The 454693-nt window shown below is 65.4% G+C and carries 393 protein-coding genes, 1 tRNA gene, 2 other RNA genes, 42 pseudogenes and 1 riboswitch (2 of these 439 running past the window's edge); of the genes and pseudogenes, 216 read left to right on the top strand and 222 right to left on the bottom strand.

Annotated elements, in window-relative coordinates:
* The 10 genes from ACETMP_RS31380 to ACETMP_RS31335 all read right to left on the bottom strand — a co-directional run.
* A protein-coding gene (locus ACETMP_RS31380; protein WP_375159164.1) for an ABC transporter ATP-binding protein crosses the window boundary here: on the bottom strand, positions 1 to 239 show its 5' end (the start). It extends 529 nt beyond the left edge of the window; only the first 239 of its 768 coding nucleotides appear in the window; the start codon lies at positions 237 to 239; the stop codon falls past the left edge of the window.
* A gap of 15 nt (positions 240 to 254) precedes the next feature.
* Positions 255 to 1577, bottom strand: a complete 1323-nt coding sequence (locus ACETMP_RS31375; RefSeq protein ID WP_375159163.1) for an ABC transporter substrate-binding protein — start codon at positions 1575 to 1577, stop codon at positions 255 to 257.
* Positions 1578 to 1670: 93 nt separating this feature from the next.
* A complete protein-coding gene (locus ACETMP_RS31370) occupies positions 1671 to 2375 on the bottom strand; it encodes an NUDIX hydrolase (RefSeq protein WP_375159162.1) in 705 nt (234 codons plus the stop codon).
* A 21-nt stretch (positions 2376 to 2396) separates the two neighbouring features.
* The gene (locus ACETMP_RS31365) at positions 2397 to 3422 is read right to left on the bottom strand and encodes an ABC transporter substrate-binding protein (RefSeq protein WP_375159161.1); all 1026 of its coding nucleotides are present in this window, start codon (positions 3420 to 3422) and stop codon (positions 2397 to 2399) included.
* 174 nt (positions 3423 to 3596) lie between these two features.
* Positions 3597 to 4373 (bottom strand): anti-sigma factor family protein, encoded by a 777-nt coding sequence (locus tag ACETMP_RS31360; protein ID WP_375159160.1) that lies wholly within the window; start codon positions 4371 to 4373, stop codon positions 3597 to 3599.
* Positions 4370 to 4888 (bottom strand): sigma-70 family RNA polymerase sigma factor, encoded by a 519-nt coding sequence (locus ACETMP_RS31355; protein WP_375159159.1) that lies wholly within the window; start codon positions 4886 to 4888, stop codon positions 4370 to 4372. Before ACETMP_RS31355 ends, ACETMP_RS31360 begins: the two co-directional genes overlap by 4 nt.
* Before the next feature lie 40 nt (positions 4889 to 4928).
* Positions 4929 to 6410 (bottom strand): YncE family protein, encoded by a 1482-nt coding sequence (locus ACETMP_RS31350; RefSeq protein ID WP_375159158.1) that lies wholly within the window; start codon positions 6408 to 6410, stop codon positions 4929 to 4931.
* A 9-nt stretch (positions 6411 to 6419) separates the two neighbouring features.
* Entirely contained in the window at positions 6420 to 6953 is a 534-nt protein-coding gene (locus ACETMP_RS31345; RefSeq protein ID WP_375159157.1) for a DUF305 domain-containing protein, read from the bottom strand.
* A 99-nt stretch (positions 6954 to 7052) separates the two neighbouring features.
* Complete coding sequence (locus tag ACETMP_RS31340; RefSeq protein WP_375159156.1) at positions 7053 to 7841, bottom strand: ABC transporter permease; 789 nt, start codon at positions 7839 to 7841, stop codon at positions 7053 to 7055.
* Positions 7841 to 8659, bottom strand: a complete 819-nt coding sequence (locus ACETMP_RS31335; protein ID WP_375159155.1) for an ABC transporter ATP-binding protein — start codon at positions 8657 to 8659, stop codon at positions 7841 to 7843. The genes ACETMP_RS31340 and ACETMP_RS31335 overlap by 1 nt, the downstream gene beginning before the upstream one ends.
* Before the next feature lie 274 nt (positions 8660 to 8933).
* Here ACETMP_RS31335 and ACETMP_RS31330 point away from each other — a divergent pair, with 274 nt between their 5' ends.
* Together ACETMP_RS31330 and ACETMP_RS31325 are read left to right on the top strand one after the other, a co-directional pair.
* Positions 8934 to 9716 (top strand): ATP-binding cassette domain-containing protein, encoded by a 783-nt coding sequence (locus ACETMP_RS31330; RefSeq protein WP_375159154.1) that lies wholly within the window; start codon positions 8934 to 8936, stop codon positions 9714 to 9716.
* Positions 9713 to 11272 carry a glycine betaine ABC transporter substrate-binding protein gene (locus tag ACETMP_RS31325; RefSeq protein ID WP_375159153.1) on the top strand — a complete coding sequence of 520 codons (1560 nt, stop codon included), beginning with the start codon at positions 9713 to 9715 and terminating at the stop codon, positions 11270 to 11272. The genes ACETMP_RS31330 and ACETMP_RS31325 overlap by 4 nt, the downstream gene beginning before the upstream one ends.
* Before the next feature lie 87 nt (positions 11273 to 11359).
* On the opposite strand, the pseudogene ACETMP_RS31320 reads toward ACETMP_RS31325, so the two are convergent.
* Together ACETMP_RS31320 and ACETMP_RS31315 are read right to left on the bottom strand one after the other, a co-directional pair.
* Positions 11360 to 13073, bottom strand: a pseudogene (locus tag ACETMP_RS31320) (sulfatase-like hydrolase/transferase).
* A 214-nt stretch (positions 13074 to 13287) separates the two neighbouring features.
* The gene (locus ACETMP_RS31315; RefSeq protein WP_375159152.1) at positions 13288 to 13941 is read right to left on the bottom strand and encodes a TetR/AcrR family transcriptional regulator; all 654 of its coding nucleotides are present in this window, start codon (positions 13939 to 13941) and stop codon (positions 13288 to 13290) included.
* Positions 13942 to 14049: 108 nt separating this feature from the next.
* Between ACETMP_RS31315 and ACETMP_RS31310 the strand changes: the two genes are divergently transcribed.
* Positions 14050 to 14670: a hypothetical protein gene (locus ACETMP_RS31310; RefSeq protein WP_375159151.1), complete on the top strand. Its 621-nt coding sequence runs from the start codon at positions 14050 to 14052 to the stop codon at positions 14668 to 14670.
* A 10-nt stretch (positions 14671 to 14680) separates the two neighbouring features.
* On the opposite strand, the gene ACETMP_RS31305 is transcribed toward ACETMP_RS31310, so the two are convergent.
* The 9 genes and pseudogenes from ACETMP_RS31305 to miaA form a co-directional block, all read right to left on the bottom strand.
* Positions 14681 to 15529 (bottom strand): SDR family oxidoreductase, encoded by an 849-nt coding sequence (locus ACETMP_RS31305; RefSeq protein ID WP_375159150.1) that lies wholly within the window; start codon positions 15527 to 15529, stop codon positions 14681 to 14683.
* Positions 15530 to 15685: 156 nt separating this feature from the next.
* On the bottom strand, positions 15686 to 16705 hold the full coding sequence (gene ilvC / locus ACETMP_RS31300) for a ketol-acid reductoisomerase (RefSeq protein WP_291615686.1): 1020 nt from the start codon (positions 16703 to 16705) through the stop codon (positions 15686 to 15688).
* Between the two features lie 133 nt (positions 16706 to 16838).
* Positions 16839 to 17440: pseudogene (locus tag ACETMP_RS31295) on the bottom strand (LysE family translocator).
* Between the two features lie 7 nt (positions 17441 to 17447).
* Positions 17448 to 18338, bottom strand: a complete 891-nt coding sequence (locus ACETMP_RS31290) for an EamA family transporter (RefSeq protein WP_375159149.1) — start codon at positions 18336 to 18338, stop codon at positions 17448 to 17450.
* A gap of 66 nt (positions 18339 to 18404) precedes the next feature.
* Positions 18405 to 19094: a class I SAM-dependent methyltransferase gene (locus ACETMP_RS31285; RefSeq protein WP_375159148.1), complete on the bottom strand. Its 690-nt coding sequence runs from the start codon at positions 19092 to 19094 to the stop codon at positions 18405 to 18407.
* A 3-nt stretch (positions 19095 to 19097) separates the two neighbouring features.
* Positions 19098 to 19641, bottom strand: a pseudogene (ilvN, locus tag ACETMP_RS31280) (acetolactate synthase small subunit).
* Between the two features lie 23 nt (positions 19642 to 19664).
* Positions 19665 to 20638, bottom strand: a pseudogene (locus ACETMP_RS31275) (threonine dehydratase).
* A gap of 4 nt (positions 20639 to 20642) precedes the next feature.
* Positions 20643 to 22418, bottom strand: a complete 1776-nt coding sequence (locus ACETMP_RS31270) for an acetolactate synthase 3 large subunit (protein WP_375159147.1) — start codon at positions 22416 to 22418, stop codon at positions 20643 to 20645.
* Between the two features lie 328 nt (positions 22419 to 22746).
* A complete protein-coding gene (miaA, locus tag ACETMP_RS31265; RefSeq protein ID WP_375159146.1) occupies positions 22747 to 23703 on the bottom strand; it encodes a tRNA (adenosine(37)-N6)-dimethylallyltransferase MiaA in 957 nt (318 codons plus the stop codon).
* Positions 23704 to 23714: 11 nt separating this feature from the next.
* On the opposite strand from miaA, the gene serB reads away from it, so the two are divergent.
* Positions 23715 to 24620, top strand: a complete 906-nt coding sequence (gene serB, locus ACETMP_RS31260) for a phosphoserine phosphatase SerB (RefSeq protein WP_375159145.1) — start codon at positions 23715 to 23717, stop codon at positions 24618 to 24620.
* Between the two features lie 131 nt (positions 24621 to 24751).
* Here the strand turns inward: serB and ACETMP_RS31255 are convergent.
* The 12 genes and pseudogenes from ACETMP_RS31255 to ACETMP_RS31200 all read right to left on the bottom strand — a co-directional run bounded on the left by ACETMP_RS31255 (position 24752) and on the right by ACETMP_RS31200 (position 35471).
* A pseudogene (locus ACETMP_RS31255) lies at positions 24752 to 26253 on the bottom strand (Do family serine endopeptidase).
* A 142-nt stretch (positions 26254 to 26395) separates the two neighbouring features.
* Positions 26396 to 26602: a DUF2065 domain-containing protein gene (locus ACETMP_RS31250; protein ID WP_028137993.1), complete on the bottom strand. Its 207-nt coding sequence runs from the start codon at positions 26600 to 26602 to the stop codon at positions 26396 to 26398.
* 71 nt (positions 26603 to 26673) lie between these two features.
* Complete coding sequence (gene hflC, locus ACETMP_RS31245; protein WP_028137994.1) at positions 26674 to 27570, bottom strand: protease modulator HflC; 897 nt, start codon at positions 27568 to 27570, stop codon at positions 26674 to 26676.
* Positions 27567 to 28706 (bottom strand): FtsH protease activity modulator HflK, encoded by a 1140-nt coding sequence (gene hflK, locus ACETMP_RS31240; protein ID WP_375159144.1) that lies wholly within the window; start codon positions 28704 to 28706, stop codon positions 27567 to 27569. Before hflK ends, hflC begins: the two co-directional genes overlap by 4 nt.
* A 153-nt stretch (positions 28707 to 28859) precedes the next feature.
* Complete coding sequence (locus ACETMP_RS31235) at positions 28860 to 29372, bottom strand: dihydrofolate reductase (RefSeq protein ID WP_375159143.1); 513 nt, start codon at positions 29370 to 29372, stop codon at positions 28860 to 28862.
* On the bottom strand, positions 29372 to 29857 hold the full coding sequence (locus ACETMP_RS31230) for a GNAT family N-acetyltransferase (RefSeq protein ID WP_375159142.1): 486 nt from the start codon (positions 29855 to 29857) through the stop codon (positions 29372 to 29374). Before ACETMP_RS31230 ends, ACETMP_RS31235 begins: the two co-directional genes overlap by 1 nt.
* Before the next feature lie 5 nt (positions 29858 to 29862).
* On the bottom strand, positions 29863 to 30657 hold the full coding sequence (locus ACETMP_RS31225; RefSeq protein ID WP_375159141.1) for a thymidylate synthase: 795 nt from the start codon (positions 30655 to 30657) through the stop codon (positions 29863 to 29865).
* A 171-nt stretch (positions 30658 to 30828) separates the two neighbouring features.
* Positions 30829 to 31812, bottom strand: coding sequence for a tripartite tricarboxylate transporter substrate binding protein BugD (locus ACETMP_RS31220; protein ID WP_375159140.1), 984 nt, complete (start codon positions 31810 to 31812; stop codon positions 30829 to 30831).
* Between the two features lie 135 nt (positions 31813 to 31947).
* Positions 31948 to 33462 carry a tripartite tricarboxylate transporter permease gene (locus tag ACETMP_RS31215; protein WP_375159139.1) on the bottom strand — a complete coding sequence of 505 codons (1515 nt, stop codon included), beginning with the start codon at positions 33460 to 33462 and terminating at the stop codon, positions 31948 to 31950.
* A gap of 7 nt (positions 33463 to 33469) precedes the next feature.
* Positions 33470 to 34231 carry a tripartite tricarboxylate transporter TctB family protein gene (locus tag ACETMP_RS31210; protein ID WP_375159138.1) on the bottom strand — a complete coding sequence of 254 codons (762 nt, stop codon included), beginning with the start codon at positions 34229 to 34231 and terminating at the stop codon, positions 33470 to 33472.
* Between the two features lie 92 nt (positions 34232 to 34323).
* Entirely contained in the window at positions 34324 to 34857 is a 534-nt protein-coding gene (locus ACETMP_RS31205) for a chromate transporter (protein WP_375159137.1), read from the bottom strand.
* A complete protein-coding gene (locus tag ACETMP_RS31200; protein ID WP_375159136.1) occupies positions 34854 to 35471 on the bottom strand; it encodes a chromate transporter in 618 nt (205 codons plus the stop codon). The genes ACETMP_RS31205 and ACETMP_RS31200 overlap by 4 nt, the downstream gene beginning before the upstream one ends.
* Positions 35472 to 35566: 95 nt before the next feature.
* Between ACETMP_RS31200 and ssrA the strand changes: the two genes are divergently transcribed.
* The 10 genes and pseudogenes from ssrA to ACETMP_RS31150 all read left to right on the top strand — a co-directional run bounded on the left by ssrA (position 35567) and on the right by ACETMP_RS31150 (position 45261).
* Positions 35567 to 35932, top strand: a transfer-messenger RNA (tmRNA) gene (gene ssrA / locus ACETMP_RS31195).
* Positions 35933 to 36045: 113 nt separating this feature from the next.
* Positions 36046 to 36561 carry an SspB family protein gene (locus tag ACETMP_RS31190; RefSeq protein ID WP_375159135.1) on the top strand — a complete coding sequence of 172 codons (516 nt, stop codon included), beginning with the start codon at positions 36046 to 36048 and terminating at the stop codon, positions 36559 to 36561.
* An 89-nt stretch (positions 36562 to 36650) separates the two neighbouring features.
* Positions 36651 to 38084, top strand: a complete 1434-nt coding sequence (gene fumC, locus ACETMP_RS31185; RefSeq protein WP_375159134.1) for a class II fumarate hydratase — start codon at positions 36651 to 36653, stop codon at positions 38082 to 38084.
* Between the two features lie 278 nt (positions 38085 to 38362).
* Entirely contained in the window at positions 38363 to 38551 is a 189-nt protein-coding gene (locus ACETMP_RS31180) for a DUF4169 family protein (RefSeq protein WP_375159133.1), read from the top strand.
* Positions 38548 to 38799 carry a ribbon-helix-helix domain-containing protein gene (locus ACETMP_RS31175; protein WP_025038043.1) on the top strand — a complete coding sequence of 84 codons (252 nt, stop codon included), beginning with the start codon at positions 38548 to 38550 and terminating at the stop codon, positions 38797 to 38799. Before ACETMP_RS31180 ends, ACETMP_RS31175 begins: the two co-directional genes overlap by 4 nt.
* Before the next feature lie 120 nt (positions 38800 to 38919).
* Positions 38920 to 39195 (top strand): FeoA family protein, encoded by a 276-nt coding sequence (locus ACETMP_RS31170; RefSeq protein WP_028138007.1) that lies wholly within the window; start codon positions 38920 to 38922, stop codon positions 39193 to 39195.
* A 48-nt stretch (positions 39196 to 39243) separates the two neighbouring features.
* Positions 39244 to 41115 carry a ferrous iron transporter B gene (locus ACETMP_RS31165; protein ID WP_375159132.1) on the top strand — a complete coding sequence of 624 codons (1872 nt, stop codon included), beginning with the start codon at positions 39244 to 39246 and terminating at the stop codon, positions 41113 to 41115.
* A 206-nt stretch (positions 41116 to 41321) separates the two neighbouring features.
* A pseudogene (locus ACETMP_RS31160) lies at positions 41322 to 41832 on the top strand (GNAT family N-acetyltransferase).
* A 211-nt stretch (positions 41833 to 42043) separates the two neighbouring features.
* Positions 42044 to 43558 carry an ATPase domain-containing protein gene (locus tag ACETMP_RS31155; RefSeq protein WP_375159131.1) on the top strand — a complete coding sequence of 505 codons (1515 nt, stop codon included), beginning with the start codon at positions 42044 to 42046 and terminating at the stop codon, positions 43556 to 43558.
* A complete protein-coding gene (locus ACETMP_RS31150; RefSeq protein WP_375159130.1) occupies positions 43555 to 45261 on the top strand; it encodes an ATP-binding protein in 1707 nt (568 codons plus the stop codon). Before ACETMP_RS31155 ends, ACETMP_RS31150 begins: the two co-directional genes overlap by 4 nt.
* 42 nt (positions 45262 to 45303) lie before the next feature.
* Here the strand turns inward: ACETMP_RS31150 and ACETMP_RS31145 are convergent, their stop codons facing one another.
* From ACETMP_RS31145 to ACETMP_RS31130, 4 genes are all read right to left on the bottom strand, one after another.
* Positions 45304 to 45546: a hypothetical protein gene (locus ACETMP_RS31145; RefSeq protein ID WP_375159129.1), complete on the bottom strand. Its 243-nt coding sequence runs from the start codon at positions 45544 to 45546 to the stop codon at positions 45304 to 45306.
* A 31-nt stretch (positions 45547 to 45577) separates the two neighbouring features.
* A complete protein-coding gene (locus tag ACETMP_RS31140; RefSeq protein WP_375159128.1) occupies positions 45578 to 46696 on the bottom strand; it encodes a DUF2336 domain-containing protein in 1119 nt (372 codons plus the stop codon).
* Positions 46697 to 47039: 343 nt separating this feature from the next.
* A complete protein-coding gene (locus tag ACETMP_RS31135) occupies positions 47040 to 50654 on the bottom strand; it encodes an AsmA-like C-terminal region-containing protein (protein WP_375159127.1) in 3615 nt (1204 codons plus the stop codon).
* Positions 50655 to 50797: 143 nt separating this feature from the next.
* Entirely contained in the window at positions 50798 to 52030 is a 1233-nt protein-coding gene (locus ACETMP_RS31130; protein ID WP_375159126.1) for a cytochrome P450, read from the bottom strand.
* A gap of 132 nt (positions 52031 to 52162) precedes the next feature.
* Between ACETMP_RS31130 and ACETMP_RS31125 the strand changes: the two genes are divergently transcribed.
* Positions 52163 to 52789: a TetR/AcrR family transcriptional regulator gene (locus ACETMP_RS31125; RefSeq protein WP_375159125.1), complete on the top strand. Its 627-nt coding sequence runs from the start codon at positions 52163 to 52165 to the stop codon at positions 52787 to 52789.
* 97 nt (positions 52790 to 52886) lie between these two features.
* Here ACETMP_RS31125 and ACETMP_RS31120 read toward each other — a convergent pair whose 3' ends face one another.
* Positions 52887 to 53213, bottom strand: coding sequence for a hypothetical protein (locus ACETMP_RS31120; RefSeq protein ID WP_375159124.1), 327 nt, complete (start codon positions 53211 to 53213; stop codon positions 52887 to 52889).
* A 370-nt stretch (positions 53214 to 53583) separates the two neighbouring features.
* Between ACETMP_RS31120 and ACETMP_RS31115 the strand changes: the two genes are divergently transcribed.
* The 3 genes from ACETMP_RS31115 (at position 53584) to ACETMP_RS31105 (ending at position 54538) form a co-directional block, all read left to right on the top strand.
* A complete protein-coding gene (locus tag ACETMP_RS31115) occupies positions 53584 to 53850 on the top strand; it encodes a hypothetical protein (RefSeq protein ID WP_375159123.1) in 267 nt (88 codons plus the stop codon).
* Positions 53843 to 54139, top strand: a complete 297-nt coding sequence (locus ACETMP_RS31110) for a hypothetical protein (protein WP_375159122.1) — start codon at positions 53843 to 53845, stop codon at positions 54137 to 54139. Before ACETMP_RS31115 ends, ACETMP_RS31110 begins: the two co-directional genes overlap by 8 nt.
* A 120-nt stretch (positions 54140 to 54259) precedes the next feature.
* Positions 54260 to 54538 (top strand): DUF1488 domain-containing protein, encoded by a 279-nt coding sequence (locus ACETMP_RS31105; RefSeq protein WP_028138019.1) that lies wholly within the window; start codon positions 54260 to 54262, stop codon positions 54536 to 54538.
* A 15-nt stretch (positions 54539 to 54553) separates the two neighbouring features.
* Here the strand turns inward: ACETMP_RS31105 and rpsU are convergent, their stop codons facing one another.
* Entirely contained in the window at positions 54554 to 54829 is a 276-nt protein-coding gene (gene rpsU / locus ACETMP_RS31100; protein WP_027572522.1) for a 30S ribosomal protein S21, read from the bottom strand.
* A 429-nt stretch (positions 54830 to 55258) separates the two neighbouring features.
* Here rpsU and ACETMP_RS31095 point away from each other — a divergent pair, with 429 nt between their 5' ends.
* The 3 genes from ACETMP_RS31095 (at position 55259) to ACETMP_RS31085 (ending at position 56072) form a co-directional block, all read left to right on the top strand.
* On the top strand, positions 55259 to 55468 hold the full coding sequence (locus ACETMP_RS31095; protein WP_028138021.1) for a cold-shock protein: 210 nt from the start codon (positions 55259 to 55261) through the stop codon (positions 55466 to 55468).
* Positions 55469 to 55565: 97 nt separating this feature from the next.
* Positions 55566 to 55808: a transcriptional regulator gene (locus tag ACETMP_RS31090; RefSeq protein ID WP_375159121.1), complete on the top strand. Its 243-nt coding sequence runs from the start codon at positions 55566 to 55568 to the stop codon at positions 55806 to 55808.
* Between the two features lie 42 nt (positions 55809 to 55850).
* Positions 55851 to 56072, top strand: coding sequence for a hypothetical protein (locus ACETMP_RS31085; RefSeq protein WP_375159120.1), 222 nt, complete (start codon positions 55851 to 55853; stop codon positions 56070 to 56072).
* Between the two features lie 289 nt (positions 56073 to 56361).
* On the opposite strand, the gene ACETMP_RS31080 is transcribed toward ACETMP_RS31085, so the two are convergent.
* From ACETMP_RS31080 to ACETMP_RS31065, 4 genes and pseudogenes are all read right to left on the bottom strand, one after another.
* Positions 56362 to 56715: a hypothetical protein gene (locus ACETMP_RS31080; RefSeq protein ID WP_375159119.1), complete on the bottom strand. Its 354-nt coding sequence runs from the start codon at positions 56713 to 56715 to the stop codon at positions 56362 to 56364.
* Positions 56716 to 56828: 113 nt separating this feature from the next.
* Positions 56829 to 59414 (bottom strand): EAL domain-containing protein, encoded by a 2586-nt coding sequence (locus ACETMP_RS31075; RefSeq protein ID WP_375159118.1) that lies wholly within the window; start codon positions 59412 to 59414, stop codon positions 56829 to 56831.
* 156 nt (positions 59415 to 59570) lie between these two features.
* Positions 59571 to 60869 carry an MFS transporter gene (locus ACETMP_RS31070; RefSeq protein ID WP_375159117.1) on the bottom strand — a complete coding sequence of 433 codons (1299 nt, stop codon included), beginning with the start codon at positions 60867 to 60869 and terminating at the stop codon, positions 59571 to 59573.
* 91 nt (positions 60870 to 60960) lie between these two features.
* Positions 60961 to 63350: pseudogene (locus tag ACETMP_RS31065) on the bottom strand (EAL domain-containing protein).
* Between the two features lie 324 nt (positions 63351 to 63674).
* On the opposite strand from ACETMP_RS31065, the gene ACETMP_RS31060 reads away from it, so the two are divergent.
* Complete coding sequence (locus tag ACETMP_RS31060; RefSeq protein ID WP_375159116.1) at positions 63675 to 64841, top strand: ABC transporter substrate-binding protein; 1167 nt, start codon at positions 63675 to 63677, stop codon at positions 64839 to 64841.
* A gap of 1 nt (position 64842) precedes the next feature.
* Here ACETMP_RS31060 and ACETMP_RS31055 read toward each other — a convergent pair whose 3' ends face one another.
* Entirely contained in the window at positions 64843 to 65820 is a 978-nt protein-coding gene (locus ACETMP_RS31055; protein ID WP_375159115.1) for an NAD(P)-dependent oxidoreductase, read from the bottom strand.
* Positions 65821 to 66007: 187 nt separating this feature from the next.
* Between ACETMP_RS31055 and ACETMP_RS31050 the strand changes: the two are divergent.
* A pseudogene (locus tag ACETMP_RS31050) lies at positions 66008 to 67482 on the top strand (caspase domain-containing protein).
* A 51-nt stretch (positions 67483 to 67533) separates the two neighbouring features.
* On the opposite strand, the gene ACETMP_RS31045 reads toward ACETMP_RS31050, so the two are convergent.
* The 3 genes from ACETMP_RS31045 to ACETMP_RS31035 form a co-directional block, all read right to left on the bottom strand.
* Positions 67534 to 67911, bottom strand: coding sequence for a hypothetical protein (locus ACETMP_RS31045; protein WP_375159114.1), 378 nt, complete (start codon positions 67909 to 67911; stop codon positions 67534 to 67536).
* Positions 67912 to 67946: 35 nt separating this feature from the next.
* Complete coding sequence (locus tag ACETMP_RS31040) at positions 67947 to 69230, bottom strand: Spy/CpxP family protein refolding chaperone (RefSeq protein ID WP_375159113.1); 1284 nt, start codon at positions 69228 to 69230, stop codon at positions 67947 to 67949.
* A 103-nt stretch (positions 69231 to 69333) separates the two neighbouring features.
* Positions 69334 to 70758: an FAD-binding oxidoreductase gene (locus tag ACETMP_RS31035; RefSeq protein ID WP_375159112.1), complete on the bottom strand. Its 1425-nt coding sequence runs from the start codon at positions 70756 to 70758 to the stop codon at positions 69334 to 69336.
* 83 nt (positions 70759 to 70841) lie between these two features.
* Here ACETMP_RS31035 and ACETMP_RS31030 point away from each other — a divergent pair, with 83 nt between their 5' ends.
* A complete protein-coding gene (locus ACETMP_RS31030) occupies positions 70842 to 71348 on the top strand; it encodes a thioesterase family protein (RefSeq protein WP_375159111.1) in 507 nt (168 codons plus the stop codon).
* Positions 71349 to 71351: 3 nt separating this feature from the next.
* Here ACETMP_RS31030 and ACETMP_RS31025 read toward each other — a convergent pair whose 3' ends face one another.
* Positions 71352 to 71525, bottom strand: a complete 174-nt coding sequence (locus tag ACETMP_RS31025; protein WP_028138034.1) for a DUF1328 domain-containing protein — start codon at positions 71523 to 71525, stop codon at positions 71352 to 71354.
* A gap of 236 nt (positions 71526 to 71761) precedes the next feature.
* Here ACETMP_RS31025 and ACETMP_RS31020 point away from each other — a divergent pair.
* The 9 genes and pseudogenes from ACETMP_RS31020 (at position 71762) to ACETMP_RS30980 (ending at position 80121) form a co-directional block, all read left to right on the top strand.
* Positions 71762 to 74355: pseudogene (locus ACETMP_RS31020) on the top strand (ATP-dependent helicase).
* Positions 74356 to 74364: 9 nt separating this feature from the next.
* Positions 74365 to 74652, top strand: coding sequence for a type II toxin-antitoxin system HicB family antitoxin (locus tag ACETMP_RS31015; protein WP_375159110.1), 288 nt, complete (start codon positions 74365 to 74367; stop codon positions 74650 to 74652).
* Between the two features lie 88 nt (positions 74653 to 74740).
* Positions 74741 to 75153, top strand: a pseudogene (locus tag ACETMP_RS31010) (hypothetical protein).
* Positions 75153 to 75818 carry an OmpA family protein gene (locus ACETMP_RS31005; protein ID WP_375159109.1) on the top strand — a complete coding sequence of 222 codons (666 nt, stop codon included), beginning with the start codon at positions 75153 to 75155 and terminating at the stop codon, positions 75816 to 75818. The pseudogene ACETMP_RS31010 and the gene ACETMP_RS31005 overlap by 1 nt, the downstream one beginning before the upstream one ends.
* 171 nt (positions 75819 to 75989) lie before the next feature.
* On the top strand, positions 75990 to 76508 hold the full coding sequence (locus ACETMP_RS31000; RefSeq protein ID WP_028138039.1) for a DUF962 domain-containing protein: 519 nt from the start codon (positions 75990 to 75992) through the stop codon (positions 76506 to 76508).
* A gap of 28 nt (positions 76509 to 76536) precedes the next feature.
* Complete coding sequence (locus ACETMP_RS30995) at positions 76537 to 77568, top strand: NAD-dependent epimerase/dehydratase family protein (RefSeq protein ID WP_375159108.1); 1032 nt, start codon at positions 76537 to 76539, stop codon at positions 77566 to 77568.
* Positions 77569 to 77597: 29 nt separating this feature from the next.
* Positions 77598 to 78224 (top strand): methyltransferase family protein, encoded by a 627-nt coding sequence (locus tag ACETMP_RS30990; RefSeq protein ID WP_375159107.1) that lies wholly within the window; start codon positions 77598 to 77600, stop codon positions 78222 to 78224.
* A gap of 240 nt (positions 78225 to 78464) precedes the next feature.
* Positions 78465 to 78674, top strand: coding sequence for a hypothetical protein (locus ACETMP_RS30985; protein WP_375159106.1), 210 nt, complete (start codon positions 78465 to 78467; stop codon positions 78672 to 78674).
* A 142-nt stretch (positions 78675 to 78816) separates the two neighbouring features.
* A complete protein-coding gene (locus tag ACETMP_RS30980) occupies positions 78817 to 80121 on the top strand; it encodes a PQQ-dependent sugar dehydrogenase (protein ID WP_375159105.1) in 1305 nt (434 codons plus the stop codon).
* 183 nt (positions 80122 to 80304) lie between these two features.
* Here ACETMP_RS30980 and ACETMP_RS30975 read toward each other — a convergent pair whose 3' ends face one another.
* Positions 80305 to 81129, bottom strand: coding sequence for an aspartate dehydrogenase (locus ACETMP_RS30975; protein WP_375159104.1), 825 nt, complete (start codon positions 81127 to 81129; stop codon positions 80305 to 80307).
* 154 nt (positions 81130 to 81283) lie between these two features.
* Between ACETMP_RS30975 and ACETMP_RS30970 the strand changes: the two genes are divergently transcribed.
* Positions 81284 to 82357, top strand: a complete 1074-nt coding sequence (locus ACETMP_RS30970; RefSeq protein WP_375159103.1) for a tartrate dehydrogenase — start codon at positions 81284 to 81286, stop codon at positions 82355 to 82357.
* Between the two features lie 38 nt (positions 82358 to 82395).
* On the opposite strand, the gene ACETMP_RS30965 is transcribed toward ACETMP_RS30970, so the two are convergent.
* Positions 82396 to 83313 carry a LysM peptidoglycan-binding domain-containing protein gene (locus ACETMP_RS30965; protein WP_375159102.1) on the bottom strand — a complete coding sequence of 306 codons (918 nt, stop codon included), beginning with the start codon at positions 83311 to 83313 and terminating at the stop codon, positions 82396 to 82398.
* A gap of 141 nt (positions 83314 to 83454) precedes the next feature.
* Positions 83455 to 84174 (bottom strand): hypothetical protein, encoded by a 720-nt coding sequence (locus ACETMP_RS30960; RefSeq protein WP_375159101.1) that lies wholly within the window; start codon positions 84172 to 84174, stop codon positions 83455 to 83457.
* 283 nt (positions 84175 to 84457) lie between these two features.
* On the opposite strand from ACETMP_RS30960, the gene ACETMP_RS30955 reads away from it, so the two are divergent.
* From ACETMP_RS30955 to ACETMP_RS30940, 4 genes and pseudogenes are all read left to right on the top strand, one after another.
* On the top strand, positions 84458 to 85381 hold the full coding sequence (locus ACETMP_RS30955) for an ABC transporter ATP-binding protein (RefSeq protein WP_375159100.1): 924 nt from the start codon (positions 84458 to 84460) through the stop codon (positions 85379 to 85381).
* Positions 85378 to 86139 (top strand): ABC transporter permease, encoded by a 762-nt coding sequence (locus ACETMP_RS30950; RefSeq protein ID WP_257176067.1) that lies wholly within the window; start codon positions 85378 to 85380, stop codon positions 86137 to 86139. The genes ACETMP_RS30955 and ACETMP_RS30950 overlap by 4 nt, the downstream gene beginning before the upstream one ends.
* A 384-nt stretch (positions 86140 to 86523) precedes the next feature.
* Entirely contained in the window at positions 86524 to 87321 is a 798-nt protein-coding gene (locus ACETMP_RS30945) for a L,D-transpeptidase (RefSeq protein ID WP_375159099.1), read from the top strand.
* A gap of 39 nt (positions 87322 to 87360) precedes the next feature.
* A pseudogene (locus ACETMP_RS30940) lies at positions 87361 to 88373 on the top strand (glycerophosphodiester phosphodiesterase).
* A gap of 227 nt (positions 88374 to 88600) precedes the next feature.
* On the opposite strand, the gene ACETMP_RS30935 reads toward ACETMP_RS30940, so the two are convergent.
* Complete coding sequence (locus ACETMP_RS30935) at positions 88601 to 90880, bottom strand: fused MFS/spermidine synthase (protein ID WP_375159098.1); 2280 nt, start codon at positions 90878 to 90880, stop codon at positions 88601 to 88603.
* 226 nt (positions 90881 to 91106) lie between these two features.
* On the opposite strand from ACETMP_RS30935, the gene ACETMP_RS30930 reads away from it, so the two are divergent.
* On the top strand, positions 91107 to 92717 hold the full coding sequence (locus tag ACETMP_RS30930) for a phytoene desaturase family protein (RefSeq protein WP_375159097.1): 1611 nt from the start codon (positions 91107 to 91109) through the stop codon (positions 92715 to 92717).
* Between the two features lie 290 nt (positions 92718 to 93007).
* On the opposite strand, the gene ACETMP_RS30925 is transcribed toward ACETMP_RS30930, so the two are convergent.
* A complete protein-coding gene (locus tag ACETMP_RS30925; protein WP_155253828.1) occupies positions 93008 to 93163 on the bottom strand; it encodes a Flp family type IVb pilin in 156 nt (51 codons plus the stop codon).
* A gap of 162 nt (positions 93164 to 93325) precedes the next feature.
* On the opposite strand from ACETMP_RS30925, the gene ACETMP_RS30920 reads away from it, so the two are divergent.
* Positions 93326 to 94213 (top strand): 50S ribosomal protein L11 methyltransferase, encoded by an 888-nt coding sequence (locus ACETMP_RS30920; RefSeq protein WP_375159096.1) that lies wholly within the window; start codon positions 93326 to 93328, stop codon positions 94211 to 94213.
* A 92-nt stretch (positions 94214 to 94305) separates the two neighbouring features.
* Here the strand turns inward: ACETMP_RS30920 and ACETMP_RS30915 are convergent, their stop codons facing one another.
* Positions 94306 to 94485 carry a hypothetical protein gene (locus ACETMP_RS30915; RefSeq protein ID WP_375159095.1) on the bottom strand — a complete coding sequence of 60 codons (180 nt, stop codon included), beginning with the start codon at positions 94483 to 94485 and terminating at the stop codon, positions 94306 to 94308.
* Between the two features lie 187 nt (positions 94486 to 94672).
* Between ACETMP_RS30915 and ACETMP_RS30910 the strand changes: the two genes are divergently transcribed.
* The gene (locus tag ACETMP_RS30910; RefSeq protein ID WP_375159094.1) at positions 94673 to 96502 is read left to right on the top strand and encodes an aminopeptidase P family protein; all 1830 of its coding nucleotides are present in this window, start codon (positions 94673 to 94675) and stop codon (positions 96500 to 96502) included.
* 282 nt (positions 96503 to 96784) lie between these two features.
* Complete coding sequence (locus ACETMP_RS30905) at positions 96785 to 98059, top strand: multidrug effflux MFS transporter (RefSeq protein ID WP_375159093.1); 1275 nt, start codon at positions 96785 to 96787, stop codon at positions 98057 to 98059.
* Positions 98060 to 98227: 168 nt separating this feature from the next.
* Here ACETMP_RS30905 and ligA read toward each other — a convergent pair.
* The 19 genes and pseudogenes from ligA to rsmH all read right to left on the bottom strand — a co-directional run bounded on the left by ligA (position 98228) and on the right by rsmH (position 124547).
* Positions 98228 to 100376: pseudogene (ligA, locus tag ACETMP_RS30900) on the bottom strand (NAD-dependent DNA ligase LigA).
* A gap of 160 nt (positions 100377 to 100536) precedes the next feature.
* On the bottom strand, positions 100537 to 102222 hold the full coding sequence (gene recN, locus ACETMP_RS30895; RefSeq protein WP_375159092.1) for a DNA repair protein RecN: 1686 nt from the start codon (positions 102220 to 102222) through the stop codon (positions 100537 to 100539).
* 13 nt (positions 102223 to 102235) lie between these two features.
* Entirely contained in the window at positions 102236 to 103126 is an 891-nt protein-coding gene (locus ACETMP_RS30890; RefSeq protein ID WP_375159091.1) for an outer membrane protein assembly factor BamD, read from the bottom strand.
* A 246-nt stretch (positions 103127 to 103372) separates the two neighbouring features.
* Positions 103373 to 104335: a UDP-3-O-acyl-N-acetylglucosamine deacetylase gene (lpxC, locus tag ACETMP_RS30885; protein WP_375159090.1), complete on the bottom strand. Its 963-nt coding sequence runs from the start codon at positions 104333 to 104335 to the stop codon at positions 103373 to 103375.
* A gap of 361 nt (positions 104336 to 104696) precedes the next feature.
* Positions 104697 to 106500, bottom strand: a pseudogene (gene ftsZ, locus ACETMP_RS30880) (cell division protein FtsZ).
* An 87-nt stretch (positions 106501 to 106587) separates the two neighbouring features.
* Entirely contained in the window at positions 106588 to 107910 is a 1323-nt protein-coding gene (gene ftsA, locus ACETMP_RS30875; RefSeq protein ID WP_375159089.1) for a cell division protein FtsA, read from the bottom strand.
* A complete protein-coding gene (locus ACETMP_RS30870; protein WP_028138068.1) occupies positions 107907 to 108935 on the bottom strand; it encodes a cell division protein FtsQ/DivIB in 1029 nt (342 codons plus the stop codon). The genes ftsA and ACETMP_RS30870 overlap by 4 nt, the downstream gene beginning before the upstream one ends.
* 350 nt (positions 108936 to 109285) lie before the next feature.
* Positions 109286 to 110272 (bottom strand): D-alanine--D-alanine ligase, encoded by a 987-nt coding sequence (locus ACETMP_RS30865; RefSeq protein WP_375159088.1) that lies wholly within the window; start codon positions 110270 to 110272, stop codon positions 109286 to 109288.
* Positions 110273 to 110366: 94 nt separating this feature from the next.
* A complete protein-coding gene (gene murB, locus ACETMP_RS30860; protein ID WP_375159087.1) occupies positions 110367 to 111287 on the bottom strand; it encodes a UDP-N-acetylmuramate dehydrogenase in 921 nt (306 codons plus the stop codon).
* Positions 111288 to 111492: 205 nt separating this feature from the next.
* Positions 111493 to 112896, bottom strand: a complete 1404-nt coding sequence (gene murC / locus ACETMP_RS30855) for a UDP-N-acetylmuramate--L-alanine ligase (protein WP_375159086.1) — start codon at positions 112894 to 112896, stop codon at positions 111493 to 111495.
* A gap of 184 nt (positions 112897 to 113080) precedes the next feature.
* A complete protein-coding gene (gene murG, locus ACETMP_RS30850) occupies positions 113081 to 114166 on the bottom strand; it encodes an undecaprenyldiphospho-muramoylpentapeptide beta-N-acetylglucosaminyltransferase (protein WP_375162034.1) in 1086 nt (361 codons plus the stop codon).
* A 129-nt stretch (positions 114167 to 114295) separates the two neighbouring features.
* Positions 114296 to 115446, bottom strand: a pseudogene (gene ftsW / locus ACETMP_RS30845) (putative lipid II flippase FtsW).
* Positions 115447 to 115677: 231 nt separating this feature from the next.
* Positions 115678 to 117078 carry a UDP-N-acetylmuramoyl-L-alanine--D-glutamate ligase gene (gene murD, locus ACETMP_RS30840; RefSeq protein WP_375159085.1) on the bottom strand — a complete coding sequence of 467 codons (1401 nt, stop codon included), beginning with the start codon at positions 117076 to 117078 and terminating at the stop codon, positions 115678 to 115680.
* A 142-nt stretch (positions 117079 to 117220) separates the two neighbouring features.
* Complete coding sequence (mraY, locus tag ACETMP_RS30835; protein WP_375159084.1) at positions 117221 to 118324, bottom strand: phospho-N-acetylmuramoyl-pentapeptide-transferase; 1104 nt, start codon at positions 118322 to 118324, stop codon at positions 117221 to 117223.
* Between the two features lie 163 nt (positions 118325 to 118487).
* A complete protein-coding gene (gene murF / locus ACETMP_RS30830; RefSeq protein ID WP_375159083.1) occupies positions 118488 to 119867 on the bottom strand; it encodes a UDP-N-acetylmuramoyl-tripeptide--D-alanyl-D-alanine ligase in 1380 nt (459 codons plus the stop codon).
* Complete coding sequence (locus ACETMP_RS30825; RefSeq protein WP_375159082.1) at positions 119864 to 121336, bottom strand: UDP-N-acetylmuramoyl-L-alanyl-D-glutamate--2,6-diaminopimelate ligase; 1473 nt, start codon at positions 121334 to 121336, stop codon at positions 119864 to 119866. The genes murF and ACETMP_RS30825 overlap by 4 nt, the downstream gene beginning before the upstream one ends.
* 86 nt (positions 121337 to 121422) lie before the next feature.
* Positions 121423 to 123166 (bottom strand): annotated as a pseudogene (locus ACETMP_RS30820) (peptidoglycan D,D-transpeptidase FtsI family protein).
* Positions 123163 to 123555 (bottom strand): hypothetical protein, encoded by a 393-nt coding sequence (locus ACETMP_RS30815; protein WP_028138080.1) that lies wholly within the window; start codon positions 123553 to 123555, stop codon positions 123163 to 123165. The pseudogene ACETMP_RS30820 and the gene ACETMP_RS30815 overlap by 4 nt, the downstream one beginning before the upstream one ends.
* A 3-nt stretch (positions 123556 to 123558) precedes the next feature.
* A pseudogene (gene rsmH / locus ACETMP_RS30810) lies at positions 123559 to 124547 on the bottom strand (16S rRNA (cytosine(1402)-N(4))-methyltransferase RsmH).
* 527 nt (positions 124548 to 125074) lie between these two features.
* Here rsmH and ACETMP_RS30805 point away from each other — a divergent pair.
* Together ACETMP_RS30805 and rnpB are read left to right on the top strand one after the other, a co-directional pair.
* A complete protein-coding gene (locus ACETMP_RS30805) occupies positions 125075 to 125854 on the top strand; it encodes an N-acetylmuramoyl-L-alanine amidase (protein ID WP_375159081.1) in 780 nt (259 codons plus the stop codon).
* Between the two features lie 167 nt (positions 125855 to 126021).
* An RNA gene (rnpB, locus tag ACETMP_RS30800) (RNase P RNA component class A) lies at positions 126022 to 126450 on the top strand.
* Between the two features lie 180 nt (positions 126451 to 126630).
* Here the strand turns inward: rnpB and ACETMP_RS30795 are convergent.
* Together ACETMP_RS30795 and ACETMP_RS30790 are read right to left on the bottom strand one after the other, a co-directional pair.
* Positions 126631 to 127344, bottom strand: coding sequence for an alpha/beta fold hydrolase (locus ACETMP_RS30795; protein ID WP_375159080.1), 714 nt, complete (start codon positions 127342 to 127344; stop codon positions 126631 to 126633).
* Positions 127345 to 127411: 67 nt separating this feature from the next.
* Entirely contained in the window at positions 127412 to 127876 is a 465-nt protein-coding gene (locus tag ACETMP_RS30790; protein WP_375159079.1) for a DUF983 domain-containing protein, read from the bottom strand.
* Between the two features lie 49 nt (positions 127877 to 127925).
* On the opposite strand from ACETMP_RS30790, the gene ACETMP_RS30785 reads away from it, so the two are divergent.
* Together ACETMP_RS30785 and ACETMP_RS30780 are read left to right on the top strand one after the other, a co-directional pair.
* On the top strand, positions 127926 to 129296 hold the full coding sequence (locus ACETMP_RS30785) for a PLP-dependent aminotransferase family protein (protein WP_375159078.1): 1371 nt from the start codon (positions 127926 to 127928) through the stop codon (positions 129294 to 129296).
* 172 nt (positions 129297 to 129468) lie between these two features.
* The gene (locus ACETMP_RS30780; RefSeq protein ID WP_028138086.1) at positions 129469 to 130212 is read left to right on the top strand and encodes a sulfite exporter TauE/SafE family protein; all 744 of its coding nucleotides are present in this window, start codon (positions 129469 to 129471) and stop codon (positions 130210 to 130212) included.
* Between the two features lie 45 nt (positions 130213 to 130257).
* On the opposite strand, the pseudogene ACETMP_RS30775 reads toward ACETMP_RS30780, so the two are convergent.
* From ACETMP_RS30775 to ACETMP_RS30760, 4 genes and pseudogenes are all read right to left on the bottom strand, one after another.
* Positions 130258 to 131663 (bottom strand): annotated as a pseudogene (locus tag ACETMP_RS30775) (MATE family efflux transporter).
* A gap of 64 nt (positions 131664 to 131727) precedes the next feature.
* Positions 131728 to 133527 (bottom strand): ABC transporter ATP-binding protein, encoded by a 1800-nt coding sequence (locus ACETMP_RS30770; protein WP_375159077.1) that lies wholly within the window; start codon positions 133525 to 133527, stop codon positions 131728 to 131730.
* Positions 133528 to 133875: 348 nt separating this feature from the next.
* A complete protein-coding gene (locus tag ACETMP_RS30765; protein WP_375159076.1) occupies positions 133876 to 135462 on the bottom strand; it encodes a DHA2 family efflux MFS transporter permease subunit in 1587 nt (528 codons plus the stop codon).
* Between the two features lie 202 nt (positions 135463 to 135664).
* Entirely contained in the window at positions 135665 to 136972 is a 1308-nt protein-coding gene (locus ACETMP_RS30760; protein WP_375159075.1) for an HlyD family efflux transporter periplasmic adaptor subunit, read from the bottom strand.
* A gap of 194 nt (positions 136973 to 137166) precedes the next feature.
* Between ACETMP_RS30760 and ACETMP_RS30755 the strand changes: the two genes are divergently transcribed.
* Both ACETMP_RS30755 and ACETMP_RS30750 read left to right on the top strand, forming a co-directional pair.
* On the top strand, positions 137167 to 137802 hold the full coding sequence (locus ACETMP_RS30755; protein ID WP_375159074.1) for a TetR/AcrR family transcriptional regulator: 636 nt from the start codon (positions 137167 to 137169) through the stop codon (positions 137800 to 137802).
* A 43-nt stretch (positions 137803 to 137845) separates the two neighbouring features.
* Complete coding sequence (locus tag ACETMP_RS30750) at positions 137846 to 138187, top strand: DUF6665 family protein (protein ID WP_375159073.1); 342 nt, start codon at positions 137846 to 137848, stop codon at positions 138185 to 138187.
* A gap of 18 nt (positions 138188 to 138205) precedes the next feature.
* Here ACETMP_RS30750 and ACETMP_RS30745 read toward each other — a convergent pair whose 3' ends face one another.
* From ACETMP_RS30745 to ACETMP_RS30735, 3 genes and pseudogenes are all read right to left on the bottom strand, one after another.
* The gene (locus tag ACETMP_RS30745; RefSeq protein WP_375159072.1) at positions 138206 to 138793 is read right to left on the bottom strand and encodes a histidine phosphatase family protein; all 588 of its coding nucleotides are present in this window, start codon (positions 138791 to 138793) and stop codon (positions 138206 to 138208) included.
* Between the two features lie 134 nt (positions 138794 to 138927).
* Positions 138928 to 140129 (bottom strand): annotated as a pseudogene (locus tag ACETMP_RS30740) (extensin family protein).
* Positions 140130 to 140554: 425 nt separating this feature from the next.
* Positions 140555 to 141400: a DUF2147 domain-containing protein gene (locus ACETMP_RS30735; protein ID WP_375159071.1), complete on the bottom strand. Its 846-nt coding sequence runs from the start codon at positions 141398 to 141400 to the stop codon at positions 140555 to 140557.
* Positions 141401 to 141594: 194 nt separating this feature from the next.
* Here ACETMP_RS30735 and ACETMP_RS30730 point away from each other — a divergent pair, with 194 nt between their 5' ends.
* Both ACETMP_RS30730 and ACETMP_RS30725 read left to right on the top strand, forming a co-directional pair.
* Entirely contained in the window at positions 141595 to 142380 is a 786-nt protein-coding gene (locus ACETMP_RS30730; protein ID WP_375159070.1) for a DUF2147 domain-containing protein, read from the top strand.
* A 258-nt stretch (positions 142381 to 142638) separates the two neighbouring features.
* Positions 142639 to 144050 (top strand): annotated as a pseudogene (locus ACETMP_RS30725) (FecR domain-containing protein).
* Between the two features lie 190 nt (positions 144051 to 144240).
* On the opposite strand, the gene ACETMP_RS30720 reads toward ACETMP_RS30725, so the two are convergent.
* Both ACETMP_RS30720 and asd read right to left on the bottom strand, forming a co-directional pair.
* Positions 144241 to 144828: an NUDIX hydrolase gene (locus tag ACETMP_RS30720; RefSeq protein WP_375159069.1), complete on the bottom strand. Its 588-nt coding sequence runs from the start codon at positions 144826 to 144828 to the stop codon at positions 144241 to 144243.
* A 67-nt stretch (positions 144829 to 144895) separates the two neighbouring features.
* Entirely contained in the window at positions 144896 to 145759 is an 864-nt protein-coding gene (gene asd / locus ACETMP_RS30715; RefSeq protein WP_375159068.1) for an archaetidylserine decarboxylase, read from the bottom strand.
* A gap of 35 nt (positions 145760 to 145794) precedes the next feature.
* Between asd and ACETMP_RS30710 the strand changes: the two genes are divergently transcribed.
* Positions 145795 to 147459 carry an aminotransferase class III-fold pyridoxal phosphate-dependent enzyme gene (locus tag ACETMP_RS30710; RefSeq protein ID WP_375159067.1) on the top strand — a complete coding sequence of 555 codons (1665 nt, stop codon included), beginning with the start codon at positions 145795 to 145797 and terminating at the stop codon, positions 147457 to 147459.
* A 239-nt stretch (positions 147460 to 147698) separates the two neighbouring features.
* Here ACETMP_RS30710 and ACETMP_RS30705 read toward each other — a convergent pair whose 3' ends face one another.
* The 3 genes and pseudogenes from ACETMP_RS30705 to ACETMP_RS30695 form a co-directional block, all read right to left on the bottom strand.
* Positions 147699 to 148358, bottom strand: a complete 660-nt coding sequence (locus ACETMP_RS30705) for a hypothetical protein (RefSeq protein WP_375159066.1) — start codon at positions 148356 to 148358, stop codon at positions 147699 to 147701.
* 231 nt (positions 148359 to 148589) lie between these two features.
* Positions 148590 to 149279: a methyltransferase domain-containing protein gene (locus ACETMP_RS30700; protein WP_375159065.1), complete on the bottom strand. Its 690-nt coding sequence runs from the start codon at positions 149277 to 149279 to the stop codon at positions 148590 to 148592.
* Positions 149280 to 149312: 33 nt separating this feature from the next.
* A pseudogene (locus ACETMP_RS30695) lies at positions 149313 to 150366 on the bottom strand (glycosyltransferase family 4 protein).
* A 273-nt stretch (positions 150367 to 150639) separates the two neighbouring features.
* On the opposite strand from ACETMP_RS30695, the gene ACETMP_RS30690 reads away from it, so the two are divergent.
* Complete coding sequence (locus ACETMP_RS30690; protein WP_375159064.1) at positions 150640 to 151356, top strand: L,D-transpeptidase; 717 nt, start codon at positions 150640 to 150642, stop codon at positions 151354 to 151356.
* A 112-nt stretch (positions 151357 to 151468) separates the two neighbouring features.
* Positions 151469 to 151885 (top strand): c-type cytochrome, encoded by a 417-nt coding sequence (locus tag ACETMP_RS30685; protein ID WP_375159063.1) that lies wholly within the window; start codon positions 151469 to 151471, stop codon positions 151883 to 151885.
* 203 nt (positions 151886 to 152088) lie between these two features.
* Here ACETMP_RS30685 and ACETMP_RS30680 read toward each other — a convergent pair whose 3' ends face one another.
* A complete protein-coding gene (locus ACETMP_RS30680) occupies positions 152089 to 152361 on the bottom strand; it encodes a hypothetical protein (RefSeq protein ID WP_375159062.1) in 273 nt (90 codons plus the stop codon).
* Positions 152354 to 153145 carry a DUF899 domain-containing protein gene (locus tag ACETMP_RS30675; protein WP_375159061.1) on the bottom strand — a complete coding sequence of 264 codons (792 nt, stop codon included), beginning with the start codon at positions 153143 to 153145 and terminating at the stop codon, positions 152354 to 152356. Before ACETMP_RS30675 ends, ACETMP_RS30680 begins: the two co-directional genes overlap by 8 nt.
* A 120-nt stretch (positions 153146 to 153265) precedes the next feature.
* Between ACETMP_RS30675 and ACETMP_RS30670 the strand changes: the two genes are divergently transcribed.
* The 7 genes from ACETMP_RS30670 to ACETMP_RS30640 all read left to right on the top strand — a co-directional run bounded on the left by ACETMP_RS30670 (position 153266) and on the right by ACETMP_RS30640 (position 161695).
* On the top strand, positions 153266 to 154486 hold the full coding sequence (locus tag ACETMP_RS30670) for a helix-turn-helix domain-containing protein (RefSeq protein ID WP_375159060.1): 1221 nt from the start codon (positions 153266 to 153268) through the stop codon (positions 154484 to 154486).
* Positions 154487 to 154516: 30 nt separating this feature from the next.
* Positions 154517 to 155155, top strand: coding sequence for a glutaminyl-peptide cyclotransferase (locus ACETMP_RS30665; protein WP_375159059.1), 639 nt, complete (start codon positions 154517 to 154519; stop codon positions 155153 to 155155).
* A gap of 121 nt (positions 155156 to 155276) precedes the next feature.
* Complete coding sequence (locus tag ACETMP_RS30660; RefSeq protein ID WP_375159058.1) at positions 155277 to 156845, top strand: DUF4403 family protein; 1569 nt, start codon at positions 155277 to 155279, stop codon at positions 156843 to 156845.
* 327 nt (positions 156846 to 157172) lie between these two features.
* Complete coding sequence (locus tag ACETMP_RS30655; protein WP_375159057.1) at positions 157173 to 158282, top strand: ABC transporter ATP-binding protein; 1110 nt, start codon at positions 157173 to 157175, stop codon at positions 158280 to 158282.
* Between the two features lie 65 nt (positions 158283 to 158347).
* Positions 158348 to 159406: an ABC transporter substrate-binding protein gene (locus tag ACETMP_RS30650; protein WP_375159056.1), complete on the top strand. Its 1059-nt coding sequence runs from the start codon at positions 158348 to 158350 to the stop codon at positions 159404 to 159406.
* 220 nt (positions 159407 to 159626) lie between these two features.
* Positions 159627 to 160871 (top strand): ABC transporter permease, encoded by a 1245-nt coding sequence (locus tag ACETMP_RS30645; protein WP_375159055.1) that lies wholly within the window; start codon positions 159627 to 159629, stop codon positions 160869 to 160871.
* Positions 160868 to 161695 (top strand): ABC transporter permease, encoded by an 828-nt coding sequence (locus tag ACETMP_RS30640; RefSeq protein ID WP_375159054.1) that lies wholly within the window; start codon positions 160868 to 160870, stop codon positions 161693 to 161695. Before ACETMP_RS30645 ends, ACETMP_RS30640 begins: the two co-directional genes overlap by 4 nt.
* Positions 161696 to 161798: 103 nt before the next feature.
* On the opposite strand, the gene ACETMP_RS30635 is transcribed toward ACETMP_RS30640, so the two are convergent.
* Both ACETMP_RS30635 and ACETMP_RS30630 read right to left on the bottom strand, forming a co-directional pair.
* The gene (locus tag ACETMP_RS30635; protein WP_375159053.1) at positions 161799 to 162338 is read right to left on the bottom strand and encodes a PRC-barrel domain-containing protein; all 540 of its coding nucleotides are present in this window, start codon (positions 162336 to 162338) and stop codon (positions 161799 to 161801) included.
* Positions 162339 to 162555: 217 nt separating this feature from the next.
* Positions 162556 to 163107, bottom strand: coding sequence for a hypothetical protein (locus ACETMP_RS30630; RefSeq protein WP_375159052.1), 552 nt, complete (start codon positions 163105 to 163107; stop codon positions 162556 to 162558).
* 179 nt (positions 163108 to 163286) lie between these two features.
* On the opposite strand from ACETMP_RS30630, the gene ACETMP_RS30625 reads away from it, so the two are divergent.
* Together ACETMP_RS30625 and ACETMP_RS30620 are read left to right on the top strand one after the other, a co-directional pair.
* On the top strand, positions 163287 to 164102 hold the full coding sequence (locus ACETMP_RS30625; protein WP_375159051.1) for a response regulator: 816 nt from the start codon (positions 163287 to 163289) through the stop codon (positions 164100 to 164102).
* A 13-nt stretch (positions 164103 to 164115) separates the two neighbouring features.
* Positions 164116 to 165438: an ATP-binding protein gene (locus ACETMP_RS30620; RefSeq protein ID WP_375159050.1), complete on the top strand. Its 1323-nt coding sequence runs from the start codon at positions 164116 to 164118 to the stop codon at positions 165436 to 165438.
* 27 nt (positions 165439 to 165465) lie between these two features.
* Here ACETMP_RS30620 and ACETMP_RS30615 read toward each other — a convergent pair whose 3' ends face one another.
* Entirely contained in the window at positions 165466 to 165666 is a 201-nt protein-coding gene (locus ACETMP_RS30615; RefSeq protein ID WP_375159049.1) for a hypothetical protein, read from the bottom strand.
* 246 nt (positions 165667 to 165912) lie between these two features.
* On the opposite strand from ACETMP_RS30615, the gene ACETMP_RS30610 reads away from it, so the two are divergent.
* The 6 genes from ACETMP_RS30610 (at position 165913) to thiC (ending at position 171673) form a co-directional block, all read left to right on the top strand.
* Positions 165913 to 166491, top strand: a complete 579-nt coding sequence (locus tag ACETMP_RS30610; protein WP_375159048.1) for a transglycosylase SLT domain-containing protein — start codon at positions 165913 to 165915, stop codon at positions 166489 to 166491.
* A 102-nt stretch (positions 166492 to 166593) separates the two neighbouring features.
* Positions 166594 to 166730, top strand: a riboswitch (TPP riboswitch).
* Positions 166718 to 167740 carry an FAD-dependent oxidoreductase gene (locus ACETMP_RS30605; protein WP_375159047.1) on the top strand — a complete coding sequence of 341 codons (1023 nt, stop codon included), beginning with the start codon at positions 166718 to 166720 and terminating at the stop codon, positions 167738 to 167740. Its footprint overlaps the riboswitch before it by 13 nt.
* A gap of 7 nt (positions 167741 to 167747) precedes the next feature.
* Entirely contained in the window at positions 167748 to 167945 is a 198-nt protein-coding gene (gene thiS, locus ACETMP_RS30600) for a sulfur carrier protein ThiS (RefSeq protein WP_375159046.1), read from the top strand.
* Between the two features lie 269 nt (positions 167946 to 168214).
* A complete protein-coding gene (locus ACETMP_RS30595; protein ID WP_375159045.1) occupies positions 168215 to 168997 on the top strand; it encodes a thiazole synthase in 783 nt (260 codons plus the stop codon).
* Positions 168984 to 169592, top strand: coding sequence for a thiamine phosphate synthase (locus tag ACETMP_RS30590; RefSeq protein ID WP_375159044.1), 609 nt, complete (start codon positions 168984 to 168986; stop codon positions 169590 to 169592). The genes ACETMP_RS30595 and ACETMP_RS30590 overlap by 14 nt, the downstream gene beginning before the upstream one ends.
* A gap of 182 nt (positions 169593 to 169774) precedes the next feature.
* Positions 169775 to 171673, top strand: coding sequence for a phosphomethylpyrimidine synthase ThiC (gene thiC / locus ACETMP_RS30585; RefSeq protein ID WP_375159043.1), 1899 nt, complete (start codon positions 169775 to 169777; stop codon positions 171671 to 171673).
* Between the two features lie 95 nt (positions 171674 to 171768).
* Here thiC and ACETMP_RS30580 read toward each other — a convergent pair whose 3' ends face one another.
* The gene (locus tag ACETMP_RS30580) at positions 171769 to 172107 is read right to left on the bottom strand and encodes a DUF4262 domain-containing protein (protein WP_375162033.1); all 339 of its coding nucleotides are present in this window, start codon (positions 172105 to 172107) and stop codon (positions 171769 to 171771) included.
* A gap of 254 nt (positions 172108 to 172361) precedes the next feature.
* Between ACETMP_RS30580 and ACETMP_RS30575 the strand changes: the two genes are divergently transcribed.
* Positions 172362 to 172874 carry a mismatch-specific DNA-glycosylase gene (locus tag ACETMP_RS30575; RefSeq protein WP_375159042.1) on the top strand — a complete coding sequence of 171 codons (513 nt, stop codon included), beginning with the start codon at positions 172362 to 172364 and terminating at the stop codon, positions 172872 to 172874.
* Positions 172875 to 172979: 105 nt separating this feature from the next.
* Here the strand turns inward: ACETMP_RS30575 and ACETMP_RS30570 are convergent, their stop codons facing one another.
* Positions 172980 to 173414 (bottom strand): hypothetical protein, encoded by a 435-nt coding sequence (locus ACETMP_RS30570; RefSeq protein ID WP_375159041.1) that lies wholly within the window; start codon positions 173412 to 173414, stop codon positions 172980 to 172982.
* A 174-nt stretch (positions 173415 to 173588) separates the two neighbouring features.
* Between ACETMP_RS30570 and ACETMP_RS30565 the strand changes: the two genes are divergently transcribed.
* The 4 genes from ACETMP_RS30565 (at position 173589) to ACETMP_RS30550 (ending at position 175184) form a co-directional block, all read left to right on the top strand.
* On the top strand, positions 173589 to 173864 hold the full coding sequence (locus tag ACETMP_RS30565; protein ID WP_375159040.1) for a hypothetical protein: 276 nt from the start codon (positions 173589 to 173591) through the stop codon (positions 173862 to 173864).
* 4 nt (positions 173865 to 173868) lie between these two features.
* A complete protein-coding gene (locus ACETMP_RS30560) occupies positions 173869 to 174252 on the top strand; it encodes a RidA family protein (protein WP_375159039.1) in 384 nt (127 codons plus the stop codon).
* Between the two features lie 177 nt (positions 174253 to 174429).
* Complete coding sequence (locus ACETMP_RS30555; RefSeq protein ID WP_375159038.1) at positions 174430 to 174690, top strand: hypothetical protein; 261 nt, start codon at positions 174430 to 174432, stop codon at positions 174688 to 174690.
* 242 nt (positions 174691 to 174932) lie between these two features.
* Positions 174933 to 175184 carry a hypothetical protein gene (locus ACETMP_RS30550; protein ID WP_375159037.1) on the top strand — a complete coding sequence of 84 codons (252 nt, stop codon included), beginning with the start codon at positions 174933 to 174935 and terminating at the stop codon, positions 175182 to 175184.
* Between the two features lie 79 nt (positions 175185 to 175263).
* Here ACETMP_RS30550 and ACETMP_RS30545 read toward each other — a convergent pair whose 3' ends face one another.
* Positions 175264 to 175749 (bottom strand): J domain-containing protein, encoded by a 486-nt coding sequence (locus tag ACETMP_RS30545; protein ID WP_375159036.1) that lies wholly within the window; start codon positions 175747 to 175749, stop codon positions 175264 to 175266.
* Between the two features lie 111 nt (positions 175750 to 175860).
* Here ACETMP_RS30545 and ACETMP_RS30540 point away from each other — a divergent pair, with 111 nt between their 5' ends.
* Together ACETMP_RS30540 and ACETMP_RS30535 are read left to right on the top strand one after the other, a co-directional pair.
* A complete protein-coding gene (locus ACETMP_RS30540; RefSeq protein ID WP_375159035.1) occupies positions 175861 to 176628 on the top strand; it encodes an SDR family NAD(P)-dependent oxidoreductase in 768 nt (255 codons plus the stop codon).
* A gap of 359 nt (positions 176629 to 176987) precedes the next feature.
* The gene (locus ACETMP_RS30535; RefSeq protein WP_375159034.1) at positions 176988 to 177236 is read left to right on the top strand and encodes a helix-turn-helix domain-containing protein; all 249 of its coding nucleotides are present in this window, start codon (positions 176988 to 176990) and stop codon (positions 177234 to 177236) included.
* Positions 177237 to 177271: 35 nt separating this feature from the next.
* On the opposite strand, the gene ACETMP_RS30530 is transcribed toward ACETMP_RS30535, so the two are convergent.
* Positions 177272 to 177493 carry a hypothetical protein gene (locus ACETMP_RS30530; RefSeq protein WP_375159033.1) on the bottom strand — a complete coding sequence of 74 codons (222 nt, stop codon included), beginning with the start codon at positions 177491 to 177493 and terminating at the stop codon, positions 177272 to 177274.
* Between the two features lie 163 nt (positions 177494 to 177656).
* A complete protein-coding gene (locus ACETMP_RS30525) occupies positions 177657 to 177923 on the bottom strand; it encodes a DUF2277 domain-containing protein (RefSeq protein ID WP_028138136.1) in 267 nt (88 codons plus the stop codon).
* Between the two features lie 137 nt (positions 177924 to 178060).
* On the opposite strand from ACETMP_RS30525, the gene ACETMP_RS30520 reads away from it, so the two are divergent.
* The 3 genes from ACETMP_RS30520 (at position 178061) to ACETMP_RS30510 (ending at position 180321) form a co-directional block, all read left to right on the top strand.
* On the top strand, positions 178061 to 179137 hold the full coding sequence (locus ACETMP_RS30520; protein ID WP_375162032.1) for an alpha/beta fold hydrolase: 1077 nt from the start codon (positions 178061 to 178063) through the stop codon (positions 179135 to 179137).
* A 150-nt stretch (positions 179138 to 179287) separates the two neighbouring features.
* Complete coding sequence (locus tag ACETMP_RS30515) at positions 179288 to 179641, top strand: hypothetical protein (RefSeq protein WP_028138138.1); 354 nt, start codon at positions 179288 to 179290, stop codon at positions 179639 to 179641.
* A gap of 77 nt (positions 179642 to 179718) precedes the next feature.
* A complete protein-coding gene (locus ACETMP_RS30510; protein ID WP_028138139.1) occupies positions 179719 to 180321 on the top strand; it encodes an MSMEG_1061 family FMN-dependent PPOX-type flavoprotein in 603 nt (200 codons plus the stop codon).
* 188 nt (positions 180322 to 180509) lie between these two features.
* On the opposite strand, the gene bfr is transcribed toward ACETMP_RS30510, so the two are convergent.
* The 3 genes from bfr to ACETMP_RS30495 form a co-directional block, all read right to left on the bottom strand.
* Entirely contained in the window at positions 180510 to 180998 is a 489-nt protein-coding gene (bfr, locus tag ACETMP_RS30505; protein ID WP_024339472.1) for a bacterioferritin, read from the bottom strand.
* 133 nt (positions 180999 to 181131) lie between these two features.
* Complete coding sequence (locus ACETMP_RS30500; protein WP_375159032.1) at positions 181132 to 181404, bottom strand: bacterioferritin-associated ferredoxin; 273 nt, start codon at positions 181402 to 181404, stop codon at positions 181132 to 181134.
* Positions 181405 to 181565: 161 nt separating this feature from the next.
* Positions 181566 to 181871 carry a hypothetical protein gene (locus ACETMP_RS30495; RefSeq protein ID WP_375159031.1) on the bottom strand — a complete coding sequence of 102 codons (306 nt, stop codon included), beginning with the start codon at positions 181869 to 181871 and terminating at the stop codon, positions 181566 to 181568.
* Positions 181872 to 182014: 143 nt separating this feature from the next.
* Between ACETMP_RS30495 and ACETMP_RS30490 the strand changes: the two genes are divergently transcribed.
* Together ACETMP_RS30490 and ACETMP_RS30485 are read left to right on the top strand one after the other, a co-directional pair.
* Positions 182015 to 182353, top strand: a complete 339-nt coding sequence (locus tag ACETMP_RS30490) for a hypothetical protein (protein ID WP_375159030.1) — start codon at positions 182015 to 182017, stop codon at positions 182351 to 182353.
* Between the two features lie 238 nt (positions 182354 to 182591).
* Positions 182592 to 182870 (top strand): hypothetical protein, encoded by a 279-nt coding sequence (locus ACETMP_RS30485; RefSeq protein ID WP_028138143.1) that lies wholly within the window; start codon positions 182592 to 182594, stop codon positions 182868 to 182870.
* A 92-nt stretch (positions 182871 to 182962) separates the two neighbouring features.
* On the opposite strand, the gene ACETMP_RS30480 is transcribed toward ACETMP_RS30485, so the two are convergent.
* Together ACETMP_RS30480 and ettA are read right to left on the bottom strand one after the other, a co-directional pair.
* Positions 182963 to 184189, bottom strand: coding sequence for a lytic murein transglycosylase (locus ACETMP_RS30480; RefSeq protein WP_375159029.1), 1227 nt, complete (start codon positions 184187 to 184189; stop codon positions 182963 to 182965).
* A 7-nt stretch (positions 184190 to 184196) separates the two neighbouring features.
* The gene (ettA, locus tag ACETMP_RS30475; RefSeq protein WP_375159028.1) at positions 184197 to 185846 is read right to left on the bottom strand and encodes an energy-dependent translational throttle protein EttA; all 1650 of its coding nucleotides are present in this window, start codon (positions 185844 to 185846) and stop codon (positions 184197 to 184199) included.
* Positions 185847 to 186081: 235 nt separating this feature from the next.
* Between ettA and ACETMP_RS30470 the strand changes: the two genes are divergently transcribed.
* Entirely contained in the window at positions 186082 to 186297 is a 216-nt protein-coding gene (locus ACETMP_RS30470) for a hypothetical protein (protein ID WP_028138146.1), read from the top strand.
* 129 nt (positions 186298 to 186426) lie between these two features.
* Positions 186427 to 187389 carry a D-2-hydroxyacid dehydrogenase family protein gene (locus tag ACETMP_RS30465; protein ID WP_375159027.1) on the top strand — a complete coding sequence of 321 codons (963 nt, stop codon included), beginning with the start codon at positions 186427 to 186429 and terminating at the stop codon, positions 187387 to 187389.
* Between the two features lie 57 nt (positions 187390 to 187446).
* Here the strand turns inward: ACETMP_RS30465 and ACETMP_RS30460 are convergent, their stop codons facing one another.
* Positions 187447 to 188649, bottom strand: a complete 1203-nt coding sequence (locus ACETMP_RS30460; protein WP_375159026.1) for a L,D-transpeptidase family protein — start codon at positions 188647 to 188649, stop codon at positions 187447 to 187449.
* 369 nt (positions 188650 to 189018) lie between these two features.
* On the opposite strand from ACETMP_RS30460, the gene ACETMP_RS30455 reads away from it, so the two are divergent.
* Positions 189019 to 189834, top strand: coding sequence for a hypothetical protein (locus tag ACETMP_RS30455; RefSeq protein ID WP_375159025.1), 816 nt, complete (start codon positions 189019 to 189021; stop codon positions 189832 to 189834).
* Positions 189835 to 189909: 75 nt separating this feature from the next.
* Here ACETMP_RS30455 and sseA read toward each other — a convergent pair whose 3' ends face one another.
* From sseA to ACETMP_RS30440, 3 genes are all read right to left on the bottom strand, one after another.
* A complete protein-coding gene (gene sseA / locus ACETMP_RS30450; protein ID WP_375159024.1) occupies positions 189910 to 190761 on the bottom strand; it encodes a 3-mercaptopyruvate sulfurtransferase in 852 nt (283 codons plus the stop codon).
* 128 nt (positions 190762 to 190889) lie between these two features.
* On the bottom strand, positions 190890 to 191303 hold the full coding sequence (locus ACETMP_RS30445) for a rhodanese-like domain-containing protein (protein ID WP_028138151.1): 414 nt from the start codon (positions 191301 to 191303) through the stop codon (positions 190890 to 190892).
* Positions 191304 to 191434: 131 nt separating this feature from the next.
* Entirely contained in the window at positions 191435 to 192610 is a 1176-nt protein-coding gene (locus ACETMP_RS30440; RefSeq protein WP_375159023.1) for a VWA domain-containing protein, read from the bottom strand.
* Between the two features lie 122 nt (positions 192611 to 192732).
* On the opposite strand from ACETMP_RS30440, the gene ACETMP_RS30435 reads away from it, so the two are divergent.
* Complete coding sequence (locus ACETMP_RS30435; protein WP_027519717.1) at positions 192733 to 192978, top strand: GlsB/YeaQ/YmgE family stress response membrane protein; 246 nt, start codon at positions 192733 to 192735, stop codon at positions 192976 to 192978.
* Between the two features lie 106 nt (positions 192979 to 193084).
* Positions 193085 to 193927, top strand: a complete 843-nt coding sequence (locus tag ACETMP_RS30430) for an AAA family ATPase (RefSeq protein WP_375159022.1) — start codon at positions 193085 to 193087, stop codon at positions 193925 to 193927.
* Positions 193928 to 195151: 1224 nt separating this feature from the next.
* Here the strand turns inward: ACETMP_RS30430 and ACETMP_RS30425 are convergent.
* The 5 genes and pseudogenes from ACETMP_RS30425 to ACETMP_RS30405 all read right to left on the bottom strand — a co-directional run bounded on the left by ACETMP_RS30425 (position 195152) and on the right by ACETMP_RS30405 (position 200109).
* Positions 195152 to 195694 carry a transposase gene (locus ACETMP_RS30425; protein WP_375159021.1) on the bottom strand — a complete coding sequence of 181 codons (543 nt, stop codon included), beginning with the start codon at positions 195692 to 195694 and terminating at the stop codon, positions 195152 to 195154.
* Between the two features lie 133 nt (positions 195695 to 195827).
* Positions 195828 to 197473 (bottom strand): annotated as a pseudogene (locus ACETMP_RS30420) (GMC family oxidoreductase).
* Positions 197474 to 197489: 16 nt separating this feature from the next.
* Positions 197490 to 198083, bottom strand: coding sequence for a GNAT family N-acetyltransferase (locus tag ACETMP_RS30415; RefSeq protein ID WP_375162031.1), 594 nt, complete (start codon positions 198081 to 198083; stop codon positions 197490 to 197492).
* A gap of 117 nt (positions 198084 to 198200) precedes the next feature.
* The gene (locus ACETMP_RS30410) at positions 198201 to 199127 is read right to left on the bottom strand and encodes an SMP-30/gluconolactonase/LRE family protein (protein ID WP_375159020.1); all 927 of its coding nucleotides are present in this window, start codon (positions 199125 to 199127) and stop codon (positions 198201 to 198203) included.
* Positions 199128 to 199263: 136 nt separating this feature from the next.
* On the bottom strand, positions 199264 to 200109 hold the full coding sequence (locus ACETMP_RS30405) for a GyrI-like domain-containing protein (protein ID WP_375159019.1): 846 nt from the start codon (positions 200107 to 200109) through the stop codon (positions 199264 to 199266).
* Between the two features lie 177 nt (positions 200110 to 200286).
* Between ACETMP_RS30405 and ACETMP_RS30400 the strand changes: the two genes are divergently transcribed.
* Positions 200287 to 201390, top strand: a complete 1104-nt coding sequence (locus ACETMP_RS30400) for a mandelate racemase/muconate lactonizing enzyme family protein (RefSeq protein WP_375159018.1) — start codon at positions 200287 to 200289, stop codon at positions 201388 to 201390.
* Positions 201391 to 201399: 9 nt separating this feature from the next.
* Here the strand turns inward: ACETMP_RS30400 and ACETMP_RS30395 are convergent, their stop codons facing one another.
* A complete protein-coding gene (locus tag ACETMP_RS30395) occupies positions 201400 to 201756 on the bottom strand; it encodes a hypothetical protein (protein WP_375159017.1) in 357 nt (118 codons plus the stop codon).
* A gap of 184 nt (positions 201757 to 201940) precedes the next feature.
* Here ACETMP_RS30395 and ACETMP_RS30390 point away from each other — a divergent pair, with 184 nt between their 5' ends.
* Positions 201941 to 202165, top strand: coding sequence for a hypothetical protein (locus ACETMP_RS30390; protein ID WP_028138161.1), 225 nt, complete (start codon positions 201941 to 201943; stop codon positions 202163 to 202165).
* Between the two features lie 281 nt (positions 202166 to 202446).
* Here ACETMP_RS30390 and ACETMP_RS30385 read toward each other — a convergent pair whose 3' ends face one another.
* Complete coding sequence (locus tag ACETMP_RS30385; protein ID WP_375159016.1) at positions 202447 to 203103, bottom strand: glutathione S-transferase family protein; 657 nt, start codon at positions 203101 to 203103, stop codon at positions 202447 to 202449.
* A gap of 157 nt (positions 203104 to 203260) precedes the next feature.
* Between ACETMP_RS30385 and ACETMP_RS30380 the strand changes: the two genes are divergently transcribed.
* Positions 203261 to 204484, top strand: a complete 1224-nt coding sequence (locus ACETMP_RS30380; RefSeq protein WP_375159015.1) for a polyhydroxyalkanoate depolymerase — start codon at positions 203261 to 203263, stop codon at positions 204482 to 204484.
* A gap of 6 nt (positions 204485 to 204490) precedes the next feature.
* Here the strand turns inward: ACETMP_RS30380 and ACETMP_RS30375 are convergent, their stop codons facing one another.
* The 6 genes from ACETMP_RS30375 to ACETMP_RS30350 form a co-directional block, all read right to left on the bottom strand.
* Entirely contained in the window at positions 204491 to 206347 is a 1857-nt protein-coding gene (locus tag ACETMP_RS30375) for a dipeptide ABC transporter ATP-binding protein (protein ID WP_375159014.1), read from the bottom strand.
* Positions 206348 to 206541: 194 nt separating this feature from the next.
* Entirely contained in the window at positions 206542 to 207468 is a 927-nt protein-coding gene (locus ACETMP_RS30370) for a 2-hydroxyacid dehydrogenase (RefSeq protein WP_375159013.1), read from the bottom strand.
* 7 nt (positions 207469 to 207475) lie between these two features.
* Positions 207476 to 208804, bottom strand: coding sequence for an NAD(P)/FAD-dependent oxidoreductase (locus ACETMP_RS30365; protein WP_375159012.1), 1329 nt, complete (start codon positions 208802 to 208804; stop codon positions 207476 to 207478).
* A gap of 39 nt (positions 208805 to 208843) precedes the next feature.
* Positions 208844 to 209719 (bottom strand): ABC transporter permease, encoded by an 876-nt coding sequence (locus ACETMP_RS30360; protein ID WP_375159011.1) that lies wholly within the window; start codon positions 209717 to 209719, stop codon positions 208844 to 208846.
* A gap of 3 nt (positions 209720 to 209722) precedes the next feature.
* Complete coding sequence (locus tag ACETMP_RS30355) at positions 209723 to 210673, bottom strand: ABC transporter permease (protein ID WP_375159010.1); 951 nt, start codon at positions 210671 to 210673, stop codon at positions 209723 to 209725.
* 27 nt (positions 210674 to 210700) lie between these two features.
* Positions 210701 to 212392 carry a peptide ABC transporter substrate-binding protein gene (locus tag ACETMP_RS30350; protein WP_375159009.1) on the bottom strand — a complete coding sequence of 564 codons (1692 nt, stop codon included), beginning with the start codon at positions 212390 to 212392 and terminating at the stop codon, positions 210701 to 210703.
* A gap of 219 nt (positions 212393 to 212611) precedes the next feature.
* Here ACETMP_RS30350 and ACETMP_RS30345 point away from each other — a divergent pair, with 219 nt between their 5' ends.
* A complete protein-coding gene (locus ACETMP_RS30345) occupies positions 212612 to 213241 on the top strand; it encodes a cupin domain-containing protein (protein WP_375159008.1) in 630 nt (209 codons plus the stop codon).
* A 7-nt stretch (positions 213242 to 213248) separates the two neighbouring features.
* Here ACETMP_RS30345 and ACETMP_RS30340 read toward each other — a convergent pair whose 3' ends face one another.
* On the bottom strand, positions 213249 to 214274 hold the full coding sequence (locus ACETMP_RS30340; protein ID WP_375159007.1) for an AraC family transcriptional regulator: 1026 nt from the start codon (positions 214272 to 214274) through the stop codon (positions 213249 to 213251).
* A gap of 187 nt (positions 214275 to 214461) precedes the next feature.
* Between ACETMP_RS30340 and ACETMP_RS30335 the strand changes: the two are divergent.
* From ACETMP_RS30335 to ACETMP_RS30325, 3 genes and pseudogenes are all read left to right on the top strand, one after another.
* Positions 214462 to 214912 (top strand): annotated as a pseudogene (locus ACETMP_RS30335) (cupin domain-containing protein).
* 94 nt (positions 214913 to 215006) lie between these two features.
* Complete coding sequence (locus ACETMP_RS30330) at positions 215007 to 216497, top strand: flavin-containing monooxygenase (protein ID WP_375159006.1); 1491 nt, start codon at positions 215007 to 215009, stop codon at positions 216495 to 216497.
* 89 nt (positions 216498 to 216586) lie between these two features.
* Positions 216587 to 217653, top strand: a pseudogene (locus tag ACETMP_RS30325) (hypothetical protein).
* A gap of 120 nt (positions 217654 to 217773) precedes the next feature.
* On the opposite strand, the gene ACETMP_RS30320 reads toward ACETMP_RS30325, so the two are convergent.
* Positions 217774 to 218508 carry a transporter substrate-binding domain-containing protein gene (locus tag ACETMP_RS30320; RefSeq protein WP_375159005.1) on the bottom strand — a complete coding sequence of 245 codons (735 nt, stop codon included), beginning with the start codon at positions 218506 to 218508 and terminating at the stop codon, positions 217774 to 217776.
* Positions 218509 to 218742: 234 nt separating this feature from the next.
* Between ACETMP_RS30320 and ACETMP_RS30315 the strand changes: the two are divergent.
* Positions 218743 to 219937, top strand: a pseudogene (locus ACETMP_RS30315) (efflux RND transporter periplasmic adaptor subunit).
* A 10-nt stretch (positions 219938 to 219947) separates the two neighbouring features.
* Positions 219948 to 223100: an efflux RND transporter permease subunit gene (locus ACETMP_RS30310; RefSeq protein WP_375159004.1), complete on the top strand. Its 3153-nt coding sequence runs from the start codon at positions 219948 to 219950 to the stop codon at positions 223098 to 223100.
* Between the two features lie 158 nt (positions 223101 to 223258).
* Here ACETMP_RS30310 and ACETMP_RS30305 read toward each other — a convergent pair whose 3' ends face one another.
* Both ACETMP_RS30305 and ACETMP_RS30300 read right to left on the bottom strand, forming a co-directional pair.
* Positions 223259 to 225526, bottom strand: a complete 2268-nt coding sequence (locus ACETMP_RS30305; protein WP_375159003.1) for a cation:proton antiporter — start codon at positions 225524 to 225526, stop codon at positions 223259 to 223261.
* A gap of 385 nt (positions 225527 to 225911) precedes the next feature.
* Positions 225912 to 227084, bottom strand: a complete 1173-nt coding sequence (locus tag ACETMP_RS30300) for an MFS transporter (RefSeq protein ID WP_375159002.1) — start codon at positions 227082 to 227084, stop codon at positions 225912 to 225914.
* Between the two features lie 52 nt (positions 227085 to 227136).
* On the opposite strand from ACETMP_RS30300, the gene ACETMP_RS30295 reads away from it, so the two are divergent.
* Positions 227137 to 227961, top strand: a complete 825-nt coding sequence (locus ACETMP_RS30295) for a helix-turn-helix transcriptional regulator (protein ID WP_375159001.1) — start codon at positions 227137 to 227139, stop codon at positions 227959 to 227961.
* A 305-nt stretch (positions 227962 to 228266) separates the two neighbouring features.
* Complete coding sequence (locus ACETMP_RS30290; RefSeq protein ID WP_375159000.1) at positions 228267 to 229619, top strand: malonyl-CoA decarboxylase; 1353 nt, start codon at positions 228267 to 228269, stop codon at positions 229617 to 229619.
* A gap of 130 nt (positions 229620 to 229749) precedes the next feature.
* On the opposite strand, the gene tarD is transcribed toward ACETMP_RS30290, so the two are convergent.
* The 5 genes and pseudogenes from tarD to ACETMP_RS30265 form a co-directional block, all read right to left on the bottom strand.
* Positions 229750 to 230919 carry a D(-)-tartrate dehydratase gene (tarD, locus tag ACETMP_RS30285; RefSeq protein ID WP_028138183.1) on the bottom strand — a complete coding sequence of 390 codons (1170 nt, stop codon included), beginning with the start codon at positions 230917 to 230919 and terminating at the stop codon, positions 229750 to 229752.
* Positions 230920 to 231057: 138 nt separating this feature from the next.
* Entirely contained in the window at positions 231058 to 231300 is a 243-nt protein-coding gene (locus ACETMP_RS30280; protein ID WP_008559805.1) for a DUF3297 family protein, read from the bottom strand.
* Positions 231301 to 231311: 11 nt separating this feature from the next.
* Positions 231312 to 231788, bottom strand: coding sequence for a glutathione peroxidase (locus ACETMP_RS30275; protein ID WP_375158999.1), 477 nt, complete (start codon positions 231786 to 231788; stop codon positions 231312 to 231314).
* Between the two features lie 2 nt (positions 231789 to 231790).
* Positions 231791 to 233192, bottom strand: a pseudogene (locus tag ACETMP_RS30270) (amidase family protein).
* Between the two features lie 232 nt (positions 233193 to 233424).
* Positions 233425 to 233682 (bottom strand): hypothetical protein, encoded by a 258-nt coding sequence (locus ACETMP_RS30265; RefSeq protein WP_375158998.1) that lies wholly within the window; start codon positions 233680 to 233682, stop codon positions 233425 to 233427.
* 264 nt (positions 233683 to 233946) lie between these two features.
* Between ACETMP_RS30265 and pqqA the strand changes: the two genes are divergently transcribed.
* The 10 genes and pseudogenes from pqqA (at position 233947) to ACETMP_RS30215 (ending at position 243941) form a co-directional block, all read left to right on the top strand.
* A complete protein-coding gene (gene pqqA, locus ACETMP_RS30260; protein WP_007595659.1) occupies positions 233947 to 234027 on the top strand; it encodes a pyrroloquinoline quinone precursor peptide PqqA in 81 nt (26 codons plus the stop codon).
* A gap of 131 nt (positions 234028 to 234158) precedes the next feature.
* A complete protein-coding gene (pqqB, locus tag ACETMP_RS30255; protein ID WP_375158997.1) occupies positions 234159 to 235088 on the top strand; it encodes a pyrroloquinoline quinone biosynthesis protein PqqB in 930 nt (309 codons plus the stop codon).
* 20 nt (positions 235089 to 235108) lie between these two features.
* Positions 235109 to 235865 (top strand): annotated as a pseudogene (gene pqqC, locus ACETMP_RS30250) (pyrroloquinoline-quinone synthase PqqC).
* 11 nt (positions 235866 to 235876) lie between these two features.
* Positions 235877 to 236188, top strand: a complete 312-nt coding sequence (gene pqqD, locus ACETMP_RS30245) for a pyrroloquinoline quinone biosynthesis peptide chaperone PqqD (protein ID WP_135162725.1) — start codon at positions 235877 to 235879, stop codon at positions 236186 to 236188.
* On the top strand, positions 236185 to 237366 hold the full coding sequence (gene pqqE, locus ACETMP_RS30240) for a pyrroloquinoline quinone biosynthesis protein PqqE (protein WP_375158996.1): 1182 nt from the start codon (positions 236185 to 236187) through the stop codon (positions 237364 to 237366). The genes pqqD and pqqE overlap by 4 nt, the downstream gene beginning before the upstream one ends.
* The gene (gene pip, locus ACETMP_RS30235; protein WP_375158995.1) at positions 237356 to 238342 is read left to right on the top strand and encodes a prolyl aminopeptidase; all 987 of its coding nucleotides are present in this window, start codon (positions 237356 to 237358) and stop codon (positions 238340 to 238342) included. The genes pqqE and pip overlap by 11 nt, the downstream gene beginning before the upstream one ends.
* A 13-nt stretch (positions 238343 to 238355) precedes the next feature.
* Positions 238356 to 239033 (top strand): hypothetical protein, encoded by a 678-nt coding sequence (locus tag ACETMP_RS30230; RefSeq protein ID WP_375158994.1) that lies wholly within the window; start codon positions 238356 to 238358, stop codon positions 239031 to 239033.
* Positions 239034 to 239272: 239 nt separating this feature from the next.
* Positions 239273 to 241072: an FAD-dependent oxidoreductase gene (locus ACETMP_RS30225; RefSeq protein WP_375158993.1), complete on the top strand. Its 1800-nt coding sequence runs from the start codon at positions 239273 to 239275 to the stop codon at positions 241070 to 241072.
* Positions 241042 to 242889: a 2-oxoacid:acceptor oxidoreductase subunit alpha gene (locus tag ACETMP_RS30220; protein WP_375158992.1), complete on the top strand. Its 1848-nt coding sequence runs from the start codon at positions 241042 to 241044 to the stop codon at positions 242887 to 242889. The genes ACETMP_RS30225 and ACETMP_RS30220 overlap by 31 nt, the downstream gene beginning before the upstream one ends.
* Positions 242886 to 243941, top strand: coding sequence for a 2-oxoacid:ferredoxin oxidoreductase subunit beta (locus ACETMP_RS30215; protein ID WP_375158991.1), 1056 nt, complete (start codon positions 242886 to 242888; stop codon positions 243939 to 243941). Before ACETMP_RS30220 ends, ACETMP_RS30215 begins: the two co-directional genes overlap by 4 nt.
* Here ACETMP_RS30215 and ACETMP_RS30210 read toward each other — a convergent pair whose 3' ends face one another.
* Entirely contained in the window at positions 243942 to 244391 is a 450-nt protein-coding gene (locus ACETMP_RS30210) for a DUF4399 domain-containing protein (RefSeq protein WP_375158990.1), read from the bottom strand. It abuts the gene before it with no gap.
* Between the two features lie 17 nt (positions 244392 to 244408).
* Positions 244409 to 245917, bottom strand: coding sequence for an SUMF1/EgtB/PvdO family nonheme iron enzyme (locus tag ACETMP_RS30205; RefSeq protein WP_375158989.1), 1509 nt, complete (start codon positions 245915 to 245917; stop codon positions 244409 to 244411).
* 335 nt (positions 245918 to 246252) lie between these two features.
* Between ACETMP_RS30205 and ACETMP_RS30200 the strand changes: the two genes are divergently transcribed.
* From ACETMP_RS30200 to ACETMP_RS30175, 6 genes are all read left to right on the top strand, one after another.
* Complete coding sequence (locus ACETMP_RS30200; protein WP_375158988.1) at positions 246253 to 246873, top strand: hypothetical protein; 621 nt, start codon at positions 246253 to 246255, stop codon at positions 246871 to 246873.
* 39 nt (positions 246874 to 246912) lie between these two features.
* On the top strand, positions 246913 to 247362 hold the full coding sequence (locus tag ACETMP_RS30195) for a DsrE family protein (RefSeq protein ID WP_375158987.1): 450 nt from the start codon (positions 246913 to 246915) through the stop codon (positions 247360 to 247362).
* A gap of 244 nt (positions 247363 to 247606) precedes the next feature.
* Positions 247607 to 247930 (top strand): helix-turn-helix transcriptional regulator, encoded by a 324-nt coding sequence (locus tag ACETMP_RS30190; protein WP_157281764.1) that lies wholly within the window; start codon positions 247607 to 247609, stop codon positions 247928 to 247930.
* The gene (locus ACETMP_RS30185; RefSeq protein WP_375158986.1) at positions 247927 to 248355 is read left to right on the top strand and encodes an SRPBCC domain-containing protein; all 429 of its coding nucleotides are present in this window, start codon (positions 247927 to 247929) and stop codon (positions 248353 to 248355) included. Before ACETMP_RS30190 ends, ACETMP_RS30185 begins: the two co-directional genes overlap by 4 nt.
* Before the next feature lie 45 nt (positions 248356 to 248400).
* Positions 248401 to 248604 carry a hypothetical protein gene (locus tag ACETMP_RS30180; protein ID WP_375158985.1) on the top strand — a complete coding sequence of 68 codons (204 nt, stop codon included), beginning with the start codon at positions 248401 to 248403 and terminating at the stop codon, positions 248602 to 248604.
* Between the two features lie 9 nt (positions 248605 to 248613).
* Positions 248614 to 249048, top strand: a complete 435-nt coding sequence (locus ACETMP_RS30175; protein ID WP_375158984.1) for a DUF1801 domain-containing protein — start codon at positions 248614 to 248616, stop codon at positions 249046 to 249048.
* 105 nt (positions 249049 to 249153) lie between these two features.
* On the opposite strand, the gene ACETMP_RS30170 is transcribed toward ACETMP_RS30175, so the two are convergent.
* The 3 genes and pseudogenes from ACETMP_RS30170 to ACETMP_RS30160 form a co-directional block, all read right to left on the bottom strand.
* Positions 249154 to 250692 carry a SpoVR family protein gene (locus tag ACETMP_RS30170; RefSeq protein WP_028138203.1) on the bottom strand — a complete coding sequence of 513 codons (1539 nt, stop codon included), beginning with the start codon at positions 250690 to 250692 and terminating at the stop codon, positions 249154 to 249156.
* Positions 250689 to 251966, bottom strand: coding sequence for a YeaH/YhbH family protein (locus tag ACETMP_RS30165; protein WP_375162030.1), 1278 nt, complete (start codon positions 251964 to 251966; stop codon positions 250689 to 250691). Before ACETMP_RS30165 ends, ACETMP_RS30170 begins: the two co-directional genes overlap by 4 nt.
* A gap of 30 nt (positions 251967 to 251996) precedes the next feature.
* Positions 251997 to 253939, bottom strand: a pseudogene (locus ACETMP_RS30160) (PrkA family serine protein kinase).
* Between the two features lie 792 nt (positions 253940 to 254731).
* On the opposite strand from ACETMP_RS30160, the gene ACETMP_RS30155 reads away from it, so the two are divergent.
* The 6 genes and pseudogenes from ACETMP_RS30155 (at position 254732) to ACETMP_RS30130 (ending at position 262233) form a co-directional block, all read left to right on the top strand.
* Complete coding sequence (locus ACETMP_RS30155; RefSeq protein WP_375158983.1) at positions 254732 to 257581, top strand: bifunctional transaldolase/phosoglucose isomerase; 2850 nt, start codon at positions 254732 to 254734, stop codon at positions 257579 to 257581.
* Between the two features lie 12 nt (positions 257582 to 257593).
* On the top strand, positions 257594 to 258589 hold the full coding sequence (gnd, locus tag ACETMP_RS30150) for a phosphogluconate dehydrogenase (NAD(+)-dependent, decarboxylating) (protein ID WP_375158982.1): 996 nt from the start codon (positions 257594 to 257596) through the stop codon (positions 258587 to 258589).
* Positions 258590 to 258616: 27 nt separating this feature from the next.
* Positions 258617 to 260129 (top strand): annotated as a pseudogene (zwf, locus tag ACETMP_RS30145) (glucose-6-phosphate dehydrogenase).
* Positions 260129 to 260878: a 6-phosphogluconolactonase gene (pgl, locus tag ACETMP_RS30140; RefSeq protein ID WP_375162029.1), complete on the top strand. Its 750-nt coding sequence runs from the start codon at positions 260129 to 260131 to the stop codon at positions 260876 to 260878. Before zwf ends, pgl begins: the two are co-directional and overlap by 1 nt.
* Positions 260865 to 261395 (top strand): gluconokinase, encoded by a 531-nt coding sequence (locus ACETMP_RS30135; protein ID WP_375158981.1) that lies wholly within the window; start codon positions 260865 to 260867, stop codon positions 261393 to 261395. Before pgl ends, ACETMP_RS30135 begins: the two co-directional genes overlap by 14 nt.
* 25 nt (positions 261396 to 261420) lie before the next feature.
* Positions 261421 to 262233, top strand: coding sequence for an HAD family hydrolase (locus tag ACETMP_RS30130; protein WP_375158980.1), 813 nt, complete (start codon positions 261421 to 261423; stop codon positions 262231 to 262233).
* Between the two features lie 161 nt (positions 262234 to 262394).
* Here ACETMP_RS30130 and ACETMP_RS30125 read toward each other — a convergent pair whose 3' ends face one another.
* Both ACETMP_RS30125 and malQ read right to left on the bottom strand, forming a co-directional pair.
* A complete protein-coding gene (locus ACETMP_RS30125) occupies positions 262395 to 264197 on the bottom strand; it encodes a glycoside hydrolase family 15 protein (protein ID WP_375158979.1) in 1803 nt (600 codons plus the stop codon).
* A 30-nt stretch (positions 264198 to 264227) separates the two neighbouring features.
* Positions 264228 to 266189, bottom strand: a complete 1962-nt coding sequence (gene malQ / locus ACETMP_RS30120) for a 4-alpha-glucanotransferase (RefSeq protein WP_375158978.1) — start codon at positions 266187 to 266189, stop codon at positions 264228 to 264230.
* Positions 266190 to 266410: 221 nt separating this feature from the next.
* On the opposite strand from malQ, the gene ACETMP_RS30115 reads away from it, so the two are divergent.
* The 6 genes and pseudogenes from ACETMP_RS30115 (at position 266411) to treY (ending at position 280414) form a co-directional block, all read left to right on the top strand.
* Positions 266411 to 268357, top strand: a complete 1947-nt coding sequence (locus tag ACETMP_RS30115; RefSeq protein ID WP_375158977.1) for a maltotransferase domain-containing protein — start codon at positions 266411 to 266413, stop codon at positions 268355 to 268357.
* Between the two features lie 10 nt (positions 268358 to 268367).
* Complete coding sequence (treS, locus tag ACETMP_RS30110; RefSeq protein ID WP_375158976.1) at positions 268368 to 271661, top strand: maltose alpha-D-glucosyltransferase; 3294 nt, start codon at positions 268368 to 268370, stop codon at positions 271659 to 271661.
* A complete protein-coding gene (gene glgB, locus ACETMP_RS30105) occupies positions 271654 to 273792 on the top strand; it encodes a 1,4-alpha-glucan branching protein GlgB (protein WP_375158975.1) in 2139 nt (712 codons plus the stop codon). Before treS ends, glgB begins: the two co-directional genes overlap by 8 nt.
* A 3-nt stretch (positions 273793 to 273795) precedes the next feature.
* Positions 273796 to 275875: pseudogene (gene glgX, locus ACETMP_RS30100) on the top strand (glycogen debranching protein GlgX).
* The gene (gene treZ / locus ACETMP_RS30095) at positions 275872 to 277626 is read left to right on the top strand and encodes a malto-oligosyltrehalose trehalohydrolase (protein ID WP_375158974.1); all 1755 of its coding nucleotides are present in this window, start codon (positions 275872 to 275874) and stop codon (positions 277624 to 277626) included. Before glgX ends, treZ begins: the two are co-directional and overlap by 4 nt.
* A 1-nt stretch (position 277627) precedes the next feature.
* On the top strand, positions 277628 to 280414 hold the full coding sequence (treY, locus tag ACETMP_RS30090) for a malto-oligosyltrehalose synthase (RefSeq protein WP_375158973.1): 2787 nt from the start codon (positions 277628 to 277630) through the stop codon (positions 280412 to 280414).
* 2 nt (positions 280415 to 280416) lie between these two features.
* Here the strand turns inward: treY and ACETMP_RS30085 are convergent, their stop codons facing one another.
* Positions 280417 to 280734 carry a polyhydroxyalkanoic acid system family protein gene (locus ACETMP_RS30085; RefSeq protein ID WP_126255122.1) on the bottom strand — a complete coding sequence of 106 codons (318 nt, stop codon included), beginning with the start codon at positions 280732 to 280734 and terminating at the stop codon, positions 280417 to 280419.
* A gap of 181 nt (positions 280735 to 280915) precedes the next feature.
* Here ACETMP_RS30085 and ACETMP_RS30080 point away from each other — a divergent pair, with 181 nt between their 5' ends.
* Positions 280916 to 281080, top strand: coding sequence for a DUF3309 family protein (locus tag ACETMP_RS30080; RefSeq protein WP_008560028.1), 165 nt, complete (start codon positions 280916 to 280918; stop codon positions 281078 to 281080).
* Between the two features lie 114 nt (positions 281081 to 281194).
* Here ACETMP_RS30080 and ligD read toward each other — a convergent pair whose 3' ends face one another.
* Positions 281195 to 283879, bottom strand: coding sequence for a DNA ligase D (ligD, locus tag ACETMP_RS30075; protein WP_375158972.1), 2685 nt, complete (start codon positions 283877 to 283879; stop codon positions 281195 to 281197).
* 116 nt (positions 283880 to 283995) lie between these two features.
* Between ligD and ACETMP_RS30070 the strand changes: the two genes are divergently transcribed.
* Positions 283996 to 284880, top strand: a complete 885-nt coding sequence (locus ACETMP_RS30070) for a Ku protein (protein WP_375158971.1) — start codon at positions 283996 to 283998, stop codon at positions 284878 to 284880.
* Positions 284881 to 284974: 94 nt separating this feature from the next.
* Here ACETMP_RS30070 and ACETMP_RS30065 read toward each other — a convergent pair whose 3' ends face one another.
* From ACETMP_RS30065 to ACETMP_RS30040, 6 genes and pseudogenes are all read right to left on the bottom strand, one after another.
* Positions 284975 to 285664, bottom strand: coding sequence for a response regulator (locus ACETMP_RS30065; protein ID WP_375158970.1), 690 nt, complete (start codon positions 285662 to 285664; stop codon positions 284975 to 284977).
* Positions 285661 to 288381: pseudogene (locus tag ACETMP_RS30060) on the bottom strand (DUF4118 domain-containing protein). Before ACETMP_RS30060 ends, ACETMP_RS30065 begins: the two are co-directional and overlap by 4 nt.
* A gap of 40 nt (positions 288382 to 288421) precedes the next feature.
* Positions 288422 to 289027 carry a K(+)-transporting ATPase subunit C gene (locus ACETMP_RS30055; protein ID WP_375158969.1) on the bottom strand — a complete coding sequence of 202 codons (606 nt, stop codon included), beginning with the start codon at positions 289025 to 289027 and terminating at the stop codon, positions 288422 to 288424.
* A gap of 157 nt (positions 289028 to 289184) precedes the next feature.
* A complete protein-coding gene (gene kdpB / locus ACETMP_RS30050; protein WP_375158968.1) occupies positions 289185 to 291302 on the bottom strand; it encodes a potassium-transporting ATPase subunit KdpB in 2118 nt (705 codons plus the stop codon).
* Positions 291303 to 291326: 24 nt separating this feature from the next.
* Complete coding sequence (kdpA, locus tag ACETMP_RS30045; RefSeq protein ID WP_375158967.1) at positions 291327 to 293027, bottom strand: potassium-transporting ATPase subunit KdpA; 1701 nt, start codon at positions 293025 to 293027, stop codon at positions 291327 to 291329.
* Positions 293028 to 293139: 112 nt separating this feature from the next.
* Positions 293140 to 293229, bottom strand: coding sequence for a K(+)-transporting ATPase subunit F (locus ACETMP_RS30040; RefSeq protein ID WP_375158966.1), 90 nt, complete (start codon positions 293227 to 293229; stop codon positions 293140 to 293142).
* A gap of 473 nt (positions 293230 to 293702) precedes the next feature.
* On the opposite strand from ACETMP_RS30040, the gene ACETMP_RS30035 reads away from it, so the two are divergent.
* On the top strand, positions 293703 to 294170 hold the full coding sequence (locus tag ACETMP_RS30035; RefSeq protein WP_375158965.1) for a hypothetical protein: 468 nt from the start codon (positions 293703 to 293705) through the stop codon (positions 294168 to 294170).
* 48 nt (positions 294171 to 294218) lie between these two features.
* Here the strand turns inward: ACETMP_RS30035 and ACETMP_RS30030 are convergent, their stop codons facing one another.
* On the bottom strand, positions 294219 to 294800 hold the full coding sequence (locus ACETMP_RS30030; RefSeq protein WP_375158964.1) for a TetR/AcrR family transcriptional regulator: 582 nt from the start codon (positions 294798 to 294800) through the stop codon (positions 294219 to 294221).
* Between the two features lie 83 nt (positions 294801 to 294883).
* On the opposite strand from ACETMP_RS30030, the gene ACETMP_RS30025 reads away from it, so the two are divergent.
* From ACETMP_RS30025 to ACETMP_RS30015, 3 genes are all read left to right on the top strand, one after another.
* On the top strand, positions 294884 to 295624 hold the full coding sequence (locus tag ACETMP_RS30025; protein ID WP_375158963.1) for a crotonase/enoyl-CoA hydratase family protein: 741 nt from the start codon (positions 294884 to 294886) through the stop codon (positions 295622 to 295624).
* Between the two features lie 70 nt (positions 295625 to 295694).
* Positions 295695 to 296330 (top strand): uracil phosphoribosyltransferase, encoded by a 636-nt coding sequence (upp, locus tag ACETMP_RS30020; RefSeq protein WP_375158962.1) that lies wholly within the window; start codon positions 295695 to 295697, stop codon positions 296328 to 296330.
* Between the two features lie 33 nt (positions 296331 to 296363).
* Positions 296364 to 297938 (top strand): AMP-binding protein, encoded by a 1575-nt coding sequence (locus ACETMP_RS30015; protein WP_375158961.1) that lies wholly within the window; start codon positions 296364 to 296366, stop codon positions 297936 to 297938.
* A gap of 18 nt (positions 297939 to 297956) precedes the next feature.
* Here ACETMP_RS30015 and ACETMP_RS30010 read toward each other — a convergent pair whose 3' ends face one another.
* Positions 297957 to 299123, bottom strand: coding sequence for an acyl-CoA dehydrogenase family protein (locus ACETMP_RS30010; protein WP_375162028.1), 1167 nt, complete (start codon positions 299121 to 299123; stop codon positions 297957 to 297959).
* A gap of 177 nt (positions 299124 to 299300) precedes the next feature.
* Here ACETMP_RS30010 and ACETMP_RS30005 point away from each other — a divergent pair, with 177 nt between their 5' ends.
* On the top strand, positions 299301 to 299804 hold the full coding sequence (locus ACETMP_RS30005; protein WP_375158960.1) for a MaoC family dehydratase: 504 nt from the start codon (positions 299301 to 299303) through the stop codon (positions 299802 to 299804).
* Positions 299804 to 300655, top strand: coding sequence for an HpcH/HpaI aldolase/citrate lyase family protein (locus tag ACETMP_RS30000; RefSeq protein WP_375158959.1), 852 nt, complete (start codon positions 299804 to 299806; stop codon positions 300653 to 300655). Before ACETMP_RS30005 ends, ACETMP_RS30000 begins: the two co-directional genes overlap by 1 nt.
* A 62-nt stretch (positions 300656 to 300717) precedes the next feature.
* Here the strand turns inward: ACETMP_RS30000 and ACETMP_RS29995 are convergent, their stop codons facing one another.
* A complete protein-coding gene (locus tag ACETMP_RS29995) occupies positions 300718 to 301101 on the bottom strand; it encodes a hypothetical protein (protein WP_375158958.1) in 384 nt (127 codons plus the stop codon).
* A gap of 336 nt (positions 301102 to 301437) precedes the next feature.
* Here ACETMP_RS29995 and ACETMP_RS29990 point away from each other — a divergent pair, with 336 nt between their 5' ends.
* Both ACETMP_RS29990 and ACETMP_RS29985 read left to right on the top strand, forming a co-directional pair.
* The gene (locus ACETMP_RS29990; protein ID WP_375158957.1) at positions 301438 to 301656 is read left to right on the top strand and encodes a hypothetical protein; all 219 of its coding nucleotides are present in this window, start codon (positions 301438 to 301440) and stop codon (positions 301654 to 301656) included.
* Positions 301653 to 301829, top strand: coding sequence for a hypothetical protein (locus tag ACETMP_RS29985; protein ID WP_375158956.1), 177 nt, complete (start codon positions 301653 to 301655; stop codon positions 301827 to 301829). The genes ACETMP_RS29990 and ACETMP_RS29985 overlap by 4 nt, the downstream gene beginning before the upstream one ends.
* Positions 301830 to 301901: 72 nt before the next feature.
* On the opposite strand, the gene ACETMP_RS29980 is transcribed toward ACETMP_RS29985, so the two are convergent.
* The 4 genes from ACETMP_RS29980 to ACETMP_RS29965 form a co-directional block, all read right to left on the bottom strand.
* Positions 301902 to 303008, bottom strand: coding sequence for a trypsin-like peptidase domain-containing protein (locus ACETMP_RS29980; RefSeq protein WP_375158955.1), 1107 nt, complete (start codon positions 303006 to 303008; stop codon positions 301902 to 301904).
* A 155-nt stretch (positions 303009 to 303163) separates the two neighbouring features.
* The gene (locus tag ACETMP_RS29975; RefSeq protein ID WP_375158954.1) at positions 303164 to 303499 is read right to left on the bottom strand and encodes a hypothetical protein; all 336 of its coding nucleotides are present in this window, start codon (positions 303497 to 303499) and stop codon (positions 303164 to 303166) included.
* A gap of 87 nt (positions 303500 to 303586) precedes the next feature.
* On the bottom strand, positions 303587 to 304078 hold the full coding sequence (locus ACETMP_RS29970) for an Hsp20/alpha crystallin family protein (protein ID WP_028138236.1): 492 nt from the start codon (positions 304076 to 304078) through the stop codon (positions 303587 to 303589).
* Between the two features lie 78 nt (positions 304079 to 304156).
* Positions 304157 to 304618, bottom strand: a complete 462-nt coding sequence (locus ACETMP_RS29965) for an Hsp20 family protein (RefSeq protein WP_028138237.1) — start codon at positions 304616 to 304618, stop codon at positions 304157 to 304159.
* 471 nt (positions 304619 to 305089) lie between these two features.
* Here ACETMP_RS29965 and ACETMP_RS29960 point away from each other — a divergent pair.
* From ACETMP_RS29960 to ACETMP_RS29950, 3 genes and pseudogenes are all read left to right on the top strand, one after another.
* Positions 305090 to 306219, top strand: a pseudogene (locus ACETMP_RS29960) (ABC transporter substrate-binding protein).
* Between the two features lie 7 nt (positions 306220 to 306226).
* The gene (locus ACETMP_RS29955) at positions 306227 to 307960 is read left to right on the top strand and encodes an FAD-dependent oxidoreductase (RefSeq protein WP_375158953.1); all 1734 of its coding nucleotides are present in this window, start codon (positions 306227 to 306229) and stop codon (positions 307958 to 307960) included.
* A gap of 21 nt (positions 307961 to 307981) precedes the next feature.
* Entirely contained in the window at positions 307982 to 308776 is a 795-nt protein-coding gene (locus tag ACETMP_RS29950; RefSeq protein ID WP_375158952.1) for an IclR family transcriptional regulator, read from the top strand.
* Positions 308777 to 308926: 150 nt separating this feature from the next.
* On the opposite strand, the gene ACETMP_RS29945 is transcribed toward ACETMP_RS29950, so the two are convergent.
* Genes ACETMP_RS29945 through ACETMP_RS29930 form a run of 4 tightly spaced genes read right to left on the bottom strand, consistent with a single transcriptional unit; the run spans position 308927 to position 313431 of the window.
* Positions 308927 to 309706 (bottom strand): SDR family NAD(P)-dependent oxidoreductase, encoded by a 780-nt coding sequence (locus ACETMP_RS29945; protein ID WP_375158951.1) that lies wholly within the window; start codon positions 309704 to 309706, stop codon positions 308927 to 308929.
* Positions 309707 to 309745: 39 nt separating this feature from the next.
* The gene (locus ACETMP_RS29940) at positions 309746 to 310489 is read right to left on the bottom strand and encodes an aspartate/glutamate racemase family protein (protein ID WP_375158950.1); all 744 of its coding nucleotides are present in this window, start codon (positions 310487 to 310489) and stop codon (positions 309746 to 309748) included.
* Between the two features lie 10 nt (positions 310490 to 310499).
* Positions 310500 to 311765, bottom strand: coding sequence for an NAD(P)/FAD-dependent oxidoreductase (locus ACETMP_RS29935; RefSeq protein WP_375158949.1), 1266 nt, complete (start codon positions 311763 to 311765; stop codon positions 310500 to 310502).
* A gap of 4 nt (positions 311766 to 311769) precedes the next feature.
* Positions 311770 to 313431: a thiamine pyrophosphate-binding protein gene (locus ACETMP_RS29930; protein WP_375158948.1), complete on the bottom strand. Its 1662-nt coding sequence runs from the start codon at positions 313429 to 313431 to the stop codon at positions 311770 to 311772.
* A 240-nt stretch (positions 313432 to 313671) separates the two neighbouring features.
* On the opposite strand from ACETMP_RS29930, the gene ACETMP_RS29925 reads away from it, so the two are divergent.
* Positions 313672 to 314367 (top strand): aspartate/glutamate racemase family protein, encoded by a 696-nt coding sequence (locus ACETMP_RS29925; RefSeq protein WP_375158947.1) that lies wholly within the window; start codon positions 313672 to 313674, stop codon positions 314365 to 314367.
* Between the two features lie 62 nt (positions 314368 to 314429).
* On the opposite strand, the gene ACETMP_RS29920 is transcribed toward ACETMP_RS29925, so the two are convergent.
* From ACETMP_RS29920 to ACETMP_RS29895, 6 genes and pseudogenes are all read right to left on the bottom strand, one after another.
* Positions 314430 to 315212 carry an ABC transporter permease gene (locus ACETMP_RS29920; RefSeq protein WP_375158946.1) on the bottom strand — a complete coding sequence of 261 codons (783 nt, stop codon included), beginning with the start codon at positions 315210 to 315212 and terminating at the stop codon, positions 314430 to 314432.
* A complete protein-coding gene (locus ACETMP_RS29915; RefSeq protein WP_375162027.1) occupies positions 315209 to 316021 on the bottom strand; it encodes an ABC transporter permease in 813 nt (270 codons plus the stop codon). The genes ACETMP_RS29920 and ACETMP_RS29915 overlap by 4 nt, the downstream gene beginning before the upstream one ends.
* Positions 316022 to 316090: 69 nt before the next feature.
* A complete protein-coding gene (locus tag ACETMP_RS29910) occupies positions 316091 to 317137 on the bottom strand; it encodes an ABC transporter substrate-binding protein (RefSeq protein ID WP_028138248.1) in 1047 nt (348 codons plus the stop codon).
* Between the two features lie 22 nt (positions 317138 to 317159).
* A complete protein-coding gene (locus ACETMP_RS29905; protein ID WP_375158945.1) occupies positions 317160 to 318467 on the bottom strand; it encodes an NAD(P)/FAD-dependent oxidoreductase in 1308 nt (435 codons plus the stop codon).
* Positions 318468 to 318483: 16 nt separating this feature from the next.
* Entirely contained in the window at positions 318484 to 319200 is a 717-nt protein-coding gene (locus ACETMP_RS29900; RefSeq protein ID WP_375158944.1) for an HAD family hydrolase, read from the bottom strand.
* 36 nt (positions 319201 to 319236) lie between these two features.
* Positions 319237 to 320317 (bottom strand): annotated as a pseudogene (locus ACETMP_RS29895) (ABC transporter ATP-binding protein).
* Between the two features lie 211 nt (positions 320318 to 320528).
* Between ACETMP_RS29895 and ACETMP_RS29890 the strand changes: the two are divergent.
* The gene (locus ACETMP_RS29890) at positions 320529 to 321467 is read left to right on the top strand and encodes a LysR family transcriptional regulator (RefSeq protein ID WP_375158943.1); all 939 of its coding nucleotides are present in this window, start codon (positions 320529 to 320531) and stop codon (positions 321465 to 321467) included.
* A gap of 58 nt (positions 321468 to 321525) precedes the next feature.
* Here ACETMP_RS29890 and uxuA read toward each other — a convergent pair whose 3' ends face one another.
* The 6 genes from uxuA to ACETMP_RS29860 form a co-directional block, all read right to left on the bottom strand.
* A complete protein-coding gene (uxuA, locus tag ACETMP_RS29885; protein ID WP_375158942.1) occupies positions 321526 to 322716 on the bottom strand; it encodes a mannonate dehydratase in 1191 nt (396 codons plus the stop codon).
* Between the two features lie 13 nt (positions 322717 to 322729).
* The gene (locus tag ACETMP_RS29880) at positions 322730 to 323779 is read right to left on the bottom strand and encodes an L-idonate 5-dehydrogenase (protein ID WP_375158941.1); all 1050 of its coding nucleotides are present in this window, start codon (positions 323777 to 323779) and stop codon (positions 322730 to 322732) included.
* A complete protein-coding gene (locus ACETMP_RS29875) occupies positions 323776 to 325182 on the bottom strand; it encodes a TRAP transporter large permease (RefSeq protein ID WP_375158940.1) in 1407 nt (468 codons plus the stop codon). The genes ACETMP_RS29880 and ACETMP_RS29875 overlap by 4 nt, the downstream gene beginning before the upstream one ends.
* Before the next feature lie 4 nt (positions 325183 to 325186).
* The gene (locus tag ACETMP_RS29870) at positions 325187 to 325765 is read right to left on the bottom strand and encodes a TRAP transporter small permease (protein ID WP_257176873.1); all 579 of its coding nucleotides are present in this window, start codon (positions 325763 to 325765) and stop codon (positions 325187 to 325189) included.
* A gap of 113 nt (positions 325766 to 325878) precedes the next feature.
* Positions 325879 to 326856: a sialic acid TRAP transporter substrate-binding protein SiaP gene (locus ACETMP_RS29865; protein WP_375158939.1), complete on the bottom strand. Its 978-nt coding sequence runs from the start codon at positions 326854 to 326856 to the stop codon at positions 325879 to 325881.
* 71 nt (positions 326857 to 326927) lie between these two features.
* On the bottom strand, positions 326928 to 327740 hold the full coding sequence (locus ACETMP_RS29860) for a FadR/GntR family transcriptional regulator (RefSeq protein ID WP_375162026.1): 813 nt from the start codon (positions 327738 to 327740) through the stop codon (positions 326928 to 326930).
* Positions 327741 to 327898: 158 nt separating this feature from the next.
* Here ACETMP_RS29860 and ACETMP_RS29855 point away from each other — a divergent pair, with 158 nt between their 5' ends.
* Together ACETMP_RS29855 and ACETMP_RS29850 are read left to right on the top strand one after the other, a co-directional pair.
* Complete coding sequence (locus tag ACETMP_RS29855) at positions 327899 to 329383, top strand: mannitol dehydrogenase family protein (RefSeq protein ID WP_375158938.1); 1485 nt, start codon at positions 327899 to 327901, stop codon at positions 329381 to 329383.
* 97 nt (positions 329384 to 329480) lie between these two features.
* Complete coding sequence (locus tag ACETMP_RS29850; RefSeq protein ID WP_375158937.1) at positions 329481 to 329888, top strand: nuclear transport factor 2 family protein; 408 nt, start codon at positions 329481 to 329483, stop codon at positions 329886 to 329888.
* Positions 329889 to 329912: 24 nt separating this feature from the next.
* Here the strand turns inward: ACETMP_RS29850 and ACETMP_RS29845 are convergent, their stop codons facing one another.
* Entirely contained in the window at positions 329913 to 330668 is a 756-nt protein-coding gene (locus ACETMP_RS29845) for an HAD family hydrolase (RefSeq protein ID WP_375158936.1), read from the bottom strand.
* Between the two features lie 144 nt (positions 330669 to 330812).
* Here ACETMP_RS29845 and ACETMP_RS29840 point away from each other — a divergent pair, with 144 nt between their 5' ends.
* From ACETMP_RS29840 to ACETMP_RS29825, 4 genes are all read left to right on the top strand, one after another.
* Complete coding sequence (locus ACETMP_RS29840; RefSeq protein WP_375158935.1) at positions 330813 to 331661, top strand: SDR family oxidoreductase; 849 nt, start codon at positions 330813 to 330815, stop codon at positions 331659 to 331661.
* 117 nt (positions 331662 to 331778) lie between these two features.
* Entirely contained in the window at positions 331779 to 333047 is a 1269-nt protein-coding gene (locus ACETMP_RS29835) for a serine hydrolase domain-containing protein (RefSeq protein ID WP_375158934.1), read from the top strand.
* A 343-nt stretch (positions 333048 to 333390) separates the two neighbouring features.
* Positions 333391 to 333969: a MarR family winged helix-turn-helix transcriptional regulator gene (locus tag ACETMP_RS29830; protein ID WP_375158933.1), complete on the top strand. Its 579-nt coding sequence runs from the start codon at positions 333391 to 333393 to the stop codon at positions 333967 to 333969.
* A 132-nt stretch (positions 333970 to 334101) separates the two neighbouring features.
* The gene (locus tag ACETMP_RS29825; RefSeq protein ID WP_375158932.1) at positions 334102 to 335166 is read left to right on the top strand and encodes a ketopantoate reductase family protein; all 1065 of its coding nucleotides are present in this window, start codon (positions 334102 to 334104) and stop codon (positions 335164 to 335166) included.
* 28 nt (positions 335167 to 335194) lie between these two features.
* Here the strand turns inward: ACETMP_RS29825 and ACETMP_RS29820 are convergent, their stop codons facing one another.
* Complete coding sequence (locus ACETMP_RS29820) at positions 335195 to 335779, bottom strand: LysE family translocator (protein WP_375158931.1); 585 nt, start codon at positions 335777 to 335779, stop codon at positions 335195 to 335197.
* Positions 335780 to 336048: 269 nt separating this feature from the next.
* On the opposite strand from ACETMP_RS29820, the gene ACETMP_RS29815 reads away from it, so the two are divergent.
* The gene (locus ACETMP_RS29815; protein WP_375158930.1) at positions 336049 to 337560 is read left to right on the top strand and encodes a helicase HerA domain-containing protein; all 1512 of its coding nucleotides are present in this window, start codon (positions 336049 to 336051) and stop codon (positions 337558 to 337560) included.
* 82 nt (positions 337561 to 337642) lie between these two features.
* Here the strand turns inward: ACETMP_RS29815 and ACETMP_RS29810 are convergent.
* Positions 337643 to 337735 (bottom strand): annotated as a pseudogene (locus tag ACETMP_RS29810) (CMD domain protein); the annotation flags it as partial.
* 34 nt (positions 337736 to 337769) lie between these two features.
* A complete protein-coding gene (locus tag ACETMP_RS29805) occupies positions 337770 to 338804 on the bottom strand; it encodes a putative FMN-dependent luciferase-like monooxygenase (protein ID WP_375158929.1) in 1035 nt (344 codons plus the stop codon).
* Between the two features lie 468 nt (positions 338805 to 339272).
* On the opposite strand from ACETMP_RS29805, the pseudogene ACETMP_RS29800 reads away from it, so the two are divergent.
* Positions 339273 to 341062: pseudogene (locus ACETMP_RS29800) on the top strand (peptide ABC transporter substrate-binding protein).
* Positions 341063 to 341588: 526 nt separating this feature from the next.
* On the opposite strand, the gene ACETMP_RS29795 reads toward ACETMP_RS29800, so the two are convergent.
* The 3 genes from ACETMP_RS29795 to ACETMP_RS29785 form a co-directional block, all read right to left on the bottom strand.
* The gene (locus ACETMP_RS29795) at positions 341589 to 341930 is read right to left on the bottom strand and encodes a DUF2934 domain-containing protein (RefSeq protein ID WP_375158928.1); all 342 of its coding nucleotides are present in this window, start codon (positions 341928 to 341930) and stop codon (positions 341589 to 341591) included.
* 69 nt (positions 341931 to 341999) lie between these two features.
* Positions 342000 to 342185, bottom strand: a complete 186-nt coding sequence (locus tag ACETMP_RS29790) for a hypothetical protein (RefSeq protein ID WP_375158927.1) — start codon at positions 342183 to 342185, stop codon at positions 342000 to 342002.
* Positions 342182 to 342343, bottom strand: a complete 162-nt coding sequence (locus ACETMP_RS29785; protein WP_375158926.1) for a DUF2934 domain-containing protein — start codon at positions 342341 to 342343, stop codon at positions 342182 to 342184. Before ACETMP_RS29785 ends, ACETMP_RS29790 begins: the two co-directional genes overlap by 4 nt.
* 322 nt (positions 342344 to 342665) lie before the next feature.
* Here ACETMP_RS29785 and ACETMP_RS29780 point away from each other — a divergent pair, with 322 nt between their 5' ends.
* The gene (locus ACETMP_RS29780; protein ID WP_375158925.1) at positions 342666 to 343607 is read left to right on the top strand and encodes a 1-phosphofructokinase family hexose kinase; all 942 of its coding nucleotides are present in this window, start codon (positions 342666 to 342668) and stop codon (positions 343605 to 343607) included.
* 109 nt (positions 343608 to 343716) lie between these two features.
* Positions 343717 to 346182 (top strand): phosphoenolpyruvate synthase, encoded by a 2466-nt coding sequence (gene ppsA, locus ACETMP_RS29775; RefSeq protein ID WP_375158924.1) that lies wholly within the window; start codon positions 343717 to 343719, stop codon positions 346180 to 346182.
* An 855-nt stretch (positions 346183 to 347037) separates the two neighbouring features.
* Here ppsA and ACETMP_RS29770 read toward each other — a convergent pair.
* From ACETMP_RS29770 to mnmA, 8 genes are all read right to left on the bottom strand, one after another.
* A complete protein-coding gene (locus tag ACETMP_RS29770) occupies positions 347038 to 348984 on the bottom strand; it encodes a S8 family serine peptidase (RefSeq protein WP_375158923.1) in 1947 nt (648 codons plus the stop codon).
* 47 nt (positions 348985 to 349031) lie between these two features.
* On the bottom strand, positions 349032 to 349262 hold the full coding sequence (locus ACETMP_RS29765; RefSeq protein ID WP_028138273.1) for a hypothetical protein: 231 nt from the start codon (positions 349260 to 349262) through the stop codon (positions 349032 to 349034).
* 62 nt (positions 349263 to 349324) lie between these two features.
* Positions 349325 to 350494, bottom strand: coding sequence for a hypothetical protein (locus ACETMP_RS29760; protein ID WP_375158922.1), 1170 nt, complete (start codon positions 350492 to 350494; stop codon positions 349325 to 349327).
* Between the two features lie 96 nt (positions 350495 to 350590).
* The gene (locus tag ACETMP_RS29755) at positions 350591 to 351418 is read right to left on the bottom strand and encodes a BTAD domain-containing putative transcriptional regulator (protein ID WP_375158921.1); all 828 of its coding nucleotides are present in this window, start codon (positions 351416 to 351418) and stop codon (positions 350591 to 350593) included.
* Between the two features lie 768 nt (positions 351419 to 352186).
* Positions 352187 to 352263: transfer RNA gene (locus ACETMP_RS29750), tRNA-Met, on the bottom strand.
* 271 nt (positions 352264 to 352534) lie between these two features.
* Positions 352535 to 352891 (bottom strand): hypothetical protein, encoded by a 357-nt coding sequence (locus tag ACETMP_RS29745; protein WP_375158920.1) that lies wholly within the window; start codon positions 352889 to 352891, stop codon positions 352535 to 352537.
* Between the two features lie 44 nt (positions 352892 to 352935).
* Positions 352936 to 353574 (bottom strand): class I SAM-dependent methyltransferase, encoded by a 639-nt coding sequence (locus tag ACETMP_RS29740; protein WP_375158919.1) that lies wholly within the window; start codon positions 353572 to 353574, stop codon positions 352936 to 352938.
* Between the two features lie 272 nt (positions 353575 to 353846).
* The gene (mnmA, locus tag ACETMP_RS29735; RefSeq protein ID WP_375158918.1) at positions 353847 to 355028 is read right to left on the bottom strand and encodes a tRNA 2-thiouridine(34) synthase MnmA; all 1182 of its coding nucleotides are present in this window, start codon (positions 355026 to 355028) and stop codon (positions 353847 to 353849) included.
* Positions 355029 to 355374: 346 nt separating this feature from the next.
* On the opposite strand from mnmA, the gene ACETMP_RS29730 reads away from it, so the two are divergent.
* The 9 genes from ACETMP_RS29730 to ACETMP_RS29690 all read left to right on the top strand — a co-directional run bounded on the left by ACETMP_RS29730 (position 355375) and on the right by ACETMP_RS29690 (position 365156).
* On the top strand, positions 355375 to 356967 hold the full coding sequence (locus ACETMP_RS29730) for a flagellar hook-length control protein FliK (protein ID WP_375158917.1): 1593 nt from the start codon (positions 355375 to 355377) through the stop codon (positions 356965 to 356967).
* Between the two features lie 12 nt (positions 356968 to 356979).
* Complete coding sequence (locus tag ACETMP_RS29725; protein WP_375158916.1) at positions 356980 to 357687, top strand: flagellar hook assembly protein FlgD; 708 nt, start codon at positions 356980 to 356982, stop codon at positions 357685 to 357687.
* A gap of 392 nt (positions 357688 to 358079) precedes the next feature.
* On the top strand, positions 358080 to 358355 hold the full coding sequence (locus ACETMP_RS29720) for a DUF1153 domain-containing protein (protein WP_002714638.1): 276 nt from the start codon (positions 358080 to 358082) through the stop codon (positions 358353 to 358355).
* Between the two features lie 193 nt (positions 358356 to 358548).
* On the top strand, positions 358549 to 360159 hold the full coding sequence (gene fliF / locus ACETMP_RS29715) for a flagellar basal-body MS-ring/collar protein FliF (RefSeq protein ID WP_375158915.1): 1611 nt from the start codon (positions 358549 to 358551) through the stop codon (positions 360157 to 360159).
* An 18-nt stretch (positions 360160 to 360177) separates the two neighbouring features.
* Entirely contained in the window at positions 360178 to 361275 is a 1098-nt protein-coding gene (gene fliG / locus ACETMP_RS29710; RefSeq protein WP_375158914.1) for a flagellar motor switch protein FliG, read from the top strand.
* A complete protein-coding gene (locus ACETMP_RS29705; protein ID WP_375158913.1) occupies positions 361275 to 361898 on the top strand; it encodes a FliH/SctL family protein in 624 nt (207 codons plus the stop codon). The genes fliG and ACETMP_RS29705 overlap by 1 nt, the downstream gene beginning before the upstream one ends.
* 3 nt (positions 361899 to 361901) lie before the next feature.
* Positions 361902 to 362252, top strand: a complete 351-nt coding sequence (gene fliN, locus ACETMP_RS29700) for a flagellar motor switch protein FliN (RefSeq protein WP_375158912.1) — start codon at positions 361902 to 361904, stop codon at positions 362250 to 362252.
* A 56-nt stretch (positions 362253 to 362308) separates the two neighbouring features.
* Positions 362309 to 363694, top strand: a complete 1386-nt coding sequence (locus tag ACETMP_RS29695) for a sigma-54 interaction domain-containing protein (RefSeq protein WP_375158911.1) — start codon at positions 362309 to 362311, stop codon at positions 363692 to 363694.
* A gap of 313 nt (positions 363695 to 364007) precedes the next feature.
* A complete protein-coding gene (locus ACETMP_RS29690; protein WP_375158910.1) occupies positions 364008 to 365156 on the top strand; it encodes a M20 family metallopeptidase in 1149 nt (382 codons plus the stop codon).
* 92 nt (positions 365157 to 365248) lie between these two features.
* Here the strand turns inward: ACETMP_RS29690 and ACETMP_RS29685 are convergent, their stop codons facing one another.
* The 9 genes from ACETMP_RS29685 to dusA all read right to left on the bottom strand — a co-directional run bounded on the left by ACETMP_RS29685 (position 365249) and on the right by dusA (position 372559).
* Positions 365249 to 365407 (bottom strand): hypothetical protein, encoded by a 159-nt coding sequence (locus tag ACETMP_RS29685; RefSeq protein WP_257176840.1) that lies wholly within the window; start codon positions 365405 to 365407, stop codon positions 365249 to 365251.
* 95 nt (positions 365408 to 365502) lie between these two features.
* Complete coding sequence (locus tag ACETMP_RS29680) at positions 365503 to 366084, bottom strand: flavin reductase family protein (protein ID WP_375158909.1); 582 nt, start codon at positions 366082 to 366084, stop codon at positions 365503 to 365505.
* Positions 366085 to 366117: 33 nt separating this feature from the next.
* Positions 366118 to 366966, bottom strand: a complete 849-nt coding sequence (locus tag ACETMP_RS29675; RefSeq protein ID WP_375158908.1) for an ATP-binding cassette domain-containing protein — start codon at positions 366964 to 366966, stop codon at positions 366118 to 366120.
* A 20-nt stretch (positions 366967 to 366986) separates the two neighbouring features.
* Positions 366987 to 367793: an aliphatic sulfonate ABC transporter permease SsuC gene (gene ssuC, locus ACETMP_RS29670; protein ID WP_375158907.1), complete on the bottom strand. Its 807-nt coding sequence runs from the start codon at positions 367791 to 367793 to the stop codon at positions 366987 to 366989.
* Positions 367790 to 368953 (bottom strand): FMNH2-dependent alkanesulfonate monooxygenase, encoded by a 1164-nt coding sequence (ssuD, locus tag ACETMP_RS29665; protein WP_375158906.1) that lies wholly within the window; start codon positions 368951 to 368953, stop codon positions 367790 to 367792. The genes ssuC and ssuD overlap by 4 nt, the downstream gene beginning before the upstream one ends.
* 9 nt (positions 368954 to 368962) lie before the next feature.
* The gene (locus ACETMP_RS29660; RefSeq protein ID WP_375158905.1) at positions 368963 to 369085 is read right to left on the bottom strand and encodes a hypothetical protein; all 123 of its coding nucleotides are present in this window, start codon (positions 369083 to 369085) and stop codon (positions 368963 to 368965) included.
* Between the two features lie 2 nt (positions 369086 to 369087).
* Positions 369088 to 370038, bottom strand: a complete 951-nt coding sequence (locus ACETMP_RS29655; protein ID WP_375158904.1) for a sulfonate ABC transporter substrate-binding protein — start codon at positions 370036 to 370038, stop codon at positions 369088 to 369090.
* 239 nt (positions 370039 to 370277) lie between these two features.
* A complete protein-coding gene (locus ACETMP_RS29650) occupies positions 370278 to 371441 on the bottom strand; it encodes a cytochrome P450 (RefSeq protein ID WP_375158903.1) in 1164 nt (387 codons plus the stop codon).
* A 134-nt stretch (positions 371442 to 371575) separates the two neighbouring features.
* On the bottom strand, positions 371576 to 372559 hold the full coding sequence (gene dusA / locus ACETMP_RS29645; RefSeq protein WP_375158902.1) for a tRNA dihydrouridine(20/20a) synthase DusA: 984 nt from the start codon (positions 372557 to 372559) through the stop codon (positions 371576 to 371578).
* Positions 372560 to 373068: 509 nt separating this feature from the next.
* Here dusA and ACETMP_RS29640 point away from each other — a divergent pair.
* The 3 genes from ACETMP_RS29640 to ACETMP_RS29630 all read left to right on the top strand — a co-directional run bounded on the left by ACETMP_RS29640 (position 373069) and on the right by ACETMP_RS29630 (position 375668).
* Positions 373069 to 373638 (top strand): NuoB/complex I 20 kDa subunit family protein, encoded by a 570-nt coding sequence (locus ACETMP_RS29640; protein WP_375158901.1) that lies wholly within the window; start codon positions 373069 to 373071, stop codon positions 373636 to 373638.
* A 26-nt stretch (positions 373639 to 373664) separates the two neighbouring features.
* Entirely contained in the window at positions 373665 to 374549 is an 885-nt protein-coding gene (locus tag ACETMP_RS29635) for an MBL fold metallo-hydrolase (RefSeq protein ID WP_375158900.1), read from the top strand.
* A 231-nt stretch (positions 374550 to 374780) separates the two neighbouring features.
* Entirely contained in the window at positions 374781 to 375668 is an 888-nt protein-coding gene (locus ACETMP_RS29630; RefSeq protein ID WP_375158899.1) for a manganese catalase family protein, read from the top strand.
* A gap of 67 nt (positions 375669 to 375735) precedes the next feature.
* Here the strand turns inward: ACETMP_RS29630 and ACETMP_RS29625 are convergent, their stop codons facing one another.
* Entirely contained in the window at positions 375736 to 376932 is a 1197-nt protein-coding gene (locus tag ACETMP_RS29625) for an NADH-quinone oxidoreductase subunit D (protein ID WP_375158898.1), read from the bottom strand.
* 348 nt (positions 376933 to 377280) lie between these two features.
* On the opposite strand from ACETMP_RS29625, the gene ACETMP_RS29620 reads away from it, so the two are divergent.
* Entirely contained in the window at positions 377281 to 378273 is a 993-nt protein-coding gene (locus tag ACETMP_RS29620; RefSeq protein ID WP_375158897.1) for a patatin-like phospholipase family protein, read from the top strand.
* Between the two features lie 17 nt (positions 378274 to 378290).
* Here ACETMP_RS29620 and ACETMP_RS29615 read toward each other — a convergent pair whose 3' ends face one another.
* The 4 genes from ACETMP_RS29615 to ACETMP_RS29600 form a co-directional block, all read right to left on the bottom strand.
* Positions 378291 to 379148: an SIR2 family protein gene (locus tag ACETMP_RS29615; protein WP_375162025.1), complete on the bottom strand. Its 858-nt coding sequence runs from the start codon at positions 379146 to 379148 to the stop codon at positions 378291 to 378293.
* Between the two features lie 44 nt (positions 379149 to 379192).
* A complete protein-coding gene (locus ACETMP_RS29610) occupies positions 379193 to 379627 on the bottom strand; it encodes an NUDIX hydrolase (RefSeq protein WP_375158896.1) in 435 nt (144 codons plus the stop codon).
* Positions 379628 to 379794: 167 nt separating this feature from the next.
* On the bottom strand, positions 379795 to 379959 hold the full coding sequence (locus tag ACETMP_RS29605) for a hypothetical protein (protein ID WP_375158895.1): 165 nt from the start codon (positions 379957 to 379959) through the stop codon (positions 379795 to 379797).
* On the bottom strand, positions 379931 to 380437 hold the full coding sequence (locus ACETMP_RS29600) for a DUF2243 domain-containing protein (protein ID WP_375158894.1): 507 nt from the start codon (positions 380435 to 380437) through the stop codon (positions 379931 to 379933). The genes ACETMP_RS29605 and ACETMP_RS29600 overlap by 29 nt, the downstream gene beginning before the upstream one ends.
* A 319-nt stretch (positions 380438 to 380756) precedes the next feature.
* On the opposite strand from ACETMP_RS29600, the gene ACETMP_RS29595 reads away from it, so the two are divergent.
* Together ACETMP_RS29595 and ACETMP_RS29590 are read left to right on the top strand one after the other, a co-directional pair.
* Positions 380757 to 380972: a hypothetical protein gene (locus tag ACETMP_RS29595; protein WP_375158893.1), complete on the top strand. Its 216-nt coding sequence runs from the start codon at positions 380757 to 380759 to the stop codon at positions 380970 to 380972.
* The gene (locus ACETMP_RS29590) at positions 380929 to 381270 is read left to right on the top strand and encodes a hypothetical protein (RefSeq protein WP_375158892.1); all 342 of its coding nucleotides are present in this window, start codon (positions 380929 to 380931) and stop codon (positions 381268 to 381270) included. The genes ACETMP_RS29595 and ACETMP_RS29590 overlap by 44 nt, the downstream gene beginning before the upstream one ends.
* A gap of 39 nt (positions 381271 to 381309) precedes the next feature.
* Here the strand turns inward: ACETMP_RS29590 and ACETMP_RS29585 are convergent, their stop codons facing one another.
* Positions 381310 to 381756, bottom strand: coding sequence for a metallophosphoesterase family protein (locus tag ACETMP_RS29585; RefSeq protein WP_375158891.1), 447 nt, complete (start codon positions 381754 to 381756; stop codon positions 381310 to 381312).
* 223 nt (positions 381757 to 381979) lie between these two features.
* On the opposite strand from ACETMP_RS29585, the gene ACETMP_RS29580 reads away from it, so the two are divergent.
* The 12 genes and pseudogenes from ACETMP_RS29580 to ACETMP_RS29525 all read left to right on the top strand — a co-directional run.
* Positions 381980 to 382102 (top strand): hypothetical protein, encoded by a 123-nt coding sequence (locus ACETMP_RS29580; RefSeq protein ID WP_283810574.1) that lies wholly within the window; start codon positions 381980 to 381982, stop codon positions 382100 to 382102.
* A gap of 154 nt (positions 382103 to 382256) precedes the next feature.
* Positions 382257 to 383240 (top strand): cytochrome c oxidase subunit II, encoded by a 984-nt coding sequence (gene coxB / locus ACETMP_RS29575; RefSeq protein WP_375158890.1) that lies wholly within the window; start codon positions 382257 to 382259, stop codon positions 383238 to 383240.
* A 2-nt stretch (positions 383241 to 383242) separates the two neighbouring features.
* A complete protein-coding gene (gene ctaD, locus ACETMP_RS29570; RefSeq protein ID WP_375162024.1) occupies positions 383243 to 385150 on the top strand; it encodes a cytochrome c oxidase subunit I in 1908 nt (635 codons plus the stop codon).
* Positions 385147 to 385746, top strand: a complete 600-nt coding sequence (locus ACETMP_RS29565) for a heme-copper oxidase subunit III (protein ID WP_375158889.1) — start codon at positions 385147 to 385149, stop codon at positions 385744 to 385746. The genes ctaD and ACETMP_RS29565 overlap by 4 nt, the downstream gene beginning before the upstream one ends.
* The gene (locus tag ACETMP_RS29560; protein WP_375158888.1) at positions 385743 to 386096 is read left to right on the top strand and encodes a hypothetical protein; all 354 of its coding nucleotides are present in this window, start codon (positions 385743 to 385745) and stop codon (positions 386094 to 386096) included. The genes ACETMP_RS29565 and ACETMP_RS29560 overlap by 4 nt, the downstream gene beginning before the upstream one ends.
* Entirely contained in the window at positions 386084 to 387007 is a 924-nt protein-coding gene (locus ACETMP_RS29555; protein ID WP_375158887.1) for a cytochrome c oxidase assembly protein, read from the top strand. The genes ACETMP_RS29560 and ACETMP_RS29555 overlap by 13 nt, the downstream gene beginning before the upstream one ends.
* Positions 387008 to 387090: 83 nt before the next feature.
* Positions 387091 to 387879 carry a heme-binding protein gene (locus tag ACETMP_RS29550; RefSeq protein ID WP_375158886.1) on the top strand — a complete coding sequence of 263 codons (789 nt, stop codon included), beginning with the start codon at positions 387091 to 387093 and terminating at the stop codon, positions 387877 to 387879.
* Positions 387880 to 388093: 214 nt separating this feature from the next.
* A pseudogene (locus ACETMP_RS29545) lies at positions 388094 to 389832 on the top strand (methanol/ethanol family PQQ-dependent dehydrogenase).
* Entirely contained in the window at positions 389816 to 390667 is an 852-nt protein-coding gene (locus ACETMP_RS29540; RefSeq protein WP_375158885.1) for a substrate-binding domain-containing protein, read from the top strand. The pseudogene ACETMP_RS29545 and the gene ACETMP_RS29540 overlap by 17 nt, the downstream one beginning before the upstream one ends.
* On the top strand, positions 390667 to 391302 hold the full coding sequence (locus ACETMP_RS29535) for a c-type cytochrome (RefSeq protein ID WP_375158884.1): 636 nt from the start codon (positions 390667 to 390669) through the stop codon (positions 391300 to 391302). The genes ACETMP_RS29540 and ACETMP_RS29535 overlap by 1 nt, the downstream gene beginning before the upstream one ends.
* Before the next feature lie 18 nt (positions 391303 to 391320).
* A complete protein-coding gene (locus ACETMP_RS29530; RefSeq protein WP_375158883.1) occupies positions 391321 to 391698 on the top strand; it encodes a c-type cytochrome in 378 nt (125 codons plus the stop codon).
* A 45-nt stretch (positions 391699 to 391743) separates the two neighbouring features.
* Positions 391744 to 392053, top strand: a pseudogene (locus ACETMP_RS29525) (membrane-bound PQQ-dependent dehydrogenase, glucose/quinate/shikimate family); the annotation flags it as partial.
* Positions 392054 to 392071: 18 nt separating this feature from the next.
* On the opposite strand, the gene ACETMP_RS29520 reads toward ACETMP_RS29525, so the two are convergent.
* Positions 392072 to 393838 carry an SDR family oxidoreductase gene (locus ACETMP_RS29520; protein ID WP_375158882.1) on the bottom strand — a complete coding sequence of 589 codons (1767 nt, stop codon included), beginning with the start codon at positions 393836 to 393838 and terminating at the stop codon, positions 392072 to 392074.
* 61 nt (positions 393839 to 393899) lie between these two features.
* Positions 393900 to 394100 carry a hypothetical protein gene (locus tag ACETMP_RS29515; RefSeq protein WP_375158881.1) on the bottom strand — a complete coding sequence of 67 codons (201 nt, stop codon included), beginning with the start codon at positions 394098 to 394100 and terminating at the stop codon, positions 393900 to 393902.
* Positions 394101 to 394376: 276 nt separating this feature from the next.
* On the opposite strand from ACETMP_RS29515, the gene ACETMP_RS29510 reads away from it, so the two are divergent.
* Positions 394377 to 395159 carry a Crp/Fnr family transcriptional regulator gene (locus ACETMP_RS29510; protein ID WP_375158880.1) on the top strand — a complete coding sequence of 261 codons (783 nt, stop codon included), beginning with the start codon at positions 394377 to 394379 and terminating at the stop codon, positions 395157 to 395159.
* Between the two features lie 4 nt (positions 395160 to 395163).
* Here ACETMP_RS29510 and ACETMP_RS29505 read toward each other — a convergent pair whose 3' ends face one another.
* Positions 395164 to 396069, bottom strand: a complete 906-nt coding sequence (locus tag ACETMP_RS29505; RefSeq protein ID WP_375158879.1) for a hypothetical protein — start codon at positions 396067 to 396069, stop codon at positions 395164 to 395166.
* Positions 396070 to 396082: 13 nt separating this feature from the next.
* On the bottom strand, positions 396083 to 396370 hold the full coding sequence (locus tag ACETMP_RS29500; RefSeq protein ID WP_375158878.1) for a hypothetical protein: 288 nt from the start codon (positions 396368 to 396370) through the stop codon (positions 396083 to 396085).
* Between the two features lie 326 nt (positions 396371 to 396696).
* Between ACETMP_RS29500 and ACETMP_RS29495 the strand changes: the two genes are divergently transcribed.
* From ACETMP_RS29495 to ACETMP_RS29425, 15 genes and pseudogenes are all read left to right on the top strand, one after another.
* Positions 396697 to 397797, top strand: coding sequence for an inositol-3-phosphate synthase (locus tag ACETMP_RS29495; RefSeq protein WP_375162023.1), 1101 nt, complete (start codon positions 396697 to 396699; stop codon positions 397795 to 397797).
* The gene (locus ACETMP_RS29490) at positions 397797 to 398393 is read left to right on the top strand and encodes a histidine phosphatase family protein (RefSeq protein WP_375158877.1); all 597 of its coding nucleotides are present in this window, start codon (positions 397797 to 397799) and stop codon (positions 398391 to 398393) included. The genes ACETMP_RS29495 and ACETMP_RS29490 overlap by 1 nt, the downstream gene beginning before the upstream one ends.
* On the top strand, positions 398390 to 399493 hold the full coding sequence (locus ACETMP_RS29485; protein WP_375158876.1) for a glycosyltransferase: 1104 nt from the start codon (positions 398390 to 398392) through the stop codon (positions 399491 to 399493). The genes ACETMP_RS29490 and ACETMP_RS29485 overlap by 4 nt, the downstream gene beginning before the upstream one ends.
* 2 nt (positions 399494 to 399495) lie before the next feature.
* Positions 399496 to 400305 carry a nucleotidyltransferase family protein gene (locus ACETMP_RS29480; protein ID WP_375158875.1) on the top strand — a complete coding sequence of 270 codons (810 nt, stop codon included), beginning with the start codon at positions 399496 to 399498 and terminating at the stop codon, positions 400303 to 400305.
* Entirely contained in the window at positions 400302 to 401066 is a 765-nt protein-coding gene (locus ACETMP_RS29475) for a TIGR04290 family methyltransferase (protein ID WP_375158874.1), read from the top strand. Before ACETMP_RS29480 ends, ACETMP_RS29475 begins: the two co-directional genes overlap by 4 nt.
* Positions 401066 to 401995, top strand: a pseudogene (locus tag ACETMP_RS29470) (beta-xylosidase); the annotation flags it as partial. The gene ACETMP_RS29475 and the pseudogene ACETMP_RS29470, both read left to right, overlap by 1 nt.
* 10 nt (positions 401996 to 402005) lie before the next feature.
* The gene (locus tag ACETMP_RS29465; protein ID WP_375158873.1) at positions 402006 to 403211 is read left to right on the top strand and encodes a phosphopentomutase; all 1206 of its coding nucleotides are present in this window, start codon (positions 402006 to 402008) and stop codon (positions 403209 to 403211) included.
* A gap of 209 nt (positions 403212 to 403420) precedes the next feature.
* Positions 403421 to 404534 (top strand): annotated as a pseudogene (locus tag ACETMP_RS29460) (NAD-dependent epimerase/dehydratase family protein).
* Positions 404534 to 405598: an NAD-dependent epimerase/dehydratase family protein gene (locus ACETMP_RS29455; RefSeq protein WP_375158872.1), complete on the top strand. Its 1065-nt coding sequence runs from the start codon at positions 404534 to 404536 to the stop codon at positions 405596 to 405598. The pseudogene ACETMP_RS29460 and the gene ACETMP_RS29455 overlap by 1 nt, the downstream one beginning before the upstream one ends.
* A complete protein-coding gene (locus tag ACETMP_RS29450) occupies positions 405595 to 406881 on the top strand; it encodes a TIGR04295 family B12-binding domain-containing radical SAM protein (RefSeq protein ID WP_375158871.1) in 1287 nt (428 codons plus the stop codon). The genes ACETMP_RS29455 and ACETMP_RS29450 overlap by 4 nt, the downstream gene beginning before the upstream one ends.
* Positions 406878 to 407990, top strand: coding sequence for a glycosyltransferase family 4 protein (locus tag ACETMP_RS29445; protein WP_375158870.1), 1113 nt, complete (start codon positions 406878 to 406880; stop codon positions 407988 to 407990). The genes ACETMP_RS29450 and ACETMP_RS29445 overlap by 4 nt, the downstream gene beginning before the upstream one ends.
* Positions 407987 to 409117: a glycosyltransferase gene (locus ACETMP_RS29440; protein WP_375158869.1), complete on the top strand. Its 1131-nt coding sequence runs from the start codon at positions 407987 to 407989 to the stop codon at positions 409115 to 409117. Before ACETMP_RS29445 ends, ACETMP_RS29440 begins: the two co-directional genes overlap by 4 nt.
* A complete protein-coding gene (locus ACETMP_RS29435) occupies positions 409114 to 410202 on the top strand; it encodes a glycosyltransferase (RefSeq protein WP_375158868.1) in 1089 nt (362 codons plus the stop codon). Before ACETMP_RS29440 ends, ACETMP_RS29435 begins: the two co-directional genes overlap by 4 nt.
* Positions 410199 to 411323, top strand: a complete 1125-nt coding sequence (locus ACETMP_RS29430; RefSeq protein ID WP_375158867.1) for a glycosyltransferase — start codon at positions 410199 to 410201, stop codon at positions 411321 to 411323. Before ACETMP_RS29435 ends, ACETMP_RS29430 begins: the two co-directional genes overlap by 4 nt.
* 12 nt (positions 411324 to 411335) lie before the next feature.
* Positions 411336 to 412403 carry a UDP-glucuronic acid decarboxylase family protein gene (locus ACETMP_RS29425; RefSeq protein WP_375158866.1) on the top strand — a complete coding sequence of 356 codons (1068 nt, stop codon included), beginning with the start codon at positions 411336 to 411338 and terminating at the stop codon, positions 412401 to 412403.
* Between the two features lie 236 nt (positions 412404 to 412639).
* Here ACETMP_RS29425 and ACETMP_RS29420 read toward each other — a convergent pair whose 3' ends face one another.
* From ACETMP_RS29420 to ACETMP_RS29410, 3 genes are read right to left on the bottom strand one after another with little or no spacing between them, the layout of a single operon-like run.
* A complete protein-coding gene (locus tag ACETMP_RS29420) occupies positions 412640 to 413449 on the bottom strand; it encodes an N-acyl homoserine lactonase family protein (protein ID WP_375158865.1) in 810 nt (269 codons plus the stop codon).
* A 27-nt stretch (positions 413450 to 413476) separates the two neighbouring features.
* Positions 413477 to 413863, bottom strand: a complete 387-nt coding sequence (locus tag ACETMP_RS29415) for a carboxymuconolactone decarboxylase family protein (protein ID WP_375158864.1) — start codon at positions 413861 to 413863, stop codon at positions 413477 to 413479.
* Between the two features lie 28 nt (positions 413864 to 413891).
* Positions 413892 to 415244 carry an MmgE/PrpD family protein gene (locus ACETMP_RS29410; RefSeq protein ID WP_375158863.1) on the bottom strand — a complete coding sequence of 451 codons (1353 nt, stop codon included), beginning with the start codon at positions 415242 to 415244 and terminating at the stop codon, positions 413892 to 413894.
* A 243-nt stretch (positions 415245 to 415487) separates the two neighbouring features.
* Here ACETMP_RS29410 and ACETMP_RS29405 point away from each other — a divergent pair, with 243 nt between their 5' ends.
* The 12 genes and pseudogenes from ACETMP_RS29405 (at position 415488) to ACETMP_RS29350 (ending at position 427512) form a co-directional block, all read left to right on the top strand.
* Complete coding sequence (locus ACETMP_RS29405) at positions 415488 to 416381, top strand: NAD(P)-dependent oxidoreductase (protein ID WP_375158862.1); 894 nt, start codon at positions 415488 to 415490, stop codon at positions 416379 to 416381.
* Positions 416382 to 416409: 28 nt separating this feature from the next.
* Entirely contained in the window at positions 416410 to 417804 is a 1395-nt protein-coding gene (locus tag ACETMP_RS29400) for an MmgE/PrpD family protein (RefSeq protein ID WP_375158861.1), read from the top strand.
* Positions 417805 to 417883: 79 nt separating this feature from the next.
* Positions 417884 to 418819, top strand: coding sequence for a branched-chain amino acid ABC transporter permease (locus ACETMP_RS29395; protein WP_375158860.1), 936 nt, complete (start codon positions 417884 to 417886; stop codon positions 418817 to 418819).
* Positions 418820 to 418821: 2 nt separating this feature from the next.
* Complete coding sequence (locus ACETMP_RS29390) at positions 418822 to 420594, top strand: ATP-binding cassette domain-containing protein (protein ID WP_375162022.1); 1773 nt, start codon at positions 418822 to 418824, stop codon at positions 420592 to 420594.
* Positions 420581 to 421288: an ABC transporter ATP-binding protein gene (locus ACETMP_RS29385; RefSeq protein ID WP_375158859.1), complete on the top strand. Its 708-nt coding sequence runs from the start codon at positions 420581 to 420583 to the stop codon at positions 421286 to 421288. Before ACETMP_RS29390 ends, ACETMP_RS29385 begins: the two co-directional genes overlap by 14 nt.
* Positions 421289 to 421321: 33 nt before the next feature.
* Positions 421322 to 422555: pseudogene (locus tag ACETMP_RS29380) on the top strand (ABC transporter substrate-binding protein).
* A 31-nt stretch (positions 422556 to 422586) separates the two neighbouring features.
* Positions 422587 to 423813 (top strand): ABC transporter substrate-binding protein, encoded by a 1227-nt coding sequence (locus tag ACETMP_RS29375; protein ID WP_375158858.1) that lies wholly within the window; start codon positions 422587 to 422589, stop codon positions 423811 to 423813.
* Positions 423814 to 423842: 29 nt separating this feature from the next.
* Positions 423843 to 424223 carry a carboxymuconolactone decarboxylase family protein gene (locus ACETMP_RS29370; protein ID WP_375158857.1) on the top strand — a complete coding sequence of 127 codons (381 nt, stop codon included), beginning with the start codon at positions 423843 to 423845 and terminating at the stop codon, positions 424221 to 424223.
* A 15-nt stretch (positions 424224 to 424238) separates the two neighbouring features.
* Positions 424239 to 425009 carry an SDR family oxidoreductase gene (locus tag ACETMP_RS29365; protein WP_375158856.1) on the top strand — a complete coding sequence of 257 codons (771 nt, stop codon included), beginning with the start codon at positions 424239 to 424241 and terminating at the stop codon, positions 425007 to 425009.
* Between the two features lie 23 nt (positions 425010 to 425032).
* Positions 425033 to 425773: an SDR family oxidoreductase gene (locus ACETMP_RS29360; RefSeq protein ID WP_375158855.1), complete on the top strand. Its 741-nt coding sequence runs from the start codon at positions 425033 to 425035 to the stop codon at positions 425771 to 425773.
* Between the two features lie 23 nt (positions 425774 to 425796).
* Positions 425797 to 426513 (top strand): GntR family transcriptional regulator, encoded by a 717-nt coding sequence (locus ACETMP_RS29355; protein WP_375158854.1) that lies wholly within the window; start codon positions 425797 to 425799, stop codon positions 426511 to 426513.
* Between the two features lie 24 nt (positions 426514 to 426537).
* On the top strand, positions 426538 to 427512 hold the full coding sequence (locus ACETMP_RS29350; protein ID WP_375158853.1) for a tripartite tricarboxylate transporter substrate-binding protein: 975 nt from the start codon (positions 426538 to 426540) through the stop codon (positions 427510 to 427512).
* A 292-nt stretch (positions 427513 to 427804) separates the two neighbouring features.
* On the opposite strand, the gene ACETMP_RS29345 is transcribed toward ACETMP_RS29350, so the two are convergent.
* Positions 427805 to 428287 (bottom strand): putative Ig domain-containing protein, encoded by a 483-nt coding sequence (locus ACETMP_RS29345; RefSeq protein ID WP_375158852.1) that lies wholly within the window; start codon positions 428285 to 428287, stop codon positions 427805 to 427807.
* A gap of 7 nt (positions 428288 to 428294) precedes the next feature.
* Positions 428295 to 429071: a helix-turn-helix transcriptional regulator gene (locus tag ACETMP_RS29340; protein ID WP_375158851.1), complete on the bottom strand. Its 777-nt coding sequence runs from the start codon at positions 429069 to 429071 to the stop codon at positions 428295 to 428297.
* 322 nt (positions 429072 to 429393) lie between these two features.
* Between ACETMP_RS29340 and ACETMP_RS29335 the strand changes: the two genes are divergently transcribed.
* The 3 genes from ACETMP_RS29335 to ACETMP_RS29325 all read left to right on the top strand — a co-directional run bounded on the left by ACETMP_RS29335 (position 429394) and on the right by ACETMP_RS29325 (position 431762).
* Positions 429394 to 430665: an SDR family oxidoreductase gene (locus ACETMP_RS29335; protein WP_375158850.1), complete on the top strand. Its 1272-nt coding sequence runs from the start codon at positions 429394 to 429396 to the stop codon at positions 430663 to 430665.
* Complete coding sequence (locus tag ACETMP_RS29330) at positions 430665 to 431144, top strand: DUF2269 family protein (RefSeq protein ID WP_375158849.1); 480 nt, start codon at positions 430665 to 430667, stop codon at positions 431142 to 431144. Before ACETMP_RS29335 ends, ACETMP_RS29330 begins: the two co-directional genes overlap by 1 nt.
* Positions 431145 to 431402: 258 nt before the next feature.
* Positions 431403 to 431762 carry a hypothetical protein gene (locus tag ACETMP_RS29325; protein ID WP_375158848.1) on the top strand — a complete coding sequence of 120 codons (360 nt, stop codon included), beginning with the start codon at positions 431403 to 431405 and terminating at the stop codon, positions 431760 to 431762.
* 59 nt (positions 431763 to 431821) lie between these two features.
* Here ACETMP_RS29325 and ACETMP_RS29320 read toward each other — a convergent pair whose 3' ends face one another.
* From ACETMP_RS29320 to ACETMP_RS29280, 9 genes and pseudogenes are all read right to left on the bottom strand, one after another.
* Positions 431822 to 433024 carry an LLM class flavin-dependent oxidoreductase gene (locus tag ACETMP_RS29320; protein WP_375158847.1) on the bottom strand — a complete coding sequence of 401 codons (1203 nt, stop codon included), beginning with the start codon at positions 433022 to 433024 and terminating at the stop codon, positions 431822 to 431824.
* Between the two features lie 122 nt (positions 433025 to 433146).
* Positions 433147 to 433743: a DUF2478 domain-containing protein gene (locus tag ACETMP_RS29315; protein ID WP_375158846.1), complete on the bottom strand. Its 597-nt coding sequence runs from the start codon at positions 433741 to 433743 to the stop codon at positions 433147 to 433149.
* A gap of 5 nt (positions 433744 to 433748) precedes the next feature.
* A complete protein-coding gene (locus tag ACETMP_RS29310; RefSeq protein ID WP_063831455.1) occupies positions 433749 to 434465 on the bottom strand; it encodes a NapC/NirT family cytochrome c in 717 nt (238 codons plus the stop codon).
* Positions 434466 to 434472: 7 nt separating this feature from the next.
* Positions 434473 to 434940, bottom strand: coding sequence for a nitrate reductase cytochrome c-type subunit (locus tag ACETMP_RS29305; RefSeq protein WP_375158845.1), 468 nt, complete (start codon positions 434938 to 434940; stop codon positions 434473 to 434475).
* Positions 434937 to 435881 carry a quinol dehydrogenase ferredoxin subunit NapH gene (gene napH / locus ACETMP_RS29300; protein WP_375158844.1) on the bottom strand — a complete coding sequence of 315 codons (945 nt, stop codon included), beginning with the start codon at positions 435879 to 435881 and terminating at the stop codon, positions 434937 to 434939. Before napH ends, ACETMP_RS29305 begins: the two co-directional genes overlap by 4 nt.
* Positions 435878 to 436642: a ferredoxin-type protein NapG gene (gene napG, locus ACETMP_RS29295; RefSeq protein ID WP_375158843.1), complete on the bottom strand. Its 765-nt coding sequence runs from the start codon at positions 436640 to 436642 to the stop codon at positions 435878 to 435880. The genes napH and napG overlap by 4 nt, the downstream gene beginning before the upstream one ends.
* Positions 436643 to 436652: 10 nt before the next feature.
* A pseudogene (napA, locus tag ACETMP_RS29290) lies at positions 436653 to 439201 on the bottom strand (nitrate reductase catalytic subunit NapA).
* Between the two features lie 26 nt (positions 439202 to 439227).
* Positions 439228 to 439563 (bottom strand): chaperone NapD, encoded by a 336-nt coding sequence (locus ACETMP_RS29285; protein WP_375158842.1) that lies wholly within the window; start codon positions 439561 to 439563, stop codon positions 439228 to 439230.
* Positions 439556 to 439903: a 4Fe-4S dicluster domain-containing protein gene (locus ACETMP_RS29280; RefSeq protein WP_375158841.1), complete on the bottom strand. Its 348-nt coding sequence runs from the start codon at positions 439901 to 439903 to the stop codon at positions 439556 to 439558. The genes ACETMP_RS29285 and ACETMP_RS29280 overlap by 8 nt, the downstream gene beginning before the upstream one ends.
* Positions 439904 to 440306: 403 nt before the next feature.
* Here ACETMP_RS29280 and ACETMP_RS29275 point away from each other — a divergent pair, with 403 nt between their 5' ends.
* Positions 440307 to 441422 carry an ATP-dependent RecD-like DNA helicase gene (locus ACETMP_RS29275; RefSeq protein WP_375158840.1) on the top strand — a complete coding sequence of 372 codons (1116 nt, stop codon included), beginning with the start codon at positions 440307 to 440309 and terminating at the stop codon, positions 441420 to 441422.
* Between the two features lie 199 nt (positions 441423 to 441621).
* Positions 441622 to 443004, top strand: a complete 1383-nt coding sequence (locus ACETMP_RS29270) for a twin-arginine translocation signal domain-containing protein (RefSeq protein ID WP_375158839.1) — start codon at positions 441622 to 441624, stop codon at positions 443002 to 443004.
* A gap of 15 nt (positions 443005 to 443019) precedes the next feature.
* On the opposite strand, the gene ACETMP_RS29265 is transcribed toward ACETMP_RS29270, so the two are convergent.
* On the bottom strand, positions 443020 to 444693 hold the full coding sequence (locus ACETMP_RS29265) for a tetratricopeptide repeat protein (protein WP_375158838.1): 1674 nt from the start codon (positions 444691 to 444693) through the stop codon (positions 443020 to 443022).
* 263 nt (positions 444694 to 444956) lie between these two features.
* Between ACETMP_RS29265 and msrA the strand changes: the two are divergent.
* The 4 genes and pseudogenes from msrA to ACETMP_RS29245 all read left to right on the top strand — a co-directional run bounded on the left by msrA (position 444957) and on the right by ACETMP_RS29245 (position 446890).
* Positions 444957 to 445662, top strand: a pseudogene (msrA, locus tag ACETMP_RS29260) (peptide-methionine (S)-S-oxide reductase MsrA).
* 30 nt (positions 445663 to 445692) lie between these two features.
* Positions 445693 to 446112 carry a peptide-methionine (R)-S-oxide reductase MsrB gene (msrB, locus tag ACETMP_RS29255; protein ID WP_375158837.1) on the top strand — a complete coding sequence of 140 codons (420 nt, stop codon included), beginning with the start codon at positions 445693 to 445695 and terminating at the stop codon, positions 446110 to 446112.
* Positions 446113 to 446219: 107 nt separating this feature from the next.
* A complete protein-coding gene (locus ACETMP_RS29250; protein WP_375158836.1) occupies positions 446220 to 446384 on the top strand; it encodes a DUF3309 family protein in 165 nt (54 codons plus the stop codon).
* Positions 446385 to 446596: 212 nt separating this feature from the next.
* The gene (locus ACETMP_RS29245) at positions 446597 to 446890 is read left to right on the top strand and encodes a hypothetical protein (RefSeq protein WP_027560969.1); all 294 of its coding nucleotides are present in this window, start codon (positions 446597 to 446599) and stop codon (positions 446888 to 446890) included.
* A 125-nt stretch (positions 446891 to 447015) separates the two neighbouring features.
* On the opposite strand, the gene ACETMP_RS29240 is transcribed toward ACETMP_RS29245, so the two are convergent.
* Entirely contained in the window at positions 447016 to 447573 is a 558-nt protein-coding gene (locus ACETMP_RS29240; RefSeq protein ID WP_375158835.1) for a DUF4112 domain-containing protein, read from the bottom strand.
* A gap of 61 nt (positions 447574 to 447634) precedes the next feature.
* Positions 447635 to 448060: a DUF5413 family protein gene (locus ACETMP_RS29235; protein ID WP_375158834.1), complete on the bottom strand. Its 426-nt coding sequence runs from the start codon at positions 448058 to 448060 to the stop codon at positions 447635 to 447637.
* 143 nt (positions 448061 to 448203) lie between these two features.
* Here ACETMP_RS29235 and ACETMP_RS29230 point away from each other — a divergent pair, with 143 nt between their 5' ends.
* From ACETMP_RS29230 to ACETMP_RS29220, 3 genes are all read left to right on the top strand, one after another.
* A complete protein-coding gene (locus tag ACETMP_RS29230; protein ID WP_375158833.1) occupies positions 448204 to 448446 on the top strand; it encodes a cysteine rich repeat-containing protein in 243 nt (80 codons plus the stop codon).
* Positions 448447 to 448483: 37 nt separating this feature from the next.
* Entirely contained in the window at positions 448484 to 448714 is a 231-nt protein-coding gene (locus ACETMP_RS29225) for a hypothetical protein (RefSeq protein ID WP_375158832.1), read from the top strand.
* Positions 448715 to 448961: 247 nt separating this feature from the next.
* Positions 448962 to 449249 (top strand): hypothetical protein, encoded by a 288-nt coding sequence (locus ACETMP_RS29220; RefSeq protein ID WP_028138312.1) that lies wholly within the window; start codon positions 448962 to 448964, stop codon positions 449247 to 449249.
* Positions 449250 to 449386: 137 nt separating this feature from the next.
* On the opposite strand, the pseudogene ACETMP_RS29215 reads toward ACETMP_RS29220, so the two are convergent.
* The 5 genes and pseudogenes from ACETMP_RS29215 to ACETMP_RS29195 all read right to left on the bottom strand — a co-directional run.
* Positions 449387 to 450996 (bottom strand): annotated as a pseudogene (locus tag ACETMP_RS29215) (hypothetical protein).
* 37 nt (positions 450997 to 451033) lie between these two features.
* The gene (locus ACETMP_RS29210; RefSeq protein ID WP_375158831.1) at positions 451034 to 452326 is read right to left on the bottom strand and encodes an adenylosuccinate synthase; all 1293 of its coding nucleotides are present in this window, start codon (positions 452324 to 452326) and stop codon (positions 451034 to 451036) included.
* 240 nt (positions 452327 to 452566) lie between these two features.
* Positions 452567 to 453250, bottom strand: a complete 684-nt coding sequence (locus tag ACETMP_RS29205; protein WP_375158830.1) for an ABC transporter ATP-binding protein — start codon at positions 453248 to 453250, stop codon at positions 452567 to 452569.
* Positions 453243 to 454469 (bottom strand): ABC transporter permease, encoded by a 1227-nt coding sequence (locus tag ACETMP_RS29200; protein WP_375158829.1) that lies wholly within the window; start codon positions 454467 to 454469, stop codon positions 453243 to 453245. The genes ACETMP_RS29205 and ACETMP_RS29200 overlap by 8 nt, the downstream gene beginning before the upstream one ends.
* A protein-coding gene (locus ACETMP_RS29195) for an efflux RND transporter periplasmic adaptor subunit (RefSeq protein ID WP_375158828.1) crosses the window boundary here: on the bottom strand, positions 454466 to 454693 show its final stretch. 1041 nt of this gene lie beyond the right edge of the window; 228 of the gene's 1269 nt are visible here — the last part of the coding sequence; its start codon lies off the right edge, out of view; it ends in the stop codon at positions 454466 to 454468. Before ACETMP_RS29195 ends, ACETMP_RS29200 begins: the two co-directional genes overlap by 4 nt.

Genomic DNA, 454693 nt, shown 5'->3' with positions numbered 1-454693 from the left:
CGCCCGATGCCGCTGTTGATGATCCGGTGCGGGGCGAGGCCCGCGATCTCGGAGCCGCCGAACAGGATCGAGCCCGAGGTCGGCGCCAGCGTGCCGGAGAGCATGTTGAAGATCGTGCTCTTGCCCGAGCCGTTGGGGCCGATCAGGCCGAGGATCTCGCCCTGGTCGACCCGAAACGACACGTTGTTCACGGCGGTGAAGCCGCCAAACCGCTTCACCAGCCCGCTGACTTCCAGCACCAAAGCTCTCCGCCGCTACTGGTTGCTATAGGTGGTGCCCTTCGGCAGCGGCAGCACGGCCTCGCGCTGCGCCTGGCTCTTGGGCCACACCACGTAGGACTTGTCGTCGACGTACTGGATCACGACGGGGAACGAGCGCTCGTTCTGGCCGGCCATGGGCGAGCCCTCGCCGTGGAATTTGACGCCGAAGCCGAGCATGGTGCCGCCCTCGGGAATGTCGGTGTCGAGTGCTGCCTTGCGCAGGGAGTCGGGATCTATGCCGCCATACTTCTTGATCGCTCGCGGCAGCACGTCGGTCAGGAACAGGTAGGTGTTGGACGCAGCCATGCCGACATGAGCCGAACGGATGGCGAGGCCCGGCTTGCGCTTGTCGAACTCCTCGCCGACCGCCTTGATGATCGGCGGCAGCTTCGGATCCATGCTTTTCTGGTTGGCCAGCCAGATCGAGATCGGATCGGTGTTGAAGACGTAATTGACATCGGCGCCGAGGCCTTCCTTCAGCTTCTCATAGACCCCGTAGCCCGCGCCATGTCCCACCAGCGCTCCGAACTTCAGCCCTTGTTCGCGAGCTTGCCGGAGCAGCAGGGTGATGTCGGGATTGTAACCGGTATGGAAGACCACATCCGGCTTGGCCCGCTTCAGCTTGGTGACCAGCGCAGACAAATCCGGGGCCGTGGCCGAATAGCCTTCCCTGAGCACGATGTTGAAGCCGGCCTTCTTGGCACCGGCTTCGTTGCCCTTGGCAACGTCGACGCCGTAGGCGCCGTCCTCATGGATGATGGCGACCCGCAGGTCCTTCGGATCCTTGCCCAGCTTTTCCTTCGTGTTCTGCGCGATGAAGTCCATCGTCATCATGCCGAACTGATCGCCGGAGGCCTGCGGCCGGAACACGTATTTGTAGTTCTTGTTCTCCAGCACCGCGGACGAAATGCAGGTCGTGATCCACATGAACTTCTTCAGCTGCTCGACGCGAGCTGCCACCGGCACGCACTGCGCCGAGGAAAAGAAGCCGAGCAGCATGTCGACCTTTTCCTGCTCGATCAAACGGATCGCTTCATTGATGGCGACGTCCGGCTTGCTCTGAGCATCGGCATAGATCGCCTCGATCTTGTAGCCCTCGACGTCCTTCCCGCTGTACTGATCCAGCATGATCCTTGCGCCGGTATATTGCAGCTCCGAGCCGCCGCCGGCGAGCGGGCCGGTCAGATCATAGATGACACCGATCTTGAGCTTCTTGTCCTGAGCCTTGTCTTGGGCCTCGGCGGACACCGCCAAGCCTGTCGCTGATATCGCGACCAACAGCCCACGTAGCAAACGGGCAGCCATGCGCATGCGCATCAAAACCTCCCTGGACGATTGTGCGTTGCATTCGTCTTGATCTTGCTTGCCCCCATCACATGGGCAGAGCGCAGGGATGTCAAGCCTTGCGCATCAGCGCGAGGCGAACTGCTGCTCAATAAAGGCCGTGACAAATCGCGGCATGGTCGGCTTCAGATCACTCATCCCTCGCACGAGATGGATGGCCGACAATTCGGGCTCGTCCTCGCGGGCGAGGTTGGCTTCGATCCGGGCGCGGGCCTCCTCGCCCGACATATCCAGGTTGAGCACCTGCATCATCGCAATCGTCGGACCGCTGACGACGCAATGCCATTCCGGCTCGGCCCGATAGTCGGCCGGCGTCAGACCGGTCTCCTCCTCGAGCTCGCGGATCACGCTGCCGGGAATGTCCAGCGCGCCGTCCCTGACGTCGTCGAGATCGGGCGTGCCCGACGGGAAGTAGATGCGGCCTGCGTTCGCGGTGTGCTGCGCCATCTCACCCATCACGAAGGCGCCGTCGGAGGTGCGCAGCGCGCCCATGCCGAAACCGTTGAACACGGGGACGCCGGGAAAGCCCCAGTCGCGCCAGGCGAGGAAGCTTGCGAAATCGGTCTCGAAATAGGTGGAAGCGAAATGGCCGCCCGCGAACACGGGATCGCGCCCAAGCAGGACCCGGCCGTTCCAGATCTTCGGCCGCTCACGCTGCTTCTCGGCGAAGTGCGCCGCGATCTCGTCACGACGCTCCTCGGCGAACGGCCAGACGACCGGCCGCACCGCAAGAGCGAGCGTCGTGACGCGATGAATGATGGGTAACGTCATGCGGGACGGCTATCGCGTCAGCTATTTGACGTTTCCTGTGGTCTTCTTGGCTTGCTCGACGAACTTGTTGGTGAAGGTCTTGCTGACGTCGATCTTGGCGCTAGCCACCTCGGGCGAGCCGACGCTGAACACCGCGAGCACGGCATCCGCACCCTTCGGGTCCATCTTGCCGGTCTCCGAGTACATCGGAATCGTGTTCTTCAGCGCGGCGAGATAGAGATCCTTGTTCTTGCCGACCGTCTCTTCCGGCATCTTCGCCATGATCTCCTCTGGCGAGTGCGAATGGATCCAGGCGAGCGTGGCGAGGATGGCATTGGTGAGCGCCTGTGCTTCCTTCTCGTGGCCGTTGATCCAGGCCACGGTCGAGTAGAGCGCGCCGCCGGGATACTCGCCGCCGAACGTCTCGAGCGTGTCCTTCTGCGTGCGGGTGTCCGAGAGGATGCGCAGATCCTTGTAGCTGCCCTGAAGCACGGTCACCGAGGGATCGAGCATCACGGCAGCGTCGATCTGACCCTGCTGCATGGCGGCGACCGCGGTGGCACCGAGACCGACGCCGATCACGGCGACGCTGGTGGGATCGAGCCCGTTCTTCTTGAGCATGTATTTGAGGAAGAAGTCGGTGGAGGAGCCGGGCGCACTCACGCCGACCTTCTTGCCGGCGAGATCCTTGACCGACTTGATCTCATTGGTACGCGAGGGCGCGACCACGAGCACGAGGCCGGGATAGCGGTCATAGACCACGAAGGACTGAAGCTCCTGCTTCTTGGCGGCGAGATTGACGCAATGGTCGAAATAGCCGGAGACGACGTCGGCGCTGCCGCCGAGCACGGCCTTCAGCGCGTCCGAACCGCCCTTGAGGTCGACCAGTTCGACATTGAGGCCGGCCTTCTCGTATTCACCGAGCTGCCTGGCCAGCACCGTCGGCAGATAGCACAGGCAGGAGCCGCCGCCCACCGCGATGGTGACCTTGCTTTGCGCTGCGGCAAATCCGGTGGTGAGCGTCAGCACCAGCAGCGCGCCGGCGAGCCTGGCAATCGTGTTCTTCATTGGTTTCCTCCGTTCGGCCGCCGCACCATAGAGCAGGGCAACTGGCTTGAGAAGCGCTCCGGAAGCACTGATAATGTCGGCTATCGCTCGAAAATGTGCGAGCACCGATCGTGCCACGATCTCGATCCAGTGAGGCCCGCACCAATGCGCAGGCCCGTTTCTCGAATTCTGGAACTAGATCGACCCCGCCTGTTTCCGAATCTCGTTCGCGATCGGCTTGAGGGTGTCCCCCGGAAGCTGGCCGACGAGCGTATAGCCCATGCCGCGATCCGCCCATGCGAAGCCCGCGATATCGCCCGCCGCGTGCGGCATCATTGGCGCATCCTGGCTGCTGCTGCTGCTCATTGGACGTGTCAGCATGACGAGACGGTCGCCCCGATCGTCGTCATACATGAACATCGCGGCCGGACCATGCGAGGTCGCAACCAGGCGCCCTCCCATCAGCCGATAGCCTGACGTGGAGAGATCAGGCACCTTGACCGCCCGCTTCAGCCGGCCGGACACCCATTGCGTGAGCTCGGCGCTGTCGGACGCTCGTATTTCGACCGGCCGCACGCGATCCGGTGCGTAGACGCCATAGGAGTAGGCAGCCTCCTGCGCCAATGCGGGCAATCCGTTCGAACCACCTTGCGACAGGCCGCGCACGGTCCACCCGCCGACACCGCCGATGCTCACCAGCAACAGCGCCGCGATTGCGCTCCATGCACGCAAAGGACGTCGCTTTCGACGTTCGATGATGTGCGACAGGTTCAGTTCGACCGGCACAGGTTCATCCGCAATCGAAGCCAACGCGCTGCGCAACTGTTCGCGCTGGCTGGCGAAGGCCGCGACGCGCCCGGCAGCATCCGGATGATCGTTCAGATAGGAAGCAACCTCTCCACGACGCTCGGGTGCAAGTGCCTGGTCCACAAAGGCGTGGAGATCATCTTCCGTGATCGGTCGCTTGCTCATTTCATGCTCCGCAATTCTACGACATTCGCCGGCGCAGCCCCCTCCATCTCCTGCTGCAGCCGTTCCCTCGCGCGGGACAGGCGCGACATCACGGTCCCGATCGGGACATCCAGCATTTTCGCGGCATCGGCATAGGAAAAATCCTCGACTGCAACCAGCAGCAGCACGGCCCGCTGCTCTTCCGGCAGCTTCGCGAGCTTGTTCAGGACGTCCTGATAGACCAGCCAGTGCTCCTGCGCCGCAGCACTCGCGAGCTCGCGCTCGCCTGCATCGTCGATCGGCATATGCCTTCCCCGCGTCGCGGCCTGACGGAATTGGGTGACCGCCAGATTGTGGAGGATGGTGAACAGCCAGGCGCGCACGCTGCCGTCGCGCCGCTGATGCCAGCGGCTGACGGCGCGCTCCAGGCAATCCTGAACCAGATCGTCGGCCGTTGTGCGATCACGCATCAGCGCCCGCGCATACCGGCGGAGCGAGGGGATCAGCGGTTCGACCTGAACCAGCATGTCCTTCATGGATCGCTCCGCCGGCCTTTCGTTGACGCCCGACGGCGCGTCATTGCGTCTGGATCTGGACCGCGCCGCCGGGCTCGGCCGCGTCACCGGAGGCAATCACAAGATATCGCTTTCCGGAGGCCGCGGATTGATCGACGATCTGGCGGATCGGGCCAGCCGCGTTGACGATAGCTGATCCGGCCGGATTCGTCATGAAGGCCGCAAGTGGCTGCAGCGGGCCGCTTCCATCAATTTGATCCGCCAGCGCAAGCACGTATTTCTGCTTGGGTTGAAGTCCCGTCACCGAAGCCTGCAATATCTGAATCAGGCCCTGGTCGAACAGCGAGACGCTGGTCGGCGCCGCGCCGTCCTTCGATCCGTCCTTCGGTCCGTCCTTGGGACCCATCGAAAGATGGGCGACCCGGCCGGCTACGCCCAGCGGCTGCAGATTCTGGCGATCGTCCGGATTGGGCGCCGCGCCTGGGACGTAGACGATCGCCTGCGGTGCCTGGCCGATCGGCACATTCGCCACCACGCTGTTCGTCGCAGTGTCGATCGCTGCGAGGGCGTCGGCGTTCTCAAGTCCGACATAGATGCGCGTGCCATCGCCAGATGGCCAGACGCCATGGGGCAGACTACCGACCGGGATCGTCGCGACCTGCGAGAAATCGTCCGTGCGGAAGACCCTCACCAGGTTCAGGCCACCGACGGTGACATAGGCGAATGTGCCCTTGGCAGTGTGCGCGAAATTGACGTGATTGGTGATCGGACCGGTGTCGATCGTCTTGATCAGGTTGAACGGCGGCTTCGCATTGAACACCTGAGTCCGGCCGACATCCTTCAGCGTGAACCAGACCTGGCTTCCATCGGGCGTCGCCGCGATGTTCGGGCAGAACGGGCTCTCCTGCTTCACTTTAGCGATGATCTTGTGATCGGCGACAGACACAACATCGGTCTCGGGATTAAACGACGAGCAGATGTAGCCGTACTTGCCGTCGGGCGAGAAGATCTGCATCCCCGGCCCGTTGGGGGTCGTGATCCGAGCCTTTTCCTTCAGGCTCTTCGCATCGATCACAGAGATGTAGTTTTCGCCGCGGACGGTGACCCACACCTCCTTGCCGTCGGGGGTATAGAACGCCTCGTGCGGCGACCGCCCGACATAAGTGGTGTGCTTGACCGCGTTGGTCGCGGTGTCGATGAATGTCACCGAATTCGAGCCGATCGACACCACGGCAAGCGTCTTGTGATCGGGAGAGAAACCCATGCCGTGCACGAGAACCTGTCCCTTGTAGAGCGGACTGAAATTGCCGGGCTGCGGATCTCCGAGGCGGATCACACCAAGCAGCTTGTTGTCGACCGGATCTGTGACCGAGACCGTGTTGGAGAACTGCTCGGCCGCATAGACGCGATCGTGATGGCTGATCGGAATATCAGGGGCGGAGAGCGCGCCCGGCGCCTGCCCTGCCCATGCGGCCGAACCGGTGGCGAGCATCGTGGCTGCGAGGAAAATGCTCTTCATGATTTTGCTTTGCGACGTCTTCATCGACGACTCCTATTTCTTCATTCCGGCGGACATATCCATCTGCATGCCCTGATGATGAACGTTTGTGGCTGGACGGGACGGCGGCTGCGTCGGGGCCGGCGTCGTGTCCGTTGCAGGCTCGCCGATGGCGAGCTTCATCGCCGCGATCTCCTGCATCTGATCGACGATGATCTCCTGGGCGATGCGCCGGAGCTGTTCGTTCTTGCCGTAACGCAGTTCGATCACAGCCATGTCGATCGCACCCTGATGATGCGGCATCATCATCGCAACGAAGTCGCGATCGATATCGCCGGTCGGCTTGGCCGCCATGTCGTTCATCATCTTCGTCATCGCCGCGTCGTTCTCCTCCAGGAACGCACGCTCCTCTGCGCTGTGCGCAGGCGGTGGGGCGACCGGATGAGTTTCGTGGGCGAGCACGAGCGACGGCAGCGCGAATGCGACGAGGATGCGGGCGCCGATGAGCGCCGTGCCGAGGCCGGGCCTCGGCCATCGGCATCTGCCTGCGATCGCCGCAACGACGCGGCGAAACTTTAACTGGTCCATCCTGAACTCCCATGCAGCTGGTTGCATGGGGGGTATGACGCGTGGGCGCGCGTTCTATTCCGACCGGCCGATCACATAAATGTCAGCAGGCGATCGAGCCTAGCCCCGCCCGTCCGACGCGGTCGGCCGCCACACCAGCAGCCGCCGCTCGACCAGCGTCACCCCGAAGTCGATCAGGATCACGAACGCCGACAGCACGAACATGCCGGCGAATACGCCGGCGACGTCGAACACGCCCTCGGCCTGCTGGATCAGATAGCCGAGGCCCGCGGCCGATCCCAGATATTCGCCGACGACCGCGCCGACCACGGCAAAGCCGACCGAGGTGTGCAACGAGGAGAACATCCAGGACAGCGCCGAGGGCCAATAGACGTGCCGCATCAGCTGCCGCTCGCTCATGCCGAGCATGCGGCCGTTGTCGAGTACGGTCCGGCTGACTTCCTTGACGCCCTGATAGACGTTGAAGAACACGATGAAGAACACCAACGTGACGCCGAGCGCGACCTTGGACCAGATGCCGAGGCCGAGCCACAGCGCGAAGATCGGCGCCAGCACCACGCGAGGCAGTGCGTTGATCATCTTCACGTAAGGATCGAACACCGCGGCCACCAGCGGCTGGCGCGCGAACCAGAAGCCGACCAGCACGCCACCGGCCGAACCGATCACGAAGGCCAGGATCGATTCCGTCAGCGTGATGCCGAGATGTTTCCAGATCACGCCGGAAGAGAACCATTTCACGATCTGGCTGAAGACGTCGAGCGGATTGGAGAAGAAGAACGGCGGCAGCAGGATCTTGCCGAACACGGGAACGGTCGACAGCACCTGCCACAATACCAGGCCGACGACCGCGACCAGGACCTGCAGCGCGAACAGCGTCGGGCGCGACATCAGACCGCCTCCGCCGCTGTGGTGGATTGCGCGTAGCCCTTCATCACCTCGTCCTTGAGCACGCCCCAGATCTCGCGATGCAACTCGTGAAACTGCTTGTCGAGCCGCACCTCGAAGATGTCGCGTGGGCGCGGCAGGCTCACCCGCCAGTCGCCGATGATGCGCGAGGACGGACCGGCCGACATGATCACGACGCGGTCGGCGAGCGCGATCGCCTCTTCGAGATCATGGGTCACGAACAGCACGGCCTTGCGGTCGGCGCTCCAGAGGTCGAGCAGCAGATTGCCCATCACCTGGCGGGTCTGCGCATCCAGCGGCCCGAAAGGCTCATCCATCAAGAGGATCTTTGGGTTGCGGATCAGCACTTGCGCCAGCGCCACGCGCTTGCGCTGGCCGCCGGAAAGCATGTGCGGATAGCGGTTCGCGAAGGCGCCGAGGCCGACCGATGTCAGCCATTGCTGCGCCCGGGGCAGCGCTTCACTGCGCGGCATGCCCTGCACCTCGAGCCCGATCGCGACATTGTCGAGCGCGGTCTTCCAGGGGAACAGCGCGTCGGCCTGGAACAAATAGCCGGCATCCCGGTTCAGCCCGGCCAGCGGCCGGTCGAAAATCCTGACGCTGCCGGCGGCCGGCCTCAGCAGCCCCGCCGCGACGTTGAGCAGCGTCGATTTCCCGCAGCCCGTGGGGCCGACAATGGCCACGAACTCGCCCTGCGCAACCGCAAGATGGGCTTTCTCCACCGCCGTATAGACCCGCCCGTCCCCGAGCCGGAACGCGACTTTGGCATCTTCCAGCGCCACCGCCGTGGGCGTCGACATATGCTTCCTCCGAATTTCGCTTGATGCCTTAGCCGCTCGCGCGGCCAAGTTCAATCAAGGCGCCAAGCGTGCTACGCATGGGCTTGCCGCGCTCTTACCCTCCCTGGAGGGGGAGGGTCGGTGCGCATGAAGCGAAGCGGAATGCGAACCGGGGTGGGGTGCCGGTCTCTCCACGTCCAACAGTGCCCGAGTTGAGAGATCACCCCACCCCGCTCGCGCTTCGGCGCGATCGACCCTCCCCCAGGGGAGGGTAAGGAGAGCGAGCCCAATTGAGATGCCTTCCAAACCAGCCATCAGCTATTCCCACGTCAGCAAGAGCTTCGGCTCGCTGAAGGCCGTCGACGGCGTCTCGCTCGATGTCGCCGAAGGCGAGTTCGTGGCCATCGTGGGGAGCTCGGGCTCCGGCAAGACCACGCTGCTGCGGCTCGCCAACCGGCTGATCGAGGCAGACAGCGGTAGCATCACGGTGGAAGGCGAGGACGTGCAAAACGTCGATCCGGTCGCGCTGCGGCGCCGGATCGGCTACGTGTTCCAGAGCGGCGGACTGTTTCCGCATTTGAGCGTCGCTGACAATATCGGGATCACACCCAAATTGCTTGGCGCGCCGGCGGCGGGCATCGCTGCGCGCGTCGACGAGCTGCTCGCGCTCGTCCAGCTCGACCGTGACGCGCATCGCGACCGCCTGCCGGCGGCGCTCTCCGGCGGACAGCGCCAGCGCGTCGGGGTGGCGCGAGCGCTTGCGGCGAAGCCTCGCATCGTGCTGATGGACGAGCCCTTCGGCGCGCTCGATCCGCTCACCCGCGACGCGCTCGGCGAGGACTATCGGTCGCTGCACCGCAAGCTCGGCCTGACCACCGTGATGATCACGCATGACATCACCGAGGCGCTCCTGCTCGCCGACCGCATCGCGGTGATGCGCGGCGGGAAGCTGCTCGCCCAGGGCACCCCCGCCGAGCTGTCGACCAGCGGCGAGGCTTACGTGCTGGAGCTTTTGCGCACGCCGCGCCGCCAAGTCGAACGGCTGAACGCGCTGCTGCCGCCGGGCGGCGCGGCATGAGCTTGCTTGCCGATCCACGCTGGGGCGAGGCGCTGGCGCATCTGCCCGATTATCTCGGCAACCACGTCCGGGTGAGTCTGGCCGCGCTCGCGCTCGGTCTCGTCGTCAGCCTGCCGCTGGCGATCCTGACGCGCAACCGCCCGGCCCCGCGCGCCGTGCTGCTCGCGGTCGCCAGCATCGTACAGACGGTGCCGGGTCTGGCGCTGCTCGCACTGTTCTATCCGCTGCTGCTGCTGGCGGCATCCGTGACGCTGGCCTGGTTCGGCGTGTCCTTCTCGGCCTTCGGCTTCCTGCCGGCGATGCTGGCGCTCGCGCTCTATTCGATGCTGCCGGTGCTGCGCAACGGCATCACCGGGCTCAACGGCATCGATCCCGCACTGATCGAGGCCGCCAAGGGCGTCGGCATGACCGCACGCCAGTCGTTGATCATGGTCGAGCTGCCGCTGGCGTTGCCGGTGATGATGGCGGGCGTCCGCACCGCCGCGGTATGGGTGATCGGCACCGCGACGCTGTCGACGCCGATCGGACAGACCAGCCTCGGCAATTACATCTTTGCCGGACTTCAGACCCAGAACTGGGTGTTCGTGCTGTTCGGCTGCTTTGCCTCGGCCCTGCTCGCACTCGCCGTCGATCAGCTGCTCGGCCTGATCGAAGGTGGCCTGCGCCAGCGCAGCCGCGCCCGCTCCGCGCTCGGCGCGGCCGGCATCGCCGCCCTGGTCGCCGCCACGCTGGTGCCGACGATGGGGCGCTCGTCGCAGGGCTATGTCGTCGGCGCCAAGACATTCGCCGAGCAATATGTGCTGTCGGCCCTGCTCAGGGACCGCCTGCAGGTCGCCGGCCTGTCCGCGGCGGCGCGCTCGGGCCTCGGCTCCAGCGTGATCTTCGGGGCGTTGAAGGCCGGCGACATCGATCTCTGTGTCGATTATTCCGGCACGCTCTGGGCCAACCAGCTGCATCGCACCGACATCAAGCCGCGCGCCGAGCTGATCGCGGAGCTGAAGACTGCGCTGGCAAAGGACGGCATCACTCTGCTCGGCGAGCTCGGCTTCGAGAACGCCTATGCGCTGGTGATGCCGAAGAAACGTGCCGAGGCGCTCGGCATCCGCACCATCGCCGATCTCGCCGCGCACGCATCGACGATGTCGATCGCCGGCGACTACGAATTCTTCTCACGGCCGGAATGGGCGGCGCTGCAGAAGGCCTACGGTCTCTCGTTCCGCGCCCAGCGCCAGATGCAGCCGGACTTCATGTATGCGGCGGTGGCCAGCGGCGAGGTCGACGTCATCGCCGGCTACACCAGCGACGGCCTGATCGCGAAATACGATCTGGTCGCGCTCGACGACCCCAGGCAAGCGATCCCGCCCTATGATGCGATCCTTCTGCTCGCACCGAAGCGCGCCGGTGACGAGCGACTCAAGGCGGCGCTGAGACCATTGCTCGGCAAGATCGACATCGCCACCATGCGCGAGGCGAACCTGCGCGCCAGCGGCAACGACGCGAATTCATCGCCGGACGTGGTGGCGAAGTGGCTGTGGGAGAAGGTGGGCGGGCGATAAGGTGAGATTTCGTAGGGTAGGCAAAGGCGCGTAAGCGCCGTGCCCACGATCTCTGACAGGTGATGGGCACGCTTCGCTTTGCCCACCCTACAGTCCCCTGATCATCCCCGCATCGATCAGCAGACGGTTCAGCCGCCGCGCTTCGGCGCCGTTTTTGCAGCCGTAGAAGATGCCCTTGCAGCGGAGCATGATCTCCCTCTGCTCGGCAAAGGACGGGTCGAGCGGGATGCCCGCGGCCTCCTGGATCACCAGCGGCAGATAGGGACCATCGATCGTGTCCATCACGGCCTCGCTTCTGACCGGCTCGAAATTCAAGGCGTCGATCGCGTAATAGGTCGCATAGAGGCGCGGATCGTAGGCGTCGAGCTTCTTGCCGAGAGCGCCCTCGTCGAGCCCGGGCTCGAGGATGGCAGGCGCGAACTCCGGCTGATGATCGCCGTAACGCACGATCAGGAAGGGCTCGCCCGGAAATTTCTTCTTCAGCCCCGCGACGAACGCCTTGTACTGCTCGGCGCTCATCGCCTGCCGGCGCAGATATTCGTCGATGGACGCCACATTGCCCGGCGCGCGCCAATTCGGCAGCAGCTCGGGACGGAAGCGCGTCTCCCAGGGGAAATGATTGGCGCCGAGATAGATGAAAGTGAAAAGCGGCTTGTTGGGCGGCTGCTGGCCCATCAGCTGCAGCGCCTTGTCGTAGAAGAAGCTGTCGGGCTCGACGTCCTTGGCGCCGAGATCCTTGGAATCGAGGAAGCGTTCGATACCGGTCGTCATCTGAAAGTTGCGGGCGGCCATGAAGCCGCCATGGGCGGGATAGAGCGACATCGTGTCGTAGCCGCAGCGGCGCAGCGCCAGCGGCAGCCCGCGCTCGACGCGGCCTCGAGGCGATCCGTGTCACAAAATAGGCGAAGCGGCCGAACGAACGCGAGGAGAGCCCCGCAAGCACGTTGTATTCGGTGAACCAGCTCGGTCCGCCATTGCTTTCTGCCAGGAACGTGCGTTGCTTGCCGTCCCAGGATTTGAAGTGGCTGCCATAGCCCTGCGGCACCTTGATGCCGCGGGCCGCTCGGATGTCGAAGCTCGATTCATCATGGATCATGATGATGTTCGGCCGGCGCCCGGCGGGGTGACAGGAGTCGACCAGCGGCATATTGAGCCGCTCATTGGTCGCGGCGGCCGATTCCATGAAGCCGTATTGCACGAAATCGGAGACCGAACTGACGCCGGAGCGGAAGAATTTCGAGAGATAACCGTCGTCGTAATAACCGCGCCAGGCCTCGTCAGGGTGATAGAGCGAATAGCCGACCAGCGCGGCAAGACAGGCCAGCTTGCAGGCGAGCGCGGGCAGACGGCGGATGCGGAACGGATCGAGCCACCACAGCGCATACATCAGCGGCAGCGTGACCAGGCCGGCCAGGATCACAGACCAGCGCAAATTCGGGAAGATCGCGAACAGAAACGCGACGGTGTCGCGGTCGATCATCATCAGGTCAATGAAGTTGACCGTCATCTGCACGACGTCGTGCTTCAGCCGCGACAGCAGCATCAGCACGACCACCATGGTCAGCGACAGCGCGCCGGAGAGCGCCGGCCGGCGCAGCAATGTGATCCAGAAGAAATTGAGGATGCCCCAGGCCAGCGCGAAGGAGAGCCGCGAGCCGAAATCGGTCTCGGTCTGGTACATCAGGGCGAGGGCGGCAAGGTGCGGCGCGGCAACGGCGAGCAGCCGCCAGATGCCGAGCGCGGCGACGCTCGCCAGCACGGCGGTGGTGGCAGAAGGACCTGGATTGGGCGCGGACGCCATCGAGGACACGCAACTCTGGTCCGGTGCGGTGATGCCAAGCCGTCTGGCCGGCCCGAAAACGACCAGGGCCTCCGGCGCAGCCGGAAGCCTGCACCATGTCATAAAACTGTAACGGAACGGTCAAGGACAGGCAACGCGCGTCGTGATCCGACCTTCGCTTAATGTCGGCGAGCGGCGCGCCGCGATACGGCGGTCGAGATCGCCAAGCACCGGCCTAGCGCTTTGCGATGCCTGAGATGAACAGGTCGAGCACCGCTTCCGCCATCCGCTCGATCTCGCCCTCCTTGACGCCCCAGCGCGGAAAATGGCCGTCGAGATTCATCCGGGCAAAGCCGTAGACCAGCGCGCGACCGGCGATCTGGACCTGCTTGAGGTCGGCCGGTCGCAGCAGGCCCTGCTCTGCCGCATCAGCCAGGATCCCCTCGGTCAGCGCGATCAGCTCGGCATTGTCGCGGCTGAGGTCGGCGGAGCTGCCATGGGCGAAGTAACGCCCGGTGGAGATGATCTCGAAATGGGCGGGATTGCGCATCGCCCAGCGCAGGTAAGCGAGCCCGAAGGCGCGGAAGCGAGCGAGTGGGCCGGCGGCCGGAGCCCCGGTCAGCACTGCCTCGATCTCGGCGCGAAACCGCCGTTGCGCCTCCTCTGCCACCGCCGCCATCAAAGAATCGCGGTTCGGAAAGTGCCGGAATGGCGCACCGGGGGACACCGCGGCCCGGCGGGCGGCCTCGCGGACTGAAACCTCTGCTCCCTCCGCCGCAAGTTGCAGCGCAGCATCGATCAGGACGCGACGAAGGTCGCCATGGTGATAGGGTTTGGCTTGGGCCGTGGGGCGGCGGGCACGCGGCCTGGAGGGCTGACGAGCGGACATGGGCCCCTTCTAGCATCACCTCAACGTGAATGTAAGCAGCGATTACACTGTTGACCGCGCCGGCGCCCCGCCATGTAATCGATGCTTACATAATGTAGGGAGATCACCATGTCGCAACGTCAAGGCTGGCTCGAGGGCTGGCGGCTGCTTGTCGCCCTCTCGTTGAGCCTGATCGTCCTCAGCCTGTGGATCGCCTCGATGCGGCAGTTCGAGGTCGAGGGCGTGCGGATGGTGATCCGTTTCACGGCGCGAAGCTCGCTCACGCTGTTCTGCCTCGCCTTCAGCGCCGCGGCGCTGGCGCGGCTGTGGCCCAACGCCTGGACGCGCTGGCAGCGTCGCAACCGGCGCTATCTCGGCTTGAGCTTTGCCGCGTCCCACGCCATCCACGCGGTCGCGATCGTAGTTTTTGCAGGGATGGATCCCGCCGGCTTTGCGCAGGCAACCTCGGTCGTCTCCTACATTTTCGGCGGCATCGGCTATGCCGTCATCATTGTCATGAGTGCGACCTCGTTCGACCGCACCGCCGCGCTGGTCGGGCCCCGCGCCTGGCGGACGCTGCACCTGGTCGGCGGCTATTATCTCTGGTTCCAGTTCCTGGTGTCGTTCGGCAAGCGCGTGCCGGCGATGCCGCTCTATGCCGCGTTCCTCATTCCGCTCCTGGTCGTGCTGGCGCTGCGCATGATCGCGATGGCCCGCCACCCGCGCGGGCAGGCCGTAGCGGCGGGCTGAAACGCCAGCCTTACTGTGGCAGGAACCCGAGCCGCTTGGCGATGATGCGATCGAGCGCCCGCTTCGGCAGCACGGCCGCGATCAGGTGGCGCATCGGGTCGGGCTTGATCTGGTAGCGCACCTTGGGGCTCGCCGCCGTCAGCGCCTCGAACACGATCTCGGCGATCCGCTCGGCCGGCAGGCCCTTGGCGCCGAGGTCCATCATGAAGGCCATGACCTTGTTCAGCGCCGGCAGATAGGGCGAGTTCTGGTAGACGGAGAGATCGATCTGTTCGGCCTTGCTCCAGATCGGCGTCTTCACTGCGCCGGGAGCGACGATGATGACGTCGATGCCGAACAGCATCAATTCGCGGCGCAGGCTTTCCGACAATCCCTCGACGGCATGCTTGGAGGCGGAATAGGGCGCCGACAGCGGATTGCCGTTCTTGCCCGCGACCGAGCTGATCATCACGATCCGCCCCTTCGGCCCCTTCAGCGAGGGATCGGCACCGAGCAGCGGCCCGAACGCCTGGGTCGCGATGACGGGGCCGATGACGTTGATGTCCATCTGGCGGCGAAAATCGTCGGCCGACAATTCGAGCACGGGACCGGCGACCGCGACGCCCGCATTGTTGACGAGGCCGGCCAGCGTCTCCCCGCCCAGCGCCTCGCGGACTTCTCGCGCAGCCGCGAGGACTGCGGCTTCGTCGGTGACGTCGAACAGCAGCGGCGTGAAATGGGCGCCGAACTCGGCCTTCAGCCGCTCGGCATCGGCCTGCTTGCGAACGCTGCCGAAGACGCGATAGCCGCGTCCGATCAGAAATTTTGCAGTGGCCCAGCCGATGCCGGTGGACGCACCGGTGACGACGACAGATCGCATGGTCTTCCCTCCCTCAGGTGCCCGCGATCATGCCTTGGATTTCTCCTGGTGTCCCGGACAAGCACAGCGAAGCGCAGAGCCGGGACCCAGGAGCCGCATGGACCCCGGATCAGCAGCGCAGCACCAACGTGCTGCGCCGCGTCCGGGGCACAATACTTAGTTCTTCGACTTGTCGACCAGCGCGCCCTTCTTGATCCAGGGCATCATGTCGCGCAGCTTCGCGCCGACTTCCTCGATCGGGTGCTGAGCGAGCTTGGCGCGGGTCGCCTTGAACGAGGTCTGGTTGACCTTGTTCTCGAGCATCCAGTCGCGGGCGAACTTGCCGCCCTGGATGTCGGCCAGAACCTTGCGCATCTCCTTCTTGGTCTCGTCCGTGATGATACGCGGACCGGTGACGTACTCGCCGTACTCGGCGGTGTTGGAGATCGAGTAGTTCATGTTGGCGATGCCGCCTTCGTAGATCAGGTCGACGATCAGCTTCACCTCGTGCAGGCACTCGAAATAGGCCATCTCCGGGGCGTAGCCGGCCTCGACCAGCGTCTCGTAGCCGCCCTTGATCAGCTCGACCAGGCCGCCGCAGAGCACCACCTGCTCGCCGAACAGGTCGGTCTCGCACTCTTCCTTGAAGGTGGTCTCGATGATGCCGGCACGGCCGCCGCCGATGGCGGAGGCGTAGGACAGGCCGAGGTCATGGGCGTTGCCCGAGACGTCCTTGGCGATCGCGATCAGGCAGGGCACGCCGCCGCCGCGCTGATATTCCGAGCGCACGGTGTGGCCGGGGCCCTTCGGCGCGATCATCAGCACGTCGAGATCGGCGCGCGGATCGAGCAGGTTGAAATGGACGTTGAGGCCGTGCGCGAACACCAGGGCGGCGCCCTTCTTCATGTTGTCGTGCAGGTGCTCGCGATAGATGTCGCCCTGGAGCTCGTCCGGGGTCAGCATCATGACGAGGTCGGCCCATTTGGCGGCTTCGGCAACTTCCAGCACCTTGAAGCCGGCGTTCTCCGCCTTCTTGGCCGAGGCCGATCCCTTGCGCAGCGCGATGGCGACTTCCTTGACGCCGGAATCCTTCAGGTTGAGCGCATGGGCATGGCCCTGGCTGCCATAGCCGACGATGGCGACCTTCTTGCCCTTGATCAGGTTCAGGTCGGCGTCGCGATCGTAATAAACACGCATGGTCGTTTCCTCGTTCAGGGCCGAAAATCGGCCAATGGTCAGTGTCCGAAGGGTGAAATTTGCGGATTTCGGGGGCTGTCTAGAGCATTTTCAGCCCTGAGGGAAACCCGTTTCTGCATGGAAATCCGCGACATCATGCATCCATGAAAACGGGGTAGAGGGAGGCCAGCAGCAGGATCGCCATCAGGATGTTGAAGGCGCGGACCAGCCGCTCCGAGGTCAGGACCGGCCGCAAGGCGGAGCCGAACAGGGCCCAGACCACGGTCGAGACGGTGCCGACGATCAGGCTGATCAGGGTCTGGATCGCGATATTGAGCGGGAATTGGGCGATCGCCGCATAGGCGGTGATGGTGCCGATCACGATCACCCAGCCCTTGGCGTTGATCCACTGGAACATCGCCGCGCCCCAGAAGGTCATCGGGCCGCGGCCGTCCCCCTCCCCGGCTTGGCCGGGCCGGACATGGCGATCGCGGCGGCAAGATAGATCAGGTAGGCGGCACCGGCATATTTCAGGATGGTCTGCAGGATCGGATAGGCCAGGAATACGGAGCCGAGCCCGAGGCCGACAGCTGCGACCATGAAGGCGAAGCCGAGAACGATGCCCACGATGTGGGGGATGGTGCGCCGGAAGCCGTAGGTCAGGCCCGAGGACAGCAGCATGATGTTGTTCGGCCCGGGCGTGAAATACATCACGACCATGAAGATGAGGAAGGCATAGAGCAGCGACTGGGACATGCTCACCTCACGCCGTCTTCGGCAACGGTTCTTCGGGTAGCGTATTGGGCCGCTTCGCCAGCACCATCACGGCGATACCGCCGATCACGGTCACCATGCCGGCAAGCCGCAAGGGTCCGAACCGCTCGCCGAAAACGATACTGGAGGCCGCCGAGCCGACGAACGGGACCAGCAGCGCGAACGGCACCACTTGCGCGGCGGGATAGTCGCGCAGCAATCGGCCCCACAGCCAATAGGCGATGCTGGTGGAGATGCCGCCAAGCGCCAGCATGCAGAGCGCCGATGTCAGCGACATCCGGCTCAGCGACGTCCATGTCGGCGCCGGGCCGTCGGCGACCAGCGTCAGCACGAACAGCGGCACGGCCGAGGCGAGGCACAGCCACGCGAACAGGTCGAACATCGGCACGCCGCGGGCCCGGCGCAGCAGCAGATTGCCGACCGCGAAGCTGAGCGGCGAGATCATCAGCACCGCGAACGCAGCGACGCTGAAATCGTAGCCGACCGTGCCGCAGATCATCAGCAGGCCGATCGCGGCGATAGCGATGCCGAGCGTCTGCATCGGTGTCGGACGCTCGCCAAAGGCGATCGCGGCAAGACCGATCGTGAACAGCGCCTGGCTCTGCACCACCACGCTGGTGAGCCCGACCGGCACGCCGTGAGCGATGCCATAGGCCTGGCTGAGGAACTGGCCGAGGAACAACGTGGAGCTGATCGCGATCAGCAGCGACCAGGTGATCTTGGGCTTGCGGATGAACAGGCACGGCACCGCTGCAATGGCGAAGCGCAGCATCGTCATCAACTCCGGCGACAACTCGTCGAGCGCGAACCGGCTCGCCACGAAGGCAAGCCCCCAGATGATCGCCACCAGGACGGCGATGAGGATATCGGCCGGCTTCATTGTTGTTCTCGGTTCTGCCCTGTCGTGCAGCCCTGTTGTTATTCGTCTAGCCTTGCTCGCCGGCCTTTACGTGGAAGAATTGGGTTTGCGCAGCAGATACGTGCCGTGCATCGGTGCGTGGTAGTCGGCCGAGACCAGCGTGAAGCCGACGTCGGTCAGCATCCGCTCCATCACCCAGCCGAAGGTGGAATATTCGTCGCGCATATGCGTCACCACGCTTTCGCGCGCGAAATCGTGGTTCTTGATCTGGAAGTCGGCCCATTGCTCGACGTCGCGCTCGATCGCGTCGGGCATCGCGGTGTAGACGATGTCGCGCAGGTAGAACGTCGCGCCCGGCTTGAGCGCGCGAAAAATCCGCGACATCGCCACCGCTTTCCAGAAATCCGGCAAATGGTGCAGCGTGAACTCGCTGACGACGAGATCGTAGGATTCCGGCCGATAGGCAAAGCTGAGCAGGCCGGCGGACTGGGTCCGCACCGGCGCCTTGCGGTCGCGCGCGTAGATCTCGGCGAGCGCCAGCATCGCCGGCGAGATGTCGATGGCGTCGACCTCGGCCCCCATCAGCGCCGCTTCGGTCGCCAGCACGCCGTTGCCGCAGCCGATGTCGGCGATGCGCCAGCCGCGCTGGACTCCCAGCATCTTCAGTGCGGCGCGCGCCCGCAGATCGGCATCGTCGTGGGCGTCGTAGATCGAGGCCACGGCGGGCCCGATCCCCATCCGGTTCCGTTCGTTATAGTACCAGTCGCGCGCCAGCATGGCTCACATCCCTTCAGGCCCGCGGCCGATCGCGGCAACGCCGGTGCGCGACACCTCGACGAGGCCGAGTGGGCGCATCAGGTCGATAAACTGGTTGATCTTGTCCGTGTTGCCTGTGATCTCGAACACAAAGCTCTCGGTCGTGGCGTCGATCACCCGGGCGCGGAACGCATCCGCGAGCCGGAGCGCCTCGACGCGATGTTCGCCCTGCCCGCGCACCTTCACCATCGCGAGCTCGCGCTCGATCGAGCGCCGGGTCTGGGTCATGTCGACGACCTGATAGACCGGGATCATGCGGTCGAGCTGGTTCTTGATCTGCGCGATCACCATCGGCGTGCCGGTGGTGACGATGGTGATGCGCGACAGATGCTTCTGGGCCTCGGTCTCCGAGACCGTGAGACTTTTCGATGTTGTAGCCGCGGCCCGAGAACAGGCCGATGACGCGGGCGAGCACGCCAGGCTCGTTCTGCACGAGCACGGCGAGCGTGTGCGTCTCGTTCGGGTCGTGGCGCTCCTCGATGAAATAGGCGGATGCGGGCTGGTTCATTGTCGTCCCCTCTTGTCTCTCCGTCACGCCATCGCTGGCGCGTCCGTCCCGACCCAACGGCGGAACAGATCGAAATCGATATTGCCCCCGGACAGCACGAGACCGACGCGCTTGCCCTTGAGCTTGCTCTTTTCCTGCAGCGCCGCGGCCAACGCGGCTGCGCCGGCGCCTTCGGCGAGATTATGTGTATCGGTCCAGTAGGCGCGGATCGCGGCGGCAACCTCATCGTCGGTGACCTCTACGATGCGCGCGGCGCCCTTGCGGATCAGCGCAAATGCATCCGCGTCGGGAATGCGCGTCGCCATGCCGTCGGCGCGCGTGTTGCTGGTTTCGGTCGTCACGATTTTTCCGGCCGCGAACGACAGCGCATAGGACGGCGCTTCCGTCGATTGCACGCCAACGATCTCGGTCTTCAGGCCGAGCAGGTCGCGCGCCATGATGCAGCCGCAGATGCCGGAGCCCTGCCCGATCGGCACATAGAGGACATCGAGGTCGGACACTGCGCGGAACAATTCGAGAGCGTAGGTCGCAACGCCAAGAACGAGATCCGGGTGGAACGAGGGCACCATGTGGAGCCCGGCGAACTGCGCCCGGCGTTCGGCTTCCTCGCGTGCCGCCTGAAAGTCCTCGCCGTGCTCGACGAGTTCGGCACCAAAGGCCGTCATCGCGCGGTTCTTCTCGACCGAGTTGCCGCGTGGCACATAGATCACCGCGGGCACGCCGTGGCGACTCGCGGCAAAGGCGAGGCTCTGACCGTGATTGCCGCGCGTCGCCGAGATGATCCCCGATGTCTTCGGTCGCTCGCGCTTCAGCCGTTCGAGATAGACGAGGCCGCCGCGCACCTTGAAGGCGCCGATCGGCGTGTGGTTCTCGTGCTTGACCACGACCTCGGTGCCGAGCCGACCTGCGAGCAACGGCCAGGCATGCGCCGGCGTTGCCGGCACCGCCTGCCCCACGATCGCATGTGCGCGCTCGAGGCTCCCTCCAGGTCGAACATGGCTTCACACCAGCGCCTTGCCGCCGGCGAACGCCTTCGCGGTCGCCTCGTCATTGGCCTGCTCCGGCAACAGCATCTCGTTATGCGCCTTGCCGGACGGAATCATCGGGAAGCAGTTTTCGAGCGCCGCGACGCGGCAGTCGAACAGCACCGGCCGCTTGACCGAGATCATCTCCTTGATGGCGCCGTCGAGATCGCCGGGCTTGTGCACCTGAAGGCCGACGGCGCCATAGGCTTCGGCGAGCTTGACGAAATCCGGCAGCGCCTCCGAATAGGAATGCGACAGCCGGTTGCCGTGCAGAAGCTGCTGCCACTGCCGCACCATGCCCATGTACTGGTTGTTCAGGATGAAGATCTTGATCGGCAGCTCGTACTGCACCGCCGTCGACATCTCCTGCATCGTCATCTGCACCGAGGCATCGCCTGCGATGTCGATGACGAGACTGTCGGGATGAGCCACCTGCACGCCGACCGCGGCCGGCAGGCCGTAGCCCATGGTGCCGAGACCGCCCGACGTCATCCAGCGATGCGGCTCCTCGAAGCCGTAGAATTGCGCCGCCCACATCTGGTGCTGGCCGACCTCGGTCGTGATGTAGGTGTCCCTGCCGCGCGTGGCTTCGAACAGGCTCTGGATCGCATGCTGCGGCAGGATGACGTCGTTGCTCTTCTTGTAGTAGAGCGAGTTGCGGCCGCGCCATTGCGCGATCTGCTGCCACCAGCTCTTGATGTCCGGCCTCTTCGCCTCCGCCTTGAACACCTGCAGGATGTCGCCGAGGATGTTGGCGCAGTCGCCGATGATCGGCACGTCGACGCGGATGTTCTTGTTGATCGAGGACGGGTCGATGTCGATGTGGATCTTCTTCGAATTGGGGGAGAACGCATCGACGCGGCCCGTGATACGGTCGTCAAAGCGCGCGCCGACGCACAGCATGACGTCGCAATCATGCATCGTCATGTTGGCCTCGTAGGTGCCGTGCATGCCGAGCATGCCGAGCCAGTTCTTGCCCGACGCAGGATAGGCGCCGAGACCCATCAGGGTCGAAGTGATCGGGAAGCCGGTGACCTCGACCAGTTCGCGCAACAGCCTGGTCGCCTCGGGGCCGGAATTGATGACGCCGCCGCCGCTGTAGATCACGGGACGCTTGGCATTCGTGAGCAGCGCCACCGCCTTGCGGATCTGCGCCGCATCGCCCTTCACGCGCGGCGCGTAGGAGCGGTGCACGTCGGATTTGCGCGGCGGATGATAGGTGCCGGTCGCGAACTGCACGTCCTTGGGGACGTCGACCAGCACCGGGCCGGGACGGCCGGAGGTCGCGACGTAAAAGGCCTCGTGCAGAACTTTCGCGAGATCGTTGACGTCGCGCACCAGCCAGTTGTGCTTGGTGCAGGGACGCGTGATGCCGACCGTGTCGCATTCCTGGAACGCGTCGTTGCCGATCAGATGCGTCGGCACCTGGCCCGAAATGCAGACCAGCGGGATCGAGTCCATCAGCGCATCGGTCAGCGGCGTCACCATGTTGGTGGCGCCGGGGCCGGAGGTCACCAGCGCGACGCCCGGCTTGCCGGTCGAGCGGGCATAGCCCTCGGCGGCGTGGCCCGCACCCTGCTCGTGGCGGACCAGGATGTGCTGGACTTGGCTCTGCTGGAAGATCTCGTCATAGATCGGAAGCACGGCGCCGCCGGGATAGCCGAAAATGTCGGTCACGCCGTGATCGATGAGCGCGCGCACGATCATCGCGGCGCCGGTCATCTGGTTCGGATCGTGGCTCTTGTCGCTCATTGGCTTGCTCCGGATGCGCTGTTGTCAGCGGCTTCGTTCGTGTCGGGTTCGGGAAATAAAAAAGGCCCCGAAGAGGGCCCATGCACACCGCCTGTCTTGTGGATGGCAGCTAGCCATCCCCGGCGGTGTGCCTGGGTACGACGGCGATAAGGAGTTTGGCAATAATGTTACGCATGGCAGGCGCTCGGCTTCCCAAAGGTTGCGCGAACATAGCGGCCAAAGCCTGGATGTCAAGGCAAGGCGGCCGTCCCCGCGCGATTTTGGCAGTGTAGCGGTGTTCCCCAGGTTCGGCGAGAGGTAAATTGGGGAACCCGGATGGAAAAATGCGTCAGCCGCGGGCGCGGACCGCGGTGACGATCGCAGCGCCCCATCCCCTCGCCTGCTCCGGCCGCACCCATTCGAACTCCGGCAATTGATGCCGGAACCAGGTGAATTGCCGCTTGGCATAATGGCGGGTGTCGGCGCGGCCGATGGCGGCGGCCTGCTCCAGGCTGAGCTCACCGCGCAAGTGCCGAATCAGGGCGGGCACGCCATGAGCCTTCATCGCCGGCAGCAGCGGATCGAGCTGTCTGGCGGCAAGCCGCTCGACCTCCTCCAACGCGCCGGCGGCCAGCATGGCGTCGAACCGGGCGTCGATCCGAGCGTAGAGCGCGTCGCGCTCGGGCGCGAGAAACACTGCGCGAAAACTGCCGCTCGGCAGCAGCGGAGGCTGGCCTTCCCGGTGCCAGTCGAGCAGCGAGCGGCCGGTCGCCTCGACCACTTCGAGCGCACGCGCGATCCGGGTGCGATCGCGCAGGTTCAATCGCTCGGCGGCATGCGGATCGCGACGCGCCAATTCCGCATGCAGCGCCTCCGCACCGTTCCGTTCCAGCCGCGCGCGCACGTCCTCACGCACCTCGGCGGGAATTGGCGGCACCACGGAGAGCCCGGCCGTCAGCGCTTTGAAATAGAGCCCGGTGCCGCCGACGAAGATCGGCAGGCGGCCTTGCGCGCGCGCCTCGTCGAGCGCCTTTGCCGCGTCGGCCACCCAGGCGCCGGCCGAGAAATTCACGGCTGCATCGACATGGCCGTAGAGACGGTGCGGAGCGCGGGCCTCCTCATCCTGTGTTGGCCGTGCCGTGATGATGCGCAGGTCGCGGTAGACCTGCATGGAATCGGCATTGACGACGATACCGCCGCTGGCGAGCGCGAGCTGCAGCGCCAGCGCCGACTTGCCGCTGGCGGTCGGGCCTGCGATAAGCACGGCCTCGCCAACAGGCCTTGTGCCGACTTGCTCCTCGCTCACGAAAACCTCAAATGTCCCTCGTCGCCACGCTGATCTGCAACCCCGACAATCCCGCGCTCGATACGACCATCGTCGACGGCGCCCGCGCCGTGCTGCCGCAGGCAGCGCCCGCGCACTGGCTGTTCGACGGGGTCGCGGTCGATATCCCGTTCGGCGCCGACAGTAACCTCGAAGCCGACCGCCTGGCCATCGAGCAGCGGCTCCGCGAGCTTCGCGGCGACCTGCCCATCGACATCGTCGTGCAACCTGTTGGCTTCAGGCGCAAGAAGCTTTTTCTCGCCGACATGGATTCCACCATGATCGGGCAGGAATGCATCGACGAGCTCGCCGATTTCGTCGGGGTGAAGGCGCATGTGGCCGCCATCACCGAGCGCGCCATGCGCGGCGAGATCGAGTTCGAGCCGGCGCTGCGCGAGCGCGTCGCGCTGCTGAAGGACCTGCCCGCCAGTGCGGTCGACGAGGTGCTGGCCAAGCGCATCACCCTGACCCCGGGCGGGCGCGAGCTGGTCGCCACGATGCGCAAGCACGGCGCCTATACCTGCCTCGTCTCCGGCGGCTTCACGCTGTTCACGACCGCGGTTGCCGCCAAGATCGGCTTTCAGGAAAACCGCGCCAACGAGCTCGTCGTGCGCGACGGCAAGTTCACCGGCGAGGTGAGGGAGCCGATTCTGGGGCGCGCGGCCAAGCTCGCCACGCTGGTCGATCTGATGGAATCGTTCGATCTCGACGACATCGACTCGGTCGTGGTCGGCGACGGCGCCAACGACCTCGCGATGATCCAGGCGGCCGGGCTCGGCGTCGCCTATCACGCCAAGCCGGCCGTCGCGGCGGCGGCAGCCGCGCGGATCGACCACGGCGATCTCACCGCGCTGCTCTATGCGCAGGGGTACCGGCGGGACGAGTTCGTGGAGGGATAGTCTCTCGCCGCACGCACGGCCGCCGTAGGGTGGGCAAAGGCGCGTTAGCGCCGTGCCCACGATCTTTCTCCGACGGCGACAGGTGGTGGGCACGCTACGCTTTGCCCACCCGACGCCACCGGCCCCGCGATTTACTGCACGCTCAGCGCCACAAACCGCAGCTCGCCCTCGGCGTTGGAGACCAGCAGCAGCACCGACTTCTTGCCGTCCTTCTTGAGCTGATCGACCCGCTTCTGGATGTCGGCGCCGCTCGAGACCGCTTCCTGCGCGACCTCGACGATGACGTCGCCGGCCGAGAGGCGCTTCTCCGCGGCGTCGGAATTGGCGTCGACATTGGTGACGACCACGCCCTTGACGCTGTCCTTGATCTTGTAGCGCGTGCGCAGATCCTTGTTCAGCGCGGCGAGATCGAGGCCGAGCGCCTTCTGAGTCACCGGCTTCTCGGGGGCCGGCTCGTCGGTCTTCACCGCGGCCTGCACCTTTTCGGGATCCTGGAGGCGGCCGAGCGTGACTTTCTTGGTCTGCTCCTGGCCCTTGCGGATGATGACGACGTCGACCTCCTTGCCGACCGCCGTGTCGGCGACGACGCGCGAAAGATCCTTCGGATCCTTCACGTCCTTGCCGTCGAACCTGACGACGACGTCGCCGGGTTCGATGCCCGCGGGCTTGGCCGGGCCCTTGTCGTCGATGCCGGCGACCAGCGCGCCGCGCGCGGGCTTGATGTTGAGGCTCTCGGCGATCTCATCGGTGACGCTCTGGATGCGCACGCCGAGCCAGCCGCGGCGCAACTCGCCGAACTGGCGCAGTTGATCGACGACGCCCACGACCGTCTTCGAGGGCACGGCGAAGCCGATGCCGATCGAGCCGCCGGAGGGCGAGATGATCAGCGTGTTGACGCCGATGACGTCGCCGTCGAGGTTGAACAGCGGACCGCCGGAATTGCCCCGGTTGATGGAGGCGTCGGTCTGGATGTAGCTGTCGTAGGGCCCTGAGGAGATGTCGCGATTCTTCGCCGAAACGATGCCGGCGGTGACCGTGCCTCCCAGGCTGAAGGGATTGCCGATCGCGACCACCCAGTCGCCGAGGCGAAGCTTGTCGCTGTCGCCGAACTTCACCGCGACGAGGGGCTTCGGCGGCTTGATCTTGAGCACGGCGAGATCGGTCTTCTTGTCGACGCCGACCAGCTCGGCCTTGATCTTGGTGCCGTCGTTGAGGATGACGTGGATCTCGTCGGCATCCGCGATGACGTGATTGTTGGTGACGACGACGCCCGCCGTGTCGATGATGAAGCCGGATCCGAGCGAGTTGGTCTTCTTCGAGCGCTGCCGCTGTCGCCGCCCTTGCTGCCGCCGCCGGGGCCCCTGCGGTTCTTGAAGAAATCGTCAAAGAACTCCTCGAAGGGCGAGCCGGGCGGCAATTGCGGCATGGTGTTGCTGCCGCTGCCGCCGCCCTTGGCTTCCACGGTCTGCGAGGTCGAGATGTTGACGACCGCGTCGATCACCTTCTCGGCGACGTCGGCGATGCCATCCGGTCCGCGCGCCTCGGCCGGTGTGCCGAACGCACTGAAAGCACTGACGACGAGCGCGGCCAGCCCTAAACGCAAGCGGGTCGGGGCAATGGTGGCAGCGGGCATTGGTATCTCCAGAGAAAAGGATTCGGTCCAGACTGCGCTCGAACGGGGGGATGGCGCAAGCACGGAGCTTAACGGGCCTCAAGAGCCCGATAATACGGCGAAAACCGGTCCTTCGGCTTCACTTTGGCGTTGGTGGCGAGGTCTAGACCGGACGCCGCATAACCCAGATCAGGACCAGGCCGACCACGGCCGAGCCGATCCCGACCGCCCGCAGGATGTTATCCGGCGTGGCGATGGCGCTCTTCATGGCCTTGCGCATCCAGTTTGGACTCGCCGCAAACATCAGGCCCTCCAGCACGAACAGGATGCCCAAGCCGATGAGGAAGTCGGCGAACGCAATGGACCTCATCGGATTGGAACCTCCCGTTGTGCTGTTCTTGTCTGGACGAAGGGCGGCCGGACCTGCCGCCCCTGTCTCGCTTACGGCTTCGCCGGCGTATCGGTTGCCATCTTGCCGGACGGGTTGCTGAAGTACCGGAAGAAATCCGTGTCCGGCCGCAACAGGAAGCGGGTGTCGCTGGAACGCAGCCCGTTCTCGTAGGCGGACATCGACCGGTAGAAGGTGAAGAAGTCGGCGTCCTTGCTGTAGGCTTCCGCGAACAGGCGGTTGCGCTCGGCATCGCCCGCGCCCCGGGTCTGCTCGGCCTGCGAGTTGGCTTCTGCGACGATCACGGTCGCCTCGCGATCGGCCTTGGACTTGATCTCCTGGGCCTTCTGGCCGCCTTGAGCGCGGAACTCGGCCGCTTCGCGCTCGCGCTCGGTCTTCATCCGCTGATAGACCGCCTGGCTGTTCTGCTCCGGCAGATCGGCGCGGCGGATCCGGACGTCGACGACCTCGATGCCGTAGCCCTCGGCCTCGCGGTCAAGCTGCTCCCGGATACGCTGCATCAGCTTCTCGCGGTCGTCACGCACCACGTTGATGAAGGTGACCTCGCCGAGCACACGGCGCAGCGCCGCGTTCAAGAGCGTGGTGAGCTGGACGTTGGCAGCCTGGATCGAGCCGATGCTCTGATAGAAGCGCAACGCATTCTCGATCCGGTAGCGCGCGAAGGCATCGACCACGAGCCGCTTCTGGTCGGACGCAATCGCTTCCTGCGACGGGTTTTCCAGGTCGAGGATCCGCTTGTCGATGTTGATCACCGAATTCCACGGCGCCTTGAAATGCAGGCCGGGCGCGGTGACGACGTCGACGGGCCGGCCGAACTGGAGCACGATGGTCTGCTCGGTCTGTTGCACCGTGAACAGCGACATGTAGCCGACGATCACGACGAGCAGGAGTCCAAGCAGCGTGACCATACCTGTGACCGGAGATCTCATCGGTTGCCTCCGCTCGACTGCGGACCGGTGGCAGGCGGCCGCTTGGTCGTCAATTCGCCAAGGGGCAGATAGGGCACGACGCCCTGACCCGAGGCGCCGCCGCCGTCGAAAATGAGCTTGTCCGCGCCACCGAGCACGCGCTCCATGGTCTCCAGATAGATCCGTTCACGCGTCACGTCGGGCGCCTTCTTGTATTCCTCGTAAACGTTGAGGAAGCGCGCGCTCTGGCCCTTGGCCTCGGCGACCGCCTGCTCCTTGTAACCTTCGGCAGCCTGCAGGATCTGCGCGGCACGGCCGCGCGCCTGCGGGATAACCTGATTGGCGTAGGTCTGCGCCTCGTTCTGCAACTGCTCCTGGTTGGCGCGCGCCGCCTGGACGTCGCGGAAGGCGTCGATTACCTGCGCCGGCGGATCGACCTTCTGCATCTGCACCTGGCTGATCTGGATGCCGGCGCCGTAGCTGTCCAGAGTCTTCTGGATCAGCTCGTGCACGTTCTGCTCGGTGACGTTCCGCGCACCGGTCAGGATCGGCTGGATCTGCGAGCGGCCGATCACCTCGCGCATCGCGCTCTCGGCGACCGCCTTCACCGTGCCTTCGGGATTCTGGATGTTGAAGAGGAAGTCACCGACGCCATCGGGCTTGATGCGCCACAGCACGGTGAAATCGACGTCCACGATGTTCTCGTCGCCCGTCAGCATCAGGCTCTCTTCCGGCACGTCACGGATGGAGCGGCCGCGCCGCGCCGGATCGTCGATCAGCGTCATGCCGATCGAGATGGTGTTGACGCGCAGCGCCTTGGGCAGCAGCACGGTCTCGATCGGATAAGGCAGATGATAGTTCAGGCCCGGCTGCACGGTGCGGACATGCTTGCCGAAGCGCAGCACGACGCCGAGCTCTTCGGACTGCACGCGGAAGAAGCCCGACAGCAGCCAGAACGCGATGATGAGCAGGACGATCAGCGTGATGCCGATGCCGGAGAAATAGCCGCCCGGCATGATCTGCTGGAGGCGGTCCTGGCCGCGCCGCAGAAGGTCTTCCAGATCCGGCGGCCTCGGCCCGACCGGTTGCGGGCCTGAGCCCCACGGTCCCTTTGGACCCGAGCCCCATGGGCCACCGCCCTGATTCTTCCACGGCATTCGACGCTCTCCTCGGCAGGGTGGAATTGCCCCCGCCCGCTTTGTCCGGTCCGGCTTTATAGGGGACAGGCAGGCCCCTTACAACGCGGCCCTGACCGTCTTTCGAGCTATGCTCGGGCACGAAAATGTCAATGTAAACATTGACGAAAGCGGTTAATGGCCGCGCCGCCGACGATATGTCACATAGGAGAAGTCGGCGCTGTCGTTGGGACCGGCAGGATGACGGATACGCTCAACCTCGTCCCATTCCCCCTTGGCGATGTCGAAATGCGTATCCCCTTGAGGCCGGGCGTGGACTTCGGTGATTTCGAGGCGATCGGCGCGATCGAGCCATTGCCGGAAGATCTCGGCGCCGCCGATTACCGCGATGGCAGTGGCCGAACGCCGCAGGGCATCCCCGCGCGCAACCGCGCCGGCATCGGCCGCGGATGTCGTGACGATGGCCCCGTCGGCACGATAAGCCGGATCGCGCGTGATCACGATGTTGGTGCGGCCCGGCAGCGGACGGCGGGGCAGCGATTCGAAGGTCTTGCGGCCCATGATCACGGGCTTGCCGATGGTCAGCGCCTTGAATCGCGCCATGTCGGATTTCAATCGCCACGGCATCGCATTGCCCGCGCCGATGACGCCGTTCTCCGCGATCGCGACGACGAACACGATCTCCATCAGGCAGAGCTCCCGGCAAGCCGCGTCAGCGCCGGCCCGGTGACACGGCATAGCGTCCAGTCGTCCATCATGACGGCACCGAGCGATTTGTAGAACGCAATCGACGGCGCGTTCCAGTCGAGCACCGCCCATTGCAGGCGCGCCCAGCCGTTGTCGACGCATTCCTTCGCGAGATAGACCAGCAGCGCCTTGCCGAGCCCCCTGCCCCGATGCGACGGCCGCACGTAGAGATCTTCGAGATAGATGCCGTGGCGACCGCTGAAGGTGGAGAAATTCGTGAACCAGACCGCGAAGCCGACGGCCTCACCATTCCATTCGGCGATCGCGCAATAGAGTTGCGGTCTCTCGCCGAACAGCGCGTCAGCGACGTCGGTCTCGGTCGCCTCGACCTCGTGCGAGAGCTTCTCGTACTCGGCGAGCTCGCGGATGAAGGAGAGGACGAGCCCCGCTTCTCCGGGCTGCGCACGGCGGATGGTCAACGACATCTGCGTCAGACCGCGACTTCCGCCTTGATGTGCGGATACGGGTCGTAGCCGACGAGCTCGAAATCCTCGAAGCGGAAGGAGAAGATGTCCTTTACCTCGGGATTGATCCGCATCGCCGGCAGCGCACGCGGCGCGCGGCTGAGCTGGAGCTTTGCCTGCTCCAGATGGTTGGAATAGAGATGGGCGTCGCCGAACGAATGCACGAAGTCACCGGGCTTCAGGCCGGTGACTTGCGCCACCATCATGGTGAGCAGCGAATAGGAGGCGATGTTGAAGGGCACGCCGAGGAAGACGTCGGCCGAACGCTGGTAGAGCTGGCACGACAGCTTGCCATTGGCGACATAGAACTGGAACAGGCAATGGCACGGCGGCAGCGCCATCTTGTCGACTTCGGCCGGATTCCACGCCGAGACGATCAGGCGGCGCGAGTCCGGATTGCGCTTGATCATGTCGACCACGTTCGCGATCTGATCGATGCTGCGGCCGTCGGGCGCGGGCCAGGAGCGCCATTGATGGCCGTAGACCGGGCCGAGATCGCCATTGGCATCCGCCCACTCGTCCCAGATCGTGACGCCGTTGTCGCGCAGATATTTGACGTTGGTGTCGCCCTTCAGGAACCACAACAGCTCATGCACGATCGCCTTCAGCGGCAGCCGCTTGGTCGTCAGCATCGGGAAGCCGGCCGACAGATTGAAGCGCATCTGATGGCCGAACACCGAGAACGTGCCGGTTCCGGTTCGGTCGGTCTTCTCCGCGCCGTCTGAAAGAATCCGCTCGAGCAGGTCCTGATACTGGTGCATGTGCGACTGTGCCTTTGGGAAGGCGGCGAACTTAGCGGCCGCCCCCGCGCTGCAACAGCGGCGATTCGCTGTCCGCACCGATTATACCCGGAAAAGTGAGCGTTTCCGGCGCAAACAACAAGGGGCGGAACCCGGCGTTCCGCCCCTCTCCTATAGGCCTGATAGTATTGCCTAAGTTGCCGGCTTGAGCACCGGGGTCCACTTCGCGATCTCGTTCTTGACGAGGGTGGCCAGCGCCTCCGGCGTCCGCTCCGCAGCGGTGGGGATGACGCTGCCGAGCTCGAGCAGGCGCTTCTTCACGGTCTCGTCGTCGAGCGCTTTGCTGGCCGCAGCGTTCAGGCTGGCCACGATCGCGGCCGACGTGCCCTTGGGCGCGAACATCGCGTTCCAGGCCTGGGCCTGGAATTTCGGCAGGCCGGCTTCCGCCGTGGTCGGCACGTTCGGCAGCGACGGATTGCGCTGCGGTGTTGCGATCGCATAGGCCTTGATGGTGCCGGCGTTGATCTGCGGCACGGCGTTGACGATCTGGTCGCACATGTAGTCGACCTGCCCCGCCACCAGCGCGTTCATCGCAGGTCCAGTGCCGCTGAAGGGCACGCTGACCGGCTTGACGTCGAGGATCGAGTGCAGGAGCTCGCACGAGACGTGCGAGACCGAGCCGACGCCGGCATGCGCCGCGTTCACCTTCTCGGCATTGGCCTTCACGTAGGTCACGAACTCGTTCAGGTCCTTGGGCGGGAAATCCTTGCGCGCCAGGATCAGGATCGGCGTGCCCGCCAGCAGCGCGATCGGCTCGAAATCCTTCTCGGGATGATAGGCGAGCTTCGGATAGAGCGGCACCGAGGCGGCATGCGTGCCCATATGCCCGGTGATCAGCGTATAGCCGTCATTGGTCGCGCGCGCGGCCCGCGTGGTCGCGGTGGTGCCGCCGGCGCCGACCACGTTTTCGATGATGATGCTCTGTCCGAGCGTTTGCGCCATGTGTCCGGTGACGATGCGCGCGACGACGTCGGTCGGACCGCCGGCCGCGAACGGCACGATCATGGTGATGCTGCGCGTCGGATAGGTCTGGGCCTTTGCCGGTGCGACAAAGGCGCATAGCGAGGCGAGTGCTGCGGCGCATGTGCCCGAAATCAGCGTGCGAATGGTAGTCATATCGGTCCCCCGGGACAAACTAATGCCGGCCACAAGGGCCCACATTTTCATTTCACGAAGCCGTCACACAAGTCGATTCGACTTCCGAATGCGGCGTGCCGACGCAGGTGCGCTGCGCCGACGCAGGTGCGGTGCTCAGTTCTCGGATTCGGTGAACACCTCGTCGCGCTTCGATCGCAACGAAGGCAGCACGGTAAGGACGAGGAGGCCCGCCGCGACCGCCAGCAGCACAGCCGACAACGGACGCGTCAGGAACACGCTCCAGTCGCCGCGCGAGATCAGCAGCGCACGGCGCAGGTTCTCCTCCATCAACGGTCCCAGCACCATGCCGAGCAGCAGAGGTGCCGGCTCGAAATCGTGCTTGATCAGCCAGTAGCCGACCAGACCGAACACGCCGGCGAGGATGACGTCGACCGGCGCGTTGTTCACCGAATAGATGCCGATCGCGCAGAAGATCACGATCGAGGGGAACATCAGCCGATAGGGCACCCGCAGCAGCCGCACCCAGATTCCGACCAGCGGCAGGTTGATGATGATCAGCATCAGATTGCCGATCCACATCGAGGCGATCATGCCCCAGACGAGATCCGGCTGCTTCTGCATCACCTGCGGGCCCGGCACGATGCCGTGGATGGTCATCGCGCCCACCATCAGCGCCATCACCGCGTTCGGCGGGATGCCGAGCGTGAGCAGCGGAATGAAGGAGGTCTGCGCGGCGGCGTTGTTGGCGCTCTCCGGCCCCGCCACGCCCTCGATCGCGCCGCGGCCAAACCGCGACGGATCCCTGGCGAGCTTCTTTTCGAGCGTATAGGCGCCGAAGGATGCAATCGTCGCGCCGCCGCCGGGCAGGATGCCGAGGATCGAGCCGAGCACGGTGCCGCGCAGGATCGCGGGCGTCGAGTCGATCAGATCCTTCTTGGTCGGCATCAGGCCGGTGATCTTCTGCTGCACGAGGTCGCGGCTCATCTCGGCGCCGGCGTCGAGATTGCGGATGATCTCCGCGAAGCCGAATACGCCCATCGCCACCGTCGCAAAGCCGAGGCCGTCGGCGAGCTCCGGAATGTTGAAGGCCATACGGGAGGCGCCGGTTTCGATGTCCGAGCCGACCATCGACAACAACAGGCCGAACACGATCATCGCGATCGCCTTCAGCACCGAGCCCTTGGCCAGCACGACCGCAAAGATGAGGCCGAGCACCATCAGCGAGAAATATTCAGCCGGACCGAACGCCAGGGCGAGCTTGGTCAGCGGCGCGCCGAGCACGGCGATGAGCACGGTCGCGACGCAGCCGGCGAAGAACGAGCCGATCGCGGCGATCGCCAGCGCCGGGCCGGCACGGCCCTGCTTGGCCATCTGATGACCGTCGATGGCGGTCACCACCGATGTCGCCTCGCCTGGAATATTGACGAGGATCGACGTGGTCGAGCCGCCATATTGCGCACCGTAATAGATGCCGGCCAGCATGATCAGCGCGCCGACCGGCGGCAGTCCGAAGGTGATCGGCAGCAGCATCGCGACGGTCGCGATGGTGCCGATGCCCGGGAGCACGCCGACCAGCGTTCCGACGAGAGCGCCGATCAGGCACATCAAGAGATTGATCGGGGAGAACGCGACGGCGAAGCCGTGAGCGAGGTTGGCAAAGATATCCATCACGCCCTCACTGGATCAGGAAACGCGGGTACATCGGCATCGGCAGCCCGAGCACGTATGGAAACAGGATTGCACAGCCGATCGTCAGGCAGGCTCCGACGATCACCGCTTCCAGCCACCGCGTCTCCTGCGAGCCCGCCGCTGCGATCATGAAGCTCGTGAAGGCCGTGACCACGAGGCCAAGAGACCGGATCGACAGGGCGAAAAAGAGGATCGCGGCGACCACGAACAGCGGTCCCCGCCAGGAATAATGGGCCATCGCCGGCCCATTGGTCAGAAGGCCGGTCAGGGCGATGGCCGCGGACAAGGCAACCAGCAATCCGCCGAACATGCGCGGCGCGGTGCCGGCGCCGAAGGAGAAGCCCCGCATGCCCTGCAGATCGCTTCCCGCCCACAGCGCGAACAGGGCAACCGCCATCAGGACGACGCCGCCGACATAATCCTGCGCCGACCGTACCGTCATGAACAGCGTCAGGATCGCTACGACCAGCAGCGGATAGGAATAGATCAGGGCCAGCAGGACCTCGGACGACATCTTCTTGGTGCCGCCGCCGAACGATCCGAAAATCGCACTGGGCGCGCCTGCGAGCAGCGCCGTCACGTGACTCGTGACCACCGTCCCCGGGCCGCGGCCGGTGCCCCAGCCGAAGATCGTCCCGATCGACCAGATCAATTCGAATATCTGCGGCGCAATCGCCAGCAGACAAAAGCCAAGCGCCAACCGGGTATTTCGGCTGGCTGTCGCTGAGTGGCCCATCGTGTCGGCCATGCCTGTCTCCTCCGCGACCCGTAAGTCACGAGCACTGTTGTTCTAAATCGGCTGGAACTGGATCCCCCGCCCGGAACACTGCCTAGCGATTTTCATGACACAATGCCAGCAAAACCCAACAGCCCGCCGGCAAGCAACAGCCACAGTGGATTGATGCGCGAGATGGATGCGATCACCGCAACCATTGCGGTCAGAAGCAGTGCAGCAATCGTGCGATCGGTCGACTGGGCCAGGATCAGGGCACTCGCCGCCATCAATCCGATCGAGAGCGGAACCAGTGCAGCTTGTATCAAGCCAGGCCAGCGCGACTGGCTGGGCCGATTCAGGAGCCGGCTTACATAATAGGCAAGCAGCGCCGTCGGCAGGCACATCGCCAGCGTCGCCGCCAGCGCGCCGGGGATGCCGGCGACGGCATAGCCGATTAACGTCACGATAAGAACGTTCGGACCCGGCGAGAGCTGTGCGATCGCATAGGCATCGGTGAACTGCTTGTCGGTCATCCAGTGATTCACCTCGACCGCGATGCGATGCATCTCGGGCACCGCCGCCGCGGCGCCGCCGACTGCGAACAGCGACATCAATCCGAAGGTGACGATCAGGGCCCAGATCGGATTGTCGGCGTTCATGCTGCTACTTTCCGCCGCAGGAAATAAGTGACGCCGATGCTCACGGGGATCGCGACCAGCAGCACCGCCTGAAGCGGCAGGCGGAGCACGCCGATGGCGAGGAACACGCCGAGCATCAGGATCAGCGCGAGGGTGTCCGTCCGCTTCAGCAGCGGCGTCATCATGCGGAAGACCACCGCGATCAGGAGACCGACGGCCGCGCAGGAGATGCCGGCGAGGCTGCGGCGCAGCACGTCGAGGTCGCCAACACGGGCGTAGATGATCGCGAGAACCATCATGATCAGTGTCGGCGGCAGCAGCAGCCCGGCAAAGGCGGCAACCCCGCCGGCAATGCCGCGCAGCCTCGATCCGAACACCATCGACAAATTGACGATGTTGGGCCCGGGCAGGAAATGGCAGAGTGCGAAGGTCTCGTTGAACTCGTCCGCCGTCATCCAGCGGTGCTGCTCGACGATGGCCCTCCGGGCAAACACCAGGACCCCGCCGAAACCGGCCAGCGACATCCTGGCGAAGGCCAGAAACAGTTCCAGCAGGCCGGGCGCAGGAGCGCCGGGCGCCGGCTGCTCCGGCAGTCGATCTGATGGTTGGCCGGCCGGTGCTGAATCCTCGGACATCTCAGAAGCTTAGACCGCCGGCGCCGATGCGGCCAAGATCAGGCCCCGCCTCGGCGCGGAACCTATCCAAAGAGAATTGGGCGAGGCGTGCAAAACCCCTGTTTTTCGAAACCCTTGCGCCCTATATTGGGGGTGCCGGTTCGCCGGCTATGGAAATAAACGGTCGTCGCAATAAACCATTCGGACCCGGGGGCGGTACCCGGCGCCTCCACCAAAGCCCACCAACCGGCTATCCGGAAGCGGGCTTTGGCGGGGGCGAAATAGGATCGACGAGGGCGTAAAGGGCGTACTTTTTCCCGGTATTGTTCCGCCGTTATCGGGCTACTGCAATAGTTGCCAACGACAACTTTGCTCCGGTTGCTCAGGCTGCGTAACGCAGTTTGAAAGACCATCTTAAAGTCCTAACGGGTTAAGCTCCGTTAGGCGGGGTTCGGAGGCACCTGGCAACAGAAGCCTCCACTTGCCTTTCTTTCTTCTCCGGCGGGGACTCCTGCTGACCCGTCAGGCGCGATATTGTTGCGGCTTGGCGAGTCGAGTCGGTAGGCTCCGGCTTCGGGGACGCAACAGGACCACCATGGCGACCGATCATATCCGATACGATGTGCTGGCCCGCGACGCGCTGCGCGGCGTGCTGCGGAAGGTGCTGACCGATGCCGCGGCCCATGGCCTGCCCGGCGAGCACCATTTCTTCATCACCTTCGTCTCGAAGGCCGAGGGCGTGAAGCTGTCGCCCCGGCTGCTGGCGCAATACCCGGAAGAGATGACGATCATCCTGCAGCACCAGTTCTGGGATCTGACCGTGCTCGAGGACCGCTTCGAGGTCGGCCTGTCCTTCGGCGGCATTCCGGAGCGGCTGGTGGTGCCGTTCAGCGCCATCAAGAGCTTCCTCGATCCGTCCGTGAAGTTCGGCCTCCAGTTCGACACGTCCGATGTCGCCGAGGTTGCGACGGAGACTTTGCCGGCGGCCCCTGCCGCTTCGGCCGTATCGGTGCCCGCCGCCACTGAAAAGGCGGAGACCGCGGAAGAGCCGACCCCGCCGAACCAGGGCGGCGCCGAGGTGGTGCGGCTCGATCGTTTCCGCAAGAAATGATCTAGGTTGGCTTTGCAGCCGTCGCGCCCGGCCTAACTCCCTATATAGAAGAGCACATGAAGAGGCCGCGCGGTGTTTCGCGCGGCGGAATGGATGTGCTCATGGCCAAAGCTTCCCGCTCAAAGACCGCTCCTCCCGCGACCCGCATCGAGACCGACAGTTTCGGTCCCATCGAGGTCCCTGCCGATCGCTATTGGGGCGCGCAGACCGAACGCTCGCGTCAGAATTTCCGCATCGGAACGGATCGCATGCCGATCGCGCTCGTGCACGCGCTCGGCATCGTCAAGCTTGGCGCCGCGCAGTCCAATCTGGAGCTCGGCCTGCTCGACAAGCGCCGCGCGGGTGCCGTCATCCGCGCCGCGCGCGAGGTGATCGAGGGCAAGCTGGATGACCATTTTCCGCTGGTCGTATGGCAGACCGGCTCCGGCACGCAGAGCAACATGAACCTCAACGAGGTGATCGCCAACCGCGCCAACGAACTGCTCGGCGGCGAGCTCGGCGCCAAGAAGCCGGTGCATCCGAACGACCACGTCAACATGAGCCAGTCGTCGAACGACTCGTTCCCGACCGCGATGCACATCGCGGCCGCAACCCGGATCAATGCCGATCTCATCCCCGCGCTCACCGAATTGCTGCGCGCGCTGCGCAAGAAGGAGAAGGCGTTCGCAAAGATCGTCAAGATCGGCCGCACCCACACCCAGGATGCGACGCCCCTGACGCTCGGCCAGGAGTTTTCCGGCTATGCCGCGCAGGTCGAAAGCGGCATCGCCCGGCTCAAGTCCGCGGTGAAGGAGCTTTATCCGTTGGCGCAGGGCGGCACCGCCGTCGGCACCGGCCTCAATTCGAAGCCGCGCTTTGCAAAGCTGTTCGCAAGGCACGTCGCCCGCATCACGAAACTCCCGTTCACCAGCGCCGCCAACAAGTTCGAGGCGCTGGCCTCGAACGATGCCTACGTGCTGGCGCATGGCGCCATCAATTCGGTGGCGACGGGCCTGTTCAAGATCGCCAACGACATCCGCCTGCTCGGATCCGGCCCGCGCTCTGGGCTGGGCGAGCTGATCCTGCCGGAAAACGAGCCGGGCTCGTCGATCATGCCGGGCAAGGTCAACCCGACGCAGTGCGAGGCGATGACCATGGTGTGCTGCCAGGTGTTCGGCAATCACACCGCGATCACGGTGGCCGGCAGCCAGGGCCATTTCGAACTCAACGTCTACAAGCCTGTGCTGGCCTACAACATGCTGCACTCGATCCGCCTGCTGGCGGATGCGGCGCGATCCTTCACCGAGCATTGCGTCAGCGGCATCCGCGCCGACGAGAAGCGCATCGACGAGCTGATGCAGCGCTCGCTGATGCTGGTGACGGCGCTGGCCCCGAAGATCGGCTACGACAACGCCGCCAAGGTGGCCAAGACGGCCCATGCCAACGGCACCACGTTGAAGGAGGAGGCGCTGCGGCTCGGCTTCGTCTCGGCGGACGAGTTCGATCGCCTGGTACGCCCCGAGAAGATGACCAGCCCGGGATAAATTCCGAATTCCGATAGCCATCCGTAATGATACGGACCCCCTGCGCCCAGAAATGTGCGGCTTTGGGGGTGGGATTTGATTACCGTCAATGTTCTGGCGGGACGGCATGCTACCCAGCCCTTCCGCCCCCCAACGGGGCCAAATTCATCCTTTGATGGCCCAAGGGGCTGATTGACGAGGACGAGCGAATGGCGATCAAGTCTTGTGGGGCGCAACGCGGCGCCCTGTTTCTGAATGTTTCATCCCGCCTGACGAGGATCGGATGATGGAGACGCGGCATGGGGAACGTCATCAACCTGAATCGTTTCAGGAAGCGCGCCGAGCGGGAAGCCTCGGCGAAGCAGGCGGACGCCAACCGGTCGAAGTTCGGCCGCACGAAGGCGGAACGGTCGGCGGAGGAGATGCGCGCGGACAAGGCGAAGGCGCACCTGGACCGGCATCAGATCGACCGCGAGGAGCAGCCATGAAGTCGCCCGTCGTGAAGCGGTCGATCGTCGTCGCCGGGCACAAGACCAGCGTCAGCCTGGAAGAGGCGTTCTGGAACGGCATGAAGGAGATTTCCGGCCTGCGCAACATGACGTTGTCGGAGCTGGTCGGCGAGATCGACAACAACCGCCAGCAGGGCAATCTGTCGTCGGCGATCCGTCTGTTCGTCCTGGACTACTTCAAGAGCCGGGCGATGGCCGCCCAGCCGGACAAGGTCCCGGCCCAATAGCCAGCTCTCGGGGGCGCCTTTGAGGCGCCCCGCCATCCGCGCTTTTTAAAATCACTCTAAGGTGCGGTTTCAGCGAGCGCCCGCGCTTGACCTCAATGCCTTGCGTTGAAAATACAGGGCATGACCGACACCAACGACACGCGCCCGCACATGCCGCTCGGCCTGGCCCAGCGCGGCTATTCCGGCGTCATCCAGCACCTGTCCGCTAGCCAGGCGGGCTCGGCGCTTTCCGACATCGAGCTCGAGAGCCGCCTGATCGAGCTCGGCTTCGTCGAGGGCGCCCGGGTCGAGGTGCTGCACGAGGGGCTGGTCGGGCGCGATCCGATTGCGGTGCGGGTCGACAGCATCACGATCGCGGTCCGCCGCCGCGAAGCCATGGCGGTCATCGTCGCTTAGCCTGCGGCCGGACGCCTCATCACAAGCCGTTTGCCAGGCCTTGATCCCATGGAATTACCCCTGCTGCATCTCGCCCTGGTCGGCACGCCAAACAGCGGCAAGACATCGCTGTTCAACGCCCTGACCGGCAGCCGGCAAAAGGTCGCGAACTATCCCGGCGTCACCGTCGAGCGCAAGGAAGGCTTCTTCGTCACCCCCCTGGGGCGCCAGGTCTCGGTGGTCGACCTGCCCGGCACCTACTCGCTGCGCGGCCGCAGCCCGGACGAGGAGATCACCCGCGACTTCGTGCTCGGCAAGGCCTCCGGCGAGACCGTGCCGGATCTCGTGCTGTGCGTGGCCGATTCGACCAATCTGCGGCTGACCATCCGCCTGCTGCTCGAGCTCAAGCGCACCGGACGGCCGATGGTCCTCGTGCTCAACATGTTCGACATCGCGGCCCGCCGCGGCATCACCGTCGACGTCGAGCGGCTCGCCAAGGAACTCGGCCTGCCCGTGGTCACCTCGATCGCGGTGCGCAAGGGCGGCACGGCCGAGCTCTTGAAGCTGACCGACGAGATCCCGGCGAAGCTCGCCGCCGGGGCGGAGGCGAACAGCTGGCGCGCGCTCAGCGTCGCCGAATTGCGCGCGACCCAGCGCGAGGCCGACCGCATCATCGCCGACTGCGTCAGCCTGCCTGCGAGACCCGACACCTGGACCGCGCGGATCGACGCCGTCGTGCTGCATCCCGTCGGCGGTCTCGTCGTGCTGACGCTGATCCTGTTCGTGATGTTCCAGGCGGTGTTCGCCTGGGCGCAACCGGCAATGGATCTGCTCAAGTCCGGCTTCGACGCGCTCGGCGAGCTCGTGCACACCACCCTGCCCGAGGGCCTCTTGCAGAGCTTCCTGGAGAACGGCGTGATCTCGGGCGTCGGCAGCGTCATCGTGTTCCTGCCGCAGATCATCCTGATCTTCCTGTTCATCCTGCTGCTGGAGGATTTCGGCTACATGGCGCGTGCCGCGTTCCTGATGGACCGCATCATGGGTGGCGCCGGCCTGCACGGCCGCGCCTTCATTCCGCTGTTGTCGAGCTTTGCCTGCGCCATCCCAGGCATCATGGCGACGCGCGTGATCGACAACAAGCGCGATCGGCTGACCACGATCCTGATCGCGCCGCTGATGACCTGCTCGGCGCGCATTCCGGTCTACACGCTGATCATCTCCGCCTTCATTCCGGCGAAGGAGGTCTGGGGCTTCATCAACCTGCAGGGCCTCGTGATGTTCGGCCTCTACGCCGCCGGCATCGCCAGCGCGCTGATCGTCTCGTTCCTGATCAAGTTCTTCATGCTGCGCGACTTTGCGCCGGCGCCATTCATGCTGGAGCTGCCGGACTACAAGATGCCGCGGCTGAAATCGATCGCGATCGGTATCTACACCCGCGCCAAGATGTTCCTGGTGCGCGCCGGCACCACCATCTTCTCGATGATGGTGCTGATCTGGTTCCTGGCCTCGTTCCCGCAACCGCCTGCGGGCGCCACCGGGCCCGCGATCGACTTCAGCCTGGCTGCGATGATCGGCAAGGCGCTCGAGCCGCTGCTCGCGCCCGTCGGCTTCAACTGGCAGATCGCGGTCGCGCTGATCCCGGGCATGGCGGCGCGCGAGGTCGCGGTCGCAGCGCTCGGCACCGTCTACGCGATCGAAGGCGGCCAGGAAGCGGCCGAGCAGATCGGCCAGGTGCTGGCGACGAAATGGTCGCTGGCGACTGCTCTGTCGATGCTGGCCTGGTACATCTTCGCCCCGCAATGCGCATCCACGCTGGCCGTGATCCGGCGCGAGACCGGCAGCTGGGCCTGGATGGGTGTGACCTTCACCTACATGCTGGTGCTGGCCTATGCGGCGAGCCTTTTGACGTACAACGTCGCCGTCGCGCTGGGGGCGGGATAGACCCCTGAAGCCAAAACTGAGAAAACAACCCCATGCACAGTAGACGGGGTCAGTGAAATCAATGGCTTGAGTCGGGCGCGAAAACCATCTGACCGAGAACTCCGCACCCGTTGCTCCGTCGGCCAAAACAGGGGCATGATGTCATCATCGACCGCAACGACAGCGGCATGAGCGACGACACGCCACCGAAGCGGCGACCTGTCTCCATGAACCGTTTCAGCACCGACCGACTGACCGCCGAGAGGCTGAACGAAAGCCACCTCGCCGACCTCGTCGCGCTGCATCTCGATCCCGATGTCGCCCGCTATATCGGCGGCGTCCGTTCGGCGGAAACGACGAAGGCTTACCTCGATGTCAACATGGCGCATTGGGACCAGCGCGGCTTCGGCCTCTGGGCGCTGCACACGAAAGACGGAGCATTCGCCGGACGCGCTGGCCTCCGGCACATCATGGTGGACGACATCGACGAGATCGAGATTGCCTATGCGTTCACGCGCAGCCTCTGGGGCCGGGGATTTGCGGCCGAGGCCGCGACCGCGATGACGCGCATCGGCCTCTCCGAGCTCGCCCTGCCATCCCTTATCGGCATCGTGAACATCGCAAACGGCGCCTCGCGCCGCGTGCTGGAGAAATCGAACTACCTGCTCGAGGCGGAGCACGAACCGCCATGGCAACGACGTCGTGATCTACCGCAATTACCGCCGAACGCTGCAATGACACGATTGGAGCACGTTGACCGGCGGGACTATGTTCAATTTTGAACCGAGTGGGCCGCAGCGGTCGGCACCTGCCCACAGCCCGCCAAGCCCCGGTGGCCGGGAACCGGGGTGCTGCTGAAGAGTTCCTCGTACGGGCCTTCTTTGGTCCCGGCTCCAGCCTGTCGATGCTGGGGGCCTAGCGCTCTTCCGACATGTGCTGAGGGGGTTCAATGACTGATCCATCAGGGGCTGCTTCGGCCAGTGCCCTCAAGGATTTGCCGAGAATTTCAACGGGCAGCGAAGGTCTGGACGACATCCTGGGCGGCGGCCTGGACCCCAACCGGATGTATCTCTACGAGGGACGTCCGGGCACCGGCAAGACCACGATCGCGCTGCAATTCCTTCTCCGGGGCGCGCGCGACGGCGAACGTGTGCTCTATATCTCCCTCTCCGAGACGAGGCGGGAGCTCGAGCTTGTCGCGCATCGGCACGGCTGGTCTCTGCAAGGCGTTGACATCTTCGAGCTGGTCCCGCCGGAGACGACACTCGACCCCGATCGGGAGCTCACGGTCTTCCATCCTGCCGAGATGGAGCTCAGCGAAACGACCGGCCTCATCTTCAAGGAGGTCGAGCGGCTCAATCCCACCCGCGTCGTGCTCGACAGCCTGTCCGAGCTGCGCCTGCTGGCCCAGAACCCGCTCCGCTACCGGCGCCAGGTGCTGGCCTTGAAGCACTTCTTCACCAACCGCAATTGCACCGTCGTGCTGCTCGACGATCTGTCCTCCTCCCAGGACGATCTGCAGCTGCATTCGATCGCACACGGCGTCGTCATGCTCGAGCAACTCGCGATCGACTACGGCGCGGAGCGGCGCCGGCTTCGCGTGATCAAGATGCGCGGCATTCGATTTCGCGGCGGATACCACGATTTTACGATCTCACAAGGCGGCTTGCGGATCTTCCCGCGGCTCGTCGCGGCCGAACATCACAAGACGTTTCCCGGCAATTTCGTCTCCAGCGGCAACGCGGAGCTCGATCAGCTGCTGGGAGGCGGGCTCGAGCGCGGTACCAACGCGCTTCTCCTCGGATCCGCCGGTGTCGGCAAGTCGTCGGTTGCGCTGACCTATGCCATCGCGGCGGCCGAGCGCGGCGAGCATGCAGTCTTCTTCGCCTTCGATGAGGGCCGCGGCACGGTGGAAGCACGGGCCCGGACGCTCGGTCTGCCCCTGGAGAAACATCTCAATACCGGGGTTATCCGGTTTCAACAGGTCGACCCGGCCGAATTGTCGCCCGGTGAGTTCGCGGCGACGCTGCGCCGGAGCGTCGAGGTCGACAATGCCCGCCTTGTCGTCATCGACAGCCTGAACGGTTACCTGAACGCGATGCCGGACGAGCGCTTTCTCATCCTGCAGATGCACGAACTCCTCAGCTATCTGGCGCAGCAGGGCGTGCTGACGATCCTGATCCTCGCTCAGCACGGACTCGTCGGCCCGATGGAGACGCCGCTCGACATCAGCTATTTGAGCGATGCGGTGGTGATGCTGCGCTATTTCGAATTCGGCGGCACGGTGCGGCGCGCGCTCTCCGTCGTCAAGAAGCGCAGCGGCAATCACGAGCACAGCATCCGGGAATTCCGGCTCGGCAGCAGGGGGATCAGGCTCGGTCCGCCTCTCAAGGAGTTCAGCGGCATTTTTTCCGGCAATCCCCATTACTCCGGCACGGTGTTGCCCGAAGGACCGGCCGAATGAGCAAGGAACGGGGCAACCGTGTGCTGATATTCGCTCCGATCGGCCGCGACGGACCGGCATCGGCGGAGCTTTTTCGCGGCGCGAACCTGGAGGCGGTCAATTGCCGAGGTCTGCCCGAACTCGTCACCGAGATGACAGCCGGCGTCGGAGCGGTTTTTCTGGCCGAGGAGGGATTGTTCGGCAAAGACACGGCGCCGCTCGCGCAATGGATCGCGAGCCAGCCGCCATGGTCCGACCTCCCCTTCGTCGTACTCACCAGCCATCGGGAGCAGCCGGCCGTCGTCGCCTGGAGACGCAGCATCGTCGAGCTGCTGCGTAACGTTTCGCTGCTCGAACGGCCGGTCCAGCCGATCACGCTGACCAGTGCGATTCAATCGGCAATCCGCGCCCGGCGGCGTCAATATGAAATCCGGGCCCTGCTCGAAGCGCGCGAGCAGACAGCGCAGGAGCTCGAGAAACTGGTCGTTGAGCGGACGCGAGAACTGAAAGAAGCCAACGAGCAGCTTCGCCTCGAAATGAACGAACGCACGCGCGTCGAGGAGACCCTTCGCCAGGCTCAGAAGATCGAAGCAATCGGCCAGCTCACCGGCGGCGTCGCGCACGACTTCAACAATCTGCTGATGGTGATTTCCGGCGGCCTCGACATGCTCGACCGCCAGGCAGACCCGAACCGGCGCCGGCGGCTGATGGACGGCATGATCCAGGCCGCGCAGCGCGGCGCCAGCCTGACGAGGCAGCTCCTCGCATTCTCGCGCCGGCAGAAGCTGCGGCCGGAGCCTGTCGACGTCGCTGCACAGATCGGCGGCATGCGGGAGCTGCTCGATCGCAGCCTGAGGGGGGACGTCCACGTCGAATTCGATTTCCCGGACTCGCTATGGCCGGTCGAGGTCGATCCCGGGGAGCTCGAGCTGGTCATCCTCAACCTCGCCGTCAACGCCCGCGACGCCATGCCCAACGGCGGGACCATCGTCGTGCGCGGGGAAAATCTGCCAAGCCTGAACGACGATCAGATCTCGGGCGACTATGTCCGTCTGTCCGTCGTCGACACCGGCGTCGGCATGGCTCCGGAGATCCTGTCCCGTGTATTCGAGCCGTTCTTCACGACCAAGGACGTCGGCAAGGGTTCGGGGCTCGGGCTCGCGCAGGTCCATGGATTCGCCACCCAGTCACGGGGCACGGTCCGTATCCGATCGGAGGTCGGCCGCGGCACCAGGATCGAACTGTATCTGCCGCGATCGTTCGACGTTCCTTCGAAGGAGCGGCATCTCATCGATCTCACCCGCATACGGCCGAAGAAGAACAATCATGGCCGAATCCTCCTGGTCGAAGACGACGACGAGGTTGCCGCGCTGGTCGGCGAGATGCTCGGCCAGCTCGGTTACGAGGTCACGCGCGCCGCGAGCGCCGCGGCGGCGCTCGGCGCTTTGGCCGATGGTCGCTCCGTCGACCTGATCTTTTCGGACATCATGATGCCGGGCGGCATGAATGGGGTCGAACTCGCGCGGGAAATCAAGAAGCGACGAAGTGACATCCCGGTACTGCTGACCAGCGGATACGCCGAAGCCTCGGTCCATGAAGCACAGAGGGCGGGTGTCCAGATCCTGGCGAAACCTTACCACATCGACGAGCTGGCCGCGGCATTGAGCACGGCAAAGTCGAACCTTCGGCTCAATACAGAACCCCAGCGCTCCGGGTCCTGTTGACGTCAGCCCTGATCGGGCTGTGTTCCCTCGGGCTGCGGAGCTTTACCGGAAATATCCGAGCACAAGATCGACGTCGGCGCTGCGGGCCACCGTGCCGGTCAGCTCGGCGTCGATGACGCGGCGACAGGCCTCGATCGCGGCGTGGTCGCCGAGGTCATTGGCGGCTTCGAGCACGAGCCAGGCCGCGTCCACCGAGGCCTTGTCCGGTGCTCCGCCGCCAAGATCGGCGGTGGCGGCGCTGTTAAGGTTCTTCTTGCGAACGGCGGTGCCGAATTGAGGCAACATTGCAGATACTCCCCTGTCCTTAATGTACCTGTCAGTGAACTTGGAGCTCGGGCTGTTTGCCCGCATCGGCACCCGCGCCGGTCTTGCGCGACTGGTAGAATTTCAAGATGCTGCGCGAGGTCTCGATCTTGAGCCGACCGTATTCGCGCTCGTTGTCCTGGAGCTCGCGCGCCGTGATCAGATGATCCTTGGCGCCGAGGAAGAGCAGTGACATCGTCGTGTCCCAGGCAAAGTCGAGCGCCTTGCACAAGACCAGGATCATCTCGCGATTGCGGTCCATCAGCGCGCGCTCGATCACGTCGACCGGCAGCGACGAGAGCAGCGACAGGCCGATCTGGACCTCGTCGAAGCGGTGCTGGCGGGCATAGTTCGAAATCGAATCCTGGTTGAGATTGCCTTGGCGGTATTGCGTCGTGACCACGCGCTTGGCGACGAAATAGCTGCGCGAGGACGGACCGAATTTGGACTGAAGGTCGCCGGTGACCTCGGTCACCGAACTCTGGATCTGCGCCATCATCTCGGGCCGCTCGGTCTCGGGACGGCGGCGGACGTCTTCCGAGGCCTTCGAGATCAGCTGCTGGAAGATGTGGCGCGGCACGTCCTTGCGCAGGCCGAGCTGCTCGGCGAGGATCGAATCGCCCTCGGCGCGGCGGACCATGTGCAACAGGCCCGAGCCGGAGAAGCGCGCGCCCTCGTTCTTCGCGACCGACGTCACGACCTCCTGGTTGCCGCGCTTGACCAGCACGTCGGTCACGGCCTCGCCGATCGACTTGCGCTGGGCGATCGCGAGCAGATGCGACTGGCCCTTGGTCATGGCGCTCTCGACCAGCATCCTGTCGTCGATGCGATTGGAATCGCGCAGCACGGGACCGGCGACCGCGATCTCGTCGTCGAGGGCGAGCTTCTCGATGACATTCAAGGGCGCGTGATCGCACGCCGACATCACCTCCGACAGCTGCGTTCGCGCGGCGACCTCGATCTCTTCGGCGAGCCGTCCGATCACTTCGCCGAACGTGCTGATCTCGTCGTCGCTGTAGCGGCCAGTGATCAGAATGTCGGTCGCATGCCACAACGCCTTCGCCCGGCTCTCGTCGGTGCCGCGCGCGATCGCGTCGTCCAGATCCTGCAGAAGCGATTTCGCCCCGTTCATCTCGATCACCCCAGTTCTTGGTCGTTCTCTTGCGGACCGTTGCGCCGCAATCGACGCGACGCCGAATTCCTCTGGAACCAACGCTAGAGAGGAAACGCGAGAATTCAGTAAAATCGGCAAATCAGTTTTGCCGGGCAAAATTCATTCAAATGCGAGGGAATGGGTTAAGGGGCGGAGAAGGAAGACGGAGCGCGCCCTCGCCCGCCTGCGGGAGAGGGTTGGGGAGAGGGTGTCTCCGCAACGGGACACTCCCCTGGAGGAGAAAGCCCTCTCCCGCGCCTTCGGCGCGACCTCTCCCGCAAGCGGGAGAGGTGAGCTAGCCGCTTCGCGCTAACCAATCAGCTCACGGATTCTGCGGCGTCAGCACCAGCGGGGGCTTTGGCTTCGGCTTGGCCGGCGGCGGGCCCGGGGCAGGCTTGACGTCGATGGCCGGCGGCAGCGGCGCGAGCTGCTGGCTCGCGAGCGGCGGGCTCGGCGCGGCGGGAGCCGCTTGCGGCGGTCTGGGCGTCGGCGCAGCCTTTGGCTTTGCGGGCGGGCGGCGCGGATCCTGGCCGGGCAGCGGCACATTGGCGGGTGCCTGCTCGGGCGTCGGATCCGGAGACACCAGCGTCGGCAGCGCCGCGGTCGCCGGCGGCGGCTCGCCGCGTTCGATCGCGTCGAGCCGCCGCGTCTCGCGGTCGATCGTGCGCACCGCAAGCCAGGAGGACAGCGGCGCAAGATCGATGGTGCGGTTGAGCTTGTCGGGGGGACCGGCGGCGAACAGCTGGATCTCCGGCGGGGCGCCGGAAAGGCCGGTCATGATCGGCGTCAGGCTGGCGCGGATGTCGGCCTGGTCGGCGGGAATGTCGTAGCCGCCGGAGACGATGGCGCGGGCGTTCTTCGCTTCCAGCGGCGTCGCGCCGACGCGCAAGCGTCCGTCGCGGATCGTGAACGGAATCTGGGCCGACGCCACCGCGATCGGTGCGGCGGCAAGCGCGGGCTCGACCAGCTGCCGCAAGCGGTTGTCGTCGGCGACCTGGCCGCCGTCGCTGGCGCGGATCGCGATCTCGAAGGCGCGCGGATTGAGGCCGCCGATTTCCGCGGCCTCCAGCGTCACCGTGCCGTTGCCAGCGAGTGCGCCGGTGAGCGCTGCGACGCTGCGGCCCTGGCTGGTCAGTGCCATCTGCACCGAGGCGCGTCCCTTCGGCAGCGCAAGCTCGCGATAGCGCAGCGCCGCCGCATCGACATTGGCGAGCTCGATGCGCGCATTCAGAGCGAGGCCATTGGCACTGTTGCGCGCGTCGAAGCTCGCCGACATCTCGCCGCCGCCGAGCGTGCCCTTGAGCCCATCGAGCGCGAACGACTGGCCGTCGCCGCGGATCGTGCCGCCGAACGGACGCAGCTCGATGCCGCCGGGCAACGTCCCGCGCAACGCCTGGAAGGCGATCCGGCCGCGCCAGCCGGCAATGAGTCCTGCGCCGAGGGGCTCGCTCGCATCACGCCCGGCTGCGCCAATCGCCATCGCAAGCGCCGGCGCAAGATCGAGCGTATCGAGACCGACTTCGCCGTCGACGCTCCTGTCGGGATCCAGCATCACCGCCAGATGACCGCGCAGATGCGCCCCGGCCGCATTGCCGTCGAGATCGTCGAAGGTCAGCCGATTGCCCGTCAGCGTGAGGCGTGAGGACAGGCTGATATTCTGCGCCGATTTGTCGGTCCGGCTGGCCCCGAGCAGCGGCGCCAGATTGACGTTGCGTACGCGCAGATTCACGCTGCCTTTCGGCTCCGACAATTCGACGCTGCCCTGCGCGTCGGCATCCAGTCCGCCGCCGCTCAGCTTCGCGCTCAGTTGCAGCGGCCGCCGCCAGGCGCCGGTCAGCTTGCCCTCCAACTGCGAAGCGCCCTCGCCTGCGGCCACCATGCGATCGAGCCCGAGCAGCGCCAGCAGAGCGCCGGCCTGCGGCGTCGACACCTTCGAGTCCAGCGTGAAATCGCTGCTGCGCAGACGGTCGAGGTCGATGCCACCGACCGCGGCAGCCGGCGTCTGCGCGGCCAGGGTCGCGGTCGCCTTGAGCTGCGGCGCGTCGAGCTCGAGCACGGCGCGGGCGTTGCTGCGATCGGCATGCTCGGCGTTCTTGTCGAGGCTGAGATCGAGCTTGAGGCGGGTCGCGCCTGATGCCGCCGGGATGGCATCGAGGCGCGCGCGCAGCGCAGGCGCAAACGGCTCGATCAGCGCGGTGAGCTCGCGCAGCGAATTGGCCGAGGATTGCAGCGCGAGCTTGCCGGTGATCTTGGCGCGGTCGAAGCTGCCGCTCGCCACAGTGGTCACGCCGCTCGCCTGGCCGAAGCGCAGCTGCTCCAGCGACAGCGAGGCGGGGCCGTAAGCAAGCCTCGCAGCGAACGGACGCAGCTCCTGGCCGGCGGAGATCGCGCGGCCGATATCGAGCGAGAGCTTGGCTTCCTCCGGCCACTCGCCCTGCGGTCCCGCGAGCGCGCGCACGAAGCTTGCGGCGGAATCGAGGTCGAGCCGGTCGGCCTTGAGGTCGGCATCGATCCGCGACCCCTTGCTCGCGCCTGTCTGCACGAAGGCGATGCGGCCTTCCACGGTGCCGCCTTCGATGTCGGCCTTCAGCCTGTCGATGGCGAGATGGTTGGCGGCGATCGTGACCTCGCCGGCGAGGCGCAGCGGGCGCGTGCTGCGGCGGTTGACCTCGCTGCGGCCCTGGAGCCAGGCCATCAGCGTATCGGGATCGGAGGATTCGACGCTGAGGCGGCCGCTGAAACTGTCGGCGCCGGGCGTCGCGCCGTTGAGCGAGAGCTGCGTCATGCCGGGCGCGCGCAGCTCGAGGCGCTGGAAGGTCCAGGACCGTCCGTCGGTCTGGAGCTCCGTCGTGATGTTCTGCAGCGGACGGCCGCCGAGCATGATCTGGTCGGAGTTGAACTCGATCTGGGCCGGGATCGGCGCCTGCGGAATGGCGGCTAGCCCCGCGCGCAGCGCCGGCAGGATGCGGAGCGGCTCGGCATCGTCCTTGGCGGCGAGCCTGTCGGCATCGACCTGCCGCGCCGACAGCACCGCGCGCAGCAGCGGCGAGGCGCCGAATTTGAGGTCGCCGACGCCGCCGAGCTTCAGCGCGCTGTCCTCAGGGCCGAAGCTGGCGTCGATCTGCTCGAACTTCGCGCCGGCCGGATCGGCCTTGAGCTTGGTCGTCAGCTTCCAGGGGCTCGGCCCTGCCGCGCCGGCCGTCTTGGCCGCCGGCACCGCCAGCGTCAGCGCGCCGTCGAATTTCGGCAGACGGTTGTCGAAGGCGAGCACGCCTTCGAGATCGGCGAGGATGGCGCGCTCGCCGGGATCGATGTTGAGGTGGAGACGGGTGGCGTTGCCGTCGGCGCTCGGGCCGGACGAGACGCGGAACGGATAGCGCACTCCATTGGCGGTGAAGCGGCCGTCGCCGCGCACCGAGCCCGCGAGCGAGCGGACATCGCCGGAGAAGGCGATGTCGTTCAGCTCCAGCGTCGAGCGGCTGGCGGCATCGTGCAGGGCGATGCGGCCGGTGAGATTGAGCCGCTCGATGGCGAGCGAGGCCAGATTGAAGGTGCCGCTCGCGGTGGAGGGCAGATCGACCCGCCCACGCGCATCGAGGCCGAGATCGACCGCCATGCCGCCCACCGAAAGCTCGGTGGCGCGCCATTCGCCGCGCATCAGCGAGCCCAGGCTGAACTCGACGTCGAGCTTGTCGGCGCGCAGGCGGCCGAGATCGTTGTTGCCGCCGAAGGTGACCTGGCGCAGCCGCAGCGTCGGCGCCGGCAGGAGCCGCGCGTCGAGCTCGCCCGCGACCCGCACCGGCACGCCGATGATCTTGCCGGCCTCCGCCTCGAACTGGGGCCTGAACTGGTTCCAGTCGACGTAGTAAGGCCCGATCAGCGCGGCCAGCAGCGCAATGATGAAGGCAATCGCTAATCCGAGCAGCGTCGTCTGCACGGGTCTCCCCTCGGCCAAACCGGCACCCGGACCAAACCCTGGCCTTCAATGGACTTCAGGCGTGCCGGAACAGCCCCTTATATAGGGGGAAGTGTGGCGAAGTCACAGCGACTGTTGCGCGCGGAGGTTAACGCCGGCAGGCCTCACCAGCTCGCCGGCAGCCGCTTCAGGCCGCGCAGCACGAAGGTCGGCCGCCATTCCGGGTTCTCGACGTCGTCGATGCGCAAATCCGGCAGCCGCCGCAGCAGCGTGGCAATGGCGATCTCGGCCTCGATGCGCGCCAATTGGGCCCCGAGACAGAAATGGATGCCGCCGCCGAACGACAGCGGCTTGACGTTCTGGCGGGTGACGTCGAGCCGGTCGGGCCGATCAGGATAGACCGCCGGGTCGCGGTTGGCCGAGCCGAGCAGGCACAGCACGGTCTCGCCCTTGGGGATCCGCTTGCCGCCGAGATCCTCGATCTCCTCCAGCGCGACGCGCCCGGTCATCTGCACCGAGGAATCGTAGCGCAGGAATTCCTCGATCGCGCCCTCCATCAGCTCGGGGCGCGCCTTGAGCAGCGCAAGCTGGTCCGGGTTGCGATGGAGCGCGAGCAGGCCGTTGCCGATCAGGTTGACCGTGGTCTCGTGGCCGGCGCCGAACAGCAGGATGATGTTGGCGGTCAGCTCCTCATTGCTGAGCTTGTTGCCGTCCTCCTCGGCCTGCACCAGCTGGGTGATGAGGTCGTCGGCGGGATTCCTGCGGCGCAGCTCGAACAGCTGCTGGAAATACATCTGCGCCATCAGGTTGCCCTCGTTGCCCTTCCTGATCTCCTCCGGCGTGAGGGGCACGGGGTCGAGCAGCCGCCCGCCGTCGCGCGAGCTGTTGTAGAACACCTCGCGGTGCTCCTCGGGGATGCCGAGCATGTCGCAGATGATGGTGACGGGCAGGCGGAAGGCGAAATCCTCGATCAGGTCCATCTGGCCGCGGTCGATCACCGCATCGATCGCCTGATCGACGATCTCCTGGATGCGCGGCCGCATGTCCTCGACCCGGCGCGCGGTGAAGGCCTTGACGACGAGACCGCGCAGGCGGGTGTGGTCCGGCGGGTCGGCCTGCAGCATCCAATGGCTCATGCTGCGGAACACCGGCTCGTCCATGATCTTGTCGCTGTAGCGGCGTTTCGAGCGCTCGACGAAATCCTTGCCGAAGCGCTTGTCGCGCATCACCAGGCTGACGTCGGCATGGCGGCTGGCGACGAATTGGCCGAACGGCGTGACATGGATCGGATCGATCGTGCGCAGCCGGTCGTAATGCGGATAGGGATCGCGGATGAAGTCCGGCGAGAGCGGGTTGAACAGCGGCGCGCCGCCGGCGCCTTGCACGTGCTCGTTCATGGTGACCTCAAACCGGTTGCCGCATGACACGAATACGCCGACGCTTGCCTGCTCGCGCGGCGTAACCATCCCTTGAAATTATCAACTCGATACATTGTTGTATCGAGTTGCATTCTGCCCTACCCTGCTCCGATGTCAAGGGTGAGAACCAGGCCGACCAGGGACGATACGCGCGACAAACTGTTCGAGGCGGCCGCGCGCGTGTTCGAACAGGACGGCATCGGCGGCGCCAGCATCGAGGCGATCGCGGCGGCGGCGGGCTTCACCCGCGGCGCGTTCTATTCGAACTTCAAGAGCAAGGACGAGCTGATCATCGCCATGCTCGAGGACCATGTCGAGCAGTCGATCCGGCGCAACATGGACATCCTCGCCCAGCACGACAATCTCGACGATTTCATCGCCGCGCTGAAGGCGATGGACCGCACGCGGCAGGATCCGCTCGGCCGCTCCCCGCTGCTGCACATCGAGATGATCCTGTTCGTCGCGCGCGCCGAGAAGCGCCGGCCCGAGCTCGCCAAACGCCTGCGCGCGCGCCGCAAGCTGGTCGCCGACATCGTCGAGGCCACGCTGAAGAGCAACGGCAAGAACAGCAATCTGAACCCGCCCTGGATGGCCTCCGTCGTGCTCGCATTGGAGGACGGCTTCCGCCTGCACCGGCTGATCGATCCCGAGACCACGCCGGCCGACAGCTTTCTGCGCGCGATCACCGATCTGCGGCGCCGGACGGGATTGGCGGCGAGCCAGAGTACATCTTCATAAGGCGCAAGCCGGCTTCATCTCGAATGCGGCTGCGACATATGGCCGAGCGCCTTCGTCGCGGCGCCAGACCCATCCACGCTGATGAGCTGCAGTTCGCCTACTTCTTCTTTGCAGGTCCGAAATCCGGCTGCCAGGCGGCTTCCTTGCGGCTCGGGGCCGCGGCGATGACCTTGGACTTTTCCTTCTTCGGCTTCTTGACTTCGCGGTTGCCGCGTTGTTGGCCCTTGGCCATGTCGCTCTCCTTTGCCGGTTCAAGTTGGTCGAATTCATCGGGTTGCAGGACAAGTCCGCGCGGGGTGCAGACCCTGACATCCATGTAGCCTTCACGCAGCAGCCTTCGCGCGAGACGCAGCGCGACCGCCGCGGTGCCGCGGCCCAGATTGGAACTGCCGTATTCGTTGGTCCCACTGACCAGGTACGGCACGCGTATCGCCCTACCCATTGAGGATGGCAGCTCCGCACACGAGAAGCAGAAGGAACAGTGGAACGATCACCGGCGGCACGGCCCATTCCGAGATGCGAACAGGCGACATCGAACGCTCCTGCGAAGCCTTCGGCGGGAGCACACGTGACCCTCAGTCACCGGTCGAAGCCGTGAAACGTGCGGTGATGACGGCGATCTTACGCCCGCACTGAGGCGATAGCGAGCGTTTAAATGCCTCGCGCGTGTTTGTCGCGCCGTGACACCGCCGTCTGCTGCGCGGCGACGATAGTGCTGGCAATTGCCGCGCCAAGGGCGCATGCTCGCAACGGCCGGCACCGGTTGGGGCTTCACTTGCGAAAGGCAGGCGTGCATGACCATCCGCTCGCGGCGCGAAACCGTCACGTTCAGGCATCCGTTCCGCATGCGCGGCATCGACCGCGTGTTACCGGCCGGCGCCTATGAGGTCGTCACCGAGGAGGAATCGATCGAGGGCCTGACCTTCGCCGCCTATCGCCGCATTGCCACGATGATCACGGTGCCCGCCGAAGGCGCCGGCGGCGTGATGGAGATGCTGCCAATCGGCTCGGTCGATCTGGCGAACGCGCAAGCCGCAGACGCGAGCATTGCCAATGACTGATCATCCCGTGGACCTCGACAAGCACCGCGGCATGGCCGCACAGAAGGCCACCGACCTGCGCCGCGCGCTGGCTGAGGTCGAGGCCAACACCAGAGAGCTGCGCGAGCGCGAGGCCGATCTCGAGCACCGCATGATGACGGTGCCCGCCGCGTCCTGGCCGGAGGCCGCGGTGAAAGCCCGTCATTTGCTCAACCTCTATGCCGCGAGCCTGCCCGCCGAGGACACGCGCCATCGCGCGCTGGTGGCGGCGCTGTTCGACGATTTTGCCCGGCTGTCGGGGGAGAGCTGAGGCGAACGACCGCCGCCTGCATTCTCAACGTGCCATGCGCGACGGGAACGCAGGCGGCCGGTCCCCGCGCTGATTTGAGAGGGGGCGATCGTGCCTGGCAATCACGCAACGGAGCACGCCATGACATTGACCAGCGGCCGCTTTATCAGCCACGAATACGACCGGATGATCGTCCGGTTCTCGATGCATGACGGCACCAGGGAGATTCCTTGCGCCGTCTCGACCTCAGCGATGGACGATCTCGAGCGTGGCCCCCAAGTCAAGCCCGAGCAGCGGGAGGCCCAGTTCACCCGCCTGCGCGACCGCATCGAAGCACGCGCGGCGAGCAAGTATCACGCGACGGAGTTCGAAGGAACGCCGCCGGGCATCGTGCTGCGCGGCATCGATTTCAGGTCATAGCGACGGCAGCTCTCTCTACTCCGCCCGCGCCTTGATCTCCGGCAAGGGCGGCTTGCGTTCGAAGGGCTTCTTCTTCGGCGGCGCCGGCAGCAACCCCTCTCTGATCGCTTGTTTCCGGGCCAGCTTGCGCGCGCGACGAATGGCTTCGGATTTCTCGCGTGTCTTTCGCTCGGACGGCTTTTCATACGAGCGCCGCTGCTTCATTTCGCGAAAGACGCCCTCGCGCTGCATCTTCTTCTTGAGAACGCGGAGTGCCTGCTCGACGTTGTTGTCTCTGACGAGTACGTGCAATTGTTCCTCCCGACCGGGGGCTGCGAAGGGCGACACGTCCTGCAGGCAGCCAATTGCGCAGGAGCTTCATTGTGAATTTTGAGGGTAGCAGCTGCGACATTGGTCGCGGCTTCGGACGCAGGTCTGCTTGTCACGGCGATCAGACACCGTGATCATTGTCATGCAGCGCTGTCAATCGCTAACGTCCTGCTGCCAGATCGATAGATTCCACGCCAAGCGCCTCGATCGGAACAGCCGAATCGGGTGTTTCGGAAACAAACTGGCCCGGCTCCTTGCAAAATCCTGGAGATCATATATATAGAAGACGTTCGATTAGCCGCTGTGCCTTGTTGAATGCGCCCGCGGGCTCCTTTTCCAAAGACATCGACGAAGTTGAAGATGACCGCGTGATTGTCGCGCGGGATGCGCTTTCGCGCTTTGGAGAAGAAGATGACGACAGGTACGGTCAAGTGGTTCAATGGCCAAAAGGGCTTCGGTTTCATTCAGCCGAACGACGGCGGCAACGATGTGTTCGTTCACATCAGCGCCGTTGAACGGGCTGGTCTTGCAGGTCTCGGAGAGGGCCAGCAGGTCAATTTCGAGGTCAAGACCGACAAGATGCGAGGCAAGGTCAGCGCTGAGAATCTCTCGCTGGCTTGATATCGTGGCGCCGTTTCACGGATGTACTGAAACGGTCGCCCTGCCCGCTCAATCCCAGGATTGAGCGGGTTTAGTCGTTTGCGGAGCCGGGTGGACGATGAGCACCAAGAAACCGGCAGAGCCGTCACCCGAAAGCGTCGCGCGATCCGATCGTCGCCGCGTGGCTGCTGAAGACGGAGCGCGGGCAATGGCCGACGCCGAACGGCAGGCCATCGAAGTTCGCAAGAACATGGCGCGGCTGCGAGCCGCGCGCGAGGCCAAGGAGGCGGCTGACGAAGCTGTTCGGCTGGCTTTGCCGGCGCCGGCGCCCAAGAAGCGCTCGAAGAAGCCGGCACGATAATCTTCAAGCTGCGGCCTCAAGGAGCCGATCACATGCCGGAGGGTGCAGATCGTGCCTAGAATCAAGCCAGACCACGGAATCATCACCTTCTTTCTCGCATCCGGCGCCAATCGGCAGATGTGCCAGCTTGCCACGACATTCAACACGCAGAAGCAGGCTTTCAGCTATCTGCAGAAGCATCGAACCGAGTTCGAGCGCATGGCGCGGGAACGGCTTGCTTCAGGCGAGCTCCAAGACGGGGTCGTCGTGCTTTCCATGCTTTAGCTGCAGCGCCGCGACCGTATGGCGCTTGTCGCAGGAGAAGTGCGGCGCCTAAGGCGTCCTCTCGGACCGGCTCCGCTGTTCAGCCTCCCTCGCCAGCCGTTCGGCCTTCAGCCGCTCCCGATTTGTCTGGAAAGCCTGTTCAGCCTTCTCGTAATCGGTCGCCGGCTTCGGCGCGGCCTGTTTGAAGTGGCTGTTCGCCTCGTTCGCTGCACGCGATGGTGAATGCGGTTTCATCTGACGTCCTCTATGCTTCTAGCGGCTCGAAGTCCCCCGGGCCCCTGTGCTCGCCTTATTCCTGAACCGGCTTGCTCCGCTTGGCTCGATCAATTCGCACGCGATCGAATTCCTTGGGTCCATCGAGCAGAACCCGCTTGCGGATCGCCCGATCATCGGCCGTCGTGGCGGGGTCCGCCATGCGATCAATCGCATCCCCAGCCATCTCGCGGGCGCGCAGCTTCTGTCGATCCTCGTCGGTGTGCGCAAGTCCCAGCTCTACCAAGCGACCTATTGCCTGGGACAGGCTGGGTCTTTCGTCCTGAAGCGCCATCCATGCGGTGATGGCTCTGAGCAGCGATTGCGAAGGCCGAAAACCTGCCGAATGAACCAAGGCGGTGGCATTTTCCGGTCTTTTCGTCGCAGCCATGCACTCTCCAGACTGGATACGGCGTGGCGCCCCTCCGGCAGGTATCACTCAAGCAAACCGCCGATCTGCCGATGCGTTCCTAATTGCCGGGAATATCGCCAGAAAGCAATCGATTATGCCGACCGCCTCACCGCGCGGGGACCGCTCGGCGCGACATCGAGCTTCCCCAGCATCGACCTCGCCTGCTCGGCGCAGTGCTCGATCAGCCAGCGCTCGAACGCGACGGGTGGAAGCGCGGGGGCGTAGAGAAAGCCTTGCACGACGTCGCAGCCGAGCTCGGCCAGCGTCTTGCGCTGGCCCTCGGTCTCGACACCCTCGGCGACAACGGTCATGCCGAGGCCCTGGCCGACGCGCACCACGGCCGTGGCGATGGCGAGCGCACCCGCGTCGCGCTCGATGTCGCGCATGAAACTGCGGTCGATCTTGAGTTCGCGGATCGGCAGATGCGCAAGGCGGCTGAGGCTGGAATATCCGGTGCCGAAATCGTCCACCGCGAGCCCGACCCCGAGTTCGCGGATCGCGTTCATCGTCTCCAGCGCGGCGACGCTGTCCTGCATGAACGCGCCCTCGGTAATCTCCAGCATCAGGACGTCCGCCGGCAGGTCGTATTCGGCGAGGACGTCCTTGAGCCGCGCGGCGAGCGTGACGTTGCGGAAATTGATCGGCGACAGGTTCACCGACACGCAGGGAATGTTGAGGCCGGCGCGGCGCCAGCTCGCCATCTGCCGGCAGGCCTCGCGAACCGACCACAGGCCGATGTGCTCGATCAGGCCGCACTCCTCCGCGAGCGGAATGAACTTTGCCGGCGAGACGTCGCCGAGCACGGCATCGTGCCAGCGCGACAGCGCCTCGACGCCGTGGATCGCGCCGTCGCAGCTGCGGATCTGCGGCTGGTAGCTCAGGCTCAGCGCGCCTTCCGCGACGGCGCGGCGGAGCGCCGCGATCAGCGCCAGGCGCTGCTCGGTGAGCCCGTTCATCTCGGCACTGAAGATGCGATAGGTCGAGCGTCCGGCCTGCTTGGCCATGTACATGGCCACGTCGGCCTGCTGCATCAGCGTGTCGATGTCGGTGGCATGGTCGGGATAGAGGCTGATGCCGATGCTGGCCGACATCGGCATCAGCTTCGATCCGAGCCTCAAGGGGGCAGCCAGCGCCTCCGTGATGTCAGCCGCGACGCGCGCGGCGCCCTCGGCATTGCGCCGCGGCAGCAGGATGACGAATTCGTCGCCGCCGAGCCGTCCCAGCATGTCTTCGGGCCCGATCTGCTCGCGCAGACGCTGGGCGAGCTGGACCAGCAGCTCGTCGCCGGCCGCGTGACCGAGCGTGTCGTTGACGTCCTTGAAATGGTCGACGTCGAGGAAGGCCAGCGCGACATGGCTGCCGGTCGGGCAGGCACCGATCGCGGTGGTGATCAGGTGGCGCAGCTGCGCGCGGTTCGGCAGGCCGGTGAGGATGTCGTGATAGGCGAGCCGCGCGATCTCGGCGCGGGCCTCCTTGCGTTCGATCGCGAAGGCGCCGAGATTGACGCAGGCCTCGACGATGCGCCGGTGCCAGTTGCTCGGCGCGCGAGGCTCGCGATAGTAGAAGGCGAAGGTCGCGATGACGCGGCCGTCCTTGGCCTTGACCGGTGTCGACCAGCAGGCGCGCAGGCCGACCCCGAGCGGCATGGCCTTGTAGGGCTGCCAGCGGGCGTCGGTCTCGAGGTCGGTCGCCAGCACCGGCTCGCCGTAGAAGGCGGCGGAGCCGCAGGAGCCGACATTCGGGCCGATCCCAATGCCGTCCAATGCGCGGGAATATTCCTCCGGCAGAGAGGGACCGCCGAGCGGGTGGAGCAGGCCGGCGGCATCGACGTGGAGCAGCGAGCAGACGACGTCGGGCGCGATCTGCTCGACGCGGCGGCACAGCCTGTCGGCGATGTCGGCAATCGGGACTTCGTCCGCGAGCGAGGCCATGATGAGCTGCTGCAGCGAGCGCAATTGCCTGGTCTCGGTGATGTCCTCGATCAGCGCGAGGATGTGCTTGACCCGGCCCTTGCTGTCGCGGAACGCGTCGATACGGGCCCAGACCCAGATCTCCTCGCCGTGCTTGTCGTAGGCGAGCACTTCGGCCTCGCCGCGGCGGCCGCCACGCATCAGACGCTCGACCAGCTTTGCGATCGCCTTGCGGTCGGTGTGGCGACCGGCGATGAGCTCATCTGCCCGGTGGCCCTCGGCCTCGCCGCTGCTGTAGCCGAACAGCGTCGTGAAGGCCGAGTTGACGTAGACGATGTTCTGCTCGGTGTCGGCGATGATCACCGCCCGGTTGCTCTGATCGGCAACGGCGTGGAGAAGCCCGATTCTGGCCCGGCGCTCGGCATCCGCGGTGACGTCGCGCGCGAACACGACGCGATGGGTCGCGCCGTCATGCGCAATGGACGAGAGCGATATCGCCGCACGGATCCGGCTGCCGTCGTGCCGCACGAGGCTGATCTCGTCGCGGAATTCCGCGACCGGATCGGCCAGGAGACATTTGAGGGTGAGAATTTCGGCATCGCGGCCGAGCGCGTCGGTTCGCGCAAGCTTCCAGATCCGTTCCGCACTGGCGTTGAAATGCGTGATGCGGTGCGCACCATCGACAATGACGACGCCATCGTCGGCGCGGTCAAGTGCGGCCAACAGCACGTCCGGAGTTTCTGTCGCAAGATGATCGGAGGCAGACATTGGGGACCGGGAACATCGGGAAGAAGCGGCAATCGCCCCGAAGCTACGCTCCGATGGTGTCCAAGACGTTTTTGAAAATCCTCCGCGCACCTGCCAAGCGCGACATGCTTAACATTCGGCAAAAGTAGCGCAGGTAATGCGGTGTGTGCCCGCAACTCACTCAGCGGTTCGGCTCTGCGGCTTGTGCAGCCGGCCGGCCACCGCCCTCACCTTGCCCGGCGATGCCCGCCAGATCGCGAGCGCCGACAATCCGCTCACGATGATCGCGAGGCTGAAGGCGAGCGTGTAGTCGCCGGTGCGATCATGGAGCAAGCCGGTCAGCCATGGTCCGGCCGCTCCGCCCGCGAGCGCGGCCAGCATGATGGTGCCGAAGATGCTGCCCTGGTGCTTGCCCTGGAAAATCTCGAAAACCACCGCGCCCATGATCGAGGTGAGACCGTAGCCGAGGGCGCCTTGTGCGAGCACCATCAGATAGACGAGCCAGAGCGAGGGTTGATACTTCAAGCCGATCAGCGCGGCGAAGCAGATCACGAAGCCCGCACAGCTGATCGCCCAGACCCACTCCCGTCCGATGCGATCGGAGACATGGCCCAGCGCGATCTGCCCGGGAATGCCGAGCAGGCTGACCGTGCCGAGCGCCCACACCGCGACGGAAGAGCTGAAGCCGATGTCGAGCAGGAACTTGGTCTGGTGCACCTGCACCGCGTACCAGATGTACAGGCCGGAGAAATAACCTAGCGCGATCCACCAGAAGCGCGCGGTCGCGACGGCCCGCTTCAGCGTCCAGTCGGTATTGACCCAAACGGGATCGACGACGTTGGAGACCGGTTGGGCACCGCCCGCGGCCGGGGCGGCATCGCCGTCCGGCTCGAGGCCGATGTCCTGCGGGCGCCTGTGGAGCAGCAGGTTCACCGGCGCCAGCACGATCAGGATGAGCAGGCCCATCGCGGTGCAGGCGGTGCGCCAGCCGGTCGCTTCGATCATGTGCTGCACCCATGGCAGCAGCGTTACCGAGCCGATGCCGACGCCGGCGAAAGCGATGCCGATGGCGAAGCCGCGCTTGCGGATGAACCAGTTCGGCAGGAACAGCGACTGGCCGGAATAGCCGAGGCACACCGAGCCGGCACCGACCATGACGCCGATGGTGACATAGAGATGCCAAGGCGCGGTGGTGAGCGGCGCAAGCAGCAAGCCGCCGCCCATCAGCACCACCCCGAGCTCCATCACCGCGCGCGGTCCGGCGCGGTCCATCAGGCGGCCGATCAGCGGGCTGACGACGCCCGACACCACGAAGCCGAAGGAGAAGGCGCCGGCCGTCACGCCGCGCTCCCAGCCGAACTCCGAGATGATGGGCGGAAAGAACAGCGAAAAGGCGGTACGCGCGTTGACGCCGATGGCCATGGTGACGAAGGTCACGGCGACCACGACCCAGCCGTAGAAGAACGGAAGCCGCATGATGTGGTTGTTTCATCCCTGGACGGTCCTTCCGACCATCCGGGGGTGCTCAGGTCAAGCGCTTTTCGTGCATGCCCGTCGCGCCGCGCGCTCAGGCGGCGTCGCGCCGTGACCGTTTGACGGGGGCGTCGAACAGGATCCGCTCGATCGGCTGCGGGCGGCCGAACAGATAGCCCTGGGCGAAATTGACGCCGAGCGCCTTCAGCCGCTCGTACTCCTCGCGGGTCTCGACGCCTTCAGCCGTCACCGACATGTCGAGCCCGCGCGCCAGCGTCACGATCGCGGAGATGATGGCGGCGCTGCGCGGCTGATGCGTGAGATTGCGGATGAACGACTTGTCGATCTTGATCTTGTCGAACGGGAACGCGGTCAGATAGCTGAGCGAGGAATAGCCGGTGCCGAAATCGTCGAGCGCGAATTCGATGCCGAGACGCTTGAGCCGCTCCATGAAGGCGTGGTTCTCGCTGCCCCGCTCCAGCAGGACGGATTCGGTGATCTCGATCTCCAGTCGCTGGGGCGGCAGGCCGGAATCCGCGAGCGCCGCGCCGATCATCTCGAACAGCTCGGCTTCCTTGAACTGGATCGGCGACAGGTTAACGGCGACCGACAGATCGGAGGGCCAGCCTGCCGCATCCGCGCAGGCGCGCCGCAGCACGAATTCGCCGAGCGGCACGATCAGCCCGGTCTCCTCCGCAAGCTGGATGAACTGGTCCGGCGGGATCAGGCCGCGCGTCGGATGCCGCCAGCGCACCAACGCCTCGAAGCCGCGACGCGCCCCGCTGAGGGCGTCGATGAACGGCTGGTAATGCACCTCCAGCTGGCACCGCGCGATGGCATCGCGCAGATCGCCCTCCAGCGTGTTGCGGGCCTCCAGCTCGGCCGACATCGCCTCGTCGTAGACGGTGAAGCAATTGCGGCCCGCCGATTTCGAGCGATAGAGCGCAAGGTCCGCCTTCTTCAGCAATTGCTCCTGATCGCTGCCGTGATCCGGCGCGATGGCGATGCCGATGCTGGTGCCGATCTCGACGCGGTGGCCGGGCAGGAGGAACGGTTCGGTCAACAGCTTGGCGATCCGCGCCGCCAGCTCGGTCGCACAGGCGCGCTGATCTGCACCGGCTTCCTGGATGACGGCGAACTCGTCGCCACCGAGCCGCGCCAGCACGTCGGTGGCGCGCAATGCGGATTTCAGCCGCTGTGCCACCTGGCGCAGCAGCGCATCGCCGGCCCCGTGACCGAGGGAGTCGTTGACGTTCTTGAAGCGGTCGAGGTCGAGCATCAGGATCGAGAACGGCGGTCCCCGCACCCCCAGCTGGTTGTTCATCTCGTCGAGCCGGCCGAGAAAGAAGGCGCGGTTCGGCAGGCCGGTCAGGACGTCGGTCTGGGCGAGCTCGAGCACCCGCCGGTTGGCCAGTGACAGCCGTCGCGAATTGCGGCTCGCCAGCATGAGATAGGTCGACAGCGACAGCGTGAGCAGCATGCCGACGATCAGCACCGCGCTCGCGCGATCGTAAGTCGTCTCCAGCGGACCGCCGGCGGTGGGAACGGCCCGCACCTGCCAATCGGTATCGCCGATCTTGAGGCCGCCCGACCAGTGCAGCGTCCGGGTAACGTCCCGCATCGACTGCGGCGCCCTTGTCGCCGACGAATAGTCCGGCAGCATCTGCTCCAGGGTGACGATCTGCCCCGTGAAGGGCGGATAGACGTTGATGCTGACCGCGGGGCTTGCTCCGGTGGTCACGCGAATGGCCTGAATCAGCAGCGGCAGGTCGAAGATTCCGACCACGAAGCCGGCAAGATTGCGACGCCGGTCCGCGATCGTCTCGCGCGACGTCCCCTTGGCGTAGACGGGAACGGCAACGAGGACGTCGGGCAGCCGGCCTCCCTCCTCGGTTCGAACAGGCGGGTGCGGATGGCTGCGACGCTGTCGTGGTCGCGCGCGCGCTCCAGAATCGCGCGGCGCTCCGGAACGGTGGCGTAGTCCATTCCGTAGACCGACGAGGTCTTGGGCTGGGTCGAATAGAACACCGGAAAATATTCGTCGCTCTGCGGCGCCGTCGCGAAGCTCTCGCCCTGGAGCGACTTGATGCGATAGCCGGAGACGCCGTCCGTGATCGCCGCGGCCTCGTAATCGGAGCGCTCCTTGCGGTTGACGCGCGGCACCCAGGCCACGCGCAGCATGCCGGGATGGCGTTCGAACAGGCGGGCACTGAAGGTCTCGAACTCGCTGCGCGTAACTTCGTCGTTGGTCGATTCGAACAGCGTGCGCAGAGCGAGCAGCCTCGATATGTATTCGCCCATGCCGTTCTGCATGACGATCGCTTCCGTCTCGGCCGCGTTCTCGAACTCGATCCTGTTGACGCGATCTTCCCACCGCGCCACGGCGGCCGCGCCGACGACCGAGAACAGAAGACCGACGCCGACCGCGACGAGCGCGGGGCGGTACAGCCCGAGCAGCGGCGCGGCACGCCACCATCCGGTCATACGCCTCCGATCCTGATCGTGCTGATCGTACCGCCCATCTCGAAGCCGCCGTCCCCTATCCCGCGACAAGCCGAACCTCTGGTTGAGGCATCGGTCCGGCTATCGGAACAAGACCGCGGTTAAGAAACTGCACAATTTGGGAACCGGATCGTCCCGCAACGCACGGATTAGTTAACGAAGTGCGCGAACCATCCGGCACAGTGGAGACAAGTTGCCGAGTTTGCCCGGACTCCTACGGGGCGCCGACACGGTGCCGATTAGCCAGCTGTTCAGGCTCGCGGGGATATGTTGCGGAAGGTTTCTCAACTATCCGGCAAGGCCCCGATGCATCGATTTCGATCGACGAGATCCGTGATCCTGACCTGCGTGCTCATGGCAGCGACCACGCTGGCGGCCGGGGCCGAGGAGGCCGGCGTCAGCGGGGATGCGATCCTGTTCGGCCAGGCCGCCGCGCTGGAAGGTCCCTCCTCCGCGCTCGGGCAACGCATGCGGCAAGGCATCGTCGCAGCATTCACCGAGATCAATGCCAAGGGTGGCGTGCACGGCCGCAAGCTCCAGCTCATCAGCCGCGACGACGGCTACGATCCCGATCGTTCGGCGGCCGAGACGCTGCGGCTGATCGAGGACGACAAGGTGTTCGCGCTGATCGGCGCGGTGGGCACGCCGACCGCGATGGCGACAATTCCGATCACCAGCGCCAGGAACGTTCCCTTCATCGGCCCGTTCAGCGGTGCCGAATTCCTGCGCGATCTCGAACTCACGAACGTCGTCAACATCCGTGCGAGCTATGGTGCGGAGGCCGAAGCGTGGATCAAGCACCTCACCGAGGATCGCCACTTCACCCGCATCGGCATTTTCTACCAGGACGATTCCTTCGGCCGCGACGGTCTGACCGGTGTGAAGCGCGCGCTCGCCAGGCGCGGCCTCGAGCTCGCCGCCGAAGGCACCTTCGAGCGCAACACCCGTGCCGTCAAGGCCGCCTGGCGAACGATCAAGCGCGCCGAGCCCGAGGCCATCGTGATGGTCGGGACCTATGGTCCCTGCGCGGAGTTCATCAAGCTCGCGCACCGCAGCGGCTTCTATCCGACTTTCGTCAACATCTCCTTCGTCGGCGCCGTTGCACTCGCCAGGGAGCTCGGCCCCGAGGGCGAAGGTGTCATCGTCTCGCAGGTCGTGCCATTTCCATGGGACCGCTCGCTCAAGCTCGTCGCCGACTATCAGGCGGCGCAGAAGGCGGTCGATCCGACGCAGACACCGGACTTCGTATCGCTGGAAGGCTACCTCTCCGGCCGCCTCGCGGCCGCAGCGCTGGAACGGGCCGGACCGGAGCCGACCCGCGCAAGCCTGCTGCGCGCCATCAACGATGTCGGCCGCTTCGACATCAGCGGCAGCATTGTCGACGTCGGCGTCCGCATGATCGACGCGCCGCCGAAGGTGTTCTTGACGGTGATCCAGAAGGACGGGACGTTCAAGGCGATGGACCGGCTGTAGTTCATGGCCGCCGCGTCCAGTGCTCGGCGTTGACGGCGCCCGGCGGCACCTCGCCCTTCACGATCGCTTCGACCTGCCGCACGGTTTCCAGCGACTGATATTCGATTGCCTGTGGCGTCAGCCCGCCGACATGCGGGGTGGCGATCACGTTCGGAAGCTTCGCCAACTCGGGTGTCGGCATCTGGTCAGGCGCGCGGCCGACGTCGATCGCTGCACCGGCGATCCGGTTCTCCAATAACGCCTGCGCCAGCGCCGGCTCGTCGACGAGATTGCCGCGCGAGAGATTGATGAAGAACGCATGCCTCTGCATGCGCGCCAGCGCCGCCGCATTGACCAGATTCTCGGTCTGCTCGTTGGCGATCGCAAGGCAGACGACATAATCCGATGCCGCGAGCAGCTGGTCGAGGCCGACCTGCCGGATCGCGGCATCGCTGACATCGGCGAAGGGGTCGGAGACCAGAACCTCCATGCGCAGCACCTTTGCGACCCCGGCGAGATAGCGGCCGATGCTGCCGTAGCCGATGATGCCGATCGTGCTGCCGGCAAGCTGGCGGCCCATCCGCGCCTCCGGCTTGCGGCCGGCCTGGTAGTCCGCCGTCGTTCGCGACACGCCGCGGGAGAGATCGACCATGAAGCCGAGCGCGAGCTCGGCGACGGCCTGCACGAAGCCGGGACCGGCGCGGGTGACGAGCACGCCGACCTTCGAGGCCGCTTCCACATCGACGTTGCGGATATCGACGGCACAGCGGACGAAGGCGCGCAGATGCGGCAGCTCGGCGAAGATCCGGCCACGGCCTTCGGTCATGCGATCGGCGACGATGATGTCGGCGCCTTTCGCGGCCTGCACGAGGCCGGCGGCGTCAAGGGGTTCGTCGCTGTCGTGCAGGATCACCTCGGCGGCCGCGCGCAGACCGTTCAAGCTGCGGTCGCCGTAATAGTTGCGCCGCATCTCTGGCGTGTGAGCAAGCAGAACCTTCACGACGGGACTCCTTCCATCACCGAATGCCCGCGGCAGCGACCGTCGAAACCTGGCACAACGCCAGCTGAGGCAGGCATCCTGTCACAATTTGCCGCAGCGCGCAGCGTGACCCAGCGCACAGACGGATAGATGGCGGCCCCCTAGGAAAAGTGACATCATCGCGCGTATTGCCGTTGGAGGTGACATCATGCGCCACCCAGTCTTTTCCAATATGCTCGTTGCATCCGGTTTTTTCGCCCTCGCCCAGTTGATGACGCCGACGGAGGCCGCGGCCGAAGCGCGGCTAGCGCTGGTGATCGGCCAGTCCGCCTATCGCACCGTGCCCGAGCTGCCCAACGCCGCCAACGACGCCAAGGGCATGACGGAGCTGCTCGGCAATGCCGGCTTCACCGTCACCACGGCGGCCAATCTGGGACAGAATGAAATGCGCGCGGCGATTTCGGATTTCGCCGGCAAGGTCGGCGCCAGCGGCGCCGACACCGTCGCGCTGGTGTTTTATGCCGGCCACGGTCTGCAAATCGACGGCGAGAACTATCTCGTCCCGGTCGACCTCGACCCCAAGCGCGAGGCCGACATTCCGCTCCAGGGCGTGCGCCTCAACGACCTGCTCAACACGCTCGGCGCGCTACCGACACGCGCGCCATCTTCATGCTCGATGCCTGCCGCAACAATCCGTTCCCGGCGCTGAGCGGCGCCGGCCACGGCCTTGCGATCGTCGACACCAAGGCCGGCGCGCCCGGCTCCTTCATCTCCTATTCGACCTCGCCCGGCGCCGAAGCCGAGGACGGCAACGGCATCGACAGCCCCTACACCGCGGCCGCGCTGACCATCGCCAAGCAGCCCAATCTGCCGATCGAGGAAGTGTTCAAGCGCATCCGCGTCGCCGTCGCGCAATCGACCGACGGACGGCAGATCCCGTGGGAAAGCTCCTCGCTGACCACCGACTTCAGGTTCTTCGGCGAGAGCAGCGGCAGCACGCCCGCCGTTCCCGGCGCATCCGCGATGGCGCTCGCCGGCGGCACGCGCAGCGTCGAGGACTGGCGCAAGACCTTGCAGGGCAAGCCGGCCATGGCCGCCTATGAGCTCGTGATCACCGAGGACACCGTGGAGGCGTATCAGGCCTATATCGAGCTGTACGCCCAGGACACCCGCACGCCGCGCCTGCGCACGGTGCTGGAACGGCGTCGGCAGATGCTGGCCTGGGAGCGCGCCACCGCGATCAACACCCGCGCTTCGTTCGAGGCTTATCTGGCCAACTGGGACAACAGCGATCTCGCCGCGACCGCGCGCCGGCTGCTGCTGCGCGTGCAGAACCGCAATTATGGCGTGCCCGTCGCCGCCGCAGCGACCCCGGTCGCGGTCGCGATGGCTCCGACCTGCCCGTGCTCGGCCCCGACGGCACCGGCAACGCCGGCCAATCCGAGCGTCGCGCCCGTGATCAAGAAGCGCGTCGACGACACGCCGCCAAAGCGCAAGATGGTCGAGACGCCGCCGAAGCGCCGGCCTCCGCCCGACGAAGTGGTCTACGAGCGCGCCCCGCCTCCCGGCCCGCCGCCCGGCGCCATCATGCAGGGCGTCGGCATCGGGATCGGCATCGGCATGGGAATGGGCAGCCGCGGCGGCGGCGACCATTATCGCGGCGACTACAACCGCAGGTACTGAGCCGACCCCCGCATCCTCACCACACCGGCTCGCGCCACACGCGAGCCGGTTTTATTGCGATAATGCCGGATGGTCACGCTGGAGGGCCTCGCGGACCCAGCCGGCCTGAATCGCGCGAAACAGGATCTGCGCGGTCTTGGCGTCGTCGGCCTTCATGCAGAGGTCGACGATGCGGCGGACCGCATCGTCGCGCATCAGATCGTCTGCGATCTTCATCGCGATTTCCATCGCGACGCGGGCGGCACGTTCGTAGCGCTCACGCTCACGCTCGCGCTTGGCAGTCCGTGCGGAGCCTCCGACGGCCTCCGCGCCTGCTTTCGCAGCCTCGCAGATGTGACGAATGCGCTCCGCCGCCTCGATGTCGCCGATCGGCCCCCGGATCGGCTCATCCCAGATGTCGGCCGGCTGCCGCCTTGCGAACCACTTCATTGCCCCCACCAATGGTCTTCGTTGGCTTGCGCCGTTTACGACGTGCGGCGCGGCCCGATCGCCTCGAACTGCGCCTTCTGCTCGTCGTTGAGCGTGGCATAGAAATCTTCGAGCGCCGCGCGCACCGACCTGATCCCGTCCAGCATAGCCTCGAGCCGCTTGCGGATTGTGGCCATCCGGGCCGGCGGTGTCATCACCTCATTGGGCTCGCAGGCCGCCTTCAGCGAGGCGCTGACCCTTGTGCTGGTATCCTGCAGCACCTGGAGCGCCGCGCGCTGGGTGTCGCTGGGGCGAAGTCTTTCCTCAATCGTGGCGCCGGGCCAATCGAATGCGGCGGGCACGCTGCAGGTCTGCACCGACGATCCGCTCGCATTGTTCGCACGACGCTGATCCTCGGCCAGCGCATTGAAGCGCGCCTTCTGTTCGTCGTTGAGCGAGCCATAGAACTGGTCGAGCGCAGGCTGGACCAGGTCGACCGCCTTCTGCATCGCCTCGATGCGCTGCTGCATCGCCGCGAGCCGGCCGGGCGCCGTCGCGGCGGCCTGCGTCGGACAGGACGTGCGGATCAGCGCTGCCGCGTCGACGGAGGCGTTGCCGAGCGCATCCAGAGCGGCGCCCTGCGCATCGGTCGGCTGCACCGCGGATGCAATCTGATCGATCGGCAGCCCGGCGATGGCACGGCGGTCGCTGCCGCAGAGGTGATCGAGCGGCGCGCTGCGGGCCCGCCGTCGACCCTGCGGCTGCTGCGGCAGATAGGCCGACAGGCGATCATAGCCGTAGGGGCCGAATATTCCGGCATAGATGTCCGGGTAGCCGTAACCCCAGAAGCCGAGCCCGTCGCCCCAGATCGTGTAGTCGTAGAGGTCGTTGTAGGCGAACGGCCAGAACAGCGGCCCGACCCAGCCGTAGCCGCCACCTGCATGTTGCCACCAGCCGCTGCTTGCGCCGCTCCAGCCGGCCAGTGCGGCGGCTGCGGCGAGCTGCGCACGCGCCGCCGGATTGCTGATCAGCCGGCCATTGCGGAATGCGCTGGCGTTCAGGGCGTTGCGGAAGTTGGCCGGCCGGATCGCGGCATTGCGGATCCGACCGAAATTGGGGCCGCCGCGTCGGGCACCGCCGGTAAACCGCATGCCGCGATGATGGCCGCCAACATGCGCGTGACCGTGGCCACGGACATGTCCGCCACCGTGATGGCCGCCGCCATGCCCGCCTCCATGGCCCCCGCCATGTCCGCCTCCATGTCCGCCCTTCGCCAGCGCCGCGCCCGCCAGCATGCAGGCAAGGGCCATCGCGGCAATTCCAACGACCGGTCGCACCATCGCACCCTCCCGCGCAAAGCCCTGCCATCGAGGCATGGGAAATTGGCGGGAATTGGAACCATCAGCATTGCCGAAAGTTCCCGGTCTCTGGCTGAGGCCGGCGCTACGCCTCCGGCACGATCTTGCCGGGGTTGAAGATGTTGAGCGGATCGAGCGCCTTCTTCAGGGCCCGCATGGCGTCGAGCGCCTCAGGGCCGAGCTCCGCCTTCAGATATTTCTGCTTGCCCTGTCCGATGCCGTGCTCGCCGGTGCAGGTGCCGTCCATCGCCTGCGCGCGCTCGACCAGACGATGCATGAATTCTTCGCCGCGCGCCATCTCGTCCGCGTCGTTGGTGTCACAGACCAGCGAGCAATGGAAATTGCCGTCGCCGACATGGCCGACGATCGGCGACAGCAGGTTGAGCCGCTTGAGATCCTCCTCGGTCTCGCTGACGCAGTCGGCAAGCCGCGAGATCGGCACGCAGACGTCGGTCGCGACCACGCCGATGCTGTCGCCGGGCCGCAGCGCCTTCACGGACCAATAGGCGTCGTGCCGCGCCTGCCACAGCTTGGTGCGGTCCTCGGGCTTGGTGGTCCAGGAGAAATCGCCGCCGCCGCAATCCCGGGCGATCTCGCCGAACGCCTTGGACTGCTCGGCGACCTCGATCTCGCTGCCGTGGAATTCCATCAGCAGCAGCGGCGTCTCCGGCAGCGTCAGCTTGGAATAGGCGTTGCACGCCCGCACCTGCGCAGTGTTGAGCAGCTCGATGCGCGCCACGGGAATGCCGGTCTGGATCGCCAGGATCACGGCTTGGCAGGCCCCGTGCACGCTCGCGAACGACACCGCACCGGCGGCGATCGTCTCGGGGATGCCGCGCAGGCGGATGGTCAATTCCGAGATGATGCCGAGCGTGCCTTCGGCGCCGACGAACAGATGCGTCAGGTCGTACCCGGCAGACGACTTCTTGGCCCGCGTGCCCGTGGTGATGATCTCGCCATCGCCGCGCACCACCTTCAGCGCCAGCACGCTGTCGCGCATGGTGCCGTAGCGCACCGCGTTGGTGCCGGAGGCGCGGGTCGAGGCCATGCCGCCGAGCGAAGCATCGGCGCCGGGATCGATCGGGAAGAACAGACCCTGGTCGCGCAGATGCTCGTTGAGCGCCTTGCGGGTCACGCCGGGCTGGATCACGCAGTCGAGGTCCTCGGCATGCACCGCGAGCACCTTGTTCATGTCGCGCAGATCGATCGAGATACCGCCGGCGGGCGCGTTGACCTGGCCCTCGAGCGAGGTGCCGGTGCCGAAGGGAATGACGGGGACACGGTTCTTGGCGCAGATCCGCACCACGTCCTGGATGTCGGCGGTCTCCTGCGCCACCACCACGCCGTCAGGCGGCTGGTTGGGAAGCCAGGTGGTGGTATGGCCGTGCTGCTCGCGGACGGCCTGCGAGGTGATGAGGCGGTTGCCGAAGCGTGCGGCGAGCTGCTCCAGCGCGCTCGCGAGGGCTTTCGGCTCCGGCCGCGGCGGATTATTGGTGATGGTGGTGCCCACGGAATTCCTCCCGACAGAAGAACCGTGGCAAAGGACATAAAACCGGTCAAGTCAAGCGACCGGACGCATAGCTGGAAGGAAACATGCCGGAGACTGCCGCCCCGACGCCCAAAGCCGCGCCGTTCCGCGCCTCGATCATGCAGATCGAGCCGCAATGGATCGACTATAACGGCCATCTCAACATGGCCTATTACAACGTGATGTTCGACCGCGCGATCGACCAGCTCTGGGCCGAGCTCGGCATCGGACCGACCTACATGAAGGAGCGAGGCGGCTCGACCTTCACGGCCGAATGCCATGTGCGCTACTTGCGCGAGATTCACCTCGGCGATCCCGTGCAAATCTTCGTCTGGCTGCTCGAGGCCGACGACAAACGGCTGCACACATTCGAGGAGATGCGGCACGCGAGCGAAGGCTGGCTGTCCGCCACGTCCGAGAACATGTCGCTGCATATGGACATGAATGCGCGGCGCGTCGCGCCGTTTCCGCCCGACATCAGCGAGCGTGTCGCTGCGGTCATAAAGGCCCACAGCGCGGTGGAACGCCCCGAGGGCATCGGCCGCAACGTGGCGATGCCCTCGAAGCGGTGAGCGCTATACCCTGTTGCGGCCGCGCGCCAAACCGACCACGGCCGAGACCAGGAACAGAACGACCGCGATGAAGAAGATGATCTTGGCGATCTCGATCGAAGCGCCGGCGACGCCGCCGAAGCCCAGGATGCCGGCGATCAGTGCGATAACCAGAAACGTCACAACCCAGCCTAGCATGGTCAAACCCTCGTCTTGATGTTGTCTGCGTCCGGCGCGGCTCGCCGCACCACCTGCGAGACAATCTCAAGGCGGGAACGATGGTTCCGACCCGGGCAGGCGGGAAATTCGCAAGCCGCGAAGGAACAAATTGGCCCGCCACGCACGTGGAAAACCTCTTTTCGTCGCCCCATATAGCCACCATCCCTGTTAGAAGGCTCCCTTCCGCCACCCCGCGGTGCCATCGTGGGGGCCAAATGATCTGCATGACCGAGCCGAGCAAGATCACAGGCGTACCCGACCACCAGCCCGCAGCCGGCGGCATCGCCGCGCGTGCGCGCGCCTCGGTGGGCCCGCAATATCTGTCCGGGCTCAATCCGAGCAGCGCGAGGCTGTCGAGACGCTGGAGGGCCCGGTCCTGGTGCTGGCCGGCGCCGGCACCGGCAAGACCCGCGTGCTGACGACGCGCATCGCCCATATCCTGAGCCAGGGCCGCGCCCGTCCCGCCGAGATCCTGTCGGTGACCTTCACCAACAAGGCCGCGCGCGAGATGAAGCACCGGCTCGGCCAGATGCTCGGCCATGCCGTCGAGGGCATGCCGTGGCTCGGCACCTTCCACTCCATCGGCGGCCGCATCCTGCGTTTCCATGCCGAGCTGGCGCAGCTCAAGTCGAACTTCACCGTGCTCGACGTCGACGACCAGGTCCGGTTGCTGAAGCAGTTGCTTCAAGCCGAGAACATCGACGACAAGCGCTGGCCGGCGCGCATGCTCGCCGGACTGATCGACGGCTGGAAGAACCGCGGCCTGACGCCCTCGCAGGTGCCCTCGGGCGAAGCCGCCACGTTCGCCAACGGCAAGGGCGGCAAGCTCTATGCGAGCTATCAGGAGCGGCTGAAGATCTTGAATGCGGCCGATTTCGGCGATCTCCTGCTTGAGAACATCCGCATCTTCCGCGAGCACCCGGATATCCTCCGGCAGTACCAGCAGCGCTTCAAGTACATCCTGGTCGACGAGTATCAAGACACCAACGTCGCGCAATATCTGTGGCTGCGGCTGCTGTCGCAGGCGCCCTCGAAGCCAGCCGCTCACACCGTCATTCCGGAGCGGCTCGAAGAGCCGAATCCGGAATCCCGAGATGAGCCCTCAGCTCTGGATTCCGGATCTGCGCCTGCGGCGCATCCCGGAATGACGGAGCGAGCGGCGCTGGCGGCTGCTTCTGCGGCGCCCACCAAGAACATCTGCTGCGTCGGCGACGACGACCAGTCGATCTACGGCTGGCGCGGCGCCGAGGTCGACAACATCCTGCGCTTCGAGCACGATTTCCCCGGCGCCAAGGTCATTCGCCTGGAGCGCAATTATCGCTCGACCGGCCACATCCTCGCCGCCGCCTCGCATCTGATCGCGCACAACGAAGGCCGGCTCGGCAAGACGCTGCGCACCGAGGACCAGGACGGCGAGAAGGTCACGGTCACCGGCTCGTGGGATTCCGAGGAGGAAGCGCGCGGCATCGGCGAGGAGATCGAGCAGCTGCAGCGCCGCGGCGAGAAGCTCAACGAGATTGCGATCCTGGTGCGCGCCTCCTACCAGATGCGCGAGTTCGAAGACCGCTTCGTCACGCTCGGCCTGCCCTATCGCGTCATCGGCGGCCCGCGCTTCTACGAGCGCGCGGAGATCCGCGATGCGCTGGCCTATTTGCGCGTCATCAACTCCCCGGCCGACGACCTCGCCTTCGAGCGCATCGTCAACGTGCCCAAGCGCGGTCTCGGCGATGCCACGGTGCAGATGCTGCACGACCACGCCCGCAAGCGCCGCATCCCCCTGTTCGAGGCGGCCCGCGCCGTGGTCGAGACCGACGAGCTGAAGCCGAAGGCGCGCGGCTCGCTTCGCGACGTCGTCGCCCAGTTTGACCGCTGGCGCGCCCAGCGCGAGGTCACCGCACACACCGATCTCGCCCAGATCGTGCTCGACGAGAGCGGCTATACCGAGATGTGGCAGAAGGACCGTTCGGCGGACGCCGCGGGCCGGCTGGAGAACCTGAAAGAGCTGGTGCGCTCGATGGAGGAGTTCGAGAACCTGCAAGGTTTCCTCGAACACATCTCGCTGGTGATGGATCGCGAGGGCGGCGCCGAGGAGGATGCGGTGTCGCTGATGACATTGCATTCGGCCAAGGGGCTCGAATTCGACAACGTGTTCCTGCCGGGCTGGGAGGAAGGCCTGTTTCCAAGCCAGCGCACGCTGGACGAACAGGGCCGCGCCGGCCTGGAAGAAGAGCGCCGGCTCGGCCATGTCGGCCTGACCCGCGCCCGCCGCCGCGCCATGATCTATTTCGCCACCAATCGGCGCATCCACGGCACCTGGTCGACCACGATCCCCTCGCGCTTCCTCGACGAATTGCCGGCGGCCAATGTCGAGATCACGGAATCCAAGGGCGGCTCGGCCTGGGGCGGCACCGGCGGCTATGGCGCCTCGCGCTTCGACGACATGGAGGCGTTCGGCTCGACCTATTCGACCCCGGGCTGGCAGCGGGCGCAGGCCAACCGCAACCGCAGCAGTGGCCGCAATGGCGGCGGCCGAAGCGGCGGCTTCGAGGAAGAAGCCGCGACGTTCTCATCATCATCGGGCCCCGATTTCGGCAGCTTCGCCTCGCGCCGTCGCGGTCCGCTGACGATCGAGGGCGAGCTGGTCGCCAAGTCGACCGGCACCACGTCGGAATTCTCGCTGTCCGATCGCGTCTTCCACCAGAAGTTCGGCTACGGCCGCGTCACCAAGATCGACGGCAACAAGCTCACCATCGCCTTCGACAAGGCCGGCGAGAAGAAGGTCGTGGACAGTTTCGTGCAGCGGGCGTGAGGCCCCGATTTGGCTCAGTACGTTGCCATCATCGAGGATACCGATCCGGACGAAGCCGTGGGCCTGTGGTTTCCGGACCTGCCCGGCTGCTTTTCGGGAGGTGACGATATCGACGAGGCCCTGGAGAATGCGCCCGAGGCGCTCGCGCTCTATGCTCAGGACCTCGCCGCGGATGGCCGCGCGCTTCCCCCGCCGCGGACATTGGACGAGCTCAAGGCAGACGCCGATGTGGCCGGTGACCTCAGAAACCACACGGTCGCCCTGATCGAATGGCCGTCCCGCGACGCCGCCGAGTGAGGACTGTTCGCCGCACTCCCCTGGCCTTCGACGGTTCTGCGCCGAACAGGTCTTGACCATCGCGAACTTCCCCGTATCAGATGCGGCCATGGTCCGGGGCATCGCACTGATCTTGCTTGCATTGGGGATGCCGTCGCTGGCGGCGGCGGAGACCATGAGCTTTGGCGATCTCGATCGGCAAGCTGGCGGCGAGCTGCGGCGCGGAAATCGTCGCCAATTGCCGCGGCGTCAACCCGGATCTGAACCGGCTGAAGGAATGCCTGTCGCGCAACCGCGACGTACTCGCCGCAATGCGCGAGCGACTATCTCGGCGTCTTCGACGCCATTCAGAAGCGCGTTGCCGCGCGCGTCACCGTGGCGAACGCCTGCCAGCGCGAGATCGTCAAGGTCTGCGGCGGCTCGACCAAGGAGACCAGCAAGTCGGTCCCCTGCCTGGTCTCGACCCCCAAGGGCATCAGCAACAACTGCCTGAAAGCCGTTGACGACGCGGGGTATCGCTGATGCGCGCGAAACGGCTCACCACCGCGGGACTGGGCATCGCGCTGGGCTTCGCGCTGCTCGCCGGCCCTGCACGTGCGCAGACGGCGGCGCCGACCCGCGACGACATCGTCGCCAAGCTGAACCGTTTCGAGCAGGCTGCCGAGGTCGATCTGCCCGCGCTGAAGCAGCAGGTGATGGAGCGCGCCAAGACCAGGATCAAGAACGATCCGGGACCCGTGAACCGGCCGCTGATCGCGCCCGATCTGGCCAAGCTGCCGGCCTTCAATGCACAGATCCAGTTCGATGCCGACACGCCCATCATCCAGCCGGCCTCCTACCAGACCGTCGGCCGCATCGCGGACGCGTTGGTTCATTCCTCGCTGCTGCCCTACACGTTCCTGATCGTCGGCCATGTCGAATCCAATTCGAAGACGCGCGAGGCCAATGCGATCCTGAGCCAGCGCCGCGCCGACGCGATCCGCGATGTGCTGGTGAACACGTTCAAGATCTCGACCAAGCGCCTGCATCCGATCGGCCTCGGCGAGGAGCAGTTGCTCGACCGGGCCAGGCCGACTTCGGCCGTCAACGGCCAGTTGCAAATCCTGACCTATGCCAAGCTGCCGGAGGAGGCGCCACATCCGGCGGCGCCGGCGCCTGCGGCGAAAAAGCCCGCCAAGAAGCGCTGAGCGGAGACGGCTGCGCGCCTGGCGGAACCTTTTGAAGTCCTGATCGTTTTGGGGCCTGTCCAGCACGCACCCATACGGCCTTGCGCGACAATAGTGCCGGTTTGTGCACCGCCCGGTCCAGTGCTATAGCGACTGCTCGCCCTTCCCGATCCCGTGCTGCATGAGACCAAAATGGGTGGCTTGTTCCAGCGCCAACTTGCCGTTTACGTCGAGTACCATCGCGATCCCCGCAACACGGCGATGCATGTGGTCGGTATTCTCCTGCTGTTCACCGGCGCGGTGCTGCCGCTGACGCTGGTCAGGCTTCCGCTGTTCGGTTTCGACGTCAGCCTTGCGGTGATCCTGGCCTTGCCGGTTCTGATCTATTGGCTGCTGCTCGATGTGGCGCTCGGGATCGGCATTCTGGCGGTCTCCATCGTGCTGTTTTCGGTTGCGTCGACCATCGCGGCGCAGGTCAGCACCGCGGCGATGTGGGCGATTTTCGCTGCGCTGGTGGTGCTCGGCCTCGCCGCGCAGACCATCGGCCACAAGGTTTTTGAGGGGCGCGAAGCCTCGCTGTTCACTTTTCCTTCGCATCTTTTCCTTGGACCGATGTTCGTGATGGCAAAATTGTTCATTGCCTTGGGCTTCCGTCGCGACCTTGCCGCGATTCTGGCGCCTCTTCCGACCAATTCCCTTTCAACCCGATAGCTCTAGAAGCGAAACAGCAACCTTCTGCATGGCTCTCGTCCTGGTTACCGGTGGCAGTGGCTTCATCGGACATCATCTCGTCGAAGCGCTCCGCGGCCGTGGGCAGCGGGTGCGTGTTCTCGACATCCGTGCGCCGGCCGCGGCGAACGCCGACGTCGAACACGTCCATGGCTCGGTGCTGGACGGCGCCGCGGTCGATGCGGCGCTCGCCGGGGTCGATCAGGTCTATCACCTCGCCGGCCTGCCCGGCATGTGGGTCGCCAACAAGCAGGACTTTCACGAGGTCAATTGCCGCGGCACCGAGATCGTGCTCGCGGCCGCGATGAAGCGCGGCGTGTCGCGCTTTCTGCACTGCTCGACGGAATCGATCCTGTTCCCCTATTCCGACCTCAAAGGCATTCCTGCCGAGGAAGCGCTGCAGCCGGCCGACGCCATGCCCGGCGCCTACACGCGCTCGAAGTCGCTCGCCGAGCATTGCGCCGCAAAGGCCGCGGCCAGCGGTTTTCCGCTCGTGATCGGCACGCCGACCATGCCGATCGGCGCCGCCGACCACAATCTGACGCCGCCGACCGCGATGCTCTGGTACTTCCTCCAGAAGAAGGTGCAGCCGCATCTCAATTTCCTGGTCAACCTCGTCGACGTTCGCGACGTTGCCATGGGCCTGGTGCTGACCATGGAACGGGGCCGCCAGGGCCAGCGCTACATCCTCGGCGGCGACTGCGTTCCGCTCGGCAACATCCTGCGGATGATGTCGGCGATGAGCGGCCGCCGGCAGTACCCGATCGTCGTGCCCGGCAGGCTCGCCGAGCTCTCCGGCATCATGCTCGAATATCTGGCCGACAACTTCACGCGCAGGCCCCCCAACGGCACCGCCGAGGGCGTGCGCATCGCGCTCGCCGCGAGCGATCTTTCGATCGGCAAGGCGCGCACCGAGCTCGGCTATTCGCCGCGTCCGATCGAGCCGGTGCTGCGCGAAACCATCACCCACCTGCTCGCCCGCAACGGCCAGCAGCCCACCGGCGCCATCGAGCATCGCGCGCTCTCCTCGCGCGCGGGCTGACGCCGCCGCTTCAAACGCAAAGAACCTTCATGTCTTTCGATTTCAGCAAGCTTCTCTCTGTCGCCTGGGGTGGTTGGACCACGACCTGGCCGACGCAACTGCTCGCCCTGATCTGGCTCGCTTTTCTGGCTAGCTGGGTCGGCGCCTCGTTCTGGCAGGGGCAGACCAAGAAGCAGGTCATGACGCTGGAGTCTCAGCGCTATCGCCTGCCGATCCTGGTCGGCGGCATCCTGTACACGCCGTTCATTGCGGAAGCCATGGGCTGGAAGCCGCTTTGGGTGCTCGGCAACACCGGCATTGTGATCGCTGCGGTCCTCTCAGTCGCCGGCATCGCCTTCGCATGGTGGGGGCGGCTGCATCTCGGAAAATTCTGGTCCAACACCATCACCCACAAGGAAGATCACCGCGTCATCGACACTGGCCCCTACGGTATCGTCCGTCACCCGATCTACACCGGACTGATCTTCGGGATGCTGGTGACCGGCGTCGCAATCGGCTTGGTGACGACAATCCTCGGCGCCATCCTGATCTCGCTCGGCATGTGGCAGAAGGGCCGGATGGAAGAGGTGTTCCTCTCCAAGGAGCTCGGCGAAGACGCCTATGGCGCCTATTGCCGCCGCGTGCCGATGATCATTCCGTTCCTCTCTCCGCGGTAAGCGGGCAGTCCTCGCTCTCGTATCCCGGACGCGCTGCAACGCGTAGCGTTGCTGCGCAGAGCCGGGCCCCAGAAGCGAGATAGTGCCGGCAGCGGAGATGGGCCCCGGCTCTGCAGCACACCGCGAAACGCGCGCTGCGCTGCGTCCGGGGCACGAGCGCAGGTTCCGGCGCACCAAGGAACCGCTCCTCCCTACGCCCGTTACCCCTCGACACCTGCAACATGTGCAGAGCATCGAGCCATGTCGGATGCCTACGATTATTTTCGCGCGCACGCGATCGCCGCCCTGCGCAAGGCGCGGGCACTGCCGCCTGGGCGGACGAAGCAGAAGCAGCGCACGGTGGCGCGGGTCTATCACCTGCTGTCCAGGGAGGCCGCGCTCGCGCCGAACATCCAGCACCTCGACGATTTTCGCACGGCACGGCAGCTCGAGCGGCAGATTGGCCGTTGATCTCCGGGCACTATTGGTCGGCGCTCGCCCCATGCAAATTCGATCGGCTGCCATTCCGCGGGATTAGGCCCCGGCGGCAGGCCGCACCGGTTGACGTCTGCCCCGCCAGCCAGTTGGATGCGCGCGCAAACAGGGGCTCCTCATGACCTTCTCCAGCATCTTCGCGCAATTCGTCGCGATCCTCGGCGGCGTGGCGCTGCAATGGCGCAGGATGACGGGCAGCGAGCCCGCGCCGGCCTGGGGAGCGGCCCCCGCCATTCCCGAAGCGAAGCCGCAAGGCGCGATCCCGACCTTGAAGATGCCGACCGCGCGCGGCTGGAGCGAGGGCCAGAAGCCGACCGTCGCTCCCGGACTCAAGGTCAATGCGTTCGCGACCGGCCTCGACCATCCACGCTGGATCGAGGTGCTGCCGAACGGCGACGTGCTGATCGCAGAGGCGACCCAGATCGCAGGCGCCCCGCGCAGCGTGTTCCACTATGCGATGCAGGCGACGATGCGCCGGGCCGCCGCGCTTGGCGTGTCCGCCGACCGCATCACGCTCTTGCGCGACAAGGACGGCGACGGCGTCGCCGAACACCGCGGCGCCTTCATGGAGAACCTCAGCCAGCCCTTCGGCATGGCGCTGGTCGGCGACACCTTCTATGTCGGCAACACCGACGGCGTGATGGCGTTTCCCAATGTCGCGGGCGCCGACCGCATCACCGCGCCGGGCAAGAGGCTCACGACGTTCAAGCCGGGCGGACATTGGACGCGCAGCCTGCTCGCCAGTCCCGACGGCACCAAGCTCTATGCCGGCGTCGGCTCGCTCAGCAACATCGCCGAGATGGGCATGGAGGTCGAGGAAGGCCGTGCCGCGGTGTACGAGCTCGACCTCGTCGCCGGCACGAATCGCATCTTCGGCGCGGGCCTGCGCAATCCCGTGGGCCTTGCCTGGGAGCCGAACACGAACGTGCTCTGGACCGTCGTCAACGAGCGCGACGGGCTCGGCGACGAGACGCCGCCGGATTATCTCACCTCGGTGCGCGACGGCGGCTTCTACGGCTGGCCCTATTGCTATTGGGGCAAGACGGTGGACGACCGCGTGCCGCAGGATCCGGCGATGGTCGCCAAGGCGCTGCAGCCGGACTACGCGCTCGGCGGCCACACCGCTTCGCTCGGCCTGTGCTGGATGCCCGCAGGCACCCTGCCCGGCTTCGGCGACGGCATGGTGACCGGCCAGCACGGCTCGTGGAATCGCAGCAAGCTGTCCGGCTACAAGCTGGTGTTCGTCCCGTTCGAGAACGGAAAGCCGTCCGGTCCCGGTCGCGACATCCTGTCAGGCTTCCTGTCACCCGACGAGAAGGAATCCTACGGCCGCCCGGTCGGCGTTGCGATCGGCCCCGACAAGACGTCGCTGCTGATGGCCGACGACGTCGGCAACGTGATCTGGCGTGTGACGGGGGCGTAGGTCGAAATAGGCGGGATCGGCGCCGCGGACTGGCTGCACCTCTCCCGCCTGCGGGAGAGGTCGCGGAGCGAAGCGACGCAGGCGAGGGTTCTTTCCTCTAGGGGGTCTCCCGTTGCGGAGAGACCCTCTTCCCAACCCTCTCCCGCAAGCGGGAGAGGGGGCGCAGCGCCGCCTTGATTCCCTTCACGTCCCCACGCACAGCGTGGCGCGCTGCTTGCGCAGCAGCGCGATCACCGAGAGCGCGGTGATCAGGCCGGTCTTGGGATTCTCCGACGGGATGTTCTCGATGCCCATCGAGAACCGCGCCGAATCCGCTTCGACCTCGATGCGGTGAACGTTGCGCGTCACGGTCGGGTCGGCCCAAACCTGGATCCGGGTCCGATCGGGCCCGATGCCCGCCAGCGACAGCGCGACGGCGACGTTGACGTTCGCCGGAAAGCCCTTCGCCGCTTCGCGCGCGCTGCCTTCGAACAGCTTCAGCGGCTCGCGCAGATTGTCGATGTCGATGTTGTTCTGCACGATGAACGGCGCGCCCTTCAGCCCGTCGATCGGCTTGCGCGTCACCATCTGCACCGAATGGATGGTGCCGACCGCGGCGGCGTTGACGGCATCGAGCCCGATCAGCGCGCCGGTCGGCACCAGGATGCGGCCGCCATTGGCGCGGGCGAGATCGACGAGGTCGAAATTATCGAGCAGGCCGCCGGCGCTGACCACGACCGCGGCCTTACCGCGCCGCACCGCCGGCTCGACGATGGACCGCAGATGATGGCTCGGCGCGCATTCGACCACGATGTCGGCGGCCTCGCCGAGCTGTTCGATCGGCAGCACTTGCGGCGGGCGGCGCAGGCCGCCGATGAAAGCCTGATGCTTGGCGGGATCGCGCGCGGCGACGGCCGACAGGGTCAGTCCCTCGATGCCCTGATCGAGCGCGGTCGCGACCTTGGTGCCGATCGAGCCCAGCCCCGCGATGGCAACCCGCAATTGGTTCGAGGCTTCCTGTCCAGCCATGGCATCCTGCTTTCTCGTTGGCTGATGTCTTAGCGCAACATTTTCTGTATAAGCCAGCCCGAATTGGTTTGCCTTGCCAGCCCACCAGGCCTTGCTGCGGCCTGGAGCGCGATCCGCCGGTGCGAACCGCTGATGTGTCCCGATGGAGGTCCTCATGCGCACTCATTCGATCGCCGCCATTCCCGCCGACGGCATCGGCCCCGAGGTGATCTCGGCCGGGATCCGTGTGCTGGAGGCTCTGGCAAAGCGCAGCGGCGATCTCACCTTCAACGTCAAGACGTTCGACTGGGGCTCGGACTATTACAAGAAGCACGGCGTCATGATGCCGGCCGACGGCCTCGCCGAGCTGAAGAAGTTCGACGCGATCTATTTCGGTGCGGTCGGCGCGCCTGATGTGCCCGATCACATCACGCTGTGGGGGCTGCGCCTGCCGATCTGCCAGGGCTTCGACCAATACGCCAATGTGCGGCCGACGAAGATCCTGCCCGGCGTCGCCTCGCCGCTGCGCAATGTCGGTGTCGGCGATCTCGACTGGGTGATCGTGCGCGAGAATTCGGAAGGCGAATATGCCGGCATGGGCGGTCGGGCGCACAAGGGCCTGCCGGAAGAGGTCGGCACCGAAGTCGCCGTGTTCACCCGCGTCGGCGTCACCCGCATCATGCGCTATGCCTTCCAGCTCGCGCAGTCGCGCCCGCGCAAATTCCTGACCGTGGTGACCAAGTCGAACGCCCAGCGCCACGGCATGGTGATGTGGGACGAGATCGCCGCCGAGGTCGCGAGCGAATTCCCCGACGTCACCTGGGACAAGATGCTGGTCGACGCCATGACGGTGCGCATGACGCTGCATCCGAAGAGCCTCGACACCATCGTCGCGACCAATCTGCACGCCGACATCCTCTCTGACCTTGCCGGTGCGCTGGCGGGAAGCCTCGGCGTGGCGCCGACCGCTAACATCGATCCGCAGCGCCGCTTCCCCTCGATGTTCGAGCCGATTCACGGTTCGGCCTTCGACATCACCGGCAAGGGCATCGCCAACCCGGTCGCGACCTTCTGGACCGGCGCGCAGATGCTCGAGCATCTCGGTGAGAAGGACGCCGCAGCCCGCCTGATGGCGGCGGTCGAGCGCGTCTGCGCGGCCGGCGTGCTGACGCCCGACGTCGGCGGCAAGGCGACGACGAAGGAGGTCACGGACGCCGTGGTCGAGGCGATCCAGGGAACGAACGTGTAGCTCCCTCCTCTCCCCGCATGCGAGGAGAGGCAAAGAGCCTACTTCCGCTTCGCCGAAGCCGCCGGCGGCGCCGCCATCGCGGCTGCAGGCTCGGGCGGCGTCAGGTGGCGCGGGACGATGATGGTTTGCCCCGGCGTGAGCTGGGCATTCTCTGCAAGCGAATTGCTCTGCGCGAGCGTCCACAGCGGCACGCGATTGGCGGCGGCGATGCTCTCCATGGTGTCGCCGCGGCGCACCGGGATCTGCACACCGGAGTCCCACAATTCGACCAACGTGTCCGCAGGCACGAGATAGCGCAGCGGCACGGCATCGGCCTCAGTCTGCGGCGGAATGCGCGGCAGCCGCGTCACCATATCGACGATCTGGCGATGGATGTCGTCGGACTTCTCGATATTGATGTGCGAGACGCGCGCGTTTTCCTTCAGGTCGTAGCTCGCGTAATGGCCGCGAAAGCCGGGGACCGCGACGACGTCGCCGCCGCCGAGCACGCTGTCGGACAGGAAGATGTTGATGAAGCGCTCGACATTGAGCGGCACGTCGCCGGTCGCGTGCGCGGGATCGATGGCGATAACGAGGCTGATCGGGATGTTTTCCTTGGCCGCCATCTCGGAGATGACGACCGAGCACAGCCCGCCCATGGAATGGCCGATCAGTACGATCGGCGCCGCCTGCTCCTTGTAGCTGGCGATGACGCGATTGCCGATGAACCGGCACAGGGTGAATTCGTAGACATCGGCGGAAAATCCGGCCTGTGTCAGTTTCTCGCCGAGCCGGTCCATGCCGGTCGAGAAGATCGGCCCCATGGCACCGCGGAACAGGTAGACCTTCGGCGGCGGCAACGGCTCGAATGGCGGGGGCGGCGGCGCAGCAGGCACGGCCGCATTGGTCTTGGACTTGGCGGGCGAGGCAGCGGCTATGCCGGGGCCCCAGGCCATCAGCGCAATCGCTGCCAGCACGATCAGTCGCCTCCAGATCAATCATCAGTCCAGCAGTCCCACCGCGGGAGGCAAAGGCCTCCCCCGGGGCTTCATGACCGCGGATTTGGCGGATTTTGCGGCGCCGAAACTGAGCCGATTTGCCTCAGTTCCTGGTTTGCCTCAGTTCCTGGCCGGGGCGGTCGCGGCCGCCGAGCGCGCCTGCCGCGGGGCGCCGTGTTCGGCGACCGGCGTGGCCGGAGCGCGCGAGCGCATGATCGCGGCGTCGATCTCGGCGATGACGCGGCGCTGGATCGCCTCGTTCTTGTCGATCGAGATATGACCGACGCCGGAGCCGCGCACGTCGACATTGTCGAGCTTGCCGCGGAGGCCCGCTGCGGCCCGCACCGGCTCGCCGGGCCCATCGCCGATATAGATGTTGATGTAGCGCTCGGCGCCGGTCGAGAGCTTGGTCTTGAACACGGAGTCGAGACCGATCGCGAGCTTCACGGGCACGCCGAGCTGGTTGAGCTTGGCGATCATGTCGGGCAGCGCGGTCGCGCCGGAGGAATGGCCGACCAGGACGATGGTCTTGAGCCGGCCGGCCTTGTAGGCGGCCGCCGCTTCGTCGGCGAGCGAGGACCAGGACACGAAATTGGCGACCGTCACCGGGATGCCCTGCGCCTGGAGCCGGGCGCCGATCGTGTCGAGCCCGAGCGAGAAGATGTTGAGCACGCCACGGAGCAGATAGACGTGGGTGGTCGCGGCCGCGGCCTGGCTCGGCGCGGCCCTGGCGGGGCTCGGATTGATGGCAACAGCTGACAGCAGGATCAGGCCCATCGCCCATGCACGGAGGGCGGACAACTGGCTGGCGCCGGCGGTGTGACGGCCGTTCGATCTCATCGATGTTTTCCCTGGAGACATACGCTGTGCGACTGGCCGGAATCGTAGCCACGGCCTGCTCGCAGACGCAACAAAGAGCCGCGTGAGCGACAATCTTAGCCGCAAGCAGTGACCATCGCGCAACACTTGCCTGAAACCTGCCACCGAAGGGCCTGTTTTGAGACCATTTTTCTCCGGGGAATTGCGGGCCGGCAAGTGCGTTCCTATTTCAGGGCTCCGCTGACCTCCCTCCGGGACCGGTCCGGCCCCCTCCCCAACCTTGCCCCTCAGCCTTGCGGCCATCATGTCCTCCATCATCTCCGTCGCCAATCTGTCCAAGACCTATGGGTCCGGCTTCAAGGCGCTCAAGAACGTCAATCTCGATATCAAGCGCGGCGAGATTTTCGCCCTGCTCGGGCCCAACGGCGCCGGCAAGACCACGCTGATCTCCATCATCTGCGGCATCGCCAATCCGAGCGAAGGCCGCGTGCTGGTCGGCGGCGAGGACATCCAGTCCTCTTACCGCAAGGCGCGCTCGCTGATCGGCCTCGTGCCGCAGGAATTGCACACCGACGCCTTCGAGAGCGTGTGGGCGACTGTCAGCTTCTCCCGCGGCCTGTTCGGCAAGCCGAAGAATCCTGCACACATCGAGAAGGTGCTGAAGGATCTCTCGCTGTGGGACAAGAAGGACAGCAAGATCATCACGCTGTCCGGCGGCATGAAGCGCCGCGTCATGATCGCGAAAGCGCTGTCGCACGAGCCGCAGATCCTGTTCCTGGACGAGCCCACCGCGGGCGTCGACGTCGAGCTGCGCAAGGGCATGTGGGAGGTGGTGCGCACCCTGCAACAGTCCGGCGTCACCATCATCCTCACCACCCATTACATCGAGGAAGCCGAGGAGATGGCCGACCGCATCGGCGTCATCAACAAGGGCGAGATCGTGCTGGTCGAGGACAAGACGACCTTGATGCAGAAGCTCGGCAAGAAGCGTCTGACGCTGCATCTGCAGGGCAAGATCGCCGCGCTGCCGGAGAGCCTTCGCCATTACGAGCTCGAGCTCTGCGATGGCGGCGCGACGCTGGTCTACGATTATGACACCCAGGGCGAGCGCACCGGCATCACCAGTCTGCTCGGCGACCTCCGCACCGCCGGCATCCGCTTCAACGATCTCGACACGACGCAATCGTCGCTCGAGGACATCTTCGTCGACCTCGTGAGGACGTCATGAACCATCGCGCCATCCGCGCCATCTATCTGTTCGAAATGGCGCGCACCTGGCGTACGCTGCTGCAAAGCATCGTCTCGCCGGTGGTCTCGACGTCGCTCTATTTCGTGGTGTTCGGTGCCGCGATCGGCTCGCGCATCAGCCAGGTCGAGGGCGTCAGCTACGGCACCTTCATCGTGCCGGGCCTGATCATGCTCTCGGTCCTGACGCAGAGCATCGCCAACGCCTCGTTCGGCATCTATTTCCCGAAATTCACCGGCACGATCTACGAGATCCTGTCGGCACCGATCTCCTACTTCGAGATCGTGCTCGGCTATGTCGGCGCCGCCGCGACCAAGTCGATCATTCTGGGCCTGATCATCCTGGCGACCGCCGGCCTGTTCGTGCCGCTGCATATCCACCATCCCGTCTGGATGCTGGCCTTCCTGGTGCTGACGGCGGTGACGTTCAGCCTGTTCGGCTTCATCATCGGTATCTGGGCCGACGGCTTCGAAAAACTGCAGATGATTCCGATGCTGGTGGTGACACCGCTGACCTTCCTCGGCGGCAGCTTCTATTCGATCGACATGCTGCCGCCCGCCTGGCGCACGGTGGCGCTGCTCAATCCGGTCGTCTACCTGATCTCCGGCTTTCGCTGGAGCTTCTACGAGATCGCGGATGTCAGCATGGCCGTCAGCGTCGGCATGACGCTGGCGTTCCTGGTGATCTGCCTCGTCGTGATCTGGTGGATTTTCCGCACGGGGTATCGGCTGAAGAACTGACCGCTCTGTGATTCCGGGGCGCGCGCAGCACGAGCCCGGAATCCATTGTGCGGCGGGTTGGTGGATGAATGGATTCCGGGCTCGTGCTGCGCGCGCCCGGAATGACGAGGTCGGCAGGCACCGAAGTGACATCGTCAACGCGCCGCGCGGTCCGAATGGTTTGCGTCTTTGTGACGAATTGTCGGCATCGAACGCACGTCCGGCTCGCGAAAATGTCAGCGCCGCCGCGCGTGGCGCGGCACCCAGCGGCCTTGCTTACGCCCCGCATCACGTTAACGATGGGCAGGCTGGCCGCTGGAACCAAAGCCGGATTGCAGGCATATTGCACGCCGGGGACGGAGAGCCGCGGCGGCTAGCGAGACAAGGCCGGAGGCCAGGATTCAAATGCGTTTCCAGATGCGTTCATTTTTCATTGCTTTGACGTCCCTGATGGTTTTGAGCGCGGGCACCGCGCAGGCCAAGGTCGAGATCACCGTCGACAAGGACAATCAGCAGATGACCGTCGCGGTCGACGGCGTGGCGCGCTATCGCTGGCCGGTATCGACAGGCGTCCCCTCACGCGAGACGCCGAACGGCGCGTTCCGCGCCTTCCGCATGGAAGAGGATCACTATTCCAAGGAATTCGACGACGCGCCGATGCCGCATGCGATCTTCTTCACCAAGGTCGGGCACGCCATCCACGGCACGGATTCGGTCGGCCGGCTCGGCTCGCCCGCCTCGCATGGCTGCGTGCGGCTGTCGCGCCAGAATGCTTCGACACTCTATGCGCTGGTGCAGCAGCAGGGCGTGCTCAACACCAAGGTGACGCTGACCGGATCGGCACAGGTGGCGCTGGCGCGCAATCCGCGCGGCCGCGCCAACGCTGCGGTGGCCCGCGCTCCGCAGCAGCCCGCCGAAGAGCAGTACGCCACATCGGGCGATCCCGTGAACCTGTCGCCGCCGGCGCAGCCCGCGCGCCGCTACATGCCGCAGGACGACAATTACATCTATCCCGCCGACGGCAGCGACACCGGCGCGCGCTATCCGGCGCCGCGTTCGGCCACCCGTCCGCTCTATGACGCGCAGGTCTATCAGCAGCAGCCGCAACCCTATTACGACCAGGGTTACGGCCAGCAGGGCTATTATCATCAGCCGCAGCCCCGGCAGGTTTATCAGCCGCGCGGCTATTACTACCAGAACTGACGCAATCGCACACCAATCGACCACACCGGCCGAGGCACCATGCCGTCACGCGCCGTCACGATCCTGACCGTGCTCTCGCTTCTCACCGCAGAACAAGCCATTGCAGGACGAGGCATCGTAGAACAAGCCATGGCCTTCGATCTCGAGGCGCATCGCGGCGGGCGGGCGCTGCTGCCGGAAAACACCCTGCCGGCCTTTGCCAACGCGCTGTCGATGGGCGTGGACACGCTGGAGCTCGACGTCGGCGTCACCGCGGACGGCGAAATCGTCGTGTCGCACGAACGCGGGCTCAATCCTGACCTCGCACGCCGCGCCGACGGCGCTTACATCACTCCGCCCGGCACCCCTTTCGTCAAGCTGCGGCTGGACGAGGTCAGGACCTATGACGTCGGCCAGATCAGACCGGATAGTGCCTACGCGAAACAATTCCCCGACCAGCGCGCGCTGCCGGGGACGCGCATTCCGACCTTGAGCGAGCTGTTCGCGCTGGTACGAAAATCCGGCAACGCGCGTGTGCGCTTCAACATCGAGACCAAGATCGACCCGAACCGTCCGGACGAAACGCTCGATCCGCAGGCCTTTGTCGCCAAGCTGCTGGCGCTGATCGAGGCCGAAGCGTTTTCCGACAGGGTCATGATCCAGTCGTTCGACTGGCGAACCCTGCGGCTGGTCCAGCAGCAGTCGCCCAAGATACCGACGGCGTACCTGACGCTCCAGCGCGGCTCGGCTCCGACGGCGGCGCTGGACAAGGGGACGAACTGGACGGCCGGCTTCAATCCGGCCGATCACGGCAGCTCGCTGCCGCGCACGATCAAGGCAGCGGGCGGCGCGATCTGGTCGCCCCATTTCGGCGATATCACCGCCGCGCTCGTCGCGGAGGCCCACGGACTCGGATTGCGCGTGGTGGTCTGGACGGTCAACAAGCGCGAAGACATGGCGCGGATGATCGAGCTCGGCGTTGACGGGATCATTTCCGACAAACCCGACCTGCTGCGGCAGGTCGCCGGCGAAAAGGAATAGCGTTGCCGGCGGGGACGCCGGTCGAGCCGTAAGAGGTCTCGTGTCCCGGACGCGGCGCAGCGTGCAACGCTGCTCCGCTGAGCCGGGAGCCAGCAAGGCGCGCTGTGGGCCCCGGCTCTGCAGCGCATCACTTCGTGCTGCGCAGCGTCCGGGGCACGAGAGCCTTGTCGCCCGGATGGAGCGTAGCGCAATCCGGGAATCTTGCCCCACGCAAGCGCAGCCCCGGATTTCGCTTCCGCTGCATCCGGGCTACGGACCGTCACTCCCCGTCGCGCAGGCGTCGATGCAGCGCGCCCAGGATGTTGGAATAATCGTCGGTCCAGACCCGCACCCTGTCGTCGGCTTCGGTCTGCTCCCACGACTTGGAGGTGGCGAGCCTGCCGATGTCGGCTTCCTCGCGCGCCGAGATGACGACGTCGGTCGAGAAGATGTAGTCGCTATCGCGCCCGGAATCCTCGTTGAAGACCCAGCTCTTGAGATCATTGGCGTCGGCGATGCCGACCACGACGGTCTCGAGATCGAGATGCCGGTTGGAGACGTGCATCACCACGGCGCCGTGCGGCGCGAGCTTGTCCTTGTAGATCTTCATCGCCTCTTCGGTGGCGAGATGGATCGGGATTGCATCCGACGAATAGGCATCGACAATGACGAGGTCGTAGGCGCCATCGGGCTCCTTGGCGAAGGTGAGGCGCGCGTCGCCGATCACGGGCTTCATATCCGGCATGCAGCTCGATATGTAGCGGAAATTTCTGGGATCGCGCGCGGCATCGACCATCGACTGGTCGATCTCGAAGAATTTCCAGTCCTCGCCGGGCGCGGCGGCACAGGCGAGCGTGCCCGAGCCGACGCCGATCGCGGCCACCTTGAGCGGGGCGCCCTTGCGTTCGCGGATGGCGCTGACGGCCTGACCGATGCCGCCGTCCTTGTGATAATAGGTGATCGGCTCGGGCGGGCCTGCGACGGGCGTGCCGTCATTGTTGCGGAAGCGCTCGGCGCCGTGAATGGTGGTGCCATGCATCAGCACGTGGAAATATCCGCCGGGCGTCACCACGATCTTGTGCACGCCGAAGAAGCTGCGCACCGTCGTGACGCGGCCCTCGTCCGCGGGATAGACGCGGATCAAGGCCAGCGCGAGCACGACCGTGGCAAAGATCTTCCAGCGGCTGGCATTGAGCACCAGTGCCAGCAGTGCCGCGAGCACGCCGACGCTGCCGGCAACCCAGACACGGTGATCCTCGAACCAGGTCGAGACGCCGCCCGTGGTGGTGGACGGCACGACCAGCGCCACCGCGAGCGCGGCGAGCGCCAGCCAGTACCATTTGACGACACCGGCAAGCCGTTCGTTCGCAATCGGCCGGCACAGCGCGGCGAGCGCGACCAGGATCGGATATTCGGCGATCCACGAGAAGGTGAAGGGAGCGAGGAGACCGGCAAACAGGCCACCGACCATGCCGCCGAACGACAGCGCGACATAGAAACCGGTGAGATATTTGGCGGCCGGCCGGGTCCGCGCCAGTTCGCCGTGACAGGCCATGGCGATGACGAAGAAGCACAATTGGTGGCCGCCGAGCGTCAGCAACAGATTCTGCTCGCCGCCGAAGGCCAGCAGCACGACGACGCCCGCGATCGCGACCGGCTGCAGCGTCAGCATCCATTTGTGCGGCAGCAGCGGCCGCGACTGGAACACGACGACCCAGGTGAGCAGATACAGCGACAGCGGCAGCACCCACAGCAGCGGCGCCGCCGCGACGTCGGTCGAGATGTGCGCGGTGACGGCAATGAGCAGGCCCGAGGGCACTGCGGCGAGGAAGATCCAGCGCAGCCGCGTCAAGAAGGCCGGCGCCGGCGCATTGATCTCCTCGGTTTTCGGGTCGACCATCGCAAGTTTCGGCGAGCGCAGCAGCAACACACCGCAGGCACCGATCAGGAGGATCAAGAGGGCATAGCCGCCGGTCCAGAGCCGGTTCTGCGTGTGCAGCGTGAACACCGGCTCCAGCAGGAACGGATATGACAGCAGCGCGAGGAAGCTGCCGATGTTGGAGGAGGCATAGAGGAAATAGGGATCATGCCCGGCGGGATGGCCGGTGCGGACGAACCAGGCCTGCAACAGCGGATTGTTGGCCGCGAGCGCAAAGAACGGCAGGCCGATCGAGACCACGAACAGGCCGAGCAGCCAGAACGCATAGTTGGACGCCGGCGGCTCGCCATAGCCGGAGGCGATGCCGAGCGGCAGCATGACGAAGGCCGCGATCAGCAGCACCAGATGCACGGCCACCGGCACGACGCGGCTCCTCGCCTGCATCAGGAAATGCGCATAGGCATAGCCCGCCAGCAGCAGCGACTGGAAGAACACCATCGCCACCGACCACACCGCCGGCGAGCCGCCGAGCCGCGGCAGCACCATCTTCGTGAACAGCGGCTGCACCGAGAACAGCAGCAGCGCGCTGACGAAGATCGCAGCGGTGTAGACCGTCAGCACCAGCCGGTTGCGCGAGGCGGACGGCTGCTCCGTGGCGGCGGGTTGCACGATCGAATCCATGGAAGCTCCGGCTCAGAACCCGGCGGGCGCCGGACGCGCGCAATGGAGCACAAGGCGCCTGAACGGGCAACAAAGGGGGCGTGGTGTTGCAGCGAGGAATGCTTGATATAAGAGGGTCGTTCCGGGGCGATGCGTAGCATCGAACCCGGAACCTCGAGATTCTCCGGTGCGCAACCGCGCACCATAGTTCGCGCTTCGCGCGCCCCGGAATGACGCCAAGGAAGTCATGACCGAAACCGACGTCGTCATCATCGGCGCTGGCCATAACGGCCTCACCTGCGCGGCCTATCTCGCCATGGCCGGCCTGCGCGTGCACGTGGTCGAGCGCCGCAAGGTGGTCGGCGGTGCAGCGGTCACGGAGGAGTTTCATCCGGGATTCCGCAATTCGGTGGCGGCCTACACGGTGAGCCTGCTCAATCCGCAGGTGATCCGCGACCTCAAGCTCGCCGAGCAGGGCCTGCGCATCGTGGAACGGCGCGCCCAGAATTTCCTGCCCGCGCCCGACGGCAGCTATCTCCTCACCGGGGAGGGCCGGACGACAGCGTCGGTCGCGCGACTGAGTGCGCATGACGCCAGCGCGCTCGACGGGTTTTCGCGCGAGCTGGAAGACATCGCCGACGTGCTCAGGCAGTTCGTGCTGCGCGCGCCGCCGAACCTCGTCGATGGCTTTGGCACGGCGGCGTTGCGCGAAGGCGTCAACGCCTGGAAGACCGCCAGCATCCTGCGCGGCCTCACGCTGGAACAGAGCCGCAGCCTGCTCGATCTCTTCACCCGCTCGGCCGGCGAAATGCTGGATGAACGTTTCGAGCATGATCTGGTCAAGGCGCTGTTCGGCTTCGACGCCATCGTCGGCAATTATGCCAGCCCCTACGCCGCCGGCTCGGCCTATGTGATGCTGCATCACGCCTTCGGCGAGGTGAACGGCAAGAAGGGCGTCTGGGGCCATGCTATCGGCGGCATGGGCGCGATCACGCAGGCGATGGCGCGCGCGGCGCGCGACCGCGGCGTCGTGATCGACACGGATGCCGGCGTGCGCGAGGTGATCGTCGAGCGTGACCGCGCGGTCGGAATCGTGCTGGAGACCGGCGAGGCGATCCGCGCAAATTATGTCGCGGCCAACGTCAATCCGAAGCTGCTCTACACGCAGCTGATTGCGGCCGAGGCGCTGCCTGCGGACTTCCTCGCCCGCATCCGGCACTGGAAGAACGGCTCCGGCACCTTCCGCATGAACGTGGCGCTGGATCGCCTGCCCTCCTTCACAGCGCTGCCGGGCGAAGGCGATCATCTCTCGTCCGGCATTATCCTGGCGCCGAGCCTTCCCTACATGGACCGCGCCTATCTCGATGCGCGGGCGCAGGGCTGGAGCCGAGAGCCCGTGGTCGAGATGCTGATCCCCTCCACGCTCGACGACACGCTGGCGCCCGCGGGACAGCACGTCGCGAGCCTGTTCTGCCAGCACGTCGCGCCGGAGCTTCCGGATGGAAAGTCCTGGGACAACCATCGCGAGGAGGTCGCCGATCTCATGATCGCGACGGTGGACAAATACGCGCCGGGTTTTGCGGCGAGCGTGCTGGGCCGCCAGATCCTGTCCCCGCTCGACCTCGAACGGCAATTCGGCCTCCTCGGCGGCGACATCTTCCACGGCGCGCTGACCTTGAATCAGCTGTTCTCGGCACGGCCAATGCTGGGCCATGCCGATTATCGCGGGCCGTTGCGAGGCCTCTATCATTGCGGCTCAGGGGCCCATCCCGGCGGCGGCGTCACCGGTGCGCCCGGCCATAACGCCGCGCAGGCGATCCTCAGGGATCACCGGTCGCTGTTCGGACGCCGTGGATAGATCTGTGGACTGCTTCTGGACAGGCTGTTGAACGGTCTGTGGACAAGCCGCGGATGCTTGGACCATGGCGTCCGGACCACCGGGGGAGAGGGTGGATAATTGTAGGGACAATTGCGGGATAAGCCGCGGGATAACCGGTGGATAGCGTGCCGACGAGCAGCGTATAAGCTGTGAATATCGGAAAAGCGGCGTCGGGAATGACCTCGCCCGCCAGGGGAATTCCCCTGGCGGGCGGCGATCAGGATAGCCTCGGAAGAAAAAGCAGCCCCCGCTGGGAAAGGAGGCGGAATTTACTTCAGGTTGGTGCTAATCGACGTGAACTTCTCGTTCATGGTGCTGCCCAAGCTGTTCACCACGGTGATGATCGCCAGGGCGATGCCCGCGGCAATCAGACCGTATTCGATCGCCGTCGCACCGGACTCATCCGACCAGAACTTCTGAATCATGCTCTTCAAGACTGCCTCCGTTTCAATTCCAAGCTGTGTTGGCTTCATTCGACATCCGAGAATGTACGAGGCGGAACCTTCAGCCGGGTAAACCCGGGAACCGCAACTTGCACGGAAAACTGTCGGCAAAAATTGCAAAAATTCAACGCAACGGAACCCTGAATGCAGCCTGCTCCAACCCATCGCGCCAGCTTTTCGATCGGCAGCGAGGCCGACGCCAGGCGCGTCGTCGACGTGCTCACGGAGGTGTTTTTCGAGGGCGACGCGGCGGTTGCGGCCTTCGAGCGGCCGGACGGACAATGGGACGTCACGCTCCATTTCGCCGCGGCGCCCGATGCCGCATGGCTGCGCGAACTCATTGCAACATCAGCAGGAAATGAGATCGCCGCGACGCTCGCCTTCGACATTGTCGAGGCCAGGGACTGGGTCAGGGCCAGCCTGGAGGATCTCGTGCCCGTCCCGGCCGGGCGCTTCGTCGTGCATGGCAGTCATGACCGCGACCGCGTGGCGCCGAACAAGCTCGCCATCGAGATCGAGGCAGCGCTCGCCTTCGGCACCGGCCATCACGGCACGACGCGTGGCTGTTTACTGTTGCTTGACCATGTCCTGAAGAGTTCAAGCCCAAGGAACCTGCTCGACCTCGGCACCGGGACCGGCGTGCTGGCGATCGCTGCGGCAAAGGCGCTGCATCGCGCCGTGCTCGCCTCCGACATCGATCCGCCCTCGGTGCGGGTGGCCTCCGAGAACGCCTCGCTGAATGAAGTCGGCAACCGTGTGCGGGTGATCCGCGCGACCGGCTTCGGCGCGCCGGATTTTGGACAGGCCGGTCCGTTCGACCTGGTGCTGGCCAACATCCTTGCCAATCCCCTGAGGCAATTGGCGGGCCCGATGGCACGGCATCTCGCGCCCGGCGGACGCGTCATCCTCTCCGGCCTGCTGACGCATCAGGCCCCTGCCGTGATCGCCGCCTATCGCGCCCGCCGCCTCGTGCCGTTGAAGCATCTGCGGATCGAGGGGTGGAGCAGCCTGTTGCTGCGGAAGATGCCGTAGGGCCGATTAGCGAAGCGTAATCCGCCAACGCATGCGGCACCAAAGCGGTGGGTTACGCCTTCGGCTAACCCACCTACGGCACCGTGGCCGCCCTACTCCGCCGGCTTGTCGTCTTGGCGCATTGCCCGCTCGACCTGCAAGGCGCGCCTGGCGCGACGCTCGGCGATGCGGTCGATCATCTGGCTGATGACGCTGCGCGGCTTCTTCGGTGGCGCCGCAGTCGGGGCCCGGCGCGCGGGCGGGGAAATCTTCTCAAACGTGAATGCTGGCATCGTGTGTCCCCTCGCCGTTGAGATGAACCACCTGCTCGAATTTCGCTGTCATCCGGACGAAGCGCGGCTGCCGCATCCTTTACCCCACTCAATTCAAGTGGAACCATCCAAGCACAGTCCATGCCAGATGCGACGCAAATTGCGTCCAGATTGCGGACTCGTCCCCATGATCCTAAAGTGATCCACCATGTTCGAAGCACACTTCCAGACATTCGAGGAGCCGGAGGCCGGCGTCGCATTGACGGCACGGCTGGCCGCATTTCGCGAAGAACTCGCCCGTCGCAAGCTCGCCGGCTTCATCGTTCCGCGCGCCGATCAGCAGCAGAACGAATATGTGCCACCGTCGGAAGAACGGCTGGCCTGGCTGACCGGTTTCACAGGCTCGGCGGGATTCGCGGTAGTTCTGGCGCAGGAAGCCGCATTGTTCGTCGACGGCCGCTATACGCTTCAGGCCGCCAAGCAGATCGATGCAAAGGCATGGGCGGTGGAATCGCTGATCGACCCGCCGCCGGAGAGCTGGGTGTCGGCGCATCTGAAAGCCGGTGACCGCCTCGGATTCGATCCGTGGCTGCACACTTTTGCGGCAGCCGAGCGGCTGTCTGCCGCCTGCGCCAAGGCCGGCGCCGAGCTGGTTGCCGTCGACAGCAATCCGATCGACGCGATCTGGCAGGACCGTCCGCAGCCGCCGCTCGCCCCCGTCGCCGTGCACGGGCTCCAGCACGCCGGCGTCACCGAAGCCGAGAAGCTGGCGCAGATCAGAGGCGAGATCGGCAAGCTCGGCGTCGACGCGCTGGTGCTGTCCGACAGCCACGCGGTCGCCTGGACCTTCAACATCCGCGGCGCCGACGTCGCCCATACGCCGCTGCCGCTGTCCTATGCGCTGGTGCCGAAAGACGGACGTCCCACCATCTTCATCGATCACCGCAAGCTCTCCAACCTGACGCGCGACCATCTCGAGCAGTCCGCCGACGTGCGCGAGCCCGACGCGATGGCGCCGACGCTGATGGCGCTGGCCAAGGGCGGCGGATCGATCGCACTGGACAGCGCCACCGCAGCCGACGCGCTCAGCCGGCTGATCGCGAGCGCCGGTGGCAAGCCGGTGCGCGGCAGCGATCCGATTGCGCTGCTGAAAGCGGTCAAGAACGCGACCGAGATCAAGGGGACGCAGACCGCGCATCGGCGCGACGCCCTGGCGCTGGCGCGCTTCCTGGCGTGGGTCGACCGCGAAGCGCCAAGCGGCAAGCTGACCGAGATCGACGCGGTCGAGGCGCTGGAGACGTTTCGCCGCGACACCGGCGCGCTGAAGGACGTCTCGTTTCCGACCATCTCCGGCACCGGCCCGAACGGCGCCATCGTGCACTACCGCGTCACGCGCAAGAGCAACCGGCGCATCGCGTCCGGCGACCTCCTGCTGATCGATTCCGGTGCGCAATACGAGGACGGCACCACCGACGTCACCCGCACCATGGCCGTGGGCGAGCCGACCGCCGAGATGCGCGACCGCTTTACGCGCGTGCTGCGCGGCCATATCGCGATCGCGCGCGCGGTCTTCCCGGACGGCACCACCGGCGCGCAGCTCGACACGCTGGCACGGCAATATCTCTGGGCCGCCGGCGTCGATTTCGAGCACGGCACCGGCCACGGCGTCGGCAGCTATCTCTCGGTGCACGAAGGGCCGGCGCGCATTTCGAAGCTCGGCACCACGCCGCTGAAGCGCGGCATGATCCTCTCCAACGAGCCCGGCTACTACAAGACCGATGGTTTCGGCATCCGCATCGAGAACCTCGAGCTGGTGGTCTCCGCCGACATCAAGGGCGCCGAGAAGCCGATGAACGCGTTCGAGACGCTGACGCTCGCACCGATCGACCGCCGGCTGATCGATGCCGCGATGCTGAGCAAGGATGAGCTCGACTGGCTCAACGCCTACCACGCGCGCGTGCGATCCGAGGTCGGGCCGGCGCTGGACGAGGCGACCCGGGCCTGGCTCGATCGGGCGACGGCGGAGCTGAAGACGTAACGCGCGCATAGCGCTAGGCGGATTGTGCAAGGCTGCCTCTTCATTCGCTGCTGTCATGCCCCGCCCAGGCGGGCATGCAGTATTCCAGAGACAGCAAACGTATCCAGAGAAGCCGCGGCGTACTGGATTCCCTGCTTTCGCGGGGAACGACAGCGGAGGCTGGAGCGAACATCGTGGCTCCAGCATACCATCCCGGAATCCGTATAGCCGCATTCCGAAATGCCGATATCCGTCTTGTGCAACGACGCTACAGTCGATTCGAATTCAACGAGACGAGCACGCATGCACGGCATCATCAGCAAGCCGCCGGAAGGGACGCGCAACCTCGCGACCTCGCGCGGGGTGCTGCTGCTGCTGGTCGTGATGACCGGGATCGCGCCGATCTCGCTCTACATCCTTGTTCCGGCGCTGCCGGTGCTGGCGACGACTTTCAGCAGCGACATCTCGATCGCGCAGATGACGGTGTCGCTCTACATGGTCGGCATCGCGTTGTCGCAGCTGATCATGGGCCCGCTGTCCGACCGGTTCGGACGGCGCCCGGTGCTGCTCGGAGGGTTGGCGCTGATGGTGGCGGCCAGCATCGCCTGCATCTTTGCCGAAACCCTGCCGCAGCTGATCGCGGCCCGCTTCTTCCAAGCCCTGGGCGGCGCCGCCGGCATGGTGGTGAGCCGCGCCATCATCCGCGACATCTATGAGCGCGACCGCGTCGCCTCGATGATCAGCCTGGTGGTCGCGGCGCTGATGATCGGACAGATGGTTTCTCCGCTCACCGGCGGCCTGATCGAGACGGCGTTCGGCTGGCGCGCGATCTTCTACGCCATCACCATCGCCGCAATCATCGTCGCCGTCGGCATCGCGGTGGCGCTGCCCGAAACGCGGCGCAACCGCGCCGCCGGCGGCGGCTTCCGCGGCGACGTCGCCATCCTGATCAGGAGCCGCGCCTTCGTCGGCTATGTGATGTGCCAGGTGCTGGCCTCGCAGATCATCTTCACCTTCGCGGGCGGCGGCCCCTATATCGTGGTAACGCAGATGGGCCGGACCAGCGCCGAGTACGGCGCCTGGTTCGCGACAACGGGGTTTGCATTTCTCGTCGGCAACCTGCTCTGCGTGCGCTTTGCGCCGCGGCATTCGCTGGAGAAGCTGATCTGGTTCGGGCTCGCACTCCAGATCTGCGGCAGCCTGCTGAACCTGCTGTGGAGCTTCACCGGGTGGAACGGGACCCCAAGCTGGCTGTTCGGCACGCAGATGATCGTCATGGTCGGCAATGCCTTCGTGATGGCGAATTCCGCCGCCGGCGCGATCAGCATCCGTCCCGAAGCCGCCGGCGCCGCCTCGGGCGCCATGGGCTTTCTGCAACAGGGGATCGGCGCGCTGATGTCGCAATTCGGAGCCTATCTGGGCGGCCACTCGACCACGACGCTGCCGCTGACCTCGGCCGTCGTCGCCATCTCGCTGCTCTGTGCCTGCATGATGATCTTCATCGTCCCCCGCCGCGAAGTGACGGTGAGCGAGGCGCTGATCGAGCAGGCGGAGGAGGAAGAGAGCGGGATGATGTAGCTGTCGGTTGAGCGACGGCCGTTGCAACACCCTCAGTGTCATCCCCCGCGAAGGCGGGGGATCCAGTATTCCAGAGACGCCGAACGAATACGGAGAAGCCGCGGCGTACTGGATTCCCCGCCTTCGCGGGGAATGACAGCAGAGCAAGAGGCGCGAGCGGAGCGAACCTCACTCCCCGATCAGCTTCAGCCACTCGTCCTCGGTCAGCACCTTGACGCCGTGCTTGTTGGCCTCCGCCAGCTTCGACCCGGCGCCCGGTCCGGCGACGACGAGATCGGTTTTCTTCGACACCGAGCCCGAGACCTTCGCCCCCAAGCGCTCTGCGGTGGCCTTGGCCTCATCCCGCGTCATCTTCTCCAGCGACCCCGTGAACACCACGGTCTTGCCGGCGACGGCCGAATTGCTCTTCGGCTTCTCGGCGTCGACGATCTCGACCTCCTTGGTCAGCCGCTCGACGATGCCGCGATTGTGGCTCTCGCCGAAATAATCGGCGATGCTCCTGATCACGGTGTCGCCGATCTGATCGAGCGCGTCCATCTCGGCGATCGCCTCCTCGTCGCCGTTGGCGACCTTGAGGCAGGCATCGTGGAAGGCATCCCAGGAGCCGTAGCCGCGCGCCAGCGCCAGCGCCGTGGTCTCGCCGACATGGCGCATGCCGAGCGCGTAGACGAAGCGCTCCAGCGCGATCCTGCGCCGGCTCTCGATGGCGCCGAACAGATTGCGCACCGAGGTCGCGCCGTAGCCCTCGACCTCTTCGAGCTTGAGCCTGGAATTGCGCTTCTCCAGCGTGAAGATGTCGGCGGGCTCCTTGACCCATCCCTCGTCGAAGAAATATTGCAGCTGCTTCTCGCCGAGACCGTCGATGTCGAAAGCCCGGCGCGAGACGAACAGCTTGAGGTGCTCGATCTTCTGATAGGGGCAGGCGAACTCGCCGGTGCAGCGGGCACGCGAGCCCTCTTCGCCCGCCGCCGTCTCCTCGCGCACCACGTCGGTGTGCAGCGGACATGGGCACTTCTTCGGGAAGTGGAATTCCCTGGCGGACTTCGGCCGCTTGTCGAGCACGACGTCGACCACCTGCGGGATGACGTCACCGGCGCGCTGGATCACGACGGTGTCGCCGATCCTGATGTCGCGCCCCTCGCGCAGCACCTCGCCCTTGTTGCCGATGCCCTTGATGTAGTCTTCGTTGTGCAGCGTGACGTTCTGCACGATCACGCCGCCGACACCGACCGGCTCGAGCTTGCCGACGGGCGTGAACGAGCCGGTGCGTCCGACCTGGATCTCGATGTCGCGCAGCACCGTCATGGCGCGCTCGGCCGGGAATTTGTGCGCGATGCCCCAGCGCGGCGTTCGCGAGACGAAGCCGAGCCGCTCCTGCCAGTCGATGCGGTCGACCTTGTAGACGACGCCGTCGATGTCGTAGTCGAGCCTTGCGCGCTGCTCCTCGATCGCATGATGGAAGGCGAGTAGTCCCTCGATGGAATGGCAGAGCTTGGTCAGCGGGTTGGTCTTGAAGCCGCAGCGCTCGAACCAGCCGATCATGCCGCTCTGCGTCTCCGCCGGCATCGCGCTCATCTCGCCCCAGGCATAGGCGAAGAAGCCGAGGGGGCGCGAGGCGGTGATGGTCGGATCCTTCTGCCGCAGCGAGCCCGCGGCCGAGTTGCGCGGATTGGCGAAGATCGTGCCGCCTTCGGCCTTCTGCCGTTCGTTGAGCGCGAGGAACGCCTTCTTGGTCATGTAGACCTCGCCGCGCACTTCGCAGATCTCCGGGACGTTGCGGCCCTTCAGCTTCTGCGGCACGTCTTCGAGCGTGCGGATGTTGGCGGTGACGTCCTCGCCCACCGCGCCATCGCCGCGCGTCGCCGCGGTGACGAGCTCGCCGTCTTCATAGCGCAACGACATCGAGAGGCCGTCGATCTTCGGCTCGGCGGAGAAATCGACCTTGCCGTCGTCGAGCTTGAGGAAGCGCACGATGCGGCCGACGAAGTCGCGCACGTCTTCTTCGGCAAAGGCGTTGTCGAGCGACAGCATCGGAACGGAATGCCGCACCTTCCTGAAGCGCCCCGACGGCGCGGCGCCCACCTTCTGCGAGGGCGAGTCCGCGCTGACGAGCTCCGGGAAACGCTTCTCGATGGCGTTGAGGCGCTGGCGCAGCGCGTCGTATTCGGCATCGGTGACGGTGGGCGCGTCCTCCTGATAATAGCGTTCGTTGTGCCCCTCGATCTCGAGGCGACAACCGCATATGCTCGACCTTGGCCTGGGCCTTGGTGAGATCGGCGACGTCGCGAAGCGGTTTCGATTTTGCTGCTCTGGCCATGGTGCTTGGATACGACGGAGCGGGCGGAAGGGTAAAGTCGGAAGAACTCTCGCGCCCCGGACGCAGCGCAGCGCTTCTTCAGCGGTGCGCTGCAGAGCCGGGGCCCACGGGGCGGCATTCTGGGTCCCGGCTCGCGCTACGCGCGTCCAGGACACGAAGCCTAACTCGCCGCCTTCAGCAACCGCTCCGCAGCGGCCCTCGCCTCTGCCGTAATCTCCGCCCCTGCCAGCATGCGGGCGATTTCCTCGCGGCGGTGGTCGGCGGCGAGCGCATTGACGCGGGTGGCGACGCGCTTGCCCTTGTCGAGGGCGTCCTTGGAGATCAGCAGATGCTGGTCGGCGCGGGCGGCGACCTGCGGGGCGTGGGTCACGGCCATCACCTGGACCTTGCCCGCCAGGCGCGCCAGGCGCGCGCCGATGGCGTCGGCCACCGCACCGCCCACGCCGGTGTCGATCTCGTCGAACACCAGCGTCGGCGCCGAACCGCGGTCGGACAGCACGACCTTGAGCGCGAGCAGGAAGCGCGACAGCTCGCCGCCCGAAGCGACCTTCATCAGCGGCCCCGGCTTGGTGCCCGGATTGGTCTGGACCCAGAACTCGACGCGGTCGAAGCCCTGCGGCCCCGGTGCGGCCTCGTCGGTCTCGACCTGGGTCATGAACCTGGCGCGTTCGAGCTTGAGCGGCGCGAGCTCGGCATTGACGGCCTTGTTGAGCTTCTCGGCCGATTTCTGCCGCGCCGCCGACAGCTTCTTGGCGGCGGCGGCATAGCGGCCATCTGCCTCGATCGCGGCCTGCTCCAGCTTCTTCAATTGCGAGGCACCGGCGTCGATCAGCACGACGTCGGCGGCATATTTGGCGGCGAGCGCGGCGAGCCCGTCGACCGGCGTCGAATATTTACGCGAGGCGGCGCGCAAGGCGAACAGCCGCTCCTCGATGCGTTCGAGCTCGGCCGGATCGAAATCGGTTGCGGCCAAGGCGGCCTGGAGATGCTGGTCGGCCTCCTCCAGCGCGTTGATCGCGGCGTCGATCGCCTTGACGGCCGGCTCGACCAGGGCCGGCGAATTGACGCCGCGGCGCTCCAGCCGGCGCACCGCGGCCGAGAGGGCCGCGACCGGCGAATGGTTGCCGCCGACCGCCTCCTGCGCCTCGCGCAGATCGGAGGCGATCTTCTCGCCCTGCATCATGGTGCTCCGGCGGTGGGCGAGCGAGGTCTCCTCGCCGTCCCTGGGCGCGAGCTGCTTCAGCTCGGCCGCGGCGTGGCGCAGATAATCGGCCTCGCGCGCGGCGCGCTCCATGCCGGCGCGATGCGCCTCCAGCGCGGTGTTGGCGGTCCGCCGTGCGTCCCACAGCGCTTCGACCGCGGCGACGTCCTTCTCCAGGCCGGCGAAGGCGTCGAGCAGGCGGCGATGGGTGGCGGCATCGACCAGCGCACGCTCGTCGTGCTGGCCGTGAATCTCGACCAGGGCGGCGCCGACCGCCTTCAGCGTCTGCACGCTGATCGACTGGTCGTTGATGAAGGCGCGGGTGCGGCCGTCGGCGAGCTGCACGCGGCGCAATATCATCTCGCAAGATTCGTCAACGCTCGTGTCGTCGAGGCCGTTCTCGGCGAGGATCTTCGCCGCAGGGTGATTCTTGGGGACGTCGAACACGGCGGTGACCTGCCCCTGCTCCGCGCCGTGGCGCACGAGGCCGGCGTCGCCGCGGCCACCGAGCGCCAGCGCAAAGGCATCGAGCAGGATGGATTTGCCCGCACCGGTCTCGCCGGTCAAAACCGCAAGGCCCGTTGCGAATTCGATATCGAGCCGTTCGATCAGGACGATGTCGCGGATCGATAGACGCGCCAGCATGGAACCAAATTTCCTAGCCGAGGCCCATCTTCTTGAAGGTCTTGCTGATCCAGGACCCCTGATTCTCGCTCGGCTCGAGACCGCCGGATTTTACAAGATTATAGGCGTCCTTGTACCAGCGGCTGTCAGGAAAATTGTGGCCAAGCACGGCCGCCGCGGTCTGCGCCTCGCCGACGATGCCGATCGCCATATAGGCTTCGGTCAGCCGGTACAGCGCCTCCTCGACATGGCGGGTGGTCTGGTACTGGGTGACGACGGTCTTGTAACGGTTGATCGCCGCCGTGTAGTCGCGCTTCTGCGCGTAGTAGCGGCCGACATTCATTTCCTTGCCGGCGAGCTGATCGCGCGCACCTTCGATCTTGGCCTTGGCGGAGGTCGCGTATTCCGAGTTCGGATATTTGCGCACCACCTCTTCCAGCGCGGCGATCGCCTTCTCGGTACGGGTCTGGTCGCGGCTGATGTCCGGGATCTGGTCGTAATGAGAGGCCGCGATCAGATATTGCGCATAGGCCGCATCCGGGCTGCCGGGATGCAGCGTGACGTAGCGGGTGGCCGCGCCGATGCAGCCATCGTAGTCGCCGCCCTGATAGGACGCATAGGCGGACATCAGCAGCGATTTACGGGCCCAGTCGGAATAAGGATGCTGGCGGTCGACCTCTTCGAACTTCTTGTTCGCCGCCTTCATGTCCTTCTTCTCGTTCATGAGGTACAGGCCCTCATTGTAGATCTTGTCGGCGGGCTCCTCGACGAAGGTGTCGTCCTTGGCGGTGAACTTGTCCCAGAGCGAGCCGGTGCCGCAGCCGGCCAGCGGCAGCGCGAGCAGGATGAAGGCGACGGCCTGAAGCAGCCCACGAACTCGCAAGGAGATCGAGAAGTATCCGCGCGTCATACGCTGTGCCGACATGAGTTTAAGCCCTGACGCCCTGTGATGCGGTGCCCGCCAGCCCATGACCCCGTCACGAGCGCGAAATGGTGCCGTGGTGCCTGCCATGCGACCACGCCGATGGATCCGAAAAGCGATCTTTAACCAACCGGATAGGCAGGCAATTCGCCCGGATTAAGGCGAACTTGCCGCAATGCTAGCCGATCATGGTTACCAGGAGTTTCCCGGGGGTGCGCCGCGGCCGGAGGCCCGCGGCAACTGCTCTGTTCAGGACACGTCCGGCCCGTAGGCCGCCGCAACCCGGCCGCCGACGATCCCGCGGCCAACTTCGCCCACGGGACGCGTGGTGCGGCGGATCGCCTCGCCCTCGACCACCCGCCAGGCGGTCCGGTCGGCCAGCAACGCAGTCAGGACGGCGTGGTTGAGCTTGTGGCCGCCACGCACCGAGCGGTAGGCGCCCAGCAGCGGCAGGCCGGCCAGCGAGAGATCGCCGATCACGTCCAGCACCTTGTGGCGGGCGCATTCATCGGCGTAGCGCAGGCCCTCGGTGTTGAGCAGCCGCTCGTCGTCGAACACGACGGTGTTGTCGAAGGAGGCGCCGAGGGCATAACCCGCGCTCCAGAGCCGCGCGACATCGGACATCAGACCGAAGGTCCGGGCCCGGCCGACTTCGCGGCGGAAACGTTCCGGGTTGAGGTCGAAAGTGTAAGCCTGCTGGCCGATGACGGGATTGGTGAAGTCGATCTCGACCTCGACACAGAACCCGTTGGCATGGGGCCTGATTTCGCCGAAGGAATCGCCGATCTTGACCGAGACCGGCTTCAAGACCTGAATGAAGCGGCGCTGGGCCGGCTGGGTCACTATGCCAGCCTGGTCGATCGCCGCAATGAAGGCCGCGGCGCTGCCGTCCATGATCGGCACTTCCGGACCGTCGATCTCGATGGTGGCGTTGTCGACACCCATGCCCCGCAGTGCAGCAAGAACATGCTCGGCAGTGGACACCAGCGGACCGCTGCGATCGCCGAGGACGGTGGCGAAGTCGGTCGCGATCACCTGATCGGCCGTCGCCTGAACTTCGCGATCACTTCCCTCGAGGCCTGTCCGGATAAAAACAAAACCCGCGTCGACAGGCGCGGGCCCAAGCGTGAGAGTGACGGGAAGACCGGAATGAACGCCCACGCCTGCCACGGAGGCTTGCGCACCAAGCGTTGTTTGCCGGCTAAATTTCATCAGGAACCCGCCCCACTACGACCCATTGCGACTTATACGAGACCAACTTGCCCGGCCAGTGCCGGCGCCGCGAATCCGTATCCCCAAGTCACGGCAAACCATAATCACTGCCCCAAACAGCGCCAACTCACGCTTTTTTACCGATTGTTACCCCAAACCCGCCGTATTCGCGCCAAGGCTTAACCAAATTGCGCCGAGCTTTTGGGCCGCTGCCGGCAATTCTACCGAACACCCAAACGCGTAATTAATCATTTAAAATCAGCTGCTTGATTGCACAATCCGGGTGTGCCCGGAAGCAAAGGAAAGGTCCCGGCAACCTGGTTGCCGGGACCTATTTTCGTCCGCCTTATTGTAACAATCCTCAGGTCGCCTGCCGCCGCAGGAAGGCCGGGATATCAAGATGGTCGTCGCCCTGTAGCGCCGGCGCAACAGGCGCGGGACGGCCATGCATGTCCAATCCCTGCGGGGCCGGACGGCGAGCGTACTCGGATACCGGGTCGCTCGATGCGATCTGCTGCGCCACGGTCTTCTGCGGCCGGCGCTCGGGCAGCGGCGGCATCGCGGGGCCGGTGGTGCGGGCCGCAACCGGCGCCTCGCTTTCCTCGTCGCGACGGCCGAGGCCGACGTTGGCGAGGCGCTGCAGCAACGACAGGCGGCTCTTCTGCGGCGCCTCCTCCTCGACCTCACCGCGAGCCTGGCGAAGCTCGGCCTGGGCCGGCATCGGCAGCTCGTCGATGCGCGGCATCCTGGGCGTACGGACCGGGCGCTCGGCCTGCGGCGGGATGAAGGTTTCGGGCGTCATCGGCTCCTGCATCACGGCCGGGGCCTGCTCGGGCTCCGGAAACAGGGTCGGCTTCTGCGCGATCGGACGCACGGTGACGTCGCCGTAGGTCTGCATCGGCGCCGGGGCCTGCGGAACGTCGGCAACGGCAGCCGCGATGGCGGCGAGCGCGGCGCGCTCGACGTTCGGACGGGGCGCCATCGGCGCGGCAGCAACCGGAGCCTGGCTTGCGGCCGGGATCTGCGCTTCCAGCTTCTGGGCGCGCTCCGCCATGCGCTGGTTGTCGGCGCGAAGCCGCGCGGTCAGGTCGGCGAGACGGCTCTCGGCCGCCGCGGCCGGGGCTGCGGGCGCTTGCTGCGCCTGCGGCGCCGGGTTTGCGACGGGGGCGGAGGTGGCCTGGCTGTTGCGGGCAATCGCGGCCTGCTCGATGCCGGTGGCGACGACCGAGACGCGGATCAGGCCGTCGAGCGCTTCGTCGAAGGTCGCGCCGACGATGATGTTGGCGTCCTGGTCGACTTCCTCGCGGATACGGGTCGCGGCTTCGTCGACCTCGAACAGAGTGAGGTCCTTGCCGCCGGTGATCGAGATCAGGAGGCCCTTGGCGCCCTTCATCGAGCTATCGTCGATCAGCGGGTTGGCGATCGCGGCTTCCGCGGCGGTCAGCGCGCGCTTGTCGCCGGAGGCTTCGCCGGTGCCCATCATCGCCTTGCCCATCTCGCGCATGACGGCGCGGACGTCGGCGAAGTCGAGGTTGATCAGGCCTTCCTTGACCATCAGGTCGGTGATGCAGGCGACGCCCGAGTAGAGTACCTGGTCGGCCATCGCGAAGGCGTCGGCGAAGGTGGTCTTCTCGTTGGCGACCCGGAACAGGTTCTGGTTCGGGATGATCAGCAGCGTGTCCACGACCTTGTGCAGCTCGGCGATGCCGGCTTCGGCCGTGCGCATGCGGCGGCCGCCCTCGAAGTGGAACGGCTTGGTCACGACGCCGACGGTGAGGATGCCCATGTCGCGCGCGGTCTTGGCGATGACGGGAGCCGCGCCGGTGCCGGTGCCGCCGCCCATGCCGGCGGTGACGAACACCATGTTGGCGCCCGAGAGATGGTCGCGCAGCTCGTCGATCACCTCTTCCGCCGCCGCGGCGCCGACGTTCGGCTGCGAGCCGGCACCCAAGCCTTGCGTGACCGCGGTGCCCATCTGCACGATGCGCTGCGCCTTCGACATCGTCAGCGCCTGCGCGTCGGTGTTGGCGACCACGAAGTCGACGCCCTGAAGGCCGGCCGTGATCATGTTGTTGACGGCGTTGCCACCGGCGCCGCCGACGCCGAACACGGTGATCCGGGGCTTCCAGTTCGTGAATATCAGGAACATTGATGCTGATGGTCATGGTTGCCTCTCGATCACGCGCGCGTGGGTTCGCCCCGGCCGGCGGCCGCGGGTGTTGGTGAAAGTCGGGAATTGCGGAAATGAATCATCAGAAGCCCTCGCGTAGCCATCGTCCGACCTTTCCGAAATAACCGCCGGTCCCTGTCTTGACCTGGTGCCGCGTATGCCGCGGTTCGACATGTTCGAGGTGAACATATTGCGGGTAGACGAGGAGTCCGGCCGGCACCGCAAACGCGGCGTTCTTCGCCTCGTTGGGCAGCCGGCCGAAGCCGAGCGGACGTCCGACCCGCACGGGCCGGCCGAGAATCTGGGTGCCGAGCTCGACGAGGCCGGTGAGCTGCGAGGCTCCGCCCGAGAGCACGACGCGGCCGTTGGGCTCTGAGGCGAAGGGCGAATCCTTCAGCTTGTCCCGAACCATTTCGAAGACTTCCTCGGCACGGTGCTTGACGATGTTGGCGATGGTGGCGCGGGAGACGATCTGCGGCAGATCCTGCTCGTCACCGGCTGTCGGCACAGACATCAGCTCACGCGAGTCCGATCCGCCGGTGATGACGGTGCCGTATAACGTCTTGATTCGCTCGGCATCGGCAATGGTCGCGGAGAGTCCGCGCGCCAGATCCATCGTGATGTGTTGCCCGCCGACCGCAAAACCCGCCGCATGCACGAAACGGCCGCCTGAATAAACGGCAATCGTGGTGGTGCCGGCGCCCATCTCGACGACGGCAGCGCCGAGATCGGCCTCGTCGTCGGTCAGCACCGACAGGCCGGCCACATAAGGGCTCGCCGCCATGGCTTCGACATTGATGTGGCAGCGTTCGACCGCCAGCATCAGGTTCCGTGCCACGGTGGCGTCGCAGGTGACGACGTTCATGTCGACGCCGAACTGATGGGCAACCATGCCGCGGGGGTCGCGGATGCCCTTGACGCCATCGAGCGTGTAGCCGACCGGCAGCGCGTGCAGCACGGTGCGGCCCTCGCCGGTGGCGTGACGCATGCCGGTGGAGGTGACGCGGCTGACGTCGGCCTGCGTCACGGCACCACCCCGGATGTCGGCGGCGGCTTCGACCAGCTGGCCGGACAGCCGGCCGCCGGAGACCGAGAGCAGCACGGACTCGACCCGCACCTTGGCCATCTTCTCCGCGAGCGCGACGGCCTGGCGCACCGCCTGCTCGCATTCGCCGAGATCGATCACCGCGCCGGCCTTCATGCCGCGCGACTGGATCTGGCTGTATCCGATCAATTCCACCGCATGGGTGCGGCCGCGCAGCGCCTCGCTCGGCGGCGACGGCTTCAGCCGCGCGATCATGCAGGCGATCTTGCTGGTGCCGATGTCGAGGCAGGCGACGAGGCCGCCGCGCTTGTGCGGCATCGGGCGCGTCTTCGGCGTCTGGGTGCGATCGAGACCGGTCATGCGGAATCCCCGGCCTTCTTTTTCTTTTTGTCCTTGAACAGATCCTCGCGCGCCTTGGCGGCGTCCTCGGACAGCTGCACCACCAGCCGATCGGGCAGGCGCATGTCGACGGCGACGATGTCGCGGGAGAACAGCCTGTCCTCCTTGTCGAGCCTGGACAGCATCGCGAGCGCGTTGCCGACGTCCTGCTCGGGCAGACGGATGTCGAGACCGTCCTTGAGCCTCAGATTCCAGCGCCGCTCGCCGACGTAGATCGCGGCTTTCGTCACCGCATTGACCTGCGGATAGCGCGCCAGCAGCGCCAGGAAATCGCGCGCCTGGGTCTCGGCGCCCTTGCCGACCACGAGCGGCAGCGTCAGGAAGCGACGCGAGACGTAGGGCTCGAGCACGGCGCCGTCATCGGCGATGACCGAGAGCCGGCCGGCCTCCTGCCACAGCGCGAACGCCTTGCGCTCGGTGAGCTCGATCATGAGCTGGCCCGGATAGAGCTTCAGCACGGTCGCATCCGCGATCCAGGGATTGGCCTTGAGCTTGTCGCGCACCGCGTCGGCGTCGAGGAACAGCAGCGAAGACCGGCCGCTGACGCCGCCGATCGCCAGGATCTCGTCCTGGGTGAGCTGCTTGCGGCCGTTGATCACGACGGAGGTGATGCGGAATCCGGCGGAATTGGCCAGCGCGTTGCGGGCGTCGCTGACCGCGGTGATGAAATCCTGGAGATGGCCGCCCTTGACGATGCCGAAGCCGCAGCTGCCGATCAGCAGCAGAACGGTCATGCTGATTCCGACACGGCGCGGCAGATAGCGCTCGACCAGCGCGACCACGCGCGGCGGCGGCTCGCGCTCGACGACGGCCTTTGCCCTGGTCTTGTCCTTGGCGGCGGCGCGCGCCGCCTCAAGTCTTTCCTGGCGCTTGTCCTGCACCCACTCGCGCAGAAGCACGACCGCTCCGACAGCGGCCGCCTTCAGGTCAGCTTGGGGCCTCAGCGATCTGAAAAGAGACCGGGTGAGGCTTCCTGCTCCATCCATTGCACGAGCTCGTCAACAGTTTGGCCGCGACATCGCGCGGATCCTGGCGAACATGACGTCCTGGACGTGCCGGGCCGGGTGCTGGTCTTCAGCAGAAGAAAACCTCTCCCCTTCAAAGCGTTCGCTGGAGGTGACATCACCCGCGACAGCTCACGCGCCGGCAGCCAAAGCGCCATATGCGCCGCCAGCGTTAACCTTCGGACGTCCTGGTAAACAAAAGGTAAAATTCGTTAACGTCCGGCGCATTTTGCCCCGCCATGTGAGGCATTTATGCCGCGATGTCCGGCATTTTACCGGTTTTGGACGCCAAACCGGCCCGTTTCGCCGATCCGGCCGTTAACCAGTCCTAATTATTTCCGCACACCCCGCTGCGCGAGCTCCACCAGGTCGCGCAGGAAGTCGACGAATGCGATCCCCTCGGCTTTCAGCGCCTTGGGGTAGAGCGAGGACTTGGTCAGCCCGGGCAGCGTGTTGGTCTCGAGAAAGACGAGGCCCTTGTCCGAGACGATGAAATCCGACCGGGAATAGCCGGTGCATGACATCGCGCGGTGCGCCAGCATCGCCTGCGCCTTCAGCGCGGCGGTGATCTCGGGCGCGAAACGGCCGGGGCAGATCTCCTGGGTCGATTTCAGGAGATATTTCGCGGCGTAGTCGAAATTGCCCTCGCCCGGAATGATCTCGATCGGCGGCAGCGCGATGATCGAGCCATCGGTGCGCTCCAGCACACCGCAGGTCGCCTCGACGCCGGCGATGTAGGGCTCGATGACATACTCTTCGTGCCTGGCCGCGCTACGGACGGCGACGAGATCCTGCTTGGCGTTGACGAAGATCAGGCCGTAGCTCGAGCCGTCGCGCGCCGGCTTCGCGATCAGCCTGCCGTATTCGGCAAAGGCCTCGTCGATGTTGTCGAGCGCAACGTTTGCCGGCGGCGTCACACCGCCGAGGGCGGCAAACCGCTTGGCCGCGACCTTGTCGAAGGCAAGATGCGAGGAGGCCGAGCCTGAGCCGGTGAAGGGCACGCCGCGCGCCTCGCACATCACCTGCAATTCGCCGTTCTCGGCACGCCCGCCATGCAGACCGAGCACCAGCACGCGCCCCTCGGCCTTGGCCTGGTCGAGTGCCTGCTCCAAGGGAATGCCGCGCGTGCCCGGCTTGAACTCGTCCTCGAAGGGGCGAGCATGTTCGAGCAGTTGCTTGGACTGCACGACATGCACCTTGTCCTCGACGTCCCACCACCAGAGATCCGCCTCGGGCAGCGCCTGATGCAGCGCCTGCGCCGAGGCGACCGAGACAAGACGCTCCCGGTTGGAGCCGCCGAAGAGGATGGTGATGCGCATGTTTCCTCGCATTAGTCATTCCGGGATGGTGCGCAGCACCAGACCCAGGAATCTCGAGATCCGGGTTCGCGCTTCGCGCGCCCCGGAATGACTGTTAAATCGGAATCCCGATCCGCTTGATTTCCCAGTGTAGCTCGATCCCGGAACTTGCCTTCACCCGTTCGCGCACGGTCTCGCCCAACGTCTCGATGTCGTGCGCGGTGGCATCGCCGGTGTTGATCAGGAAATTGCAGTGCATCTCCGAGACCTGCGCGCCGCCGACGCGCAGGCCGCGGCAGCCGGCGGCGTCGACCAGCTTCCAGGCGGAATGGCCGGGCGGATTCTTGAAGGTGGAGCCGCCGGTCTTCTCGCGGATCGGCTGCGCGGTTTCGCGATGGCTCTGCACCTCCACCATGCGCGCGCGGATCGCTTCCGCGTCCCTGATCTCACCGCGAAAGCGCGCGGAGGTGAAGATAATGGAAGGATCGACGCCGCTGCTCCGGTAGACGAACTTCATGTCGGCATTGGAGAATACGTGCTTGGTGCCGTCGCGCCCGACGCCCCTCGCCTCGATCAGCACGTCCTTGGTCTCGCCGCCATTGGCGCCCGCATTCATGCGCAAGGCGCCGCCGATCGTGCCGGGAATGCCGAAGTAGAATTCGAGCCCGCCGATATTGGCGGACGCCGCCACTTCCGCCACCCGCTTGTCGAGCGCGGCCGCTCCGGCGGTGACGACATCGCCGCTCGCGCTGGCCTCGCCGAAGGCGCGCGGCGAAAGGCGGATCACCACGCCCGCGATGCCGCCGTCGCGCACGATGAGGTTGGAGCCGACACCGACGACGTAAACCGGGATGTCGGCAGCAAGGTGCGCGAGGAAGTAAGCCAGATCGTCCTCGTCCGCCGGCGTGAACAGCACCTGTGCCGGACCGCCGACGCGAAACCAGGTCAGTTCGGCGAGCGACTGATTGGCGAGCAGCCGGCCGCGAAGGTCGGGCATCGCGGCTTTGAGCGAGGGCGTGATGTCGGGGAAGCTCATGCGACCGCGCCGCCTCCGCGAAAATCTAGCTCGTGCAAGGCAGGCGCATTGCTTCTATTCCCTCCCCCTTGTGGAGGAGGGTCAGGGAGGGGCGTAGCCCCAAGCGAGGTCGGAGTTCGTGGCTACCCCTCTCCCCCACCCTCCCCCACAAGGGGGAGGGAGCGCAGTGTGCTTCATGGCGAACAGCGAAATCAAAATCACCGCCCTACCCCAACGCCTTCAATTCGCCGGGCAATGCATACGCCCATTGCGTGATGTTGCCGGCGCCGAGGCACACGACGAGATCGCCCGGCTTCGCCACGCCCTTGACGATGCCCGCGAGCTCCGATGCCGCCGGCAGCGGGATCACCTCGCGATGGCCATGGGCGCGCAAGCCGTCGACGAAATGATCGCGGTCGATACCCTCGATCGGCGCTTCGCCGGCGGCATAGACGTCGGCAACGATGACCGCGTCGGCGTCGTTGAAGCAGGTGCAGAATTCCTCGAACAGCGACTGCAGGCGGGTGTAGCGATGCGGCTGCACCACGGCGATCACCTTGCCGGCGTAGGAATCGCGCGCCGCTTTCAGTACGGCTGCGATCTCCACGGGGTGATGGCCGTAATCATCGATGACGGTGACGCCGTTCCACTCGCCGGTCTTGGTGAAGCGGCGCTTGACGCCGCCGAAGCCGGCCATCGCCTTGCGGATCGCCTCGTCCGACACACCGAGCGCATGCGCGACCGCAATCGCCGCCGTCGCGTTCGAGGCGTTGTGCCGGCCCGGCATCGGCAGCGCGAGGTCGGCGATCTCGTGCAGGGTGCCGGCCTTGCGGTCGCGGATCACGACCTTGAATTTCGAGCCGCCGCCGCCCGCGGTGAGATCGACCAGCCGCGCATCGGCCTGCGGATTCTCGCCGTAGGTGATGATGCGGCGGTCCTCGATCTTGCCGACGAGGCTCTGCACCACGGGATGATCGATGCACATCACGGCAAAGCCGTAGAACGGCAGGTTCTCGACGAAATGGCGGAAGGCGTCCTGCACGGCCTCGAAGGTCTTGAAGTGATCGAGGTGCTCGGGGTCGACATTGGTGACGATGGCGACATCGGTCGGCAGCTTCAAGAACGTGCCGTCGCTCTCGTCGGCCTCGACCACCATCCAGTCGCCGGCCCCCAGCCGCGCGTTGGAGCCATAGGCATTGATGATGCCGCCGTTGATCACGGTGGGGTCGAGCCCGCCGGCGTCGAGCAGCGTCGCGACCATCGTGGTCGTCGTGGTCTTGCCGTGCGTGCCGGCAATGGCGACGCAACTCTTCAGCCGCATCAGCTCGGCCAGCATCTCGGCGCGGCGCACCACGGGAATGCGACGTTCGCGCGCCGCCATCAGTTCCGGATTGTCGCGCTTGATCGCGGTGGAGACCACGACCACCTCGGCGCCGTCGATATTCTCGGCCTTGTGGCCGACCGAAACCTTCGCGCCCTTCTTGCGCAGCCGGTCGAGATTGTAATTGTCGGAGGCATCCGAGCCCTGCACGGCGTAGCCGAGATTGACCAGCACCTCGGCGATCCCGCTCATGCCGATCCCGCCGATCCCGACGAAGTGGATGGGTCCGATCTCGCGCGGCAGTCTCATGGGATCTCCTTGACGTCGCGAAGCCTGAGATTCAAATCAAGCGGCGTCGGCTATTGGATGCCCCGCTTTCGCGGGGCATGACAAGGGGCATTTTTGGTCATTCCGGGGTCCTCGCACCGCGAGCGAACCCGGAACCTCGAGATCCGGATCGGTCTGCTTCGCGTACCGTCCGGAATGACGGGTGTTATACCCCCGCGACCTTGACCACGAGATCGGCAAGCCGCTCGGCCGCATCGAGCCGGCCCGCGCTTCGGGCCGCTTCCGCCATGGCGGCGAGGCGCGCCGGCTCGGCGGCGAAGGCAGAGATTTCGGACGCCAGCCGGTCGGAGGTGAACTCGGTCTGCGGGATACGGATCGCGCCGTCGACCTTGGCCAGCACGCCGGCATTGGCGAACTGGTCCTGGTCGATCGAGCCGGGCAACGGCACCAGGATCGAGGGCCTGCCGATCGCCGCGAGCTCGGCCACCGTGCCGGCACCGGAGCGCGATACCACGAGATGATTGGAGGCAAGCCGTGCCGGCAGATCGGTAAAGAACGGCGCGAGCTCGGCCTTGATCTTGAGCTTGTCATAGACCGCGCGCACGCGGCTCATGTCCTCCTCGCGTACCTGCTGGGTGAGGACGAGGCGATCCCATAACGCCGGCTCGAGCCGCTCGATCGCACCGGGCACGATGTCGGCCATGATGCGCGCGCCCTGGCTGCCGCCGACGACGAGCAGGCGCAGCGGGCCGTTCACCTCGGGGGCGGCATATTTCACCCCAGCGGCTGCGAGGATCGCCGGCCGCATCGGCGTGCCGACGGTCGTGGTCTTGGCCGCCAGCGCGGGATCGCGGTCGAGCACACCGGGCAAGGACGTCGCAATGGCGCGGACATGGCTCGACAGGAACCGGTTGGCGCGGCCGAGCACCGCGTTGGCGTCGTGGATGATCCCAGGCACGCCGGCGAATTTCGCCGCGACCAGCGGCGGCAGCGTCGGATAGCCGCCGAAGCCGACGACGGCGACGGGCTTCAAGCGCTTGATCAGGCGATACGCGGAGAGCGTGCCGGCAGCGAGCGTGAAGCCGGCATAGGCGAGTTGCAGCGGATTGCGGCCGCGCGCGGTCTCGCTGGCCACGACGTCGATCATGTCCTTGCTGAACAGCCCGCTATAGCGCAGCGCGCGCTCGTCGGTGACGAGGCGGACGCGATAGCCGCGCCGGATCAATTCGACGCCGAGCGCCTCGGCCGGAAACAGATGGCCGCCGGTGCCGCCCGCGGCGAGAAGAATCAGGGGGAGTTGTCCATAATGGAGGAGTTTTACAGTGTCTCAGCCGTCATTGCGAGCGCAGCGAAGTAATCCAGAATCCCTCCGCGGAGACAGCCTGGATTGCTTCGTCGCTTCGCTCCTCGCAATGACGAGCTAAGCGTAACTGCGCATCGCCTCGGCGTGGCCGCTGGCTTCGACCTCGGTGCGCGGGCGCAGGCGCGTCAGCGCCAGCATCATGCCGACGCCATAGGCGAGCGACACGATCGAGGAGCCGCCATAGGAGATGAACGGCAGCGTCATGCCCTTGGCCGGGATGAGCTGGAGGTTGACCGACATGTTGATCGCCGCCTGCACGCCGAACAGGATCGCCAGCCCCGAAGCGGCGAAGCGCGAGAACATGTCCTCATTGGCATAGGCGCGCGACAGCGTGCGGATGACGACGAAGGCGAACAGCGCCAGCATGGCAAGGCACAGGATGATGCCGAACTCCTCGGCAGCGACGGCGAACACGAAGTCGGTGTGACTGTCCGGCAGGCTGCGCTTGGCGATGCCCTCGCCGGGCCCGAGCCCGAACCAGCCGCCGTTGTAAAAGGCTTCCATGGCGGTATCGACCTGGAAGGTGTCGCCGGAGGCCGGATTCATGAAGCGCCTGATGCGCCCCGCCACGTGCGGGACGAACAGATAGGCGCTGAACAGCCCGGCGGCGCCGAGGCCTGCGAGACCGAACACCCAGATCATGCGCATGCCCGCAATGAAGAACAGCGAGCCCCACACCATCAGGACCAGCATGGTCTGGCCGAAGTCGGGCTCCATCACCAGGAGCGCGACCAGCATCAAGAGCAGCACCAGTGCCATCGTGGTCGCCGGCATCTCCGGGCGCCTGGTCGATTCCGCGAACAGCCATGCCGCGATCACGACGAAGGACGGCTTTGCGATTTCGGAAGCCTGGATGTTGACGCCGAGCAGCGTGATCCAGCGCCGCGAGCCTTTTACTTCCGGACCGATTGCAAGAGTGAGCACGATCAGGACGATGCTGATCGCGAAGATGATCAGCGCGCTGCGGCGGATCGAGCGCGGGGACAGGAAGGATACTCCGAGCAGCACGATGCAGGACGGCAGCAGGAACAGCACGTGGCGGCTGAAGAAGTGGAAGGGCTCGAGCCCGATGCGGGTCGCAACCGGGGGCTTGCCGCCAGCGACAGGATCACCCCGGTCAGCATCAGCGCCACGATGGCGCCCATCAGCGGCTTGTCGACGGTCCACCACCACTCGGAAAAGGGGGTGCGTTCTTCACGGGAGAGCATGGGCGGCCGCTTTCGGACGGAGGTCCGTTCATTGGTCGCCGAGGTTGGTTACCGGAGGGTTAATAGCTTGTTCAAGTTTTGAAGAGTCTCGTGCCCCGGACGCAGCGCAGCGCCTTTTGCGGTGCGCTGCAGAGCCGGGGCCCATCTTTCGGATACCTTCCGAGAATTTTCTCGGTCCCGGCTCTGCGGAGCGTCACTTCGTGCCGCACCGCGTCCGGGACACGAGACCGCTCACACCACCGGCTTCACACCTGGCAGCGCCTGCACCAGTTCGCGGAACCTGGTGCCGCGGATCTCGAAATTGCGGTACTGGTCGAAGGAGGCGCAGGCCGGCGACAGCAGCACGACGGCGTCGGCAAGGCCCGAGGCTTCCGCATCGCGCGCGGCGTGCTCGACCGCGACGTCGAGCGTCTGGCTGATCTCGTGCGGCACCTGCGTGCCCAGCGTTCCCGAGAACTCCTGCGCGGCCTCGCCGATCAGATAGGCTTTGCGGATGCGCGGGAAGAAACCGGTCAGGCCAGTGATCCCGCCGGCTTTGGGCTTGCCGCCGGCGATCCAGAAGATCTCCGAAAATGACGACAGCGCATGCGCGGTGGCGTCCGCGTTGGTGCCCTTGGAATCGTTGACGAACAGCACGTTGCCGCGGCGGCCGACCTGCTCCATGCGATGCGCAAGGCCCGGAAAGCTGCGCAGGCCGTTCTGCAGCACCTCCAAGCTGATGTCCATCGCAAGCGCGGCGGCGGCGGCACACGCCGCGTTCTGCGCGTTGTGCTGGCCACGGAGCGAGCCGATGCCGCCGAGCGCTGCCACTTCGCTGCGGGCACCGCCGGAAGAACGCACGATGTCGCCATGCTCGACATAGATGCCGCTCGCCAGCGGGTTCTTGACGGAGATGCGCACCACGTTCTTGCCGGCACGGTCGAGCCGGTCGGCGATGTCGCGGCAGAAGCCGTCGTCGACGCCGACGATCGCCGTGCCGCCGTCCTGCACGCCGGCAACGAGGCGCTCCTTCACGGCGGCGTAGTGTTCGATGGTGCCGTGGCGGTCGATATGGTCCTCGCTGACATTGAGCAGGATGCCGACGGAGGGATCGAGCGACGGCGTGAGGTCGATCTGGTAGGACGACATCTCGATGACGTGGACGCGGCCCATGCGCGGCGGCTCCAGCGACAGGATCGCGGTGCCGATATTGCCGCCCATCTGGGTGTCGTAGCCGGCGACCTTGGTGAGATGCGCGATCAGCGCCGTCGTGGTCGACTTGCCGTTGGTGCCGGTGATGGCGATGAACGGCGCATCCGGCGCGTGCCGCCGCCGCTCGCGGCAGAACAGCTCGATGTCGCCGATCACCTCGACGCCCGCTTCGCGCGCCTTCAACACGCTCCAATGCGGCACCGGATGGGTCAGCGGCACGCCGGGCGCGAGCACGAGGGCCGCGAAATTCGCCCAGGACACGCTGCGCAGATCGGCAGTGATGAATCCGGCCTGCGCGGCCTTGGCGACGTTCTCGGCATTGTCGTCCGCCGCGATCACCTCGGCGCCACCGGCTTTCAGCGCGTGGCAGGAGGCGAGCCCCGAGCCGCCGAGGCCGAACACCGCGACGGTCTTGCCGGCGAAGGATGTGACCGGAATCATGATGACTCCATCTCGGTCGTTCCGGGGCTCGCGGAGCGAGAACTATGGTGCGCAATTGCGCACCAGAGAACCTCGAGATCCCGGGTTCGACGCTGACGCGTCGCCCCGGAATGACGGCAAAATTGGATCACCGCGACCATCATCACCGCAGCTTCAGCGTGGACAGGCCGGCGAGCGCCAGCATCACCGAGATGATCCAGAACCGGATCACGATCTGCGGCTCGGTCCAGCCGAGCTGCTCGAAATGGTGATGGATCGGCGCCATGCGGAAGATGCGCTTGCCGGTGAGCTTGAACGACACCACCTGCACGATGACGGAGACGGCCTCCAGCACGAACAATCCGCCGATCACGGCGAGCACGATCTCGTGCTTCACCGCGACCGCGATGGCGCCGAGCATGCCGCCGAGCGCGAGCGAGCCGGTGTCGCCCATGAAGATCGAGGCCGGCGGCGCGTTGAACCAGAGGAAGCCGAGGCCGGCGCCCAATAGCGCGCCGCAGAGCACTGCGAGCTCGCCGGTGCCGGCGACATATTTGATCTGGAGATATTCGGCGAACACCGCGTTGCCGGCGAGATAGGCGATCATCGCAAAGCTCGCGGTCGCGATCATCACCGGAACGATGGCGAGGCCGTCGAGACCATCGGTGAGGTTGACCGCGTTGCCCGAACCGACGATGACGAAGGCGCCGAAGACGACGAAGAACCAGCCGAAATGCAGCACGGTGTCCTTCAGGAACGGAATCGTCAGCGCGGTCGAGGCGGGGTCGCGGTTCAGCCGCACCAGCGCGTAGCAGGCCACCAGCGCGATCGCCGCCTCGATCAGGAGGCGAAGCTTGCTGCCGAACCCGGTCGTGGTCTGCTTGGTCACCTTGAGGTAATCGTCATAGAAGCCGACGAAGCCGAAGCCGAGCGTCACCGCCAGCACGATCCAGACGTAGGGGTTGAGCGGATTGGCCCACAGCACGGTGCCGACCGTGAGGCCGGACAGGATCATCAGCCCGCCCATCGTCGGCGTGCCCTTCTTGGCGAGATGCGATTGCGGACCGTCGGTCCGGATCGGCTGGCCCTTGCCCTGGCGGATGCGCAGATGGTCGATGATCCAGGGCCCGAACAGAAACACGAACAGCGCGCCGGTGACCACCGCGCCGCCCGTGCGGAAGGTGATGTAGCGGAAGACGTTCAGGAAGGTGCGGACGGCACCGAAGCCCGGAAATGTGTTGGAGAGCTCGATCAGCCAGTAAAACATTCAGTCGGTCCTATCGCGCCAATGCACGCGGTTTTGGCCTGCATATTGGCTTCAACGTGCCTCACGCGCATTCGCTGTCTTCATCACGGGTCGCGCGCCCCAGGGAAACCGGACGGTTCGCGCCGCAAAGGGTGGGATTCGGGAACGGCGCCTTCCAAGCAGTTTACGCCTTTGCCTGCAAGGCGGCCACCAGGCCGGGCACAAACTTGTTGACCCAGAACATCTTCTTGCTGCCCTTGACAACCACGACATCGCCTGCCTGCAGCAGATTTGCGACCTCGCCCGGCTTCAGCGTGGCGGGATCATCGTGCCAGCCGAGGCGCTTGCCTGACGGCAGCACATCGCAGAGGTGGCGCATCAGGGGGCCGACGCAATAGACCCCGTCGATCCCGTCGAGGTGCTTGGCAAGGGCGGTGTGGTAGTCTGGCGCATCTTCGCCGAGCTCCAGCATGTCGCCGAGGACCGCAATGCGGCGGCCGCCGCTCATGTGGCGGGCCTGAAGGCTCTGCAGCGCGGCAGCAACGCTGGCCGGATTGCCGTTGAAGCTGTCGTCGATCACGGTGACGCCGCCGACCGCTTGCTCGACGCCCCGGCCGGTCATGATGCCGACACGGTCGAGCTTGATCGCGAGCGTCGCCGGATCGAGATGGGCCGCGCGGATCGCGGCGAGCGCGGCCAGCGCATTCTGCACGCGGTGCGGCGCGCCCGGCGTCAGGCTGAAGGCGATCTCCTTCTTGCCGATCATGGCCACGACCTGCCAGCTCTCGCCATGCGGCGCGTGCGCGACCTCATGCACCTCGGCGTGCTCGCCGAAGCGCACGACCTTGCCTTTCCATTCGGACGCCTTGAGTCCCGCAGGCAGCACCAGCACGCCGTCCTCGGGCAAGCCGAGCGCGATCGAGACTTTCTCGTGCCTGATAGCTTCGAGCGAGCCAAGCTTTTCCAGATGCACGGGCTGCACGTTGACGACCAGCGCCACCGTCGGCCGCGTCAATTCGCTGAGCCGCGCGATCTCGCCTTTCTGGTTCATGCCCATCTCGACGACCCAGAGGCTGGCGTTGGGCCGCGCGTTGCACAGCGTCAGCGGCACGCCCCAGAAATTGTTGAAGCTCGAAGGGCTGGCATAGGCGTTCGGATAGGCCGCCAGAAACTCCTTGGTGCTGGTCTTGCCCGCGCTGCCGGTGAGCCCGATCACCGGCCCCTTGAAACGCGCGCGCCCAGCGCGTGCGAGAGCCCAAAGGCCGTCGATCAGCGTGTCCTTGACGACGATCTGGGGAATGCTGATGCCCGCGATGTCGTGCGGCACGATCATCGCGACCGCGCCTGCGGCTTCCGCCTTGTCGGCGAATTCCCAGCCGTCACGCGCGCTGGCGAAGGCCGAGACGAAGCCGCCGCTCGGCGTGCCGCTCAGCGCCACGAACAGGCTGCCCGGTTTCACCAGGCGGCTGTCCTGGGTGACGAAATCGATCGGGGTGTCCGGGAAAGATCCGTCCGCGCCCAGCGCGCGCGCCACTTCGGCAACCGTCCATATCGGCGCGCTCATGCAATCCTCGACGCTAATGCGGCGGCGACCGCCTCGTGATCACTGAAGGGCAAGACCTCTCCGCCGACGATCTGCCCGGTCTCGTGGCCCTTGCCGGCGATGAGCAGCGCATCGCCCGCCTGCAATTCCTCGATCGCGGCGCGGATCGCAGCAGCGCGGTCGCCGATCTCGCGGGCGCCCTTGGCGGTGGCGAGGATCGCGGCGCGGATCGCTTCCGGCTTCTCGCTGCGCGGATTGTCGTCGGTGACGATGATGCCGTCGGCATTCTCGGCCGCGATCTCGCCCATGATCGGGCGCTTGCCGGCATCACGGTCGCCGCCGGCGCCGAACACGACCACCAGCCGGCGCTTGGCATAGGGCCGCAGCGCCTGCAGCGCCTTCGCCAGCGCATCGGGCTTGTGCGCATAGTCGACGAAGATCGGCGCGCCGTTGCGCTCGCCGACGCGCTCTAATCGTCCCTTGGCACCTTCGAGATGCTCCAGGCTTGCGAACACGTCGGCTGCATCGCTGCCGGTGCCGATTGCAAGACCGGCCGACACCAGCGCGTTCTCGATCTGGAATTCGCCGACCAGCGGCAGCCGGATCGCATGGCGCTTGCCGCGATGTTCGAGCGTCAGCCGTTGCGAGAAGCCCTCGACCGCGGCGTCGGCGAGACGGATGCCCTCACCCGCCCCGTCGCCGCGGCGGCCGACCGCCATCACGCGGAGGCCGCGTGCCTTCGCCGCGTCGATCGCCTCTGCCGAGCAATCATGATCGGCCGAGATCACCGCCGCGCCGCCGGGCGGCACCAGTTCGCGGAACAGCCGGAGCTTGGCCGCGAGATAATGTGCGACGGTCGGATGGTAATCCATGTGGTCGCGCGACAGATTGGTGAAGCCGCCGGCGGAGACGCGCACGCCGTCGAGCCGGTACTGATCAAGCCCGTGCGACGATGCCTCGAAGGCGAGATGCGTGACGCCCTCGCGCGCGATCTCGTCGATCTGCCGGTGCAGCGCGATCGGATCCGGCGTGGTCAGCGAGCCGTAGATGGCGCGCTTGGGCGAGACGAGGCCGATGGTGCCGATGCTGGCGGCGGCATGCCCGAGCCGCTCCCAGATCTGGCGGGTGAAGGCTGCGACCGAGGTCTTGCCGCTGGTGCCGGTCACGGCCGCGATGGTCGCCGGCTGTGCGGGGAAGAAGTTGGCAGCGGCCAGCGCCAGCGCGCGCCGCGGATTGGCAACCGCGACGAACGGCACCTTGCTGCCATCAGGGGCATGGTCACCGACCACAGCCACGGCTCCCGCGGCAATCGCAGCATCGATGAAGCGCGCGCCGTCGGTCTTGCTGCCCGCCAGCGCGAAGAAGACATCACCCGGTTTGACCGCGCGGCTGTCGAGCGCAAGGCCGGTCACCTCGAGCGCGGCGGCAGCGGGCTCGATCGCAGCGTCATTGCCCAGAATATCCTGACCTAGGAGGTCGCGCAGCTTCATGGTCTTCCAGTCGACATGCCTTGCCGAAAAGCCGAATCCGGGGGAAAAGCCTCGACTCAGCCGCGGCGAAAAGCCTACCCCGTTGATTACTGGGTTGTCCTGGATGCTGCAAGAATAAGGCGCTCCGCAGGCGGCAGGTCGAACCGCGGCTCGACGCCCAGAAGCGGCGCGATCCGCTCGATCACCTTGCCGCCGGTCGGCACCGCGTTCCATCCCGAAGTGATGAAACCATGCGTCTCGGGCAACGCCTGCGGCTCGTCCAGCATGATCAGGACGTGATATTTGGGGTCGTCGCAGGGCAGGATAGCGGTGAACGAGTTGAGCACGCGCTTCTTGGCGTAGCGGCCGTTGATGACCTTCTCGGACGTGCCGGTCTTGCCGCCGACATAATAGCCCTTGACGTCCGCCTTTCTTGCCGAGCCGACTTCGGCATTGAGCCGCATCAGGAACCGCATCTTGTCGCTGGTGTCCTGCTTGATCACGCGCTTGGCCAGCGCCGCGGCTTCGGATTCGCTGCGCTTCATGAAGGTCGGCGGAATCAAATGGCCGCCGTTCACCAGCGCGTTGATGCCCATCACCGCCTGGAGCGGCGCCACCGACATGCCCTGGCCGAACGCGATGGTGACGGTGTTCAGTTCCCCCCAGCGTCGCGGCACCAGCGGCGCCGCGCTTTCCGGCAGCTCGGTGCGCAGCCGCGTCGAGCTGCCCCAGCTTGGCGAGGAAGGCCTTGTGCGCCTCGACGCCCTGGTTGAGCGCAATCCGTGCCGCGCCGATGTTGGAGGAATAGGTGAACACTTCCTTGGTGTTGATGAAGCGCCCGAGCGGATGGCTGTCGTGGATGGTGAACTTGCCGTAGTGCAGGTTGCCGCGTGCGTCCCACATCGAGTTCAGATTGATCTTGCCGGAATCCAGCCCCATCGCCAGCGTGAACGCCTTGAAGGTCGAACCCATCTCGTAGACGCCGGTGGTCAGGCGGTTGATGCGGTCGGGATCGTGCGCTTCCTTCGGATTGTTGGGATCGAAATCCGGCAGCGACACCATCGCGACGATCTCGCCGGTCTTGACGTTGGAGACGAGGCCGGAGGCGGCCTTGGCGTGGAACTTGTCCTTGGCCTTGAGCAGCTCGTCGCGCAGCGCGTGCTCGACGCGCAGATCGACCGAGAGCTCGATCGGCTTCTGCAGCCGGTCGGTGGCGAATCCGGCGCGATGGAGATCGGCGAGCCCTTGATTGTCGAGCCACTTCTCCATGCCGGCGATGCCCTGGTTGTCGATGTTGACGAGGCCGATGAGGTGGGCGACCTCGTTGCCGGTCGGATAGACGCGCTTGTTCTCGCGCAGGAAGCCGATGCCGGGAATGCCGAGCTTGTGAATCGCCTGCTGCTGCTGCGCCGTGACCTCGCGCTTGAGCCAGACGAAGCCCTTGCGCGTCCTCAGGCGTTCGCGCACCTCGGCCTCGTCGAGGTCGGGCACGGTCGCGGTGAGAAGCTCGATCGCCTCGTCCTTGTCGATGATGCGGCGCGGCTCGCCGAACAGGCTCGCCGTCTTGACGTCGGTCGCGAGGATCGCGCCGTTGCGGTCGACGATGTCGGGCCGCGCGGTCGCAACCACCTCCTGCGAGGCCGCGCGACGCGCACTGTGGGCATCGGCGCCGATCGCGAACATCACGAGCCGGCCGCCGATCAGGGCGTAGACCAAGGCGAAGGCGAGCATGGCGAGACCGACGCGTGCGCGCGCCTTTACGGCGCGGTCGACGTTGCGTCCGTACAGCAGGCTGCGGATCAGACGCTGCCGCCAGGGTTCTGCAGATTTGGCCGGAGTCGCAACGCTCATTGCTTGTCCTCGGGCTGAGGCACGGAGCCCGTCACGTTGTCAGGATCGCTGGCGGCTTCGATGGTGTTGAGCATGGCCCCGATCGGATCGGGCTCGCCCGGCCTGAACATCCGCGGCGGACGTTCCGGCAGGTTCTTCAGCGAATCGTATTGCGTGCCGTTGACCGGCCTGAGCTGCAGATGCCGGTCGGACAACCCTTGCAGCCGCTGCGGCGCGTCGAGCTTGGCCCACTCGGACCGCAGCGCCGCGATCGCGTCGCGCTGCTCGCGGATCTCCGCATGCAGCCGCAGCACCTTCTCGGTGCGCGCGGTGGAGTCCATCTTGATCCGGTAGACATAGGCCGCCGCGAAGATCAGCGCGCCGATGACGATGAGGTGGATGATGCGCATGCGCTACCCGCCCCTGATCACGTCGGAGAGTTTCGGCCAGGACGATTGCTCGCCATCCTGATGCGCCGGCGCCGAGGTGCGTTCGGCCGCGCGCAATTTCGCGGAACGCGCCCGCGGATTGTGCGCGACTTCGTCGTCACCGGCGACGATGGGCCGCCGCGTCAGCAGCTGGAAGCTCGGCGCAACTTGCGCCAGCTCCGGCAGATGCCGCGAGCCGCCGCCGGTCTTCGAGCGCTCGGAGAGAAAATTCTTGACGATGCGGTCTTCAAGCGAATGGAACGAGACCACGACGAGGCGGCCCCCGGCTTGAGCACGCGCTCGGCCGCAGCGAGCGCCGCCTGAAGTTCTTCCAGCTCTTCGTTGACGAAGATGCGCAGCGCCTGGAACGTCCGCGTCGCCGGGTGAATCTCCCCGGGCTTCGATCGCACGACCCTGGCGACGAGATCGGCGAGCGCGCGCGTGGTCGTGAACGGCGTCTCCTGCCGGTCGGCCACGATGGCGCGGGCGATGCGGCGCGAATGCCGCTCCTCGCCGAGCTGATAGATGATGTCGGCGAGATCGCCTTCGGAGGCACGCGCGACGACGTCGGCTGCGGTCGGCCCTGACTGTCCCATCCGCATGTCGAGCGGACCGTCGAGGCGGAACGAGAAGCCGCGGCCGGCCTGGTCGAGCTGCATCGAGGAGACGCCGACATCCATCACGACGCCGTCCACGGTGTCGAAGCCCTGTGCCGCGCAGACATCGGCGAGATTGGAAAAGCGGTCCTCGACGAGGATCAGCCGGCCGGCGGAGCGTTCGGCCAGCTCGGCGCCGCTCGCGATCGCCGTGCGGTCGCGATCAATGGCGATGAGCCGGGTTCCCGGCACGTCCAGGATCGCACGGCTATAGCCGCCGGCACCAAACGTGGCGTCGACATAAATGCCGCCTTCGCGCGGAGCGAGATGGGCGATGGCCTCGCGACCAAGAACGGGAATGTGCGGGGCCGGGCTCATGCGCCACGCCCGCCGAAGGCCCTGCCTGACGTCCAAGCGAGATCGGGGACGAACAAGCCCATAACGCCTCGAATCATTCCGCGTCGCGGCGGTTCCACGACGACAAAGCCCCAGTCCGGCATGGTTACCGAGCCCGGTCGTCCCGGGCCGCAGACCGAGTGTTCCCAGCGGAATGTGTCGGGCAGCCATGGGATTTCGAGCCAAAATACGCTTTGGCCGCCTCCGGACGCGGGTCGGCTCTTCATCTCTCAGTAACGGCCCTTAGCGTTAAGAAAGCGTTGATCGGCTCGTTACAAGTCGCAAAGGTGAAGCGGCGGTGATGCTTCTTCCACACACACGCGCAAAATGCATCCGTTAACCGCGCCGCGCGATTGCGTGCGGTGGAGGGTAAAGGAATAGTAAAGAGAAGGGCTTGGCCCATTCGCGTCCAACCTGAGTTGTCTATGCCGCCGTCCGGTTCGTCCACACCATCTAGAACTGATTCGAAGCGCCAGCGCGTCCTCCCGGTTCCCAAGGCCGCGGCGAACATGCGGACGTTCGAGCCGGACTCCTCGATCGTCTCCGACATTATCCCTTCGCCAAATTACGGCGAGCGCAACAAGGGACGGCAGCCCGATATGATCGTGCTGCACTACACCGGCATGCCCGATGTCGAGGGCGCGCTGGCGCGGTTGTGCACGGCCGGCACCGAGGTCTCGGCGCATTATGTCGTGCTGGAGGACGGCCGCATCGTGCAATGCGTGCCCGAGACCAAGCGCGCCTGGCACGCCGGCGTGTCGTCCTGGGCCGGCGAGGACGACGTCAACTCCTGCTCGATCGGCATCGAGATCGTCAATCGCGGCCATGACTGGGGCTATCCGGAGTTTCCGCTGCGCCAGATCGCGGCCGTGATCGCGCTGTGCCGCGGCATCATGCTCCGCCGCAAGGTGCCGTCGCACCGGGTGCTCGGCCATTCCGACGTCGCGCCCGCGCGCAAGAAGGACCCCGGCGAGAAGTTTCCGTGGCACTCGCTCGCCAATTCCGGCGTCGGTCACTGGGTCACGCCCGCCCCTGTCGTGCGCGGCGAGACCTTGATGCTCGGCACCATCAGCGACGAGGTGCTGAGCCTGCAGCAGGCGCTCGCCAGATACGGCTACGGCGTGCCGCTGACCGGCAAATACGACGCCGCGACCATGGAGGTCGTCACGGCCTTCCAGCGCCATTTCCGCCCGGCGCGGCTCGATGGCGTCGCGGACCACTCGACGCTGTCGACGTTGCAGGCGCTGCTGGCCAGCCTGCCGCCGGAAGGGACGACCGTCGCCTCGTGACGACGAGACGCAAACGCCATCGCCGCGTCCCGTGTCCCGGACGCACTGCAGCGCACTTGCGCTGCTGTGCAGAGCCGGGACCCAGCTGGCGACGCTTCGTCATTGCAGACCGTGCGCTCCGCGATCTCGCTTGACGGGACCGTCACAAATGCCCCATGCATGACTCGTCAGTCGGCCGGACGGCCGCTCCGGCAAGTGCCGAAAGGCCGCCGGGGAGGAAAGTCCGGGCTCCCTTGACATGCGGTGCCGGATAACGTCCGGCGGGGGTGACCCCAGGGAAAGTGCCACAGAGAACGAACCGCCCGCCTTCGCCCTTTGGGCTTCGGCGCGGTAAGGGTGAAAAGGTGCGGTAAGAGCGCACCGCGGCTGCGGCAACGGAGCCGGCATGGCAAACCCCACCGGGAGCAAAACCGAATAGGGACGGCGTAGCGGGCTGTTCGCGAAAGCGATAACGCCGCGGGGCGATGTCAGGCCCGCTGTCCGGGTAGGTTGCTCGAGGCCGTGTGCAAACACGGTCCCAGAGGAATGGCCGTCACGTATTGTCCGCGCAAGCGGGCGGTGCCCTACAGAACCCGGCTTACAGGCCGGCTGATATCTTGCAACGAGGGGTTCGGCGCCAACGCGCCGGGCCCCTCACCATCTCTGGCCGACCGCACCGCCACCGGTGTCATTCCGGGGCGCGCGAAGCGCGAGCGCGGAATCCATCGCGCGGCAGAGTTAGTGGAAGAATGGATTCTGGGTTCTCGCTGCGCACGCCCCGGAATGACGAGCGAAAGTCAGGCGACGATCTTCTTCAGCACACCCATCAACGCCTCCGGCGCCGTGACATTCGGCGCGTGGCTCGCGTCGAGCTCGACATAGCGCCAGCCGTCCTCGTGCTTCGTTCGCTTGGCGAACTGCCCGAACACGTCGCCCGGCGGAATGCGCGTGCAATAGATGTAGCTGCGCGGCATCGCCGGCTCGCCGTGCTCCAGCCTCAGCTTCGTCTCGAAGCACTTGATCGGCATCGGCACTCGGCGCGCGTTCAGCCAGTCGAGATCGGCCTGCGGCGTATCCGGCGGCGGCGGGTTCGGCGGAATGCGATAACCGTCGCCAGCAGCTGCTGCCCTTCGCATCGGCTCCCGCCCGCTTTCGTTGAGGTCGAACAGCGACTGGCCGTCGCGCGGCACGAAAGCATCGAGATAGATCAGCTGCCTCACGCGCTCGCGGGCGCGGTCGGCGATACCGGTCGCGACCATGCCGCCGTAGCTGTGACCGAGCAGCACGATGTCGTCGAGATCCTCGAATCTGATGACGTTGAGGATGTCCTGAATGTGCATGTCGAGATCGATCGCCGGGCTGGCGAGATGCGCGCGTTCGCCGAGGCCCGTATAAGTCGGAGCCACCAGGCGATGACCGGCCTCAGCCATCAGCGGATGCATCTTCTTCCAGGCCCATCCGCCGGACCATGCGCCATGACAGAGCAGGAAGGTCTTCGCGCGTGCGGCCATCGGCGTTTCCATCGTTCTTGTTTCGACGATGGAGTGTAGCGACCGGTCGCGCGATGTAAACGCCGCCTCAGGCGGCGCGGGCGTCCGCCTTCACCAGCCCAGGCGCGAGCTCGCCCGCCTCGCGCCGCAGCTTGCCCGTCTCGAAGCCGTGCATGCCGAGCTGCCATTGCAGCCCCACGATGGCGCCCTTGGTCGGCTGCAGCAGTGCGAGCGAGGCGAACAGCGTCACCGGAAGCCACACGGCGAGCTGCAACCATTCCGGCGGCGCATAGGCGGTCTCGACCGCGAGGATCGCCGGCACCACGAGATGGCCGACCACGACCATCACGAGGTAGGCCGGAAAGTCGTCGGCACGTTGGTGAAACAGCTCCTCGCCGCAATGATCGCAACTGGGGGCGACTTTCAGGAAACGGCCGAAGAGATGCCCTTCGCCGCAATTCGGGCACTTGCCGCGAAAGCCGCGCCACATCGCCTTCCCCAGAGAGACTGAACCGGCCGCCATGACCACACCTCTTTCTTTTCGACGACCCATACAATAATAGGACGTATCCATACATTCAAAGGATAGGGGCCTGAATTGCATGGATTGGATCCCCACAATCTCGGAGCTGTCAGGCCCGCGCTACCAGCGCATCGTCGAGGCCATGGAGGCGGACATCGCCGCCGGCCGGCTGGTGCGCGGCCAGCAGCTGCCGACGCAGCGCGCGCTGGCGAAAGCCCTCGGCATCGATCTCACCACGGTGACGCGCGCCTACACCGAGGCGCGGCGCCGCGGCATCATGGAGGCGCGGGTCGGACAGGGTTCGTTCGTGTCGGAGACCAGCGCGCGCCGCGCGGTCGACCTGCCGCATCCCGTCGCGATCGATCTGTCGATGAACGTGCCGCCGCATCCGCTGGAGGCGCAGCTCGACGAACGCATCATCGCCGGGCTGGAATCCATCCGCGCGCAATCGGGCCTGACGGCGTATCTCAACTACCAGCCGCCCGGCGGCAGCGCGCATGAGCGCGAGGTCGCGGCGCGCTGGCTGCGCGCGCGGGTGCCGCACGCGCATGCCGACAGGCTCGTGGTCTTTCCCGGCGCGCAGACGATCCTGTTCAACCTGCTCGCGCACCTCGCGAAGCCCGGGGATATCGTGCTGACGGAGGCGCTGACATTCCCCGGCATCAGGGCCGCAGCCGTGCAGCTCGGCATCAGGCTCGTCGGGATCGCCATGGATGATGGCGGCATCCTGCCCGATGCGCTGGCCAAGGCCTGCCGCGTGCACCGGCCAAAAGCTGTCTATCTCATTCCGACGCTGCACAATCCGACCACCGCGACGCTTTCTCCCGAGCGCCGCGACGCCCTCGCAAAGATCATCCGCGACGCCGCCACGATCCTGATCGAGGACGACGCCTACGGCCTGCTCGACCGCTCGGCATCGCCGATCGCCAATCTCATTCCCGAGCGGACGTATCTGGCGACCACGCTGTCGAAATGCATCGCACCGGCGCTGCGCGTTGCCTATCTGGTGACGCCCGACGGCGACGCGCAGCGACAGATGCGCACGTCTCTGCAGGCGACCGTGCAGATGCCGGCGCCGCTGATGGTCGCACTGGTAACGCATTGGATCGAGACCGGCGTTGCCGATCGCATCATCACCGCCATTCGCAACGAAGCAATCGGCCGGCAGCAACTCGCGCAACGCACGCTGAAGGGCTTCCAATTCCTGGCGAGGCCGGCAGCGCATCATCTATGGCTACGGCTGCCCGAGCGCCGGCCCGATGTCGCCGCAGATCTCCTGCGGAACGGACTTGCGGTCGTCGCCGCCGATGCTTTCACGGTCGGCGGGATGCCGCCGCACGCGGCCCGCGTCTCGCTGGGGGCGGCCCGGAACAGATCTGAATTGACGGAAGCGCTGCGCATCCTGGTCGGCGCGCTGCAGAAGCCCGCCGACACCAGGCAGATCGTCTAGACCATCGACGAGGGCGATGGCCGCAGCGCACGATCGTCGCCGCCCTTCGCGAAAGCCCGACGCGCCGCAGATCACGCTTGCATGCGGGATGGATTGACTTGCACGGCATCAAGCGTGCTATGCGGGCGGCGGCGATCGATAATTCGGAATCGCCGCGGCGAAGGACAATCCGTTGGAAATGCTCACCTACGTCCTGCTGCTCCTCGGCGCATTGGCCGGCGGCTTCGTCTCGGGGCTGGCAGGGTTCGGCACGGCACTGATGGCACTCGGCATCTGGCTCTACGTGCTGCCGCCCTCGCTCGCGGTGCCGCTGGTGCTGATCTGCTCGGTGATCGCGCAGACATCGACGTTGCCGTCGATGTGGAAGAGCTTTGACCTCTCGCTGGTCTGGCCGTTCCTGATCGGAGGGCTGATCGGCGTGCCGCTGGGGACCATGATGGTCGCCTCGGCCGATCCTAAAGTGTTCAAGCTGAGCGTCGGCATTCTAATTCTGATCTTTTCGAGCGCGATGTATCTGAATAAGAGGCCGCTCGCGATCACGTTCGGCGGCCGCATCGCCGACGGCGCGATCGGCTTTGCCGGCGGCATCCTGGGCGGCCTTGCCGGATTGTCGGGTCCGCTGCCGATCCTGTGGGCCAACATCCGCGGCTGGAACAAGCACGAGCGGCGCGGCATCTTCCAGCTCTTCAACTTCACAGTGCTGGCCACCGCGCTGGTGCTGCAGACCGCATCGGGTCTCGTCGAGCTCAAAGTGGTCTGGCTCGCGCTGGTCGCCTTTCCAGGTACCTTGATCGGCGCCTGGGCCGGCGCACGCGTCTACCATGCCCTCAACGACAAGCATTTTGGCGATGTCGTGCTCGGCCTGCTGTTTCTGTCCGGCCTGACCCTGGTCTGGAACAGTCTCGGCGCGCTCTAGCTCTTTCGTCCTTCCAGCGAACGCAACGCAAGGAACAAGCTGCCGTCACACTGGCTCGCGGACGAAAGGCGAGACGGGTTCGGGGCCATCTTGCTCCGGGGTCCTCTCCTTCGGCGCCAACGTCAGGCGCTTATTGAACTCGCGGCGCAACAGCCACAGGCTCAAGCCGGCCTGCAACGTGGTCGTCGCGACCGACAGATACCAGACGTGCTCCATGCGGAAGCCCGGCAGCGTCGAGAGCCAGATCGCCGGCAGGGAGTAGGTGAACACGCGCGTCGCCGAGGTCAAAAGCACCGGCTTGGTGTTGCCGAGGGCCTGGAACATGCTCGAGCAGGTGAAGATCAGCCCCTGCGCGATCATATTGAGCGAGATGATCCGCAGGAACAGATAGGCGATCTCCATGGTCTCGCGATCCTTCGAGAATCCGCCGAGCAGCAACTCGGGCCTCACCTGCGCAAGGATCATGAAGCCGGCCATCACGAGCGAGACGATCAAAGCGGTCTTGATGAAAGTTTCCCGCACGCGCGCAGCGTTGGCTGCGCCGACGTTCTGGCCGGCGATCGGCCCGGCCGCCAGCCCCACCGCGAGCGCAGGCATGTTGATCAGGCCGAGCACGCGCTGCCCGATGCCGAATCCCGCCTGCGCCGCCGCGCCGAAATCGCGCAGCACGTAATAGACCACCGCCATGAAGATGAACATCATCGCGAACTCGCCGCCGGCCGGCAGGCCGACGTCGAGAACGCGCATGAGATGGCGCGGCTGCGGCCGCCACTGCGCCGCGCTGAAAGCGACATAGCGCTCGACCTTGCAGAAATAGACAAGCAGCATCAGCGCGCCGACGGCGACCGCGATCGAGCTCGCCAGCCCTGCGCCGGCAACGCCGAGCGCATGGCCGGTGCCCCAACCCGTGATCAGAACCGGCGCCAAGGCGATGTTGATGACCACGGCAAGCGTCTGCACCAGCATGACGGGACGAACGATACCGGTGGCGCGCAGCGCCGAACCCATCACCTGGGTCGCGAACTGCAGCGCCAGCGCTGGCATGAACCACAGCAGGTAAGTGGTCCCGGCCTCGATCGTGGCCTGGTCCGCCGCGATCGAATGCATGTAGGACGCGACAGCGCGGCACCTGCGACCAGGGTCAACAGTCCGAACAGCACCGACAGCACCATCGCCTGGTTGAAGATCAGGTTTGCATCCGCCCGGTCCTTGCGTCCCACGGCATGCGCGATCAGCGCCACCGCGCCGACGCCCAGCACCTGCATCAGCCCGTTGACGAGGAAGCCGGCATTGCCGGCCGCGGCAACGCCGGCGACCGCGGCATCGCCGAGGCCCGACACGAAGTAGAGGTCGACCAGCTGGCAGATCATGATCGTGACCATGCCGACCATGATCGGAGGGGCCATGGCCAGGATGTGTCTCACGATGGAGCCGTTCGTCAGGTCTTTCATGTCGTTCCATCCTTGACGCATTCCTCGGCGGCGAAACAGCGGGGCGCCCGCCGCCCCGCGCCGTTCATTCCGCCGCCGCGATATGTCCGAGCTCCACCACTTGGCGCTCGAACAGGCCGCGATAGATGCCGCCGGGCTTGCTCGCGAGCACGGCGTGGGTGCCCTGCTCGACGATCTCGCCGCGGTCGAACACCAGGATGCGGTCGAGGCTCCTCACCGTCGACAGCCGGTGCGCAATCACGATCGAGGTGCGGCCCTTCATCAGTCGCTCCATCGCCTGCTGGATCAGCGCCTCCGATTCCGAATCGAGGCTCGAGGTCGCCTCGTCCAGGATCAGCACCGGCGCATCCGCCAGGAACGCGCGCGCCAGCGCCACGCGCTGCCGCTCGCCGCCCGACAGCTTCACGCCGCGCTCGCCGACCAGCGTGCCGTAGCCCTTCGGCAGGCGCAGGATGAAGTCGTGCGCATTCGCCAGCCGCGCCGCCTGCTCGATCGCCTCCAGGCTGGCCCCCGGCCGGCCATAGGCGATGTTCTCCGCAAGCGTGCGGTGAAACAGGATCGGCTCCTGCTGCACGATCGCGATCTGACTGCGCAGCGACTGCTGGGTGGCGAGCGCGATATCCTGCCCGTCGATCAGCACGCGGCCGCCGCTGACGTCGTAGAGCCGCTGCACCAGCTTGACGAAGGTGGTCTTGCCGGAGCCCGAGCGTCCGACCAGGCCCACGCGTTCGCCGGCCCGGATCGTCACCGACAGCCCGTCGTAGAGCGGCGCGCGATGGCCGCCATAGTGGAACGTGACGTCGTCGAACACGATCTCGCCGCCCTCGATTGCGATCGGCCGCGCATCGGACGCATCCGCAATCCCGATCGGTTCGTCATGGATCGCCACCAGCTCGTCCATGTCGTTGACCGAGCGCTGGAGGTTGTTGATGTGCATGCCGACGTCGCGCAAGTACGCGTGGATGACGTAATAGCTCGTCAGCACATAAGTGACGTCGCCGGGCGAGGCATGCCCGGACATCCACAGCAGCACCGAGCCGCCGATCACGGAGGCGCGCAAGGCCAGCAGCAGCGACAGCTGCGCCATGGCGGTGTAGTTGTAGCGAAACCACGTCCGCCGCACGCGCACCCGCCACCGGTTGATGACGCGGGCCAGCCGCGAGTCCTCGCGCATTTCGGCACCGAAGGATTTCACCACCGCGTTGCAGGTCAGCGCGTCCGCCAGCGTACCCCCGACCTTGGTGTCCCAGGCATTGGAGACGCGTGCAGCCGGCGCGATGTAGCGCGTCGAGAACACGACCGTGGTGGTGACGTAGAGGATCGCCCCGATCGCGATCACGAGGCCGAGCGAGGTCCAGTGCACGCCGATCAGGATCATCGAGCCGACCAGCACCAGCAGCGAGGGCGCCAGCGCCATCAGGATGGTGTCGTTGAGCAGGTCGAGCGCCCACATGCCACGGGTGATCTTGCGCACCGTGGAGCCGGCAAAGGAGTTCGCGTGCCAGTCGGTCGAGAAGCGCTGCACGCGGGTGAACGCGTCCTGCGCGACGTCGGACATGATCTTCAGCGTGAAGGGCACGATCGCCTGAAGGCCGACGAGCCGCAGCACCATCGAGGCCGCGCCCAGCGCCACAATCGCGCCGAATGCCGCCAGCGCGGCGTGGCGCGCCTCGAGATCGGACGGGCCGCGCGTCAGCGCATCGACCAGGTGCCCCGAGAACACCGGCATGAACAAATCGGCGATGGTCGCACCCAGGAGGCCGCCGGCCACGATCAGGCCGCGCCCCGGCTGCTTCAGCCAGTGCCGGAATACGAAGGGCAGCACCACGCGAATTGCGGCGGGTCTCTTGGACAGAGCGGTCATGACATCATCCGGCCGCACGCGCGGGCCGGCTCCATCGACGGACACAGGCCGGCCACGAGGGCCGAAACAGCGTCACTCAAAACTGACTTTGACTTGGGAAGCGGAACGATCGGGACGCTTGGTCGAAACCTTGGCCCAATCGAAGCTGGCGGAAGAGGCCTCTAACAGGCCGCGTACATACCGAGCCAGAACGTGATCGAGGTCATCATCGAGCGCGGGCGTACGATCTGCGAATGCGACGAAATCATGCAAATCCCTCCCGGTTCGATTGAATGAGGTGCGCTTTATAGATGTGTGGCGCGCGCATTGCAACGGGGCCCGTGCGAGTTCACGGAGGAGTGTTGCAAATTAGTGCGCATCGCCCCCGGCACCGAACGGCGACGGCGGCCTGTTCAGCAGCAGCACCAGGAAGCTGAGCGCGAGATAGAACAGCGTCAGCATGAAGAAGGCATCGCCGAAGCTCATCACCACGGCCTGGCGATGAACCAGCTGGGAAAGCTGCTTCATGGCCATCAGCGCGGAATCGCCAAGTCCCTGAAATTTCTGCATGAACATGCTGAGGGTTTCGGTGGCGGTCGCGTTGCCCCAGGTCACGCGCTCCTGCAGGCGGCTGATGTGAAGGTCGGTGCGGTCGTTGAGCACGGTGTTGATGACGGCAAGGCCGAGCGCGCCGCCGAGATTGCGCATCAGGTTGAACACGCCGCTCGCGTTCTTCACCTTGTCGGGCGGCAGCGTGCCGAGTGCGACGTTGTTGGTCGGGACCATCGCGAACATCATGCCGACGCCACGCAGGATTTGCGGCACCAGCAGTTCATAGAAATCATAGTCCCGCGTCATCCAGGTCATCTGGTAGGAGCCGAGCGCGAACACGACGAGGCCGAACGCGATCATGTAGCGCATGTCGACTTTCGCCATGAGCCGGCCGACCAGCGGCGCGACCAGGAACATGGTGATGCCGGAGACGAACATGGTGTCGCCGATCATCAGCGCGCTGTAGCCTCGCACCTCGGCGAGATAGCGCGGATAGATGTAGGTCAGGCCATAGAGCCCGATGCCGATGCAGAACTGCAGAGTGCAGCCGACAGCGAAATTGCGGTCGGTGAAGGTGCGCAAATTGACGATCGGCTCGGCCGCGGTGAAGACGCGCCAGAAGAAGGCGATCGCCGAGAGACCGCAGATCCAGGCGCAGGTCGCCACCGAAGTGTCCTGCATCCATTCATATTGCGGGCCCTCCTCCAGCACATATTCCAGCGTGCCGAGGAAGCCGGCCATGAACAGGAGGCCCCACCAGTCGAAGCGGTCGAGCAGCTCGAAATGCGGCTCGTCGAAATCGACCAGCGCTAGCACGCCGACGGTGATGCCGATGCCGGGCACGACGTTGATGAAGAATAGCCAGTTCCACGACATCAGGTCGGTGATGTAGCCGCCGACCGTCGGCCCGATCGTGGGAGCGAGGGTCGCGACCAGCCCGATGATGGGGCCGACGATGTGGAATTTCGTTCGCGGGAACACGGTATAGGCCGAGGCGAACACCGTCGGGATCATGCCGGCGCCCAGGAATCCCTGCAGCGCGCGCCAAAGAATCATCTCCTCGATGGTGGAGGCAAAGCCGCAGAGCAGGCTCGCGGCAGTGAAGCCGGCCGCCGAGATCGCGAACAACAGCCGCGTGCCGAAGGCACGCGACAAGAAGCCCGACAACGGAATCGCGATGACCTCGGCGATCAGATAGGCGGTCTGAACCCATGAGACTTCGCTGGAGCTTGCCGACAGGCCGGCCTGGATCTCGCTAAGGGACGCCGAGACGATCTGGATGTCCAGGATCGACATGAACATCCCGAACACCATGATGATGAAAGCGAACAGCCGCTTCGGCGCGATGCGCTCCGACGCCGGGTCCGCCATCATGGCAGGTGAAGCGGTGGTGGCGGTTGCCATGGTCAGCTCTGACTGGAGCAGGCTACGAGTTGGGTACACCTCTCCCGCTTGCGGGAGAGGTCGCCGCGCTGCGCCGGGTAAGGGTTCTCTCCGCTTAGGAACTGTCCCATTGCCGATGCACCCTCTCCCCAGCCCTCGCCCGCAAGCGGGAGCGGGAGCGCACCTGCACTTGCGGCTGCAGCGCGATTCATTTCACCGCATCCTACTGCGGATGGACCGCGGGATCGTCGAGATCGACCTCGCTGTCGGCGTCGGCCGCACCCTTGTTGGTGTCGACGGTGGCATAGACCGACATGCCGGCACGGAGCAGGTTCTGCTTCGCCACCGACTTCGGCACGCGGATGCGGACCGGCACGCGCTGCACGATCTTGGTGAAGTTGCCGGTGGCGTTGTCGGGCGGCAGCAGCGTGAACACCGAGCCCGCGCCCGCCGCGATGCTGTCGACCACGCCGGAGAACTTGCGCATGCCGTAGGCGTCGACCTTGATCGTCACCGGCTGGCCGGGACGGATGCGCTTGAGCTGCGTCTCCTTGAAATTGGCGTCGATATAGACGTCGTCCAGCGGCACGATGTTGCCGAGGCGCTGACCGACCGCGACGAAGTCGCCGGTGTTGACGAGGCGATTGGAGAACGTGCCGTTGACCGGCGCACGCACCGCCGTGAAGCTGAGGTCGCGCTCGGCCTTGGCCAGCGTGGTCTTGAGCTCGGCGAGCTGGGCCTGCGCTTCGGCCTGCTGCGCCTTGGCGACCTCGACATTGCTGACGGCAACGTCGTAGGCGGCCTGCGCGGCCTTGACCGCGGCGGCGCCCTGGTCGCGTCCGGCTTCCGAGCTCTCGAACACTGCACGCGAGGCGAACCCCTTGGTGCTCAGCGCCTGCTGGCGCTCGTAATCGAGATCAGCGCGCTTCAGGCCCGCTTGGGCCGAGACGAGCTGAGCCTTGGCCTGCGCCACCTGGCTGTCGAGCGCGGCGACCTGGCGGCCGATGCGATCGATGGCGGCCTGCTGGGTCGCGATCTTCGTGGCGGCGGCATCGACCGCGATCTTGTAGTCGCCGTCGTCGATGCGCAGGACGACGTCGCCGGCGCGCACCGGCGTGTTGTCGCCGGCAAGGATCGCGGCGACGTGTCCGGATACCCGCGCGCCCAGCATGGTGTTGTTGGCGCGGACGTAGGCGTCGTCGGTGGAGACGTAGAAGCGGCCGACCAGCGTGTAATAGCCGGCATAGCTCGCGGCGGCGAGCGCGAGCAGCAGACCGACGCCCATCAGGATGAATTTGCGCTTGCCGGATTTGGGAGCACGGCCGGCGGGAGCATCCGGCGCTGGTGCGGCCGGCTCGTCAGTGGCGGGCTTCTCCTGCACCTCAGCGGGGCGGCGCTTGGCCTCCTCGGCCATTTGACCGCGCGGCTGCTCGGCAAGGAGAGCGGAGTTCTCGATCGCAGCGTTAGCGCCGGCTTGCTCCGCCGCTTGCTGGCGAAGGACTCGCGCAGCCTGGTCTCTCGATGCCGCCATCAAGGCCTCCACAAAAGGCGATCGAGGACGGCCGGCCGGAGGCCGCTTACCCTGTCGCTGATCTCAAATATCATTGACCGAACGGTTCGGTCAATATATAAATGGCTCTAAGCGGCACTTTACTGGGCCGAATACCTTCTATTTGCGTTCACCGTTCAGCATCTGATCAGAAAATCTTCCGAGATCCTAAACCAATGGTTGTAGCCGGCCGCGACCATCTGCACGCCGTCCAAGAGGAGGACGGCACCAAACGTCGCCAGATCCTGGACGGTGCCCGCAAGGTGTTCATGGATCTGGGTTTCGACGGCGCCAGCATGGGCGAGATCGCGCGCGCCGCGCAGGTCTCCAAGGGCACGCTCTACGTCTACTTCGCCGACAAGTCCGCGCTGTTCGAAGCCATCATCGAGGAAGAGGCCCTTCAGCATGGCCAGGTCGTGTTCAGCTTCGATCCTGCCCGCGATGCCGAGGCCACGCTGAGGGAGTTCGGTCTCGCCTACCTTCATCTGATCTGCCGGCCCGGTGGCGGATCGGCGATCCGGACCGTGATGGCGATCGCCGAACGCATGCCTGATGTCGGCCGCCGCTATTATGCGCGGGTGCTGGACAAGAGCATCAGCCGCCTCTCCGGTTATCTCAGGGCCCGTGTGGTCGCGCGCGATCTCGATATCGAGGATTGCGATCTTGCCGCCTCGCAGTTCATGGAACTGGCCAAGGCTTCACTCTTCCTGCCCTTCGTGTTCCAGGCCGCGCCGGCACCGTCGGAACAGCGCATGGCCGAGGTGGTCGACAGCGCCACGCGGATGTTCCTGGCGGCGTACAAGACGAAGTAGCAGCGCGTTGCACCGGCAGGCGGGGCGGCATTATATTGCGGCCATGTCTCGTGATCTTCGCCCGCCGGTCGACATCCTCCACTACGAGATCGTCCAGGAACAGGCCTCGGCCCTCGGTCGGATGGGCCGCGCGCTCGAACAGGCGCTGGCGCGCTTGCGCGAGTTTGACGCCGCCCACGCCGCCACGGGAACTGCAGCCTCGATGCAGCCGGCGAGGCGCAAGCTGGTGCTGGAGGCCGGCCAGGCGCTCTGGATGTTCGTGGTGCAGCGCGAGGCGACGGGCCTGCGCGACAGCCGCCACATCATGCGCACCTACAACGTCCCGGCCGAAGTGCAGTGCTGCATGGGATTGCCACCTGCACCGCGGAAGCCGGCTGCCGGGTGAATTCCGGCTCCGCCGAGCTCAAGTTCCGATGGCTTCCATTGCGCGCCACCCGTGCAGGACCCGCCGCCCCTCCCGCGCGAACGCAAAGCAGTTGCCGCCGCCGGCGGGCTGATCGTGGATGCGGGCGATCGGACGGCCCGCAATGTGGCAGAACAGCAGCGTGCCGACTGCGCCGTGGCCGACGAAGAGGACGTCGCCGGGACGATCTCGCACCAGCACCGCCTCAGCCTCGCGCACGATCCGCGCCTGCGCATCTGCGGCGCGCTCCCAGCCGCGCACGCTGAGATGAGGCAAGGCGAAGAACTGGTCGGCGACGGCTTCGAACTCGGCCGGCTTCAGGAAGCCGGTCGCCGAACGGTCGTTCTCGTGCATGGCCTCGCGGATCTCGATCATCAGTCCGAGACGAGCGGCAATGATCTCGGCGGTCTCGATCGCCTTCCGCTCGCCGCTGGAGACGATCTGCGTCGTGCTTGCGAGCCAGCCTGCATTCGCCAAGGCCTCGGTGCGCGCGCGGCCGACCGAGCTCAATCCCCATTGCGGCACCGGCACATCGGGATCGATTTGCACCTGCGGGTGGGTGAGATAGCGGACGATGTCGGCGGTCATGGTGAATTTCGGTCTCCCCCGTCATTGCGAGGAGCCCTTGCGACGAAGCAATCCAGACTACCGCCGCGGTGATAGTCTGGATTGCTTCGCTCCGCTCGCAATGACGGTGGAGGTCGATTTTCGCAAGGCAATGCCTATTCGTCGATGTACTCGTCATCCTCACGCTTGCGTGCCGTGCTCTTGCGCCCACCGAGCGAGCCGGTGACGGAGGTATCGCGCGCATTGGCATAGGGGCTGCGCGACTGCGCACGCGCGGCGACCTCCTCGCCGGACACGGCGGCCGGCTGGCAGATCAGGCGCCGGCTGGCGCGGCGCATCAGGTCGACGTGGATGTGATCGTAGTGAAAGACGTTCGAGCCCGGCGCGAGAACGGTGGTGAAATGCGCACACGCACCCGCTTGCACGTCGCGCAGGAAGCCCTGCTCCTCCGGCATGCCGCGCCAGCCGTCCTTGATGGTGACGCGGCGGCCGTCGGCCAGCACGAAGGCGGAGATGTCAAGCGCGTTGCCGAAGGCGTGCTCGGAGATATGAGCCCGCGAGTTGCCGTTCATGCCGCGGCAGGAATAGGCGGAGATCTGCTTGATCTCGGCGACGCGGACGCCGAACCAGCGCATCGCCGAAGGCTGCACAGTGTCGGCGAGCCAGCGGTCGAGCTCGGACACGATCGGACAGGCCAGCGTCGCCGTCGGCTTGATTGCGACGGGCCCGACGGCCGTGACGGAATTGCCTTGCGCAGGGCCGAGGCGCGGCAGCGGTTGCTGCGCAGGCGCCTGCGAATAAGGTGCCGGACGTGCCGGATAGCTCGGCGCATTCATGTAGCGCGCCGCGCCTGCGGCATCGGTGCCATCGGGCGGCAGGTCGATCTCGTCCTCCGCCGCCACGCCCGGTGCGTTCAGAGACATCGGCCCGGACGAGGCGCCGTAGCCGGACGGGTGGCGCACCGCGCTCTCGGGATAGTTCGACCGCGGCGGATAGGCGGAGGCCGGATAGTTTTGCCCCTGCGGATAGTTCGATTGCGGCTGCGTCACGGGCCAGCGCGGCTGGTTGCCGATGCTCCCGGGGGGCGCAATTGCTCGTCGGCGAAGCCATAGGTGCTGGAGGCTTCGCCGATGGCGGCGACCTTGAGTGGAAATTCGGCGCCGCACTGGCCGGGTCCGGAAATCGGGTCGATGCGGACGAGATCCGGCCCCTCTTTCACCGCGCCCGATTTCAGGCATGCGGCTTCCGCCTCGGCCCGCCACGGTTCGCGTTCGGCCTGGAAGAAGCCGCGTCCGCAACCCGCTAGCGAAACAAGGACGATGGAGCCGACGAGATACAAACGAACTCCGCGCGTCATGCACGCACGTTCGGTGAATTTACTTAAAGACTCTTCAACACATTGATTTCAGTGTTCTTTAACCATACCGGCCCGCGTGCCGAAGCTTGGGACAGGACCGAACGACAGCAGGGCTGACTTTATCGAGACGAGACTCTCTGTTAACTATGATCCTCGCGCGCAAAGCAGCGCACGTGGAGGAAGCGACTCATGACGTTCGCCGGGAAACTGAGCGTAGTCACCGCCTACCTCGCCATGGCCTTCGTCGGCGCCATCGTGCTCGGCATGCTCTAGCGGCTCATCCATCGAGTGCATCGAAGGCGGCTTCTTCCCTTCTCCCCCTGCGGAAGAAGGTGGCGCGAAGCGCCGGATGAGGCGTTCTATCCTCGCGCGCTGGCGTTCGCGGACATGCTCTCCCGCAAGCGGCGCCGGCATTTTGCGCAACGCTACGACCGCGCACTCCACTGCCGCGAGGTCGTGATCAGTTGCTCGCGCGGCGCGTCGATCCGTGTCCAATCGTTGCCGGAGCACCAGAAACGCCAAAGCGCACAGGCCTCGACGCGGAGCCTGCCGGAGCTCTTCAGGGTCATCGTCGCGTAATAGGTGTTGCCGCTGGAGCGGCTGTAGATGCTGCCGGTCCAGACGTCGTGCGATTTCGGCTTCATGTTGACGAGCACGCTCTCGCCCCGGCTCGAGGCCTCGGTCAGCGCATAACCGCAAAGCGCAGGGCCACAGCGCTCGATGCGGACCGTGCCCTTGGCACCTCGGCTCTCCCATTCGCCGAGCGGCGTATAGGCCTGCTCGTCGTCGCTGCGCCGTGCGATCGCCACGGTCTGCTTGATCTCGGGGCTCGGGACCGGCGGCGGCTCCAGGCGCGGCGGATCGGGATCCGGCGCCTCGGCTCTTGGTGGCTCAGGTCTCGGCGGCTCTGGTCTTGGTGTCTGCGGCGGCACGACCGGCTGCGATGTCGTCGCGGCCAGCGTCGGTGCTGAAGCAGCCGGCGGTGTTGCGACCAGGGTCGCCTGCGGCGGGCGAGGCGGGATGGCCGGATCGACCGGCGAGGTCCGGGCAATCGGCGCCGGCGGCGGGACCGGTCGCGTCGCGGCGTTTTCCACCGGCCGAAAGCTGCGATGGGACGAGATCGACACGCAGGTTGTGGATCGGCACGTTCTCGGCGCCTCGACATGGAAGCGGTGGCGGCCAATCGAGATGGAATAGGAACCGGCCTCGGCCGCCGGCGCGATCGCCATCAGCGCGATCAATGTGCCAAGCGAAGTCGCAAGCCGTTGCATCGCCCTCTCCCTCAATGTCGCGATGACCTTACGCAGAGCAATTGCGGCCGAATGTGCGCTGCCTCACCCAGACGCGCGCCGCCCTTGTGACCCCCATCACAGAACACCGGGCCGGCCCGGCATAAGGTCGAGCCACGTTTCATCCACCAGCGACTTCGGTCCATATCGAGACCGCGCCATTTTCGGAGGTTGTCATGAACAAGCTCACCGTCGCCGCCACCGCGCTCTTCCTCGCCTCGACCGCCGCCCATGCCGGCGGCAATACGATCTCGTTCCAGATCGAGGGCCAGCACATCCGCATCGAGACGCCGCGCAACTGCGCCTCGCTCAACTGCGTGACCATCGTCGCACCGGGCCTGTCGGACAAGCCGATCAAGCTGAACAACATCAACCTCAAGGGCTTCGGCGGCTCCAAGGATGATGACGCCGACACCACGCCGGCTCCGGGCACGGCCGCGCAGCCCGCGCCGACTCCGGTGCAGCAGCAGCCCGTGCAGCAGGCACCGGTTCAGGCGACCGCACCGGCCGCACCAATTGTCGCTCCCGCCGCGCCCGCGTCGACCGTTGCCGCCGCGCCGTCCGTCGACACGACGATGCAGCCCGCGCCCGCCGCGGCGCCCGCTCCCGTTGCTGCGCCCGCTGCGGCGGCGGCCGCTCCCGCTCCGGCTCCGGTGGCTGCCGCGCCTGTGGCGGTAGCGAACTCGCCGATCGGCATCTGGGCAACCGAAGAGGGGAAGGGCAATGTCCGGGTCGAGCAGTGCGGCGCCAATCTGTGCGGCTACGCCGAGAAGACCAACGAGCGCATCCTGATCAACATGAAGCCCGAGGGCTCGAAGTGGAGCGGCCGCATCCGCGATCCCAATTCCGGCCGCAACTACGACTCGACCATCGCGATGAAGGGCCCGAATACGATGCGCGTGCAAGGCTGCGCCTTCGGCGGCATGTTCTGCGGCGGCCAGACCTGGAAGCGTGTGAGCTGACCCACGGAGCGTGTCATCCCCGGGCGATGCGCAGCATCGAACCCGGGATCGCGGCGCCACGGACTCCACGTCGAGATTCCGGGTCGAGACTTCGTCGCGCCCGGAATGACGAGCAAAGGCGAAGCCACGCCCTCACCCAGCATGGCGTTTGAACGTTCACCCTCCCATACCACACATGTTCATCCGCCATTCAGGTCGGCCCAGTTGAGATCGGCCGATCTCGCCTCGCGTTCTCACCGGGACTTCCTCGTGACATCAATGCCGGCTAGGCGCCGCTTCGTGTTCGCGCTTGCGCTGCTGGCATTGCCGCTGGCGGGCGGCGGCGTGGCGCATGCATCCGATGCAATCAAGTTTGCTCAGGCGCAGCCGCAGACGGACCCAGCGCCTGCACCTTCCCCAACGCCCTCGGCCTCGCCGACACCGGCTACGGACGCAGACGTGACCGCCGTCGAGCCGATCGGCAACGTCGCGACCGTCACGGGCATCGCGACCGTGATCCGCGACAAGAACTCTTATCCTTTGCGCCTCCGCGACGACATCTATCTCAACGACGTCGTGCAGACCTCGTCGAACTCCACGCTCGGCATCACCTTCAACGACGCGACCACGTTCAATCTCTCCGCCAGCTCCAAGATCACCATCGACAATTACGTCTATGAAGACGGCGGCAAGCAGAACTCCGGAATCTTCGACATCGGCAAGGGCACAGTCGCCTTCGTTGCGGCGGCCGTGGCGAAGACCGGCAGCATGAAGATCACGACGCCGACGGCGACGCTCGGCATCCGCGGCACCACCGGCGTCGTCGAGGTGCCCGAAGGCGCCGCCGCCAGCGGCGCGCGCAACGTCAACATCAAGCTCTATCCCGACGCCGACGGCCGCGTCGGCCATATCGACGTCGACGACCGCATCAGCGGCGCGCGGCTCGGCGCGCTGACGCAAGGCGCCAGCGGCTTTGCGATCCGGCCTGGCGCAGCCGCTGCCGGAATCATGCGCTTTGCCGCGGTGCCGATCAGGATTCCCGCACAGCAGGTCGCGCGCGACCGCGGCTTCGTCAGCCAGGTCCATCTGGCGCAGACCACGGGGCGCCGGATCGTCACCGAGCAGCGCGACTTCCGCCGCGCCAATCCAGGCGCGATCAGCCGCATTCCGCGGCCGGTGCAGCCGCCACAGCAGCAACAATTGCGACCGACGACGGCGCCAAGCCAGCAGCCGCAGCGCCTGAACGGGCCGAACAACCGTCCAGGCCAGCAGCAGCCGGGCACGCCGGGCCGGCAGGGAACACAGCACGGCGCCCAGCCGCCGCAGCGGCTGGGAGGACAACACGGCGGCGCGGTGCAGCCGGGCACGCCGCGTGCCGGGCAGCAGCAAGGGCCGGCCGTCCACGCGCACCGCGCGCCGGACAAGGCACGGCGCCCAACAGCACGCCGCAAATTCAGCCCCAGCGTGGTGGACAGATTCAGCCCGGAGGAATCGTGCCGCCGCAACCAGGCGGGGCACAGCAAGCAGGCCCGCAGCAGCCATTGCCGCGCACGGGATTGCAACCGGGTCAGCCTGCGGCTCAACCAGGCATGCAGCGCCCCGGCGGCCTCCAGCCGCGCCTCCCCGCCGCGCAACGTCCCGCAGCGCCGCACAGATCCCCGCCCGCGCCGAAGGAGAAAGAGCGGCGGTAATTGCTCGCTCCCGTCATGGCGAGGAGCCCTTGCGGCGAAGCAATCCAGAGTGTCTCCGTGAAAAGACTCTGGATTGCTTCGCGGAGCTCGTCATCGGGCCGCGCACTGCGCGGACCCGGTGGCTCGCAATGACGACTCGGAGGAAACGCGCGCGCTCTCGCACGCACTCAGCTCGCGGACGTTTCCAAACTCACGCTTCGCCGCGCAGCCAGGCCTTCACCTTGCGCAACAGGCCTTGCCGCAACTCGTCGACGGAAGCCGCTTCCGCGGGTGTCAGCGTCTGCAGCGATGCATCGATATCGTCTTTCGCCAATGGCGACACCGGCTCGGAAACCTGCTTCGACTCCGGGGCGGATCGAGGCGCCAGCCCCGCTGCCGCAAGCGCGATCGGGCCGGTCTGGGTCAGGAACGCGCGTTCGTATTCGCGCGACAGCCGCGCGATCGCGTCGTCCAGCGAGAGCCAGTCGACCGCCTTGACGTCGTTCATCAGCTTCCGGACCGGCCCGCCCTCGGCCTCCATGCGCCAGAAATGCACGACCTTCGAGCGTCCGCCGGACTGGTAGGCGAGCGTGCCGAGGAATTCGTGCACGGCGACGTCGTGGCCGGTCTCCTCCAGCACCTCGCGATGCGCGGCTTCCTTCGGCGTCTCGCCGTCGTCGAGCTTGCCCTTGGGCAAGACCCATTCGTTGCGCTTGCGCTGGCGCACGACCGCGATCAGCGGCGTCGAACCACGCCGCAGCACGATACCACCCGCCGCCATCACCGGCGCCCGCGCCATCACCAAATCCGTCGTCGTCGAACCGTCCCCACCGACGATATAGGCGCCGGGGACGGCGGATTGAAGGCTACTTTCTTCTGAGCAGCCCCTGGCCGGCGCGAATACGTGTGCCCTCGGCAATCCCGTCGCAGAAGGTGAAGTCGCCGGGCGCCAGGATGATGATGGTCGAGCCGTGCTCGAACCAGCCGAGCTCCTCGCCCTTGGCGACGTTGACGTCGCAGGGGAAATTGAACGGTCCGCGGCTCTGCGCGTTCAGCACCCTATCGAGGAAATGCAACCGGATACTCGCGACCAGGATCGCGGCAACCGGCACCAGCGTCACGGCCTCGCCGGTCGAGAGATGCGTGCGGATCACGGCGCGCTCATTCTTGCAGAACAACCGCTCGACCCGCTTCAAGGCGATCGGGTTGACGTTCCAGACGTCGCCGTGGATCAGCGTGACGCCCTCGATCTGCGCGTCATAGGGCGCATGGAAGCGGTGATACATGCTCGAGGTCAGCCGCAGCGTGACGAACGAGCCGTTGCGGTGCCGATCGACCAGCGCGGAATCGCCGACGAGGTCGAGCAGCGAATAGGGAGCGCCCTTGACCTGGAACAGCTCGGTGTCGGCGATCCGTCCATGCGCACCGACGATGCCGTCCGAGGGGCTGGCGACGATGGAGGGGTCCGGATCGAACGGCCGCAGGCCCGGCTTCAGCTCCCGCGTGAAGCAATCGTGCAGGCTCGTGAAATGATCCTTGCGCGCCTCGGACAGGTCGAGGTCGGAGAACAGCTTCCACAGCGCGATCGAGACGTCCCGCACGAGGGGATTCTCGATCTTGGAGAACCAGCCCATGAAGCGGGTCAGCGCCGCGCGCGGGATGCGGTTGGTCAACAGGAAGTTGAGGTCTTCCTGCTGGGTGAAAGAGGCGATGAGGGCTTTGACTGTCATGAATCTGTCAGCTCACAGGTTTAGCGCTTGTTGTCATGGAAACGACACTCCCGATTCTCTCGATGTCCGTGGCCGCCGCAGCGTCCGCTGCCGCCGTCCTCCCGAAGTTGAAGGCGCGGATCGAACTCTCCCGCGCCAAGCATCGATCGCTCGCCGGCCACTCCAAGATGTCGCGCCGGGTGGCAAGGCTGCTCCCGTTCTACGAGTTCGGAGAGAACGACTACTTCGCGTGCGACGGCGCGCCGGCGAACATCGCCGCGCAGCGCAAGGACGGCTTCTTCCGTCTCGCCGCCCTCTACGCCGAGCGCTACCCGAAGGGGCGCGCGATGACAAAGGAAGCGGCGGAGAAAATCCCCGACCTGAACTTCACCGAGAGCTACCGCGTGCCGTTCCAGTTCTCGCGCCTGGTCCGCGAGCATCTGGGCACCTCGACCTTCGTGGCATCCTCCAGCGGCGTCACCATCACCGACGTCGACGGCAACACGTCGTACGATCTCACCGGGTCCTACGGCGTCAACATCTTCGGCAACGACTTCTACAAGGAGTGCATCGAGGGCGCCGAGAAGCGTGCGCATGCGCTCGGCCCGGTGCTCGGCCCGTACCATCCTGTCATCCTCGACAACGTGCAGCGGCTCTGCCGGATCTCCGGCCTCGACGAGGTCTCGTTCCACATGTCCGGCACCGAAGCGGTCATGCAGGCGGTGCGGCTGGCGCGCTATCATACCAAGCGCACGCATCTCGTCCGCTTCGCCGGCGCCTATCACGGCTGGTGGGGCGACGTGCAGCCCGGCGTCGGCAATCCCATCCCCGCGCACGAAACCTACACCCTCGCCGAGATGTCCGAGAAGACGCTGCACGTGCTGAAGACGCGCAAGGACATCGCCTGCGTGCTGGTCAATCCGCTGCAGGGGCTGCATCCCAACGCCAACGCGCCCGGCGATTCTTCGCTGGTCGATTCCTCCCGCGGCGGCAATTTCGATCGGGCCGCCTACACGGAGTGGCTGAAGAAGCTGCGCGAGGTCTGCGACCAGCGCGGCATCGTCCTGATCTTCGACGAGGTGTTCGTCGGCTTCCGTCTCGCCGCCGGCGGCGCCCAGGATTATTTCGGCGTCAAGGCCGACATGGTGACCTACGGCAAGAGCCTCGCCGGCGGCCTGCCGGTCGGCGTCGTCTGCGGCAGGAAGGACCTGATGCGCCGCTTCCGCGACGATCGTCCCGCCGACATCTGCTTCGCCCGCGGCACCTTCAACTCGCATCCCTATGTCATGACGGCGATGGACGAATTCCTGAGCCGGCTCGCCAGCCCGAACTTCCGCGCCATCTATGACGGGCTGGAGGAAACCTGGAACGGCCGCGTGCAGAAGCTCAACCGGATGATGGAGGACGCCGAGCTGCCGGTGCGGTTCGCCAACTTCTCCTCGATCTGGACGGTGAAATACACGACGCCCTCCCGCTACAATTGGATGCTGCAATATTACCTGCGCGCCGAAGGTCTGGCGCTGAGCTGGGTCGGCACCGGCCGGCTGATCTTCAGCCTCAACTACACCGACGCAGACTTCGCCGAAGTGGCCGAACGCTTCGTCCGCGCGGCCGCGAAGATGAGGGCCGATGGCTTCTGGTGGCACGACGGCGTGCTCACCAACAAGCAGATCAAGCGGCAGATTTTGAAAGAGATGCTGGCCAGGCGGTTGGGTCGCTGAGGCCCGCTCTCTCCACCCCACCACCGTCATTCCGGGGCGGCTCGAAGAGCCGAACTCCGGTGCGCAATTGCGCAGCTGAGAATCTCGAGATTCCGGGTCTGGTCCTTCGGACCATCCCGGAATGACGGCGTTTGCGGCAAAGGTCACCGCCTTCGCAGCCCCCAAGACGTGGATGCCCGGGACGAGCCCGGGCATGACGTAGCCATGAGACATCGAAATCCCTGGTGAGACCAGCGCGCTCAGGCGTGTTGCTCCTCGAGCGTGGGCTCGCCGATCAGGCCCAGCGTGTGCTCGGGGTTGAGGTGCAGGCCGGGATCCATCAGCTCGCCGCGCATCAGCGCCAGCGGCGCCTTGTGGTAGAGCATCAGGTCGTGGAAAGGATCGGTCAGGATCTTGGTCATCCAGACCAGGCCAGTCTCGACGTCGCGGATGAAGAACAGGTGCACGGTGCGGAACAACAGGCCGCCGCCGCCGACCACGAGCCAGATCTTGGCAACCTGCCGCATGAAGTCGGTCGCGCTTTGCCAGGGCGTGAACAGGCCGAACAACGTGGGATCCACCACCAGCACCAGCGGCGAGAGCGCCCAGATCGCCATCAGCACGACCTTGCGCTGCAGGTTGTAGCCGACCTTGATCTCTTCCTTGTACTCGTGCGTCGCCTGGTTGACGTGATCGTAATCGTGCGGCTCGAAGAAGAAGTGACCGGCCTGGCGCGAGGTCATCGAGATCAGCCAGCCGACCAGCGCGGAGACCACGGGATCGACGAACAGCCAGACATAGGCGAACAGGAAGCTCAGCGCGCTGACGAAGTGCAGGCTCTGATTGATGCGGCTGTGGTGGTAGTAGCGATGGTCGTCCCAGCGCTGGATCCGCAGCTGCTCGAGATAATTCTTGATCATGCTCTTCCCCAAATGCTTTCGGCTACGGGTTAAAGGGATTCGATGTACGTCGTGTGACAACATCATCTTGTCATGTGATGGCATGCAGCGGCGCGATGACGCACGACTTACTCACCTCTCATCCTGAGGAGCGCGGAACGCGCGTCTCGAAGGATGAAGGCCGAGCTGCATCAGCCGGGCCTTCATGGTTCGAGACGGCGCTATGCGCCTCCTCACCATGAGGAGTAGCAGTTACGCCGCCTTGGCGACGTCGACCTTGCGGAAGCGCACCAGCGAGAAATGACCGAGCGGCGGGATCAGGCGGCGTTCGGCGAGCTCGATGCCTTTGGCGCCGGCCAGCCATTTCGTGTAGCGCGACCAGGCGAACTCGGCGGTGCGGAAGCCGAGCGGACGCACCACCGGCTGCAGCTTCTGCTCGATGAAGCGGCGCATGCCGGCATCCGCGCTGACGCGGGTGAGGACGATCAGCTCGCCGCCCGGACGCAGCACGCGGGCGAATTCGTCCAGCGCTTTCTCCGGATTCGGCACCGCGGTGACGACATATTGCGCCATCACCACGTCGAAGGAATTGTCCGGGAATTCGAGCTTCTCGGCGTCCATCACCGCGAGGCCCTCGACATTCTTCAGCTTGCGCTCGGCGACGCGCCGGCGCGCCTTGTCCAGCATCGCCTCCGAAATGTCGGTGCCGAAGATGCGCAAATGCGGCGCGTACATCGGCAGCGAGATGCCGGTGCCGACACCGACCTCGAGCACGCGGCCGCCGATCTTGTTGGTGGCCGCGATCGCCGCCTGCCGGCCCTTGGCGAACACGCCGCCGAACACGAGGTCATAGACCGGGGCCCAGCGGTCATAGGCCTGCTCGACCGTGCCGCGGGTGAGGTCGAGCTGCTGGGTGCCGTCAAGGTTCATGATCTTGGCCATCGATGAGGTTCTCGCTGTGGGTCTAACGAAAGTTCAACCGCGCACCGGCCGCCGCGCCATGCGGGGCGAGGCGCGCAAGGCGCGGCTGGGTTGGAGTGAGGTCAGGTTGCCGACGAACTGGCGCGCGCTGTTTTCCCAGGAACGCTCCAGCGCGAAGTTGCGGCAGGTCTCGCGCGACATGGTGAGCGCGCGCAGGCAGGCGGCGCGCAGATCGTGATCGATCGCGCCGATCGGATGATCGGCGATGACGTCTTTCGGACCCGTGACAGGAAACGCGGCAACCGGCGTGCCGCAGGCGAGGGCTTCGAGCTGCACCACGCCGAACGTATCGGTCAGGCTCGGAAACACGAACACGTCGGCGGCGGCGAGATGCGCGGTGAGATCGGCCCCTTTCTTCTCGCCGAGGAAGACGGCATCGGGATATTTCCGTTCCAGCGCCGCCCTCTGCGGGCCGTCGCCGACGACCACCTTGGTGCCGGGCAGGTCGAGCGCGAGGAACGCGTCGAGATTCTTCTCCACCGCGACGCGGCCCATGGTCATGAAGATCGGCCGCGGCAGCTCGAGGCTGAGCGGGAGCATCGGGATGAAACAGCTCGGTGTCGACGCCGCGGGTCCAGAAGCCGAGGCGCTTGAAGCCACGCTCAAACAGCTCCTGCCGCAGCGACGGCGTCGCCACCATGGTCATGGCGGCGGCATCGTGGAAATGGCGCAGCACGGCATAGCCGACGCTTGCGGGGATTCCGGTCCGCACCGCGACGTATTCGGGAAAGCGCGTCGTGTAGGAGGTGGTGAAGGCGAGTCGGTTGCGGCGGCAATAGGCTCGCGCGGCCCAGCCGATCGGGCCTTCGGTCGCGATGTGCAGCGCGTCCGGCGCCGCGGTCTCGATGCGCCGCGCGATCTCCTTCGTCGAAGGCAGCGCAAAGCGCAGGCCCGGATAGGTCGGCAGCGGCCAGGACGGAAAGCCGTCCGGGGTCAGGAAGCCGATTTCGACGTCCAGCGCCTTGGCCGCATTCGCCAGCGAGGTCAGCGTCCGGACAACGCCGTTGACCTGCGGATGCCAGGCGTCCGTCGCGATTAATACCCGCATGGGAAAATCCCGAGAGTTTGATGATTCTCGGTTTCCGACCATCAACGAAGGATATTTCAGGCGTGTGACGTCATAGAAGTGTCGGCCCGTCGTTTTGTTCGTTAACGGACGCCCGCGGCCACGAAACTGTCATGAAACAATTCTTGCCGCGGTGAAACCGTTTTCGGTTTTCCGCGCAAATGTCCCGAAACGTTTTGCCGTTAGTGATCCAGGCAACAGAGCACCGCAGCGGTGCCGCGGTGAGCAAAACACCGAGCCAACAGGGGCGATCACATGTTCAATCTGGACACGTTCAAGACGTTTTCGCGCGCGGTTGCTTTTGGCGCAGTCGCGGTCTCCGCAATCGCATTCGCGGGTAGCGCCAAGGCGGCGCCGGTGCAGATCTTCCCGTTCTTCCAGCCGCTGCCGCCGATGGCCGCGCCGCAGCCGTTCCAGCCCTACCAGCCGTATCAGGGGCCGACCTACCAGACCGAGCCGTCCGAGGACCAGGACGCCGTCGAGATGCCGGCCCGCTTCCGCCGCCAGACCGTCGCTTACGCGACGCGCGAAGCGCCCGGCACCATCATCATCGATACGCCCAACACCTATCTCTATTACGTGCTCGGAGGCGGCCAGGCGCTGCGCTACGGCATCGGCGTCGGCCGCGACGGCTTCACCTGGTCCGGCATCCAGTCGGTGACCCGCAAGGCCGAGTGGCCGGCCTGGACGCCGCCGCCGGAGATGATCGCCCGCCAGCCCTATCTGCCTCGCCACATGGCCGGCGGCCCCGGCAATCCGCTCGGCGCGCGCGCCATGTATCTCGGCGGCACCATCTATCGCATCCATGGCACCAACGCGCCCGAGACCATCGGCAAGCGCGTCTCGTCCGGCTGCATCCGCATGACCAACGAAGACGTCACCGACCTCTATTCCCGCGTCAATGTCGGCACCAAGGTCGTGGTGCTGCCGATGACGGAACGCCGCGCGGAACTCGGAACCGCTACGCGCTGAGCCGGCAGGACATCGTGACGCAAACGGCCCCGGAACCTGCCGGGGCCGCTTTTGTTTGCCCTCGACATGTTGACGCGCGCCTGCTGCGGCGCGGTCCCCGATGGAGGCGCAAATGCAATCACGCCTGCAATCCTCGCCCTATCCGTGGCTGCACGCGATCGCCGGCGCCGCCACGCTGACGCTGCTCGTGTCCGCGCCCGCCTCGCTCGCGCAGCAGCCGGCGGGCGATGAGGCAGGCAAGCAAGCCTTCAACAATTCCTGCCGCACCTGCCATTCCATGAAGGAAGGCGACAATCGCCTCGGCCCCAACCTCAACAAGATCGTCGGGCGCAAGGCTGGCGCGCTGCCGGACTACAATTACTCGTCATCGATGAAGGAAGCCGGCATCGTCTGGGACCAGGACAAGCTGGCGCGCTTCATGGTCAAGCCGGACGAGGTGGTGTCGGGCAACAAGATGCAGCCCTATGGCGGCATCTCGGCGGAGGAAGCGGCGAAGGTCGTTGCGTATCTGCAGGCGGCTTCGCAGTGACCGCCCCGTTTCGTCCGGCCCGATGATTGCGGCGCATCCTTCGAGACGCCCGCCTGCGGCGGGCCCTCAGGATGAGGACTGAGTGTACGGCCGCAGTCTCTGCGCCGTGCTTTCATCAATCCGCAAATGCCAGCTAGCCTCGCCCTGAGGAGCGCGCCCTTGCGCGCGTCTCGAAGGACGCGGCGTTCACACCGGCTGCACGCTTACCGGCTGACCGCGACCCGCCGCTCCGCGATCAAGCGCAGCCAGGCTGCCGAATGAAACGCGCTCATCAAAAGATACATCGGCACCATCCCGCCGAGCAGCGCCCCCTGCCCGGCGGCGCACAGCATGTCGGCCGACCCGGCCACGACCGTCAGCACGGCCATGATCGCGAAGGTCGGTGTCGCCGCCAGGGACAGCCAGCTGGCAAGGTGGCGCGCCGCCAGCGCGCCATTGCGGCCGGCGCCGGCCATTGCGCCGACGGGGCTAGTCACGGCCTTCCGCCGCCTCCCGGCGGAACGCCTTCTCGCCGGCGTCTGAGATCTCGACCCACTTCTTGTCGGGCGCGGCGCCCTCCGTGTAGCTGTCGTGCCAGTTCCACCATTTGTAGGTCGGCGTCTGCGGATAGCCCCTCGGCGAGTCCTCCCAGACCTCCTGACGGCCGAGCGGCGTGATGTCGAGGTAATTCCAGGTGCCGCCCATCTGCTCGTCGCCGCGGCTCTTGACGAAATAGGTACGGAAGACGCGCGTCCCGTCGCGGTAGAAGACGTTGGTGCCGTGCCATTCGTCGACGCCGAAATCGGCATCGAAGCTGTCGGTGATGGTGACCCATGGCATGGTCCAGCCCATCCGTTGCTTCAGCCTGACGATATCGGCTTGCGGCGCGCGCGAGGCGAACACGAGCGTGGTATCGCGGGCGTTCAAATGCGCGACGTGGGCGACCTGGTCGGCCACCATGGAGCAGCCGCGGCAGGCGTGATCGGGCCAGCCGAACACGCCGGGCTCGAAGAACGCACGGTAGACGATCAGCTGCCGCCGGCCCTGGAACAGGTCGACGAGACTGAGCTTGCCGCCGGGCCCCTCGAACGCATAGGTTTTGGAAACTTCCATCCACGGCATGCGCCGGCGCTCGGCGGCCAGGGCGTCACGGGCACGGGTATGCGCCTTCTCCTTCACGAGCAATTGCTGACGGGCGGCCTCCCAGTCCTGCGGCGACACCACCGGAGGTGTCTGCATGACGGACTGTCCGTTATTCGGTTCGTTTTGGGCTAATGTCATCATGACTCTCCAAATCTCTCGCTCAAGTCCATTCCGCCCCGCACCGCACATTGTCGGTCGACAACGATTTCTGGCACCGCGCGGTTGCGCGGTGGGAGTAACAAGTGTGGCGGGATTGGAATGGAGTCGCTGATCACGGCCGCCGCGCGCGCGCTCGAGGCGGGCGATCCGCTCGGTGCGCTGAACCGCGTCGCACTGCGCAACGACGCACCGTCGCTGGCGCTGCGCGGCATCGCGATGGCGCAGCTCGGCGACCTCGCCAAGGCCAAGTCGCTGCTGCGAAACGCGGCGCGCGCGTTCGGCCCGCGCGAGGCGGTGGCGCGGGCAAGATGCGTGGTGGCCGAAGCCGAGATCGCGCTGGTCTCGCGCGACCTGAGCTGGCCGGACAAGACACTCGCCGCCGCGCGCGCGACCCTCGAGAAGCATGGCGATCTCGCCAACGCGGCGCATGCCCGCCACATCGCCGCGCGGCGTCTTCTCCTGCTCGGACATATCGAGGAGGCGGAGCGTACGCTCGCCGATCCCGGCCCCTTCCCGCTGCCGCCTGCCTCGCAAGTCGTTCGCGAGCTGGTGCTCGCCGGCATCGCCATACGGCGGCTTCGATCGGAGGATGCGCGCGCGGCGCTGGCGCGGGCGGCCCGCGCAGCACGGCAGGCCGGCATCCCCGCCCTCGCCGCCGAAGTCGAAGGCGCGAGCCGCGTGCTCGACACGCCGGCGGCGCGCCTGATCACGCGCGGCGAGGAGCGGCTATTGCTGCTTGCGGAGGTCGAGCAGCTCGCGACATCCGAGGCAGTCGTCGTGGACACGTTCCATCATTCGGTGCGCAGGCGCGGCACCGTCGTGCCGCTCGGCACCCGGCCGGTGCTGTTTGCCCTCGTTCGCATCCTGGCACAGGCATGGCCTGCGGACGTGTCGCGGCAGACGCTGATCGCGGGCGCGTTTCGCGCCAAGCATCTCGATGAATCGCATCGGGCGCGGTTGCGCGTCGAGATGGGTCGGCTCCGCACCAAGCTCAGACCCCTCGCCGACGTGAACGCAACTAGCCAAGGATTTGCGCTGGCGCCGCGCAGGACGCGCGACATCCTCGTGCTGGCGCGGCCGGTCGACGAGAAGCACGCCAATGTTCTCGCTCTTCTCTCCGACGGCGAGCCCTGGTCGAGCTCGGCGCTGGCGCTGGCGCTGGGAACGAGCCCGCGCACGGTGCAGCGGGCCCTCGACGAGCTGGCGCGCTCGAACAAGGTGCAGAGCTTCGGGCACGGGCGGGCCCGGCGCTGGATGACGCCGCCCGTCCCGGGTTTCCCGACAGGCTTGTTACTCCCCACGCCGCTCCTGAAGACGTAACGTTGGGGCCACATCACAGGGAGCGAGCAGATGAAGCGTGCAGCCGCCGAGATCATCAGGGAGTACGGGCCGTTCGAGGGCGTCGAGGCCGTGCACGGCGTCACCTATGACGGCAGCCATGTCTGGTTCGCCTCCGGCGACAAATTGAATGCGGTCGATCCTGATAGCGGCAAGGTCGCGCGCTCCATCGATGTCGCCGCACATGCGGGAACGGCATTCGACGGAAGGCACCTGTTCCAGATCGCCGAGGATCGCATCCAGAAGATCGATGCGGCCTCAGGCAAGGTGATCAGCACCATTCCGGCGCCGGGCGGCGGCGGCGATTCAGGGCTCGCTTGGGCCGAAGGCTCGCTGTGGGTCGGGGCATATCGCGAGCGCAGGATCCATCAGGTCGATCCGGAAACCGGCAAGGTTCTCCGCACCATCGAGAGCAAGCGCTTCGTGACCGGGGTGACCTGGGTCGACGGCGAGCTCTGGCACGGCACCTGGGAGAACGAGGAGAGCGACATCAGGCGGATCGATCCCGCGACCGGCAAGGTGCTCGAGCAGCTCGACCTGCCCGCCGGGACGGGCGTGTCCGGGCTGGAGTCCGATGGCGGTGACCGCTTCTTCTGCGGCGGCGGCGCCAATGGCAATGTAAGAGCGGTCCGCCGTCCCCGGCGCGGCTGAATGCATGGCAGCGGCGGGTCGCATCCGTTAACCTGTTCGCCGCAATTCCACCCCACCGGTGCGCTCTAGCGCCGTTCTCGCCCGCCCTGTAGAATCCCCGCCGGGGCGGCTTGGGGGATTGATGCGACCAACGTTGAATCTGAAGACGATCCTGATCGGCGTCGCCGTGCTCGCGGCGTCCTTCTTCATCAGCTTGAAGGCGATGGATTTGCTGTCGCCGCGCGCGACGAATTCCGCGCCGCCGGTCGCGCAATTGCCGCCGCTGCCGCCGGCCGCGAAGAGCTCGATCGTGATCGCGCCGGTCGCCATCGCGATCTCGGCGATCCGCGAGCAGGCCGAGAAGGCCGCGCCACGCAATTTCTCGGGCAAAGCCGACAACCCGATCTCGCAGATCCTGGAGAACGCCGACATCGGCTGGTCCGCCGTGCGCGGGCCGATGGCAGCTAGCGGCGACAAGGACGTGCTGACGATCTCGACGCCGCTCTCCGGCAAGCTGAACGTGACGGGCTCGCTGTCGGCGAAGGCCACCGGCGCGCTCGGCGACGCGCTCGGCAGCGTGCTCGGCGGTGACGCAGCGAAACGGATCGGCGCCGTCAACATCAAGAATCTGAACGCCAGCGCGGAGATCAAGGGTAACGTGGTCGTCACCTCGCGCCCGAAGCTCGCCGCCAATTGGCATCTCGAGCCCAATCTCGGCGCCCAGGTCAATCTCGGCGACACCAACCTCAATGTCTCCGGCGCCAAGGTCAACGTGCCGGCGCAGGTGAAGCCGCTGATCGACAAGAATGTCGGCGAGCAGATCAACATCGTCTCCGAGCGGATCCGCAACGATCCCAGCCTGCGCGAGAACGCGAAGCTGCAATGGGCCAAGGCGTGCCGCTCGATCCCGCTGCAGGGCTCGGGCGCCTCGGCCGCGCTGCCGCCGCTCTGGCTGGAGATGAAACCGATCCGCGCCATCGCCGCGCAGCCGCGTGTCGACGCGCAGGCCGTGACGCTGCTGTTGGGCCTGGAAGCGGAGACGCGCGTCACCTCGACACCGACCAAGCCGAACTGTCCGTTCCCCGACAAGATCTCGATCGTGCCGCCGACCGGCACCGGCGTGAACATCGGCGTGCCGATCGACGTGCCCTTCACCGAGATCAACAGGCTGATCGCCGCGCAGATGGTCGGCCGCACCTATCCCGAGGACGGCTCCGGCCCGGTCGACGTCACCGTGAAGAGCGCCAACGTGATCCCGTCGGGCGACCGGCTGCTGATCTCGCTACTGGTGCGCGCCAAGGAGAAGAAGAGCTGGCTCGGCCTCGGCGCCGAGGCGACTGTGCACATCTGGGGGCGGCCGGTGCTCGACCAGGCGCAACAGACGCTGCGGCTCACCGACATCGAGCTCGCGGTGGAATCCGAGGCGGCATTCGGCCTGCTGGGCGCCGCGGCGCGCGCCGTGGTGCCGCAGATGCAGCAGGCGCTGCTGCAGAAGGCGACGCTCGACCTGAAGCCGATCGCCGCCAACGCCCGCGAGAAGATCGCCGCCGCAATCGCCGATTACCAGAAGAGTGAGGACGGCCTCAAGGTCGAGGCCAGGATCGACAGCCTGACGCTGGCCGACATCGCCTTCGATTCCAAGACCTTGCGCGTGGTCGCGGAAGCCGGCGGCGCGCTGAACGTGTATGTGAGCAAGCTGTCGGGGATGTAGCGCCGTCCCTGCGGGGCGCGATCGCATTTGACTTGTTGCGCGGCCTGCGCGCACGTCTCGTCCTTCGAGACGGCGCTTACGCGCCTCCTCAGGATGAGGCTATTCCGCGTCAGTGCCCTTTGAAACTGCAGCCACGCACTCCGTCCTCATCCTGAGGAGCCCGCCCAAGGCGGGCGTCTCGAAGGATGGCCGCAGGGAAGAGTTATGAGATGCGATAGCCCCGCCACTCACCGGACCCGCACAATTCCTCGTCGCTTGCGCCGCTGGCATTCTCGCCGCAGGATGCTAATCTCGCACGGCACTGTAGGGGACACCGCGAGGACAAATATGGAAGCCGGCATGGTCACGCCCGCGCCGGCATTGGTGCGATTTTCCGGCATTCAGAAGACCTATGATGGCGAGCACCTCGTGGTGAAGAACCTCGACCTCGACATCAGGAAGGGCGAGTTCATCACCCTGCTCGGCCCGTCGGGCTCGGGCAAGACGACCACGCTGATGATGCTGGCCGGCTTCGAGGTACCGACCCATGGCGACATCTATCTCGCGGACCGGCCGATCAAGAACATGCCGCCGCACAAGCGCGACATCGGCATGGTGTTCCAAAACTATGCTCTGTTTCCGCATCTGACGATCGCCGAGAATATCGCCTTCCCGCTATCCGTTCGCAAAACGAGCAAGGCGGAGGTGGAGGAGCGCGTCGCTGCGGCGCTGCGCATGATCAAGATGGAAAACCTGGCGCACCGGCGGCCCGGACAGCTGTCCGGCGGCCAGCAGCAGCGCGTGGCTCTGGCGCGCGCGCTGGTCTTCAACCCGCAGCTCGTGCTGATGGACGAGCCGCTCGGCGCCCTCGACAAGCGCCTGCGCGAGCAGATGCAGCTGGAGATCAAGCAGCTGCACGAGACCATGGGCATCACGATCGTGTACGTCACCCACGATCAGAGCGAGGCGCTCACCATGTCCGACCGCATCGCCGTGTTCAACGACGGCGTCGTGCAGCAGATCGACAGGCCCGACGCGCTGTACGAGCATCCGGTCAACAGCTTCGTCGCCCATTTCATCGGCGAGAACAACGTGCTGGCCGGCACCGTCGAGACGGTCGACAAGGATTATTGCCGCGTCGCGCTGACCGGTGGCGGCGCCGTCACCGCCCGGGCGGTCAACGTCTCGGGCGCGGGCGCATCCACCTCGCTCTCGGTACGGCCGGAGCGGATCGCCATCATCGCGGACGGCAGCTCCAGCGACGGACCAAACCGCCTGCCGGCGAAGGTGCAGAACACCATCTATCTCGGCGACCACGCGCTGGCCGTGCTCGACGTCGCCGGCAACGCCGAATTCATGGTCAAGCTTCAGCCGGGCGCACATGGCAGCCTGAGCCACGGCGAGAGCGTCTTCATCAGCTTCCGCCCGGAGGATTGCCTCGCCCTCGATCCGGTCTGATCCAACACAAGCGGACCTGAAATACTCAACCTCAACGCAACTCGCACCAAGAAGGAACCAGGACCATGATGAAGCGCAAGATGGGCAGGATTGCTCTGGGTTTCGCCGCCGCGCTCGGTGCGAGCGCTGCGCTGGCGACGGTCGCACAGGCGCGGGACCTCACCGTCGTGTCGTGGGGTGGCGCCTACCAGGAGGCCCAGAAGAAGGTCTACTTCGAGCCGTTCAAGAAGGCCGCCGGAATTGCCATGAATGACGAGTCCTGGGACGGCGGCGTCGGCGTGCTGCGCGCCAAGGTGCAAGGCGGTGCCGCCACCTGGGACGTCGTCCAGGTCGAGAGCGACGAACTCGCGGTCGGCTGCGAGGAAGGCCTGTTCGAGAAGCTGGACTATACCAAGATCGGCGGCGAGGCCGCCTATATCCCGCCATCGGTCAATCCGTGCGGCGTCGGCGCCATCCTCTACGACTTCGTGCTCGGCTACGACAAGGACAAGCTGAAGGAAGCCCCGAAGGGCTGGGCGGACTTCTTCGACACCAAGAAGATTCCGGGCAAGCGCGCCCTGCGTCAGGGCCCGAAGACCACGCTGGAAATCGCGCTGATGGCCGACGGCGTCGCACCGAAAGACGTCTACAAGGTGCTGGCGACCGACGAGGGCGTCGAGCGCGCCTTCAAGAAGCTCGACACCATCAAGGGCGACATCGTCTGGTGGAAGGCCGGCGCCCAGCCGCCGCAACTGCTCGCCTCCGGCGAGGTGGCGATGACCTCGGTCTACAACGGCCGCATCGACACCGCGAACAAGAACGAGAAGAAGAACTTCGGCATGGTGTGGGATGGTGCGCTGTTCACGCTCGACAGCTGGGTCATCCTCAAGGGCAGCCCGAACAAGGACGCCGCCTACAAGTTCCTCGACTTCGTCGGCAAGGCGGAGAACCAGGCGAAACTGTCGGAGAACATCGCCTACGGCACCTCGAACAAGGACGCGGCCGGCAGGCTTCAGCCCGCCGTCTTGAAGGACCTGCCGACGGCCCCTGACAACATCAAGAACGCGGTCGAGATCAACGTCGCCTTCTGGCTCGAGAACATCGACCGCCTGACCGAGCGCTTCAACAAATGGGCCGCGAAATAGCGCGCGGCAGCACCCGCGTGCGGCGCACATGGAAAGCAGTTTCATTGCGGCCATCCTTCGAGACGCCCGCCTTTGGCGGGCTCCTCAGGATGAGGGTTGAGTGTGCGGCAACGACTTCACGGACACCGATACCGTGGAGCCTCATCCTGAGGAGACTGCGAAGCGGTCGTCTCGAAGGACGAGGCGCTTGCTCAGGCCTCCCGTCAAAGCGACTCGCGCCGTGACAGCAGCGTCCTTGCACGAAGTCCCACTCAAGCGCCGCCTGAAGCAGGCGGAGCGGGCACGCCAGCTCAAGGCATTGGCGCTGGTCCTCCCGCTTCTCGTCTTCCTGCTCTTCACCTTCGCCGGGCCCATCGCCGGCATGTTGTGGCGCGCGGTCGATGACAGGGAGGTGCGTCAGGTTCTGCCTCAAACCATAGCTGCTCTCGCCGATTGGGACGGCACGGACCTGCCGGACGAAAAAGCCTATTCAGCATTGGCAAGCGACGTGCTGGCGGCGCGCGCCGCCGGCACCATCGCCATCGCGGCGAAGCGGTTGAACTACGCGCTGAACGGTTTTCGCACCATCCTGACCAGCACCGCCCGCAATCTGAAGGCCGCGCCCGAGCCCGGCACCGCCAAGGAGACGCTGGGCAAGATCAATCCGGCCTGGCGCGAACGCGCCACCTGGACGACGATCAAGGACGCCAGCGGTCCCATCACGGGCTTCTACCTCCTGGCGGCGCTCGACCTCGTGCGGAACGCGGACGGCGCGATCGTCGCGGCCCCGCCGGACCAGGCCATCTACCGCAGCCTGTTCGTCCGCACCTTCGTCATCAGCCTCAGCGTCACCGTCCTCTGCCTGATCCTCGGCTTCCCGGTCGCTTACCTCCTGGCGACGCTGCCGCCCGGAAAGTCGAACCTGTTGATGATCTTCGTGCTGCTGCCGTTCTGGACCTCGCTTCTGGTCCGCACCTGCGCCTGGATCGTGCTGCTGCAGAGCAAAGGCGTCGTCAACGACAGCCTGCACTGGCTCGGCATCATCGACGAGCCGTTGCGCCTGATCTACAACCGCTTCGGCGTCTGCGTGGCCATGACCCACGTCCTCCTGCCGTTCATGATCCTGCCCCTGTACAGCAGCATGAAGGCGATTTCGCCGGCTTACTTGCGCGCCGCCGCCTCGCTCGGCGCACCGCCGGTCACCGCCTTCCTGCGCATCTACCTGCCTCAGACCCTGCCCGGCATCGCCGCCGGAAGCCTGCTCGTCTTCATCCTGGCGCTCGGCTATTACATCACGCCGGCCCTCGTCGGCGGCGCCGCCGACCAGATGATCAGCTATTTCATCGCGCTCTACACCACCGACACCGCCAATTGGGGCCTGGCTTCGGCGCTTGGCGCGGTGCTGCTGCTCGCCACCATTCTGCTGGCGCTCGTCTACGGCAAGCTGGTGCAGGGCCAGCAGGTCACGGGAGGCATGAAGAATTGAGCGACAATTCCGCCCTGCGCACCCCCAGCCAACGCATCGCGTGGACCGCGACCATCGTGGTCTCGACGCTGGTGTTCGTCTTCCTGATCGCGCCGATCCTCGCGATCATGCCGCTGTCCTTCAGCTCGGGCTCATACCTCACCTATCCGCTGCCCGGACTGTCCTTGCGCTGGTACGACGACTTCATCACCTCGCCGCGCTGGATGAACGCGCTGAAGAACAGCGTGATCATCGGCGTCGCCTCGACCGCACTGTCGATGGTGCTTGGCACGCTGGCCGCGCTGGGGCTGGCGCAGTGGAAGAGCCGGTTCAAGCCGCTCGTGCTGGCCTTCGTGCTGTCGCCGGTCGTCGTGCCCGGCGTCATCACCGCGGTCGGTCTCTATTTCTTCTTCGCGCCGATCGGACTGACCGGCAGCTATCTCGGCCTGATCCTGGCCCACACCGCGCTGTCGACGCCCTTCGTGGTGATCACGGTCGGCGCGACGCTGCAGAGCTTCGACACCAATCTGGCGCGCGCCGCCGCCTCGCTCGGCGCCTCGCCGCTCGAGGCGTTCCGCCGCGTGATCCTGCCGCTGATCCTGCCCGGCCTCGCATCGGGCGCGCTGTTCGCCTTCGCGACCAGCTTCGACGAGGTGGTGATCGTGCTGTTCATGGCCGGCCCGGAGCAGCGCACGCTGCCGCGCGAGATGTTCAGCGGCATCCGCGAGAACATCAGCCCGACCATCACGGCCGCGGCGTTGATCCTGACCAGCGTGTCGGTCATCCTCCTCGCCACCATGGAAGCCCTGCGCCGCCGCAACGAGCGGCTCAAGGCCGGCGGCTGAGCGGAGGCGTTACCTCTTCCCTTCCGGGCGAGGCACGCAAAAACGACACGACAGCGCGCCCGGTGAAAACCGGGCGCGCCTCGTCTAGTCGCTCAGAGCCGCATTACTCCGAATACTTGAACTCCGGCATGTTCTTCAGCTCGTCCTTGCTGGCGTTGAACACGGCGTGGTCCGGATACCATTTCGACGCGGACGACGTCGTGGTCGCAGCCGGCTTGTTGTCGGTGCCGGTGGCGGCGCCGGTGGTCGTCGTCGCCGCGGGCTTGGCGCCCGGGTTCGTGCCGGTGCCGGTATAGGCCACGGCCTCGTTGACGAACTTCAGCTTCTCGTAGGGCACGGCAACCAGATGCTCGCCGAGGCCGAGGAAGCCGCCGACGCCGATCACGGCGATCTTGATGTCGCCGTTCTTGTCCATCAGCAGGTCGTTGATGGTGCCGATGTTCTCGTTGGCTTCGTTATAGACCTTCAGGCCGTCCATCTTGGACGTACGCCACTGCCCGGACGCGGTGGTCGACGCCGTCGTGGCCGTGGACGTCGTGGCGGAAGGTGCCGCCTTGTCGGTGGTGGCGGTCGGTGCTTGCGCGAACGCAACGGTCGTAAGCAGTGCGGTGCCGGCAAGACCGGCGACGATCGACTTCATCATGTTGTCCTCTCCTTCAACGAAACTCGTAAGGAGAAAACAGCGCTGACCACACGCAGTTCCGTGCACGCCGCAATTTCGTCGCGATGCGCGCAGGCAGGCTGTTCCTGCGTCACCCAGGAACATAACATATTGCGACGCACGGTTCCCCGCCGACGATCGTGCGCCCTGGGTGAAGCACGATCGCGGCGAGGAGCCGCGCCGACCGCGTCGCTCGGGGTCAGCTCTTGTAGTCGATCAGAAGCGCGGAGAAATCGGAGCTGGCGGATGAGCTGCCGCTGGCGCCGTAGGACGACGTCGACGATTGCGATTCCTGCAGCGCCTGGAGGAACTGCTGGAGGATCTCGGCAACGGTCTCGTCGCTGGAGCTGCTGCCGGTCGTGTCCGTGGCCGACGACGAATCCGAAGAGCTGTCGTCCGGCGGCGGACCGGGTGGAGGTCCGCCTGCGCCGCCGGGGCCGCCCGCACCGCTCGCGAAGGCGGATTGAAACACGCCCTTGAGCGCTTCGGCCTGGTCCGAGGTCAGCGTCCCGTTGGACACCTCGTTCGAGATAAGGTCGTCGATCTTCGACTGCATGTCCTCCTTGGAGGGACGCGTGCCGCTCGACCGGCTCTGCTGGAGTGCCGTGTCGATGTCGGTCAGCGCCGTCGAGAGCGCGGACTGATCCGCCGACGACACCGTGCCGGCGGACACTTCCGATTGCAATTCCTGCTGCAGCCGCTGCAGCGGCGACTGGTAGTTGCCGGCGGAGGCCGCCGAAATCGAGGTCATGAAGGCTCCGTGGATCTTGCGGGTTTTACTGCGGACCACGCCACGGTATGGTTAACGGCCTTAACGAGACCTTGCCGCTGCGCGACGACGCGATTGCGGCCTGTTGCCGTAAGCCGGGCAGAAACAATCCGAAACAAAAATCCCCGCCATTTGGCCCGAATCTTGGACAAACAAGGCGTATGGCCATTCCCAATCCGAACATCCTCGTCGTCGAGGACGACCGCGAAACCCGGACGTTGATTGCGAAGTACCTGCGCAACAACGCCTGCAACGTCACCGCCGTGGGCGATGGCCGCGAGATGTCGCGCGCCATGGCCGATCACCGCGTCGACCTCATCATTCTCGACGTCATGCTGCCCGGCGAGGACGGCCTCAGCCTGTGCCGCAAGGTGCGCGCCGAGGGACAGACGCCGATCATCATGCTGACCGCGCGCGGCGAGGATGTCGACCGCATCGTCGGCCTCGAGATGGGCGCGGACGATTATCTGCCAAAGCCCTTCAACCCGCGCGAGCTGCTCGCCCGCATCAACGCGGTGCTGCGCCGCCAGGCCGCGGCGCAAGCGGCAAGCTCGATCGAAGGCGCCTCCACGCTCACCTTCGAGGGCTGGCACATCGATCTGCGGCTGCGCGAATTGCGCAATCCGGCGGGTGCGCGCGTCGCGGTGACCAGCGCCGAATTCGATCTCCTGCGCACGTTCTGCGAACGGCCGGGCCGCGTGCTGTCGCGCGACAGCCTGCTCGACCTCACGCAGGGGCGCAACACCGGCTCGTTCGAGCGCTCCATCGACGTGCTGGTCAGCCGCATCCGCCGCAAGATCGAGCCCAACCCGGCCGATCCCACCCTCATCAAGACGGTGCGCTCCGGCGGCTATCTGTTCACGCCGCGAACGCAGGTCGCAAACCTTCAAGCGGCAGACCTTCAAGCGACAGGCCTTCAGGCGGCAAGCCCTCAAGCCGCGGGCACTGAAGCGGCCGCAGCGCCCCTGAACAATTGACGGGACCCCGACGATGAAGCCGTTCGGGTTCTTTCACCTCAAGGGGATCGGCGGCCAGATCGCCGCACTGGTGCTGGCTTCGACCCTCGCGCTCCATCTCGTCGTCACCACCGCCTTCCTGATCGGCCGGCCGGACCGCTTCGACGCGCCGCTGGACGGCGCGCATCAGCTGGCCGATGCCGCGCTGCTGCTCGGCGCGGCCGAGGCCGGCGAGCGTCCGCGCCTCCTCGCCGATCTCGCGCGCGCCTTCCCCAGGCTCGGCATCGACATGCTGGCGCCCGGCACCGCGAGCGTCGAGGAGAGCGACAATCAGCCCCTGCGCGCGATGCGCCGCCATCTCGGGCGCGGCTACAAGGCGGTCCAGCTGACCTCGAGCGGTCCCGGAGCCCGCATCGGCGTCGAGTTGCCCGACGGCAGCATGATCGCCGGGCATGTCGACGGCGGGCCGCGGCCATGGTTCTGGGGCGCGCCCTGGCTTATGGCGCTGATGACCGCCTTCATCTGCGTCACCGTGCTCGGCCTGTGGGCGGCGCGCGCGCTGGCCGCGCCGCTGTCGTCCTTCGCGAAGGCCGCCGAGAATTTCAGCCTGGACGGCGGGGCAGAGCCGCTGCCCGAGCGCGGTCCGGAAGAGATCCGCTCGGTGGCGCGCGCGTTCAACCGCATGCACGAGCGGATCGCGCGGCTGATGTCGGATCGCACCAGGATGCTGGCCGCGATCAGCCACGATCTGCGCACGCCGATCACGCGGCTGCGCCTGCGTGCCGAGTTCATCGAGGACGAGGGCCACCGCAAGCGCATGCTGATCGACCTCGACCAGATGCGCGCGATGCTGGAATCGGTGCTGTCGCTGCTGCGCAACGACCGCAAGGTCGAGGCTGCAACGCTGGTTGACATCGCGAGCACGCTCCAGCTCATCGCCGATCAGTTCGGCGACATGGGCCATGTCGTACGTTATGACGGGCCCGCATCGGCAACCGCCGCCGCGCGGCCCGACGATCTGCACCGCGGCGTCACCAACCTCGTCGAGAACGCGGTGCGTTTCGGCGCCGAGGTGACGATCCGGCTCGACGTCAAGGGCTGCGGGTTCGTCATCGACGTCGAGGACGACGGTCCCGGCATCTCGGATGCGCGCAAGCAGGAGATGCTGGAGCCGTTCGTGCGCGGCGACGATGCCCGCACCATGGACGAGTCCACCGGCTTCGGGCTCGGCCTGTCGATCGCGCGTGCCATCGCGCTCGCCCATGGCGGCGAGCTATCGCTGCACGACCGCGTTCCGCACGGACTGATCGTGCGGATGCAGTTGCCGCTGTGGCAGCAGCCGCGCCTGGCGGCGTAAATCTCGCGCGCTGCTTGGCGAAAGGCCTTACGCCGCGAGCGGCGGGTGCTCGACGGCCGTCGCGTCGTAGATGGCCACCGCCTCGAAGCGGTAATTGCAGGCCTGGCAGGTCCAGAGATACGAAACGCGTCCCTCGCCCGGCTCGATCCAGTCGGGCCGCGGGATCGGCGTGCCGCACTGGGCGCAGGGGTTCTGCCTGGGGGTGTCGCTGAGGATTGCTTTCGGCATGGCACCTCTCCCGATTTGCTAGCCGCTTCTTACTCGCTTTCGCGCGCCCGTGCGAATAGACAGCCTTGCTGCCGCGAGCGGGCATCCGCCTGAGGGAACCCGTACCCCGGCATTGAGTCGTCAAAGCGGCTCGGCGCCGCAAAATCGCCATTGGCGGCGTTTGGTCACATCATCGCCGCGTTCGGAAGGCCTAACGGCGGCGGGCGCAGGTCACACCCACGGGCCCAAGGGCCTAAGGAATATCTGATGAAAATTTTACGCATTGCCGCGCTGCTCGCAGCCGGACTGACATTGCCGCAAGCCGCGTTCGCCGGCCAAGCCGACTATGCCGAGATGGTCGCGGCCCATGCCCGCGCCAACGGCGTGCCGGAAGCGCTGGTGCACCGCGTGATCATGCGCGAGAGCCGCTATCAGCCCCACCTGGTCGGCCGCGGCGGCACCATCGGCCTGATGCAGATCAAGCTCGCGACCGCCCGCGGCGTCGGCTACACCGGCGATGCCGCCGGCCTGCGCGATCCCAACACCAACCTCACCTATGCCGTGAAATACCTCGCCGGCGCCTATCGCGCCGCCAATGGCGACCACGCCCGCGCCGTGCGTTATTTTGCCGGCGGCTATTACTACGTCGCCAAGCGCCAGCGGCAGGACGGCGTGCAGCTCGCCACCATGAGCGACGGCAGCATGGGCCAGCCGTGGCTCGAGCCGAACGGCAACCCGCAGCCGATGTTCGCCGCCGCTCCGCATCGGAAGCTGGCCCAGCGCGTCCGCAACGCGCGGGCGCAGCTTCCACACGAACCGTCATTCCGGGGCAGTCCGCAGGACTGAACCCGGAATCTCGAGATTCCGGGTTCGATGCTGCGCACCGCCCCGGAATGACCGGCCTGCGCCAACACGCGTTGACCGCCCCGCCCCACTGTCCTACATTAGCACCGTTCCGAGGGGTGCTCCGAGGAGGAGCTGAGATACCGCTAAATGGGCCGCCAACACCGGCTGCCCAAGACCGCGGTGACCCTTTGAACCTGATCCGGGTCATGCCGGCGAAGGGACAGGGATGTTGCAGAAGACCAAGCGACCGGATTCACCGGTATCCATCATCGGCGCAGGCATTGCGGGCGCCTGGCAGGCCCTGTTGTTCGCACAGGCCGGCCATGCCGTGACCTTGCACGAGCGCGGTGACGAGGCGATGACGGACGCCACCAGCCATTGGGCCGGCGGCATGCTCGCGCCCTATTGCGAGGCGGAAGTCGCCGAGCCCATCATCAGCCGCCTCGGGCTGCGCTCGCTCGACATCTGGCGGCGCGAGCTGCCCGACACGCCGTTCAACGGCTCGCTCGTCGTCGCCCATCCGCGCGAGCGCAACGATTTCGAGCGCTTTGCCCGCATGACCGAGGACCACCGCCGGCTCGACGCCGCCGGCCTCGCCGAGCTCGAGCCGTCGCTGGAGGGCCGCTTCCGCGACGCGCTGTTCTTCCCGGCCGAGGGCCATGTCGAGCCGCGCCGCGTGCTGCCGCAGCTGCACGCGCGCATCCGCGCCGCCGGCGGCACCATCAAGTTCGAAAGCGACGTGACCGCAAGCGATCTCGCCAAGGACCCTGACGGCATCGTGATCGACTGCCGCGGCCTCGGCGCCCGCGACGAGCACAGCGAGCTTCGCGGCGTCAAGGGCGAGATGATCCTGATCGAGACGTCCGAGGTGCAGCTGGCGCGCCCGGTGCGGCTGATGCATCCGCGCTGGCCGCTCTACGTGATCCCGCGCGAGAACAATCTGTTCATGCTGGGCGCGACCTCGATCGAGGCCGAGGACACCGGCGTCAGCGTCCGCTCCGCACTGGAGCTTCTGGGCGCCGCCTATACCGTGCACCCGGCCTTCGGCGAAGCCCGCATCGTCGAGTTCGGCTCGGGGCTTCGTCCCGCCTACCCCGATAACCTGCCGCGTATCGGCATTCGCGGCAGGACGATCTCCGTCAACGGCCTCTACCGCCACGGCTTTCTGATCGCGCCTGCGCTCGCCGAGCTGACGCTCGCCTATGTCGAGCGCGGCCAGATCGACAACGAGGTGATGCAATGCGGGTGATCATACCATGCGTTTGATCGTCAACGGCGAGCAGCGCGAGGTGAGTGCGGCCAGCGTCGATGCGCTGCTTGCCGAGCTCGACTACGAGGGCACCCATTTCGCGATCGCGCTCAACTACGACGTCGTGCCGAAAAGCCGTTGGGCCGAGACCGCACTGAAGGCCGGCGACGAGATCGAGATCATCACGCCGCGGCAGGGAGGGTGAGGTGATGGCTCTTCGTTCGTTGGCCCGACGCCTGCCACACACTCCGCTGTCATCGCCCGGCTCGACCGGGCGATCCAGTACGCCGCGGCTTCACGGTTCCAGCCGCGCGACCTCTGGAATACTGGATCCCCGCCTTCGCGGGGATGACACCTGCAATGGTCCGTCATTCCGGGGCGCGCGAAGCGTGAACCCGGAATCTCGCGCCACAACTTCGAGATTCCGGATCGGACCGCGTGCCGCGGCCCGTCCGGAATGACGGGAAATTCGACATGGTGACCTTCTACGGCAAGACCTTCGCCTCGCGCCTGCTCATCGGCAGCGCGCTCTATCCTTCGCCCGCGATCATGCAGGACGCGATCCGCGCCTCCGGCGCCAACATCGTCACGGTGTCGCTGCGGCGCGAATCCGCGGGCGGCAAGACCGGGGATTCGTTCTGGAAGCTGATCCGCGAGCTCGACGTGTCAGTGCTGCCGAACACCGCGGGCTGCCGCACCGTGCGCGAGGCGGTGACCACCGCCAAGCTCGCGCGCGAGCTGTTCGGCACCAATTGGATCAAGCTGGAAGTCATCGCCGACAACGACACGCTGCAGCCCGACGTCGTCGGCCTGGTCGAAGCCGCCGGCATCCTGACCAAGGACGGCTTCGAGGTGTTTCCCTATTGCACCGAGGATCTCTCGGTCGCGAACCGCCTGGTCGATGCCGGCTGCAAGGTGGTGATGCCGTGGGCCGCGCCGATCGGCAGCGCGAAGGGCATCACCAACCGCGATGCCTTGAGGCTGCTGCGCGAGCGCCTGCCCGACATCACGCTGGTGGTCGACGCAGGCCTGGGCGCGCCCAGCCACGCCGCGCAGGCGCTGGAGCTCGGCTACGATGCCGTGCTGCTCAACACCGCGATCGCAAAAGCCGCCGACCCGGTCGCGATGGCCAAGGCCTTCCGCCTCGGCATCGAAGCCGGCCGCACCGCCTTCGAGGCCGGGCTGATGAACGCCCGCGACTTCGCCTCCCCCTCCACCCCTGTCGTTGGGACCCCGTTCTGGCATGCCGTATCCTGATCGCTTTTATCCCGTCGTCGACAGCCTGAAATGGGTCGAGCGCCTGACCAGGCTCGGCGTCGGCACCATCCAGCTGCGCGCCAAGGAGCTCGACGACTCGCAGGCGCTGCAGATGGTCTCCGACGCGTTGGCGATCACGAAAGGCACGCAGGCCAAGCTGGTCGTGAATGACTATTGGAGGGCCGCGATCGTCGCCGGTGCGGAATATCTGCATCTCGGCCAGGAGGATCTCGCGGAGGCCGATCTCGGCGCGATCCGCGAGGCCGGCCTCAAGCTCGGTATCTCCACCCATGACGACGCCGAGCTTGCCACCGCGCTCGCAGCCAAGCCCGATTACATCGCGCTCGGCCCGATCTTCTTCACCACGCTCAAATCCATGCGCTTCGAGCCGCAGGGCATTCCCAAGATCACCGAATGGAAGCAGCGCATCGGCACCATCCCGCTGGTCGCCATCGGCGGCATCAAGTTCGAGCACGCCGCGGAGATCTTTGCGGCCGGCGCGGATTCCATCGCGGTCGTCAGCGACGTCACCCAGAACCCAGACCCGGACGCACGTGTGCGGCAATGGCTCGGCCTGTCGAAGGAGGCGGCGTGATGCGCCTCGCTCTCACCTCACCCACACTGTCATCGCCCGGCTTGACCGGGCGATCCAGTACGCCGCGCCTTCTCGGCCCTAGCCGTACCGCCGCGGAGTACTGGATTCCCGCCTTCGCGGGGATGACAGCGGTAATTGCCTCTCGCGCAGCGAAACTAACGAATTAAAACCGGAGGATCCCCATGAACATCCGCTCCAATCCCGAAAAAACCGTCCCCGCCGTCACCACCGGCCCGCTGCCCTCCTCGCGCAAGATCTTCGCGAGCCCAGATGCCGCCCCTGATATCCGCGTGCCGCTGCGCGAGATCATCCTGTCCGAAGGCGCCGGCGAGCCCAACCTGCCGGTGTACGACACTTCGGGCCCCTACACAGATCCGTCCGTCACCATCGACGTCAATGCCGGCCTTGCCCGCAACCGCAAGCAATGGGTGCTGGAGCGCGGCGGCGTCGAGGAATATGAGGGCCGCCAGATCAAGCCGGAGGACAACGGCAGCGTCTCCACCGACAAGGCCGCGCGCGCCTTCTCGGCCTATCACAAGCCGCTGCGCGGCCTCGACGGCCACAAGATCACCCAGCTCGAATTCGCCCGCGCCGGCATCGTCACCAAGGAGATGATCTACGTCGCCGCGCGCGAGAACCTCGGCCGCAAGCAACAGCTCGAGCGCGCGGAGGCTGCGCTTGCCGACGGCGAGAGCTTCGGCGCCTCGGTGCCCGCCTTCATCACGCCGGAGTTCGTCCGCGACGAGATCGCGCGCGGCCGCGCCATCATCCCCTGCAACATCAACCACTCAGAGCTCGAGCCGATGATCATCGGCCGCAATTTTCTCACCAAGATCAACGCCAATATCGGCAACTCCGCCGTGACCTCGTCGGTCGAGGAAGAGGTCGAGAAGATGGTGTGGGCGATCCGCTGGGGCGCCGACACCGTGATGGACCTCTCGACGGGCCGCAACATCCACACCACCCGCGAATGGATTTTGCGCAACTCGCCGGTGCCGATCGGCACCGTGCCGATCTACCAGGCGCTGGAGAAGTGCAACGGCGATCCCGTCAAGCTGACCTGGGAGCTGTACAAGGACACCCTGATCGAGCAGTGCGAGCAGGGCGTCGACTATTTCACCATCCACGCCGGCGTGCGCCTGCAATACATCCACCTCACCGCCAGCCGCGTCACCGGCATCGTCTCCCGCGGTGGCTCGATCATGGCGAAGTGGTGCCTGGCGCATCACAAGGAAAGCTTCCTCTACACGCATTTCGACGAGATCTGCGACCTCATGCGCAAGTATGACGTCTCGTTCTCGCTCGGCGACGGCCTGCGTCCGGGCTCGATCGCCGACGCCAACGACCGCGCGCAGTTTGCCGAGCTGGAGACGCTCGGCGAGCTGACGAAGATCGCGTGGGACAAGGGCTGTCAGGTCATGATCGAGGGCCCCGGCCACGTGCCGATGCACAAGATCAAGATCAACATGGACAAGCAGCTGAAAGAGTGCGGCGAGGCGCCGTTCTACACGCTGGGACCGCTGACCACCGACATCGCGCCGGGCTACGACCACATCACCTCAGGCATCGGCGCCGCCATGATCGGCTGGTTCGGCTGCGCCATGCTCTGCTACGTCACGCCGAAGGAGCATCTTGGGCTACCCGACCGCAACGACGTCAAGACCGGCGTCATCACCTACAAGATCGCCGCCCACGCCGCCGACCTCGCCAAGGGCCACCCCGCCGCGCAACTGCGCGACGACGCCCTGTCCCGCGCGCGGTTCGAATTCCGCTGGACCGACCAGTTCAACCTCGGCCTCGACCCCGAGACCGCGAAAAACTTCCACGACGAGACCCTGCCAAAGGAAGCCCACAAGGTCGCCCATTTCTGCTCGATGTGCGGCCCGAAATTCTGCTCGATGAAGATCACGCAGGACGTGCGGGACTACGCGGCGACGCTGAACGATCCGAACAGCGTGGGGATGTCGATGCAGGGCACTGCCGAAGACGGCATGGCGAGGATGAGCGCGAAGTTCAAGGAGATGGGCGAGAGCTTGTATCTGGATGCGGAGAAGGTGAAGGAGAGTAATCGGGTGTTGTGAGAGAGTTCTCCTCGTCATGCCCGGGCTTGACCCGGGCATCCATCCCTATGAGAGAAGCCGGGCAAAGAGTTCGGCTTTTTCTTCGAAACCTCGCTTCAAGAAATCATCTTCTTCAATAACGGCTGGTCCTCTTTGACCGGGGGCAAGCATTCCGCCTCCCAAGGGAAGCGCCGATTGACGTCCTGCCAGATGATCTGCAGACAAGGGAATGCACGCCGCGACTTCCAGTAGAACCAGACCGCCGTGCCGAGATATTCGGGATGGGCCGCGAACGGCACTTCCCAGAAGCCGAGCTTGTAGCCGTTCTCCAGCAAATCATCGGAGATATCGCCATCGACGAATTTATGACCGGATTGCACTCGGTCACGGACAAGGTTGATGATGGCCTGCGCCGTTTCGGCTCTCTGACCGAAAATGATGAGTTCGGGATGCAGTTCAGATGCAGACCGATTGAAAATGCAAACGGTGGATTTGCATCTGGTATGCCCGTGATATGGCAGCCGTGATTGCGTACGTTGCGCAAAATGACCTTATCGGCTTCGTGCTCGGGTTCGGGCCAGTCGAACTGATCTTGCATTTTCAACCCAGATGAACAGGCGTCGCCAGGATGAGCGTAGCGACATCCGGGGTCTTTGTCGCTACGCATATCGCGACGCTCATGCGCGCTACAACTCCGGGATAGGTGATTTTGTCCGATAGCAAGCTCCACCGCCTCCCCGATCTCCTCCGCCCCAACCTCCGCCTCGTCTTCGTCGGCACCGCCGCCTCGACGCGCTCGGCCGCGCTCGGGCACTACTACGCCCATCCCGGCAACCGCTTCTGGCGTGCGCTCCACGAGGCCGGGATTACGCCGCGGCGCTATCAGCCAAGCGAGTTCGCATCGCTGATCGAACTCGGCATCGGCTTCACCGATCTCTGCAAGACGGGCGCGGGGATGGATCACCAGATCGCGGTGGAGACGATCGACGTGGCCGGGTTCAGGGCGAAGATGGAGACGCACCGGCCGCGCACGATCGCGTTCACGAGCAAGAAGGCGGCGAGCTTGTTTTACGGCAGGCCGTCGAGTGGGATTGCGCTCGGGCAACAGCAGCGAGATGCGAGCTTGCCGGAGATTTTTGTTTTGCCGTCGCCCTCGGGGGCGGCATCCGGGCATTGGACGCTGGAGCCGTGGCGCGAGCTGGCGGCGTGGATCACATCGTAGGGTGGGCAAAGGCGCTCATGCGCCGTGCCCACGATTTCTTCGTGAGTCGCGACAGTACGCGGGCACGGCGCTTCTCGCGCCTTTGCCCACCCTACGCATCGCGCCCTACCGCATCGTGATCGCAAGGCCGCTGAGATCGGCGTTCGCCATCAGACCGACCTGGTGACCGGTCAGCTCCAGCACCGCGCCCTTCTGGTTGGTCAGCACGATGGCGCGGGCGCCGCGGCCGACCGCGAGGCCGGCACCTGCGGCGCCGTAGACGCCGGCAACGTCGGACGGGCGGTTGATGTTGCTGACGCGGCCGCGCAGCACGGTCTTGGAGCCGCCGAACACGAGGCCGTAGTCGAGCCCGCCGGTGGAGAGGCCATAGGTGCGGCCGCGGAAGTTGAGCACGCCCGAGCCGCCGGAACCGCCGATGATCCAGCCCGCCTTGTAGATCGTCAGCGTCACGAAACCGCTGTCGGCCCGCGCCGCAGTCGAAAGTCCGGCCAGGGCGGCAATGGCGACAAGCGCGGCGCGAAAGGTGGAAGCGAGCTTCATGGATGTCTCCGGGGGGCTATTTTTCAAGAGTGGATTCGAATCAGACGCGGCGAATGTATCTGATCGATCGCGGCGGCAACATGATGGGGCGCGGGCCTGATACGCGAGACGTAGCATCGCATTCAACTGTCATCGCCCGGCTTGACCGGGCGATCCAGTATCCTAGAGGCGATCATGATTGAACCGCAGGGCCGCGGCGTACTGGATGCCCCGGACGAGCCGGGGCATGACAACGGAGTTTGGGGCTACAGCACAGACCACTTCCACGCTGCCATTCTGCCCCTGATTTGCCCGACGGAGCAACAGCGCGGATTCGCTGATTTCGAATTTCTGAAAACCCCAACGATTTCAAGCTCCTTCTACTTTGCATGGGGTTGTTTTCGCATTTTTTGGTTTGAGTGCGCTGCGCCTGCCGCTACGCTGCTGCGTCAGCCGCCGCCTTCGAGGTGATCCCATGCCGATCCAGCATTTCGCGCCCCCGCCGCACGTCAAGGCGCCGCCGCTGTCCTTTGCGACGCGGGTCAGCGATCTCCTGTTCGTCTCGGGCATTCCCGGCTTCGATGCCAACGGCGCGCTGCCTGATGGCTTCGAGGCGCAGTTCGCCAATGTCGTCGTCAACATCAAGCGCGTGCTGGACGAGGCCGGGGCCGGCATCCGCGACCTCGCCAAGGTCAACGTGCTCCTGACCCGCGCCTCCGACGTCGCCGCCATGAACGCGCTCTATGCCGGCGCCTTCGGCCCGCCGCCCTATCCGGCGCGCACCACCTGCGTGGTGCAGGCGCTGCCGAGGCCGGAGATGCTGATCGAGATCGAGGCAGTGGCCTCGCTGGCCAAGTGAGGTTCAAATAAGGGCCATGTCAGGCTCACGTCAGCTGGCTGTGGCCCGCAGGGCACGCGGCCGAACCGAATGCGCAAGGCAGGGCTGACATGTCCGTGAGTGGCGGTTCACTCGCTTGCAAAGGACCTGCTTTTACCGCACGAGTTTTTCCGGTCCATATCCCAAAGGAGTTATTTCATGCGTCGCCTTCTCGCGCTCAGTGCCGTTGCCGGCATCGCCAGTTCCGTGTTCGCCGTGCCCGCCTCCGCGAAGGTCGGCTATTACGTGATCCGCTGGGACAACACCGGCATCTGCCAGGTCTGGAACGAGGACCTGCAGGTCAAGCCGCTCCAGATCGGGACCTCGACCTACAAGGTCGTCAGCAAGTCGTTCCCGACCTTCCAGCAGGCGTCCGACCTCCAGATCAAGATGCGCGGCGAGCGCCGCTGCACGCTTTAGAGGCACCGCAACAGACGCGGATTTCAGGGGCGGATCGCGCAGGCGGTCCGCCCCTCATCTTTGGCAGGACCGCGCGTTTTTTCCGTCCCCGAGCGGCCATCTCCCGCGCACGTTTGTTGAACCTGAGCGGCAGGCGGAACTACTCACATCTTGTCCGGGGCGCATCGACCCAGAGCGTCCGGCACCCGCCCTCCCCGTCATTGCCGGGAGGCGCATCACATCATTCATTTGAGGAGCTGATCATGCGTCGTATTTCCCTGCTGTGCGCCGCCGCCGGCCTTGCCGTCACCGCCTTCGTCGCGGCGAGCCCCGCCGAGGCCGGCTATCACCTGATCCGCTGGCAGGACACCGGCTTCTGCCAGATCTGGGACGAGAGCATCCCGACCACGCCGTGGCCGGCCGGCTATCACCGCGCCAGCGCGAGCGTGCCGACCTTCGTCGACGCACTCGCGGTGAAGGACGCCGCGCTCAAGAGCGGCAGCTGCAAGTGGTGAGGTAATCGATCGGCGGACGAAGAACCGGGCAAGGACGCGGGCGTCCTTGCCCGGTTTGCTTTTCGAAGACCCGAGACGCTCACGCGTCCTTGTGCGCGCCGGGATGGATCAGAAGATCGCGTGCGGCGGCGAGGTCGATGAAGGCTTGCGCGCTGCCGCCATGGTCGGGATGCATGCCCTTGGCCGCGCGGCGATAGGCCTGGTTGATGTCTTCGCAGGTCAGCTGCACCGCGAGCGGCAGGCCGAGCATCCTGCGGGCATGATCCTCGCGGGAGAGCTTCTTCGGCATGGCGTTGCGGCGGCCGAAGCGCGGCGCGGCCAGATCATGGACGACCTCGAGCACCACACCGAGGCGGCGCTGCGCCGCCAGCGTGATGCCGTGATCGTCGTTGTCGACCGCCTGGCGCAGCACCGGAAGCGCCTGCTCCGCCGCCTGGCGCAGCGTGACGTCGACGTTCGACCGCGCGATCTCGGCCACGAGCCGGCCCGCCTCGGCGAAGTCGGCGGATGGCGCCGACCGCAGCCGTTCGAGGGCGAGTTTCCAAGAGTCCAGCCGTTCCATCATGCGCGCAACGTTTAGCAATCACGAACAGTATGCCAAGGCTGCCGTTTCCGGCCTGTTAATTTCGAGTTAGCGTTTCGTGAAACTTCGAAACGAAATCGGGAGGAAAATGTCATGGCCTTGCTCGCAAACCACATCGCCGTCGTCACGGGCGCCGGTTCCGGCATCGGCCGCGCGATCGCCGCCGGCTATGCGCGCGAGGGCGCGCAGGTGGTGCTGCTCGACGTCAATTCCGACACCGTCGCGGAGGCCGCGCAGGAGATCCGAAATTCGGGCGGCAAGGCCGAGAGCTTTGCGCTCGACGTCGTCAGGCGCGAGGATTGCTTCGCGCTGGCGAAGCAGGTCGCCGACAAGGTCGGGCAGGTCTCGATCCTCGTCAACAATGCCGGCATCACCCGCCGCAACGCCTTCACCGCCGAGACCGAGACGGTGGCGAAGGACTGGAACGACATCATCTCGCTCAACCTCAACGGCGTCTTCAACATGACGCAGGCCTTCCTCGCCCCCTTGCGCGCCAGCAAGGGCCGCATCGTCAACATCGGCTCGATCCAGTCCTTCGTGCATCTGCGCACGCCGAGCTCGGCGGCCTACACCACCTCGAAGCACGGCGTGCTCGGCTTCACCAAGGCGCTCGCGGCCGAGCTCGGCAAGGAGGGCGTGCGCGTCAACGCGATCGGGCCGGGCTTCATCGAGACCAACATCAACGCCAACGTGCGCGCGACCAATCCGGCGCTGGTGCAGGCCTTCATTGACCACACCCCGCTGGCCCGCACCGGCAAGCCCGAGGATATCGTCGGGCCCGCGCTCTTCCTCGCCTCGGATCTGTCCGCCTATGTCACCGGAACGATCGTGATGGTGGACGGCGGCTATCGGACGGTGTGAGGGAGAACGCTTTCGCGACATACACAGTGTCATCACCCGCCTTGTGCGCAATTGCGCACTGGAGCGAGTGATCCAGTATTCCGGAGACGCCAAACGCCCACGAGGAGCCGCGGCGTACCGGATCGTCCGCTTCCGCGGACGATGACACCGTATTCTGCCGCGCCAGATAGGTCCGCATCACCATGCATCTCGCACCAATCGCGGCGGCTTCGCGGCATTCCTGAGGTCATCTGGGTGCGGCGCCCCGCGATTAACCTTTCATTAACCAAACCCGATCACCGTAGATCTACGGCTTGGGGGTCGTTTGTTCTCGATCCGCTTCCAACGATGGAAGCGGGCGTTGATCGGGGAGTGTATCGATGACCACTGTTCATGTCGCCGCGTCCGAGCCGGGCGCCCAATTTCTTGCCCCCAACGAGATCGTTCCGCTTCTGATCGGCGCCACCGTCGATGAGGTCGAACGCGAGCTCGTGCTGCAGACGCTGGCGCGCTGCGACGGCAACCGTACCCGCGCCTCGCGCGTGCTCGGCCTGTCGGTGCGCACGCTGCGCAACAAGATCAAGCTCTACGCCGCCTCCGGCATCGACGTGCCCGCTTATCAGGATTAGCGCGCGGCGAAGCGGCGCTCCGGGACACGGGCCAATCAGGACGCGCCGGACGCATCGTCCTTGTGCGGCAGCAAGCCCATGCGCTCGAACTGCCAGCGCATGGCGCGATACCAGAGATAGCCGACCGCCGCGCCGCACAGGGCGAGGATGATCACGTGGGCGCTCGAGAACGAGCCGCTCCACCACATCATCCACGCCGTCCATAGCAGCGTGAGAACGATGGCACCTGCTTTCAGAGGAAGAAGGGGGCGGCTCATGATCGTGCTCCCGGGCTGTCAAAACCCCGGCGGACATCATGGCAAGATCAGGCTGCCCATACCGTGAGCCAGATCACGGAAGGAGTGGCCGGCGCGGCTAAAGCGCGATGAGACTTGGATGAATCGCCATCGCGCCTGAGGGTGTTGTTTGCATGATCTTGCTCTAGCCGAACCGCAGCCGCGAGCGCTCCCTGGCCCGCTCCGCCTCGACCTCGCGGTCACGCGCCGGCGCATGGGTGTGCAGCGAGCTCAGCAGTCTTCGCGCGGCCTCCGAGACTTCCGCCACCGCACGGTCGAACGCCGCCTCGTTGGCCTGCGACGGCTTGTTGAAGCCCGACAATTTTCGCACGAATTGCAGCGCGCTGGCGTGGATCTCGTCCTCGGTCGCCGGCGGCTCGAAGTTGAACAGCGTCTTGATGTTGCGGCACATGCAGGCCTCTCTCCAAATGTTTCCATGAAGACGATCGGCGGCTCCGAAATCCTACATCCTTCCCCGCATTTCTGCTAAGTTCCATGGCAACGCGGCCGCTGACGACGAGCCGCAACGGGGAGAGAGACATGAGACACTTGAAGGTGCTTTGCGCCGCGCTATCGACCGTCCTGTTGTCCTTTTCGATGTCGGCGACGGCCGCCGACTATCCCGCCCCCAGGCAGGGCGACTGGATCGCCAAGGATTTCAAGTTCCACACCGGCGAGGTCATGCCTGAGCTGAAGCTGCATTACACCACGGTCGGCGAGCCCTCAGGTCAGCCGGTGCTGGTGCTGCACGGCACGGGCGGCTCGGGCACCGGCATGCTCGGACCTTCCTTCGGCGGCGAGCTGTTCGGCCCCGGGCAGCCGCTCGACGCCGCCAAGTACTACATCATCCTTCCCGACAGCATCGGCCACGGCAAATCGTCGAAGCCGTCCGACGGCATGAAGACGAGCTTTCCGAAATACAATTACGACGACATGGTCGAGGCGCAGTACCGCCTGGTGACGGAGGGCCTCGGCGTCAAGCATTTGCGGCTCGTCATCGGCAATTCGATGGGCGGCATGCACACCTGGCTGTGGGGCGTGAAATATCCGAAGGCGATGGACGCGCTGATTCCGATGGCCTCGCAGCCGACCGAGATGGCCTCGCGCAACTGGATGATGCGGCGGATCATGCTCGACACCATCCGCAACGATCCCGACTACAATGGCGGCAACTACACCGGCCAGCCGCGCATGATGAAGTACGCCGTCACGGCCTACGGCATCGCCAGCATCGGCGGCACGCTCGCCTATCAAGCGCAGGCCCCGACCGCGGCCAAGGCCGACAAGATGGTCGACGACCGGCTCGCGACGCCGATCACGGCAGATGCCAACGACTTCGTCTACCAGTGGGAGTCCTCACACGACTACAATGCCGGCGAGAAGCTGGAGGCCATCGAAGCGTCGCTGCTCCTGATCAATTCCGCCGACGACGAGCGCAATCCGCCCGAGACCGGCATCACCGACGCGGCCATGAAGCGGGTCAAGAACGGCAAGTTGTATCTGATCCCTGCCAGCGCCGAGACGCGCGGCCACGGCACCACCGGCAATGCGAAGTTCTACAGGGAGCAGATCAGGCAATGGCTGGAGAGCACGCCTCAGCAAACCATGGAATCGGCGCGCCGCTGATTTTGCAATGCATCATGTGCGACGCGTCGGCGCCGCATATTATTTGAGCATGCAATGCGCTGAGGGCTCGGGCTTAATCGCGCCAACGATGCGAATCGACGCGCGGGACGATTGCGCGCCGATCGCACGACACGCGACGAGGAGGACCGCATGCGCAGCCTCGCATTGTGCGTTTGGCTGGCCGCGATGACGGCGCTGACGAGCGCCGCGTTCGCGCGCGACAACGGTCAATACGACCATGTTCCGCCTGACATCCGCGCCTGGTTCAAGAGCGTCATCGCGCCGAACGGCGTGCCCTGCTGCGACATCTCCGACGGCCATCGTACCGAGTACGACGTGCGCGGCGGCGTCTATTGGGTGCCGATCGAAGGACAATGGATGGAGGTGCCCGGGCGCGCGGTGATCCGCGATCAGGGCAATCCGGTCGGCCAGGCCGTGGTGTGGTACGTCCACCACCGCGGCGCCATCATCATCAGCTGCTTCGTGCCGGCGGACGCGGTATAACGCGCCTTGATCGATTCCATTGGCTGGCAACGGGCCGATCGGGTAGGTTGCCGCCAATCCGATGCGGAGGCACGCCTTTGACCGATCTTTGCGCCGAAGACCTCGCCACCATCTATGCCAAGCCGAGCCCGCGCGTGATCGCGAAAGCGCGTCCCGCGATCGACGCGCATGCGAAGAAGTTCATCGAGATGTCGCCGTTCTGCGTGCTCGCGACATCGGGAGCCGACGGCAGCGTCGATGCCTCGCCGCGCGGGGGCGGCATCGGCTTCGTCCACGTCGCCGGTCCCAACCAGCTGTTGATGCCCGACCGCTCCGGCAACAACCGGATCGACAGCTTCCGCAACGTCGTCGAGGGCTCGGGCTTCGTGCAGCTGTTGTTCTTCGTTCCCGGCATCGACGAGACGCTGCGCGTCGGCGGGCGCGGCACGCTCTCGGCCGATCCGGACCTGCTCGCGTCCATGATCGAGTTCGGCAAGCCGCCGCGGGCGGTGCTGAACGTCGCCGTGAGCGAAGTCTATTTCCACTGCGGCAAGGCGCTGATGCGCTCGAAGCTATGGTCGTCGGACAAGGTGCAGCGCTCGGTGATGCCGAGCATCGTCACGGTCATTCACGACCAGACCGGCCTCGGCGAACCGGCCAGCCAGGAGACCGTGGAAGAGCTCTACAAGACGCAGTTGTGAGGGCCGCTACAATGGTGTCCCGGACCAGCGCAGCGCAGATGCGGGACCCATAACCACAGGGAGTGGTTTGACGAAGACTCGAAGTGACCGCTCGTCCCACACTCCTCCCTGTGGTTATGGATCCCAGCGCCCGTGCGCAATTGCGCACTAGGCGGGGATGACAGGGAGTATGCGGTGACAGCCGGAGCTCAGTGTCCCTCGCCCTCGAGCCCGCCGACGTGCTTCTGGGTGTAGAGTTCGAGGCCGATGCGGCCGATCAGGTCGAGCTGGGTTTCGAGGAAGTCGATGTGGTGCTCCTCGTCGCTCATCAGCTTCTCGAACAGGTCGCGCGTGACGTAGTCCTTGGCGCCGTGGCAGTAGGTCGCCGCTTCCTGGTAGAGGGCCCGCGCGCTCATTTCGGCGGCGAGGTCGCACTCGATGATCTCCTTGACGTTCTGGCCGATGCGCAGCGGATCGAGCACCTGCATGTTCGGGAAACCGTCGAGGAACAGGATGCGCGCGGTGAGCTTGTCGGCATGCTCCATCTCCTCGATCGATTCCTTGCGCCAGACCTTGGCCATGTCGAGGAGGCCCCAATTGTCGAGGAAGCGATAGTGCAGCCAGTACTGGTTGATCGCAGTCAGTTCGTGACGCAGCGCCTTGTTGAGATAGTCGATGACTTTTGCGTCGCCCTGCATGGTTCACTCCAGCTCTTGCATTCCAAATCGGCCCTAACCGAATTTAGAATGGTTCTAAGTCAATTTGCGGATGAGGGCAACTGGCTACCGAGACGCAACCGGGGAAAAGCTCTGCCGATCCGGCGGGAAGACGTCAGCAGGCCGCGAGGGCGAACTGGGCGGGCGCGGCCGTCTCGTCATTGGCGGCCATCGTGTGGCTGTGCGGGCAGCCGGCACAGCAGGACTGGGCGCAGGGGCCAAGGGCTTCGTCGATGATGGTCTTGATCGTCCGCGCACAACGGCCGCATTCGGCGCTACAGCCGAGGCATCCATAGACCTGCTTGGCATGGCGCACGGCGTCGTCGGACTCGGCGACGGCGGCGCGGATGTCGTCATCGCTCAGCACGTTACAGGAACAAACGATCATGGAAGCGGCAGGCCCTTCGGTGATGCGTCATCATCGATATTTAACGGGCCGCCCGGATGCAAAGGGAAAAACCGGTATTTTAAGCTATTCCAAACTGGCCCACGGACAGCCTAGAAGGACTTCAAAACCCGGCGTTGCGGTGGATCAAGATTAGAGCGGATCTAGTCGCCGCCGCCGCCCCCACCACCGTCGCCGCCACCTCCACAATCCCCGCCGCCGCCGCCGTTGTCGCTGCTGGAACAACTGCCGCTATCGGTCGAGCTCCCCGTGCTGTCGCCGGAAAACCAGCTGCCCAGCGAGAAGCCGTCATTTGTCCTGCTGTAGGAGGTCTCGCTGCTGCTCCCGCCGTCGCCACCGGCTCCGGCACGCGCGCGTCGGCGGCGATTCTGGAGGTGGATCAGCCAGCCGTAGCCGATCGCAGAGGCAGCCGCCGCTGCGATCAGTGCATTCATCATCGCGTTGCCCATCGTCGCTTCCTGGCAGACCCGGTTCACACGACTTGGTCGCGCCCGGCAAAGGGGCCGTTCATTGATCATTCAAGCGAAGTATGGAACTCTGCCCCAAAGGGTTCCACCGCGGTTCCAGCGTGTTTGTACGAAAGGTCAAGCCAATGAAGAAATTGCTCCTGGCGGTCGCAGCCGTCGCGACCCTGGCCGTGGCGGCCGGAACTCCGGCGCACGCCCAGCGCGGTGTCGCCGCGGGCGTGGCCGCGGGCATCATCGGCGGCGCCATTGTCGGCGGCGCGCTGGCCTCTCCGTATTATTACGGACCCGGTCCGGGCTACTACGAACCCGGCTATTACCCGCCTCGCTATTATGCGCCGGGTCCCGGCTATGTCGCCGACGGCTATTATGGCCGCAGATATTATGGCGGCGGCTGCGTCTGGCAGAAGCAGCGTTTCTGGGACGGCCATTCCTGGCGCATCCGCCGCGTCAGGGTCTGTGGCTGAGCCGCCTCCAACCGGCTCACTGCGACGGCTTCAGCTGCACCGGTTCACTACGGATACGCTGTTCATCTCGGGGCCTGAAAAACACCGCTTTTTCTCGTCACAGCTCCGTGTGCGTTTACCGTGGATTGACCATTTGCGCGCTTCCTAGCCGGACGGCCAATTCCATCAGAGTGTGCGTGAACCTTTGAAACCCGGGCGCCTCTAACCAGAGGACCCATCTCCCAGGAGAGCCCTGAGCATGAAGAAGACTCTAGTTGCCGCCCTCACGGTCGCGACGGTCGCCGGTTCGCTGGTCACCGCCACGCCGTCCGCGAAAGCCGGTGACGTCGGCGCCGGCATCGCGGCCGGCCTGATCGGTGGCGCCATCGTCGGCGGCGCGATCGCCTCGAGCCGTCCCGCCTATGGCGGTCCCGTCTATATCGCCGAGCCCCCGCCGCCCGCGCCCTGCTACTGGCGTCGTGAGCGCTATTGGGATGGCTACGGCTGGGTCAGCCGTCCGGTTCGCGTCTGCTACTGATCTGATCGCCTGATCTGATCGCTTGGCGCATGCGCGCCGCGATCGGGAAGCCCGGCCGAGAGCATCGGCCGGGCTTTTTCTTTGCCGCTTCGCTAGCGCGCCGCCTGGATCGAGCGGAGGACCTCTTCGCTCGGCCAGCAATCGACCTTGAGGCCCGCCGACTTCTGATAGGCGCCCAGCGCTGCACGCGTCTGCATGCCGGCCTTGCCGTCGATCTTGTCCTTGTAGAGTCCGATCCGCGTCAGCCCGCGCTGCATGGTCTCGACGTCCTTGGTGCGCAACTGCTTCGAGGCCGACCAGGGCGTTGCGAACGGCAGCGGGCTGGTCATGCGGTCGCTGAGATGGCCGACGAACAGCACATAGAGGTCGGAGAAATTGTATTCCTTGATGACGAAGTAGTTCTTGGTGGTCAGGAATGACGGGCCGTAGATGCCCTCGGGCTGCAGCAGCGAGGCCGGCTGGGCCTGCTCCGGTGCGCTCAGGCGCTGGCCACGCACCGGCACGAAGCCTTCGCGCAGCCACTGGCCGATCGGCTTCGTCACCTCGGGCACGCCAGCGGTGCAATCGACCTTCGCGGGCGCCTGCACTTCGTAGGCCCAGCGCACGCCACTCTGCCAGCCCTTGTTGGCGAGCTGCTGCGCGGCCGAGGCCAGCGCATCCGGCACCGAGTGCCAGATGTCGATGCGGCCGTCGCCGTCGAAATCGACGCCGTGCTTGTAATACTCCGATGGCAGGAACTGCGTGAGCCCGGTGGCGCCCGCCCAGGACGAGCGCATGTCCTTGCGCGTCACCACGCCCTCGCCGAGGATCTTCAGCGCAAGGATGAACTCGGTGCGGTATTGATCCTTGCGCCGCCCCACATAGGCCTGGGTCGCCAGCACGCGGACCAGATCGTAAGGCAGCGTGTAGCGGCCATAATCGGTCTCGCGGCCCCAGATCGCCAGCATCACGGTGGCCGGCACCCCGGACTTCTTTTCGATCTCGCTCAGCACGGCGCGATGTTTCTGCAGCAGCCGCTGCCCCTCGCCGGCCAGCCGCGCGATCGAGGATTCCCTGACGTAATCCGCCGGCACCTGCACGAACTCGGCTTGCGACGGCGCGCCCGTGGCGGGGCGCCCGGGCAGGATCAGGTCGGGCAGCTTGTAGTCCGGCTCGAGCCCGCGCGTCTGCTCGTCGAATGTCTTGCGCGAGACGCCTTCGGCCTGCGCCTCCGGCCAGAGCGAAGCGATGAACTGGGTAAAGGCGGCATCAGCGGCGCGGGCGGACGACCAGCCGCAGGTGACCGCGATCACCGCAGCGATGAGCGCCCGCCGCATCATGCCGCCGTCACCGCGTCAGCTTCTTGTACTTCATGCGGTGCGGGATGATGCTATCCTGGCCGAGCCGGCGCATCTTGTCCTTCTCGTAGTCCTGGAAGTTGCCCTCGAACCATTCGACGTGGCTGTCGCCTTCGAAGGCCAGGATGTGGGTCGCGATGCGGTCGAGGAACCAGCGATCGTGGCTGATGATGACGGCGCAGCCGGCAAAATCCTCCAGCGCCTCTTCGAGCGCGCGCAGCGTGTCGACGTCGAGGTCGTTGGTGGGCTCGTCGAGCAGCAGCACGTTGGCGCCGGACTTCAGCATCTTGGCCAGATGCACGCGGTTGCGTTCACCGCCGGAGAGCGCACCGACCTTCTTCTGCTGGTCCGCGCCCTTGAAGTTGAACGACGAGCAATAACCGCGCGAATTCACCTCCTTCTTGCCGAGCAGGATCAGCTCGTTGCCGCCGGAAATTTCCTCCCACACGGTCTTCTTGCCGTCGAGCGCATCGCGCGACTGGTCGACATAGCCGAGATGCACGGTCTCGCCGATCGTGATGGTCCCAGCGTCCGGCTTCTCCTGGCCGGTGATCATCCTGAACAGCGTGGTCTTGCCGGCGCCGTTGGGGCCGATCACGCCGACGATGCCGCCGGGCGGCAGCTTGAAGGTTAGATTGTCGATCAGGAGACGATCGCCGAACCCTTTGCTGAGCCCATCGAAATCGACCACGTTGGCGCCGAGCCGCTCGGCAACGGGAATGATGATCTGCGCGGTCTGGGCCTGCTTTTCGCTCGCCTTCTTGAGCAGTTCCTCATAGCGCTGGTAGCGCGCCTTGGACTTGGCCTGGCGCGCTTTCGGCGAGGACGCGACCCATTCCTGCTCGCGGGCCAGCGTCTTCTGGTGCGCGGCGTCCTCGCGTCCCTCCTGCTCCAGACGCTTCTGCTTCTGCACCAGCCAGGACGAGTAATTGCCCTCATAGGGAATGCCGCGGCCGCGGTCGAGCTCGAGGATCCACCCCGTGACATTGTCGAGGAAGTAGCGGTCGTGGGTGACGATCAGGATCGCGCCGGGATAGTTGCGCAAATGGCCTTCCAGCCACGACACCGACTCGGCGTCGAGATGGTTGGTCGGTTCGTCCAGCAGCAGGAGTTCGGGCTGGTCGAGCAGCAGCTTGCAGAGCGCGACGCGGCGGCGCTCGCCGCCGGAGAGCTTGGTGACGTCGGCATCGTCGGGCGGGCAGCGCAGCGCGTCCATGGCCTGGTCGACCTTGCTGTCGAGATCCCAGAGGCCCTGGGCCTCGATCTCGTCCTGCAGCTTGGTCATCTCGTCGGCGGTCTCTTCCGAGTAGTTGACCGCAAGCTCGTTGTAGCGGTCGAGGATCGCCTTCTTCTTGGCGACGCCCTGCATGACGTTCTCGCGCACCGAGAGCGCGGGGTCGAGCTGCGGCTCCTGCTCGAGATAGCCGACGCGGGCGCCCTCGGCGACCCAGGCCTCGCCGGTGTATTCCTTGTCGAGGCCGGCCATGATCCTGAGCAGGGTCGACTTGCCCGAGCCGTTGACGCCGAGCACGCCGATCTTGGCGTCCGGGTAGAACGACAGATGGATGTTATCGAGCACCTTGCGGGTCGGGTAGCTCTTGGTCAGGCCCTGCATGAAGTAGATGAACTGGCGCGCCATCGGTCCCGAAAACCTTCGATTTGAGGAAATTTGCTTTGCCAGCGATGTAGCGAGCCCGTCCCAAAAGGGCAACGTTTTCCGTCCGTTCACCACGGGTGATTACGGACCGGACACCATCCGGCCACCGATCCGGACAATTGAAACCATCTTTTAATAAATCAGGCCGAAAGCTCGGTTTCGCGCGCGGAAACAGCGCCACCGCTCAGAACGAACGGGAGCACAGCGAGGCCGCATCATGGCTCTGATCGAGACCCATTCTCTTCCTGTTCCGGCAGAAGCCGGCCACGTCTCCGACTTCGCCTCGGAGATCAGGGGATTCTGGAAGCGCTTCTTCGCCACCGCCTTCAATCCCTACCGGCCCGAGCTGCACTACATGCGCGGCCCCGGACCCGCCTGGCGCGCCAAGCACGGCATGGATGCGCCGTTCCGCCTGAAGCCCCGCGACCTCTAAAGCCCGCCCTGCTGTCGGATTCTTGAAGACGCAGACGGCTTGCGCGCTGCTGCGATTGCGCGCAACCATGGCCCGGTCCGACGATGGCGCACGTCCAGCGCCCTCACCCCTCGCCATGGATGAACGCTGATGAGCCGGCTGCGCTGTGCAATTCTCGACGATTATTTCAACCTCGCGCTCGACGTCGCCGACTGGCAGAGACTGTCCGACCGCATCGACGTCACCGTGTTCAGTCACCCCTTCGCTTCGGAGCAGGCCGCGGCCAGCGCGCTGGCCGACTTCGAGATCATCTGCGCGATGCGCGAGCGCACCGCTTTCCCCAAGAGCCTGTTCGAGAGCTTGCCGAAGCTGAAGCTGCTCTTGACCTCCGGCATGCGCAACGCCGCGATCGACATGGAAGCTGCGAAGGCGCGCGGCATCGCCGTCGGCGGCACGCAATATTCCCGCGATCCCACCGCGCCGCTGGCCATGGGCCTGATCCTGGAGTTGACCCGCGGCATTGGCCGCGAGAATGCGCGCATGCATGCCGGCGAGCCCTGGCAGACCTTTGCCGGCGTCGAGATCGAGGGTATGACGCTCGGAATCGTCGGGCTCGGCAAGCTCGGCAGCAAGATGGCCGGGATCGCCAAGGCGTTCGGGATGAACGTGATCGCCTGGAGCCCGAACCTGACGCCGGAGAAATGCGCGGGCGCCGGCGTCGGCTACGCCACCAAGGAGGAGCTGTTCGCCAGGGCCGACATCGTCACCATCCATGTCGTGCTGAGCGAGCGCTCGCGCGGTCTCGTCAGCCGCGACGACCTGGCCCGGATGAAGCCGACGGCATTCCTCGTCAACACCGCGCGCGGGCCGATCGTGGACGAGCAGGCGCTGCTCGAGGCGTTGCAGCAGCGCAGGATCGCAGGCGCCGGCCTGGACGTGTTCTCGGTCGAGCCGCTGCCGGTCGAGCATCCCTTCCGCAAGCTCGACAATCTCGTGCTGACGCCGCATCTCGGCTACGCCACCAAGGATGGTCTTGGCATCCATTACGGCCAGATGGTCGAGGCGATCGACGTCTTCACCAAAGGCAGCGAGCTGCCGCGCAAGCTGGCCTGAAACGATGAAGGGCGTGCCGATGGCACGCCCTTCGCTCTATCAGATTTCGTGGAGCGCTTAGCGCACGGTCACCGGCGCGGGCAGCGGCGGCACCACCGTCGGCTGCGTCCCGGGGACGGGCCCAGCCTGGGCGGACATCGGAGCCGGACCGGCAGCAGCACCGGATGCCGGCGCGGCGGACGCGGTCGCCGTTCCCGGCGGTGGGCCGCCCGGCATCACGACCACGCGGGTGCCGACCTTGACGCGATCGAACAGGTCGGAGACGTCCTCGTTCAGCATGCCGATACAGCCCGACGAGACGAACTTGCCGATGGTCGAGGGCTGGTTGGTGCCGTGGATGCGGTACACCGTCGAGCCGAGATACATCGCGCGGGCGCCGAGCGGATTGCCGGGGCCGCCGGCCATGAAGCGCGGCAGGTAGGGCTGGCGCTCGATCATCTCGGTCGGCGGATGCCAATCCGGCCACTCGGCCTTGCGGGTGATCTTCTGCACGCCGGTCCAGGTGAAGCCGTCGCGGCCGACGCGCACGCCGTAGCGGATCGCCCGGCCATTGCCGAGCACGTAGTAGAGATAGGTGTTCGGCGTATCGACCACGAGCGTGCCGGCCGGCTCCTTGGTCTGGAACGAAACCTCCTGGCGGCGCAGGTTCGGCGGCAGTTGCACCGGCGCAGCATCGGGCTGTTCCTCGGGCGGCAGCGCGGCCAACGTGATCGGCCTGCCATCGGCGCCGACGGGCGGCTGGCCGGCCTGGACCGTTCCGGTCGCGGCGGGACCGCCGACGGCCTCCGGCGGACGCAGGCCGTCATTGGCAGGCGCCTGCTGGGGAGGACGATCGGCATAAATCACCGCCGGCGGACCGGCGGGGCGGCCATAGCGCGGATCGTCGGGCGACATCACCGGGCCCTGCGGCGGCGCGGCCGAATAGACCGATGGAGCGCCTGCCGGACGGCCATAACGCGGATCGTCCGGCGACATCACCGGCCCCTGAGGCGGGGCTGCCGAGTAGACCGGGGGCGTGCCGAGCGGGCGGCCATAGCGCGGATCGTCAGCCGGGCCAGGCGGCGGCAATGATGCGTGCGGCAGCCCGTCGTCGTCATCGTCCAGCGCATCGAAATTCGGCGTGCGATCACCGGGGCGATACTCCGACGGTGCGCCGTAGGCCGGCACCTGCTGGACCGGATAGCTCTGAGCCTGAGCGAGCGAGGTTCCGGCCGCAGCGACCGTTGCGGCAGCGCATATCGTCAGAAAATGTTTGATCATCATCGCTCTTGTATAGTCCCCAAGCCCGATCGGACCGTTAACGGCCAGATGACGGAAGATAGCGGCACATTCAAGACATATCAGGCTCATTTGAGCCGGATTTGCCGTTTTGTGATCCGCAAGACTACCGTTGCGCCGTTGCATCACGGGGCGGAAATCGCATTGCGCCGCGGATTGCCCGACAGGTCGGCTCCGAATTTAACGGAACGGGTCGGAATCGTTGCGGTATGTTCGAATCAGCCTGATTCGCCGCCGATTTGAGCTCCGATCCCCGCGCGGCGAACGCGGCAAACAGTACCGTCACCGCGTTCAGATGGCTCATGGGCCCTGGCACCCCACGCCGCCGGGGCGGAAATTCGCAATCCTTCGATGCTTCCCGGCTTTCGCTTCCTGTTTGCCGCGATCCTGCTGTCAACCTCCATCCTGGTGTTCGGCCTGGGCGCGGCCGCGCTGCTGCGCGCAAGCCACGAGCAGTATGTCAGCAACCCCTCCTGGCGGAACGGCCCGCAGGAGCAGATGTTCGCGCGGGCTTCCGAGCCGGCCCCGCCGGTGCTCGCAATCCTCCGCGCCGAGCCGGAGGTCGCGGCCGACCCCGAGCCGTCGTTGCGCGACCGGGTGCCAACCATTGGACTGCCGGCAACCGAGCCCGAGCCGGAGCAGGTCGCCGCGCTGACCGAGGCTGACGTCCCGGCCCAGGTCGCTGCGCCCGCCACGGACGCTGCGGCCATCGAGCCGGCCGCGTCCGAGACGACGACGGAAGCCGCTGCGCCGGCTCCCGCCGACACGCTCACCCCAGCCGACGCCACCGCGTCGATTCCGGACGCCAAGCTGGACGCCAAGCCTGACGGTCAGCCTGCCGCCGCCGCAACCGCCAGCGAGCCGGCACCGGTCGATCCCCATGCCGCCCCCGCCTCCTCGGCGCCCGAGGTCGCTTCGGGGAAGCTGGCCGCGCTGAACGATCCGGCGACGACGGCCGTGAAGGATGCGCCGGCGAAGGCCAAGGTCGAGAGCAAGGTCGAGAGCAAGCCCGACGACAAGGCGACCAAGCGCAAGGCGAAGATGAAGGCGAAGAAGCGGCAGCGCGTGGTGCGGCGGCCGCCGCCTCAGCAATTGCAGCAGCAGCTCGATCCGTTCGGCCAGCAGCAGCAGCCGGCCTTCGCGACGACGACCGCGCGCACGCGCTGACGCGCCCTCCTTCGACCAAGCGATCGTTTCGAAGCGATCGTCAAGCCCGGCCATGACGATGTGGAAATGGCAAGGCTAGGCCGGACCGGTCGCGATGGCCGGGCCGCCCTCCTGGCCCCATTCCGACCAGGAGCCGTCATAGAGCGCGGTGTCGGTGATCCCGAGGCGGTAGAGCGCGAGCGTCAGCACGCCGGCGGAGACGCCGGAGCCGCAGCTGGTGACGATCGGCGCATCGAGCCTGACGCCGGCCTTGGTGAAGGCAGCGCGCAGATCCTCGAGCGGCTTCATCGTGCCGGTCGCGGCGTCGAACAGCAGATTATACGGCACGTTGCGGGCGCCGGGGATGTGGCCGGAGCGGATGCCCGGACGCGGCTCGGGCGCGCGGCCCTCGAAACGGTCGGCGGCGCGGGCGTCGATCACCTGCTCGGCGCGGCTTTCGACATTGGCGATCAGCTGCTGCATGCTGCGCACGCGCTTCGGGTCAAAGCTCGCCTTGAACGTTGCCGGCTTCGGCTTCACCTCGCCGCTCTCCACGGGGCGGCCCTCGGCCCGCCATTTCTTCAGGCCGCCGTTGAGAATGCGCACGTTGTCGTGGCCGAACGCCAGGAACATCCACCACGCCCGCGGCGCGGCGACCCAGCCGCCGGCATCGTAGAGCACGACGGTGTCGGCGTTCGAGATGCCGAGATTGCCGACGTCGCGGCCGAACTGCTCGGCGCTCGGATACATGTGCGGCAGCGGGTTGGAATGGTCCGACACCGCATCGACGTCGAAGAACGCAGCGCCCGGCAGATGCGCTGCCAGATAATCGTCCTTCGGCAGCGGCAGCACGCCCGGCAGTTTGAAGCTGGCATCGAGGATCTTGACGTTGGCATCGCCGATATGAGCGGCGAGCCATTCGGTGGAGACGAGGGGGTCGATGGTCATCGGTGCTTCCTTGTGGTCATTCCGGGGCGCCCGCAGGGCGAACCCGGAATCCATCGTGCGGCTGAGTCAGTGGATGAATGGATTCCGGGTTCACGCTTCGCGTGCCCCGGAATGACGAAGGGAGAGACCTAGCCCTTCTTCTTCGGCTCCCACTTCTCGACCGGACCGCCGGCATCGCGCCAGGCGGCGTAGCCGCCGGCGATGTGGGCGACGGGCTTCAGGCCCATGTCCTGCGCGGTCTTGGCGGCGAGCGCGGAGCGCAGGCCGCCGGCGCAGTGGAACACGAATTTCTTGTCCTCCTGGAAGATCGGCTTGGCGTAGGGGCTCTGCGGATCGATCCAGAATTCGAGCATGCCGCGGGTGCAGGCGAAGGCGCCGGGGATACGGCCGTCGCGCTCGATCTCGCGGGGGTCGCGGATGTCGACGATGACGACGTCGCCGTTCTTGGAGATCTCGATGGCGTCCTTGGCGGTGAGCGTCTCGATCTCGGCATTGGCCTCGTCGATCAGCGCCTTGATGCCGCGGGTGATGTTTTGGGGCATGGGTCTTCCCTTCTTTTCTCCGTCGTTCCGGGGCGATGCGCAGCATCGAACCCGGAACCTCGATCGTCACACTCCATCTCGAGATTCCGGATCGGCCGCTTTGCGGCCGTCCGGAATGACGGTGGATGGAGCTAGTGCGTCAATTCCTTCATCGCAGCTTCCAGCCCCTCGATCGTGATCGGATACATTCGGCCCGCGAAGATGCGCTTGATGATGGTGGTGGATTCCGAATAATCCCAGTGCTTCTGCTGCACCGGGTTCAGCCACACCGCATGCGGATAGGTGCGGATGATGCGGTTGAGCCAGACCGAACCCGGCTCCTCGTTGACGTGCTCGACCGAGCCGCCGGGCACCATGATCTCGTAAGGGCTCATCGAGGCGTCGCCGACGAACACGATCTTGTAGTCGTGCGGGTATTTGTGCAGCACGTCCCAGGTCGGCGTGCGGTCGGTGAAGCGGCGCTTGTTCTGCTTCCACACGCCTTCATACAGGCAGTTGTGGAAGTAGAAATATTCCATGTGCTTGAACTCGCTCTTCGCCGCCGAGAACAGCTCCTCGACCTGCTCGATATGCATGTCCATGGAGCCGCCGATGTCGAAGAACACCAGGAGCTTGACTGCATTGCGCCGCTCGGGGCGCATGTGCACGTCGAGATAGCCATGATTGGCGGTCTCGCGGATGGTGGTGTCGAGATCGAGCTCGTCGGGCGCGCCGGTGCGCGCGAACTTGCGCAGTCGGCGCAGCGCCACCTTGATGTTGCGGATGCCGAGCTCGACATTGCCGTCGAGGTCCTTGAACTCGCGCTTGTCCCACACCTTCACGGCGCGGTTGTTGCGGTTCTTCTCCTGGCCGATGCGCACGCCCTCGGGATTGTAGCCGTGCGCGCCGAACGGCGAGGTGCCTGCCGTGCCGATCCACTTCGAGCCGCCCTGGTGGCGGCCCTTCTGCTCCTCCAGCCGCTTCTTCAAGGTCTCCATGAGCTTGTCCCAGCCCATGGCCTCGATCTGCTTCTTCTCTTCTTCCGTCAGGTATTTCTCGGCGAGCTTCTTCAGCCATTCCTCGGGGATCTCGGCCTTCTCCATGGCGTCGAGGAGGTTTTCCAGCCCCTTGAACACCGTGCCGAAGACGCGGTCGAACTTGTCGAGATTGCGCTCGTCCTTCACCAGCGAGGCGCGCGACAGGTAATAGAAGTTCTCGACCGAGTAGTCCGCAAGGTCGGCGTCGAGCGCCTCCACCAGCGTGAGGTATTCGCGCAGTGTCACAGGGACCTGCGCGTCGCGCAGAGAGGTGAAGAATTGCAGGAACATGGGTGACAGATTGCCCGTCGGGGGGCGAACGTCAAGGGGCGGAGGCTGCCGCTGAGCGCTGGACCCGGATGCTTTTTGCTCTAGAATTGGCGCCTCACGGGGTTGTCTTGGGGACGTATGCAATGGGAATTCTCGCAGCGCTCATCATCGGCGCGATCGCAGGCTGGCTTGCGGGCAAGATTGTCCACGGGGCGGGATTTGGGCTGATCGGCAACATCGTCGTCGGCATCATCGGCGCGCTGGTTGCGAGCTGGGTGCTGCCCCAGCTGCACATCCAGCTCGCCACCGGCACGGTCGGCGCGATCGTGGACGCCACCATCGGCGCGGTGATTGTGCTCGTCATCCTTTCGCTGATAAAACGGGTCTGAAAGCCTGACCGAACCAGGAACGGCCGCCATGTGCGGCCGTTCGCTTGTCGTGACCAAGGCAGCGAAATTGGCACTGCCTCACGACGACGACCAACAAGGACGCGCGATGAAATTTACCGGCACCAAGGACTATGTTGCGACGGACGATCTCAAGGTCGCCGTCAACGCCTCGATCGTGCTGGAGCGCCCGCTCCTCATCAAGGGCGAGCCCGGCACCGGCAAGACGGTGCTGGCGGAGGAAGTGGCGAAGGCGCTGAACGCGCCGCTTCTGACCTGGCACATCAAGTCCACCACCAAGGCGCAGCAGGGTCTCTACGAATACGACGCGGTGTCGCGTCTGCGCGACAGCCAGCTGGGCGATGCCCGCGTGTCCGACATCAGGAACTACATCAAGCGCGGCAAGCTGTGGGAGGCGTTCAGCGCCGAGCAGCGCCCGGTGCTCCTGATCGACGAGATCGACAAGGCCGACATCGAATTCCCCAACGACCTCTTGCTCGAGCTCGACCGCATGGAATTCCATGTCTACGAGACCGGCGAGACGATCAAGGCCAAGCAGCGCCCGATCATGATGATCACCTCCAACAACGAGAAGGAGCTGCCCGACGCGTTCCTGCGCCGCTGCTTCTTCCACTACATCAAGTTCCCCGACGCCGACACGATGGCCCGCATCGTCGACGTGCACTTCCCCGGCATCAAGAAGCGCCTGGTCGAGGAAGCCCTGCGCATCTTCTTCGAGGTGCGCGAGGTGCCCGGCCTGAAGAAGAAGCCGTCGACCTCGGAGCTGCTGGACTGGCTCAAGCTGCTGCTCAACGAGGACATGAGCGTCGAGCAACTGCGCGAGCGCGATCCGCGCAAGCTGATCCCGCCGCTGCACGGTGCGCTGCTCAAGAACGAGCAGGACGTGCATTTGTTCGAGCGGCTGGCGTTCTTGAGCCGACGGGAAGTGTGAGGCGAGCCTTGTCCCGGACGCCCTGCCGCGTGCAACGCTGCTGCGCAGAGCCGGGACGCACGCCGCAAGGCTTGCTCTGAGATGTTGCTCGAAGACATGGGCCCCGGCTCTGCAGCGCACCGCAAGGGCGCTGCGCTGCGTCCGGGGCACGCGAGCGGAGTTCGGCGCGAGCCTGCCTCCAAACCGTCATTGGGAGCATCGGCGTCAGTCGACGTGCACTCGTAGGATGGGTAGAGCGGAGCAAAACCCATCGCACATCCACCTCGCGGAAACATGATGGGTTTCGCTCCGCTCTACCCATCCTACGACGACATTGGCTCGCAGACACACCTTCGCAGCCTCGCGGCGCATCTCGCCCGAGCTTTGCTTCAGTCCTCGCCCCAAAATGAAGAGGGCGCAGGGAAGGCCGGGCGCCGACGGGCACCCGCGGTCTGCCGCGCGAAAAGCACACGCGAAAAAGACCGCACAGCAGCATACAGGTGTCGCCGAACGCTCGGCCTTCCCTGCGCGATGGTCGGACGGCTTATGCCGTGCTCTCCCGGGAGCCGAACTTTCCTTCTGGCCTCCCTCGCCCCGCGAATTGGATGATGCCGTCTGCCCGGTTGGGCTCGCGCGCATCTTCGCAAGAGGCTTGACCGTAGCAACGACGGGGCCAGGACCACACGGTTTTGCCGTACGCAGCTCATCCGGCTTCGCCAAGAGGCTTCGCCGGACTTCGGCGCCGTTCGTCTCCACGCGGCCGCGGACTCACAGGGGGCTACCCCGCCCTGCCCGCACCTCTCGTGCCGACGCTGCCGCGTCCACCGCAACCCGGCCCGCGTTTCGAACGACTCGCGAACCGCCCCTCTTCGTGGGCCGGGCTGCGTCGATCTATGCCGCAATTCCGAATTTCGGTAAAGTGGAATATTTTTGCGAAGAGGGGTTGACTGCCGAGCGACACAGCAAGCTTGTCGGGTGGGCAAAGGCGCACTTGCGCCGTGCCCACCACCTCTACAACATCGCAACAGAAGCGTGGGCACGCTTCCGCCGCCGCTCTCCGAGCTATGGCGGACAAGTCGCTTTGCCCACCCTAGGATACTCGCAAGCCTTGCGAGCGAACGCGTGTCCCGGACGCGCTGCAGCAATTAGTAGGATGGGTAGAGCGCAGCGAAACCCATCGTGCTTCAGCGATTGCCGCACGATGATGGGTTTCGCTGCGCTCTACCCATCCTACAGATCATCGCATCAACTCGGCTCCCCGAAGTCGGCGCTGCGCCCTAACTTTGAGAGATCGCCAGCCCAGTCTGCCGGATAGATGCCAAGCGTCACGTGGCGGTGGAACGACGAGCGACCCCAATCGCACACCCGTTTGACGAGGCCATGCTTGACCGGGTTGATGTGCACGTAGTCGATGTGCCGGGCATAATCCTCCTCGTTCCGGATGGTGTGCTCCCAATAGCGGCGCTGCCAGATGCCGCGCTCCCCTCTGGCGGCGCGGCTGGCCGACACCGGCTCGCTTGTTGCGAGACTGCGGGAGAAAGCGGATTTGATTTGTCGCCAGCGCGTTGCAAAATCGGCATCTCCGTCCGGCATCGTCCAGACGGTGTGAAGATGCTCCGGCAGGATCACAATCACATCGATCGTGAAGGGATGCCGTCGACGGATCTCGCGAAAGGCCGCGCGCAACAGGTCGATATTCGCCGTCAGAAGCGATTGTCGACGGTCGGCGAGATTGACCGTGAAGAAGAAGCTTCCGCCCGGAACGAAGTTGCGCCGATAGGAGGTCATGCCTCATCATGGCACAACCTCGGATAGACGTCATCGCTCTTGTAGGATGGGTAGAGCGCAGCGAAACCCATCGTGCTTCAGCGATTGCCGCACGATGATGGGTTTCGCTGCGCTCTACCCACCCTACGAAAGCTCACGCCACCGCCGTATCCGGAATCCGTGCGGCTTCCATCGGGGCCTTGCCGCGGATCAGGTCCGAGGCGCGGTCGGCGATCATCATCGTGGACGCATTCAAATTCGCCGAGATCATGCGCGGCATCACCGAGGCGTCGATGACACGCAGGCCTTCGAGGCCGTGGACGCGGAGCTGATCGTCGACCACCGCCCAGGTCGAGTCCGCCGGGCCCATGCGGCAGGTGCAGCCGGGGTGGAAGGTGGTGGTGCCGCGCTGGGTCGCGGCGTGCAGGAATTCGTCGTCGGTGTTGACGTTGGGGCCGGGGAAATCCTCGTAGGCGTAATAGGGCGACAGCGGCGCGGACTTCAGAAGCCTGCGCGCCAGCTTCATGCCGCCGACGATGACGCGGCGGTCGAGCTCGGCGTCGAGATAATTGGTCTGGATGATCGGCGGCGCGAACGGATCTGAGGAGCGAATGCGGACATAGCCGCGGCTCTCCGGGCGCTGCTGCCAGGAAGCCACCGTCATGCCGGGCTCGTCCTCGAGCTGGCCCTGGACGCCTTCCTTGTAGGACGCCGGCGTGAAGGTGAGCTGGAGGTCGGAGCTCTCCGCGCTCTCGCCGGAGTGCCAGAAGCAATAGACCATGGTCGGCGACAGTGACAGCAGGCCGCGGCGCGCGGTCGCCCATTTCAGCGCCTCGATCCACAGCGAGAGGCCGCGGCGGAGCTCGTTGATGGTCTTGATGTCCTTGACGCGCGCCACCGTGCGCGGCGCGTAATGATCCTGCAGGCCCTCGCCGACCGGCAGCGCGTGACGCACGGCGATGCCGTGCTGCTGCAGCAGGTCGGGCGAGCCGATGCCGGAGAGCTGCAGGAGCTGCGGCGAATTATAGGTGCCGCCGGACAGGATCACCTCCTTGTTGGCACGCACCTCCACCGGCGTGCCGCCGCGACCGCCCTTCATGTAGCGAACGCCGACGGCGCGCTTGCCCTCGAAGATGATCTCGGTCGCATGCGCATGGGTGTGCACATGCACGTTCGGCCGCTTCATCGCCGGCTTCAGGAACGCGGTCGCACCGGAGACACGCAGGCCCCTCTCGATGGTGCGCTGGCAGTAGGAGACGCCTTCCTGGCTCTTGCCGTTGTAGTCTGGATTGCGGGGAATGCCGAGCGAGACCGCGCCTTCCATGAAGGCTTCGCAGAGCGGATCGCGCCAGTCCATGGTGGTGACGGTGAGGCTGCCCTCGCGGCCGCGATAGATGTCCTCACCCTCGCCGACGCGCTTCTCCAGCCGGCGGAAGTAGGGCAGCACGTCGGCATAGCCCCAGCCGCGATTGCCCATCTGCGCCCAGGTGTCGAAATCCATGCGCTGGCCGCGATTGTAGATGTGGCCGTTGATCGAGGACGAGCCGCCGAGCGTCTTGCCGCGCGGCGCATAGATGCTGCGCCCCCGGTCCAGGGCCCCGGCTCCTGCTGGTAGGCCCAGTTGATGCTCTTCATGTGGAAGGTCTTGATGAAACCCGCCGGCAGATGGATGTAGGGATGCCAGTCGGACGGCCCGGCTTCCAGCACGCAGACGCTGGTGTTCGGGTCCTCGCTGAGGCGGCTGGTGAGCACGCAGCCGGCGGAGCCCGCGCCGATGATCACATAATCGAATCTGTCCATGGTCCCTCGGCCGCCCCTAGCGCGGCTTGTCATTGAGCTGGAATTCCAGATGCGCCTGCACCGTCGGCCATTCGGCGGCGGTGATGCTGTAAACGACGGTGTCGCGCAAGGTGCCGTTCGGCGCGATCTGGTGGCTGCGCAGGATACCGTCCTGCTTTGCGCCCAGTCGCTCGATGGCGCGGCGGCTCTGGTGGTTGAAGAAATGGGTGCGGAACTCGACCGCGATGCAGCTCAGCGCCTCGAAGGCGTGCCGCAGCAGCAGCAGCTTGCATTGCGTGTTGAGCGGGCCGCGCTGCGCGCTCTTGCCATACCAGGTCGAGCCGATCTCGACGCGGCGGTTGGCGGCATCGATGTTCATATAGGTGGTCATGCCGACGATGTTGCCGGCGGCATCGAAGACCGTGAAGGGCAGCATCGAGCCCGCGGCCTGCAGGGAGAGGCGGCGGTCGATCTCCTTGCCCATGTTCTCAGGCAGCGGGATCGCCGTGTACCAGAGCTTCGAGAGCTCGCCGTCCTTGACGGCCTCGACCAGCCCCTCGCGATGCTGATGCGACAGCGGCTCCAGACGGGCGTGCTGTCCGCGCAGGGTGATGGGATCGGGCCAGGGCATTCTATCGTTCCTCATGATTGTCATTCCGGGATGGTCCGAAGACCAGACCCGGAATCTCGAGATCCAGGTTCGGCTCTCCGAGCCGCCCCGGGATGACAATCGCGTTTTACGCGATTGTCACTTGTTCAAGAAATTCAACGGCAATCCGCTGCGCGGCCAGTCCATGGCGACCAGCTCGCCCTTGCCTGACAGCGTGATGTAGGCGGTCTTCAGCTCGGGGCCGCCGAAGGCGATGTTGGTGGTGACGCGGTCGCCGGTCGGGACCTGCTCCACCAGCGTGCCGTCGGGTGCAATCACCGAGATGCAGCCGGACACGAGCGTGGCGACGCAGACATTGCCGCCGGCCTCCACCGCGAGCGAGTCGAACATCTGGTAGCCGCCGAGGCCGCAGATCGGCTTGCCCCGCTCGCCGCGATAGATCACGTCGCGCGGCTTCAGCGTGCCGGGCGCGGAGAGCTCGTAGGCCCACAGCCGGCCGGTCGGCGTCTCCGCGATGTAGACGGTATTCTCATCCGGCGACAGCCCGATGCCGTTCGCCGGCAGGATGCCGTGCACGATCTCGACGAGCTCGGTCATGCCGGGCTTGAGATAATACATGCCGCCGACGTCCATCTCGCGCGCACGGCGCTTGCCGAGATCGGAGAACCACAGGCCGCCCTGCTTGTCGAACACCAGGTCGTTCGGCCCGCGCAGATCGTGCGCGCCGCATTTGGTCACGACGGTCTCGATCTTGCCCGTGTGCAAATCGACCCGCTGGATCGAGCCGCCGAGATAGTCGTCCGGCTGCGGGCCCGGCATGATCATGTTGCGGGTCGGGATCCAGGAGAAACCGCCATTGTTGCAGATATAGATCTTGCCGTCGGGGCCGAGCGCGGCGCCGTTCGGGCCGCCGGGAATCTTCGCGACGATCTCCTTGCGGCCGTCGGGGTACACGCGGGTCAGGCGCTGGCCGCGAATTTCCACCAGCACCACCGAGCCGTCCGGCATCACGACCGGCCCTTCGGGAAATTCGAGGTCGGCGGCGAGAACGCGGACGTCAGGCATTGTGAGACCCTCCCGGCTTGTTATGACCTGCACGGGATGTCCGGCACGGCTCCGCACGCAAGCTTTGCCTGCGGTTATGACAAAGTCGCTGCGGCTTGCCAAGCAAGCGGGACGGTATGCCAGCGTTGCGGAAGCTCTATTCCCTCACCGGCACCCAGATCTCGAAGCCGCCATTGCCGGTTACGGGATCGAAGGCCTCGCCGTAGCGCTCGAAATTCGGCGCATCCGCAGCCTCGAGACCCGATGCCGGCAGCCACTGATTCCAGATCGTGTTGACGGTGCGGCGGACCGAGGCGATATGATCGGCATGGGTGAACACCGCATAACGCTGCCCGGGAATGCGGATGCGGGCGAAGCGTCGCGGCAGGTCGGAGAAATCGGCGACCTCGACGCCGGCGATGTAGTCGAAATTGCCGGCATCGTCGCCATTGCAGCAGACGCCGTAAGCGACTCGATCTCTCCCTTGGCCGACACATGCAGGAAGGTCCGCAACCTCCTGATGGAAGCGCCGCCACAGGCCCGGGATCATGGCGCCATTATCGCAGGAGATGCGCTCGGCGGGACCGGCGACGAGGAAGGCCTTTGCGGTTTCGAAACGCGGCGGGGCGAGATGGTCGAGCATGGTGGAATCCATTAGGATCGGCTCCTGAAGCTTGAGGTGGCTGACGCACGTCGCCGCCCTCACCGCTTCGGGCGTGGCGCCGAACTGGTCGCGGAACGCGCGGGTGAATGCTTCGTGCGAGCCGTATTCCGCCTCCAGCGCCAGCGACAGGATGTCGGGCGCGCCGTTCGCAAGACTGCGCGCGGCCTCTGTCAGCCGGCGCGCGCGCACGTAACGGATCACCGGAAGACCCGTGGCTGCGGCAAACGCACGCACGATGTGGAACCGCGACACGCCCGAGACCGCAGCGATGTCGTCCAGCGTCATCGGCTCGGCCAGATGGCTCTCGATATACCAGAGCGCGCGCTGCGCTGGATTCATGGCGGCTAACCCTCGTTCGAAGCGCGGCGATCATGCGCAGGCCATCGGCCGTTTCGCTTGATCGGCATTGCTGTCCCGGCATGAGGATAGACCGGGAATCGCCACTGGCAACGCCCGGCGGTTCACGGCTACATTCCCGGAAGAACCGCTCAGCAGAAAGCACGGAGGAACCGCGTCATGGAGATCACCGATGTGCAGGCGCACCATATCCGCATTCCCTATGACGCGGGTGTCGCGAGCTTCCGCCAGGGCGCCTCGGCGATCACGGCCCTCGATATGGTGCTGGTCGAGGTCTCGACCGACGCAGGACTGACCGGCTGGGGCGATGCCTTCGCCTATGTCTGCCCGCGCACCACGCGCAGCGCGGTCGAGGAGATGATCGCGCCGCAGGCCCGCGGGCTCAAGGTGCCCGATGCCGCCGGCATCCCCGCCGCCATGGAGCAGATCCAGCGCAATCTGCATCTGTTCGGCCGCTACGGCATCACCATGTTCGCGATCTCCGGCCTCGACATCGCGCTGTGGGACCTTGCCGCCAAGATCGAGGGCGTGCCGGTGCATCGCCTGCTCGGCGAGACCAGGCGCACGGCCATTCCGGCTTACGCGAGCCTGCTGCGGATCGGTACGCCCGACAACATCGCCGCCGAATGCCGCAAGGCGCTCGCGCTCGGCTATGGCGCGATCAAGCTGCACGAGACCACGGCGCCTGCGGTGTTCGCCGCACGCGAGGCGATCGGGCCCGGCATTCCGCTGATGGTCGACATGAACTGCCCGCTCACGGCCGCGCAGGCGATCGCGTTTGCGCAGACGTGCCGCGACGCGCGGCCGATGTTCCTGGAGGAGCCGGTCTGGCCGCCGGAAGACTTTGCCGCGCTGGCCGAAGTCCGCAGCAAAGGCGGGCTCGACATCGCCGCCGGCGAGAATGCCTGCACGGAGTATCAATTCGGCCAGATGATGGAGGCGGGTGCGGTGAGCCACGCCCAGCCGTCGGTGACCAAGGTCGGCGGCATCACGGAATTTGTGAAGGTCGCCGCGCTCGCCGATCGGCTCGGGGCGAAGATCGTGCCGCACTCACCTTATTTCGGCCCCGGCCTGCTCGCGACGCTGCATCTGCTGGCGACACGCGACGACGGGCTGGTCGAGATATTTCATCTCAAGCGCGAGGCCTGCCTCTGGGGCGGCCGCGCCGATGCCGATGCCACCGGCCACGTCGCGGTGCCCTCGGGACCCGGGCTCGGTTATGAGCCCGACCCCGGCGTGATGGAGCGCTATCGCGTGAGGTGACCGGCAGGTCTATTTCGTGGCGTCCTTGGCCGGCGGCGCGTCCTGCTTCTTCTTGGGATCCTCGGCCGTCTTCGCCTGGGCAGCCTGAAGGTCGCCAAGCGTCTTCTGCAGGCCGGCGAGATTCGTCTTCAGCGCGTCGATCTGGCGGTTGGCCGCATCGAGCTTCTGCTGATGATCGAGATTGAGCTTGGTGATCGTCTTCTGCAGGAAGTCGATATTGCTCTGCAGACAGGAGGTGCGCCGCTCCATGGTCTTCTCGACCGTGCAGATCTCGATGCCGGGCACGTCCTGCGCGTGCACTGGCGCATGCGCCAGCGTTGCGAGCAGCAATATCGCGAAACAAAAGCCGGCGCTTCGAAGCAGCATGAAGGGTTCCTCGTCCGATCGATCACGGCAATGTGCGCTGTTTGCGCACAGCCGGTAAAGGCTACCACACTCGTACCGCATTCTCGCGTTGAGCTTGCGCCGTTCCCTCGGACGGGGAACGATGATCCGCACGCGGAGGAAGTGGGCGCTCGTTCCGCGGCTTTGTTTAGGGGAGATTTTCGGAATGGCAACGCGCGATAGACGACTGGCGGAATTCGACGGCGCCGGAGAACCGCCGCCGGGCCTGGCGCTTGAAGTCCTGTGCGAGGACCACAGCGGAACGTATCAATTGCCGTTCGCCTGCCGCTATGTCGAGGGACGCTGGCAGAACCACGAAGCCGGCATCGCGGTCGAAGCCACCGTGATCGGCTGGCGCCTGCCGCGCGTGAAGCAGCGCGGGGCCGCCTGAAGCCCCATATCTGTTCCATAATGCAACGGCGCCGCGCTCCGTCTTAACGAACGGAACGCGGCCCGAACGAATCGCGCCCGAATCAGCCGAATGGCGGTGTACGCAGCTGTTCACGGCTAGATGTCGATGCGGCCCGGGCTGGTGCGTACAATATCTGTGCGGCGCGGCGAACGGCCCCGGCCGCGCGAAGCGCCAAAGGTTAACCCTGGCAAGGGTATAGCCCGCTCGGGGCGGCCCGCCCGGTGCCGCCCCCGAAACAGGCAAGGCCGCGCCAGCGCTGCCTAATATTCGACCTCGAGCTCTTCGATCTCGGCGGGCTCCTCCCGCGCCGCTGCGATCCATTCGGCCATCTCGGGCATCGCCATGATGGTGTCGGCATAGGCCTTCAGCAGCGGCTCCAGCTTGACGTCGTAGGTGACGAAGCGCGTCACCACGGGCGCGTACATCGCATCCGCCATGGTGCGCTGCGCGCCGAACAGGAAGGGGCCGCCCGACCGCTCCAGGCAGTCGCGCCAGATCGACGAGACGCGGTCGATATCGGCCTGCGCGCGCGACCAGATCTTGAAGCCGGGGAAACGTCCCTTCAGATTCACCGGCAGCGAGGCGCGCAGCGTGGTGAAGCCGGAATGGATTTCGCCCGAGATCGAGCGGCAATGGGCGCGCTGGATGCGGTCATCCGGCAACAGGCCGGCCGCCGGCATCACCTCGTTGAGATATTCGGCGATCGCCAGCGTATCCCAGACCACGGCGCCCTCGTGCCGCAGGCACGGCACCAGGATCGACGAGGACAGCAACAGGATCTCCGCGCGCGCCGACGGATCGTCCGGCGCGGTGACGATCTCCTCGATATCGAGCCCGGAGAATTTCGCCAGCAACCAGCCGCGCAGCGACCAGGACGAATAATTCTTGCTGCTGATGGTCAGCGTCGCCTTTGCCATATGGCCCTTCCCTGATCCCGCCTCTCCGCCGGCTCGCGGACGTGCTGTGCCTGCCGTGACGTGAGCAGCAAGCGACGTGCCAATTTTGCGGGCGGTCCGGCCGCCCGGTTTGGCGTCGTTATTGCATAGCAATGCGGGACGGGTGGGCGTTCCAGTTATGATGTCGATGAATTATCAGGCCTTTCAGAACCACATGGACCTGACGGCGCCGTGGCGCGCGGGGGCCTCGTCCGCGCTCAAGTTTCTCAATCTGGTGCCGCAGGGCATGTCGGATCAGCTCATTGGCCGGCTCTCGGCCGCGCTGGAGCTGATCTCACGCTCGACCCTGACCTATCACCGCCCCGCCTACGGCATCGAGCGCGTGATGGTGGGAAATCGCGATGTGGCCGTCACCGAGGAGATCGCCTACGCGACGCCGTTCGGCTCGCTGCTGCACTTCAAGAAAGAAAGCGTCGCCGAGCAGCCGCGCATGCTGCTGGTGGCGCCGATGTCCGGCCACTTCGCGACGCTGCTGCGCGGCACCGTGCAGACGCTGCTGCAGGACCACGACGTCTACATTACCGACTGGCACAATCCGCGCGACATTCCGCGCAGCGAAGGCCGCTTCGGCCTCGACGACTACACCGAGCACCTGATCGACTTCCTCGGACAGCTCGGCCCGCGCCCGCACATGGTCGCGATCTGCCAGCCCTCGGTCTCGGCGCTCGCGGCCGCCGCGATCATGTGCGAGGACAACCATCCCTCGCGCCCGGCGACACTGACGCTGATGGCCGGCCCGATCGACACGCGGATCCAGCCGACCCGGGTCAACGACTTCGCCAAGAGCAAGCCGATCGAATGGTTCGAGCAGAACCTGATCAACTACGTGCCGGTGCAATGCCGCGGCGCTCTGCGCAAGGTCTATCCCGGCTTCGTGCAGCTCACCGCGTTCGTCTCGATGAATCTCGAGCGCCACATCAAGCAGCATCTCGACCTCGCCAACTACATCGCCAAGGGCGAGAAGGACAAGGCCGCGACCATCAAGACCTTCTACGACGAATATTTTGCGGTGATGGACCTGCCGGCCGAGTTCTACATCGAGACCGTGCGCGACGTGTTCCAGGAGCACCTTCTGCCGCAGGGCAAGCTGATGCATCGCGGCCGTCCCGTGAACACACGCGCCGTCAGCCGCATGGGCCTGATGACGGTCGAGGGCGAGAAGGACGACATCTGCTCGATCGGCCAGACGCTGGCCGCCCAGGACCTCTGCACCGGCGTGCGCGCCTATCGGCGCGTCCACCACATGCAGGCCGGCGTCGGCCATTACGGCGTGTTCTCGGGCAAGCGCTGGAACAACGAGATCTATCCGCTGCTGCGGGATTTCGTGCACGTGAATTCGTGAGACGCGTTAGCTCGACCATTCCTCGCCCCAGGCCTGCACGACGTGGCCGGGCGAGACTTCGCGATAGTGCCGGACCGGGGGCTGGTAGTCCGGCGCGCGCACGGGACTTCTGATCTCATCGTTCGCCACGTCGCGCCGGGTGCCGCGACGCGAGGGATCGGGCACCGGCACGGCGGCCATCAGCTTCTTGGTATAAGGATGCTGTGGATTGCCGAACAATGCGGCGCGCGGGCCGATCTCGACGATCTCGCCGAGATACATCACGGCGACGCGGTGGCTCATGCGCTCGACCACCGCGATGTCGTGGGAAATGAACAGATAGGCAAGGCCCATGCTGGCCTGCAGGTCGAGCATCAGATTGACGACCTGCGCCTTGACCGAGACGTCGAGCGCGGAGACCGCTTCATCGGCGACGATCAGCTTCGGCCCGAGCGCGAGCGCACGCGCGATGCAGATGCGCTGGCGCTGGCCGCCTGAGAATTCGTGCGGAAACCGCGCGGCCATGTCGGCGGAAAGACCGACGCGCTTGAGGAGGTCGGCGACCTTGTCGCGCGCCTGCGAGGCCGAAGCAAGGCCGTTGGCGAGCAAGGGCGCGGCGATCGCGGTCCCCACCGACATGCGCGGATTGAGGCTCGCGAACGGATCCTGAAAGACGATCTGCATGTGCTTTCGAACGTCGCGCAAGGCGCGGCCCTTCATGGCGAGGACGTCCTGGCCGTCGATCAGCACGGTGCCGCCGTCCGGCTCGGTCAGCTTGAGGATCGAGCGTCCCGTGGTCGACTTGCCGCAACCGGACTCGCCGACCAGCGCCAGCGTCTCGCCGGCCCGCAAGGTGAAGGAGACGTTTTCGACCGCATGGACACGGCCGGAGACCTTGCCGAACAATCCGGAACGGATCGGAAAGCGGGTGGTGAGGCCGGCGACCTCGAGCAGCGGCCGCTGCGCCGTCGAGACGGTGTCGGGCGTTTCCGTCGGCTCGTCCGAGGTGCCCGTCACCTTGTCGACGATCGGAAAGCGCATCGGCCGCGCCCGGCCGTCCATCGAGCCGAGCCGCGGCACCGCGGCGAGCAGCGCGCGGGTGTAGGGATGCGAGGGCGTTTCGAAGATGCGCGCGGTCGTATCCGTCTCCACCGCCTGCCCGCCATACATCACGACGGTACGGTCGGCGATCTCGGCGACCACGCCCATGTCGTGGGTGATGAAGAGGATCGACATCCCCTCCTCCTGCTGGAGCTGCTTGAGGAGCTCGAGGATCTGGGCCTGGATCGTGACGTCGAGCGCGGTGGTCGGCTCGTCCGCGATCAGGAGCTTCGGCCTGCAGGCCAGCGCCATCGCGATCATCACGCGCTGGCGCATGCCGCCGGAGAAGCGATGCGGATGCTCGTGGAAACGCGACCTCGCCGCAGGAATGCGAACACGGTCGAGCAGGCGCACGGTCTCGGCTTCCGCCGCCGCGCGCGACAGGCCGCGATGCTGGATCAGCGCCTCCGCGATCTGGAAGCCGATGGTGAGCACCGGATTGAGGCTCGTCATCGGCTCCTGGAAGATCATGGCGACATCGTTGCCGCGGATATCCTTCATGCGCGCTTCCGGCAGCGTCAGCAGCTCGCGTCCGGCCAGCGTGACGCGCCCCTCGATGCGGCCGATCTCCTGCGGGATGAGCCGCATGATCGACAGTGCGGTCACGCTCTTGCCCGAGCCGGATTCGCCGACGATCGCCACGGTCTCGCGCGGCGCCACGTCGAAGGAGACATTGCGGACGACGGGAATCCATCGTCGCTCGAGCATGAAGGAGGTGGTGAGGCCGGCGACCGACAGCACGGGAGCTTCGGCAACGATGGGATCGGTCGCGGCGCTGGTCATAGGCAGACCTCAAGCTCTGCCGCGAAGAAGGTGCGCTCCCTCCCCGCTCGCGGGGGAGGGTTGGGGAGAGGGTGTCTCGACAACGAAGGCTCCCCCAGAGGAGAGAACCCTCACCCGCGCCTTCGGCGCGACCTCTCCCGCACGCGGGAGAGGCAAGAGGAGCTCGTGGCTGCACGGGAGTTCCCATCATCACCTCAATAGCCGCGCGTACGATCGACCAGCCCCGGCAGCTCTTCGCCGCGGCGGTGGCGCGCGATGACGTCGAGCACGAAATCGACGGCGGTGTCGGGCATCGTCATACTCGCATTGTGCGGCGTCAGCAGAATGCGCGGATGACTCCAGAACGGATGTCCCGGCGGAAGCGGCTCGGGATCGGTGACGTCGAGCACCGCAGCCGACAAGGCGCCGCGCTCGAGCGCAGCAAGAAAATCAGCCTCGACCAAATGCGGGCCACGGCCGACATTGACGAGCCCCGCCCCGCGCGGCAGTCGCTCGAACAGGTCCGCGTTCAGGATGCCGCGCGTCTCGTCGGTCAGCGGCAACAGGCAGATAAGAATGTCGGACTGCGCAAGGAATTCGGGCAGCGCTTCTGCGCCTACGTGGCAGGTGACGCCTTCGATCTCGCGCGGCGAGCGGTTCCAGCCCGATAGGGGAAAGCCGAATGTCTTGAGACGTTCGAGCACGGCCTGGCCGAGCTGGCCGAGCCCCATCACCCCGACGCGCCGGCGCCTCGCCGGGGTGATCCGGATCTCGCGCCAGACTTGCTGCTTCTGCTGGCCGATGAAGTGCAGGAGGTCGCGATGCAGGGCCAGCACGGCCATGGTGACGTATTCGACCATGGTCTCGGCAATGCCGGGCTCCAGCATGCGGACCAGCGGAATGTGCGCCGGAATTTTCGTGGCATCAAACTGGTCGACGCCGGCACCGACCGAGAAGACGAGCTCCAGGTTCGGAAAGGTCGCCGCGATATCGTCCGGCGGCACCCAGGCAACGAGATAACGCACCGCGGCGGGATCGCCGATGTCGGGCCAGAGCCGGAATGGCAGACGCGGCGCGCGCTCCGCGAACAAGCGCGCCCATTCGGCGCCGCGCTCCATGTTGGCCTTGTAGAGAACCGTCATGCGGTCCTCAGAACGGGCTGACCGGCGCCAGGCGCCGGCCGTCGATCATGCGCGTGTGGCTGTAGGCGGCGGGATCGACCAGCGGCGTCGCGCCGGTGACGATGTCGGCGGCGAGCTTGCCGGCCGCAGGGCCGATGCCAAAGCCGTGGCCGGAGAAGCCGGTGGCGAGGAAGAAGCCGGGCAACGCATCGACCGGCGAGATCACGGGGATCGTGTCGGGCGTGCAGTCGATGGTGCCGCCCCAGGCTTCCGCGATCTCGATGTCCTTCAACTCCGGATTGGCCTTGATCAACGAGGCCAGCGCGGCATTGACCAGCGACATGTCGGGCGCGGGATCGCGCACGCGCTCGGTCTCGAATGGTGACGGCTTGTCGAAGCTCCAGCTGGTGCCGCGCACGATCTGCTCGAAGAAGGACTTGCCGAACGAGAGCTTCAGCCCGTTCTTGCGATGCAAATAGGTCGGCCAGAACGTGCGCGCGTAGCGGAACAGGTCGGGCGACAGCTCGACCGTGCCGCGGTTGCGCAGCGCCAGCGTGAAACCGCCGTCGAGGCGGCGACGAATGCAATAGAAATCCGTGCCGAGCGCGCCCGAGGTGATCTCCGGTCCCGGCGTGGTCCGGCATGCGGTGGCGTTGACGAGACCGATCGGCAGCTCGATGCCGTGACGCCGGCAGAACAGCGACGACCAGGCGCCGCCCGACAGCAGCACGGCTTGCGTCCGGATGGTGCCCTTCTCGGTGACGACGGCGCTGACGCGCCCGCCGGTCGTCTCCAGCCCGCGCGCCGCGCAGCCCTGATGGATGGTGACGCCGTGCTTGCGCGCGGCAGTGGCCAGCGCCGGCACCGCCATCGACGGTTCGGCGCGGCCGTCGCTCGGCGTGTGCAGGCCGCCGACCCATGTGTCGGTATTGCCCGGCATGCGCTCGGCAACCTCGGCCGGCGTCAGGACGGTGGAGTGGACCTGCATCTCGCGCGCGACCGCGGCCCACCGCTCCCAGCTTGCGAGCTCGTCCTTGCTCTTGGTCAGGAACAGCACGCCGGTGCGGCGGAAGCCGGCATCGACGCCGGCGTCGTTCTGCATGTCCTCCCAGAGCCGCAGCGCCTCGCGCGCCAGCGGAATCTCCTCGCGCGCCCGGCCCTGCTGCCGGCACCAACCCCAGTTGCGGCTCGACTGCTCGCCACCGACATGGCCCTTTTCGACGAGAGCAACCGAATGCCCCTTCTTCGCCAGATGGTAGGCCGCGGAGACGCCGATGACGCCGCCGCCGATGACGACGACGTCCACCTGCGCCGGCAGGCGTTCATCGCTGTTGATACGGTTGAGCGGCGGGGACATGGGGCACTCCTGGAATCGGTTCGATCGAGATCTGGTTCGTCATGGGATGTTCATGCGCGGATCGAGCGCATCGCGCAGCCCATCGCCGAGGAAGTTGAAGCTGGTCACCGCCAGCGTGATGGCAACGCCCGGCGCAATCGCGAGCCACGGCGCGCTGGTGAGATAGATCTGCGCATTGTTGAGCATGTTGCCCCAGCTCGCAGCCGGCGGCTGGATGCCGTAGCCGAGATAGCTGACATAGGATTCCAGCAGGATAGCCTTCGCAACGTTCAGCGTCGCGGCCACCACAATCGGCGCGATCGCATTGGGCACGAGCTCGCGGAACATGATGCGCAGGTTCGACGAGCCGAAGGCGAGCGCGGCGACCGCAAACTCGCGCTCCCGCAGCGACCGCACCTGGGCCTCGACCACGCGGGCAACGGCCATCCAGGCGGTAGCGGCGATCAGCATCGTCGTGGTGACGAGGCCGGGCTCGGTGAGCGCGGCCAGCGCCAGCAGGAGAAAGATGGTCGGAAAACACAGGACGGCATCGACCAGCCGCATCAGGACCGCACCGACCGCGCCGCCATAGAAGCCGGCAAAAGCGCCGACGGCGATGCCGACCGCCATCGCGATCACCATCGCGACGATGCCGATCGAAAGCGAGACGCGGCCGCCCATCATCAGCCGCGCCAGCACGTCGCGGCCGAGCTCGTCGGTGCCGAGGATATGCGCCCCGGAGAGCGGCGGCGCGAACCGCTTCATGATGTCGATATAGGTGTCGTCGAACGGCAGCAGATACGGGCCGAACGCCGAGCCGAGCACGAGGACCAGGATGACCACGGCGCCGGCAAGCGCGAGCCGGTGCCGGCGGAAGCGCCGCCACGCGGCCTGGCCGGGCGCGAGCTGGACGGTGGAGAGCGCTGCGGTCGCCATCGCCTAGCCCACCCGGATGCGCGGATCGACGACGGCATAGAGGATGTCGGCCAGCAGCGAGCCGATCAGCACCATGGTCGCCGAGAACATCAGGATGCCCATCACCACGGGATAATCGCGGTAGCCGATGGAATCCAGGAACAGGCGGCCCATGCCGGGCCAGGTGAACACGGTCTCGGCCACCAGCGCGCCGCCGAGCAGGGTGGGAAACTGCAGGCCCGCCACCGTGATCATCGGCAGCAGCGCATTGCGAAGCGCGTGCACGGTGAGAATGCGCCATTCCGGCATGCCCTTGGCGCGCGCGGTGCGGATGTAGTCCTGGTTGATCACCTCGAGCATGGAGGAGCGCATGAAGCGGCCCCACATCGCGGTCTCCACCAGCGCCAGCACCATCGCCGGCGCGATCAGATGATGCAGCAGATCGAGGAAGGAGCCGTCGCCGATGGTGTGCCGGTTGCCGGCCGGCAGCCAGCCGAGCTTGACCGAGAACACGTAGATGGTGACGAGGCCGAACCAGAAGGTCGGGATCGACAGCGCGATCATGGCCCCGACGGTGGCGAGCGTATCGAACAGCGAATAACGGCGCAGTGCGCCAAGGATGCCGATCCAGCAGCCGAGCAGCACCGCGATGATGGTCGCCGTCGCCATCAGCTCCAGCGTGGCGCCGAGATGCGAGGAGATCACCGACAACACCGCCTCGCCGTCGCGATAGGAGCGGCCCCAATCGCCTTTGAGCATGCGACCGAACCAGTCGAGGTACTGCACCGGCAGCGGCCGATCGAGCCCGAGCTGCTTGGTGACGCGATCGAGATCTTCCTGCGTCATCTGCCCGGAGACGGCAAATTGCGACAGCGGGCCACCGGGCGCCAGATGCAGGATGGCAAAGCCGATCGCCGAGACGATCACCAGCAGCATGATCGCCTGCGCCAGGCGGTTGGCGACGTAACGGGCCATCTCAGGCTGCCCTGCGCACCTGACCCGTCAGGCCCAGTACCATTCGCGGATGTTCCAGCAATTGATGGAGGTGTTGATGTTGGGCCGGAAGCCTTGCAGCCCCTCCTTCACGCCTTCGGCGATGAAGCCCTGGAACAGCGGCAGGATCGCAAGGTCGTTGCGGATCAGCTTCTGCAGCTCGCCATAGGTAGCCTTGCGCTGCGCCAGATCGAACTGCCTGGCGCCTTCGGCGAGGAGACGATCGGCCTCCGGATTTTTGTATTGATAGGTGTTGTAGCCGCGGCCGCCCTTGGCGGGAATGGCGCCGGAGCCGAAGCGCGGTGTCACGTCGGGGTCGCTGCCGAGCATGAAATTCACGCCGACGATCACCGAATTGAACTTGGATTGCTGCCAGAACTCGCCCCAGATCACGGCCGCCGGCATGTTGTTGACGCGCATTGCGGCGCCGATCGCGCGCCAATCCTGGATCAGGAGCTGCTGGGTCTGCTCGCGCGCTGCATTGCCCGATGTGGTTGAATTGGTGAATTCGAGCTTGACGCCGCCCTTCTCGCGCACGCCGCCGGCGCCGCGCACCCATCCGCTCGCATCGAGCAGCGCGTTGGCCTTGGCGGGATCGTATTTGTGTTGCGGCAGCCCCTGCTGGAACGACCAGGCCTGCTGCGGCACGAAGCTCTCGGTCTGCCTCGGCAGGCCGTAATAGAGCGCATCGATGACCGCCTGCTTGTTGATGGCCAGATACAGCGCCTCGCGCACCGCGCGGTCGGCAAAGGGACCGAACTCCAGATTGGGCGCGATATGCTCCACCGAGGAGGTCGAGGAGACGACGATCTTGCGGCCCTTCAGCGTCTTCGCCTCCTGCACGAAGTTCGGCAGGATGCCTTGCAGGCCGGTGTAGTCGACCTGTCCCGTGCGGAACTGGGTGTAGAGCACGGTCAGGTCAGGAATGTACTTGAAGACCACGCGTTCGACGTAAGGCCCCTTGCCGTGATAGCCGGTGTGGGCATTGAGCAGGATGTGGTCGCCGGGCACGCGTTCGCCCCAGCGGAATGGGCCGGTGCCGACAGGCGCATTGTGGAACGGCGAGGCGTTCGGATCGGACACCTTCTCCAGGATGTGCTTGGGCACGATGAAGGTCAGCGATCCCAGGATCGACATGTAGGGCGAATAAGGCGCTTCCATGCGCCAGTGGATCTCGTCCGCCGCGACGACCTTGATGTCCTTGACCAGGCTGTGGCCGACGCGGCTGCGCGCGCGGAAATTGGAATCGTTGATCAGCTCGAGCGAGAACTTGACGTCGTCTGCCGTGAACGGCGTGCCGTCATGCCACTTCACGTCACTGCGCAGCTTGATCTTCCAGGTCAGGCCGTCGGCCGACAGGCCGCCATTCTCGATGGTCGGGATTTCGCGGGCGAGATCGGGAACGAAATTGCCGGCGGGATCGATGTACCAGAGCAGCGAGAACACCTGCCACCAGACGCCCTGATCGACCTCGATGCCGGGCATCAGGGGATGAAAGACCGTCGGCTCCTGCGACAGCGCCGCGACTACCTGCCCGCGCGGCTTGTCCGGCGGATTGGAGGGACGTTCGCTCTGGGCAAAAGCGTGGCCTGGAAGCGTCAAACCCGCCGCGGCGCCCGCACCGAGCTGGAAGAATTGCCGGCGACTTGGAATGCCGAAGTGGACTCCGCCAACGCCGAACCTGCCGGTGCTGTCTGCCATGACCAGTCTCCGTTCCCGCACGCGGCACCGTCTCCCGCGCCCCGAGACCCCGGCAGGGGAACAGGAGTGGGCTTTAGTGCTTCTAAATTCTTGAACCAAAATTTCATCACGACTAAATACACCTGTCAATCGCATTGCTAGTATGCGCGACCTTTTCACTCCGACTGAAGTCTCGGACCGATGCGGCCGGGGCTCATGATGATGCATGGGAGAAGCGACATGGATGGTCGCGGCGACACCAACAGTCCGAAGGACGCCCCGACGAGCGAGGCGGACGATGCGGTCGACCAACGGCTCGGCGAAACCGTGCGGCTGCTGCGTCAGCGCGCCGGCTTCTCGATCCAGGACGTCGCCAACAAGACGGGCCTCTCCACCGGCATGATCAGCCAGCTCGAACGCGCGCGCGCCATGCCTTCGATCCGAACGCTGCGCCTGCTCAGCATCGCGCTCGACGTGCCCATCTCCTATTTCTTCGAGACCAGCGATCCCGCCGAGGTGCCGCGCTACATCGTGCGCAAGAACAGCCGCCGGCTGCTGCGCCTCACCGCCAGCGGCGTCGTCAAGGAAGCCCTCACTCCCGAAGGCAAGGGCCAGCTCGAACTCTACGAGCTCACGCTCAATCCCGGCGCCTCCTCCGGCACCGACTTCCTGCAGCACACCGGCGAGAAGGCCGGCTACATCCTGTCCGGCAGCCTGCGACTGTGGCTCGACAACCAGGCCCATGTGCTGGAGGCCGGCGACAGTTTCCGCTTTTCCAGCACAGTGCCGCACATGTTCGACAATCCGACCCAGCAGGCAGCGCGCGTGATCTGGGTGACGACGCTGCGCGAAAATCCCGCGACTGTTTAACGATCCTTCAGCTCAGCCGCCGCCGCAGCGTGGCCGACGGCGTCTCGCCAAATTTTTCGCGGTAGGCCCCGGCCATGCGGCTGAGATGGGTGAAGCCGAGCTCGAACGCGATGTCGGTGACGGAGGCATCGGGCGATCCTTGCGCGAGCCGGGCGTGCAGAGCGGCGAGGCGCATGTCGAGCAGCATCTGCGAGATCGACTGGCCAAAATGGCGGCGGAAGCCGAGCTGGAGCGCGCGGATGCCGATGCCGGAGGCGCAGGCGAGCTGTGCGAGGTCGAGCGGCTCGCCGGCGTTGTCTGCAAGATGGTCCCGCGCCGCGCGGAGCGCGCGCGGCAGCCGCTCGCCTCGTCCCGAGAAAGTTTGAATGGCATCCGAGAGGCCATGCGGCTGGCCATTGAGGAGATGATCGAGCAGCATTTCGCGCCAATCGGCCATCGCGATGGCCGACAGCCTGCCGGACGGACCTAGACGCTCGGCGATCGTCATCAGCTCGGCAAGACGGGCTCGCAGCACCCGTCCGGCCTGCGTGTCCAGGTCGATCGCGGGATCGAACTCGACGGTGCCCGATGCCCTGCCCGACAGCGCCGCGGCGCGCTGCTCGACGATGCGGCGGTCGAGCAGCAGGATGGCCTGCGCACAGTCGCGCCACATCATCCGGGTCGGGATCGTCGGCGACAGCAGCGACGCCGTCCGCTCCGGCGCGGCCTCGAGCTCGGCGATTCCGGCGCGGATATGGGCCGTGCCCGTGAGCGGAATCTGCACCAGGAAGAAGCGCTCGAGGCAACCGGGATCGATGCAGACCGATCCGCCGTAGGCGACGTAATTGATGGAGAAACCGTCGAAGGCCGCGCAATTGTGCCGGGCCGAGAAGCCGGCCGCACGCGCTCGTGCCGGCTTGAGGTCGTGCGGGCAGAAGATGCGTCCGATCTGTTCGGCCGCTTCGTCGACGTCATCGGTGGTGACACGGGCGAAATCCGCAAGCCGTTCGGCCGCGGACGCCCTTGCGTCCATTTCCAGCACGGCTGCGGACATCGTCGACCACGCTTCGCGTCAGGGAATTGCTTTAAGCTTATAATAATTCATCGGACGCGAAAAGGCCGGCCTTGCCAAAATCGTCATGCTGCACGGCAACAGTGAGGAGCGGATTCGTTTAGCGGATAGACAGGCGCCCGTTGCTGGCTGAAGCTCCATTCCCGCCGGAATCCAATGGGAGCGCACCATGACTGCACTCGAAAAGGGCATTACCGCCAACGGCACAGGCTACGGCGGCAAGAGCTGGAACATTCTGGGCCAGGTCTATTTCCCCAAGGCCGTCACCGATTCCACCTTCGCGTTCGAGACCAACAGCGATCCCGGCCAGTTCGTGCCGGTGCACATCCATCCGACCCAGGACGAGTTCATCCTGGTGCAGGAGGGTACGCTCGACCTCAAGCTCGACGGCCAATGGGTCAAGGCCCATGCCGGCGATCTCGTGCGCATGCCGCGCGGCATCCCGCATGGCTATTTCAACAAGTCCGACAAGCCCTGCCGCGCGCTGTTCTGGGTCTCGCCGATGCAGAAGCCTCGAGGCGTTGTTCAACCAGCTGCACAATCTGACCGACCCCGCGGAAGTCGTGCGCATCTCGGCGCTGCACGAGGTCGATTTCCTGCCGCCCGAGGCCAACGACTAGATTCCTCCTCCACTGCATCCGCTTGTTGGTCCGCCGGCCGCGCCTCGCGGCCGAACGTGGCCGCTTGCGCCCAAAACACATTGCGAGCAAACCCATGGTCAGTCCCAAGCATGTCTGCGTGATCGGCGCCGGCGTCTCCGGCCTTGCCGCCGCCAAGGCGTTCTCTGCCCGTGGCCACCACGTCGCCATCATCGAGCGCAGCTCAGATCTCGGCGGGGTCTGGGAGCCGGCGCGCTCCTATCCTGACGTGCAGACGCAGAGCCCGAAGGAGCTCTACCGCTACACCGACCGCGCCATGCCGGAAGGCTATCCGGAATGGCCGACCGGGCCGCAGGTCCATGCCTATCTCGCCGACTACGCCAGCAGCTTTGGCCTCGACCGCATGCTGCGCCTCGACACCGAGGTCGCCGGCATGGCGCGGCGCGCCGACGGCAGACCGGGCTGGACGCTCGCGCTGAAGAGCAAGGACGGCGCGACGACGAGCGAAGATTTCGACTTCGTCGCGGTCTGCACCGGGCAATTCAACGAGCCGCGTGAGCTGCACTGCCCCGGCGAGGAGGCGTTCCTCGCACAGGGCGGCCAGATCCTGCATTCCTCGAAATATGGCGATCCCTCGCTGGCGAAAGGCCGGCGCGTCGTCGTGCTCGGCGGCTCGAAATCGGCGACCGACATCGCGGTCAACGCGGTGAAGTCGGGCGCGCGCGAGGTCACCATCGTGATGCGCGAGCCGGTCTGGCGCATCCCCTATTTCATCGGCGGGCTCGTGAACTTCAAGCGCATCCTCTACATCCGCGCGCAGGAGGAGATGTTTCCGGGCTGGGGCATGAGCGCGATGGGGCGGCTCGCGCATCGCATCGCCGCGCCGCTGGTCTGGGCCAACTGGCGTGGGCTGGAAAGCCTGCTGAAAGCGCAGCTCAAGCTCGGCCGCTGCAACATGGTGCCGAAGGAGCGGATCGAGGACGGCGTCAATTGCTCGGTGCCGATCGCAACGCCCGGCTTCTATCCGATGGTCGCCGACGGCCGCATCAAGGCGGTGTTCGGCACCTTCGACCATTACGACGGCGACAGCATCGTGATGAGCGGCGGCGAGCGCATTGGCGCCGACGTTGCGGTGCTCGCGATCGGCTACAAGCTCGGCGTGCCATTCCTGCCCGAGGCCTCCAGGCAGAAGCTGGTCGATGCCGACGGGCAGTACCGGCTCTACCGCCTGATCGCCAACCCCGATCTGCCCGAGCTCGGCTTCGTCGGCTTCAACTCCTCGTTCTGCACCGTGCTCTGCGCCGACCTCGCCGCCAACTGGCTGGTGCGCTATGCCGACGGCCAGCTCGCCAACCAGCCGACGGCGCAAGCGATGCGCGACAACATCGAGATGATGCTGCACTTCAAGCGCGTCGAGCGGCCGGCCGCCGGCGTCTATGGCGGCCTCTGCGTCGCGCCCTATCACTACCGCCATTTCGACGAGCTGATGGCCGACATCGGCGCGAAGAACCAGAAGCGCGGCGGGCTTGCCGGCCGCTTCCAGCCGCCGGACGCGGACGCCTATGCCAAATTCCTGGCGACGGCGCCGGACTATCGGGCGGCGTAAGAAATCCGGCTGAGCGGGATTTGCGTCTCGCCAGCCCTCACCTCTGTTGCTTACGATCTCCCTGGCCAGCGAATCGACGGGAACCGGCCATGGGATTCAGACGTCTCGCAGTCTTTGCGGCTGCTGCCTTCTTCATCATGGGCCCTGTCCTCGCGCAGAAGGGCGCGCTCACGCCCCGGCAATCGGAGGCGGTCGCCGCCTATGACCGCTCGCTCGGTGAGTTCAAATCGATCCTCGCCGAGCGGCGGCGCCAGATCGACGCCAAGGAGCCGCTGCCGAACCTGCCGGGACAGGCGCTGTATCTGGCGCGCGTTGCCGTGATCAGCACCTACAAGGATCTCACCGACGCCATGCCGTCGCGGATCGGCCGGCCCAACAAGTTCGAGATTCCCCGGCCTATTTCGATGCCGATATCGAGCCGCTGATCGACGAATATTCCAGACTGTTCGACGTCATGGAAACGCCGCCTGCGGGCGCGCAGAACTCGGCGACGCCGTTCAAGGACGTCGTCGATCTCGCCACGGTGATCGCGCGCGCCAAGGGGCTCGCGCCCGAGCACGCCGACGCCGCGGGACGCATCAGCCTCGGGCTGTTCTTTGCCGAGACCAACGGCAAGCAGAACGTCCGCAACGGACGCTCGAACACCTATATGGGCAGCTTCCAGACCGGCCCCTCCGAGGACCGCAACGGCCACAGGAAATGGCAGGCGATCAGAGGCGAGATCGCCGCGATCGATGCGGCCTTGAGCGCGCGCGATGACAAGGAGGAGGCGCGGGCGCGCGGCACCGACCGCCGCTTCAACCACTGGACCAACGTGCGCAACGGCCTGATGAACGCGCATGCGGACGTGTTCCGCGAAATCCCCGCCATCGTGAAGACACTGCCCGACCCGATCGACCAGATGAAGCTGTTCGAGCTGATCCAGATCGTGCCGACCCCGACGCGGGCCGCGCTCAAATCCGGCGATCTCCTGAACTACAGGGTCTCCAGCCCCACGGTCATGAAGCACCTGCGCAACAACAGCATCTTTGCCTTCGGACAGGCTGACCGGGCGCGCCCCTCCGCCAGCATCCGCGAGATCCTCGCGGCGATGTGGCTGTTCAACCGCAAGTTCGAGAAAGCGATGGCGAAGTATGCGGAGATCAGGGGGCGCTGAAGGGCGAGGCTAAGCGGCAGTCGTGCCCGTTGAAATTGGCGCCGCACGCTCGGTCCTCATCCTGAGGGCCCGCCGAAGGTGGGCGTCTCGAAGGATGGGCCGCGGGCCGGATTGCGGACGCTACTCCGTCCGGATCGGCGCATCCTTCAGGCCGTTATCGTCATAGGCCCTGCGCAGCGTGCCGTTGCTCGTCGCGTCCGTCATGAACGTCGTGACGAAGGCCAGCGCCCGGTTGTGGCCAAGCGGCACGGCGACGGCGGTCACGGTCTTCTTGAACGTCTCGGCCAGCACGCGCGTGCCCGGGATCTTCTGCGCCATCTTGTTGAGCTGGTCGCGCGACAACGCGAAGGCGTCGATCTCGCCGCTGCTGAGCAGGCCGAAAATCTCGTCGTAGGTCTGATAGCCCGTGACCTTGGCCTGCTTCAAATGCGCGATCGCGCCGCGCATCGTCGTGGTGGCGTTGACGGCGGCGACCTTGATGCCGGGCTGGTCCAGCGTCGCAAAGTTGGTGACGATGGAGCCGGCCTTGACGATGTAGGTGGCGTCCGCGACCTCGTAGATCGGGCCGAACAGCATTTTGGTCTCGCGCTCGGGATCTTTGGGAAGCCAGGTGACGTCCCATGTCCCTGTCGACGCAGCGTCGGTGATCTGCCCCGAATTCTGGTGCACGACATAGTCGACGGGGACGCCGAGCTGCGCGGCCATCGCCTTGCCGAGATCGACCGGGACGCCGGCATAGCCGGCCTCGGTCTTGGTCGACCAGAACGCGCCGCCTGCGGGGCTGATGGCGATCGCCACCCGCAGCTTGCCGGTCGGCGCGATCTCATCCTTCAAGCCGTCTGCTGGCACGGGCATATCACGTCTCCTCACCTTTTCTTCCTTCCGACCGCTCCGTTTGGCTCGCGCGGCCTTTGATACAATTCCGGTCGATCGCGCTGCCGATGAAAAGCGGTTTGTCGTGATAAACTTGTCAAAGGCCACATCGCTCGTTGCGGGGCAAGGCCGGCGACTGCCATGGCTATGGTGTTCCACGGCCAATCATTTATTGCTAGCCTGCCGCACCGACAGACAGCAATCGGGGGCTACCGAATGACCGCGACGAATCCCGCCACTCCCGCACGAGGCAATGGAGCGTGGAGGCATATCGGGCGGGTCCTTGCCGCTGCGGCGTCCATGGCCGTGCTTGCCGGCTGCGAGGACAAGAACACGTTCGTGGCACCGCCGCCGCCCAAGGTCGACGTCGCAACCCCCGTGCAGCGTCAGGTGACGCGCTACATCGAGGCCACCGGCAACACCGCGCCGGTCAAGAGCGTCGACCTGGTCGCGCGCGTGCAGGGCTTCCTGCAATCGATCGACTATCAGGACGGCACTTTCGTGAAACAGGGTACCCAGCTGTTCACGATCGAGCCGGAAACCTACAAGCTCAAGCTCGAACAGGCGCAAGCGGCGGAGATCGGCGCGCAGGCTTCGGTGCGGCAGACCGACGCCGACTACAAGCGGCAGGCCGAGCTGGTGCAGCGCCAGGCGGTCTCGCAAGCCACGCTCGACAACTCCACCTCGGCGCGCGACAACGCCCAGGCCAATCTGCAGCAGGCGCAGGTCAACACCAGGCTGGCCCAGGTCAACTACGGCTACACCAAGGTGACGGCGCCGTTCGACGGCATCGTCAGCGCCCACATGGTCTCGGTCGGCGAGCTCGTCGGCGTCTCCTCCCCGACCCAGCTCGCCACCATCGTGGCGATGGACCCGATCTACGTGAACTTCACCATCAACGAGCAGGACGTGCTGCGCATCCGCGCCGAGGCGACCCGCCGCGGACTGACGCCCGCGGACATGAAGCAATTCCCGATTCAGGTCGGATTGCAGACCGAGACCGGCTATCCGCACGAGGGCAAGCTCGACTACGTCTCGCCAACCCTCAATCAATCGACGGGCACGCTGGCGGTGCGCGGCCTCATCGCCAACGACAAGCGGGTGCTGCTGCCCGGCTATTTCGTCCGCGTCCGCGTGCCGTTCAGCCAAGAGAAGGATTCTGCTGCTCGTTCCCGATACGGCGCTCGGCAGCGACCAGGGCGGCCGCTATCTGCTGGTGGTGAACGGCGACAATGTGGTCGAGCAGCGCAAGGTGCAGATCGGCCCGCTCGACAACGGGCTGCGCGTGATCGAAAGCGGCCTGAAGGCGGACGATCGCGTGGTGATTGCGGGATTGCTGCGGGTGATCCCGGGCCAGAAGATCGATCCGCAGGTGACGAAGATCGAGCAGCCGCAGGCCTCGAGCAAGTAAGAGGCCAGCCATGATCTCAAAGTTCTTCATCGAGCGGCCGGTCCTCTCGAACGTCATCGCTCTGTTGATGATCCTGATCGGCGGCGTCGCGCTGTTCAACCTCGCCGTCGCGCAATATCCCGACGTGGTGCCGCCGACGGTGCAGGTCACCACGCGCTATCCCGGCGCCAGCGCCAAGACCGTGATCGACACCGTGGCGCTGCCGATCGAGCAGCAGGTCAACGGTGTCGAGGACATGCTGTACATGCAGTCCTACAGCGGCTCCGACGGCACCTACACGCTGACGGTGACCTTCAAGATCGGCACCGACCTCAACTTCGCGCAGGTGCTGGTGCAGAACCGCGTCTCCAGCGCGCTGTCGCAATTGCCGCAGGCGGTGCAGAACCAGGGCGTCACCGTGCAGAAGCGGTCGACCTCGATCCTGCTGTTCGTGACGCTGACCTCGCCGGATCTGCGCTACGACAGCCTCTACTTGAGCAACTACGCCACCATCAACATCCGCGACGAGCTCTCGCGCCTGCCCGGCGTCGGCAACGTCACCGTGTTCGGCGCCGGCCAGTATTCGATGCGGGTCTGGCTCGATCCCAACAAGCTGCAGGTCCGTGGCCTCGTGCCGCAGGACGTCATCCAGGCGATCCAGCAGCAGAGCCAGCAGGTCGCCGCCGGCCAGGTCGGCGCGCCGCCGACACCGCCGGGACAGGCGTTCCAGTACACGCTCAACGTCAACGGACGGCTCGACGACACCAGCCAGTTCGAGAACATCATCGTCAAATCGGGCTCAAGCGGCGACGTCACGCGGGTGCGCGACGTCGGCTGGGTCGAGCTGGGGGCGCAGACCTACAGCCAGATCTTCTCGCTGAACAAGCAGCCGGCCGTCGGCATCGGCGTATTTCAGTCGCCCGGCGCCAACGCGCTCCAGGTCGAGAAGGCGGTCGAGAAGAAGATGGCCGAGCTCGCCAAGCGGTTTCCGGAAGGCATCAAATACGACACGCCGTTCGACACCACCAAGTTCGTCGAGGCCTCGGTGCACGAGGTCTACATGACGCTGATCGAGGCCGGCCTTCTGGTGCTGGTCGTGATCCTGGTGTTCCTGCAGGACTGGCGGGCGATGCTGGTGCCGGCCACCACCGTGCCCGTCACCATCATCGGCGCCTTCGCCGCCATGGCGGCGCTCGGCTTCACCATCAACATGTCGACGCTGTTCGCGATCGTTCTGGCGATCGGCATCGTGGTCGACGACGCCATCGTCGTGGTCGAAGGCGCCGCGCACAACATCGAGCAGGGCATGAACGGCCACGACGCTGCGATCAAGGCGATGGACCAGCTGTTCGCGCCGATCGTCGGCATCACGCTGGTGCTGATCTCGGTGTTCCTACCGGCCTCGTTTCTTGCCGGCCTCACCGGGCGGATCTACTCGCAATTCGCGCTGGTGATCGCCGCGACCGCGCTGCTGTCCGCCATCAACGCAGCGACCTTGAAGCCGACGCAATGCGCGCTGTGGCTGCGGCCGGCGGTGCCGCCGGAGCAGCGCAATTTCTTCTACCGCGGCTTCAACGCGGTCTATGACCGCGTCGAGCGCGGCTATACGAGGCTGATCACGTTCCTCGTCAGGCACGCTACAATCTCGGTCGCGTTCGCGCTGCTGGTCATCGGTGCCAGCGGCTACGGGCTGTCGCGGGTGCCGACCGGATTCCTGCCGATCGAGGACCAGGGCTATCTGATCGCCGCCGTCCAGCTGCCCGACGGCGCCGCCCTGGAGCGGACCCAGAACGTGCTCGATCGCGCCAGCGAGATCATCAAGGACACGCCAGGCGTGGCTCAGGTCATCACCATCGCCGGCATCTCGGCGCTCGACAACAGCGCCAGCCTCGCCAATGCCGGCGTCGCCTACATCATCCTGAAGGATTGGGACGCCCGCAAAGGGCCTGGCGAAGATCTACGCTCCCTGGTCTACGGCCTTAACGACAAGCTCGCGACCATCATGGAAGCCCGCACCATCGTGTTGCCGCCGCCGCCGATCCAGGGCATCGGCAACGCCGCAGGATTCTCGATGCAGGTGGAGCTGCGCGACGGCAACAGCGATTTCGCCAAACTGCAGGCCATCACCGGCGCGGTGGTCGCGAACGGCCAGAGCCAGAGCGCGCTGCAGCGCGTGCAATCCTCGTTCCGCGCCTCGGTGCCGCAGTTCAACGTCGAGATCGACCGGGTCAAGACCCAGACCCTGCACGTCACCACCGATCAGGTGTTCGCGGCGCTGTCGACCTATCTCGGCTCGTCCTATGTCAACCAGTTCAACAAGTTCGGCCGCGTGTTCCAGGTCTACACCCAGGCCGATCCCGCCTTCCGCGTCACCGAGCGCGACATCGCCAACATGATGGTGCGCAACTCCAACGGCGACATGATCCCGATCGGCACCGTCGCCAAGATCACGCCGGCCACCGGCCCGTCGCTGATCAGCCTCTACAATCTCTATCCGTCCTCGACCGTGATCGGCCTGCCGGCACAGGGCTACTCCTCCGGCCAGGCCCTGAAGTTGATGGAGGAGATCGCGGACAAGACGCTGCCGCCCGGCACCGGCTACGAATGGACCGCGATGTCCTACCAGGAGAAGGCGGTCAGCAACCAGATCTACTGGGTGTTCGGCCTTGCCATGCTGCTGGTTTATCTGGTGCTCGCCGGCCAGTACGAGAGCTGGTACGCGCCGATCTCGGTGATCCTCGCGGTGCCGCTGTCGCTGCTCGGGCCGATGCTGATCCTCTCCGGGCTCAAGATCGACAACAACCTCTATTGCCAGATTGGCCTGATCCTGCTGATCGCGCTGTCGGCCAAGAACGCGATCCTGATCGTCGAGGTCGGGCTCGAGCTGCACGGCCGCGACGGCAAGCCGGTGCTGGAAGCCGCGATCGAAGCGGCGCGCGCCCGCTTCCGCCCGATCCTGATGACGTCGTTCGCCTTCATCCTCGGCGTGGTGCCCCTGGTGCTCGCCACCGGCGCCGGCGCCAGCGCGCGCAAGTCGATCGGCATCACCGTGTTCTCGGGCATGCTGGCCTCGACCTGTCTTGCCGTGCTGTTCGTGCCGGCCTTCTTCGTCGTGGTGCAGCGTTTCGAGAACTGGCGGGCTTCGAAAAAGGCGCCGAAGGCGAAGCCGGTGGCGGTGAAGTAGACAACGGCTGTCGGCCCAATCGTCATTGCGAGCCAACGGGTCCGCGCGAAGCGCGGCCCGATGACAGGCTCAGCGAAGCAATCCAGAGTCTTTCCGCGGAGGCAGTCTGGATTGCTTGGTCGCTTCGCTCCTCGCAATGACGGCGGAGAGAGCGTTACTCAAGCCTTCTCCACCGCAGGCCGCCGCGCCTCGCCGCTCGATACCAGCAGCACTGAGACCGTCGACTGCCGCAGCACGGCATCGGCGACGCCGCCGAAGGAGAGGTGGTCGGCCTGGATGCGGTCGACGCCCATGACGACGAGATCGACGTCGGTGGTGTCGATCTCGCGCAGGATCGCGACTTCCGGCGCACGGTTCACCCGCAGCGTGGTGGTGAAGTCGACGTCGTAGCGGGCGGCGAGATCGCTGGCGTCCTTGAGGATGCCGGCCTCCTGGCCGAGGCCGCGGGAGGTGCCGCGCTGCGCGCCCTTGTCGCGCGTGGTCGCGACATAGATCACCCGGAGCGAGCCCGATCCTCCTTGCGCCAGCGCGACCGCGACTTCGGCGCCGCGCTTGGAGATGCCGCTGCCGGAGACCGGAACGAGGATGTTGAGCCCCTCGGGGTTCGGCTGCTTCAGGTGCTTGCCCTTGGCCGCGGCGATCGCGAGCGGTCCCTCGAACCTCGCGGCGATGTCCTCGATCTTGCGGTCGAAGCGATCCTTGGTCACGGCGACCTTGTCGATGCCGACGACGAGGAGATCAAAACCCTTGCGTGCCTCCTCGGTGATGGTCTCGCCGAGCTCCGCACGCCTTGCGCGGGTGACGACATCGACGCTGCCGGTGTCCTCTTCCTTGCTGGCCGCCACTGCCTCGGCCGCCTTCTTCACCACGGCTTCGTGGCTCTCCTCGGCGTCGCGGCTCTTCTCCTGCTCCTTGGCGTTTCGGCCGATATGCAGCACCGTGATCGGCAGGCCGCGCATGCCGGCGATCAGGCCCGCGAGGTGGGCGGCAAAGGTGGCGTTGACGCTTTCGTCCACAGCCAGCAGGGGGCGCTCGAGATTGGCGAGGAAGCCGCGCTTCTCGAACTCCTCCCGCTCCAGCCGCTCCTTCTCCTCCTTGTTCATCGGCAGCCTGGCCAGCGCTGCGCGCAGCATCGGCGGCATCGCCATCGTGGTCACGATCGCCATGGTCACGATCATCGTGAACAGGTTCTGGCTGAGCACGCCGATCGACAGGCCGATGGTGGCGATGATCACCTCGGTCGAGCCGCGCGCGTTCATGCCGCTCGCGAGCGCCAGCGATTCCCGGTTGTTGAGGCCGCCCAATGCGCCGCCGACGAAGGCGCCGCCGAACTTTCCGACGCTGGCGATCAAGACCAGGAGGCCGGTGAGCATCAACAGATCGGGATCGCGCAGCACCGAGAGATCGGCGGCGAGGCCCGCGAGGCCGAAGAACACCGGCATGAAGAAACTGGAGATCAAGCCGCGCAGGCGCTCGTCGATCTGCCGCGTCAGGATCGGGGATTCCCCGACCAGTATGCCGGCCACGAAGGCGCCAAGTACGGTGTGGACGCCGATGGCATGCGTGATCATCGCCATCACGCACATCAGCAGCAGGATCACCGAGATGACCGCCGCGGCGCTGACGAGGTTGTCGTTGGCCCAGCGGATCAGCTGAAACACCAGGCGGCGGCCGATCGTGAAGCTGACCGCGAGGAATAGCAGCGTCCCCAGCACCGCCTTCGCCACCGAGGCGACGTCCAGCGTGCCGTGCGAAGCCAGGCTGAAGATGACGGCGATGATGATCCAGCCGATGGTGTCGTCGATGACGGCAGTCGCGACGATGATCTGGCCGACATTGCGGCGCATGAAGTTCATCTCGCGCACGACCACCGCGACGATCTTGACCGAGGAGATCGACAGCGCCGTGCCCATGAACAGCGAGGCCACCAGGCGCTGCTCCGGATTGGGCAGCAAAGCATCGGGCAGGAACTCGCCGAGCGTGAAGCCGCAGGCAAAGGGCACGACGATGCCGGCAATCGAGATCGCGACCGCGGCCCTGCCGACCTTGCGGACCAGCTTGAGGTCGGTCTCCATGCCGGTGAGCAGCAAAAGGAGCAGGATGCCGACCTGCGCGATGCCGTCGAGCATCGCCTTCTGCTCGGGCGACTTGGGGAAGAGCGCGGCTTGCGCCTCCGGCCAGATCCAGCCGAACAGCGACGGCCCGAGAATGATGCCGGCGAGCAGTTCGCCGATCACCGAGGGCTGGCCGATCCGCTGCATGATCTCGCCGAGGCCGCGGCCGACCGCGATCAGCAGCACGATCTGCGCCACCAGCAGGAATTCGGACGGGCCGGCCGCTTTGCCCGCTTCAGCGCCGGCCGCAACGGTGGTGAGGACGAGCGCCGCGGGGACGAGGCCGGCCGATCGGAGCAGGCGCGAGAGCATGCAGATGATTTCCCCCTTCACCCCCGGCGTCGGGGCCATGGAGATAGAACCCGCGGAAGGTGGAGCGGGTTCCAGAGGTGAGAGGGGGCGGGCGAGGACAAAATTGCGAAAACAACCCCATGCACAGTAAGGAAGGAGTTGAAAAGCTTGGGAAAATTTCGGCCTTGCCGAAGCAGTTTGCGCCGTCGGGCAAAACAGGGGCAGAGTTGCATGATCGGCGGCGTGCGTGACGTGCCGCTCCGCTCCCTGTCATTCCGGGGCGTCGCGCAGCGACGAGCCGGGAATCCATTTCTCCGCAATCACTGCCGCCCGATGGATTCCGGGTTCGCGCTGACGCGCGCCCCGGAATGACGATGTGGAGACAGTTGCCCGCCTCACAATGACCTCACACCGCCTGCGGCGTCCGGATCTCGCGCGGCAGGATGATGGCGGCTGCGATCGCGAACAGGCAGAGGCCGGCGAAGGCGTGCAGCATGGTGACGAAGCCGCCCTGCTCGTAGAGCCAGGCGACTAGGCCGACCGATGCGCCGGCCGCGGTGAAGCCGATGAAGTAACGCACGGCATAGGCGCGCGAGCGCCATTCCTCGCTGGTGTATTTGCCGACCATGGCGTCGTTGACCGTGACCTGCCCGAACGCCCCCATGACGATGCCGATCGAGACCAGGATCAGCGGCAGGTTCTCCAGGCTCGCGGCCAGATACAGGAACGGCGCCAGCATGAAGGACAGCGGCAATGCCACCGTCTTGAGCGAATAGCGGTCGAGCAGCCGGCCGATCGTGTACTGGGTCATCGCGCCGAACACATAGACGCCAGCGGCGATGGCCCCGAGCAGCGCCGGGCTCTTGGTCAGGTCCGCCAGCCGCTCGGCGAACAATTTCGGCAACGCCACGGTGACAGCGTTGAACGTCGTGGAGATCGCGATCACCACGATCAGCAGCGACAGCACCACCCGCCACATGTCCTGCTTGGCCACCCGCGCCTGCGCCGCCGCCTGTTTCGAGCCCTTGCGGTCCTCGTGCACGACGCTCATCGCAAAGACAATGCCGATCAGGACCGTGACGACGCCCGGGACGATGAAGGCAAAACGCCAGCCGAGATATTGGCCGATCACGCCGGTGACGAGCGCCGAGGACGCCACACCGAGATTGCCCCAGACGCCGTTGATGCCCATCTCGCGGCCGAGCCGGTCGGCATAGGACACGATCATGGCGGTGCCGACGGGATGATAGATCGAGGCAAAGATGCCGATCGCAAGCAGCGCCGCGCCGAGCTGCGCCGGGCTCTGCACCAGGCCGACCGCGACCATCGATGCCCCGATGCCGACGAAGAAGATCAGCATCATGTGGCGGCGACTCCAGCGGTCGCCGAGCCAGCCGGTGAGCAGCGAGCCGGCGCCGAAGGCCACGAAGCCGGGCGTCGCGTAAGGCAGGAGTTCCGAATAGGCCATGCCGAGCGCCGGACCCATGATGATGACGGCGGCGGCGAAGATCAGCATCGAATAATGGTCGATGAAATGGCCTGCGTTGACGAAACCGATGACCCGGCTGGGGCTGTTCATTCCCGAATCCTCTCCTGCTCCGAAATGAGTTATATGTCCTCCCCATGACGGGATGCCGCCAATGACTGTCTTTGAAACGCCAATTTTGGAAACGCCAGTGCTGCGGGAGGTCCGCAGCAATCATCGCTCGCCCGCGGGCGTGCACCTGGTTGCGCGCGACTATCCCAGGGGCATGCGGATCGATCCCCACCTGCATCGCGAGGCGCAGCTGATCTATGCGGCGAAGGGCACCATGCAGGTGACGACGCCCGGGGGGCGCTGGCTGGTGCCCCCGGACCGGGCGGTGTGGGTCCCGGCCGGGCTCGAGCATGCCATCGACCTGCTCGTCGACATCGAGATGCGCACGCTGTATTTCGACCTGTCCTGGCTGAAGCGCGAGCAGCGCTACGACGGCCTGACCAGGGAATTCGTGGTGCGGGTGTCGCCGCTGCTCAACCAGGCCATCCTGGCGCTGTTCGACGCGCGCAATACCGAGGAACGTACCGAGCTTCTGGTGCGCCTGGTGATGCTGGAATTGCACCAGGCCGAGGATTCCACGACGTTCGTGCCGCTGCCGCGCGACGTGCGCTGTCGGCGCGCCGCGATGATCGTGCTCGACGACCCCACTGCCCTGCACGACATCGACACGCTGGCGCGGGCGGTCGGAACCTCGGCGCGGACGCTGTCGCGGCTGTTCTCGACGGAGACGCAGCTCAGCTTCAAGAGCTGGTGCCAGCGCGCGCGGATCGCCGCGGCAATCCAGCGCCTGTCGACCGATGCCAGCGTGTCGGTGAAGCAGCTCGCGACCCAGCTCGGCTATGCCAGCGTGCCGGCGTTTTCGGCCGCGTTCCGGCAGGTGACGGGGCGGACGCCGACGGAGTTTGCAGGGAAGAGTTAGCCACTCGCTCGGTGTCATTGCCCGCCTAGTGCGCAATTGCGCACAGGGGCGGGCAATCCAGTATTCGGCGATGGTGATAGAACAGATGGGCCGCGGAGTACTGGATGCCCCGCCTTCGCGGGGCATGACATCGTGTTTGGGGCGAGGACGCGCTGCCACATCACCCCGTCCCCATCAGGCATGCCGGCATTCTCCAAACGCACGGCCCGACTAAAGTTGCCGCATTCCTCCGCTTGATTGTGATCGGCTTCCCCCCAAATCCCGTGTAAGCTTCCGCAACGCACAAACCTGATACGAAAGCCCCTATGGCCAACGCCTTCTTCTCCGACCTGCTCGCCACCATCTCCGAGCGCGGCCGCACGCTGCTTCGTCGCGGCGAATCCGCCGACACCGGACGGGATGCCGACGGGTTGCTCGAGCTGTGTGATGCGCTGCTGTCGGGCCGGGGCGAAGCATCGGGTATCGCCATCGCGCGCGAGGTGCTCGACATCTACCGGGAGCTCGATGCGGCGGGACGGCGCGCCTTCTTCGAAGGGTTGGTGCGCGATTTCGGCCCGGACCGGGAGCGCCTGTCCAGGGCGATCGAGACATGGCGCGCCGCGCCGAGCGACGAGGACGCAAGCTCCCTGCATTTCGCCTCAGAGCCGCGGCGGCAGGAGCTGATCCGAAGACTCAACCGCGCGCCCGGCGGCACCGGCGACCTCGTGGCCATGCGCGCCGATCTGCTCGACATGATGAACGGGCACACCGATCTCGCCGCGCTCGATCGCGACGTCTCGCATCTTCTTTCTTCGTGGTTCAACAGGGGGTTTCTCGTGCTGCGCAGGATCGACTGGTCGACGCCGGCCAACATCCTCGAAAAGATCATCCGTTACGAAGCCGTGCACGAGATTTCGGATTGGGACGATCTGCGCCGCCGCATCGATCCGGTCGACCGCCGCTGCTACGCCTTCTTCCACCCCGCGATGGTGGACGAGCCCCTGATCTTCGTCGAGGTGGCGCTGACCGAGACGATCCCCGGCGCGATCGCGCCGCTGCTGGCGGTCGACCGCCAGCATCTGCCGATCGAGCGCGCGCGCACCGCCGTGTTCTATTCGATCTCCAACACCCAACGCGGCCTTGGCGGCATCTCCTTCGGCAGCTTCCTGATCAAGCAGGTGGTGGAGGAGCTGCGGCGCGAGACGCCGAAGCTCGACACCTTCGTGACGCTGTCGCCGGTGCCCGGCTTCATGGCGTGGGTGAAGCAGGACAAGGACCTGCCGCTGTCGGACGAGGATCGCGAGGTGTTGAAGCGCCTCGACGATCCCAAATGGTTCGAGAACCCGGAGACGACGACGCTGCTCCGCGCCGTGATCGAGCCCCTCGCCGCGCATTACTTCCTCAAGGCCCGCACGCCGAAGGGCAAGCTGATCGATTCCGTCGCCCGCTTCCATCTCGGCAACGGCGCCCGGCTCGAACGCATCAACTGGCTGGGCGACCTCTCGCCGAAGGGGCTGCGCGAATCCGCCGGCGTGATGGTCAACTACCTCTACCGCCTCGAGGACATCGAGAAGAACCACGAGGCCTACGCCAATGACGGCGAGGTGGTAGCGTCGAGCGCGGTGAAGAAGCTTCTGAAGGGCGAAGGGCGAAGGCTGCTGGACATGCGGCTGTCGTAAGGGGCGATCGACTCGCACCCCACCGTCATTGCGAGGAGCGTAGCGACGAAGCAATCCAGACTGCCGCCGCAGAAGGATTCTGGATTGCTTCGCTGCGCTCGCAATGACGGTGCATGTGGCGACAGTCGGGCTACTCCGCCAGCGCCTTCATCTCCTTGTAGAGATCGGATTTGCCTTCGAAGCCGATGCCTGGCAAATCCGGCATGGTGATGTGGCCGTTCTCGACGCGGACGCCATCCGGGAAGCCGCCATAGGGCTGGAACAGGTCGGGATAGCTCTCGTTGCCGCCAAGGCCCAAGCCCGCGGCGATGTTGAGCGACATCTGGTGGCCGCCGTGGGGGATGCAGCGGCTGGGCGACCAGCCGTGGGTCTTCAGGACTTCCAGCGTGCGCTGGTATTCGCACAGGCCGTACGACAGCGCGCAGTCGAATTGCAGCCAGTCGCGGTCGGGGCGCATGCCGCCGTAGCGGATCAGATTGCGGGCGTCCTGGTGGCTGAACAGGTTTTCGCCCGTCGCCATCGGGCCGGGATAGAATTCGGCCAGCGCGGCCTGCAGCGCATAGTCGAGGGGATCGCCGACCTCCTCGTACCAGAACAGCGGATAGTCGCGCAGCATCTTGGCGTAGGCGATGCCGGTCTCCAGGTTGAAGCGGCCGTTGGCATCGACGGCGAGCTGCGCGTCGTTGCCGATCTCTTCCAGCACGGCCTCGATGCGCTTGCGGTCCTCGGCGATATCGGCACCGCCGATCTTCATCTTCACGACGTTGTAGCCGCGATCGAGATAGCCGCGCATCTCGCCGCGCAGCATCGACAGGCCCTTGCCCGGATAGTAATAGCCGCCGGCGGCGTAGACGAAGACGCGCGGATTGGCGGTGAGGCCGTGGCGTTCGGCGAGCAGGCGGAACAGCGGCTTGCCCGCGATCTTCGCCACGGCGTCCCACACCGCCATGTCGATGGTGCCGACCGCGACCGAACGCTCGCCATGGCCGCCGGGCTTCTCGTTGGTCATCATCGCGGCCCAGACCCTGTCCGGATCGAGATTGCCGCCGGCTTCATCGAGCAACGACCTCGGATCGGCCTCGAGGATGCGCGGCGCAAAGCGCTCGCGGATCAGGCCGCCCTGGCCGTAGCGGCCGTTGGAGTTGAAGCCGTAGCCGACGACGCGCTTGCCATCGCGCACCACATCGGTGACGACGGCGACAAGGCTCGTCGTCATCTTGGTGAAGTCGATATAGGCGTTGCGGATCGGGGACGAGATCGGCTTGGTGATCTCGCGGACGTCGACGATGCGGACGGACATGGGATTTGGCTTTCTCGCTCGTTAGCGCGTCATTCCGGGATGGTTCGAAGGACCAGACCTCAGGTGCGCAATTGCGCACCGGGGAATCTCGAGATTCCGGGTCCTCGCTTCGCGAGCCCCGGAATGACGGCTGCGCCGTTACTTCTTATCCCTGAAATACGGCTCGACGGGCCCGTGCACCTTGATGGTCAGCGGGTTGCCGTGGCGGTCCTTGGCGTTGCCGGCGGTGACGCGGACCCAGCCTTCGCTGATGCAGTACTCCTCGACATTGGTCTTCTCGATGCCCTTGAAGCGGATGCCGACGTCGCGCGACAGGATGTCCGCGTTGTAATAGGGGCTGTTCGGATCGACCGACAGGCGGTCCGGAAATTCGTCGCTCATGATTGTCTCGCTCACAACAGTGTTTCGATTTGAGTCCGCAATGCTTCGGGCCGGGCGGTCGGCGCATAGCGCGCGACCACGCGGCCGTCACGATCCACCAGGAATTTGGTGAAATTCCATTTGATGGAAGCCCCCAACAGGCCCGATTGCTGGCGTTTCAGGTACGCATACAGAGGGTGCGCATTTGCGCCGTTGACGTCGACCTTCTCGAACAGCGGGAAGGTGACGGCGTAATTGGCCAAGCAGAACGCCTGGATCTCGCTCGCCTGGCCCGGCTCCTGCGCACCGAACTGATTGCAGGGAAAGCCGAGCACGGAAAAGCCGCGCGGCGAGAGATCGCGATGCAGATCCTCCAGCCCGCGATATTGCGGCGTGAAGCCGCATTTGCTCGCGGTGTTGACGATCAGCAGCACCTGTCCCTCGAAACGCCTCATCGACACCTCCTCGCCGGCAAGCGAGTTGGCCTTGAAGTCGTAGATGGCGGACATCGCTAGCCCACGGGGTCGATCGGCGACGGCGGCACGCCGCCGGCCTCGATCGCCTCGCCCGCGAGCAGACAGAGATCCTCGCGATAGCGGCCGGACACGACGTGCACGCCGACCGGCGCCTTGCCGACCAGACCGGTGGAGACCACGAGGCCCGGCAATCCCATGAAGGGAATGGCGATCTGCGGCAGCTGCGCTTCCCAGACCCGCTTGAAGGATTCGTCGTCCTTGCGGTCGAGATGATCCGGGAACGGCAGCTCGCCGGAGACCGGCGTCAGCAGCACCGCATATTTCTCGAAGAACAGCATCCACTCGCGCGTCAGCGTGGCGCGGCGTGTCAGCGCCTTGGCGTAATTGGCCTGGTCCATCGGCGTCACCCTGGCGCGGTTGCCGCGCAGGCACGCCAGCGCGCCGGGATCGCCCTCGCGCTCGGCCGTCTCGAGGCTGCGCCTCGTAGCCGTCGCCGAGCCAGAGCTTGATCTGCCACTCCACCGCCTCGCGCATCGGCGGCGTGTCCTCGATCACGTCGACGGTCCAACCGGCGCGCTCCAGCCGCTTGCCGGCATCGCTCACCGCCGCCTTCACCTCCGGTGTGGTGGCAAGGCCGCCGGGATTGAGGCAAAGCGCGGCGCGCTTGTCCCGCGCCGGGCCCTGCAGCGGCACCGGCACGAACCAGGGATCGCGGATGTCGCGGGCTGCCATTGCTTCGAGCGAAATCCTGAGGTCGTTGACAGTGCGTGCCAGCGGACCCGACACCGCCATGATCTGCGGTCCGATCGGGCGCTCCGGCAGCGCGGGGTTGAAGGCGGGGATGCGGCCGAGGGTCGGACGCAGGCCGTGCACGCCGCAGGCATAGGCGGGATAGCGGATCGAGCCCGCAATGTCGGTGCCGTGGGCGATGTGGCCGATGCCGGCCGCGACCGCGGAACCGGCGCCGCCGGAGGAGCCGCCCGGCGTCAGCGATGCATCGCGCGGGTTCTTGGTGTCGCCGTGGATCAGATTGGTGGTGAACCAGCGATAGGAGAAGGCCGGGCAATTGGTGCGGCCGAGCAGAATGGCGCCGGCCTTGCGGAAATTGGCGACGACGGGATTGTCCTCGCGCGCGATCACGTCACGCTGCAGCTTCAGACCGTTGGTGGTGGCAAAGCCTTCCTGGTCGACATTGGCCTTGATGGTGACGGGCACGCCGGCGAGCACCCCGGGGTCCTCGCCTCGCGCGATGGCGGCATCGATGGCGTCGGCCTGCTTGAGCACGTCGTCGGGCCGGTGGTCGATCACCGCATTGAGCTGGGGATTGACGGCGTCGAGCCGGGCAAGACCGGCCTTGGCCGCCTCCCTGGCGGAGACTTTCCTGGATTTGACGAGGGTGGCGAGGTCCGCGGCCGACAGGCGCCAGAGATCTTGCATGGCTTGCTCCGTGTATCCGGCGTCTTTTAGCGCCGGGAACGCGGCAAAGCCATGCGGATTTCGCAGGGGTGAAGGACAGGTTTGGTGCCGGGCGGTGCCCCATTCGCCGTCATTGCGAGGAGCTCGCGACAAAATTGCGTAGCAATTTTGCGCTGATGCGACGACTCCTGTCATCGGGCCGCGCTTCGCGCGGACCCGTTGGCTCGCAATGACGGTTGGGGGAGCTGGGCCTCTAATGCCGCGTCGCGGACGGATCCGGCAGGTCCAGCAACGCCTCGGTGAAGGGAAACTCCAGCACGACCTCGCCGTCGGTGTCCGTCACCTCGATCACCGCCTCGAGCAGGGCCGGCTGTGCACCTTCCGACTTCACCACTTCCAGGATCATCTGGCGGGCGACCTCCCAGGCGCGATCGGGGTTGCGCAGGTCCTCGCCGTCAGGATCCACGATCAGTTCGTCGCCGATACGGGTGTTGAAGAAATATCTGGGCATGCCTGATCCAATGGGGTCGCCTGCAGATGATTGGAAGCTGTTCTAACTCACAACTCGTTTATCCCGACAGGGATCACGACCTATCGGCGGTTTTTGCGTATGTCCATTGCGGATCTTTACGGCGGCAATGCGCTCGCTTCGCAGTGCAGCAATTCGGCAGGCCTACTACCTAGGTCCGGGAAAATTTCACTAGCGAACTTCTCCGCCCGCATTAACTTAGCCAGTGGGCGGATACGTCCGAATTCGCAGAAATGGAGAGCCAAAATGGCATGGAAAGCCCCGAAGATCGTCGAAGTGCCCTGTGGCATGGAAATCAACATGTATGTGAGCGCCACCCGCAAGTAAGCCGGTTGGCGAACTCGCGTTCTGCGGCGGTGGATCTTTCGGTCCCGAGGCATCTCCGACGGAAAGAATCCGTGTCGGCGCTTGCGTCGCCCTGAGATCCACCGCGCGTGTTCCCTTCCAGGAGACGGATCATGCTTCGCGTCGTCGTCCTGGGCGCCGCAGCCGGCGGCGGAGTTCCCCAGTGGAATTGCGGCTGCGAAGGCTGCCGGGCGGCTCGCAAAGGCGGGCCTGAGCTGCACCGGACGCAGGCCTCGGTCGCCTTCAGCGGTGACGGCGAGAACTGGTTCCTGATCAACGCCTCCCCCGACCTGCGCCAGCAATTGAATGCCACGCCGCAGCTGCACCCCAGGGCCGGGGCGCTGCGCCACAGCCCGATTGCGGGCGTGATCCTGACCAACAGCGAAGTGGATGCGGTGGCGGGCCTGCTCTCGATGCGCGAAAGCTCGCCGTTCACGATCTATGCGCATGACAAAGTGCTGGCGATCCTCGCCAGCAACAGCATCTTCAACGTGCTGAACGAGAAGCACGTGCGGCGCCAGCCGATCGGCATCAATGAGCCATTCGAGCCTCGCCTTCCGGATGGTGCGCGCTCCGGCCTGGAGGTGCTGCCCTTCGCAGTGCCGGGCAAGTCGGCCTGGTACCTGGAAGGCAAGGCGCATCCCGGCGGGAGCAGCGGCGAGGGCGATACGCTGGGCCTGAAGATCACCGACAAGTCGACCGGCAAGTATTTCTACTTCATCGCGGCCTGCGCCGACGTGACCGACGCGCTCAAGGCCGAGATCGACGGCGCCTCGCTGGTTTTCTTCGACGGCACAGTCTGGCGGGACGACGAGATGATCAGGGCCGGCCTCGGCCACAAAACCGGCAAGAGCATGGGACATGTCGCGATGTCCGGCGACGACGGCGCCATCGCGCGCATGGCCGATCTCGATATCGACAGGAAGATATTTCTGCATATCAATAACTCGAACCCGGCGCTGCTGCCTGCCTCACCCGAGCGCAAGGAAGCTGAGGCGGCCGGCTGGCAGATACCGGCGGATGGAACGGAGATCGTGCTGTGACTACGGCATCAATGACTGGAATGACTGCGCTCTCGATCGGCAGGGATATCAGGCTCAACTCGGCCGAGGAGCTCGAGGCGACGCTGCGCCACATCGGCGAGACCCGCTATCACAGCCTGCACCCGTTCCATAAGCTGCTGCACGGCGGCAAGCTGAACAAGGGCCAGGTGCAGGCCTGGGCGCTCAACCGCTACTATTACCAGAGCACGATACCGATCAAGGACGCGGTGGTGATCTCGCGCTTCCGCGACCGCGCCACCCGCCTGGAATGGCGCCACCGCATCGAGGACCATGACGGCGATGTCGGCGCCGAAGGCGGCATCGAGCGCTGGATCAAGCTGACCGAAGGTCTCGGCCTCGACACCGCCTACGTGGAATCCACCGAAGGCATCTTGCCGGCAACGCGCTTCGCGGTTGAGGCCTACGTGCACTATTGCCGCGAAAAAGAGCCCGCTGGAGGCGATCGCCTCTTCACTAACCGAGCTGTTCGCGCCGAGCATCCACGAAGAGCGCATCGCCGGCATGCTGCAGCACTACGATTTCGTCAATCCTGACACCATGAGCTACTTCAAGCGCCGCCTGACGCAGGCGCCGCGCGATGCCAATTTCGCGCTCGACTACGTCAAGACGCATGCCACGACGCCGGAGCAGCGCGCACAGGTGTGCAACGCGCTGATCTTCAAGACCAACGTGCTGTGGGTGCAGCTCGACGCGCTCCAGCATGCCTATGTCGAGGGCCATATTCCGCCGGGCGCGTTCGTGCCCAAAGCGGGCTGAGAGGAAGATTGATGGCCGGGCCGCGTCACATCAGCGTCAGCGAGGCAAGCCGCCCCGTGCTGCCGCGGCATGCCAAGCTGAAATATGACGAGACCCGCAAGGTCTGGGTGATCCTGGCGCCGGAGCGCGTGCTGGCGCCCGACGAGATCGCGGTCGAGGTGCTGCAGCTCTGCGACGGCAAGCGCAGCGTCGGCGACGTCTCCGATCAGCTGGCGGCCAAATACGCGGCTCCCCGCGAGGCGATCCTGGCCGACGTCATCGTCATGCTGCAGGATCTCGCCGACAAGGGATTTCTCACCGAGATCAGGGAGAAGACGTCATGAGCGACGTGACCATCCCACCCAACGACAGCCTGGCGGTGCTGGAGAAGCAGCGCTCGACCGCGGAAACCTTCGGCATTCCGCTCGCGGTGCTGCTCGAGATCACGCATCGCTGCCCGCTGCAATGCCCCTATTGCTCCAATCCGGTCGAGCTGGACCGCTCCGGCAAGGAGCTGACCACCGAGGAATGGAAGAAGGTCTTGAGCGAGCTCGCCGAGATCGGCGTGCTCCAGGTGCATTTCTCCGGCGGCGAGCCGACCGCGCGGAAGGATCTCGTCGAACTCGTGAAGCACGCCAGCGAGGTCGGGCTCTACACCAATCTGATCACCTCGGCCGTGCTGCTGACGCGCGAGCGTTTGAGTGAGCTTGCCGATGCCGGGCTCTGCCATGTGCAGATCTCCTTCCAGGGCATCGAGGAAGGCCTCGCCGACCGCGTCGCCGGCTACAAGGGCGGGCACCGCAAGAAGCTCGAGGTCGCGAAATGGACGCGCGAGCTCGATTTGCCGCTCACCGTGAACGCGGTGATGCATCGGCAGAATTTGCACCAGCTGCCTGACATCATCCAGATGTCGCTCGATCTCGACGCCGACCGGCTCGAGGTCGCCAACGTCCAGTATTACGGCTGGGCGCTGAAGAACCGCGCCGCCCTGATGCCGACCGTGGCGCAGCTGGACGAGTGCACTGAAATCGTCGAGGCGGCGCGCGAGCGGCTGAAGGGCCGGCTGACGATCGACTATGTCGTTCCCGATTACTACGCGCTGCGGCCGAAGAAATGCATGGGCGGCTGGGGCCGGCAGTTCTTCAACATCTCGCCCGCCGGCAAGGTGCTGCCCTGCCACGCCGCCGAGAGCATCACCGGGCTCGAATTCGAGTCGGTGCGCTCCAATCATTCGATCGCCTGGATCTGGCAGAATTCCGAGGCCTTCAACCGCTATCGCGGCGCCGGCTGGATGAAGGAGCCGTGCAAGTCTTGCGAGTTCCGCGAGATCGATTTCGGCGGCTGCCGCTGCCAGGCCTTCGCGCTGACCGGCGATGCGGCCAATACCGATCCCGCCTGCGCGCTGTCGCCGCTGCACGAGACCATCTTCAAGCAGGCGGAAGCCGAGGCCGAGGGCGAGACCAACCGCTTCCTCTATCGCAATTTCGCCGGCGGCACCCTGGAATCCGAGAATGGGACCTGACGCCGACGCAGGCACGGCGGCGCGACGCGCCGATCCCTTTGCGCCGCTGACTTCCGAAATGCTCGACGTCGGCGACGGCCACGAGCTCTACCTCGAGAGCGTCGGCCGCGCCGACGGAATCCCTGCGATCTACCTGCACGGCGGGCCCGGCAGCGGCTGCCAGCCGGACCATCGCCGGCTGTTCGACCCCGATCGTTTCTGCGCCGTGCTGTTCGACCAGCGCGGCTGCGGCCGCAGCAGGCCGAAGGGATCGCGGGCGCACAACACCACCGCCGATCTGGTTGCGGACATCGAGGCGCTCCGCGAAAGGTTCGGCTTTGATCGATGGATGGTGGTCGGCGGCTCCTGGGGCGCCACGCTGGCGCTGGCCTACGCCGAGGCGCATCCGGAGCGCGTCTCCGGCATTGCCCTGCGCGCGACGTTCCTCGGCACGCGGGCTGAGGTCGAGACAGCCTTCACCTTGCGCCTGTCCCAGTTCTATCCCGCGCTCTACGAGGACTTCCTGAGCGTGCTGCCGCCCGAGGAGCGCGAGCAACCGGTCGACGCCTATTGGCGCCGCATCCTCGATGCCGATCCGGCCGTGCACGGCCCTGCGGCGCGGGCCTGGCATGACACCGAGCGCGCACTATCCGAGCACAAGGCAGCCAAGACGCGGCTCGACCTGGCCTCGCTGAACGTCTGGCGCACGCTGCCGGCAACGCCGTTCATGGAGGCGCATTATTTCGTCAACAATTCCTTCATGAGCGAACACCAGTTGTTGCGGAACGCGCATCGGCTCACGGGCATTCCCGGCATTATCGTGCAGGGCCGCTACGACCTGCTCTGTCCGCCTCAGACCTCACAGGCGCTCGCGAAAGTTTGGCCGGGTTCCGAGCTTCGCATCGTGGAAGAAGCCGGACATTCGCTCTATGATGCCGGCGTGAGGGATGCGGTGATGAAGTCGATTGCGGACCTCGCATCGAAGATCGGGCGATGAGAGGACAAGAAGAATGCCGCTCGCCGGGAAAGGCATGCTGCTGACGTCGATGAACATCGACGTTTCCGATGAAGCCGATTTCAACCGCTGGTACGATCGCGAGCATCTGGAAGAGCGGGTCGCGATCGACGGATTTCTCGAAGCGCGGCGCTATGTCGCGCATGCCGCCAATCCCAAATATCTCAGCCTGTACTCGACCGCGACGCTCGAGGTGCTCGACAGCCCCGCCTACAAGGCGCGGCTGGCGAACCCGACCGACTGGTCGCGGCAGACCATGGCCCGCTTCAAGGACATGCTCCGCGTGGTCGCGCGCATCACCGTCAGCAACGGCACCGGGCGCGGGGCCGCGCTCGGCCTGGTGCGGCTGCGGCCGACGCCAGACAATGCCGCGGCATGGCGTGATGCGCTGCAAGAAAAACTGACGGCGGACAAGCACGACGGCATCATCTCGATGCACCTGCTCGAAAGCGAGCCAGAATTGTCGGGTGCAAAAGCAGGAATTCCGGCGACAAGTAACGAAGGCGCGCGCGACTGGTTCGTGCTGATCGACGGCACGCAAATCGGCGCCGTCTCCGCCGTCATCGCCGAGCGCTTTACCGGCCCGGCGGCGGCCCCCTTCCCGCTTCCCGTATCTGTGGGCACCTACTGCCTGATGTGGGATCTCGCGAAGAGTGACATCGCGCGCGGCTGACGCGCTCGCACGCAGCGCAACATGTTGCATCGCACGCATGTGACGTGCGCCGTTAATGCTGTGCGCGCGTAGCTCCCATGAAAGCGTGGGCGCGCGCAATTTTGCCGTTGTACTTCGGAACGGTTCTAATAAGCTAACCCAATGACGTCATTCAGAAACCAGATCGAGACGCGTTAAGCGTCCGCCAGGCTCAACAAAAGAGGCCGCCGGGTCCTTGAGCCTGCGCGGACAGGGTAGGAATGAAACCAACCGATATTGCGGCCCCCGACTACTTTCACAAAGTGGTCGATTGCCAATGGGCCTGTCCTGCGCACACTCCGGTTCCCGAATACATCCGACTGATCGCCCAGGGCCGCTACAGCGACGCCTACATGATCAATTGGAAATCGAACGTGTTTCCCGGAATCCTGGGACGCACCTGCGATCGTCCGTGCGAGCCGGCGTGCCGGCGCGGACGCGTCGAGGAAACCCCCGTCGCGATCTGCCGCCTGAAGCGTGTCGCCGCCGATTTCAAGGACGACATCAGGCAGCGCCTGCCGCGGCCATCGCCGAAGAACGGCAAGCGCGTCGCGCTGGTCGGCGGCGGTCCCGCTTCGCTGACGGTGGCGCGCGATCTGGCGCCGCTCGGCTATCACTGCACCGTGTTCGATGCCGATCCGGAAGCCGGCGGCATGATGCGCACGCAGATCCCGAAATTCCGCCTGCCCAATTCCGTGATCGACGAGGAGACCGGCTACATCCTGGGCCTCGGCGTCGAGTTCAAAGGCGGTCACCGCATCGAGAGCATGAAGGCGCTGCTCGCGGAGAAGTACGATGCGATCTTCGTCGGCTCCGGCGCCCCGCGCGGCCGCGAGCTCGACATCCCCGGCCGGAAGGAAGCAGCCAGCAACATCCATATCGGCATCGAATGGCTGGCCAACGTGTCGTTCGGCCATACCGACAAGATCGGCAAGCGCGTCATCGTGCTCGGCGGCGGCAACACCGCGATGGATTGCTGCCGCACTGCCCGCCGGCTCGGCGGCGAGGACGTCAAGGTGATCGTCCGCTCCGGCTTCGAAGAGATGAAGGCCTCGCCCTGGGAGAAGGAGGATGCGCTCCACGAGGACATTCCGATCCTCAATTTCATGGTGCCCGTCGCCTTCGTCCATGACAACGGCAAGCTCACCGGCATCACCTTCCAGAAGGTGAAGGCCGAGTACGATGCCAAGGGCCGCCGCAACCTCGTTCCCTCGGGCGAGCCGGACCAGACCATCGCATGCGACGACGTGCTGGTCGCGGTCGGCCAGGAGAACGCCTTCCCCTGGATCGAGCAGGATTGCGGCATCGAGTTCGACAAATGGCACATGCCCAAGGTGGACCCGAAGACCTTCGTCTCGACCAATCCAAGAGTGTTCTTCGGCGGCGACGCCGCGTTCGGGCCGAAGAACATCATCTGGGCGGTCGCGCACGGCCATGACGCCGCGCTGTCGATCCACAAGATGCTCTCGGGCGAGGACATTACCGAGCGTCCGCTGCCCGACGTGCAGGTCTCGTCGCAGAAGATGGGCATCCACGAATGGAGCTATGACAACGACATCTCGGTCGACAAGCGCTACAAGGTGCCGCATCGCGACAAGGTGATCGCGCTGAAGGACATCCGCGCCGAGGTCGAGCTCGGCTACGACGTCAAGCTCGCGCTCGGCGAAGCGCATCGCTGCCTGAACTGCGACGTGCAGACGGTGTTCTCGACCTCGCTCTGCATCGAGTGCGACGCCTGCGTCGACATTTGCCCGATGGATTGCATCACCTTCACGGGTAACGGCGAGGAAAGCGACCTGCGCCAGCGCCTGAAGGCGCCATCACTCCATCCCGACCAGGATCTCTACGTCTCCAGCGACCTCAAGACCGGGCGCGTGATGGTCAAGGACGAGGACGTCTGCCTGCATTGCGGGCTGTGCGCCGAGCGTTGTCCCACCGGCGCCTGGGACATGCAGAAATATTTCATCGAGATGACCCACGCAGGTTCGACATGTCCGACAAAAAGCCGATCAGCAGCGTAAACGACTTCGTCGTCCGCTTCGCCAACGTCAACGGCTCGGGCTCGGCCAGCGCCAACGAGATGTTCGCACGCGCGATCCTGCGCCACGGCGTGCCGGTGTCGCCCCGCAACATCTTCCCGTCCAACATCCAGGGCCTGCCGACCTGGTACGAAGTGCGGGTGACCGAAGACGGCCATCTCGGCGCCCGCGGCGGCGTCGACATGATGGTGGCGATGAACCCGCAGACCTGGGACAAGGACGTCGCCGGCATCGAGCCCGGCGGCTATCTGTTCTACGATTCCACCAAGCCGATGCCGTCGACCAAGTTCCGCGACGACATCACGGTGATCGGCGTCCCCTTAACCGCCATCACCAACTCGACCTACACCGATCCGCGCCAGCGCCAGCTGTTCAAGAACATCATCTATCTGGGCGCGCTCTCGGCCCTGCTCGACATGGACCCCAAGCTGATCGAGCAGCTGATCGGCGAGCAGTACAAGGGCAAGGAGAAGCTGCTCTCCTCCAACGTCCACGCGCTGCATCTCGGCCGCGACTGGGCGCTGCAGAACCTGAAATGCCCGATCGGGCTTCGCGTCAAGAAATCCGACAAGGTCGGCGACCGCATCTTCATCGAAGGCAACAGCGCCGCGGCGCTCGGCGCCGTCTATGGCGGCGCCACGGTGTGCGCCTGGTATCCGATCACGCCGTCCTCGTCGGTGGCCGAGGCCTTCACCGCCCATTGCAAGAAGTACCGGCACGACCCTGAAACGGGCAAGGCGAAATACGCCATCGTGCAGGGCGAGGACGAACTGGCCTCGATCGGGATCGTGATCGGCGCATCCTGGAACGGCGCCCGCGCCTTCACCGCGACCTCAGGTCCCGGCATCTCGCTGATGACCGAGTTCATCGGCCTTTCCTATTTTGCCGAGATCCCGGCCGTGATCATGAACATCCAGCGCGCCGGCCCCTCGACGGGCATGCCGACGCGCACCCAGCAATGCGACATCATCGCCTGCGCCTATGCTTCGCACGGCGACACCAAGCATGTGCTGCTGTTCCCGGAAGACCCGGCCGAAGCGTTCGAGTTCGCGGCGGCCGCGTTCGATCTCGCCGAGCGGCTGCAGACCACGATCTTCCTGATGCTCGACCTCGACATCGGCATGAACCACCGGCTCTCCCGCCCGCTGAAATGGGACGATTCCAAGCAGTATGACCGCGGCAAGGTGATGACCGCGGAGATGCTGGAAGAAGGCCGCGACTTCGGCCGCTATCTCGACGTCGACGGCGACGGTATCCCCTACCGCACCTATCCCGGCACGCACCCGACCAAGGGTTCCTATTTCACCCGCGGCACCTCGCGCGACCGCTATGCGCGCTATTCCGAGGAAGGCTCGGTCTACGCCGACAACATGCAGCGCCTGATGCGCAAATTCGAGACCGCGCAGGACCTGGTGCCGCGGCCGCTGCAGGCCAATGCGGAACGGCCGACCAAATACGGCGTGATCTATTTCGGCTCGACCTCGCCGGCCATGGACGAGGCGATCGGCCTGTTGGAGGCGCGCGGCCATCAGCTCGACCGGCTGCGCATTCGCGCCTTCCCGTTCCATTCCAGCGTGGCGAGCTTCCTCGCCGAGCACGACTTCGTCTACGTGGTCGAGCAGAACCGCGACAGCCAGCTGCGCCAGCTCATCGTCAACGAGAACGGCATCGATCCCGTTCGCCTCGTGCCGATCGTGCACTACGACGGCACCCCGATCACCGCCCGCTTCATCGCCAAAGCCATCGGCGACCATCAGGATCACCTCAAGGTGACCCCGCTCCGCAAGGCCGTGTCATGACCTACATCGCCAAACCGAAATTCCATCATCCCGGGCTGAAGCCGAACGAGCTCGGCTACACCCGCCGCGATTACGAGGGCAAGATCTCGACGCTGTGCGCCGGCTGCGGCCATGATTCGATCACGGCCTCGATCATCGAGGCGTGCTACGAGCTCTCGATCGAGCCGCACCGGGTGGCGAAGATCTCCGGCATCGGCTGCTCCTCGAAAACGCCGGACTATTTCCTCGGCAATTCGCACGGCTTCAACTCCGTGCACGGCCGCATGCCCTCGGTGCTCACAGGCGCCAACCTCGCCAACCGCGATTTGATCTATCTCGGCGTTTCCGGCGACGGCGATTCCGCCTCGATCGGCTTCGGCCAGTTCGCGCATTCGATCCGGCGCGGCGTCAACATGACCTATATCGTCGAGAACAACGGCGTCTACGGCCTGACCAAGGGCCAGTTCTCCGCGACCGCCGACCGCGGCTCGAAGAGCAAGAAGGGCGTCACCAACACCGACAACGCCATCGACCTCGTCGCGATCGCGCTGCAGCTCGGGGCCACCTTCGTCGCGCGTTCGTTCTCCGGCGACAAGACCCAGCTGGTGCCGCTGATCGCGGCCGCCATCCGCCACAAGGGTGCGTCCTTCATCGACGTCATCAGCCCCTGCATCGCCTTCAACAACCACGCCGGCTCGACCAAGAGCTTCGACTATGTCCGCGAGCACAACGACGCGGTGAACCGGCTCGACGTGCTGGTCGGCCGCGACCCGATCGCGGTCGATTACGCCCCCGGCACGGTGCAGGTGGTCGAGCAACACGATGGCAGCAAGATCGCCCTGCGCAAGATCGACGCGGACTACGATCCGCACGACCGGCTGGGCGCCCAGACCTTCCTGGCAAGGCACGCCGCCAAGGGGCAGATCGTCACCGGGCTTCTGTACGTCGACCCCGAGGCGGAAGACCTGCACGAGCATCTCAACACGGTCGAGACGCCCCTCAACTCGCTGGAAGCCGACACGCTGTGCCCGGGCTCGGCGGTGCTGGACAAGATCAACGCCAGCCTGCGGTGATCATTTGCTCCGCGCTGAAGTCGACGACCTGACGCGGATCGTAATCTTCTCCGACACGATCGGCGGTTCAAACGGATAGTGCTTGGCATCCCCAAGCACCAGCTGGAGCGTGTGCGTGCCCGGCGCAAGCTCAAGCATGGTTTCGGTCTGCCCTGCACCGAAATGCAGGTGCGACTTGTCTTGCGGGATCGGCTCCTTCGGATCGATGGGACCGTTGACGTCGACCAGCAGATGATGATGGCCGGCGTTCGGGTAGTCGTCGCCAGCATGCGTCACGCCCATGTTACGCAAGCCGAACCGGACCCAGAACCCACCGCGAACCTTCTGCCCGTCATGCGGCGTGATGAAATAGAGCTTGGCGTCCTTGGGCGCAGCCTTGCCCTGCGAACAGGCCGCGCCCGGTAGCAATGCGATCGCGACTACCAGCGCGACACAGGCAATGATCTTCATCAAACTTACTCCAGCACTTACGGACTGAGTGCGACACGGAATCCATGCGTGGGGTAACGGACATTGGTGTCGTAACCATCGCGGTTTGACGGCCGCACATATCTCGAATCGTTCTTCCAGGAACCCGAGCGCAGAACATGGGAGCTGCAGTCGCCGCTGCTCCATGCCGAGCCGTCACTTGGCGCGCCCTGATAGGTCTTATGCCAGCAGTCCTCGACCCACTGATCGATGCCGCCGCCCATGTCATAAAGCCCGAATGGATTGGGCCTGAAGCTGCCGACCCTGGCCGGCTGCTCGGCCGCAAGATCACCGCAATCCTTGCACCCGGCCATGCCCGGCTGGAGTTTGTCGCCCCACCAGTATTTGGTCTGCGTTCCGCCGCGCGCCGCATATTCCCATTCGGCTTCGCTCGGAAGGCGGTAAGGCTTCTTCGTCGTCTGCGCGAGCCAGGCGGTATATTGTTGCGCATCGGCCCAGCTCACATTGCTGACGGGGGCATCGTCGTTGCCGGTGGCCGTGAATCCGCACGCCTTGGCGGCGGCGCATTCGTTCCACTCCTGCACTGTCACCGGATATCGTCCGATCGAGAACGGCTTGATCGCGACCTGATGGACAGGCCGTTCGGTCGGGTCGTCATTGCTTCCCATCGCGAAGCTTCCGCCGCGAATGGCGATCATCTCGGGTTCACGAGGGGACGGTGCCGATGGGCTGGGCGACGGCGACGGCGACGGAGGGGCAGAAGCCAATGATGGGGAGGGTTGTGGCGTCTGCGTCGCTGCCTCGTGCGGCGTCGCGGCCGGGGCAGCGGTGGGCGTGGCGGCCTGCTCGTTGATCCTGCCAGGCTGCACCAGCAAGTACCAGAGCACGCCGGTCGCGATAATTATCAGCGTGATGGCCAAAAGGAAGATAAGGGTATTTTCGCGCCGCCCTCGCGTCCTGCCGACCGCATCTGCATCCGGCAGCACGCGATAGACACGCACCGGATCGGTGATGTTCTTGACTTTGCGGTCGCCGAGCGACTCATAGCCGCACACCACCTTGTGCTTGATCTGCTCGTAGATCGCGCCCGAGATATAAACCTGACCAGGCTCGGCAATGCCTTCGATCCGTGTGGCGATATTGACGCCGTCGCCGTAGATATCGTCCGGCTCTACGATCACGTCGCCGAGATTGACGCCAATCCGGTATTCGAGCCGCGAATGCTTTGGAAGCGGGGCATTGCGGCCGATGAGGTTCTGCTGGATCACGATGCTGCAGCGAACGGCCTCAACAGGGCTATCGAAAATAGCGATGAAGCCATCGCCCGTGGTCTTCACCAGACTTCCATGATGCTCGATGATGCTGGGCTGGATGATATCGCGCTCGATCCGCTTGACGCGGACATGCGTTCCCTCCTCGTCCGCTTGCATGATGCGGCTGTAGGAAGCGATGTCACCGACAATGATCGCCGCGAGACGACGAGGCATGGGGCCGTGTGGCGGCGGCTCATCCTGATTGCCGGATCTGAAGTTGCGAATTTCGCCCATGCGGGGGACTCCACAAGCTTACAAGGCAGCCCCAGCTTACGACTGCCAAAGGCGGTCGTCTGTGAACGCTACCACATTGACGAACCGAGACAATGTCGCCGACATCGCCGACATCGAGTTCCGTAGAAATCAAGGAGTGCACCAGTTGAACCTTCTTGGTCCCATGAATGACTAAGGCCTGGCGTGAGACGACGACCCCGAGTTCGTGCCGGGATAGTCGCACGGGTGACCGTGTCGAAGGCTTGAACGCCGTGCGCCGGCGCCGCGACTAATGGCAGACCGGCCTGCGCCGCCCCGCCGCGGCGGGCCATTGCCGCCAAGCGCCCGGTGCGATCATGAAGCTTGCCCTTATTCTCCCGCTTGCCCTTGCCGCATTCATCGGCGCCGCCCGGGCCGAGGAAGGCGACGACATCCGCGAGGCCAGCAAGGCTGAATCCGAGGCCTTCAATGCGCGCATGTATGCGGGCAAGCCGGGCGGCAAGGCCTATGCCTGCTTCGTCCGCCGCTACGCCCCCGACCATCTGGTGCGGCACCCCAAGCAGAAGGTCGCCGCGATGAAGCTGCTGATCTCGGCGGAACTGGACAAGGAGGACAAGGAGCTGCACCATTCCTTCCGCCTCGGCTTCTTGTACCGTCACCGCAGCGGCGATTTCGACTCCAGCGGCTCGTGTAATCACGCCGTGTTCACCAGGAATGGCAGCGAGGTGCGCCTCGGCTGCGGCGTCGATTGCGACGGCGGCGGCATCGGCGTTGCGCTCTCCAAGGACGACAAGTCGGCGATCGTGCGGCTCGAGCGGGTACGCGTCTGGCAAAACAACAAGCCGGACGATGAGGCCGAACATGCGCTGGTCGGCGGCGCCGACGACAGGATCTTCCGGCTCGATCGCACCGATACAAGCGAATGCGCCTCGCTGGTGACCGACCGCAAGGAACTCGCCGCGCTGCGCCACAAGTGATACCTTGTCTGGCATCGTCGTCGCTTCAGGGAGTTCACCATGAATCGCCGCAACATCTTGTGGAGCGCCGTCTCGGCACTAGGCGCCGCGTTCGGCGCCTCACGTGCGCAAGCAGCCACCGGAGCCGGCCCGGGCAACAAGCTCAAGGTGGTCTACCACCTCAGCGACGCCGAGAAGGTCAATTTCGTGCTCGGCAATATCCAGAACCATATCGACGGCGTCGGCGGCCCCGACCATGTCACGATCGCACTGGTGATCCACGGGCCGGCGCTGAAGGCGTTTCATTCGGCGCAGGCCAATCCCGATATCAGCAGGCGCGTCAGTGATTTCTCCAAGGACGGGGTCGAGCTCGCCGCCTGCGGCAACACGATGAAGGCGCAGAACGTCACGCTGGCGGATCTGTTGCCCGGCTTCGTCAACCTGGAGAAGGGCGGCGTGGTCCGCATCGCCGAGCTGCAGTCGCAGGGATACTTGTATTTGCGGCCGTAGGACGGGCACCGCCACACCCTCCGTCATTGCGAGCGCAGCGAAGCAATCCAGACTTTCTCCGCGGAGACAAACTGGATTGCTTCGTCGCATCAGCGCAAAATTGCTACGCAATTTTGTCGCGAGATCCTCGCAATGACGCGGAGAGGGGCTGCGCCAGCCATCGCCGTAATCTCCCGTCGCCCTTGACTTACGCATAACTCCACGGTTATGAATTGATCCATAACTTTCCGGTTATGTATCCTTTATGCCCCCCACCCCCGACCTCCTGTTCAGAACCCTCGCCGACCCCACGAGGCGGGCGATCTTCGAGCGACTGTGCCGTGAGGGCGAGCAGACCGTTGGGGCGCTGACGGCGCGATCCGGCGTGTCCCAGCCGGCGGTGTCTAAGCATCTCGGCGCCCTCAAGCAGGCTGGCCTCGTGCGCGACCGCCATGAAGGACGCCAGACCCACTACAGCGCGCAACCCGGCGCGCTCAATCCGCTGATCGACTGGACCGGCCAGATGGCCGGGTTCTGGCAGAAAAGGCTCGATGCCCTCGACGATCTCCTGAAGAGGATGGACCAATGAACGAACCCGCCGAGACGCGCTCCGTCGTGATCGAGCGCGAATTTGCCTTTCCCGCCGAGCGACTCTGGCGCGCGCTGACGCAGCCCCACCTGATCGAGGAATGGCTGATGAAGAACGACTTCAAGCCCGTGGTCGGACATCGCTTCAACCTGCGCGGCGAATGGGGCGGCGTGCTGGACTGCGAGGTGCTTACCATCGAGCCGCAGAAGACCCTCGCTTACACCTGGAATTTCTCGCATGAGGACGCCGCCTTCGACCTCAGGAGCGTGGTGACCTTCACGCTGACGCCGACCAGCGCGGGCACGCATCTGCGCGTCGAGCAGGCAGGATTCAGCCCGACGCAGAAGCAGGCGTTCGGCGGTGCGCATGCCGGCTGGAAGCAGTTCTTGGCAAAGCTGGACGAGGTGTTGGCGCGAGGGGACTAGCCCCTCCGCCGTGTCTATTTCCAAACATTCGCAAGGGAGGATCCGATGAGCACGCAGATGTGGATTCGGCAAATTCATCGTTGGCTGTCGATGGCTTTCACGCTGGCCGTCATTGCCAACATCGTCGCAATGATCATACAGCTCCAGGCCGTGTGGATCGGATTCCTGGCACTCGTGCCACTGATTCCGCTGCTCGCGACGGGGCTGTATCTGTTCGCGCTGCCCTATCTCCGTCGCAGCAACGCGTGAGGCGAGAGAATGAAAAAGGCTGTGACCGCGAACAAGGCCGGCGCGACGGAGGCGAAAGGGCTTTCGCCCGCCAAGCTGATCGACGGCAGGATCAAGGAGCTCGGCGACTGGCGCGGGGACATGCTGAAGCGGGTCCGCGCCCTGATCAAGGAAGCCGACCCTGACGTGGCGGAAGCGTGGAAATGGCGCGGCGTTCCCGTGTGGGAGCACGACGGCATCATCTGCACCGGCGAGACCTACAAGGAGGTGGTGAAGCTGACCTTTACCAGGGGCGCGGCACTCGCCGACCCATCAGGCCTGTTCAATTCCAGCCTCGACGGCAATGTGCGGCGGGCGGTCGATATTCGCGAAGGCGAGACAATCAACGAGAAGGCGCTGAAGGCGCTGATCCGCGCGGCGGTGGAGCTGAATGCAGCGAAGAAGAAGCCGGGGAAGAAGCGCTAGGTAGCACCCTCTCTCCGTTCCCTCCCCCTTGTGGGGTAGGGAACGCACCTTCGTCGGCGCGTCAGCAGGGGCTCATCGTCAAGCGCCCCACACAGCTGGCCCCACTCACGCCACCGCGGCGGGGATCGGGCGCGGGCTCACGACGTATTCGCGCAGGACCTTGTCGTTGGCATCGACCTCGATCAGCGCGACGTCGTAGGTCCAAAGATCGGCGAGGTGCTGCAGCACCCGCTTGGCATCGGTCTCGTTGAGCTGCGCACCCTTGATGACGTGGTGATGCAGGATCAGGCGGCGGTCGCCCGAGAGATCGACGTCGACCACCTCGATATTGGCGTCGATGTAGCCGACATCATGCTGCCGTGCCAGCTCGCGGCGGACGCGGCGGAAACCGCGCTCGTCGTGGATGGCGTCGACCCTGATGCCGGCACGCTCCTCGGGATCGTCGTGCAGGTGGAACATGCGGAAGTGCCGCATCAATTTGGGGCTCAGGAACTGGGCGATGAAGCTTTCGTCGCGGTAATTGGCCCAGACGTCGCGCAGCACGCCCATCACGTCGTTCTTGCCGGCGATGTCGGGGAACCATTCGCGGTCCTCGTCCTCCGGCCTGGTGACGATACGTTCGATGTCCTGCATCACGGCAAAGCCGAGCGCATAAGGGTTGAAGCCGGAGAATCGCGGATCGTCGAACTCGGGCTGGAACACCACATTGGTGTGGGAGCCCAGGAATTCGAGGAAATTGCCGTCGGTGATGCGGCCCTGCTGATGCAGCTGGGTCATGATGCGATAGTGGACGTAGGTCGCCGTCCCCTCGTTCATCACCTTGGTCTGGCTCTGCGGATAGAAATATTGCGCGATGTGGCGGACGATGCGGAGCAGCTCGCGCTGCCAGGGCGCCAGCCGCGGCGCGCTCTTCTCCAGGAAGTAGAGCAGATTTTCCTGCGGCAGGCCGAGCAGCTTGCGGCGGCGCTCGATGCTGAGCGCAGAGCGGGTCTTGCTCTTGCCGGCCGGCACGGTGCGCCAGAGATCGTTGAAGACCTCTTCCTCGTGCTGACGGCGGCGTCCGGCCCGCTTCTCCTCGGCGCGCAGATCGAGCTTCTTCTTGCCGGGATAGCGGTCGATGCCGTGCGACATCAGCGCGTGCGCGGCGTCCAGGGTGCGTTCGACCTCGATGCGGCCGTAACGCTCCTCGCACTGCATGACGTAGTTCTTGGCGAAGTCGAGATAATCCAGGATGCCGTCGGCGTCGGTCCACTGCTTGAACAGGTAATTGTTCTTGAAGAAGTGGTTGTGGCCGAAGGCGGCGTGCGCGATCACCAGGGTCTGCATCGTCGCCGTGTTCTCCTCCATCAGATAGGAGATGCAGGGCGAGGAGTTGATCACGATCTCATAGGCGAGCCCCATCAGGCCCTTGCGATAGGACGCCTCGTGAAAGGCGAAATGCTTGCCGAACGACCAGTGCTTGTAGAACAAGGGCATGCCGACCGACGAATAGGCGTCCAGCATCTGCTCGGCGGTGATGACCTCGATCTGGTTCGGATAGACGTCGAGCCCCAGATCCTTCAGCGCCACCTCCTCGCAGGCATCGGTGATGCGCTGCAAGGTGTGGAAATCCCAATCCGCGCCTTCGAACAATCGTTCCGTCATGGAGCGGCCTTCTCCTGGGAGGTTTCGCGGCGCTGGAACAGGTCGTGGAACACCGGAAAGATCTCGCTGCGCTCCGAGACCTTGCGCATCGAGAGCGGCGCGCCGCTGTTGCGCAGGCGCTCATAGAGGCTCCAGAGCGAGGAGTCGGAGAGATCGAAGGCGCTGCCGCCGGATTCCCCGACCTCGAGATAGGCAAAGAACTGACAGACCGGGAGGATCTTGTCGGTCAGCAGCATGCCGGTGAGCTCGCCGTCGGAATAGGAATTGTCGCCGTCGGAGGCTTGCGCGGCGTAGATATTCCAGTCCGATGGGTTGAAGCGCTCGCGCACGATCTCGTGCATCGCCTGCAGAGCGCTCGACACCAGTGTGCCGCCCGAGGCCGGGCCGTAGAAGAAGGTCTGCTCGTCGACCTCCTCGGCGCGGTCGGTGTGGCGGATGAAGACGATCTCGACGTGCTTGTAGCGGCGCTTCAGGAACACGTAGAGCAGCATGTAGAAGCGCTTGGCGAGATCCTTCATGTGCTCGGACATCGAGCCCGAGACGTCCATCAGGCAGAACATCACCGCCTGCGCCACCGGCCGCGGCACCGTCTCGAAGCGGCGGTAGCGGATGTCGAGCGGATCGATGAAGGGAATGCGCTTGGATTTCGCCTTGAGCTTTTCGAGCTGGGCGAGCAGCACCTCACGCTCGTCCTCGTCGGTGCAGGCCGCGATCGCAGCTTCCAGCTCTTCGATCTCGTCCTTGCGGGGACGCTTGAGCGCGATGCGGCGGGCCAGCGCGAGCTTCACCGTCCGGCTCACCGAGATGTTGGCGGGCGAGCCCGACGTGGTGTAGCCGGCACGCTGGATGCCCTCGCTCTCGGTCTGTGCGATCTTGCGCTTGGCGAGATCGGGCAGCTCGAGATCGTCCAGGAACAGATCGACGAATTCGTCGCGGGACAGCACGAAGCGGAACGCGTCCTCGCTGTCGCCTTCGCCCGGGCCGGAATCCTTGGCGCGGCCCTGGCCCGAACGCTGCAGATAGTCGCCCTCGACGAACTTCTTGTTACCGGGCAGCACCATGTCGCGCGTGCCGCCCTCCCGGCGGAAGCGCGGCTCGTGCATGCCGTCGAGGGGGATCGTGACCTCGCCCCCCTCCAGGACGTCCTTGATGTCGCGCTCCTGCGAGGTCTTCTTGACGGCGCCCTGCACCAGGGACTTGGCCCGACGCAAGAACCGCTGGCGGTTCTCAAGACTCTTGCCGCCTGGATTCAGGCGCCTGTCAATAATGTGAATGGGCACTTTACCATTCGCCTCCCATCCGCCTCAACCGGCCTGCTTCACGCGCATGTACCATTCGACGAGCCGGCGAACCTGACGCTCGGTGTAGCCACGCTCCACCATGCGTGCGACGAACTCGCCATGCTTCTTCTCCGTCTCGCCGTCCTTCTTCGACCCGAAGGAGATGACCGGAAGCAGGTCCTCGACTTGCGAGAATATCCTCTTTTCGATCACGTCGCGAATCTTCTCGTAGGAGGTCCAGGTCGGATTTTTGCCGCCGTTCTGGGCCCGCGACCGTAACGAGAATTTGACGACCTCGTTGCGGAAGTCCTTGGGGTTGGCGATGCCTGCCGGCTTCTCGATTTTCGTCAGCTCCTGGTTCAAAAGCTCGCGATCGAGCAGCTGGCCGGTGTCGGGATCCTTGAAGTCCTGGTCCTCGATCCAGGCGTCGGCATAGTCGACGTAGCGATCGAACAGGTTCTGGCCGTAGTCCGAGTAGGATTCCAGATAGGCCTTCTGGATCTCGTTGCCGATGAACTCGGCATAACGCGGCGCCAGATCCGCCTTGATGAATTCGAGATAGCGCTTCTCGACTTCCTCCGGCAGCTGCTCCCTGCGGATCGCCTGCTCCAGCGCGTACATCAGATGCACCGCGTCGGCTGCAACCTCCTGCGGATCGTGATTGAAGGTCGCAGCCAGGATCTTGAAGGCGAAGCGGGTGGAAACGCCGTCCATGCCCTCGTCGACGCCGGCGGCATCGCGATATTCCTGGACGCTGCGCGCCTTCGGATCGGATTCCTTCAGGCTCTCGCCGTCGTAGACCCGCATCTTGCCGAACAGGGTGGAATTCTCGTGCTTGCGCAGGCGCGACATCACCGAGAACCGCGCCAGCGTCTCCAGCGTCGAGGGTGCGCACGGCGCCGAGGCGAGCTCGGAGCCCTGGATCAGCTTCTCGTAGATCTTCTGCTCTTCGGTCACGCGCAGGCAGTACGGCACCTTGATCACGCAGATGCGGTCGATGAAGGCCTCGTTGTTCTTGTTGGCCTTGAAGCTCGCCCACTCGGCCTCGTTGGAGTGCGCCAGGATCACTCCGGTGAACGGGATCGCGCCGATGTTCTCGGTGCCGATGTAGTTGCCTTCCTGCGTCGCGGTGAGCAGCGGATGCAGCATCTTGATCGGCGCCTTGAACATCTCGACGAACTCGAGCACGCCCTGGTTGGCGCGGTTGAGGCCGCCGGAATAGCTGTAGGCGTCGGGATCGTTCTGGGCGTAGGTCTCGAGGCTTGCGGATGTCGACCTTGCCGACCAGCGAAGAGATATCCTGGTTGTTCTCGTCACCGGGCTCGGTCTTGGCGATCGCGATCTGGCGCAACCGCGACGGCTGGATCTTGGCGACCCGGAACTGGGAAATGTCGCCGCCGAAGGCTTCCAGCCGCTTGTAGCACCACGGGCTCATCAAGCCGGTGAGACGCCGGCGCGGAATGCCGTATTTCTCTTCCAGCATCGGACCGAGCTGATCGGGATCGAACAGGCTGAGCGGGCTCTCGAACACCGGAGAGAGTTCATCGCCGGCCTTGAGCACGTAGATCGGATGCACTTCCATCAGCGACTTCAGCCGCTCGGCCAGCGAAGACTTGCCGCCGCCGACCGGCCCGAGCAGATAGAGAATCTGCTTGCGCTCCTCGAGGCCCTGCGCCGCGTGACGGAAGAAACCAACGATGCGCTCGATGGTTTCTTCCATGCCGTAGAACCCGGCGAAGGCCGGATAGGTCCGGATCGTGCGGTTCAAAAATACGGCCAAGGCGTGGGTCCTTGGCCGTGTCAATCGTCTGAGGTTCACCGATCGCCGCTAGCAATCGTTCGGCCGCGTTCGCGTATTTCATGGGATCGCTTCGACACGATTCCAGATATTCCGCCATCGACAGGTCGTGCTGGCTTCTCGCCTCGAACGACCGAGCGAAAGCGTTGAATAGAGAATCGTTGTACATGATCCCTCTCCGCGTGAGTTCCGCTACAAGCTGAAACGAAAGCAGTTACCGGACCGTTCCTCAGGCCGTTTTCGAATCAGCGTGAGCACATGACGATCATTGGACACCCGGGTGCCGACACGACGCAACGCACAACGTAGGCACTCGTTGAGTTACGAACAGGCACCTGCCCGTATTTTGTGCGAATCTCCGTCTATATTGGCTCATTTCCAGAAAATGTCACTTGGTCGCAACATCCGGGCCTTACCGGGGATGCACTCATCCGGCGTTGCAGCATAGCGATGCGCCAGCGGCGATCTTATGACGCTTGTACGGCGAAGCCTTGAGCGCCGCCTTGAGAGCCGCGTTCATCTTCCTGCTGCAATGCGGTGCGCAGGGTGCGTGTCGCCACGCAGCACTGTATCGAATCGACTGCCAAGTCGTCGGACCGGATGGACGCTCCGATCGTTCTGCGCGGTCAAGTTGACGATGCGGCGGAATGGCCGCTTCAAGTCGGGCGTCGGCGTCAGCACGATCATGTTGTGGCCGCGGCGCCGGTCAGCAGAAATTCGGCAATCGAATTCAGGGCGAACCGACGTTGCCGACTGGACTCTGCCGCGCTTTCGGCCGACGACTTTTTACGCAACAGGGCTACTACCGCCGGGATCGCCATGATCGCGGCGGAGTTACACCGGAGGGTAGGACGCCTGTACCCTTGATTGGTTCCCTCCCGGGAGCATGTACGCTAGAGGATAGCGCGTCAGGACTGGCGCGGAAACCCCTCGCCCGCAGGCTTGGAGATAAATAAGCATCATGAATCCCGTCAAAGAACTGGAAAAGCACGGACAAGCCGTCTGGCTGGACTTCCTGGCCCGTGGCTTCATCGCCAAGGGCGACCTGAAGCGGCTGATCGACACCGACGGCGTCAAGGGCGTCACCTCCAATCCCTCGATCTTCGAGAAGGCGATCGGCAGCTCGGACGAATACGATGCCCCGATCGGCAAGGCACTGAAGCGCGGCGACCGGAGCGTGGCCGATTTGTTCGAGGCTGTCGCGGTCGAGGACATCCAGAACGCCGCCGACGTGCTCCGCCCGGTCTATGACCGCCTCAAGGGAGGCGACGGCTATGTCAGCCTGGAGGTCTCGCCCTATCTCGCCATGGACACATCGGGCACGGTCGCCGAAGCGCGGCGGCTCTGGAAGGACGTTGACCGCAAGAACCTGATGGTGAAGGTGCCGGCGACGCCCGAGGGCCTGCCGGCGATCGAGACGCTGATCGGCGAGGGCATCAGCATCAACATCACGCTGCTGTTCTCCAGGGCGGTCTACCTTCAGGTGGCCGAAGCCTACATCGCCGGGCTCGAGAAATACGTCGCCGGCGGCGGCGACCCCGCTTATGTCGCGAGCGTGGCGAGCTTCTTCGTCAGCCGCATCGATTCCGTGGTCGACAAGCAGCTCGACGACAAGATCGCCCGCGCCAACGACCCGTCAGAGAAGGAGCGGCTCGCCGCACTGAAGGGCAAGGTCGCGATCGCCAACGCCAAGGTCGCCTACCAGGACTACAAACGCCTGTTCGCAGGTCCCCGCTGGGACAAGCTCGCCGCCAAGGGTGCCAAGCCGCAGCGCATGCTGTGGGCCTCGACCGGCACCAAGAACAAGGATTACAGCGACGTCCTTTATGTCGAGGAGCTGATCGGCCCGGACACCATCAACACGGTCCCCCCGGCGACGCTGGACGCATTCCGCGACCACGGCAAGCCGCGCGACAGCCTGGAGGAGAACGTCGATGACGCCAGGCGCGTGCTGGAGGAGCTGGAGCGCTCCGGCATCTCGCTCGACGCCATCACCGAGGAGCTGGTCAAGGACGGCGTCAAGCTGTTCGCGGACGCCGCCGACAAGCTCTACGGCGCGGTTGCCCACAAGCGCGCCACCGTGCTCGCCCCCGCACTCGATCGGCAGCTTCTCTCGCTGGGCGACGGCCTCGGCAAGGCGGTGGCCAAGAGCACGGAGGAATGGCGGGCGTCCGCCAAGATCCGCAGGCTGTGGCAGCGCGACAAGTCGGTCTGGACCGGCGCCGACGAGGACAAATGGCTCGGCTGGCTCGACAGCCCCGCCAAGGCCGACGTCGCCGATTACGAGGATTATGCGGGCCGCGTGAAGGGGCAGAAATTCTCCGACGCCGTCGTGCTCGGCATGGGCGGATCGAGCCTCGGCCCCGAGGTGCTGGCCGAGACCTTCGGCAAGAAGCCCGGCTTCCCGAAGCTGCATGTGCTGGATTCGACCGACCCGGCCGAGGTCCGCGCGATGGAGGCGAAGATCGACATCGCCAACACCGTGTTCATCGTCTCGAGCAAGTCCGGCGGCACCACCGAGCCGAACGCGATGAAGGACTATTTCCATCAGCAGGTTGCCAAGGCGGTGGGTGCGAAGGTGAAGACCGGCCACCGCTTCATCGCGGTGACCGATCCCGGCTCATCGCTGGAGAAGGCGGCGAAGAAGCTGAACTATGCCCGCATCTTCCACGGCGAGCCGTCGATCGGCGGCCGCTATTCGGTGCTGTCGCCGTTCGGCCTGGTACCGGCCGCAACCGCCGGTATCGACGTCAAGACCTTCGTCAAGCATGCGCTCTCGATGGCCCGCTCCTGCGGCCCGGACGTGCCGCCAAGCGAAAACCCGGGCGTGCAGCTCGGCCTTGCCATGGGCCTGGCCGGCCTCGAAGGCCGCGACAAGGTGACGATCCTGGCCTCGAAGAAGATCGCCGATTTCGGCGCCTGGGCCGAGCAGCTCATCGCGGAATCGACCGGCAAGGAAGGCAAGGGCCTGATCCCGATCGAGGGCGAGCCGCTGGGCGACCCCTCTGTTTACGGCAACGACCGCTTCTTCATCGACATCCGCGTCGAGGGCGAAGCGGACGCCGCCCACGATTCCAAGCTCGCCGCCATCGAAGCGGCCGGCCATCCCGTGGTGCGCATCGTCATGAAGTCGATCGACCATCTCGGCCAGGAGTTCTTCCGCTTCGAGATGGCAACGGCTGTGGCGGGCTCGATCCTCGGCATCAACCCGTTCGACCAGCCGGACGTGGAAGCGGCCAAGATCAAGACCCGTGAGCTCACGGCCTCGTTCGAGAAGACCGGCGCGCTGCCGGAAGAGCAGCCGGTGATCAGCACCGACGAGGCCGATCTCTACACCGACGAGGCCAACGCCACGGCGCTGCGCGCCGCCGGCGCCAATGGCGACCTCGCCTCCTGGCTGAAGGCGCATCTGTCGCGATCCAGCGACGGCGACTACGTCGCGCTGCTCGGCTACATCGCGCGCGACAAGGCGACGATCGACGCGCTGCAGGCGATGCGGCTGGAGGTGCGCGAAAAGCGGCATGTCGCGACCTGCGCCGAGTTCGGACCGCGTTTCCTGCACTCGACCGGGCAGGCTTACAAGGGCGGACCCGACAGCGGCGTGTTCCTCCAGATCACCGCCGATGACGCCAAGGATCTCAAGGTGCCGGGCCAGAAGGCGAGCTTCGGCGTGATCAAGGCGGCCCAGGCGCGCGGCGATTTCGACGTGCTGACCGAACGCGGCCGGCGCGCGCTGCGGGTGCACCTGAAGGGCGAACTCAAGAAGGGCCTCGCCGCGCTCAATGCAGCGCTCAACGACGCGCTGAACTAAGGAATATTGCCAATGCAACTCGGCATGATCGGCCTCGGCCGGATGGGCGGCAACATCGTTCGCCGCCTGATACGCCAGGGACATTCGACCGTGGTCTACGATAAGGACGCCAAGGCGGTCGCGGGCCTTGCCGTCGACGGCGCAGTCGGCTCCGCGTCGCTCGAGGACTTCATCTCGAAGCTCGAGCGGCCGCGCACGGCCTGGGTGATGCTGCCGGCCGGCCACATCACCGAGACGACGATCGACACGATCGCCGGCGTGATGCAGGAAGGCGACGTCATCATCGACGGCGGCAACACCTTCTGGCAGGACGACGTCCGCCGCGGCAAGGCGCTGAAGGCGCGCGGCATCCACTATGTCGACGTCGGCACCTCGGGCGGCGTCTGGGGGCTCGACCGCGGCTATTGCATGATGATCGGCGGCGAGAAGACCGTGGTCGACCGGCTCGATCCGATCTTCGCCGCGCTCGCCCCCGGCGCCGGCGACATTCCGCGCACCGAGGGGCGCGAGGGCCGCGATCCCCGCATCGAGCAGGGCTATATCCACGCCGGCCCCGTTGGCGCCGGGCATTTCGTCAAGATGATCCACAACGGCATCGAATACGGCCTGATGCAGGCCTATGCCGAAGGCTTCGACATCCTCAAGAACGCCAATATCGAGGCCCTGCCGGCGGATCACCGCTACGATTTCGATCTCGCCGACATCGCGGAAGTGTGGCGACGCGGCAGCGTGATCCCGTCATGGCTGCTCGACCTCACCTCGACCGCGCTCGCGGACAGCCCGCAGCTGTCCGAATATTCCGGCTTCGTCGAGGATTCCGGCGAAGGACGCTGGACCGTGAATGCCGCGATCGACGAGGCCGTACCGGCCGAAGTGCTGACCGCCGCGCTCTACACACGTTTTCGTTCCCGTCGGGAACACACCTTCGCCGAGAAAATTCTCTCCGCGATGCGCGCGGGATTCGGCGGCCACAAGGAGCCGAAGCAACCGGGCCCGAAGCCGAAGTAAGACGTAACAAGCGAAGGCTCATCATTCGTGACAAAAGATCCGCAGCCAAAGCGCAAGCCGGAAAATTGCGCCTTCGTCATCTTTGGCGTGACCGGCGACCTCACCCACCGGCTGGTGATGCCGTCGCTGTACAATCTCGCCGCCGAGAACCTGTTGCCGGAAAAAATTCTGCGTCGTCGGCGTCGGCCGCAAGAGTCAGTCGGATGACGAGCTGCGCGACAGCCTGATGAAGGGCTTGCGCGAATTAGCGACGCGGCCGGTCGACGACGACGTCGCAACACAGCTGCTGCAATGCGTCACCTTCGTCGAGGCCGATCCGAAGGACCCGCCGTCGTTCGACCGCCTGCGCGAGCATCTGGACTCGCTGGAGTGCTCGCAAGGCACCGGCGGCAACCGCCTGTTCTACCTTGCCACCCCGCCGGCGGCGTTCGCGCCGACCGCGCGCGAGCTCGGCCGCACCGGTTTGATGAAGGAGAACGGCGCCTGGCGGCGGCTGGTGATCGAAAAGCCGTTCGGCACCGACCTCGCTTCGGCGCGCGCGCTCAACGCCGAGCTCCTGAAGATCATGGAGGAGCACCAGATCTACCGGATCGATCATTATCTCGGCAAGGAGACGGTGCAGAACATCCTGGTGCTGCGCTTTGCCAACGGCATGTTCGAGCCGATCTGGAATCGCAACCACATCGACCACATCCAGATCACGGTGGAGGAGAAGCTCGGCGTCGGCCATCGCGGCGGCTTCTACGATTCGACCGGCGCGCTCCGCGACATGGTGCCGAACCATCTGTTCCAGCTGATGTCGCTGGTCGCGATGGAGCCGCCGGCGCGTTTCGATGCGCATTCCGTGCGCTCCGAGAAGGCCGAGGTGCTCACCTCGATTCAGCAGCCGAGCAAGGAAGAAGCCTTGAGGAATTCGGTGCGCGCGCAATATCTCGCAGGACGCATCGGCGACGAGGAGATCCCGGACTATCGCAAGACCGCGGAAGTCAAGCCCGGCAGCACCACCGAGACCTATGTCGCACTGAAGCTGATGATCGACAATTGGCGCTGGGCCGGCGTGCCGTTCTATCTGCGCACCGGCAAGGCGCTGGCGCACAAGCGCACGGAAGTGGCGATCAAGTTCAAGCAGGCGCCGCTGTCGATGTTCTCAGGCACAGCGATCGACCGCCTGTCGCAGAACTTCCTCACCATCGGCATCGCGCCGACCGAGACCATCGAGCTGCAGTTCAACGCCAAGATCCCGGGGCCGAGCGTCACCATCGACGGTGTCGAGATGAAGTTTCGCTATGGCGACTATTTCCGGGCCGATCCCTCGACCGGCTATGAGACGCTGATCTACGACTGCATGATCGGCGACAATATCCTGTTCCAGCGCGCCGATGGCATCGAGGCCGGATGGCAGGCGGTGCAGCCGTTCCTCGACGCCTGGAAAAGCGCGGGCACCAACGGCATCGAGACCTATGAAGCCGGCAGCGACGGGCCGAAATGCGCCGACGAGCTGCTGCGGCGCGACGGGCGAAGCTGGCGGAAGTTCTCGTGATGGCCGCGGCGGGCCAGCCGAAGCTGATCGTGGAGGCCGACGCCGAGGCCCTCGCCCGCGCCGCGGCCGAGCGGGTGATGGCACGGATCGCGGCCAATCCCGACCGCATCGCGATCTGCCTGACCGGCGGCTCCAGCCCGAAGAAGCTCTATCAATTGCTCGGCAGCGAGGCCTGGCGCGGCAGGATCCCGTGGCAACGCGTACACTGGTTCATCGGTGACGAGCGCTTCGTCCCCGCGAGCGATCCCCTCAACAACATGGCGGTCGCGCGCGCGACGTTCCTCGACCGCAATGCAGCCTCGAGCCACATTCACCCGATTCAGACCGCGACCGAGACTCCCGAGCAGAGCGCCGCCGCCTATGCGCGCGAGCTGCAGGCCTTCTACGGCTCCGACCGCCTCGATCCCTCGCGCCCGCTGTTCGATTTGGTCCTGATGGGCGCGGGACCGGACGGCCACACCGCTTCGCTGTTTCCCGGCTTCCCCGAAATCGAGGAGAACGAGCGCTGGGTCGTTGGGGTGCCCAAGGCCAATGTCGCCCCTTTCGTGCCGCGGGTCTCGCTCACCCTGCCCGCTTTGGCGTCCTGCCGCGAAATGCTGTTTCAGATTGCCGGGCACGACAAGCAACCGATCTTGACGCGCCTCCTCAATGGCGAGACTTTGCCGGCCTTGCGCGCGCGCTCGGCTGGCGAGACCGTCTGGCTGGTCGATAGAGCCGCGCTTCCGGAGGGCATTCGTGGGCCGCGTTGACGCACCTTGTGCATTGATCGTGATGGGCGTGTCGGGGTCGGGCAAGAGCACGATCGCCGAAGCGCTCGGCCAGCGGCTCGGCTGGCGCTTCGAGGACGGCGACAGCTTCCATCCCGCCAGCAATGTCGAGAAGATGCGGGCCGGACACCCGCTCACCGACGAGGACCGCTGGCCCTGGCTCAACGCCATCGCCGACGAGATCGGGCGGGTCTGCGGACGCGGCGAGCACATCATCATCGCCTGCTCGGCGCTGAAGCACGCCTACCGTGACGTGCTGCTGCGCGGGCGCGACGATGTCCGTTTCGTCTTCCTGAAAGGCACCCGGGAGCTGATCGCCGAACGGCTCGCGCACCGCAAAGGCCACTTCATGCCGCCCGGGCTGCTGACGAGCCAGTTCGAGACGTTGGAGCCGCCGGAGGCGAGCGAGCACGTCATCACCGTTTCGATCGACGAAACCGTCGAGGCGATCGTGGACGGCATCGTCCGGCAACTGAGACTGGGCGGCACGAGCCGCTGAGGCGCAAGCAACGTTAGGGCCTGTCATGACGCAAATCTCACTCGTGGTGTCCGACGTCGACGGCACGCTGCTGACGAAAGACAAGACTCTGACGGACCGCGCGAGGGGCGCGGTGCAGCGGTTGCACGAGGCCGGCATCGGCTTCACCATCACGTCCAGCCGTCCCGCGATTGGCATGCGCTTCCTGATCGAGCCGCTGGCGCTCTGGCTTCCGGTCGGCCCTTTCAACGGCTCCTCGATCGTCGATCCGGAGATGCGGCCGGTCGAGCAGCATCTGATCCCGGCCGGCGCCGCCGAGCGCGCCTTGCAGATCCTTCGCGAGTTCGGCGCCGACATCTGGCTGTTCACCACCGACCAATGGCTGATCGACAACCCGAGCGGACAATACGTCGCGCATGAGCGTCACACGATCCGATCGGACCCGACCATCGTGACGGATTTTTCGCCCTATCTCGCAAGCGCCTGCAAGATCGTCGGCGCCAGCGCCGATGCTGCCCGCCTCGAGGCTTGCGAGAAGGCGATGCAGCAGGCGCTCGGCAGCCAAGCCAACGCCGTACGGTCGCAGACCTATTATCTCGACGTCACCCCGCCCGGCTTCGACAAGGGTACCTTCGTCGCGGCGATGGCCAAGCGCCTGGGCATCGCGACCGCTGCCGTCGCCACCATCGGCGACATGCAGAACGACCTTGCGATGTTCGCCGTCAGCGGCACCTCGATCGCCATGGGCAACGCCGCCGACAACGTCAAGGACCAGGCCACCCACGTCACCGCGAGCAACGAGCAGGACGGCTTTGCGGAAGCGATGGAGATGATCCTGAAGCGGAACGGGTTAGGTTGAGCCTGCTGCCAGTCGTTTCACCTCTCCCGCTTGCTTTGCGGGAGAGGTCGCCGCGCAGCGGCGGGTGAGGGCTCTGTCCTTCCGGGGGGTGTCTCGCTCAGCGGAGACACCCTCTCCCCCGCCGTCCCCCGCAAGCGGGGGAGGGAGCGCACCTCCCCTTCTCACTTCGAGCGCTGCATCGCCGGCTTCTCGCTCGTCTGCCTTGCCGCGGACAGATTCTGCGCGGTGTTGACCAGCGCGATGTGGGTCAGCGCCTGCGGGAAATTTCCGGTCTGGCGCCGGGCGACTGAATCGTATTCCTCGGCGAGCAGACCGACGTCGTTGGCGATGCCGGCCACGCGATCGAGCAAGGCTTGCGCCTTGTCGAGATCGCCCGCCAGCACGTGGGCATCGGCCAGCCACAATGTGCAGGCCAGGAACGCGCCTTCGAGCGGCGGCTGCCCTGCGGGCAATTCGCGCGGATCGTGCCGCAGCACGAAGCCGTCGCGCATCAGGCATGTCTCGACCGCCGCGATGGTGCCGCGAATACGCGGATCATCCGCGGGCAGAAAACCGACGGCCGGCAACAGCAGCACGCTGGCATCGAGCAGTTTTGAGCCATAGGATTCGACGAAGGCGTTCTCCTCCGCATCAAATCCCCTGCTGCAGACGTCGCGATGGATCGCCTCGCGCAAGGTGCGCCAGTGCAGCAGCGGCGCCTTCAAGCCGAAGGTCTCGGCGCTCTTGATGCCGCGGTCGAAGGCGACCCAGGTCATCACCTTGGAGAAGACATAATGCCTGGGCTCGCCGCGGCGCTCCCAGATGCCGTGATCCGGCCGGTCCCAGACCTCGGCGAGATGGTCGAGCACGGCGCATTCCAGCGCCCACGTCGTTTCATCGTCGAGCTGGAGCTTGGCCATGCGGGACTGGTGGAAGGCGTCGATCAGCTCGCCGTAGACGTCGAGCTGGAGCTGCGCATGCGCCGCGTTGCCGACGCGCACCGGCTTTGCGCCCTCATAGCCGTCGAGCCAGCCGGCCTCCCATTCCAGGAGCCGGCGCTGACCCCAGATGCCGTACATGATCTGCATGTTCGCCGGCGAGCCGGCGGCGGCGCGCAGCAGCCAATTGTGCCAGGCCAGGGCTTCCTGGGTGTAGCCCGAGTTCATCAGCGCCAGCAGGGTGAAGGTGGCATCGCGCAGCCAGCAGAAGCGGTAATCCCAGTTCCTGGTGCCGCCGAGCTTCTCCGGCAATGACGTGGTCGGCGCCGCGACGATGCCGCCGGTCGGGGCGAAGGTCAGCGCCTTCAGCGTGATCAGCGAGCGCATGATGAGGTCGCGATAATCGCCGTCGCGGGTGCAATGGCGGCACCACTCCCGCCAGAATGCCTCGGTCTCCTGAAGCGCAGTTTCCGGATCGATCGGCGCGGGCGGCTCGAGATGCGAGGGGCCATAGGTCAGCACGAAAGGCACGGTCTCGCCCGCGCTCACCTCGAAGTCGGAGACCGTGGTCAGATCCTGGCCGCGGGTCTTGACCGGCGTGCGCAGCACCGTCATGTCCTGGCCGGCGATGGCCATCAGGGAATGGTCGATCCGCCGCACCCAGGGAATATCGGCGCCGAAGCCGAAGCGGATGACGAGCTCCATCCGCATCTTCACCGTGCCCTTGATGCCGCGCACCAGCCGCACGACGTCGGACGCCTTGCCGCGCGGCGGCATGAAGTCGATCAGCGCAATGGTGCCGCTCTTCGTCTCGAAGCGCGTTTCGAGAATGAGGGTGTCGCCGAGATAGCGTCGCGATGTCCCGGTGACGTCACTGCTCGGCGCGATCAGCCAGCGGCCGTTCCTGTGGGTGCCGAGGATGGCGGCAAAGCACGCGTCGGAATCGAAGGCCGGCCAGCACAGCCAATCGATCGAGCCGTTGCGCCCGACCAGCGCCGCGGTCTCGCAATCGCCGATCAGCGCGTAGTCCTCGATTCTCTGAGACAATGTCGTGCGAGCCTGAGACGCCCCGGCCGATCAACTCCCGCCGTTCAACGAACGTTCCCGCGTTGCCGCTCGCAAGGCCGTGAGGTCGACCTTCGAGGCGATCTTGTCGAGTGCGACGGGGAGGCGCTGGCGCCAGTTCGGATGTTCGTCGATCGTGCCGGGAATGTTGGGCTGGTCGATCACGCCAAGCAGATCCTCCATCGACACCGCGAGCAGCCGCGACGGCGTGCGCGACAGGAAGGCTAGCACCGAATAGAGGTCGTTGGCCTTGATGCCGTTCTGGCGCAAGATCTCGTCGAGCCTGCCGAGCGCATCCCAGCGCGCCTGATCGTTCTCGCCGGGATCGAGCCCGAGCGAGCGCTTCATCTTGAGGTCGCCGAAGGAGCGCCAGCCGGCATAGGTCGACAGGTCATGCGTGTTCAGCGTCACGAGCGCATTGGGCCGGTAATGCTCGACATTGCGGAAGCGGCCGGTCTCGTCGCGCTCGAACATCATGACGAGATAGGACCAGATGCCGAAATCCTGCATCATCTCGCGGAAACCTTCCGGCACGGTGCCGAGATCTTCGCCGATCACGATGCATTTGTGGGCCGCGCTCTCGCGCGCCACGACGCCGAGCAACGCCTCGAACGGCATCTGCACATAGGCGCCGTTGTCCGGCTTGAAGCCGCGCGGCACGAGATAAAGCCGCTTCAGGCCGAGCACGTGATCGAGCCTGATCGCGCCGGCATGGCGCATCGAGGCCGCCAGCATGTCGGCGAACGGCACGAAGGATTGCGCCTCCAGGCCGCCGGCGTTGAAGCCCGCAAGGCCCCAGTCCTGGCCGATAGTGTTGAGCACGTCGGGCGGGGCGCCGACGGCGAGATGGCGGGAGATCGCCATCTGCTCGTTCCAGGCATCGAAGCCGTTGGACTGCACGCCGACGGCGACGTCGAGATAGAGCCCGACGCGCATGCCGAGCTGGCTGGCGAGCTCCTTGGCGTCATGCAGCTGGCTGTCCGCGGTCCATTGCACGAATTCGACGAATTCGACCTCGCGCTTGTCGGGTCCATTGCGCAGTTCGGCGCACTTGGCCTCGTCCGGTTGCTGCCATTCCGCCGGCCATTCCCACCACGGCGCGGCGAAGCGATGGCGCAGCACCTCGAAGCAGGCGAAGCGGGACAACAACGGGGCGCGGGCGGCGCGGAAGGCGTCGAACGCCTTGCGGCGCGCTGGGCTCGCGCTCGCGACGAAACTGTTGAACGCGGCGCGCAAGGCCAGCCATTTCAACGCCGCCATGTCGGCGTAAGGCACGCGATCGCCTTGGCGCAGACGAGCAGCGGTCGCCGCCGCGTCGGGCACGAGGTCCGCCGAGAATTCGGGAATAGCCTCGACGTCGATATAGAGCGGATTGAGGAACAGCCGGCTGTTCGGCGAATACGGACTGCAGTCGGACGGCTGGTCGTCGAACAGAACGTGCAGCGGATTGAGCCCGACGCCGTCGGCCCCGAGCTGCTTGGCGAGCCGGACCAGATCGGCGAGGTCGGTGAAGTCGCCGATGCCCCAGTTGCGGTCCGAACGGACGCTGTAGAGCTGCACGGCGAGCAGCCAGCCGCGGTCGAAATCGCCGCCGAAGGCGCGCTCCGGCGCCACGATCATCGGCACCTCTTCGGTCACACCTTCAGCATCGGTCAGCGTCAACCGGTGATAACCCAGCGGCAGGCCGGCGGGCCAGGCGATCACGGGCTCGCGTGTCTCGCCCTGGGCCGTCGATTTGCCGTTGGCGGTTAATTTCCATTGCAGCGGCGGCGCGCCGATGGCGGCCAATTCCGTGCGCGGATGTCCGAGCGCGCGGACCACGACCGGCCCGTTGACGAAGCGGTAAACCCGCTTTTCCGGCAGGGCGTCGAGGATGGACTTCAGGGCCGCGGGGTCGGTGACCCGCAGCTTTCCAAGCGCATCAATAAATTCGGATTGAACGCCCTTGATCCGGGCTTGAGCTAAAAGATCCATACGGCACGCAGCTTGCAGGCCATTCTTCGGCCGGGGGCATCGATTTTAACGAGGCAGCGGAAGACGTTAGTCTGGGTCAACTCACAAACCATGCCTGCCGTTCCCAGGGGGAACTAATGACATACAAGCGGCTTTCTATATAGGGTATCAAGCGTAGGTTCCCGACAAGGGAAACGGGCCCCTGCTCTCTTGTCACCTGCTTTCTTGTCAATGGCATCACCGTGAACAAGACAATTCAAACTGTCGAAAGTGCCGCAGCCGGCAGCGCTTTCCTCATCGAAGACGTCTATCCCGCGATCGATGGCGGCCGCTTCGCCGTGAAGCGGATCGCCGGCGATCGCGTCGAGGTGTGGGCCGATGTCTACCGTGACGGCGACGCCGTGATCGGGGCTGCACTGCTCTGGCGCCCCGAGCAGGACCGGGATTGGCGGCGGGAGCCGATGATCCAGCACGGCAATGACCGCTGGTCCGGCGCTTTCACACCGGTGGAGCCGGGCCGATATTTCTATGCGATCGAGGCCTGGACCGACGAGTTCGCCACATGGTCCCACGGGATCGCGCGCAAGCAGCGAACGGGCGCCGATGTCAACCTCGACGCGCTCGAAGGTGCCAGCCTCCTGACCAAGGCCCACGGCGCGCCGCAGGCCGCGGCGGCAATCATCGTCCGACAATGCGAGGATTATCTTCAGACCGGCGATGTCACCTCGCTGCTGGCGACCGAGCTCGGCGATGCCATGGCCGAGAGCCAGTCCCGGCCCGACCTGACCCGCTCACAACCCTTCCTGCTTGTCGTCGACCGCGACAGAGCGCGGTTCGGCGCCTGGTATCAGATGATGCCGCGCAGCCAGAGCCGGATTCCCGGCCGGCACGGCACGCTCCGCGACTGCATCGCACGCGTGCCTGATATCGCGGCGATGGGATTCGACGTGCTCTATTTCACGCCGATCCACCCCATCGGCCGCAGCCGCCGCAAAGGCCGCAACAATGCGCCGGCGGCGAGCGAAGGCGAACCCGGCTCGCCCTATGCGATCGGCGCCGCCGAGGGCGGCCACGACGCGCTGCATCCCGAGCTCGGCACCATCGAGGACTTTCGCGCGCTGGTCGCGACCTGTCTCGAATACGGCCTCGAGCTGGCGCTCGACTTCGCCGTGCAATGCTCGCCGGACCATCCCTGGCTGACGCAGCATCCGGAATGGTTCAAATGGCGGCCGGACCGCTCGGTGCGGACGGCGGATGGCCCCTATTCGGACATCGTGATCCCCGATTTCGCCTCGGTCGACCGCGTCGGCCTGTGGAACGCCTTTCGCGACGCCATGCTGTTCTGGATCGACCACGGCGTCACCATCTTCGCCATCGACAATCACGACACCGCGCCGCTTGCGTTCTGGGACTGGCTGATCGGCGACATCCGCCGCCGGCATCCCGAGGTGATCCTGTTCTCCAAGACGTTTGCGCGGCCCAAGCTGATGAAGGGACTCGCCAAGCTCGGCTTTGCGCAATCCTTCACCTATTTCCCCTGGCGCACGTCACGGTGGGAGCTCCAGCAATATCTCGGCGAGCTGACGCGCTATCCCGAGCGCGACTTCTATCGTCCGAACCTGTTCGTCAACACGCCCGACCTGCTGCCCTATCATCTCCACAGCGGCGAAGCCTGGGCGTTCAAGTCGCGCGTTGCGCTGGCGGCGACGTTGTCGGGCAGCTACGGCGTCTACAGCGGGTTCGAGCTGCTCGAACACGAAGCGATTCCCGGACGCGAGGAATATCTCGATTCCGAGAAGTACCAGATCAAGCAGCGCGACTGGGACCAGCCCGGCAACATCAAGTCCTACATTGCCGACCTCAACCGCATCCGCAACGACAACGCCGCGCTCCAGCAAACGGCGAATTTGCGCTTTCTGGCTGTCGACGACGGCGAGACCATCGCCTTCATCAAGCAAGCGGCTGAGCCCGCCAACTCCGTCGTGATCGTGATCGCACTTTCCGGCCGGTCGCGCGAATGCTGGCTGCCGCTCGGCGACGTCACGGTTGACGCCGGCGGGCAGCGTCACCATGTGACGACACTCGAAAACCTCCTCACCGGCGAACAGTCCCGCATCGAATGGGGCGGGATCAGGTTGCGTATCGATCCTGACCGCGATCCGGCGCTCTTGTTCCGCTGTCTGGCGTAAGGGGCACGCCATGAATGTTCTGTCTTCCGTCGACACCAAGAAAGCCGAGGCTGCCGAGATCGTGGACGAGCTCTGGTACAAGGACGCCATCATCTATCAGCTGCACGTCAAGGCCTTCGCCGACAGCAACAATGACGGCATCGGCGACTTCGCCGGACTGACCGAGAAGCTGCCCTATCTGCAGGAGCTCGGCGTCACCGCGCTGTGGCTGTTGCCGTTCTATCCCTCGCCCGGTCGCGACGACGGCTACGACATCGCCGATTACGGCTCGGTCAATCCCGATTTCGGGACGATGAAGGACTTCAAGCGCTTCATCCAGGAGGCACAGAAGCGCGGCCTGCGCGTCATCACCGAGCTCGTGGTCAACCACACCTCGGACCAGCACAAATGGTTCAAGCGCGCGCGCCGCAGCCATCCCGGCTCCAGCGCCCGCAACTGGTATGTCTGGAGCGACACCGACCAGAAATACCAGGGCACGCGCATCATCTTCACCGACACGGAGAAGTCGAACTGGACGTGGGATCCCGAGGCCGGCGCGTTCTACTGGCACCGCTTCTTCTCGCACCAGCCGGACCTCAATTTCGACAACCCGCGCGTGGTCAGCGCGCTCATCCAGGTGATGAAGCGCTGGCTGGATGCCGGCGTCGACGGCTTCCGCTTGGATGCCATCCCCTACCTCTGCGAACGCGACGGCACCAACAACGAGAACCTTCCCGAGACGCACGCCATCATCAAGCGCCTGCGCCAGGAGCTCGATTCCTACTCCAAGGGCAAGCTGCTGCTGGCCGAGGCCAATCAATGGCCCGAGGACGTGCAGGAATATTTCGGCCGCGGCGACGAGTGCCACATGGCCTATCACTTCCCCTTGATGCCGCGCATCTACATGGCGATCGCGCAGGAGGACCGTTTCCCGATCACCGACATCCTGCGCCAGACGCCGGACATTCCGGCGAGCTGCCAATGGGCGCTGTTCCTGCGCAATCATGACGAGCTGACGCTGGAGATGGTGACCGACGTCGAGCGCGACTATCTCTGGACCACCTACGCCAACGATCCCCGCGCCCGCATCAATGTCGGCATCCGCCGGCGCCTCGCGCCGCTGATGGACAACGACCGCCGCAAGATCGAGCTGATGAACTCGCTGCTGCTGTCCTTCCCCGGCACGCCGATCATCTATTACGGCGACGAGATCGGGATGGGCGACAACATCTATCTCGGCGACCGCAACGGCGTGCGTACGCCGATGCAGTGGAGCCCGGACCGCAACGGCGGCTTCTCGCGCTGCGACCCGGCGCGCCTCTACGCGCCGCTGATCATGGACCCGGTCTACGGCTACGAATCGGTCAACGTGGAGGCGCAGTCGCGCAGCCTGTCGTCGCTGCTCAGCGCCACCAAGCGGCTGATCTCGGTCCGCAAGTCGACGCTCGCCTTCGGCCGCGGCACCATGACCTTCATCCGCCCGGCCAACCGCGCCGTGCTGGCCTATGTCCGGCAATATCGCGACGAGGTGATTCTCTGCGTCGCCAATTTGTCGCGCGCGGCGCAAGCCACCGAGCTCGACCTGTCGCCGTGGAAGGACCGCATTCCGCAGGAGATGCTCGGCCGCACCCGCTTCCCGGCGATCGGCGAACTCCCCTACATGATCACGCTGGGGCCCTACGGCTTCTACTGGTTCCAGCTTCAGGAGCGCGACAAGTCCGAGCCGGTGACGCCGCGCGCGGTGCCGGAATTCGAGACGCTGGTGGTGCCGGTGAATTCGAACTGGGTGTCGCTGGCCCGCGAGCGCGGCGTGTTCGAGCGCGACGTGCTGCCCGGATTCCTGTCACGGACGCGGTGGTATCCCGAGCACAATCCCAAGCAGATCAAGGCCACGCTGACCTCGGCGGTGCCGTTCAGCGACATCGGCGACAACAGGCCCTGGATCGCGTTCTTCGAGACCACTCGGAACGACGTCACCACGCGCTACGTGATGCCGATGCAGATCGAATGGGTGCGCTTCGATCGCGAGCGCTTCAATCCGAAGGCGCTCGCCGCCGTGCGCCAGGGCGCGCGCGAGGGCACGCTGCTCGACGTCGCGACCGACCAAATCTTCATCGGCCTGTTCCTGCGGGGTCTGTCGCAGAACCTGGTGGTGGAGGAGAACAATCTGCGGCTGGAGTTCAAGGCGACCAGCCGGTTCGCCGACTACACCATCAAGGAGCCCCAACGCATCCGCGCCATCGAGCAGTCGAACAGCACCGCGCTGGTCGACAACCAGTACGTCGCCAAGATCTACCGCCGGCTCGAAGGCGGTGTCAGCCCCGAGATCGAGATCGGCCATTATCTCACCGAGGTCGCGCGCTTCGCCAACACGCCGGCGCTGCTCGGCAGCGTCGAGCTGGTCGAAGGCGGCCAGCGCAGCGCGCTCGGCGTGCTGCATGCCTATGTCGAGAACCAGGGCGACGGCTGGACCGTGACCACGGGCTATCTCGACCGCTATATCGACGACCAACGCGTCGTCCCGATCGGCGAAGCGCTGCGCGAGACCCAGGAGCAAGCGCTTTATCTGCACTTCGTCGCACAGATCGGCCGCCGGCTCGGCGAACTGCATGTCGCTCTGGCCGCGGCAGAGCCGGTCGATCTCGCTCCGGAGCCGATCGACTCTGCATACGTCAAGCGGCTGGTATCCGACCTCAAGGCGCGCGCCGAACGCGTCTTCGAAAGGCTGGCCGAGAGCCGCGAGGGCCTACGGGAGGCGGACCGGCCGCTGGTCGATCGGCTCATGGAGGCGCGTACGCTCCTCTCCGACCATCTGAGCGGGCTCTTGCCATCCGAGATCGGTGGGTTGAACATCCGTCATCATGGCGACTTCCGGCTCGGGCAAACTCTGATCGTGAAGGACGATATCTTCATCATCGACTTCGACGGCGATCCGCGTGTGCCCCTGGCTGCCAAGCGGCGCAAGGCGCCTGCCGCCCGCGATGTCGCCGGCCTGATCCATTCGATTCATGTTTCGGTCAACGCCGCCCTCAATCACGCACCGACCGGTGCCTCCGAGGAGCACGACCGGCTCGCGGCCGCACTCGACGAATGGCGCGAGCGTGCCACCGCAACCTTCCTGTCCGCCTACCGCGAAGCCATGACCGATCAGCGGCTGTGGCCGGCAGATGCGCAATCCAGCGAGGGACTGCTGCGGTTCTTCCTGCTTGATCAAGCCTTCAATGACGTAGAGTACGAGCTGTCCCACCGGCCTGAGGGGCTGCATGCGCCGCTGACCGGACTGCTTCGCATTCTGTCCAGTACCGAGAGCGAAGCCCATGCCTAAACTTCCTGCCGAGGCCTATGCGATCATCGAGGGCCGCCACTCCGACCCCTTCCACTATCTCGGGCTGCATCCCGAGGGCGGCAAAAGCGTGGTGCGCGCGTTTCTGCCCGAGGCCTCCAATGTCGAGGCGGTCGGCGACCATGGCGAGGTCGCGCCGCTCGATCGCGTGCACGATGCCGGTCTGTTCATCGGCGCCCTGCCCAATGGCTCGAAGCACTATCAGTTGCGCGCCAAATTCGGCAACAGCGTCGTCGAATTCGAGGATGCCTACCGCTTCCCGCCGATCCTGACCGATTTCGACCTCTATCTGCTCGGCGAGGGCACCCATCAGCGGCTCTTTGACAAGCTCGGCGCCCATCCGATGCGGCTCGAGGGCATCGACGGCATCGGCTTCGTGGTGCTGGCGCCGAATGCACGGCGCGTTTCCGTGGTCGGCGATTTCAATTTCTGGGACGGGCGGCGCCATCCGATGCGGGTGCGCGGCGCTGGCTATTGGGAATTGTTCATCCCGCACGCCAAGGCCGGCGATCACTACAAGTTCGAGATCATCGGGCCGCACGGCCACCTGCTGCCGCTGAAATCCGATCCGATGGCGTTTGCGAGCGAAGTCCGTCCGAAGACGGCCTCCATCGTGTTCGACGAAGCCCATCTGCCGCGGCCGCGTCCGGCGCCGGACGGCATCAACGCACTGTCGGCGCCGATGTCGATCTACGAGGTTCATCTCGGCTCGTGGCGGCGCAAGAACGGCGATGAATGGCTGACCTATCGCGAGCTGGCCGAACAGCTGCCGGCCTACGCCCGCGACATGGGCTTCACCCACCTCGAATTCCTGCCCGTGAGCGAGCATCCGTTCGATGGCTCGTGGGGCTACCAGCCGACCGGCCTCTATGCGCCGACCAGCCGCTTCGGGAGCCCCGAGGATTTCGCCGCCCTGGTCGATGCCTGCCACCGCGAGGGCGTCGGCGTGCTGCTCGACTGGGTGCCGGGTCACTTCCCCGACGACCCGCACGGGCTCGGCAGTTTCGACGGCACCGCGCTTTACGAGCACGCCAACCCGCTCCAGGGCCGCCACCTCGACTGGGGCACGCTGATCTACAATTACGGCCGCACCGAAGTGACCAACTTCCTGGTGTCGAACGCGCTGTTCTGGATGGAGCGCTATGCCATCGACGGGCTGCGTGTCGATGCCGTCGCGTCCATGCTCTATCTCGACTACAGCCGGCCCCCCGGTGCGTGGATCCCGAACCAGCATGGCGGCCGCGAAAACATCGAGGCGATCAACTTCCTGCGCCGCTTCAACACCGAAGTCTTCGCCCGCTTCCCGCAGGCGACCACGGCGGCCGAAGAGTCCACCGCCTGGCCGCAGGTCTCGCGCCCGGTGGAATTCGGCGGGCTCGGCTTCGGCTACAAGTGGAACATGGGCTGGATGCACGACACGCTGGACTACATCAGCAAGGATCCGATCCACCGCAAATACCATCACGACGAGATCCTGTTCGGCCTGCACTACGCGTTCTCGGAGAACTTCATCCTGCCGCTCTCGCATGACGAGGTCGTACACGGCAAGCGATCGATCCTTGGCCGCATGCCCGGCGACGAGTGGCAGCGCTTTGCGAATTTGCGCGCCTATTACAGCTTCATGTTCGGCCATCCCGGCAAGAAGCTGCTGTTCATGGGCGCGGAAATCGCGCAGAGCCGCGAATGGAATCATGACCAGTCGCTCGACTGGCATTTGCTCGAATACAAGTACCATTCCGGCACCCAGGCGCTGATCCGGGACCTCAACCGCCTCTACCGTGCCGTGCCGGCGCTGCACCAGATGGACTGCGACCAGGCCGGCTTCGAATGGCTGATCACGGATGACGCCAACCGCAACGTGTTCGCCTGGCTGCGCAAGGGATTTGACGAGCACGCGCGCTGTCTCGTGGTCGTCAACTTCTCGCCGAACGTCTATCAGAACTATCGCGTTCGCGTGCCCTTCGCCGGCAAATGGAAGGAAGTGCTCAACTCGGATTCCGCCCATTATGGCGGCAGCAATGTCGGCAATATCGGTGAAGTCCATGCCGAGGGCGGCGAGCTCCGCCTCACCATTCCGCCGCTCGCCGCGATCTTCCTCGTTCCGGAAAGCTGACACATGCGCCTGACTGCCGGATCGCCCGCACGCCTCGGCGCAAGCTGGGACGGACGCGGCACCAACTTCGCGCTGTTCTCCGCGAACGCACAGAAGGTCGAGCTCTGCCTGTTCGACGCGCAAGGCCGCCGCGAGCTCGAGCGCATCGAGCTGCCCGAGAAGACCGAGGACGTCTGGCACGGCTATCTCAACGACGTCTCGCCCGGCCAGCTCTACGGCTATCGCGTGCACGGCCCCTACGAGCCCGAGCGCGGCCATCGCTTCAATGCCAACAAGCTGCTGCTCGATCCCTATGCCAAGCGGCTCGCCGGACGTCTGGTCTGGAGCGATGCGCATTTTGCCTACCGCACCGGGAGCCCGCGCGAGGATCTGTCCTTCGACCGGCGCGACAACGCGCGCGGCATGCCCAAGGCCGTAGTGGTCGACGAGACCTTCAACTGGGGCCGCCGCGAGATCCGTCCCAACATCCCCTGGGAAGAGACGATCATCTACGAGGCCCACGTCAAGGGCCTGACGCAGAAGCGCGACGACGTGCCGCCGAATTTGCGCGGGACCTATGGCGGCCTGTCCTCGCCGGCGATGATCGAGCATCTGAAGAGGCTCGGCGTCACCACGGTCGAGCTGCTGCCGGTGCACAGCTTCGTCGACGATCGCATTCTGGTGGAGAAGAAGCTCGTCAATTACTGGGGCTACAACACGCTGTCCTTCTTCGCGCCCGAGCCGCGCTACGCGCAGGACAATGCGCTCGATTCCTTCCGCACCACGGTGGCGCGCCTGCACGATGCCGGCATCGAGGTGATGCTCGACGTGGTCTACAATCACACCGCCGAGGGCAATCACCTCGGCCCGACGCTGTGCTATCGCGGCATCGACAACGCCTCCTATTACTGGCTGAACCGCGAGAATCCGCGCTATTACGACGACTTCACCGGCTGCGGCTCGTCGGTGAACCTGACCCACCCGCGCGTGCTGCAGATGGTGATGGATTCACTTCGCTACTGGGTCGAGGTCTGCCATGTCGACGGTTTCCGCTTCGACCTCGCCACCACGCTGGCGCGCGGGCCCAACGGCTTCGATCGCGGCATTTCGTTTCTGACTGCAATTCGCCAGGATCCGGTGCTGGCGACCGTCAAGCTCGTCGCCGAGCCCTGGGACCTCGGCCTCGGCGGCTATCAGGTCGGTGCCTTCCCGTCGCAATGGTCGGAATGGAATGATCGCTATCGCAGCGCCATGCGCCGCTACTGGAGCGGTGAAGGCAGCCTGATCGGCGACATCTCGAGCCGGATGACGGCATCGTCCGACCTGTTCAACCACGATGGACGGCGGCCGCGCGCCAGCATCAACCACATTACCGTGCACGACGGCTTCACCCTCGCCGACCTCTTCAGCTACAACGAGAAGCACAACGAGGCCAACGGCGAGGACAACCGCGACGGCTCCAACGACAACCACAGCAACAATTGCGGTGTCGAGGGGCCGACCGACGATCCTCCAGATCCTCGGCCTGCGCCGCCAGCTTCGCAAGAACGTGCTGGCCTGCCTGATGCTGGCGCAGGGCGTTCCGCTGATCCTTGCCGGCGACGAGGTCGGCAACTCGCAATCGGGCAACAACAACGCCTATTGCCAGGACAACGAGATCGGCTGGGTCGGATGGGACAATCTCGGCAAGGAGGATGACGACATGGTCGATTTCGTCGCCCATCTCGCCGAGATCCGCCGCCGGTTCTCGCAGCTTCGCAGCCACCGCTGGCTCGACGGCCGCCCCGCGGACGGCGTATCCTACGGCGCGTTGTGGCTGACGCCTGCCGGCGACGAGATGACGGAGAGCGACTGGAAATTCCCGGAGGGAAGATTCCTCTCCTACGTGATGGGGCCGATGGAACCGGGCGGAGCCGCGATCTTTATCGTACTGAACGCCGCCCCCGAAGAGATCGCATTCAAATTGCCAAAAATGACCGAATACAAGAGCTGGCAGCAGATCCTGAACACGACGGATGCCAAGCTGAATACGATCGACTTCCCGCCTGGAAGCGACAGCAAGGCGCCGCCGCGCTCCGTGCTCGCCTTCGCGGGGGCGCTATGAGGCCATCCTTCGGGGCGAAGCCGACGAAGGACGGTGTGTCGTTCCGCCTGTGGGCGCCTGCCGCCCGCCGCGTCGACCTCCTGCTCGACCGACGACACGCGATGCAGCGCCGCCAGGAGGGCTGGTACGTGGCCGACATTGCCGGCCTCACCGCCGGCATCCCCTACAAGTTCAGGATCGACGACGCGATCGACGTGCCCGATCCGGCGTCGGCTTTCCAGCCCGACGACGTCTTCGGCCCGAGCGAGGTGATCGACCACGACGCCTTTTCCTGGCGTGCGCGCGATTGGCGCGGCCGTCCCTGGGAGGAGACGGTGCTGATCGAAACCCATGTCGGCACCTTCACCTCCGAAGGCACCTACCGCGCCATGATCGACAGGCTCGATCATCTCGCCGCAACCGGCATCACCGCGCTGGAATTGATGCCGCTGGCGGATTTCGCCGGACGCCGCGGCTGGGGCTATGACGGCGTGCTGTGGTATGCGCCCGACAGCGCCTACGGCCGCCCCGAAGACCTGAAGATGCTGATCGACGAGGCGCATCTGCGCGGCCTGATGGTGTTCCTCGACGTCGTCTACAATCATTTCGGCCCCGAGGGGAATTACCTCGGCCGCTATGCGCCGGCCTTCTTCACCGATGCGCACACGCCCTGGGGCAGCGCGATCGATTATCGCGTGCCGCAGGTGCGCGCCTTCGCGGTCGAGAATGCGCTGTCCTGGCTCGGCGACTACCGTTTCGACGGCCTGAGGCTGGATGCCGCCAATCACATCATGGCGATGCCCGGCGAGCAGTCGATGCTGCAGGATCTCAGCGTCGCCGCCGGCGAGCTCGCCAAGGCGACGGGACGCCACATCCATCTCGTGCTGGAGAACGGCGACAATCGCGCCAGCCTGCTTGACGCCGCACAGGAGCCGCCAAACGGCAAATATCGCGCGCAGTGGAACGACGATTATCACCACGTCTGGCACGTGATGCTGACCGGCGAGCTCGCCGGATATTACGCGGACTATCAAACGCCGCGCCTCGATCTGGCGCGCGCGCTGGCATCCGGCTTCGTCTACCAGGGCGAGGTCTCCGAGTTCTGGGGCAAGAAGCCGCGCGGCGAGCCGAGCGGCGAGCTACCGCCGGCGACCTTCGTCAACTTCCTGCAAAACCACGACCAGATCGGCAACCGCCCGCTCGGCGACCGGCTCGAAAGCCTGGCATCGCCGCAGCAGATCGAAGCCGCGCTCGCGGTGACCCTGCTGGCGCCGATGGTGCCGATGCTGTTTCAGGGCGAGGAATGGGGCTCGACGGTGCCCTTCCCGTTCTTCTGTGATTTCCAGGGCGGGCTCGCCGACGCCGTCCGCCAGGGGCGCAAGCGGGAATATGCGTGGGCCTACGAGACATTCGGCGACGAAGTGCCCGACCCGCTCGATCCGGCGACGCTGCAATCGGCGGTGCTCGACTGGACCAGCCGCACGCCGCAGCAAGACGCGCGGCTTGCGCTGGTCCGCGAGCTGCTCGCGCTGCGCCGCAAGCAGATCATGCCGCGGCTGAAGGGGGCCAGCTTCGGTGCGGCCGAGGCGGCGGACAACGGCCTGCTCACAGCGCTTTGGCGCATGGGCGACGGCACGACGCTGCGGCTCCTCGCCAATCTCTCGGAGAAGGACATCGCGCGTTCCGAAGCCGCCGCGGGCTCGCCGATTTGGGGAGAGGCAAGCGACGACCGGCTGCCGCCCTGGTCTGTGATCTGGCATCTCGGAGGTTAGCATGCCTCCTGCCATTCCTCTTGCGACCTACCGGCTTCAGCTCACTGCGGATTTCGGCTTCGACAAGGCCGCCGCTGTCGTGCCTTACCTCAAGGCACTGGGAATCACCCATCTCTACGCCTCGCCGGTGATGAAGGCGCGCAAGGGCTCGACCCACGGCTACGACACCGTCGATCACAGCCAGTTCAATCCGGAGCTCGGCGGTGAGGCCGGTTTCGCGCGACTGAACGAGGCGCTCAAGGCGCACGACCTCGGCCTCATCATCGACTTCGTGCCGAACCATGTCGGCGTGCATTTTGCCGACAATCCGTGGTGGCTCGACGTGCTGGAATGGGGCCAGGCCTCGCCCCACGCGGTGTCCTTCGACATCGCCTGGGATCAGCTCGCCTACCGCGCCCGCGGCGGCGTGCTGCTGCCGATCCTCGGCAAATCCTACGGCGATGCGCTGGAGAGCGGCGAGATCGAGCTGCGCTATGACCCGGATCAGGGCAGCCTCTCCGCCTGGTATTTCGAGCATCGCTTGCCGATCGCCCCGGAGCGGTACGGCGAGATGCTCCGCATGATCGTGAAGGACGCGGAAGCCGCCGAGACGGAGGCCGGCAAACGCCTGCTCTCGCTCGCGGCGCGCTACACCGGGCTGCGCCGCCCCAGCCGCAAGGAAGCCCCCGCGTTCAAGGCCGAGCTCAAGGAGATTGCGGGCGCCGCCGAGATCATCGCGCGCGGTCTTGCCGCTTATCGTGCCGCCAAGGATCGTCCCGCGCAGACGCTGGCGCTGCATCACCTGCTCGAGCGCCAGCACTACAAGCTCGGGCACTGGCGGCTCGCCTCCAGCGACATCAATTATCGCCGCTTCTTCGACGTCAACGGACTCGCCGGTCTGCGCGTCGAGGACGCGAGCACATTTGCCGCCACGCACCGGCTGGTGAAGCAGCTGATCGCCGAGGGCAAGCTGCAGGGCATCCGGCTCGATCACATCGACGGCCTGCGCGACCCCGCGCAATATTGCCAGCGGCTGCGCCGCCTGGTGCGCGATGCGCAGGGCAACACCAAGCCATTCTACACGGTGATCGAGAAGATCCTGTGCGAGCACGAACGCCTGCCGCACTTCGCCGGCGTTCAGGGCACCACCGGCTATGAATGGATGAACGTGATTTCCCAGGTCCTAGTCGACACCAAGGGCATGGCGGCGCTGGACGAGACCTGGCGGCAGATCAGCAACCGTCCACCACGGCTTGCGCCTTATGTGAAGGACGCCAAGCGGCGCGTGCTGGAGACGCTGCTCACCAGTGAGTTCACCGTGCTGACGCGCCTGCTCTCGCGGATCGCCAACGGGCATTACTCCACCCGCGATTTTTCCGCCGACAGCCTGCGGCAGGCGCTGGAGCTCTATGTGCTGCATTTCCCGGTGTACCGCACCTATCTGACCAACAGCGGCCCGACCGCGCCCGACCGCAAGCTGATCGACGACACCATCGCCCGCGCCCGCGCGGAATGGTTCGCCGCGGACGAAGGCATCTTCGATTTCCTGCGCGACGCCCTGACCATGGACCTGCTCAAGCCCGGGCGCCCTCCGCACAGCGCCCCGCGCGTACGCCGCTTCGCGCTGAAGGTGCAGCAATTCACCGGGCCGATGATGGCGAAATCGCTGGAGGACACCGCGTTCTATCAATTCCACCGGCTGCTCGCGCTCAACGAGGTCGGTGGCGATCCCGCCAGCAACGGTCTTGCGATTTCCGCTTTCCACCAGACCATGCAGGCCCGCGCCAGGGAATGGCCGCTGGGAATGACGGCCACCGCCACGCACGACACCAAACGCGGCGAGGATGCCCGCGCGCGGATCGCGGCGCTCAGCGAAATTCCGGGCGAATGGACCGGCGCGGTTTCGCGCTGGAAGGTGTTGAACGCGCCGCACCTCACGCTCCAGGGCAATTTCCGCGCGCCCTCGGCGACATTCGAATACATGCTCTACCAGACCCTGCTCGGTGCCTGCCCGCTGGAGGGGACGATCGACGCCGGCTTCGTCGAGCGCATCCAGGCCTACGCGCTGAAGGCCGCGCGCGAGGGCAAGGAGGAGACCAGCTGGCTCAACCCGCATGAAGCCTATGAGAGCGGCATCAAGAGCTTCATCGACAAGATCCTCGACCCCGCATCGTCAGGCGAATTCCTGGAGGCGCTGCAAACGCTGGCCCGCCGTGTCGCACTGCTCGGCATGTTGAATTCGCTGAGCCAGCTCACCCTCAAGGCGACGCTGCCCGGTGTGCCCGATTTCTATCAGGGCACCGAGTTCTGGGACGTGTCGCTGGTCGACCCCGACAACCGCCGCCCGGTCGACTTTGGCGCGCGGCACGCGGCGCTGAATTCGCTGGACGAGCCGGACTGGAACGCCCTCATGACGCGCTGGCCGGACGGCCTGATCAAGCTGGCCTGGACACGACGTCTTCTCAAGCTGCGCAATGCGCTCGCCGACGTCTTCGCGCAAGGCGATTACCAGCCGCTGGCGGTGCACGGCACGCATGCGGACCATGTCGTCGCCTTCGCCCGTCGTCATGGCCGCAGCGCGGCGATCGTCGTGGTCGGGCGCCACTTCGCGCCGCTCACACAAGCGGGCCGGCAATGGCCTGCGTCGGAGAGCATTGACGCCACCATCGACCTCACCGGCTACACCGCGCCCGGCCTCGCCGGTGGTGAATTGCCGCTGGCGCAGGCGTTCCGGGATTTTCCCGCGTTCGTCGTCGAAGCCCGCACGGCAGGCGCCATCAGGCCGGCGCGACGGCGCGGACGCGCCTGAAATTACTTTCCCCCATCCTTGGTCAGCAGCAACTGACCACGCTTTTTGATCGTGGCCTGCGCCATCTCGGCAAAGCGCTGCAACAGCCAGGGCAGCACCACCTCGACCCGGACTTGGTCGTCGCCGACGTCGACCTGTCCCGTCGCAATCTGGCCGAGCGCGCGAATGCGAAACGCCATGCTGTCGCCGGTCCAGCGCTCCTCCTCGACCTGCATCACGGGAATGCTGGCCGCGGCGCGGCCGAGCCCGGTCTTGAGGCGGCGCACCGCCTCCTCGCGGCCGAGACGGTGCGGAATTGAAACGACAAGCGGTGCTGACATGGCCCTTCCCCGAATTGATTGATCTTCACATAGTCATGCCGACGGCCTGCACAAAGGTTCCATGCAAGCTGGTCCGCCGGCCGTGTTTCAATGCGGGAACTTTACAACCTGCGGCAAGTTGCCTTCGCACAACGGGACAGGTTGCAAAGGACCCTTCAAGGAAGGGCTGGAGGAGATTCGCATGTCTATCGGCACGATCATTCTGATCATTCTGATCATCGCCCTGCTCGGCGGCTTCAGCGGCATCGGCGGCGGCCCGTTCTACGGCACCGGCTATTACGGCGGCGGCGGCCTCGGGCTCGTCATCGTCATCCTGCTGATCCTGCTGTTGATGGGGCGGATATAGTCGCGCAGTCACTCCGGGGCGCGCGCAAGCGCGAACCCGAAATCTCGCGCCGCATAACCTCTGGATTCCGGGTCTGTGCTATCGCGCAGCCCGGAATGACGTTTTGGAAGGCGCCTACTTCACCTTCCCCGCCAGCTTCTTGATCGCGGCCTTGATCGACACCGCCGCATCCTCGTAGCCCTGCCAGGCCTTCGACCGCGACAGCAGGCCCGGCACGGTGCGCAGCGTATAGCGCTTCGGGTCGAGATCGCTTTTCACCTGCGCCCAGGTCAGCGGCATCGAGACCGTGGCACCGGCGCGCGCACGCGGCGACAGCGGGGCCACCGCTGTCGACATCCGGTCGTTGCGGAGGTAGTCGAGGAAGATCTTTCCCTCGCGCAGCTTCTTCGACATGTTGAGCAGATAGCGCTCGGGGTTGTCGTCGGCCATCCACTGGCAGACGCCCTGCGCAAAGGCCTTGGCCTCCTTCCAGCTCACCTTGTCGCGCGCACCGTGAAGCAGCGGCACCACCACGTGCAGGCCCTTGCCGCCGGTAGTCTTGCAGAAGCTTTCCATGCCGATATCGGCGAGCCGCTGCCGCATTTCCTTGGCGGCCGCGACCACGTCGGCAAACTCGACGTCCGGCGCCGGATCGAGATCGAACACAAGCCGGCCCGGCGTGTCATAGGCATAAGGCGCGCAATTCCAGGGATGCAGCTCGACGCCGCCGATCTGCGCAACGGCCGCGAGTCCTTCGATGCGGTCGATCTGCAGATAAGGCTTGCGGTCGCCGGAGACGCGCGCGAGCTCCAGAAGGTTGGACGTGCCCTGCATGGCGTGGCGCTGGAAGAAGCATTCGCCCTTGATGCCGTCCGGGGCGCGGATCAGCGAGCAGGGCCGGCCCTTGAGATGCACGATCATCCACGCGCCGACGGCTTCGAGATAGCGCGCGAGATCGAGCTTGGTGACGGGAGCACCCTCGCCGTCATCAGGCCAGAGCTCCTTGTCCGGCTTGGAGATGATGACGCCCATCACCTCCGCGGTGCCGGCATCCTTGGAGCGCTTGGCCATCTTCGCGGCTCGCTTCGCGGGTGCAGGTTCGGCAAGCTCGGTGTCGACGGGCGTCTCCGCCTCCACCTCCTCGGCCGGCTTGTCCTGCCGCAGGCCCTTGAACGCGGCCTGACGGATATTGCCGTCGGCGGTGAAGCCTGCGAACTCGATCTCGGCGACGAGCTCCGGCTTCAGCCAGTGCACCTCGCGCGTCTTCTTGGGGGCATTCTTGCCGCCGAAGGGGCTTTCCTTGGCCGCCATCGCCTTCAACGACGGCATGATGCGCTTGACCTTGTCGGCGCCGAAGCCGGTGCCGACCATGCCGACGAAGGCGAGATGATCGCCGCGCTGCACCCCTGCCATCAGCGAGCGGAATTTGCCGTTCGTGGTCTTGTAGCCGCCGATCACCACTTCGTGGCCGGCGCGACATTTCGACTTGACCCAGCTCTCGGTGCGTCCCGAACGATACGGCGCATCCAGCTTCTTCGACACCACGCCCTCGAGCTCGAGCTTGCAGGCCGATTGCAGCACCGCATCGCCGCCGCTCTCGAAGTGCTCGACATAGCGGATCTGGTTCGATTTCCGCTTGCGGGCTTCCAGGAGCTCCTTGAGCTGCGCCTTGCGCTCGCCGAGCGGCAGCCGCCGGTAGTCCTGCCCCTCGGCGAACAGCAGGTCGAAGGCAAAGAAGATCAGCTCTTCGGTCTTGCCATCGGACAGCGCAGCCTGCAGCGAGGAGAAATTCGGTGCACCGTTGTGGTCGAGCGCGACGATCTCGCCGTCGATCATCACGTCCGGCAGCGCGGCCGCCTCCTTGGCGATGGCGCCGAACTTCCCGGTCCAGTCGAGGCCCTTGCGCGTCTTCAGCGTCGCCTCGCCGCCGTCGACCCGGAGCTGCACGCGATAGCCATCGAACTTGATCTCGTGGCACCAGCCCTCTCCGGCCGGCGGCCGCTCGACCAGCGTGCAGAGTTGCGGCGCCAGGAAGTCCGGCATCTCAGCGACCTTCTTCGCGCTGCTCGCCGTGGTGGCTCTCTTCTTCGCCGTCCTGGTCTTGGCGATCTTGCCGGCCTTCAGCGCCGCGCGCGGTGCCGGCTTGACGGTGCGGCCCTTCGCCTCCTCGGCGCGGTTGGACTGCCAGACGGCATCAGCCTTGCCCTTGGCGCCCTTCGCCAGCATGAACGGCTTTGGCGCGCGACCCTTGCCTTCGGCGATCTGCTCCATCGCGCGGCCGGAGGCGACCGACTTGTCTTCGTCGAGAATGTCGTTGTCCTTGCCCTCGCGAACATATTCGTCGCGATGCTTGATCAGAAGCCAGTTGGTGCGCTTTTCGCCACCGCGATTGCGCATGCGCACCAGCACCCAGCTGCCGTGCAGCTTGTCGCCATGCAGGGTGAACTTCAGATCGCCCTTCTTGAACCCGGCTTCCGGATCCTCGGCCTCCCAATAGCCGCGATCCCACAGCATCACCGTGCCGCCGCCATACTGGCCTTCCGGAATCGTGCCTTCAAAATCGCCGTAGTCGAGCGGATGATCTTCCACCTCGACCGCCAGGCGCTTGTCGTGCGGATCGAGCGAGGGCCCCTTCGTTACGGCCCACGACTTGAACACGCCGTCGAATTCGAGCCGGAGGTCGTAATGCAATCGGCTCGCATCGTGCTTCTGGATCACGAAGCGTCGCTGCTTCGATGGCGCGACCGCGGCCTTGCCCGACGGCTCGGGCGTCTTCTCGAAGTCACGCTTTTGTCGGTAAGTGGAGAGTTTTTGCAGCACGACCGGTCCCGCTTCTCTTTCGGCATCGAGCCTATCACGGCTAAAGTCCCACCCGGAACCAAAACCCTGTGGCAGGGTTGGGGTTCCAAAACGCCTTGAAAACGCTGGAGAATGGAATGGCCCCGCGCGCCTATTGGAAGGGAACGTTGAAGCTGTCGCTGGTCAGTTGCCCGGTCGTGCTCTACCCCGCGACCACGGCGGCGGAGAAGACGCGCTTTCACCTGATCAACCGCGAGACAGGGAACCGGCTCAAGCAACAGATGATCGATTCCGAGACCGGCGACGTCGTCGAGAGCGACCAGAAGGGGCGAGGTTACGAACTGCGCAAGGGCAAATATGTCGAGATCGAGCCGGAGGAGCTCGACGCGGTCCGGATCGAGAGCAACCACACCATCGACATCGAGAGCTTCGTGCCGAGCGAGGAGATCGACCAGCGCTACCTCAATCACCCCTACTACATCGCGCCCGACGGCAAGGCCGCGGTCGACGCCTTCGCGGTGATCCGCGACGCCATGAAGGACCAGGACCGCGTGGCGCTCGCCAAGATCGTGCTCACCAACCGCGAGCACATCATCGCGATCGAGCCGCTCGGCAAGGGCCTGCTCGGCACCACGCTGCGCTTTCCTTACGAGCTGCGCGACGAGGACCAGTTCTTCGACAACATCAAGAGCCCGAAGATCACCAAGGACATGGTCGAACTCGCCGGCCACATCCTGCACACCAAGGCCGCGCATTTCGATCCCGGCAAGTTCAAGGACGACTACGAGACCGCGCTGAAGGCGCTGGTGAAGCGCAAGGCCAGCGGCAAGAAGATCGAATTGCCCGAGCCCGAGGAGCGGCCGAGCAACGTCGTCAGCCTGATGGACGCGCTGAAGCAGAGCCTGAAGGGACGCGGCGGGAAGAAGGCGGCGGCGAAGTCGCATGCACGTCGCGCGACGGGACGGCGGCACGCCCCGAAGAAGGCGCACCGATCGACGGCGCGGCATCGGAAGGCAGGCTAGGGATACGTCATTCCGGGGCGCCTCGCAGAGGCGAACCCGGAATCACGAGGTTCCGGGTTCGACGCTTCGCATCGCCCCGGAACGACAGTGAGAATTATTCCCCCGCCTTCAGCCGGTACCCGATCCCCGTCTCCGTCAGCACATATTGTGGCCGTTCCGGATCGGCTTCGATCTTCTGGCGGAGCTGGCGGACATAGACACGCAGATATTGCGCGTCGGTCAGTTCGTCCCACAGCTCCTTCAGCAGGAGCCTGTGCGTGAGCACCTTGCCGGCATGCTGCACCAGCACGCGCAACAGGTCATACTCCTTCGGCGACAGCTTCACCTCGCGCTCGCCGACCTTGACGATGCGGCGGACGAGATCGACCGAGAGATCGCCGGTACGGAACACCGGGCGTTCGCCCTTGACCTGGAGCTGGTGGCGCAGCGCGGCCCGCAGGCGGGCCAACAGCTCGTCCATGCCGAACGGCTTGGTGAGATAGTCATCGGCGCCGAGATCGAGCGCCTGCACCTTGCCGGCCTCGTCGCCCCGGCTCGACAGCACCAGGATCGGCACCGCCTCGTCGCGGGCGCGGATGGTGCGCAGCAGTTCGTGCCCCTGAATGTCGGGCAGGCCGAGATCGAGAATGATCAGCGCTGGCGCTTCCTCGAGCTTCTCCAGTGCGACCTTGCCGTTCGACGCCTCCAGGATTTCGTAGCCTTGCGTCGTCAGACCCATCCGCAGCAATTTACGGATTGGCGGCTCGTCGTCGATGACAAGGACCTTGATCGGCGCAGCGTTCATGCAGCGGTATCCAATGTGCGGCTCTCTGCCGGAACGGGAAGACGGACGGTGAGGACGGCGCCGCGCCGGTCGCTGCGGTTGGCGGCTGAGATCGTGCCGCGCATCGCCTCGACGAAGCCGCGGGAGATGGCGAGGCCGAGCCCGGTGCCGGGGCGGACATGATCGCCCTTCTGCACGCGGTAGAACTTGTCGAACACGCTCTCGAGCTCGTCGGGCGGAATCCCGGCCCCCTCGTCCACGATCGCGAGCACGACATGATCGCGGTCCCGCCGGCTGCGGATCGAAACCGTCGTGTCGGGCGGCGAATATTTGGCGGCATTGTCGAGCAGGTTGAACAGCACCTGCTCGAACAGCACGGCATCGAGCTGGAGCATCGGCAGATCGGCAGCCAGCACCAGCTCGACCTTGTGGCCGTTGAGAATCTTGGCCGCGCGCCGCAGCGCTGCCCACGATCTCGCCGAGATCGTGCAGCGCGGAGTTGGGAACGATGGCGCCGGATTCGAGCTTGGTCATGTCGAGCAGATTGGCAATGAAGCGGTTGAGCCGCTCGGATTCGTCAATCACGGTGGCGAGCAGGTCGCGCTTCTCGGTCTCGGACAAGGCCCCGGCGAGATCGCGCATGGTCGAGGCCGCTCCCAGCACCGAGGCGAGCGGCGTCTTCAGATCGTGCGAGATCGAGGTCAGCAGCGCGGAGCGCAAGCGCTCGATTCGACGGTGCGCTTGACCCGGTCCATGTCCTCGACCAGCAGCACGCGCTCGATCGCGAGCGCGCCCTGATCGACCAGCGCATCGAGCAGCCGGCGCTGGTCCGGCGTCAGCAGCGGGCCGGTGCGGTCGTTGTCGATGCCGATGACGCCGATCGGCCCGCGCCCGGTGCGCATCGGCAGGAACAGCCGCTTGGCGCCCGGCAACGTGTCCGAGCCGCGGCCGGCGGGGCGGTCGTTGCTCCATGCCCAGTTGGCCGCGGCAAGATCGGCCTGATCAAGATCGTCTTCAGGCGGGTAGCCGGATTTCACCGCGAGCAAGCCTTCCTCCGGCAGCAGCAGCACGACGCGGACCTTCAGCATCAACGCGATCTGGTAGGCCGTGGCCCACAGCACGTCGTCGAGCGCGGCGGTGCCGGCGAGCTTGCGGCTGAAGGCATGGAGCTGCTCGGTCATCCTGATCCGGCCGATGGCGGTGTCGGCCTGGATGCGCACGCGCGCGGCGACATTGGAGACGATCATCGCCACCACCAGGAACAGCACGAAGGCGGCGACATTGGTCGGGTCGGTGATCGTGAAGGTGTAGAGTGGCGGCAGGAAGAAGAAGTTATAGCACAGGGAAGCCGCGACGGTCGCCAGCAGCGACGGCCATAGGCCATAGCGCACGGCAACCACGACCACCGCCGTCAGCAGCACGAGGTCGACGTTCTCGATGCCGAACCGGGGCTGGATCAGCTCCGCGGCGCCGAGCCCGATCAGCACGATGCCGAGCGCCTTCAGATAGGGCAGCGGATCGAACGGCTCCGACCGCGCAGCGGTCTGCACCGCGGTCTTGGGTGCGGCCTCGCCCGGCATCTCGTCGCCGGCGATGACGTGGACGGTGATGTTGCCGGCGCGGCGCACCAGATCGTGTACGACCGACCCGCGCGTCATCTCGAACCAGCGCGAGCGGCTCGACTTGCCGATCACGATCTGGGTGACGTTATTGCCTTGCGCGAAATTGACGACGTCATCGGCGATACGGCGGCCGACCGCGGGAATCGTCAGCGCCTCGCCGCCGAGCGATTCGGCCAGTCGCAGCGTGTCGGCCAGCCGGTCCCGCTCCTGGTCGGACAGTTGCAGGGTGCGCCGCGTCTCGATCGAGAGCGCGGTGAACGGCGCATGCAACCGGTCGGCCAGCCGCTTGGTGTAGCGCACGAGACCAGCGGCGCGTGGATCCTCGCTGACGCAGACCAGAATGCGCTCACCCGCCGCCCAAGGCCCGGGAATCGCATTCGCCTGCATGTGGGTGAGTAGCTGTTCGTCGACCCGTTCGGCCGTCCGCCGCAGCGCGAGCTCACGCAGTGCGGTGAGATTGCCCGGCGAGAAATAATGCTCCAGCGCGCGCTCGGCCTGCTTGGGCACATAGACCTTGCCCTCCTTCAGCCGCTGGATCAGATCGTCGGGCGTGAGGTCGATCAGCTCGATGGCGTCGGCGCGGTCGAAGACCGAATCCGGCACGGTCTCGCGGACCCGGACATGGGTGATCTGGGCGACGACGTCGTTCAGGCTCTCGATGTGCTGGATGTTGACGGCGGTATAGACGTCGATGCCGTGGGACAGCAATTCCTCGACGTCGAGATAGCGCTTGGGATGGCGGCAAAGGGGCGCGTTGGTGTGAGCGAGCTCATCGACGAGCGCAATCTGCGGCCGGCGCGCGATCACCGCATCGAGATCCATCTCCTCGACAATCTGGCCGCGATAGTCGAGCCGCTTACGCGGGATCACCTCGAGCCCGCGCACCAGTGCCTCGGTCTCGGCGCGGCCGTGGGTCTCGACGAGGCCGATCACGACGTCGATGCCGGCCTTGCGCCTGGCGTGGGCGCTTTGCAGCATCTCGTAGGTCTTGCCGACGCCGGGCGCGGCGCCGACGAAGATCTTCAGCTTGCCGCCTGCACCCTCCTCCCGGCGCGCAGCTTCCAGCAGCGCCTCGGGCGAGGGACGTTGTTCGGGATCGCGGCGCTCTCTGACCATTTCACCAATATATTCATCTGGGCGCCGCGAGCCTAGACTGCTACTTCGCGGCCATGCGATCGAGCGCGAGATTCAGCGCCAGGACGTTAACTCTGGGCTCGCCGAGCAGGCCGAGCAGACGGCCTCCGGTGCTGGCGGTCACGAGCTGCCTGACCTGGTCCTGAGGCAGATTCCGCGCCTTGGCCACGCGCGGCACCTGGAATTGCGCCGCTTCGGGCGAGATGTTCGGGTCGAGGCCGCTGGCCGAGGTCGTCACCAGGTCAACCGGCACCGCCACGTTCGGGTTTTCGCTCCTCAGCTTGTCCACATCCTCCTTCAACCGCTCGGCCAGCGCCTTGCTGGTCGGACCGAGATTGGAGCCGCCGGAATTGGCGGCGTTGTAGGGCGCAGGCACCGTCTTGGTCGAATCATTCGGGTCCGGCGCAACCGTCGCCGAGGGACGGCCATGGAAGTACTTGTCGTCCTTGAACTCCTGCCCGATCAGGGCGGAGCCGATCACCTTGCCGTCCTTCTCGATGAGGCTGCCCTGCGCCTGCACGGGAAACAACGTGCCGGCAATGGCGGTCATCGCGAGCGGATAGGCAAGACCGGTGACGGCGGTGAGCGCCAGCAAGAGGACGATGGCGGGGCGGATTTCTCTGAGCATGTGCTTTCTCCAATTGCTCCCGTCATTGCGAGCGAAGCATCTCTCCCGTCGTTCCGGGGCGATGCGAAGCATCGAACCCGGAACCTCGAGATTCCGGGTTCGCCTCTTCGAGGCGCCCCGGAATGACAGAGAGAATTTGCTCCTCGCGTGACAACGTTCAGGCCAAGTGCAAGGCGGTCACCACGAGGTCGATCGCCTTGATGCCGATGAAGGGAATGACGATGCCGCCGACGCCGTAGATCAAGAGGTTACGCCGCAGCAACGCACCGGCGCCGACCGCGCGATAGGCGACACCCTTCAGCGCGAGCGGGATCAATCCGATGATGACCAGCGCGTTGAAGATGATCGCCGACAGGATGGCGCTCTGCGGGCTCGACAGGTTCATGACGTTGAGCACGTTGAGCTGGGGGTAGAACGCCAGGAACATCGCCGGGATGATCGCAAAGTACTTGGCGACGTCGTTGGCGATCGAGAACGTCGTCAGCGCGCCGCGCGTCATCAACAGCTGCTTGCCGATCTCGACCACCTCGATCAGCTTGGTCGGGTTGGAGTCGAGGTCGACCATGTTGCCGGCCTCGCGGGCGGCCTGGGTGCCGGTGTTCATGGCGACACCGACGTCGGCCTGGGCGAGTGCCGGCGCGTCGTTGGTGCCGTCGCCGCACATCGCGACCAGCTTGCCCTTGGCCTGCTCGTCGCGGATCAGCTTGAGCTTGTCCTCCGGCGTTGCCAGCGCCAGGAAATCGTCGACGCCGGCCTCGGCCGCGATGGCGGCGGCCGTCATCGGATTGTCGCCGGTGATCATGATGGTGCGGATGCCCATGCGGCGCAGCTCGGCGAAGCGCTCGCGAATGCCGCCCTTGACGATGTCCTTGAGCTGGACGATCCCGAGCAGCCTGCCATCCCTGGCGACAGCCAGCGGCGTGCCGCCGGACTTCGATACGTCATCGGCAATGGCCTGGATCTCGCGGCCGAGCTCGGAAAGCGCGGCAGGCTGCATCGCTCGCGCCGTATTGCCGGAAGCGACCGCGGTCGGAGCGCCGCCGCCGACATAGTTCAGCATGGCAGCGACCGCGCCCTTGCGCACCGAGGAGCCGCCGGCATCGACGCCGCTCATGCGGGTCTGCGCCGTGAACGGGATGAAGGTGGCCTCGAGCTCCGCCATGTCGCGCCCGCGAATGCCGTACTTCTCCTTGGCCAGCACGACGATGGAGCGGCCTTCCGGGGTCTCGTCGGCGAGCGAGGCGAGCTGGGCGGCATCCGCCAGCTCCTGCTCGGTCACGCCGCGCACGGGGCGGAACGCGCTCGCCTGCCGGTTGCCGAGCGTGATGGTGCCGGTCTTGTCGAGCAGCAGCGTGTCGACGTCGCCAGCGGCTTCGACCGCGCGGCCCGACATCGCCAAGACGTTGAAGCGCACCAGGCGGTCCATGCCGGCGATACCGATCGCCGACAACAACGCCCCGATCGTGGTCGGGATCAGCGTCACGAACAGCGCGACCAGAACGATCACCGAGATCGAGCCGCCGGCATAGGCCGCGTAGCTCGGGATCGTCACGGTGGCGAACACGAAGATGATGGTGAGGCCGGCGAGCAGGATGTTGAGCGCGATCTCGTTCGGCGTCTTCTGCCGCTCGGCGCCCTCGACCAGCCTGATCATGCGGTCGATGAAGGTCGAGCCCTGGGCTGCCGTGATGCGGACGCGAATCCAGTCCGACAGCACCTGCGTGCCGCCTGTTACCGCCGAACGGTCGCCGTCGGATTCGCGGATCACGGGCGCCGATTCACCGGTGATAGCGGCCTCGTTGACGGAGGCGACGCCCTCGATCACCTCGCCGTCCGAGGGGATGGTGTCGCCCGCCTCGACCAGCACGAGATCGCCGACCTTCAGGCTCGTGCCGGGCACCAGCTTGTAATCCCGGCTCGCGCCGCCCAGCAGCTTGGCCTGGCTCTCGGTGCGGGTCTTGCGCAGCGTCTCGGCCTGCGCCTTGCCGCGGCCCTCGGCCACCGCTTCGGCAAGGTTGGCGAACAGCACGGTGAACCACAGCCAGAGGATGATCTGGAAGGTGAAGGCGAGATTTTCCCCGCCGGTCAGGAGATCCCGCAGGAAGATCACGGTGGTGAGCGCAGCAACGATCTCGACCACGAACATGACTGGGTTCTTGATCATGGCGCGCGGATCGAGCTTGGCGAAAGCCGCGCCGATCGCCGGCATTACGATCCTGGGATCCAGCATCGCCGACACCGGCATGCGCTTGTTGGGTTTATGGACGGATTCCATGGAGGTCACTCCGAAAGAACTGAATCAGAACAGGTTGCCGGCGTTCATCGCGAGGTGCTCGACGATGGGACCGAGCGCGAGCGCCGGGAAGAACGTCAAACCGCCCATGATCAGGATGACGCCGACGACGAGACCGACGAACAGGCCTCCGGTGGTCGGGAAGGTGCCCATCGACGGCGGGATCGATTTCTTCGCCGCGAGCGAGCCCGCGATCGCCATCGCCGGCACGATCATGAAGAAGCGGCCGACGAACATCGCGCTGGCGAGCGTGAGATTGTAGAAGGTGTTGCCGGTGAGGCCGGCGAAGGCCGAGCCGTTGTTCGCCGCCCCCGAGGTGAAGGCGTACAGCACTTCGGTGAAGCCGTGCGGTCCGGCATTCGCCATGGAGGCGACGGCCGCTGGATAGACCACGCCGACGGCGGTCCAACCGAGAATCATCAGCGGCAGGACGAGAATGGCCAGCATCGCCATCTTGACCTCGCGCGCCTCGATCTTCTTGCCGACATATTCCGGCGTGCGGCCGACCATCAGGCCCGCGACGAAGATCGCGAGGACGACGAACAGCAGCATGCCGTACATGCCGGCGCCGACGCCTCCGACGATGATCTCACCGAGTTGCATGTTGATCAGCGGGATCATGCCGCCGAGTGCGGTGAAGCTGTCGTGCATGGCGTTGACGGCGCCGCAGGAGGCGGCCGTGGTGATCACGGCGAACAGCGAGGACGCGACGATGCCGAAGCGGACTTCCTTCCCCTCCATGTTGCCGCCGGTCAGGCCCAGCGCGTGCATGGCCGAGGTGCCGCTGGCTTCGGCCCAATAGCAGACGCCGACGCCGGCAATGAACAGCAGGCCCATCACGGCGAGGATCGCCCAGCCCTGGCGCTGGTTGCCGACCATGCGGCCGAACATGTTGGTGAGCGCGGCGCCGAGCGCGAAGATCGAGAGCATCTGCACGAAGTTTGACAGCGCCGTGGGATTTTCGAAGGGATGCGCGGCGTTGGCATTGAAGAAGCCACCACCATTGGTGCCCAGCATCTTGATCGCGACCTGCGAGGCGACCGGTCCGACCGCGATGGTCTGCCTGGCGCCTTCGAGCGTGGTGGCTTCGATATAGGCCCCGAGCGTCTGCGGAATGCCCTGCCAGACCAGGAACAGCGCGTAGACAATGCAGATCGGCAGCAGGATGTAGAGCGTGCAACGGGTCACATCGACCCAGAAATTGCCGACCGTGCGGACAGAGGCGCGGGCGAAGCCGCGGATCAGGGCCACCGCGAGCACGATCCCCGTCGCCGCCGACAGGAAGTTCTGGTGCGTCAGGCCGACCATCTGGGTCAGGTAGGACAGCGTGCTCTCGCCGCCGTAGTTCTGCCAGTTGGTGTTGGTGATGAAGGAGATGGCGGTGTTGAAGGACAGATCTTGGGCGACGGCGCCCTGCCCGGCCGGATTGAAGGGCAGCATGGCCTGGAGCCGCATCACCCCGTAGATGATGAGGAAGCCGCCGACATGGAACAGCAGCATGGCCACCGTGTAGGTCAGCCAGTGCTGCTCGCGCTTCTCATCGACACCGGAAATCCAGTAGATGCCGGCCTCGATCGGCCGCAGCACCGGCGACAGGAATGTCCGTTCGCCGCCAAACACGCGCGTCATGTACCAGCCGAGTGGCTTTGCGAGCGCGACGATAACGACGCAAAAGAGGATGATCTGGAGCCAACCGATCATGGTCACGTTATCAACCCTTCAGGCTTTGGGTCCGACGCAGAAGCGGCAGGAGCACCGAAAGCAGGCAAGCGACGAGCACAGTGTCGGCCAGCAGCAATTCGACGAGCAGCAGCATGGGTCAGAACCGCTCGGGCCGCAGCAGCGCGTAGGTGAGGTAGAGCAGGAGGCCGACCGAGACGGCGCCGGCGAGCGCATAATCGAAGATCATGATCCGCTCCGTCACAGCCGTTCGCAGGCGTAGGTGTAGCCGATCGCGAGCGCGAAGAAGCCGCAACCCAGCGCCAACATGAGAATGTCCATCATGGAAGTGCTCCTCGTTGCGTCCTTTGGTTTGGCGCAATGTCTCTCGGGGACCTGGTGGCGCTTGGGGAGAGAAATCAGGCGCATCTCCGCCAGCGACAGCAGGACTTTTGACTGTGCTGAAGTGCCACCCCGGGCATAGGTTTTCGAGATGAGGCCTATGGCGACGTTATAGGAATCTCATAAAGGGTCGGCGATGCTCGCGAGGCAACCCCGCTGTCGGCCCGGACAACGCCGATCCGGGACGACGGCGGCTGATGACGCACCCCACCTATGAAATCCCTATATCTCTGGTCCGATCCTCCTCTCGTTTTCCAATGCCTTTGAGGCCATCCTGGCGATGCCGGCCGACTGACCGACGCCATCTCCAGGAGGCCTGACATGACCGTCATTCTTCGACGCCTCGACTCGCCTTCCCTCAGGCAGCAGCTTTGCGCAGCCCCGGCGATGACACGCCCGTTGATGTTCGACGTCATCGACAAGGCTTGCCGACGCGTCCGCTCGCTCGGCCAGAGCGAACGCACCGACCGCATCACGCGCTTGATCGACGCCGAGGCCTGGGCCGACGCGGCGCTGGCCCTGCTCGAATTCGAGCTGCCGATGTGGCAGATCCGACGCATCGCCTATGACGAGGGCGAGTGGCATTGTGCGCTGTCGCGGGAAGGCGAACTGCCGGATTGGCTGGACGCCGCGCTCGAGGCGCACCACGCCGATCTGCCGCTGGCTCTGCTGTCTGCCTTCGTCGAGGTCCGAGTATTGGCCGCAGATGTGATGCAGCCGAGTGTTCCTTCGGTTCTTCCCCGGCGGGATCCGCTATACGAGCCGCTCGCCTGCGACAATTTCGGCTAGGCCGATCTGAGAGGATACCGGAGATGTTGTGGCACGCGGGCTCGGCGCCTAGCCCCTCGCCTCCCCCTCGATCAGCCGTGCCAATTCCGCCGCTGTGACCTCGATCGGCCGGCCGCTGCGCTCGACGCGGGCCTGGATCAGTGCGCCCTGGAGCGCCGACGTGCAGAGCACGGCGAGCGCCTGCGCCCGCGGCGTGGCAAATCCGTCGGCGACAAGCTTGTCATGCAGGAGCGATATCCGCGCCGCATAGGCCTTGCGACCGGCTTCGGACACGGCCCGCTCGCGCGGCGCGAGCTCGAGCAGCACGGTCGTGATCGGACAGCCATTGCGAAAGCCGGAGCCCCGCATCCAGCTTGACAGCAATCTCGCATGGGCGCGCAAGAGGTCGGCGGTCGAGCCGCACTCCTCCGCGAGCTTGGCGACCGTCGCCGCGACGCGGCGGCCCGCCTCCTCCACGGCCGCCACCGCGATCGAGGATTTTCCCTGCGGAAAGTAATGGTAGAGCGACCCCTTCGGCGCGCCGCTGACGTCGACGATGTCGTTCAGCCCGGTCCGGGCAAAGCCCTGGCGGCGGAACAGCGTCACCGCGGCATTGATGATGGGCTGGCGGTGTTTGGGCACGGCCGGCATGGCGCTTTCCCCCTCGTACGAATTATATTGATTGGTCTACATCAGACTCCGACAGTCAAGTCTGTCAATGACGGGAGAGACAAATGACAACGGGAGTGAGCTTCGAGGTGGAGGACGGCGTCGCGCGGATCGCACTCGACGACGGCAAGGTCAATGTGATGTCGACCCCCATGCTGGCCGAGATCGGCGCCGCCCTCGACCGGGCCGAGACGGAAGCGGAGATCGTGATGCTGCGCTCGGCACGGCCCGGCATCTTCTCTGCCGGCTTCGATCTCAAGGTGTTCGGCTCGGGCGATGCCGCCAAGAGCCTTGAGATGGTTCGCGCCGGCGCCGAGCTTGCGCTGCGATTGATGTCGTTTCCGCATCCGACGATCGGCGTGATGGAGGGCCACGCCTTTCCGATGGGGACATTCCTGCTGCTCGCCTGCGACGTCAGGCTGGGCGCGCGCGGCTCGCACCGGATGGGGCTGAACGAGGTCGCGATCGGCATCGCGCCGCCGAGCTTTGCCATCGAGCTCGCACGCAGCCGCGTGCATCCGGCCTGGCTCAGCCGCACCGCCACGCTCGGCGAAATGTACGAGCCGGAGGAGGCGCTCGTTGCCGGATTCCTCGATCGTGTGGTTGCGCCGGACGCCATGGACGGTGCGCTTGCGGAGACCGTCGCCGCGTTGCGCGCCATCCACAAGCCGTCGCATGCGACCGCTAAGAAGCGCCTGCGCCAGCCTGCGATGGACGCGATGCGCACGGCGATCGACCGTGAATTGACCATGGCTGCCTACGCGGCAAGCAATCGCGACCGCAGCGCAGTGGCGATGCCCGGTTGAGGCCGGCTGTCCCCGCGGAAAAGACCCGGCCGATCTGGCGCAATTTCATGGAACGGTGTAGAGCGGTTTCATGAGCACCGGCAATGTCAACGTCGTCGTCCACCCCCTGGTCCAGCACAAACTCTCCCTGATGCGGGAGAAGGACCGCTCGACCAAGAGCTTTCGCGAGATCCTGAACGAGATCGGGATGCTGCTCGCTTACGAGGTGACGCGCGATTTGCCGCTGGAGCTGGTCGAGATCGAGACGCCGATCGCGCCGATGCGGGCGCCTAAGATCGCCGGCAAGAAGCTCACGCTGGCGCCAATCCTGCGCGCCGGCGTCGGTTTCCTCGACGGCATGCTGGCGCTGATGCCCTCGGCGCGCATCGCCCATATCGGGCTCTACCGCGACCCCGATACGTTGCAGGCCGTGGAGTATTACTTCAAGGCGCCGCAGGACCTGTCCGACCGCACCGTGATCCTGATGGACCCGATGCTGGCGACCGGCAACTCGGCCTGCGCCGGCGTCTCCCTGCTCAAGGCCCGCGGCGCCCGCGACATCCGCTTCGTGTGCCTTCTGGCCGCGCCCGAGGGCATCGCACAATTCCAGAGCGAGCATCCCGACGTGCCGATCTGGACCGCCGCGATCGACGAGCGGCTCAACGACCACGGCTACATCGTGCCGGGCCTCGGCGATGCCGGTGACCGGATGTTCGGCACCAAGTAGACAGCCTGGCATGATCGCGTTACTCCCGTTGCCATGAGTGTCAAGACGCTGTCGCTGCAATCGCTGATCCGGGCCGAGGCCGCCGTCGATCCTGCCTTCGTATTCGACGGCACGCCGGTCTCGCGCGCGGATTTCGCAAGAAGAGTAGAGCAGACCGCCGCCTGGCTCGCAGCGCAGGGAATCGGCAAGGGGGACGTCGTCGCGGTCTGGCTGGTCAACCGGATCGAATGGATCGCCCTGCTGTTTGCCGCCGCCCGATGTGGTGCGATCGTCGCCGCCGTCAATACGCGCTACCGGAGTGCGGAAGTGGCGCATCTGCTTCGCTTGTCGGGCGCCAGGCTGATGGTGGTGGAGGCCGCATTCCGCTCGATTGATTTTGCCGCGATCCTTGCCGGGATTGCCGAACACGAAGTCCCCGCACTGCAACGGCTCGCGGTGGTCGGCGCGGATGCGATCCCGGCGCACTGGCCCTGCGTGCGCTTCGACGCCTTCGACAGCTTCTATCCGCCCGCGCCGCTGGCCGAGGACGATATCGACCTGCCGGTTCTGCTCTACACCACATCGGGCACCACCAAGGGGCCGAAGCTGGTGTCGCATTCGCAGCGGACGCTGGCGAGCCACGCCGTCTCCGTCGCCAAGGCGCTTCGGCTCGATCCACAGCGTCACGCGCTGCTGGCCATGCTGCCGTTCTGCGGAACCTTCGGCATGACGAGCCTGCTCGGCTTCGTCGCGGCCGGTGCAACCATTCATGTACTCGACGCCTTCGAAGCGGCGCCGGCCTTCGAGATTCTGCGCGAGCACAGGATCACGCATTCCTTCGGCTCCGACGAGATGTTCCGGCGCATTCTCGCCCTCACCGATGCACCACGCCCGCTTCCGCATCTCGAGCTCTGCGGTTTCGCCGCGTTCCAGCCAGGTTGGCGCGGGCTTGCGGCAGCGGCTGAATCCCGCGGCCTGCCGCTGTTCGGCCTCTACGGCTCGAGCGAGGTCCAGGCCCTGTTCGCGATCGCGCAGCCTAGCGATGCCTTCGCCGATCGCATCGAGGGCGGCGGCTGGCCGATGTCACCCGAGGCAAGCGTGCGCGTGCGCGACACCGAGACCGGCGAGCTTGCAGCCGACGGCGTGTCCGGCGAGATCGAGATCAGCGCGCCGTCACGCTTCCTTGGGTATTTCCACAACCCGGATGCGACACGCGAGGCGATCACCGCGGACGGCTTCTTCCGCACCGGCGACATCGGCCGGCTGCGCGGCGACGGCTCCTTCGTCTACGAGACCCGCGCCGGCGACGCGATGCGTCTCGGCGGCTTCCTGGTTGCGCCCGGCGAGATCGAGGATGAGCTCAAATCCTGCACCGGCGTGAGTGACGCCCAGGTGGTTGCGGTCGATCTGAAGGGCCAGGCACGCTGCGTCGCCTTTGTGACCCCGACAACAGAACCGCCAAGGCACGAGACGCTGATCGCGCATCTGCGCGAGCGGCTCGCCGGCTACAAGGTACCGGCGCGGATCTATCTCGTGGACGCCTTTCCGGTCACTGACAGCGCCAACGGCGTCAAGATCCAGCGCGCCAGGCTGCGCGCCATGGCGATGGAGCGGCTCGCCGCCGAGTAGCCGGCGCGCTCCGAGTCTTCAGTACGATTTGGCGAGCCCCAGCACCTTTTCCGCGATGAAGCTGAGCGCGAGCTGCGGGCTGACCGGCGCGATGCGGGGGATCAGGACTTCCCGCAGATATCGCTCGACGTGGAATTCCTTGGCATAGCCGAAGCCGCCATGGGTCATCACGGCCTGCTCGCAGGCCGAGAACCCCGCCTCGCCCGCGAGATACTTTGCGGCGTTGGCCGCAGCGCCGCACGGCATGCCCTTGTCGTATTGCCAGGCCGCCGACATCACCATCAGCCAGGCCGCCTCGAGCTCGACCCAGTTCACCGCGAGCGGGTGCTGGATGCCCTGGTTCTTGCCGATCGGACGGTTGAACACGATTCGCGTCTTGGCGTATTCGGTCGCGCGCGACAGCGCCAGCTTGCCGAGGCCAACCGCCTCCGCCGCGATCAGGATACGCTCCGGGTTCATGCCTTCGAGGATGTACTCGAAGCCTTTGCCTTCCTCGCCGATGCGGTCCTCCATCGGGATCTCGAAATCCTCGAAGAACAGCTCGTTGGAATCGACGACCTTGCGGCCCATCTTCTCGATCTCGTGGACCTTGATCCTGCTGCGGTCGAAATCGGTGTAGAACAGGCTGAGACCGTGGGTCGGCGAGCGCACCTCCTCGAGCGGCGTGGTACGCGCGAGCAGCAGGATCTTGTGCGCGACCTGCGCGGTCGAGATCCACACCTTCTGGCCGTTGACGATGTAGCGGTCGTTCTTGGCAACCGCGCGGGTCTTGAGCTGCGTGGTGTTGAGGCCGGTGTTGGGCTCGGTGACGGCAAAGCACGCCTTCTCGCGGCCCTCGACCATCGGCGGCAGCATGCGCTTGCGCTGCTCCTCGGTGCCGAACACCACGACGGGATTGAGCCCGAACACGTTGATGTGCACGGCGGATGCCCCGGACATGCCAGCGCCCGATTCCGCAATGGTGCGCATCATGATCGCAGCTTCGGTAATGCCGAGCCCCGAGCCGCCGTAGGCTTCCGGCACGCAGATGCCGAGCCAGCCGGCATCCGCCAAGGCCTTGTGGAAGTCGTGCGGAAAGCCGCCATCATGGTCCTTCTTCAGCCAATAGGCATCCGGGAAGCCTTCGCAGATCTTGGCGATGGCGTCGCGAATGGCTTCCTGCTGATCGGTGAGCGCGAAATCCATGGTCTTGGTCTCCTTCCTGGGAGCCGCCACCGCGCCATCTCCCGTCTCGTCGCGTTCCCCACGCAAAGGCCATGGCGACTTGCTGCGCCCGACGTGCCTCGCCTGTGTTCTTAGCTCGGAATCCCGTATGCAGATACGTGAATTTGCCCGTCAACTGTGTCTACCATGCATGGGCTCATGCGGCGTGACGCCAGGGGCGCGCCGTTATTTCGCAGGGAGGAAACCGCGATGGCCGGGCTTTATTTCGAGGACTTTTCCGTGGGCCAGGAGTTCAGGCATCCGCTGACGCGAACCGTCACGGAGATGGACAACACCATGTTCAGCCTGCTGACGCTCAACCCGCAGCCGCTGCATATCGACGCGCATTTCGCCGAGAAGACCGAGTTCGGCCAACGCATTTTCAACAGCCTTTACACCCTCGGCATCATGATCGGCATGACGGTCTATGATACGACCTTGGGCACGACCGTCGCCAATCTCGGCATGACCGATGTCACGTTTCCAAAACCGGTCTTCCATGGCGACACCTTGCGGGCGACGACGAAGGTGCTGGCGTTGAGGGAATCCAAATCGCGCCCGAGAGCGGGCATCGTCGAGTTCGAGCACCATGCCTTGAACCAGAACGACGAGATTGTCGGCAAATGCCGTCGCATGGCGATGATGCACAAGAGGCCGGTCTGATGCGTTCGATGCTGTTCGTGCCGGGCGATTCCCCGCGCAAATTCGAGAAGGCAAGCGAAGGCAGGGCCGACGCGCTGATCATCGATCTCGAGGACTCCGTCGTCGCCGAGAAGAAGCCAGAGGCGCGCACCCTGACGCTTGCGATGCTGAAGCGCCGTCCCGGCCCGCATCAGCTCTATGTCCGCGTCAACGCGCTCGACACCGGCATGACGCTGGCCGACCTCGCGGCAGTGCTGCCCGGCAGGCCCGACGGTATCGTGCTGCCGAAATCGCAAGGGGGCGACGACGTGCGCCAGGTCGCGACCTGGCTCGAAGCGCTGGAAGCTGCTGCCGGCATCGCGGTCGGCACGACGCGGATCGTCTGCGTCGCGACGGAGACAGCGAGCTCGATCTTCGGCCTCGGCAGTTACAAGGGTTGCTCCCCCCGCCTCGCCGGCCTGATGTGGGGCGCGGAAGACCTCTCGGCGTCGCTCGGCGCCACCGAGAAAGCCGCAGCGGGAGTGTTCCACAGCCCCTATCGCCTCGCCCGGGATCTATGCCTGATGGCGGCGGCCGCGGCCGAGGTCGCGCCGATCGACACCGTCTATACCGACATCGACAACCTCGCCGGCCTCGAGCAGGAGACGCGCGCCGCGCGCCGCGACGGTTTTTCCGCGAAGGCGCTGATCCATCCCAAGCATGTCGACATCGTCAATGCGGCGTTCGCGCCGACGGATGCAGAGCGAACCTGGGCCGAGAAGGTGATCGCGGCGTTCGCCGGCAATCCCAATTCCGGTACACTGCGGCTCGACGGCCAGATGATCGACAAGCCGCACCTTCGCGCCGCGAAGAAGATTCTCGGCCAGCCCTAGGTCGGGGCGCAAGCCCGCCAGGTCGAGCGGCTCAACCGAGGCATCGGCTTGAGGAAACAGTATCAGTCGAAGCCCTGAACGGGCGGCGTCGAGGTCTGCGCCGGCACCGCGGGCGCGGCTTGAACCGGCGGAGCCGGATTGGCGGCAGCTCGCATCTGGCCATTGGCATTCATGGCCTGGCGCGTGGGCGGCGGGCTCCTGGTCGCGGCCGCGCGGCGCGGCGGCGGCCGATGTCCTGCCGAGTGCGACCCTCTAATGCCCCAGGAGCGGGCGATCGACGGTCCCGCGGTGTAACCGATCAAAGCCCCGGCGACCGCGCCGACCGGTCCCAGCACGACCGCGCCGGATACCGCCCCGAGCGCCGCATCGCCCGCGCGTTCCTGCGCAAGCGCGCTGACGGGCACACAGGCCAGCAATACGACAGCACTGATCAGAGCTTTGGTCATCGGAGCGCCTCCCTCACGGGAAACCACTCCTGCTCAAATATGGCCGCACGAGGTTCGCTTGCCGGCCAACAAAAGGCAATGGCCTGCGGAACCGGCCGTCGCAGGGCCACATCCGCCAACCGACGGTTGCGCGGCGGCGTGGTGGCAACACGATCCTGATCGACACGTCCGGCAAGCCTTCGAGCTGCACAGCAGCACGTCGCCTTTCACGACGGAAGCCGCGTGCGAGCTTCGAACATCTTGACACCGGTTTCGCGCCGAATATTTTTTCGACGAGAAAGCACTTTCTCACCCTCAAAAATCAAAGGATCAACGCGACCGTCCGGAGAGACGACGATGCTCGATGAGAACTTGGCCCGCATACGTGCGCACCGCAACAATATCCACCGCTATCGGCGGCTGCTGAAGACCAGGCTGTCGCAGCTGGAGCGCGATTTCATCGAGAGACGCCTGGCAGAAGAGAGGTCGGCACTCGATGCGCTGACCGCGGCGACCTTCCCTGTCGGCTTCCGAGCCCCCGGGATGCCGGCCGAGGCGATGGGGGTGGCGCGATGAGCCGTCAGCGGCAGCTGCTCATTCGCGGCAGCGAGAAGGTGATCGGCCACTACGAGCTTCTGCTTGCAAGCGCCAAGAGCGAGCATGAGCGCGAGCTCTATCGGCAGCGCATCGAGCGCGAGCGTCGGCTGATCCGCGACCTGCAAGGCGAGCCGGATTACCGCGCCGCCTGACCGAGAGAGTGGTCTAAGAGCGTTGCAGGGGCGGATCGCCTTTACTTTCGGCGAACTGCCCTTGCATTTGATTTAGCGAACGAGGCGATTGGGGCCTGCAAGCGCACTGCTCGATTGGTTCGCCGGCGCCACGCGCACCGTCGTGGTCAGTGGGGCGCCGTTGCGCAGCAGAGTGAGCCTCACCTCCTCCCCGATACGTGCGAGGCCGATCGTGTTGCGGAGCTGGGCGGCGGTACGGATCGGACGCTCGTCGGCTGCGGTCACGACATCGCCCTTGCGCAGGCCGGCCCTTTCCGCGGGCGAGTCCGCAGCGATCTCGGCGACGACGGCGCCTTGATTCAGTCCCTTGTTGATTGACGGATGCAGATCCTTCAGCGAGACGCCGATGCGGCCGCGCTCGACGCGGCCGCTCACGATGATCTGCTCCATCACCTTGCGCGCCATGTTGACCGGAATGGCGAAACCGATGCCGACATTGCCGCCGGCCGGCGAGATGATCGCCGAGTTGATGCCGACCAGCTCGCCGCGCAGGCTCACCAGCGCGCCGCCGGAATTGCCCGGGTTGATCGCAGCGTCGGTCTGGATGAAATCCTCATAGCCCTGCTTGCCGAGACCGGTGCGGCCCAGCGCGCTGACGAGGCCGGATGTCACGGTCTGGCCGAGACCGAAAGGATTGCCGATCGCCAGCACGAAATCTCCGACGTCGAGCGCATCGCTGTCGCCGAAGGGAAGCGCCTTGAGGCCCACGGGGTTCTGGATCTGGAGCACGGCAACGTCGGTCGGCGGATCGCGCCCGACCACCTTGGCGGAAAACTGCCGGCCGTCCTTGGTCGTGATCTGGACGGCGGAGGTGCCTTCGACCACGTGGTTGTTGGTCAGCACATAACCGCGCTCGGCATCGACGATCACGCCGGAGCCGGTCGCGTTGACCTCCTTTTCGATCTGCCGGGGAACGTCGAAGAACTCGCGGAACAACGGGTCGCGATAGAGCGGGTTGTCCTCGCGGACGCGGCCGTGCACGGAAATGTTCACCACGGCGGGTGTCACCCGGCGCACCAGCGGCGCCAGTGTCGGCACCGGGCCGCCGGTTTTCGTGTCGGGGATCTGGCCGACGGCAGGCTGTGACGCCGTGAGCGTCAGCACCAGCATCGCCAGCAAGAGCGGACGCACAGCATTCATGTTCTTTCCTGCCGCCTTGTATGGAGATCGAAGAGTGAAGTGGCTTCACGCGTCGCGGGACGCGACGATCCAGCCTTGCATGGCCAGCAACGGAGCGGCGAAGGCCGCCGAGGCCTGACCGAGCAGCACGAGTCCCAGAACGGTCTGTGTGAGCATCATGGGCTTGCCCCCTCTGCGGCGGCCCAGGGCCGCCGCAGTCGCATCGGCACGCCGCCGCCGCGCGGCGGATCGTCGTTGTCGTTGTCGCCGTCGAGCTTGCGCAGGGCGGCCAGGATATCCGCGAGCCGCACCGTATGGCTCATCCCAGGGATCTCGCGCAAGGCCGGACATGATTCGACCGCGTACATGTCCGACGCCCAGGACGACAGGATGATGCGCTTCTCCGGCGGAGAGAGCTCCGTCGCCGTCAGAACGTCGGCCGGCGAATCGTAATGGGCCGCGGGGTGAAACAGCGGATTGAGCGTGCCGGTATTGGTATTGACGTTGGTCATTTCTGGACCTCCCCTCATGCTCCTTTCCAAGGGACGGGCTTGTTGACGATGATGGGACGGCGGCAACTGCCGCCGCCCCGTCTTCACTTAACGCGTGTTGATCGCGATGCGCTTGACGCCTTCGCGCGCCTTCTCGGATTTCGGCAGCGACACGGTCAGGACGCCGTTCTTGAACGACGCCTCGGCCTTGTCCTCCTCGACGCCGTCGAGCGGGATCTGACGTTCGAAGCTGCCGTAATAGCGCTCCGTGAAGTATTTGCCTTCGCCGTTGCGCTCCGCCTTCTTCTCGCCGCGCAGCGTCAGCACGCCATTGGCAATCTCGACCTGGACGTCCTTCTCGGTGAGGCCGGGAAGCTCGGCCGAGACGGTCAGCGTCTTGTCGGTCTCGCTGAGCTCGACCTTCGGCCAGCCGAAGCGGCCCTCCATCAGCGGCGACAAGCTGGTCCTGCCGAAGCCGCGGAAGACGTCGTCGAACAGACGGTTCATCTCGCGATGAAGCGTCAGGAAGGGATCGAAATTGTCGCGCCCAGGCGCAAGCTCCTGTTTGCCTGACCAGGGAATCAGATCACGAAAACCCATGGTTCTCTCCTCCATGCATCGGGGAAGCGCGGCCCACGCCTCGCGCGCCGCGCTTCGCCGTCTCGCCTGCTCGAGAGCCTAAGCCGCTTTCTTCTGCTCGATCTGCGATGCCGCAGGCGCGGCGCCCGAGATCGGAATCCGGCGCGGCTTCATCGCTTCCGGAACCTCGCGGACGAGGTCGATGATCAACAGCCCGTCCTGGAACGAGGCCTGCTTCACCTGGACATAGTCGGCAAGGTTGAACACACGCCGGAACGGCCGCGCGGCGATGCCCTGGTACAGATATTCCCGCGCGGCGGTCTCGGGCTTCCTGCCCTCGATCGTGAGCGCGTTCTGCTCGGCCGTCACCGTGATGTCGCTGGCGCCGAAGCCTGCCACCGCAAGGCTGATCCGGTAGTGGTCCTCGCCAGAGCGTTCGATGTTGTAGGGGGGATAATTGTCCTCGGTCGCCTGGCGCAGCGTGCTGTCGACGAGGTCGGCCAGGTGATCGAAGCCGATGGTGGAACGCCACAGGGGCGCGAAGTCGAAACTGGTCCTCATAACCAAGTCCTCCTGAGAGCAAGATGGATACGAAGGAGCGCAGGACAGGGTTTTCGGACGAGGTCCGAAGACCGGCCCGGCGCCCGTACCGGACCCGATCTGGCATCCGGCACACCGCTCTCGCGGCGAAAAACGACTTAGAAAATCGGACATGGCTTTCAAGGGGCCGGCCCAAAAATTTTTCGGCCCGGCACGCACCCATCAAGCAGTCCGCGCGGCATGGGTCCTGGCTCTGCGCAGCAGCGCAAAAGCGCTGCAGCGCGTCCGGGACGCGAGACCCGTCGGGTGCCGCTGCTTGGACAACCGTCGCAATGACGGGCGCTGATGCAGGAGCGGTCCTGACACGGCCTTGGCCGTCATAGCGGAACCCACCCGGCATTCGTCGTTCGGCATTGACAAACTCATTCGCCATTATCTAATTTACCTGCTCAACACCCGCCGCGCCATGCGGCCAAGAAAAGAGGAAACATCATGAGAGAGCTTCTGGCCTGCGCCGTGCTCGCGGCCATGACTTCGGCTGCCATGACCACAGCGGCGACCGCGCAAGTCTCCGACGATGCGGTGCGGATCGGCGTGCTGACGGATCTGTCGAGCTGGGGCCGCGACAATTCAGGGCCGGGCTCGGTCGAGGCCGCCAGGATGGCGGTGGAGGAGTTCGGGCCGACCGTGCTCGGCAAGCCGATCGAGGTCATCAGCGCCGACCATCAGATGAAGACCGACGTCGGCGTGCAGATCGTGCGCGGCTGGTTCGACAACGGCAAGGTCGATGCCGTCGTCGACATTCCCAATTCCGGCATCGCGATCGCCGTGCACAACATGGTGCGCGAGCGCGGCAAGGTCGCGCTGCTCTCCGGCCCCGGCGCCAGCTCGCTGACCGACGAGCTGTGCAGTCCGAACACCGTGCACTTCACCTACGACACCTATGCGCTGTCGAAAGTCACAGCGTCCGCCGTGATCAAGGAGGGCGGCAAGTCCTGGTACTTCATCACGGCCGACTACGCGTTCGGCCAGCAGCTCGAGAAGGACGCCACGCGCTTCGTCAACGAGATGGGCGGCAAGGTGCCTTCGCCAATGCCGGCCAGGACACCGACAACGCCATCAAGCAGTCCGGCGAGTTCGGCCTCGTTCAGGGCGGCCAGAAGCTGGTCGGCCTCCTCATGTTCGACACCGACGTGCACGCGATCGGTCTGAAGGCCGCGCAGGGCACTTATATGACCACGGCCTCTTACTGGGCCATGGACGAGGCCACGCGTGCCTGGTCCAAGAAGTTCTACGAGCGCACCAAGGTGATGCCGACCATGATCCAGACCGGCGTCTATGGCGCGGTTCTGCATTATCTGAAGGCCATCAAGGCCGCCGGCACCGACGAGTCCGCCAAGGTGATGGCGAAGATGCGCGAACTGCCGATCGAGGATATCTTCGTCCATGGCGGCAGGTTGCGCGAGGACGGCCGGGTCATCCGGGACATGTATCTCGCCAAGGTGAAGACGCCCGAGCAATCGAAGGAGCCGTGGGACTATCTGGACATCGTCAAGACCGTGAAGGGCGAGGACGCCTTTCGCCCGGTCTCCGAATCCAAATGTCCGCTCCTGAAAAAGTGAGGCCCAGATGACCGGCAACGAGCATGGCGCCATTGAGACTTACGAATGCGATGTGCTCGTGGCCGGATCGGGCTGCTCCGGCATGTCGGCCGCGATCACCGCCCGGTCCCGCGGCCTCGACGTCCTGATCGTCGAGAAGGAGCCGCGTTTCGGCGGCACCACCGCCCGCTCCGGCGGCTGGCTCTGGATTCCCGGGACGTCGCTGGCGAAAGCGTACGGCATCGAGGAGACGCCGGAGCAGGCCCGCACCTATCTGCGGCACGAGGCCGGCAACAACTTTGATGCGGCACGCGTCGATGCGTTTCTCTCGGCCGGCCCCGAGGCGGTCGATTTCTTCACCACCAAGACCGCGCTGCGCTTCGACATGCCGCTGGTGTTTCCGGACTATCACGCGGAGGCGCCGGGCGGCGCGCAGGGCGGCCGCTCCATGGTGACGCGTCCGTTCGACGGTCGCGAGCTCGGCGACCTCATCAAGTCGCTGGGCATGCCGCTGCCCGAGCTCACCGTGTTCGGCATGATGCTGGGAAGCGGTAAGGAGATCATCCACTTCATGCGGGTGACGAAGTCGCTGACCTCGGCGGTCTATGTCGCCAAGCGCCTGTCGCGGCACCTGATGGACGTGCTGCGCTACGGCCGCGGCATGACCTTGACCAACGGCAATGCGCTCGCCGGGCGCCTCGCAAAATCCGCGCTCGACCTGAAGATTCCGATGTGGTTGTCCTCGCCGGTGCGCGAGCTGACGGTCGAGAACGGCGCTGTCACCGGCGCCGTCGTGTCGCGCGAGGGACGCGAGGTCCACGTCCGCGCCCGCCAGGGCGTCGTGCTCGCCTGCGGCGGCTTCCCGCACGATGTGGAGCGGCGCAGAAAGATGTTTCCGCACGCACCGACCGGCAATGAGCATTTTTCGCCGGGACCCACCGGCAACACCGGCGACGGCTTGCGTCTTGCGGAGCGCGCGGGCGGGCATGTCGAGGACCGCCTGCCGAACGCGGCGGCGTGGGTGCCGGTGTCGCTGACCACCCGCAAGGACGGCTCGAAGGGCGTGATGCCGCATTTCATCGACCGCGCCAAACCCGGCGTGATCGCGGTGATGGGCGACGGCAAGCGCTTTGCCAATGAAGGCAATTCCTATCACGACTTCGTCCAGGCCATGGTCAAGGCGGCCAAGCCCGGCGAGGAGATCGCCGCCTTCCTCGTCTGCGATCACAAGACGTTGCGGAAGTACGGCCTCGGCTGCGTGCCGCCCTTCCCGATGCCGCTGGGCCATCACCTGAAGTCCGGCTATCTCATGCGCGGCGACACGCTGGAGGCGCTGGCGGCGAAGGCCGGCATTGACGCCCAGTCCTTCGTCGAGACCGTCAGGCAGTTCAACGCGACGGCGCCGCAAGGCCATGACGCCGCCTTCGGCAAGGGCTCGAAGGCCTACAACCGCTACCAGGGCGATGCGCTGCACGGCCCCAATCCCTGCGTCGCGCCGATCGAGAACGGGCCGTTCTATGCCATCAAGATGGTGATCGGCGATCTCGGCACCTATGCCGGCATCGTCACCGACGCGAACGCGCGGGCGCTCGACGCCGAGGGCCGCGTCATTCCCGGGCTCTATGCCGCCGGCAACGACATGGCGAGCATCATGGGCGGCAATTATCCCGGAGCCGGCATCACGCTTGGGCCGGCGCTGACCTTCGGCTACATTGCCGGCCGTCATCTCGCCGACAGCGCCGCCAAGCGCGAGGCGGCCTAAGCCTGAGCGCATTGGAGGCGCATGAAGAGAGAAAGCCGCGGCATCCAGTCCATCGAGGTCGGCGGAGAGCTGCTCCGCGCGCTCGCCCGGTGCGGCGAGCCGATGATGCTGCGCGATCTCGCGCGCGAGGCTGGCATGGCGCCGGCCAAGGCGCACCCCTATCTCGCCAGCTTCTCGCGCATCGGCCTGATCGAGCAGGACGAGACCACCGGCCACTACGAGATCGGCGCGCTGGCGCTGGAGCTCGGCCTGATCAGCCTGCGCCGCCTCTCCGGCGTCCGCATCGCAAGGCCGAGGATCGCCGCGCTCGCCAGCCAGATCGGACATGCCGTGTCTCTCGCCGTGTGGGGCACGCACGGCCCGACCGTGGTCCAGCTCGAAGAGCCGGCCCAGCCGGTGCACATCGTGATGCGCGTCGGCTCGGTGATGGCGCTGCTGGAGACCGCGACCGGCCGGGCCTTCGCGGCGTTCCTGCCGGAGCAGACGATCACCGCCGCTCTCGAGAGCGGGCTCGACCGCCACGGCGTCGGCTACAATCCGAAGCGCGCCGTGAAGGGCGCCAAGCTCACCGAGATGCTCGCGGAGGTCCGCAAGCACGGCCTCGCCCGCGCCCTCGGCGATCCCCTGCCCGGCGTCAATGCCTTCTCGGCCCCGGTGTTCGACCATTCCGGCCACGTCGCGCTGGTCATCACCGCGATGGGCCCCGAAGGCACGTTCGATGCACGCTGGGACAGCCCGATCGCGCATGCACTGCGCGATTGCGCCGGCGGCATCTCGAAGCGGCTCGGCCATGGGATCAATGTTGCGGCGGAGTGAGGGCAGACTGTCCGCCTCGCAACAGGTGTCATTCCCCGCGAAGGCGGGAATCCAGTACGCCGCGGCCCTTCTGCTCGATCACCGCTGTCTCGGGGTACTGGATCGCCCGGTCAAGCCGGGCGATGACAGCGAGAGTGGGGCGACAACGCCCTACTTCTCCTTCACCGGCACCGTGTAGTTCAGGACCAGCCTTCCGCCATCCGGATAGATCGTCTGTCCGGTGATGTAGGAGGCATCGTCACTCGCCAGGAACGCCACCACCGACGCCACCTCGCTCGGCTCGCCGCCGCGGCCGGCCGGGGTGCGCGACAGCACGGTCTTGCGGGCGTCCTCCGAGGTGTAGATCGACGATGCCACCATGTCGGTCAGGATCGTGCCTGGTCCGACCGCGACGACGCGGATGTTGTGCGGGGCAAGCGCAACGGCGGCAACCGACGTCAGCTGCTTCATGCCGCCCTTGGACATCGCATAGGTCGCCAGCGCCGGGATCGCCAGCAGCGCGTTCACGGAGGACATGTTGATGATGACCCCACCGCCACCCTGCGCGAACATCTGCCTGGCCGCCGCCTGCACGCCGAAGAACGCGCCCTTCAAGTTGATGCCGATGATTTCGTCGAATTCCTCTTCGGTGATGTCGAGGATATCCCGGTTGCGTGCGACGCCGGCATTGTTGACCATGATGTCGAGCCGGCCGAACGCCTTCACGGCGGTGGCAACGAGCTGATCCACATCGGTGCGCTTGGCGACATTGCCGACCACGGTGCGCAGGGCATCTGGCCGCCCCAGCTCCGCGGCCGTCGCGGCGAGGCCCTCGGCATCGACGTCCGAGATCACGACCTTGACGCCGTCGTTCAGAAATCTCTTCGCGCAGGCCTTGCCGATGCCGCGCGCCGCGCCGGTGATGGCTGCGACCTTGCCGGATAGTTTCATGGGCTGCTCCAGGACTTGTGACGATCTCGCGGGACGCGGTCACGCAAAGACGCGCGGGCGCAGTCCGGCGTGAAACCAGGTGATCATGGAATAGATGTCGTAGACCGGCAATCCCACCTCGGCCTGAAGCGCCGCGGCGTAAGGCGGCATGTTGGTGCATTCGAGCACGATGGCGCCGACATCGGGATTCCCGGCGACGAGCTGCTTGCCGGCCTCAACCACGTCACGCTCGGCCTGCGCGATGTCCATGTCGTCCTTCTCGGCCTTGATCAGCACGCGAAAGAACTCCTTGCCGTTCTCGGTGCCGACCAGCGGCGTATCGAGCGGCACGCCGGCGCCCTCGAGATGGGCCGGCGTCAGGGTCGAGCCCGACACCGTGACGAGACCGACGCGCTTGCCCGGCGACAGGGTCGCCTGCACCCACGGCACCTGCATCAGCGAGGAGGTCGCGACGGGAACGCCAACCGCGGCCGCGATCTCCTTCTGGAACAGCGAGAGGAAGCCGCAATTGGTGGTGATGGCTTCGGCCCCTAACCGCACCAGGTCCTTCGCCGCATCGATGAAGTCGGGCAGCAGGCCGGCCGCGCCCTTCAACACCACCTTCTCGGGCGAAGCCCCGCTCACCACGCGATAGAGCACGGGGAACGGCCAGGTGGTGCCGTTGCCCATGTCGCCGGGAATGCGGGGAAAGCGCGCTTCCAGCATCAGAATGCCGAGCGGCGCGCCGTAGATGGCCTTGCCGCCACGGGCGATGCGGGAGGACGAATGGGCCGAGTTGGTCATGGCTGCGACCTCAGAGGAAACGATCGGGCGCGAAGGGGAGAAGCGGAATTTCAGGCTGCTTGCCGCTGAGGAGCTGCGCGACGAGGCGGCCGGTACGGGCCGAGCCGACCAGGCCGACATGGCCATGGCCGAAAGCATAGACGATATCGCGCGAGGCGCGCGCATAGCCGATGCAGGGTCGCCCATCCGGCATGCTCGGGCGATGGCCGAGCCAGGTCTTGATGCGCGAGGCCGGAATATCCCTCGGCAGTTTTGGGAACATGCCGAGGAGATGATCGCGCAGGATCTCGGCCCGCTTCCAGTTCGGCGCAGCCTCGAGGCCGGCGATCTCGACGGTGCCGGCGGCACGGAGCCCCTTGTTGGTCCAGTTCACCACCATCTTGGCGTCGGACGCCATCATCGAGCTGCGCGGGCCCGATTCCGGATTCTCGATCATGACGTGATAGCCGCGTTCGGTCTCCAGCGGCAGCGGATCGCCGACCGATGCGGTGAGCTGCTTCGAGCGGGCCCCGGCGGCGACGACGGCAGCATCGCAAGGAATCTCGCCGGTCTCGGTGACGACAGCTATGAGCTTGCCGCCGTTCAGCTTCAGGCCGGTCGCCTTGGCCCGCACGTGCTTCGCGCCGCCGGCGATGGCATGGTTCGCGAGCGCTGCGACGTAAGCGCCGGGATCGCGGCAGCGCCCGGCCTCTTCCACCACCACGCCGAAGGTGTAGCGCGGATGCAGATCCGGCTCGCGCTGGCGCATCTCGTCGGCGGAAAGCTCCAGCCATTCGACGCCGACCTTCTTGCGCAGGCGCCAGCCGAGATCGTTGTCGAAATTGCCGCGCGACGGAAACACATGCATCACGCCGTTGCGCTCGATCAGCTCCGGGACGCCGGCCTCTTCCGCGAGCTTCCGGTGCAGCAACGGGGCGTCCTTCAGGAGGTCGCGCAGCGCGAACGCCGTCGTCTCGATCCGCGCGGCGGTCCAGCCCGAGAGCAGGTATTTGACCAGCCAGGGCAGCGCCTTCGGCAAATAGGACCAGCGGATCGCGAGCGGGCCGAGCGGGTCCATCAGATAGCCCGGCACCTTCCTCCAGATGCCGGGCTCCGCCGGCGGGATCACCGAATGCGACGACAGCCAGCCGGCATTGCCGTAGCTCGCCGCCTGTTCGCCGCCGGGCTCGCCCGGATCGATCAGCGTGACGCGATGGCCCTCACGCAGCGCCTCGATGGCGCTGATCACCCCGACCGCGCCGGCCCCGATGATCGCAACGTGGCGGCCGGCCGCCATCGCTTTAGGCCTTCACCGCGGGCACAAAATCCTTGCCGACCGAGATCGCGCGGGGATCGATGATGCAATGGAGGATCGACGGCTTGCCGGAGGCCAGTGCACGCTCGAACGCCGGCGCGAACTCCTCGGTGCGCTCGACCCGTTCGCCATGGCCCCCGAACGCCTTCGCGTACATCGCGAAGTCAGGGTTCTTGAGCTGGGTGCCGACGACGCGGCCGGGATAATCGCGCTCCTGGTGCATACGGATGGTGCCGTATTGCGAATTGTCGACGACGACGACGATCAGGGCTGCGTCATATTGCACGGCGGTCGCGAATTCCTGGCCGTTCATCAGGAAGCAGCCGTCGCCGGCAAAGGCGACGACGACACGATCCGGATATTGCCGCTTGGCGAGCACGCCGGCCGGCACGCCATAGCCCATCGAGCCCGATGTCGGCGCCAGCTGCGCGGCAAAGCTGTGGAAGCGGTGATGGCGGTGGATCCAGCCGGCGTAGTTGCCGGCGCCGTTGCAGACGATGGCGTCCTTCGGTAGCCGGTCGCGCAGCCAGGTCATGACCTGGCCGTACTGGAACGTGCTCGGCAGCTCGCGCGCCTTGTCGGTCCAGGCGAGGTAATCGGCATGGGCCTTGGCAGCCTCGCCCTTCCAGGCCACCGCACCCGAGGGCTTCAGCGTCTCGATGGCGGCAGCGAAGGCGGCAGGCGTTGCCTGGATCGCCAGATCAGGCTGATAGACGCGGCCGAGCTCCTCCGAGCCCGGATGCACATGGATCAGCTTCTGCTTCGGCGAGGGAATGTCGAGCAGCGTGTAGGACGAGGACGGCATTTCCGACATGCGGCCGCCGATCAACAGGATGACATCGGCACCCTCGATGCGCGCCTTCAGGCCCGGGCTCGGCCCGATGCCGAGATCGCCGGCATAATGCGAATGATCGGCATCGATCAGCGAGGCCCGGCGGAACGAGGTCGCGACCGGCAGGTCGAAGCGCTCGGCGAACCGCGCGATGCTCTTGGTCGCCTCGTCGGTCCAGCGCGAGCCGCCGAGGATCACCAGCGGTGCCTTGGCGCCTGCAAGCATGGCGCCGAGCTTGTCGAGATCGGCCGGCGCGGGCCAGCTCGCCGCAGGCTCGATGCGCATGGCATCGGCGACGGCTGCGGTCTCGGTCAGCATGTTCTCCGGCAGCGCGATCACCACGGGACCGGGACGGCCCTGCATGGCGACGCGGAAGGCGCGCGCCACCAGCTCCGGAATGCGGTCGGGACGATCGATCTCGACCGCCCATTTTGCCATGGAGCCGAATACCGCCTTGTAGTCCAGCTCCTGGAACGCCTCGCGCTCACGCATGCCGGTGTCGACCTGGCCGACGAACAGGATCATCGGCGTCGAATCCTGCATCGCGATGTGGACGCCGTGGCTGGCATTGGTCGCGCCCGGCCCGCGGGTGACGAAGCAGATTCCAGGCCGCCCCGTGAGCTTGCCATAGGCCTCCGCCATCATGGCCGCGCCGCCCTCGGCGCGGCAGATCACGACGTCGATCGGGCTGTCATGCAGCGCATCGAGCGCCGCCAGATAGCTCTCGCCCGGCACGCAGGTGACGCGCTCGACGCCTTGCGCGACGAGCTGATCGATCAGGATCTGGCCGCCGGTGCGGGTGTTGCGGATGGTCATGACGGCTCCCTCAAGGCTCTGGCGATGCGCCAATATTCGGGAACTGCGTAAGACAGGCCGAGAGCGCGCGCAAGGTCGAAAGATCCTGGCCGCCTGCGCAGGCGGCATGCCGGTCCGTGCCGTTTGCACGACGGCTTGTTCGCGACCTTCGGCCACAACAGGCCTGCAATCAAGCAACGGCTACCGAGCTTCGACGTCTTCGGTTACGATCCGGGTGAACCAAGTTCGGGAGCAACTGGAATGCAGACCATCGGCCTGATCGGCGGCATGAGCTGGGAGAGCACGGCGCTCTATTACAAGCTGATCAACGAGCGCGTCCGCGATCGCATGGGCAAGCTGCATTCCGCCCCGCTGTTGCTGTATTCCTACGGTTTCGAAGAGATCAAGCAGATGCAGTATGCAGGCCGCTGGGGCGAGGCGGCAGCCAGCCTGGCCGAGGTCGCGCGGCGCCTCGAAAGTGCCGGCGCGCGGGCGATCGTGTTGTGCACCAACACGATGCACAAACTGGCGCCCGAGATCGTCTCCGCTGTGACCATCCCGTTCATCCACCTTGGCGATGCGACGGCGCAGCGGATTCGAGCGAAAGGCTACCGGCGGGTCGGGCTGCTCGGCACCAGGTTCACGATGGAGGAGGACTTTTACGTCGACCGGCTGCGCGCGCATGATCTCGACGTGCTGGTTCCTCCTCCCGAGGCGCGCGCCGACGTCAACCGCATCATCTACGACGAGCTGTGCCTCGGAATCGTCGCCGATGTTTCGCGTCGTCGTTATCAGGACGTGATGGCAGCGCTCGTCGCCGCAGGCGCGGAATGCATCATCCTCGGCTGCACCGAGATCACGATGCTGGTCGGCCCCGATGACACATCGGTCGAGACGTTCGACACCACGGCCATTCACGCCGAGACGGCCGCCGATTTCGCGATCGGGCGATCCTGAATAAGCCCCGCGACGCCTCGTGCAACGACGTCTCGCGCGCCGCCAGCGGCAACGCCGCCCCCTCACCCGTCCTTCTTGCGCGCGCTCGCCAGCAGCACCAGCATGAACGAGGCCGCCGTCATCAGCGTCGAGATCGCGGCGATGGTCGGATCGATCTCGTCGCGCAGCGCGGTGAACATGCGCTTGGTCAGCGGCTGGTACTGGCCGCCGGAGATGAACAGCGCGACGATGGTCTCGTCCATCGCCGAGATGAAGGCGAAGATGCCGCCGGCGACCACGCTGGACTTGATCTGCGGCAGCGTCACCGCAAAGAAGCTGCGGAGCCGGTTCATGCCGAGGCTGCGCGCCACCATCTCCTGCGCCGGATCGAAGCTCTGCAGGCCTGCCAGCACCGAGATGACGACGTAAGGCAGTCCCAGCATCACATTTGCCAGAACGAGGCCGGGCATGGTCGCGACCAGGCCGACCTTGGCATAGACGAAGAAGATTCCGACCGCGGTTATGATGATCGGCACCACCAACGGCAGCAGCAGCGCCATGTGGATCACGCGCATGATGCGCAGCTTCGATTGGCTGATGGCGTAGGCGGCGGCGACGCCACACGGCGTCGCGATCAGGACGGTCAGGGCCGCGACCGTCAGCGTCACCTGCGTCGCCTGCATCCAGGCCGGGTTGGCGAAATATTGCTGGTACCATCGCAGCGAGAACGACGGCGGCGGGAAGGTCAGAAAGCGCGCGCTGGAGAACGAGATCGGCACGATGATCAGGACGGGGAGGATCAGATAGACCAGCACCAGCGCGCTGATCGCGTAGAGCACAATGCGTGCGGGCGAGAAACGCGTCATTTTTGCCCCAGCACGCGGTCGAGCGAGATGAAGCGGCTGACGAGAACGAAGATCGCGAGCACGCCGAGGAGCAGCACCACCGCAACCGCGCTGGCGGCGCCGAACTGGTTGTAGAGCTCGACGTTGCGGCTCACCAGCATCGACACCATCACGGTGCGGCCGCCGCCCAGCAATTCCGGCGTGATGTAGAAGCCGAGGCAGAGCACGAACACCATGGTGCAGCCCGCCAGCACGCCCGGCAGCGACAGCGGCAGGAATACGCGGACGAACGTCAGCGACGGGCTCGCGCCCAGGCTGGCGCCGGCCTGCATCAGCTCGTTCGGGATCTTCTGCATGGTCGCATAGAGCGGCAGCACCATGAAGGGCAGCAGGATGTGCACCGTCGCGACGACCGTGCCGAAGGTGTTGTGGACCAGCGCGAGCGGCTCGGAGACCCATTCGAGATGACGCAGGAACTGGTTGATCACGCCGCTGCGCTGAAGCAGCACCAGCCAGGCATAGGCGCGCACCAGCACGCTGGTCCAGAACGGCAGCACCACCAGCGACAGGATGAGGATGCTCCAGCCCTTCGGCAGCGCGTTGGCGAGATAGGCGACGGGATAGCCGAGCAGCAGCGCAATCAACGTGACCGCGAGGCTGATCTCGAAGGTCAGCGCAAAGCTGCGCCAGTAGATGTCCTCGGTGAAGACGCGCCGATAATTCTCCAGCGTGAAGCCGTCATGGTAGATCGACTGCCAGGCGAGCCAGCCGACCGGCAGCACGATCAGAGCCAGGATCACGAGCAACGCCGGCGACACCAGCGCCAGCATCAGCCCGTGCTCGCGGCGCTGATGCTTCTGCGATGGATCGGAGATTGTTGTCGTCAACGTTGCCTCGCCTCACTTCTGCATGAACGACGCCCAGCGCTTCTCCGCGGCTTCGCCGGCGGGCGAGGACCACCAGGCGTAGGACATCAGCGCCTGCCTGGCCGCATTGGCCGGCTCGCTCGGCAATTGCGCGGCACGCTCGGGCTTGATCACGTTCGTTTCGAATGCCTTTGGATTGCCCGGGCCGTAATCGATGTGGAGCGGCAGATTGGCCTGGTGCACGGGATCGACGGCCTCGTTGAGGAATTTCACCGCGGTGGCGAGATTGGGCGCGCCCTTGAGGATGCAGAGCGATGTGCTCTGCAGGATGCCCTGGTTGTAGGTGAAGGCGACCTTGGCGCCTTCCTTGGCGACCGCGCTGACACGGCCGTTCCAGGCCATCTCCATGTCGACCTCGCCGTCGTTGAGCAGCTGGGCCGACTGCGCGCCCGACGTCCACCACACCGTGATGTGCGGCTTGATCTCCTCGAGCTTCTTGAAGGCCCGGTCGACGTCGAGCGGGTAGAGCTTGTCCGGCGCGACGCCGTCGGCCATCAGTGCCGCCTCGAGCGTCGCGAACGGGTGGTTGCGCAGCGCGCGACGGCCGGGAAATTTCTTCACGTCCCAGAAATCGGCCCAGCTGTTCGGCGCGTCCTTCGGAAATGTCTTCTGGCTGTAGGCCAGCACGCTGGAATAGAACTCGTAAGACACCGAATACGGACTGCGATAGGCCTCCGGCATCGCCGCGCCGTTCGGAATCTTCGAGAAGTCCAGTTTCTCGATCAGCCCCTGCTCGCCGCCGCGCAGGCAGTTGCCGGTGGGTGTGTCGACCACGTCCCAGATCGGCTTGCCACTGCCGACCTGCGTCTTGATCGCCGGCCAGGCGTCGGGGATCGAATCCTGGTTGATGGTGATGCCGAGCTTCTTGGCGGAGGGATCGAGAATCGCCACCGTCTGCGCCTGCTGATAGGCCCCGCCCTGCGAGACGAAGGTGATCTGCTCGGCCGCACCGGCGGCCGTACTCAATCCGATTGCGCTCAGCAGCGCGCAGCTCAGTCCAAAACTCTGCTTCATCGTCATCCTCGCCTCCTCCAAAGAGAACTCACCGACCGATCGCATCGAGAAACTGGTACCAGCCGGCGACCATGCGCACGGCGGGCTCGCGCAGCGGGTAGAGCGGAATCGTCTTCATCCGCCTGACGTCGAGCAGGCCGACATCGGGGCTTTCGCCGCGCACGAAAGCGGCGAGATAGCGACCCATCAGGCTCGACATCGCAACGCCGGCGCCGTTGTAGCCCAGCGAGACCAGCGTGCGGTCGTCGAGCCGGCCAATATGGGGCACCGAGTCCAGCGTCATCGCGACCAGGCCCGACCATTTGTAGTCGAGCGGGACGTCGGCAAGATCGGGGAAGATGCCGACCATCGCCTTGCGAAGTGCGTCGAACGCGGCTTGCGAGTCCTGCTTGCCGAAGGCGCCGCGGCCGCCGAAAATCGCGCGTTGATCGACCATACGGAACCAGCGCATCATGCGCTTGGTCTCGGTATAGGTGCGCCCCGACGGCATCAGCTTTCCCGCAAGATTGCGCGGCAGCTGCGCGGTCGCGACCATGGCGCTGCGGAACGGGACCAGCGTGCGCTGCAGGTGCGCGGTGGCGCCGGTGAGGTCGGAATAGCTGTTGGTGGCGATGATCGCCTGTCTTGCGCGCACGACGCCTTGCGGCGTCTCGGCGACGATGCCGTCCTTCTCACGCCGCAGCCTCACGACGGGCGACTCCTGGAACACCAACACGCCGCGGCGCGCGACGCCGTCGGCGAGGCCGCGCAGGTAGTTCAGCGGATGGATACCGCCGGAGCCGGGATGGAGCACGCCGCCGACGAAGATGTCCGAGCCGGTCTCCTCGCGCACTTCGGTCTTATCGAGGATGCGGACCTCGGCAGAGCCCATCTCGCGCGTCATCCAGTTGGCTTCGTCGATCGCGGCCCGGAGCGTCGTCTCGTTATGCGCGGCCTTGACCTGGCCGGTGCGCGTCAGGTTCGCGCTGGTGATGCCAAACTCCGACACCAGCTCCTCGACCATGTCGGTCGATTCATGCGCGATCTCGTACATCCGCTTCGCCATGGCGCGGCCATGCGCGGCGTCGATCTCGCGAAACGACAGGCGGAACTTGGCGGTGATGACCCCGCCATTGCGGCCGCTTGCGCCCCAGCCGGGGCGGTTGGCCTCGAGCACGATTGGCGCGAGGCCGCTCTTGGCAATGTGGTGCGCGGCGGAGAGTCCCGTGTAGCCCGCACCGACGATCACCACATCGGCCTGCTGCTCCCCCGACAGTACGGGAAAATCGCGCGCCGGCGCCGCCGTGGCTTCCCACAACGAGTTGGCCGATGGCAGCGCGCTCCAGTCCCGTGTCATGCCCGCGCTCACGATGTTACGCCGCAGGCCCAACGGCGGCGTCGGCAAGCGCCTTCAGCGTCGGGAAATGGAAGTCCGGCTTGGTCAGCGTCTCCACCGCCGGCGTGCCGCCGAAGCCGGCGATGCCCTGGCGACGCTCGATCCAGCACACCTTGTAGCCGAGCTTCCGCGCGATGCCGATGTCGTGGTACTGGCTCTGCGCGACATGCAGGATGTCGGACTGCTTGTAGCCGAATGCGGACTGGCGCCCCCTGTTGTAGGCGAAGAATTCAGGGTTGGGTTTTGCTACCCCGGTGTCGTCGGCACACACGGTGTCGTCGAAGGGATCGCCGAGCGCGTGGGCATAGCAGGACAGCGCGACGCGGTCCGCGTTGGTCATCGCCACCAGCCGGAATTTCGTGCGCAGACGCTTCAGCGCCTCGACTGAATCTGCGAACGGCCCCCAGCGCAGTACGGCAAGCTGGAACATGTCGCAGGCCGCATCATCGGCGGGCAGTCCGAGCTCGGTGGCGAGGTGACGATAGACGTGGAACATCGCCTCGCTGGAGCGCCCATAATGCTTGTCGCGGCCGCGCTTGTAGGGCTCGAAGATCTGGTCGTCGCTGAGCTCGGCCGGCGTCTTGCCCGAGATCCTGCGCACCGCGGAGAGCACGCCGGCCTCGAAATCGATCAAGGTGCCGACGACGTCGAAGGTGAGAACCTTGAAATTGCTGAACGCGGCTTGGGTCGACATGTCGGTTTTCTTCTTTCGGTTGGACAAGGCTTGAGGTCAGTCCACCCTGGGCACGACGATGGTGTCCTCGGGGTGAAGGGTGACGGTGAGGCGGCCGCCGAGCGGCGGAATGCGGCTATAGGCCTGGTGATAGCTCGGCTGGCGCAGGCTGAGCGCAACGCCGTTTTCGAGCGCCAGAAAAATGCGCAGGCTCTCGCCCTGATAGACGATGTCGGTGACCGTGCCGGTCAGCCGGTTGCAGGCGGCATCCTGCGCGCCGTCGTCGATCAGGAGCTTTTCGCTGTGCACTGCCAGCATCAACGCATCGCCATCGGGAATGACGCGGGCGCTGCGCAGCAGCGCATTGCCGAGCGCGACGCTGGAGGCATCGACGCGGCGAACGGGGAGCATGGTCGCTTCCCCGATGAAGCTCGCGACGAAGGAATCGGCGGGATGATCGTGCAGGCGCTCGGGCACGTCGATCTGGATCAGCCGGCCGTCCTTCATGACCGCGACGCGGTCGCTCATGGTCAAGGCTTCGCGCTGGTCATGGGTGACGTAGATGATGGTGGCCTCGATGCGCCGGTGCAGCGCGCGCAGCTCGATCTGCATGGATTCGCGCAGCTGCTTGTCGAGTGCCGACAGCGGCTCGTCCATCAGGATCAGTCGCGGCTCGAAGATCATGGCGCGCGCCAGCGCCACGCGCTGGCGCTGGCCGCCGGAGAGCTGTGCGATGCCGCGCTCCTCATAGCCGGCGAGCCCGACCATGCCGAGCGCCGCACGCACCTTGTCCGGCCAGGACGCCTTCGGCAGGCGCCGCGCACGCAGGGGAAAGGCGACGTTCTCGCCGACGCTCATATGCGGGAACAGCGCGTAGTTCTGGAACACGACGCCGATGTCGCGCTTGTGCGGCGGCATGTAAGGCGACGTCGCGGCCGCCGAACAGGATCGTGCCCGCCGACGGCAGGATGAAGCCGCCCAAAATTCCAAGCAGCGTGGTCTTGCCCGAGCCGGAGGGACCGAGCAGCGAGACGAACTCGCCGGCGCCGACATTGAGGGAGACGTCGTCGAGGGCGCGGACGGGGCCATAGGCCTTGCTCGCGGATCTGATCTCGACGCTTTCCGCTCGTTTGTCCAACGATCGACCTCGCCCGTCCCTGCAACGGCGTGCCTCACTGCGCGCCATAAGCCTGCTTTATAGACAGGGAATCCGAGCACTCGGGATCGAAGCGTGCGCCGCACCAAATCCTTGCTCGCCAGCCCCTGTCTTAAGGCTGTGATCGCGATGACAACAGACTTGGCAAAACTCGGCAATTGCCAAATTCTCACGCGGCTCATAACATGGCGTTATGCCCGAGCTTCGCCGCATGCTGCCATCGAGCAACGCCCTGTTCGTCTTCGACGCCGCGGCGCGCAATGGCAGCTTCACGGCCGCGGCCGCCGAATTGAACGTCACGCAGCCGGCGGTGAGCCGGATGCTCGGCCAGTTCGAGGAGCATCTCGGCGTGCGCCTGTTCGACCGCAAGGCGGGGCGCGCAGTGCTCACCGAGGAGGGCGAACTGCTCTATCGCCGCGTGCTCGACGGCTTTCGCAGCATCGAGAGCGGGCTGGTCGAGATCGAGCGGCGCCGCAAGGGCACCGAGACGGTGACGCTGTCGGTCTCGTCGGCCTTCACCACGCATTGGCTGATGCCGCGCATCGACAAGCTGCAGAAGCAGTTTCCGCAAGTGGATTTACGCTTCCAGCTCATCTCCGGCGCGTTGCGCGGGCCGGTGGAGAATGTCGACCTCGGCATGCGCTTCCGCGATCGTGACGAGCCGCCGTCGGGCGGCACGCTGGTGATGAGGGAAGTCATGCTGCCGATGTGCAGCCCGTCCTATCTCGGCGAAACCGATCCCACCGAGGGCAACACCATCATCCGCCTTGCCGAGACGCCGGGCGACTGGGCCGCGGATTACGCCTCGCTCCTCACCGGTCGCCGCGGCGCGGCCAAGGCGCTGAGCTTCACCGATTATGCCGTCGTGGTGCAGGCCGCCCTGCTCGGCCAGGGCATCGCGCTCGGCTGGCTGACGGTCGCCTCGCACTGGCTGCTCACCGGCGCGCTGGTGCCGGCCTCCGACCGGCTCACCACCACGCGCCGCGTCTGCGAATTCCTGCCACCGCGCAACCGCCCGATGCGCCCGATCGCTGCCGAGATCCGCGACTGGATCATCGCGCAGATGACAAGCGAGATCGCCGCGATCGACCGCCTCTATCCGAAGCTGGGGGCAATGGCGGCGTGCTATTGATGTTCTTCTCCCTCTCCCCGCTTGCGCGGAGAGGCGAAGCGTCCGCCTCATCACGTGATCACCGATGCTCGATCGCGCGGATCGCGCCGCGAAGCTCGGCGAGACCGCGGAGGCGGCCGATGGCGGTGTAGCCGGGGTTGGTGCGCTTGGTGGCGGCGAGGTCATCGAGCATGCGGTGGCCATGATCGGGACGGAACACGATCCTCTTGTCCGGCGACCGCCGCGCGTTCTCCTTCAGAAGCGCCTTCAGCACCGCGACCATGTCGACGTCGCCGTCGAGATGATCGGATTCGTAGAACGACAGCCCGTCGGATTCGCGCTTGGTGGCGCGCAGATGGGCAAAGGCGATGCGCGGGCCGAAGCGCTCGGCCATTTCAGGCAGATTGTTCTCCGCGCGCACGCCGAGCGAGCCGGTGCACAGGCAGATGCCGTTGGCCTTGGAAGGCACCGCGTCGAACAGCGCCTGATAGTCATCGGCCGAGGAGGCAATGCGCGGCAGGCCGAACAACGGCCGCGGCGGATCGTCCGGATGCAGGGTCAGCGACACCCCGAGCTGCTCGGCCACCGGCGTCACGCGCGCCAGGAACTCGGCGAGATGCTGCCGCAGGATCCTTGGCGTGATGTCGCGATAGCTCTCCAGCCGGTCGCGGAATTGCGGCAAGGTCATCGGCTCGGTGGTCGAGCCCGGCAGCGCGCTGGCGATGACCATGACGAGATAGTCGATATCGGCCTGGCTCATCTGCTCGAACAGCGCCTTGGCGCGCGCCTGCTGTTCGGGCGAGTACTCCTGCACGGCCGCCGGACGCTTGAGGATATGCAGCTCGAAGGCGGCGAAACGATCCTGGTCGAAGCGCATGGTGCGGGCGCCGTTCGGCAGCTCCCATTCGAGGTCGGTGCGGCACCAATCGACCACAGGCATGAAATTGTAGCAGATGATCTTGATGCCGGCCGCCGCGACGGCTTCAAGGCTGGCGATCCAGGCCTCGATGGACCTGGTCGCCTTGGCCCCCAGGCGCTTGACGTCGTCGGGCACCGGAATCGATTCCACCACCGACCAGGTCAGCTGCGATCGCCCCGGTTGACCGTTCTCGATAAGATTCTTGCGCTCTTCGACCGCCTTGCGCGTCCAGGCCTCCCCGATCGGGACCTGATGCAGCGCCGAGACGATGTCAGTCGCCCCGGCCTGCCTGACGTCGTCAAGCGACACGGGATCATCGGGCCCGTACCAGCGCCATCCTTCCAGCATCATGGGTCTCTCCCAATCAGGTCACGGTCAGCACGACCTTGACGCTCTGCGAGCGGTCGAGCGCCAGCCGCAGCGCATCCGGCGCGCTCGCCAGCGGACGCTCGGCGGTGACCAGCGACAGCACGTCGACGCTGCCATTTGAGATCAGCTCCACCGCGGTCATGAACTCGAAGCCGAAGCGGAACGAGCCGCGCAGGTCGATCTCCTTGGCCATCACCGCATTCGCCGGCGTCGGGATCTGACCGCCCGGCAGATTGCCGATCTGCACCACGATGCCGCCGCGCCTGACAATGCCGATGGCGCTGGCAAGGCCGGCGGCCGTGCCCGACACCTCAAAGGCGACGTCGTATGGGCGCGCGGCCGCCTGCGCCTTCAGGCCTTCTTCCCCGCCCGAGACATTCTCGACATGCGAAGCGCCAAGCCGGGTTGCGAACGCCAGCGGCGCCGGTGCGATGTCGGCCACCGTGATGTCGGCCATGCCGGCGCGGCGCGCGGCCAGCATGGTCAGAAGCCCGATCGGACCGGCACCGAAGATGATGCCGCGCTTGCCCTCGATATTGCCGGCGCGCGCGACCGCGTGCAGGCAGACCGCGAGCGGCTCGGCCAGCGCGGCGGCCTGGTATGACACATGATCCGGGATCTTCACGCACTGCGCCGGGATCGCGTCGAAATAATCGGCAAAACCACCCTGCATGTGCGGCGTCTTCGAGGCCGAGCCCATGAAGTAGATGTTCTCGCACAGGTTCGGCCGGCCCTCGTGGCAGGCGACGCAACGGCCGCACCAGCGCGACGGGTTGACGGCGACGCGGTCACCGACCTTCAGATTGGCGGCAGTGCCTGCGATCTCCACGACCTCGCCCGAGATCTCGTGGCCGAGCACCAGCGGCGACTTCACCACGAAATCGCCGGTCCGGGCATGGCGGAAATAGTGCATGTCCGAGCCGCAGATGCCGCCAGCGCCGAAGCGGATGCGCACCATGCCGTCGGCGAGCCTGTCGAGCGGCTGCTCGATCATGCGCAGATCTTCGGGCCCGAACAGGGTTGCGGCGAGAGCGATCGAGGTCATTTGGAGAGTCCCATGTATTTTGGCAGCCAGAGGGTCAGTTCGGGAATGAAGGTGATCGCGATCAGCCCCAGCATCAGCGGCACCAGCCAGGGCAGGATCGCCACCGTCGTGCGCTCGACCGAGAGTTTTGCGACACGAGCGAGCACGAACAGCACCATGCCGAGCGGCGGATGCAACAGGCCGATCATCAGGTTCAGCGTCATGATCAGGCCGAAGTGAATGGGATCGATGCCGAGCTTGAGCACGATCGGCAGCAGGATCGGTACCAGGATGGTGATCGCGGCCGTGGTGTCGATGAAGCAGCCGACGAACAGGATCAGCACGTTGGCGAGCGCCAGAAACACCCATTTGTTGTGGGTGACGCTGAGCATCCAGTCCGAGAGCGTCTGCGCGGCCTGCGACACCGTCAGCAGCCAGGCGAAGATCGAGGCGGCGGTGACGATGAACAGCACCGAGGCCGTGGTCTCGATCGTGTCGAACGTCGCCTTCGCCACCGTCTGCAGCGTCATGGTGCGGTAGCGGACGAGGCCAAGGAACAGCGACCAGATCACCGCGGCAACGGCAGCTTCCGTCGGCGTGAACCAGCCGAGCGTCATGCCGCCAATCAGGATCACCGGCGCCATCAGCGCCATCACCGCCGAGAAGTCGAAATACCAGTCGATCGCCAGCAGCGTGCCGAGGCCGATGACGACCGCCACGTTGATCGAGAGGCCGGCCATCACCATCAGCCAGATCGCCAGCGGGAACGAGAGCACGATGACAATCTCCAGGCCCGCCGAGCCGAGCTGCGGCCAGGAGAACGGCGTGTCGCTGCCCCATTTGTTCTTGTGCGCGAAATAGGTGACGGTGATCATCATGAACAAGGTCAGAACGACGCCCGGAATGACGCCGCCGAGAAACAGTGCGCCGATCGAGACGTTCGCCATCATGCCGTAGATCACGAACGGCAGCGACGGCGGGATGATGGGCCCGAGCGTCGCCGAGGCCGCGGTGACGCCGACCGAGAACTCGGTCGAGTAGCCGTGGTCCTTCATCGCCTTGATCTCGATGGTGCCGAGACCGGCGGCATCCGCGATCGCGGTGCCGGACATGCCGGAGAAGATCACCGAGCCGATGATGTTGACGTGGCCGAGGCCGCCGCGCATCCACCCCACCAGCGCAACGGCGAACTTGTAGATGCGCCCGGTGACGCCGGCGATGTTCATGAGGTTGCCGGCGAGGATGAAGAACGGCACGGCGAGCAGCGGAAAGCTCTCCACGCCGGCGATCATGCGCTGCGCCAGCGTGACGTCGGGCGTCACGCCGCTGACCAGGATGTAGAGCAGCGACGAGGCGGCCATGGCGATCGCCACGGGAACGCCGAGCAGCATCAGAAGGAGAAAGCCTCCGAGCAACAGCAGCATGACGTTATATCTCCGACCCGTCGTAGGCACCGGGGCGTTCGAGGACCGAGTAGCCCTGCCGCCAATGTTGCAGCGCCGCCTGCACGGAACGCAGGAACATCAGCACGAAGCCGAGCAGCACGAAGTAATAGACGTAATTCTTGGGGAAATTGATCGTGGTCATCTGCTCGTCGCCGATGATCTGGATGTAGACCCAGACCAGCTTGATGGCGTAGCCGAAGAAGGCGATCCGGATCAGGTCGATCATCGTCGACAGCGCGCGCCCCACGCGCGGCGGCAGATAGCGGTAGAGAAGGTCGACCTGGATGTGCCGGGACAGCCGCACGCACATCGAAGCGCCGATGAAGACCACGCCGATCAGGCAATAGGTCGCGATCTCCTCGGTCCAGGCGTAGCTGTCGTTGAGCACGTAGCGGGTGAAGAACTGCAGGAAGACGGCGAGCGCCATCACCCAGAAGACCGCAAGCGCCACCCAATCCTCGAACGCGTAGATGCCGAGATCGACCTTCGGCGTCGCCTCCTCCTCGAAGGTATGGGCGATCTCCTCCGCGGTGATCTGCCGGTGGATTTCGGCGGTGGACATGGGGCCTCCTCAAACTCGCTACGTCGTTCCGGGATGGTGCGTTTGCACCAGACCCGGAACCTCGAGATCCCGGGCTCGGTCCTGCGGACCGCCCCGAGATGACGGCTACGCCGTCATTTCACCGCCTGGATCTTTTCCCAGTCGGCCTTGCGATAGCCGAAGGTCTCGAACGCGACGTTCTTAAGCACGGTGTCGCGGAACTCGTTCTTGTCGACCTCGGTCACGCTCAGGCCCTTCTCCTTGAAGAAGGCGACCAGCTTGGCCTCGTTCTGCTTGATCTCGTCGGTGGCCTTGGCGGCGGCTTCCTGCGCCACGTCGGTGAAGATCTTCTTGTCTTCGTCGCTGAGCTTCTTCCACAGGGCGCCGGCGACCACGGTGTTGAGGTGGTCGACGATGTGGCCGGTCAGCACGATGTGCTTCTGCACCTCGTAGAACTTCTTGGCCTCGATCGTGGTCAGGGGATTCTCCTGCGCCTCGACCGTGCCGTTCTGAAGCGCGAGATAAACTTCGGCGAATGCGATCGGCGCGGTGTTGGCGCCGCAGGCGCGCGGCATCGCCAAATAGGCGGGCACGTCGGGCACGCGTATCTTCAGGCCCTTCATGTCGGCGCAGGTCTTGATCGGCTTGTTCGACGAGGTCTGCCGCACGCCGTAATAGGTCACCGCGACGATGTGGTGGCCGCTCTTGTCCTCGTAGCCCTTGACCAGCTCCTTGAAGATATCGCTCTTGGTGTAGGCGAGCAGATGATCGGCATCGCGGAACGTGTAGGGATAATAGGTCACGCCGATCGGCGCGAAGCTCTTGGCCGCGAAGCTCGAGCCGGAGATGATGAGGTCGACCGAGCCGAGCGAGAGGCCCTGGTTGATGTCGGTCTCCTTGCCGAGCTGGGAGGCCGGATAGACGTCGATCTGGTAGCGGCCGTTGGTGCGCTTGCCGATCTCTTGCGCGGCCCAGACCGAGGCGGTGTGGAACGGCTCCGAGGTCTCGTAGACATGGGCCCATTTGAGCTTGGTCTGCGCCATGCTGGCACTGGTCGCAGCCAGCAGCGCAGCGGCGGAAACCATTGCTGCAATCGTCATCTTCTTCAACATCGACTTTTCCTCCATCGTTCAAGTCTGCTTCTTGTTCGCCCGCCCCGGCATGGATGCGGGCCCGCACAATCTCATCGCCGCCGCGCGCTGCTGCCCTTGGCGCGCGTCTTCGGCGCAGGTTTTGGTTTTGACGACTTCGCGGGGGCTCGCGCGCTCCGGCTCGCTCCCGGCGACGGCGCGGCCGCGTTCTCGGCACCGAAATTCTGCGCGAAGCGCTCCTGCGATCTCACCAGATGGACGCGCATCGCCTCGCGCGCGGCTTGCGGATCATGCGCCGCGATCGCCTCGCGCACGGCGCGGTGCTCGTCGAGCGCGGTGCGCCAGGTGCCCGGGTTCTCGAAATAATGCGCGAGCTGCGCGAAATAGGGATTGAGGCGCTGGTCGAACAGCTCGCCGACCACGCGCACCAGCACGGCATTGCCGAGGCTGCCGGCGATCGCGACGTGGAATGCGCGGTCGTGAACCATGGAGGCTTCGCCGGGATGCTCGACCTTCTCCATCGCGAGCAGCGAGGCGTCGATGCGGGCGATGTCGTCCTTCGTCGCCACGCGCGCGCCCTCTTCGGCGATCGCGCTTTCCAGGAATTCGCGGGCGCGCAGCAGCTCGAACGGCCCCTCGATGACGGACGCGGCTGCCGGCGCGGCAATTGCCGCAGGCTCGATCACATAGATGCCGGAGCCGACGCGGATGCGCAGCCGCCCCTCGACCTCGAGCGCGATCAAGGCTTCGCGCACCGTGGGCCTGGACACCTTGAGCTGCTCGGCGAGCTCGCGCTCGGTCGGCAAGCGGCTGCCGACCGCGTATTCGCCGCTGTCGATCAGGCTTCGCAATTGATCGGCGACCTGGCGATAGAGCCGTCTCGCCTCCACAGCTTCCAGCGGCACGCTGGTCCTCCCGAAAGGGGTCACGCGGGACTTTCCGCCCGCGGCCCGCCAATTTTGGAAAATTGGTCTTACCAATTGACCGGAGCATTGACCCGATACGAGCGCCATGTCAAGCAGCGGCAAAGCTCAAGCAGCGGCAAAGCAACGGGGAGACGTCCATGCGCCCAGGTTCAGCGCGTCTTGGCAGGGCCAATCTCGACTGGCTGCCGCCGGCCGTCCGCCGCCCGGCCTACGACCTCTCGCGCGTCACGCCCGGCATCGTGCATCTGGGTCTCGGCGCATTTCATCGCGCGCATCAGGCCGTCGTCATCGACGATTGCCTTGCCACGGGCAGCCCATCCTGGGGCATTGTCGGGGCGAGCCTGCGCAGCCCGGATACGCGCGACGCCCTCGCCCCCCAGGATCATCTCTACGCGGTTGCCGTACGCGCCGCCGAAGGGACCGACCATCGTGTCGTCGGCGCGGTGCTCGACAGTGTCGTCGCGCGCGAGAGGCCCGCGGCCCTGGTGGAGCGGATGGCCGATCCCGCCACCCGCATCGTCTCGCTCACCGTCACCGAGAAGGGCTATTGCCACACGCCGCAGACCGGCGATCTCGACGAGCGGCACCCTGACGTCGTGCATGACCTGAACAATCTGGACGCGCCGCGATCGGCGCCCGGCTTCATCGTCGCGGCGCTGGCGCGGCGGCGCGCGCTCGGAGCCAAGCCCTTCACCGTGCTGTGCTGCGACAATCTCGCCGCCAATGGCCACACCGCGCAGCGGATCGTGACGCAGTTTGCCGCGCTGCGTTCCAAGGATCTCGGCAAGTGGATCGCGGACAATGCCGCCTTCCCCTCGACCATGGTCGACCGTATCGTTCCTGAAACGACGGATGCCGACCGGGACGCGGTGTCATCCGCGCTGGGCCTGCGCGACGCCTGGCCTGTCATGACCGAGCCTTTCACGCAATGGGTGGTCGAGGACCGCTTCACGGCGGGCCGGCCCGATCTTGCCGCCGCCGGCGTCGAGCTCGTCAGCGACGTCAAGCCGTTCGAGCTGATGAAGCTGCGGCTGCTCAACGCCAGCCATTCAGCGCTGGCCTATCTCGGCTATCTCGCCGGCTACGAGACCATCGCCGACACCATGCAGGATCCGCATTTCGCGCGTTTGGCCGCGCAGGTGATGGAGGAGGCCGCGATGACGCTGACGATGCCGTCCGGCACGGATCTCGCCGCCTATCGCGCCTCGCTGCTGAAGCGCTTCTCCAATCCGGCGCTGCACCACCGCACCTGGCAGATCGCAATGGACGGCTCGCAAAAGCTGCCGCAGCGTCTGCTCGGCGCGATGCGGGACCGCCTCGCCAGGAATCTGCCGATCGCAACGCATGCGCTCGCGGTGGCCGGCTGGATGCGTTACGTCAGCGCAACAGACGAGCAGGGCCGCGCCATCGACGTACGCGATCCGCTTGCCGCCGAGTTCGCAAAGCTGGCGCGCGAGGCGGGGCCCGTCGCGGAGCGGCTCGCGCCCGCGCTGCTCGGGGTGGAGAAGGTGTTCGGACCGCTCGGCGCGGAGCCGCGCCTGCGCGAGGCGGTCACCGCGGCCCTCGGCCGTCTCTACCAGGATGGCGCGCGGCGGGCGGTGGAGTCGCTCATCTCGGCCTGAGCACAAGCGCACAATGCTGCACTGCGGTCCAAATTGAACGCCACGTCGAACGGAAGTCGCGCTTGATTTTTGTCTGTCGTTGCCCCACCCGGGAGTGATGGCAAAAGACAGCAAGATCATCGCCGCCAACGCGGCCTTCTACGCCGCGTTTTCAGCAGGCGACTTCGCCGGCATGGAACGGATGTGGGCGGATGACGACGGCATTTCCTGCATCCATCCCGGCTGGCCCGCCATCGTCGGCCGTGCCACGGTGATCGGAAGCTGGCGCGACATCCTGCAGAATCCGCAGCGGCCGCAGATCGTCTGCGCCGAACCGCAGGCGATCGTCGACGGCGACAGCGCCCGCGTGCTCTGCATCGAGATCGTCGACGGCACCGCCTTGGCCGCCGCGAACCATTTCCGACGCGTCGGCGACGATTGGCGCCTGGTGCATCACCAGTCGAGCCCGATCGCGCAGATTGTCGAGCAGGCTGAGGACGATAGGACGAGCCACCGGGTCCACTGACCGCGCCGGACAAGCGGGCGTGTTCTACTGTGCATGGGGTTGTTTTTCGGTTTCTTGCTTGGCGGCGTCGAGTTCCGACAGATCATCCAGCACGAACCGTGCCGCGCTGAAATCCTCGTCGCGGAAAAACATGCTGCGGGTGATCAGGACCGGAATGCCGGCGCGTGAGGCCGCGATCAGGCCGTTGGCGGAATCCTCGATGGCGATGCAGTCGGCCGCGCCCAGCTGCAGCCGCGCCAGCGTTTCGAGATAGACGTCCGGCGCGGGTTTCTTGTGCCTGACGTCGTCGCCGGCAATGATGGCATCGAACTCCGCAGCCCAGCGCGCCCCCAGCGTCTGCGACAACAGCGCATCGATGTTGCCGTGCGAGGTCGTGGTCGCGATCGCGAGCCGCTGGCCGCGTGCCTTCGCCGCGGCGAGCAGCTCGATCACGCCGGGCCTCAAGCGACAGCAGCCGGTCTCGACCAGTTCGGCATAATGCGCGGTCTTGACGCGGTGAAGCGCGGCGATGTCCGCATCCGACAGCGGCGGGGCGATCGGTTGCCGCGCATGGTAGGCGCGCATGCGCTCCTTGCCGCCGGTCACCCGCAGCAGCTCCTTGTAGACGGCGCGGTCCCAACGCCAATCGAGACCGTGGCGGGCGAAGGCATGGTTGAAAGCCTGCCTATGCAACTCCTCGGTCTCGGCCAGGGTGCCGTCGACGTCGAAGATCAGTGCGGCCGCGCGCCGGATCAGCTCGCTGGCCTTCGCCGGCGCCAAGGCGAGCGCTTCTGCCTGCATGATCGGTGCCTCCCTGTACCAGGCGAACATCGCCCGAGACAGGAGGCGGGACAAATCGCAATATCTTTTGCCGGACCCAAAAATCTCTTATGAGCGAAGGCGCGCGACGGCGCGGACGGGAACTTCGAGCTTTCAGGGAGACCCATGCGCCTCTTCATTCTCGGCCTCGGCTACAGCGCCTTGCATTTCGTCCGCAAGCACGGCGGCAGCTTCTCGCATCTCGCCGGCACCGTGCGCGATCCGGCGCAGCGGAACGACCTCGCCGGCATCGAGCTCCACGCCTTTTCCGGCAGCCCTCCGTCGCGCGAGACGGTCGAGCAGGTGCGCGACGCCGACGTGCTTCTGGTCTCGATCCCGCCCGGCAGCGCCGGCGATCCCGCCATCGCGGCGTTCGGCGACGTGCTGGCAGCGGGCCGTCGCAAGATCGTCTATCTCTCGACGATCGGCGTCTATGGCGATCATTGCGGCGGATGGGTCGACGAGAGCACCCCGCCGCAGGCCACGCTCGACCGTGCGCGCCTGCGGGTTGCCGCCGAGCGGGCCTGGATCGACGTTGCGCAGGGCAATACCGCGATCCTGCGGCTTGCCGGCATCTATGGTCCCGGCCGCAATGCGCTGGTGACGCTGCGCGCGGGAACAGCGCGGCGCATCATCAAGCCCGGCCAGGTCTTCAACCGCATCCATGTCGACGATATCGCCAGCGCGATCATGGCCGCCATTCGCCGCGAAAGCGGCGGCATCTGGAACGTCTGCGACGACGAGCCGGCGCCGCCGCAGGACGTGATCGCCTATGCCGCGAAGCTGATGGGCGTGGCGCCACCACCGGAAGAGGCGTTCGCGACGGCCGAGATGTCGCCGATGGCCCGCAGCTTCTATGCCAGCAGCGCCCGCGTCTCCAACGCGCAATTGAAGCGCGAGCTCGGCGTCGCGCTGGTCCATCCGACCTATCGGCACGGCCTCGATGCGCTGTGGCGCGCGGGCGAAGCACGATAGGTTCCGGCATTACCGGCGCCCCAGTCATGCCCCGCCCGTGCTTGACTTCGCGTCGGTGCGGACGTGATCTAGGCCTTGAGTGGGCCGCCGCATAACGAGCTCGCCTGGGAGGACGCAATGATCAAGACGATCGCCATGATCGCGACGGCGGCTGCCGTCATCGCCTTCGGCACGGCCAGCGCCGCGCCACTGCCCGAAGCCAATCCCGACGACGTCGGCTTTTCCAAGCCAGGCCTGGCACGCCTCGACAATTTCTTCGCGCGCGAGATCGCCGCCAAGCGCGTGCCCGGCGCCGTCGTCGCCGTCGCGCGGGACGGCAAGCTAGTGCACTACAAGGCCTACGGCCTGCTCGATCCGGACAAGGGCACGCCGATGCCGCTCGATGCGATCTTCGCGCTGGCCTCGATGACCAAGCCGATGGCGGCGGTCGCGGGCCTGACGCTGATGGAGCAGGGACGGCTGCCGCTCCAGGCCAAGCTGTCCAATTACTATCCCGGCTTTGCCGACATGAAGGTCGGCGTGACCGAGGCTAGCGGTTCGCTCAAGCTCGAGCCCCAGGCCTCGCCGATCTTCATCCACGATCTCTACCGGCACACGTCGGGCTTGATGTATGGCGGCCGGCCGGACTCGTCGAGCCTGGTGGCGCGGCAATACCCTGACGGCATTGCTCCGGCGATCGAAGGCGACACCCAGGCCTTCATCGACCGCATCACCAAGCTGCCGCTGGCGCAACAGCCCTCAACCGCATTCGAATACGGCTTTTCGATCGACGTGCTCGGCGCGGTCGTCGAGAAGGTGAGCGAGCAGAAGCTCGGCGACTATCTCGCCGCCAATGTCTGGCAGCCGCTCGGCATGAAGGACGCGACCTTCCACCCGACCGACGCGCAGCGCCCTCGCCTCGCCCGCCCCTTCGCCAACGATCCGCTGACCGGCAAGCCGCAAGCCATCAAGCTGCTGGACACGCCGACCAAGTTCGACTGCGGCGGCGCCTGCGCGTTCGCCACGATCGGCGACTACCTCCGCTTCGGCCAGATGCTGCTCAACGGCGGCGAGCTCGACGGCCAGCGCATCCTTTCCCCGAAGACCGTGCATCACATGACGGCCAACCATCTCGGTCCCGAGATCAAGAACAACGTGGCCAAGGTCGAGCCGCATCGCGCCGGCTTCGGCTTCGGCCTTTCGGTCGCGGTCCGGACCAGCGAGGGGCTGTCGTCGGTCCCCGGCAACCCCGGCGAGTTCACCTGGAACGGTGCCTACGGAACGCAGTTCTTCTGCGATCCCAAGGAGCGTCTCGTCGTCGTGGTCGGAACGGCCGCGCCGGGCGAGCTCCGGAAATACTACCGCGAGCAAGTCCAGGACATCGTCTATGGCGCGATGACGAAGTGAGAGCGAAAAAGCTGCCGGTGGCGAGGCCGTAGCGCTCGAGCATATTGTCCCGCCGCTGCCAGTGCCGCACGTGCGACGCTACAGGGGCCGTACATGTTCGCGCACGCGCTCAGCCGACACTGCGATGGCTTCAACGCCGGCTCGCACGCCGCGCATGACCGCCCGATCACGTGCGAGCCGCCGTCAATTTGATTGGAATTTTCAAAGAGTTTGAGCTGTGCGATTTACTCGAACTTTCTTTTTGACATCCTAGTTCCACGGCCGGAAGTTCCAATGGCGAGCTTCTTCCCCACGCGCGGTGCACATGCGGCGGCGGACAAGCTTTATCCGATTTGGAATTGAAATGAATTTGGCTCGCGAATCGATTGCACTGCTGGAGCAGGCCGCAAGCATCCTGTGGTTCGAAGGCGCCAAGCACGGCCTGCGCGACCGCGAGTGGATGGCGCTGCGGTTCCTCTCCCGCGCCAACCGCTTCTCCCGAACGCCTTCGGCGCTCGCAACTTATGTCGGCACCACGCGCGGCACCGCATCCTTCATCATCGGAGAGCTTGAGCGGCTCGGCTACCTCGAGCGGAAACGCTCCGCCACCGACAAGCGCTCGGTGATGTTGAGCGTGACGCAGCAGGGCAAGAAATTCCTGGTGCGCGATCCCGTCAATGTTCTGGTCGAGGCGATTGCCGGCCTCGACGACGAGATCAAGATCCGCTTCCGCGACACGTTCCGGCACGTGCTGGACCAGTCGGACACGGCCGAGCAGCGGCACCACACCGACGTTTGCAGGCGATGCATCTTCCTCCGGGAGGAGCGCGCCGCCTCGGACAGCAAGGCGACGGCCGGGTTCAGCTGCCGCCTGTTCCGCTCGCCGATCGCGGAGGCGGAGGTCGATCTGCTCTGCACCAGCTTCGAGCATCGCCGCCAATAGAAGGCCCCTCACGCGTCCTTGTATGCATTATCCCAGTTGCCATCCCCGCGCAGTTCGCTTTACATGCCTGCAACTCGCCCGCGGATGACGGCCGGGACTTAAAAATCGCACAGAGTGTCAAAGGGACGGAGCATGGCGCGCAACATATTGATTCTCGGGGCTTCTTACGGCTCCCTGCTGGGCACGAAGCTGCTGATGGCCGGGCACAACGTGACCCTGGTCTGCCGCGCCAAGACCGCGGAGCTGATCAATCGCGAAGGTACCGAGGTGCGCATCAAGTTGCGTGACGAGGCGGTGCACCGGGCGATCTTCTCGCGCAACCTTCCGGGCAAGCTCGACGCGGTGACCCCGCAGAATGTCGATCTTTCCCGCTACGATCTGGTCGGCCTTGCGATGCAGGAGCCGCAATACACCAACCACACCGTGCGCGTCCTCATGGTCAAGATCGCCGCGGCCAAGCTGCCATGCCTGTCGATCATGAACATGCCGCCGCTGCCCTATCTGAAGCGGATTCCGGCGCTCGCCGACATGGATCTGGAAGAGGCCTACACCAACGCGCAGGTGTGGGAGCGGTTCGAGCCGGGGCTGGTGACGCTGTGCTCGCCCGACCCGCAGGCATTCCGCCCGCCGGAAGAAGCCGCCAACGTGCTGCATGTCGGCCTGCCCACCAACTTCAAGGCGTCGGTCTTTGCCGACGACAAGCACAACAAGGTGCTGCGCGAACTCGAAGCAGACATCGATGCGGTGACGCTCGACGGCCACGACGTTCCGGTGAAGCTGAAAGTATTCGACTCCCTGTTCGTGCCGCTGGCGAAATGGTCGATGCTGCTGACCGGCAATTACCGTTGCATCACGCCGAACGAGCCGCAGTCGATCCGGGATGCCGTGCACGGCGACCTCAAGCGCTCGCAGACGATCTACGAGCATGTCGACGCGATCGCGCGCCGCCTCGGCGCCGATCCGCAGGACCAGGTGCCGTTCGCAAAGTATGCCAAGGCCGCCGAGAGCCTGCTCAAGCCGTCATCGGCCGCACGGGCGGTCGCAAGCGGCGCGCCCTTCATCGAACGCGTCGACCTCCTGGTGAAGCTGATCTCGCATCAACTCGGCGTGCCCAACGCCGAGATCGACCGCACGGTCGACACGGTGGACCAGAAGCTGAACGAGAAGATCGTGCAGGGTGGCTCCGGCGCGCAGTAAGCGCGCCTCACGAGTGGGGTGTGGCGCTTCAGGCCGTCAGGAAGGATTGAAGCCAGATCAGGCCGGTCACGGCAACCAGCGTGACCGCGCCGATGCGCGTGACCAAATGGGGATGCCCGAGACGACGGGCGCCACGGCCGAGTGTCGCGCCGAGAGCGATCCACGCAGCGCCGGCCGTGACAATCTGAAGCGCGATCGCGCCGAACCAGGGCAGCAATTCGAACGGCGCAGCCTCGAGCGGCAGGAGCAGGAAAGCGAACACGAGCGCTTTCGGGTTGAGCAGCGTCGCAAGCAGCACCTGGCCGAAGGTCACCGGTGCACCATCGCGCAGCTCGCGTGTGTTGACCCTCCAAAGCATGAAGGCGAGGCAGAGGATATAGACGGTCACAGCGAGGCGAAGCACGAGCGCCGCGATCGGGATGTCGCCGACGATGGGGCCGAGCGCGAGCCGCAGCAGGGCAATCGCCAGCAGATAGCCGCACAGCTCCGCAACGAGCAGATGAAGCGAGCGCGCAAGGCCGATCCCCGCGCCCGATGTCGCGAGCAAGGTGTTGGTCGGCCCCGGTACGGCGAGCAGGAAATAGGTCGCTGCGAGGAAGGTCAGGAAGCTCATGCCCCTGACTACCAGGCTTGCGGCCAGGCTGGTTTGATCTTCATCAGCGAATCCGGCCGTCAAAGCCCGGAAGCGGCGCCTGAGCCGCCGAAATGCCCGCGACCGAGGACGATACGCAAATTCCCTGTCGTCCCGCACTTCTACGGCACATCGAATCGGACCGGAACGCCGCCGTGGGCAACGCGAATGATCGAGCCCGTGCCGCTCGACGCGCCGCGATGGGATTGATAAGCCGCTGTCCGCGAATGACGAGGACTTGAGTCGGGGACATGACGGTTGCGATCGAGATGGGGCAGACCACGGCGGGCGCCGTGGCCGCCATGGACCTCGAGGAACTCTTGGCGACCCGCCTCCTCGTGCAGGGCAATTCCGGTTCCGGCAAATCGCATTTGCTGCGGCGGCTGTTGGAACAGAGTGCGCCCTGGGTGCAGCAGGCCATCATCGACCCCGAAGGCGATTTCGTCACGCTGGCCGAGCGCTTCGGCCATCTGGTGATCGAGGCCGAGGATCACACCGAGCGCGGCCTTCAGGTTGCGGGCGAACGCGCGCGGCTGCATCGCGTCTCCACCGTGCTCAATCTCGAAGGTCTCGACGCCGAGAACCAGATGCGGCGCGCCGCCGCCTTTCTCGGCGGCCTATTCGACGTCGACCGCGACCATTGGTATCCAATGCTCGTGGTCGTCGACGAGGCACAGCTGTTCGCGCCGGCGGTGGCGGGCGACGTCTCGGACGAAGCGCGAAAGCTCTCGCTCGGCGCCATGACCAACCTGATGTGCCGCGGCCGCAAGCGTGGCCTCGCCGGCATCATCGCGACGCAACGCTTGGCGAAGCTCGCCAAGAACGTCGCGGCGGAAGCCTCCAACTTCCTGATGGGCCGGACCTTCCTCGACATCGACATGGCGCGCGCCGCCGACCTGCTCGGCATGGAGCGGCGGCAGGCCGAAGCCTTCCGCGATCTCGAACGCGGACAGTTCATGGCGCTCGGACCCGCGCTGTCGCGCCGTCCGCTGCGCCTCAACATCGGCCCGACCGACACCTCTCCGCGCAACTCGACGCCGCGCCTGATGCCGCTGCCCGAAGCGACGCTGGAGGATGCGCGCGCCGTGATCCTGGCCGCGCCGCCGCCCGATGCCAGCCGGCCGCAGCGCCGGCCGGCGCCGGATCTGCTGGAGCAGCTTCGTGCCGCGAAGGCCGCCGCCCCGGTGATCCAGCCGGAAACGGTCGAGGTGCCTGTCAGTGCCGAGGAGCTCGCCGAGCGGCGCGAGCGCGTGGACCGGACGCTGCGGGCCGTGCTCGCCGCGCCCGACGCGGGCTTCCGCGCCATCGGCGTGCTCTACCAGGAGTTTGTCGTCCGCTGCCGCATCGAGGGTCTCGGCTCGGCGGTGCCCGATCTCAACGAGTTTCGCCGCATGCTGACGCATGCGCGCGCCGGGCTCGGCACCGATCTCACCGAAGACGACGCTTGGCAGGACGTGTCGCTGCGCGCGTCCATTCTGCCCGAGGACATGCAGGGCGTGTTCATGATGATCGCACGCGCGGCCAAGGAGGGCTGGCCCTGCCCCGGCGACGCCGCGATCGCGCGGGCCTACGGCTCGCATTCGCTGCGCCGGGCGCAGCGGCTGCTCGGCTACATGGAGGAGCAGGGCCTGATCGTGGTCCAGCTCGACGGCGGCGGCCGCCGCATCGTGACGCTGGTGGAGCTGGCCTGGGCCACCGCGCCGGGCGACCCCAACGGCGATGATCTGCCGGCCGAGCCGGTCGCGCGAGCAGCGTCGGCCTAATACGAGATCGACGTCGTCATGCCCGGGCTTGCCCCGCCTGCGTGGCCGAAGCCGCTTCGGCGAGGCGAAGGCCCGGGCATCCACGGCCCTGCGGGCGGCGAGCGCGGATGACGTCGAGCGCCGAGCCCGGCTCGATCCCGGCGAGCGTGTCGATGATATCTTCAGTTGCCATCATTCAGCCTGGTGCGAGGCGAGCACATTCATTCCGGCTAGACCGCGAACGCCACTTCGCCCGCCGTCCGGGTCCAGCCCAGCGCCGGCGCGACCTTCTCGGCGACCAGCTCGATCGAGCGCAGAACGTGAGGGTGCGGCGCATCGACCGAATGCACCTGAAACACGAGATCGGTCACCCGCTCCAGCGTCGCATCGGCCCGCAGCGAGGCGATGACGTGATCGGCATCGCCGACATGGGTGTCGAACGCCGTGATCATCTCCTCCAGCGTCTCGCCCGGCTTGGCGTGACCGCCCTGCAGGAATTGCGGCAGCGCGCGGCGCAGACCAATGTCTGCGAGCCGCATCGCCTCTCGATGGTCGTCGGCGACGAAGACGCTGCGCGAGGCCATGATGCGCGGCTCGGCCCCCTTGGGCAGCGCGTCCAGATAGGCATCGATCACCGGATTCTGGATCTCGGCGAGGGTCGCCCCCGGCGCCTCCTTGGTCCGCGGCTGGGTGCGCGAGAGCAGCAGGCCATCGCCGGCCTTGCCGGCGCGCGCCCCGCCGGGGACCGAGAAGGTCGCCTGCCAGATCCGCTTGTCCAGTTGCGGCCGCTGCGGATAGATCGTGTCGCCGCCCGCGAGCGGCTTGCCGACCAACGCGGTACGGACGACCTCGAGATTGCGGGCAAAGATCTCGTTGCGCTGGGCACTGTCGAGGCCGAAGGCGGCGAACGCCGAGGGATTGCCGCCGGTGCCGACGCCGAGCTCGAAGCGGCCGTTGCAGAGGAGATCGAGCACCGCGGCGTCCTCCGCCACCCGCACCGCGTTCTCCAGCGGCAGCGTGACGATGCCGGTGCCGAGGCGGATGCGCGAGGTTTGCGCCGCGACGTAGCCGAGGAAGGTGAAGGGCGACGGCAGGCCGCCCTCGCGCTCGTGGAAATGATGCTGCGCGATCCACGCGGCATCGAGGCCCGCCTTTTCAGCGTGCACTATCTGCTCGGCCGCGAAGCGGTAGCGGTCCGCCGGCGGAGCCTCGTCGAGCAGCCGCGTGAAAAATCCCAGGCGTTTCAGGTTTGCAAAGCGTTTCATGCGACCCCTGTCGGACGAGGATGGCCAGGCGCCCGATGATGTCGGTAGCCGCGGCCTCGAGACAAGCGGACATTCGCGGGGTGGCGTAGCCGAACACGGCGCTTCAGCTGCGAACTCGGGTCTGCTGCGTGGCCAGCATCAGGTCGATGCCGGCTGTTCAAGGGACCATGTGTGGCGATGGCGTGGCGGCTGCAACGAATCTGCGGCCGCCGCAACATCACGAAACTTGATGCGCCAAGCGTGACCGCGTTAGGGTCGCGGCGCGGCCTTAGAACTTCCCCAAGTTCACATGAGTTCGCACTGGATCGTCGCCTGGGTTTCTCAGGCGGCGATCCAGGTCCCGGCCCGCACGGGCCCTCCACGTCGTCATTTCGTCGCAGGGCAGCATTGCCGGCATTGCCGCCTCGCGCCTGATGCAACATGATGGTTGCCAGCGACGATTTGTCTTCGAGGTGGAGGGGTCATCTGATGAACGAGAACGAAATCCGGGGTCTGGTCGGACAGGTCAAGCAAGGCACGCTGTCGCGGCGATCGTTCATGCAAAAGGTGGCCGCGCTTGGAATCGCGGCTCCGATCGCGAGCCAGATCCTGGTCTGGCACGACGTCGCGATGGCGGATGCCACGCTGCCGTACAAGCCGACCAAGGCTGGCGGCGGCGGCCCGCTGAAGCTGCTGTTCTGGCAGGCCCCGACCCTCCTCAATCCGCATTTCGCGATCGGCACCAAGGACCAGATGGCCTCGCGCGTGTTCTTCGAGCCGCTCGCCGGCTGGGACAGGGAGGGCAATTTGGTCCCCTGCCTCGCCGCCGAAGTCCCGACCAAGCAGAACGGCGGCCTCGCCGCCGACGGCACGAGCGTGATCTGGAAACTGAAACAGGGCGTCAAATGGCATGACGGCAAGCCCTTCACCGCCGACGACGTCGTCTTCACCTGGGTTTATGCCGCCGATCTGGCGACGGCGGCCTACACCACGGGATCCTACAAGGACATCAAGGTCGAGAAGATCGACGACCATACGGTCAAGGTGACCTTCAAGGCGCCGACGCCGTTCTGGGCCGACCCGTTCGTCGGCTCGGTCGGCCCGATCCTGCCAAAACATCATTTCGGCGACTATGCCGGCGCCAAGTCGCGCGAGGCGCCGGCCAATCTGAAACCGGTCGGCACCGGCCCCTACAAATTCGTCGAGTTCAAGCCCGGCGACCTGATCCGCGCCGAACGCAATCCCGACTATCACATCAAAAACCAGCCGCATTTCGATACGCTTTCGAGATCAAGGGCGGCGGCGATGCGGTGTCCGCGGCGCGCGCCGTGCTGCAGACCGGCGAATATGACTTCGCCTGGAACATGCAGGTCGAGGAGGAGGTCCTCAAGCGCATGGAGGCGGGTGGTAAGGGCAAGCTCGACATCACGCCGTCCGGCAACGTCGAGTTCATCATCCTCAACACGACCGACCCGTGGACCGAGGTGGACGGCGAGCGTTCGAACGCCAAGACCAAGCATCCGACGCTGTCCGACCCTGCCGTGCGCCGGGCCATCAACCTGCTGATCGACCGCGATTCGATCCAGAAATACATCTACGGCCGCGGCGGCATCGCCACCGCGAGCTTCGTCAACGCACCCAAGCAGTTCAAGTCGCCCAAGCTGAAATACGAGTTCAGCATCGACAAGGCCAACAAGGTGCTCGATGAAGCCGGCTGGAAGAAAGGCGCGGACGGCATCCGCGAGAAGGACGGCAAGAGGCTCAAATACGTGTTCCAGACCTCGACCAACGCGCCGCGCCAGAAGACCCAGGCCATCATCAAGCAGGCCTGCGAGAAGGCCGGCATCGAGATCGAGATCAAGGCGGTCACCGCCTCGGTGTTCTTCTCCTCGGACGTCGGCAACCCCGACACCTACTCGAAATTCTATGCCGACATGGAGATGTACAACACCACGCAGCCGCAGCCCGATCCGGAGCGCTTCCTGAACCAGTGCGTCTCCTGGGAGATCGCCACCAAGGAGAACAAATGGCTCGGCCGCAACATCTCGCGCTGGTCAGATCCCGAAGCCGACAAGGCCTACAAGGCCGCGCAGAACGAGCTCGATCCGGCCAAGCGCGCCGCGCTGCTGATCAAGGTCGACGAGATCTTCTGCGAGGCGCATGTGTTCCTGCCGCTGCTCTCCCGCAACGTCGTCAACGCCCACGTCAACAACCTCATGATCGACATGTCGGGCTGGGACGTCACGACGTGGAATCTGGCAGCGTGGTATCGGGTGTAGTCCGCTGTCCGGGACAAGCCGCAACGCGCATAGCGCGTCGAAGGCGCGCGTGAACGCGCTTATGGCGTTGCGGCGCCGAGCAGGACCCGGAAGGCGATACGGCACGATGCGGCGACATGGGGCCCGGCTCAGCAGCGCACCGTCGAAGCGACGCTGCGCTGCGTCCGGGGCACGAGAGCGGTAGCACTCGCCGCCTCCGCATCGTCATTGCGCAGCAATCCATATTGCCGCCGCGAGCGCCATCATACTTTTCCCATTGTGTGCTTCAGATCACAGCCGAATCGCGCGCCCTGGCCTACAAACATCGTGCATGGCCGCAAACAAGGTAACGGCGGTACGCGCGAGGCTGCGGAGGCAATCAACAGCTACGGACTTTTCGAGGCCGCCAGGGTGAGGAACCCGGCGGCCTTTTCTTTCGTTGCAGCGCCGTACTATTGCAACGCAGCACCGAAAATGTGGACACCAGTCAAGCCCGGGCCTGACGACCTCGCAAAATCCGGTGATCGAGCCCGGATCGGGCTCGCTGCTATCGCTTCGAGGACGCGTCGGAACCCTTCCGTTCTTCGCGCTCGTCCTCGATCTGCCGTTCCGCTTCCAGCCAGAACTCCAGCTCGCGACCGGCCGGCCGTCCAGCCTGCTCCCAGAGCTCGTAGGCGCGCGCGCGCACCTTTCCGCGCCGCATCATGCGACGGAGCTTTCGCTTCAGCTCCTCGGCAAAGCTTCGGAAGCGCTGCCCGGTGGTTTCGTCCCTGACGAGCGCGGCCGCTCGCGTTGCGAGTTCGATCTGGTGCTCTAGTTTCTTCTGCTCGTCCACCGCCGACACTGCCGTGGGAAGTAAGTATTCTTCGAGCCCGTGCTGTTCAGACACTGAATGCCTGTCCGGGATGGTCTGTTCCCCGAGACGCAGCTCGCATCGCGGGCAATGTGCCGACCCGGTTCAGTGCCACGTCGTACCCGCTTCGACGATCACCACGCGTATCTCCGGATCTTCGGTCGTGTTGCAGGTGCAGGGCATGCCCTCGCCGCAGCGGCAGCCGCCGAGCTGTTCGCTCCAGGCCCGGAGCGGATGATTTTCGCAGACCCATCCCAGACCCCGGCAGAATGGGCAGGTCTTGTCGGTCACAACGTATCCGGCGTCCGCAACGTGCTGGACCTGTCCTCGTTGCGCAGCTCCTGCTCGGCGGCCTGCCAGAACTCGTCGTCGCGGCCTTCAGGCTTGCCGGCCTGCTCCCACAGGCGGTGCGCGCGTTCTCTGATCTCTTGCTCGGTCGGGTCGGACATGGTGTCTCCTCTGGTGACGCACGGCCCACCCTGGGGGGCATGGGGGCTTTGGAGGCGGGCCGTGCAGGCCAGCAATCGACGGCGACTCTGGCCCGCCGATTCAAGCGCCGGGCGTGCCCGGAGTTCCTATCGTCGCGCCTTTGCGGCGATAGCTCCCCGGTTCGATTCTTCAACTGACCGACGGTGCAACATCGACCTTGATCCAGATTAAACTGGCGCTGGCCTGCCGGGATATCCTGCGAAACCAATCGAAGGCAGATGAGCGCTCCAGGGCCATCATTGCGGGACGACATTCTGACTCCAAGCTGATACAGACAAGGTCATGCCGGACATCGCCACCGTCACGATCAATCCCGCGGTCGATGTGTCGACTTCGGTCGAGAAGATCGTTCCCGTCGCGAAGTTGCGCGGCACCGCGCAGCGGCGCGACCCTGGCGGCGGCGGCATCAATGTCGCGCGCGTGATCAAGCGGCTCGGCGGGCGCGGCGTGCGCGCGATCTATCCGGTGGGCGGCGGGACGGGCGATCTGCTGCGCCGCCTGCTCGACGCGGAGAGCGTTGACAGCCAGACCTTCCAGATCGCGGGAGAGACGCGGGAGGATTTCTTTGTCCACGAGCAGTCGACTGCTTTGCAATACCGCTTCATCCTTCCGGGGCCGACACTCATTGATCGCGAATGGTCTGAGTTCCTGCAGCTGGTCGCCTCGCTCGATCCTTTTCCCCGCTTTGTCGTTGCAAGCGGCAGCTTGCCAGGCGGAGTACCCGACGATTTCTATGCCCGCCTGGCGGCGATCACCAAGCGGCGCGGATCCCAGATCATTCTCGACACGTCAGGAGCGGCGCTTGCCGCGGCAGTCGCCGAAGGCGTCGACCTGATCAAGCCGAATTTGCGCGAGATGCGTGAATTGACGGGAACGGAGCCTCAGGACGCCGGTGAATGGGTGGCGGCCGCCCGACGCATCGTCGAGATGCGGCAAGCATCCACCGTCGCGCTGACCATGGGACATCTCGGCGCGGCGCTGGTGACCCGGGACCGCACATGGCAAGCGAAGTCTCTGCCGATCAAGCCGCTGAGCGCCGTCGGGGCCGGTGACAGCTTTCTTGGCGCGCTGGTGCTGAGGCTCGCTTCCGGCACCGATCTGGGCACCGCTTTCCGCTACGCCATGGCAGCAGGCGCCGCCGCCCTGCTCCATCCCGGCACCGAGCTGTGCCGGACCGCGGATGTCGAACGGCTGGCCGAGCAGGTGGTGATCGAAGAAACCTAGCTGACGCCGCCATTGATCTTTCGCAACACCGTACCCCCCGCCTCCCGCCACATTGCCGATGAGGATCGCGTCCCGACCGGTACCCTCGACTGCAATGCGGAGCAAAGAGATGAGCAGCAACCCCTATGTTCGCTGGTTCGAGGATCTCGGCCTGGACGATGTCGGCATGGTCGGCGGCAAGACCGCCTCGCTCGGCGAGCTCTATTCCATGTTGTCGCGGCGCGGCATCTCGGTGCCGAACGGCTTCGCGCTGACGGCTGCCGCCTATCGCGCCGCCCTGCTGCAGCAAGGCGCCTGGGAAGAGTTGCGCAAGCTGCTTGCGGGTCTCGACAAGCGGCATATCGCCGACCTCGCCCGGCGGGGTGCCGCGGCGCGGGACATCGTGTACGCCGCGACGGACCTCGCCGAACTGAGGCAGAAAGTTGCGGAGGCCTATCGGCAGCTCGAGCAGGAATACGGGCCGAACGTTGCGGTGGCGGTCCGCAGCTCGGCCACCGCCGAGGACCTGCCGAACGCGAGCTTCGCCGGACAGCATGACAGCTTTCTCAACGTCCGCGGCGCGCGCGCCCTGTTCGAGGCCTGCCGCCGCTGCTTTGCCTCGATCTTCACGGACCGCGCGATCTCCTATCGCATCGACAACGGCTTCGATCATTTCAAGGTCGCGCTTTCGGTCGCCGTGATGAAGATGGTCCGGTCGGATCTCGCGTCCAGCGGCGTCATCTTCACGCTCGATACGGAATCCGGGTTTCGCGACGTGGTGTTCGTGACCGGCGCCTACGGGTTGGGCGAGAACATCGTGCAGGGCGCCGTCGAGCCGGACGAGTTCTATGTCCATAAGCCGACCTTCAACGCGGGCTTCCGCGCGGTCCTGTCGCGCCGGATCGGGGCCAAGGACAAGAAGATGATCTACGCGCGAGGTCGCACCACCACCCGCAACGTGCCGACGTCGCGCCGCGAGCGCGAGAGTCTTTGCATTTCGGACGACGACGTCCTCAGCCTCGCCGAGAGCGCAATCGTCATCGAGAACCATTACTCGAACAAGGCGGGACATCCGCGACCGATGGACGTCGAATGGGCCAAGGACGGCACCGACGGCAAGCTCTACATCATCCAGGCCCGGCCTGAGACGGTTGCATCGCGCCGCACGCCCGAGGCGTTGGAGAACTATGTGCTCAAGCCGAATGCCGCGGCGGTGCTCGGCGAAGGCCGCGCCGTCGGCGAGAAGATCGCGGCCGGCAAGGTCCGGCTGATTAGAAGGAAGCAGGATCTGCGCGCCTTCAAGCCGGGCGAGGTCCTGGTCGCGCCGGCCACCAGCCCGGACTGGGAACCGGTCATGAAGATCGCCGCCGCGATCGTCACCGAGCATGGCGGCCGGACCTGCCATGCCGCCATCGTCGCCCGCGAACTCGGCGTTCCCGCCGTGGTGGGGATCGAAGGCATCACCAGGAAGGTGAAGACCGGCACCAACGTGACCGTATCCTGTGCCGAGGGCGACATCGGCCATGTCTATGCCGGCCGCCTGCCCTTCGACGTCGAGCGAGTCGCGACCGCGGCGCTGAACAAGCCGCGCACCAGGATCATGGTCAACCTCGGCAATCCGGAGCTCGCCTTCAAGACCGCCATGATGCCGAACGACGGCGTCGGCCTGGCACGCATGGAATTCATCATCAACCAGCACATCGGCATTCACCCCATGGCGCTGGCAAAGCCGAAGCAGGTGAAATCCGCCAAGGACCGGCGATTGATCGAGCAGATCACCCGGCGCTACAGGAAGCCCTCCGACTTCTTCGTCGAGCGTCTGTCGGAGGGCGTGGGTACGATTGCGGCTGCGTTCCATCCGCGTCCGGTCATCGTTCGCCTGTCCGATTTCAAGACCAACGAATATGCCAATCTCCGAGCCGGCGCCGATTTCGAGCCGCGGGAGGAGAACCCGATGCTCGGCTTCCGCGGCGCAGCCCGCTACGCCCACCCCGCCTATGCCGCGGGCTTTGCACTGGAATGCGCCGCATTGCGGCGGGTCCGCAACGACATGGGCCTGACCAACCTGAAGGTCATGATTCCATTCTGCCGGCGCGTCGAGGAAGCCCGCAATGTCATCCAGACCATGGCCCAGCATGGGTTGAAACAGGGCGAGAACGGGCTCGAGATCTACGTGATGTGCGAGATTCCCAACAACGTCATCCTGATCGACCGGTTCGCGGAGCTGTTCGACGGCTTCTCGATCGGCTCGAACGATTTGACCCAGCTCACGCTGGGCGTCGACAGGGATTCCGACATCGTCGCCTTCGACTTCGACGAGCGCGATCCCGGCATGCTGGAAATGCTGAGACTCGCCGTCGACGGCGCCAAGCGCAACCGCCGCCATATCGGCATCTGCGGCGAGGCACCGGCGAACTATCCGGAGATCGCACGGTTTCTGGCCGGGCTTGGGATCGACTCGATCAGCGTCAATCCGTCCAGCATCCTCCGGACCATCGGCGTCGTGTACGAGGCCGAGCAGAATACCGACAAGGCCGAGGACACGAGCCGAAGCGGCCAAGGAAACGTGCTGGATCACGCGGCTCTCACACGCTGATCATGACTGTGAGGGGACTTCAGGATTGGGGCACGATTTCGCAGCCTCGCGACGATTTTCGCCCGAGCTTTGCTGGTTCGCTTCACCCTCTGATCCAAGAGGGCGCAGGGAAGGCCGGGTGCTGACAACGCACCCGCGGTCTGCTGCGCAAAATGCACACGCAGAAGAACCGCACAGCAGCATACAGGTGGTGCCGATCACTCGGCCTTCCCTGCGCGATGGTCGGACGGCTTATGCCGTGCTCTCCCGGGAGCCGAACTTTCCTTCTGGCCTCCCTCGCCGTTCGAATTGGCGATGCCGTCCGCCCGGTCGGGCTCGCGCGCATCTTCGAAAAGCTTGACCGTAGCAACGACGGCCAGGACCACACGGTTTTGCCGTACGCACGGCCCGCCTTGTCGCCGCAGTCTTTCCAGCCCTGTCGACGAAGCCGGAAACTTACAGGCGAGACGAAGCCTAGCAGCGCCGTTCGTCCGCACGAAGCCTCGGGCTCACAGGGATTACCCGCCCTGCCCGCACCTCTCGTGCCGACGCTGCCGCGTCCACCGCAAGCCCGGCTCGCGATCAAGACGACCTCGAGATCGCCCCTCCTGGTTGAGCCGGGATGGGCGACACATACGCCATTTCCGAATTTCGGTAAAGCGGAATATTTTTGCGACGAGGGGTTGACGGGGTGGCGACACAGGACATGCGGTGTCGCCCTGAGCACCAAACGAAGCACACTCGCCATGTCGGCCTCGCTGGTACGAAATCGCACATCCCGAGGTTTCGTGAAGCTGTCGCAATGATCGCTCCGCTCAAGAAAACGCGGGGCACAGCTGGTGCTGTGCCCCGCGTCCAAGGCCACAAGGACGCCCGTTACAGCAATCCGACCTTGTGCATGATCTGCCGGATCTGAGCTGGATCAGGATCCATCATCATGGGGGCGATTCCATTGGCGACCTGTGCCGGACCGCGCGCGACGTGGCTCGCACCGTTCGGCATGGGACCAAGGGACTGTAGCGTCATCGCGGCCGCCGGAACCATGCTCGGCGCTTCGACCGGCCGCAATCCAAGCAGGCGACGCAGCGTTGCCAGCGAGGGATCGGTTCCGGACGCAGCGGCGGCTACCGGCGCGATTCCGGTTTCCAGGCCGAGCGCCCGCATCGCGTTCGGCAGTCCCGCGCCGGCACGATTCGGGTCACCGAATTGCAGCGGCGTTGCGGTTTCCTTCAGGATCTGGAACAGCCGCTCGACCCGGCGTGCATCGCGATTCTGGAAGCTGCCTTTGGTGAAGTCCGGATGGTGCGCCAGCACAAGCGCAGCCAGGCCGGTGACATGCGGCGTTGCCATCGAGGTCCCGTCCCATGCACCGAAACCATCGGCGGGAAGCGATGAGACGATCGCCACACCCGGCGCACAGACGTCGATCTCTGGCCCGAAGCAAGAGAACTTGGCCGGAAAATATCCATCGCGGCTCTGGAAACCGTCGAGGGCTTGCTGCGAATGATAGCTGTCGTCGGGAAACTCGCCCCACTTGCCCAACGCGGCGACCGCCAGGCAATGCGGGGTCGAAGCCGGAAACTGCACCGGCCCCGAGGAATTCCCCGCGGCAATGATGCAGGCCATGCCCCTTTCCTTGGCGCGGACGATTCGTTCCTCGATGATCCGCGAGGGCTCGCCGCCACCGAGGCTCATATTGGCGACGTCGATGCCATGCTCCATGCAATAATCGAGCGCAGAGACGAGATCGCTGAACCGGCCGCCCGGGAATATCCGGCAGACATGGATTTCCGCCGCGGGGGCGAAGCCGCGGATTCCGCCGCCGGAGCCGATGGGTCCGCCGGCGATGATCCCGGCGCAATGCGAGCCGTGGCCGATCGTGTCGACGGTCCACGCCGTCTTGTCATTGCCGACGATGCTGGTGCCTTCCGTAATGCCGCGCAGGTTGCGATGGGTCGGCGCCAGGCCGGAATCGATGACCGCGATCTTGATCCCGGCGCCATCAAAGGACGGCGGCACACGATCGAGGCCCATGGCGCGCTCACCCCAGCCGGTCAATTGCTGGCCGGGGAAGCTCCGCAAGACTGCGCCGAGCGCCCTCACGACGATCCGGTTGACATTGTTGGGAACGAGCTGCGGACGATCGAGCCAGAAGGTCCAATAGTCGATCTTCGGCTTGACCAGGATCGAGCGGATGGTCTCGGGAGTTTCGCCTTGGAGTGTCACCGTGGCGCGGCCGGTGGCGTCGGTGATGGCCTGTGCCGGCCACATGCTGCCGAACACATAGACCTCAGCGCCGGGCAGCGGGCCGTCCTGGCCCAGGACTTCGATCGTCGCAGTGAAGCCGTCGGCCAGCGGCGTCAGCACCCCCGGATTGGGAAGCTGCGGCGTCGTCGGGTCGAGCATGTAGGTCAGCCGCTCGTCACGCTCCACCGCGCAACGCTCTCCCGCCTGGGTTTGCAGCAACCTGGCCTTGTCGGGAGTCATCTTGGCGAGGACCAGCGGACTGAGCGGCGCTTGTCCGAGATCTGCGCTCTGAAATCCGAACAGGCGCGGCGCAGGCACCGTCTTCACCACTTCGATGTCGGGGCTGCTGGTGAGCTGCTGGGTCAGAAAATCGATGCTGAAGGTCGCAAGCCCGGGTTGCTGCTGCGGCGCGATCATGAATTGCGCCGGGCGCGATCCGATCGTTGCGGCCCTCTGCCCGCGTGCCGGTGACGCGCTGTCGCCGTGCTCGGGAAGCGCACCGTTGCCGTTTGCCGCTGCTTCGCTCGCGCCGTGCTCGCCCTGCGCGGAAGGTCCTGATTTTCCTCTCGTGGCCATCTGCGGCCTCCTTGATGTTTTGCGTGTCCAGTGTTTGCCCACCGAAATCAGTCGGCATCGAATGGCTTCAGCGCCGAATCCGGTTCAACCACGAGCGTGGCAAACCTCGATTTCAGGCGATCGGCCTGTGTCTTCGTCATCGAAAGAATGACGACGTCGGGTGCGACCTGCGCGACTCGCTTCACGTCGGGTTCACGCTGCAAGTGGTCGTTGAGCTCACCGGATTGGACCGGGTCTCCCTGCACGATGAATTGCTGCGACGCGTTTGAATCCGCCATCTGGTTTCCATTCTCATTTGTGCGTGGAGGGCGGGCGTTCGCCCGCCCTCTGCGCGTTGGGTCTAGTGCATCGTGCCACCGGGCTGGCCGGCGTTGAAGACGCCGAGCTGGCGACCGATATCGAGGCCGGTCTGGGCACCCTGGCCGATCTTCTTCAGCACGCTCCAGAAGCTCTGCAGCTCAATGTCGGAGACCTGCGCCGCAGCCGGCTGCAGGCCGGGCTGGCCGGCATTGAACACGCCGAGCTGGCGACCGATGTCGAGGCCGGTCTGGGCGCCCTGGCCGATCTTCTTCAGCACGCTCCAGAAGCTCTGCAGCTCCATGTCGGAGACCTGCTCCGGCGCGGACTGAAGGCCGGGCTGGCCGGCGTTGAACACGCCGAGCTGCTTGCCGACATCGAGGCCGGTCTGCACGCCCTTGCCGATCTTCTTCAGCACGCTCCAGAAGCCCTGCAGCTCCATGTCGGAGACCTGCTCCGGCGCGGACTGAAGGCCGGGCTGGCCGGCGTTGAACACGCCGAGCTGCTTGCCGACATCGAGGCCGGTCTGCACGCCCCGCCCGAGCTTCTTCAGCACGCTCCAGAAGCTCTGCAGCTCCATGTCGGAGACCTGCTCCGTCGCGGGTTGAAATCCCGGCTGGCCGGCGTTGAACACGCCGAGCTGGCGACCGATGTCGAGGCCGGTCTGGGCGCCCTTGCCGATCTTCTTCAGCACGCTCCAGAAGCCCTGCAGCTCCATGTCGGAGACCTGCTCCGGCGCGGACTGAAGGCCGGGCTGGCCGGCGTTGAACACGCCGAGCTGGCGACCGATGTCGAGGCCGGTCTGGGCGCCCTTGCCGATCTTCTTCAGCACGCTCCAGAAGCCCTGCAGCTCCATGTCGGAGACCTGCTCCGGCGCGGACTGAAGGCCGGGCTGGCCGGCGTTGAACACGCCGAGCTGCTTGCCGACATCGAGGCCGGTCTGCACGCCCCGCCCGATCTTCTTCAGCACGCTCCAGAAGCTCTGCAGCTCCATGTCGGAGACCTGCACAGAACCTTGCGGCACTTCCGGACCGGCGGAAAACGGCAGGAAACCTCCGCCGATGTTACCTATGGCGCCGCCGATATTCTTTCCCCTTTTGCCGCCGAGCAGGTTGCCGATAACTCGTCCGGCCGCACCGCCGAGGATTGAGCCGAATATCCCCTGCGGGTCCAATTGGCCGTAGTCCTCATATCCTTGCTGTGTTCCAGTCATGATCAAAGTCTCCTGATGAAGTGCCTGACCCGCGAGCGACACGCGTTCCCTAAAGGGAGTCGGGATCACTACGCACGATTGTGCGAGCGGCTAAGGCTACGACCAGGATCGTGATGCAGGCGTCACGCCGAGCGTGAAAGTTGCGTCAAAGTTCTTGGCCCGCTGCAATTTGACCGAGGCAGGTCTCAGGGGCGCAGCGTGGAACATGCGGCGGATGTCGCGCTGCAGCTGTTCGGTCTCCTGCTCCGGCACCGCGCGAACGTCCCGCCACAGCACGGAGCGGCAAAGATCGTACTGACGCAGCGCGTCGGTGCGGCGACCTTGCTGCGCGTAGCAGCGCATCAAGATACGATGGACCTGCTCCTGAAGCGGGTCGATCGCAACAATACGCAGCGCGAGCGCGATCGCTATATCCATGTGCTCGCGCCCGTCGGCGTCCAGCAGGCCCGCAAGCGCCTGCATCGCCTTTGTCCTCAGTCGCTGACGCTCGGCAGACAGCCAGGCTTCGAACTGGCATGAGGTCGAACTGATGCCCTCGAGAAGGTCACCCCGATACAGCATCGCCGCGCGAGCCAATCGTTCGGGATCTCCGTCCGACAGGAGCCGCTCGAATTCCCCGACATCGGTGCTTATGGCGTTCGGGCAGATGCGGATGTCGTCGCGATCGGCCGCGATCACATCGGAATATTGCGGCAACTCACGCCGCAATGTGAGCAGAGCCTGTCGAAGGCTGGCGCGGGCGCGATCGCCGAACTGACCGTCCCACAACAGGGTCGCGAGCTTGCCGCGAGAAATGGCCCGAGGGGAGCTGAGCGCCACATAGCCAAGGAGAGTTGCAGCCTTGCGACTGGGGATCAACACCGCCTCGCCGGAGGCACGCATGACTTCGACACCGCCGAAGAGATTGATCTGGAGCAGCGACATTGTCCTAATCCTTCGGTCATTGTCCTCTGTCCCTCATTCTACTCAGGGGCGAACACTCTTCTTGTGATCATGATCACCAAAGATACGGACAGCGCCGATTGGCCGCACATCGTCGATCAGGCCGAATGCTCTTATGGCCACCATACAATCTAAGTTAGACAAAGCAATGGAACTCGCTTGGTACCGCGTCAGCAATTTGTGAGACCGCAAAGTTCGGATGTGTGAAGTAGCCCATAGGCAGAATGCGAATTGCAGGGCGGCACAATTGCTCGCATTCGATGTATTCGTTGACAACGAAGACGAGACTGCGGAAGACGCTTGCATGATTTGCCACGCCGAATGTTGTGCAATCGTCGTCGCCTCGCTGCGAAGAATGCGTGAATTGTTTAGCGCACCGTTCTCGTCACGGCCTGCGCTCACCGCCATCTGCATGGCAGGCTGATCAAGATCTTCGCCGCGTCGACACCGTCGATCGATCGACGCCGGCATCGCGCGCGAGCGTCGTGCACTTGCCGTGATCGAGCTGAAACGGCAGACACGCGACCGCACACCAAGCCGCACGTCGGAGTCGCGCGCGCGTCAGGTCGCCGATTTCTTCCACAGGCGCGAACACCAACGCCGCGCGCTGGTTTAGCCACACACCGAGTTTGACCAGCCAGACGCGAGCTTTCGACGCGAATTGACAGCGGGAGCTCGGACTATCAATGAGACGCCCCTCGCGCCGAAGCTCAACTGCGAAGTCCGGACATCAAAGGGTTGCGCTAGAATTGGTAGCGGGGGAGGGACTCGAACCCCCGACCCCAGGATTATGATTCCCGTGCTCTAACCAGCTGAGCTACCCCGCCACAGGGATCGCGGCGGCGAATAGGCCGATCTCGCGAACGCGCGGCATATAAGGAAGGGGGCGGCGGGAAGTCAAGCAAAGCGGCCGGCTTTTTCAGCACGCGGCAAGGCTCGTCGAGACAGCCGCCTTTTGCAGATACGGCCTCATTTTCAATGAGTTCGTCGTGGCCGGGCCTGTCCCGCCTGCGCGGCCGAAGCCGCTTCGGCGAGGCGAAGGCCCGGCCGTCCACGACCTCGTCCCCGCCCTGAGAATTTGGGAATGCGGAGCGAGGCCTATTTCGGCCGCACGTTCGGGTCGCCGCCCGGGCTGCCCGGAGGCGGGATGACCGGGGTGTTGCCGCCGGTGTCGGGGGCCGGGGCGTGCATCTCGGGGTCGACGCCGGCGGGCGGGCAGAGCACGCCGTCCGACTTGGCCAATTTGTCGCCAAGCGGTTCCCGGGACTGGCCGGTGGTGGTGCCATCCGAGGAGCGGCCCGGCCGGTCGTGCGGGGCGCAGTTGGCGGCATGTTGCGGGGACGGCGGCGCGGTCGCTTGCGGCGGCGTCGCCGGGGCGGGCGGAGCCTGCGCGATCGCTGGTGCAGAGGCGGCGATCAGGAGGCTGGCCAGGATGATGTTTGATGTCGTGCGCATGGGGAAGGAACGCGCCGGCCTCGGCGCGTGTTCCCGCGGCATGATCACGATTTGCGGTACCGGATCAGCGAAAAGTGCCCCATCGGCGGCATGGGGCGGCGCTCGGCCAATGTGATGCCGCCGTGCCTGGCCGCCCAGCCCTCGAGCCGGGCCCACGGGAATTCCGGGCGCCAGCCGAGGCGGCGGGCGATCGGCGCGAAGGCGAGCTCGAACAATTTGCGCGGACCGCTCTCGGCGCCGATGTGGTTGACCAGGATCAGCTCGCCGCCGGCCTTGAGCACCCGCACGAACTCGTCGAGCGTGCCTTCGGGATCGGGCACGGCGGTGATGACGTATTGCGCCACCACCGCGTCGAAGAAGTTTGACGGGAAGGCGAGGTTCTTCGCATCCATCACCGAGAGCACCTCGACGTTGGAGAGCCGAAGCGTGCGCACGCGCGCCTGCGCCTTGCGCAGCATCGGCTCGGAAATGTCGACGCCGCAGATCTTGGTGGTGCGCGAATAATCGGACAGCGACAGCCCGGTGCCGACGCCGACGTCGAGGACACGGCCGCCGATGCGGTCGGCCTCGGCGATTGTCGACTGCCGGCCGGCGTCGAACACCTTGCCGAACACGAGATCATAGACCGGCGCCCAGCGGCCATAGGCCTTCTCGACCCCGGCCCGCGAGATGTCTGCTGCCATGCCCCTGCCCTTACGCGAAACCCGATCGTGTGATGATTGTTGGTGAAATCAAATCTCGCCCCGAAATTGGTCCAGCGCGCCTCTCCCGCTCTTGTCCGCCGAAGCCTTGGCGAAGACGGATGCGGGAGAGGTCGGCGCGCAGCGCCGGGTGAGGGTTCGTTCCGCTCGCGATATATCGCGTGTTGAGAGAGCCCTCTCCCCGCCCCTCTCCCGCAAGCAGGAAAGGAGGCGCACCGTCGTTGCGGTGACAGGCGGGCTCGATCTCATTGCACTCAGCCGCGCACGGCTTCCGCGAGCGGGCGCGATGTCGCGGCGCCCTGCTTCGCGGCGGCGCTCTGGATGAAGCCGCCGCCCAGCACGCGCGCCTGGCCGCTGGCTGCGTCGTAGAACACACAGGCCTGGCCGGGCGAGACGCCCTCCTCGCCGGCGACGAGCTCGACCTCGTAATGGCCGCCTGCGCCACGCAGCCAGGCCGGCTGCGGGCTCCGGGTCGAGCGCACGCGCACGAACAGTTCGAGACCGCCGCCGATGGCACGGTCGATGTCGCCCTCGCCGATCCAGTTGACGTCGCGAAGTGCGATGCGGTGCATCTTCAGCGCATCGCGCGGGCCGACGACGACGCGGCGGGTCGCGGCCTCCAGCCGCACCACGTACAGCGGTGCGGATGCGGCAATGCCGAGGCCGCGGCGCTGGCCGACGGTGAAATTGGCAATGCCGTTGTGGCGGCCGAGCACGCGTCCATCGAGATCGACGATCTCGCCGGGGTCCATCGCGTTCGGCCGCAGGCGCGTGATGATGTCGGTGTAGCGCCCGGTCGGCACGAAGCAGATATCCTGGCTGTCGTGCTTGTCGGCGACGGACAGGCCGAAGCGGCGCGCGAGCTCGCGCGTCTCCGGCTTGGTCATGTCGCCGAGCGGGAAGCGCAGGAAGTCGAGCTGTGACTGCGTCGTCGCGAACAGGAAGTAGCTCTGGTCGCGGTCGGGGTCGGCCGCGCAGACCAGCGCGCGCGAGCCGTCCTGGCGGCGGCGCGAGGCGACGTAATGGCCGGTGGCGAGCGCCTGCGCCCCGAGCTCGCGCGCGGTCTTCAGGAGATCGCGGAACTTGACGCTGCGGTTGCACTCGATGCACGGCACCGGCGTCTCGCCGAGCGCGTAGCTATCGGCGAAATTGTCGATGACGGATTCGCGGAAGCGGTCCTCGTAATCGAGCACGTAATGGGGAATGCCGAGCTTGGCGGCGACGTCGCGGGCGTCGTGGATGTCCTGGCCGGCGCAGCAGGCGCCCTTGCGGTGGGTTGCCGCGCCATGGTCGTAGAGCTGCAGCGTGATGCCGACGACGTCGTAGCCTTCCGCCTTCAGAAGCGCAGCCGTCGTCGAGGAATCGACGCCGCCTGACATGGCGACGACGACCCTGGTGTCCTCGGGACGGCCTTCGAGATCCAGACTGTTGAGCATGGGCCTTTAAGGGTTGTGACGGCAGCGCGCGGCGATCCGCGATTTCTTGCTTCTCGCGGGACATCGGCGATCCCCGGGAACTCGAGTTCCCGAAAGGCACGATTGCCCGGTCGAAAGCGGCTGAGAGTAACCTCTTTAATATAGGCGGCATTCCGGTGAAGCAATCACGCGGGCGGCCGGCTTAGGGCAATTCTTGCCGGGGAGGCAGAAATGGCGGGGCTGCGGCGGGTCAGGCAGCCGCGCCCGAAAATAGTTAAGATATTGATTTTATTATATAAATGCACACGCGGCGGCGCTGGCCCGCTCCTTGCTCCCCTGATGCCGAAGATGTTCCAAGGGGTTGCCTGTGGTCGGTCGTACGTCGGATGTCGCGGCAAGCGTGCAAGTTTCGAGCGCGCAGCAAAAGCCTGCCCGGTCGCAGAACGCCAAGGAGGCGTCCGCGAGCGACTCCTTCGGCTCACTGGTCGACAGCAACACCCAGGCGATCAACGCCAACACGGCCGCGCAGGCTGAGGACAGCGCACCGCGGCGAAGCGAGTCGTCCTCCGCGGACAAGGGCCCGCGCGAGCCCTCATCGACGGATCATCCCTCGCGAACCAAGGCGACCGACGACACCGATGCGTCGGCGCCCACCAAAGCCGACGAGACGAGCGATACCACCACCGATTCCACCAAGGACGCCGGCAAGGTCAAGGACAAGTCCGAGACCTCCGACGCCAAATCGGCCGATACCTCCGAGGAGACCAAGGGCGACAAGACCGAGGCCGCCGATGGGCTCGCGGCCGCCGTCGATGCCGCGCCGGCCGATGCGGCGCAGGCGGTCCTGCCGGATCCGAACGCCATCGCAGTCACCGCGCCGGTGGTCCCAGCCGATCCGAACGCGGCGGCGAACCAGGCTGCCACCTCCTCGCCGCTGACGATCGCCGCCGCCGGCCTTGCCGCCAGCGCCTCGATCGCGGCGCAGATCGCGGGCACCACGACCGACACCGCAACGCCCGGCGACAAGAGCGCCAAGACCGCCGGCGCCAAGGTCGATGCCGACACCTCGGCGACGCTGGCCGATGCCGCGACCGGCGCCACCGGCGAGGTTACGGCCGAGGCCAAGCCGAATGGCGGACTGATCCCCGTCCATCAGGGCACGCCGAAGGCCTCGTTCGAGGCCGTCGTCACCGCGCAAGGACAGTCCGACGTCTCCAATATCGGCCAGGGCGCCGGCAACGCCGCCCCGACGCAGGCAACGGGCCCGACGGCCGCCAACGCCGCGCATCCGCAAGACCCGAAGCCGCAGGCAGACGGCGCCGCGACCGAGGCCAAGCCCGGCGCCGCGGACCGGCCGGCCGACGCGATCCCGGCCGCGCCGGCCGCCCAGGCCCATGCCAATGCGCACGCCGCCTTCAACACCGCCGATGCGAGCGCGCAAGCCGCCTCCGCCGTGCAGGCGCCGCTGACCAACACGACCTCGACCGCGTCCGCATCGACCGCGACGCTGACCGCGACCGCGGCCAGCGCGACGGCGGTGCCGATCAACGGCGTGCCGGTCGAGATCGCGGCCGCGATCCGCTCCGGCAAGTCCCGGTTCGACATCAGCCTCGATCCGGCCGAGCTCGGCCGCATCGACGTGCGCATCAATGTCGATCGCGCCGGCAACGTCACCTCGCATCTCACGGTGGAGAAGCCGGAGACGCTGCAGATGCTGCGCCAGGACGCGCCGCAATTGCAGCGCGCGCTCGACGATGCCGGCCTCAAGACCGGCAGCAACGGGCTGTCCTTCAGCCTGCGCGACCAGAATTCGTCGGGCCAGAACTCCGGCCAGAACAACGACAATGGCGGCAATGCCCGCCGGCTGATCATCAGCGAGGACGACACCGCCGCCGCGCCCGTCGGCCGTAGCTATGGCCGCATGTATGGGCCGAGCAGCGGCGTCGATATCAGAGTGTAAGGAGTATTCGACATGACCACCACGACTGGCGCCACGGCCCCCACCGTCGTCTCCGGGACGACCGAGCTGCCGAAATCCTCCTCGTCGAACACCCTGAGCTCGACCACGGGATCGACGCTCGCCGGCAACTTCCAGACCTTCCTGACGCTGCTGACCACGCAGCTGCAGAACCAGAACCCGCTGGATCCGCTCGACACCAACCAGTTCACCCAGCAGCTGGTGCAGTTCGCCGGCGTCGAGCAGCAGCTCAAGACCAACGATGCGCTGGCCCAGCTCGTCACCCTGCAGCAGACCACGCAGGCGACCCAGGCGCTGGGCTTCGTCGGCAAGACCGCCCTGGTCGACGGCACCACCGCGAGCATGACGAATTCGACGGCCACCTGGCATCTCAACGTGCCGACCGACTCCACCGTCGAGATATCCATCGCCAATTCGAGCGGTCAGACCGTGTTCAACGGCAAGTACACCGCGGCCGCCGGCAACGACATCCCGTTCACCTGGAACGGCATGGGCAATGACGGCACCCAATGGCCCGACGGCAAGTACACGATCTCCGCCACGGGCAAGGACGTGGCGAACAACAACGTCGGCATCGCCGCGCAGGTGCAGGGCGTGGTGTCGTCCGTCGACCTGACCCAGTCGCCGCCGCTGCTCACCATCGACGGCGCCAGCTATACGCTCAGCCAGGTCAAGAGCATCATCGCGACTGGCAGCAATTAAGGAGGGCGCGCCGCTGCTACATACTCGGCGTCATCCCCGCGAACGCGGGGATCCATAACCACAGGAAGCAATTTGGCCAAGGCTCGTAGTTAGGAAGTCATTCTCGGTACTGCGACCCACGTCTCATCGAGGAATCACGCGGTATGGGTCCCCTGCGTTCGCAGGGACGACCTTGGGGGTCTTGCGGCGACGCGCTCGGGCTCCATTCGTTAGTAAAGTATTAACAAGACCCCCTCGACCGGCCCGGATGCCACCGTCCCGCCGGCCGACACGGCGTCGTTTCAGCATTTTCAACGAGAATTGTATTGAAGCCTTAGGCTTAGCGGATTTTTAAGCCGCCGGGCGTAGGGTTACGGATGTGAGTTCAGTGGTTGAGAGTTTGTGAGTACGCCATGACAGAACCCCATCGCCCGAGGGTAAAATACGTCATCGGGCCGGACGGCAGTCCGTTGACGATCGCGGATCTGCCTGCACCCGGCACCAAACGCTGGGTCATCCGCCGCAAGGCCGAAGTCGTCGCCGCTGTCCGTGGTGGACTTCTCTCGCTCGAGGAGGCCTGCAGCCGTTATACCCTGACGGTCGACGAATTCCTCTCCTGGCAGTTTTCCATCGACCAGCATGGTCTGGCGGGTCTGCGCACCACCCGTATCCAGCAATATCGCCAGTAGGCGATCCCGGAAATCTGCGGCTTTTGACGAAAATCGGCCTCGCAAAGCGAGGCCGATTTTTTTCATATCGCACTTTGGCGCGACTTTTGTCCGACCTCTTAACCTTCGTTAACCATATCGAAACCATCCCCTAGGCAATAATTGCCCAGTCGGCCTTTCCGGTGAAAGCGGCCGAATCTGTTGGGGCGGTTGCTTGCAAGGTCTTGCGGACTTTCTGAAGAGTATCGGCGCCGCCCGATTCGGGGCGATGATCGCGGTCACCGCCGCGCTCATCGGCTTCTTCGCGTTCGTCATCATGCGCGTCACCACGCCGCAGATGACGACGCTGTTCACCGACCTCAGCGTCGAGGATTCCTCCGGCATCATCAAGGACCTGGAACGCCAGGGCATCCAGTTCGAGATCCGCAACGAGGGCTCCATCATCATGGTGCCCAAGGACAAGGTCACGCGTCTCAGGATGAAGCTCGCCGAGGGCGGCCTGCCCAAGGGCGGCGGCGTCGGCTACGAGGTGTTCGACAAGTCCGACGCGCTCGGCACCACCTCTTTCGTCCAGAACATCAATCACCTTCGCGCGCTGGAAGGCGAGCTCGCCCGCACCATCCGCGCCATCGACCGCATCCAGGCCGCCCGCGTCCACCTGGTGCTGCCGGAGCGCCCGCTGTTCGCGCGCGAGGCGCCGGAGCCGTCGGCCTCGATCGTGGTGCGCGTCCGCGGCTCGCTGGAAGCCCAGCAGATCCGCGCCATCCGCCACCTCGTCGCCTCCGCCGTCAACGGCCTGAAGCCACAGCGGGTCTCGATCGTCGACGAGGCCGGCCAGCTGCTCGCCGACGGCGCGGCGGCCGATCCGGAGCAGGCGGTCGGCGACGAGCGCCGCATCTCGTTCGAGAAGCGGATGCGCAAGCAGGTCGAGGACATCGTCTCCTCCGTGGTCGGCTCCGGCCGCGCCCGCGTGCAGCTCTCCGCCGATTTCGACTTCAACAAGGTCACGCAGACCTCGGACAAGTACGATCCCGAAGGCCGGGTGCTGCGCTCCAGCCAGACCCGCGAAGAACAGAGCATGACCGCCGACAACAACGGCCAGGTCACCGTCAACAACGAGCTGCCCGGCAACCAGCAGAACAGCGGCCCGACGGCCAAGGACCAGAGCAAGAAGACCGAGGAGACCAACAATTACGAGATCTCCCGCACCACCAAGACCGAGGTGACCGAGGCCGGCCGGGTCAATCGCATCTCGGTCGCGGTGCTGGTCGACGGCATCTATTCCAAGAACGACAAGGGCGAGCTGGCCTATCAGGACCGCAGCAAGGAGCAGCTCGACCGCATCGCCACGCTGGTGCGCTCGGCTATCGGCTTCGACCAGAAGCGCGGCGACCAGGTCGAAGTCGTCAATCTGCGCTTTGCCGATGCGCCCTCCACCGCTCCCATCGGCGAGCCCGGCGGCCTTCTCGGCATGCTGCAGTTCACCAAGGACGACGTCATGTACTTCGTCGAGCTCGGCGTGATGATGCTGCTCGGCCTGATCGTGCTGTTCCTGGTGATCCGCCCGCTGGTCAAGCGCATTCTCGCCTCCGACGACGTCGCCGCCGCCATCTCCGGCGTCCTCAGCGGTCCGGCGGCTTCCGAGGAATCCGCGCCGTCCGCCCAGCCGCTGCTGCCGAGCGGCGCCGCCAGCGCGATCGACGTCGCCACCATCCAGGGCCAGGTCCACGCCCAGTCCGTCCACCGCGTCGGCGAGCTCGCCGAGCGCAACCCCAACGAAACCGTCGCCATCGTCCGCCAATGGCTGAGCGAATCCGCAAAATAGCACGAGAAATGATCTGACATGGCCGCCGCACTGCAAAACGCCAACAGCAACGACATCACCAGCGTGATCTCCACGCTGGGTCAGCGCGCCAACACCCGGGCCAAGGACGGCAAGCCGGCCGAACCATTGTCCGGGCCGAAGCGCGCCGCGATCCTGATGCTCGCGCTCGGCGAGCAATATGGCGGCAAGATCTGGAGCCTGCTCGACGACGACGAGGTGCGCCAGCTCTCGCTGGAAATGTCGACGCTCGGCACCGTCGAGGTCGACACCGTCGAGGACATGCTGCTCGAATTCGTCTCGCGCATGTCGGCCTCGGGCGCGCTGATGGGCAATTTCGACGCCACCGAGCGCCTGCTGCAGCAATACCTGCCGCCGGAGCGCGTCAACGGCATCATGGACGAGATCCGCGGCCCCGCCGGGCGCAACATGTGGGAGAAGCTCTCCAACGTGCAGGAAGAGGTTCTCGCCAACTACCTCAAGAACGAATATCCGCAGACCATCGCGGTGGTGCTGTCGAAGCTGAAGCCGGAGCATGCCGCGCGCGTGCTCGGCATCTTCCCCGAGGACCTCGCGCTCGACGTCGTCAACCGCATGCTGAAGATGGAGGCGGTTCAGAAGGAGGTGATCGAGAGCGTCGAGAAGACGCTGCGCACCGAATTCATGTCCAACCTGTCCCAGACCCGCCGCCGCGACGCCCACGAGGTGATGGCTGAAATCTTCAACAATTTCGACCGCCAGACCGAAACCCGCTTCATCACCTCGCTGGAGGAGGACAACCGGGAATCCGCCGAGCGCATCAAGGCGCTGATGTTCACCTTCGACGACCTCGTCAAGCTCGATTCCGGATCGGCCCAGACCCTGATGCGCAACGTCGACAAGGACAAGCTCGGCGTCGCGCTCAAGAGCGCCAACGAGGACGTCCGCAACTTCTTCTTCGGCAACATGTCCTCGCGCGCGGCCAAGATGCTCCAGGACGACATGGCGGCGATGGGCCCGGTCCGCCTGCGCGACGTCGACGAGGCCCAGGCGCTGCTGGTCAACCTCGCCAAGGACCTCGCCGCCAAGGGCGAGATCATGCTGACCAAGAACCGCGCCGACGACGAACTGGTGTATTGATGGCCGCTCCGGCGAAATTCCTGTTCGACACCGACTTCGCGGCGCCCGAGCGCGCGACGCGCGAGAAGGCTGCGACCGCGGCCGAAATCGCCCAGAAGGTCGCGGAAGCCGAGGCGCGCGCCTATCAGGACGGCTTTGCCGCCGGCCAGCGCGAAGCCAAGGCCGAGAGCGACCGCCGCGTCGCGCTCGCCATGGAGGAGATCAACATCGGCGTCCGCGGCATCGCCGCCGGTATCGGCAACATCGAAACCAAGATGGAGACCGAGGCGGTCGACGTCGCGGTGGCGGTCGCGCGCAAGCTCTGCGCCGACCTCGTCGCCGCCGAGCCGCTCGGCGAGATCGTGGCGCTGGTCAAGGACTGCTTCTCGCATCTGGTCGCGACGCCGCATCTCGTCGTCCGCATCAACGATGCGCTCTACGACGCCGCCCGCGAGAAGATCGAGCGGCTCGCCAAGCAGAGCGGCTTCGAGGGCCGGCTGGTGATCCTGGCCGAGCCGGAGATTGCCACCGGCGACTGCCGGATCGAATGGGCCGATGGCGGCGTCGTGCTGGAGCGCGGCGCCATCGCGGCCAAGATCGACGAAATGGTTGGACGCTATGTCGCGTCCCGCAGGGGGAGTTAACCCATGAGCGACACCGACGGACAGGTCCCGCTGCCCGATCTCAACGGCCCGATGCCGCCCACCGGCACGGACATCGGCTACAACGAGGACGAATATGCAGCGCGCGCCGCCGCCGACCTCGAAGCCGTGTTCGACGTGCCGGTACAGGTCTCGGCTGTGCTCGGCCGCTCCAAGATGGACGTCAGCGAGCTGTTGAAGCTCGGGCCCGGCACCGTGCTCGAGCTCGACCGCCGCGTCGGCGAAGCCATCGACATCTACGTCAACAACAAGCTGGTCGCCCGCGGCGAAGTCGTCCTGGTCGAGGACAAGCTCGGCGTCACCATGACGGAAATCATCAAGGCCGAACGCGGCTGACACGACACGCAAGGACATGACGCGCAGCAGCGCGACCAGACGGACAGGAGACTGACATGCGGCTTCTCATCGTTGGCACATTGAAGGGCCAGCTCACAACCGCCACCAAGATCGCGATGGAGAACGGCGCCACCGTGACCCATGCCGAGGATCACGAGCAGGCGATGCGGGTGCTGCGCGGCGGCAAGGGCGCCGATCTCCTGCTGGTCGACGTCGCCCTCGACATCCGCGACCTCGTGCTGCGGCTCGAAGCCGAGCACATCCACGCTCCGATCGTCGCCTGCGGCATCACCAACGACGCCCGCGCCGCGGTCGCGGCGATCCATGCCGGCGCCAAGGAATACATCCCGCTGCCGCCCGATCCCGAGCTGATCGCCGCGGTGCTGGCCGCCGTCGCCAACGATTCCCGCGAGCTGGTCTATCGCGACGAGGCGATGGCGAAGGTGATCAAGCTGGCGCAGCAGATCGCGGGCTCCGACGCCTCGGTGATGATCACCGGCGAGTCCGGCACCGGCAAGGAAGTGCTGGCGCGCTACGTCCACACCCGCTCGGCGCGCGCCAAGCGTCCCTTCATCTCGATCAACTGCGCGGCTATCCCCGAGCATCTCCTGGAATCCGAGCTGTTCGGCCACGAAAAGGGCGCCTTCACCGGCGCGATCGCGCGCCGCATCGGCAAGTTCGAGGAGGCCACCGGCGGCACGCTGCTGCTCGACGAAATCTCGGAGATGGACGTCCGCCTGCAATCCAAGCTGCTGCGCGCCATCCAGGAGCGCGTGATCGACCGCGTCGGCGGCACCAAGCCCGTACCGGTCGACATCCGCATCATCGCGACCTCGAACCGCAACCTTGCGGAAGCGGTGCGCGAGGGCACGTTCCGCGAGGACCTGCTGTTCCGCCTCAACGTCGTCAACCTGAAGATCCCGCCGCTGCGCGAGCGCCCCGCCGACATTCTGGAGCTCGCCCAGCATTTCGTGAAGAAATACGCCGAAGCCAACGGCGTGCCGGTACGCCCGATCTCGGCGGAAGCGCGCCGCGTGCTCTCGGCCAACCGTTGGCAGGGCAACGTCCGCGAGCTCGAAAACACCATGCACCGCGCGGTGCTGATGGCGCAGGGCGACGAGATCGGTGCCGACGCCATCATCACGCCCGACGGCGACCGCCTCGACCTCGCCAAGACGCCCCCCGCCGTGGCCCACGCCACCATGGCCGCCGAGCAGGTGACGCGCGCGCTGGTGGGACGCACCGTGGCCGATGTCGAGCGCGACCTGATCCTGGAGACGCTGAAGCACTGCCTCGGCAACCGGACCCATGCCGCCAACATCCTCGGCATCTCGATCCGCACGCTGCGCAACAAGCTCAACGAATATTCCGACGGCGGCATTCCGATCCCGCCGGCGGGTACCCCCGGCGAATATCCGCGGATGCCGGCGATGGGGGCGTGAGCGGCGCCTTCGAAGATTGAGAGATGCGAAATGCCCGGGCTGGTCCCGGGCATTTTCTTGCGGCGGCAATGCAGAATTGGCGCGACGTCCAAGGTGTCGTCCCTGCGAACGGGGGGACCCATACCGCGGAATCTGTCGATGGCGGCCGGTAGCAGTGCCAAGCGACCAGTCTTCGCCAAAGTCCTCCCCGGGGTTATGGGTCCCCGCGTTCGCGGGGACGACGGCGGTGGACATGGCCGCACCGCATTCCGCGACTAGGTGGCGGCGGCGTCAGGCTCTATAAACCCGCCTGATAAACCACGCGAGGGACCATATGTCTGAAGCTCAAATCACGGACTGGCTGGCGTCGCAGAAGCAGGCGATGGTCGATCTGCTCCGCGATGTCGTGAACATCGATTCCGGGTCCTATGACAAGGACGGCGTCGATGCGGTCGGTGCGCGGTTCGAGCGGCATTTTGCCGAGCACGGCATTCCGTGCCGCCGCGAGGCCAACGCCACCTTCGGCGATGCGATCCATGCCGAGGTGGCAAAGCCCGGCAGCAACGAGAAGCCGGTGCTGTTGATGGGGCATCGCGACACCGTGTTCGGCAAGGGCGAGGCCGGGCGCCGTCCGTTCACCATCAGGGATGGCCGCGCCTACGGACCCGGCGTTGCCGACATGAAATCCGGCCTCGTCATGAACGTGTTCGTGGCAACCGCCTTCCACAAATTCGGCGGCAACCCGCATCCGATCAAGCTGCTGATCACCTCGGACGAGGAGATCGGCTCGCCCTCCTCGCGCCCCGTGATCGAGCGCGAGGGCCGCGCCGCCCGCGCCGTGTTCAATTCCGAGCCGGGCCGGCCCACCGGCAACGTCGTCACGGGACGCAAGGGCGGCATCTTCATGCATCTCGGCATCACCGGCAAGGCCGCGCATTCGGGCGCCAACTTCGCTGCCGGCATCAGCGCGATCGGCGAGCTCGCGCACAAGATCGTGCAGATCCACGCGCTGACCGATCTCGACAAGGGCATCACGCTGAATGTCGGTCTGGTCTCGGGCGGTCAGTCCGTCAACACCACGGCACCCCACGCCGAGGGTCAGATCGACCTGCGCTATGTCGATCCGGCGGACCGTGCGAGGGTGATGGCAGCGATCGAGCAGATCGTCGCGACCTCCTACGTGCCGGGCTCCAGCGCAACGCTGACGATCAAGGGCGAGTTCGTGCCGGTGGTGCAGAGTGCGGAATCCAGGACGCTGTTCGAAAGCTATCAGGCAGCCGCACGGCAGGTCGGCCTCACCACGCTGCAGGGCGAGTTCTCCGGCGGCTGCGCCGATTCCGGCTTCACCGCCGCGGTCGGCACGCCGACCATCTGCGGCCTCGGGCCGGTCGGCGGCCTCGCACACACGCCGGAGGAATATCTCGAGCTCGACAGCATCGTGCCGCGCGCGCAGGCGCTCGCGCTGGCGATCTTAAGGGGATGAATGCCGTCGTCATTCCGGGGCGATGCGAAGCAGCGAACCCGGAATCTCGAGATTCCGGGTTCGCGCTACCGCGCGCCCCGGAATGACCGGGATCACGAATAACTCGGTGCATCCGGCTTGCGGAAGATGTGGATGGGATCGCCGGGGATGATCACCGGCTGGCCCGAGAACATCGCGTAGGCGTAGAGCGCGAGATAGACGATCGCAAGCGCGCCGACGGCGTAGAAGGCGAAGGTCGCGATGCGCTTCATCGATCCGCTCCATGGCTGGCCCGCAACGGCAGGCTCCCGGCGCTTCTAGAGCGATGAGAGGAAAAACGCCAGCGTGGGGATCCTGCCCCTGGCGATCAGACGCTGCGCGGGGCGCGCGCGGGAAGGCTGACATCGGCCAGCCTTGCGGCGTCCTCGTCCTGGTCGACCGCCACATACTGGCCGTGCCAATAGGCCAGCGCCGCCGTGCGCGTCGAGCTCCTGATGTCCCTGACACGGCCGATGACGATGCCGTGGGAGTGGCGCTCCACGATCTCCTCGACCTCGCAATCGAAGGCCGACAGCGCGCCGGCCAGGAGCGGAACGCCGGAGACCAACGTCACCCATTTGGCGCCTGTGAAGCGATCGGCGCCCTTCAGCCCGCCCTTGCCGGCAAAGCGCTCGGCAATGTCGAGCTGGTCGGCGTTGAGGATGTTCACACCGAAGGCGCCGTGGCGCTTGATCAACGGAAAGGACGAGGCATCCCGGTTGATGCTGACCAGCAGCGTCGGCGGCTCGACCGACAGCGAGGTCACCGAGGTCACCGTCATGCCGGTGATGTCCTTGCCCCGCCCGGCGGTGATGACACTGACGCCGCCGGTGAGGTGGCGCATGGCGCCGCGAAAATCGGCGGGCGAGACGGGGATTTCAGTCATGAGATCGCAGGGCACTACATTCATGGCACCGCTCCCGGCAAGCGGGGTTCCCTTTATTTAGGTACGATCGTCCGTCGACAACAGGTGGCTCAGGATCGAGCCTTCGAGGCCCGCGAGCTCGACCGAACCGCGCTGGCGTGGCCGGTCGGCGTTAACCACGACGTCATGAGCTATGCGGCCCTCCTCGATCACGAGCACGCGATCAGCCAGCGCGACGGCTTCGGCGACGTCGTGCGTCACCAAAATCGCGGTAAAACCCTGGTCGCGCCAGACGCGCTCCAAGAGGCGCTGCATCGAGATGCGGGTCAGCGCATCGAGCGCACCGAGCGGCTCGTCGAAGGCGAGCACGCGCGGGCGGGAGACCAGCGCGCGGGCAAGCGCAACGCGCTGCCTTTGGCCGCCCGACAGCACCGAAGGCCATTGGTCGCGCTTGTCGGTGAGACCGACCTCGGTCAACGCCTTGTCGGCGCGCGCATGCGCGTCTTGCGAGGCGCGATCGCGGCCGAGGCCGACTTCGACATTGGCGAGCACGCGGGCCCAGGGCAGCAACCGCGGCTCCTGAAACATCACCCGGATGTCCTCGGGCTGAATCTCCTGGCCGAAGCTGATGCTGCCCGCGTCGATCTTGTCGAGGCCGGCGATCAGGCGCAGCAAGGTGCTCTTGCCGCAGCCGCTCTTGCCGACGATGGCGACGAACTGGCCGGCGGGGATGTGCAGATCGATACCGCGCAGCACCTCGTTGCTGCCGAAGGATTTACGCAAGCCCCGGATGCTGAGCGGCAGGCCGCTGGCCTGAACTCCGCGTTCGTCTTGCCGCTCCTCGCGTACCACGCGGGCGTGAGGGGCGAAATTGGCGCGGCTGGGAAGCTCGGTCTCGGGAAGGGAGGTACGAAGCGCTGTCTGCATGTGATTCCCAGTACTTTCGCTCAATGTTTCTGGAAGGCGGGGTGCCAGGCGAGCGTCAGGCGCTCCAGCACGCGGGAGGCGCTGTCGGCAAGCTTGCCGAGCAGGGCGTAGATCAGGATCGAGAGCACGACGACGTCGATCAGCATGAACTCGCGCGCCTGCATCGCCATGTAGCCGAGGCCCGATGAGGCCGCGATGGTCTCGGCCACGATCAGCGTCAGCCACATGATGCCGAGCGCAAAGCGGATGCCGACGAAGATCGAAGGCAGCGCGCCTGGAAAGATGACGCGGCGGAACAGCTCGCCGTCGGTCATGCCGTAGATGCGCCCCATCTCGATCAGCTGCGGATCGACGGTGCGGATGCCGTGCAGCGTGTTGAGGTAGATCGGGAAGAACACGCCCAGCGCGACCAGGAACAGTTTTGCGCTCTCGTCGATGCCGAACCAGAGGATGACCAGCGGGATCAGCGCCAGATGCGGCACGTTGCGTACCATCTGCAGCGTGGTGTCGGTGAGCTTCGCGGAGAGCTGCGACAGGCCGTTGGCGAGGCCGAAGGCGAAACCGATGCTGCCGCCGATCAGGAAGCCGATCGAGGCGCGCCAGAACGAGACCCAGATGTTGCGGACGAGCTCGCCGGAGAGCAGCAGCTTCCACCCGGCGAGCACGACGTCGCTCGGCGCCGGCAGCACGCGCGTCGGCACGAAGCCGGTGACGCTCGCGACCTGCCATATCGCGATGATGGCAAGCGGCACGATCCACTGGATCAGGCCGTCGACGCGCGGCAGGCGGAAGCTGCGCGGAAGCGAGATGCTGTCGATCAGGCTCATGACTGCGACACCCGGTGCTGCGGACGGAAATCGCTGCCGACGGTCTCGCCGAACGGACCGCCGTTGAAGTGGAGCTTCGTGACGTTGCTCGGCTGCTCCAGCGAGAGCAGCGGGAAGACCAGCTCGGCGAAGCGATAGGCTTCCTCGAGATGCGGGTAGCCCGACATGATGAAGGTATCGATGCCGAGATCCTGATACTCCCTGATGCGGGCCGCCACCGTCTCGGCGTCGCCGACCAGCGCCGTGCCGGCGCCGCCGCGGACGAGGCCGACGCCGGCCCACAGGTTCGGGGCGATCTCGAGCTTGTCGCGCTTGCCGCCATGGAGCTGCGCCATGCGCTGTTGGCCGACCGAGTCCATACGGGCAAAGTTCTTCTGCGCCAGCGCGATGGTGTCGTCGCTGACATGCCTGATCAGTTCGTTCGCGGCACGCCAGGCTTCTTCGTTGGTCTCGCGGACGATGACATGAAGGCGAATGCCGAAAGAGAGCTGGCGGCCGCGCGCGGCGGCGACCTCCCTCACCTTCGCGATCTTCTCGGCGACCAGCGCCGGCGGCTCGCCCCAGGTGAGATATTTGTCGACGGTGTCGACGGCAACGTCGATGCCGGCATCCGAGGAGCCCCCGAAATAGAGCGGTGGGCGCGGCGACTGAACGGGGGGAAACAGCAGCTTGCCGCCCTCGATGCGGATGTGCTTGCCCCCGACATCGACGGTCTTGCCGGCGAGCAGATCACTGTAGACGCCCAGAAACTCGCGGGTGACCTCGTAGCGTTCGTCATGGCCCAGGAAGACGCCGTCGCCCCTGTTCTCGACGGGATCGCCGCCGGTGACGACGTTGACGAGCAGCCGGCCGCCCGTGACGCGGTCGAGCGTGGCGGTCATGCGCGCGGCGACGCTCGGCGACTGCAGACCGGGACGGACGGCGACGAGATAGCGCAGGCGCTCGGTGAACGGCGCGACGCTGGACGCGACGATCCAGGAGTCCTCGCAGGACCGTCCCGTCGGCAGCAGCACGCCGAAATAGCCGAGCTGATCGGCGGCCTGCGCGATCTGGCGCAGGTAATTGAAATTGACCTCGCGGCCGCCGATGCCGGTGCCGAGATAGCGGCCGTCGCCGTGGGTCGGCAGGAACCAGAGGATGTTGGCATTGGACTTGCTCATGGATGTGCCCTAGCCGTAACTCGTGCCGACCGCGGCCGCGACGATGCCAATCGACAGCACGATTGCCTCGATCACGCGTTGAACGATGCGCTTCATGTTCAGACCTTTATGGATAGGAAGATCGGTCGGCACGGTCAGGCCGCCGGGCTGCGCCAGACGATGTCGCGAATGACGATCGGCTTCGGGATCAGGCCGAGCTTGTAGAAGCGGTCGGCGACGCCCTGCTGGGTCGCGACGATCTCGTCGGTGACGGGACCGATCACGAAGTTCGCGCGGTTGGCAGCGACGGTCTGGATATCCAAGGGAACGCCGGTGATCGCGGCGAGCGATCTGGCGACCTCGTTGCGATGCTGCTCGGCCCATTGGCCGGCCGCAGCTGTGACCTCGACGATCTGCTGCAGGATGGCACCGTGGCTCTTCGCGAACTCGCGGTTGGCGATGAAGAAGGAATTGGTCTTGGTGACCTCGCGCGCATTGATCAGGATGCGGCCGTTCTGCTTGGTCTCGCCAATCGCGAAGTAGGGATCCCAGATCGCCCAGGCCTCGATGCTGCCATTGGCAAAGGCCGGGCCCGCATCCGGCGGCGTCAGATACACCGGCACGATGTCGGCATAGGCGAGGCCGGCCTTTTCCAGCGTCTGCACCACGACGTTGTGGGCGCTGGATCCCTTGGTGAAGCCGATGCGCTTGCCCTTCAAGTCCGCGATGTCGCGGATCGACGAGTCCTTGGGCACCAGGATGCCCTGCCCATTGGTGATGGGCTGACCGGCGGCATAGACGATCGCGGCGCCCGCGGCCTGTGCGAACACCGGCGGGGAATCGCCGACCGCGCCAAAGTCCACGCTGCCGACGTTCATCGCTTCCATCATCGGCGGGCCCGAGGAGAACTCGATCCACTTCACGTCGATGCCTTGCGGTGTGAAGTGTTTTTCCAGGGCAGCCTGCTGGCGCGCGATCACCAGCACGCCGGTCTTCTGGTAGCCGATACGAATTTCCTTCACCGCGCCCCGCGCGATTGCAGGCGAGGCAATCGCTGCAGCGGCCGCAGTTCCGATCGACAGCCTGAGAAAGTCACGACGTTGCATTCCGCACTCCCGGCCGCGTGCGGCCGTTGCTCTTTGACATGGGAGAATGATGGTGCGGGTTGTCGGCGGTGTCGAGACGTCCGGAAAAATAGCGATGCGAGCACTGCGCACGCGGCAGTGCGCATGATTAATCTTTCAAGCGGCTGCGACGATACAGAGGGATTTTTATCGCACGCGAATGTGAGGGCCGTCCGCTTCGGCGTCATTCCCCGCGAAAGCGGAGAATCCAGCCTTGTCCGCTAGTGCCACCGCACCGGCAAGTTCTGCAAGCCCCGGAACGCCCAGCCGCCGATCCGCACCGGCTCGTCATCGGCGATCTCGAGCTTCTTCGCCCGCGCGAACAATGTCGGCAGCGCGACGTCGGCGATCATGGCGCGGGAGGCGAAGGCGCCGGCGCAGAAATGCGGGCCGGCCCCGAACGCGACGCTCTTGGTCAGGTCGCGGCGCAGGTCGAACTCGTCGGCGCGCTCAAAGTGCTTCTCGTCGCGATTGGCGGAGCCGAACATCAGGAACACACGCTCGTCGGTTTCGAAGGCGACGTCGCGGATGCTCCAGGGCTTGGCGATGCGGCGCGGCGACATGCCGATCGGCGAGATCCAGCGGGCATATTCCTCGAACGCCTGCAGCCAGGTCACGTCGCCCTTCAGAACCAGATCGAGCTGCTCGGGATGGGTCAGAAGCGCCCATATCGTGCCGGCGATCGCCTTGCGCGGCTCGTTCTGCCCGCCGGAGATCGCGAGCTTGACGTTGGCGCGAACGCTTTCCATCGGCATGCCGGAGGAAAGGAGAACCCCGAGGATGCTCTGGTCGGGATGCTTGCGCATCACCGGCAGGATGTCGTCGATCGCAGCGTCGATGCCCGACGTCGCGGCATGGCAGCGCGCCTCGACATCGGGGTCGCCCGCATAGTTGGCGATGCCCTCGATCATGCCCTGCGACCAGGCATCCATGTCCTCAAAGCCGATATTGGTGAGGCCGGTGATCGACTTCAGGCATTCGCCCGAGTACGGCAGCGCGAAGTCGCGCATGAAGTCGAGCCGGCCGGGCGCGATCGAATCGATGATGCGATCGGCATGGGCCTGGAATAGTGCGGTCCAGTGCGCCTTCACCGTCTTCGGCGACACCGTCGGGAACATGGCGCGGCGCTCGACCTGGTGCGCCTCGCCGTCCTTGCGCATCATGTTGTGGCCCATCAGGCGGTTCATCAGCCCGGCGGGCTGGTGCGAGGAGAACACGTCGATCTGCTTCTCGGAAATCGAGATGTCGTCACGGCTGGTCAGCAGCGTCGAGCCGAGCTGCGGCACGAAGGCGATCGGCGCCTCCTTGCGCATCTTTGCCAGCATTGGATAGGGATCGGCCCAGAAGGCGGCAGGATCGATGTCGATGCGTGGCGCGGTGCTCAAGCGTCGCTCCCTTGCTGTATTCCCGACGCTTCGCGCTGACGCGGCCGTTCGGGTTCGGATCAGCTCTTAGCGCGTTCCGGCGCCGCCGTCTGTCCCCAGCGATTGGGACAGGGCGGCGTCACCGGGTGCATCTGCTAGGCAGCCTGTCCGAATGCGACCTTGGCGATCGCATCGCTCAGCACATCGCCGCCGGCCCCGGGCCGCGTGCCCTGCTCGGCCAGATGGCGGCGGAAGGCCCGCGCACCCGGCACGGCATGAAAGGCGCCGACGAAATGCCGCGTGATCGCATGCAGCCGCGTGCCGCGTGCGAGCTGCTGCTCGATATAGGGCATCATCGCTTCGAGCGCCGCCTGCATGGACTCATGCGGAGCCGCTTCGCCAAAGATCTCCTGGTCGACGGAGAGCAGCCGCCATGGTTCCTGATAGGCGGCGCGGCCGAGCATCGCGCCATCGACATGCTCGAGATGCGCTTTCGCTTCGTCCACGCCGGGGATACCGCCGTTGATGATAACGGGCACGCCGGGCATCGCGCGCTTGAGCCGATAGACGCGGTCATAATCGAGCGGCGGGATGTCGCGATTCTCCTTCGGCGACAGGCCGTTGAGCCAGGCCTTGCGGGCATGCACGATCAGCGCATCGCAGCCGGAGCCGACCACGGCGCGGGCGAGCGCATCGAGCGCCACTTCAGGATCCTGGTCGTCGATCCCGATGCGGCACTTCACCGTGACGGGAATTGCGACCGCACGCTTCATCGCCTCGACGCATCTCGCCACCAGCTCCGGCTCCGCCATCAGGCAGGCGCCGAAGCGGCCGTCCTTCACGCGGTCCGATGGGCAGCCGACGTTGAGATTGATCTCGTCGTAGCCGAACGCCTCGCCGATCCGCGCAGCCTGCGCCAGCTCGTGCGGATCCGACCCGCCAAGCTGAAGCGCGACCGGATGCTCGACCGCGTCGAACCCAAGCAGCCGCTCGCGGTCGCCATGAATGATGGCGCCGGTCGTCAGCATCTCGGTATAGAGCAGCGCCCGTCGCGTCAGATGGCGGTGGAACACCCGGCAGTGCCGGTCAGTCCAATCCATCATGGGGGCGACGGAAAATCTACGGTCTAAGGCATTCATTATATTGGTGTATTCTAATCCGATTGATCTCGCATGACGTCGGACGGACCGTGAAGTTCGGTTGGCAAGGCGTCCGGCCGCTTGGCTCTTCTAGGATCATATCGACATGGATTGGAAGCGGAAATTCGCTCGGATCTGGCGCCGCGGATCGCCTGAAGCCGAGAACGCCCTTGCGAACGCTGCTCCCGCGCCATGGTCGCGCTGAAGCGGCTATGTGCATCATGTCGCGACAGAGCAAAACCGCCGCCCGGGCTCCGCACGAGCGTGTCGCGCTCCCCATTTCTTGAGCTCCAGTTGACTGCTCCTTGCCAAGCGCGACCGGCACGATCGTCCTGATCGCTCGCTTGCGCCATTGTTGCGCAGCCCGCATGTTCCCAACCTGGACCCGGCGCTAACCTGCGATAGCACAACATCAAACACGGCCGCCCGATGTAGGAACACTCCGAGGAACGGACTGTTTTCCGCAACGTGCCGACGGGTTCGCAATGTCGGCGACTCCAGGGCAATCAATGATCGACATCACCGATACGGCCATTTCCAAAGATCGTCTCGTACGTCCGGGCGAAGGGCTGCCGGCCAACGCCTCCGATCCCTATTTCGTGCAGATCCGCGACGATCTCGCGGATAAGGGGTTCTTCACCGCCACGGCCGAGGAGCTGATCACCTGGGCTCGCACGGGATCGCTGATGTGGATGACGTTTGGGCTCGCCTGCTGCGCCGTCGAGATGATGCAGATGTCGATGCCGCGCTATGACGCCGAACGTTTCGGCTTCGCCCCGCGGGCCTCTCCCCGGCAGTCCGACGTCATCATCGTCGCGGGCACGCTGACCAACAAAATGGCACCTGCCTTCCGCAAGATCTACGACCAGATGCCGGAGCCGCGCTACGTGATCTCCATGGGATCCTGCGCCAATGGCGGCGGCTATTATCACTATTCCTATTCCGTCGTCCGCGGCTGCGATCGCATCGTTCCGGTCGACATCTACGTTCCCGGCTGCCCGCCGACGGCCGAGGCGCTGCTCTACGGCGTGATGCTGCTTCAGAAGAAGATCAGGCGGATGGGCACGATCGAACGGTAAGGCAAAGAACATCAGGCTGGCAGGACATGGCACAAATACCCCTTCCCTCCGCGGCAGAGGCCGAATATCCAAATCTCGACTTCGACCGCAACGACAATACGCGGCAGATCGTAGCCGACGTGGCTTACCGCCAGCTCGCCATCGTCAATGTGATTTTCGTCGGATTCGAAAATGCCGGCGACGGCAATTGGGTGCTGGTGGATGCCGGCATTCCGGGCTCGGCTCAGGCCATCCGGTCCGCCGCGCGTGCGCGCTTCGGCGGCAGCGGCAGGCCTGCCTGCATCATCATGACTCACGGTCATTTCGATCACGTGGGCGTGCTGGAGACGCTGGCAAACGAATGGGATGTGCCGGTTTATGCGCATGCCGCCGAACATCCCTATCTCGATGGCAGCCGTTCCTACCCGCCTGCAAACCCGGGCGCCGGCGGCGGACTACTCGCGCTGATCTCGCCGCTGTTTCCGACCAGCCCGGTCAATGTCGCATCCCGCCTCTACGATCTTCCCAACGATCACAGCGTGCCCTATATGCAGGAGTGGCATTGGATCCATACGCCCGGCCACACTCCCGGACATGTCTCGCTCTGGCGATCGCGCGATCGCGTCTTGATCGCCGGCGATGCCTTCATCACCACGCGCCAGGAATCCGTGTATTCGGCCGTCACGCAGTCGCCCGAGATGCATGGGCCGCCGATGTATTTCACGCCTGATTGGAAGAGTGCGAAGGAATCGGTGCGCGAATTGGCCGCGCTCGCTCCCGAGGTCGTCATCACCGGCCACGGCGCGGCCATGCAGGGTCCGCTGATGCGTTCAGCACTGGATGCGCTGGCTGACAGTTTCGATGAAGTCGCCGTTCCCCGCGACGCCCTTGCAGACGATGCAGCGCCTGCGAACGGTGCAGGCGGCACATGATCGAGCGGTAACGTCCCGCGACACCAGACGACATCATCGCGCGCCTCTGTCTGTTTCCTTCCAGACGATGCGCGCGAGAGCGGCCCCGGCAGATCCTCCCGACTGCCGGGGCCGCCTTCGTCTTGCACAACGGCAAATTAGAAAGCGTCCAGACTCCGCGCGAACTGTTTTAGGAACGCAACCACACAGCCTTCATTGCGCAGATGTGCCACTACAGAAAAGGAGCTGCGCATGTACTACTTCGACAAGAGACTGCAATATCCCGTCAAGGTCGAGAAGCCCGACCCTATCTTCGCCCGCCAACTCCAACAGGCCGTTGGCGGTGTCGAAGGCGAAATACGCGTCTGTCTGCAGTATTTCTTTCAGGCCTGGGGGGCGCGCGGACCTGCGAAATATCGCGATGTCCTTCTCAACACGGCAACGGAAGAGATCAGCCATATCGAGATGCTCGCAACAGCGGTCGCATTGAATCTCGAGGAAGCCCCGGCAACAATGCAAGAGACCACGATGCAGGCCAATCCGGTCGTCGGCGCCGTCATGAACGGCGGCGAAAGGCCACGGCACGTCATCGAAGGAATGCTGCATCGGCACCTGCTCTCGACCGGTCTGTCGGCATTCCCGGCCAATTGCGACGGCGTACCGTTCGATTGCTCGCACATCTACGCCAGCGGAAATCTCGCGGCGGACATGTATTGCAACGTGGCTGCTGAGTCCACGGGCCGCACGCTCGCGGTGCGCCTCTACAACTCCACCAGCGACCCCGGTATGCAGGACATGCTGAGCTATCTCATCGCGCGCGACACCATGCACCAGCAACAATGGCTCGCAGTGATCGAGGAAATGGGAGCGGAGGCGTCGCTGCCTATTCCGAACAGCTTCGACCGCAGCAAGGAAGCGACGGAATTCAGCTACATGTTCATGGGTACCGAGCGCGGTGGCAATTCCTTGCCGACGGGGCGCTATTGCGAGGGCCCCTCGCTCGACGGCAAGGGCACGTTCACGTTCCAGGGCGGATTCGAACCTCTGGGGCAGGAGCCGGTGCTCGGCCCCGCGCGACCCGACAGCGGTGCGCAAGTCGAGCAGATGAACGAGCCGCCGGTCACGAACGCGCTGCGCTGAAGCCATGCGGGACGGGCCGCCATAGCGGCGGCCCGTCGTCCGTTCGCAAGAGCAAGGCTTTGACCGCTCAGCGGTCGACCTCGCCGAACACGATGTCGAGCGATCCCAGGATCGCCGAAACGTCGGCGAGCAGGTGTCCCTTGCAGAGAAAGTCCATCGCCTGGAGATGGGCAAATCCGGGCGACCGGATCTTGCATTTGTAGGCCTTGTTGGTCCCGTCCGACACGAGAAACACGCCGAACTCCCCTTTCGGCGCCTCGACGGCGACGTAGATCTCGCCGGCCGGAACATGAAACCCCTCAGTATAGAGCTTGAAGTGGTGGATCAGCGCTTCCATCGAGCGCTTCATCTCGCCGCGCCGGGGCGGCGCCACCTTGTTATCCTGCACGAGGACCGGACCTCCCCCGTCCGGAGACTTCAGCTTCTGGATACATTGTCTCATGATGCGAACAGACTGCCTCATCTCCTCCATGCGGATGAGATAGCGATCGTAACAGTCCCCATTCCTTCCGATCGGGATGTCGAAGTCCATCTCGGCATAGCAGTCATAGGGCTGCGCCTTGCGCAGATCCCAGGCAGCGCCTGATCCGCGCACCATCACGCCCGAGAAGCCCCAGGCCCATGCCTGCTCCAGCGTGACTCGGCCGATGTCGACATTCCTGGCCCTGAAGATCCGATTGAGCGAGAGCAGGCGGTCGAGATCGTCCACCACACGCAAGAATGGATCGCACCAGGCCTCGATGTCGTCGATCAGCTTCGGCGGCAGATCCTGATGCACGCCGCCGGGCCGGTAGTAATTTGCATGCATGCGGCTGCCGGATGCGCGTTCATAGAAGACCATGAGCTTCTCGCGCTCCTCGAAACCCCACAATGGTGGGGTCAAGGCACCGACGTCCATGGCCTGCGTGGTGACGTTGAGCAGATGAGACAGGATGCGACTGATCTCGTGATAGAGCACCCTGATGAGCTGCCCTCGCCGCGGCACTTCAAGCCCGATCAACCGCTCGATCGCCAGGCAGAAGGCATGCTCCTGGGTCAGGGGTGCGACGTAATCGAGCCGATCGAAATACGGAATCGCCTGGAGATAGGTCTTGGCCTCGATCAGCTTCTCCGTGCCCCGATGCAGCAGGCCGATGTGAGGATCGACACGGGTGACCACCTCGCCGTCGAGCTCGAGCACGAGGCGCAGCACACCATGAGCCGCCGGATGCTGAGGACCGAAATTGATGGTGAAGTTTCTAAGGCTGGCGGACTGTTCCGGCATTTGCTTCCTGTCGAGGGCCGTTGCGCTGCCACCCTAGCCGTCATTGGGGCCGAGAGGCTTCACACAGGTTAACGGCTCGGCAAGTCCTGGAGCGCGCTGGGAGTGCGGCTTTGGAACACCGGCTCGGAGCAGACGTTCATTGTTCCAACTCGAAGATGATGATGACAAACTGTTTGCTCATGACCGCCCTCTCGCTCGTAACGAGCCCGGCTTCACCAACCGCTGCGTCCGCGCAGGATCGCTATTGCCTCGCTACGCTTATGCACGGCGCACAGGGGATATCGGTGACGGTTACGGCGCCCGAATTGCACGTCGTCTGAGTCAATCCATGCTCGACCGAACGACATAATGACATCCGACAGCCCCCTCAATGCCGTGGTGTTCGCCGGCGGCCTCGGGCTTGGCGCCTATCACGGCGGAGCGTTCGAGGCGCTTGCTTCTCGAATGCGGTCAATCGATTGGGTCGCCGGCTCATCCGCGGGCGCAATCTCGGCCGCGCTGGTTGCTGGAAACCCAGAACGCACCAGGCTCCAGAGCCTGCGCAGCTATTGGCGCGGCGGCGGCGACATATCCGCGGCGCCGAATGCCGGTCGTCACCCGTTCGCCTGGCTGAGCTCGATCAATACGCGCTTGTTCGGCCATGCCGGGTTCTTCCACCCCAGGCTTCCCGTTCCGACGTCTCACTTCGGCGGTCTCTACGATCTCGGCCCGACCCGCGAGCGCCTGCGGCACCTCATCGACTTCGAGCGCCTGAATGCCGGCGATCCGCGCATCACCATTTGTGCCACCGACCTCGAAAGCGGAGATGCGGTGCTGTTCGACTCCTCCTCGACACTGATCGAGATGGACCACATCCTGGCAAGCTGCGGCTTTCTCCCCGAGTTTGCCCCTGTGCAGATCGCCGACCGCTGGCTCGGCGATGGAGGCTTCTCACTGAACGCCCCATTCGAACCGATCCTGGAGAGCGGGACACCGCTTCGCCTATATGTTGTCGATCTCTTTGCGCGCGACGGCCGGGTTCCTGACGGCCTCGAGGCAGCGGCCGAGCGCAAGAGCGACCTCATCTTCGGCAACCAGACTTATCAGCGGCTGCGCCATGCTTCGGAGGCTCGCTGGCTTCGCGCCGAGCTTCAGGGTTTGGTTCACGAAGACCAGATCTACCTCCTGAGCTATCGACCAGGCCAGGAGGAGGCCGGGCCCGAAAAATCCTTCGACCTCTCGGACGTCGCAATGGCGCAGAGATGGCGGGCTGGCCGTCTGGACATGGAGCATGCGTTGAGCCTTGCCTGCGACTGCAACAGCATCTGCAGCGTGCGCCGGGCTCAACGGACGGGCGCCTGAGCAGGCGCAGCGCAGCTTCAGGCCTCCCGAACGCTGCATTGACGGATGTCGTCGAGGAATTGGATAAGCCCCTCATCGGCGGCAGCGCCCTCGGGTGAGGCAATGGTCGTGATGCCCCAGTTCGCGAGCACAGCTTCCTGCACCGGATTGCGTTGAGCGACGAAGACGAAGGATCTTGGCCGGTCCTGGCGGTGCCCGGATTCATCCCAGGTCTGCCAGATCCGGTGCAGCAGCAGCCTTATGTTTGGATCCGACATGCTGTACCCGATGAAGAGCAGCGGGCTTCCAAGAGCGTCGGCGCGAAATCGGATATCGAGCGGTGAATCGAAGGCAAGGCGGTTGAGAAAGTCGGTCTCGGTCAACACGAGCGAGGCGTCATCGTCAAAATCGCCGTGATATTTAATGATGTGCGTCACGCCGGATCTCGCGCCCGCAATCTCCTTGGCGTTGCTGATCTTCGCATAAGGCCGCTCGAGAACCTCGAAGGCACTTTCGAGATTTCGATCGTAGTTGGTCGTATAGATGACGGGAAAGTCGAGGTCGACGATCAGGCGGTGCAGCTTCGAGTCCGCGATTCTCTCGGGATCGACGCGCCAGTTGCGGTCGAGCCAGCTGCGCAACGGGCCGATGCCGCCGCGCTTCAGCCGGTAGTATTCCGCCAGCATCTGATAGCCGCCATGCATCCCATCGATGACGTCGCGATCGAGGCCGAGATCGTCCCGCAGATGGTCGATCAGGGATTGCCAGGAGGGCAGCCCTACCGCCATCGAAATGCCGGCGCCGACAAACAGGATTGCACGCCGCCGCCTGATCGCAGCTGCCAGGATTTCGTGAGGCGCCTCCTCGGCTATGAGACCCGCTGGTTGCTGGTTCATCTCACGTGAATGGCCGGATCGGCGGCGCGTTCCTAAAGCGGCCGTCATCGACCGAGGAAAGGCCCGCCCTTCCCCGTCCGTGTCGCAAAGCGCACGATCAGCCGCCGGAGCTCGGCCTTGTGGACCAGGCGGGCCGCTGTTTTGGCCGAGACCCAGATCGCATCGCGTTCGCCCTTCTCGGGCCACCAGCGCTCCTGGCCATGCACCTTCATGGGAAACACCGCGACATTCATGGTCTGCTTGCGCTCGCCCTTGCGCTTGCGATGCTTGAAGCTACCCAACGCGCGCTTCGCGATCACACCGACGAGCCCGGCCTCCTCGTAGGCTTCGAGCGCAGCTGTGCGGTGCGGCTCCGTGTTGGGCATCAAAGAGCCCTTGGGGACACTCCACCTGCGTTTGCGTCTCGTCGTGATCAGCATCACGTGAAGCTCGGATTTGTGCAGACGAAATGGCAGCGCGGCGAATTGCTTCTTGCCCATCAGGTATCTCCAATGGGTTGATAAGCAAGGCCTAACGCCATGGTTCCTGCGGACAGCGTGGGCACACCCATTGGAACGTCCCTCCACCGTTTTGAGGGCAGGGCGGAAATGGCCTCGCCGGGATTGAGGCCCTTCGGGCAGCGGTATTTGGAGCAGCAAGCGCAAACTCAGACGGATCCGAAGCAGCGCAGCTGAAGGACATCGTCCAACGAAAGCCCGAATAGAACAATACGAAAGGCCGGCGCCGTGGCGAGCATGAGCAGCAGCAGGAAGAGTGCGTACACGAGCCCCGGCGGTGTTCTTCTAACGAGGCTGTAGATCGCCTTGCCCATGAACTTTCCCCTGCGCTCCGCGCACCAGACTGGTACCCGTGGCCAGCATCGCAGCTCCCCACAACAGAAAGCCGATATCCCAAAACACCCGCTGCGCCTCGGGCGCCGTCTCGTTGACCTGATGTAGCCGCAGGATCTGGTGATCGATCACGCCCTCGACCAGGTTGAAGATGCCCCAACCGAGCAACATCGCGCCAAGACATCGCGCGTTCGACCAGTCCAGCCCATCCTTCCGCGCCCGCTGCCACAGCAAATAGAGGCCAGCGAGCACGAGAACGTAGGCTGCGCTGTGGAATAGCCCGTCCCAAAGCGTATTGAGCCTGATGTTGTCGAGAGAGTTGAGAGGATACCAGCCACTTAACATATGATGCCATTGCAGCAACTGGTGAAACACGATGCCATCGAAGAACGCACCCAGCCCAAGCCCGAGAAGTATGCCTGCGAATGTCGGAAAGCCATTGGACTTCTCGTCTTGCATTTGATGCACTCACATAAAAGCGCAAAAGATGCGGGGCAAGTCATCGCACTGTTCGGACGTTCCTATATTTTGCGCCTCCGCTTCGTTGATACCCACGGATCGCAATCTGTACGCGCGCCGGCAATAACATGCGTTAACGACCGCGACGTCCCGGATTCAGATCGCGATCGGATCTTTGGGAACAAAGGCTGCGGCCAACGCGTCTGTCGCCCACATGTTGAAGGCGCAACATGGCGGGACGTTTGGACTTCACAGCACACCGCGGCGGCCAACACCGGCGCCCTACTTCAACGGCCCAACAGAAGCGAGAGAGGTTGTCATGCCCTATGCCGTGTTCAAGGATGGTGAGAAGCTGAGCCGGACGTTCTCGACCAAGCAGGAGACCCTCGAGAAGGCCGACGAAGCAGGGCTGGTCGAACACGACGGCGCACGCCCCGTGCTCGAGGACGAGTTGAAGATCGAACCGTGCGCTCCCGATCCCGAGGCTCACGATGACGCTGATCTCGATTGGACACCGACAAAGCCGTCGCCGTGATGTTCAGCTGGTATCGCCACAACTCGCATCGGCTGGAACGACCGATTTTCTGGAGGGTTGGTGGCACAGGCGACAGCCCCTGCATTCCCAGCCGAGTGAGGAAACGATGCCAAAGGCACCAAAGTCGGTCGACCACGATCCAAGAGAGACGCCGGCCGACGATCCGCGGCAGCAGACCGACATGCCTACGCATCGCCAAACCGACCAACCCTGGCAGGGTAATCCGGAAAAGGATCAGATTGATCCAAAGCGGCCTCCGATCGATCTCGAGAAATGGCAGAAATCGAATACCCATTAGGCGCGCCGGCAAGCCCGTCGGTCCAACCTTTCAAGCGTATCAATCGAGCGCGTGGATGACCGGCCGAAGCTCACCCGCCTCGCCGACCTCGATGGTTGCGAGCGTGACCGGCAGCCTGAAACGCCTCGGCCCGGCGCTGCCCGGATTGAGATAAAGGACGCTGTCGACCACCCTCACGCTCGCCCGATGCGAGTGACCACAGATCACCGCATTGATCCCGCTGGGCGCGGGCTTCGCGGCCAGCTCCTTCAGATCATGCAACACATAAAAGCCATGTCCACCGAGGCGTACGGTCGTTGTCTCAGGATACTCGCGCGCCCAGGTGCCGACGTCGACATTGCCTCGGATGGCTGTCACCGGCGCGATCCGGCGCAACTCGTCGAGGATGCGCTCGGCACCGATATCGCCGGCATGAATGATATGCGACACGCCGGCGAGGCAGGGCGTCACCTGCGGCCGGAGCAGGCCGTGCGTGTCCGAAATCACTCCAATCTTCAAAGTGGCATCCCTCCGGCGGACTGCGAATCCCGAGGGGTTAGGAACCCCGGCAGTGCGCTCGCATTGCTGCCTATCTAGCCGGAGTTCACCATTGGGCAACAATAGCGTCATGGCAACCGCGCTCCCACGAACGCGGTCCGCCGGCCCAGAACGCGAAGCCGTACAGCGCTGCGGGCGACGAACGACGCAGCCACCTAGGCGAGGATAACGGATGCTCGAAGACCTGCGCGCGATCATGCAGCCCGGTGCGATCATCGCCGTTCTCATCGTGCTAGCGCTGATGGCAGCAGCCGACGCGGCCATCTTCATCGCGGCCAGAGGATGGCCGTTCTAGGCCGGAGCCGAAGGGAGGGTCGCCGTCACCAAGCCAGCGCCTTCCACACCAACCGCTCCGACGACCTATAGGAACCTTCATACGTTTGACCGGTTCGCCCTCCAACAGGGGAGCACGGCGAACATCGATGCCTGTCCGGATGCGAACGGCTCTGGTGCCATTTGCGACGTTGCCGCTGGCCGCTTGCGCCGGACGGCAGTCGGCGCTCGACCCGCAGGGACTTCAATCCAACCAGATTCTCCAGACTTTGTTCATCTTCCTGATTGTCGCAGCCGTCATCTGGACCGCGGTCGTCGTCGTCCTGTGCATCGGCCTGCTGCGCCGGAAGCGCCACGCCGACCAGCCTCTTGCGCTGCATCAGGGCTTTGAACGGACCAGCGGTTACGTCGTCTTCGGGTTGGGGCTCGTCACCCTCATCATCGTGCTCGGTCTCTCGATCGTCAGCTACGCTGGCCAGCGCACTGTGTTCGCCAAGGACGAGCATGCTCTCACCCTCAAGATCATCGGCCATCAATGGTGGTGGGAAATCCGATACGAGGATGACAGCCCCCATCAGAGCTTCGTGACCGCAAACGAGATCCGCATTCCGACCGGCCAGCCGGTGAAAGTCGAGCTTGAATCCGCCGACGTGATCCACAGCTTCTGGGTGCCGAGCCTGACCGGAAAGATGGATCTGATCACCGGGCAGAAGAACGAGCTTCAATTCACCGCGAAAAACCCCGGCGTCTACCGCGGCCAGTGTGCTGAGTTCTGCGGCCTTCAGCACGCCCACATGGCCTTCGCGGTCCTCGCGTTGCCGCCCGACGAGTACGGGCGCTGGCGGGATCACGAGAACCAGAGCGCTACCAGCCCGACCGACACGCTCGGCAAGCAGGGCGAGCAGCTGTTTCGCGCGAGAGGCTGCGCGCTCTGCCATACGATCCGCGGCACGCTCGCGGGCGGCCAGCTCGGCCCCGATCTCACGCATGTCGGCAGCAGGACGACGATCGCGGCCGGAACGCTGCCGATGTCCTCGGCAACCCTCGGCGCCTGGATTGCCGATCCCCAGCACATTAAGCCCGGAAGCAACATGCCCAAGATGCCGCTGCAGTCGGGCGAGCTCATCGCGATTATTCATTACCTGGAGCAGCTCAAGTGAGCATGGTGGCCGAGCAACGCGAGTTGCGTGATGACGCGCTGAATGGCCTTCAGCTTTCGGCGCGTATGGAAAGCATCTGGCGCACGCCATCCGGCTTTTTCGGCGCGCTGATGTCGGTGGACCACAAGGTCGTCGGGCGCCGCTACATCGTCACGGCATTCGCATTTCTGCTGCTCGGCGGGCTTCTCGCGGTGCTCATGCGCGTCCAGCTCGCCAAGCCCGAGAGCACGTTTCTGTCGGCGGACAAGTACAACCAGATCTTCACCATGCACGGCTCGACGATGATGTTCCTGTTCGCCGTGCCGGTGATGGAGGCGTTCGCCGTCTACCTCGTGCCGCTGATGGTCGGAACCCGGAACATTGCATTCCCGCGACTGAACGCCTTCAGCTACTGGATGTTTCTGTTCGGAGGCTGCTTCCTCTGGATTTCCTTCGCCCTCAACGTGGGTCCGGATGTCGGCTGGTTTGCCTATGTCCCACTGTCCTCCTTGCAGTACACGCCCACCAAACGGCCCGACGTCTGGGCGCAAATGATCACCTTCACCGAGGTGGCCGCGCTTGCGGTCTCTGTCGAGATCGTCGTGACCGTGTTCAAGCAGCGCGCGCCGGGCATGACGCTCGACCGAATCCCCCTCTTCGTCTGGGCGATGCTGGTCACCAGTTTTCTGGTGATGTTCGCCATGCCATCCATCATGGTCGCATCGACGTCGCTGATCCTCGACCGCCTCGTGAACACGCGCTTCTACGATTCCTCGTCGGGCGGGCATCCCCTGCTGTGGCAGCATCTGTTCTGGTTTTTCGGCCATCCCGAGGTCTACATCATCTTCATCCCCGGCACCGGCATGGTCTCGGCGATCCTCGCAACGTTTGCCCGGCGTCCGGTGGTCGGGTATCCCGTGGTCATCCTCTCGCTGATCGCGACGGGCTTCCTGTCGTTCGGCCTGTGGGTCCACCACATGTTTGTCACGGGCTTGCCTCAGCTCGGCGCCGGCCTGTTCACGGCCTCCAGCATGCTGATCGCGGTGCCCAGTGGTCTGCAGATCTTCTGCTGGCTGGCGACACTTTGGGATGGCCGTCCGGTCTACCGTACGCCACTGTTGTTCGTGATCGGCTTCATCGTGATCTTCGTCATGGGTGGTCTGTCGGGCGTGATGGTCGCCTCGGTGCCCATCGACACCCAGGTGCATGACACCTATTTCGTCGTCGCCCACTTCCATTACGTGCTGATCGGCGGCGCCGTCTTCCCGCTGATCGGCGCCGTCTATTACTGGTTTCCCAAGATCACCGGCCGGATGCTGAGCGAGCGGCTGGGACGCTGGAACTTCTGGCTCGCCTTCGTTGGCTTCAACGTCGCGTTCTTTCCGATGCACATCCTCGGACTGATCGGAATGCCGCGACGCGTCTACACCTACACCGCCGACATGGACTGGGCGCATCTCAATCTGCTCTCGAGCGGCGGTGCCCTCATATTCGCGCTCAGCTTCGCGCTGCTGCTCGCGAACGTGATCCACAGTCTGCGCAACGGCGCGCTCGCGGGCGACAATCCCTGGGACGCCTCCACCCTGGAATGGGCGACATCCTCACCCCCGCCGCCGCAGAATTTCGATCGCATTCCCGTCGTCAAGCACCGCGATCCCCTTTGGTTCGACAATGAAAGCTTGCCGGTGGTCGCAGGTCTCAGCGCGGAGCGCCGCGAAGTGCTCTTGACGTCGCTCGCCGAAGCGGAGCCGCAAATTCGAGAGGCGTCGCCCGAACCGAGCATCTGGCCACTGCTCACAGCCATCGCGACGACCGTGTTCTTCATCGGCTCGATCTTCACGCCGTGGGCCGTGCTGTGGGGCACTCCACCCATGGCCGTCGCCCTGATCGGCTGGTTCTGGCCCGCCGGCCACAAGGAGGACGAGGAGTGAGGCAGACCATCGTTCGAAATGTCGGTGACTTGCCGACCTATGGTTACGGTCCGCAAAGCGGGCCGTGGTGGGGCGCCATGGGCTTCATGGCGCTGGAAGGCATGGGGTTTGCACTTGCCATCGGCGCCTATCTTTATCTCTACGCCGTAAATCCCACCTGGCCGATTGGCGCTACCCCGCCCGATCTCTGGCCCGGCACGACCGAGGTCATCATCTATCTCCTGAGCATCATCCCCAACGAGATGACCAACCGCGCGGCACACCGGCAGGATCTTGCCAGGGTACGCACAGGCCTGATCGTGATGTCGCTGATCGGCATCGCCCTGCTGGTGTTGCGCGGGTTCGAATTCGCCCATCTCAACACGCGCTGGGACAATTCCGCCTACGGATCGATCGTCTGGCTGATCCTCGGGCTGCACACGACCCATCTCGTCACCGATCTCGGCGACACCGTCGTGCTGACGGTGCTGATGTTCACGCGGCACGCGAAGCCGCGCAGGTTCAGCGACGTCACCGACAACGTGTTTTACTGGAACTTCGTCGTGCTGGCCTGGCTGCCGCTCTACGCGCTGCTCGACTGGGTGCCCCGCCTATGACCGCTACCGAACGACACGCGAAACTACTCTATTGGGCGGGCGTCGCGCTCGGCCCCCTGGCCTGGGGCATCAACTTGCAGGGGATCTACGCGCTCGCTCATTTCTCATGCGAATCGACCAAGTTCAGCGGCGCGATCATGAGCGCGGTGCTCGCCGGCATTGCCCTCGCAGGCACGGCCATATCCGCCCGCGCCATCCGTCGGGGCGCCGGTGCGGAATGGAGCGATGCGCAAGGCGGCGGCCCCCGGGCGTTCATGGCCTGGCTTGGCGTCGGCTCCGGCGTTCTGTTCGCGCTGGTCATCGCGAACCAGCTCGCGGCCTCGTTGATGATCAGCCCATGCCTGCGCTGAGCCTCCTGGCAATCCTGCTCGGCCTGCTGGCAACGCCTGCGACGGCGCACGGCATCTCCGAGGTCGATGCGGGCTCGCTCTGGAGCTCCGATCCCTGGCTTCTGGTCCCGCTCTATGTCGTCGGCATCTCCTTTTACATCGGCACGCAACGGCTGTGGCGCCATGCGGGTGGAGGCCGCGGCGTCCGCTTCCGTCAGGTCGGTGCGTTCTGGACCGGCTGGCTGATCGTCGCGCTCGCCCTCACCTCGCCGTTGCATTGGCTCGGCGAGCGCCTGTTCACGGCGCACATGATCGAACACGAACTGCTCATGGTGGTCGGCGCGCCGCTGATGGCGTACGCCCGGATCAACGGGCCGATGATGTGGAGTCTGCCCGCCTCGCTGCGGCCGGCGGCGGGCCGTCTGTTGAATTGGTCGATTGTGGCACGGCCATGGGCCGTCATCAGCCATCCCATCAGCGCGACCGCCCTGCATGCCTTGGCGCTCTGGGCCTGGCATGCGCCGCCGCTCTATGCGTTGGCGCTCGAAAACACCGCCATTCATCGCCTCCAGCACATCAGCTTCTTTGCCACCGCGCTGTTGTTCTGGTGGGTACTTTTCCATGGCCGCGGCGTCGGACGCAGCCTGCGGCTGCGGGACGGCATCGCGATCGGATGCCTGTTCGTCACCGTTCTTCATTCCGGTGTGCTCGGAGCGCTGTTGACGCTATCGACGCGCGTCTGGATTCCCGGCCAGGGCGCTCTCGCCGGCGAGTTCGACTTATCTCCGCTGGAAGATCAGCAACTCGCGGGCATCTTGATGTGGGTACCGATGGGGATTCTCTACACCGGCGCTGCACTGTTCTTCGCCTATCGGTGGCTCATCACTGTCCCGGCGCGCTCCCAAATGCCGGCGGCTCACCATGCCGGCTGAACGATCCGGGCACTGTGAACGTAGGAACCGCAGGTGTGTTGCAACGTTCGCCAGTTGACGCGCGATATTTCCGTGGAGGCCCTATGCGCAAACAAACCGTCGTGGCGACTGTCATTCTCATAGCCGCCCTTGCGCCGCCGCAAGGTGCCATCGCGCAAGATCAGCCGCGCCCGGGAATGTCGTGTCCGGTCGACCATGATCAGCTCGCCGACATTCTCAAGAAGAGTGTCAAGCCCGGCGGCGGCCCCAGCAATGGCGGCCTCGACAACAATGAATGGGCTGCCGTCGTCAATCGCCAGGGGGTGGTTTGCGCCGTCGCTTACAGCGGCAGCAAGGTCGACGATCAGTGGCCCGGCAGCCGTGCGATCGCCGCCGAGAAGGCCAACACTGCGAATGCGTTCAGCCTGAAGGACAAGGCGATGGCCACTGCCAATCTCTACGCGGGCGCACAGCCCGGCGGCTTTCTATTTGGTGCGGCGCTCAGCAATCCGCCCTCTCCGGAAGTCATCTATGCCGGCACACCCGACGAGTTCGGCACGGCAAAGGATCCGATGGTCGGCAAGCCTGTTGGCGGCGTGATCGTGTTCGGCGGTGGGCTCGCCCTTTACGATGGCAACGGCATCGCGGGTGCGCTCGGCGTGAGCGGCGACAGCTCGTGTGCGGACCACAACGTGGCCTGGCGCATTCGCCACCTCCTCGGCCTCGATCATGTGCCGGCCGGCGTCAGTCCCAACATGAAGGACGCGATCATCTACGACATCGGACCGGACGGCAAAAGCCCGTCGGGCTTCGGTCATCCCAAGTGCAACGGCAAGGAGGACCAGATTGCGGTCGATCTCGGTGCCGGCGTCTCGGGAAACGTCGTGAGATAGCCAGACTCCCGGAACTTAGGAACCAAGCGTGCGTACAACGTTTGTACGTTCGCAAACCGGCCTGCAACGCGGCAAGGCCTCGTCAATGCCGTGGAGATCTTCGCTTATGTTAAGTTTCGGCCTCAGGCAGTTGCTGTGGGGAATACCGACTACGCTCTGCGCCTGGCTTGTGTTGCTTTCCCCCGGCTTTGCCCAGACCGATCTCGTCAGTCGCATGAAGGATCCCGGCCAGTGGCCGATGGCGGCGCGGGACTACGCCAACACGCGCTACAGCGAACTCAATCAGATCAACGCCAGCAATGCCTCACGCCTGCAACTTGCCTGGACGTTTTCGGTCGGAGCCGATCGCGGCCAGGAGGCCGCCCCGCTGGTCGTTGACGGGACCATGTATGTGGTCAGCCCCTACGCCGGACCTTACCCGAACCGCGTCTTCGCGCTGGATGCGACGACAGGCGAGCTGAAATGGTCCTACGCACCGAGGCCGGAGCCGGCCGCAGCGGGCGTTGCCTGCTGCGACGTCGTCAATCGCGGGCTCGCTTTCGATAACGGCAAGATCTTTCTCAATACGCTGGACAATCACTCGGTCGCGCTCGATGCCAAGACCGGTAAGGAGCTCTGGCATACGAAACTCGGAGAGATCAACAAGGGCGAGACCATCACGATGGCGCCGGTCGTCGTGAAGGGCAAGGTGCTCATCGGCAACAGCGGCGGTGAGATGGGCGTTCGCGGCTGGGTGACTGCGCTCGACGAGAACACCGGTGCCATCGCCTGGCGCGCCTATGCCACGGGCCCCGACAAGGACGTCTTGATCGGCGACGATTTCAAGCCCTTTACGACAACCTCAAAGGCAAAGATCTCGGCGTCAAGAGCTGGCCCGCCGACCGCTGGCAGGTCGGCGGCGGCACCATGTGGGGATGGATTTCCTACGACGCCGACCTCAACCTGATCTATTACGGCACCGCCAATCCCAGCCCGTGGAATGCGAACCAGCGCAGCGGCGACAATCTCTGGAGCACCACCATCTTCGCGCGGGATCCCGACAACGGCCAAGCGAAATGGGCGTATCAGGTCAACCCGCACGATCTGTTCGACCATGACGAAGTCAACGAGAACGTGCTGGTCGACCTCGAGCTCAATGGCCAGCCGCGCAAGGTGCTGATCCACCCCGGACGCAACGGCTATATGTACGTGATGGACCGAACCTCCGGCGAGGTGATCTCGGCGGACGCCTATGAGTACGTGAACGCCTATAAGGGCGTCGACCTCAAGACCGGCAAGATCATCCCCAATGAGGAGAAGACCCCTCTGGTCGGCAAGACGGTCGAGAACATCTGCCCGACCGCCCCGGGCGCCAAGGACTGGCAACCGTCCGCCTGGTCGCCCCGTACCAAGCTTCTCTACGTTCCACATCAGCATCTCTGCATGAACTTCAAGGCGTCGCAGGTCGGCTACATCGCCGGCACGCCCTATGTCGGCGCCGATGTCGACATGTATGCCGGGCCGGGCGGCCACCGCGGCGTGTTCATGGCGTGGGACCCGGTCGCTCGGAAGAAGGTGTGGGAGATTCACGAGAAGCTGCCGGTTTGGAGCGGCGCGCTGGTAACCGCGGGGGACGTCGCCTTCTACGGAACGATGGATCGTCTGTTCAAGGCGGTGGACGCGAAAACCGGCAAATTGCTTTGGCAGTTTCGCGCGGGCTCCGGGTTCATCGGTCAGCCGATCTCCTATCGGGGATCCGATGGGCAGCAATACATCGCGATCCTCTCCGGTGTCGGCGGCTGGCCTGGTGTAGTGGCGAATGCAGAGGTGGATCAGCGCGTGCGCAACGGCGCGCTCGGCTTCACCGGTGCGATGCAGGACCTGCCATTCTACACGGCAGGTGGCAGTGAGCTTCTGGTGTTCAAGCTCGGCGGCACCAGCAACCAGGACGGCAGCCATGCGCCTCCGCAGTGATTGGGCCGTCCTTGCTGTTGCTCTCGCTCTTGCCGGCCCGATCGGGATCGTATCCTCGGTAGCCGCCGCGCCGAATGGCGAGCTTCGCGTCTGCGCTGATCCGAACAATCTGCCGTTCTCCAATAGCGCCGTAGCCGGTTTTGAGAACAAGCTCGCTTCGATGGTGGCCGAGGCGCTGGGACGGTCGGTGTCCTACACATGGTGGGCACAGCGTCGGGGCTTCATCCGCAACACGCTCAAGGCCGAGAAATGCGACGTCGTGATGGGCGTTCCTGTCGGCTACGAGCTCGTAGAGACCACGAAGCCCTATTATCGCTCGACCTATGTTTTCGTCAGCCGCCAGGACGCGCATCTCGACCTCTCGTCCCTGCTCGATCCCCGCCTCCATCGCCTGACGATCGGCGTGCATCTCGTAGGCGACGACGGCAACAACCCACCGCCCGCACAGGCACTCGGCCAGCTCGGCATCGTCGACAATGTCCGGGGATACTCGATTTATGGGGACTATCGTCAGGCCGATCCGCCTGCACGCCTGATCGAGGCGGTCGAACACGGCAAGATCGACGTCGCCGCCGCCTGGGGTCCGTTGGGCGGCTATTTCGCCGCGCATTCCAAGGTGCCGCTGTCAGTCATCCCGATCCGGGATGGCGACCGCTTCGCACCTCAACAGTTCCAGTTCGCCATTTCGATGGGCGTTCGCAAGGGGGACCACGCGCTGGCCGACCAGCTCAACGCGTTCATCGACGAGCATCGATCCGAGATCGCCGGGCTGCTGCGGAGCTACGGCGTGCCCTTGATCGAGGAGCCCGTGACGGTCTCGGGAGGACACGAGTAATGTCTGCCTCACCGCTGCGCGCGAGCGCCTTATCGCTACTGCTGGCGGTCGTGCCGAACAGCGCCTCGCTCGCCCAACAGACCCTGCCGCAGTCGCAGGAGGCGCAGATGCCGACGCTGGCGCCGCGGCCGAATTTCGGCGGCAGCGTCGGCAACGGCAGGCCGGGCGTGTTCATGCAGGTCCCCGTGACCACGCTATTCCCGGGCGCTCAGCCGGATCCGCCTGTGATCAAGAACCCAGTGCAGGGCGACCCCAATGCCGAGCAGCGCGGGATGACCTATTACGTCAATTTCAATTGCGTCGGCTGCCACGCGCCGAATGGCGGCGGCGGCATGGGACCGGCACTGAGCAACAACCTGTTCACATACGGCTCGCAGCCGGAGAACATCTATCTGTCGATCTACCAGGGACGGCCCAACGGCATGCCGGCCTGGGGCGGCGTGCTGCCCGACAGCGTGATCTGGGACCTCGTTACCTATATCGGCAAGATCAGCAACGAGCCGAACCGGCAATGGGGCCGCACCTTCTCGGCAGACCCATTGTCGCCTGAGCTCGAGCAGGTGCCGAGCGAGCAGGTCTCGACGACTGATCCGTGGTCTGCCACCAAGGCCTTCAACTTCGGCCAGAAGCCCTGATGGAATGCGGAGCAGCCGATGGTCCATCCAACGACACGATTGCCGATCGTCGCGCTGCTGGCCGTGACGGCTGCCGCCTGCGAGCCGGGCAAGGCCACCGGCCCCGACAATTTCACCGGCGATGCGCGCCGCGGCAGCGACCTCGTCAAGCGGTATCAATGCGGCACCTGTCATGACATTCCCGGCATTGCCGGTGCCGACGGCAATGTCGGCCCGCCGCTGCACCGGATCGGCACCCGGACCTACATCGCCGGCTACATCTGGAACTCGCCGGACAACATGGCCGACTGGATCGAAGATCCGCAGCGCGCGTTGCCGGGCAACGCCATGCCCAAAATGGGCATCCCGCAGAAGGACGCGCGGGACATCGCGGCGTTTCTCTATACGCTGAAGTAGACCACATGAATCCCACACCGCGCCCTGCAAGCTTGTTCCGCGACACGCATCGGCACGATCCGCGACCAGGCTCCGCTGCCGCTGCCCTTCAAGCTCGGCGTTCCCATGCTGGGTGGCCCGATCGTGACCGCGGGCGGCGTCATTTTATCACGGGGACGATGGACGACTACATCAGGGCGTTCGACGTTCGCGACGGCAGGCAGCTCTGGCAGGATCGGCCTTTCCGGCCGGGGGGCAATCCACGCCGATGACATATGAGGCAGGCGGCAAGCAATATGTCGTCACGGTCGATGGCGGCCACGGCTCGTTCGGCACCAAGCTCGGCGACCACGTGCGCGCTTACGCGCTGCCTTGATCGGCCGGCACGACCTATCTATGCCCGGCGACGTCGTGTCCTGATCCGCCGGCGCGGGCGCGCAAGCGCTGAGGCCACGACACCAGCACACGCAGCGATCCCAAGTACAGCAATCCCTTTGCTGATGATCCCGGCCGGCGGCAGCTGCTTCCGCACCAGCCAGCCTCCGTCGACCGACGTGCCCGGTGGCGACGCCTCGATCATGCTTCCCTCGCTGATCGGTGCGCGCCGCGCCCGCGACAGCAGGAGCCGGAATGCGCTTCCCACCAGATCTTCAGTTAGTTTCGGCGCGACCGCATAGGCGATCTGACCCGCTCGGGCCGGCCAGCCGACGGCCACCTCATCGCGCGGCGCGCGGACCAGGTTCAAGAAGGTCTGGGCAACGTCTTCGGACTGGTACAACAACCGACCCGGATCGAGCCTCTTCCCGGACATGTTGGCGCCGTGGACGAATCCCGGCGTATCCACCATCGCCGGGAAGACACCGCAGACATGGATGTGGGGATGTGCCCTGAGTTCTTGCCGCAGGCTTGCTGTGAACCCACGCAGGCCGAACTTGCTGGCGGTGTACGCGGCCGCGAACGGTGTCGGCGCCCATCCCCCAAGCGAAATATTGTTGATCAGGATGCCTCGCTGCTGGCGCAGGAAGATCGGAAGGACCGCGAAGGCGCCGTTCATGGCGCCCAGCAAGTTCACCTCGATCGTCCGGCGATGCAGCGCGAGATCAGCGTCCTGATAGCGGCCGAATACACCCGTGCCGGCATTGTTGATCCAGAGGTCGATCCCGCCGAACGCGTCCTCCGTCCGTCTGGCCAGTCGTTGCACCGCGTCGGCATCGGTGACGTCGGTCGCGACAGCCAATGCGCGGCCTCCCAGCGCCTCGCACTCCGCGGCAAGCCGCGTCAGGATCTCCCCACGACGCGCGGCGAGCACCACGCTCGCGCCTTCCCGCGCGAATGCCAGCGCCGCAGCCCGGCCTATTCCGCTGGGTGCTCCCGTAATGACGACCCGCGTGTCCGCCATTGACCGGGCTGGCGATCGCGAAGCGCTGGCAGGAAGCAGCCATCGCAACGACCGGCGGAGACGCTCGGTGCCTCCTGTCTCGAACCAGTCGCCGTGGGCAAAAATGACCCGCTCGGGCGCAAGGCCCACAAGCCGCTCTGCCGCGGCCTGGACCGAACGACCGCCCAGGCGCAACAGCATCCGCAAATAGATCGGTGCCATCCCGTCGGGCTTGGCGATACCAAGCAGGCTTGCGGCAGCCTGATTTGAGGCAGGAAGGTGGTGAGGATCGAGATTTTGCACGAGATCCGTCAGCACCAAGCTGCGGCTCCGCTTGTCGAAAATCTCAACCTCGGAAAACATCGGGGCTTGGACAGACACCGTCTCGAGTTCGACAGCCCACTCTTCGGGAGACGACGCGCCAAGCTCGCGGTCGATATGGAGGCCCGCCTCGCGGACCTGCTTCCGCGCCGAAAGTCCGCGCGCCGCGAAAGTTTGTGCTTGCGGCAATTCTCTCTGCCAAGCCGGCAGGAACATCCAATGCGCAACGTTCGGCGCCATCAGATATTTGATCGGGCCCAGACGCTCCAGCTCATCGCGCAGAGCTGCCGAATATCGCACTGGCGAGTGCAGGATGAGGCCGCCGTTGGACAACCGGATGACCGTCATGCGAACGGGCAGACGCAAGCCCGCTGCACTGATGGGTCGATCGTCGACAATCCAGATGTCGTCCGTGGCCCTCGTCAGGGTCGCAGTCAATGGAGCGGCATCAAATTCGTGCATGAGCGTTTTCCGGTGGAGACCTTGTTCAAGTGCCCGGATAGGACGCTCGTTCCTCTTACACTCACCTCCGCGCGGCGCAGGCCTCGGACAAAGCCCTGGAACCGGCCTGCTTGAGGTCGTCAAGAGAGGTCTGCCCCTTTGTCGCTGCTTCCAGAAGCTTAGAGGCGACGTGAGTCCGGGCACCAATCTCGCGACGGGAGATGCTTTCGCACACTTCTTCGAGCACGGTGCGCAAAAGCGCCGTCGTATCAGTGTCGAACATCGGAGCGGCCTCCAGCCTGAAAGGCTTCAGACTACGGCAACGGCGAGAAGGAGAGATTCAAGATTGTTAAGGATCGATCAACTTTCCGAACAAGATACTCAGGTGGTTGCACCGGCCTGCAGCTCTAATCCTTCTGGCAGTAATCCTTCTGGCAGTGGGAACTTTGAGGATAGCCTCCATGCGTACGCATGAAATCGACGGATCGTATCACAGGTTATTGTCCGCCCTTTTCCATTTGGGTCAGAGTTGACTAAGGCGTGGGCGATCGGAAGACCAATGCAGACTGGATTTGCCTTTTCCAAACTCGCCGATCATTTGGCGAGTCTCGGTGACGTGACCGCGGGTGATCTCGACCTGCTGGCAGACATGCCGAGCACGATCGCGCACCTCAATTCCCATCATGCCATTTTGCGTCACGGCGACGACAGCCATCAATGCTGCGTGGTCCTGCAAGGTTATCTGTCTTGGCAGGACGCCGAAGGGGCAAGCGGACAAATCACCTCGATCTCCGTTCCCGGCGACATCGCTGATCTCCAGACACTCTACCGGCCGCGCATCGACGGCAACCTCATTGCGCTCGGCCCCGCCGTCGTCGCGCTCGTGCCGCATCGCTTCTTCCGCGAGCTATCGGCACGCTCGCCTGCCTTGTCGCGTACTCTGCTACTGATGCTGCTTCGTGACCACGCTATCCAGCGCAACTGGACCATAAATCTTGGCAGCCGGGATGCGTTGACACGCGTGGCCCACCTGCTTTGCGAGATCACCACGCGCCTGCAGAACGTCGGGCTCGCCAAGGATTTTCGGTTGTCTTCGCCCTTCACCCAGTCCGACCTCGCAGCCGCCTGCAGCATCTCTCCCGTCCACGCCAACCGCACCATCCAGGAGCTGCGGCGCGGCAACCTGCTGCAATGGCAGGGTAAGACCCTGGTGATCACGGACTGGCCCGGGTTGGTCCGCGTGGCGGAGTTCGATCCTGCCTACCTTGGTATCCGGCCGCGCGATCGAGGCACACGACCGGCACAACGGCAAGAGACCAAAGCCGCCGTGGCGATGGCCTGACAACTCAGACTTTCTTCCTGAACCTGGCGCACTCTTGCAGGGCCAATCTCACTTCCGCGATGACACCTTCCCAGTCACCGATCGTCCTTTGATGAAACAGCCGTAAGCTCCGATACCAAGGAGAACGGTTCCCCGACGAAGGCCAGCGCCAGTCGCAGTCGGCATGCAGCAGGACCCAGGCTTCGCAACCCAGCGCCCCCGCTAGATGCGCGACCATCGTGTCGACACAAATGACCAGATCGAGCTCGCGAAGAAGATGACCGAGAGCCACGATATCGGGCGTGCTGATGTCACGTGCACCGATCTGCGCGACCTCTTCGGCTGTCGTCCCTCTCTGCAGCGAATGAAGCACGATGCCGGGAACGGCGAGCCGGCGCAATAATGAGGGAGCCACGGCGCGCCGCTTATCCCACTGGCCAACCTCCCAGATCAGACCGACAGCCAGACTGTTGCGGTCGAGGGGCACCGACGCGCTCCTCGGCGGAAGCGTCAAATAAGGCCCTCGCTCGACCTGCTCCCGTCCAACCTTGAGCGCATGCGGCACCTCCATGATTTCGATGTCCACCTCGAAATCCGCTTCGGGTATGCCGTCGTGGAGAGCAAAAGCCCTATCGACGCCTGCCGTCCGCTCGGCCAGTGGCAGAAGTTCCGGCTGGCACCAGACCGTGACCCTTCGCGCGATATTCCGAAGAGGCTGCATGAAACGCAGGAACTGGATCGTATCGCCTAGTCCGTGGTAGCATCGGACCAGCACATGCCGGCCCGCGAGAGCCTCGCCGCGCCAAATCTGCTGGACATGACGCGGACCGGTGTGCTTGGGCGGATGCTGCAGCACCGCGAGATTCCGGTCAGCGATGGCCCAGGCGCGGGCGAAATCACCCGCTCGCATGGCCTCGACCCAGCTGTTCACGTCCTAAGCTCTGCTAGCGTCGGACGAATTTATGAAATCGGCTGACCTTGCCGTCCTTGGTCCGGTCCTGGTGCAGGAAGGCAATACCGGCTTCGTCGAACTTGTCGAAGAACTCGTCCCAGCCGATGCGGTCGAATGCCTCATCCGGCGGATCGAAATCGATCCGCAAGATGCCGGCGTGCCCCTCCTCTTCCGTCGCCTTGACCGTCGCCGGCTGCCCACCGCGCTCGTCGACCCATTTGCGGATTGCGGCGTGATCGGTGGTCTGTTCGGCTTCGCTATCTTGCGTCCTGGACGTCATGCGGCACCTCACTGCTGTGCAGATCCAGCAAAGACGCCGTCATTGCTGGAGCCATTTGCGGTGAACGCGAGCCGGCAAGATTTGTTCTTCTTCGCACCACGTGACGCGCGATCGCAGCTTCATCTTCTTCATCATCATCAACGATGATCTTCGTTCCGTTGATGCGAACGGGGATTCTAATCCAGGTTAATCGCCCCGCATTTTGTTGGCCTGAATCGCTCCCAACGCAAGCACGGCCGCTCCGGCACAGGAACGAACATACCTTCCGGCACGTTCGCCGACCTACTTACGCTGTCGCCACGCGCTTTCCCGGAGGTTTCTCGTCCATGCATTCCCGTCTTCAGGACAGGCGTCGCGTGCGCGTCGGCATCGTCGGCGTGGGCAATTGCGCAAGCTCCTTCGTCCAGGGGCTTACCTATTACCGCAACGCCAAGTCGAATGAACCGGTACCCGGCCTGATGAACGTCGATCTCGGCGGCTACCATATCAGCGACATTCAGATCGCATCGGCATTCGACGTCAACGCCGACAAGGTCGGGCGCGACGTCGCCGATGCCATCTTCGCCCGTCCGAACAACACGCATCGCTTCGCCGAGGTGGACCAAACCGGGGTGATCGTCCAGCGCGGCCCGGTCATGGACGGCATTGGGCGCTATCTCGAAGATGACATTCCCGTCGCCGACGTACCCGAAGCCGACGTTTCGGAGGTTCTGGCAATGTCACGCACGGATGTGCTCGTGTCGTACCTGCCGGTCGGCTCGCAACGCGCAAGCGAATGGTATGCTGCGCGTGCCATCGAGGCCGGCTGCGGCTACGTCAATTGCATTCCCGTCTTCATCGCGTCCAACCCGGACTGGCGGCGAAGATTCGAAGATGCGGGCCTTCCTATCGTCGGTGACGACATCAAGAGCCAGGTCGGCGCCACCATCCTGCATCGCGTGCTGGCCAATCTTTTCCGCGATCGCGGCGTTCGGCTCGATCGTACCTATCAGCTCAATGTCGGCGGCAATACCGATTTCAAGAACATGCTTGAACGCGAGAGGCTGGCATCGAAAAAGATCTCCAAGACGCAGGCCGTCACCAGTCAGTTCGACGTCCCGATGGACCCCGACAATATTCACGTTGGGCCGAGCGATCACGTGCCCTGGTTGACTGACCGGAAGCTCGCCTTCATCCGGCTGGAAGGCACGACGTTCGGCGGCGTGCCCTTGAGCGCCGAGGTCAAGCTCGAGGTGTGGGATTCGCCGAACTCGGCGGGCGTGGTGATCGACGCGGTGCGCTGTGCAAAGCTCGCCATGGACCGTGGCCAAGGCGGCGCCCTGACCGGCCCTTCGAGCTATTTCATGAAGTCGCCGCCTCAGCAGTTTACCGATGAAGAGGCCGGACGGCGGACGCGCGCCTTCATCGACGACAAGGCGTATACCTGATGGCGACGATCATTCACCTCGTGCGTCACGGTCACCACGCCCTGCTCGGCCGCACACTGTGCGGCCGAATGAACGGCGTCGTCCTCGACGAGATCGGCTGCGATGAAATGGCGCGTTGCGCGAACAGCGTCAGTCCACAACCGTCGCTGATCCATTCAAGCCCGCAGCGGCGCTGTATGCAGTCCGCCTCCATTCTGGCGGCGCAGTTCCGGCTACCGATCGAGATCGTACCTGCTCTCGATGAACTCGACTACGGCGAATGGACCGGGCGGTCTTTCGATGAACTCGATCAAGACCCGCAATGGTCCCGCTGGAACAAAAGGCGCGGAAGTGCGCGCCCGCCCTCAGGTGAAAGCATGCGTTCGCTTCAGAACCGTATCGTCGGCCATCTGGAGCAGCTGCGCAACGATCCCGCCGTCGGCATAGTGGTTGCCGTCAGTCATGCCGAGCCGATCCGTGCGGCGCTGTTGTACTACGCGCGTATGCGTCTCGACGATTTCCTGTCGATCGAGATCGACCCCGCCAGCGTCAGCACCCTCAGCGCGGACAGGGGCGGATTCAGGATCACAGGGATCAACCAGCGGGTGCCGGCGTGAAGATCGTCATTTTCGGTCTGACTATCACCTCATCCTGGGGCAATGGCCACGCGACCCTGTGGCGCGGTCTCTGCAAGCATCTGACGCGTCTTGGCCACTCGGTCATCTTCTACGAGCGTGACGTGCCTTATTATGCCGGCGCCCGCGACTTTTCCGAGTTACCGGCCGGCCAGCTGCGACTGTATTCGAGCTGGGACGAGACACGCGCTCTCGCCCGCAGCGACGTCGGCGATGCCGATGTCGCGATTGTGACGTCCTATTGTCCCGACGCGATCGCCGCAACCGACCTGATCGTGTCCGAGGGACACGCTGCTCCCGTCTTCTATGATCTCGACACCCCCATCACTCTGGCACGTCTCATGGCGGGTGAACCCGTTTCCTATATCGGTCCACGAGGGCTACGGGATTTCGCGCTGGTTCTCAGCTTCACGGGCGGACTGCGCGTAGCCCAAGAATTCCGCGACAAGCTTGGAGCCCGCGACGTTCGTCCTCTCTACGGTCATGTGGATAGCGATATTCATCGCCCAGTGCCGGCCCAGCCCCACTACCGCGCAGACTTGTCCTATCTCGGCACCTATTCCGAAGACCGTCAGCCCGCTCTCGAAGCGCTGCTTGTCGAACCGGCGCGAGCTCGGCAAGACCTGCGCTTCCTGATCGGCGGGGCGCAATATCCCGACGGTTTTCCATGGTCGTCCAACATCTATTTCGTGCGGCATCTGCCGCCGTCGGAGCATGCGCCGTTTTTTGCCTCCTCGCGCTTGACGCTTAACGTCACCCGGAAAGCCATGGCGGAGATGGGATGGTGCCCGTCCGGTCGTCTGTTCGAAGCGGCCGCCTGCGGGGTTCCGTTGCTGAGCGACGATTGGCCGGGCATCGAAGACTTCTTCACACCCGGCCACGAGATTCTGATCGCCAATAATGCGCGGGACACCCTGACGGCGCTGGCCATATCGGATAGCGAGCTTCAATCCATCGCCCGGCGCGCCTTCGAGCGCACGATGGACCAGCACACATCCGACAAACGCACGAACGAGCTGGTATTGCTGCTCGAGCAGACGGCCCGCAGCGGCGCGCATCGCCGGCATTCCGAGGAGGCCTGACCATGTGGGGCATCGTTCCGGCCGCCGGCCGCGGCAGCCGCATCCAGCCGCTGGCGTTCTCGAAAGAGCTGCTGCCGGTGGGCAGCCGGTGCGACGACGGCACCGAACGTCCATGCGCAGTCTCCGAATATCTGCTGGAGCGCCTGATTCTGGGGGGCGCGGACAAGATCTGCTTCGTGATCTCGCCGGGCAAATCCGACATTCTGGAATATTTCGGCGATCACTACGGCAGCGCGCAGCTCGCCTATGTCGTCCAGCCCGACGCGTCCGGACTGTGCGACGCCGTCTTCCGGGCCGGCACGGTGATCGGCCACGACGAGGACGTCGTTGTCGGCCTGCCCGACACTGTCTGGTTTCCCAAGGTCGCCTTGCAAGCCTTGCCCGATGCCGACCTCTCCTTCCTGCTCTTCCCGGTCGAGCGCCCGGAGTTTTTCGATGCCGTGGTGCTCGAGGGGGACAGCGTGCGTGAAATCCAGGTTAAGCAGCCAAACCCGGCATCGCGCTGGATCTGGGGCGCCTTCAGAATGTCGGCCCAGGGCTTTCGCGAGTTGCACGCGCTCTGGCACGAGCGGGACAAACAAGACGAATATTTCGGCACGTTGGTCAATGCCTATCTCCGAGCCGGCGGCCGCGGCATCGGGATCAAGGCGGGCGAGTCCTATGTCGATGTGGGGACGGTCGACGGTTATCGCACGGCTATGGCTCTCCTGACGGGAGGCAACGGTGCTGATGGCCGGTCGAGATTGCGGGCCGGCGCCTCGCCCGGTGGGGCTCGATCGATCGCTGCAATGGACAACGGAGCGACGGCATGACACGAGCGCTGCTCACGCGCGAGGAAATTCGAAGGCGCGTGGACGCGCTCGGCCCGTGGTTTCACAATCTCGACCTCGACGGTGTGCCGACCGCTCCCGGTCACTTCCTTGGCGACTATCCCAATGTGAAGTGGCGTCGCTTCTCCGGCATCATTCCGGACCGGCTCGACGGAAAAACCGTGCTCGACATTGGCTGCAATGCCGGCTTCTACGCGATGGAAATGAAGCGGCGGGGGGCCGAGCGCGTGCTTGGTCTCGACACCGACGAAGAGTATCTGGCGCAGGCGCGATTTGCCGCCGAAGTGAATGGCCTGCGGATCGAGTTCCGCAAGATGTCGGCCTATGATGTCGGACAGCTCCGCGAGACTTTCGATCTCGTGATTTTCATGGGCGTGCTCTACCACCTGCGTCATCCGCTGCTGGCGTTGGACCTGATCCACGAACATGTCGCAAAGGATCTCTTGCTGTTCCAGTCGATGCAGCGCGGCGCCGGTCATGTCGATGAGATCGACAAGAATTACGATTTCTGGACCACCGACCAGTTCGATTCCGCCGGCTATCCAAAGCTGCACTTCATCGAGCACAAATACGCGGATGACCCCACCAATTGGTGGGTCCCGAACCGGGCCTGCGTCGAGGCCATGCTGCGCAGCACAGGCTTTGCGATCACCGCACATCCCGAAGAGGAAGTTTACCTCTGCAAGCGGACCGCGCGTCCACAAGCGGACGGGCCGGTCTATCCATCCCGGAGCACCAGCTGATGATCGAGGCGGCCAAGATCTGGAACGAGCCGAACAACAAGTCGCATTGGGACCTTCAGATTGATCCGGATTGGGTCATGTTCGCCGATCTTGCGACCGCTGCTGGAAAAGCTATTCGCGGCATCCGGCCAGCACTCCCAATCGTGCTCGGCGGCATCTCACCGATCGATCCGTCCTTCATGCGCAAGATGCAGGGCCGCGGCGTGCTCGATCATTTCGATGCGGTCGCCGTGCACGGATTTCCGCTCGACTGGAATCTATGGCAGATCGGCGAATGGCCCGCCAAGCTCGAGGAGATCAAGGCGGTCACCTCCCTGCCCGTCTGGGTGACCGAGGTCGGCGTCTCCTCCTTCGGCGCCGAGGAGGTGCAAGCCTGGGGTCTGTCGCGCACCGCCGAGCTCCTGATCGGCCGCGCGCCGCGCATTCACTGGTACAGCCTCTATGACCTCCCCTCCGCATGGGAAGCAACGACCCGGCACAAGGAAGCCGAAGGCTCGTCGTACTACAGGCATTTTCACATGGGGCTGCTGCGCGAGGATGGCACACCGAAGGCGGCCGCCGACCTGTTCGGCACCCACGCGCCGGCCATGGGGCTTTGCCAATGGTTTCACTTCGAGGATCACCGCCTCGACGAAGCCGTGCGCTGGATGCGCCGGCTTGGCGTGACCCATCTCAGGACGGGCCTGTCATGGGCCGACAGCTTCCGTCCCAATGCGCTAGACTGGTTCGACCAGCAGATGGAGGCGCTGGCGGAGTTTCAGGTCACCGTGACGTTCTGCTTCACGCCCGAGCATCGCGGCATCGAGCCGCATCACACCAGCCCGCCGCTCGACGTCAATGAATTCGCCGATTTCTGCGCATCGATGGTCGACCGTTACTGCGCGAGGACCGGTCTTGGTACCGCGCCAGCATCGGCCGATCCCCCGTCGGGGAGCCAATATGCGTGCCCTGATCCTGGTGATGGATTCCGCGGGCATCGGCGGCGCGCCGGATGCCGCGAGTTACGGCGACGACGGTGCCGACACCGTCGGCCACATCGCGGACGCCTGTGCGGCCGGACGGGCCGACAGCGCCTTCCGCGAGGGTCCGCTCCGGCTGCCAAATCTGGTCGCGCTGGGGCTTGGCCAGGCCTGCGGCCTTGCCTCCGGTCGCGTGCCGCCTGGCCTGGACGGCCAAGCCTCGCATCAGGGTTTCGGATGCGCGAGCGAGATCTCGAAGGGCAAGGACACGCCTTCGGGTCATTGGGAAATCGCCGGGGTGCCGGTGCCGTTCGAATGGGGCTATTTTCCGCGGACGAAACCTTGCTTCCCCGCAAATCTGACGGGCGCCTTCTGCGAGCAGGCCGGGTTGCCCGGCATCCTCGGAGATTGCCACGCCTCGGGCACAGAGATCATCGCCGAGTTCGGCGAGCGCCACATGCGATCCGGCATGCCGATCTGCTACACCTCGGCCGACAGCGTGTTCCAGATCGCCGCGCATGAGCAGACCTTCGGGCTCGACCGTCTTTACGACATCTGCGCGCTCGCAAGACGACTGATCGGTCCACTCAACATCGGCCGCGTCATCGCCCGGCCTTTCGTCGGCACGAACGCGAGCGACTTCAAACGGACCGCGCACAGGCGCGACTTCTCCGTGCCGCCCCCGGAAGACACCATCCTCGACCACGCGGCGGGTGCCGGCCGCGACATCGTCACCATCGGCAAGATCGACGACATCTTCGCCCACCGCGCGACCGGGCGAAACCTGCGCGGCGACGGCAACATGGCGCTCTTCGATGCCACGTTGAAAGGGCTGGCGAGCCTTGCGGATGGAGGATTCCTGTTCGCCAACTTCATCGACTTCGACACGCTGTATGGCCATCGCCGCGACATCATCGGCTATGCCGCGGCACTCGAGGCCTTCGACAATCGCCTGCCCGAACTGCTGTCCCGATTGCGAAGCGATGATCTTCTCATCATCACCGCCGATCACGGCTGCGACCCCACCTGGAACGGCACCGATCACACCCGCGAGCAGGTGCCAATCCTCGCCTGGGCCACGCAATCATCTTCTCCCATCGGCCGTCGTGCCGGGTTTGCCGATATCGGAGCCACCGTGGCAAAGCATCTTGGCCTACCCGAACCGCTTCACGGTGCACGCTTCTAGCGAGCGCTCCCGGACCGATTCACCTGAGTTATTGATCCAGGTTAGAGAAATATTCGTTTGTACAATTTCGAGGAACGAACATTCCTTGCATCGCTTCTGACTCAAACGTGACCGGCGCGCAGGTCGTCCGACCAGTCAGCAAAGTGCGCTTCACCAGACATCAGCGACCGATCCCAACGGATCGGTCACAAGGTTGCACGGAGCGGTGAATGACGCGAGTATTGATCACGGGAGGCGCGGGCTTCATCGGCTCCCATGCAACGGACCTATTGCTTTCCGCCGGCTACGAGGTCCGCCTGCTGGATAATCTCTCGCCGCAGGTTCACGGCGGTAACCGCCAGCGTCCCTCCTACCTCGCCGACGACGCCGAACTCGTTGTTGGCAACGTAACCGATAGCGGTGCCGTTGAGCACGCCCTGCGCGGTGCCGACATGGTGCTGCATCTCGCGTCCGCCGTCGGCGTCGGCCAGAGCATGTACGACATCGAACCCTATGTCCGTACGAACGAGCTCGGCACCGCCGTCCTGCTTCAGGCGCTGTCGAAGCGGCCGGTCGAACGGCTGGTCGTCGCCTCCTCCATGAGCATTTATGGGGGAAGGCCTGTATCGCAGGCCGGATCAAAGCGTCGTGGCCTGCGACGAGCGGTCGACCGAGCAACTCCGCCGCGGAGAATGGGAGCTGCGCGACAATGCGGGGTACCCGCTCGAGCCCGTGCCGACGCCGGAGACCAAGCTGCCTTCACTGAGCTCGATCTACGCGCTGAACAAGTTTGCGCAGGAGCGCATGTGCCTGATCACCGGCAAGGCGTACGGCATCCCGACCGTGGGGCTGCGCTTCTTCAATGTGTTCGGCCCCCGTCAGGCGTTGTCAAATCCCTATACCGGCGTGCTCGCCATCTTCGCCGCGCGCCTTCTCAATGGGCGTCCCCCGCTCGTGTTCGAGGATGGCGAGCAACGTCGCGATTTCGTTCACGTGCACGATGTCGCCCGCGCCTGCCGCATCGCGCTGGAAGCCGAACATGCGCAGGATGTCTTCAACGTCGGCTCGGGCCAAAGCAGGAGCATTCTTTCGGTGGCCGAGGACCTCGCTGAGGTCATGGGACGGCGCGACATCGCGCCTGAGATCACGAGGAAATATCGCGCCGGGGATATCAGGCACTGCTTCGCAGACATCGGCAAATCGCGCGACCTTCTCGGCTTCGAGCCGCACGTCGCATTCAAGGACGGCTTGGCGGAGCTCGCGGATTATCTTGCAGACCAGATCGCCGACGACCAGGCGGAACGGGCGACCCAGGAGCTGCTGCAACGAGGATTGGTCGCGTGATGTATCAGCAAGACGACAGGCCTGTCCTGATCACCGGAGGCTGCGGCTTCATCGGATGCAACCTCGCCGACCGGCTGGCGGAGCGCGGCGAGCGCGTATTGGTGCTGGATAATCTGGCCCGCGCCGGCGTGCGTGAGAACGCGCAATGGCTGAAATCCAGGCACGGCGATCTCATCACCATCGCGGTGGCCGACGTCCGCGAGCCGATCCCGGTGATCGATGCCGTGCGCGAGGCCCGCGCCGTGCTGCACTTGGCGGCCCAGGTCGCCGTCACCGACAGCGTAAGTGATCCGGCCGCCGATTTCGAGATCAACGCACGCGGTACCCTGAACGTGCTTGAAGCGGTTCGGCTTCACAACAGCTCCGCACCGGTCGTGTTCGCGTCGACCAATAAGGTCTATGGCCGTTTGATCGAAGACAGTGAGATCGCCCTCACCGGCCGCCGCTACACACCCACCAGGGCCTTGCTGGCTGACGGCATCTCGGAGAACGCGCCGCTCGACTTCTACAGCCCCTATGGCTGCTCCAAGGGGACTGCCGATCAGTACGTCCACGACTATGCCCGGGTCTACGGCCTCCAGACCGTGGTGATGCGCATGAGCTGCATCTATGGGCCGCGACAGTTCGGCACGGAAGATCAGGGCTGGATCGCGCATTTCCTGCTGAGCGCGATCCAAGGCAAACCGTTGACGATCTACGGCGACGGCTATCAGGTTCGCGACGCCCTGCACGTGTCGGACGCAACGGCGGCGTGGCTCGCGGTGCTCGATCGCATCGCACTCGCGCGGGGACGCGTATTCAATCTCGGCGGCGGACCAGCCAATGCGATCAGCCTCCGTGAACTCATCGATCACATCACCGAACTGACGGGTCACGGGATCCCTCACAGCTTTGCCGATTGGCGTCCGGGTGATCAGCCCTGGTACGTCACCGACACCCGTGCCCTGTCGACGGCTCTCGGATGGGCCCCACAGGTCTCGATCGCAGAGGGCCTTCGCTCGCTCTACACCTGGCTGGATGGGCGCTTCGGAGCAGGTCCGGGCAATCGCGAGGCGCTCGCATGACGCGCGTCTCCCTCATCAACCCGAATTGGGATTTTGGCGGCAGCATCTATTTCGGCTGCCGTTCCCCCCACTTGCCGCTCGAGCTCGGCATCTCCGAGCATTATCTCAAAGCGGCAGGCCACAGGACGCTGTTGCTCGATGCTCATATGTTCGATCTGTCGCTGGAGGATATCGAGGCCGAGCTACGCGCGTTCGCGCCCGACCTGATCGTCATCACGACCGCGCCGACCTATCTGTTCTGGCGTTGCGCTCCTCCGGAGCTGCGGGTCCCGCAAGAACTTGCAATAGCGGTTCGGGACCTCGCTCCAACCCTGGTCGCAGTCGGTCCGCACGGCTCGACGACGCCGAGGTCGGCCCTAAAGAAGCTTGGTGTCGACATCATCGTGATGGGCGAGTGCGAAGCATCCCTGTTGCGGCTGGCAAACGGCGAGCGGGATTTTCCCGGCCTTTGCTTTGCGGATGGCGCCTCGATCCGCGTCAATGGCGGCCCGCAGGCAGTCGAATTCAGGGATCAGCCGGCGCTCGATTGGCCGGACGAGATGATCCGGCGTCATTACCACCATCATCACCGATTTGAGGCCGCGCCGGCAGGGCCCGGCGCGGAAGTCGAGGCGTCGCGCGGTTGCCCCTACAATTGCACGTTCTGCGCCAAGGAGAATTTCCGCAACGCCTACCGCAAGCGGCCTCCGGCGACCATCCTCGCCGAAGTGGATCGCCTGCGCGGGCAAGGCGTCGAATATGTCTACTTCATCGACGAGATCTTCCTGCCGAACGCCGAGCTGCTTGAAGGGCTGAGCACGCGCGGCCTCAAATTCGGCGTGCAGACGCGGATCGATCTCTGGAAGCCGGATATGCTCGCCCTGCTGGGCCGCGCCGGGTGCGTCTCGATCGAGGCAGGGATCGAGAGCCTCACCGTCGAGGGCCGCGCGGCGCTCGCCAAGAACTGCAAGATGACCACCGACCAGCTCGCCGACCGGCTGGTCGAAGCCCGCCGCCACGTTCCGTTCGTACAGGCCAATCTGATCGAGGTTCCCGAGGACGACGACCCTGTGGTGCAGCGTTGGCGCCACAAGATGCAGGATGCCGGAATCTGGGCCAATGACCCGGTCCCGCTCTACCCCTATCCCGGCTCGCCCGACTACCGAAAGCTCTGGGGCGAAGCCGACGATTTCGCCTGGGAGCGCGCGCATCAACACTATCTGGGAATGTTCGACCAGTTCAGCGACGTGCAGAACGACCGGCCCATTCCGCTCGAGGCCCTCGAATATCCGGTGGCGCCATGAGGAAAGGAGCGGACATCAGGATCCTGATGACGACCGACACGATCGGCGGCGTATGGACCTATTCCTGCGCGCTCGCCGCAAGCCTTGCCGCTTCGGGCGCCGAGGTGATACTGGCGACAATGGGCCCGCCCCCACGCGCCGACCAGTGTGAGATGCTGGGCGACTCGCGAGTCCGGCTGATCGAAACGGATCTCGCGCTTGAATGGCAGGATCCGGAAGGACACGACTTCCCTCACGCCAGGCGCACCCTCGCCGGCTTGGAAGCGCGATTCAGGCCAGACATCGTCCACCTCAATAGTTTCCGCGAGGCCACGCTGCCGTGGCGCGCGCCGACCATTCTCGTGGCGCATTCCTGCGTCAACTCATGGGCGCGAGCCTGCAAGGATTCGGCCTGGCTCAACGAGCCCCGCTGGATGCGCTATACGGAACGGGTGGCCGCTGCGCTCGACAGCACGGAAGCCTGGGTTTGTCCGAGCCAGTCCTTCCACGATGACATCGTGGAGATCTATCAGCCCCGCTCCCCCGGCGTGGTGATCTGGAATGGAGCTGCGGCTGGCGCGCCGCCAAATCGAAAGCGGGAGCTGATCTTCGCGGCCGGCCGGCTGTGGGATCGTGCCAAAAATATCGAAGCTCTTGCCGCGGCTGCGCACGCACTAGATTGGCCGGTCGAGATCGCAGGCCCTACTGACGGCAACCCGCCTGCCGGCATCACCTGGCTCGGCCCATTATCGCACGGCGTGTTGTGCGATCATCTCCAGCACGCAGCGATCTTTGCCAGCCCCGCGCTGTACGAGCCGTTCGGCCTTTCCGTGCTGGAGGCGGCCGCTGCCGGCTGCGCGCTGGTGCTGTCGGATATTCCCACCTTCCGGGAGTTGTGGAGCGGAGCCGCGCGGCTTTTTGACCCAAGCGATAGTCAGGCTTTGCATCGCATTCTCGTCGAACTCAGTGCCGACGAGCGCGAAAGGACGCGCCTGCAACGCGCCGCCTATGAACACTCGTTGAGCTATTCTCTGGCCCGCACGACCAGCGCCTATCAGAAGCTCTACGAAGGATTGCTCGCTTCCACCCGCTCGCCACCTCAAGCCAAGCAGATCGAGGTGCGCGCATGAAATGCGTCCTGTTCTATCATGCATTCACCTCCTGCTGGAATAACGGCAACGCTCATTTCCTGCGCGGCTACGCCCGAGAGCTACGTGCGCTCGGACACGACGTCGTCGTGTTCGAGCCGGTCGATGGCTGGAGCCGGTTGAATGCCATCCGCGAAAACGGCAGTGGGGCTCTACAAGACATCGGACAACTCTTCCCCGGCGTTTCCATTCGTCGCTTTGATGCCTCACTCGATTTCGACGAAGCTCTTGATGGCGCCGATCTCGTGGTTGTGCACGAATGGAATTCGCCTGTTGTGATCGAGAAAATCGGAGCCAAGCGCGCGCACGGCGCGCCCTTCACGCTCCTGTTCCATGACACCCATCACAGGGCGGTTACTGCGCCGGATGAGCTGGGACAGTTCGACCTCGATGCGTTCGACGGCGTGCTCGCATTTGGCGAGGTGCTGCGCCAGATCTATGTGAATCTCGGCTGGGCAGATCGTGCCTATACCTGGCACGAGGCAGCCGACATCGCCATGTATCATCCCTTGCCGCATGTCGAACGTACGGATGATCTGGTCTGGATCGGCAATTGGGGCGATGGCGAACGCAGTGCCGAGCTCAATGAGTTTCTGGTCGAGCCCGTCGCCGAGCTAGGCTTGCGTGCAAGCGTTTACGGCGTCCGTTATTCCGATCAGGCTCTTCAGACCATCCAGGCCGCCCGCATCCGCTATGGCGGCTGGTTGCCTGCGCACTGGGCGCCGGTCGCCTTCGCGGGGGCGCGCGCGACCGTTCACGTCCCCCGCGGTCCCTATGTGCGATCGCTTCCGGGCATCCCCACCATTCGCGTGTTCGAGGCACTCGCCTGCGGCATTCCCTTGATCTCGGCCCCCTGGTCCGACGTCGAAGGCCTCTTTCCTGACGGCGCTTATCTCCAAGTCGCCGATGGCGTCGAGATGAAGCTGGCGCTCCGCAGCGTTCTCAATGATCGGGACCTGTCAGCCGCCATGGTGGCGACCGGACTCAGGACAATCCGGGAGCGCCATACGTGCCGTCATCGCGCACAGCAGCTCGTGGACATCGTGGAGGGCATTCGGATCTCCGACAGCTCGTCACGACCCTTGCGATACATCGGAGCCTCCGCATGAAGATCTGCTTCTTTGGATCCAGCCTCGTCTCGTCCTACTGGAACGGTGCCGCCACCTATTATCGCGGCATGCTCAAGCAGATTGCAGCGCTTGGACACGACATCACCTTTTTCGAGCCCGATGCCTTCGAGCGACAGGCCCATCGCGACATCGTCGATCCCGATTGGGCCAAAGTCGTCGTCTACCCCGCCACAGACGAGGGCTGGCGCGGTTCACTCGACGCGGCGGCACGATCGGCCGACATGCTGATCAAGGCCAGCGGCGTCGGGGTCTTCGATCGGGAGCTAGAGATCGCGGTTGGGGCCCTGCCGTCTCGAACCATGCGGATTTACTGGGATGTCGACGCTCCCGCTACGCTCGAAGCCATGGCAAACGATGCCGAGCATCATCTGCGCCGCGCGATTTCCTCTTACGACATGGTTCTGACCTACGGCGGCGGCGAAGGCGTCGTATCGGCCTATCGCGCCATGGGTGCGCGGGATTGTGTGCCGATCTACAACGCGCTCGACCCCGAGACCCATTTTCCTTCCCCGCCCAAACCGGAGTTTGCCTGCGATCTCGGCCTGTTGGCCAATCGCCTGCCAGATCGCGAGCAGCGCGTTGAGCATTTCTTTCTCGACGTCGCGCGCGCGCTACCCGAGAAGACGTTCGTTCTCGGCGGTTCTGGCTGGGATACCAAGAGCACCGCAAAGAACATCCGCAAGGTCGGGCATGTCGGCACCGGCCAGCACAACGCCTTCTTCGGCTCCGGCCTGGCCACGCTCAACGTCAACCGCGACAGCATGGCGCGCTTCGGCTTCTCGCCGCCGACGCGGGTATTCGAGGCGATCGGCGCAGGCGCCTGCCTGATCACCGATCAATGGCCCGGCATCGAGCATTTCCTGGAGCCGGACCGCGAGGTGCTGGTGGCTGCGAACGGAGCCGAGATTGCCGGTCATCTCGACGCTCTCAACCCCGATCGTGCCGCCGAGATCGCCGGCCGGGCCCGCGCGCGCATCCTGAGCCAACACACCTATCGGCACCGGGCTCGCAAGTTCAACGATCTCTTCGACGGAAGCAGCTCGCGCATCGAGGCAGCAGAATGAACCTGAGAATTGTCGTCGTCGGTCTTTCGGTCACATCGTCATGGGGCAATGGTCACGCGACGACCTATCGCGCTCTGATCGGGGCCCTCGCACGACGAGGCCACCACGTCACCTTCCTCGAGCGCGACGTCGCCTGGTATCGCGAGCATCGCGATCTCACCGACCCGACATCGTGGACGGTGGAGCTCTATCAGTCCCTGAAGGACGTGCCTCGCCGTTTCGGCAAGCTGATCCGGGACGCCGACCTCGTGATCATCGGTTCTTATGTGCCCGACGGCCTTGCCATCTCAGAGTGGATCACGAGCCAGGCGCGTGGAATCACTGCGTTTTACGACATCGACACACCCGTAACGCTCGCGAAGCTCGACCAAGGCCTCGACTATCTGTCAGCCGCGATGATCCCGCGGTTCGATCTCTATCTGTCGTTCGCCGGTGGTCCCGTGCCCGACATGATCGAGGAGCGGTATGGCAGCCCGATGGCCCGGGTTCTCTATTGCAGCGCCGACATCGAGACTTACGCGCCACAGCAAGCGGAGGCGAGATGGGCCCTCGGCTATCTCGGGACCTACAGCGAGGACCGGCAGCCGATTCTCGAACAGCTGCTGCTGTCCCCGGCCTGCGCGCTGTCGTCAGAGCAGTTCGCGGTCGCAGGCGCGCAATACCCCGCTGATATCGTCTGGCCCGACAATGTCCTGCGGATCGAGCACCTTGCGCCGAAGCAGCACCCGGCGTTCTATGCGGAACAGCGATTCACCCTGAACGCGACTCGCGCCGACATGCGTGCGCTAGGCTTCTCGCCGAGCGTTCGCCTGTTCGAAGCCGCCGCCTGCGGCACGCCGGTGATCTCGGACCGCTGGCCGGGCATCGAAACCATTTTCGCGCCGGCGCGGGAGATTCTTTTGGCCTCGAGCCCGCGCGACGTCATCGAAATCCTGCGCGACATGCCTGAGGAGCGTCGGCGCACCGTTGCGGAGAGCGCACGCCGGCGCGTTCTGACCGATCACACCGCCGACCACCGCGCCCGCCAGCTGGAGGGTTACTACGCCGAAGCAGCCGCACGCCGCCGTCGCAAATCCTCGCGCCCTGCCGCCGGCCGTCCGGTTCAAGTCGCCGAACTCTAAAGAGAGCCTGCCATGACACTCCAGACCCGTATCCCTACGCTCCGCCGCTCGCCGACCGTGCTCATCGCAGGCGGCGCCGGCTTCATCGGCTCTCATCTCTGCGATTCGTTGTTGCAACGTGGCAACGCCGTCATCTGCCTCGACAATCTCTTCACGGGCAGCATCGCCAATATCAGGCCGCTCCTGAACCATCCGAACTTCCGCTTCATCGAGCATGACGTGCAAGAGGAAATCGAGATCGAAGGGGAAATTGACCGCATCTATAGCCTCGCCTGTCCCGCTTCGCCGCGGCATTATCAAAGAGATCCGGTCGGTACGATGAAGACCTGCGTGCTGGGCACAATCAACCTGCTCGAGCTCGCGCACCGCAAGGGTGCCCGCGTCCTGCAAGCTTCCACGAGCGAAGTCTACGGCGATCCGGAGGTGCACCCCCAGCCTGAATCCTATCTCGGCAACGTCAACCCAATCGGGCCACGCGCCTGCTACGACGAGGGCAAGCGCGCCGCCGAGACGCTGATGTTTGATTACCACCGCACGCACGGGACTGAGATCAAGGTCGCTCGCATCTTCAACACCTACGGCCCACGCATGCTGGAGAACGATGGCCGTGTCGTTTCCAACTTCATCGTGCAAGCCCTGCGCGGCGAGCCGATCACGATCTATGGCGGCGGCACGCAAACCCGGAGTTTCTGCTTCGTGGACGATCTCGTGCAAGGTCTCCAACTGCTGATGGAAAGCCCCCCATCGGTGACCGGCCCCTGCAACCTCGGCAATCCTCATGAGGTCACGATCGAAGCCATCGCCCGAGAGGTCCTGACGTACACCGAGTCGGCCTCGCCACTCCGCTTCGAGGCGCTGCCAAAGGACGATCCGAAGCGCCGCAGGCCGGTCATCGACACCGCCGCGCGGTTGCTGGGATGGCGGCCGCGTGTCGCGCTGAAGGACGGCCTCCAAGCCACGATCGCCTATTTTGCACTCCGCCTCGCGGGAGAGTCGCCGACGCTGGTGCCGGCCGTTGCTTCACGTAGATCCGGACATGCAACACGAAGCCGGCTGAGGGTCAGTGACCCCGGTGGATGACATCGTCTCGACAGAGCGCAGCGAGATGGCACCAACCTCCGACAGCAGGACGGACAAATTTTCCACCCTCGTGACGCCATCACCGCACACCGGTTCACGCGAGATTTCTCCGGATCTTCCGGTGCACACATGGCGCACACGCCGCCCTCTAAGCGGTATCCAAGTTCGCCCAGGACGATAAAGCCCATCCGGGAGAGAAGCTCGACAAGGATGCGGTGCGTGGTTCTCTCGCCGCCCTAGGAATGAGCAGGACCGGACGGCGCCACATCCAAGCGGACCGCGATCCCGTCCAGATCCGGGGTTGGCGCTGGATAATGCATCATGACGAGCGGATCGTGGCCTGGAACGATGTGGTCCGCATCGGGCGCTGCGGCGCGCAGCTTGTCGAACCCCACCAGCATGTCGCCGACATGAAACGCCGTCGTAAAAGGACGCTCGCTGGTCAGGTTCTCGTAGAAATGACTGACGTCGGAAGCGAGCACGACCGGACCGCGGCGCGTGTTGACCCGGACGAATTGAAGCCCGGCGGAATGTCCCCCCGCCGCATGGACCGTCAGCCCGGGAGCGATCTCAGCATCGCCATCGTAGAACAGGACTCGGCGCGCATAGTTCAGCCGCACGATGCCGCAGACGTCCTCGACCTCGAAGGAATGCGACAACCTCGGATATTGCATGTAGCGGCCGGTGGCGTAGGTAAGCTCGCGCTCCTGGAGATGAAATCGTGCGTTCGGAAAGCGGTCGAAATTGCCGGCGTGGTCGTAGTGCAGATGGGTGAGGATCACGTCCTTGACATCGGCTGGGTCGATGTCGAAGGCGCGAAGCGTTTCAACCGGGCAGCGCAGGAACATCCGCTTGCGTTGCTTCGCGATCGCGGCATTGAAGCCGGTGTCAATGACGAAGACGCGTCCTCCTCCCCTCGCCAGCCACATGAAATAGTCCATCGGCATCGGCCCTTCGTGCGGGTCGCCGCCGATGAAGTGCTCGCTCCGCCGCGCTTCCCGCGTGGCGTAGCGGATGGCAAAGAGCTCGTATTCCGGCTCGCTCATCACTTCCACCAGCCAAATGGGACGCGTTCAGGGCTCCGCGTCAACTTCCTTGAAGGCCTCGCGTGCGTTGCGGAAGGCGTCGATACCGGCGGGCACGCCGCAATAGACGGCGACCTGGAGCAGGATCTCCTTGATCTCCTCCTTGGTCAGCCCGTTCTTCAGGGCGCCTTTGACGTGCAGCTTCAACTCGTGCGGCCGGTTCAGCGCGCCGAGCATCGCCAGATTGACGATCGAGCGCGTGCGCCGATCGACGCCGGGCCGCGTCCACAGCGCGCCCCAACAGAATTCGGTGGACCACTCCGCCATGGTGCGCGTGAACTCGTCGGCGCCGGCGATCGACTTGTTGACGTAGTCCTCCCCGAGCACCTCCTTGCGAACCTTGAGGCCCTTCTCGAACAGTTCGGTCTTGCTCATGGTCGTCCCTTTCAGGTCTTGAGAAACTCTAGTCCGAAATTGTATGGCCGACCGGCGATGGCGGTCGCAGCGATTGCAGCAGTTCGGTGACGTCAGCCACAGCATCGAGCTTCCAGATCGCGTCGATGACACGGTCCAGGTCCCAATTGCTTTGGCCCGTCCGCACGCTTTCGCGCAGCTTGGCCTCGAGGTCGTTGTTCGAAAGCGGAGCCGCCTGGCTGCCGCGCGGCGCGGTGACAGTCTCCGTGAGCACATCGCCGGACATCAGGCGCAAGATCACGCGCGCGGCACCATCGTGCATCTCGTCGTCGCGCTCCGCCCTCACCCTCTGCCGCAGCCGGGCGATATCTGGCCGGACGACCGTCTCGCGCTTGAATTCGGCGACGCCGGCCGCGCCGAGCAGCAAGCCGCACGCCACACAATGATGGATACTGACGCGGGCGTCGCGCTCGTTGTTGACCGGACGATCGCCGCGCGCGAGCAGCAGCGCCGAGCCCTGCACCGTCACGGTGTCGATCTGATCGACCCGCCGGCCAATCCGCTCCCGCAACAGCAGGCAGGCATCGATGACTGCATGAAAGACGATGCCGGCGGGGTACGGCTTGTAGGTGTTCTTCGCGATTTCCCAGGTCTTGCCGAGGCCATCGAGCATACGAGCAATATCCGGCTCGTCGCCCATGGTGCGCGCCCAGCCAAGCGGACCTTCAATGGCGCGCGGTGCGGCCTCATAGCCCTGTTGCGCAAGCAGCGCTGCAAACAACCCGTTACGCGCCGCGTTGCCGACGCTGACATTCTTGGCGGCGCTCGGCAGGTTCTCGACATTGCCCGCCGACTGGCTCGCTGCGATTCCAATCGCGTTCGCAATCCCTTCCGCAGGTAGAGCCAACAACCTTGCGCAAGCCGCCGCCGCACCAAAAATCCCGCAGGTCGAGGTGATGTGCCAGCCGCGCGCATAATGGCGCGGCGAAACGGCGTTGCCGATGCGGCACTCGACATCCACGCCGAGAACGAAGGCCGTCAGCACCTCGCGTCCCGACAGCCTGCGCGTCTCCGCTAACGCCAGGATAGGAGCGGCGACGGGCGCTGCCGGATGGATGATTGTCTCCGGATGCGTGTCGTCGAAATCGAGCAGATTGGCAGAGACGGCGTTGAGGAACGATGCGCACATCGCGTCCATCGGCTGCGAATGCCCGATGACCGTTGCGGTCGCGGCGCCGCTGAATGGCAGTAGCGTTTGCATCGCCGCCATCACAACGGGATCGCGCGCGGAGCCGAGCGCTGTGGCGAAGAAATTGAGGATCGAGCGCCGCGCCTCGAGGCTCAGCGCCTCCACGTCTGGCCATGACGAGGCCGCAACGAAATCGGCGAGCGTCCTGCTCACGCTTGGAATCGGGTCTTGCGGCACGCGGGGCGTCTTCCTCGTTTTTTTCGGACCTTATGCCGAACCGCGGCAAACTGTCGACCCCAAATGTTATGCTTGACAGCTTGTCTGACAATCATAACAATCCCGTCGCTGGCATCGGATCCCGCCGCCGCAACGACGGCGATCGTCCATGTCGGGACGGCGAACTGACAAGATCAAGACGGCGCGCCCCCGCGGGGATCGCGCGACAGGGAGTGAACGATGGCGGGAGAGACGCTCGGCGTGATCGGAACGGGCCGCATGGGCGGCCCCATGGCGGGGCGGTTGATGGACGCGGGCTATTCGCTCGTCGTCTACGACACGCAAGCGGACGCGACGCAGCCGCTGGTCAAGCGCGGCGCTCTCCTTGGCAAGTCGCCGGCGGACGTCGCCTCCCGTGCCGATATCGTGCTCGCCAGCCTGCCGACACCTGACATCGTCAAGGCGGTGACGCTCGGCCAGGACGGCATCAGCAGCGGCAGTCGCGCGAAGATCGTGGTCGACCTCTCGACCTCGGGTCCTGGCGCCGCGAAGTTCGTCGCGGAAGGCCTCAAAGCCAAGGGCATGACGCTGGTCGATGCCCCCGTCAGCGGCGGCATCAAAGGCGCCGTCAACGGCACGCTGGCGGTGATGGTGTCGTGCCCGCAGGCGACCTACGAGACCGTGCAACCGATCCTGAAGAATTTCGGCAAGCTGTTCTACACCGGCGACAAGCCCGGCGTGGCGCAGACGGCCAAGCTCGCCAACAATCTGATGGCGGCGGCGGCGCTGGTGATCACGTCGGAAGCCGTCGCCATGGGCGTCAAGGGCGGCGTCAACGCCAAGGTGTTGATCGACATCATCAACGCCAGCAGCGGCCGCAACAGCGCTTCCGAAGACAAATTCCCCCGCTCGGTGCTGCCGGGCACCTTCGATTTCGGCTTCACCACCGGCCTTTCCTACAAGGACGTCCGTCTCTGCGTGGACGAGGCCGAGGCCATGGGCGTGCCGATGGTCTGCGGCGCGGTGGTGCGGCAGATGCTGGCGATCACCAACGCCAAATACGGAGCCTCATCCGATTTCACCTCGATTGCCAAGGTGCTCGAGGAATGGGCCGCGGTCGAGATGCGCGGCTGAGCGCAAAGCCTTGGGAGAGCGACCTGCAATGACGAACGGCCCGACCGGATCCGGCAAGGTATCGCTCGCGCGTCAGATGGCGCGGAGCGCACTCGCCATGGATCTCGGCGATTTCGAGCCCGACGTCGTCGCCAAGGCCAAGCTCTGCCTGCTCGACTTCCTGTCCTGTGCTTTCGAGGCTGGCCATCATCCCTGGAGCCGTCAGGCGGTTCAAATCGCTCAGGACGGCGGCCGCGCAACCATCATCGGAACGTCGCAACTCTCCTCGCCGGCCGACGCGGCGTTCGCAAACGCCGTGATGGGCCACGGTCTCGTGCGGGAAGACATGCATGCCGCCAGCATCGCGCACCACGGCGTGGTGATCTGGCCGACATTGCTCGCGCTGTCTGAACAGGCGCCGCTGTCCGGCGCGAAGCTGCTCGCGGCCGCCATCATCGGCTATGAGACCGGCGCGCGGATCGGCCGCGCGCTCCTGACCTCGGATCTCGCTCGCCTCTATCGTCCGACCGGCCTCGTAGCCCCTCCGGGTGCAGCGCTCGCCGGAAGTTTCGCGCTCGGCCACTCCGAGGACCAGGCGACCAGCGCCATCGCGATCGCAGCCAACACGTCGAGCGGCCTCAACGAGTGGCCGCATGCCGGCGGCTCGGACATGTATTTTCATCCGGGCTTCGCCGCCAGCAACGCGATCAAGGCGGTCGGCCTCGCCGCAGCCGGCGCCTTCGGCTCCGAAACAATCCTCGAAGGCGAGGCCGGCCTGTTCGCCGCCTATCGCCGGCAGGCTGCGCCCGACGGCATCGCGCTGTTCCCGAACGGCGAATGCGAGATCATGGCCGTCTACAACAAGCCGGTCCCGGCCTGCAATTTCGCGCAGACCGCCGCCCAGGCCGCGCTCCGCGTCTCGCATGAGCTCGCCGGCACCGATGAGATCGACCGCATCGTCATTCGCGCTCCCGATGCCGCCGTGCGCTATCCCGGCTGCGATTCCATGGGACCTTACCGCAATGCTCTCCAGGCCAAGATGAGCATTCCCTTCAGCGTCGCGGCGACGCTGACGCGGGGCGAGATCGAGGAAGAGAACTACGCCGACCTCGGTGATGCCGACATCCTCCGCCTCGTCTCGGTCACGGACCTTGAGCGGGATCCCGGCTTCACCGCCGCGTTTCCCGGCAAGCAGGGCGCGGATGTAACCGTGCATCTGCGGAGCGGCCGGACCATCCGGCACGCTTTGCCCGACGTCATTGCCGCAACGCCTTCAGATATTCGCGCGCGCTTCCGCGCTGCCGCCAGCCGCATTCTCGGCGATGACCACGCGCACCGGCTCGAGCAGCTCATCGAGAGCAGCGAACGGCTCGGCAATGCCGGCGACATCGCAGCGCAATGCCGCCTGGATGCGGCGGAACGGGTTTTACGATCGGCATCATAAGAAATGCCGGAGAGTACGGGGGAAACATGGTCGATTTCGAGACCCGCTTAGGTTCGTCAGCCGCGCGGAGGCGAAGCTGATGGAAGGATTTCTGCAAGCGCTCGCCGCGGGCCTTCTGATCGGCGCCGTCTACGGCCTGATGTGCGTCGGGCTCGGCCTGATCTTCGGCGTCATGCGCGTCATCAACTTCGCCCATGGCGATTTCATGATGCTGGGCATGTACACGGCGTTCTATCTGTTCACCGCCGCCGGCGTTCAATCGTTCTTCGGCAATGCGGTCGGACCGTTCGTCGCCATTCTGCTGGCCGGCCCGGTGCTCGCCGTGTTCGGTTACTTCGTTCACCGGACATTGATCTCGCACGTTTCAGGGACGCGCACCGCTTCGCTCGAAGGCGAAGGCCACTACGCCCAGCTCATCCTGACGCTCGGCATCGCGCTGATCCTGCAGAACGGCGGTCTGCTCGTGTTCGGCTCGGTGCTGGCCTCGATCCGCACGCCGCTGTCGAGCTCGGCCTGGGAGCTCGGCCCCTTCTTCGACATGAGCATTTTCCTCAACAAGGCGCGCAGCATCGACATGGTCGTTTCGCTGATCATGATGATCCTGCTATCGCTGCTGATCACGCGAACCCGGATCGGCAAATCGCTGCGTGCCGCCGCGGATAATCCGACCGCCGCGACCTATATGGGCATCGACGTCGACCGCGCGCACCGCACCGCCTTCGCGCTCGGCTGCGGCATCACGGCGATCGCCGGCGGCCTGCTCGCCACCAACTATCCGTTCCACCCGTTCGTCGGCCTCGAATACGTCATCGTGATGTATGCGGGTGTCGTGCTCGGCGGGATGGGCAGCATCATCGGCGCGTTCTGGGGCGGCATGACCATCGGCCTCGTGCAGCAGATGTCGACGCTGATCCTGCCGACGCAGCTGCAGAACGCCGCGATCTTCGCCGTCTTCCTCCTCATTATCTTCTTCCGTCCGCAAGGATTCTTCGGACGAATGGTGGAGAGGACGTGACCATGCTCCGGATGCGCTCCTTTCTGCCTCCCCTGCTCTTCACCCTCGCCTATGCGGTCGTGTCGCTCGGTGTCACTAACTCCTACTACCAGCTGATCCTGACGCTGGTGCCGGTCTGGGCGGTGTTCGGCCTGTCGTGGAATCTGCTCAGCGGCTACACCGGACTGATCTCGTTCGGCCACGCCGCGTTCTTCGGCATCGGCGCCTATGCGACCGCGCTCGGGCAGATCTATTTCGACATCTCGCCCTGGCTGCTGATCCCGGTCGCGGCCATGCTCGGCGGCATCGCCGGCCTCCTGATCGGGTTTCCGACCTTCCGCCTGCAGGGCCATTATTTCGCCCTGGCGATGCTCGCCTACCCGCTCGCCATCCTCTACGTGTTCGAGTGGCTCGGCTTCCAGGAGGTGACACTTCCGATCAAGCGCGATGCGCCGATCGCCTATATGCAATTCGCCGATCCCCATTTCTACACCCTGTTGGGGCTCGCGCTCATGCTGGCCACCATCGTGCTGACGCAAGTGATCGAGCGCTCGCGTTTCGGCATGGCACTGCTCGCGATCAAGCAGAACGAGGCCGCAGCCGAGGCAGCCGGCATCAACACGCTCGCCTGGAAGCTGCGCGCGATCACGCTGAGCGGGGCCATTGCCGCCGCGATTGGCGGCTTCTACGCCCAGGTTCTTCTGGTTGTGACGCCGCAATCGGTGTTCGGCATGCTGGTGTCGGCCCAGGCGCTGACGGTCGCGATGTTCGGCGGCGTCGGCACGGTCTGGGGTCCGGTCATTGGTTCGGTGATCCTGATCCCGCTCGCCGAGATCCTCCATGCCGAGGCCGGCGACCGCTTCCCCGGCATCCAGGGCGTGATCTTCGGCTTTGCCATCGTCTGCGTCATCCTCCTGGCGCCCGAGGGCCTGTTCTGGAAGCTGCGCGATCTGCTGCGCAAACGTATCGCGCCCAAGGCGGCTGCGGCTGACGTTCCCGAAACAGCGGCCGCCAATGTCACTCCACTAAAGCCCGCCCCGCGCCAGCGGGCCACCACCGGCGAGGTCATGCTGGAAGTGAAGAACCTGTCCCGGTCCTTCGGCGGCCTCAAGGCCGTGCAGGACGTCAGCTTCAAGCTGCACCAGAACGAGATCCTCGGCATCATCGGCCCCAACGGCGCCGGTAAAACCACCCTGTTCAATCTCCTCAACGGCTTCCTGAAGCCGAGTGAGGGCGAGGTTCTGATCGACGGTCGCAACATGTCCGGCCAGCGGCCGCACGTGATCTGCGAGGCCGGGGTGGGGCGTACCTTCCAGGTCATGCGGCCATTCCTGCGCATGTCGATCCTCGACAATGTCGTGGTCGGTGCCTATGTGCGCGCGCGATCGGACGAGGAGGCACGCAAGCTTGCCGCGGACGCGGTCGCCCGTGTCGGGCTCTCCGCCGTCGCCGACCGTGTCGCCGGTGAGCTCTCGACCAAGGAATTGCGGCTGATGGAGCTGGCCCGCGCCATCGCCGGCCAGCCGCGCATCCTGCTGCTCGACGAGACGCTGGCAGGCCTCGGCCATGGCGAGGCCGACGAGGTCGTCGCCGTGATCCAGCAGCTCGCGCGCGACGGCACGACCATCGCGATCATCGAGCACACCATGCAGGCGATGGTCCGGCTGGTCGACAGGTTTCTCGTGCTCGACCACGGCGCCGTCATCACCGAAGGCCTGCCGGAGGTGGTGACGCGCGACAACCGCGTGATCGAGGCCTATCTCGGCAAGAAATGGGTGGGCCATGCTGCGAATTGAGGGATTGAGCGCGGGCTATTCGGCCAAGCCCGTCCTGAACGACATCTCAATCAATGTCGGCGCCGGCCAGTTCGTCGCCATCGTCGGCCCCAACGGCGCCGGCAAGACCACGCTGTTCAAGACCATCTCCGGCATCGTCAAGCCGAGCGGCGGGGCCGTCACCTTCGACGGCGTCGATCTGCTCGCAGTGCCCCCACCGCAACGCGCCCATCTCGGCATCGCCCACGTCCCCGAGGGTCGCCAGGTCTTCCCATCACTGACCGTGATGGAGAACCTGGAAATGGGCGCGATGACCGAGAGCGGCCGGCGCGACTGGCAGAGCAACATCGAGCGCATCTTCGAATGGCTGCCGGTGCTGAAGGAGCGCCGCAACCAGTTCGCGGGCACGATGTCCGGCGGCCAGCAGCAGATGCTCGCGATCGGCCGCGGCCTCGCCTCCTCGCCGAAGCTGTTGATGCTCGATGAGCCCTCGATGGGGCTGGCGCCCTCGACCGCCGACTTCATCTTCGAACGGCTGATCGATATTCGCCGCCAGTCCGGCCTGACCATGCTGCTGGTCGAGCAGCGCGTCGCTGAAGCGCTGGAATCGGCCGACCACGGCTACGTCCTCGAAGCCGGCCATGTCGTGCTCGAAGGCAATAACGACACGCTGCGCGCCGACGATCGCGTGCGTAAGGCCTATCTCGGCATGTGACCAACATAAGAACAAGGACCAGGGAGAAACAAAATGAACAAGACTTCAAAGGGACTGACGCGTCGCACCGTGCTGTCCGGCGCTGCCGCCGTCGGCCTCGCCGGCGTGGCGCACGCGCAGGCCCCGGCCGAGGTGAAGGTCGGACTGATCGTGCCGCTGTCGGGCATCTACACCCGTCCGGGCCAGGTGATGAAGATGGGCGCCGAGATGGGCATCGAGCACATCAACGCGCAAGGTGGTATCAAGGCGCTCGGCGGCGCCAAGCTGAAGCTGGTCGTGATCGACTGCGGCGACACCACCGAGAAGGCCAAGAACGCCGCGCAGCGCATGGTCGCGCAGGAGCCCGACCTGGTCGCCGCCACCGGCGCCTATCTCTCCTCCTTCACGCTCGCGGTGACCGAAGTGACCGAGCGGGCTGAATTGCCGGTGCTGACGCTGTCGTATTCGGACCTTCTGACCGACCGCGGCTTCAAATACATCTTCCAGACTGCGGCGACCGCGAGCCGCCAGTCCGAGCTCGGCCTGCCGACGCTGATGAAGCTTGCCGAGAATGCCTCGGGCAAGAGGCCGAAGACCGTGGCGATGCTGATGGACAACACCGCAACCTCGGTCGCGACCGCCAAGGCGCTGAAGGAAAGACTGTTCGCGCAGGAAGGCCTCCAGCTCGTGGTCGAGGAGGTCTGGACCCCGCCGCTGTCGGATGCGACGCCGCTGATCCAGAAGGTCCGCTCGGCCAAGCCCGATCTGCTGTTGTTCATGCCGAACGCGGTGTCGGACGCCAAGCTCGGGCTCGAGGAAGATCAGCGAGTTCGGCCTCGGCCAGGGCAAGATCCCGACCGTGTCCTTCAGCATCACCATCGCCGAGCCCGACATGCTGCAGAGCGTGAGCCCGGAGACCGTGCAGGGCATCATGACCATCGTCGCGAATTGGGGCTCGAAGGGTCACGAGGCGCTGATCGCCGAGCTGAAGGCCAAATACAAGGAGCCCTGGATGACGCAGAACGTCATCTCGACCTATGGCGACATGTGGCTGATGAAGGAAGCCCTGGAGAAGGCCGGCAAGGCCGACCGCAATGCGGTCGCGCAGGCCTTCCGCACCATGGATGCCGGCCCGTCGAAATACTATCCGGGCGGCCAGCTCAAGTTCGACGAGAAGGGCCGCAGGGTCGGCGCCGGCGTCGTCATCGTGCAATGGCAATCGGGCGTGCCGGTCACCGTCTATCCGCCCGAGCTCGCGCAGGCACAGCCGTTCTGGCCGAAGAAGTAACATCGCGCAATTTTCAGGGAGGAGGATTGTCATGACCAAGTCCAAGATCAGCCGGCGATTGCTGCTTGCCGGCGCGTCGGGCACGCTGATCGCATCCCGCGCCTGGGCGCAGCAACCTGCGGAGGTGAAGATCGGCCTGTTGGTGCCGATCTCCGGCATGTACGCGCGCCCGGGCACCGTGATGCGTCATGGCGCCGAGATGGCGGTCGAACACATCAACGCGCAAGGCGGCATCAAGGCGCTCGGGGGCGCCAAGCTGAAGCTTGTGGTGCTCGATTCCGGCGACTCGACCGAGAAGGCCAAGAACGCGGCCCAGCGCATGGTGGCGCAGGAGAGCGACCTTGTCGCGGCCAGTGGCGCCTATCTCTCCTCCTTCACGCTCGCGGTGACCGAGGTCACCGAGCGCGCCAACCTGCCCGTCCTCACTCTCTCCTACTCCGACCTGATCACGGATCGCGGCTTCAAATACGTGTTCCAGACCTCGGCCACGGCAGGGTCACAGGCGCGTCAGGCGTTGCCGCAGATCATCAAGCTGGCGGAGACGTCATCCGGCAAGCGGCCGAAGACGGTCGCGATCCTCACCGACAACACCGCGGCGTCCATCGCATCCGCAAAGTCGATGCGCGAGGGGTTGCTGGCAGAGAACCAGCTGCAGCTGATCGTCGACGAGACGTTCACGCCACCGCTCGCGGATGCGACGTCGCTGGTGCAGAAGATCCGCTCGGCGAAACCCGATCTGCTCTTCTTCCTGCCGACGGTGATCTCGGACGCCAAGCTGCTGCTCGAGAAGATGAACGAGTTCGGCCTCGGCCAAGGCAAGGTGCCGACGATCTCGTTCGGCATCGCCATCGCCGAGCCGGACATGCTGCAGACCGTGAGCCCCGAACTGCTCCAAGGCGTACTCACTTGCGTCGCCAGCTGGGGCGCCAAGGGCCACGAGGCCCTGATCGCCGAGTTGAAGACCCGCTACAAGGAGCCGTGGATGACGCAGAACGCGATCTCCACCTATGGCGACATGTGGGTGATCAAGGACGCGCTGGAGAAGGCCGGCAAGGCCGACCGCGTCGCCGTCGGCGAGGCGCTGCGCACCATGGATGCGGGCCCCTCGAAATATTACCCGCTGGGCGAGATCAAGTTCGACCAGAAGGGCCGCCGGGTTGGCGCCGGCATGACCATCGTCCAGTGGCAATCCGGCGTACCGGTGACGGTCTTCCCGCCCGAGCTCGCGCTGGCAAAACCGTTCTGGCCGAAGAGCTGACAACGCCCGAACGAGAAACGGAGAGCAGAATGGACAAGGCGACCTACGACCGCGGCCTCGAAATCCGCAAAAGCGTGCTCGGCAACGAGTTCGTTGACAAGGCGATCGCGTCCGCCGACGACTTCAACCGCCCGATGCAGGATCTCACCACCGAGTATTGCTGGGGCTATGTCTGGGGCCGCGAAGGGCTGACACGCAAGACGCGCAGCTTCCTCAATCTGGCGATGCTCTGCGCGCTCAACCGGCCTCATGAGCTGAAGACCCACGTCCGCGGTGCCCTCGCCAACGGCGCGACCAAAGAGGAGATCCGCGAGGTCTTCATGCAGGTCGCGATCTATTGCGGCGTGCCGGCCGGCGTGGACGCGTTCCGCAACGCGAAGGAAGTCTTCGCCGAGCTCGACAGGAAGTAACGGAGCACGGCGGCAATGAAGGGCAAATGGGCGCTCGTGACCGGTGCGACGGCAGGCCTTGGCCTCGCCGTGGCCGAGGGCCTGGCCGGCGCGGGCGCCAACATTGTCCTGCACGATCTCATCGCGCCCAAGCAGGCCGCGGACGACCTCCACGCCCGCTTCGGCGTCGAGGTCATCCCCGCTGCTGCCGACCTAGCCCGGCGCGATGCCATCGAGATCATGATGGCCGAGTTGCTCGGCTGCTGCGGCGCCATCGACATCCTCGTCAACAACGCGGTTGTCAGGCATTTCTCGGCCATCGAGCAGTTTCCGCCCGATCGCTGGGACCAGGCGCTCGCCGTGAATCTATCGGCGCCGTTCCACCTGATCCGCCTGGCGCTGCAGGCGATGAAGCAGCGCGGCTGGGGCCGGATCATCAACATGGGCTCGATCTATTCGAGCCGCGCGGTCGATGACCGCATCGACTACGTCACCACCAAGACTGCAATTCTCGGCCTGACGCGCGCGGTAGCTATCGAGACCGCCCGCAGCGGCATCACCTGCAACACGATCTGTCCAGGCACGCTGCCGACGCCAGCCATCCTGAACAAGATCGCAGCGATGGCGGAGACCAACGGCCGTCCGGTCGATGACGTGACCCGCGACTATCTCGGCGAGCGCCAGCCGACGCAGCGCTTCGTCGAGATAGATGCGGTCGCCGCTATGGTCGTCTTTCTCTGTGGTCCGGCCGCAAACGACATCACCGGCGCCAGCCTGCCCATCGACGGCGGCTGGTCCATCGCATGAGAGCATGAAATGGGAGTGTTGCAATGACTGAAGGATCGGGCCAGACCGTCGTCCTGACCGGCGCCGCCGGCGGCATGGGGCGCGCCATCACCAAGGCGCTGCTGGACAGCGGCCGCCGCGTCGTCCTGGTCGATCGCGACGCCAAGGCTCTTCAGGAGCTCGCGGCGACGGCAGGCAGCGCGGTGTTTCCGATCCAGCTCGACGTCAGCGATGCAAAGGCCGTGGACCGCCTGCCGGAGGCTATCCCGGCGCATTTCAAGCCGGTCGACGTTCTCATCAACAATGCCGGCCACGACATCGGCGGGCGGACGCGTTTCGACGTCGGCTCCGCGGATGACTGGTCCAACATCATCCAGACCAATCTGATCGGGCTGATGCGCGTCACCCGCGCGCTTCTCCCCGACATGGTCCGGCGCGACGCCGGGCATATCGTCAACATCAGCTCCATCAACGCCGTCCGTATAATCCCGGATATGGCCGCTTACAGCACCAGCAAGGCAGGCGTGCACATGTTCACCGAGACCCTCCGGGGCGAGCTGGCGGACACCGCGATCCGGGTCACCGAGCTCCAGCCCGGCCTGACCAGGACCAACATCATCTTGACCCGCTACCGCGGCGACAAGCAGAAGGAAAAGGACTATTTCGACCAGTTCAGGATGGCGCTCGAGCCGGCCGATATCGCCCGCTCGATCGTCTTTGCCCTCGACCAGCCCGCCCACGTTCAAATTGCCGAAATGATGATTCTGCCTGTAAACCGGTATTGAATCATTCCAACCAAGGCCCGGATATGGAAAGACGCCGCGAATTGCAGTCGACACTCCGCATCGATGACGTACCGACCGTCCGAGCGATGGTGGCGCAAAAGCTGCGCGGGGCGATCATGTCCGGCACGCTGAAACCGGGCCAGCGTCTGGTCGAGCGCGAGCTCTGCGAAATGATGGGTGTCAGCCGCCCCTCGATCCGCGAGGCGCTGCGTGCCCTCGAGGCCGACGGACTGGTCAATACGGTCCCTCACCGCGGCCCCGTGGTCTCCACGATCAGCTTGGAAGAGGCCCGGCAGCTGTATGCGGCGCGCGCGGTGCTCGAAGGCTTCGCCGGCCGTGAATGCGCGAGGCTTCACGACCCGGAAGTGGCTCGCCGGATCGGAGAAGCCGTGACGCGGCTGAAGGCAGCCGCAGCCAAGCAGGACCTCGTCGGATGCCTGGAGGCCAAGACCGACTTCTACGCCGCTCTGATCGGTGGCTGCCGCAACGCGTTCATCGAGCGCATGCTCAAGCCGCTGCACGACCGGATCCAGCTGTTGCGGATCACCTCGATGTCGCAGCCGAAGCGGATCAACAAGAGTTTGCGCGAGGTAACCGCCATCTGGCGCGCGATCCAGAACGGCGATGCGGACCTCGCCGAGCGCTGCTGCGTCGACCACATCAATGCGGCTGCGGTGGCCGCGCTCGACATGATCGAAAAATCGTCGGCAGCCAAGGAGGCGGCGCCTTCCGACGACTAAAACATTGCCGCCAGGGAGTGTTCGATGACGTATCTCGTGCGGTCGCTGATCCTGTTTGTCCTACTCTATCCCTGCGGCGCAGCCATTGCGGAAGACTACCCCACCCGCCCGGTCACAATGATAGTGCCGTTCTCAGCCGGCGGACCCGGCGACGTGATCGCACGCATCCTCGGCGGTGCGATGAGCGCAACGCTGAAACAGTCGGTCGTGATCGAAAACGTCGTCGGCGCCGGCGGCACGCTCGGCACCAACCGTGTCGCCAAGGCTGCCCCCGACGGCTACACGCTGCTGCTGATGCATGTCGGCCAGGCCACAGCACCGGCCCTCTACGCCAAGCTGCCGTTCGATCCGGTCGGCGATTTCGCCCCGATCGGGCTCGTGACCGACGTCCCGATGATCCTCGTGGCGCGGCCGAACTTTCCAGCCAAGGATCTCCGCGATCTGGTAGCCACCATTCGCAATGCCGGCGACAAGATCACCTTCGGCAATGTCGGTCTCGGCTCGGCCTCACAGCTCTGCGGCCTGATGTTCATGAGCACCACCGATACCAAGCTCACCCCGATCTACTACAAGGGCGGCGGGCCGGCACTGAACGATGTCATCGCCGGCCATATCGACGTCTATTGCGATCCCGCCACCGGACCGACGCCTTACATCCAGTCGAAGACGATCAAGGGCTACGCCATCACCAGCAAGACGCGTGTTGCGGCACTGCCCGACGTGCCGACCTCGTCCGAGGCCGGTGTTCCCGAATTCAATGTCACGACCTGGTACGGCCTCTACGCGCCACACGGCACGCCGAAGCCCGTCGTCGATCGTCTGGTGAGTTCGCTCCAGACGGCCTTGAAAGATCCGGCCCTTGTCAGCCGCTTTGCCGACCTCAGCATGACCCCAGTCGAGCAAGAGCGCGCCACGCCAGATGCGCTCGAGGCCTTCTTGAGGTCCGAGATTGGCAAGTGGAGACGAATTATCAAGGCCGCTGGAATCGAACCGCAGTAAAGGTCAGCGAACGATGCGGCTAGTCCGGCAAACCGCCCGAGTAGAGGGAAACCGCAATGCAGAATCATGCAAGATCCAATGATCGAGCCATCAGCTTTAAGATTGCACTGAAGAAGCAGCGTCGATCGCCAATGCGCGCGGCCGAGGGAAGCTGCATCCTGCTGCAGCAGAGTTCGTCCAACCCGTCAATACAGGTGAGCCTCCAGCCCACGTTCGACGCAGTCGCACGCGCAACTCTCTAACGGGCTGCTGACATCCTTATGTTCCCGTCTTGATTCTCCGGTCGGCGGGCTCAGCCGGCGAAGAGATCCATCGGATGCCCTGCCGCTTCCTTGCGGCAGGTGCACTCGGCCGCGATTGCGAGCGTGTCGCCATGGGTGACGGAGAACGGACCGTCGCTGGCCGCGACCGGCTTGTCGTTGACAGGCGTGATCGTCAGCGTGAAGACGTCGCTGGCCGTGAGTGCGCCGTCGGTCGCGGTGACCATGATGTCGATGGCGCCGTTGAAATTGAGCGGCGGCGTGCCGGTAAACCTGGCGCCGGTCAGCGTCACCCAGGACGGCAGCGGACTGCCATCCGCCAGCGTCGCCGAATAGGTCAAGGCATTGCCGACATGATCGGCGAGGGCCGGCGCGTTCTCGACGGTACAGCGGGATTTTGGTGGTGGACGCGGGACACGAGCAGCAGCGGACCGTCGTGGCGGTCCAGGCGCAGGCAGTGAAGCTCCATCTGGTCTCGACCTTCCGGATGAACCACCCAACCGATCGTCGACCACATCAGCCTCAGTTCAGGCTGCGTGTGAGCAGCTGCAGCACGATCGCAAACAATTCGCTCTGCGAGGAGATGCCGAGCCGCTGATAGGCGCGCTTGCGATAGGTCAGCGTCGAATGCAAGCTGATGCCTAGCGCCTGCGAGATCGCCTCCGAGCTGAAGCCCACGAGGATGCGCTGGCAGACTTGCTGCTCGCGCGGCGTGAGACTGGCGAGTGGCGCGCGGGTCGCAAACAGTTCGGCAAGAGACCGCTCGGGCGTCGCCCTCTCCTGAAAATGGCGGGCGACGCTCGCGCTGATGGCCGGTGCGATCGCCTGAAGCCGTTCGCGTTGCGCAACGTTGAAGCGGCCCTGGGCGGCGATGCGATAGAAATTGACATAGAAGCAGGTGTCGCCGGCCCAGATCGCGGTGGCGCATTTGTCGACGATGCCGGAATCGTGGAAGAAGATCTTTCGGTAGCGCGTACCGTACATGCGCGGCGCGAACGCGGGCAACATGATGGGCCCGCCGCCCTCGCCGTCGAACAGCACATCGCGATTGGGGTCGGATTCGTGGAACTGGCCGGCATAGGCCGCGCCGAGATCACCGCCGATCGGAATGTTGCCGGCATCGAGCAGGCAGGTCGCGGCGCCGGCGCGTTTCAGCGCGAACACCATGCAATGGCCGACACCGGCGTGGCGGCGCAGCGTGTCGATGAGGATGTTCGGAAAATCGGGGCGACCGATGGCGAGCACTGCGGGCGTGACATCGCCCGCTACCGGAACTGCGGGCACGGCCTGAGACCGCATCGTTTCCTCCGAAAGAACTTGTTCTGCCAGAGGATAGCAGCAAGGGAGTTTCGACGGAAGTCGGAGCGACAAGCGAATTCAAGTCCTCTCCGCAATCTGAGTCAGTTGAGCTCACAGGCGCAGGTCGTAACCGCCATGGCACGGTCAAATGCACAGCACCTGCCGCGTTGCGTTGAGACGTCAAATGCTCCCCGCGAACGGCGCCGGGAGCAAATGTTCCGCTCCGGCGGGAGGAACGATCGCATCAGCCCCGTTTTATCGCTCTGGATTTCAGAGATTTCATCGCCGGTTTGCAGTAACCGGACCGCTATCGGATCGGCAAATGCGCATCCTTCTCGTCGGTGGCACTGGGCTTATTGGATCGGCGATTCGCGCCAGGCTGACCGCCGAGGGGCATGACTGCATCTTGGTGTCGCGCCATGCGACGGCACGCGATCGGCGTCACATCAATCTCGATCTCGCCCGGGCCACTGATGCGTCCACGTGGAAAAATCATCTCGCCGGCGTCGACGCCGTGATCAACGCGGCGGGTGCGCTGCAGGGACAGGACATGCAAGGTGTTCATGTCGCCGGCAGCGCGGCGCTCTACGCGGCCTGCGAAAGCGCGGGTGTCCGTCGGGTCATCCTGTTCTCGGCGATCGGCAGCAATGTCGATGCGCTCAGCGATTATTCGCGCAGCAAGCGGGAGGGCGAAGCCGCCTTGATGGCGCGGGACCTCGATTGGGTGGTGCTGCGGCCTTCGGTCGTGGTCGGCCGCTCCGCCTATGGCGGCAGCGCGCTGTTGCGAGGTCTGGCGGCGCTGCCGATCCTGCCCGTCATGCCCGACACGGCAGCCATTCAACCGGTCCATCTCGACGACGTCGTCGAGACGGTGCTGTTCTTCCTTCGGCCGGACGCTCCCTCCCGGGTCGCGCTCGATCTCGCCGGTCCGGAGCGGATGGACTTCAGCGACGCCGTCGCGCTGTTTCGTTCCTGGCTGCGCTGGCGGCCGGCTTACCGCCTGCGCCTAGCGTCCTGGGCGGCTTCGGCGGCTTATCGCGCCGGCGACATCGCGCAGATGCTGGGGTGGGCAACACCCATCAACTCGACCGCGCAGGCGGAAATGCGGCGCGGCGCGACCGGCGATCCCGGACTGTGGCGTCAGGTCACCGGCCTAAGGCCGCGCGATCTCGGCGCCGCGCTCGCACGTGAGCCCGCCTCCGTGCAGGAACGCTGGTTCGCTCGGCTGTATGCGCTCAAGCCGCTGATCTTCGGCGTCTTCGGCGCGTTCTGGCTCGCCACCGGCATCATCTCACTGAGCGCCGGCTGGAATATCGGCATGTCGTTGCTGCGAGAAGGCGGGCTGCAAGAGAACATCGCGGCGCTCACCGTCACCGCAGGCGCGCTGGCGGACATCGCGATCGGCCTCGCCATTCTCTGGCGACCGCTGAGCCGCTACGGGTTGTGGGCAGCACTGATCATCTCCCTCACCTATGCCGTGATCGGCACCCTTCTGGTGCCGCGTCTGTGGGCCGATCCGCTCGGTCCGATGCTGAAGATCTGGCCGGTGATCATGCTCAACCTGGTGGCAATGGCGATCCGGGAGGATCGTTGATGCTCTATTTCCTCGTGAAGATGCTGCACATCATCGGTGCTGCGGTCCTGCTCGGCACCGGTGCCGGTATCGCCTTCTTCATGCTGGTGGCGCATCTGCGCGGCGATCCGCGCGAGATCGCGGGGGTGGCGCGAACGGTGGTGCTGGCCGACTTCCTGTTCACGGCGAGTGCCGTAATCCTGCAGCCGATCACCGGCACATGGCTCGCCTGGTCGAGCGGGTACTCCCTTGGCGACGGATGGGTTGCTGCGTCCATCGTACTTTATCTGGTGACCGGTGCATTCTGGCTTCCGGTGGTGTGGATGCAGATGCAAATGCGCGATCTTGCCGTTGCAGCGGTCGCGAACCACACCGAGCTGCCTGGCAGGTATCACCAACTCTTCCGCTGGTGGTTTGCCTTCGGATTCCCGGCATTCGCGGCCGTGCTGGTCATCTTCTGGCTGATGATCACCCGCCCGGCCATTCCATACTGGGATTGAAGCCAAGCGCCTCTTGGATTAGGGCCGGAGTTAAAAATGCCCAGGACGAGACGAAATCACGAGGCCCTTAGCTTGGTTCCAGCAAAGGATGGGACGAGACTGAAGCTCGGGGGCAACTGGACCGCGATCGACGTGCCTGAAGGGGGCCGATGGCGGATCAAGCTCTTATTCGCGAGCGCACCTCCCCAGCGCCCCGTCCAGTGAGCAGCCCTCTTTCCAGACAATGACCCGCTTTAGGTCCAAATTTGAGAGGCGAGAATGCGGCTGGCAACCAGGGTTGTGGGCATACTGACGGCTGGGCTGTTCCTCAGCACGATTAATTCAGAGGCGAGGGACGATGGTCGCTATGCAAATTCGAGTCTGAAGCCATGGTTTGAGAGCCTGCGGAGCCAGCGAGGCGAACAATGTTGCTCAGATGCCGATGGCAGAGCTCTTGCAGATGTAGATTGGGAGACCAAGAACGGCCACTATCGCGTTCGCATCGAAGACGAATGGATCGACGTGCCAGATGAAACCGTTATCACGGAGCCAAACAAGTTTGGCCGTGCGATGCTTTGGCCATTCTATCTCGATGGTCATCCGACGGTCCGATGCTTTATGCCGGGCAGTATGACTTAGACCCCGGCACGCGAACGCACATCAGCAATCAGGCGGCATCTTCGCGGAGTGAACTCACCCTATCCCGCCGTCCTCGCCGGCGCGACGTTGATGGCGAGCTTGCCGTAGCGGTCGGTGAAGGCTTGCGTGTCGATCTCTTCCAACTCGATCTCGCCGCTCATCACGCCCCGTTTCCACTCGGCCTGCGCCGGATCGTTCTGAAACTCCGGCATCACCTCGCGGCCGAACAGCTCGAGCGATTCGCAGATATGCTCATGGCTGTTCTTGCCGGCCTGGTTGAGCAGGATGACCTGGTCGATGTGCGAGGACTGGAAGCGTTTCAGCTTCTTGCGGATCGTCTCCGGCGAGCCGATCAGGCCGCCGCGCAACGCCGCCTCCTGCGCCTCGGGATTGTCGCGTTTCCACTTGTTGTACTCGTCCCACATGTTGACGGTGTAGGGCGCGGGCCGCTGGCGGTTCTGCGAGGCGCCGTAGAAGCGCAGCGCGAACTGGAAGAAGGTGGCGCCGTCCGCGCGCGCCCGCGCCTCCTCGTCGGTCTTGGCGCACATGAAGAACGAGACCAGCGCCATGTTGGGGTTGATCTGATAGTCCGCGAGCTTGTGCAGCCGCTTGGTCATCGCGTTGTAATAGGCATGCACCCAGGCGTGGGCGGCGTCGGCGCTGACGAACTGAAAGCCGAGCGCGCCGAAGCCGTGGCGGCCGGCGCGTTCGATTGTCGGCAGCTGCGAGCAGGCCATCCACAGCGGCGGGTGCGGCTTCTGCACCGGCTTGGGCACGACGTTGCGCAAGGGGATGTCGAAATACTTGCCGTGGTGCTCGCTGCCGGCGTCCTTGAACATCGGGAAGATCGCGGCAACGGCCTCCTCGAACACCTCCTTCTTGGTCTCCATGTCGCGGCCGAACGGCGTCAGCTCGGTGATGGACGCGCTCTCGCCCATGCCGAACTCGCAACGGCCGTTCGAGAGCAGATCGAGCACGGCAACGCGCTCGGCGATGCGCGCCGGATGGTTGGTGGTGAGCTGGAGGATGCCGTGGCCGAGCCGGATGTTCCTGGTGCGCTGGCTCGCCGCGGCGAGAAAGGATTCCGGCGAAGGCGAGTGCGAATATTCCTCGAGGAAGTGATGCTCGACCACCCAGGCATGGTCGTAGCCGAGCCTGTCGGCGAGCTCCATCTGCGTCAGCGCGTTCTGATAGAGCCTGAGCTCGTCGCCGCTCACCCAGGGCCGCGGCAATTGCAGCTCGTAGAAGATGCCGAACTTCATGGCGTCGCTCTCCCGCTACTGTCTTGTTGTTGCGGGCATTGTATTGAGCGAGGCGGTCCTGTCCACCACGGCCGTCAATTCCGCGGCGTGGAAGGACAGGGATCGCGCGCCGGGGCGCGGCCTCAGATCAGGTGCAGACGCTCGGTGCCGATCTTGGGCTGGCCGAGCAGAGCCGCAAGCGCCGCGATCGCGTCCTGGTGCGGCTCCGGCATTGCCACGACCGTCCTGAAGTATTCGCCGCAGAAATCGGTCCAGGCCTCGAGGTTGCTGCGGGGAACGCCGATCACCAGGCTCTTGCCGGACTCGATGCAATGGGCAATCAGGTCGCGCAAGCCACCGCCTTCCGCCTCGGCCTTGCCGAACTTGTTGAGAAAGACGATCTCAGCGTGGGCGAGCTGGGCTTCGACCAATTGCGCCGCTTCGAGCAGGCGCGGCGTGGAGAGACGGCAGGAGGTCGCGCCGGCGCCGAGATCCTCCGAGATCGAGATCGACCGGCCGGTGGCGAGCTCGTGCAGAACCATGTCGCAGCGTGTGCGTCCCGGCTGGGGCACGTCCTCCTGGATCAGGCCGGCCAGGCTCCTGCCCGAGCGGCGAAGCTCGGCGACGAGACCTGTGAACCAACGGTTCACGGCGGGACCCGAGTCATAGACCAGGGCAACGCTGAGCGCGGCGGAAGGCCTTGCCGCGCTGTCCGCCGTATCGCGGGATTGCTGAAGCATGTCCATCACCTCGCCGCCTTTGCCTTGGCGACGTCGGCATCCTGCAGGAAGTCAATCATCCGCTGCATGGGGCTGACCTCGTCGATATGGTCGAGCATGTCGCGATACCCCTCCTGCGCCTTGGGCGGCAGCTTATGCGCGATGCCCTGATGGCAATCGATGCAGGTCTTGCCTTGCGCGAACGCGGTCTGGTGCAGCTTGGAGGCGCGCGGCTCCTGGACCGCATATTCCATGTGATCGAACTTGTGGCAGTTGCGGCACTCTCGCGAGTCGGTGGTCTTCATGGCGCGCCAGACGTTCTTGGCAAGGTCGATACGGTGCGCGTTGAACTTCTCGGGCGTGTCGATGGTGCCGAGGATCTTGTGCAGCACCTCGTTCGAGGCCTGGATCTTGCGGACCACCTTATGTCCCCATTCCTTCGGCACGTGGCAATCCGGACAGCTGGCGCGGACGCCGGTGCGGTTGGAATAGTGCACGGTGTTGCGATACTCGAGATAGACGTTCTCCTTCATCTCGTGGCAGGAGATGCAGAACTGTTCAGTGTTCGTCATCTCCATCGCCCAGTTGAAGCCGCCCCAGAACAGCACGCCGGCGCCGAATCCGACGACGACGATCAGTCCCCAAGCATAGCGCGCGGTCGGCGAGAAGAACCATCGCCATAGTCGCTTCAGGCGACCCGGCCGCTCGGCTGCCATGGCGGCAGAAGTGCTGGTGTCCTGCATGTCCCCCTCACTTCGCCTGTGTCGCGTTCTTGAAGATGTTGCCGACCAGCGGCTTCGCATCGGCCTGCGGCACGTGGCATTGCTGGCAGAAATAGCGCGTGCCCGCGACCTTATCGAGCCGCACGCCCTGGCGGTCGACGTAGTGCGTCTCGGAGATCTTCGGCGCGTTCACGCGCGTGTTGCCGGGCCAGTCGTGGCAGCCCATGCACGCGTTGTTCTCCGTGGTGATCTGGTAGCCGTCGACCTTGTGAGGGATCAGCGGCGGCTGCTGGCGATAGGCGCGCTCGAAGCCGCTCGCCGGCACCGATTGCTTCGTCACCTCGGGCGGCGGCGACATCTCGGTCAACGGCGCCTCGCGCAGCGCCTTGTGCTGCCTGGCCTCCTGCGCCAGCGGCCCCGACGCCGCGAACGGGACGACAAGCGCGACGGTCACGGCCGCCGCCGCAATCAACGGAATCAGTCGAACAAACGTCATGGGAGGTCCCTTTCAAGGACGGCCGGCTGGGAAGAGACGACGCGTGCCATTGGCGATGGCGCGGTCATGGAGGGGTCGGGACGCACCGCATGGCGGCCGCGCAGACCGAGATGGAAGACCTGCTTGGAGCAGACGTCGATGCAGGCGCCGCAGACCGTGCAGTCGCCCGCGGTGATGACAGGCGTGGCGCCGCTCCGCTCGCCCCTGAGCGCGGGGCTGATGACGTGCGGCTCCGGGCAGACCGCGAAGCAGTCCATGCAGTCGTTGCAGGCGGCGCGGTTGTCGGCGGTGACGCGCAGCAGCGCGACCTTGCCGATCTGGCCGTAGAAGGCGCCGACCGGGCAGAGATGGCCGCACCAGCCGTGCCTGGCGACCAGGAGGTCGAACACGAAGATCGCCGCGGTGCCGCCGGCGCCGAACCAGAGGCCGAACACCAGCGCGCGATGCAGCGCCGTCACCGGGTTGATCAGCTCCCAGGCGATCGAGCCCGACAGCACTGCTGCCGCGAGCACCGCGCCGACGAAATAGAGCCTGAGCTCCGGACGGATTTTGGCGGTGAAGGTGATGTTGAGCCGCCGCCGCAGCCAGGCTGCGAGATCGGTCGCCGGATTGATCGGGCAGACCCACGAGCAATAGGTCCGGCCGCCGAACAGGAGATACGCGGCGAGCACGATGACCGCGCCGATCAGCGACAGACCCTCGGGCCAATGGCGCGCCGCGAGCGACTGCAGCAGGACGAACGGATCGGTCAGCGGCAGCACGCCGAGTGTCATGGACGAAGCCAGCGTACCCTTGGCGATCCAGACGCCCAGAAGCGGCCCCGACAGGAACAGCGCGAGGAAGAGCAGCTGGCTGGTCCGGCGCAACACCAGAAACCGCGAGGCAGCCCACAGCCCCTTCTGCGCCCGCGCTTCGACATAGGGCCTGGCGTTCGCGGTCATGGCGTGCCCCCCTCGGGTCTGCGCACCGGCAGCTTGAGCGGCGCGTCGACCAGGGCTCCGCCAGCCCTGGTCTTCTCTTCCCAGCCGCGCTTGTAATGCTCGTCCTGCTTCAGCGCGGCGACCTCGATCGGCAGCACCTTGATCGCGGACTCGGTCAGCACGCAGGACTTCTCGCACTTGCCGCAGCCGGTGCAGTGCTCGGCGTGGACGACGGGCTCGAAGATCGCATGCTTGGTGGTGCGGGCATTGTGGGAGACTTCGAGCGTGATCGCCTTGTCGATGGCCGGACAGACCCGATAGCAGACGTCGCAGCGCAACCCCTGCAGATTGAGGCAGGTCTCGCGGCTGGTGATCACCGCGACGCCCATCTTGGCCTTGGCGATGTCCGTCAGCGCATGCTGCAGGGCGCCGGTCGGGCAGGCCTTGACGCACGGAATGGTGTCGCACATTTCGCAGGGAACGTTGCGCGCCTGGAAGAATGGCGTGCCCAAGGCGGGGCCGTCGGCCCAGTCCGCAAGCTTCAGGGTGTCGTAGGGACAGTCGCGGACGCAAAGGCCGCAACGGACGCAGGCCGCCAGGAAATCCTTCTCGGGCAACGCGCCCGGAGGCCGTAGCGCCTGCGCGGGCTTGGCCCGCGAGGACACGCCGAACGCCGTCAGCATCGTCGCGGCGACGGCTGCGCCGCCGCCGAAACGCGTCATATCCTGCAGCGCCTTGCGGCGGCGCGGATCGCGCGGGATGCCTGAGCTGGAATCCGACATGGCTCGTCCATCAGGCCGACGTCACGCGGCAGGCGCACTTCTTGAAGTCGGTCTCCTTCGAGATCGGACAGGTCGCATCGAGCGTGAGCTGGTTGGCGAGCTGGCTTTCGTCGAAGAACGGGAAGTAGACGAGGCCGCGCGGGGGCTTGTTGCGGCCCTTGGTCTCGACCCGCGTCACCACCTCGCCGCGGCGGGTCTGGATCTTCACCGGCTGTCCGCGCAGCAGCTTGCGCTCGGCGGCATCATCCGGATGCATGAACAATGTCGCGGCCGGCACGGCACGATGCAGCTCAGGCACGCGGCGCGTCATCGAGCCGGAATGCCAGTGCTCCAGCACACGGCCGGTGCACAGCCACAGATCGAACTCCTTGTCCGGCGTTTCGGCCGCCGGCTCGAACGGACAGAAGATGATGCGCGCCTTCTTGTCCGGCTTGCCGTAGAACGAGACACCCTCGCCCGGCTTGACGTAGGGATCGTAGCCCTCGCGGAAGCGCCAGAGCGTCTCCTTGTTGTTGACGACGGGCCAGCGCAGGCCGCGCGCCTGGTGATATTGCTCGAAGTCCGCCAGATCGTGGCCGTGGCCGCGGCCGAACTTGGCATACTCCTCGAACAGGCCCTTCTGCACGTAGAAGCCGAACGCCGCGCTCTCGGAATTGTCAAAGCCCTTCTGGCATTCGGTGATCGCAAACTTGTTCACCTCGCCGTTGGCGTAGAGCACGTCGAACAGGGTCTTGCCGCGCAGCTCCGGCTTCTTGGCGATCAACTCCTCCGGCCAGACCTCCTCGATCTTGAAGTACTTGGAGAACTCCATCAGCTGCCAGAGGTCCGAGCGCGCCTCGCCGGGCGCCTTGACCTGCTGGCGCCAGAACTGGGTACGCCGCTCGGCATTGCCATAGGCGCCCTCCTTCTCCATCCACATCGCCGTCGGCAGTATGAGGTCCGCGGCCAGCGTCGTCACTGTCGGATAGGGATCGGAGACGACGACGAAGGCAGCCGGATTGCGATAGCCGGGATAGCCCTCCTCGTTCATGTTCGGGGCCGTCTGCATGTTGTTGTTGCACTGGACCCAATAGGCGTTCAGCTTGCCGTCCCTCAGCATCCGGTTCTGCAGCACGGCATGATAGCCGACGTTGCCGGGGATGGTGCCTTCGGGCACCTGCCACAGCTTCTCGGTCGCTTCGCGATGCTTCGGGTTGGTGACGACCATGTCGGCCGGCAGGCGATGGGAGAACGTGCCGACCTCGCGGGCGGTGCCGCAGGCAGAAGGCTGGCCGGTCAGCGAGAACGGGCCGCTGCCCGGCTCGGAGATCTTTCCCGTCAACAGGTGCACGTTGTAGATCATGTTGTTGACCCACGTACCGCGCGCGTGCTGGTTGAAGCCCATCGTCCAGTAGGAGATGATCTTCTTCTTGGGGTCGGCGTAGAGCTTGGCGAGCCGCTCGAGATCTCCTTCGGCACGCCGGATGCCTTGTGGGCGTAGTCGAGCGTGTAGGGCTCGAGCAGCTTCTTGTATTCCTCGAAGCCGATCTTGTCCTTGAAGCCGGCCGGATCGAGCGCGCCGTCCTTGCCGGCCTTGTGCGAGGCGTTGACCGCCTTGACCTCGAGCGTATGCGTCGGCCGCAAGCCGTAGCCGATGTCGGTCACCGTCGAGGCGAACTCGACGTGCTTCTCGACGAAGTCCTTGTTCATCGCGCCGGAATTGACGATGTAATTCTGAATGTAGTTGAGGATCGCCATATCGCTCTGCGGCGTGAACACCAGCGGATTGTCGGCGAGCTCGAACGAGCGGTGCTCGAAGGTGGAGAGCACGTGAACTTCACAGCCCTCATGCGTCAGGCGGCGGTCGGTGAGGCGCGACCACAGGATCGGGTGCATCTCCGCCATGTTCGAGCCCCAGAGCACGAACGCATCGGTCTGCTCGATGTCGTCGTAGCAGCCCATCGGCTCGTCGATGCCGAAGGTGCGCATGAAGCCCGCGACCGCCGATGCCATGCAGTGACGCGCATTCGGGTCGAGGTTGTTGCTGCGGAAGCCGGCCTTGTACAGCTTGGCGGCGGCGTAGCCTTCCCAGATGGTCCACTGGCCCGAGCCGAACATGCCGACGGTCGACGGACCGCCCGCCTTCAGCGCCGCCTTCCATTTCTCGGCCATCAGCTTGAAGGCATCGTCCCAGGAGATCGGCGCGAACTCGCCGTTCTTGTCGAACTTGCCGTTCTTCATGCGCAGCATCGGCTGGGTCAGCCGGTCCTCGCCGTACATGATCTTGGACAGGAAGTAGCCCTTGATGCAGTTGAGGCCGCGATTGACCGGCGCATCGGGATCGCCCTGGGTCGCCACGACCTTGCCGTTCTTGGTGCCGACGATCACGCCGCAGCCGGTGCCGCAGAAGCGGCACACGCCCTTGTCCCAGCGGATGCCGTCGGTCTTGCCAGGCTGCGCGCTCGCCGCCTCCGGCAGCGTCACGCCGATGGTCGAGGCCGCAGCAACCGCTGCCGCCGCCTTCAGCGCATCGCGGCGCGTCGCCGTAGCTTCGTTCCCGTTCGTCAGTTTCGTACCCATCGTCGGTCTCTCCGGCTCAACGAATCTCAAATTGCGGAAGCGCGCACATGCGCGCCGGAATTCTGGCAGGCGCCGCCGCAGCACGCGGCTTCCCCGGTATCGACAGCGCTCTCGTCGTCGTGCGTGTCGAATGCGTGAAAGATCAGCGAGGCGCTGACCACGCCGGGCAGGCGATGCATGGCGGCGATCTGGTCGATCGCCAGCGAGGCCGGCGTATCGATGACGGTCAGCGCGAGCCTGTTGTCGCCGGACGCAGCCTCCAGCTCGACGCCGGGCAGCGCCAGAATCCGGTCGGTCAGATCCCGCTCCGCATCCGGTGCGAGATAGACGGCAACGCCGCAGATGTTGGTGGCTTCAGCCATTGTGCACGACCAGGTTTGCAAATTCGGATACGAGCGCGATGCGGTCCCGCGGCGCGAGTGCGATGGCTTCGACCGGGCAGACCGGGATGCAATCGCCGCAGCCGGTGCAGGCCGCAGCATCGATCACGGCGCCCAGCTTCTCGCGCCCGAGAATGCGGATGGCGGAATGCTCACAGGCTTCGACGCAACGGCGACAGACCACGCCATGCCGTTCGACGCAGGCGTTCGCGCTGGAGACGGTCGCCACCTGTTCGGGACGCGTCTCGTCCAGGCGCGGCGCATGCGCGTCGCGGCCGGATGCGAAAGGCAGAACGGCAGAGAATAGTGAGCGTCGTGACATTGGTCTCGGCATATCCGAATCCCCACGGGCAGAGCCGTGTTCAGGAATTGTCCAGGAGAATGCGCCCCATCGGGCACATCTCGGTCGACGCCGTTGTCACCGCTGCGGACCATAGGTTCCGGCGGTCCAGATCGCATTGCGCTAGATCAACCGGCGAAGCCGACCCGCGCCAGCAGCGATCGACCCGCACGGCCGTCGCGGCCTGAAATTGCGTCAATCGATCAAGGCGTTTACCTGGCCTTCATGTTTGAGCCGACCAAGTCGGTTCAGGCGGGTGGGAAATCAGCCGACAGCGGCGTTGGCGGTCTCGATCTCCGGTGTCGCATCCGCCTTGAATGGACGGGTCGAATGGTTACTTTGGAGGGCGGCAGATCGCCGCGCGTCGCCCTCTTTCAAGACAGCAATGCCAACTTTCACCCCGCATCAGGACGCCGCGCTCAAAGCCGTCGGCGACTGGCTCAAAGCAAAACCCGGCCGTAGCGGCACGCCGCAGGTATTCCGCCTGTTCGGCTTCGCCGGCACCGGCAAGACGACGCTGGCCCGGCACATCGCCGACGGCGTCGACGGCGATGTGAAGTTCGCCGCGTTCACCGGCAAGGCCGCCCTCGTCATGCGCAACAAGGGTTGCGACGACGCCTCCACCATCCACTCGCTGATCTACCGCGCCCGCGAATCCGGCGAGGAGCAGCCGAGCTTCGAATTGTGGGACGACGCGCCCGCCTCGAAGGCGAAGCTGATCGTGATCGACGAATGCTCGATGGTCGACGCCGAATTGGGGCGCGACCTGATGTCGTTCGACTGCCCGCTGCTGGTGCTGGGCGATCCCGCGCAGCTGCCGCCGATCCAGGGCGGCGGATTCTTCACCAACACCTCACCGGATGCAATGCTGACCGAGGTGCACCGCCAGGCCCAGGACGATCCGATCGTGCGGATGTCGATGGACGTGCGCGAAGGCCGCGAGCTCGACATCGGCCGCTATGGCGAGAGCGAGGTGGTCTCGCGCAAGGAGCTCGACCCCGATAGGGTCATGGCCGCCGACCAGGTCCTGGTCGGCCGCAACAACACCCGCCGCGCGTACAACATGCGAGTGCGTCAGCGCCAGAACATCGAGGACGTCTTTCCGGTCGCCGGCGACAAGCTGGTGTGCCTGCGCAACAACCGCAAGAAGGGCCTGTTCAACGGCGGCCTGTGGCGGGTGAAATCGCGCAACACCTCGCGCTCGAAGTCCCGCATTCTTTCGATGCGGCTGTCGCCGGACGAGGATTTCGGCCACAAGGTGACGAAGGTCTCGGTGCGCGCCGATTGCTTCGAGGGCGGCGTCGAGCAGATCGCCTGGGAGCAGCGCAAGCCCTATGACGAGTTCGACTACGGCTATGTGCTCACCGTGCACAAGTCGCAGGGCTCGCAATGGGACGACGTCGTGCTGTTCGACGAGAGCTTTGCGTTTCAGGAGAGCCGCGCCAGGTGGCTGTACACCGGAATCACGCGGGCGGCGAAGCGGCTGAGTATCGTCGTCTAGAGTTCGCTGCCGCAGGGTGAGCAAAGGCGCAACACGCCGTGCCCGAGTCTCTCTGCAAGCAAGAAAACGTGGGCACGCTTCGCTTCGCCCACCCTATGCACTGAGCGTGGGTGTGATGCTGTAGTGCGCACCGCCCGGATGCATTCACCAAGCGCTAGGCTTTGAGTTGTATCACTGCGCGATCGGCAGGAGGACACCAATGGCTGAACGCTTGGGAAGACCCGATTACCTCGATGCGCGTGATGATACCTCTAGCGCGAGTCGTCGCGGGTTTCTGAAGTCGGCAGGCATTGCGGCCGGCGCGCTCGCCGCATCGATCGCCGCGCCGGGATTTGCGCACTCCGCTCCGCTGCGTGACGTGCCTGCGCGGCCGGACAGGCCGGTGCGGGTCTCGAAGCAACGCCTCGACGCGCTGGCGGCGCAATTCTATGCCGTGTTCAACGAGCACGACGTCCTGCCCAAGGATTTCTCCGGGAAGCACGAGGCGCGCTACGACGTCGAGCTGCGACGCATCACCACCATGACGCGCGTGCCCGAGACGGGAGAGCGCGTGAAGGTCAGCGCGCTCGTTGCGGTCCCCGTCGGCGCGCGCGGGGCATTGCCGGTGTTGTCCTGGCAACACGGCACGATCCTGTCGTTCGACCAGGTTCCTTCGAACCTGCTGCGACTTGCCGACGAAGGCTACCAGCTTCGCGACAACGTCGATTCGCTGGAAACGCTGTTCAACATCCAGCGCTTCGCCGGCAACGGCTATGCCGTCATCGCCGCCGACTACATCGGCAAGGGCCCTCTTCGCCACGGCCGCGGCGAGGCCTATGCGGTCAAAGGCGCCACGGTGCAATGCTGTCTCGACGTGCTCGATGCCGGCCTCCTCGAGATGAAGAAGCTCGGCCTCCGCCAATCCGCGCTGTTTCTGAACGGCTGGTCGCAAGGCGCGCTGAACACGCAATGGCTCAAGCAGGAGATGCAACGCCGCGGCATGAAGGTGACGGCAAGTACGACCCAGAGCCCGTTCAACAATCTCGCCGAGAGCTTCCATTACTGGGTCAACCCGACCTCCTATATTCCGTCCGCAGAGACGTCCTACCCGCTGCCGCCGGCCTGGATCACGCCCTGCCTGGTGGTGCTGCTCGGAAGCTATCGCCAGTATTATGGGCTGAGCGATCTGTTCAAGACCGCCATCAAGCCGCAACACCAGGCGTTCGCGGAGAAATACTGGGCCGACTACAGCCTGGCGGGCGACACTGCCAAGACTGTTCCGCTAGCTGCAGACTTCCTGGTGGACGGGTTTTTCGACCGTTTCACCCATGACACCAACAGCCGGTTGCTGCGCCAGCTCGGTCGCAACGGCGCGACTTTCTGGGACTACGATTCCCCGATCCGGTTTTATTACGGATTGGCCGACGAGGCGTTGCATCCGCGACTGGTCAAGCCGGCGATTGCCGCGGGTGGACGTTTCGCGGCCGGCGTACCGGTTGCCGGCGCAAGCCATCGCGTCACGTTTCTGGCAAGTCTCTATGGCGACGGCACCGTCCTGAACGGGCAATCGACCGCATTCGACTGGTTCAATTCGTTGATGTGAGAGCGGCGCCGGCCCTCACTTGCCCGCAACGAAGTAGAAATCTTCCCGTCCCGGCGGCGAGCCGTAGGTGAACGGCTGCTGGCCGTGCTTGGTCGCGGCCCAGACGTCGTCGCGGATGATGTCGAACAGTTTTCTGATCTCGACGCGAGGCTGCTTGATCTCGCGGGCCAGCGCGGTCGCAAACGGGCTGTTGGCGCTGCCGTCGCCGTCCATCGCGGTCTCGCCGTGCTTGGCGGCATAAACCACCATGAAGCCGGCACCGGGCTCGATATTCGAAAAGCCCTTGTCGACCAGCTTCAGCGACAATGTGCGCTGCATGGTCGGCGCGAACGGATTGTCGCGGCAGGCATCGAGCACCACGAGACGCATTTTTCGCGCGGCACCGACCGCGGCAATCACCTGCTCGAGGGCGACCGCCTGTGTCTCGGCGTCCTTGTCGGCGGCCAGCTTGGCGTCGACGGGAACGAGATAGTTCACCCCGCCGATCTCGAAGCCGTGGCCGGCGTAATAGACCACGGCCCAGTCGGCTTTTTCCGCCTCGTTGGCGAAGGCCTGCAACGCCTCGAAGAACTTGTCGCGGGTGAGGTCGTTGACGGAGATCACGGTCTGGAAGCCGACCTCGCGCAGCACGCTCGCGATCAGCCTGGAATCGCGCGGCGGATTGGGCAAGACATGGACATTCTTGTAGGCGCCGTTGCCGATCACCAGCGCCACGCGGCGGCCGGTGGATGCGCCTTGCGGCATGAGCGCGGCGAGCCGCTCCTGCGCGATGGCACGGGCGCGCGCAACCTCGGTGTCGTCGAACTTCGTCAGCGAATAGGCCGCGGCGCGATAATCGGCGCGGGCTTGCGCCAGATCCTTCCGGCGCTCGTAGATCTGACCGCGGCCGGAATGGGCGCGGACATTGTTCGGGTTGATCTGGAGCGCCGTGTTGTAGTCCTTCAGGGCGGCCTCGAAGTCGCCCTTCATCATGCTGACGTCGGCACGATTGTTGATTGCGAACACGTTCTTCGGCTGTTTCTCGATCAGGCGGTTGCAGTCGGCAAAGGCCTGATCGAATCGTCTCATCATGCCGTAGGTGATGCAGCGGTTGCCGGCGATCTGCGGCGCGGCGGGATCGATCTTCTCGGCCTCCGCGAAATCGGCAAGCGCGCCTTCGAAATCCTTCAGCAGCGTGCGCGTGCGGGCGCGATTGGTCCAGGCCAGCAGGAATTTCGGCGTGTACTTGATCGACAGGGTGAAATCGTCGATCGCGCTTTGCAGCGCGCCGCGGCGGGCGTGAATGACGCCGCGATTGTTGTAGGGAACGCCGTAGGCCGGGCGCTTCTGGAGCGCAAGGTTGTAGTCCGCCATGGCGAGGTCGTCCTGACCCTTGCGCTCATAGGCGAGGCCGCGCAGGTTGAGGGCAACGACGTAGTCGGGATCGAGATCGATCGCGATCGACAGGGTCTCGATCGCGTGGTCGTAATCGCGCTTGTTGATCAGCGTGTTGCCGCGCACGGAGAGCGCGATCGCCTTGTCCTTGCCGCCGAGCTGGTCGGCCTTCAGCAGATTGTCGCAGGCGCTCGCGCGGGCCTGGGCCTCGGCCTGGCGGTCACGGCAGATGGCGAGCTCGTCGGCTTGCTGGTCGGCCGCGGCGTTCGACACGCCGGCGGCCAGGATGATGGTCAGGGAAACGACGCGCCACATGTTGTCAGGCCTGCTCCAGCCGGCAAGTTCACCGTGAGTCGATGATCGATCGCCGGGTTTCATCTAGCCCGGAGTTCCCGGTCTCGCCAAGGCGGGCGCTGGCTCGGCTGTTCCGTGCGGCTCATTTCACGGACTCGTGTCCGTCCCGTCGTAACAATCGGCGGCGGCGTCCGTACCTCGGATGATGCGGAAAGCCCGCCAGACAACTGTTCGTTCGGCCCCCATCGTCCTAGACTGTCAGACCTTCCGAAAGAGGATCCGCCATGCGCCGACCTGCCCTCGCTTCCCTGCTCGCTGCAACTGCCGCCCTGACGCTGGCCTTTGCCATGCCGTCCCGGGCAGCAGAGGATGCGGTCGTGATCCCGGCGCCCGCCATGGATGCAGCGCCCGCGAGCGGGATCCAGACCGCCGTCATCGCCGGCGGCTGCTTCTGGGGCGTCCAGGGCGTCTTCCAGCACACCGCCGGCGTCGTCAACGCGGTCTCCGGCTATGCCGGCGGCACCAAGGCGACCGCCGACTACCAGGCCGTCTCGAGGCGGCCGGACCAGCCACGCCGAGTCCGTCGAGATCAAGTACGATCCGAAGAAGATCTCCTACGGCAAGATCCTCCAGATCTTCTTCTCGGTGGTGCACGACCCGACCCAGCTCAACCGCCAGGGTCCCGATGTCGGCCCGCAATATCGCTCGGCGATCTTCACCACCTCGGACGAGCAGAAGAAGGTGGCGGAGGCCTATATCGCCCAGCTCAACAGCGCCAAGGTGTTCAGGAAACCGATCGTGACCAAGGTCGGCGCACTGGAGGCGTTCTATCCGGCGGAGGCCTACCACCAGGACTATCTAACCTTGCACCCCAACCAGCCCTATATCGCCTATAACGACCTGCCCAAGGTCGAGAACCTGAAAAAGCTGTTCGCGGATAATTACATTGAAAAGCCGACGCTGGTGAGTGCCAGCAAGGCTACCAACTGATCGCAACATCGTCTCAAGAACGGGAGAGCCATGCCCGACACCGGAACGAAGACCACCGACGACAAGGTCATCAAGAGCGAGGAGCAGTGGCGGCGCGAATTGTCGCCGATGCAGTATGCGGTGCTGCGCGAGAAGGCGACCGAGCGTCCCTTCTCGGGCGAGTATGAGCACGACCACCGCGCCGGCACTTACGTCTGCGCCGGCTGCGGCAATGTGCTGTTCGAGTCGGACGCCAAGTTCGATTCCGGCTGCGGCTGGCCGAGCTTCACCCAGCCCGCGGTCGAGAGCCACATCGACGAGGAGCGGGACGTCAGCCACGGCATGATCCGCACCGAAGTGCTCTGCTCGAAATGCAGCGGCCATCTCGGCCACGTCTTCCCCGACGGCCCGGGGCCGACCGGCTTGCGCTATTGCATCAACTCGGCGGCGCTGAAGCTGGAGCCGAAATAATCGGCCTGTGCGGCCGGGTTCCTTCATGGAACCCGATCGCACGATGTGCTTTTCTTCTCTGGCGGTGCGGCCGATCATCGCATTTTGGCGGCCGCCAGGAGGAAGCCATGTCACTCGGGACCGTTCTGATCATCCTGGTGATCATTTATCTGCTCGGGGGCCTGTCCGGCCGCTGGGGCGGTTACGGCTATGGCCTCGGCCATTCCGGCATGGGGATCGGCGGCGTCGTGCTGGTGGTGCTGGTCGTCCTACTGCTTCTCGGCAAGCTGTGAACCAGCTAACATATTGGGATTACTAAATTTATTCCGGCTGCGGAGCTGCCATGCGCGGATTCATCATCTCCCATCGCAGGGTCGCATTTTTGTCAGATCAGCTTATATTAGGGGTGAAAATGGCATGTGCGGCGGGCTTGCTCGATTGCGGCCCCTGCCCTCCCAAACCCCACGCGCTTAAAGCCCCAGAGAAGATCACGAGGTCTTTGACCATGCGTCCATTGCGTCCGTTCAACTTCAACACCTCCGCCGAACTCTTCCCCGCCGCGATTCGCAAGAAGAAGCGTGCGGGCTTTACCTATCGCCGCTTCGGCACCGCAGCCGAAGCCGTGCAGTTCGCGATGGAGCAGTTGCCGACGGATTCGCTGAACGGCGCCTATCTCCAGGTCGAGGAAGCGCGCTTCGACCAGAACGGCATCCGCTCGCTCTATGAGAGCGAGGCCTTCCCGCTGCCCCGCCGGCCCAAGCCGGCGCCGGCCGCCGAGACCGACGCCGACGCGGCGTAAGCTTTCGCTGAGCCTTACGATGTGCGCGGAAGCGCGATGACCTAGAGGTCGTCGCGCTTTTTGCGTTTTGGGCCTCCGTCCCTCACTGCCCCGCTTGCGGGAGGAGGCAACGGAAGAAGCTCGCCTCACATCCGCGGCTGCTTGTCGAGCCAGCGGCGGAGCAGGCGCACATTGCGCATGTTGGCGCGGAACATGACGTCGAAAGCGTCGCCCGCGAACGGCACCAGGCCGACCACGCCGTCGAGCGCGACATTGCCGAGCATGCGCGCGGTGACGTGCCAGGGCGCGCCGAGCGCGCGGGCCTCGCGCACCAGCCACAGCGAGATCGCCGTGGTGATGATGTCGCCGACGACGGGGATCAGACCGATCAGCCCGTCGATGCCGTAGCGGATGTTGGTGCCGGGCAGGATGAAGGCGATGTCGAGCAGCTTTGCGATCGCCTCCAGCCGCGCGATCCGCTGCTCGCGCGTCAGATTGCCGAACGGGCTCCCCGAGAACGGATTATCCTTGCCAAACTCGACACGGAACTCACGAAACCCCTGCTCCAGCGTTTCGGGGCGGATTTCCCGGCCGTCCTGATCGATGATCGGCCCGCGCCCCTCGGAGCCCGAAAAGGGCGCGCGCGGGCCGCTCCCCGAACGGGGCCTGCGCGGAGCGAGAATATCGTCATCGGACATCGTCATGGTCCCGAAGGAACGCGCCGGCGCGGCGGAAGTTGCTGCGCCGCGCCCGAACGTCGCGCACTCAGGTCGGCGCAGTCACAGCCTGCGGCTCCTTGACGTATCTATGTACGAGGAAGGACGAAATCGCCGCCGGCACGAAGCCGACGAGGCCGTACAGGATGAACTGCACCGCGCCGGAATCCGGCCCGCGCGAGCTGTAGGTGAGCGAGGCCAGCACGAAGGCGAACAGGCCGACCAGCAGCATCCGCAAGACCGGGCCGATCCGCCTGATGTGGACCAGGATGTCGTCCACCGCGCCGATCATCAGCGAGGGCAGCAGGCCGAACAGATAGCTGTATTGCAGGGTCTTGAAGAACACCGCGAACAGCTTGCCGACCTCGCCGAGACTGGTCTGGGTCCAATAGCCGGACTGATAGGTCGTCGTCAGCAGCAGCAGGAACCCGCCGACGAACGGGCCAACCAGCGCAAACACCAGATAGCGTTTCATCAAACACCCTCACACTTCCCGGGCGGTTATAGCAGCGCCGCGGGAACCTTGAATAGCGGGGTGGGCTCCCCTTTGGGGGAACAAGTCAGAGGGCGACGAGTTCAGACAGGACCTCAATGATCCCTGGCAGATTGGAGTCGCCGATGCCCCGCAAATTTCTCCTGGCGACAATCACGCTGGCGGCCCTGACCGGCCTGCCGAACGCACCCGCGCTTGCGCAAGGCCACATGGGCACACCACAGGAGCAGAAGGCCTGCTCGCGGGATGCGTCGCGGTTCTGTCGCAAGGATCTCGGCAATGACGGTGCGGTGCAGAGCTGCCTGCAAGCCAACCGGGCCAAGCTGTCGAAGTCCTGCAGCAAGGTGTTTCAGAGCCACGGCATGTGAGGACGAACACCATCCCCAGCGAACGGAGAGTGAAGCCATGTTGCACGACGAAGAACTCTCGATCCTGCGGGACATCAGCCAGTCCGTTGCCTTCGCCGACGACCGGCAAGGCAAGATGGGGCAATTGATCGCCGACGGCTATGTGATGAAGGACGGTGACCTGTTCGAGCTCACCGCCAAAGGCGTCACCGCCGTCGAGGAACACGCTGCCGCGCTCGGCGCGAACGATGTGGAACAAGCGAGCGCATCCTCCAATCGGCTGATCTGATCGCGCGCGACGTGACTCGCGTGCAACAATTGCGAATTCCTTTGCGCTGACCATTGCAGGCTGGTGACAATGGCGCATACTTCGCTCGGGCGGCGCAGCACTTTTCGATTCGAGCAATCAAGAAATCGAGCGACCACATGCGGGAGTGAGCTCCCGGCGTGAAGGCTGTGACATGCGGCAAATCAAGTCGCGTGCGGCGCCCCAAAACCAAGTGGCTCAAGCCTAAGGATTCGGGGATCCATTCTGCATGACACGCACTCAGACCATCGCTTCGCTGTTCAAGACCACCGCTTCGCTGTTGGCCGTTGCAACCGCCGCCATCGCGCTCCAGACCTCGCCCGGCCTCGCCTTCTCGTCCGAGGCGCAGCAGCTGTGCACCGGCGATGCAATGCGGTTGTGCTCCAGTGAAATCCCCGACATCCCGCGGGTCAGGGCCTGCATGGTGCGGAACAAGGCGCAGGTCAGCTCCGGCTGCCGCGCCGTGATGGACCGCGAGGCGGTCGCCTCACGCAAGCGGGAAGCGGCGGCGCAGTAGCGCCGACCATCCAGGCTGTCATTCCGGGGCGGTGCGCAGCACCGAACCCGAATCCATTTCTCGACGTCACCCGCTGAACGATGGATTCCGGGTTCGCGCTACGCGCCCCGGAATGACGAAGAACCGTTGGAGACCTGTTAGTCGCCCCACTGCGCGAAGGCGTCGTTGAAGGCGCGCTCGCCCGGAGCGCCCTTCTCGATCGCGATGATGGCGCGGCGCTGATTGGCATAGACCAGCGGCACGTCGAACCACGAACGCTCCTTCAGGAGCTGGACGTTGCGGGCGCGGTCGGCGTCGACGTTGGACAGGCCGACCAGGAAGAAGCCGTCGGTGACCTTGACCGCAAGCCCGGCGAGCGGCGTGCCGCGGGCCTGCTCGTTCGACTTCATCAGGATACCCGGCACGTTGGACACGCTGCCGCCCGGAAAGTCCGGCGGCAGGATGAAGGTCAGCTCGGCCGTGTGGCTCGCCGGCAGCGAGGAGTCGGTGTTGCGGCGGAACGACATCGTCATCTTGAACTTGCGGTCGGGGATCTCGATGTCGGCGCGCACCGCGACATCGGCCTTCTGGTTGCCGGAGGCCTTGATCGGCTCCAGCCGCCACACCACCGAGCCGACATATTGCTTGCCCTTCGGATCGGACGGATCCTCGTCATAGAGCACGACCTTCTGCGCCACCGGCGCGACCGGCTGGTCGCTCGCCGAGGGCTGACCGACGCGATCGGGAATCTTCGGCTTGGTCTGCGGCTGCGAGGCAGTGCTCGGCGTCTCCACCACCTGGGTCGGCGAGGACTTGAACAGGTTGGTCGCGATCTGGAGCAGCGGCTTGCCCCAGAGGATGCCGGCACCGACCAGAATCAGCACGATGCCGACGGCGATCGCGCTCTTGAACGGGAAGGCGGAGCCGGTGCGGACGCGCTTCTTGGCGTCGCGCTCGGGCGCGATGCGCGGACGCGGCGAAGGCGGCTGCGGCGCGTAGCGCTCGGCCTCCTCGATCGACTCGTCATAGGAGTAGGGCGCGTCCTGCTCGCCGGCGCGGTTTTCCAGGCTCGGCCTCGAGGCCGGTCGAATTCCGGCGAGGGCGAGGGCACGTTGGCGTAGGTACGGCGCGCGGCGCGGCTGGCCTGCGCGGCCGCACCGCCGAGATCATTGGCATCGGCCGTGATGTCGCGGAAACCGCGCACGCCCGGTGCCGGCGGCAGCGACGGCGGCGATCCGAGATCGGGCGGGCGGCGGGGACCGGCGCGATCACGTCCAGCCGCCGGCGGCTCCGGCATCGCTGGCGGCGCGGCCGGTCCGGCTTGGCGCGAGGCATCGAAACGCGGAGCGCGCGGCGGCCGCTGGGCATCGCCCTGGTCGTCGCCGTTGGCGGACGGACGGTCGGCCCGCGGCGGCGGAGCCGGACGCGTCCGCGGCGGAGCCGGCGAGGCCGCAGCCGCGTTGCCCTCAGCGGCTCTCGTGCTGGCGCGGCGAAAGGCATCCCCGCTGCCGCTGCTGCGCCCGCCGCCACCGGGGCGCGAAGCCTCGCGGGCACGCTGGGCCGCCTCCGATTCGACCTTGCGGACGGCCTCTTCCAGCGACAACCTTTCGCGGGTGATCTCGGATTCGGAAAGCGGCGGCTGCACGCTGCGCAGCTGCGCGATCAGCGCCGTGCGCGCCCGCTCATAGAGCGCGCGACGGCTTTCGCCGGGAGCATTGGGGTCCAGGGCGGCAATAGCGCGGGCGATCAGCGGATAGTAATCAGCCATTTCTACTCAACTATACGCGCGTCCTGGTAAGAGATCGTTAAGCCTCAAACGGGTTTTGCACGAGAATAGTATCTTCGCGTTCGGGGCTGGTGGAAAGCAGTGCGACCGGGCACCCCACCAATTCCTCGATCCGCCGGACATATTTGATGGCCTGGGCCGGCAGGTCGGCCCAGGACCGCGCACTCGCGGTCGGCTCCTTCCAGCCCTCGATGGTCTCGTAGATCGGCTCGACCCGGGCCTGGGCGCCCTCGCCAGCCGGGAAATGGTCGATCTCCTTGCCGTCGAGCCGGTAGCCGGTGCAGACCTCGATGGTGTCGAAGCCGTCGAGGATGTCGAGCTTGGTGAGCGCGAGGCCGTTGATGCCGCAGGTCCGGACCGCCTGGCGGACCAGCACGGCGTCGAACCAGCCGCAGCGGCGCGGACGGCCGGTATTGGTGCCGAACTCGCGGCCACGCTCGCCGATCTTGCGTCCGGTCTCGTTGTCCTGCTCGGTCGGGAACGGGCCCTGGCCGACGCGGGTCGTATAGGCCTTGCACAGGCCGAGCACGTAGCCGACCGCGCCCGGCCCGACGCCGGCACCGGTCGCGGCCTGCGCCGCCACCGTGTTGGACGAGGTGACGTAAGGGTAGGTGCCGTGGTCGACGTCGAGCAGCGCGCCTTGCGCGCCCTCGAACAGCATGCGCTTGCCTTCGCGGCGCCTGATGTCGAGCAGCCGCCACACCGTCTCGGCGTAGGGCAGCAATTGCGGCGCCAGCGCGCTCAATTCCTTCAGGATCTGCTTGCCGTCGAACTCCGGCAGATTGAGGCCGCGGCGGAGCGCATTGTGGTGGGCCAGCAGCCGGTCGATCTTGTGCGGGAGCGTGTCGAGGTCGGCGAGGTCCATCAGGCGGATGGCGCGACGGCCGACCTTGTCCTCATAGGCCGGGCCGATGCCGCGGCGGGTGGTGCCGATCGCAGTCGCCGCATTGGCGGATTCGCGGTGCGCGTCGAGCTCGCGGTGCAGCGGCAGGATCAGGGTGACATTCTCGGCCACCCGCAGATTGTCCGGAGAGACCGCGACGCCCTGCGAGCGCAGCTTGGTGACCTCGTCGAGGAAGGCGGCGGGGTCGAACACCACGCCATTGCCGATCACCGACAGCTTGCCCTCGCGCAGCACGCCCGAGGGCAGGAGCGCGAGCTTGTAAGTCTTGCCGTTGATGACCAGCGTGTGGCCGGCGTTATGGCCGCCCTGGAAGCGGACGACGATGTCCGCCTGCTCAGACAACCAGTCGACGATCTTGCCCTTCCCTTCGTCGCCCCACTGGGCGCCGACGACGACAACATTGGCCATTCGCGGGTAATCCCTGTTCAATCTGTCTCTAGGAGGCATGATCCTCGCGGAAAACCGGTGCCCACTCTTCCGGGATCATGCCTGCGCCCAGCCCTCTCGGCGGCCGCAGCCGCCCGCACGCAAGGCAGCCCACCGGATAAAGGAAGCAGCTCCTCTAGGCAAGCAAGAACGAGGCTTTTTCGCGACCCAACGCCCGACCCAAGCCTTTGATATCCCCGAAAAATCCGCCTTGCCGGGACCTCAGGCCCGAATGCGGCCGTCGATCACTTCGATGATCCGGTCGCAGCGCCGCGCCAAGTCCATATTGTGGGTCACCAGAAGGAAGCTCGTACCGCTGTCGCGATTGACCTGCCGCATCAGCCTGAACACGGCTTCGGCCGAGCTCGTATCGAGATTTCCGGTCGGCTCGTCGGCCAGCACGAGATCGGGATTCATGGCGAGCGCACGAGCCACCGCGACGCGCTGCTGCTGGCCGCCGGACATGTTGTTGGCGAGATTGCCGGCCAACTTCTCCAGTCCGACCTGAGCCAGCAGCTGGTTGGCTCGCGCCTCGACGTCCGCAGACGGGAAGCCGCGGTCCACCAGCATCGGCATCATGACGTTTTCCCGCGCCGTGAACGCCGAGATCAGCAGATGATATTGAAAGACGAAGCCGATGGTCTGGCCGCGCAGGCGGGTGATCTCGGCATCGTCGAGAGCTGCGGTGTCTTGGCCCTTGATCAGCAGGCGGCCCGAGGTCGGCCGGTCGAGCAGCCCGACGATGTTGAGCAGCGTGCTCTTGCCGGAGCCGGACGGACCAATCAGAGCCAGAAACTCGCCGTGATCGAGCTCGAGGTCGATGTCGTGCAGTACCTCGGTTTCGGTCGGCAGCCCGACATTGTAGGTCTTGCACACGCTCTCGAGACGGAGGATCTGGTCAGCCACGGATCGCCACCACCGGATCGAGTTTGGCGGCCCGCACCGCCGGCGCCATCGCGGCGAGGAGACCGGTGGCGGTGGCCAGCAGCGTCGCATAAACGAACAGGCTGCGCTCCAGGACCAGGGGAAACAGCTCGCTACCGTCGGCCTGACGCGCGACCGAGTGCCAATAGACCAGCGCCAACGCGCCCATCGCCGCCCCGAGCAGCGAACCAACGAAGCCGAGCAGCCCGCCCTGAACCAGGAAGACCCGCAAGATCTGGCCGCGCGTCGTGCCCATCGCACGCAAGATGCCGATATCCTTCGAGCGCTGGATCACCGACACGATCAGCACGGCCGCGATGCCGAATGCGACGGAGAGACCGACGAAGAGGCGAATGAGCGTGTTGGAGTTCTGCTGGGCCTGCACGGCGGCGAAGAACTGCGCATTGGTCTTGATCCAGCTGTCGGCCTCGACCACGTTGGCCGCCTGGATGCGCTGGGCGATTTGCTCAGCCGCATAGATATCACTGACCGTCAGATCGATGGTGGTGACTCCGCCGATCATCCTCAGCAAGGATTGTGCGGTCCGCAGGGCGACGTAACATACCCGCTGGTTGACGCCCTTGTTGCCGAGATCGACGAGGCCGGAGATCGTCAGGACGCGGGTTGCTCCGGAGGCGGCGCGGATGTTGAGCTTGTCGCCAACGGTGGCGCCCAGCTCCTTTGCGAGCTCGATCCCGATGATGACGTCCTCGCTGGTGAGTCGGGGCTCGCCGGCGACGATATAGTCCGGCACCTTGACGATCCTGAAATAGGAGTCTGGTTCGACACCCGACAGGCTGACCGAGCGGCTGGCATCGCCCCGGACCGCAAGCACCGAGCCGAGGATAGTCGGCGCGGCCGTGACGACCTCAGGCATCGCCTGCATCTGTGCTCTGATCTTCGGCCATTGATCAATCGAGAGCACCCGCTGGCTCGGACGCTGCACCACTGCGTCCTCGATCTCGCCTGGTCCGTTACGCAGAGGACGCGCGATCTGATCGGGCGCGAGCAGCTGGATCTGGGGCTGTGAGGTCAATACGCGCTTGATGAAATTCGCCTGGAGTCCGGCAAGCATCGCCGACATGAACACGATGACGCCGACGCCGATCGATATGCCGCCAACGATGAAGATGGTCTGGAGCCGGCCCTCGCGCAGGAACCGGACCGCCATGGTCCATTCAATCGGCAGCCAATGGTTCATTGCCGAACGGGCCGGAGACGCTGGCCGGCCAGAACGCCGGAGCTCTGAGGAATCGCGACATCGCCGGCGGCGACACCTTCGGTGATCTCGACATGGCTGTTGCCGCGCAGCCCGAGCTTGACCGCCCGCTGACTGGCCCGACCGTCCTTGATTCCGAGCACCCAGGGCTTGCTGGACAGCGCGTCATGCACCGAGCGCAAGGGCAGGATCAGCGCATCGTCCCG

This window comes from Bradyrhizobium dasycarpum, from assembly GCF_042019905.1.
Taxonomy (GTDB): Bacteria; Pseudomonadota; Alphaproteobacteria; order Rhizobiales; family Xanthobacteraceae; genus Bradyrhizobium; species Bradyrhizobium japonicum_B.
The sequence above is the reverse complement of the archived record's forward strand: the minus strand, read 5'-3'. Positions and strand labels throughout refer to the sequence as shown.

Excerpts from the sequence above, each read along its gene's own strand:
- murB (WP_375159087.1), bottom strand. The coding sequence starts at position 111,287 with ATGAGCTTCCCCGACATCACGCCCTCGCTCAAAGCCGCGATGCCCGAC.
- ACETMP_RS30610 (WP_375159048.1), top strand. The coding sequence starts at position 165,913 with ATGAAAATTTTACGCATTGCCGCGCTGCTCGCAGCCGGACTGACATTG.
- ACETMP_RS30435 (WP_027519717.1), top strand. The coding sequence starts at position 192,733 with ATGGGAATTCTCGCAGCGCTCATCATCGGCGCGATCGCAGGCTGGCTT.
- ACETMP_RS30945 (WP_375159099.1), top strand. The coding sequence starts at position 86,524 with ATGCGTTTCCAGATGCGTTCATTTTTCATTGCTTTGACGTCCCTGATG.
- ACETMP_RS29880 (WP_375158941.1), bottom strand. The coding sequence starts at position 323,779 with ATGACCTCGATCGCTCTCGCCGCAACCCTGTTCGGGCCCGAAGATCTG.
- ACETMP_RS29200 (WP_375158829.1), bottom strand. The coding sequence starts at position 454,469 with ATGAACCATTGGCTGCCGATTGAATGGACCATGGCGGTCCGGTTCCTG.
- ACETMP_RS29620 (WP_375158897.1), top strand. The coding sequence starts at position 377,281 with ATGACATCCGACAGCCCCCTCAATGCCGTGGTGTTCGCCGGCGGCCTC.
- ACETMP_RS29610 (WP_375158896.1), bottom strand. The coding sequence starts at position 379,627 with ATGGGCAAGAAGCAATTCGCCGCGCTGCCATTTCGTCTGCACAAATCC.
- ACETMP_RS30055 (WP_375158969.1), bottom strand. The coding sequence starts at position 289,027 with ATGCTCAGAGAAATCCGCCCCGCCATCGTCCTCTTGCTGGCGCTCACC.
- ACETMP_RS31110 (WP_375159122.1), top strand. The coding sequence starts at position 53,843 with ATGACTGATCATCCCGTGGACCTCGACAAGCACCGCGGCATGGCCGCA.
- ACETMP_RS29355 (WP_375158854.1), top strand. The coding sequence starts at position 425,797 with ATGGAAAGACGCCGCGAATTGCAGTCGACACTCCGCATCGATGACGTA.
- ACETMP_RS29375 (WP_375158858.1), top strand. The coding sequence starts at position 422,587 with ATGACCAAGTCCAAGATCAGCCGGCGATTGCTGCTTGCCGGCGCGTCG.
- ACETMP_RS30870 (WP_028138068.1), bottom strand. The coding sequence starts at position 108,935 with ATGGATGGAGCAGGAAGCCTCACCCGGTCTCTTTTCAGATCGCTGAGG.
- ACETMP_RS31180 (WP_375159133.1), top strand. The coding sequence starts at position 38,363 with ATGGGGAACGTCATCAACCTGAATCGTTTCAGGAAGCGCGCCGAGCGG.
- thiS (WP_375159046.1), top strand. The coding sequence starts at position 167,748 with ATGCGTTTGATCGTCAACGGCGAGCAGCGCGAGGTGAGTGCGGCCAGC.
- ACETMP_RS30805 (WP_375159081.1), top strand. The coding sequence starts at position 125,075 with ATGCGGACGTTCGAGCCGGACTCCTCGATCGTCTCCGACATTATCCCT.
- ACETMP_RS30795 (WP_375159080.1), bottom strand. The coding sequence starts at position 127,344 with ATGGCCGCACGCGCGAAGACCTTCCTGCTCTGTCATGGCGCATGGTCC.
- ACETMP_RS30065 (WP_375158970.1), bottom strand. The coding sequence starts at position 285,664 with ATGAACGCTGCGCCGATCAAGGTCCTTGTCATCGACGACGAGCCGCCA.
- ACETMP_RS30985 (WP_375159106.1), top strand. The coding sequence starts at position 78,465 with ATGTCGGATGCCTACGATTATTTTCGCGCGCACGCGATCGCCGCCCTG.
- ACETMP_RS31070 (WP_375159117.1), bottom strand. The coding sequence starts at position 60,869 with ATGCGGCTTCCGTTCTTCTACGGCTGGGTCGTGGTCGCCGTGACCTTC.
- ACETMP_RS29940 (WP_375158950.1), bottom strand. The coding sequence starts at position 310,489 with ATGACCAACTCGGCCCATTCGTCCTCCCGCATCGCCCGTGGCGGCAAG.
- ACETMP_RS29640 (WP_375158901.1), top strand. The coding sequence starts at position 373,069 with ATGATCGACATCACCGATACGGCCATTTCCAAAGATCGTCTCGTACGT.
- ACETMP_RS29990 (WP_375158957.1), top strand. The coding sequence starts at position 301,438 with ATGCTCGATGAGAACTTGGCCCGCATACGTGCGCACCGCAACAATATC.
- ACETMP_RS30530 (WP_375159033.1), bottom strand. The coding sequence starts at position 177,493 with ATGAGCCGCCCCCTTCTTCCTCTGAAAGCAGGTGCCATCGTTCTCACG.
- ACETMP_RS29785 (WP_375158926.1), bottom strand. The coding sequence starts at position 342,343 with ATGTCCGACCCGACCGAGCAAGAGATCAGAGAACGCGCGCACCGCCTG.
- ACETMP_RS29450 (WP_375158871.1), top strand. The coding sequence starts at position 405,595 with ATGACGCGCGTCTCCCTCATCAACCCGAATTGGGATTTTGGCGGCAGC.
- ACETMP_RS29755 (WP_375158921.1), bottom strand. The coding sequence starts at position 351,418 with ATGTCGCTGCTCCAGATCAATCTCTTCGGCGGTGTCGAAGTCATGCGT.
- ACETMP_RS30550 (WP_375159037.1), top strand. The coding sequence starts at position 174,933 with ATGCGTCGTATTTCCCTGCTGTGCGCCGCCGCCGGCCTTGCCGTCACC.
- treZ (WP_375158974.1), top strand. The coding sequence starts at position 275,872 with ATGAGGCCATCCTTCGGGGCGAAGCCGACGAAGGACGGTGTGTCGTTC.
- ACETMP_RS30825 (WP_375159082.1), bottom strand. The coding sequence starts at position 121,336 with ATGAAGCTGCGCGACCTCCTAGGTCAGGATATTCTGGGCAATGACGCT.
- ACETMP_RS29615 (WP_375162025.1), bottom strand. The coding sequence starts at position 379,148 with ATGAACCAGCAACCAGCGGGTCTCATAGCCGAGGAGGCGCCTCACGAA.
- ACETMP_RS29335 (WP_375158850.1), top strand. The coding sequence starts at position 429,394 with ATGCGCATCCTTCTCGTCGGTGGCACTGGGCTTATTGGATCGGCGATT.
- ACETMP_RS31200 (WP_375159136.1), bottom strand. The coding sequence starts at position 35,471 with ATGTCCGAGGATTCAGCACCGGCCGGCCAACCATCAGATCGACTGCCG.
- ACETMP_RS30175 (WP_375158984.1), top strand. The coding sequence starts at position 248,614 with ATGAAAAAGGCTGTGACCGCGAACAAGGCCGGCGCGACGGAGGCGAAA.
- ACETMP_RS29480 (WP_375158875.1), top strand. The coding sequence starts at position 399,496 with ATGTGGGGCATCGTTCCGGCCGCCGGCCGCGGCAGCCGCATCCAGCCG.
- ACETMP_RS29850 (WP_375158937.1), top strand. The coding sequence starts at position 329,481 with ATGGCAAAAGACAGCAAGATCATCGCCGCCAACGCGGCCTTCTACGCC.
- ettA (WP_375159028.1), bottom strand. The coding sequence starts at position 185,846 with ATGGCGCGCCAGTTCATCTACTTCATGCAGGGCCTGACCAAGAGCTAC.
- ACETMP_RS31230 (WP_375159142.1), bottom strand. The coding sequence starts at position 29,857 with ATGTCGTTGACCATCCGCCGTGCGCAGCCCGGAGAAGCGGGGCTCGTC.
- fliG (WP_375158914.1), top strand. The coding sequence starts at position 360,178 with ATGGCCGCCGCACTGCAAAACGCCAACAGCAACGACATCACCAGCGTG.
- ACETMP_RS30815 (WP_028138080.1), bottom strand. The coding sequence starts at position 123,555 with ATGCGCATCATCCACCTCATCGTCATCGGCGCGCTGATCTTCGCGGCG.
- ACETMP_RS31145 (WP_375159129.1), bottom strand. The coding sequence starts at position 45,546 with ATGTTGCCTCAATTCGGCACCGCCGTTCGCAAGAAGAACCTTAACAGC.
- ACETMP_RS29690 (WP_375158910.1), top strand. The coding sequence starts at position 364,008 with ATGTCTGAAGCTCAAATCACGGACTGGCTGGCGTCGCAGAAGCAGGCG.
- ACETMP_RS30295 (WP_375159001.1), top strand. The coding sequence starts at position 227,137 with ATGCCGCCAATGACTGTCTTTGAAACGCCAATTTTGGAAACGCCAGTG.
- ACETMP_RS30080 (WP_008560028.1), top strand. The coding sequence starts at position 280,916 with ATGTCTATCGGCACGATCATTCTGATCATTCTGATCATCGCCCTGCTC.
- ACETMP_RS30545 (WP_375159036.1), bottom strand. The coding sequence starts at position 175,749 with ATGATGGAACGGCTGGACTCTTGGAAACTCGCCCTCGAACGGCTGCGG.
- ACETMP_RS30465 (WP_375159027.1), top strand. The coding sequence starts at position 186,427 with ATGAGCCGGCTGCGCTGTGCAATTCTCGACGATTATTTCAACCTCGCG.
- ACETMP_RS31225 (WP_375159141.1), bottom strand. The coding sequence starts at position 30,657 with ATGCACCAGTATCAGGACCTGCTCGAGCGGATTCTTTCAGACGGCGCG.
- ACETMP_RS30690 (WP_375159064.1), top strand. The coding sequence starts at position 150,640 with ATGTTCAATCTGGACACGTTCAAGACGTTTTCGCGCGCGGTTGCTTTT.
- pqqD (WP_135162725.1), top strand. The coding sequence starts at position 235,877 with ATGGCCGGGCCGCGTCACATCAGCGTCAGCGAGGCAAGCCGCCCCGTG.
- ACETMP_RS30515 (WP_028138138.1), top strand. The coding sequence starts at position 179,288 with ATGCGCAGCCTCGCATTGTGCGTTTGGCTGGCCGCGATGACGGCGCTG.
- ACETMP_RS29275 (WP_375158840.1), top strand. The coding sequence starts at position 440,307 with ATGCCAACTTTCACCCCGCATCAGGACGCCGCGCTCAAAGCCGTCGGC.
- ACETMP_RS31190 (WP_375159135.1), top strand. The coding sequence starts at position 36,046 with ATGGCGACCGATCATATCCGATACGATGTGCTGGCCCGCGACGCGCTG.
- ACETMP_RS29340 (WP_375158851.1), bottom strand. The coding sequence starts at position 429,071 with ATGCGGTCTCAGGCCGTGCCCGCAGTTCCGGTAGCGGGCGATGTCACG.
- hflC (WP_028137994.1), bottom strand. The coding sequence starts at position 27,570 with ATGAGATCTCCGGTCACAGGTATGGTCACGCTGCTTGGACTCCTGCTC.
- ACETMP_RS29935 (WP_375158949.1), bottom strand. The coding sequence starts at position 311,765 with ATGGCGGCCGGCCGCCACGTTGCGATCATCGGGGCCGGCGCGGTCGGG.
- tarD (WP_028138183.1), bottom strand. The coding sequence starts at position 230,919 with ATGTCCGTCCGCATCGTCGACGTCCGCGAGATCACCAAGCCGATCTCG.
- ACETMP_RS29950 (WP_375158952.1), top strand. The coding sequence starts at position 307,982 with ATGAAGAGAGAAAGCCGCGGCATCCAGTCCATCGAGGTCGGCGGAGAG.
- ACETMP_RS29555 (WP_375158887.1), top strand. The coding sequence starts at position 386,084 with ATGCCTGCGCTGAGCCTCCTGGCAATCCTGCTCGGCCTGCTGGCAACG.
- ACETMP_RS29465 (WP_375158873.1), top strand. The coding sequence starts at position 402,006 with ATGCGTGCCCTGATCCTGGTGATGGATTCCGCGGGCATCGGCGGCGCG.
- ACETMP_RS29350 (WP_375158853.1), top strand. The coding sequence starts at position 426,538 with ATGACGTATCTCGTGCGGTCGCTGATCCTGTTTGTCCTACTCTATCCC.
- ACETMP_RS29630 (WP_375158899.1), top strand. The coding sequence starts at position 374,781 with ATGTACTACTTCGACAAGAGACTGCAATATCCCGTCAAGGTCGAGAAG.
- ACETMP_RS29970 (WP_028138236.1), bottom strand. The coding sequence starts at position 304,078 with ATGGGTTTTCGTGATCTGATTCCCTGGTCAGGCAAACAGGAGCTTGCG.
- ACETMP_RS29270 (WP_375158839.1), top strand. The coding sequence starts at position 441,622 with ATGGCTGAACGCTTGGGAAGACCCGATTACCTCGATGCGCGTGATGAT.
- ACETMP_RS29395 (WP_375158860.1), top strand. The coding sequence starts at position 417,884 with ATGGAAGGATTTCTGCAAGCGCTCGCCGCGGGCCTTCTGATCGGCGCC.
- ACETMP_RS29370 (WP_375158857.1), top strand. The coding sequence starts at position 423,843 with ATGGACAAGGCGACCTACGACCGCGGCCTCGAAATCCGCAAAAGCGTG.
- ACETMP_RS30755 (WP_375159074.1), top strand. The coding sequence starts at position 137,167 with ATGGTTGTAGCCGGCCGCGACCATCTGCACGCCGTCCAAGAGGAGGAC.
- ACETMP_RS30385 (WP_375159016.1), bottom strand. The coding sequence starts at position 203,103 with ATGGCAAAGGCGACGCTGACCATCAGCAGCAAGAATTATTCGTCCTGG.
- ACETMP_RS30000 (WP_375158959.1), top strand. The coding sequence starts at position 299,804 with ATGCGTTCGATGCTGTTCGTGCCGGGCGATTCCCCGCGCAAATTCGAG.
- ACETMP_RS30730 (WP_375159070.1), top strand. The coding sequence starts at position 141,595 with ATGAACAAGCTCACCGTCGCCGCCACCGCGCTCTTCCTCGCCTCGACC.
- ACETMP_RS30005 (WP_375158960.1), top strand. The coding sequence starts at position 299,301 with ATGCGGCGTGACGCCAGGGGCGCGCCGTTATTTCGCAGGGAGGAAACC.
- ACETMP_RS30790 (WP_375159079.1), bottom strand. The coding sequence starts at position 127,876 with ATGGGTCGTCGAAAAGAAAGAGGTGTGGTCATGGCGGCCGGTTCAGTC.
- ACETMP_RS29900 (WP_375158944.1), bottom strand. The coding sequence starts at position 319,200 with ATGTCGACCCAAGCCGCGTTCAGCAATTTCAAGGTTCTCACCTTCGAC.
- napH (WP_375158844.1), bottom strand. The coding sequence starts at position 435,881 with ATGACCGCGAACGCCAGGCCCTATGTCGAAGCGCGGGCGCAGAAGGGG.
- ACETMP_RS29445 (WP_375158870.1), top strand. The coding sequence starts at position 406,878 with ATGAGGAAAGGAGCGGACATCAGGATCCTGATGACGACCGACACGATC.
- ACETMP_RS30195 (WP_375158987.1), top strand. The coding sequence starts at position 246,913 with ATGAATCGCCGCAACATCTTGTGGAGCGCCGTCTCGGCACTAGGCGCC.
- ACETMP_RS29250 (WP_375158836.1), top strand. The coding sequence starts at position 446,220 with ATGTCACTCGGGACCGTTCTGATCATCCTGGTGATCATTTATCTGCTC.
- pqqB (WP_375158997.1), top strand. The coding sequence starts at position 234,159 with ATGCTTCGCGTCGTCGTCCTGGGCGCCGCAGCCGGCGGCGGAGTTCCC.
- ACETMP_RS29225 (WP_375158832.1), top strand. The coding sequence starts at position 448,484 with ATGTTGCACGACGAAGAACTCTCGATCCTGCGGGACATCAGCCAGTCC.
- ACETMP_RS29385 (WP_375158859.1), top strand. The coding sequence starts at position 420,581 with ATGCTGCGAATTGAGGGATTGAGCGCGGGCTATTCGGCCAAGCCCGTC.
- ACETMP_RS29580 (WP_283810574.1), top strand. The coding sequence starts at position 381,980 with ATGCTCGAAGACCTGCGCGCGATCATGCAGCCCGGTGCGATCATCGCC.
- ACETMP_RS31115 (WP_375159123.1), top strand. The coding sequence starts at position 53,584 with ATGACCATCCGCTCGCGGCGCGAAACCGTCACGTTCAGGCATCCGTTC.
- ACETMP_RS30345 (WP_375159008.1), top strand. The coding sequence starts at position 212,612 with ATGGATGGTCGCGGCGACACCAACAGTCCGAAGGACGCCCCGACGAGC.
- ACETMP_RS29500 (WP_375158878.1), bottom strand. The coding sequence starts at position 396,370 with ATGACGTCCAGGACGCAAGATAGCGAAGCCGAACAGACCACCGATCAC.
- ACETMP_RS29240 (WP_375158835.1), bottom strand. The coding sequence starts at position 447,573 with ATGACGATGTCCGATGACGATATTCTCGCTCCGCGCAGGCCCCGTTCG.
- ACETMP_RS30330 (WP_375159006.1), top strand. The coding sequence starts at position 215,007 with ATGGTCAGTCCCAAGCATGTCTGCGTGATCGGCGCCGGCGTCTCCGGC.
- ACETMP_RS30230 (WP_375158994.1), top strand. The coding sequence starts at position 238,356 with ATGCCGCTCGCCGGGAAAGGCATGCTGCTGACGTCGATGAACATCGAC.
- ACETMP_RS31345 (WP_375159157.1), bottom strand. The coding sequence starts at position 6,953 with ATGGACCAGTTAAAGTTTCGCCGCGTCGTTGCGGCGATCGCAGGCAGA.
- ACETMP_RS30535 (WP_375159034.1), top strand. The coding sequence starts at position 176,988 with ATGACCACTGTTCATGTCGCCGCGTCCGAGCCGGGCGCCCAATTTCTT.
- ACETMP_RS30225 (WP_375158993.1), top strand. The coding sequence starts at position 239,273 with ATGAAACCAACCGATATTGCGGCCCCCGACTACTTTCACAAAGTGGTC.
- ACETMP_RS30010 (WP_375162028.1), bottom strand. The coding sequence starts at position 299,123 with ATGGATTTCGCGCTCACCGATCAGCAGGAAGCCATTCGCGACGCCATC.
- ACETMP_RS29235 (WP_375158834.1), bottom strand. The coding sequence starts at position 448,060 with ATGAAACGCTATCTGGTGTTTGCGCTGGTTGGCCCGTTCGTCGGCGGG.
- ACETMP_RS31375 (WP_375159163.1), bottom strand. The coding sequence starts at position 1,577 with ATGCGCATGCGCATGGCTGCCCGTTTGCTACGTGGGCTGTTGGTCGCG.
- ACETMP_RS29265 (WP_375158838.1), bottom strand. The coding sequence starts at position 444,693 with ATGTGGCGCGTCGTTTCCCTGACCATCATCCTGGCCGCCGGCGTGTCG.
- glgB (WP_375158975.1), top strand. The coding sequence starts at position 271,654 with ATGCCTAAACTTCCTGCCGAGGCCTATGCGATCATCGAGGGCCGCCAC.
- ACETMP_RS29765 (WP_028138273.1), bottom strand. The coding sequence starts at position 349,262 with ATGGCGGATTCAAACGCGTCGCAGCAATTCATCGTGCAGGGAGACCCG.
- ACETMP_RS29520 (WP_375158882.1), bottom strand. The coding sequence starts at position 393,838 with ATGCACGAATTTGATGCCGCTCCATTGACTGCGACCCTGACGAGGGCC.
- msrB (WP_375158837.1), top strand. The coding sequence starts at position 445,693 with ATGCCCGACACCGGAACGAAGACCACCGACGACAAGGTCATCAAGAGC.
- ilvC (WP_291615686.1), bottom strand. The coding sequence starts at position 16,705 with ATGCGTGTTTATTACGATCGCGACGCCGACCTGAACCTGATCAAGGGC.
- ACETMP_RS29840 (WP_375158935.1), top strand. The coding sequence starts at position 330,813 with ATGCGCCTCTTCATTCTCGGCCTCGGCTACAGCGCCTTGCATTTCGTC.
- ACETMP_RS29415 (WP_375158864.1), bottom strand. The coding sequence starts at position 413,863 with ATGAGCAAGACCGAACTGTTCGAGAAGGGCCTCAAGGTTCGCAAGGAG.
- ACETMP_RS29890 (WP_375158943.1), top strand. The coding sequence starts at position 320,529 with ATGCCCGAGCTTCGCCGCATGCTGCCATCGAGCAACGCCCTGTTCGTC.
- ctaD (WP_375162024.1), top strand. The coding sequence starts at position 383,243 with ATGGTGGCCGAGCAACGCGAGTTGCGTGATGACGCGCTGAATGGCCTT.
- ACETMP_RS30035 (WP_375158965.1), top strand. The coding sequence starts at position 293,703 with ATGACCGTCATTCTTCGACGCCTCGACTCGCCTTCCCTCAGGCAGCAG.
- ACETMP_RS30620 (WP_375159050.1), top strand. The coding sequence starts at position 164,116 with ATGAAGCCGTTCGGGTTCTTTCACCTCAAGGGGATCGGCGGCCAGATC.
- ACETMP_RS29875 (WP_375158940.1), bottom strand. The coding sequence starts at position 325,182 with ATGCTGCTGTTGCTCGGAGGCTTTCTCCTTCTGATGCTGCTCGGCGTT.
- ACETMP_RS30750 (WP_375159073.1), top strand. The coding sequence starts at position 137,846 with ATGTCTCGTGATCTTCGCCCGCCGGTCGACATCCTCCACTACGAGATC.
- ACETMP_RS29965 (WP_028138237.1), bottom strand. The coding sequence starts at position 304,618 with ATGAGGACCAGTTTCGACTTCGCGCCCCTGTGGCGTTCCACCATCGGC.
- dusA (WP_375158902.1), bottom strand. The coding sequence starts at position 372,559 with ATGAATGCCTTAGACCGTAGATTTTCCGTCGCCCCCATGATGGATTGG.
- ACETMP_RS30440 (WP_375159023.1), bottom strand. The coding sequence starts at position 192,610 with ATGTTCCTGCAATTCTTCACCTCTCTGCGCGACGCGCAGGTCCCTGTG.
- ppsA (WP_375158924.1), top strand. The coding sequence starts at position 343,717 with ATGAGCAGCAACCCCTATGTTCGCTGGTTCGAGGATCTCGGCCTGGAC.
- ACETMP_RS31250 (WP_028137993.1), bottom strand. The coding sequence starts at position 26,602 with ATGAGGTCCATTGCGTTCGCCGACTTCCTCATCGGCTTGGGCATCCTG.
- ACETMP_RS29515 (WP_375158881.1), bottom strand. The coding sequence starts at position 394,100 with ATGTTCGACACTGATACGACGGCGCTTTTGCGCACCGTGCTCGAAGAA.
- ACETMP_RS30560 (WP_375159039.1), top strand. The coding sequence starts at position 173,869 with ATGCCGATCCAGCATTTCGCGCCCCCGCCGCACGTCAAGGCGCCGCCG.
- ACETMP_RS30395 (WP_375159017.1), bottom strand. The coding sequence starts at position 201,756 with ATGCTGCTTCGAAGCGCCGGCTTTTGTTTCGCGATATTGCTGCTCGCA.
- ACETMP_RS30660 (WP_375159058.1), top strand. The coding sequence starts at position 155,277 with ATGCGACCAACGTTGAATCTGAAGACGATCCTGATCGGCGTCGCCGTG.
- ACETMP_RS30265 (WP_375158998.1), bottom strand. The coding sequence starts at position 233,682 with ATGCCCAGATATTTCTTCAACACCCGTATCGGCGACGAACTGATCGTG.
- ACETMP_RS29280 (WP_375158841.1), bottom strand. The coding sequence starts at position 439,903 with ATGTCACGACGCTCACTATTCTCTGCCGTTCTGCCTTTCGCATCCGGC.
- ACETMP_RS29725 (WP_375158916.1), top strand. The coding sequence starts at position 356,980 with ATGACCACCACGACTGGCGCCACGGCCCCCACCGTCGTCTCCGGGACG.
- fumC (WP_375159134.1), top strand. The coding sequence starts at position 36,651 with ATGGATGTGCTCATGGCCAAAGCTTCCCGCTCAAAGACCGCTCCTCCC.
- ACETMP_RS30405 (WP_375159019.1), bottom strand. The coding sequence starts at position 200,109 with ATGAATCCAGCGCAGCGCGCGCTCTGGTATATCGAGAGCCATCTGGCC.
- ACETMP_RS31165 (WP_375159132.1), top strand. The coding sequence starts at position 39,244 with ATGGAATTACCCCTGCTGCATCTCGCCCTGGTCGGCACGCCAAACAGC.
- ACETMP_RS29310 (WP_063831455.1), bottom strand. The coding sequence starts at position 434,465 with ATGCAGGACACCAGCACTTCTGCCGCCATGGCAGCCGAGCGGCCGGGT.
- lpxC (WP_375159090.1), bottom strand. The coding sequence starts at position 104,335 with ATGAAATTTAGCCGGCAAACAACGCTTGGTGCGCAAGCCTCCGTGGCA.
- ACETMP_RS30290 (WP_375159000.1), top strand. The coding sequence starts at position 228,267 with ATGGCCAACGCCTTCTTCTCCGACCTGCTCGCCACCATCTCCGAGCGC.
- ACETMP_RS30595 (WP_375159045.1), top strand. The coding sequence starts at position 168,215 with ATGGTGACCTTCTACGGCAAGACCTTCGCCTCGCGCCTGCTCATCGGC.
- ACETMP_RS31025 (WP_028138034.1), bottom strand. The coding sequence starts at position 71,525 with ATGCTAGGCTGGGTTGTGACGTTTCTGGTTATCGCACTGATCGCCGGC.
- mnmA (WP_375158918.1), bottom strand. The coding sequence starts at position 355,028 with ATGCTCAACAGTCTGGATCTCGAAGGCCGTCCCGAGGACACCAGGGTC.
- ACETMP_RS31105 (WP_028138019.1), top strand. The coding sequence starts at position 54,260 with ATGACATTGACCAGCGGCCGCTTTATCAGCCACGAATACGACCGGATG.
- ACETMP_RS30015 (WP_375158961.1), top strand. The coding sequence starts at position 296,364 with ATGAGTGTCAAGACGCTGTCGCTGCAATCGCTGATCCGGGCCGAGGCC.
- ACETMP_RS30215 (WP_375158991.1), top strand. The coding sequence starts at position 242,886 with ATGACCTACATCGCCAAACCGAAATTCCATCATCCCGGGCTGAAGCCG.
- treY (WP_375158973.1), top strand. The coding sequence starts at position 277,628 with ATGCCTCCTGCCATTCCTCTTGCGACCTACCGGCTTCAGCTCACTGCG.
- thiC (WP_375159043.1), top strand. The coding sequence starts at position 169,775 with ATGAACATCCGCTCCAATCCCGAAAAAACCGTCCCCGCCGTCACCACC.
- ACETMP_RS30670 (WP_375159060.1), top strand. The coding sequence starts at position 153,266 with ATGGAGTCGCTGATCACGGCCGCCGCGCGCGCGCTCGAGGCGGGCGAT.
- recN (WP_375159092.1), bottom strand. The coding sequence starts at position 102,222 with ATGCTGGCGCGTCTATCGATCCGCGACATCGTCCTGATCGAACGGCTC.
- ACETMP_RS30970 (WP_375159103.1), top strand. The coding sequence starts at position 81,284 with ATGCGCACTCATTCGATCGCCGCCATTCCCGCCGACGGCATCGGCCCC.
- ACETMP_RS31080 (WP_375159119.1), bottom strand. The coding sequence starts at position 56,715 with ATGGCTGCGACGAAAAGACCGGAAAATGCCACCGCCTTGGTTCATTCG.
- ACETMP_RS29745 (WP_375158920.1), bottom strand. The coding sequence starts at position 352,891 with ATGCGCACGACATCAAACATCATCCTGGCCAGCCTCCTGATCGCCGCC.
- murF (WP_375159083.1), bottom strand. The coding sequence starts at position 119,867 with ATGAGCGCGCCGATATGGACGGTTGCCGAAGTGGCGCGCGCGCTGGGC.
- ACETMP_RS29945 (WP_375158951.1), bottom strand. The coding sequence starts at position 309,706 with ATGAAACTATCCGGCAAGGTCGCAGCCATCACCGGCGCGGCGCGCGGC.
- ACETMP_RS31305 (WP_375159150.1), bottom strand. The coding sequence starts at position 15,529 with ATGCGATCTGTCGTCGTCACCGGTGCGTCCACCGGCATCGGCTGGGCC.
- ACETMP_RS29330 (WP_375158849.1), top strand. The coding sequence starts at position 430,665 with ATGCTCTATTTCCTCGTGAAGATGCTGCACATCATCGGTGCTGCGGTC.
- ACETMP_RS30905 (WP_375159093.1), top strand. The coding sequence starts at position 96,785 with ATGCACGGCATCATCAGCAAGCCGCCGGAAGGGACGCGCAACCTCGCG.
- ACETMP_RS30500 (WP_375159032.1), bottom strand. The coding sequence starts at position 181,404 with ATGATCGTTTGTTCCTGTAACGTGCTGAGCGATGACGACATCCGCGCC.
- ACETMP_RS29925 (WP_375158947.1), top strand. The coding sequence starts at position 313,672 with ATGCAGACCATCGGCCTGATCGGCGGCATGAGCTGGGAGAGCACGGCG.
- ACETMP_RS29285 (WP_375158842.1), bottom strand. The coding sequence starts at position 439,563 with ATGGCTGAAGCCACCAACATCTGCGGCGTTGCCGTCTATCTCGCACCG.
- ACETMP_RS29675 (WP_375158908.1), bottom strand. The coding sequence starts at position 366,966 with ATGCAGACAGCGCTTCGTACCTCCCTTCCCGAGACCGAGCTTCCCAGC.
- ACETMP_RS29590 (WP_375158892.1), top strand. The coding sequence starts at position 380,929 with ATGACGCTGATCTCGATTGGACACCGACAAAGCCGTCGCCGTGATGTT.
- murC (WP_375159086.1), bottom strand. The coding sequence starts at position 112,896 with ATGAGACTGCCGCGCGAGATCGGACCCATCCACTTCGTCGGGATCGGC.
- ACETMP_RS31000 (WP_028138039.1), top strand. The coding sequence starts at position 75,990 with ATGGGTGGCTTGTTCCAGCGCCAACTTGCCGTTTACGTCGAGTACCAT.
- ACETMP_RS30565 (WP_375159040.1), top strand. The coding sequence starts at position 173,589 with ATGATTGAACCGCAGGGCCGCGGCGTACTGGATGCCCCGGACGAGCCG.
- ACETMP_RS29820 (WP_375158931.1), bottom strand. The coding sequence starts at position 335,779 with ATGAGCTTCCTGACCTTCCTCGCAGCGACCTATTTCCTGCTCGCCGTA.
- ACETMP_RS30635 (WP_375159053.1), bottom strand. The coding sequence starts at position 162,338 with ATGATGAAGTCGATCGTCGCCGGTCTTGCCGGCACCGCACTGCTTACG.
- ACETMP_RS30375 (WP_375159014.1), bottom strand. The coding sequence starts at position 206,347 with ATGACCAGCGCCGCGACCGATCCCATCGTTGCCGAAGCTCCCGTGCTG.
- ACETMP_RS30700 (WP_375159065.1), bottom strand. The coding sequence starts at position 149,279 with ATGGCCAAGATCATGAACCTTGACGGCACCCAGCAGCTCGACCTCACC.
- ACETMP_RS29605 (WP_375158895.1), bottom strand. The coding sequence starts at position 379,959 with ATGGGCAAGGCGATCTACAGCCTCGTTAGAAGAACACCGCCGGGGCTC.
- ACETMP_RS29315 (WP_375158846.1), bottom strand. The coding sequence starts at position 433,743 with ATGCTTCAGCAATCCCGCGATACGGCGGACAGCGCGGCAAGGCCTTCC.
- ACETMP_RS30930 (WP_375159097.1), top strand. The coding sequence starts at position 91,107 with ATGACCGAAACCGACGTCGTCATCATCGGCGCTGGCCATAACGGCCTC.
- ACETMP_RS31210 (WP_375159138.1), bottom strand. The coding sequence starts at position 34,231 with ATGGCCGACACGATGGGCCACTCAGCGACAGCCAGCCGAAATACCCGG.
- ACETMP_RS31150 (WP_375159130.1), top strand. The coding sequence starts at position 43,555 with ATGAGCAAGGAACGGGGCAACCGTGTGCTGATATTCGCTCCGATCGGC.
- ACETMP_RS30130 (WP_375158980.1), top strand. The coding sequence starts at position 261,421 with ATGACGCAAATCTCACTCGTGGTGTCCGACGTCGACGGCACGCTGCTG.
- ACETMP_RS31155 (WP_375159131.1), top strand. The coding sequence starts at position 42,044 with ATGACTGATCCATCAGGGGCTGCTTCGGCCAGTGCCCTCAAGGATTTG.
- ACETMP_RS30495 (WP_375159031.1), bottom strand. The coding sequence starts at position 181,871 with ATGGGCAACGCGATGATGAATGCACTGATCGCAGCGGCGGCTGCCTCT.
- bfr (WP_024339472.1), bottom strand. The coding sequence starts at position 180,998 with ATGCAGGGCGACGCAAAAGTCATCGACTATCTCAACAAGGCGCTGCGT.
- ACETMP_RS29815 (WP_375158930.1), top strand. The coding sequence starts at position 336,049 with ATGACGGTTGCGATCGAGATGGGGCAGACCACGGCGGGCGCCGTGGCC.
- ACETMP_RS31235 (WP_375159143.1), bottom strand. The coding sequence starts at position 29,372 with ATGGAGATCGTGTTCGTCGTCGCGATCGCGGAGAACGGCGTCATCGGC.
- ACETMP_RS29435 (WP_375158868.1), top strand. The coding sequence starts at position 409,114 with ATGAAGATCTGCTTCTTTGGATCCAGCCTCGTCTCGTCCTACTGGAAC.
- ACETMP_RS30995 (WP_375159108.1), top strand. The coding sequence starts at position 76,537 with ATGGCTCTCGTCCTGGTTACCGGTGGCAGTGGCTTCATCGGACATCAT.
- ACETMP_RS30030 (WP_375158964.1), bottom strand. The coding sequence starts at position 294,800 with ATGCCGGCCGTGCCCAAACACCGCCAGCCCATCATCAATGCCGCGGTG.
- treS (WP_375158976.1), top strand. The coding sequence starts at position 268,368 with ATGAATGTTCTGTCTTCCGTCGACACCAAGAAAGCCGAGGCTGCCGAG.
- ACETMP_RS29910 (WP_028138248.1), bottom strand. The coding sequence starts at position 317,137 with ATGACGATGAAGCAGAGTTTTGGACTGAGCTGCGCGCTGCTGAGCGCA.
- ACETMP_RS29420 (WP_375158865.1), bottom strand. The coding sequence starts at position 413,449 with ATGAGCGAGCCGGAATACGAGCTCTTTGCCATCCGCTACGCCACGCGG.
- ACETMP_RS30655 (WP_375159057.1), top strand. The coding sequence starts at position 157,173 with ATGGAAGCCGGCATGGTCACGCCCGCGCCGGCATTGGTGCGATTTTCC.
- ACETMP_RS30320 (WP_375159005.1), bottom strand. The coding sequence starts at position 218,508 with ATGCCCGTGCCAGCAGACGGCTTGAAGGATGAGATCGCGCCGACCGGC.
- ACETMP_RS29770 (WP_375158923.1), bottom strand. The coding sequence starts at position 348,984 with ATGGCCACGAGAGGAAAATCAGGACCTTCCGCGCAGGGCGAGCACGGC.
- ACETMP_RS31355 (WP_375159159.1), bottom strand. The coding sequence starts at position 4,888 with ATGAAGGACATGCTGGTTCAGGTCGAACCGCTGATCCCCTCGCTCCGC.
- serB (WP_375159145.1), top strand. The coding sequence starts at position 23,715 with ATGTCCCTCGTCGCCACGCTGATCTGCAACCCCGACAATCCCGCGCTC.
- ACETMP_RS31315 (WP_375159152.1), bottom strand. The coding sequence starts at position 13,941 with ATGTCCGCTCGTCAGCCCTCCAGGCCGCGTGCCCGCCGCCCCACGGCC.
- ACETMP_RS29930 (WP_375158948.1), bottom strand. The coding sequence starts at position 313,431 with ATGACCATCCGCAACACCCGCACCGGCGGCCAGATCCTGATCGATCAG.
- sseA (WP_375159024.1), bottom strand. The coding sequence starts at position 190,761 with ATGACCATCGACCCCCTCGTCTCCACCGAATGGCTCGCCGCTCATATC.
- ACETMP_RS30770 (WP_375159077.1), bottom strand. The coding sequence starts at position 133,527 with ATGACCGCTCTGTCCAAGAGACCCGCCGCAATTCGCGTGGTGCTGCCC.
- ACETMP_RS30275 (WP_375158999.1), bottom strand. The coding sequence starts at position 231,788 with ATGTCCGCCATCTACGACTTCAAGGCCAACTCGCTTGCCGGCGAGGAG.
- ACETMP_RS29455 (WP_375158872.1), top strand. The coding sequence starts at position 404,534 with ATGTATCAGCAAGACGACAGGCCTGTCCTGATCACCGGAGGCTGCGGC.
- ACETMP_RS31125 (WP_375159125.1), top strand. The coding sequence starts at position 52,163 with ATGTCAAGGGTGAGAACCAGGCCGACCAGGGACGATACGCGCGACAAA.
- ACETMP_RS30540 (WP_375159035.1), top strand. The coding sequence starts at position 175,861 with ATGGCCTTGCTCGCAAACCACATCGCCGTCGTCACGGGCGCCGGTTCC.
- ACETMP_RS30210 (WP_375158990.1), bottom strand. The coding sequence starts at position 244,391 with ATGAAGATCATTGCCTGTGTCGCGCTGGTAGTCGCGATCGCATTGCTA.
- ACETMP_RS30720 (WP_375159069.1), bottom strand. The coding sequence starts at position 144,828 with ATGGCGCGGGCGCCGGTGATGGCGGCGGGTGGTATCGTGCTGCGGCGT.
- ACETMP_RS30340 (WP_375159007.1), bottom strand. The coding sequence starts at position 214,274 with ATGTCCGCAGCCGTGCTGGAAATGGACGCAAGGGCGTCCGCGGCCGAA.
- ACETMP_RS31325 (WP_375159153.1), top strand. The coding sequence starts at position 9,713 with ATGAGCTTGCTTGCCGATCCACGCTGGGGCGAGGCGCTGGCGCATCTG.
- ACETMP_RS31045 (WP_375159114.1), bottom strand. The coding sequence starts at position 67,911 with ATGAAGTGGTTCGCAAGGCGGCAGCCGGCCGACATCTGGGATGAGCCG.
- ACETMP_RS29360 (WP_375158855.1), top strand. The coding sequence starts at position 425,033 with ATGACTGAAGGATCGGGCCAGACCGTCGTCCTGACCGGCGCCGCCGGC.
- hflK (WP_375159144.1), bottom strand. The coding sequence starts at position 28,706 with ATGCCGTGGAAGAATCAGGGCGGTGGCCCATGGGGCTCGGGTCCAAAG.
- ACETMP_RS30185 (WP_375158986.1), top strand. The coding sequence starts at position 247,927 with ATGAACGAACCCGCCGAGACGCGCTCCGTCGTGATCGAGCGCGAATTT.
- ACETMP_RS30630 (WP_375159052.1), bottom strand. The coding sequence starts at position 163,107 with ATGACCTCGATTTCGGCGGCCTCCGCCGGCAACTACCAGTCGCCGCTG.
- ACETMP_RS29430 (WP_375158867.1), top strand. The coding sequence starts at position 410,199 with ATGAACCTGAGAATTGTCGTCGTCGGTCTTTCGGTCACATCGTCATGG.
- ACETMP_RS29955 (WP_375158953.1), top strand. The coding sequence starts at position 306,227 with ATGACCGGCAACGAGCATGGCGCCATTGAGACTTACGAATGCGATGTG.
- ACETMP_RS29825 (WP_375158932.1), top strand. The coding sequence starts at position 334,102 with ATGGCGCGCAACATATTGATTCTCGGGGCTTCTTACGGCTCCCTGCTG.
- ACETMP_RS30310 (WP_375159004.1), top strand. The coding sequence starts at position 219,948 with ATGATCTCAAAGTTCTTCATCGAGCGGCCGGTCCTCTCGAACGTCATC.
- ACETMP_RS29780 (WP_375158925.1), top strand. The coding sequence starts at position 342,666 with ATGCCGGACATCGCCACCGTCACGATCAATCCCGCGGTCGATGTGTCG.
- ACETMP_RS29625 (WP_375158898.1), bottom strand. The coding sequence starts at position 376,932 with ATGCCGGAACAGTCCGCCAGCCTTAGAAACTTCACCATCAATTTCGGT.
- ACETMP_RS29325 (WP_375158848.1), top strand. The coding sequence starts at position 431,403 with ATGCGGCTGGCAACCAGGGTTGTGGGCATACTGACGGCTGGGCTGTTC.
- ACETMP_RS30085 (WP_126255122.1), bottom strand. The coding sequence starts at position 280,734 with ATGTCAGCACCGCTTGTCGTTTCAATTCCGCACCGTCTCGGCCGCGAG.
- ACETMP_RS29390 (WP_375162022.1), top strand. The coding sequence starts at position 418,822 with ATGCTCCGGATGCGCTCCTTTCTGCCTCCCCTGCTCTTCACCCTCGCC.
- ACETMP_RS30470 (WP_028138146.1), top strand. The coding sequence starts at position 186,082 with ATGGCTCTGATCGAGACCCATTCTCTTCCTGTTCCGGCAGAAGCCGGC.
- ACETMP_RS31215 (WP_375159139.1), bottom strand. The coding sequence starts at position 33,462 with ATGGATATCTTTGCCAACCTCGCTCACGGCTTCGCCGTCGCGTTCTCC.
- fliN (WP_375158912.1), top strand. The coding sequence starts at position 361,902 with ATGAGCGACACCGACGGACAGGTCCCGCTGCCCGATCTCAACGGCCCG.
- ACETMP_RS31220 (WP_375159140.1), bottom strand. The coding sequence starts at position 31,812 with ATGACTACCATTCGCACGCTGATTTCGGGCACATGCGCCGCAGCACTC.
- ACETMP_RS30280 (WP_008559805.1), bottom strand. The coding sequence starts at position 231,300 with ATGAGCGACGAATTTCCGGACCGCCTGTCGGTCGATCCGAACAGCCCC.
- ACETMP_RS30980 (WP_375159105.1), top strand. The coding sequence starts at position 78,817 with ATGACCTTCTCCAGCATCTTCGCGCAATTCGTCGCGATCCTCGGCGGC.
- ACETMP_RS31175 (WP_025038043.1), top strand. The coding sequence starts at position 38,548 with ATGAAGTCGCCCGTCGTGAAGCGGTCGATCGTCGTCGCCGGGCACAAG.
- ACETMP_RS29720 (WP_002714638.1), top strand. The coding sequence starts at position 358,080 with ATGACAGAACCCCATCGCCCGAGGGTAAAATACGTCATCGGGCCGGAC.
- ACETMP_RS29980 (WP_375158955.1), bottom strand. The coding sequence starts at position 303,008 with ATGAATGCTGTGCGTCCGCTCTTGCTGGCGATGCTGGTGCTGACGCTC.
- ACETMP_RS29245 (WP_027560969.1), top strand. The coding sequence starts at position 446,597 with ATGCGTCCATTGCGTCCGTTCAACTTCAACACCTCCGCCGAACTCTTC.
- ACETMP_RS29510 (WP_375158880.1), top strand. The coding sequence starts at position 394,377 with ATGCAGACTGGATTTGCCTTTTCCAAACTCGCCGATCATTTGGCGAGT.
- ACETMP_RS29425 (WP_375158866.1), top strand. The coding sequence starts at position 411,336 with ATGACACTCCAGACCCGTATCCCTACGCTCCGCCGCTCGCCGACCGTG.
- ACETMP_RS30200 (WP_375158988.1), top strand. The coding sequence starts at position 246,253 with ATGAAGCTTGCCCTTATTCTCCCGCTTGCCCTTGCCGCATTCATCGGC.
- ACETMP_RS30525 (WP_028138136.1), bottom strand. The coding sequence starts at position 177,923 with ATGTGCCGCAACATCAAGACGCTGTTCAACTTCGAGCCGCCGGCGACC.
- ACETMP_RS30400 (WP_375159018.1), top strand. The coding sequence starts at position 200,287 with ATGGAGATCACCGATGTGCAGGCGCACCATATCCGCATTCCCTATGAC.
- ACETMP_RS31090 (WP_375159121.1), top strand. The coding sequence starts at position 55,566 with ATGAGCACCAAGAAACCGGCAGAGCCGTCACCCGAAAGCGTCGCGCGA.
- ACETMP_RS29680 (WP_375158909.1), bottom strand. The coding sequence starts at position 366,084 with ATGAATGTAGTGCCCTGCGATCTCATGACTGAAATCCCCGTCTCGCCC.
- ACETMP_RS30070 (WP_375158971.1), top strand. The coding sequence starts at position 283,996 with ATGGCCCCGCGCGCCTATTGGAAGGGAACGTTGAAGCTGTCGCTGGTC.
- pqqE (WP_375158996.1), top strand. The coding sequence starts at position 236,185 with ATGAGCGACGTGACCATCCCACCCAACGACAGCCTGGCGGTGCTGGAG.
- ACETMP_RS30935 (WP_375159098.1), bottom strand. The coding sequence starts at position 90,880 with ATGGATTCGATCGTGCAACCCGCCGCCACGGAGCAGCCGTCCGCCTCG.
- ACETMP_RS30555 (WP_375159038.1), top strand. The coding sequence starts at position 174,430 with ATGCGTCGCCTTCTCGCGCTCAGTGCCGTTGCCGGCATCGCCAGTTCC.
- ACETMP_RS30305 (WP_375159003.1), bottom strand. The coding sequence starts at position 225,526 with ATGCTCTCGCGCCTGCTCCGATCGGCCGGCCTCGTCCCCGCGGCGCTC.
- gnd (WP_375158982.1), top strand. The coding sequence starts at position 257,594 with ATGCAACTCGGCATGATCGGCCTCGGCCGGATGGGCGGCAACATCGTT.
- ACETMP_RS30490 (WP_375159030.1), top strand. The coding sequence starts at position 182,015 with ATGAAGAAATTGCTCCTGGCGGTCGCAGCCGTCGCGACCCTGGCCGTG.
- ACETMP_RS30650 (WP_375159056.1), top strand. The coding sequence starts at position 158,348 with ATGATGAAGCGCAAGATGGGCAGGATTGCTCTGGGTTTCGCCGCCGCG.
- ACETMP_RS30665 (WP_375159059.1), top strand. The coding sequence starts at position 154,517 with ATGAAGCGTGCAGCCGCCGAGATCATCAGGGAGTACGGGCCGTTCGAG.
- ACETMP_RS29685 (WP_257176840.1), bottom strand. The coding sequence starts at position 365,407 with ATGAAGCGCATCGCGACCTTCGCCTTCTACGCCGTCGGCGCGCTTGCG.
- ACETMP_RS29635 (WP_375158900.1), top strand. The coding sequence starts at position 373,665 with ATGGCACAAATACCCCTTCCCTCCGCGGCAGAGGCCGAATATCCAAAT.
- ACETMP_RS31370 (WP_375159162.1), bottom strand. The coding sequence starts at position 2,375 with ATGACGTTACCCATCATTCATCGCGTCACGACGCTCGCTCTTGCGGTG.
- ACETMP_RS30350 (WP_375159009.1), bottom strand. The coding sequence starts at position 212,392 with ATGGCAGACAGCACCGGCAGGTTCGGCGTTGGCGGAGTCCACTTCGGC.
- ACETMP_RS29855 (WP_375158938.1), top strand. The coding sequence starts at position 327,899 with ATGCGCCCAGGTTCAGCGCGTCTTGGCAGGGCCAATCTCGACTGGCTG.
- ACETMP_RS31330 (WP_375159154.1), top strand. The coding sequence starts at position 8,934 with ATGCCTTCCAAACCAGCCATCAGCTATTCCCACGTCAGCAAGAGCTTC.
- ACETMP_RS30040 (WP_375158966.1), bottom strand. The coding sequence starts at position 293,229 with ATGATCTTCGATTATGCGCTCGCCGGCGCCGTCTCGGTCGGCCTCCTG.
- ACETMP_RS30365 (WP_375159012.1), bottom strand. The coding sequence starts at position 208,804 with ATGTCCCCGCCGCTCAACCGTATCAACAGCGATGAACGCCTGCCGGCG.
- ACETMP_RS30785 (WP_375159078.1), top strand. The coding sequence starts at position 127,926 with ATGGATTGGATCCCCACAATCTCGGAGCTGTCAGGCCCGCGCTACCAG.
- ssuD (WP_375158906.1), bottom strand. The coding sequence starts at position 368,953 with ATGAGCAAGTCCAATGCCAACATCCTCTGGTTCCTGCCGACCCACGGC.
- ACETMP_RS30380 (WP_375159015.1), top strand. The coding sequence starts at position 203,261 with ATGATGTCGATGAATTATCAGGCCTTTCAGAACCACATGGACCTGACG.
- ACETMP_RS29845 (WP_375158936.1), bottom strand. The coding sequence starts at position 330,668 with ATGCAGGCAGAAGCGCTCGCCTTGGCGCCGGCGAAGGCCAGCGAGCTG.
- ACETMP_RS29805 (WP_375158929.1), bottom strand. The coding sequence starts at position 338,804 with ATGAAACGCTTTGCAAACCTGAAACGCCTGGGATTTTTCACGCGGCTG.
- ACETMP_RS30920 (WP_375159096.1), top strand. The coding sequence starts at position 93,326 with ATGCAGCCTGCTCCAACCCATCGCGCCAGCTTTTCGATCGGCAGCGAG.
- upp (WP_375158962.1), top strand. The coding sequence starts at position 295,695 with ATGAGCACCGGCAATGTCAACGTCGTCGTCCACCCCCTGGTCCAGCAC.
- ACETMP_RS30975 (WP_375159104.1), bottom strand. The coding sequence starts at position 81,129 with ATGGCTGGACAGGAAGCCTCGAACCAATTGCGGGTTGCCATCGCGGGG.
- ACETMP_RS30415 (WP_375162031.1), bottom strand. The coding sequence starts at position 198,083 with ATGCCCTGGCCCGATCCCATCACCCTGCGCGGACAGCACGCCCGTCTG.
- ACETMP_RS29915 (WP_375162027.1), bottom strand. The coding sequence starts at position 316,021 with ATGCTGGCGCTGGTGTCGCCGGCGTTGCTCGTGATCCTGGCTCTGATC.
- ACETMP_RS30625 (WP_375159051.1), top strand. The coding sequence starts at position 163,287 with ATGGCCATTCCCAATCCGAACATCCTCGTCGTCGAGGACGACCGCGAA.
- pgl (WP_375162029.1), top strand. The coding sequence starts at position 260,129 with ATGGCCGCGGCGGGCCAGCCGAAGCTGATCGTGGAGGCCGACGCCGAG.
- ACETMP_RS30480 (WP_375159029.1), bottom strand. The coding sequence starts at position 184,189 with ATGATGCGGCGGGCGCTCATCGCTGCGGTGATCGCGGTCACCTGCGGC.
- ACETMP_RS29985 (WP_375158956.1), top strand. The coding sequence starts at position 301,653 with ATGAGCCGTCAGCGGCAGCTGCTCATTCGCGGCAGCGAGAAGGTGATC.
- malQ (WP_375158978.1), bottom strand. The coding sequence starts at position 266,189 with ATGGATCTTTTAGCTCAAGCCCGGATCAAGGGCGTTCAATCCGAATTT.
- ACETMP_RS29975 (WP_375158954.1), bottom strand. The coding sequence starts at position 303,499 with ATGACCAACGTCAATACCAATACCGGCACGCTCAATCCGCTGTTTCAC.
- ACETMP_RS30455 (WP_375159025.1), top strand. The coding sequence starts at position 189,019 with ATGCTTCCCGGCTTTCGCTTCCTGTTTGCCGCGATCCTGCTGTCAACC.
- ACETMP_RS31060 (WP_375159116.1), top strand. The coding sequence starts at position 63,675 with ATGCATCGATTTCGATCGACGAGATCCGTGATCCTGACCTGCGTGCTC.
- ACETMP_RS29760 (WP_375158922.1), bottom strand. The coding sequence starts at position 350,494 with ATGACTGGAACACAGCAAGGATATGAGGACTACGGCCAATTGGACCCG.
- ACETMP_RS31290 (WP_375159149.1), bottom strand. The coding sequence starts at position 18,338 with ATGAAGCCGGCCGATATCCTCATCGCCGTCCTGGTGGCGATCATCTGG.
- ACETMP_RS30570 (WP_375159041.1), bottom strand. The coding sequence starts at position 173,414 with ATGAAGCTCGCTTCCACCTTTCGCGCCGCGCTTGTCGCCATTGCCGCC.
- ACETMP_RS30390 (WP_028138161.1), top strand. The coding sequence starts at position 201,941 with ATGGCAACGCGCGATAGACGACTGGCGGAATTCGACGGCGCCGGAGAA.
- ACETMP_RS29695 (WP_375158911.1), top strand. The coding sequence starts at position 362,309 with ATGCGGCTTCTCATCGTTGGCACATTGAAGGGCCAGCTCACAACCGCC.
- ACETMP_RS30360 (WP_375159011.1), bottom strand. The coding sequence starts at position 209,719 with ATGGCGACCGCAGCGCTCTCCACCGTCCAGCTCGCGCCCGGCCAGGCC.
- ACETMP_RS29210 (WP_375158831.1), bottom strand. The coding sequence starts at position 452,326 with ATGGCCAATGTTGTCGTCGTCGGCGCCCAGTGGGGCGACGAAGGGAAG.
- ACETMP_RS29495 (WP_375162023.1), top strand. The coding sequence starts at position 396,697 with ATGCATTCCCGTCTTCAGGACAGGCGTCGCGTGCGCGTCGGCATCGTC.
- ACETMP_RS30190 (WP_157281764.1), top strand. The coding sequence starts at position 247,607 with ATGCCCCCCACCCCCGACCTCCTGTTCAGAACCCTCGCCGACCCCACG.
- ACETMP_RS29560 (WP_375158888.1), top strand. The coding sequence starts at position 385,743 with ATGACCGCTACCGAACGACACGCGAAACTACTCTATTGGGCGGGCGTC.
- napG (WP_375158843.1), bottom strand. The coding sequence starts at position 436,642 with ATGTCGGATTCCAGCTCAGGCATCCCGCGCGATCCGCGCCGCCGCAAG.
- pip (WP_375158995.1), top strand. The coding sequence starts at position 237,356 with ATGGGACCTGACGCCGACGCAGGCACGGCGGCGCGACGCGCCGATCCC.
- ACETMP_RS31205 (WP_375159137.1), bottom strand. The coding sequence starts at position 34,857 with ATGAACGCCGACAATCCGATCTGGGCCCTGATCGTCACCTTCGGATTG.
- ACETMP_RS30990 (WP_375159107.1), top strand. The coding sequence starts at position 77,598 with ATGTCTTTCGATTTCAGCAAGCTTCTCTCTGTCGCCTGGGGTGGTTGG.
- ACETMP_RS30430 (WP_375159022.1), top strand. The coding sequence starts at position 193,085 with ATGAAATTTACCGGCACCAAGGACTATGTTGCGACGGACGATCTCAAG.
- asd (WP_375159068.1), bottom strand. The coding sequence starts at position 145,759 with ATGACAGTCAAAGCCCTCATCGCCTCTTTCACCCAGCAGGAAGACCTC.
- ACETMP_RS29995 (WP_375158958.1), bottom strand. The coding sequence starts at position 301,101 with ATGACCAAAGCTCTGATCAGTGCTGTCGTATTGCTGGCCTGTGTGCCC.
- ACETMP_RS31335 (WP_375159155.1), bottom strand. The coding sequence starts at position 8,659 with ATGTCGACGCCCACGGCGGTGGCGCTGGAAGATGCCAAAGTCGCGTTC.
- ACETMP_RS30425 (WP_375159021.1), bottom strand. The coding sequence starts at position 195,694 with ATGACCTCCTATCGGCGCAACTTCGTTCCGGGCGGAAGCTTCTTCTTC.
- ACETMP_RS31005 (WP_375159109.1), top strand. The coding sequence starts at position 75,153 with ATGCGCGCGAAACGGCTCACCACCGCGGGACTGGGCATCGCGCTGGGC.
- ACETMP_RS29540 (WP_375158885.1), top strand. The coding sequence starts at position 389,816 with ATGCGCCTCCGCAGTGATTGGGCCGTCCTTGCTGTTGCTCTCGCTCTT.
- ACETMP_RS30950 (WP_257176067.1), top strand. The coding sequence starts at position 85,378 with ATGAACCATCGCGCCATCCGCGCCATCTATCTGTTCGAAATGGCGCGC.
- ACETMP_RS30155 (WP_375158983.1), top strand. The coding sequence starts at position 254,732 with ATGAATCCCGTCAAAGAACTGGAAAAGCACGGACAAGCCGTCTGGCTG.
- ACETMP_RS29595 (WP_375158893.1), top strand. The coding sequence starts at position 380,757 with ATGCCCTATGCCGTGTTCAAGGATGGTGAGAAGCTGAGCCGGACGTTC.
- ACETMP_RS29535 (WP_375158884.1), top strand. The coding sequence starts at position 390,667 with ATGTCTGCCTCACCGCTGCGCGCGAGCGCCTTATCGCTACTGCTGGCG.
- ACETMP_RS30915 (WP_375159095.1), bottom strand. The coding sequence starts at position 94,485 with ATGCCAGCATTCACGTTTGAGAAGATTTCCCCGCCCGCGCGCCGGGCC.
- ACETMP_RS29740 (WP_375158919.1), bottom strand. The coding sequence starts at position 353,574 with ATGGCAGCAGACATCTCGCGGGCCGGGGTCGAGAAGGCCTATGGCCGC.
- ACETMP_RS29870 (WP_257176873.1), bottom strand. The coding sequence starts at position 325,765 with ATGTCCACCGCCGAAATCCACCGGCAGATCACCGCGGAGGAGATCGCC.
- ACETMP_RS29835 (WP_375158934.1), top strand. The coding sequence starts at position 331,779 with ATGATCAAGACGATCGCCATGATCGCGACGGCGGCTGCCGTCATCGCC.
- ACETMP_RS30485 (WP_028138143.1), top strand. The coding sequence starts at position 182,592 with ATGAAGAAGACTCTAGTTGCCGCCCTCACGGTCGCGACGGTCGCCGGT.
- ssuC (WP_375158907.1), bottom strand. The coding sequence starts at position 367,793 with ATGAGCCTGATCGACAGCATCTCGCTTCCGCGCAGCTTCCGCCTGCCG.
- ACETMP_RS30300 (WP_375159002.1), bottom strand. The coding sequence starts at position 227,084 with ATGAACAGCCCCAGCCGGGTCATCGGTTTCGTCAACGCAGGCCATTTC.
- kdpB (WP_375158968.1), bottom strand. The coding sequence starts at position 291,302 with ATGGAATCCGTCCATAAACCCAACAAGCGCATGCCGGTGTCGGCGATG.
- pqqA (WP_007595659.1), top strand. The coding sequence starts at position 233,947 with ATGGCATGGAAAGCCCCGAAGATCGTCGAAGTGCCCTGTGGCATGGAA.
- ACETMP_RS30615 (WP_375159049.1), bottom strand. The coding sequence starts at position 165,666 with ATGCCGAAAGCAATCCTCAGCGACACCCCCAGGCAGAACCCCTGCGCC.
- ACETMP_RS31075 (WP_375159118.1), bottom strand. The coding sequence starts at position 59,414 with ATGTCTGCCTCCGATCATCTTGCGACAGAAACTCCGGACGTGCTGTTG.
- ACETMP_RS30170 (WP_028138203.1), bottom strand. The coding sequence starts at position 250,692 with ATGACGGAACGATTGTTCGAAGGCGCGGATTGGGATTTCCACACCTTG.
- ACETMP_RS29550 (WP_375158886.1), top strand. The coding sequence starts at position 387,091 with ATGCGCAAACAAACCGTCGTGGCGACTGTCATTCTCATAGCCGCCCTT.
- ACETMP_RS29600 (WP_375158894.1), bottom strand. The coding sequence starts at position 380,437 with ATGCAAGACGAGAAGTCCAATGGCTTTCCGACATTCGCAGGCATACTT.
- ACETMP_RS30410 (WP_375159020.1), bottom strand. The coding sequence starts at position 199,127 with ATGCCTGACGTCCGCGTTCTCGCCGCCGACCTCGAATTTCCCGAAGGG.
- ACETMP_RS30355 (WP_375159010.1), bottom strand. The coding sequence starts at position 210,673 with ATGGCCCGTTACGTCGCCAACCGCCTGGCGCAGGCGATCATGCTGCTG.
- ACETMP_RS30890 (WP_375159091.1), bottom strand. The coding sequence starts at position 103,126 with ATGTCGGCACAGCGTATGACGCGCGGATACTTCTCGATCTCCTTGCGA.
- ACETMP_RS30605 (WP_375159047.1), top strand. The coding sequence starts at position 166,718 with ATGTTGCAGAAGACCAAGCGACCGGATTCACCGGTATCCATCATCGGC.
- ACETMP_RS30765 (WP_375159076.1), bottom strand. The coding sequence starts at position 135,462 with ATGGCAACCGCCACCACCGCTTCACCTGCCATGATGGCGGACCCGGCG.
- ACETMP_RS29865 (WP_375158939.1), bottom strand. The coding sequence starts at position 326,856 with ATGTTGAAGAAGATGACGATTGCAGCAATGGTTTCCGCCGCTGCGCTG.
- ACETMP_RS31270 (WP_375159147.1), bottom strand. The coding sequence starts at position 22,418 with ATGAGCGACAAGAGCCACGATCCGAACCAGATGACCGGCGCCGCGATG.
- ACETMP_RS31285 (WP_375159148.1), bottom strand. The coding sequence starts at position 19,094 with ATGCTGGCGCGCGACTGGTACTATAACGAACGGAACCGGATGGGGATC.
- ACETMP_RS30745 (WP_375159072.1), bottom strand. The coding sequence starts at position 138,793 with ATGACCGCCGACATCGTCCGCTATCTCACCCACCCGCAGGTGCAAATC.
- ACETMP_RS30685 (WP_375159063.1), top strand. The coding sequence starts at position 151,469 with ATGCAATCACGCCTGCAATCCTCGCCCTATCCGTGGCTGCACGCGATC.
- ACETMP_RS30910 (WP_375159094.1), top strand. The coding sequence starts at position 94,673 with ATGTTCGAAGCACACTTCCAGACATTCGAGGAGCCGGAGGCCGGCGTC.
- ACETMP_RS29530 (WP_375158883.1), top strand. The coding sequence starts at position 391,321 with ATGGTCCATCCAACGACACGATTGCCGATCGTCGCGCTGCTGGCCGTG.
- ACETMP_RS31170 (WP_028138007.1), top strand. The coding sequence starts at position 38,920 with ATGACCGACACCAACGACACGCGCCCGCACATGCCGCTCGGCCTGGCC.
- ACETMP_RS31040 (WP_375159113.1), bottom strand. The coding sequence starts at position 69,230 with ATGGTGCGACCGGTCGTTGGAATTGCCGCGATGGCCCTTGCCTGCATG.
- ACETMP_RS30955 (WP_375159100.1), top strand. The coding sequence starts at position 84,458 with ATGTCCTCCATCATCTCCGTCGCCAATCTGTCCAAGACCTATGGGTCC.
- ACETMP_RS30735 (WP_375159071.1), bottom strand. The coding sequence starts at position 141,400 with ATGCAACGGCTTGCGACTTCGCTTGGCACATTGATCGCGCTGATGGCG.
- ACETMP_RS29475 (WP_375158874.1), top strand. The coding sequence starts at position 400,302 with ATGACACGAGCGCTGCTCACGCGCGAGGAAATTCGAAGGCGCGTGGAC.
- ACETMP_RS31310 (WP_375159151.1), top strand. The coding sequence starts at position 14,050 with ATGTCGCAACGTCAAGGCTGGCTCGAGGGCTGGCGGCTGCTTGTCGCC.
- ACETMP_RS29230 (WP_375158833.1), top strand. The coding sequence starts at position 448,204 with ATGCCCCGCAAATTTCTCCTGGCGACAATCACGCTGGCGGCCCTGACC.
- ACETMP_RS29365 (WP_375158856.1), top strand. The coding sequence starts at position 424,239 with ATGAAGGGCAAATGGGCGCTCGTGACCGGTGCGACGGCAGGCCTTGGC.
- ACETMP_RS29320 (WP_375158847.1), bottom strand. The coding sequence starts at position 433,024 with ATGAAGTTCGGCATCTTCTACGAGCTGCAATTGCCGCGGCCCTGGGTG.
- ACETMP_RS29905 (WP_375158945.1), bottom strand. The coding sequence starts at position 318,467 with ATGACACGGGACTGGAGCGCGCTGCCATCGGCCAACTCGTTGTGGGAA.
- ACETMP_RS29830 (WP_375158933.1), top strand. The coding sequence starts at position 333,391 with ATGAATTTGGCTCGCGAATCGATTGCACTGCTGGAGCAGGCCGCAAGC.
- ACETMP_RS30705 (WP_375159066.1), bottom strand. The coding sequence starts at position 148,358 with ATGATCAAGAATTATCTCGAGCAGCTGCGGATCCAGCGCTGGGACGAC.
- ACETMP_RS30205 (WP_375158989.1), bottom strand. The coding sequence starts at position 245,917 with ATGGGCGAAATTCGCAACTTCAGATCCGGCAATCAGGATGAGCCGCCG.
- ACETMP_RS30710 (WP_375159067.1), top strand. The coding sequence starts at position 145,795 with ATGGAAACGACACTCCCGATTCTCTCGATGTCCGTGGCCGCCGCAGCG.
- ACETMP_RS30220 (WP_375158992.1), top strand. The coding sequence starts at position 241,042 with ATGTCCGACAAAAAGCCGATCAGCAGCGTAAACGACTTCGTCGTCCGC.
- ACETMP_RS31365 (WP_375159161.1), bottom strand. The coding sequence starts at position 3,422 with ATGAAGAACACGATTGCCAGGCTCGCCGGCGCGCTGCTGGTGCTGACG.
- ACETMP_RS30865 (WP_375159088.1), bottom strand. The coding sequence starts at position 110,272 with ATGCGCATCACCATCCTCTTCGGCGGCTCCAACCGGGAGCGTCTTGTC.
- mraY (WP_375159084.1), bottom strand. The coding sequence starts at position 118,324 with ATGTTTTACTGGCTGATCGAGCTCTCCAACACATTTCCGGGCTTCGGT.
- ACETMP_RS31340 (WP_375159156.1), bottom strand. The coding sequence starts at position 7,841 with ATGTCGCGCCCGACGCTGTTCGCGCTGCAGGTCCTGGTCGCGGTCGTC.
- ACETMP_RS30590 (WP_375159044.1), top strand. The coding sequence starts at position 168,984 with ATGCCGTATCCTGATCGCTTTTATCCCGTCGTCGACAGCCTGAAATGG.
- ACETMP_RS29440 (WP_375158869.1), top strand. The coding sequence starts at position 407,987 with ATGAAATGCGTCCTGTTCTATCATGCATTCACCTCCTGCTGGAATAAC.
- ACETMP_RS29305 (WP_375158845.1), bottom strand. The coding sequence starts at position 434,940 with ATGACGTTTGTTCGACTGATTCCGTTGATTGCGGCGGCGGCCGTGACC.
- ACETMP_RS29705 (WP_375158913.1), top strand. The coding sequence starts at position 361,275 with ATGGCCGCTCCGGCGAAATTCCTGTTCGACACCGACTTCGCGGCGCCC.
- ACETMP_RS30960 (WP_375159101.1), bottom strand. The coding sequence starts at position 84,174 with ATGAGATCGAACGGCCGTCACACCGCCGGCGCCAGCCAGTTGTCCGCC.
- ACETMP_RS30925 (WP_155253828.1), bottom strand. The coding sequence starts at position 93,163 with ATGATTCAGAAGTTCTGGTCGGATGAGTCCGGTGCGACGGCGATCGAA.
- ACETMP_RS30760 (WP_375159075.1), bottom strand. The coding sequence starts at position 136,972 with ATGGCGGCATCGAGAGACCAGGCTGCGCGAGTCCTTCGCCAGCAAGCG.
- murD (WP_375159085.1), bottom strand. The coding sequence starts at position 117,078 with ATGATTCCGGTCACATCCTTCGCCGGCAAGACCGTCGCGGTGTTCGGC.
- ACETMP_RS31030 (WP_375159111.1), top strand. The coding sequence starts at position 70,842 with ATGCCGGAGACTGCCGCCCCGACGCCCAAAGCCGCGCCGTTCCGCGCC.
- ACETMP_RS31140 (WP_375159128.1), bottom strand. The coding sequence starts at position 46,696 with ATGAACGGGGCGAAATCGCTTCTGCAGGATCTGGACGACGCGATCGCG.
- ACETMP_RS29220 (WP_028138312.1), top strand. The coding sequence starts at position 448,962 with ATGACACGCACTCAGACCATCGCTTCGCTGTTCAAGACCACCGCTTCG.
- ACETMP_RS30370 (WP_375159013.1), bottom strand. The coding sequence starts at position 207,468 with ATGACGGTTCTCTACAAGGCCAACATGGAGCGCGGCGCCGAATGGGCG.
- ACETMP_RS29405 (WP_375158862.1), top strand. The coding sequence starts at position 415,488 with ATGGCGGGAGAGACGCTCGGCGTGATCGGAACGGGCCGCATGGGCGGC.
- ACETMP_RS31095 (WP_028138021.1), top strand. The coding sequence starts at position 55,259 with ATGACGACAGGTACGGTCAAGTGGTTCAATGGCCAAAAGGGCTTCGGT.
- ACETMP_RS29655 (WP_375158904.1), bottom strand. The coding sequence starts at position 370,038 with ATGCAACGTCGTGACTTTCTCAGGCTGTCGATCGGAACTGCGGCCGCT.
- ACETMP_RS30445 (WP_028138151.1), bottom strand. The coding sequence starts at position 191,303 with ATGCCCCAAAACATCACCCGCGGCATCAAGGCGCTGATCGACGAGGCC.
- ACETMP_RS29490 (WP_375158877.1), top strand. The coding sequence starts at position 397,797 with ATGGCGACGATCATTCACCTCGTGCGTCACGGTCACCACGCCCTGCTC.
- uxuA (WP_375158942.1), bottom strand. The coding sequence starts at position 322,716 with ATGATGCTGGAAGGATGGCGCTGGTACGGGCCCGATGATCCCGTGTCG.
- ACETMP_RS30460 (WP_375159026.1), bottom strand. The coding sequence starts at position 188,649 with ATGATCAAACATTTTCTGACGATATGCGCTGCCGCAACGGTCGCTGCG.
- ACETMP_RS30675 (WP_375159061.1), bottom strand. The coding sequence starts at position 153,145 with ATGACATTAGCCCAAAACGAACCGAATAACGGACAGTCCGTCATGCAG.
- ACETMP_RS29400 (WP_375158861.1), top strand. The coding sequence starts at position 416,410 with ATGACGAACGGCCCGACCGGATCCGGCAAGGTATCGCTCGCGCGTCAG.
- ACETMP_RS30025 (WP_375158963.1), top strand. The coding sequence starts at position 294,884 with ATGACAACGGGAGTGAGCTTCGAGGTGGAGGACGGCGTCGCGCGGATC.
- ftsA (WP_375159089.1), bottom strand. The coding sequence starts at position 107,910 with ATGACCGGTCTCGATCGCACCCAGACGCCGAAGACGCGCCCGATGCCG.
- ACETMP_RS31130 (WP_375159126.1), bottom strand. The coding sequence starts at position 52,030 with ATGAACGAGCACGTGCAAGGCGCCGGCGGCGCGCCGCTGTTCAACCCG.
- ACETMP_RS31360 (WP_375159160.1), bottom strand. The coding sequence starts at position 4,373 with ATGAGCAAGCGACCGATCACGGAAGATGATCTCCACGCCTTTGTGGAC.
- ACETMP_RS29920 (WP_375158946.1), bottom strand. The coding sequence starts at position 315,212 with ATGACGCGTTTCTCGCCCGCACGCATTGTGCTCTACGCGATCAGCGCG.
- ACETMP_RS31350 (WP_375159158.1), bottom strand. The coding sequence starts at position 6,410 with ATGAAGACGTCGCAAAGCAAAATCATGAAGAGCATTTTCCTCGCAGCC.
- ACETMP_RS30180 (WP_375158985.1), top strand. The coding sequence starts at position 248,401 with ATGAGCACGCAGATGTGGATTCGGCAAATTCATCGTTGGCTGTCGATG.